General features: G+C 56.8%; 398 protein-coding genes, 7 tRNA genes and 67 pseudogenes (2 of these 472 running past the window's edge). 213 read left to right on the top strand and 259 right to left on the bottom strand.

Features of this window, described 5'->3' with window-relative positions:
• Nucleotides 1–731, bottom strand: the 5' portion of a protein-coding gene (locus N8E89_RS15515) for an aromatic ring-hydroxylating oxygenase subunit alpha (protein WP_262260446.1). It extends 502 nt beyond the left edge of the window; only the first 731 of its 1,233 coding nucleotides appear in the window; its start codon is at nt 729–731; its stop codon lies off the left edge, out of view.
• Between the two features lie 151 nt (nt 732–882).
• On the opposite strand from N8E89_RS15515, the gene N8E89_RS15510 reads away from it, so the two are divergent.
• Nucleotides 883–1,791 carry a LysR substrate-binding domain-containing protein gene (locus N8E89_RS15510; RefSeq protein WP_262260445.1) on the top strand — a complete coding sequence of 303 codons (909 nt, stop codon included), beginning with the start codon at nt 883–885 and terminating at the stop codon, nt 1,789–1,791.
• Here N8E89_RS15510 and N8E89_RS15505 read toward each other — a convergent pair.
• Entirely contained in the window at nt 1,778–2,269 is a 492-nt protein-coding gene (locus tag N8E89_RS15505) for a thioesterase family protein (RefSeq protein WP_113172944.1), read from the bottom strand. The genes N8E89_RS15510 and N8E89_RS15505 overlap by 14 nt on opposite strands.
• A gap of 86 nt (nt 2,270–2,355) precedes the next feature.
• Nucleotides 2,356–3,336 (bottom strand): GlxA family transcriptional regulator, encoded by a 981-nt coding sequence (locus tag N8E89_RS15500; RefSeq protein ID WP_112759958.1) that lies wholly within the window; start codon nt 3,334–3,336, stop codon nt 2,356–2,358.
• A gap of 80 nt (nt 3,337–3,416) precedes the next feature.
• Here N8E89_RS15500 and N8E89_RS15495 point away from each other — a divergent pair, with 80 nt between their 5' ends.
• From N8E89_RS15495 to N8E89_RS15470, 6 genes and pseudogenes are all read left to right on the top strand, one after another.
• The gene (locus N8E89_RS15495) at nt 3,417–4,322 is read left to right on the top strand and encodes a beta-keto acid cleavage family enzyme (protein WP_262260443.1); all 906 of its coding nucleotides are present in this window, start codon (nt 3,417–3,419) and stop codon (nt 4,320–4,322) included.
• A 5-nt stretch (nt 4,323–4,327) separates the two neighbouring features.
• The gene (locus N8E89_RS15490) at nt 4,328–5,392 is read left to right on the top strand and encodes a carnitine 3-dehydrogenase (RefSeq protein WP_262260442.1); all 1,065 of its coding nucleotides are present in this window, start codon (nt 4,328–4,330) and stop codon (nt 5,390–5,392) included.
• Between the two features lie 4 nt (nt 5,393–5,396).
• On the top strand, nt 5,397–6,560 hold the full coding sequence (locus tag N8E89_RS15485) for an acyl-CoA dehydrogenase family protein (RefSeq protein ID WP_262260440.1): 1,164 nt from the start codon (nt 5,397–5,399) through the stop codon (nt 6,558–6,560).
• 11 nt (nt 6,561–6,571) lie between these two features.
• On the top strand, nt 6,572–8,650 hold the full coding sequence (locus N8E89_RS15480; RefSeq protein ID WP_113172942.1) for an acetate--CoA ligase family protein: 2,079 nt from the start codon (nt 6,572–6,574) through the stop codon (nt 8,648–8,650).
• Nucleotides 8,647–9,430, top strand: a pseudogene (locus N8E89_RS15475) (carnitinyl-CoA dehydratase). Before N8E89_RS15480 ends, N8E89_RS15475 begins: the two are co-directional and overlap by 4 nt.
• Nucleotides 9,427–10,377, top strand: a complete 951-nt coding sequence (locus N8E89_RS15470; protein WP_262260439.1) for an alpha/beta hydrolase — start codon at nt 9,427–9,429, stop codon at nt 10,375–10,377. Before N8E89_RS15475 ends, N8E89_RS15470 begins: the two are co-directional and overlap by 4 nt.
• Nucleotide 10,378: 1 nt before the next feature.
• Here the strand turns inward: N8E89_RS15470 and N8E89_RS15465 are convergent.
• The 9 genes and pseudogenes from N8E89_RS15465 to N8E89_RS15425 all read right to left on the bottom strand — a co-directional run bounded on the left by N8E89_RS15465 (nt 10,379) and on the right by N8E89_RS15425 (nt 21,095).
• Nucleotides 10,379–12,038 (bottom strand): annotated as a pseudogene (locus N8E89_RS15465) (ABC transporter ATP-binding protein).
• A complete protein-coding gene (locus N8E89_RS15460; protein WP_106665122.1) occupies nt 12,038–12,862 on the bottom strand; it encodes an ABC transporter permease in 825 nt (274 codons plus the stop codon). Before N8E89_RS15460 ends, N8E89_RS15465 begins: the two are co-directional and overlap by 1 nt.
• Nucleotides 12,863–12,871: 9 nt before the next feature.
• Nucleotides 12,872–13,831 (bottom strand): ABC transporter permease, encoded by a 960-nt coding sequence (locus N8E89_RS15455; protein ID WP_106665121.1) that lies wholly within the window; start codon nt 13,829–13,831, stop codon nt 12,872–12,874.
• A 13-nt stretch (nt 13,832–13,844) separates the two neighbouring features.
• Nucleotides 13,845–15,434, bottom strand: coding sequence for an ABC transporter substrate-binding protein (locus N8E89_RS15450; protein WP_106665120.1), 1,590 nt, complete (start codon nt 15,432–15,434; stop codon nt 13,845–13,847).
• Nucleotides 15,435–15,561: 127 nt separating this feature from the next.
• The gene (locus tag N8E89_RS15445; protein ID WP_113172938.1) at nt 15,562–17,565 is read right to left on the bottom strand and encodes a CocE/NonD family hydrolase; all 2,004 of its coding nucleotides are present in this window, start codon (nt 17,563–17,565) and stop codon (nt 15,562–15,564) included.
• A gap of 192 nt (nt 17,566–17,757) precedes the next feature.
• Nucleotides 17,758–18,597: an ABC transporter permease gene (locus N8E89_RS15440; RefSeq protein ID WP_106665118.1), complete on the bottom strand. Its 840-nt coding sequence runs from the start codon at nt 18,595–18,597 to the stop codon at nt 17,758–17,760.
• On the bottom strand, nt 18,597–19,310 hold the full coding sequence (locus tag N8E89_RS15435; protein ID WP_106665258.1) for an ABC transporter permease: 714 nt from the start codon (nt 19,308–19,310) through the stop codon (nt 18,597–18,599). Before N8E89_RS15435 ends, N8E89_RS15440 begins: the two co-directional genes overlap by 1 nt.
• A gap of 121 nt (nt 19,311–19,431) precedes the next feature.
• Entirely contained in the window at nt 19,432–20,214 is a 783-nt protein-coding gene (locus N8E89_RS15430) for a transporter substrate-binding domain-containing protein (protein WP_106665257.1), read from the bottom strand.
• Between the two features lie 59 nt (nt 20,215–20,273).
• On the bottom strand, nt 20,274–21,095 hold the full coding sequence (locus tag N8E89_RS15425) for an ABC transporter ATP-binding protein (protein WP_112759960.1): 822 nt from the start codon (nt 21,093–21,095) through the stop codon (nt 20,274–20,276).
• Nucleotides 21,096–21,266: 171 nt separating this feature from the next.
• Between N8E89_RS15425 and N8E89_RS15420 the strand changes: the two are divergent.
• From N8E89_RS15420 to N8E89_RS15405, 4 genes and pseudogenes are all read left to right on the top strand, one after another.
• Nucleotides 21,267–22,140, top strand: a pseudogene (locus tag N8E89_RS15420) (dimethylarginine dimethylaminohydrolase family protein).
• Nucleotides 22,137–22,793, top strand: a complete 657-nt coding sequence (locus N8E89_RS15415) for a TetR/AcrR family transcriptional regulator (RefSeq protein WP_106665116.1) — start codon at nt 22,137–22,139, stop codon at nt 22,791–22,793. The pseudogene N8E89_RS15420 and the gene N8E89_RS15415 overlap by 4 nt, the downstream one beginning before the upstream one ends.
• On the top strand, nt 22,793–23,980 hold the full coding sequence (locus tag N8E89_RS15410) for a pyridoxal phosphate-dependent aminotransferase (RefSeq protein WP_262261925.1): 1,188 nt from the start codon (nt 22,793–22,795) through the stop codon (nt 23,978–23,980). The genes N8E89_RS15415 and N8E89_RS15410 overlap by 1 nt, the downstream gene beginning before the upstream one ends.
• On the top strand, nt 23,977–25,563 hold the full coding sequence (locus N8E89_RS15405) for a 5-guanidino-2-oxopentanoate decarboxylase (RefSeq protein WP_262260437.1): 1,587 nt from the start codon (nt 23,977–23,979) through the stop codon (nt 25,561–25,563). Before N8E89_RS15410 ends, N8E89_RS15405 begins: the two co-directional genes overlap by 4 nt.
• A gap of 30 nt (nt 25,564–25,593) precedes the next feature.
• Here the strand turns inward: N8E89_RS15405 and N8E89_RS15400 are convergent, their stop codons facing one another.
• The gene (locus N8E89_RS15400) at nt 25,594–27,018 is read right to left on the bottom strand and encodes an aldehyde dehydrogenase family protein (protein ID WP_262260436.1); all 1,425 of its coding nucleotides are present in this window, start codon (nt 27,016–27,018) and stop codon (nt 25,594–25,596) included.
• Between the two features lie 83 nt (nt 27,019–27,101).
• On the opposite strand from N8E89_RS15400, the gene N8E89_RS15395 reads away from it, so the two are divergent.
• Together N8E89_RS15395 and N8E89_RS15390 are read left to right on the top strand one after the other, a co-directional pair.
• Nucleotides 27,102–27,302 (top strand): hypothetical protein, encoded by a 201-nt coding sequence (locus N8E89_RS15395; protein ID WP_262260434.1) that lies wholly within the window; start codon nt 27,102–27,104, stop codon nt 27,300–27,302.
• A pseudogene (locus N8E89_RS15390) lies at nt 27,302–28,304 on the top strand (ABC transporter substrate-binding protein). The gene N8E89_RS15395 and the pseudogene N8E89_RS15390 overlap by 1 nt, the downstream one beginning before the upstream one ends.
• Nucleotides 28,305–28,469: 165 nt before the next feature.
• On the opposite strand, the pseudogene N8E89_RS15385 reads toward N8E89_RS15390, so the two are convergent.
• Nucleotides 28,470–30,513, bottom strand: a pseudogene (locus N8E89_RS15385) (FAD-dependent oxidoreductase).
• Between the two features lie 146 nt (nt 30,514–30,659).
• A tRNA-Leu gene (locus N8E89_RS15380) sits at nt 30,660–30,744 on the bottom strand.
• A gap of 263 nt (nt 30,745–31,007) precedes the next feature.
• Here N8E89_RS15380 and lipB point away from each other — a divergent pair.
• Entirely contained in the window at nt 31,008–31,739 is a 732-nt protein-coding gene (lipB, locus tag N8E89_RS15375) for a lipoyl(octanoyl) transferase LipB (RefSeq protein ID WP_262260432.1), read from the top strand.
• On the opposite strand, the gene N8E89_RS15370 is transcribed toward lipB, so the two are convergent.
• Together N8E89_RS15370 and N8E89_RS15365 are read right to left on the bottom strand one after the other, a co-directional pair.
• Nucleotides 31,723–33,735 carry an acetyl-CoA carboxylase biotin carboxylase subunit gene (locus N8E89_RS15370; protein ID WP_262260431.1) on the bottom strand — a complete coding sequence of 671 codons (2,013 nt, stop codon included), beginning with the start codon at nt 33,733–33,735 and terminating at the stop codon, nt 31,723–31,725. The genes lipB and N8E89_RS15370 overlap by 17 nt on opposite strands.
• A 64-nt stretch (nt 33,736–33,799) precedes the next feature.
• Entirely contained in the window at nt 33,800–34,726 is a 927-nt protein-coding gene (locus N8E89_RS15365; RefSeq protein ID WP_113173004.1) for a DMT family transporter, read from the bottom strand.
• A 182-nt stretch (nt 34,727–34,908) separates the two neighbouring features.
• Between N8E89_RS15365 and N8E89_RS15360 the strand changes: the two genes are divergently transcribed.
• Both N8E89_RS15360 and parE read left to right on the top strand, forming a co-directional pair.
• Entirely contained in the window at nt 34,909–35,289 is a 381-nt protein-coding gene (locus N8E89_RS15360) for a helix-turn-helix domain-containing protein (RefSeq protein WP_262260429.1), read from the top strand.
• A gap of 131 nt (nt 35,290–35,420) precedes the next feature.
• A complete protein-coding gene (gene parE, locus N8E89_RS15355) occupies nt 35,421–37,517 on the top strand; it encodes a DNA topoisomerase IV subunit B (RefSeq protein WP_113172928.1) in 2,097 nt (698 codons plus the stop codon).
• A 53-nt stretch (nt 37,518–37,570) separates the two neighbouring features.
• Here the strand turns inward: parE and lpdA are convergent, their stop codons facing one another.
• From lpdA to N8E89_RS15330, 5 genes are all read right to left on the bottom strand, one after another.
• A complete protein-coding gene (gene lpdA / locus N8E89_RS15350) occupies nt 37,571–38,968 on the bottom strand; it encodes a dihydrolipoyl dehydrogenase (protein ID WP_112759857.1) in 1,398 nt (465 codons plus the stop codon).
• Nucleotides 38,969–38,972: 4 nt separating this feature from the next.
• The gene (locus N8E89_RS15345) at nt 38,973–40,271 is read right to left on the bottom strand and encodes a dihydrolipoamide acetyltransferase family protein (RefSeq protein WP_113172927.1); all 1,299 of its coding nucleotides are present in this window, start codon (nt 40,269–40,271) and stop codon (nt 38,973–38,975) included.
• Nucleotides 40,272–41,285: an alpha-ketoacid dehydrogenase subunit beta gene (locus N8E89_RS15340; protein WP_106665103.1), complete on the bottom strand. Its 1,014-nt coding sequence runs from the start codon at nt 41,283–41,285 to the stop codon at nt 40,272–40,274.
• A 4-nt stretch (nt 41,286–41,289) separates the two neighbouring features.
• Complete coding sequence (locus N8E89_RS15335) at nt 41,290–42,540, bottom strand: 3-methyl-2-oxobutanoate dehydrogenase (2-methylpropanoyl-transferring) subunit alpha (protein ID WP_106665254.1); 1,251 nt, start codon at nt 42,538–42,540, stop codon at nt 41,290–41,292.
• Nucleotides 42,541–42,830: 290 nt separating this feature from the next.
• Nucleotides 42,831–43,973 (bottom strand): DUF2336 domain-containing protein, encoded by a 1,143-nt coding sequence (locus N8E89_RS15330; protein ID WP_113172926.1) that lies wholly within the window; start codon nt 43,971–43,973, stop codon nt 42,831–42,833.
• A 167-nt stretch (nt 43,974–44,140) separates the two neighbouring features.
• Between N8E89_RS15330 and N8E89_RS15325 the strand changes: the two genes are divergently transcribed.
• Complete coding sequence (locus N8E89_RS15325) at nt 44,141–44,596, top strand: MaoC family dehydratase (protein ID WP_112759859.1); 456 nt, start codon at nt 44,141–44,143, stop codon at nt 44,594–44,596.
• Nucleotides 44,596–45,468, top strand: coding sequence for an HpcH/HpaI aldolase/citrate lyase family protein (locus N8E89_RS15320; protein ID WP_106665100.1), 873 nt, complete (start codon nt 44,596–44,598; stop codon nt 45,466–45,468). Before N8E89_RS15325 ends, N8E89_RS15320 begins: the two co-directional genes overlap by 1 nt.
• Here N8E89_RS15320 and N8E89_RS15315 read toward each other — a convergent pair.
• Together N8E89_RS15315 and N8E89_RS15310 are read right to left on the bottom strand one after the other, a co-directional pair.
• Nucleotides 45,457–46,072: pseudogene (locus N8E89_RS15315) on the bottom strand (flavin reductase family protein). The gene N8E89_RS15320 and the pseudogene N8E89_RS15315 overlap by 12 nt on opposite strands.
• Before the next feature lies 1 nt (nt 46,073).
• Nucleotides 46,074–46,667, bottom strand: coding sequence for a nitroreductase family protein (locus N8E89_RS15310; protein WP_113172923.1), 594 nt, complete (start codon nt 46,665–46,667; stop codon nt 46,074–46,076).
• Nucleotides 46,668–46,789: 122 nt separating this feature from the next.
• On the opposite strand from N8E89_RS15310, the gene N8E89_RS15305 reads away from it, so the two are divergent.
• Nucleotides 46,790–47,830: an RgsD C-terminal domain-containing protein gene (locus tag N8E89_RS15305; protein ID WP_410010316.1), complete on the top strand. Its 1,041-nt coding sequence runs from the start codon at nt 46,790–46,792 to the stop codon at nt 47,828–47,830.
• A gap of 99 nt (nt 47,831–47,929) precedes the next feature.
• Here the strand turns inward: N8E89_RS15305 and N8E89_RS15300 are convergent, their stop codons facing one another.
• From N8E89_RS15300 to N8E89_RS15285, 4 genes and pseudogenes are all read right to left on the bottom strand, one after another.
• Nucleotides 47,930–48,748, bottom strand: a complete 819-nt coding sequence (locus N8E89_RS15300; RefSeq protein WP_262260425.1) for a lysophospholipid acyltransferase family protein — start codon at nt 48,746–48,748, stop codon at nt 47,930–47,932.
• 94 nt (nt 48,749–48,842) lie between these two features.
• The gene (gene thrS, locus N8E89_RS15295) at nt 48,843–50,831 is read right to left on the bottom strand and encodes a threonine--tRNA ligase (protein ID WP_106665097.1); all 1,989 of its coding nucleotides are present in this window, start codon (nt 50,829–50,831) and stop codon (nt 48,843–48,845) included.
• Nucleotides 50,832–51,091: 260 nt separating this feature from the next.
• A pseudogene (gene yidD, locus N8E89_RS15290) lies at nt 51,092–51,456 on the bottom strand (membrane protein insertion efficiency factor YidD).
• A gap of 7 nt (nt 51,457–51,463) precedes the next feature.
• Nucleotides 51,464–51,910 (bottom strand): iron-sulfur cluster assembly scaffold protein, encoded by a 447-nt coding sequence (locus N8E89_RS15285; protein WP_106665095.1) that lies wholly within the window; start codon nt 51,908–51,910, stop codon nt 51,464–51,466.
• Nucleotides 51,911–52,182: 272 nt separating this feature from the next.
• Here N8E89_RS15285 and folE point away from each other — a divergent pair.
• The 3 genes and pseudogenes from folE (at nt 52,183) to N8E89_RS15270 (ending at nt 54,395) form a co-directional block, all read left to right on the top strand.
• Nucleotides 52,183–52,810, top strand: a pseudogene (folE, locus tag N8E89_RS15280) (GTP cyclohydrolase I FolE).
• Between the two features lie 34 nt (nt 52,811–52,844).
• Nucleotides 52,845–53,258 carry a phosphoribosyl-AMP cyclohydrolase gene (hisI, locus tag N8E89_RS15275; protein WP_262261924.1) on the top strand — a complete coding sequence of 138 codons (414 nt, stop codon included), beginning with the start codon at nt 52,845–52,847 and terminating at the stop codon, nt 53,256–53,258.
• Nucleotides 53,259–53,426: 168 nt separating this feature from the next.
• On the top strand, nt 53,427–54,395 hold the full coding sequence (locus tag N8E89_RS15270; protein ID WP_106665092.1) for a patatin family protein: 969 nt from the start codon (nt 53,427–53,429) through the stop codon (nt 54,393–54,395).
• A gap of 9 nt (nt 54,396–54,404) precedes the next feature.
• Here the strand turns inward: N8E89_RS15270 and N8E89_RS15265 are convergent.
• Nucleotides 54,405–54,837 (bottom strand): annotated as a pseudogene (locus tag N8E89_RS15265) (CBS domain-containing protein).
• 111 nt (nt 54,838–54,948) lie between these two features.
• Nucleotides 54,949–55,683 carry a rhomboid family intramembrane serine protease gene (locus tag N8E89_RS15260; protein WP_262260423.1) on the bottom strand — a complete coding sequence of 245 codons (735 nt, stop codon included), beginning with the start codon at nt 55,681–55,683 and terminating at the stop codon, nt 54,949–54,951.
• 308 nt (nt 55,684–55,991) lie between these two features.
• Here N8E89_RS15260 and N8E89_RS15255 point away from each other — a divergent pair, with 308 nt between their 5' ends.
• The 4 genes from N8E89_RS15255 (at nt 55,992) to N8E89_RS15240 (ending at nt 58,415) form a co-directional block, all read left to right on the top strand.
• Nucleotides 55,992–56,639, top strand: a complete 648-nt coding sequence (locus tag N8E89_RS15255) for a PAS domain-containing protein (protein ID WP_262260422.1) — start codon at nt 55,992–55,994, stop codon at nt 56,637–56,639.
• Nucleotides 56,640–56,739: 100 nt separating this feature from the next.
• On the top strand, nt 56,740–57,348 hold the full coding sequence (locus N8E89_RS15250; RefSeq protein WP_106665088.1) for a PilZ domain-containing protein: 609 nt from the start codon (nt 56,740–56,742) through the stop codon (nt 57,346–57,348).
• A 30-nt stretch (nt 57,349–57,378) separates the two neighbouring features.
• Complete coding sequence (locus N8E89_RS15245; RefSeq protein WP_262260420.1) at nt 57,379–57,663, top strand: hypothetical protein; 285 nt, start codon at nt 57,379–57,381, stop codon at nt 57,661–57,663.
• A 143-nt stretch (nt 57,664–57,806) separates the two neighbouring features.
• The gene (locus N8E89_RS15240) at nt 57,807–58,415 is read left to right on the top strand and encodes a transglutaminase-like cysteine peptidase (protein WP_106665087.1); all 609 of its coding nucleotides are present in this window, start codon (nt 57,807–57,809) and stop codon (nt 58,413–58,415) included.
• Nucleotides 58,416–58,469: 54 nt separating this feature from the next.
• Here N8E89_RS15240 and N8E89_RS15235 read toward each other — a convergent pair whose 3' ends face one another.
• Complete coding sequence (locus tag N8E89_RS15235; RefSeq protein WP_106665086.1) at nt 58,470–58,997, bottom strand: gamma carbonic anhydrase family protein; 528 nt, start codon at nt 58,995–58,997, stop codon at nt 58,470–58,472.
• A 150-nt stretch (nt 58,998–59,147) separates the two neighbouring features.
• Between N8E89_RS15235 and N8E89_RS15230 the strand changes: the two genes are divergently transcribed.
• Nucleotides 59,148–59,873 (top strand): hypothetical protein, encoded by a 726-nt coding sequence (locus N8E89_RS15230; RefSeq protein WP_262260419.1) that lies wholly within the window; start codon nt 59,148–59,150, stop codon nt 59,871–59,873.
• A 30-nt stretch (nt 59,874–59,903) separates the two neighbouring features.
• Here N8E89_RS15230 and N8E89_RS15225 read toward each other — a convergent pair.
• The 5 genes and pseudogenes from N8E89_RS15225 to N8E89_RS15205 form a co-directional block, all read right to left on the bottom strand.
• Nucleotides 59,904–60,111 (bottom strand): annotated as a pseudogene (locus N8E89_RS15225) (DUF3126 family protein).
• A gap of 102 nt (nt 60,112–60,213) precedes the next feature.
• Nucleotides 60,214–61,038 (bottom strand): serine O-acetyltransferase, encoded by an 825-nt coding sequence (gene cysE / locus N8E89_RS15220; RefSeq protein WP_106665084.1) that lies wholly within the window; start codon nt 61,036–61,038, stop codon nt 60,214–60,216.
• A gap of 247 nt (nt 61,039–61,285) precedes the next feature.
• Nucleotides 61,286–62,041: an alpha/beta fold hydrolase gene (locus N8E89_RS15215; RefSeq protein WP_106665083.1), complete on the bottom strand. Its 756-nt coding sequence runs from the start codon at nt 62,039–62,041 to the stop codon at nt 61,286–61,288.
• A 12-nt stretch (nt 62,042–62,053) separates the two neighbouring features.
• Nucleotides 62,054–62,539 (bottom strand): DUF192 domain-containing protein, encoded by a 486-nt coding sequence (locus N8E89_RS15210; RefSeq protein WP_112759868.1) that lies wholly within the window; start codon nt 62,537–62,539, stop codon nt 62,054–62,056.
• Nucleotides 62,540–62,547: 8 nt separating this feature from the next.
• Entirely contained in the window at nt 62,548–63,129 is a 582-nt protein-coding gene (locus tag N8E89_RS15205; protein ID WP_106665081.1) for a cold-shock protein, read from the bottom strand.
• Between the two features lie 269 nt (nt 63,130–63,398).
• Here N8E89_RS15205 and N8E89_RS15200 point away from each other — a divergent pair, with 269 nt between their 5' ends.
• The gene (locus N8E89_RS15200) at nt 63,399–63,839 is read left to right on the top strand and encodes a VOC family protein (protein ID WP_106665080.1); all 441 of its coding nucleotides are present in this window, start codon (nt 63,399–63,401) and stop codon (nt 63,837–63,839) included.
• Between the two features lie 4 nt (nt 63,840–63,843).
• On the opposite strand, the pseudogene N8E89_RS15195 reads toward N8E89_RS15200, so the two are convergent.
• Nucleotides 63,844–64,121 (bottom strand): annotated as a pseudogene (locus tag N8E89_RS15195) (M48 family metalloprotease); the annotation flags it as partial.
• 84 nt (nt 64,122–64,205) lie between these two features.
• Between N8E89_RS15195 and N8E89_RS15190 the strand changes: the two are divergent.
• Both N8E89_RS15190 and N8E89_RS15185 read left to right on the top strand, forming a co-directional pair.
• Entirely contained in the window at nt 64,206–65,738 is a 1,533-nt protein-coding gene (locus N8E89_RS15190; RefSeq protein WP_262260415.1) for an acyl-CoA carboxylase subunit beta, read from the top strand.
• Between the two features lie 537 nt (nt 65,739–66,275).
• Complete coding sequence (locus N8E89_RS15185) at nt 66,276–66,695, top strand: DUF2267 domain-containing protein (RefSeq protein WP_262260413.1); 420 nt, start codon at nt 66,276–66,278, stop codon at nt 66,693–66,695.
• 34 nt (nt 66,696–66,729) lie between these two features.
• Here N8E89_RS15185 and N8E89_RS15180 read toward each other — a convergent pair.
• From N8E89_RS15180 to N8E89_RS15130, 11 genes and pseudogenes are all read right to left on the bottom strand, one after another.
• A pseudogene (locus N8E89_RS15180) lies at nt 66,730–66,894 on the bottom strand (flagellar FlbD family protein); the annotation flags it as partial.
• A 75-nt stretch (nt 66,895–66,969) separates the two neighbouring features.
• Nucleotides 66,970–67,335, bottom strand: coding sequence for a GFA family protein (locus N8E89_RS15175; protein ID WP_262260411.1), 366 nt, complete (start codon nt 67,333–67,335; stop codon nt 66,970–66,972).
• A gap of 85 nt (nt 67,336–67,420) precedes the next feature.
• Nucleotides 67,421–68,599: a BaiN/RdsA family NAD(P)/FAD-dependent oxidoreductase gene (locus N8E89_RS15170; RefSeq protein ID WP_262261923.1), complete on the bottom strand. Its 1,179-nt coding sequence runs from the start codon at nt 68,597–68,599 to the stop codon at nt 67,421–67,423.
• On the bottom strand, nt 68,599–69,393 hold the full coding sequence (locus tag N8E89_RS15165; RefSeq protein WP_106665075.1) for a YdcF family protein: 795 nt from the start codon (nt 69,391–69,393) through the stop codon (nt 68,599–68,601). Before N8E89_RS15165 ends, N8E89_RS15170 begins: the two co-directional genes overlap by 1 nt.
• Nucleotides 69,394–69,395: 2 nt before the next feature.
• On the bottom strand, nt 69,396–69,875 hold the full coding sequence (locus N8E89_RS15160; protein ID WP_262260409.1) for a GNAT family N-acetyltransferase: 480 nt from the start codon (nt 69,873–69,875) through the stop codon (nt 69,396–69,398).
• On the bottom strand, nt 69,866–71,347 hold the full coding sequence (gatA, locus tag N8E89_RS15155) for an Asp-tRNA(Asn)/Glu-tRNA(Gln) amidotransferase subunit GatA (RefSeq protein ID WP_113172912.1): 1,482 nt from the start codon (nt 71,345–71,347) through the stop codon (nt 69,866–69,868). The genes N8E89_RS15160 and gatA overlap by 10 nt, the downstream gene beginning before the upstream one ends.
• Nucleotides 71,348–71,359: 12 nt before the next feature.
• Nucleotides 71,360–71,843: pseudogene (locus N8E89_RS15150) on the bottom strand (GNAT family N-acetyltransferase).
• A gap of 8 nt (nt 71,844–71,851) precedes the next feature.
• Complete coding sequence (gene gatC / locus N8E89_RS15145) at nt 71,852–72,139, bottom strand: Asp-tRNA(Asn)/Glu-tRNA(Gln) amidotransferase subunit GatC (RefSeq protein WP_262260406.1); 288 nt, start codon at nt 72,137–72,139, stop codon at nt 71,852–71,854.
• 120 nt (nt 72,140–72,259) lie between these two features.
• The gene (locus N8E89_RS15140) at nt 72,260–73,492 is read right to left on the bottom strand and encodes a hypothetical protein (protein ID WP_262260405.1); all 1,233 of its coding nucleotides are present in this window, start codon (nt 73,490–73,492) and stop codon (nt 72,260–72,262) included.
• A gap of 138 nt (nt 73,493–73,630) precedes the next feature.
• The gene (locus N8E89_RS15135; protein WP_262260403.1) at nt 73,631–73,867 is read right to left on the bottom strand and encodes a hypothetical protein; all 237 of its coding nucleotides are present in this window, start codon (nt 73,865–73,867) and stop codon (nt 73,631–73,633) included.
• A gap of 57 nt (nt 73,868–73,924) precedes the next feature.
• On the bottom strand, nt 73,925–74,629 hold the full coding sequence (locus N8E89_RS15130; RefSeq protein WP_262260401.1) for a metal-dependent hydrolase: 705 nt from the start codon (nt 74,627–74,629) through the stop codon (nt 73,925–73,927).
• Nucleotides 74,630–74,733: 104 nt separating this feature from the next.
• On the opposite strand from N8E89_RS15130, the gene ruvX reads away from it, so the two are divergent.
• Nucleotides 74,734–75,249, top strand: a complete 516-nt coding sequence (gene ruvX / locus N8E89_RS15125) for a Holliday junction resolvase RuvX (protein ID WP_210203774.1) — start codon at nt 74,734–74,736, stop codon at nt 75,247–75,249.
• On the opposite strand, the gene N8E89_RS15120 is transcribed toward ruvX, so the two are convergent.
• Both N8E89_RS15120 and N8E89_RS15115 read right to left on the bottom strand, forming a co-directional pair.
• Nucleotides 75,213–75,536: a DUF6105 family protein gene (locus N8E89_RS15120; RefSeq protein WP_106665068.1), complete on the bottom strand. Its 324-nt coding sequence runs from the start codon at nt 75,534–75,536 to the stop codon at nt 75,213–75,215. The two genes, ruvX and N8E89_RS15120, sit on opposite strands and share 37 nt — an antisense overlap.
• A gap of 291 nt (nt 75,537–75,827) precedes the next feature.
• Nucleotides 75,828–77,461: pseudogene (locus tag N8E89_RS15115) on the bottom strand (acyl-CoA dehydrogenase family protein).
• A gap of 290 nt (nt 77,462–77,751) precedes the next feature.
• Here N8E89_RS15115 and N8E89_RS15110 point away from each other — a divergent pair.
• From N8E89_RS15110 to dprA, 7 genes and pseudogenes are all read left to right on the top strand, one after another.
• Nucleotides 77,752–78,699, top strand: coding sequence for an ABC transporter substrate-binding protein (locus N8E89_RS15110; RefSeq protein ID WP_262260399.1), 948 nt, complete (start codon nt 77,752–77,754; stop codon nt 78,697–78,699).
• A 62-nt stretch (nt 78,700–78,761) separates the two neighbouring features.
• Entirely contained in the window at nt 78,762–79,538 is a 777-nt protein-coding gene (locus N8E89_RS15105) for an ABC transporter permease (protein WP_262260398.1), read from the top strand.
• Nucleotides 79,535–80,320, top strand: a complete 786-nt coding sequence (locus N8E89_RS15100; RefSeq protein ID WP_106665064.1) for an ABC transporter ATP-binding protein — start codon at nt 79,535–79,537, stop codon at nt 80,318–80,320. Before N8E89_RS15105 ends, N8E89_RS15100 begins: the two co-directional genes overlap by 4 nt.
• 95 nt (nt 80,321–80,415) lie before the next feature.
• Nucleotides 80,416–81,382, top strand: a pseudogene (locus tag N8E89_RS15095) (aspartate carbamoyltransferase catalytic subunit).
• Nucleotides 81,379–82,665, top strand: coding sequence for a dihydroorotase (locus N8E89_RS15090; protein ID WP_112759893.1), 1,287 nt, complete (start codon nt 81,379–81,381; stop codon nt 82,663–82,665). The pseudogene N8E89_RS15095 and the gene N8E89_RS15090 overlap by 4 nt, the downstream one beginning before the upstream one ends.
• A 20-nt stretch (nt 82,666–82,685) precedes the next feature.
• Nucleotides 82,686–83,300, top strand: coding sequence for a glycerol-3-phosphate 1-O-acyltransferase PlsY (gene plsY, locus N8E89_RS15085; RefSeq protein WP_106665061.1), 615 nt, complete (start codon nt 82,686–82,688; stop codon nt 83,298–83,300).
• Nucleotides 83,297–84,427 (top strand): DNA-processing protein DprA, encoded by a 1,131-nt coding sequence (gene dprA / locus N8E89_RS15080; RefSeq protein ID WP_262260397.1) that lies wholly within the window; start codon nt 83,297–83,299, stop codon nt 84,425–84,427. Before plsY ends, dprA begins: the two co-directional genes overlap by 4 nt.
• Here the strand turns inward: dprA and N8E89_RS15075 are convergent.
• On the bottom strand, nt 84,395–84,595 hold the full coding sequence (locus N8E89_RS15075; RefSeq protein ID WP_106665059.1) for a hypothetical protein: 201 nt from the start codon (nt 84,593–84,595) through the stop codon (nt 84,395–84,397). The genes dprA and N8E89_RS15075 overlap by 33 nt on opposite strands.
• A gap of 327 nt (nt 84,596–84,922) precedes the next feature.
• Between N8E89_RS15075 and topA the strand changes: the two are divergent.
• The 6 genes and pseudogenes from topA (at nt 84,923) to rpmG (ending at nt 93,198) form a co-directional block, all read left to right on the top strand.
• Nucleotides 84,923–87,529 (top strand): annotated as a pseudogene (gene topA, locus N8E89_RS15070) (type I DNA topoisomerase).
• A gap of 95 nt (nt 87,530–87,624) precedes the next feature.
• A complete protein-coding gene (gene rnr / locus N8E89_RS15065; RefSeq protein ID WP_262261922.1) occupies nt 87,625–89,874 on the top strand; it encodes a ribonuclease R in 2,250 nt (749 codons plus the stop codon).
• Nucleotides 89,844–90,302 (top strand): DUF983 domain-containing protein, encoded by a 459-nt coding sequence (locus N8E89_RS15060; RefSeq protein WP_410010381.1) that lies wholly within the window; start codon nt 89,844–89,846, stop codon nt 90,300–90,302. Before rnr ends, N8E89_RS15060 begins: the two co-directional genes overlap by 31 nt.
• A gap of 4 nt (nt 90,303–90,306) precedes the next feature.
• Complete coding sequence (locus tag N8E89_RS15055) at nt 90,307–91,077, top strand: NUDIX hydrolase (protein WP_262260394.1); 771 nt, start codon at nt 90,307–90,309, stop codon at nt 91,075–91,077.
• A pseudogene (locus tag N8E89_RS15050) lies at nt 91,055–92,232 on the top strand (MFS transporter). The gene N8E89_RS15055 and the pseudogene N8E89_RS15050 overlap by 23 nt, the downstream one beginning before the upstream one ends.
• Before the next feature lie 798 nt (nt 92,233–93,030).
• On the top strand, nt 93,031–93,198 hold the full coding sequence (rpmG, locus tag N8E89_RS15045; protein WP_008122896.1) for a 50S ribosomal protein L33: 168 nt from the start codon (nt 93,031–93,033) through the stop codon (nt 93,196–93,198).
• A 69-nt stretch (nt 93,199–93,267) separates the two neighbouring features.
• On the opposite strand, the gene N8E89_RS15040 is transcribed toward rpmG, so the two are convergent.
• Nucleotides 93,268–94,647: a PleD family two-component system response regulator gene (locus tag N8E89_RS15040; protein WP_112759898.1), complete on the bottom strand. Its 1,380-nt coding sequence runs from the start codon at nt 94,645–94,647 to the stop codon at nt 93,268–93,270.
• A gap of 24 nt (nt 94,648–94,671) precedes the next feature.
• Nucleotides 94,672–95,042 (bottom strand): annotated as a pseudogene (locus tag N8E89_RS15035) (response regulator).
• 310 nt (nt 95,043–95,352) lie between these two features.
• On the opposite strand from N8E89_RS15035, the gene N8E89_RS15030 reads away from it, so the two are divergent.
• Both N8E89_RS15030 and N8E89_RS15025 read left to right on the top strand, forming a co-directional pair.
• The gene (locus N8E89_RS15030) at nt 95,353–95,640 is read left to right on the top strand and encodes a DUF3572 domain-containing protein (protein ID WP_112759966.1); all 288 of its coding nucleotides are present in this window, start codon (nt 95,353–95,355) and stop codon (nt 95,638–95,640) included.
• Nucleotides 95,641–95,723: 83 nt separating this feature from the next.
• Nucleotides 95,724–97,055 (top strand): DNA polymerase IV, encoded by a 1,332-nt coding sequence (locus N8E89_RS15025; protein ID WP_106665051.1) that lies wholly within the window; start codon nt 95,724–95,726, stop codon nt 97,053–97,055.
• Between the two features lie 105 nt (nt 97,056–97,160).
• On the opposite strand, the gene dnaE is transcribed toward N8E89_RS15025, so the two are convergent.
• From dnaE to proS, 4 genes are all read right to left on the bottom strand, one after another.
• Entirely contained in the window at nt 97,161–100,634 is a 3,474-nt protein-coding gene (dnaE, locus tag N8E89_RS15020) for a DNA polymerase III subunit alpha (protein WP_410010380.1), read from the bottom strand.
• A gap of 418 nt (nt 100,635–101,052) precedes the next feature.
• Entirely contained in the window at nt 101,053–101,736 is a 684-nt protein-coding gene (locus tag N8E89_RS15015; RefSeq protein WP_106665050.1) for an ABC transporter ATP-binding protein, read from the bottom strand.
• 1 nt (nt 101,737) lies between these two features.
• Nucleotides 101,738–103,024 (bottom strand): lipoprotein-releasing ABC transporter permease subunit, encoded by a 1,287-nt coding sequence (locus N8E89_RS15010; RefSeq protein WP_106665049.1) that lies wholly within the window; start codon nt 103,022–103,024, stop codon nt 101,738–101,740.
• Complete coding sequence (gene proS, locus N8E89_RS15005; RefSeq protein ID WP_262260388.1) at nt 103,021–104,349, bottom strand: proline--tRNA ligase; 1,329 nt, start codon at nt 104,347–104,349, stop codon at nt 103,021–103,023. The genes N8E89_RS15010 and proS overlap by 4 nt, the downstream gene beginning before the upstream one ends.
• Here proS and N8E89_RS15000 point away from each other — a divergent pair.
• Entirely contained in the window at nt 104,349–104,627 is a 279-nt protein-coding gene (locus N8E89_RS15000) for a hypothetical protein (RefSeq protein WP_106665047.1), read from the top strand. The two genes, proS and N8E89_RS15000, sit on opposite strands and share 1 nt — an antisense overlap.
• Before the next feature lie 449 nt (nt 104,628–105,076).
• On the opposite strand, the gene N8E89_RS14995 is transcribed toward N8E89_RS15000, so the two are convergent.
• The 21 genes and pseudogenes from N8E89_RS14995 to N8E89_RS14895 all read right to left on the bottom strand — a co-directional run bounded on the left by N8E89_RS14995 (nt 105,077) and on the right by N8E89_RS14895 (nt 126,111).
• On the bottom strand, nt 105,077–105,346 hold the full coding sequence (locus N8E89_RS14995) for a DUF1467 family protein (protein ID WP_106665046.1): 270 nt from the start codon (nt 105,344–105,346) through the stop codon (nt 105,077–105,079).
• The gene (mce, locus tag N8E89_RS14990) at nt 105,347–105,751 is read right to left on the bottom strand and encodes a methylmalonyl-CoA epimerase (protein WP_262261921.1); all 405 of its coding nucleotides are present in this window, start codon (nt 105,749–105,751) and stop codon (nt 105,347–105,349) included. It lies immediately after the preceding gene.
• Between the two features lie 8 nt (nt 105,752–105,759).
• The gene (locus N8E89_RS14985; protein ID WP_106665044.1) at nt 105,760–107,433 is read right to left on the bottom strand and encodes a ribonuclease J; all 1,674 of its coding nucleotides are present in this window, start codon (nt 107,431–107,433) and stop codon (nt 105,760–105,762) included.
• Between the two features lie 21 nt (nt 107,434–107,454).
• Nucleotides 107,455–108,294 (bottom strand): biotin--[acetyl-CoA-carboxylase] ligase, encoded by an 840-nt coding sequence (locus N8E89_RS14980; protein ID WP_262260386.1) that lies wholly within the window; start codon nt 108,292–108,294, stop codon nt 107,455–107,457.
• A gap of 18 nt (nt 108,295–108,312) precedes the next feature.
• Nucleotides 108,313–109,737, bottom strand: coding sequence for an NADH-quinone oxidoreductase subunit NuoN (gene nuoN, locus N8E89_RS14975; RefSeq protein ID WP_106665042.1), 1,425 nt, complete (start codon nt 109,735–109,737; stop codon nt 108,313–108,315).
• 20 nt (nt 109,738–109,757) lie between these two features.
• Nucleotides 109,758–111,263 carry an NADH-quinone oxidoreductase subunit M gene (locus N8E89_RS14970; RefSeq protein WP_106665041.1) on the bottom strand — a complete coding sequence of 502 codons (1,506 nt, stop codon included), beginning with the start codon at nt 111,261–111,263 and terminating at the stop codon, nt 109,758–109,760.
• Entirely contained in the window at nt 111,263–113,254 is a 1,992-nt protein-coding gene (nuoL, locus tag N8E89_RS14965; RefSeq protein ID WP_262260383.1) for an NADH-quinone oxidoreductase subunit L, read from the bottom strand. Before nuoL ends, N8E89_RS14970 begins: the two co-directional genes overlap by 1 nt.
• A gap of 7 nt (nt 113,255–113,261) precedes the next feature.
• Complete coding sequence (nuoK, locus tag N8E89_RS14960; protein WP_099999304.1) at nt 113,262–113,570, bottom strand: NADH-quinone oxidoreductase subunit NuoK; 309 nt, start codon at nt 113,568–113,570, stop codon at nt 113,262–113,264.
• Nucleotides 113,570–114,202, bottom strand: coding sequence for an NADH-quinone oxidoreductase subunit J (locus N8E89_RS14955; RefSeq protein ID WP_262260381.1), 633 nt, complete (start codon nt 114,200–114,202; stop codon nt 113,570–113,572). The genes nuoK and N8E89_RS14955 overlap by 1 nt, the downstream gene beginning before the upstream one ends.
• Before the next feature lie 142 nt (nt 114,203–114,344).
• The gene (gene nuoI / locus N8E89_RS14950) at nt 114,345–114,836 is read right to left on the bottom strand and encodes an NADH-quinone oxidoreductase subunit NuoI (protein ID WP_106665039.1); all 492 of its coding nucleotides are present in this window, start codon (nt 114,834–114,836) and stop codon (nt 114,345–114,347) included.
• Between the two features lie 11 nt (nt 114,837–114,847).
• A complete protein-coding gene (gene nuoH, locus N8E89_RS14945) occupies nt 114,848–115,894 on the bottom strand; it encodes an NADH-quinone oxidoreductase subunit NuoH (RefSeq protein WP_106665038.1) in 1,047 nt (348 codons plus the stop codon).
• A 17-nt stretch (nt 115,895–115,911) separates the two neighbouring features.
• Nucleotides 115,912–117,993: an NADH-quinone oxidoreductase subunit NuoG gene (gene nuoG, locus N8E89_RS14940; RefSeq protein ID WP_262260377.1), complete on the bottom strand. Its 2,082-nt coding sequence runs from the start codon at nt 117,991–117,993 to the stop codon at nt 115,912–115,914.
• Between the two features lie 107 nt (nt 117,994–118,100).
• Entirely contained in the window at nt 118,101–118,688 is a 588-nt protein-coding gene (locus N8E89_RS14935; protein ID WP_106665037.1) for a helix-hairpin-helix domain-containing protein, read from the bottom strand.
• A gap of 12 nt (nt 118,689–118,700) precedes the next feature.
• Nucleotides 118,701–120,003: pseudogene (gene nuoF, locus N8E89_RS14930) on the bottom strand (NADH-quinone oxidoreductase subunit NuoF).
• A 67-nt stretch (nt 120,004–120,070) separates the two neighbouring features.
• Nucleotides 120,071–121,253, bottom strand: a pseudogene (locus tag N8E89_RS14925) (NADH-quinone oxidoreductase subunit E).
• On the bottom strand, nt 121,253–122,443 hold the full coding sequence (locus tag N8E89_RS14920; protein ID WP_112759904.1) for an NADH-quinone oxidoreductase subunit D: 1,191 nt from the start codon (nt 122,441–122,443) through the stop codon (nt 121,253–121,255). The pseudogene N8E89_RS14925 and the gene N8E89_RS14920 overlap by 1 nt, the downstream one beginning before the upstream one ends.
• Before the next feature lie 42 nt (nt 122,444–122,485).
• A complete protein-coding gene (locus N8E89_RS14915; RefSeq protein ID WP_106665033.1) occupies nt 122,486–123,094 on the bottom strand; it encodes an NADH-quinone oxidoreductase subunit C in 609 nt (202 codons plus the stop codon).
• A 10-nt stretch (nt 123,095–123,104) separates the two neighbouring features.
• The gene (locus N8E89_RS14910) at nt 123,105–123,686 is read right to left on the bottom strand and encodes a NuoB/complex I 20 kDa subunit family protein (protein WP_106665032.1); all 582 of its coding nucleotides are present in this window, start codon (nt 123,684–123,686) and stop codon (nt 123,105–123,107) included.
• Nucleotides 123,677–124,042 carry an NADH-quinone oxidoreductase subunit A gene (locus N8E89_RS14905; RefSeq protein ID WP_106665031.1) on the bottom strand — a complete coding sequence of 122 codons (366 nt, stop codon included), beginning with the start codon at nt 124,040–124,042 and terminating at the stop codon, nt 123,677–123,679. The genes N8E89_RS14910 and N8E89_RS14905 overlap by 10 nt, the downstream gene beginning before the upstream one ends.
• Before the next feature lie 527 nt (nt 124,043–124,569).
• Nucleotides 124,570–124,977 carry an ACT domain-containing protein gene (locus N8E89_RS14900; RefSeq protein WP_106665030.1) on the bottom strand — a complete coding sequence of 136 codons (408 nt, stop codon included), beginning with the start codon at nt 124,975–124,977 and terminating at the stop codon, nt 124,570–124,572.
• A gap of 145 nt (nt 124,978–125,122) precedes the next feature.
• Nucleotides 125,123–126,111: pseudogene (locus tag N8E89_RS14895) on the bottom strand (substrate-binding domain-containing protein).
• A gap of 519 nt (nt 126,112–126,630) precedes the next feature.
• On the opposite strand from N8E89_RS14895, the gene N8E89_RS14890 reads away from it, so the two are divergent.
• The 5 genes from N8E89_RS14890 to N8E89_RS14870 all read left to right on the top strand — a co-directional run bounded on the left by N8E89_RS14890 (nt 126,631) and on the right by N8E89_RS14870 (nt 133,268).
• Complete coding sequence (locus tag N8E89_RS14890) at nt 126,631–127,374, top strand: ATP-binding cassette domain-containing protein (RefSeq protein ID WP_106665028.1); 744 nt, start codon at nt 126,631–126,633, stop codon at nt 127,372–127,374.
• A gap of 43 nt (nt 127,375–127,417) precedes the next feature.
• The gene (locus tag N8E89_RS14885; RefSeq protein WP_262260373.1) at nt 127,418–128,416 is read left to right on the top strand and encodes an ABC transporter permease; all 999 of its coding nucleotides are present in this window, start codon (nt 127,418–127,420) and stop codon (nt 128,414–128,416) included.
• Between the two features lie 77 nt (nt 128,417–128,493).
• Entirely contained in the window at nt 128,494–129,390 is an 897-nt protein-coding gene (locus tag N8E89_RS14880) for an NAD-dependent epimerase/dehydratase family protein (RefSeq protein WP_262260371.1), read from the top strand.
• 1,429 nt (nt 129,391–130,819) lie between these two features.
• Nucleotides 130,820–131,029, top strand: coding sequence for a hypothetical protein (locus tag N8E89_RS14875; protein WP_112759908.1), 210 nt, complete (start codon nt 130,820–130,822; stop codon nt 131,027–131,029).
• The gene (locus N8E89_RS14870) at nt 130,998–133,268 is read left to right on the top strand and encodes an NADP-dependent malic enzyme (protein ID WP_170117044.1); all 2,271 of its coding nucleotides are present in this window, start codon (nt 130,998–131,000) and stop codon (nt 133,266–133,268) included. The genes N8E89_RS14875 and N8E89_RS14870 overlap by 32 nt, the downstream gene beginning before the upstream one ends.
• Before the next feature lie 154 nt (nt 133,269–133,422).
• Here N8E89_RS14870 and N8E89_RS14865 read toward each other — a convergent pair whose 3' ends face one another.
• Nucleotides 133,423–134,589: a diphosphate--fructose-6-phosphate 1-phosphotransferase gene (locus N8E89_RS14865; RefSeq protein WP_112759909.1), complete on the bottom strand. Its 1,167-nt coding sequence runs from the start codon at nt 134,587–134,589 to the stop codon at nt 133,423–133,425.
• Between the two features lie 308 nt (nt 134,590–134,897).
• On the opposite strand from N8E89_RS14865, the gene N8E89_RS14860 reads away from it, so the two are divergent.
• Both N8E89_RS14860 and N8E89_RS14855 read left to right on the top strand, forming a co-directional pair.
• The gene (locus N8E89_RS14860) at nt 134,898–136,307 is read left to right on the top strand and encodes a DUF1254 domain-containing protein (protein ID WP_410010315.1); all 1,410 of its coding nucleotides are present in this window, start codon (nt 134,898–134,900) and stop codon (nt 136,305–136,307) included.
• A 238-nt stretch (nt 136,308–136,545) separates the two neighbouring features.
• Nucleotides 136,546–138,615, top strand: coding sequence for an ATP-dependent helicase (locus N8E89_RS14855; RefSeq protein WP_262260370.1), 2,070 nt, complete (start codon nt 136,546–136,548; stop codon nt 138,613–138,615).
• Nucleotides 138,616–138,718: 103 nt separating this feature from the next.
• Here N8E89_RS14855 and N8E89_RS14850 read toward each other — a convergent pair whose 3' ends face one another.
• Nucleotides 138,719–139,054, bottom strand: a complete 336-nt coding sequence (locus N8E89_RS14850; RefSeq protein WP_112759968.1) for a DUF427 domain-containing protein — start codon at nt 139,052–139,054, stop codon at nt 138,719–138,721.
• 742 nt (nt 139,055–139,796) lie between these two features.
• Here N8E89_RS14850 and N8E89_RS14845 point away from each other — a divergent pair.
• The 3 genes from N8E89_RS14845 to N8E89_RS29365 all read left to right on the top strand — a co-directional run bounded on the left by N8E89_RS14845 (nt 139,797) and on the right by N8E89_RS29365 (nt 141,628).
• A complete protein-coding gene (locus N8E89_RS14845; protein WP_262260367.1) occupies nt 139,797–140,864 on the top strand; it encodes an NAD-dependent epimerase/dehydratase family protein in 1,068 nt (355 codons plus the stop codon).
• 80 nt (nt 140,865–140,944) lie between these two features.
• The gene (locus N8E89_RS14840) at nt 140,945–141,250 is read left to right on the top strand and encodes a hypothetical protein (protein WP_106665019.1); all 306 of its coding nucleotides are present in this window, start codon (nt 140,945–140,947) and stop codon (nt 141,248–141,250) included.
• A gap of 192 nt (nt 141,251–141,442) precedes the next feature.
• Nucleotides 141,443–141,628 carry a DUF3606 domain-containing protein gene (locus tag N8E89_RS29365; protein WP_106665018.1) on the top strand — a complete coding sequence of 62 codons (186 nt, stop codon included), beginning with the start codon at nt 141,443–141,445 and terminating at the stop codon, nt 141,626–141,628.
• 128 nt (nt 141,629–141,756) lie between these two features.
• Here the strand turns inward: N8E89_RS29365 and N8E89_RS14835 are convergent, their stop codons facing one another.
• Both N8E89_RS14835 and N8E89_RS14830 read right to left on the bottom strand, forming a co-directional pair.
• Nucleotides 141,757–142,257, bottom strand: a complete 501-nt coding sequence (locus N8E89_RS14835; RefSeq protein WP_262260365.1) for an ion channel — start codon at nt 142,255–142,257, stop codon at nt 141,757–141,759.
• A gap of 56 nt (nt 142,258–142,313) precedes the next feature.
• Complete coding sequence (locus tag N8E89_RS14830) at nt 142,314–143,024, bottom strand: LssY C-terminal domain-containing protein (RefSeq protein WP_106665016.1); 711 nt, start codon at nt 143,022–143,024, stop codon at nt 142,314–142,316.
• Between the two features lie 325 nt (nt 143,025–143,349).
• Between N8E89_RS14830 and N8E89_RS14825 the strand changes: the two genes are divergently transcribed.
• The 3 genes and pseudogenes from N8E89_RS14825 to xth all read left to right on the top strand — a co-directional run bounded on the left by N8E89_RS14825 (nt 143,350) and on the right by xth (nt 144,876).
• Nucleotides 143,350–143,823: a DUF992 domain-containing protein gene (locus tag N8E89_RS14825; protein ID WP_262260363.1), complete on the top strand. Its 474-nt coding sequence runs from the start codon at nt 143,350–143,352 to the stop codon at nt 143,821–143,823.
• Nucleotides 143,824–143,850: 27 nt separating this feature from the next.
• A pseudogene (locus N8E89_RS14820) lies at nt 143,851–144,038 on the top strand (transporter); the annotation flags it as partial.
• 67 nt (nt 144,039–144,105) lie between these two features.
• Complete coding sequence (gene xth / locus N8E89_RS14815) at nt 144,106–144,876, top strand: exodeoxyribonuclease III (RefSeq protein ID WP_112759915.1); 771 nt, start codon at nt 144,106–144,108, stop codon at nt 144,874–144,876.
• A gap of 98 nt (nt 144,877–144,974) precedes the next feature.
• Here xth and N8E89_RS29360 read toward each other — a convergent pair.
• Together N8E89_RS29360 and N8E89_RS14810 are read right to left on the bottom strand one after the other, a co-directional pair.
• A pseudogene (locus tag N8E89_RS29360) lies at nt 144,975–145,031 on the bottom strand (hypothetical protein); the annotation flags it as partial.
• A gap of 189 nt (nt 145,032–145,220) precedes the next feature.
• Entirely contained in the window at nt 145,221–146,954 is a 1,734-nt protein-coding gene (locus tag N8E89_RS14810; RefSeq protein WP_262260360.1) for an arylsulfatase, read from the bottom strand.
• Nucleotides 146,955–147,477: 523 nt separating this feature from the next.
• On the opposite strand from N8E89_RS14810, the gene N8E89_RS14805 reads away from it, so the two are divergent.
• Nucleotides 147,478–147,729, top strand: a complete 252-nt coding sequence (locus N8E89_RS14805) for a hypothetical protein (protein WP_106665012.1) — start codon at nt 147,478–147,480, stop codon at nt 147,727–147,729.
• A gap of 359 nt (nt 147,730–148,088) precedes the next feature.
• On the opposite strand, the gene N8E89_RS14800 is transcribed toward N8E89_RS14805, so the two are convergent.
• The 5 genes from N8E89_RS14800 to N8E89_RS14780 form a co-directional block, all read right to left on the bottom strand.
• Nucleotides 148,089–148,556: a DUF411 domain-containing protein gene (locus tag N8E89_RS14800; protein ID WP_112759917.1), complete on the bottom strand. Its 468-nt coding sequence runs from the start codon at nt 148,554–148,556 to the stop codon at nt 148,089–148,091.
• A gap of 1,260 nt (nt 148,557–149,816) precedes the next feature.
• Complete coding sequence (locus tag N8E89_RS14795; RefSeq protein WP_245448822.1) at nt 149,817–150,218, bottom strand: nuclear transport factor 2 family protein; 402 nt, start codon at nt 150,216–150,218, stop codon at nt 149,817–149,819.
• 117 nt (nt 150,219–150,335) lie between these two features.
• Nucleotides 150,336–151,010 carry a hypothetical protein gene (locus N8E89_RS14790; RefSeq protein WP_262260357.1) on the bottom strand — a complete coding sequence of 225 codons (675 nt, stop codon included), beginning with the start codon at nt 151,008–151,010 and terminating at the stop codon, nt 150,336–150,338.
• Entirely contained in the window at nt 151,003–151,848 is an 846-nt protein-coding gene (locus N8E89_RS14785) for a phage tail tip lysozyme (RefSeq protein WP_262260356.1), read from the bottom strand. The genes N8E89_RS14790 and N8E89_RS14785 overlap by 8 nt, the downstream gene beginning before the upstream one ends.
• Nucleotides 151,849–152,269: 421 nt before the next feature.
• Nucleotides 152,270–153,718 (bottom strand): hypothetical protein, encoded by a 1,449-nt coding sequence (locus N8E89_RS14780; protein ID WP_106664982.1) that lies wholly within the window; start codon nt 153,716–153,718, stop codon nt 152,270–152,272.
• Between the two features lie 324 nt (nt 153,719–154,042).
• Here N8E89_RS14780 and N8E89_RS14775 point away from each other — a divergent pair, with 324 nt between their 5' ends.
• Complete coding sequence (locus tag N8E89_RS14775) at nt 154,043–154,933, top strand: hypothetical protein (protein WP_262260355.1); 891 nt, start codon at nt 154,043–154,045, stop codon at nt 154,931–154,933.
• Nucleotides 154,934–155,239: 306 nt separating this feature from the next.
• Nucleotides 155,240–157,325: pseudogene (locus N8E89_RS28995) on the top strand (adenylate/guanylate cyclase domain-containing protein).
• Between the two features lie 321 nt (nt 157,326–157,646).
• On the opposite strand, the gene N8E89_RS29355 reads toward N8E89_RS28995, so the two are convergent.
• The 4 genes from N8E89_RS29355 to N8E89_RS14750 all read right to left on the bottom strand — a co-directional run bounded on the left by N8E89_RS29355 (nt 157,647) and on the right by N8E89_RS14750 (nt 160,536).
• The gene (locus N8E89_RS29355; protein ID WP_410010379.1) at nt 157,647–157,892 is read right to left on the bottom strand and encodes a TackOD1 domain-containing metal-binding protein; all 246 of its coding nucleotides are present in this window, start codon (nt 157,890–157,892) and stop codon (nt 157,647–157,649) included.
• 125 nt (nt 157,893–158,017) lie between these two features.
• A complete protein-coding gene (locus tag N8E89_RS14760; RefSeq protein WP_262260352.1) occupies nt 158,018–158,887 on the bottom strand; it encodes an HlyD family secretion protein in 870 nt (289 codons plus the stop codon).
• Nucleotides 158,888–158,965: 78 nt separating this feature from the next.
• A complete protein-coding gene (locus tag N8E89_RS14755) occupies nt 158,966–160,222 on the bottom strand; it encodes a glycosyltransferase family 2 protein (protein ID WP_112759922.1) in 1,257 nt (418 codons plus the stop codon).
• Between the two features lie 237 nt (nt 160,223–160,459).
• A tRNA-Asp gene (locus N8E89_RS14750) sits at nt 160,460–160,536 on the bottom strand.
• Nucleotides 160,537–160,723: 187 nt separating this feature from the next.
• Between N8E89_RS14750 and N8E89_RS14745 the strand changes: the two genes are divergently transcribed.
• Together N8E89_RS14745 and N8E89_RS14740 are read left to right on the top strand one after the other, a co-directional pair.
• A tRNA-Val gene (locus N8E89_RS14745) sits at nt 160,724–160,799 on the top strand.
• A gap of 157 nt (nt 160,800–160,956) precedes the next feature.
• Nucleotides 160,957–161,559: a HupE/UreJ family protein gene (locus N8E89_RS14740; RefSeq protein WP_162707102.1), complete on the top strand. Its 603-nt coding sequence runs from the start codon at nt 160,957–160,959 to the stop codon at nt 161,557–161,559.
• A gap of 68 nt (nt 161,560–161,627) precedes the next feature.
• Here the strand turns inward: N8E89_RS14740 and lon are convergent.
• Nucleotides 161,628–163,934 (bottom strand): annotated as a pseudogene (gene lon, locus N8E89_RS14735) (endopeptidase La); the annotation flags it as partial.
• Between lon and N8E89_RS29350 the strand changes: the two are divergent.
• Nucleotides 163,897–163,998, top strand: a complete 102-nt coding sequence (locus tag N8E89_RS29350; RefSeq protein ID WP_410010314.1) for a hypothetical protein — start codon at nt 163,897–163,899, stop codon at nt 163,996–163,998. The pseudogene lon and the gene N8E89_RS29350 overlap by 38 nt on opposite strands.
• Before the next feature lie 524 nt (nt 163,999–164,522).
• Here N8E89_RS29350 and clpX read toward each other — a convergent pair.
• The 3 genes and pseudogenes from clpX to N8E89_RS29345 form a co-directional block, all read right to left on the bottom strand.
• On the bottom strand, nt 164,523–165,797 hold the full coding sequence (clpX, locus tag N8E89_RS14730) for an ATP-dependent Clp protease ATP-binding subunit ClpX (protein WP_106664975.1): 1,275 nt from the start codon (nt 165,795–165,797) through the stop codon (nt 164,523–164,525).
• A 209-nt stretch (nt 165,798–166,006) separates the two neighbouring features.
• Complete coding sequence (locus N8E89_RS14725) at nt 166,007–166,636, bottom strand: ATP-dependent Clp protease proteolytic subunit (RefSeq protein WP_106664974.1); 630 nt, start codon at nt 166,634–166,636, stop codon at nt 166,007–166,009.
• Nucleotides 166,637–166,867: 231 nt separating this feature from the next.
• Nucleotides 166,868–166,972 (bottom strand): annotated as a pseudogene (locus tag N8E89_RS29345) (FAD-dependent oxidoreductase); the annotation flags it as partial.
• A gap of 113 nt (nt 166,973–167,085) precedes the next feature.
• On the opposite strand from N8E89_RS29345, the pseudogene N8E89_RS14715 reads away from it, so the two are divergent.
• Nucleotides 167,086–168,337, top strand: a pseudogene (locus tag N8E89_RS14715) (cytochrome P450).
• On the opposite strand, the gene N8E89_RS14710 reads toward N8E89_RS14715, so the two are convergent.
• The 5 genes from N8E89_RS14710 to N8E89_RS14690 all read right to left on the bottom strand — a co-directional run bounded on the left by N8E89_RS14710 (nt 168,338) and on the right by N8E89_RS14690 (nt 172,037).
• Entirely contained in the window at nt 168,338–168,682 is a 345-nt protein-coding gene (locus tag N8E89_RS14710) for a cupin domain-containing protein (RefSeq protein ID WP_112759926.1), read from the bottom strand.
• 4 nt (nt 168,683–168,686) lie between these two features.
• Complete coding sequence (locus tag N8E89_RS14705) at nt 168,687–169,973, bottom strand: O-acetylhomoserine aminocarboxypropyltransferase (protein WP_262260344.1); 1,287 nt, start codon at nt 169,971–169,973, stop codon at nt 168,687–168,689.
• A gap of 240 nt (nt 169,974–170,213) precedes the next feature.
• Nucleotides 170,214–170,657, bottom strand: coding sequence for a CoA-binding protein (locus N8E89_RS14700; protein WP_245448818.1), 444 nt, complete (start codon nt 170,655–170,657; stop codon nt 170,214–170,216).
• Nucleotides 170,654–171,469 (bottom strand): enoyl-CoA hydratase, encoded by an 816-nt coding sequence (locus tag N8E89_RS14695; protein ID WP_106665008.1) that lies wholly within the window; start codon nt 171,467–171,469, stop codon nt 170,654–170,656. The genes N8E89_RS14700 and N8E89_RS14695 overlap by 4 nt, the downstream gene beginning before the upstream one ends.
• Nucleotides 171,470–171,488: 19 nt before the next feature.
• Nucleotides 171,489–172,037 carry a hypothetical protein gene (locus N8E89_RS14690; RefSeq protein ID WP_113172881.1) on the bottom strand — a complete coding sequence of 183 codons (549 nt, stop codon included), beginning with the start codon at nt 172,035–172,037 and terminating at the stop codon, nt 171,489–171,491.
• A 253-nt stretch (nt 172,038–172,290) separates the two neighbouring features.
• On the opposite strand from N8E89_RS14690, the gene N8E89_RS14685 reads away from it, so the two are divergent.
• Nucleotides 172,291–172,707, top strand: a complete 417-nt coding sequence (locus tag N8E89_RS14685) for a PaaI family thioesterase (RefSeq protein ID WP_262261917.1) — start codon at nt 172,291–172,293, stop codon at nt 172,705–172,707.
• Between the two features lie 36 nt (nt 172,708–172,743).
• On the opposite strand, the gene N8E89_RS14680 is transcribed toward N8E89_RS14685, so the two are convergent.
• Nucleotides 172,744–173,745 (bottom strand): NADP-dependent oxidoreductase, encoded by a 1,002-nt coding sequence (locus N8E89_RS14680; RefSeq protein WP_262260341.1) that lies wholly within the window; start codon nt 173,743–173,745, stop codon nt 172,744–172,746.
• A 59-nt stretch (nt 173,746–173,804) separates the two neighbouring features.
• Nucleotides 173,805–174,620, bottom strand: coding sequence for an oxidoreductase (locus tag N8E89_RS14675; protein WP_262260340.1), 816 nt, complete (start codon nt 174,618–174,620; stop codon nt 173,805–173,807).
• 88 nt (nt 174,621–174,708) lie between these two features.
• Here N8E89_RS14675 and N8E89_RS14670 point away from each other — a divergent pair, with 88 nt between their 5' ends.
• Nucleotides 174,709–175,140 carry a winged helix-turn-helix transcriptional regulator gene (locus N8E89_RS14670; RefSeq protein ID WP_106664967.1) on the top strand — a complete coding sequence of 144 codons (432 nt, stop codon included), beginning with the start codon at nt 174,709–174,711 and terminating at the stop codon, nt 175,138–175,140.
• Between the two features lie 246 nt (nt 175,141–175,386).
• On the opposite strand, the gene N8E89_RS14665 is transcribed toward N8E89_RS14670, so the two are convergent.
• Nucleotides 175,387–175,998, bottom strand: a complete 612-nt coding sequence (locus N8E89_RS14665; RefSeq protein WP_262260337.1) for a LysE family translocator — start codon at nt 175,996–175,998, stop codon at nt 175,387–175,389.
• A gap of 104 nt (nt 175,999–176,102) precedes the next feature.
• Between N8E89_RS14665 and N8E89_RS14660 the strand changes: the two genes are divergently transcribed.
• On the top strand, nt 176,103–176,570 hold the full coding sequence (locus N8E89_RS14660; protein WP_410010313.1) for an Lrp/AsnC family transcriptional regulator: 468 nt from the start codon (nt 176,103–176,105) through the stop codon (nt 176,568–176,570).
• A 22-nt stretch (nt 176,571–176,592) separates the two neighbouring features.
• On the opposite strand, the gene N8E89_RS14655 is transcribed toward N8E89_RS14660, so the two are convergent.
• The 5 genes from N8E89_RS14655 to N8E89_RS14635 form a co-directional block, all read right to left on the bottom strand.
• Entirely contained in the window at nt 176,593–177,054 is a 462-nt protein-coding gene (locus tag N8E89_RS14655) for an AAC(3)-I family aminoglycoside N-acetyltransferase (protein ID WP_106664964.1), read from the bottom strand.
• 69 nt (nt 177,055–177,123) lie between these two features.
• Complete coding sequence (locus tag N8E89_RS14650) at nt 177,124–178,353, bottom strand: HlyD family secretion protein (protein ID WP_106664963.1); 1,230 nt, start codon at nt 178,351–178,353, stop codon at nt 177,124–177,126.
• Nucleotides 178,354–178,356: 3 nt separating this feature from the next.
• On the bottom strand, nt 178,357–178,782 hold the full coding sequence (locus N8E89_RS14645) for a hypothetical protein (RefSeq protein ID WP_262260336.1): 426 nt from the start codon (nt 178,780–178,782) through the stop codon (nt 178,357–178,359).
• Between the two features lie 164 nt (nt 178,783–178,946).
• Nucleotides 178,947–179,309, bottom strand: coding sequence for a type 1 periplasmic-binding domain-containing protein (locus N8E89_RS14640; protein WP_262260335.1), 363 nt, complete (start codon nt 179,307–179,309; stop codon nt 178,947–178,949).
• Nucleotides 179,281–179,979, bottom strand: coding sequence for a LacI family DNA-binding transcriptional regulator (locus tag N8E89_RS14635; RefSeq protein ID WP_262260334.1), 699 nt, complete (start codon nt 179,977–179,979; stop codon nt 179,281–179,283). The genes N8E89_RS14640 and N8E89_RS14635 overlap by 29 nt, the downstream gene beginning before the upstream one ends.
• A gap of 152 nt (nt 179,980–180,131) precedes the next feature.
• On the opposite strand from N8E89_RS14635, the gene N8E89_RS14630 reads away from it, so the two are divergent.
• The 3 genes from N8E89_RS14630 (at nt 180,132) to N8E89_RS14620 (ending at nt 182,660) form a co-directional block, all read left to right on the top strand.
• Nucleotides 180,132–181,190 carry a fatty acid desaturase gene (locus tag N8E89_RS14630; protein ID WP_112759934.1) on the top strand — a complete coding sequence of 353 codons (1,059 nt, stop codon included), beginning with the start codon at nt 180,132–180,134 and terminating at the stop codon, nt 181,188–181,190.
• Nucleotides 181,191–181,227: 37 nt separating this feature from the next.
• Nucleotides 181,228–181,557 (top strand): MocE family 2Fe-2S type ferredoxin, encoded by a 330-nt coding sequence (locus N8E89_RS14625; protein WP_113172718.1) that lies wholly within the window; start codon nt 181,228–181,230, stop codon nt 181,555–181,557.
• 107 nt (nt 181,558–181,664) lie between these two features.
• Nucleotides 181,665–182,660, top strand: a complete 996-nt coding sequence (locus tag N8E89_RS14620; protein WP_106664959.1) for a FecR family protein — start codon at nt 181,665–181,667, stop codon at nt 182,658–182,660.
• 33 nt (nt 182,661–182,693) lie between these two features.
• Here the strand turns inward: N8E89_RS14620 and N8E89_RS14615 are convergent, their stop codons facing one another.
• A complete protein-coding gene (locus N8E89_RS14615; protein ID WP_262260332.1) occupies nt 182,694–184,865 on the bottom strand; it encodes a CHASE2 domain-containing protein in 2,172 nt (723 codons plus the stop codon).
• 303 nt (nt 184,866–185,168) lie between these two features.
• Here N8E89_RS14615 and N8E89_RS14610 point away from each other — a divergent pair, with 303 nt between their 5' ends.
• Complete coding sequence (locus tag N8E89_RS14610) at nt 185,169–185,741, top strand: HdeD family acid-resistance protein (protein ID WP_106664957.1); 573 nt, start codon at nt 185,169–185,171, stop codon at nt 185,739–185,741.
• 35 nt (nt 185,742–185,776) lie between these two features.
• On the opposite strand, the gene N8E89_RS14605 is transcribed toward N8E89_RS14610, so the two are convergent.
• Nucleotides 185,777–186,493 (bottom strand): pentapeptide repeat-containing protein, encoded by a 717-nt coding sequence (locus N8E89_RS14605; protein ID WP_410010378.1) that lies wholly within the window; start codon nt 186,491–186,493, stop codon nt 185,777–185,779.
• Nucleotides 186,494–186,893: 400 nt separating this feature from the next.
• Here N8E89_RS14605 and N8E89_RS14600 point away from each other — a divergent pair, with 400 nt between their 5' ends.
• The 3 genes from N8E89_RS14600 (at nt 186,894) to N8E89_RS14590 (ending at nt 188,666) form a co-directional block, all read left to right on the top strand.
• A complete protein-coding gene (locus N8E89_RS14600) occupies nt 186,894–187,355 on the top strand; it encodes a hypothetical protein (RefSeq protein ID WP_262260330.1) in 462 nt (153 codons plus the stop codon).
• Between the two features lie 162 nt (nt 187,356–187,517).
• Nucleotides 187,518–188,108 carry an ankyrin repeat domain-containing protein gene (locus tag N8E89_RS14595; RefSeq protein ID WP_262260329.1) on the top strand — a complete coding sequence of 197 codons (591 nt, stop codon included), beginning with the start codon at nt 187,518–187,520 and terminating at the stop codon, nt 188,106–188,108.
• 33 nt (nt 188,109–188,141) lie between these two features.
• A complete protein-coding gene (locus N8E89_RS14590) occupies nt 188,142–188,666 on the top strand; it encodes a YHS domain-containing (seleno)protein (RefSeq protein ID WP_262260328.1) in 525 nt (174 codons plus the stop codon).
• 16 nt (nt 188,667–188,682) lie between these two features.
• On the opposite strand, the gene N8E89_RS14585 is transcribed toward N8E89_RS14590, so the two are convergent.
• Nucleotides 188,683–190,899, bottom strand: coding sequence for an adenylate/guanylate cyclase domain-containing protein (locus tag N8E89_RS14585; RefSeq protein ID WP_262260327.1), 2,217 nt, complete (start codon nt 190,897–190,899; stop codon nt 188,683–188,685).
• 201 nt (nt 190,900–191,100) lie between these two features.
• On the opposite strand from N8E89_RS14585, the gene N8E89_RS14580 reads away from it, so the two are divergent.
• The 8 genes from N8E89_RS14580 (at nt 191,101) to N8E89_RS14545 (ending at nt 198,346) form a co-directional block, all read left to right on the top strand.
• Nucleotides 191,101–193,062, top strand: coding sequence for an elongation factor G (locus tag N8E89_RS14580; RefSeq protein WP_262260326.1), 1,962 nt, complete (start codon nt 191,101–191,103; stop codon nt 193,060–193,062).
• Between the two features lie 120 nt (nt 193,063–193,182).
• Nucleotides 193,183–193,725, top strand: coding sequence for a helix-turn-helix domain-containing protein (locus tag N8E89_RS14575; protein ID WP_262260325.1), 543 nt, complete (start codon nt 193,183–193,185; stop codon nt 193,723–193,725).
• Nucleotides 193,726–193,731: 6 nt separating this feature from the next.
• Complete coding sequence (locus N8E89_RS14570; RefSeq protein WP_262260323.1) at nt 193,732–194,268, top strand: GNAT family N-acetyltransferase; 537 nt, start codon at nt 193,732–193,734, stop codon at nt 194,266–194,268.
• Nucleotides 194,269–194,593: 325 nt separating this feature from the next.
• Complete coding sequence (gene rplM / locus N8E89_RS14565) at nt 194,594–195,058, top strand: 50S ribosomal protein L13 (protein WP_106664950.1); 465 nt, start codon at nt 194,594–194,596, stop codon at nt 195,056–195,058.
• Between the two features lie 2 nt (nt 195,059–195,060).
• Nucleotides 195,061–195,537, top strand: a complete 477-nt coding sequence (gene rpsI / locus N8E89_RS14560; protein WP_262260322.1) for a 30S ribosomal protein S9 — start codon at nt 195,061–195,063, stop codon at nt 195,535–195,537.
• A gap of 153 nt (nt 195,538–195,690) precedes the next feature.
• Nucleotides 195,691–196,644, top strand: a complete 954-nt coding sequence (gene speB, locus N8E89_RS14555; protein WP_106664948.1) for an agmatinase — start codon at nt 195,691–195,693, stop codon at nt 196,642–196,644.
• Between the two features lie 60 nt (nt 196,645–196,704).
• A complete protein-coding gene (gene argC, locus N8E89_RS14550; protein ID WP_262260321.1) occupies nt 196,705–197,640 on the top strand; it encodes an N-acetyl-gamma-glutamyl-phosphate reductase in 936 nt (311 codons plus the stop codon).
• Nucleotides 197,633–198,346, top strand: coding sequence for an aminoglycoside phosphotransferase family protein (locus N8E89_RS14545; protein WP_315975653.1), 714 nt, complete (start codon nt 197,633–197,635; stop codon nt 198,344–198,346). The genes argC and N8E89_RS14545 overlap by 8 nt, the downstream gene beginning before the upstream one ends.
• A 126-nt stretch (nt 198,347–198,472) precedes the next feature.
• On the opposite strand, the gene arsK is transcribed toward N8E89_RS14545, so the two are convergent.
• Together arsK and N8E89_RS14535 are read right to left on the bottom strand one after the other, a co-directional pair.
• A complete protein-coding gene (arsK, locus tag N8E89_RS14540; RefSeq protein WP_113172727.1) occupies nt 198,473–199,696 on the bottom strand; it encodes an arsenite efflux MFS transporter ArsK in 1,224 nt (407 codons plus the stop codon).
• Between the two features lie 80 nt (nt 199,697–199,776).
• Entirely contained in the window at nt 199,777–200,874 is a 1,098-nt protein-coding gene (locus N8E89_RS14535) for a COX15/CtaA family protein (protein WP_262260320.1), read from the bottom strand.
• 169 nt (nt 200,875–201,043) lie between these two features.
• Between N8E89_RS14535 and N8E89_RS14530 the strand changes: the two genes are divergently transcribed.
• Nucleotides 201,044–201,259, top strand: a complete 216-nt coding sequence (locus N8E89_RS14530; protein ID WP_106665004.1) for a DUF2842 domain-containing protein — start codon at nt 201,044–201,046, stop codon at nt 201,257–201,259.
• 69 nt (nt 201,260–201,328) lie between these two features.
• On the opposite strand, the gene N8E89_RS14525 is transcribed toward N8E89_RS14530, so the two are convergent.
• Both N8E89_RS14525 and N8E89_RS14520 read right to left on the bottom strand, forming a co-directional pair.
• The gene (locus N8E89_RS14525; RefSeq protein WP_262260319.1) at nt 201,329–202,111 is read right to left on the bottom strand and encodes a polysaccharide deacetylase family protein; all 783 of its coding nucleotides are present in this window, start codon (nt 202,109–202,111) and stop codon (nt 201,329–201,331) included.
• A complete protein-coding gene (locus tag N8E89_RS14520) occupies nt 202,077–202,352 on the bottom strand; it encodes a hypothetical protein (protein ID WP_262260317.1) in 276 nt (91 codons plus the stop codon). The genes N8E89_RS14525 and N8E89_RS14520 overlap by 35 nt, the downstream gene beginning before the upstream one ends.
• Nucleotides 202,353–202,514: 162 nt before the next feature.
• Here N8E89_RS14520 and N8E89_RS14515 point away from each other — a divergent pair, with 162 nt between their 5' ends.
• Complete coding sequence (locus N8E89_RS14515; RefSeq protein WP_262260316.1) at nt 202,515–203,654, top strand: GNAT family N-acetyltransferase; 1,140 nt, start codon at nt 202,515–202,517, stop codon at nt 203,652–203,654.
• On the opposite strand, the gene N8E89_RS14510 is transcribed toward N8E89_RS14515, so the two are convergent.
• Together N8E89_RS14510 and N8E89_RS14505 are read right to left on the bottom strand one after the other, a co-directional pair.
• Complete coding sequence (locus N8E89_RS14510) at nt 203,648–204,232, bottom strand: carboxymuconolactone decarboxylase family protein (protein ID WP_262260315.1); 585 nt, start codon at nt 204,230–204,232, stop codon at nt 203,648–203,650. The two genes, N8E89_RS14515 and N8E89_RS14510, sit on opposite strands and share 7 nt — an antisense overlap.
• 102 nt (nt 204,233–204,334) lie before the next feature.
• Nucleotides 204,335–206,530 (bottom strand): GumC family protein, encoded by a 2,196-nt coding sequence (locus N8E89_RS14505; RefSeq protein ID WP_262260313.1) that lies wholly within the window; start codon nt 206,528–206,530, stop codon nt 204,335–204,337.
• Nucleotides 206,531–206,771: 241 nt separating this feature from the next.
• Between N8E89_RS14505 and N8E89_RS14500 the strand changes: the two genes are divergently transcribed.
• From N8E89_RS14500 to N8E89_RS14475, 6 genes are all read left to right on the top strand, one after another.
• Nucleotides 206,772–207,293 (top strand): polysaccharide biosynthesis/export family protein, encoded by a 522-nt coding sequence (locus N8E89_RS14500; protein ID WP_245448834.1) that lies wholly within the window; start codon nt 206,772–206,774, stop codon nt 207,291–207,293.
• Between the two features lie 7 nt (nt 207,294–207,300).
• Nucleotides 207,301–208,437, top strand: coding sequence for a glycosyltransferase family 4 protein (locus N8E89_RS14495; RefSeq protein WP_112759951.1), 1,137 nt, complete (start codon nt 207,301–207,303; stop codon nt 208,435–208,437).
• An 86-nt stretch (nt 208,438–208,523) separates the two neighbouring features.
• The gene (locus N8E89_RS14490; RefSeq protein ID WP_112759952.1) at nt 208,524–210,065 is read left to right on the top strand and encodes an undecaprenyl-phosphate glucose phosphotransferase; all 1,542 of its coding nucleotides are present in this window, start codon (nt 208,524–208,526) and stop codon (nt 210,063–210,065) included.
• Entirely contained in the window at nt 210,062–211,366 is a 1,305-nt protein-coding gene (locus tag N8E89_RS14485) for an O-antigen ligase family protein (RefSeq protein WP_106664936.1), read from the top strand. Before N8E89_RS14490 ends, N8E89_RS14485 begins: the two co-directional genes overlap by 4 nt.
• Nucleotides 211,367–211,614: 248 nt before the next feature.
• Nucleotides 211,615–211,812: a hypothetical protein gene (locus tag N8E89_RS14480; protein WP_162707105.1), complete on the top strand. Its 198-nt coding sequence runs from the start codon at nt 211,615–211,617 to the stop codon at nt 211,810–211,812.
• Nucleotides 211,813–211,969: 157 nt separating this feature from the next.
• On the top strand, nt 211,970–212,251 hold the full coding sequence (locus N8E89_RS14475; protein WP_112759955.1) for an EAL domain-containing protein: 282 nt from the start codon (nt 211,970–211,972) through the stop codon (nt 212,249–212,251).
• Nucleotides 212,252–212,255: 4 nt separating this feature from the next.
• Here the strand turns inward: N8E89_RS14475 and N8E89_RS14470 are convergent, their stop codons facing one another.
• Nucleotides 212,256–214,421, bottom strand: a complete 2,166-nt coding sequence (locus N8E89_RS14470; protein WP_262260309.1) for a mechanosensitive ion channel family protein — start codon at nt 214,419–214,421, stop codon at nt 212,256–212,258.
• 351 nt (nt 214,422–214,772) lie between these two features.
• On the opposite strand from N8E89_RS14470, the gene N8E89_RS14465 reads away from it, so the two are divergent.
• Both N8E89_RS14465 and N8E89_RS14460 read left to right on the top strand, forming a co-directional pair.
• Nucleotides 214,773–215,054, top strand: a complete 282-nt coding sequence (locus tag N8E89_RS14465; protein ID WP_112759818.1) for a hypothetical protein — start codon at nt 214,773–214,775, stop codon at nt 215,052–215,054.
• A 143-nt stretch (nt 215,055–215,197) separates the two neighbouring features.
• Complete coding sequence (locus N8E89_RS14460) at nt 215,198–216,460, top strand: TIGR03862 family flavoprotein (protein WP_112759778.1); 1,263 nt, start codon at nt 215,198–215,200, stop codon at nt 216,458–216,460.
• A 65-nt stretch (nt 216,461–216,525) separates the two neighbouring features.
• Here N8E89_RS14460 and N8E89_RS14455 read toward each other — a convergent pair whose 3' ends face one another.
• Entirely contained in the window at nt 216,526–217,689 is a 1,164-nt protein-coding gene (locus N8E89_RS14455; RefSeq protein WP_112759779.1) for an MFS transporter, read from the bottom strand.
• Between the two features lie 170 nt (nt 217,690–217,859).
• Nucleotides 217,860–218,558: a TetR/AcrR family transcriptional regulator gene (locus N8E89_RS14450; protein WP_112759780.1), complete on the bottom strand. Its 699-nt coding sequence runs from the start codon at nt 218,556–218,558 to the stop codon at nt 217,860–217,862.
• A gap of 196 nt (nt 218,559–218,754) precedes the next feature.
• Between N8E89_RS14450 and N8E89_RS14445 the strand changes: the two genes are divergently transcribed.
• Complete coding sequence (locus N8E89_RS14445; protein ID WP_112759781.1) at nt 218,755–219,243, top strand: RidA family protein; 489 nt, start codon at nt 218,755–218,757, stop codon at nt 219,241–219,243.
• 56 nt (nt 219,244–219,299) lie between these two features.
• Nucleotides 219,300–220,815 (top strand): annotated as a pseudogene (locus N8E89_RS14440) (winged helix-turn-helix domain-containing tetratricopeptide repeat protein).
• Nucleotides 220,816–220,925: 110 nt separating this feature from the next.
• Here the strand turns inward: N8E89_RS14440 and N8E89_RS14435 are convergent.
• Together N8E89_RS14435 and N8E89_RS14430 are read right to left on the bottom strand one after the other, a co-directional pair.
• Nucleotides 220,926–221,318, bottom strand: a complete 393-nt coding sequence (locus tag N8E89_RS14435; RefSeq protein ID WP_112759783.1) for a GFA family protein — start codon at nt 221,316–221,318, stop codon at nt 220,926–220,928.
• Nucleotides 221,319–221,399: 81 nt separating this feature from the next.
• Nucleotides 221,400–222,326, bottom strand: a complete 927-nt coding sequence (locus tag N8E89_RS14430; protein WP_112759784.1) for a Gfo/Idh/MocA family protein — start codon at nt 222,324–222,326, stop codon at nt 221,400–221,402.
• A 262-nt stretch (nt 222,327–222,588) separates the two neighbouring features.
• Between N8E89_RS14430 and N8E89_RS14425 the strand changes: the two genes are divergently transcribed.
• The 8 genes from N8E89_RS14425 (at nt 222,589) to N8E89_RS14390 (ending at nt 232,426) form a co-directional block, all read left to right on the top strand.
• A complete protein-coding gene (locus N8E89_RS14425) occupies nt 222,589–223,251 on the top strand; it encodes a VOC family protein (protein WP_112759785.1) in 663 nt (220 codons plus the stop codon).
• A gap of 552 nt (nt 223,252–223,803) precedes the next feature.
• Nucleotides 223,804–226,053, top strand: a complete 2,250-nt coding sequence (locus N8E89_RS14420; protein WP_410010312.1) for an ATP-binding protein — start codon at nt 223,804–223,806, stop codon at nt 226,051–226,053.
• A 205-nt stretch (nt 226,054–226,258) separates the two neighbouring features.
• Nucleotides 226,259–226,969 (top strand): hypothetical protein, encoded by a 711-nt coding sequence (locus N8E89_RS14415; RefSeq protein WP_262260306.1) that lies wholly within the window; start codon nt 226,259–226,261, stop codon nt 226,967–226,969.
• A complete protein-coding gene (locus N8E89_RS14410) occupies nt 226,923–227,744 on the top strand; it encodes a hypothetical protein (RefSeq protein ID WP_262260304.1) in 822 nt (273 codons plus the stop codon). Before N8E89_RS14415 ends, N8E89_RS14410 begins: the two co-directional genes overlap by 47 nt.
• Nucleotides 227,745–227,815: 71 nt before the next feature.
• Nucleotides 227,816–228,196, top strand: coding sequence for a response regulator transcription factor (locus N8E89_RS14405; protein ID WP_112759789.1), 381 nt, complete (start codon nt 227,816–227,818; stop codon nt 228,194–228,196).
• A gap of 2 nt (nt 228,197–228,198) precedes the next feature.
• Nucleotides 228,199–229,962 (top strand): tetratricopeptide repeat protein, encoded by a 1,764-nt coding sequence (locus tag N8E89_RS14400; protein ID WP_112759790.1) that lies wholly within the window; start codon nt 228,199–228,201, stop codon nt 229,960–229,962.
• Nucleotides 229,962–231,005, top strand: coding sequence for a HEAT repeat domain-containing protein (locus tag N8E89_RS14395; protein WP_112759791.1), 1,044 nt, complete (start codon nt 229,962–229,964; stop codon nt 231,003–231,005). Before N8E89_RS14400 ends, N8E89_RS14395 begins: the two co-directional genes overlap by 1 nt.
• Entirely contained in the window at nt 231,002–232,426 is a 1,425-nt protein-coding gene (locus N8E89_RS14390) for a glycosyltransferase family 2 protein (protein WP_262260302.1), read from the top strand. The genes N8E89_RS14395 and N8E89_RS14390 overlap by 4 nt, the downstream gene beginning before the upstream one ends.
• 2 nt (nt 232,427–232,428) lie before the next feature.
• Here N8E89_RS14390 and N8E89_RS14385 read toward each other — a convergent pair whose 3' ends face one another.
• The gene (locus N8E89_RS14385) at nt 232,429–232,752 is read right to left on the bottom strand and encodes an Hpt domain-containing protein (protein ID WP_112759793.1); all 324 of its coding nucleotides are present in this window, start codon (nt 232,750–232,752) and stop codon (nt 232,429–232,431) included.
• A gap of 2 nt (nt 232,753–232,754) precedes the next feature.
• A complete protein-coding gene (locus tag N8E89_RS14380) occupies nt 232,755–233,072 on the bottom strand; it encodes a response regulator (RefSeq protein WP_410010377.1) in 318 nt (105 codons plus the stop codon).
• 315 nt (nt 233,073–233,387) lie between these two features.
• Here N8E89_RS14380 and N8E89_RS14375 point away from each other — a divergent pair, with 315 nt between their 5' ends.
• Nucleotides 233,388–233,729 (top strand): DUF1344 domain-containing protein, encoded by a 342-nt coding sequence (locus N8E89_RS14375; protein ID WP_162707080.1) that lies wholly within the window; start codon nt 233,388–233,390, stop codon nt 233,727–233,729.
• A 104-nt stretch (nt 233,730–233,833) separates the two neighbouring features.
• On the opposite strand, the gene N8E89_RS14370 is transcribed toward N8E89_RS14375, so the two are convergent.
• Nucleotides 233,834–233,910 (bottom strand) — tRNA-Pro (locus N8E89_RS14370).
• Between the two features lie 1,051 nt (nt 233,911–234,961).
• On the opposite strand from N8E89_RS14370, the gene N8E89_RS14365 reads away from it, so the two are divergent.
• Complete coding sequence (locus tag N8E89_RS14365; RefSeq protein WP_113172748.1) at nt 234,962–235,213, top strand: hypothetical protein; 252 nt, start codon at nt 234,962–234,964, stop codon at nt 235,211–235,213.
• A gap of 25 nt (nt 235,214–235,238) precedes the next feature.
• Nucleotides 235,239–235,550: a hypothetical protein gene (locus N8E89_RS14360; protein WP_112759796.1), complete on the top strand. Its 312-nt coding sequence runs from the start codon at nt 235,239–235,241 to the stop codon at nt 235,548–235,550.
• 141 nt (nt 235,551–235,691) lie between these two features.
• Here N8E89_RS14360 and N8E89_RS14355 read toward each other — a convergent pair whose 3' ends face one another.
• The 6 genes and pseudogenes from N8E89_RS14355 to N8E89_RS14330 all read right to left on the bottom strand — a co-directional run bounded on the left by N8E89_RS14355 (nt 235,692) and on the right by N8E89_RS14330 (nt 240,238).
• Entirely contained in the window at nt 235,692–236,249 is a 558-nt protein-coding gene (locus N8E89_RS14355) for a MerR family transcriptional regulator (protein WP_112759797.1), read from the bottom strand.
• A gap of 124 nt (nt 236,250–236,373) precedes the next feature.
• On the bottom strand, nt 236,374–236,694 hold the full coding sequence (locus N8E89_RS14350) for an integration host factor subunit alpha (protein ID WP_008128366.1): 321 nt from the start codon (nt 236,692–236,694) through the stop codon (nt 236,374–236,376).
• A 123-nt stretch (nt 236,695–236,817) separates the two neighbouring features.
• Nucleotides 236,818–237,789 carry a beta-ketoacyl-ACP synthase III gene (locus N8E89_RS14345; RefSeq protein ID WP_112759798.1) on the bottom strand — a complete coding sequence of 324 codons (972 nt, stop codon included), beginning with the start codon at nt 237,787–237,789 and terminating at the stop codon, nt 236,818–236,820.
• Nucleotides 237,790–237,796: 7 nt separating this feature from the next.
• A complete protein-coding gene (gene plsX / locus N8E89_RS14340) occupies nt 237,797–238,882 on the bottom strand; it encodes a phosphate acyltransferase PlsX (protein ID WP_106664910.1) in 1,086 nt (361 codons plus the stop codon).
• A 212-nt stretch (nt 238,883–239,094) separates the two neighbouring features.
• Nucleotides 239,095–239,663, bottom strand: a pseudogene (locus N8E89_RS14335) (YceD family protein).
• A 13-nt stretch (nt 239,664–239,676) separates the two neighbouring features.
• Nucleotides 239,677–240,238, bottom strand: a pseudogene (locus N8E89_RS14330) (ubiquinol-cytochrome C chaperone family protein).
• A 125-nt stretch (nt 240,239–240,363) separates the two neighbouring features.
• Between N8E89_RS14330 and N8E89_RS14325 the strand changes: the two are divergent.
• Entirely contained in the window at nt 240,364–240,870 is a 507-nt protein-coding gene (locus tag N8E89_RS14325) for an outer membrane protein assembly factor BamE (protein WP_106665001.1), read from the top strand.
• Between the two features lie 67 nt (nt 240,871–240,937).
• Here N8E89_RS14325 and N8E89_RS14320 read toward each other — a convergent pair whose 3' ends face one another.
• The 11 genes and pseudogenes from N8E89_RS14320 to N8E89_RS14270 all read right to left on the bottom strand — a co-directional run bounded on the left by N8E89_RS14320 (nt 240,938) and on the right by N8E89_RS14270 (nt 252,608).
• Nucleotides 240,938–243,091 (bottom strand): sodium-translocating pyrophosphatase, encoded by a 2,154-nt coding sequence (locus tag N8E89_RS14320; RefSeq protein ID WP_112759800.1) that lies wholly within the window; start codon nt 243,089–243,091, stop codon nt 240,938–240,940.
• 476 nt (nt 243,092–243,567) lie between these two features.
• Nucleotides 243,568–244,042 (bottom strand): annotated as a pseudogene (gene nusB / locus N8E89_RS14315) (transcription antitermination factor NusB); the annotation flags it as partial.
• 37 nt (nt 244,043–244,079) lie between these two features.
• A complete protein-coding gene (locus N8E89_RS14310; protein WP_112759801.1) occupies nt 244,080–244,541 on the bottom strand; it encodes a 6,7-dimethyl-8-ribityllumazine synthase in 462 nt (153 codons plus the stop codon).
• Nucleotides 244,542–244,589: 48 nt separating this feature from the next.
• Nucleotides 244,590–245,204: a riboflavin synthase gene (locus tag N8E89_RS14305; RefSeq protein ID WP_112759802.1), complete on the bottom strand. Its 615-nt coding sequence runs from the start codon at nt 245,202–245,204 to the stop codon at nt 244,590–244,592.
• Nucleotides 245,205–245,214: 10 nt separating this feature from the next.
• A pseudogene (ribD, locus tag N8E89_RS14300) lies at nt 245,215–246,322 on the bottom strand (bifunctional diaminohydroxyphosphoribosylaminopyrimidine deaminase/5-amino-6-(5-phosphoribosylamino)uracil reductase RibD).
• Between the two features lie 5 nt (nt 246,323–246,327).
• Nucleotides 246,328–246,810 carry a transcriptional regulator NrdR gene (gene nrdR / locus N8E89_RS14295; RefSeq protein WP_106664903.1) on the bottom strand — a complete coding sequence of 161 codons (483 nt, stop codon included), beginning with the start codon at nt 246,808–246,810 and terminating at the stop codon, nt 246,328–246,330.
• Nucleotides 246,811–246,968: 158 nt separating this feature from the next.
• A pseudogene (glyA, locus tag N8E89_RS14290) lies at nt 246,969–248,277 on the bottom strand (serine hydroxymethyltransferase).
• 180 nt (nt 248,278–248,457) lie between these two features.
• A pseudogene (locus N8E89_RS14285) lies at nt 248,458–249,739 on the bottom strand (murein L,D-transpeptidase).
• 340 nt (nt 249,740–250,079) lie between these two features.
• On the bottom strand, nt 250,080–250,595 hold the full coding sequence (gene ldtR / locus N8E89_RS14280; RefSeq protein ID WP_106664898.1) for a transcriptional regulator LdtR: 516 nt from the start codon (nt 250,593–250,595) through the stop codon (nt 250,080–250,082).
• A gap of 531 nt (nt 250,596–251,126) precedes the next feature.
• Nucleotides 251,127–251,555, bottom strand: a complete 429-nt coding sequence (locus N8E89_RS14275) for a DUF6163 family protein (protein ID WP_112759804.1) — start codon at nt 251,553–251,555, stop codon at nt 251,127–251,129.
• Nucleotides 251,552–252,608 (bottom strand): annotated as a pseudogene (locus N8E89_RS14270) (enoyl-CoA hydratase/isomerase family protein). The gene N8E89_RS14275 and the pseudogene N8E89_RS14270 overlap by 4 nt, the downstream one beginning before the upstream one ends.
• 159 nt (nt 252,609–252,767) lie before the next feature.
• Here N8E89_RS14270 and hemB point away from each other — a divergent pair.
• From hemB to N8E89_RS14245, 5 genes are all read left to right on the top strand, one after another.
• A complete protein-coding gene (gene hemB, locus N8E89_RS14265) occupies nt 252,768–253,805 on the top strand; it encodes a porphobilinogen synthase (protein ID WP_106664895.1) in 1,038 nt (345 codons plus the stop codon).
• A gap of 80 nt (nt 253,806–253,885) precedes the next feature.
• Nucleotides 253,886–254,356, top strand: coding sequence for an RDD family protein (locus N8E89_RS14260; RefSeq protein ID WP_112759806.1), 471 nt, complete (start codon nt 253,886–253,888; stop codon nt 254,354–254,356).
• A 117-nt stretch (nt 254,357–254,473) separates the two neighbouring features.
• Entirely contained in the window at nt 254,474–254,824 is a 351-nt protein-coding gene (locus N8E89_RS14255; RefSeq protein ID WP_162707081.1) for a hypothetical protein, read from the top strand.
• Nucleotides 254,825–254,925: 101 nt separating this feature from the next.
• Complete coding sequence (locus N8E89_RS14250) at nt 254,926–255,672, top strand: arginyltransferase (RefSeq protein WP_106664892.1); 747 nt, start codon at nt 254,926–254,928, stop codon at nt 255,670–255,672.
• Nucleotides 255,673–255,756: 84 nt separating this feature from the next.
• The gene (locus N8E89_RS14245; protein WP_106664891.1) at nt 255,757–256,656 is read left to right on the top strand and encodes a DMT family transporter; all 900 of its coding nucleotides are present in this window, start codon (nt 255,757–255,759) and stop codon (nt 256,654–256,656) included.
• A gap of 6 nt (nt 256,657–256,662) precedes the next feature.
• Here N8E89_RS14245 and N8E89_RS14240 read toward each other — a convergent pair whose 3' ends face one another.
• The 4 genes and pseudogenes from N8E89_RS14240 to parC all read right to left on the bottom strand — a co-directional run bounded on the left by N8E89_RS14240 (nt 256,663) and on the right by parC (nt 264,145).
• Nucleotides 256,663–259,806 (bottom strand): efflux RND transporter permease subunit, encoded by a 3,144-nt coding sequence (locus N8E89_RS14240; protein ID WP_262260291.1) that lies wholly within the window; start codon nt 259,804–259,806, stop codon nt 256,663–256,665.
• Nucleotides 259,803–261,011 (bottom strand): efflux RND transporter periplasmic adaptor subunit, encoded by a 1,209-nt coding sequence (locus N8E89_RS14235; protein ID WP_106664890.1) that lies wholly within the window; start codon nt 261,009–261,011, stop codon nt 259,803–259,805. The genes N8E89_RS14240 and N8E89_RS14235 overlap by 4 nt, the downstream gene beginning before the upstream one ends.
• Before the next feature lie 27 nt (nt 261,012–261,038).
• The gene (locus tag N8E89_RS14230) at nt 261,039–261,749 is read right to left on the bottom strand and encodes a TetR/AcrR family transcriptional regulator (protein ID WP_112759809.1); all 711 of its coding nucleotides are present in this window, start codon (nt 261,747–261,749) and stop codon (nt 261,039–261,041) included.
• A gap of 115 nt (nt 261,750–261,864) precedes the next feature.
• Nucleotides 261,865–264,145, bottom strand: a pseudogene (gene parC / locus N8E89_RS14225) (DNA topoisomerase IV subunit A).
• 226 nt (nt 264,146–264,371) lie between these two features.
• Here parC and N8E89_RS14220 point away from each other — a divergent pair.
• Entirely contained in the window at nt 264,372–265,568 is a 1,197-nt protein-coding gene (locus N8E89_RS14220) for an aq_1923 C-terminal domain (RefSeq protein ID WP_112759811.1), read from the top strand.
• A gap of 77 nt (nt 265,569–265,645) precedes the next feature.
• Here N8E89_RS14220 and aspS read toward each other — a convergent pair whose 3' ends face one another.
• On the bottom strand, nt 265,646–267,436 hold the full coding sequence (aspS, locus tag N8E89_RS14215) for an aspartate--tRNA ligase (RefSeq protein WP_262260286.1): 1,791 nt from the start codon (nt 267,434–267,436) through the stop codon (nt 265,646–265,648).
• Nucleotides 267,437–267,594: 158 nt separating this feature from the next.
• On the opposite strand from aspS, the pseudogene rnd reads away from it, so the two are divergent.
• Nucleotides 267,595–268,754: pseudogene (gene rnd, locus N8E89_RS14210) on the top strand (ribonuclease D).
• 237 nt (nt 268,755–268,991) lie between these two features.
• Complete coding sequence (locus N8E89_RS14205; RefSeq protein WP_262260285.1) at nt 268,992–269,909, top strand: DMT family transporter; 918 nt, start codon at nt 268,992–268,994, stop codon at nt 269,907–269,909.
• Nucleotides 269,910–269,917: 8 nt separating this feature from the next.
• Here N8E89_RS14205 and N8E89_RS14200 read toward each other — a convergent pair whose 3' ends face one another.
• Nucleotides 269,918–270,970, bottom strand: coding sequence for a serine hydrolase domain-containing protein (locus N8E89_RS14200; RefSeq protein WP_262260284.1), 1,053 nt, complete (start codon nt 270,968–270,970; stop codon nt 269,918–269,920).
• A 255-nt stretch (nt 270,971–271,225) separates the two neighbouring features.
• Here N8E89_RS14200 and N8E89_RS14195 point away from each other — a divergent pair, with 255 nt between their 5' ends.
• The 3 genes from N8E89_RS14195 to N8E89_RS14185 all read left to right on the top strand — a co-directional run bounded on the left by N8E89_RS14195 (nt 271,226) and on the right by N8E89_RS14185 (nt 274,703).
• Nucleotides 271,226–273,103, top strand: coding sequence for an autotransporter-associated beta strand repeat-containing protein (locus tag N8E89_RS14195; RefSeq protein ID WP_262260283.1), 1,878 nt, complete (start codon nt 271,226–271,228; stop codon nt 273,101–273,103).
• A gap of 471 nt (nt 273,104–273,574) precedes the next feature.
• Nucleotides 273,575–274,081: an SGNH/GDSL hydrolase family protein gene (locus tag N8E89_RS14190; RefSeq protein ID WP_262260282.1), complete on the top strand. Its 507-nt coding sequence runs from the start codon at nt 273,575–273,577 to the stop codon at nt 274,079–274,081.
• Entirely contained in the window at nt 274,005–274,703 is a 699-nt protein-coding gene (locus tag N8E89_RS14185; RefSeq protein WP_262260281.1) for a hypothetical protein, read from the top strand. Before N8E89_RS14190 ends, N8E89_RS14185 begins: the two co-directional genes overlap by 77 nt.
• A 95-nt stretch (nt 274,704–274,798) precedes the next feature.
• Here the strand turns inward: N8E89_RS14185 and ppx are convergent, their stop codons facing one another.
• Together ppx and N8E89_RS14175 are read right to left on the bottom strand one after the other, a co-directional pair.
• Nucleotides 274,799–276,310, bottom strand: a complete 1,512-nt coding sequence (gene ppx, locus N8E89_RS14180) for an exopolyphosphatase (protein WP_106664881.1) — start codon at nt 276,308–276,310, stop codon at nt 274,799–274,801.
• A pseudogene (locus N8E89_RS14175) lies at nt 276,307–278,503 on the bottom strand (RNA degradosome polyphosphate kinase). The gene ppx and the pseudogene N8E89_RS14175 overlap by 4 nt, the downstream one beginning before the upstream one ends.
• A gap of 179 nt (nt 278,504–278,682) precedes the next feature.
• Here N8E89_RS14175 and N8E89_RS14170 point away from each other — a divergent pair.
• Both N8E89_RS14170 and N8E89_RS14165 read left to right on the top strand, forming a co-directional pair.
• Nucleotides 278,683–278,931, top strand: a complete 249-nt coding sequence (locus N8E89_RS14170) for a zinc-finger domain-containing protein (RefSeq protein WP_106664879.1) — start codon at nt 278,683–278,685, stop codon at nt 278,929–278,931.
• Nucleotides 278,928–280,199, top strand: coding sequence for an FAD-dependent monooxygenase (locus N8E89_RS14165; RefSeq protein ID WP_162707082.1), 1,272 nt, complete (start codon nt 278,928–278,930; stop codon nt 280,197–280,199). Before N8E89_RS14170 ends, N8E89_RS14165 begins: the two co-directional genes overlap by 4 nt.
• Before the next feature lie 6 nt (nt 280,200–280,205).
• Here N8E89_RS14165 and N8E89_RS14160 read toward each other — a convergent pair whose 3' ends face one another.
• The 7 genes and pseudogenes from N8E89_RS14160 to N8E89_RS14130 form a co-directional block, all read right to left on the bottom strand.
• On the bottom strand, nt 280,206–280,367 hold the full coding sequence (locus tag N8E89_RS14160) for a hypothetical protein (protein WP_162707083.1): 162 nt from the start codon (nt 280,365–280,367) through the stop codon (nt 280,206–280,208).
• Complete coding sequence (locus tag N8E89_RS14155) at nt 280,367–280,657, bottom strand: hypothetical protein (RefSeq protein ID WP_106664877.1); 291 nt, start codon at nt 280,655–280,657, stop codon at nt 280,367–280,369. Before N8E89_RS14155 ends, N8E89_RS14160 begins: the two co-directional genes overlap by 1 nt.
• Nucleotides 280,658–280,758: 101 nt before the next feature.
• The gene (locus N8E89_RS14150; RefSeq protein WP_099999423.1) at nt 280,759–281,562 is read right to left on the bottom strand and encodes an amino acid ABC transporter ATP-binding protein; all 804 of its coding nucleotides are present in this window, start codon (nt 281,560–281,562) and stop codon (nt 280,759–280,761) included.
• Nucleotides 281,563–281,576: 14 nt separating this feature from the next.
• A pseudogene (locus tag N8E89_RS14145) lies at nt 281,577–282,733 on the bottom strand (amino acid ABC transporter permease).
• 2 nt (nt 282,734–282,735) lie between these two features.
• Nucleotides 282,736–283,932, bottom strand: coding sequence for an amino acid ABC transporter permease (locus tag N8E89_RS14140; RefSeq protein ID WP_262260276.1), 1,197 nt, complete (start codon nt 283,930–283,932; stop codon nt 282,736–282,738).
• 104 nt (nt 283,933–284,036) lie between these two features.
• Entirely contained in the window at nt 284,037–285,065 is a 1,029-nt protein-coding gene (locus N8E89_RS14135) for an amino acid ABC transporter substrate-binding protein (RefSeq protein ID WP_106664874.1), read from the bottom strand.
• 206 nt (nt 285,066–285,271) lie between these two features.
• Nucleotides 285,272–286,084: a phosphatase PAP2 family protein gene (locus tag N8E89_RS14130; protein WP_162707241.1), complete on the bottom strand. Its 813-nt coding sequence runs from the start codon at nt 286,082–286,084 to the stop codon at nt 285,272–285,274.
• A 99-nt stretch (nt 286,085–286,183) separates the two neighbouring features.
• On the opposite strand from N8E89_RS14130, the pseudogene N8E89_RS14125 reads away from it, so the two are divergent.
• From N8E89_RS14125 to N8E89_RS14115, 3 genes and pseudogenes are all read left to right on the top strand, one after another.
• Nucleotides 286,184–287,351: pseudogene (locus tag N8E89_RS14125) on the top strand (cystathionine beta-lyase).
• Between the two features lie 58 nt (nt 287,352–287,409).
• The gene (locus N8E89_RS14120; protein WP_106664872.1) at nt 287,410–287,769 is read left to right on the top strand and encodes a hypothetical protein; all 360 of its coding nucleotides are present in this window, start codon (nt 287,410–287,412) and stop codon (nt 287,767–287,769) included.
• Nucleotides 287,770–287,857: 88 nt separating this feature from the next.
• On the top strand, nt 287,858–288,238 hold the full coding sequence (locus N8E89_RS14115; protein WP_262261914.1) for a CopM family metallochaperone: 381 nt from the start codon (nt 287,858–287,860) through the stop codon (nt 288,236–288,238).
• A 63-nt stretch (nt 288,239–288,301) separates the two neighbouring features.
• On the opposite strand, the gene N8E89_RS14110 is transcribed toward N8E89_RS14115, so the two are convergent.
• Nucleotides 288,302–288,640 carry a BRA0787 family protein gene (locus tag N8E89_RS14110; RefSeq protein WP_106664870.1) on the bottom strand — a complete coding sequence of 113 codons (339 nt, stop codon included), beginning with the start codon at nt 288,638–288,640 and terminating at the stop codon, nt 288,302–288,304.
• Nucleotides 288,641–289,029: 389 nt separating this feature from the next.
• Between N8E89_RS14110 and N8E89_RS14105 the strand changes: the two genes are divergently transcribed.
• From N8E89_RS14105 to N8E89_RS14095, 3 genes are all read left to right on the top strand, one after another.
• Nucleotides 289,030–289,863 carry an FkbM family methyltransferase gene (locus N8E89_RS14105; RefSeq protein WP_106664869.1) on the top strand — a complete coding sequence of 278 codons (834 nt, stop codon included), beginning with the start codon at nt 289,030–289,032 and terminating at the stop codon, nt 289,861–289,863.
• Between the two features lie 235 nt (nt 289,864–290,098).
• Complete coding sequence (locus tag N8E89_RS14100; RefSeq protein WP_112760654.1) at nt 290,099–290,425, top strand: hypothetical protein; 327 nt, start codon at nt 290,099–290,101, stop codon at nt 290,423–290,425.
• A gap of 184 nt (nt 290,426–290,609) precedes the next feature.
• Entirely contained in the window at nt 290,610–291,167 is a 558-nt protein-coding gene (locus N8E89_RS14095) for a hypothetical protein (protein WP_315975652.1), read from the top strand.
• Nucleotides 291,168–292,284: 1,117 nt separating this feature from the next.
• Here N8E89_RS14095 and N8E89_RS14090 read toward each other — a convergent pair.
• Nucleotides 292,285–293,271: an MlaD family protein gene (locus N8E89_RS14090; RefSeq protein WP_262260271.1), complete on the bottom strand. Its 987-nt coding sequence runs from the start codon at nt 293,269–293,271 to the stop codon at nt 292,285–292,287.
• 203 nt (nt 293,272–293,474) lie between these two features.
• On the opposite strand from N8E89_RS14090, the pseudogene N8E89_RS14085 reads away from it, so the two are divergent.
• The 4 genes and pseudogenes from N8E89_RS14085 to N8E89_RS14070 all read left to right on the top strand — a co-directional run bounded on the left by N8E89_RS14085 (nt 293,475) and on the right by N8E89_RS14070 (nt 296,769).
• A pseudogene (locus tag N8E89_RS14085) lies at nt 293,475–294,375 on the top strand (LysR family transcriptional regulator).
• Between the two features lie 90 nt (nt 294,376–294,465).
• Nucleotides 294,466–294,792 (top strand): DUF1236 domain-containing protein, encoded by a 327-nt coding sequence (locus N8E89_RS14080; protein WP_315975651.1) that lies wholly within the window; start codon nt 294,466–294,468, stop codon nt 294,790–294,792.
• 333 nt (nt 294,793–295,125) lie between these two features.
• Nucleotides 295,126–295,677 carry a PRC-barrel domain-containing protein gene (locus N8E89_RS14075; protein ID WP_113174651.1) on the top strand — a complete coding sequence of 184 codons (552 nt, stop codon included), beginning with the start codon at nt 295,126–295,128 and terminating at the stop codon, nt 295,675–295,677.
• 96 nt (nt 295,678–295,773) lie between these two features.
• Entirely contained in the window at nt 295,774–296,769 is a 996-nt protein-coding gene (locus tag N8E89_RS14070) for a LacI family DNA-binding transcriptional regulator (RefSeq protein WP_112760658.1), read from the top strand.
• Here the strand turns inward: N8E89_RS14070 and otsB are convergent.
• The gene (gene otsB, locus N8E89_RS14065) at nt 296,751–297,512 is read right to left on the bottom strand and encodes a trehalose-phosphatase (protein WP_106664857.1); all 762 of its coding nucleotides are present in this window, start codon (nt 297,510–297,512) and stop codon (nt 296,751–296,753) included. The genes N8E89_RS14070 and otsB overlap by 19 nt on opposite strands.
• Nucleotides 297,513–297,653: 141 nt before the next feature.
• On the opposite strand from otsB, the gene N8E89_RS14060 reads away from it, so the two are divergent.
• From N8E89_RS14060 to N8E89_RS14045, 4 genes are all read left to right on the top strand, one after another.
• Nucleotides 297,654–299,090 carry an alpha,alpha-trehalose-phosphate synthase (UDP-forming) gene (locus N8E89_RS14060; protein ID WP_112760660.1) on the top strand — a complete coding sequence of 479 codons (1,437 nt, stop codon included), beginning with the start codon at nt 297,654–297,656 and terminating at the stop codon, nt 299,088–299,090.
• A gap of 84 nt (nt 299,091–299,174) precedes the next feature.
• A complete protein-coding gene (gene treY, locus N8E89_RS14055) occupies nt 299,175–301,823 on the top strand; it encodes a malto-oligosyltrehalose synthase (protein WP_262260265.1) in 2,649 nt (882 codons plus the stop codon).
• Nucleotides 301,824–301,934: 111 nt separating this feature from the next.
• Nucleotides 301,935–302,384 carry a pyridoxamine 5'-phosphate oxidase family protein gene (locus tag N8E89_RS14050; RefSeq protein WP_112760662.1) on the top strand — a complete coding sequence of 150 codons (450 nt, stop codon included), beginning with the start codon at nt 301,935–301,937 and terminating at the stop codon, nt 302,382–302,384.
• Nucleotides 302,385–302,587: 203 nt separating this feature from the next.
• On the top strand, nt 302,588–303,310 hold the full coding sequence (locus tag N8E89_RS14045) for a DUF2270 domain-containing protein (RefSeq protein ID WP_112760663.1): 723 nt from the start codon (nt 302,588–302,590) through the stop codon (nt 303,308–303,310).
• An 80-nt stretch (nt 303,311–303,390) separates the two neighbouring features.
• Here N8E89_RS14045 and N8E89_RS14040 read toward each other — a convergent pair whose 3' ends face one another.
• Entirely contained in the window at nt 303,391–304,590 is a 1,200-nt protein-coding gene (locus N8E89_RS14040; RefSeq protein ID WP_262261911.1) for an HPP family protein, read from the bottom strand.
• A gap of 438 nt (nt 304,591–305,028) precedes the next feature.
• Here N8E89_RS14040 and N8E89_RS14035 point away from each other — a divergent pair, with 438 nt between their 5' ends.
• Nucleotides 305,029–305,799, top strand: a complete 771-nt coding sequence (locus tag N8E89_RS14035) for an SDR family NAD(P)-dependent oxidoreductase (RefSeq protein ID WP_112760668.1) — start codon at nt 305,029–305,031, stop codon at nt 305,797–305,799.
• A 54-nt stretch (nt 305,800–305,853) separates the two neighbouring features.
• Here the strand turns inward: N8E89_RS14035 and N8E89_RS14030 are convergent, their stop codons facing one another.
• Nucleotides 305,854–306,348, bottom strand: coding sequence for a hypothetical protein (locus tag N8E89_RS14030; RefSeq protein ID WP_162707242.1), 495 nt, complete (start codon nt 306,346–306,348; stop codon nt 305,854–305,856).
• Nucleotides 306,349–306,453: 105 nt separating this feature from the next.
• Here N8E89_RS14030 and N8E89_RS14025 point away from each other — a divergent pair, with 105 nt between their 5' ends.
• Entirely contained in the window at nt 306,454–307,113 is a 660-nt protein-coding gene (locus tag N8E89_RS14025) for a hypothetical protein (protein WP_262260260.1), read from the top strand.
• A 132-nt stretch (nt 307,114–307,245) separates the two neighbouring features.
• On the opposite strand, the gene N8E89_RS14020 is transcribed toward N8E89_RS14025, so the two are convergent.
• From N8E89_RS14020 to N8E89_RS13985, 8 genes and pseudogenes are all read right to left on the bottom strand, one after another.
• Entirely contained in the window at nt 307,246–307,719 is a 474-nt protein-coding gene (locus N8E89_RS14020) for a VOC family protein (protein ID WP_262261908.1), read from the bottom strand.
• 357 nt (nt 307,720–308,076) lie between these two features.
• Nucleotides 308,077–308,153 (bottom strand) — tRNA-Arg (locus tag N8E89_RS14015).
• 47 nt (nt 308,154–308,200) lie between these two features.
• Nucleotides 308,201–308,508 (bottom strand): annotated as a pseudogene (locus tag N8E89_RS14010) (ETC complex I subunit).
• Nucleotides 308,509–308,581: 73 nt separating this feature from the next.
• Nucleotides 308,582–308,658 (bottom strand) — tRNA-Pro (locus tag N8E89_RS14005).
• A gap of 144 nt (nt 308,659–308,802) precedes the next feature.
• Complete coding sequence (locus N8E89_RS14000) at nt 308,803–309,090, bottom strand: DUF982 domain-containing protein (protein ID WP_106664842.1); 288 nt, start codon at nt 309,088–309,090, stop codon at nt 308,803–308,805.
• A 327-nt stretch (nt 309,091–309,417) separates the two neighbouring features.
• A complete protein-coding gene (locus tag N8E89_RS13995; protein WP_262260258.1) occupies nt 309,418–310,881 on the bottom strand; it encodes a sensor domain-containing diguanylate cyclase in 1,464 nt (487 codons plus the stop codon).
• Nucleotides 310,882–311,021: 140 nt separating this feature from the next.
• Nucleotides 311,022–311,411: a RidA family protein gene (locus N8E89_RS13990; RefSeq protein WP_112760821.1), complete on the bottom strand. Its 390-nt coding sequence runs from the start codon at nt 311,409–311,411 to the stop codon at nt 311,022–311,024.
• A gap of 85 nt (nt 311,412–311,496) precedes the next feature.
• Nucleotides 311,497–312,372 (bottom strand): PhzF family protein, encoded by an 876-nt coding sequence (locus N8E89_RS13985; protein WP_106664836.1) that lies wholly within the window; start codon nt 312,370–312,372, stop codon nt 311,497–311,499.
• A 118-nt stretch (nt 312,373–312,490) separates the two neighbouring features.
• Between N8E89_RS13985 and N8E89_RS13980 the strand changes: the two genes are divergently transcribed.
• Nucleotides 312,491–313,381 (top strand): LysR substrate-binding domain-containing protein, encoded by an 891-nt coding sequence (locus tag N8E89_RS13980; RefSeq protein WP_112760822.1) that lies wholly within the window; start codon nt 312,491–312,493, stop codon nt 313,379–313,381.
• 8 nt (nt 313,382–313,389) lie between these two features.
• On the opposite strand, the gene N8E89_RS13975 is transcribed toward N8E89_RS13980, so the two are convergent.
• Complete coding sequence (locus N8E89_RS13975) at nt 313,390–314,286, bottom strand: LysR family transcriptional regulator (protein ID WP_106664832.1); 897 nt, start codon at nt 314,284–314,286, stop codon at nt 313,390–313,392.
• 102 nt (nt 314,287–314,388) lie between these two features.
• On the opposite strand from N8E89_RS13975, the gene N8E89_RS13970 reads away from it, so the two are divergent.
• On the top strand, nt 314,389–315,240 hold the full coding sequence (locus tag N8E89_RS13970; protein WP_112760823.1) for an oxidoreductase: 852 nt from the start codon (nt 314,389–314,391) through the stop codon (nt 315,238–315,240).
• 78 nt (nt 315,241–315,318) lie between these two features.
• Here the strand turns inward: N8E89_RS13970 and N8E89_RS13965 are convergent, their stop codons facing one another.
• Nucleotides 315,319–316,206, bottom strand: coding sequence for an arginase family protein (locus tag N8E89_RS13965; protein WP_112760824.1), 888 nt, complete (start codon nt 316,204–316,206; stop codon nt 315,319–315,321).
• Between the two features lie 336 nt (nt 316,207–316,542).
• Between N8E89_RS13965 and N8E89_RS13960 the strand changes: the two genes are divergently transcribed.
• Nucleotides 316,543–317,937 carry a selenium-binding family protein gene (locus N8E89_RS13960; RefSeq protein WP_112760825.1) on the top strand — a complete coding sequence of 465 codons (1,395 nt, stop codon included), beginning with the start codon at nt 316,543–316,545 and terminating at the stop codon, nt 317,935–317,937.
• Nucleotides 317,938–317,968: 31 nt separating this feature from the next.
• Nucleotides 317,969–318,598 (top strand): hypothetical protein, encoded by a 630-nt coding sequence (locus tag N8E89_RS13955; protein WP_112760826.1) that lies wholly within the window; start codon nt 317,969–317,971, stop codon nt 318,596–318,598.
• Between the two features lie 84 nt (nt 318,599–318,682).
• Here N8E89_RS13955 and hdaA read toward each other — a convergent pair.
• The 3 genes and pseudogenes from hdaA to N8E89_RS13940 form a co-directional block, all read right to left on the bottom strand.
• Nucleotides 318,683–319,364 (bottom strand): annotated as a pseudogene (gene hdaA / locus N8E89_RS13950) (DnaA regulatory inactivator HdaA).
• A gap of 33 nt (nt 319,365–319,397) precedes the next feature.
• Complete coding sequence (locus tag N8E89_RS13945) at nt 319,398–320,450, bottom strand: AI-2E family transporter (RefSeq protein ID WP_410010376.1); 1,053 nt, start codon at nt 320,448–320,450, stop codon at nt 319,398–319,400.
• 127 nt (nt 320,451–320,577) lie between these two features.
• Nucleotides 320,578–321,062 (bottom strand): annotated as a pseudogene (locus N8E89_RS13940) (CDP-alcohol phosphatidyltransferase family protein).
• A gap of 240 nt (nt 321,063–321,302) precedes the next feature.
• Between N8E89_RS13940 and purM the strand changes: the two are divergent.
• Nucleotides 321,303–322,388 carry a phosphoribosylformylglycinamidine cyclo-ligase gene (gene purM, locus N8E89_RS13935; RefSeq protein WP_112760828.1) on the top strand — a complete coding sequence of 362 codons (1,086 nt, stop codon included), beginning with the start codon at nt 321,303–321,305 and terminating at the stop codon, nt 322,386–322,388.
• A gap of 56 nt (nt 322,389–322,444) precedes the next feature.
• Nucleotides 322,445–323,008: a phosphoribosylglycinamide formyltransferase gene (purN, locus tag N8E89_RS13930; RefSeq protein ID WP_106664995.1), complete on the top strand. Its 564-nt coding sequence runs from the start codon at nt 322,445–322,447 to the stop codon at nt 323,006–323,008.
• 18 nt (nt 323,009–323,026) lie between these two features.
• On the opposite strand, the gene N8E89_RS13925 is transcribed toward purN, so the two are convergent.
• The 3 genes from N8E89_RS13925 to N8E89_RS13915 all read right to left on the bottom strand — a co-directional run bounded on the left by N8E89_RS13925 (nt 323,027) and on the right by N8E89_RS13915 (nt 325,817).
• Nucleotides 323,027–323,281: an addiction module antidote protein gene (locus N8E89_RS13925; RefSeq protein ID WP_245448832.1), complete on the bottom strand. Its 255-nt coding sequence runs from the start codon at nt 323,279–323,281 to the stop codon at nt 323,027–323,029.
• Nucleotides 323,282–323,328: 47 nt separating this feature from the next.
• On the bottom strand, nt 323,329–323,637 hold the full coding sequence (locus N8E89_RS13920; protein ID WP_106664813.1) for a type II toxin-antitoxin system RelE/ParE family toxin: 309 nt from the start codon (nt 323,635–323,637) through the stop codon (nt 323,329–323,331).
• 68 nt (nt 323,638–323,705) lie between these two features.
• The gene (locus N8E89_RS13915) at nt 323,706–325,817 is read right to left on the bottom strand and encodes a molybdopterin oxidoreductase family protein (RefSeq protein WP_262260249.1); all 2,112 of its coding nucleotides are present in this window, start codon (nt 325,815–325,817) and stop codon (nt 323,706–323,708) included.
• Nucleotides 325,818–325,965: 148 nt separating this feature from the next.
• Here N8E89_RS13915 and N8E89_RS13910 point away from each other — a divergent pair, with 148 nt between their 5' ends.
• Nucleotides 325,966–326,613 carry a glutathione S-transferase family protein gene (locus N8E89_RS13910; RefSeq protein ID WP_106664811.1) on the top strand — a complete coding sequence of 216 codons (648 nt, stop codon included), beginning with the start codon at nt 325,966–325,968 and terminating at the stop codon, nt 326,611–326,613.
• 1 nt (nt 326,614) lies between these two features.
• Here the strand turns inward: N8E89_RS13910 and N8E89_RS13905 are convergent, their stop codons facing one another.
• Nucleotides 326,615–327,457 (bottom strand): EamA family transporter, encoded by an 843-nt coding sequence (locus N8E89_RS13905; protein ID WP_262260247.1) that lies wholly within the window; start codon nt 327,455–327,457, stop codon nt 326,615–326,617.
• A gap of 162 nt (nt 327,458–327,619) precedes the next feature.
• Between N8E89_RS13905 and N8E89_RS13900 the strand changes: the two genes are divergently transcribed.
• From N8E89_RS13900 to N8E89_RS13885, 4 genes and pseudogenes are all read left to right on the top strand, one after another.
• On the top strand, nt 327,620–328,480 hold the full coding sequence (locus N8E89_RS13900; protein WP_106664807.1) for a 23S rRNA (adenine(2030)-N(6))-methyltransferase RlmJ: 861 nt from the start codon (nt 327,620–327,622) through the stop codon (nt 328,478–328,480).
• 58 nt (nt 328,481–328,538) lie between these two features.
• Nucleotides 328,539–328,982, top strand: coding sequence for a hypothetical protein (locus N8E89_RS13895; protein WP_106664805.1), 444 nt, complete (start codon nt 328,539–328,541; stop codon nt 328,980–328,982).
• Nucleotides 328,983–328,994: 12 nt separating this feature from the next.
• Entirely contained in the window at nt 328,995–329,732 is a 738-nt protein-coding gene (locus N8E89_RS13890) for a ribonuclease T2 family protein (RefSeq protein WP_112760829.1), read from the top strand.
• A 73-nt stretch (nt 329,733–329,805) separates the two neighbouring features.
• A pseudogene (locus N8E89_RS13885) lies at nt 329,806–330,403 on the top strand (glutathione S-transferase N-terminal domain-containing protein).
• Nucleotides 330,404–330,464: 61 nt separating this feature from the next.
• Here the strand turns inward: N8E89_RS13885 and N8E89_RS13880 are convergent.
• Nucleotides 330,465–331,106, bottom strand: coding sequence for an outer membrane protein (locus N8E89_RS13880; RefSeq protein WP_106664799.1), 642 nt, complete (start codon nt 331,104–331,106; stop codon nt 330,465–330,467).
• 494 nt (nt 331,107–331,600) lie between these two features.
• Between N8E89_RS13880 and N8E89_RS13875 the strand changes: the two genes are divergently transcribed.
• The 6 genes and pseudogenes from N8E89_RS13875 (at nt 331,601) to N8E89_RS13850 (ending at nt 336,326) form a co-directional block, all read left to right on the top strand.
• Complete coding sequence (locus N8E89_RS13875; RefSeq protein WP_112760830.1) at nt 331,601–332,368, top strand: SDR family oxidoreductase; 768 nt, start codon at nt 331,601–331,603, stop codon at nt 332,366–332,368.
• Nucleotides 332,365–334,468: pseudogene (uvrC, locus tag N8E89_RS13870) on the top strand (excinuclease ABC subunit UvrC). Before N8E89_RS13875 ends, uvrC begins: the two are co-directional and overlap by 4 nt.
• Before the next feature lie 99 nt (nt 334,469–334,567).
• Nucleotides 334,568–335,153, top strand: a pseudogene (gene pgsA / locus N8E89_RS13865) (CDP-diacylglycerol--glycerol-3-phosphate 3-phosphatidyltransferase).
• Nucleotides 335,154–335,172: 19 nt separating this feature from the next.
• Complete coding sequence (gene moaD / locus N8E89_RS13860; RefSeq protein WP_112760832.1) at nt 335,173–335,427, top strand: molybdopterin converting factor subunit 1; 255 nt, start codon at nt 335,173–335,175, stop codon at nt 335,425–335,427.
• 3 nt (nt 335,428–335,430) lie between these two features.
• The gene (locus tag N8E89_RS13855; RefSeq protein WP_112760833.1) at nt 335,431–335,904 is read left to right on the top strand and encodes a molybdenum cofactor biosynthesis protein MoaE; all 474 of its coding nucleotides are present in this window, start codon (nt 335,431–335,433) and stop codon (nt 335,902–335,904) included.
• Nucleotides 335,901–336,326, top strand: a complete 426-nt coding sequence (locus tag N8E89_RS13850; RefSeq protein ID WP_112760834.1) for an META domain-containing protein — start codon at nt 335,901–335,903, stop codon at nt 336,324–336,326. The genes N8E89_RS13855 and N8E89_RS13850 overlap by 4 nt, the downstream gene beginning before the upstream one ends.
• A gap of 67 nt (nt 336,327–336,393) precedes the next feature.
• Here N8E89_RS13850 and ndk read toward each other — a convergent pair whose 3' ends face one another.
• Nucleotides 336,394–336,816, bottom strand: coding sequence for a nucleoside-diphosphate kinase (gene ndk, locus N8E89_RS13845; RefSeq protein WP_106664993.1), 423 nt, complete (start codon nt 336,814–336,816; stop codon nt 336,394–336,396).
• Nucleotides 336,817–336,950: 134 nt separating this feature from the next.
• The gene (locus tag N8E89_RS13840; protein ID WP_112760883.1) at nt 336,951–337,646 is read right to left on the bottom strand and encodes a glutathione S-transferase family protein; all 696 of its coding nucleotides are present in this window, start codon (nt 337,644–337,646) and stop codon (nt 336,951–336,953) included.
• 66 nt (nt 337,647–337,712) lie between these two features.
• Between N8E89_RS13840 and N8E89_RS13835 the strand changes: the two are divergent.
• Together N8E89_RS13835 and N8E89_RS13830 are read left to right on the top strand one after the other, a co-directional pair.
• A pseudogene (locus N8E89_RS13835) lies at nt 337,713–338,226 on the top strand (DinB family protein).
• A gap of 202 nt (nt 338,227–338,428) precedes the next feature.
• Complete coding sequence (locus N8E89_RS13830) at nt 338,429–340,333, top strand: ABC-F family ATP-binding cassette domain-containing protein (RefSeq protein ID WP_262260233.1); 1,905 nt, start codon at nt 338,429–338,431, stop codon at nt 340,331–340,333.
• Here the strand turns inward: N8E89_RS13830 and N8E89_RS13825 are convergent.
• Together N8E89_RS13825 and N8E89_RS13820 are read right to left on the bottom strand one after the other, a co-directional pair.
• Nucleotides 340,243–341,010, bottom strand: coding sequence for a GNAT family N-acetyltransferase (locus N8E89_RS13825; protein ID WP_262260230.1), 768 nt, complete (start codon nt 341,008–341,010; stop codon nt 340,243–340,245). The genes N8E89_RS13830 and N8E89_RS13825 overlap by 91 nt on opposite strands.
• A 7-nt stretch (nt 341,011–341,017) precedes the next feature.
• Nucleotides 341,018–342,451, bottom strand: a complete 1,434-nt coding sequence (locus N8E89_RS13820) for an MFS transporter (RefSeq protein ID WP_112760837.1) — start codon at nt 342,449–342,451, stop codon at nt 341,018–341,020.
• Nucleotides 342,452–342,568: 117 nt separating this feature from the next.
• On the opposite strand from N8E89_RS13820, the gene N8E89_RS13815 reads away from it, so the two are divergent.
• Entirely contained in the window at nt 342,569–343,204 is a 636-nt protein-coding gene (locus N8E89_RS13815; protein ID WP_262260226.1) for a helix-turn-helix transcriptional regulator, read from the top strand.
• Here the strand turns inward: N8E89_RS13815 and N8E89_RS13810 are convergent.
• The 5 genes and pseudogenes from N8E89_RS13810 to N8E89_RS13790 all read right to left on the bottom strand — a co-directional run bounded on the left by N8E89_RS13810 (nt 343,183) and on the right by N8E89_RS13790 (nt 346,921).
• A complete protein-coding gene (locus tag N8E89_RS13810; protein ID WP_162707277.1) occupies nt 343,183–343,731 on the bottom strand; it encodes a GNAT family N-acetyltransferase in 549 nt (182 codons plus the stop codon). The genes N8E89_RS13815 and N8E89_RS13810 overlap by 22 nt on opposite strands.
• Nucleotides 343,731–344,231, bottom strand: a complete 501-nt coding sequence (locus N8E89_RS13805) for a hypothetical protein (protein ID WP_262260223.1) — start codon at nt 344,229–344,231, stop codon at nt 343,731–343,733. Before N8E89_RS13805 ends, N8E89_RS13810 begins: the two co-directional genes overlap by 1 nt.
• A gap of 100 nt (nt 344,232–344,331) precedes the next feature.
• Nucleotides 344,332–344,781, bottom strand: coding sequence for a DNA polymerase III subunit chi (locus N8E89_RS13800; protein WP_262260222.1), 450 nt, complete (start codon nt 344,779–344,781; stop codon nt 344,332–344,334).
• Nucleotides 344,782–344,793: 12 nt separating this feature from the next.
• A complete protein-coding gene (locus N8E89_RS13795) occupies nt 344,794–345,420 on the bottom strand; it encodes a glutathione S-transferase family protein (RefSeq protein WP_262260221.1) in 627 nt (208 codons plus the stop codon).
• A 5-nt stretch (nt 345,421–345,425) separates the two neighbouring features.
• Nucleotides 345,426–346,921: pseudogene (locus N8E89_RS13790) on the bottom strand (leucyl aminopeptidase).
• Nucleotides 346,922–347,206: 285 nt separating this feature from the next.
• Between N8E89_RS13790 and N8E89_RS13785 the strand changes: the two are divergent.
• The 6 genes and pseudogenes from N8E89_RS13785 to rsmA all read left to right on the top strand — a co-directional run bounded on the left by N8E89_RS13785 (nt 347,207) and on the right by rsmA (nt 354,794).
• Nucleotides 347,207–348,412 (top strand): LptF/LptG family permease, encoded by a 1,206-nt coding sequence (locus N8E89_RS13785; protein ID WP_106664767.1) that lies wholly within the window; start codon nt 347,207–347,209, stop codon nt 348,410–348,412.
• Nucleotides 348,409–349,497 carry an LPS export ABC transporter permease LptG gene (lptG, locus tag N8E89_RS13780; RefSeq protein WP_112760844.1) on the top strand — a complete coding sequence of 363 codons (1,089 nt, stop codon included), beginning with the start codon at nt 348,409–348,411 and terminating at the stop codon, nt 349,495–349,497. Before N8E89_RS13785 ends, lptG begins: the two co-directional genes overlap by 4 nt.
• A 1-nt stretch (nt 349,498) precedes the next feature.
• Nucleotides 349,499–351,855 (top strand): annotated as a pseudogene (locus N8E89_RS13775) (LPS-assembly protein LptD).
• Between the two features lie 137 nt (nt 351,856–351,992).
• Nucleotides 351,993–352,949 (top strand): SurA N-terminal domain-containing protein, encoded by a 957-nt coding sequence (locus tag N8E89_RS13770; RefSeq protein WP_106664761.1) that lies wholly within the window; start codon nt 351,993–351,995, stop codon nt 352,947–352,949.
• Nucleotides 352,912–353,975, top strand: a pseudogene (gene pdxA / locus N8E89_RS13765) (4-hydroxythreonine-4-phosphate dehydrogenase PdxA). The gene N8E89_RS13770 and the pseudogene pdxA overlap by 38 nt, the downstream one beginning before the upstream one ends.
• Nucleotides 353,972–354,794: pseudogene (rsmA, locus tag N8E89_RS13760) on the top strand (16S rRNA (adenine(1518)-N(6)/adenine(1519)-N(6))-dimethyltransferase RsmA). The pseudogenes pdxA and rsmA overlap by 4 nt, the downstream one beginning before the upstream one ends.
• Here rsmA and gmk read toward each other — a convergent pair.
• The 7 genes from gmk to fabD form a co-directional block, all read right to left on the bottom strand.
• Nucleotides 354,791–355,405 (bottom strand): guanylate kinase, encoded by a 615-nt coding sequence (gene gmk / locus N8E89_RS13755; RefSeq protein WP_210203768.1) that lies wholly within the window; start codon nt 355,403–355,405, stop codon nt 354,791–354,793. The pseudogene rsmA and the gene gmk sit on opposite strands and share 4 nt — an antisense overlap.
• 32 nt (nt 355,406–355,437) lie before the next feature.
• Nucleotides 355,438–356,325 (bottom strand): YicC/YloC family endoribonuclease, encoded by an 888-nt coding sequence (locus N8E89_RS13750; protein ID WP_112760849.1) that lies wholly within the window; start codon nt 356,323–356,325, stop codon nt 355,438–355,440.
• Between the two features lie 43 nt (nt 356,326–356,368).
• Nucleotides 356,369–357,598, bottom strand: a complete 1,230-nt coding sequence (mltG, locus tag N8E89_RS13745) for an endolytic transglycosylase MltG (RefSeq protein WP_410010311.1) — start codon at nt 357,596–357,598, stop codon at nt 356,369–356,371.
• Nucleotides 357,599–357,673: 75 nt separating this feature from the next.
• Nucleotides 357,674–358,936, bottom strand: a complete 1,263-nt coding sequence (gene fabF / locus N8E89_RS13740; RefSeq protein ID WP_112760884.1) for a beta-ketoacyl-ACP synthase II — start codon at nt 358,934–358,936, stop codon at nt 357,674–357,676.
• Between the two features lie 110 nt (nt 358,937–359,046).
• Nucleotides 359,047–359,283: an acyl carrier protein gene (locus tag N8E89_RS13735; RefSeq protein WP_091880344.1), complete on the bottom strand. Its 237-nt coding sequence runs from the start codon at nt 359,281–359,283 to the stop codon at nt 359,047–359,049.
• Nucleotides 359,284–359,560: 277 nt separating this feature from the next.
• Nucleotides 359,561–360,298, bottom strand: a complete 738-nt coding sequence (gene fabG / locus N8E89_RS13730) for a 3-oxoacyl-[acyl-carrier-protein] reductase (protein WP_106664751.1) — start codon at nt 360,296–360,298, stop codon at nt 359,561–359,563.
• A 13-nt stretch (nt 360,299–360,311) separates the two neighbouring features.
• Nucleotides 360,312–361,256: an ACP S-malonyltransferase gene (gene fabD, locus N8E89_RS13725; RefSeq protein WP_112760850.1), complete on the bottom strand. Its 945-nt coding sequence runs from the start codon at nt 361,254–361,256 to the stop codon at nt 360,312–360,314.
• Between the two features lie 423 nt (nt 361,257–361,679).
• Here fabD and N8E89_RS13720 point away from each other — a divergent pair, with 423 nt between their 5' ends.
• The 12 genes and pseudogenes from N8E89_RS13720 (at nt 361,680) to N8E89_RS13665 (ending at nt 373,452) form a co-directional block, all read left to right on the top strand.
• Nucleotides 361,680–361,901: a type II toxin-antitoxin system HicB family antitoxin gene (locus tag N8E89_RS13720; protein ID WP_262260217.1), complete on the top strand. Its 222-nt coding sequence runs from the start codon at nt 361,680–361,682 to the stop codon at nt 361,899–361,901.
• Nucleotides 361,902–362,166: 265 nt separating this feature from the next.
• Nucleotides 362,167–362,592, top strand: a complete 426-nt coding sequence (gene rpsF, locus N8E89_RS13715; RefSeq protein ID WP_106664746.1) for a 30S ribosomal protein S6 — start codon at nt 362,167–362,169, stop codon at nt 362,590–362,592.
• Nucleotides 362,592–362,840: a 30S ribosomal protein S18 gene (rpsR, locus tag N8E89_RS13710; protein WP_106664745.1), complete on the top strand. Its 249-nt coding sequence runs from the start codon at nt 362,592–362,594 to the stop codon at nt 362,838–362,840. The genes rpsF and rpsR overlap by 1 nt, the downstream gene beginning before the upstream one ends.
• Before the next feature lie 146 nt (nt 362,841–362,986).
• Nucleotides 362,987–363,958 (top strand): DUF2232 domain-containing protein, encoded by a 972-nt coding sequence (locus tag N8E89_RS13705; protein WP_262260216.1) that lies wholly within the window; start codon nt 362,987–362,989, stop codon nt 363,956–363,958.
• Nucleotides 363,959–363,984: 26 nt separating this feature from the next.
• Nucleotides 363,985–364,554, top strand: coding sequence for a 50S ribosomal protein L9 (rplI, locus tag N8E89_RS13700; RefSeq protein ID WP_106664741.1), 570 nt, complete (start codon nt 363,985–363,987; stop codon nt 364,552–364,554).
• Nucleotides 364,555–364,744: 190 nt separating this feature from the next.
• Complete coding sequence (locus tag N8E89_RS13695; protein ID WP_112760853.1) at nt 364,745–366,025, top strand: cyclopropane fatty acid synthase; 1,281 nt, start codon at nt 364,745–364,747, stop codon at nt 366,023–366,025.
• Between the two features lie 377 nt (nt 366,026–366,402).
• Nucleotides 366,403–367,897 (top strand): annotated as a pseudogene (locus N8E89_RS13690) (replicative DNA helicase).
• Between the two features lie 4 nt (nt 367,898–367,901).
• A pseudogene (alr, locus tag N8E89_RS13685) lies at nt 367,902–369,072 on the top strand (alanine racemase).
• A pseudogene (radA, locus tag N8E89_RS13680) lies at nt 369,072–370,472 on the top strand (DNA repair protein RadA). The pseudogenes alr and radA overlap by 1 nt, the downstream one beginning before the upstream one ends.
• Before the next feature lie 42 nt (nt 370,473–370,514).
• Nucleotides 370,515–371,114 carry a CvpA family protein gene (locus tag N8E89_RS13675; RefSeq protein WP_106664733.1) on the top strand — a complete coding sequence of 200 codons (600 nt, stop codon included), beginning with the start codon at nt 370,515–370,517 and terminating at the stop codon, nt 371,112–371,114.
• An 85-nt stretch (nt 371,115–371,199) separates the two neighbouring features.
• A complete protein-coding gene (gene purF / locus N8E89_RS13670; RefSeq protein WP_245448805.1) occupies nt 371,200–372,693 on the top strand; it encodes an amidophosphoribosyltransferase in 1,494 nt (497 codons plus the stop codon).
• Nucleotides 372,694–372,699: 6 nt separating this feature from the next.
• Nucleotides 372,700–373,452 (top strand): SDR family NAD(P)-dependent oxidoreductase, encoded by a 753-nt coding sequence (locus N8E89_RS13665; RefSeq protein ID WP_106664731.1) that lies wholly within the window; start codon nt 372,700–372,702, stop codon nt 373,450–373,452.
• Here N8E89_RS13665 and N8E89_RS13660 read toward each other — a convergent pair.
• Nucleotides 373,449–374,510, bottom strand: coding sequence for a helix-turn-helix domain-containing protein (locus N8E89_RS13660; protein WP_112760856.1), 1,062 nt, complete (start codon nt 374,508–374,510; stop codon nt 373,449–373,451). The two genes, N8E89_RS13665 and N8E89_RS13660, sit on opposite strands and share 4 nt — an antisense overlap.
• 147 nt (nt 374,511–374,657) lie before the next feature.
• Between N8E89_RS13660 and N8E89_RS13655 the strand changes: the two genes are divergently transcribed.
• Together N8E89_RS13655 and N8E89_RS13650 are read left to right on the top strand one after the other, a co-directional pair.
• Complete coding sequence (locus N8E89_RS13655) at nt 374,658–375,368, top strand: hypothetical protein (RefSeq protein WP_112760857.1); 711 nt, start codon at nt 374,658–374,660, stop codon at nt 375,366–375,368.
• 49 nt (nt 375,369–375,417) lie between these two features.
• Nucleotides 375,418–376,410, top strand: coding sequence for an alpha/beta hydrolase family protein (locus N8E89_RS13650; protein WP_112760858.1), 993 nt, complete (start codon nt 375,418–375,420; stop codon nt 376,408–376,410).
• Between the two features lie 18 nt (nt 376,411–376,428).
• On the opposite strand, the gene pssA is transcribed toward N8E89_RS13650, so the two are convergent.
• From pssA to N8E89_RS13625, 5 genes and pseudogenes are all read right to left on the bottom strand, one after another.
• Nucleotides 376,429–377,202, bottom strand: coding sequence for a CDP-diacylglycerol--serine O-phosphatidyltransferase (pssA, locus tag N8E89_RS13645; RefSeq protein WP_106664990.1), 774 nt, complete (start codon nt 377,200–377,202; stop codon nt 376,429–376,431).
• Between the two features lie 85 nt (nt 377,203–377,287).
• Nucleotides 377,288–377,987: pseudogene (locus N8E89_RS13640) on the bottom strand (phosphatidylserine decarboxylase).
• A 154-nt stretch (nt 377,988–378,141) separates the two neighbouring features.
• Nucleotides 378,142–380,028, bottom strand: a complete 1,887-nt coding sequence (locus N8E89_RS13635; protein WP_106664722.1) for an ABCB family ABC transporter ATP-binding protein/permease — start codon at nt 380,026–380,028, stop codon at nt 378,142–378,144.
• A gap of 2 nt (nt 380,029–380,030) precedes the next feature.
• Entirely contained in the window at nt 380,031–380,402 is a 372-nt protein-coding gene (locus N8E89_RS13630) for an ArsR/SmtB family transcription factor (protein ID WP_106664721.1), read from the bottom strand.
• A 91-nt stretch (nt 380,403–380,493) separates the two neighbouring features.
• Nucleotides 380,494–381,765: a LysM peptidoglycan-binding domain-containing protein gene (locus tag N8E89_RS13625; protein WP_112760859.1), complete on the bottom strand. Its 1,272-nt coding sequence runs from the start codon at nt 381,763–381,765 to the stop codon at nt 380,494–380,496.
• A 294-nt stretch (nt 381,766–382,059) separates the two neighbouring features.
• Here N8E89_RS13625 and N8E89_RS13620 point away from each other — a divergent pair, with 294 nt between their 5' ends.
• Entirely contained in the window at nt 382,060–382,647 is a 588-nt protein-coding gene (locus N8E89_RS13620; RefSeq protein ID WP_262261900.1) for an LOG family protein, read from the top strand.
• Entirely contained in the window at nt 382,592–383,674 is a 1,083-nt protein-coding gene (locus tag N8E89_RS29340; protein WP_112760860.1) for a CorA family divalent cation transporter, read from the top strand. Before N8E89_RS13620 ends, N8E89_RS29340 begins: the two co-directional genes overlap by 56 nt.
• A 24-nt stretch (nt 383,675–383,698) precedes the next feature.
• Here the strand turns inward: N8E89_RS29340 and rarD are convergent.
• From rarD to cysS, 4 genes and pseudogenes are all read right to left on the bottom strand, one after another.
• A pseudogene (rarD, locus tag N8E89_RS13610) lies at nt 383,699–384,565 on the bottom strand (EamA family transporter RarD); the annotation flags it as partial.
• A 192-nt stretch (nt 384,566–384,757) separates the two neighbouring features.
• A pseudogene (cimA, locus tag N8E89_RS13605) lies at nt 384,758–386,373 on the bottom strand (citramalate synthase).
• Nucleotides 386,370–386,876 (bottom strand): GFA family protein, encoded by a 507-nt coding sequence (locus tag N8E89_RS13600; RefSeq protein ID WP_112760862.1) that lies wholly within the window; start codon nt 386,874–386,876, stop codon nt 386,370–386,372. Before N8E89_RS13600 ends, cimA begins: the two are co-directional and overlap by 4 nt.
• Nucleotides 386,873–388,321 carry a cysteine--tRNA ligase gene (gene cysS / locus N8E89_RS13595; RefSeq protein ID WP_112760863.1) on the bottom strand — a complete coding sequence of 483 codons (1,449 nt, stop codon included), beginning with the start codon at nt 388,319–388,321 and terminating at the stop codon, nt 386,873–386,875. Before cysS ends, N8E89_RS13600 begins: the two co-directional genes overlap by 4 nt.
• 388 nt (nt 388,322–388,709) lie before the next feature.
• Here cysS and N8E89_RS13590 point away from each other — a divergent pair, with 388 nt between their 5' ends.
• Entirely contained in the window at nt 388,710–388,877 is a 168-nt protein-coding gene (locus tag N8E89_RS13590) for a hypothetical protein (RefSeq protein ID WP_162707276.1), read from the top strand.
• Here N8E89_RS13590 and N8E89_RS13585 read toward each other — a convergent pair.
• Both N8E89_RS13585 and N8E89_RS13580 read right to left on the bottom strand, forming a co-directional pair.
• A complete protein-coding gene (locus N8E89_RS13585) occupies nt 388,854–389,468 on the bottom strand; it encodes a LysE/ArgO family amino acid transporter (protein ID WP_106664711.1) in 615 nt (204 codons plus the stop codon). The two genes, N8E89_RS13590 and N8E89_RS13585, sit on opposite strands and share 24 nt — an antisense overlap.
• 37 nt (nt 389,469–389,505) lie before the next feature.
• Nucleotides 389,506–390,271: pseudogene (locus tag N8E89_RS13580) on the bottom strand (SOS response-associated peptidase).
• 109 nt (nt 390,272–390,380) lie between these two features.
• Between N8E89_RS13580 and N8E89_RS13575 the strand changes: the two are divergent.
• The 7 genes from N8E89_RS13575 to N8E89_RS13545 all read left to right on the top strand — a co-directional run bounded on the left by N8E89_RS13575 (nt 390,381) and on the right by N8E89_RS13545 (nt 394,693).
• Entirely contained in the window at nt 390,381–390,812 is a 432-nt protein-coding gene (locus N8E89_RS13575) for an NUDIX hydrolase (RefSeq protein WP_106664708.1), read from the top strand.
• A gap of 46 nt (nt 390,813–390,858) precedes the next feature.
• Complete coding sequence (locus N8E89_RS13570) at nt 390,859–391,263, top strand: TIGR02301 family protein (RefSeq protein WP_106664987.1); 405 nt, start codon at nt 390,859–390,861, stop codon at nt 391,261–391,263.
• 102 nt (nt 391,264–391,365) lie between these two features.
• Entirely contained in the window at nt 391,366–391,623 is a 258-nt protein-coding gene (locus tag N8E89_RS13565) for a hypothetical protein (protein WP_099999510.1), read from the top strand.
• Between the two features lie 22 nt (nt 391,624–391,645).
• Entirely contained in the window at nt 391,646–392,440 is a 795-nt protein-coding gene (locus N8E89_RS13560) for a hypothetical protein (protein ID WP_262260206.1), read from the top strand.
• 102 nt (nt 392,441–392,542) lie between these two features.
• Nucleotides 392,543–393,001: a carboxymuconolactone decarboxylase family protein gene (locus N8E89_RS13555; protein WP_112760866.1), complete on the top strand. Its 459-nt coding sequence runs from the start codon at nt 392,543–392,545 to the stop codon at nt 392,999–393,001.
• Nucleotides 392,988–393,878, top strand: a complete 891-nt coding sequence (locus N8E89_RS13550; protein ID WP_410010310.1) for a sigma-70 family RNA polymerase sigma factor — start codon at nt 392,988–392,990, stop codon at nt 393,876–393,878. The genes N8E89_RS13555 and N8E89_RS13550 overlap by 14 nt, the downstream gene beginning before the upstream one ends.
• A gap of 29 nt (nt 393,879–393,907) precedes the next feature.
• On the top strand, nt 393,908–394,693 hold the full coding sequence (locus N8E89_RS13545) for a PhzF family protein (RefSeq protein WP_245448801.1): 786 nt from the start codon (nt 393,908–393,910) through the stop codon (nt 394,691–394,693).
• Between the two features lie 9 nt (nt 394,694–394,702).
• Here N8E89_RS13545 and N8E89_RS13540 read toward each other — a convergent pair whose 3' ends face one another.
• The 3 genes from N8E89_RS13540 to N8E89_RS13530 all read right to left on the bottom strand — a co-directional run bounded on the left by N8E89_RS13540 (nt 394,703) and on the right by N8E89_RS13530 (nt 396,642).
• A complete protein-coding gene (locus N8E89_RS13540; RefSeq protein WP_106664702.1) occupies nt 394,703–394,984 on the bottom strand; it encodes a BrnA antitoxin family protein in 282 nt (93 codons plus the stop codon).
• A complete protein-coding gene (locus N8E89_RS13535) occupies nt 394,947–395,240 on the bottom strand; it encodes a BrnT family toxin (RefSeq protein WP_106664701.1) in 294 nt (97 codons plus the stop codon). Before N8E89_RS13535 ends, N8E89_RS13540 begins: the two co-directional genes overlap by 38 nt.
• A 67-nt stretch (nt 395,241–395,307) precedes the next feature.
• On the bottom strand, nt 395,308–396,642 hold the full coding sequence (locus N8E89_RS13530) for a dihydroorotase (RefSeq protein ID WP_262260203.1): 1,335 nt from the start codon (nt 396,640–396,642) through the stop codon (nt 395,308–395,310).
• Between the two features lie 76 nt (nt 396,643–396,718).
• Between N8E89_RS13530 and N8E89_RS13525 the strand changes: the two genes are divergently transcribed.
• The 5 genes and pseudogenes from N8E89_RS13525 to N8E89_RS13505 all read left to right on the top strand — a co-directional run bounded on the left by N8E89_RS13525 (nt 396,719) and on the right by N8E89_RS13505 (nt 400,226).
• Nucleotides 396,719–397,570: a CAF17-like 4Fe-4S cluster assembly/insertion protein YgfZ gene (locus N8E89_RS13525; protein WP_106664698.1), complete on the top strand. Its 852-nt coding sequence runs from the start codon at nt 396,719–396,721 to the stop codon at nt 397,568–397,570.
• 13 nt (nt 397,571–397,583) lie between these two features.
• Nucleotides 397,584–398,221, top strand: a pseudogene (locus N8E89_RS13520) (YfbR-like 5'-deoxynucleotidase).
• A 4-nt stretch (nt 398,222–398,225) separates the two neighbouring features.
• On the top strand, nt 398,226–398,741 hold the full coding sequence (locus N8E89_RS13515; RefSeq protein ID WP_106664694.1) for a tyrosine phosphatase family protein: 516 nt from the start codon (nt 398,226–398,228) through the stop codon (nt 398,739–398,741).
• Nucleotides 398,742–398,743: 2 nt separating this feature from the next.
• A complete protein-coding gene (locus N8E89_RS13510; RefSeq protein WP_106664693.1) occupies nt 398,744–399,703 on the top strand; it encodes an NUDIX hydrolase in 960 nt (319 codons plus the stop codon).
• A gap of 10 nt (nt 399,704–399,713) precedes the next feature.
• Nucleotides 399,714–400,226 carry a cupin domain-containing protein gene (locus tag N8E89_RS13505; RefSeq protein WP_106664692.1) on the top strand — a complete coding sequence of 171 codons (513 nt, stop codon included), beginning with the start codon at nt 399,714–399,716 and terminating at the stop codon, nt 400,224–400,226.
• An 8-nt stretch (nt 400,227–400,234) separates the two neighbouring features.
• Here N8E89_RS13505 and panB read toward each other — a convergent pair whose 3' ends face one another.
• The 6 genes and pseudogenes from panB to N8E89_RS13475 all read right to left on the bottom strand — a co-directional run bounded on the left by panB (nt 400,235) and on the right by N8E89_RS13475 (nt 405,907).
• Nucleotides 400,235–401,050: a 3-methyl-2-oxobutanoate hydroxymethyltransferase gene (gene panB / locus N8E89_RS13500; protein ID WP_112760867.1), complete on the bottom strand. Its 816-nt coding sequence runs from the start codon at nt 401,048–401,050 to the stop codon at nt 400,235–400,237.
• 23 nt (nt 401,051–401,073) lie between these two features.
• A pseudogene (gene panC / locus N8E89_RS13495) lies at nt 401,074–401,920 on the bottom strand (pantoate--beta-alanine ligase).
• Complete coding sequence (nadC, locus tag N8E89_RS13490) at nt 401,917–402,801, bottom strand: carboxylating nicotinate-nucleotide diphosphorylase (protein ID WP_112760869.1); 885 nt, start codon at nt 402,799–402,801, stop codon at nt 401,917–401,919. Before nadC ends, panC begins: the two are co-directional and overlap by 4 nt.
• A complete protein-coding gene (locus tag N8E89_RS13485; RefSeq protein ID WP_112760870.1) occupies nt 402,801–404,360 on the bottom strand; it encodes an L-aspartate oxidase in 1,560 nt (519 codons plus the stop codon). Before N8E89_RS13485 ends, nadC begins: the two co-directional genes overlap by 1 nt.
• A gap of 17 nt (nt 404,361–404,377) precedes the next feature.
• A pseudogene (nadA, locus tag N8E89_RS13480) lies at nt 404,378–405,452 on the bottom strand (quinolinate synthase NadA).
• 221 nt (nt 405,453–405,673) lie between these two features.
• Nucleotides 405,674–405,907: a hypothetical protein gene (locus N8E89_RS13475; protein WP_146147801.1), complete on the bottom strand. Its 234-nt coding sequence runs from the start codon at nt 405,905–405,907 to the stop codon at nt 405,674–405,676.
• Between the two features lie 154 nt (nt 405,908–406,061).
• Here N8E89_RS13475 and N8E89_RS13470 point away from each other — a divergent pair, with 154 nt between their 5' ends.
• Nucleotides 406,062–407,300 (top strand): MFS transporter, encoded by a 1,239-nt coding sequence (locus N8E89_RS13470; RefSeq protein ID WP_106664680.1) that lies wholly within the window; start codon nt 406,062–406,064, stop codon nt 407,298–407,300.
• 32 nt (nt 407,301–407,332) lie between these two features.
• On the opposite strand, the gene N8E89_RS13465 is transcribed toward N8E89_RS13470, so the two are convergent.
• The 11 genes and pseudogenes from N8E89_RS13465 to rpoZ all read right to left on the bottom strand — a co-directional run bounded on the left by N8E89_RS13465 (nt 407,333) and on the right by rpoZ (nt 415,696).
• Nucleotides 407,333–407,524: a hypothetical protein gene (locus N8E89_RS13465; RefSeq protein ID WP_262260194.1), complete on the bottom strand. Its 192-nt coding sequence runs from the start codon at nt 407,522–407,524 to the stop codon at nt 407,333–407,335.
• Entirely contained in the window at nt 407,499–408,017 is a 519-nt protein-coding gene (locus N8E89_RS13460) for a PaaI family thioesterase (protein WP_262260191.1), read from the bottom strand. The genes N8E89_RS13465 and N8E89_RS13460 overlap by 26 nt, the downstream gene beginning before the upstream one ends.
• Entirely contained in the window at nt 408,014–408,790 is a 777-nt protein-coding gene (recO, locus tag N8E89_RS13455; RefSeq protein WP_262260189.1) for a DNA repair protein RecO, read from the bottom strand. Before recO ends, N8E89_RS13460 begins: the two co-directional genes overlap by 4 nt.
• An 18-nt stretch (nt 408,791–408,808) precedes the next feature.
• Complete coding sequence (gene era / locus N8E89_RS13450; protein ID WP_106664673.1) at nt 408,809–409,747, bottom strand: GTPase Era; 939 nt, start codon at nt 409,745–409,747, stop codon at nt 408,809–408,811.
• Nucleotides 409,740–410,456 (bottom strand): ribonuclease III, encoded by a 717-nt coding sequence (gene rnc / locus N8E89_RS13445; protein WP_106664672.1) that lies wholly within the window; start codon nt 410,454–410,456, stop codon nt 409,740–409,742. Before rnc ends, era begins: the two co-directional genes overlap by 8 nt.
• A 7-nt stretch (nt 410,457–410,463) precedes the next feature.
• Nucleotides 410,464–411,246: a signal peptidase I gene (gene lepB, locus N8E89_RS13440; RefSeq protein ID WP_112760874.1), complete on the bottom strand. Its 783-nt coding sequence runs from the start codon at nt 411,244–411,246 to the stop codon at nt 410,464–410,466.
• A 77-nt stretch (nt 411,247–411,323) separates the two neighbouring features.
• Entirely contained in the window at nt 411,324–411,728 is a 405-nt protein-coding gene (gene acpS / locus N8E89_RS13435) for a holo-ACP synthase (RefSeq protein WP_106664669.1), read from the bottom strand.
• Nucleotides 411,725–412,285 (bottom strand): DUF2062 domain-containing protein, encoded by a 561-nt coding sequence (locus N8E89_RS13430; RefSeq protein WP_106664667.1) that lies wholly within the window; start codon nt 412,283–412,285, stop codon nt 411,725–411,727. The genes acpS and N8E89_RS13430 overlap by 4 nt, the downstream gene beginning before the upstream one ends.
• A gap of 46 nt (nt 412,286–412,331) precedes the next feature.
• Nucleotides 412,332–412,910 (bottom strand): orotate phosphoribosyltransferase, encoded by a 579-nt coding sequence (pyrE, locus tag N8E89_RS13425; protein ID WP_112760875.1) that lies wholly within the window; start codon nt 412,908–412,910, stop codon nt 412,332–412,334.
• Between the two features lie 9 nt (nt 412,911–412,919).
• Nucleotides 412,920–415,138 (bottom strand): annotated as a pseudogene (locus tag N8E89_RS13420) (RelA/SpoT family protein).
• A 159-nt stretch (nt 415,139–415,297) separates the two neighbouring features.
• Nucleotides 415,298–415,696, bottom strand: coding sequence for a DNA-directed RNA polymerase subunit omega (gene rpoZ, locus N8E89_RS13415; RefSeq protein WP_106664663.1), 399 nt, complete (start codon nt 415,694–415,696; stop codon nt 415,298–415,300).
• A gap of 301 nt (nt 415,697–415,997) precedes the next feature.
• On the opposite strand from rpoZ, the gene N8E89_RS13410 reads away from it, so the two are divergent.
• Together N8E89_RS13410 and N8E89_RS13405 are read left to right on the top strand one after the other, a co-directional pair.
• Complete coding sequence (locus N8E89_RS13410) at nt 415,998–416,573, top strand: LabA-like NYN domain-containing protein (protein WP_106664662.1); 576 nt, start codon at nt 415,998–416,000, stop codon at nt 416,571–416,573.
• A gap of 65 nt (nt 416,574–416,638) precedes the next feature.
• A complete protein-coding gene (locus N8E89_RS13405) occupies nt 416,639–417,292 on the top strand; it encodes a uracil-DNA glycosylase (protein WP_112760877.1) in 654 nt (217 codons plus the stop codon).
• Nucleotides 417,293–417,387: 95 nt separating this feature from the next.
• On the opposite strand, the gene smpB is transcribed toward N8E89_RS13405, so the two are convergent.
• From smpB to N8E89_RS13360, 10 genes and pseudogenes are all read right to left on the bottom strand, one after another.
• Nucleotides 417,388–417,876 carry an SsrA-binding protein SmpB gene (gene smpB / locus N8E89_RS13400; protein WP_106664658.1) on the bottom strand — a complete coding sequence of 163 codons (489 nt, stop codon included), beginning with the start codon at nt 417,874–417,876 and terminating at the stop codon, nt 417,388–417,390.
• Between the two features lie 31 nt (nt 417,877–417,907).
• Nucleotides 417,908–418,789 (bottom strand): 4-hydroxy-tetrahydrodipicolinate synthase, encoded by an 882-nt coding sequence (gene dapA / locus N8E89_RS13395; RefSeq protein WP_262260182.1) that lies wholly within the window; start codon nt 418,787–418,789, stop codon nt 417,908–417,910.
• Entirely contained in the window at nt 418,783–419,088 is a 306-nt protein-coding gene (locus N8E89_RS13390) for a hypothetical protein (RefSeq protein ID WP_112760879.1), read from the bottom strand. Before N8E89_RS13390 ends, dapA begins: the two co-directional genes overlap by 7 nt.
• Before the next feature lie 355 nt (nt 419,089–419,443).
• Nucleotides 419,444–419,683, bottom strand: coding sequence for a calcium-binding protein (locus N8E89_RS13385; protein ID WP_262260179.1), 240 nt, complete (start codon nt 419,681–419,683; stop codon nt 419,444–419,446).
• Nucleotides 419,670–420,356 (bottom strand): calcium-binding protein, encoded by a 687-nt coding sequence (locus N8E89_RS13380; protein ID WP_262260177.1) that lies wholly within the window; start codon nt 420,354–420,356, stop codon nt 419,670–419,672. Before N8E89_RS13380 ends, N8E89_RS13385 begins: the two co-directional genes overlap by 14 nt.
• Before the next feature lie 399 nt (nt 420,357–420,755).
• The gene (locus tag N8E89_RS13375) at nt 420,756–422,147 is read right to left on the bottom strand and encodes a calcium-binding protein (protein ID WP_262260176.1); all 1,392 of its coding nucleotides are present in this window, start codon (nt 422,145–422,147) and stop codon (nt 420,756–420,758) included.
• A 427-nt stretch (nt 422,148–422,574) separates the two neighbouring features.
• Entirely contained in the window at nt 422,575–424,281 is a 1,707-nt protein-coding gene (locus N8E89_RS13370) for a calcium-binding protein (protein WP_262260175.1), read from the bottom strand.
• Between the two features lie 257 nt (nt 424,282–424,538).
• On the bottom strand, nt 424,539–425,168 hold the full coding sequence (locus tag N8E89_RS13365; RefSeq protein WP_112761380.1) for a calcium-binding protein: 630 nt from the start codon (nt 425,166–425,168) through the stop codon (nt 424,539–424,541).
• Between the two features lie 174 nt (nt 425,169–425,342).
• Nucleotides 425,343–425,399 (bottom strand): annotated as a pseudogene (locus N8E89_RS29335) (hypothetical protein); the annotation flags it as partial.
• A gap of 26 nt (nt 425,400–425,425) precedes the next feature.
• Nucleotides 425,426–425,950: a calcium-binding protein gene (locus N8E89_RS13360; RefSeq protein ID WP_262260173.1), complete on the bottom strand. Its 525-nt coding sequence runs from the start codon at nt 425,948–425,950 to the stop codon at nt 425,426–425,428.
• Nucleotides 425,951–426,414: 464 nt separating this feature from the next.
• Between N8E89_RS13360 and N8E89_RS13355 the strand changes: the two are divergent.
• Both N8E89_RS13355 and N8E89_RS13350 read left to right on the top strand, forming a co-directional pair.
• A pseudogene (locus N8E89_RS13355) lies at nt 426,415–428,524 on the top strand (lytic transglycosylase domain-containing protein).
• A 308-nt stretch (nt 428,525–428,832) separates the two neighbouring features.
• On the top strand, nt 428,833–429,753 hold the full coding sequence (locus N8E89_RS13350; protein ID WP_262260171.1) for an alpha/beta fold hydrolase: 921 nt from the start codon (nt 428,833–428,835) through the stop codon (nt 429,751–429,753).
• Between the two features lie 418 nt (nt 429,754–430,171).
• On the opposite strand, the gene N8E89_RS13345 is transcribed toward N8E89_RS13350, so the two are convergent.
• From N8E89_RS13345 to N8E89_RS13305, 9 genes are all read right to left on the bottom strand, one after another.
• Complete coding sequence (locus N8E89_RS13345; RefSeq protein ID WP_262260170.1) at nt 430,172–430,603, bottom strand: M10 family metallopeptidase C-terminal domain-containing protein; 432 nt, start codon at nt 430,601–430,603, stop codon at nt 430,172–430,174.
• Nucleotides 430,548–431,273 (bottom strand): calcium-binding protein, encoded by a 726-nt coding sequence (locus tag N8E89_RS13340; protein WP_262260168.1) that lies wholly within the window; start codon nt 431,271–431,273, stop codon nt 430,548–430,550. Before N8E89_RS13340 ends, N8E89_RS13345 begins: the two co-directional genes overlap by 56 nt.
• Nucleotides 431,274–431,442: 169 nt before the next feature.
• Nucleotides 431,443–431,682, bottom strand: a complete 240-nt coding sequence (locus N8E89_RS13335; RefSeq protein WP_262260167.1) for a hypothetical protein — start codon at nt 431,680–431,682, stop codon at nt 431,443–431,445.
• Between the two features lie 284 nt (nt 431,683–431,966).
• Nucleotides 431,967–433,094: a calcium-binding protein gene (locus N8E89_RS13330; RefSeq protein WP_112761384.1), complete on the bottom strand. Its 1,128-nt coding sequence runs from the start codon at nt 433,092–433,094 to the stop codon at nt 431,967–431,969.
• A gap of 343 nt (nt 433,095–433,437) precedes the next feature.
• The gene (locus N8E89_RS13325; protein ID WP_262260165.1) at nt 433,438–433,803 is read right to left on the bottom strand and encodes a helix-hairpin-helix domain-containing protein; all 366 of its coding nucleotides are present in this window, start codon (nt 433,801–433,803) and stop codon (nt 433,438–433,440) included.
• Nucleotides 433,800–434,120, bottom strand: a complete 321-nt coding sequence (locus N8E89_RS13320) for a hypothetical protein (RefSeq protein WP_262260164.1) — start codon at nt 434,118–434,120, stop codon at nt 433,800–433,802. The genes N8E89_RS13325 and N8E89_RS13320 overlap by 4 nt, the downstream gene beginning before the upstream one ends.
• A gap of 188 nt (nt 434,121–434,308) precedes the next feature.
• Nucleotides 434,309–434,479 carry a hypothetical protein gene (locus N8E89_RS13315; protein WP_262260162.1) on the bottom strand — a complete coding sequence of 57 codons (171 nt, stop codon included), beginning with the start codon at nt 434,477–434,479 and terminating at the stop codon, nt 434,309–434,311.
• Nucleotides 434,439–434,975 (bottom strand): BON domain-containing protein, encoded by a 537-nt coding sequence (locus N8E89_RS13310; protein WP_262260161.1) that lies wholly within the window; start codon nt 434,973–434,975, stop codon nt 434,439–434,441. Before N8E89_RS13310 ends, N8E89_RS13315 begins: the two co-directional genes overlap by 41 nt.
• Nucleotides 434,976–435,139: 164 nt before the next feature.
• The gene (locus N8E89_RS13305) at nt 435,140–436,213 is read right to left on the bottom strand and encodes a porin (RefSeq protein ID WP_262260159.1); all 1,074 of its coding nucleotides are present in this window, start codon (nt 436,211–436,213) and stop codon (nt 435,140–435,142) included.
• Nucleotides 436,214–436,616: 403 nt separating this feature from the next.
• On the opposite strand from N8E89_RS13305, the gene N8E89_RS13300 reads away from it, so the two are divergent.
• From N8E89_RS13300 to N8E89_RS13290, 3 genes are all read left to right on the top strand, one after another.
• On the top strand, nt 436,617–436,946 hold the full coding sequence (locus tag N8E89_RS13300) for a DMT family transporter (RefSeq protein WP_106667307.1): 330 nt from the start codon (nt 436,617–436,619) through the stop codon (nt 436,944–436,946).
• 70 nt (nt 436,947–437,016) lie between these two features.
• Nucleotides 437,017–438,021, top strand: a complete 1,005-nt coding sequence (locus N8E89_RS13295) for a porin (protein WP_106667306.1) — start codon at nt 437,017–437,019, stop codon at nt 438,019–438,021.
• A gap of 357 nt (nt 438,022–438,378) precedes the next feature.
• Entirely contained in the window at nt 438,379–439,290 is a 912-nt protein-coding gene (locus N8E89_RS13290) for a tyrosine-type recombinase/integrase (RefSeq protein WP_112760549.1), read from the top strand.
• A gap of 58 nt (nt 439,291–439,348) precedes the next feature.
• On the opposite strand, the gene N8E89_RS13285 is transcribed toward N8E89_RS13290, so the two are convergent.
• Nucleotides 439,349–440,527, bottom strand: coding sequence for a GAF domain-containing sensor histidine kinase (locus N8E89_RS13285; RefSeq protein WP_112760544.1), 1,179 nt, complete (start codon nt 440,525–440,527; stop codon nt 439,349–439,351).
• Nucleotides 440,528–440,768: 241 nt separating this feature from the next.
• On the opposite strand from N8E89_RS13285, the gene N8E89_RS13280 reads away from it, so the two are divergent.
• Complete coding sequence (locus N8E89_RS13280; RefSeq protein WP_112760543.1) at nt 440,769–441,098, top strand: hypothetical protein; 330 nt, start codon at nt 440,769–440,771, stop codon at nt 441,096–441,098.
• 119 nt (nt 441,099–441,217) lie between these two features.
• Here the strand turns inward: N8E89_RS13280 and N8E89_RS13275 are convergent, their stop codons facing one another.
• Together N8E89_RS13275 and N8E89_RS13270 are read right to left on the bottom strand one after the other, a co-directional pair.
• Nucleotides 441,218–441,766, bottom strand: coding sequence for a DUF2380 domain-containing protein (locus N8E89_RS13275; RefSeq protein ID WP_262260157.1), 549 nt, complete (start codon nt 441,764–441,766; stop codon nt 441,218–441,220).
• Between the two features lie 545 nt (nt 441,767–442,311).
• Entirely contained in the window at nt 442,312–443,361 is a 1,050-nt protein-coding gene (locus N8E89_RS13270) for an alpha/beta fold hydrolase (RefSeq protein ID WP_112760541.1), read from the bottom strand.
• A gap of 790 nt (nt 443,362–444,151) precedes the next feature.
• Between N8E89_RS13270 and N8E89_RS13265 the strand changes: the two are divergent.
• Nucleotides 444,152–445,695 (top strand): annotated as a pseudogene (locus N8E89_RS13265) (DUF1254 domain-containing protein).
• Between the two features lie 76 nt (nt 445,696–445,771).
• Here the strand turns inward: N8E89_RS13265 and N8E89_RS13260 are convergent.
• Nucleotides 445,772–447,532, bottom strand: a complete 1,761-nt coding sequence (locus N8E89_RS13260; RefSeq protein WP_112760539.1) for a cytochrome c biogenesis protein DipZ — start codon at nt 447,530–447,532, stop codon at nt 445,772–445,774.
• 258 nt (nt 447,533–447,790) lie between these two features.
• Nucleotides 447,791–448,555: an alpha/beta hydrolase gene (locus N8E89_RS13255; protein WP_112760548.1), complete on the bottom strand. Its 765-nt coding sequence runs from the start codon at nt 448,553–448,555 to the stop codon at nt 447,791–447,793.
• Nucleotides 448,556–448,806: 251 nt separating this feature from the next.
• On the opposite strand from N8E89_RS13255, the pseudogene N8E89_RS13250 reads away from it, so the two are divergent.
• Nucleotides 448,807–449,548 (top strand): annotated as a pseudogene (locus N8E89_RS13250) (response regulator).
• A complete protein-coding gene (locus N8E89_RS13245) occupies nt 449,545–450,864 on the top strand; it encodes an ATP-binding protein (RefSeq protein WP_112760537.1) in 1,320 nt (439 codons plus the stop codon). Before N8E89_RS13250 ends, N8E89_RS13245 begins: the two are co-directional and overlap by 4 nt.
• A 98-nt stretch (nt 450,865–450,962) precedes the next feature.
• Here the strand turns inward: N8E89_RS13245 and N8E89_RS13240 are convergent, their stop codons facing one another.
• The 3 genes from N8E89_RS13240 to N8E89_RS13230 form a co-directional block, all read right to left on the bottom strand.
• Complete coding sequence (locus tag N8E89_RS13240) at nt 450,963–451,997, bottom strand: acyltransferase family protein (RefSeq protein ID WP_262260156.1); 1,035 nt, start codon at nt 451,995–451,997, stop codon at nt 450,963–450,965.
• Nucleotides 451,998–452,974: 977 nt separating this feature from the next.
• A tRNA-Ser gene (locus N8E89_RS13235) sits at nt 452,975–453,065 on the bottom strand.
• A gap of 164 nt (nt 453,066–453,229) precedes the next feature.
• Nucleotides 453,230–453,490, bottom strand: a complete 261-nt coding sequence (locus N8E89_RS13230) for a DUF982 domain-containing protein (RefSeq protein WP_106667296.1) — start codon at nt 453,488–453,490, stop codon at nt 453,230–453,232.
• A gap of 383 nt (nt 453,491–453,873) precedes the next feature.
• On the opposite strand from N8E89_RS13230, the gene N8E89_RS13225 reads away from it, so the two are divergent.
• Nucleotides 453,874–454,248 carry a hypothetical protein gene (locus N8E89_RS13225; RefSeq protein WP_162707206.1) on the top strand — a complete coding sequence of 125 codons (375 nt, stop codon included), beginning with the start codon at nt 453,874–453,876 and terminating at the stop codon, nt 454,246–454,248.
• A 129-nt stretch (nt 454,249–454,377) separates the two neighbouring features.
• Nucleotides 454,378–454,542: a hypothetical protein gene (locus tag N8E89_RS13220; RefSeq protein ID WP_162707205.1), complete on the top strand. Its 165-nt coding sequence runs from the start codon at nt 454,378–454,380 to the stop codon at nt 454,540–454,542.
• On the opposite strand, the gene N8E89_RS13215 is transcribed toward N8E89_RS13220, so the two are convergent.
• Nucleotides 454,536–455,222: a CerR family C-terminal domain-containing protein gene (locus N8E89_RS13215; RefSeq protein ID WP_162707204.1), complete on the bottom strand. Its 687-nt coding sequence runs from the start codon at nt 455,220–455,222 to the stop codon at nt 454,536–454,538. The two genes, N8E89_RS13220 and N8E89_RS13215, sit on opposite strands and share 7 nt — an antisense overlap.
• Nucleotides 455,223–455,314: 92 nt before the next feature.
• Between N8E89_RS13215 and N8E89_RS13210 the strand changes: the two genes are divergently transcribed.
• The 6 genes from N8E89_RS13210 to N8E89_RS13180 are packed head-to-tail and all read left to right on the top strand — an operon-like array spanning nt 455,315 to nt 460,407.
• Nucleotides 455,315–456,349: an HlyD family secretion protein gene (locus tag N8E89_RS13210; RefSeq protein WP_112760547.1), complete on the top strand. Its 1,035-nt coding sequence runs from the start codon at nt 455,315–455,317 to the stop codon at nt 456,347–456,349.
• The gene (locus N8E89_RS13205; protein WP_410010309.1) at nt 456,346–457,905 is read left to right on the top strand and encodes an ATP-binding cassette domain-containing protein; all 1,560 of its coding nucleotides are present in this window, start codon (nt 456,346–456,348) and stop codon (nt 457,903–457,905) included. The genes N8E89_RS13210 and N8E89_RS13205 overlap by 4 nt, the downstream gene beginning before the upstream one ends.
• Nucleotides 457,902–458,105 carry a hypothetical protein gene (locus N8E89_RS13195; RefSeq protein ID WP_262261992.1) on the top strand — a complete coding sequence of 68 codons (204 nt, stop codon included), beginning with the start codon at nt 457,902–457,904 and terminating at the stop codon, nt 458,103–458,105. Before N8E89_RS13205 ends, N8E89_RS13195 begins: the two co-directional genes overlap by 4 nt.
• A gap of 44 nt (nt 458,106–458,149) precedes the next feature.
• Nucleotides 458,150–459,250: an ABC transporter permease gene (locus N8E89_RS13190; protein WP_262260152.1), complete on the top strand. Its 1,101-nt coding sequence runs from the start codon at nt 458,150–458,152 to the stop codon at nt 459,248–459,250.
• Between the two features lie 34 nt (nt 459,251–459,284).
• Nucleotides 459,285–459,569, top strand: coding sequence for a hypothetical protein (locus tag N8E89_RS13185; protein WP_262260151.1), 285 nt, complete (start codon nt 459,285–459,287; stop codon nt 459,567–459,569).
• Between the two features lie 16 nt (nt 459,570–459,585).
• Nucleotides 459,586–460,407 carry an ABC transporter permease gene (locus N8E89_RS13180; RefSeq protein ID WP_262261898.1) on the top strand — a complete coding sequence of 274 codons (822 nt, stop codon included), beginning with the start codon at nt 459,586–459,588 and terminating at the stop codon, nt 460,405–460,407.
• 87 nt (nt 460,408–460,494) lie between these two features.
• On the opposite strand, the gene N8E89_RS13175 is transcribed toward N8E89_RS13180, so the two are convergent.
• Nucleotides 460,495–461,373 carry the 3' portion of a SulP family inorganic anion transporter gene (locus tag N8E89_RS13175; protein WP_410010308.1) on the bottom strand. It continues 690 nt past the right edge of the window, so only the last 879 of its 1,569 coding nucleotides appear in the window; the start codon falls outside the window, past its right edge; its stop codon occupies nt 460,495–460,497.

Here is a 461,373-nt window from a genome sequence, read left to right as displayed (position 1 = left end):
CGCTGCTCCATGCGCGCATTGAGCTCGACAATCTTTTCAGCTGGCTGTTCCAGCGCGTGCGTCTGCGAATATTCCGGGTGCGCCGGGCCGCAATGGTAGCATTCCACGTAGTTTTCGACAGCCAGCTTCCAATTGGAATCGACGGGATAGGTTTCCCGGTGTGCGACTTTGGCGTCCGCCCAGCCATATTGACCGCAGGTGGTGCGAAGCGACTGCTCAATGATGGAGAAATCCAGCGGTTCGTCGGCAAAGCAGATGAAGATCAGTCCTTCCGCCACGCGCACATGCAGTCTCTTCAGGCCATGTGCGCTGCGGTCAAAATCCTTGGGCATCAGCCGCGCGGCACGCAGACTCCCGTCATTGGCATAGGTCCAGGCATGGTACGGGCAGACGAAGAAGCGAGCATTGCCTTTTGGTTTGGTGCAGACCTCGGCGCCGCGATGGCGGCATACATTGAGAAACGCGTGAATCGATCCATCTTCGTTGCGCGAAACGATGACCGCTTCTGTGTCGATCTTGAACAGCTCGAAATCCCCGGCATTGGGAATGATGCTCGCATGACCGATGCAGTGCCAATGCCGCCGGAACACCCGCTCCATGTCGCGGGCATAGACATCCGGATCCATATAGAAAGCACGAACCAGCCCGTGGCCCGGCCGGTGTTCGGCGATCAATTGATCGATCTTGTCCAGAGCCGGTGCAATTTCTGCAAATACCTGTTCTGCACCCATGTCATTCTCCGAAGAAGATTGTTTCAGGACGCTTATTTTCTGTGAGACGCGCCGCAGATTAGAATGATTCCGCATTGCGCGCCGTTCAAGCGATCGTTACTCATAAAGGCATGAATTATATTCACGCATCTTTTTTCGAGGTTCCGAAGCCATGATGTCAAAGCCCCGGATACCTCCACTCGGCGCTTTGCGGGCATTCGAGGCATCGGCGCGGCTATTAAGTTTCCGGCTTGCAGGCGACGAACTTGGCGTGACGCAATCAGCCATCAGCCATCGCATCGCAGAGCTCGAAACGATCCTCGGCCTCAAACTGTTCGAGCGCCTGCCGCGCGGCGTGTCACTGACCGATGCGGGCACACTCTATTACCCCTATATGCGTGATGCATTTGAAAAGATCGCACGCGGTACGGCACTGATTAATCGGATCGGCACAACGGACGATCTAGCGCTGGAAACTTATGCGACCTTCGCCATTCGATGGCTTATTCCGCGTCTGACCGATTTTCGTAAGGTCAACCCCAATCTCGCCATTCGTATCGGCACCAGCCAGCTCGATTGGGAACTCAATATCGACAGTTCAGATATCGGCATCATCCACACGACGCGGCCGGAGCGAATGAACCTGCATTACCGGCTGCTGGTCAAGGCGCAGATGTGTCCTGTTTGCAGCCCGCAGATTGCCGCGCGGATGAACGGTGACGCGGGGACAAAGGCCCTGAACAAGGTCCCGCGCCTCGCGCTCTACACGGCGCCGGAAGATTGGGGCACATGGCTGGAGGCTGCCGGAATGGCCGATACGGGCCAGGCCGTGACGCTGAAGTTCGATACTTATCTCGCCGCCCTGCAATCGGCTCTGGACGGTCAGGGCCTCGCCGTCGCACCGGATTTTCTCGTGGCTGATGACATCAAGGCTGGGCGGCTCGTCGCTCCGTTCCCGCTGAAAGTTCCGCAGCCCGGCGCCTGGTATATGATCTGCCGCAAGGAGCGCGTCGGCGAAACCCGCATCCGCCAATTCGAGCGTTGGCTGGTTGAACAGTTTGGCGGAACTACTTCCGCTTGATGCCTATCGACCGGCCAACACGCGCAGGCATGGGAAGCCTTGAATGCGCTTGCTTGTACAACTCGAGCATAGGCAGAACATCATCGGGAAACGGCACGACCCTGGGGCCGCTCATATCGACGTGAAGTGACAGAACCTCGGCCGTAGCCGCAACCCACCCATCCTTGTGCACGATTTCGTTGTAGGTGTGGAGGCGTTTGGCATCAAAATCGATCAACTGACTGGTGACGGTAACGATATGGTCGAGATGAATTTCCTGCACGTAGCAGATATGCACTTCTGCGGTATAGATCGTCAGTTTGCGCTCGGCAGCATATTTCGGCCCAAAGCCAAGTTCTGCAAGGAACTCGTCGCCACCCCGGTCAAACACAACGTTGTAATAGGCCATGTTTAGATGGCCGTTATAGTCGATCCATTCCTTTTCCATGGCAATCGGCGCGGAACGATGCAGTTCACCTTGTGAAGTTTCGGCTGACATTCTGGGCTCCTGTCTGGAATGGCGCGGCTATTTGATCGCAGGTTGAAACATGAAGTTGAATAGTGCTGCTTTGTCAAAAGCGACTCTCAGTGAACACTCCGGAAAGCACTGGGCGGTTTACCCTCGAAACTTCGGAAGGTCCGGGTGAACGCCGCTGCCGACGAAAAGCCCGTGCGCGCCGCGATATCGGCAAGCGGGGATCTCGTATCGGTGATCAGCCGCCGCGCTACCTTCAACCGCAGGCGCAGATAGTAGCGCCCCGGCCCCTCGCCGACAGCTTTCGCGAATATCTTTTCCAGACTTCGGGCGCTCAGGCCACATCTCTTGGCAATCGCGCCAATGGTCAACGGCGTATCAATATGGCTTTCCATCAAGCGGATGGCCCCCGCCAGTTTCGGGTGCACATCATCGAGCCGTCCGAGCGAAACAAGTGGCTGCGCATCGTTCGATGCATGCGCCTCGTCATAGATGAACACGCTCGCAACATCGAGAGCCACCGACATGCCATAGCGTGACCGGATCAAATGGAGCATCAGATCGAAGGTCGGCGAAGCGCCGCCACTGGTGAAGACCGGTCCGTCGATGACGTAGCGATCCGGACGAATGTCGGCGTCCGGAAACTCCGCCGTGAACTCCTCCATGTCTTCCCAATGGGTGGTCGCCTTGCGCCCCGATAGCAGTCCCGCACGGCCAAGCAGCCAGGAGCCGGCCTCGATACCGCCAATCATCTGGTAATTGTGAACGGCGCGGCGCAGATTGGCAGTAAAAGTAGTGCGGGCGATATCGGACGTGCCAAAACCGCCTACAACCAATAACATATCACCTTTTTCTGATGTATCAAATGAGCCAGAAACCGCAATTGGCAAGCCACAGGTCGTCATTGTCGGTTCGCCATCGAGCGAGACGATCCGCCATTTGAAGAGATTGCCACCCGAGACGCGATTCGCTGCGCGCATCGGGTCGATTGTCGAGGCCACACACATGAGCGATGCGCCGCTAAAGACGAGAACAGTCACGTCCAGCGTCTTTGTGTTCGGCAAAAAGAGTGGCGATGTTTCGTTATTCATCAATTTCATTTCGTATATTGCAAAGCATGGCTTGGCAATCGGGGCATGATCAGGATAACCAAAATAATGGGAGCACTGCCATGGGACTTACCCCCAACCGCGATGTATTCATCACTTGCGCCGTGACTGGTGCGGGCGATACCACAGGCCGTTCCGACAAAGTACCGGTCACCCCGCGCCAGATTGCCGATGAATGCATTGCTGCCGCCAATGCCGGCGCCGCCATCGCGCATATTCACGTTCGTGATCCGAAAACGGGCAAGGGTTCGCGCGACATCACGCTCTATGCGGAAGTCGTCGAGCACATCAAGGCATCCGGCGTCGACATGGTCCTGAACCTAACCGCCGGCATGGGCGGTGACCTTACTCTCGGCAGCGTCGAGCAGCCGATGCCGCCCTCGCCCAATGGCACTGACATGGCAGGCGCAACCGAACGGCTGGAGCACGTGGCCAAACTTCGCCCGGAAATCTGCACGCTCGACTGCGGCACGATGAATTTCGGTGAAGGCGATTACGTCATGACCAACACGCCGGCCATGCTGAAAGCAATGGCCGCGCAGATCCAGGCTTTAGGCGTGCGTCCGGAAGTCGAAATCTTCGACACGGGGCATCTGCTTCTTGCCAAGTGGCTCTATGACCAGAAACTGCTGGATGATCCGGTCATGGTTCAGCTCTGCATGGGCATTCCATGGGGTGCACCGGACGACATCGGAACACTGCTGGCGCTCACCAATAATCTCCCATCCAACTGGACGTTCTCGGCATTCTCGATCGGCCGCAACCAGATGCCCTATGCAGCAATGGCCATGCTGGCAGGCGGTAATATCCGTGTTGGTCTTGAAGACAATATCTGGCTCGACAAGGGCGTGCTTGCCACCAACGGCCCGTTGGTTGAGCGGGCGGTGAAAATCGCCGAAGGCATGGGCGCCCGCATTCTCGGACCCCAGGAGGTCCGTGAGCGCATGAAATTGACAAAGGGCTGGTGAGAAAAATGACAGGTATTCGCAGGGCTGCCGCTGTCGGTGGCGGTGTTATCGGTGCGGGCTGGGTAGCCCGCCTCATTCTCAACGGCATCGACGTATCGATTTTCGATCCTGACCCCGAAGCAGAGCGCAAGGTTAGCGAGGTGATGAAGAATTCTCGCCGCGCCTACAAGACCATGCTGCCGGATGGATTGCCAAAAGAAGGCAAGCTGACCTTCGCCAAGTCTATTCAAGAGGCCGTTGGCGGCGCCGACTTCATTCAGGAAAGCGTGCCGGAAAGGCTCGACCTGAAACACAAGGTCCTGGCCGAAATCGACAAGCACGCCGCAGTTGACGCGATCGTTGGCTCGTCCACATCCGGGATCCTCCCATCGGATATGCAGACCTCGATGAAGCATCCGGAGCGGCTGGTCGTTGGCCATCCCTATAACCCTGTTTATCTCTTGCCGCTGGTTGAAATCGTCGGCGGTAAACTGACATCGCCGGAAGCCGTGGAAAAAGCCCGGGAACTTTACGCCTCCATCGGCATGAAACCAGTGGTGATCCGCAAGGAAATCGAGGCCTTTGTTGGCGACCGGCTGCTGGAAGCCGTCTGGCGCGAAGCGCTGTGGCTGATCAAGGACGACATCACCACGGTCGAGGAGCTCGACGATATCATGCGTTATTCGTTCGGCATTCGCTGGGCGCAGATGGGCATGTTCCAGGTTTATCGCGTGGCGGGCGGCGAAGCTGGCATGCGCCACTTCATTGCCCAGTTCGGCCCGTGCCTGTCATGGCCCTGGACCAAGCTGATGGACGTTCCTGAACTCACGGAGGAACTCGTCGACAAGATCGCAAACCAGTCAGACGAACAGGCACATGGCCTGTCCATTCGTGAACTCGAGCGCATCCGCGATGACAATCTGGTTGCCATCATGGAGGCCCTCTCCCGCCAGAACAAGGGTAAGGGCTGGGGCGCTGGCGCCCTCTACAAGGACTACACCAAACGGCTGTCGAAGCTGGCACAAAAGCCAGCCACATCCAAAGCAGCTGAGAAGGCAAAAACCAGCAAGCCCAAGAAAAAGAAGGGGTAACGCCATGGATTTCGGTCTTTCGGAGGAGCAAAGGCTGATCGTCGAGACGACCCGGGCCTTTGTCGAAAACGAACTCTACCCGCACGAAGCGGAAGTCGAGCGCACGGGTATCTTGCGCAAGGAACTTGCCGAGGAACTGAAGCATAAGGCCATGGAGGCTGGGCTTTATGCGGCAAACATGCCGGAATCCGTAGGCGGGGCCGGCCTCGATACGGTGACCTGGCTGCTCTATGAAAAAGAGCTGGGCCGCGCCAATTATGCGCTGCACTGGACCTGTGTCGGTCGTCCGTCGAACATCCTGCTTGCGGGTACTGATGCGCAGAAGGAAAAGTACCTTTATCCCTGCATCCGCGGCGAGAAATCCGATTGCCTGGCGATGACCGAGCCGGGTGCCGGTTCCGACCTGCGCGGCATGAAGGCGACCGCCGTCGAGAAAGGCGGCGACTGGGTCGTCAACGGCACCAAGCATTTCATCAGCCATGCCGTTGAAGCGGATTTCGTCATCCTCTTCGTCGCCTCCGGCGAGGAAGACACGCCGCGCGGCAAAAAGAAGAAAATCACTGCCTTCTTTGTCGATAAAGGTCATCCCGGCATGACCATTCGCGAGGGCTATCGGAACGTCTCGCATCGCGGTTACACCAATGCCATCATCGAGTTCGACGATTGCCGTCTGCCGCAGGATGCGATACTTGGCGAAGTGCACAAGGGTTTCGAGGTCGCGAATACCTGGCTCGGAGCAACGCGCCTGCAGGTGGCAGCGACTTGCCTTGGCCGTGCCGAACGGGCGCTCGGCCATGCCATTGAATATGCGGCGCAACGCCAGCAGTTCGGTCAGCAGATCGGTAAATTCCAAGGCGTATCGTTCAAACTGGCGGATATGGCGACAGAATTGAAAGCTGCGGACCTGCTTACTTTCGAGGCGGGCTGGAAATTCGATCAGGGCACAGTGACCGACCAGGATATGGCGATGGCCAAGCTCAAGGCCACCGAGATGCTGGCTTTCGTGGCCGACGAGGCGATCCAGATTCACGGTGGCATGGGATTGATGGACGATCTGCCGCTTGAGCGTATCTGGCGCGACGCGCGCGTAGAGCGCATTTGGGAAGGTACATCCGAAATCCAGCGGCACATTATTTCCCGTGCCCTGCTCCGCCCGCATGGCGCATAACGGAGCATTCGATGGCATCGCATAAGCTCGATCGTCTGTTACGACCGAAAACCATAGCTGTCTTCGGGGGCCTTCAAGCCACCGAAGTTATCAAGCAATCCCAGAAAATGGGTTTTGCCGGCGAAATCTGGCCGGTGCATCCCAAGCATGATGAAATCCTCGGCCTCAAGGTATATCGCTCCGTTGCTGATCTGCCGGGCAGCCCCGATGCGGCCTTTGTCGGCGTCAACCGCTTTCTGACGCTCAGTATTGTCCGGGAATTGCGCGAAGCCGGTGCAGGCGTTGCCGTGTGTTACGCTTCCGGCTTTTTGGAGGCGGGTGCCGATGATGAAGATGGAGCAAGGCTCCAGGGAGAACTGGTTGAAGCAGCTGGCGATATGCCCATCATCGGCCCGAATTGCTACGGGCTGATCAACTATTGCGATGGCGCCCTGCTCTGGCCGGACCAGCATGGAGGGCGCCGGCTTCGCCCGGATGAGCGCGGCGTCGCCATCATCACCCAATCTTCCAACATCGCCATCAACATGACAATGCAGACACGCGGTCTGCCCATCGCCCATGTGATGACCGCAGGCAACCAGGCGCAGACCGGCCTGCCGGACATGGCCATCGCGCTGCTTGAGGACGAGCGTGTGACCGCATTGGGTCTCCACATCGAGGCTTTTCAATCGGCCGCTAAGTTCGAGGCGTTAGCCAAACGCGCCCGCGAACTCGGCAAGCCTATTGTTGCGATGAAGGTCGGCCGTTCCGCACAGGCGCGGGCGGCGACCATTTCGCATACGGCATCGCTGGCGGGATCGGATGCCGCATCCAGCGCATTTCTTAAGCGGCTCGGAATCGCGCGCGTCAACTCGATCGCCTCTTTTCTCGAAACGTTGAAACTGCTGCATGTACATGGCCCGCTTGACGGCAACACACTGTGTTCCATGAGTTGTTCAGGCGGCGAAGCTTCCGTCATGGCGGATAGCGCCGAAGGCCGGGATGTTGTCTTCCCTCCTCTGACTCCCGAGCATCGCGCCCGCGTAAAGTCCACGCTTGGCCCGCTCGTCGCCGTCGCCAATCCGCTCGATTACCACACCTTCATCTGGAACAACGAGCCGGCGCTGACCGAGACTTTTACTGCCATGGTGTCGGGCGAATTCTCGCTCAGCTGTCTCGTCCTCGATTTTCCCCGCAAGGACCGTTGCTCGGACGTGGACTGGTGGTCCACCGTCCGTGGCTTTGAAAACGCGTTGAAAACCAACAAGGCCAAAGGGGCCATAGTCGCGTCGATACCGGAGAATATCCCGGAAGAATATATGGCCGGCCTAATGGAAAAAGGCATCGCTCCGCTCTGCGGCATCACCGAAGCCTTCGACGCGGCAGAAGCGGCGGCCTTCATCGGCAAGGCGTGGAAAAAGCCGCTTGCTGCTTCAATGGCTATGTCCGCCAATGAAATCCCGGGCGATATGAACACTCCAGACGAAGCTGAGGCCAAGGCCATTCTCAAAAAGGCTGGTCTGCCCGTAGCCGATGGGCGTTGCTGCACCTCCTCCGATGAAGCAGTCGCGATTGCCGACCACCTTGGCTATCCGGTGGCGCTCAAGGCACTGGGTATCGCCCACAAATCGGAGCGCAACGCCGTCCGTCTCAATTTGCGCGATGCCGATGCGGTCAGATCCGCAGCCAATGATCTCGCGGGTCTTGGTTCCGGTCTGTATGTCGAGCGGATGGTGACGGGAGCGGTTGCCGAGCTTATCGTCGGCATTACTGACGATCCGCAGTTCGGCCCGGTCATGACGCTTGGTACAGGCGGCGTCTTGGTGGAATTGTTGCAGGATACGGTGACGATGCTCCTGCCCTCGAGCCGCGAGGACACCGGGGCCGCGCTGCGTGCGCTACGCATGTTTCCGCTGCTCAATGGCTATCGCGGCAAGCCACAAGCAGATCTTGAAGCGGCGCTGGACGCCATCATGGGAATCGCTGCTTTCGCCATGAACAATGCGGGCCGCATCACCGAACTTGATATCAACCCCCTGCTGGTGTGCGGCACGGGACACGGCGTTTGGATCGCCGATGCGCTGATGGTGACGAAGGGAGAGCTGAAGTGAACGATGTAGTCCGGACGCGCCGCGAAGGCGGCATTCTCGAAGTCACGCTGGACCGGCCAAAGGCCAATGCCATCGACCTGATGACAAGCCGGCTCCTTGGAGAGACATTCCAGAAATTCCGCGACGATCCGGAGTTGCGTGTCGCGATCGTCCAGACCGAGGGCGACAAGTTCTTCTGCGCAGGCTGGGACCTGAAGGCCGCCGCCGGCGGCGACGCGGTTGATGGAGACTATGGCGTCGGCGGCTTCGGCGGCTTGCAGGAACTGCTCGATCTCAACAAGCCGGTAATTGCGGCGGTCAATGGCATGGCAGTTGGCGGCGGATCTCGAACTCGCTCTCTCGTGCGACCTGATCTACGCCTCCGATCATTCCAGTTTTGCCTTACCGGAAATTCGCGCTGGAACGCTCGCCGACGCGGCAACCGTCAAGCTGCCAAAGCGCATCCCCTATCATGTGGCGATGGACCTGCTTCTCACCGGACGCTGGATGGACGTTGCAGAGGCGCATCGCTGGGGTCTGGTCAATGAGGTCCTGCCCAAGGATAAATTGATGGAGCGCGTCTGGGAGATCGCACGCATGCTGGAAAGCGGCCCGCCGCTGGTCTTCGCCGCCATCAAGGAAGTCGCGCGTGAGGCTGAAAGCATGGGTTTCCAGGAAGCGATGAACTGGATTACGAAACGCAAATTCCGTACAGTCGACACGCTCTACGCATCCGAAGATGGGCAGGAAGGCTTCAAGGCCTTCGCCGAAAAGCGAGAACCCGTGTGGAAGGGAAAATGACGACTGACTATTCTACCCTTATCGACGCGGAGACCTGGGCGTTCATAGAACGGACGAACAGCTTCTATCCGCCCGATGCGGTCGATCTTTCGGTGGAGCAGCAGCGCGAGGTCTACAACACCATGTGCCGGGCATTCTTCGCCGGCTACCCGGAATCGGTGGCATCGGCGGATCGTTTCATCGATGCAAGGGACCGCAAGATACCGATACGCATCTACGAAAAGCGCGACAGCGATCCTGAAGCTATCTGCCTTTATTTTCACGGCGGAGGCTTTGTTGTTGGCGGGCTCGACAGCCATGATGATGTCTGTGCCGAAATCTGCGAAGCCACCGGCTTTCGCGTCATCTCGGTAGACTACAGGCTCGCGCCGGAACATTTGCACCCCTCCGCCTTCAGGGATTGCCTTGCTGCTTTTGAGTACGTGGATCTGACCTTTGGATTGCCCATCGTCTTGTGTGGCGATAGCGCCGGCGGCAATCTGGTGGCCGCAGTCTCCCATCACGTGCGCCGTCACGAACGTGCGCCAATCGGTCAGGTTCTCATCTATCCGGGGCTCGGTGGAGCAACTGATCAAGGCTCCTATCTCACCCATGCCGACGCGCCTATGCTGACGACGCGCGATGCGCTTTACTATGCCAAAGTCCGTGGCGGCGGTTTCAACTGGTCAACCGACCCACGTTTTGCACCCCTCAATGACACTGATTTCAGCGGATTGCCGGACACGATCATCATCTCCGCCGAATGCGACCCATTGTCGGATGATGGACGCCACTATCGCGACAAGATCCTTGCAGCAGGCGGTAAGGCGATCTGGAACAACGAGCCCGGTCTCGTACACGCGTATCTACGCTCGCGCCACAGCGTGGAACGCGCCCGCTCAAGCTTCCGGCGGATTGTTACCGCCGTGCACCTGCTCGGTCAGGGCCGCTGGCCCGGCCAGCTCTAACCTAGTTGCCGGCGCTTGCCATACGCCGGTTCTTCACGGCACCTTCCAGCCATCCCAATTCCATTTCCGGAACCGAAGACAACAGCAGGTCCGTATAGGCATCAAATGGCGGCTTGAGCACTTGCGATTTCGGGCCGTAGCGCACCACTTCGCCGCGATACATGACGGCGATGGAATCGGCGATCGACTTCACCGTAGCGAGATCGTGAGTGATGAAGAGATACGCCACGTTCTCGTCTTTCTGCAAATCCAGAAGCAGTTTCAAGATGCCGTCCGCCACGAGCGGATCGAGCGCACTGGTTACTTCGTCGCAGATGATGAGTTTGGGCTTCGCGGCCAGCGCTCGGGCGATGCAGACGCGCTGCTTCTGACCACCGGAAAGTTCGGCTGGGTACCGGTCGGCAAAGCCCTTACCCATTTCGATCTTCTCAAGGAGTTCGGCTATGCGGGCGTCGCGCTGCTTTCCCCTCATGCCAAAATAGAATTCCAGCGGGCGGCCAATGATTGTGCCGATCGTCTGGCGCGGGTTCATCGCCGTATCAGCCATCTGGTAAATCATCTGCAATTCGCGCAGATCGTTGCGCGTGCGATTTGCCAGACGTGGCGACAAGGTCCGCTTATCGAAGGTAATGCTCCCCTCCATTGGTGGCAGCAATCCGGTGATGGCGCGAGCGAGCGTGGATTTCCCCGAACCGGATTCACCAACAACGGCGAGCGTCTGGCCGAGGTGAATGTCCACCGACACATTCTTCAGTACCTTGACCAAACCGCCGCCATAGGCCGCCGTGACATTCTTCACTGAAAGGATCGGCGCATCTTCCGGATTATTCTCCTCATGCGGGATGTGGTGTACGGAAACCAGCTGTTTGGTATATGGCTCGCGTGGTTCCTTGATAATCTGGTGTGTATTGCCATATTCAACCTGCTTACCGTGCCGCAGGACGATGATGTCGTCGGCCACCTGTGCGACGACCGCAAGGTCATGGGTGATGTAAAGCGCCGCAACGTTCGTGTCGCGAATGGCGTCCTTGATCGAGGCGAGCACGTCAATTTGCGTGGTCACATCCAGCGCTGTCGTCGGCTCATCAAACACAATCAGATCAGGTTCGGAACACAGTGCCATCGCGGTCATCGCGCGTTGCAGCTGGCCACCGGAGACCTGATGCGGATAGCGTTGACCAAATGTTTCCGGATTCGGTAGCCCGAGCTTCTTGAAGAGGCCAACAGCGCGTTTTTCCGCTTCCGCCTTGGTGCATATCTTGTGCAGGAGGGCGGCCTCAACGACTTGATCCATTAACTTGCGTGCGGGATTGAAGGCTGCTGCCGCCGACTGAGCGACGTAACATACTTCCCTTCCCCGTATCTGGCGGAGAAGATTTGGACCTCCCTTGAGAAGATCACGCCCGTTGAGCATCACCTCGCCGCCGGTAATCCTCACGCCGCCACGCCCGTAACACATGCTGGACAAGCCGATGGTTGATTTACCTGCCCCGGATCTCGCCGATAAGCCCCAGGACCTTGCCGCGTTCCACCTTGACCGAAACGTTATCGACAATAACGACATTGCGCGGGGGCTCGCCGGGCGGATAGCTGGTCGCCTCTATTCGCAGATTGCGAATATCGAGCAGGAGGCCGGATCTGTCTACTGGACGTTTGGCCATTAGCCGCGCCCTCCCTTGAGGCTCGTAGTACGGTTCAGGATCCAGTCAGCCACCAGGTTGACGGAAATCGCGAGGATGGCGATAGCCGCCGCAGGAATGAGCGCTGCCGGAATGCCAAAGACGATACCTTCCTTGTTTTCCTTGACCATGCCGCCCCAATCCGCGTCAGGCGGTTGAACGCCAAGGCCAAGGAAGGAAAGCGCTGAAAGGAAAAGAACAGCGAAGATGAACCGCAGGCCAAGTTCGGCAATCAGCGGTGTCAATGCATTAGGAAGAATTTCGCGGAAAATGATCCAAATCTTGCCCTCGCCGCGGAGCTTTGCCGCCTCGACAAAGTCCATGACGTTGATATCGACGGCGACCGCCCGTGCCAGACGGTAGACGCGAGTAGCATCCAGCAGGCCCATGACCAATATCAGTGTGATGACATTGGCCGGAAGCACCGAAAGAACCACCAGCGCAAAGATCAGCGTCGGAATGGCCATGATCAAATCAACGAAGCGCGACATCAATTGATCGAACCAGCCACCGATGACCGCTGCGGCAAAGCCAAGCACGGAACCCAGAATGAAGGAGAGTGCCGTGGCCATCGCCGCGATGAAAATCGTGATCCGCGCCCCATAAATCATCCGGGACAACAGATCACGGCCGAGATTGTCAGTACCGAGCCAGTATTTGGCGGACATCGGCTCCCAGACATCGCCGACAGTTTCGCCAACCGAATAGGGCGCAACCCATGGAGCGAAAATCGCTGCGAACAGAAACACCGCAGTGATGATCAGGCCGATCCACGCGCTGATGGGAATAGTCTTAGCATTCAGCATTGGGCGGCCTCACTTCGGGTGTCTGAGGCGGGGATTGGAGACAATCGCCACGATGTCAGCAATGATATTGAGGCTGATATAGACAGCCGCGAAAACCAGCCCGCATGCCTGCACCACAGGAACATCGCGCTTGGCCACGTGATCGACCAGATACTGGCCCATTCCGGGATAGACAAAAATCACCTCGACCACCACCACGCCGACAATCAGGAAGGCCAGATTGAGCATAACGACGTTGACGATCGGTGCAATCGCATTGGGAAATGCATGCCGGGTGATGATTTGCAAAGGAGAAAGTCCTTTAAGCTCGGCCGTCTCGATGTAGGCCGACTGCATCACATTTAGAATTGCCGCGCGCGTCATACGCATCATATGCGCCAACACAACCAGGGTGAGCACCGTCACCGGCAAGGCAATCGCGCTTAAACGTTCGCCGAACGACATGCCGTCATAGACTGTCGAAACGCTGGGGAACCATTGCAACTGCACTGCCACGAAGTAAATCAGCAAGTACCCCGTGAAGAACTCCGGCAAGGATGTCGAGGCAAGTCCAAGGCCGGAAATCAACCTGTCCACAAAACCGTTGCGATAGCGCACTGCCAGCAGACCCAGTCCGATCGCCAGCGGAATGGAGACGGCTGCTGCAGCAAAGGCGAGGAACAATGTGTTCCACAACCGTCCTTTCAGCGACGTGGCAATATCCTGACCGCTGGACAGAGCCGTCCCCAGATCTCCGGTCAAGATCCCGCCCAGCCAACGCAGATAGCGGATATAGGCCGGATCGTTCAGCCCCATGTCGCGCCGCAGGTTTTCGAGCGCCTGCGGCGTGGCCGACTGTCCGAGAATGGATTGCGCAACGTCTCCGGGCAAAATCTGCGTGCCAACAAATATCAGCACAGAGACCGCAAGGAGGAGAAGAAGGCCCATCGCAATGCGCTGGGCCACCAGTTTCAGGACAGGTGAACTCATCCGCCCGGACCGCTTAAGCGTTCAGCCAGCAGCGTGACAGCGCATAGCCGCCACTCATCTCCTGATTACCGTCCGGTACCCAACCACCGACCTTGGCGCTGGTCGCATCGATGAAGTCATTGAACATCGGCACGATGACGCCGCCTTCATCGCGCACGATCACTGCCATGTCGCGATACATCTGCTTGCGCTTGGCTTCATCGAGTTCGGCACGTGCGGTGATCAGCAACTTGTCGAACTTTTCGTTGAAGAATTTCGTATCATTCCAGTCTGCAGTCGAGAGATATGCGGTCGAGTACATTTGGTCTTGGGTCGGTCGTCCTCCCCAATAGGATGTGGAGAACGGCTGCTTGTTCCAAACCTCCGTGAAATAGCCATCGCCCGGCTCGCGCTTGACCTCGATCTGGATGCCGGCCTTTGCAGCGCTTTGCTGGTAAAGTTGTGCGGCATCAACAGCACCCGGGAATGCAACGTCGGATGTGCGCAACAGGACCGGACCGTCGTGACCGGATTTCTTGAAGTGGAAGGCAGCCTTGTCCGGATCATAGGTGCGCTGTTCAATGTCATCCGAGAACAGCGGATAGGCCTTGTTGATCGGGAAATCATTGCCGATAGAGCCGTAGCCACGCAGGATCGTCTTGACCATTTCTTCTCGGTTCATGGCGTATTTCAACGCAAGACGCAGGTCATTGTTGTCGAACGGCGCGGTGTTGCAATGGGCAATGAACACGTAGTGGCCCTTGCCCGCAACGTTCTGAATGGTAACTCCCGGAACGCGCTTGACGAGATCAACAATCTTCGGCTCAACGCGATTGATCATGTGTACCTGACCGGACTGCAGCGCAGCTGTACGGGCGGTGGAGTCATTGATGACGATGATTTCGATCTGGTCGGCATGCCCGCGCTTGTCGCCATTCCAGTAATTGGCGAACTTTTCACCGATATGCCGCACGCCCGGTTCTTCGGTCACAACCTTGTACGGTCCCGTACCGATACCTGCCGCCGGCTTGTCCTTGCCGCCATTCGGCTGGATCATCAAATGGTAGTCATCCATGAGGAAGGGCAGATCGGCGTTGGCTTCTTTCAATGTGAAAACAACGGTATCGCCGTCCTTCTTCACATTGGCGATACCGCCCATGATACCGAGAGCACCGGATTTCGAGTTCGCATCGGAATGGCGTTCCATCGTGGCGACGACGTCGTCCGGTGTCATCTCCTTGCCATCATGGAACTGAACACCCTTGCGGATCTTGAACGTCCAGACCTTGGCATCGTCCGAAGAACCCCACTCCTCAGCGAGCTTCGGCTCAAGCTTGCCATCGGGCTGGATTTCAACCAGTTGTTCACCCCATTGCCGGCCGAACTTGTAAGGAACCTGGCTTTGCCAGCTTGCCGGATCAAGGCTATCCGTGGAAGCACCGCCAGTCATACCTGCTTTGAGCGTGCCGCCTTTGACCGGGCCCTCCGCAAGCGCCGCGCTCGACAACAGGGAATTGGCGAAGACCGTGGTGACGCCGAGAGCAGCGGCACGGCCCAGAAAATCACGGCGTGACAGATGTCCACGTGCGACCTTGCGGCTTAGATAATCGAGTTCTTTTGACATACCCATTCCCCTATTGTTGGTTTGGACCGCCTCGCGTCCAATTCGGTTTTTGTGATAATGCGACGTGATACCCGTTAATTTCAACCCATTGATTTAGTAAATGATCCTCCAGCAGCCGATGCTGCATTCATATGCCCTGGCGTGCGATCGTTTCGGCGAAGTCCCGCTCAAACACCACATTGTCGTTCTCGTAGGCTTCGATGCGGCCGGTGACATAGAAATTGTGCCTGTCGCAACGCATTGTCGTAAAAGTCTCGGTACGCGTTCGCCAATTGTCGCGTCCCGATACCTCGGTCCAGTGAGTCTCACCATAAGCGGAGAGCGGGTCATCGGGATGAATTTCCCAACGCTCACGCGCGATGCCGCCATGGATCAGCCCGTGATCCTTGTCGCGGGCTTCGCCGAAATCATCTTCGATCAACAGGGCGATCTTGCCACTGACCTGGTTGTGTTCGATGGACCGGCTGTTGCTGCCGGCCCGCAGCGTCTCGATCTGCCAGGGGGACGCAGCTTCCGGCTCAGGAAAGGTCCATTCGTCGCCAGTTGCGGCCTCCCGCACGGGAACGCTGATCTGGCCGGACTGGAGGGTAAGGCTCACTTGCGCTGGCGACGGCCAGACCATAGGCCAATAGGATGACGACACTGCGACACGCAAAATGTGGCCTGCGGGTACTCTGTACGCGATGTCATCAAGCTTGAAGCTCATGGTGACGGCCTCGCCCGGAACCAAGGGTTGAGCATTCTCGGAACCATGCCGATGGCAGAGATTGAGTACACCGTAGGTGATGCGTGTTGACGCCCCATCCGGATGCACGTCGCACAGGCGCACGGCGACCATCGCGACCGGTCTGTTGCTGGTCAACGTCAGCGTAATCTCAGGTGCGCCAACGATATCGATGGGCTGTTCCAGAGCCGTATCGTAGCAGGCTGACAGTGCATCATCATGGCGCTGATCGCCCGGCATCTCCGGACCAAGCCATATCGCGCAATATTCACCGCCCATCATGCCGCAATCCTGCGGCGAGGCCACCAGGTGAGAAAAACTGCCGGACGTTTCGCTGGAGAGCGATTTGTCCGGCCGCAGATGCCACACCCGGGTAGCGATGTTCGTTGACGGCCATTGTTCTTCCGCGATCCAAAAGCCAGGACGTTCCGTGTACCAGCTCTTGGGGCGGACTGAGTCCATCAGATAGCCGCGATAGGCCGGATCGTTTTCGACGCCCGTATCGATATCCTTGAGCCAGCGGTCCCACCAGCGCAGTGCCTCCTGCAGGAAGCCGATGCGCGGCTCCGGCACTGCAAAGTGCGGATATTTGTGGACCCAGGGGCCGATGATTCCCTTGACTGGTGCTGTAATGCCCTGCATCAGCCGTGGCACGGCATTCTTGTAGGCATCGCCCCAGCCGCCGATGGCGAGCGTAGCTGCCTTGATTGCGGAAAAGTCCTCGCACACCGAGCCGTGCTTCCAATAATCATCCCGCGTCTGGTGTTTTAGCCAGACGGCCGGCAGAAATGGTTCGTTCTCGAGCCGGTCGAGCCACATTTCCCGCCACTTTTCGCCAACGTGGGCGGGATCCGGCGGTCGCGACGAATAGGCCAGCATGGTCGCGCCCCAGCCGAGATTTTCATTGAGCAGCAAGCCGCCCTTGTAGTGAATGTCGTCGGCATAGCGGTCGTCGGTAGAGCAGAGGGTGATGATTGCCTTCAACGCTTCGGGCTGGAGTGCTGCGACCTGCAGTGAATTGAAGCCGCCCCAGGATATGCCCATCATGCCGACCTTGCCGGTCGACCATGGTTGTGCGGTTATCCACTTGATTACCTCGCAGGCATCGGCGAGCTCCTGCTCGGAATACTCGTCTTCCATCAGGCCCTCGGAATCGCCGTTACCGCGCATGTCGACGCGCAGGCAGGCATAACCGTGACCAGCAAAGTAAGGATGAGTGAGATTGTCCCGGGCCGTTGTGCCATCGCGTTTGCGATAGGGAAGGAATTCAAGAATGGCAGGAACCGGGTTTTTTTCGGCATCTTCGGGCATCCAGACCCGCGCCGAAAGGCGGCAACCGTCGGACAAGACTATGCCCATGTCGGCTTGCTCTGTGACCTTATGCTGAAAAGTTTCAACTGTCCGCATTATCACCTTTCGTCCCCACAACGGAGTTGAAAATAGATAATGCTCGCCGGCAGCACGCCAGGCGAAAACATGAATCCCATTTTCTCGTCTTTGCGAGGCGTTCCTTTTGCCCACACTATGCGCATCTGCTCAACGGCACGCATCAAACACTTGCGACATAAGTCGAACAATTTGCGCCACTGCACAAATCCTTTATCCGAGTTTCGACGGGATCAATCTTTCCAAGCGCCGGAACAGGTACACGATTATGCCCGTGATAACCACATAGCCCGCTGCAAGCAGCAACAGTGGTTCATAGGTAAGGAAGGTGTCCTGCCGGACACGTGATGCTACCGAATAGAGATCCACGACGGTTATCGTCGCGACCAAGGGCGTCGATTTCAACTGAAGTACGGCTTCACCCGCCAGCGTGGGCAAGGCGCGGTGTATGGCTTGCGGCAACCAGATACGCCGGAAAATCGTAAACCGTCGCATTCCGAAAGCGCGCGCGGCCTCCAGCTGCCCTTTGGGGACACTGGCGAAGGCGCCGCGCATGACCTCGCCTTCATAACCGGCATAGGACAATGTCAGCGCCAGCACGGCGTACGGCCAGGCCTGTCGTAGATAGGGCCAAAGCTCCGAGCCGCGAATCCACGGATATTGCGGAAAGAGCGATCCGAGCCCGTAGTAGAGCAGCCAGAGTTGGACGAGTAGTGGCGTACCGCGAATGACTGTGCAGAACGCCCGCGCGGGAATGGCCAAAATGGCGGGACCGGCAGCCTGTGCCAGCCCCAAGGGAACCGCCAGCAGGAAGCCGAGGAACACTGTCACGCACAGAATCCAGATCGTCCGCCAAAGACCTTGCAGGATAAGATCACCATAGTTCGGCAGCCAGTCCCAGCGCATGAAGAAAATGGCGGAAGCCACAAGCGCCAGACCGATGAGAATGAGGACGATACGATGCGGCGGCAGCTTGCTCGTCTGTGCGCTCGGATCCTTTTCCTTGTGAATAGGGAAGGTCTCGACCGGAACTTCGATCTGGGTTTCGCTCATCAGCGCGCCTCCTTCACCGAAGGCATCCCGCGCCGCGCCCGTTTCTCAACCCATTCCAGGATGACACTGGAGAACAGCGTAATGAACAGATAAAGCGCGCCGGCTGCGAGGTAGAACGTCATATAGGCTTTTGTCGTCCCGGCAGCCTGGCGCGTTTCCAATGTCAGTTCGCTGAAGCCAACGACTGCCAGCAGCGCTGTGTCCTTCGTCGAAATGAGCCAGAGATTGGCAAGCCCGGGCAATGCGTGGGGCAACATCGCCGGCAGCGTGATGCGGCGCATCATCAGCACAGGCGACATGCCGTAGGCCCTCGCCGCTTCGATCTCGCCCTGCGGGATAGCTTTGATTGCGCCGCGCAGCACTTCCGTCGCATAGGCGCCCTGCACAAATCCCAGCACCACGATACCAGCGACGAGGCCGCTGATATCGACACGCTGATACCCCATCCCCTCTAGGATACGGTTGATCAGGTCCGTCCCCGCATAATAAAGCAGGATAATCATCACCAGCTCGGGAATTGCCCTTACCAGCGTCGTATAGATTGCGGCCAGATCGCGTGCGATCGGGCCGCCATAGAGTTTCGCGTATGAGCCGAATGTTCCGATAATCAGGCCCATGCCGAACGCGCCGAAGGCAATCTGCAGCGACCGGATCAGCCCGCGCAAGAGATTGGCACCCCATCCTGGCGCAACAGGAGATAGAAGATCGAACATGCCGGTAATTGCGGCGGGGATAATCGATGCGTCGGCCAAGCCGTCCTCGATTCAGCGTCAAATGCAGGTTTCGAACAACGAAAAGGCCGGAGTTGGAAACCCAACGCCGGCCCAAACTCAATCAGCCGCCATACATGTCGATGGTGAAGTACTTCTTCGAGATTTCGTCATACTTCCCGTTGGCCCTGATTTCTTTGATCGCCGCGTTGAACTTTTCCTTCATCGCAGTGTCGCCCTTGCGTAGGCCAACGCCAACGCCAGGTCCAAGGATATCCAGATCATCGGCGACCTTGCCCTTGATGTCGCAGCAAGCCTTGCCTTCAGGCGTGGCAGCAAAGGTTTCCAGTGCCAGTCCATCGGCCTGGGTGGCGTCGATACGTCCGGCTGCCAGATCCTGGTTGGCCTCATCCTGCGTCTGATATTCCTTGATCTCGGCCGCAGTGTCAGCGAAATGCTTCTTCGCGTAGGCCTGGTGCACGGTCGAAACCTGCACGCCAAGGATCTTGCCCTTCAGACCTTCGGGTGTCGCGTCCATCTTCTCGTCCTTGGAGCCGAGAATCAAGGTCGGGGTATTGTAGTACTTGTCCGAAAAATCGATCGTCTTCTCGCGTTCCGCGGTGATCGACATCGAAGCAGCAATAATGTCGATCTTCTTCGTCGTCAGCGCGGGAATGATGCCATCCCACGAAACCGGCGTGATGACGCAATCGAGCTTGGCCGCTTCACACATTGCCATGGTGATGTCGATTTCCCAGCCCTGCCACTTGCCGGATGCATCTGGCGCCGCGAAAGGCGGATAGGGTTCGGCGGCAATGCCAACCTTGACCTGTTCGGCATTGGCTGCGCCAAGACCGGCAACCACAAGCACAACGGCTGCTACCGTCGTTTTCAGAAAAGACTTCATGTTCATCTCCATTGTTTCAACTGTTCCCCGGGGTTGGTCCCCGTATTACTTGATGTCTATCATGAAACAGTCCGGATAAACTGTTTCAAACGTTCAGATTTTGGCGATCCAAACAATTCTTCCGGCGCCCCCTCTTCTTCGACGATACCATTGTGCAGGTACATCACGTGGCTCGCCACTTCGCGGGCAAACTTCATTTCATGAGTCACCAGGAGCATGGTGCGGCCTTCTTTGGCGAGGTCGCCGATGACCTTCAGCACCTCGCCGACAAGCTCGGGATCGAGCGCTGATGTCGGCTCGTCGAACAGCATGACACGGGGTTGGATGGCGAGCGCGCGTGCAATGGCGCCACGCTGCTGCTGGCCGCCAGAAAGATAGGCGGGATAGACGTCGCGTTTCGCTGACAGCCCGACGCGCTCCAGCAATTGTTCGCCGATAGTCATTGCCTCGTCGCGCTTCATACCAAGGACATGGACCGGAACCTCGATGACGTTCTGGATAAGCGTCATGTGCTGCCAGAGATTGAAATTCTGGAACACCATGCCGAGCCGGCTGCGGATCCGTTCGATCTGACGACGATTGGCGGGGATTTGGCCGCCTGCGCCATCACTGATCATCTTGATATCTTCGCCATTGATGCGGATGGCACCGCTGGTGGGATTTTCTAAGAAGTTGATGCATCGAAGGAAGGTCGACTTGCCGGAACCACTGCCGCCGATAAGCGCAACGACGTCACCGTCCTTCGCGGTCATGGATACGCCCTTGAGGACTTCGAGCGCTCCAAAGCGCTTGTGCAGGTTCCAGACGTGTATGGCTTCAGCCTGTTCGGTCGTTGCCGGTTGGAGAGGATCCGTCGAAACGGCGGCCACTTCCGTCGCCATCATTCCTGGATTCCATTCCGTGGTTGTCGTGCACGTTCGGTCATGACACCTTTGATCCGCCTCTTTTTCATTACAGGTCTATTTGCCTGAATTAGCCGCATCACACCACTTGCGCTCTAATTATGCAAGCGTATAAATACTGGCAGAAGCAATTTTTTGAGAGCACCCCACATGAGCGCATTCGGTTCCCAGTCCATGGCCCTTCCCCTGAAACGCGTCATCATGCGCATGCCGGACCGCGTCATGGCAGGTGCCGAACGCGATGTCTGGCACTACGGGCCGCAGTTCGATCCGCGCAAAGCATCGGACCAGCACCGCGTGTTTGCCGATCTCGTCGCGCAGTCCGGTGCCGACATTACCTGGATCAGGGATGGTAACGATGGATTGTCGGATCTCGATCTTTACTCACGATCCGTCGCTCGTGACCGACCAAGGTGCTGTCCTGCTGCGCATGGGCAAAAACCTGCGCCTGGACGAACCCGATCTGCATGACGAAACCTATCGCCAGATGGATGTGCCTGTGCTCGGGCGCATTGAAGCGCCTGGAACCGTTGAAGGCGGCGACTGTGTCTGGGTCGACAGCAAAACGCTGGCCGTCGGCCGCGGTGTCCGTACCAACCAGGCAGGTATCGAACAGCTGTCAGAGATTCTCGAACCGCTCGGGATCACGGTTCTCGGTTTCGATTTGCCGCTATGGCACGGCGAAGAAGCCTGCCTGCACCTTATGTCGATCATTTCGCCGCTTGCGGAAGATCTCGCCCTGGTTCACCTGCCCCTTTTGCCGGCTGCCTTTTACCAGCTCTTGAAGGAGCGCGGCATTCGCCTTGTCGTGGCGCCCGAAGAAGAGTTCGCGGCGAGCAACGGCCTCAACCTCAATGTGCTGCCAACTGCGCCTTACGAAGTTATCGCGGTAGCAGGTTTTGAAAAGACCAAGACAGCAATGGAAGCCGCCGGCTGCACCGTAACGACCTTCGAGGCCGATGCTCTGTGCATCGCCTGCGAGGGTGGCCCGACCTGCCTGACACGACCTGTCTGGCGCCAATGAAAACCCAGACCGTCACACGCAAGAGCTTTCGCCGCGAAGGTGAAGACAAACGCCGTGAGGATTTGATCGCGGCGACCCTGGAATGTGTGGCGGAGCGCGGTCTTGCGGGGGCGACCGTGCGTGAGATCGCATTGCGCGCGGACGTGACCGCGGGGCTTATCCGTTATTATTTTCCTACCAAGGACGACCTGATCGGTGCCGCCTATCGTGCAGTGATGAATCGCATGACGGTTCAAGCAAGCGACGCACTGCAAAATGCGCCCAACGATCCGCGGGCCCGCCTCTATGCATTCGTGACCGCCAATCTGGGTCAACCCATCATGGATCCCAACAATCTTTCCCTCTGGGCGGGATTCATCGGACTGGTTCACGCCGATCCGGCAATGGCAGTGGCACATCGCGAAGGATATCTTGGTTTTCGCGATGAACTCGAGGCCCTGATCCGGGAAGCCCTGCTGGCTGTCGGCAAACCGGCGGAAGCAATCCATACCCGCCGTCACGCAATCGCCATCAACGCGATCATCGACGGCCTTTGGCTGGAAGGCTGCCTGGCGGGAGATATTTTCGCCGACGGGGAGTTGGCGGACACGGGCATTACCGCTATCGAAGCCGTGCTTGGAATTTCACTTAAAGCTGAAGGAGGCGCCCCATGATGCGCTTTGCGTCTGTTACCGATCGTCTGGCCGGCCTGGGCTCCGACAAATGGGCTGTCCATATCCGGGCGCGCGAAATGAAACGTGCCGGTCACGAAATCATCGAGCTGACGATTGGAGAGCCGGACATCCCGACTCCCGCGGACATGATAGATGTTGCCGAACGCGCCATGCGTTCCGGTAGGACGGGTTATTCGAACGGCCGCGGCGAGCCTGCCGTGCTGGCTGCCCTTTCCGCCAAATATACGGCCCGCACTGGCCGGCAGATCGATGCGGACAACATCATGTGCTTTCCCGGCACGCAGACGGCGCTGTCGCTCGTCATGCTCGGCCTCGCTGAAGAAGGCGACGAGATCATCACCGGCGATCCGCTCTATGCGACATATGACGGCGTTGTCAGGGCGACTGGTGCGACACGCGTGTCCGTGCCGCTTCGTCCGGAAAAGGGCTTTCGCATGCAGGCGGCGGACCTTGAGAAGGTCATAACGCCGAAAGCCAAGGTGCTTCTGCTGAATACGCCGCACAATCCGACCGGCGCCGTCCTCAGCGAACAGGAAGTAGCGGAAATCGGTGAGGTTTGCCGCAAGCACAATCTCTGGATCGTTTCCGACGAAGTCTACGAGTTGTTGATCTTCGATGGCAAATTCGCCTCGCCGCTGGATCGCCCGGAACTGGCAGATCGTACCATCGCCGTCGCATCTATTTCGAAGTCGCACGCGGCGCCCGGATTCCGCAGCGGCTGGTGCATCGGACCGAAGGAATTCACCAGGCGACTGCTGCCGCTGTCGGAATCCATGCTGTTTGGAGTGCAGCCGTTTATCGCCGACATGACAGCCTATGCGTTGGGCCAGCCCTCGGCCGCCGCCGCAACGATGCGCGGGAGCTACCTGAGCCGCGCGCAACGGATATCGGAACGGCTCGACGGCATTGCCGGCATTATCTCCAAGGTACCGCAGGCCGGCATGTTCATACTCGCTGATATCCGCGCAACCGGTCTCAGCGGCAATGACTTCGCCATGCGGCTGCTTGAAGAAGAACTCGTGGCGGTGATGCCGGGCGAATCCTTCGGCAAGAACCTTTCCGGTTATCTTCGCTTGAGCCTTAGCGTTGCTGATGACAAGATCGATGCGGCATGTGCCGGCATTGTTCGGCTTGCATCGCGACTGCAGCAACGGAAATCCGCATGACCACGGTTGGTGAAGCCCTCATCCACTTGCTTGAATCCTACGATGTCGATACGGTTTTCGGCATTCCTGGCGTTCATACGATCGAACTCTATCGTGGTCTTGCGGCCTCGAAGATCCGGCACATCACGCCGCGCCATGAACAGGGTGCGGGCTTCATGGCCGATGGTTATGCACGCGCCACCGGCAAGCCTGGTGTGGCCATCGTTATCACCGGTCCCGGCGTAACCAATACCATCACAGCGATGGGACAGGCACGCGCAGATTCCATACCTATGCTCGTCATATCCGGCGTCAACCAGCGTGAATCGCTGGGTAAGGGCATGGGATTCCTGCATGAGCTGCCTAACCAGCGCGCCATGCTGCAGACCGTTGCGATGTTCTCGCACCGCATTGAAAAAGCAGACGAATTGCCGATCGTCCTGGCTCGCGCGTTTGCCTTATTCGCGTCCCGGCGCCCGGGTCCGGTTCATATCGAGATCCCGTTGGATATAATGGCATTGCCTCTGGATGGAGCGGAACGCCTGCCTTCCGATGCGCCGATCCCCCATGCGTCGGCCGAGACGATGGCCGAACTAACGCGCCAATGCCTTGTCGCCGAAAGACCCGTGATCCTGATTGGAGGCGGCGCAAAGGAGACGGCGCACGCTTTGAAGGCCCTCGCCGAAAAGCTCGATGCACCGGTGGTTTCGACGACAAACGGACGTGGCATCTTGCATGCCCATCCGCTTCTCGTTCCCGCCAGTCCCAGCCTTAATGCCGTGCGTGATTTGCTCGCCGCCAGCGATCTCGTGATCGCGATCGGTACCGAGATGGGCCCCACCGATTATGACATGTATGGCGATGGCGGTTTTCCCGAACTGAAGCGGTTTGTTCGCATCGATATCGACGCCGGACAGCTCGATCGCTGGCCTGCCTTCATGCCGATCGAGGCCTCGGCAAAGGAAACAGTCGAGACACTCGAGGCTGCACTGCCCGATCGCCGCAAAGCGGGTTCAGGGCAAGAACGCGCCAAGCAAACGCGCGATGCGGCCTGGTCAGAAGTCGGGTCTCGTACCCAGGGCCAGGTGCGATTCCTCAACACATTGCGCGATACGCTGCCGGGTTCGCTGATCGTTGGCGATCTGACCCAGACAATCTATTCCGGCAACATGTATTACGATCATGATCGCGTCGGCGGCTGGTTCAATGCGGCGACCGGCTTCGGGGCTCTCGGTTTTGGTCCTCCTGCCGCTATCGGTGCGGCGCTTGGCAAGCCGGAAACACCGACCATCTGCATCGTCGGCGATGGAGGCTTTCAGTTCGTGCTGGGTGAACTCGGCGCTGCTGTCGACGAGAATGTGCCGGTGATCTTCGTGGTCTGGAACAATCAGGGCTATCAGGAAATTGAGCGCGCCATGGTTGAGGTCAATATCAGTCCCATCGGGGTACGTCCCTCCGCGCCCGATTATCTGAAGATTGCCGAGGCTTATGGTGTCCCGTCGCAGCGGCTCGCCTACATCGCCGAATTGCCCGATGCCTTGTTGAAGGCCAAGTCGAGCGGAAAGCCCTATCTGATTGAAATCGATGAGAAACTGGTTGGTTGATGGCTTGGCGCCATCAACCATTTTGATCTTTTACGGTCTGTGGATGGTCTTGACCTCAAGGAAATCCTCAAGCCCGAATTTTCCGCCTTCACGGCCGTTGCCGGACTGCTTGTAGCCACCGAACGGGCTGCCATAGCGATGCGGTCCGCCATTGATATGGACCATCCCGGCCTTCAGCCTTGATGCCACGCGCTCGGCGCGCTCGGCATCGCCTGTCTGCACGTAAGCGGCAAGGCCGTACGGCGTATCGTTGGCGATAGCGATGGCTTCTTCCTCAGTGTCGAACGGGATAAGCGATAGAACCGGCCCGAATACTTCTTCCTTGGCGATGCGCATGTCATTCCTGACATCGGCAAAGATCGTCGGCTGCACGAAGTAACCCGTCTCGTAACCTTCCGGCTTGCCGGCGCCACCAACGAGAACCCGCGCACCCTCGGCAATCCCTGCTTCGATCAGATTTTGCACGCGACCATATTGAATGTGGCTGACAAGCGGGCCGATGTGATCGCCCTCGTCCTCCGGATTGCCGACGCGCGCCTCTCGCCCGGCCGCCCCGGCAATCCTGACCGCCTTGTCATAGACAGAGCGCTGTATCAGCATGCGCGTCGGCGCGTCGCAAGACTGGCCGCTATTGTTGAAACATTCGAGCACGCTGCCCGCAACGCGGTCTTCGAGATCGGCATCCTCGAAGACAATGTTCGGTGATTTACCGCCGAGCTCCAGCGTGACCCGCTTAACCGTGTCCGCTGCGTCCTTGCTGACAGCGATTCCCGCGCGGGTCGAACCGGTAAAGGACATCATGTCGACGTCCTTGTGCTTCGACAGTGCCGCGCCCGCTGTGACGCCATCGCCATTGACCAGATTGAATGTTCCAGCTGGGAAACCCGCTTCATCGACCATTTCCGCATAAAGCATCGCATTGAGCGGTGTAAACTCGCTCGGCTTCAACACGCAGGTGCTCCCCGTTGCCAGTGCCGGAATCACCTTCAAAGCAATTTGGTTGATTGGCCAGTTCCATGGCGTGATCAGGCCACAGACACCGATCGGTTCGCGCACGAGAATATCGCCATTGGGCAGTTCTTCACGTATATGCAGGTTCTTCAACGCATCGATGAACCCCTGCAGGTGACCGACGCCGACATCGGCCTGCTGCTGCATACTCATGGTGATTGGCGCACCAAGTTCCAGCGTGATCGTTCGCGCTACTTCGTCGTAGCGGCGCTTGTAGATTGCCAGCAGCCTTTCCAGCAGTGCCAGCCGCTCTTCGGCGGATGTCCGGCTATAGGTCTGATAGGCCTTCTTGGCAGCCGCTACGGCGCGGTCGATATCCGCGGCAGTTCCCATTGAAATAACAGCAATCGGCTGTTCCGTCGCCGGGTTGATCACTTCCAGGTCATTCGCCTGCAGAGGAGCTACCCACTCGCCATTGATGTAAAACCTACGCTTGTCGAGCATGAGAAGCCTCCAAATGAATTTTCATTGTCAGGCCATTCTGACCATCAATCGAGCGAACGCAAGTGCGTCCGTACGACAGCACGATGCGTGTCGCAGAGAACAAAAACTTTGACGCATCCGGGCTTCTTGCCAGCAATAGGCAAGGCTATCGTTGCAATTATGGTCCAATACTCTCCTTGCTGTTTTCCAACGGGCCGGGCGCATCAGAAGCGTTCGGTGCGGGCATGATTGGTATGACCCTCATCACCACAAATCACACAAAATCAACAAAAGGGGTTCTCTGATGAAAGCATTACTTTTGAGCGGCGTCATGGCGTTTGCGCTGCTCGGCGCGGCAGGCGGCGCATCGGCAGCGGAATGCGGCAGCGTTACCATTGCCAGCATGAACTGGCAGTCGGCGGAGGTCCTCGCCAATCTCGACAAGATCATTCTCGAGTCCGGATATGGTTGCCAGGCGGAGATCATTCAGGGTGATACGATACCAACCCTCACCTCGATGACCGAAAAGGGTCAACCCGACATCGCCCCCGAAGGCTGGGTCGATTTCATGCGCGATATCATGGACAAGGCAGTTGCCGACGGCAAGCTCGTCTATGCCTCCAAGTCGCTCTCCGATGGCGGCGTTCAAGGATGGTGGATCCCGAAATATCTTGCCGATGCCCATCCGGACATCAAGACGATTGACGACGCGCTGAAACATCCGGAGTTGTTCCCGGCTCCAGAAGATCTCGTCCAAGGGCGCAGTCTTCAACGGACCTGCAGGCTGGGGCGGCACGGTTGCGACCGCACAGTTCTTCAAGGCCTATGATGCCGAGAAGAAAGGCTTCACCCTCGTCGATACGGGCTCTGCCGCCGGTCTCGATGGTGCGCTGGCAAAAGCCTATGAGCGCAAGGAAGGCTGGGTCGGTTATTATTGGGAGCCGACTGCCATTCTCGGCAAATACCCGATGGTAAAGCTGGACCACGGCGCAAAATTCGATGCGGCTGAATGGAAGCGCTGCAACACCGTTGCCGATTGCCCGGACCCCAAGAAGAACGATTGGGAAATCGCTGAAGTCGATACGGTTGTCACCAAGAAGTTCAGCGAATCGGCAGGCCCGGCCATGGACTATCTGAAGGCCCGTTCATGGGACAACAAGACGGTCAACACTCTGCTCGCCTGGATGACCGACAATCAGGCGACAGGCGAGGACGGCGCCAAATACTTCCTCAAGAACCATGAGGATATCTGGACCAAGTGGGTCAGCGCCGAGGTAGCAGAAAAGGTCAAGGCTGCTGTCCAGTAAGCAGTAGCTTACCAAAAAGGAAGGGCAGCGCATTGTCGCTGCCCATCTCTCCCCTTTGGGAGAGAGAGAGAGAGAGAGAGAGAGAGAGAGAGATTTCAGCATCCTAGCTCTTGCAAAGTGCTAGAAATCGCAAGTAAGGCACTTCGACCTCATCACAACTTCGCGCTAGAATCTGATGGCGTACCGCAACCCGTCATAGATGGCTGCGTGAATATTGCGCGAATGAACTGCGCTCGCCGATCCGAACGAGATCGAATGCACCCTCTGCGCGCGCTGGAAAGATCGAACCGCCATTGACCAGATGATCATAATCGACAGCGCCCCCGTTGCGCGACAGTGGCTTGAGCTCGCGGTAGAGGTCATCGATCGGCAGGGTGCCGTGCTCGACCACAACCTGATCTACCAGACGTTCCTCGCGATATTCCGGCGCAAAATCCGAGCCAAGCGCCGCTATGAGCTGATTGCCGTTTCGCGCAACGCTGACCAGCCGCGTATTGATCGTCACACGGACGCCCTGCTGCTGAAAGGCACGCATATAAGGCACATGGTTCATGCCGCCCATTTCCGGTGCAAAGAAGCGTTCAGGACTGACAAGCTCCAGCCTGGAACCGGCCTGGGCGATCATTTCCGCCGCGCTCATGCCCTGGTGCCCGCCATTGTCGTCGTAGAGCAAGACGTTCTCACCCGGCTTGATCGCTCCCGCAAGAATATCCCAGCTCGACGTTACCAGCTCATCACCCGCCGTCAGCGGCGGGTTTTGTGGCAGACCGCCGGTCGCAATGACCACCACATCGGGTTCGAGCGACAGCACGTCTCCCGCTTCCGCCCATACGTTGTAGCGCATCGAAACGCCGAGCCGCTCCAGCTCCTCAAGGCGCCAGTCGACAATGCCAATCATCTCCCTGCGGCGCGGATTTTTGGCCGCGAGCCGTATCTGACCGCCAGCCTGGTCCGAAGCTTCCAGCACCGAAACCCTGTGACCGCTTTCAGCGGCAACACGTGCAGCCTCAAGGCCGGCTGGACCAGCACCGACTACGACGATATTGCGCGGGGTATTCGCCTTCGAGATCACATGCGGCATCGAGGCTTCGCGCCCCGTTGCGGCATTGTGAATGCACAGGGCCTCGCCGCCTTCATAGATGCGGTCAAGGCAATAGGTCGCGCCGACACACGGCCTGATGCGATGTTCGTCGCCTGCCATGATCTTCCGCACGATATGCGGATCGGCAAGATGCGCGCGGGTCATGCCGACCATGTCGAGTTTTCCTTCCGCCACCGCATGACGTGCCGTCGCCACATCGGCGATGCGCGCGGCGTGAAAGGTCGGGAATTTAGTCTGCTGCCGTATTTCACCGGCGAAATCGAGATGCGGTGCGGACCGCATGCCCTGGATGGGGATCACCTCGTTCAGTGCCGCATCCGTATCGATGTGGCCCCGGATAATATTGAGGAAATCGAACTTGCCCGAAGCGGCAACGCGCCGCGCGATCTCGACGCCCTCGTCCTTTGAAAGCCCCTGCTCCCAGTCCTCATCCGCCACCATGCGGATGCCGACGATAAAGTCCGGACCGACCGATTTGCGCACAGCATCGATCACAGCCCAGGTGAAGCGCAGACGGTTATCGAGCGTGCCGCCATATTCGTCGTCACGCCGGTTGGTTGCAGGCGACCAGAAGCCGTCCATCAGATGGCCGTAGGCCTCGAGCTCGATACCATCGAGCCCAGCGGCCTGCATGCGCTGCGCGGCCGAAGCATAATCGGCAGTGATCCGCTCGAGATCCCATTCCTCCGCCTCCTTCGGAAAGGCGCGATGCGCCGGCTCCCGCACGGGCGAAGCCGAAACCACCGGCAACCAGTCCCCCTTGTTCCAGCTGGTGCGGCGGCCAAGATGCGTCAGCTGAATCATGACGGCAGCACCATGCTCATGACAATCATCTGTCAGTTCGCGCAGCCATGGCACAATCTCATCCTTATAGGCATGCAGATTTCCGAAGGCCGGAGGCGACTCGCGCGAAACCACCGCGGAACCCGCGGTCATCGTCAGTGCGATACCGCCCTTGGCTTTTTCCGCATGGTACAGCCGGTAGCGCTCCTTCGGCATGCCGTCTTCGGAATAGGCCGGCTCGTGACTGGTCGACATGATGCGGTTCTTGAGCCGCAGATGTTTGAGCTGATAGGGCTGCAGCAGCGGATCGTCATGTGAGGCCAATGAACCAAACTCCCTTTGTTTGGGTGATCCTAGCCCGAGGGCCCTGCATTGAGTTTCTTCCCCGCGACGTGTTCTGGCACGAAGTCGCCTTTATATATATCGCAACCTTCCCGACGGGGACGATTGCTTTTTGATTTTGGGGAGAATGGTGCGGTCGAGAAGACTCGAACTTCCACGTCTTGCGACACAGCGACCTCAACGCTGCGCGTCTACCAATTCCGCCACGACCGCACTGTGGTAGAAGCCGAACGTGTCGGCTCGCGGCATGTAGCAAATAGGTTTCAGCTAAACAAGCCCTATCGTCATATATCGTGATTGTTTTTCACAAAGCTGTCAGAAACATTGGTCCGCAACGCCAGACTGGAAATCTGGCCGGAAAAGGTCCATATCCGGCGCACCCATCGGGAACCCCTTGAAACCCCGCCAATCACTGTTTTGGTGGCAATTTCGCGGATTTCACGACAGGCAATGACAACCGGATCTGAATTTGCATCATGAAAACCAATCGCGACGATCTCGTCCCCGCATTCTTGCCTCACGACGAATCGTTTCCGGTGGAATGGCTGATCGCCGATGGCCTTACCGACTATGATGCGGCGCTTGCGTTCATGGAGCAGCGCGTCGCGGCGATTCGCGAAGGCACCGCGCGCGAACTGGTCTGGCTCGTCGAACATCCGCCGCTCTACACGGCCGGCACCAGTGCCAAGGCGACAGATCTTCTCGTCTCCGACCGTTTCCCGGTCTATGCAACAGGCCGAGGCGGCGAATATACCTATCATGGGCCGGGACAGCGTGTCGCCTATGTGATGCTCGACCTGAAACGGCGCCGCGAGGATATCCGCGCCTTTGTCACGGCGCTGGAGCAATGGATCATTTCCACGCTCGCTTCGTTCAACGTGAAAGGCGAGCGGCGCGAGGACCGCGTCGGCGTCTGGGTCATGCGGCCGGAGCGGCCCGCCCTGCCCGACGGCTCGCCGGCAGAGGACAAGATCGCCGCCATCGGTATCCGTCTGCGCAAATGGGTCAGCTTCCATGGCATCTCGATCAACGTGGAACCAGACCTCACACATTTCGACGGCATCGTACCCTGCGGCGTGCGCGGCCACGGCGTCACGAGCCTCGTTGATCTGGGCCTGCCGGTGGAAATGCACGATCTCGACCGGGCTTTGCATGAATCGTTCAAAAACGTGTTCGGAGCAGTCCAGCGAATTACACGAACTCCATGATCACGGCGTCGACCGCCAGGCTGTCGCCCTGCTTGGCGTTGATCACGGAGACAGTCAGGTCGCGATCGGCCCGCAATACGTTTTCCATTTTCATCGCCTCAACGATCGCCAGCGTCTCGCCCGCCTTGACCTCCTCGCCTTCTGTCACATTGATCGAGACTATCAGGCCCGGCATCGGACAGAGCAGCAAGTTCGAAGTGTCAGGCGGCAATTTCACCGGCATCAGCTTTTCCAGCGCTGCCACATGCTTCTGCATGGCGTAACCGATGACCGACATGCCCTTCCAGTCGATGCGCATGCCGTTGAGCATCGGGCGCAGCTGCGCTTTTATTGCGCGCTCGTCGACATAGCCGTCCCAGACGGCATCGCCGGGCTGCCAGTCACTGCGAATGGTAACCACCTCGCGGCCATGCAGCGAAAGCTCGATCTTCACTGGAGGCTTCGCCGTGCTCTTGCGAATCGTAGCAGGCACGTAGTCATCACCAATCCGCACCTCCCATTCGGCACGGATCTTGCCGGTATGTGGACGCAGGCGGTCACTGAGACGGTCCAGCCGCTCCTTGCGCACCAGTTCCACGGCCAGCACAATTGCTGCGAGGATATCGCGATCCTCCGGCGCCGGCGAAATTGCCTTGAACCCTTCCGGGAACTCCTCGGCAATGAAACCGGTCGATAGCCGTCCTTCCCGCCAGCGCGGATGTTGCATGAGCGTGGCAAGAAACGGGATATTGTGCTCGATCCCGTCAACGACGAACGTGTCCAACGCATCTGCCATGGCATCGATTGCTTCAAGCCGTGTTGGCGCCCAGGTGCAAAGCTTGGCGACCATCGGGTCATAAAACATCGAGATTTCCGAGCCTTCGGTCACGCCGGTATCATTGCGGATGATGGCCTTGCCGACAGGCCCCTCCGCTGGCGGGCGATAGCGCGTCAGCCGGCCGATGGACGGCAGGAAATTACGGTATGGATCCTCTGCGTATAGCCGGCTCTCGACCGCCCACCCATTGAGCCTCACATCGGCCTGTTTGATCGCCAGCTTTTCTCCAGTGGCGATGCGGATCATCTGTTCGACCAGATCGATGCCGGTGATCAGCTCGGTCACCGGATGCTCCACCTGCAGGCGCGTATTCATCTCGAGGAAGTAGAAGTTGCGGTCCTTGTCGACGATGAACTCGACTGTTCCCGCGCTCTGGTAATCGACAGCCTTGGCAAGTGCCACCGCCTGCTCGCCCATGGCCTTGCGGGTCTTTTCATCGAGGAATGGCGACGGCGCTTCTTCAACCACCTTCTGGTTGCGTCGCTGCACCGAACATTCGCGCTCGCCCAGATAGATGCAGTTGCGATAACCGTCGGCAAGCACCTGGATTTCGATGTGACGCGGATCGACGACGAACTTTTCGATGAAGACGCGGTCATCACCAAAAGAATTGCGCGCTTCCGAGGTGGCGCGCTCGAAGCCGTCGCGCACTTCCGACTTGCTCCAGGCGATGCGCATGCCCTTGCCGCCGCCGCCGGCGGAAGCCTTTATCATCACCGGATAACCGATTTCGCCGGCGATCTTCTCCGCATGGGTGGGATCGGTGATAATGTCGAGGAAACCCGGAACGGTGTTGACCTTTGCCTCATTGGCGAATTTCTTCGATTCGATCTTGTCGCCCATGGCGATGATCGCCTTCGGCTTCGGCCCGATGAAGATGACCCCCTGCTTTTCCAGCGCTTCACAGAAGGAGGCGCGTTCGGAGAGGAACCCGTAGCCGGGGTGGACGGCTTCCGCGCCGGTTTGCTTGCATGCTGCGATGATCTTGTCCGCGACAAGGTAACTTTCGGAAGCCGCGGCGGGACCGATATGAACCGCCTCGTCCGCCATTTCCACATGAACTGCATCGCGATCGGCATCCGAATAGACCGCAACAGTGGCAATTCCCATCTTGCGCGCGGTTTTGATGACGCGGCAGGCTATTTCGCCACGATTGGCAATCAGGATTTTCTTGAACACTAATGGACCTCCCAATACGTCCTTGTTTCTATTGCCAATCGCGGGTTTGCTCAACTGCTTCCTGTCAATTGTATGCCGGCTCCTGCGCATGACGTTTCTTGCCCTCGCGCCAGACCACATAGGCACCCGAGGCAATGATGATCGCAATCCCCAGCCATTTCGATGCCGTCGGGAATTCGTTGAAAACGACGAGCCCGATGATCACCGCCATGACAATTTCGAGATACTGGAAGGGCGCAAGCAACGATGCCGGCGCCAGCCGCGAGGCTTGAACGACCAGGAGATGCCCGCCGGTGGCGATTGCACCGATCGCAACCAGTAAAAGCCACGACAGGCCGCCCGATGGCATTTCGAGCGTCATATCGCTCACGTCGAACATTGCGCCAAGGAAAAGTGCAGCCACCACGGTAATCGTGCCGCCGATCCCGGCATAAAGCTGCATGACCAGCGGAGTATCGGCATCGCCATAGCGACGGTTCAAGATCAGATAAATGGCGAAGAGTGTCGCGGTACCGAGCGGCAACAGCGAAACCCAGCCGAACAGTTCCCAGCTCGGCTGAATGACGATCAACGTTCCGACGAAACCGACTGCAACGGCGATGCGCCTGCGCCAGCCCACCTGTTCCTTGAGGATCAGCGCGGAGAGCAGCGTCAGCATCAGCGGCTCAACGAAGAACACCGCCATGGCGTCAGCGAGCGGCATATATTTGACGGCCGCAAAGAAACACAGGCTGCCGATTCCCATCAGAAAGCCGCGAAACAGGTTACCCCACAACTTGACGGGTCTCAACGAACCAACGCCTGTCAGCGCAAGAACGATGATCAGCGTCAGGATCGTCTGAACTACAAAGCGGGAAAGTGTTACGGTGGCTGGCGGCAGGGTATCCACGGTCGAGAGCCATTTGGCGATGGCATCCATCATCGGCAGAAAGAACATGGCAACGGCCATCGTTGAAACGCCCCTCAACTGTTGTGAGGTTGTGTTTTCCATGGCGATGACCTTTCTGGACGTACCGGCTGGCAGGACTTGCTGGCATATCGGCTCTGTCGAAAAATGCAATCTCGACGCACGCGCAAAAGCACGGCCCCAACGAGCAAATTTGACTTTTGGGCCCATGAATGGTGCAAAGGGTTTGTAAAAATCCCCAAAATAGGAAGAAATTGGAGAATAGAATGGCCTTTCACGCCAATATCATGACCGAAACCCCTGACCTGGATACGCTGGGCGGGCGGCTGTCGCGCGCTCGCGATGCCAAATCGATGAGTGTCAGCGAGGTTGCCGGGCGGATAGGCGTCAAGCCGCAGACCATCGCCGCATGGGAGTCGGATCGATCCGAGCCACGCGCCAACAGGCTGGTCATGCTTGCCGGATTTCTCGGCGTTACCCCAACATGGCTCATCCACGGCATCGGACAGTCTCCTGTTGAGAGTGTAACCCGCGACGATGCGTCCATCCTGACGGTGGAACTCCAGGTCCTCAAGAACGATCATGAGCGTCTTGGTCAGAGGATCGAGCAATTGGAAAACGTTGTCGCCAGCTTGAAGGCCGCTTGAAACGTGGGGATTCATCGCATAGTTCTGTGGTGAAGCCCGGAACAGATCGCGAACTCCCATCGCGTTTCCCAATGAAGCATGCAAAGATCGGGAGTGATTCGAGATCTTGATAATATTGGCCGAACAAGACCATGGATGATAATAACGACCTTTTTTCGAGGATAGTGAAAACTGCCCGCGAACGGCAGGCAGCAGTCGGCCAGACGCGGCCGGAGCCCGCCGCCGCGCCGGTGGCACCCGTGAGGACCGTTCCCGCATCCGCAGCAAAGACTCCGCCCCGCCCAACACCCGACAACAGCGGCAGCTACAGTGCGGCTGATATTGAGGTTCTGGAGGGCCTGGAGCCAGTCCGCCGTCGTCCGGGCATGTATATCGGCGGTACGGATGAGCGGGCAATGCACCATCTGTTTGCCGAAGTCATTGACAATTCCATGGACGAGGCCGTCGCAGGCCATGCCAATTTCATCGACATCGATCTCGATGAAAACGGCTATCTGTCGGTAACCGACAACGGCCGCGGAATGCCGGTCGATGCCCACCCCAAATTCAAGGACAAATCGGCGCTCGAAGTCATCATGACCATCCTGCATGCTGGCGGCAAGTTCGACTCAAAAGTCTATGAAACTTCCGGCGGTCTGCACGGCGTGGGTGTTTCGGTGGTCAATGCGCTGTCCGATCATTGCGAGGTTGAGGTCGCCCGTAACCGCAAACTGTATCGCCAGCGTTTTTCGCGCGGCAAGGCACTTGGACCCATTGAAGAGATCGGCGAAGTCCAAAACCGCCGCGGCACGCGTGTGACATTCCACCCCGACGCCGAGATTTTTGGACAGGGCGCAAAATTTGATCCCGCCCGCCTCTACAAGATGGCGCGATCGAAGGCCTATCTTTTCGGCGGTGTCGAAATTCGCTGGAATTGCGCGCCGTCATTGCTCGATCCGAAGGACCCCACGCCCGATAAAGCGGTATTTCATTTTCCCGGCGGCCTGAAAGATTATCTGGCTGCGTCATTGGGCAAGGAATTTCAGGTCACACGCGAAATGTTCGCCGGCAAGACCGACAAATCCGGTGGCCACGGCGCACTGGAATGGGCGGTCGCCTGGCATGGTGGTGACGGCTTCGTCAATTCCTACTGCAACACGATCCCGACCGGCGAGGGCGGCACCCACGAAGCGGGCCTGCGCATCGCCCTCACCCGTGGTCTCAAGGCCTATGCTGACCTCACCGGCAACAAGCGCGCCTCGATCATCACCACCGATGACGTGATGATCTCGTCTGCGGCCATGCTTTCCGTTTTCATTCGCGAGCCGGAATTTGTCGGCCAGACCAAGGACAAGCTCGCAACCGTCGAAGCGCAGCGGATTGTTGAGAATGCCATTCGCGACCCGTTCGACCATTGGCTTGCTGCCTCGCCACAGGAAGCATCGAAGCTGCTCGACTGGGTCGTGGATCGCGCCGAAGAACGCGTCAAACGCCGCCAGGAAAAAGAGGTCAACCGCAAATCCGCGGTGAAGAAGCTACGCTTGCCTGGCAAGCTGGCCGATTGCAGCCAGACCGGCGCTCTGGGTGCTGAACTGTTCATCGTCGAAGGCGACAGCGCTGGCGGCTCGGCCAAGCAGGCGCGCGACCGCGCCACACAGGCTGTTCTACCCTTGCGCGGAAAGATCTTGAACGTCGTCAGTGCGGGCCGCGAGAAGATGACGGCGAACCAGCAGATTGGCGATCTTATCCTGGCGCTCGGCTGCGGCACCCGATCCAAATATCGCGATGAGGACCTGCGTTATGATCGCGTCATCATCATGACCGACGCGGATGTCGACGGCGCACATATCGCGTCGCTGCTTATCACGTTCTTCTATCAGGAAATGCCTGAGCTCATTCGCAACGGCCATCTGTTCCTCGGCGTGCCGCCGCTTTATCGCCTCGCACAAGGCGGCAAGGTCGCCTATGCCCGAGATGACGCTCACAAGGACGAGCTTCTCAAGACGATGTTCACCGGCAAAGGCAAGATCGAAATCGGCCGATTCAAGGGTCTCGGCGAAATGCGCGCCGACCAGCTCAAGGAAACGACGATGGATCGCAAGAAGCGGACCTTGCTGCGCGTCCAAATCGACGAGGAATGGGCCAACGAAACCAAGCTTGCTGTCGATGATCTGATGGGTACCCGGCCGGACGCCCGCTTCCGGTTTATCCAGGATCGCGCGGCATTCGTCGAAGAGCTGGATATCTAGCCCAGCTTTACGCAGGCGCGGACGTCAGCCAGACCAAAGCCAACGACAGCGACCTAGATATGCAGCGCATGTCCCAACGCCTTGAGCGAAGCCTCATGGAAGCCTTCGCTCTGCGTTGGGTGGGCGTGGATCGTTCCGGCAATATCTTCGAGCCGTGCGCCCATTTCCAACGCTAGCGCGAAAGAGGCCGAGAGCTCGGACACGCCCTGCCCGACCGCCTGGATGCCAAGGATCAGATGATTGCGGGCTGCGGCAACGACCCGCACGAACCCTTCCTCGCCTTCCTGTGTCATGGCGCGGCCATTGGCGGCAAATGGGAAGAGGCCAATCTTGACTTCGTGGCCCGCCGCTTTCGCCTCGTCGGGAGAAAGGCCAACGGAGACGATCTCCGGGTCAGTGAAACAGACCGCGGCGATTGCGCGTTTGTCCCAGCTGCGGTTTTCACCGGCTATGATTTCCGCCACCATCTCGCCCTGCGCCATGGCGCGGTGCGCGAGCATGGGTTCGCCCGTCACATCGCCGATCGCATAGACGCCGCGCATTGAGGTGCGGCACTTGTCATCGATGCGCACAAAGCGGCCATCCATGTCGATGTCGATTTCCTCAAGTCCCCAGCCGGTGGTAACGGGCTTGCGACCGACGGTGACCAGAACCTTGTCGGCAGCAATCTTGTCATCCTTGCCATCCGCCGTCTCGATCAGCAATGCGTCGCCCTTGGCGCTCATTCCCTTGGCTTTCACGCCGGTCAGCACCATCACGCCAAGCTCTGAAAGATGTCGCGAGACAGGCCGCGTCAGTTCCGCATCGTACTGTGGCAGGATCTTCGGCAGTGCCTCGACGACCGTGACCTTCGAGCCAAGCTTGGCATATGCGGTGCCGAGTTCGAGACCGATATAACCTCCGCCGACAACGACCAGCTTTTCGGGAACCTGCTGCAACGCCAGCGCTTCCGAAGAAGAAATGACATTGCCGCCAAATGGCAGCGAGGGGATTTCGACTGGGGCGGAACCTGTAGCGATCACCACGTTCTCGGCGCGGATGATCTGCTGGCCGGTCAGGGTTTCCACCTCGACCGTCTTGCCATCGCGGAATTTCGCCTTGCCGGTGACGATCTTGACGTTGGCTTTCTTCAAAAGCCCGGCAACGCCATTGTTGAGGCGGCTGACGATCCCGTCTTTCCAGGCGATGGTCTTGGAGAAGTCGATGGAGTGGTCGCCAACCGAAATGCCAAGCGGCGTCTGCTTTGCGGCGAAATGCGCGACTTTAGCGAATTCATCGGCCGCGTGGATCAACGCCTTCGAGGGTATGCAGCCGACCAAGAGGCATGTGCCGCCGACCTTGGCGGCCTCGACGATGACTGTGTCGACATTCAGTTGTCCGGCGCGAATGGCGCAGACATAGCCACCGGGACCCGCACCGATGACCAGCAACTTACAGGAAATATCCTTCATGGGTTCAGCCCTCCACGAAAATCAATGCTGGTGTTTCGAGCAGTGTTTTGATGCGCTGGATGAACACGGCCGCATCCCAGCCGTCGATAACCCGGTGATCGAAGCTCGACGACAGGTTCATCATCTTGCGCGGGATGAAGTTCGTCCCATCCCAGACCGGTCTTACACTGATCTTGTTGACGCCGATGATCGCCACTTCCGGATAATTGATGACGGGGGTCGTCACTACGCCGCCCATGCTGCCAAGCGACGTGATGGTGATCGTTGAGCCGCTAAGCTGTTCGCGGGTGGCGGAGCCGGTCTTCGCTGCATCGGCCAAAAGGTTGACCTCGGCGGCACAATCCCAAAGCGTACGCGCCTCGGCGTGCTTGACGACAGGGACCACGAGCCCGTTCGGCGTCTGCGCCGCGATGCCAATGTGCACGCCACCGTGCTGATGGATGATGTTCGCCTCATCGTCGTAAAGCGCGTTGAGCTGCGGCTGGTCGGCAATCGCCTTCACCATGGCCCGCATGAGGAACGGCAGGATGGTCAGTTTCGGCTGATCGGCACGCTTCTTGGAGTTGAGCATCGCGCGCAACTCTTCCAGTGAAGTAACATCGATCTCCTCAACATAGGTGATGTGCGGAATGTGCGATTTGGCAATCGCCATTTTTTCCGCAATCTTACGGCGCAGTCCGACGACCTTGATCTCCTTGATGGAACTGTCCGGTGCGAGGGCTGCAATACCCGGCTTCTGCGATCCGCGCGCGAAGAAGGCTTCGAGGTCTTCATGCGTAATCCGCCCGGCCGGCCCGGTGCCGCTGACCTGACGAAGATCGACACCGGCTTCGCGAGCCCGCAGGCGAACGGCTGGGGACGCCAGAGGCTTCTCACCCTCGCCGCGCGGCGCACTGCCGCTAAGGACACGCGGTGCAACCAATGGCGTTTCCGTCTCCGTGACGGGTTTGGATTTTGCCTTTTCTGGCTGCGGTTTTGGCGCTTCGGCTTTTTTTACCGCAGGTTCGGGCGCCTCCGCCTTCACCGGTTTGGCTGGCTCGGGTTCGGCGGTGTGTCCTTCGCCCTCGATCTTCAGGCGGACGAGCGGCGATCCGATAGCGAGCACCTGCCCGATCTCACCGCCAAGCCAGATGATTTCGCCGTCGACCGGCGACGGAATCTCGACCGTTGCCTTGTCGGTCATGACCGCGGCAAGGACCGTGTCCTCCCGTACCAGATCACCGATTTTGACATTCCACTCGACAAGTTCGGCTTCCGCAACGCCTTCACCGACATCCGGCAATTTTATGACATATTCGCCCATCTATCCCTCCAGCGTTTCGACAAGCGCGCGTCCGACCCGCGTCGGCCCTGGGAAATAATCCCACTCCTGCGCATGCGGATATGGCGTATCCCAACCGGTCACTCGGGCTACGGGTGCTTCCAGCTTGTAGAAGCAATGCTCTTGAACCAGTGCAGCCAGTTCGGCACCGAAGCCGGAGGTCAAGGTTGCTTCATGCACGATGACGCAGCGTCCGGTCTTCGAGACGGATTCGACGATTGTTTCAAGATCGAGCGGCAGCAGCGTACGCAGATCGATGATTTCCGCATCGATGCCGTGTTCCTCGGCGGCGGCCTCAGCCACATAAACCATGGTACCATAGGCCAGAATGGTCAGCTGCGAACCTTCGCGGCGTTTGATTGCCTTGCCGAGCGGCACGGTATAGTGGCCGTCGGGCACATCGCCGAGATCGTGCTTCGACCAGGGCGTAACTGGCCGCTCATGATGACCATCGAACGGACCATTGTAGAGACGTTTGGGTTCAAGAAAGATCACGGGATCCGGGTCTTCGATCGCCGCGATCAGCAGACCTTTCGCATCGTGCGGGTTGGAGGGCACGACGACCTTCAAACCAGAAACGTGGGTGAACAGTGCTTCTGGGCTCTGACTGTGGGTCTGCCCGCCGAAAATGCCGCCGCCCGCCGGCATGCGCACGACGATCGGGCAGGTAAAACCACCATTGGAGCGATAGCGCAGCCGCGCGGCTTCCGAGACGATCTGGTCGTAGGCCGGGTAGACATAATCGGCGAACTGGATTTCGATGCAGGGCTTCAGGCCGTAGGCTGCCATGCCGATTGCTGCGCCGACAATACCCGCTTCACTGATTGGCGCATCGAAACAGCGCGTCTTGCCATATTTCGCCTGCAGCCCCTGCGTGCAGCGGAAGACGCCGCCAAAAAAGCCCACATCCTCACCGAACACGACGACATTGTCGTCGCGCTCCATCATGATATCCATCGCGTCGCGGATGGCTTCGATCATCGTTTTGCGAGCCATTGGATTATACTCCTGCCTGCTGGCGCTGGCGGCGCAGATGCGGCGGCATTTCCTCGTACACTCCCTCGAACATATCCCGGGCCGAAGGCTTGCCGCCGGCATGCAGCGTGCCGAAGCTTTCGGCCTCTTTCTGCGCGGCAATAACCGTGTCGAGAATTTCGGCTTCCGTCTGCTTGTGACGCTCGTCTGACCAAACCCCGCGGCCGATCAGATGGTTCTTCAGCCGCACGATCGGATCGCCAAGCGGCCAGGCATCGGACTCGGTCTTCGGCCGATAGGCGGAAGGATCGTCAGATGTGGAATGTGCGCCCACCCGATAGGTGACATATTCGATCAAAGTCGGGCCGAGGTTGCGCCGCGCCCGCTCTATGGCCCATTTTGCGACGGCAAAGACAGCGAGATAATCATTGCCGTCAACACGCAGCGCCGGAATACCAAAGCCAAGACCGCGTGCGGCAAACGTGCCGGAACCGCCCCGTGCGATACCTTGGAACGTTGAAATTGCCCACTGATTGTTGACGATGTTGAGTACGACTGGCGCCTTGTACGTCGAGGCGAAGACCAGTGATGCGTGGAAATCGGATTCGGCGGTGGAGCCGTCACCGATCCATCCAGCGGCGATCTTGGAATCGTTCTTGATGGCGGAGGCCATGGCCCAGCCGACAGCCTGAATATACTGCGTGGCAAGATTGCCGGAGATCGAGAAGAAACCGTGTTCCTTCGACGAATACATGATCGGCAGTTGGCGGCCCTTGAGCGGATCGCGCTCGTTGGAATAGATCTGGCACATCATTTCGACCATCGGATAATCGCCCGCAATTAGCAGGCCCGCCTGACGATAGGTCGGAAAATTCATGTCGCCGGGCGCAAGCGCCTTGCGAAAAGCGCAGCTGACCGCCTCCTCGCCGAGGTGCTGCATGTAAAAGGAGGTCTTGCCCTGCCTCTGGGCAATCTGCATGCGCGCGTCGAAGGTGCGCAGCGTCATCATATGGCGCAAACCTTCAATCAACTGATCATGAGTCAATAATCCGGCCCAAGGCCCGACCGCTTCGCCATCGCGGCTTAGTACTCGAATGATCGAAAATGCGAGATCGCGGATCTCCTCGGGATTGGTGTCGACGTCGGGACGCCGGACAGATCCAGCCTCGGGAATATTTACATTGGAAAAATCTGGCTCACCGCCATGCCGCACCGCAGGTTCCGGAACATGCAGACTAAGCGGACCAAATTTACCAAGGGGACCATCATCAGACATGTTTTCGACCTCCCAACCATACATATCGTTTCGGCATTTTAGCATGAAACTATTAGGTCAGTAATACTGTCTTATTTTCTGAAGTGTTTGCGTCCTTTTGACAATTCTGTGAGATAATTCATATAACATATTGATATCAATAGTGTTGCAGCCGCGCAATTGGATAATTGAACGCACTTGCGCGATCAAAAAAGCAATATTGCATCATTTCGAACCGGCGCGCTGATTTATTCGATCAACCGCACGACCCATTTTGTAATCAATAATCAGGTGGGACAGCGGTCTGGCCCTCAAGCGGCGACAATTGCCAGAGCATGCTCGCGTGCATTTTCCCGAATCGCATCGAGATAGAGTCGCTTGAGCAAAGAGAGCAGATCGTCGTTCGCCGCGAGGAGAACACCACTGCGATCCATTGGTGCGACATGTTCGATCATCATGCGCACGACTTCCTGGGATCCTATCATCCGCTTGCCTTTGGCAATGCTGCGCCAAGCCTGGAGCGCCACCACCAAGGCCTGATGCGTACCGTCGGGAAGGCCTGCAGCGCGGAACAATGCGTCAAGCGCTGCAGCGCGGCCATCGACGAGCAAGTTACGAACGCGCACGAGGTCATATCCGGAGAGCGCCACCAGAATGGCACCGAAGAAATCAATCTTTCCCGACGCGACGATGCGGATTACGAAGGCAGTCGTAAGGTCGCCCCGTAGCTGCAAGTGCTCGATGAGAATGGGATATTCCTCTGCCGGCGTTGTCGTTACGAGGCTGATGGATGCCTTGAGGCAGGCTTCCTGCGTCACGCGCTTTGCCCTTCTCTCACCCATCAGAACCATGACCATATCCATCTGGCACAAGGCTTCCGCGATGCGGATCGCCAGAGAGTGGCGGCAATCAGCAGGCAGACGTCCATCTTCGACGAGAAGAGAGCGTATCTCAGCCACATGACCAAGGCGTTCGATCAATCGGCGGAAGCTAATGTCGGCAATCTGTGCCTGGGTGTTGCGCAAGAGTTCCAAAACCGCAATGGTCTCGCCAATTTCGATAATTGCGGCGCTGACAGCGAACGACACTTTCGGTCTGGCGGCAATAACGCTTTGCGCCTCACCACTTCCGCCAGCGACACAATCCACCAGATCCGCATCGCTGAGGAGCATGGATCGTCCGAGCATATAAGTGGCGATCTCGATCTGGTCATGCGCCAGGCTGGTGACAATATGGGCTGGCGCGTGGGCGCTGTTCGAAAAAGCTTCGGCAAGCGCCAGACGGACCTTTGGCGAAGGGTCGTCGAGAAGAAGTGTCAAGACAGCTTCAGTGGAACAACGCTCATCGAAGTCGAGATCGGACTGCAGATAGATATGGGCCAAAGCCGCCGCCGCATGGCACCGCTGTGCCACCGAAGCATTATCGATCATTTTCAGATAGTGCTGAACCGACATTACTCTTTCGCCCCCAAGTCTGTGCTTGTTTTCGACAGTAGGACAAAAAGGTTTACGATCGGTTCACCATATCGGTTAACCATGTTCGGGTGAAACCCTTCCCTTGTTGCGATCCGGACGAAGCCGCCTTAGTCTGCCGCCAAAGCAGTGAGGAGACGCGAGACATCATGGCCGGGCTATATCTGGAAGACTTTGAAATCGGACATGTATTTCAGCACACGCTCCGCAAGACGGTCACTGAAAGCGACAATATGCTGTTTTCGGTCATGACGTTGAATTCGCAACCGCTGCACATCGATTTCGAGTTCGCCGGAAAGACCGAATGGGGTAAACCACTCGTCAATTCCCTGTTCACACTTGGCTTGATGATTGGTATTTCCGTCAACGATACAACAATTGGCACAACGATTGCCAACCTCGGCATGACGGATGTTACGTTCCCCGCCCCTTTGTTTCATGGCGATACCGTGCGCGTGGAAACCCAGGTGATCTCGGCGAGGCGATCGAAATCGAAGCCCGATCGCGGCATCGTCGAGTTTGAGCACCGGGCCTTCAATCAATTCGGCGTGCTCGTCGCCAAATGCACACGGCAGGCCATGATGAAGTCGAAGAGTGCTGCCTGATGCGCTCGCTTCTGTTCATTCCGGGCGATTCGGAGAAGAAACTGGAGAAAGGCCTGACCAGCGGAGCCGATGTATTGCTGATCGATCTTGAGGACTCTGTCAGTGCGGAACGCAAGGAAACAGCCCGAAAGATCGCCGCAAACTTTTTGACGGCCAATCATGAGCGCCCCTCGCCTCGCCTGTTCGTCCGTATCAACGATCTGGCCAGTGGGCTGGCGGATGACGATCTCACAGCGGTGATGCCGGCTCTGCCCCACGGCATTCTCTTGCCGAAGTCCAACAGCGGCAAGGACGTAACGCGTCTCGCGGCAAAGCTCAACGTTCACGAGGCACGAGCAGGCGTTGCTGAAGGTGCAACACAGATCATCGCCATCATCACCGAAACGGCAATCGGAACGCTTTCAGCGTCGAGCTATCCCGATGCCTCGACACGCCTGATCGGCCTCAGCTGGGGCGCCGAAGACCTGTCCGCCGTGATTGGAGCGCGCGCGGCCCGCGACGAGGCAGGCAGGTACACCGATGTGTTCCGGCTTGCTCGAGCGGTGACAATACTTGGTGCATCGGCGGCGGAGGTCGCAGCGATCGATACGGTCTATATCAACTACCGCGATGACGAGGGTCTGGCGCGTGAATGCGCAGATGCCGAGCGCGACGGATTTACCGGCAAGCTTGCGATTCATCCGGCGCAGGTACCAATCATCAATCAGGCATTCACGCCGTCACCCGAAGCCGTCGATCACGCCAGAAAGATTGTCGCGGCCTTTACGGCGGAGCCGTCAGCAGGGGTCATCGGTATCGATGGCCAGATGTTCGATCGCCCGCATCTGCGCCGGGCTGAACGGCTCATCGCCCGTGCCGGATCAGCTTCCTGATTCATCCCATCTTGGCCGGAACATCTGAAATGTCTCGGATACCGTAGCAAAATCCATGTAGCCGAGACGCGACACGGGCTGTGCCTTTGTGATGTCAACGAGGCCATTGGTGAGGATTGCCTCATCGATGTGAACTCCGACTACCTCGCCAATGACCATAAAGGCGCTGACCGGGTTGCCGTGTCGGTCCTTCGGGTTTTGGACATCCGTCAATATGCATTCGAGTGTAGCATAAGCTTCAGCAACGCGCGGTGCGCCGATCAGGGAACAATCCGTCGGCGTCAATCCTGAATACTCGAATTCACTGACGCCGCGTGGAGCATTTACCGACGTCGCATTCATGGGCACGGCGAGGTTTGCGCTCACCAGATCTCGCGGCGAACTCGCCTGTCTCCTCGATGAAGGCAACGCTGTCCTTATAACCTTCCGAGGAGAACATCAGCAGACAAGGCTTGGTGCTGATCATGTTGAAGAAGGAGTAAGGTGCGAGATTCACCTTGCCCTCTTTCGATCTGCTGGAAATCCAACCGATGGGACGCGGCGAGACGATTGCCTTCAACGGATCGTGCGGCAAGCCGTGACCATCTTCATATCTGTAGAACATTTCAGCCTTCCCAGGGCCCGGAATATTCGGAAAGAATATCCTTGATCTCCGGACGCGGCCGTTCCGGCACTTTTTGCGGACACGTGCCGATGTGAACAAACCCCGCTACTCGCTCGCGCGGCGCCAATCCGAGCAGCGCACGCCCCTTTTCATCGGAGGAATACCAGTTGCTTATCCAGTTCGTGGCATAGCCAAGGGCATTCGCCGCGAGGCATAGTTTCATGGCCGCAGCCCCGGACGACAAAAACTGTTCCCACTCAGGAATGTGATGTTCGACCGGCGCAAATATCACGCCGATGACCAGTGGCGCACGGGCAAAGCGCTTCAATTCCTGCTCGCGGCGCTGGTCGGTCAGCGGACCTTCCCGCTCCTCGGCGAGATCTGCGAGATATTTCCCAACCTGTTCCTGTGCCTCTCCCCGGTAGATGATGAAGCGCCAGGGCGTCAGACGGCCGTGGTCGGGTACACGTGAGGCGATGCGAACCATGGTTTCGATTTCACCGTCAGATGGGGCAGGAAGCCCAATGGCTGAGATCGGCGTCGAGCTGCGCGTTGACAAGAATTCAATGACGGAGGGGGAAACAGATGTATCCATGGAATAATGCAGTGGTCCTGTTAGCGATGCGCGGACAATGTGGTGGTTTCGTCGGCCAAGTAAAGATATGCGCTTAAAGAAAAAGCCTTGAAATTGCCACCGGCTTCGGATCAAACCGTCTCATGGGTGTAATCCAGAGTTTTTCAATGGGCGGCAAGCGCCGTAAGCGAGAGCGGCTGCGCGCTGCGATGGCGTTTGCAGGTCTGCTCGCCACGATATCTGGCGCGTGGGGGCAAGCGCTGGCCCCGGACTTGCCTCAGGCGCCGGCCGTCGAACTGCCCAGTATCCCGAATCTCAAAGAATACGCCAACCCCAAGGCGCCTGCAAACAACCCGCTTGCCAACGAACCGGAACTGGTGCTGTCTGCCAAACTCTCGGAGGAAGCTGACCCTATTGGGCGGGGCCTTGTCTGGCGGGTGTTCTCCCCGGAACCCGGTGACGATGGTAAGCTCGCATTGTTGGCTACCTCCAAGGGGGGCACGACATCGTTCAATCTCGCGCCAGGCAGTTATCTCGTGCATGTGGCTTTCGGACGTGCAGGCGCGACCAAGCGCATTACGATGACGCGCTCCAAGCGCACCGAGACGATGATCCTCGATGCTGGCGGCGTTAAACTCAACGCTGTTCTTTCGGGTGGCGGGCGCATTCCTCCGGATCAACTGAGATTCTCGATTTATGAAGATCACGAGGACTCGAACGGCGAACGTGCCCTGATTATTCCGGATGTGAAGCCAGACAGCGTTGTACGCCTCAACGCCGGCACCTATCAGATCGTATCCAACTACGGCACGGCGAATGCCGTTATCCGCGCAGATATCCGGGTTGAGGCCGGCAAGATAACCGAAGCCAATGTGGAGCACCGGGCAGCACAGCTGACCTTGAAGCTTGTGCGTGAGGCGGGTGGCGAAGCTTTGGCTGATACGGCCTGGTCGGTATTGACCACATCAGGCGATATTGTGCGTGAAAGCGTTGGTGCTTTCGCATCCATCGTCTTGGCGGAAGGTGAATATGTGATTATCGCCAAGAACAAGGACCGCATCTATCAACGCGATTTCAAGGTCGTTGCCGGCCGAAATCAGGACGTCGAAGTTTTGGCGAAGGATGGTGCAAGCACTGCTGCGGTCGCGGATCAGCCGGCCGGTGGTGAAGAGCCGCTCGACTAAAGCATTTCCAGGAAAAGTGTGAAGCGATTTTCCGTCCGGAAATGCATAGAGACAAAGATATAGAGCACTTTTGCGACTTTTTAAGCGGAAGCGCCGTGGCTAGTTTGTCTGGGGCTCGAGCGAGAAGACAGCGTCGTAAAGAAATTCGAGCAGGCGCTTGCGGTCCGCTATTGGCTCCAGCTCATCCCAGCCAATGACCCGACCAATACGAACGTCGATTGTCTTGCCTGACAACCGGCGAAATTCACGGATCAGCAGTGAAATACGCAGCGTTATCGATATTTTACTGGCGAGGTGGAAGAATCGGCCGTTCTGACCGCCGAAGTAGACCGGTATGACCGAGGCCTTGGCCTGCCGCACCAGTTTTGCCGGAAAGATTTTCCACGGCAGATCCTCGGCGCGGCCAAAGACCTTGGGCGCCGTGGCAACACCGCCAGCCGGAAATACCACGATCGTCACACCTTCCCTCAGCAGACGCACCGCCTCATGGCGGGTCGCCATATTCATCGCCAGCGCTTCTTTCGTCTCGTCGAAACAGACAGGAAGGGCGTACGGGCGTATCTCCGGCACTTTCAAAAGGTCGTTGTTGATGAGAACGCGGAACGGCCGGCGGAGCTGTTCGGCCAATGCCAGCGCTGCGATGCCGTCGCCGATGCCGAAGGGGTGGTTTGCGATGATGACCAAAGGCGTATCGGGCAGCTCCAGTGGGGGCCATTGATCGGCGATGTCGAGACGAATGTTGACCAAATCCATCATGCGGCAAAATACATCGATGCCAGCAGGGACAATGTCGCTCCGCCAGGTGTTGTAGAGTCCGGCATAATAATTGCGGCCGGACAGACCCTCGATAGTCCGGATGAGCCACTGGGTCAGGCGTGTTTGCGTGTCGTTGGCATAGGAAAGCTCTGGAAACTGCACGTCAGACCCCGGTGAAAAATAAAGCAGCTCAGAATCTTGTTACATCCACATGACAGCGTGATGACGACACCACGCTGTCATGTTGTGATTTGGGCTACTCCGCTGCGGGGCGCAGCAGATCCGGCGGCGTTGCTTCCTCCGCGAGCTGGCGGATCGCCTCATCCAGACTCAGTGACGTCTGGTTCTGCGAACCAAGCCGGCGCATATTGACCGAACGTTCCTCGGCTTCGCGCATACCGCAGACGAGAATGACCGGGACCTTCTGCAACGAATGCTCACGCACCTTGTAGTTGATCTTCTCGTTGCGGAAGTCGGTGATTACCTGAAGACCAGCGGCTTTCAATTCCTTGGCCACCTGCTTGCCATACTCATCGGCCTCGGAGGTGATCGTGGCGACGACCACCTGCACCGGCGCGAACCACAGCGGCATATGCCCGGCGTAGTTCTCGATCAGAATGCCGAGGAAGCGTTCCATCGAGCCGCAGATGGCACGATGGATCATTACCGGCTGCTTCTTCTCCGACGTTGAGTCGATATAGAAGGCCCCAAACCGTTCTGGCAGATTGAAGTCGACCTGCGTCGTGCCGCATTGCCAGTCCCGGCCGATGGCATCGCGCAACACATATTCGAATTTGGGACCGTAGAAGGCACCCTCGCCCGGATTGATTGCCGTCTTGATTGTGCCGCCAGACTGCTCCTCGATGGTCTTGAGCACCTTGCTCATGACCTCTTCGGCCCGGTCCCACAACTCGTCCGAGCCGACGCGTTTGTCGGGACGCGTTGACAGCTTGACCGTGATGCCCTGGAAACCGAAGTCGGCATAGGTCGTAAGGATAAGATCATTGATGCGCAGGCATTCCGCCTCCATCTGCTCATCCGTGCAGAAAATATGCGCGTCATCCTGTGTGAAGCCGCGCACGCGCATCAGGCCATGCAGTGCGCCAGACGGCTCGTATCGATGAACATTGCCGAATTCCGCAAGTTTTACAGGCAGATCGCGATATGACTTCAAACCATGCTTGAAGATTTGCACGTGACCCGGACAGTTCATCGGCTTTAGCGCGAAAACGCGCTCGTCGTCGGTCTCGTCGCCGGCGACCGTAACCTTGAACATATTGTCCCGGTACCAGCCCCAGTGACCCGACGTCTCCCACAGCGACTTGTCGAGCACCTGCGGCGCGTTGACTTCGCTGTAACCGTGGCTGTCCAGCCGCCGCCGCATATAGCTGACGAGGCTCTGGAACATCCGCCATCCCTTCGGATGCCAGAAAACAACGCCCGGCCCCTCTTCCTGGAAATGAAACAGATCCATTTCCCGGCCGAGACGGCGGTGGTCACGCTTTTCCGCCTCCTCCAGCATGTGCAGGTAGGATTGCAGGTCGGCATCATTGGTGAATGCCGTGCCGTAGATGCGGCTCAGCATCGGATTGTTGCTGTCACCGCGCCAATAGGCCCCGGCGACCTTCATCAACTTGAAGGAGTTGCCGATCTGGCCCGTGGAAGCCATATGCGGGCCGCGGCACAGATCGTACCAATCGCCCTGGGCGTAAATCTTGAGATCCTGGCTATCGGGAATCGCATCGACGAGTTCGACCTTATAGGTTTCGCCCTTCTCGGCAAAAATTTTACGTGCCTTCTCGCGTGACCAGATTTCCTTGGTGAAAGGTTTGTTGCGGGCAATGATTTCCCGCATTTTCTTCTCAATCACTGGCAGATCATCGGGCGTAAATGGCTCGTTCTTGGCGAAATCGTAATAAAAACCATTCTCGATCACCGGACCGATCGTAACCTGCGTTCCGGGAAACAATTCCTGTACCGCCTCGGCAAGAACATGTGCGCAATCGTGCCGGATCAATTCCAGAGCACGAGGATCTTCACGGGTCAGGATCTCGATCGTACCTGGATGCTGCAACGGGTCGGACAAATCACGCACGACACCATCGACCGCATAGGCGACGGCCTTCTTGGCAAGTGATTTGGAAATGGATTCGGCAAGTTCCGCACCGGTCATGGCAGCGTCGTATTCGCGCTTCGAGCCATCGGGAAATTGCATGGATACAGTCTTTGCAACTGTCTCTGACATCTATTTGCTCCTATCCAGTCCCGCCAACGATTGCGGGTGGTATTTAACGACCGGAAACCGCTCCGGCGGACGGACTTCTAAATGCTGTTTTGCCTGGCGTAAAGGCCTTGCGGGCAAAAGCGGGGTCCGTACGTTGCACATGCCGCCTTTGCGTGCTCGCACTGGTCCCGCCGTTGGAGTTGCCGGGCCGCGCCCACGTCGAACAGCTCCGGAGCAGTTACGACGGACAGCACGGGCAAAAAATAAGGGCTATCTCAAGTTCAGTTTGCGGGATTGTGAAGCCGCCAGTAACGCCAGGGCATATACCAAACCAGCCGGTCGTCAAGCACCGTGGGCACGGGATCGAGCCCACGTGTTCCCCCGGGCCGCAGCGGACGAAACGAAACAAGCCCATCCAGCCACCGGTCCACAATCCATAGCGGGCAATGGACTCGTAGGCATATTCCGAGCATGTCGGCAGGTGGCGGCAGGAATTGCCGACAAATCCGGACAGCGTCAATTGATAGAACCTCACCAGGCCGGTCCCCAGAATACGACCGGGCGTCTTCCGCCATGGACCCCGCCAGTTGCGTGAATACTTCCGGGAATTCTTCGGCAAATGATCTTGTGCCGGCTGATCACACATGATGATTTCAAGCCGCTGCTTCAGCGGTCTTCTTCTCGATCTGGTTCAGGCAGTCAACCACGGCGTCAAAAGTCAGCATGGTGGAGTTATGGCGTGCCCTGTAGTCACGCACTGGTTCAAGAAATTTGAGATCTTCGAAGCGGCCATCCGGCGGCGCGCCATTCTCTTTCAGCATCCTGAACATCGTTTCACGCACGTTCCGCAGCTCCTGCGCCGTGGCGCCGATCACATGCCGCGCCATGATCGAGGACGAAGCTTGCCCGAGTGCACAGGCTTTGACATCATGGGCGAAGTCAGAAACCACACCGTCCCGCATCTTGAGGTCAACGGTGACTGTCGAGCCGCACAGTTTGGAATGGGCCGTTGCCGTGGCATCCGGATCTTGCAGACGGCCAAGCCGCTCGATATTCCCGGCGAATTCCAGAATACGCGCATTGTAGACGTCGTTGATCATGACAGATGTCCGTTGTTCGACACAGTGTTCATCGCAAACGCGTCATTGTGCATCGCTTTGACCCTATGAATCCCGAATTCAATCTCTATATAGTATGGGAGTGACCAAGCATAAAGTCGCATGGAACTAAATTATGCGATGCGTTAATGTGCTGGTCAGGCGTGGACGAGTAACCCACGTCAGCATCAATACACCGTCCGTCCTTAGGGAACGACTATCGTGTATTGCCGTTTAACTCGTCGCTCCTTTGAGGGCGGCTACGGGAGATCGCGATGGATGCGGTAATAAAGAACTTGCAGTCAGCGGCTGTTAAGCAGAACAACACTCGGCGCCCAACTCAGGAAGAAGCAGAAGCAGCGGTACGCACGCTGCTGCTCTGGGCCGGCGACAATCCGGACCGCGAGGGCCTCCTTGACACGCCGGAACGCGTGGCAAAAGCTTACAAGGAACTGTTCTCCGGATATACGCAGGAGCCGGCCGATGTCCTTGGCCGGACGTTCGAGGAAATCGCCGGATATGAGGATATTGTCCTCATCCAGGATATTCCGTTCTTCTCGCATTGTGAGCACCATATGGTGCCGATCATCGGCAAGGCACACGTTGCCTACCTGCCGGATGGCGAGAAGGTTGTCGGCCTGTCGAAAATTGCACGCGTCGTTGATATCTACGCGCACCGCCTGCAAACACAAGAGGCCATGACAGCACAGATCGCCAATGCCATCCAGGATCTCGTTGCAGCCGCGCGGTGTGGCCGTCATGATCGAGGCGGAGCATATGTGCATGTCCATGCGCGGTATCCGCAAATCCGGTTCGACGACTACGACGACGACCTTTACCGGCGCATACAAGACGGATGTCAACGAACAGGTACGGTTCATGACGCTCGTCAAGGGCCGATAAACTCCAGAATTGGCATTGATGAGCTCCTTTTCCGATCTCGCTTAGCGACAAGCACGAAAATGAAGAAGGCGCGGTGTTTGCACCGCGCTTTGATGCGTCCGGTCTGATCACGGCGATCGTCACCGATTCAGGCGACGGCCACCTGCTCATGGTGGCCCATATGAATGCGGAAGCATTGCGCCTGACACTCGAAACCGGGATTGCGCATTACTGGTCACGTTCGCGCCAATCACTCTGGAAAAAAGGCGAAACATCCGGGAATTTGCAGACGGTGGTCGAAATGCGTACCGACTGCGATCAGGATGCGTTGTGGCTCAAGGTCACTGTCGCCGGCGGCGGCCCAACCTGTCACACAGGACGGCGATCGTGCTTTTATCGTCAAGTCATCACGACGAATGGAACATCATCATTGGTAGTGCCGTTAGAGACAAAGGTGAGTCCTTCCTAGCCATAAGGCCGATATGGTCAAGAATGCCTCGCTGCCTCGCTACCGCCATTATCGCCCCTTGTAATCCTATTTCCTTGGTTGGCTAAGTGGTCACAATTACGCAATATTCATCCTTTGGATACCAATGCAGAGGGATAATGAACCAGTACGATTTCAGGAGTGTGTGCCATGCTCGAATGGGCATCGCGCCGGTTGCGCGCGGCTGAACCGATCGGGATCAGTGATAATACGGACGTCCCGGTGATCACCGCGGAAAAGCCTCGCGACAGCAAGACACCTATCGCCTTGGCGCTTGGCGGCGGCGCGGCCCGCGGATGGGCTCACATCGGCGTTCTGCGAGCCCTCGATGAAGCCGGTATCGAAATTTCCATGATCGCCGGAACGTCAATCGGCGCCCTCGTCGGCGGCTGTTACCTGGGCGGGAAACTGGATCAGCTTGAGGAATTCGCACGGAGCCTGACCAAACGCGGGATTTTCAGCCTGCTCGACCTGCGATTTGGTGGCAACGGCCTTTTTGGCGGCATGAAGCTCGACCGGCGGTTGCGCGAACACCTGGAAGAGCTCTCCATTGAGACTTTGGCCAAACCATTCATTGCTGTGTGTACCGAGATCAATACGGGTCATGAAATCTGGTTGATGCGCGGTAGTCTGATCACCGCGATGCGGGCTTCCTATGCCCTGCCCGGTGTTTTCGAGCCGGTCGAATGCAATGGCAGGACCTTGGTCGACGGCGCTTTGGTCAACCCGGTTCCGGTTTCGGTGTGCCGCTCCTACGAGCAGCCTCTGGTTGTCGCGGTCAATCTGCACTACGATCAGTTCGGCCGCGCCGCAGTCATCAAACATGCTGCTGAACCTCCCCATGCGCCAACAGGCGACGGCGAAATGGCACGCGCGAAGCCGCCATACTCCAAGCGTCTGGGCATTACCGGTGTCATGATGGAATCGTTCAACATCATCCAGGACCGGATTTCGCGCGCGCGCATGGCTGGCGACCCGCCGGATATTGCACTCTTGCCAAAGATTGGCCACGTGGGGCTTGCCGAGTTTCACCGCGCCGATGAGGCGATCAAACTCGGCTACGAAGAGACCATGGCGCGCCTGGGCGAACTCGAGCGCATGCAAAAACTGGTATTCTAGACAACCGGCTCAGGCGGTTGCGATATAGGTGCGAATTTCCTCCGACTCGCGCTCTACTTCTTCAATCCGCAGTTTGACGACGTCGCCGATAGACACGATGCCATGCAGACGCCCGTCCTTTTCGACCGGCAGGTGGCGGAACCGGCCACGGGTCATTGTTTCCATGACCTGGTTGATCGTATGTTTTTCGTTACAAACGCTTACCTTGATGGTCATTGTTTCCGAAATCGGCTTCCACAAAGCTTCGGCGCCATCGGTCGCCAGGACCCTGACAACGTCCCGCTCGGACAATATGCCTTTGATGGCTCTGGATCTCGTCGCAAACGACGATCGCGCCGATCTTATGCTTGGCCAGCATGACTATCGCATCACTCAGGGTCGTATCGGGTGTCGTGCTGAACACGTCGTAGCCCTTGCGTTCCAGTATCAATTTGACTGTCATGTACATCCTCCTTGCACAACCGCCTGGTGACCTTCGAAAATCCCCTAAAAATACATCCGATGATCTAGTTCATGGTGCGCGTATGTTGCGCTTATTGCAACCGCTTTGCAATTATACCAACAGTTCAGGATCTATTCGAGTACCATCGCGCCGGTCGAACAGGGAAATGCCGAAAAATCCGACAAAAAAGCCGCCAATATGGGCTTCCCACGCGATTGTCGCCGAGCTGTCGACACCTACAGACAGGAGCCCGGTGACAATGTTCGTGACAAACCACACCCCTAGAAAAACCAGGACAGTACGCATGCGCAGCGCCACTCCAACGGGCAGGATTTCGCCGACGAATGCCGCAGAATTGCGGAGCGGCGAGCGGCGGAAGCCGAAGCGGGCAGCAGCACCCATCATGCCGGAAACTGCGCCGGATGCACCAACCAGCGGCGCTAAACTGTCTGGATAAACCGCAAAATGCGTCATTACCGCCGCGATTGACGTCACAATCCAGAACAGGGTCATACGGAGCGGACCAATCCGTGCCGCCAGCGGCGAGCCGAACGCTGCAAGCCAAATCATGTTGAGCGCGAGATGAGCGATGCTGCCGTGCATCAGCGAATAGGTGACCGTCGTCAGCAAGGCCGCCGGCGAGTAAAACCCGCCATATTGCGAGAACCGGGCGGGAACGAAGGCGAAATTCCAGAGGAAACTGCCGCTCTGCTGCTCGTTGAGGATGTAGCTCTCCAGAACGAAGACAATACCGCATATGGTCATGATAGCGAGTATGACGCCCGGAATGTTGAAGATCGGCTCGCGGCCGGATGAATTGTTCTGGACGTCCGCTCGGTCGCTCATTCGCCTTGTCGTAACCTCACCGTTTCTGATGGCGGAACGCTAGCCGGTTCAAAGGGCTCCGCCAAGGTGTGAACGGCATTCAAAACGAAAGAAGGCCGCTCAGGGATCCGGGCGGCCTCAAATTCAGGGACTTCGATCATGCAATCTCAATGCAATCCTTGTCTCACAACGCAGGCGTCAGCTCAATCGAAACCACTTGTTAACCTTAATCGGGCGCGGCAGTGGACCCCGCCGGATGATTTGTGGTGTCGGCGTTTCGTCAGTGCCACAGTCCGCATGGCTTAAGAATCGTTGGCGTCCGGAAGCAGATGAATCCTATACAGCACGATGGAACTGGCGGCATATTCGCTTATTGGGACAGGCTGCGGGGGACGCGTGCTGCGCCGGAACGCAGGGAAATCGCACCCGCTGCCATCGGTTCACGCCTCGCCGATACCTTCATCCTGCAGGCAACCGGAACCAGTGAACCGCAATTTCGCCTTGCTGGCACTCGTCTGTGCTCGATCCATGGCAAGGAACTGAAAGGCCAGCACTTTACATCGCTGTGGCAAACGAAGGACCGGAGCAATATCTCCCGCCTGGTCAAAAACTGCATGGTGAGCAAAACGGTCATTCGGCTCACTTGCGAAGGCAAAAGCACGCGCGGGCGCAAGGCTTTGTTTGAATTGATTCTTCTGCCCCTCGCGAATGAAGCCAATGAACTGCATCTGATGGGGATGATCGCCACCCTTGGCAGACCGTTCTGGCTGGAGTCAGATGCGATCGTCGAAAACCGCATCCAATCCCTGTCCTTCATCAATCCGCACAATCCCTCGCGCGCCGCGCTTGGCGAGCCAGCACCAGCATATGACGCATCGCACAGCAGCGATGACGTGGCCGCACCCTCCGCCCGGAGGATCATCAGCCGCAAGGTCCGGCATCTGCGCGTGCTCGATGGCGGTAAAATTTCAGATTAGGTTAGCAATTTATGATCGACTGCAGGTTGCCGTTACCTTGGCATTAAGACTTGTGACCTAGTCTGGCCATATCCGTCGATTCCCCATCTGGACAGCTTCCATGCAAATACACCGTGACGTTTCGAGCCCGAACCCTGCCGCCACGGGCAAGTACTACAGCGTGAAAGTGCAGCTCTATGGCCGCTTCATGCTGGAGGATCGGACTGAGCACGTCTGCCAGATCGAAGAAATGTCGCCAGGTGATGTTGTCATCACTTCGGAGGTAATGGCAAATAATGGCGAGCGGGTCATCGCCTATATCGATCACATCGGCAGAGTCGAAGGCACAGTGGAGCGTCCCGTAAGGGGCGGATTCCTCCTGTCGTTGGTTGCTTCGGACCGCAAGAAGAACAAGATTGCGGCGCAGCTGACCTGGCTCGCCAACAAGCATGAGCTGGACATGCCGGAAGACCGGCGCCACCAGCGTATTGCGCCTCGCAATCCGATCACCAGTCTGTCGATGGCCGACGGGCGCCTTTATCCCTGCCGGATCATCGACCTGTCGATTTCGGGCGCCGCCATTGAGATCCGCATGCGCCCTGCCCTGAACAGTCAGGTTGTTCTCGGTTCCATGCGCGGGCGGGTCGTCCGGCATTTCGAGGAAGGGATCGCAATCGAATTTGCGACGGTGCAAAGTCGCGAAGCGATCGACATCGCGTTCGAGCACTAACCGGGTTTAACCCAACCACGGAAGTCGGCGATGACAGCCGGCCATTCCCCTGCCAACCCGGCTATGAGCGAGGCGATCGTCACCGCGACGGATGGTTTTGCGCGACAAGTTTGGCCCTGTTGCAGCAGTCTTGGTGTTGTTTTCGACCGTTTCCACGCAGCTGTTTCATATCTCGGACCCCGATGCCCATCAGATCTCGACGCGATAGCCGCGATGTTGCGGCAGGCATTAAGGCATCATAAATCACATAATATTGCGGGAAACGAACGGTTAATTTTGTTATTCTTCAATAACATCGACAATAACTTAATTTAAATAAAATAGTAATTGTTATTAATACATAGTTATATTCTAATTAGTTTATTTTTTGCTACTGATTTGATTCATATTTACTCATCGGGATTTCCGCTCGATCAAACTATCTCTGTCATTGTCGCCTCAACCGGGGAGACGACGGGATGATAAAAAAGACAATACTGCTTGGGGCAGCGCTATTTTTTATGTGCATGACGGCACAGGCAGACCCTAGCGCGTCGAGCGCGACGTTCATGAAGACAGGCGGACGGACCTCGCAGCCGATCGGACATTACGAATTTTGCCAGGCTCACAAGAGCGAATGCAGTATAAAGACCGGCGAAGGCAAACCAGTTGCATTGACGCCAAGGGTCTGGAGCTTGCTGGTTCAGATCAACAGCGGTATCAACAGAGACATTCAGCCTGCAACCGATTTGGATATCTGGGGCAAGGCAGAAGTCTGGTCGTACCCCACGACGGTTGGGGATTGCGAGGACTACGTCCTGCTCAAGCGGAGAATGCTCAATGAAAGCGGAATTCCGCTCAATGACCTGCTGATCACTGTTGTCCGGCAGATGAATGGTGAAGGACATGCGGTCCTCACCGTCCGCACGGATCGCGGTGATTATGTGCTCGACAATCTGGAGCCGCTGATCAAACCCTGGAATGAAACAAACTACGATTACCTCAAGCGCCAGGCGATGAACAATACGGGTGCATGGGTATCGATCAACGATGACCGTCAGGTTCTGGTTGGCAGTATCGCGCAGTAGGCGCCATCAGGCGGAACATGCAAGAACCGGCCGAATACGGCCGGTTCTTGCGTTTCACTCGATCTCCAGACCGCGCATGAATCGCTTGCCGTTTTCCACATAATGCTTGGCGGACAGCCGTAGTTGTTCGATAGCGGCGTCATCCAATGTCCGTATGATCCGGGCAGGTGAACCGACGATCAGTGAATTGTCGGGAAACTCCTTGCGCTCAGGCACCAGCGCGCCCGCACCCACAAGCGAATTTTTGCCGATCCTCGCGCCGTTAAGCACAATGGCTCCCATGCCGATAAGAGAGTTGTCACCAACGGTGCAGCCATGGAGAATGGCCCGGTGGCCGATGGTACAGCCTTCGCCAATATCGAGCGGATAGCCTATATCCGTGTGCATGACTGTGTGTTCCTGCACGTTGGTGTTACGGCCAACGCGCACCAATTCGTTGTCCCCGCGCAGGACTGCGCCGAACCAGATACCCGCATTCACCCCAAGGAAAACTTTGCCGATCAAAGTCGCATCCGGAGCAATCCAGTTCGACTCCCGGTGCTCAAACTGCGGCGCGTGTCCATCGAGCATAAATATTGGCATTGCGTCTCCCCAGATTCTGATCTGACAACCTTAGCGAACTGCCGGGTGGTTGGCGAGATCGGTCAATCGACGATCTCTTCAGTTTCCATTAACCATAAATCAGCACTCTCCGCGTTAGATTGAATCCTCATCAGGCGTCCCGGAATGGTCATGCAGTCTTCGACACAAACGATAGAGCCGATTACCGGCAGCTTGACCTTACAGCGCGGGCTCTATTGCGTCGCGGCGCTTGCACTCGTTTCGCTGCTGCTCGCTATCACCGGGCGTTTTCTCGGCCATACCATCTCGCTCGGCGGGCACACGGAGGAGAAATCACTCCAGGAGATCGTGATCGGCAACAGCGTGCTGGAACTGCCGGCCAATATGATACGCTTTGGCAAACAGCGGCGAAACGGCGTTGCGCAGCGCGTGGATATCTATTTGCACTGGCCGGACATGGAGGGTTATCAGCCGGAGTTCATACAGGATTTCAATGGTTCAGGGTCGGAAAAACGATTGCTGTTTGCCGCCTTTGAACCACGGGCGATTTCCAGGGATATGTCCGGCCGCTATGGAGCGATTTACAGCGCTTTGACCGCCGGGCCTGGGATCAAGGGCCCGTCGGGCCTAAGCGTTCAAACGTTCCAACCCGAAAGCGGATTTATCAACGAAGAGCTCATCGTCTCTCCCGAAACCGCGGGAAACGCAGCATTCGTCGCGCGCTGCCTCGATGCGAAGACATCAAAGGACAATTTCGCTTCATGCCAGCGGGATATTTTTGTCGGTGAGGATCTTCAGCTAACCTATCGTTTTCCAAGGGAAATGCTCAAGGATTGGCAGCAGATCGAAGAGCAAATGCGGTCATTTGCCAAAACCCATATCAAGGGGTTGAAGTGACGCGGAGGCGTCACTTCATGCGACCAGCAATCAGAGATCCATCTCGAGGATGGCCATTGAGAAGTTGTAGGAGAGCTCTCCTTCGTCCTCGTCCTTGTAGATCAGACCAAGGAATTCATCGCCGAGATAAAGCTCGGCCGAGATCGTCCTTGCGAGGACGGGCCTTCACAGTGAGTTCCGTGTTTCTGAATGTGCGCTTGAAGTAGCTATCGAGTTTTTTCAGTTCTTCGGGTTTCACTTAAAGTCTCCTGTCAATGCATTCAGCAGGCTTTTGGCATGTGAGAGTCCGCCCTGTAAAGGGCAGACTGCAATTGTGCACCTGCGTGGAGACTTCGCAGTCTTAGTCGAAGTTGGTGACGAGCTGGTCCATGGCACGGGAAGGCTCGGCGCAACCGGCTTCGCCGACGACCCGGGCTGGAACGCCCGCGACCGTGATATTATGTGGAACCGGCTTAAGCACAACTGACCCCGCAGCGACCTTCGAGCAATGGCCAATTTCAATGTTGCCAAGAATTTTGGCACCGGCACCGATCAGCACGCCGTGCCGGATCTTCGGATGGCGATCGCCGGATTCCTTGCCGGTGCCGCCAAGGGTGACGCCCTGCAGGATCGACACATTGTCTTCGATGACGGCAGTCATGCCGACCACAATGCCGGTAGCGTGGTCAAAGAACACACCCTGGCCCATTGGCACTTGCGGATGAATGTCGGTCTGGAAGACCGAGGACGAGCGGCTCTGCAGGTAGAGAGCAAAATCTCTCCGGCCCTCGCTCCATAGCCAATGGGCAAGGCGATGGGTCTGGATTGCCTGGAAGCCCTTGAAATAAAGGATCGGCTCTATGAACCGGGTGCAGGCCGGGTCCCGGTCATAAACAGCCTGGATATCGACACGCAAAATCTGCGACCAGGCCGGGTTTGCTTCCAGCATCGCCGTAAAGGTCTGCCGCAGCAGCTCCGATTCCATGTCAGGGTGATCGAGGCGCTGGGAAATGCGGTGGATGACAGCTTCCTCTAGCGACTGATGGTTGAGGATCGTCGAGTAAAGGAACGTCGCCAGGAGCGGTTCGTTGCGAATAGTCTCTTCGGCTTCCGAGCGGATGGAAAGCCAGATTGGATCCATCTGCTTGACCATTCCGGTCATCTTTATCGGATTGCTAGCGGACATTTCCTACTCCAGGCGTTTGGCCAAAATTTACATGCTCTGCATCTTAACATACGGCAAAAATGATTTCTTGACACTCCAATTTCCAGAGGCCCCGGCCAAGAAATTTTGATGCAACATTCGATTTGCCTGATTGTCATGGTCGCATTGCTGTGCCGCCATACCTCATGCTGTACCATCCTGCAAGAAACGAACAGGCGGTTGATCATGTTCCATCGCAAGTGTCAGATCGCGATTGGCGGTTATTTGCTCACAGCGGATGGCGCCTGAGGAAATCCAGAACAGCGTGTTTGAAGACCTTGTCGCCAACGGCGAGCATGTGGTCACGGTTGGGGATGTCGATTGCTTCGCCATGCGGCATCAACCCCGCAAGCCGATGGGGATCTCCGCCGATGTCGTCCTTCGTCCCCACCGCCACCAGCGCCGGCTGGACTATGCGCGCCATATTTGCCGCGCTGATCTCTTCCTTTGACGTGATCACACAAGCGGCCAGCGCAACCTTGTCGCTCTTGGTCTTGTCGGCAAACATGCGGAACATCTTGCCGCGCGGGTGGCTTATCGCGTCCGGATCATCCGCCATGAGCGCTTCGGCAATGGGCGACCAGTCGCCGGCTCCTTCAACCATGCCGATGCCGAGGCCACCGAAAACCAGGTCGTGAACACGGTCGGGATGTTGCAGCGCCAGGAATGCACTAATGCGGGCGCCCATGGAATAGCCCATGACATGGGCGGTCCGGATGCCAAGGTGATCGAGCAGCGCCGCGGCATCACCGGCCATCAAGGTCGGCGTATAGACCGATTTGTCGTGCGGCTTGTCCGATTGACCATGACCGCGATTGTCGATCGCAATGGTCCGGTACCCGGCCGCAGTCAGCGTCGGTATCCAGCCGGGCTGCACCCAATTGTAGAATGCCGATGAGGCAAAGCCATGGATGAGCAGGATGGGTTCACCCTCGCCTTCATCCAGATAAGCGAGTTTCAGTCCGTCATTATCGAAGAATTGCATGGTTAGGGTCCGTCAGTGACCAATCGCTTCAATAGCGGGATGCCGCACCTTGTCACCGATTGTCAAGCCGAGGCGCCGCGCCGTGCCCGCCTTTACCTCGACAACGAACCGGACGGGTTCACCTGAAGAGATGACGTCACGGGAAAATGGCACCGCATTTTCGCGGATGGCGGAAATGCGGCCATTGTCATCCAGGAACAACATATCGAGTGCGGAGGGTGTGTTCTCCATCCACATCGTAACCGGACGGGTCGCATCGAAAACGAACAGCATGGCGCTATTGTCCTTCAGATCGGTGCGAAACATGAGGCCGCGCTCGCGTTCCTCGTTGGTGTCGGCAATCTCCACGCGAAAAGGCACATCGCCTTTGGCGGTGTTGACGCTCAACGGCGCGGCATCGATGGGAAGGTGCATTGGCGCCTGATCGAGCGCCAGCGCCGGAACAGCAGCGATTAGAATAATTGCAAGACCGGCCAGAAATGACGTCAGGCGGCGCATCGAAAGTATCAGTGGGAAGACGGCAGCTGCGTGCCGATATCGGGATGAATTTCGGAGGCCATCAGACCTTTTTCACCGTGACCGAAACGGATCAGCACGACCTGCCCCGGTCGCAATTCCGTCAGTCCAAAATGGCGAAGCGTCTCCATATGGATAAAGATATCCTCTGTCCCCTCACCGCGCGTCAGGAAGCCGAAGCCTTTGGTGCGGTTGAACCACTTGACGAGGACCCGTTCAAGCCCGCTCGATGGCGTAACCGTGACGTGCGTCCGCACGGGCGGCATTTCCGTCGGATGAACTGCGGTGGAGTTGTCCATGGACTTGACATGGAAACATTGCATGCCGCGCTCGCCCTGCTTCACTTCGCAGATTACCCGCGCGCCTTCGAGTGCGGTCTGAAAGCCGTCGCGCCGCAAGCATGTAACATGGAGTAGGATATCAGGAAGATCAGTATTGTCGGGAATGATGAAGCCATAACCCTTGGCCACATCGAACCATTTGATCGCCCCGGAGACCTCGATGAGGTCCAGTCCGTCGCTCAAACTTTCGTCATCGGGGGAATGCTGGGCTGATACTGGTCTGTCTGACATGAAGCGAGCCCCTCCTCTCCTGCAAGAAACACTGATTCTCTTGCCGAAGAATAACACCTGACCAAGGCCATAGAGCAAGTATCATCTGGTAGTTTTGTTGAAAACTACACGTAAAACTGGTGTTTATCCGCAACGGCGTTTGCTGGCTTAAACCACAAGTTTGTGAAGCTAAATATTAAGTGCTACGAAATGCGGGGCGGTTCGTAACCCATCGACAGGGTCCAATGCCACCCCTTTCAATTCCCGTGAAAAGAAACCAAGGGCAAAAGATGCGCTATCTTCACACAATGGTCCGTATCCGCGACATCGATGAATCGCTGGATTTCTATTGCAACAAGTTCGGTCTGGAAGAAGTCCGCCGCACGGAAAACGAAAAAGGCCGGTTCACACTCATCTTCCTCGCAGCCTCGGAAGACAAGGGCCGGTCGGCCGCAGAACGGGCTCCGGAGCTTGAATTGACCTATAATTGGGACCCGGAGGAATATACCGGCGGGCGCAATTTTGGTCACCTCGCTTATGTCGTCGACAACATCTACGCGACCTGCCAGAAGCTGCAGGATAAGGGCGTTGTGATCAACCGCCCGCCCCGCGACGGCAACATGGCCTTCGTCCGCTCACCCGACGGCATTTCGATCGAGATTCTGCAGAAGGGATCGCCGCTGCCGCCGCAGGAGCCATGGCTCTCGATGCCGAATACCGGCGTCTGGTAAAAGTTCAGTTCGCTGACTGCAACTCCTGCGCGTACTCGTGCACCGCTTTGCGGCGCTCGGGTGTGCCAGGATGCGTAGCGAGCCTCCTGGGCTCGTGAGTAAGAAAGGGCCAACAACCCGCCGCCCTGCACGAGGATATCCTCCATGCCGTTGCCGATGTCGCCGCCAATCAGCATGATCAGGCCGCAGCACCGACCGAGCGATAAAAAACTGCCTGAGACTATGCTCCAGTTCAACATGGCCAATCTCATGCGCCAGTACCCCAAGCAGCAACTCTGTATCGATACGCGTTCTTGATGGTGGATAAAGCTGCTTCCAAGCGCTTCCCTCTCCTGATATCAGAAATGACAAAATGAGGAGGATGCCATGAAGGATGTGCTCATCGAGCTTGAACGCCGCAGAACCATTGCCCGCGAAGGCGGCGGCAAGGTGCGGATCGAAGCGCAGCACAAGCGCGGCAAGCTGACGGCACGCGAACGTATCGACATCTTTCTCGACGAGGGTTCATTCGAGGAATTCGACACGTTCGTTGAACACCGCTCGACCGATTTCGGCATGGAAGAGACGAAATTTGCCGGTGACGGCGTTGTGACCGGCTGGGGCACGATCAACGGCCGCACGGTCTTCGTCTTCGCCAAGGATTTTACGGTTTTCGGTGGATCGCTGTCTGAAGCCCATGCGGAAAAGGTGCAGAAGATTCAGGATATGGCGCTGCGCAACCGTGCACCCGTCGTCGGCCTCTACGATGCAGGCGGCGCCCGCATTCAGGAAGGGGTTGCCGCGCTTGGCGGTTATGCCGAGATCTTCCAGCGCAATGTCCTGGCTTCCGGCGTTATTCCGCAGATCTCGGTGATCATGGGCCCCTGTGCCGGGGGTGACGTCTATTCCCCCGCGATGACCGATTTCATCTTCATGGTGCGTGATACGTCCTACATGTTCGTCACAGGCCCGGACGTGGTCAAAACCGTAACCAATGAAACGGTGACTGCCGAGCAGCTGGGCGGCGCCTCGATCCATACTACCAGGTCATCGATTGCGGACGGCGCCTATGACAATGATGTCGCCGCACTCTTGCAGATGCGCCGCTTGATCGATTTCCTGCCCGCATCCAATACTGCCGGCATCCCTGAAATCGAATGCTATCAGTCGACAGACGAGCTCGATTATTCGCTTGACCGTCTGGTGCCTGACAACGCCAACAAGCCCTATGACATCAAGGAACTGATCAGAAAGACCGTCGACGAAGGCGATTTCTTCGAAATTCAGGAGAGTTTCGCCAAAAATATCGTCGTGGGCTTCGGGCGCGTCGAAGGCCGGACCGTTGGGATCGTTGGTAATCAACCCATGGTGCTTGCAGGTGTTCTCGATAGTGATGCCTCACGCAAGGCGGCGCGGTTTGTCCGATTCTGCGATTGTTTCAATATACCTATCGTCACCTTTGTCGATGTGCCAGGGTTCCTTCCCGGCACCGCGCAAGAATATGGCGGGCTGATCAAGCACGGTGCCAAGCTGCTCTTCGCTTATGCGGAGGCAACCGTACCGAAGATCACCGTAATTACCCGCAAAGCCTATGGCGGCGCCTATGACGTGATGGCATCAAAACATCTGCGCGGCGACCTCAATTACGCCTGGCCTTCGGCACAGATCGCGGTGATGGGTGCCAAAGGCGCGGTCGAAATCATCTATCGCAAGGATATAGGCGACGCGGAGAAGATTGCGGAATACACCAAGCGCTATGAGGATCGTTTCCTGTCGCCGTTTGTCGCCGCTGAGCGCGGTTACGTCGACGAGGTCATAATGCCCCACTCAACGCGCAAACGGGTCTCGAGAGCCCTGCGCATGTTGCGCAATAAAGATCTCGAAAACCCGTGGAAGAAACACGACAATATACCGCTCTAGAAGAGCAACTCGATTGAAAAGAAGAACTGATCGGTTCAGCGGCGGAAGCTAAATCCGCCATTGGAATCCCGCAAAATCTGGGAAATTGTGCGCTTGTCGCACGGCTCGGTCAGTTTTGCCGCTCCCTTGATAAGAGCTGCCTTTGCCTTGGCCACTTGTGCGATTTTCAATACATTTGTTTCATTTGATGACGATGTATCTTTATTTATTGTTATCATTCTTTGATACCTCCACTCTAAACCACTCTTCAGAAGAGTAATCCTTGACCTGCATACGTTTATATTCCGTGTGCACTGCACTCTTGTATGAAAACTAAACCGATTTAACAAATCACTATTTGTATCGAATTTTGTCCCATATTTGAATAAAACCAATGAATTGCGAATAGGTTCCTTACCAATGAATAATAATGGCTATTCGGTTCCGAAAATCGCCTTGATGCGTAATAATCTTGCTTCAACACAGTAAAAATCCGCACAAAAATTCGGCGGGTCCAACCTATGTTCAGGATATTTCCTGGATTTGAGGAGGAGAGCGATGACGCAACCATCCGAAATCATGCATGCTTCAAAACAATTTCAGGAATGGCTGATGGCGCTCAAGGCACGAGCCATGCTCGAAACGCACAATCAAAGCTATGCGTATATGCGCGGCGTCCTGCATGGATTACGACAATATATGGAGACCGATCAGGTTCTTGCGTTTGCCGACGCGCTGCCGCCATTGCCACGAGGATTGTTCATTGAAGGTTGGCGGCCGGACACTGCACAATCACTCGCGTCCGAACAGGCGCTGGCGGATGAAGTCTATCGAAGCTTAACGGCACATCACAATCCGCCAAAGAGAATCGTACGTGATGTGCTTGTGGTGCTTGCCGAGCAACTGGATACCCACCGCGCGAAGGCCATCTACGCGCAATTGCCAAAAGTATTGCAGCCACTTTGGCCTCAGCGATGAAAGACGGGCTGTGCCTTGCTAGCTCGTTGTGATTCCCCACTTTTCTCTGGATCTCCTCGTGGGTTTCCTTGACGAAAAAAGTGAGACCGGCAGTTGTCGTCACAATATGCGTGCCAGTGCCATAAGGGTTGAATGAGACAACGTGACTGAAATTGAGAGTGATGTGATCGCCATTCACATCGGTCAGCTTGATCCACATTGGCTCTACCTCCCTGTTTGACTCCGAATGTCAGGGAAGCAGGATTCTCTCAATCAAGCAATCACTTGCCGGCCGTTACCAGAGATTCCTTCCGTCTATGGTCTCGACGGGCACCGACGCAATATCGAAATCGTCGAACAGCCGCACATTGACGCTGATGCGTGGATTGTCGAAATCCGGCTTGTAGTCGGTCCAGGTCGGAACCTCGGAAAACGTACCGCAGCCACAGACATTGCAGTGGTGATGTTTGTTCATGCCATTGCGCGAGTAGATGGCATCAGCTTCTGGCGTAACCGCCAGGTTCACCTGAGTAGGCGTATAATAGGCCCACAACGCGCCACGCTTGGTGCAAAACGTGCATGTGCAGACAGTTACCCTCGCAGGCGCTTCGCTCACTTCAAACTTGATCGCCCCGCAATGGCAGCTCGCCAGAATTGTCATTGTTTCCTCCCTGTAAGCTTTGGCGGGATGATTCATACATGACATCTCCTGACAAAAACGGTCAGGAGCATTTCATCCCAGGGCCTCAAACTGCCTGACCGGCCACCCAGCCGGACGACCACGCCCATTGGAAATTATAACCGCCAAGCCAACCGGTTACGTCGACGACTTCACCTATAAAATACAACCCCTTCGCGGATTTGGCTTCCATGGTTTTTTGATTGAGACCGTCAGTATCGACACCGCCAAGCGTGACCTCGGCCGTTCGGTAGCCTTCGCTTCCGGCAGGCTTCACTTGCCAATCGTTGACGGCTTTTTCCACGGCAAGCAGCTGTTTGTCCGAAAGGTCCGCCAGATGCCCTTCGATCCTGCTGCTTTCGGCAATCAATTGCGCCAGCCGTTTCGGCAGCAGTTCGCCGAGCGCCGTTTGCAATGCCTGCCTCCCGTTACGGGTTCGCGCCGCGCGCAGCGCATCGAATACCTTTACGCCAGGAAGCATCGCGACTGAGATCGTATCACCCTCTCGCCAGTAGGATGAAATCTGGAGGATCGATGGTCCGCTGAGACCGCGATGCGTAAACAGCATGGCCTCCATAAACTTCGTCTTTCCGTGGCTGATCACCGCATCGACCGAGATCCCGGACAGCGGCTTCAACGGAGCGAGCGTATTGTCGTCAAAGGTGAGCGGGACCAGCGCGGGCCGTGTCTCGGTGAGCTTGAGCCCGAATTGCCGGGCAATATCGTAGCCAAAGCCAGTCGCACCCATTTTCGGGATTGATTTCCCGCCGCATGCAACCACCAGAGAAGCGCATCTTACGTGCTCACCGGCCAAATCGACCACATACCCCTCGGTCGACCTCTCGATCGCGTCCGCGGTCGTGCGCAGGCGCAGTTCCACCCCGGCCCGGTTCATTTCCGTGACGAGCAGGTCGATAATCTGTTTCGCCGATCCATCGCAGAAAAGCTGGCCGAGTGTTTTTTCATGCCACGCGATACCGTAGCGATCGACAAGACCTATAAAATCGCGCTGGGTGTAACGGCGCAGTGCCGAAATGCAGAAATGCGGATTACTGCTGATATAGTTTTGCGGTGCCGCGTTGAGATTGGTGAAATTGCAGCGCCCGCCGCCGGATATGCGGATCTTCTCGCCAGGGGCGGCTGCATGATCAACGATGATGACCGACCGTCCACGTTTTCCGGCTTCAATTGCGCACATCATGCCTGCCGCGCCGGCGCCAATAATAAGAACGTCCACCTGTCTGATCATGGCGATGGCAACAGCTGATCGATGCGACCAGTCATCCAGTAAACAAACAGGCCCATCCACTCCCGAAGCGCCATTGACGTGTTTTGCAGGGAATCCTGCGGATTGTCCTGTGCGATGCCAATCGTTTCCCGGCCCGATGTGCGGTAATCCGACGGCCACGGCACGACATCAAAACCAGCTTTGCGGAAGAGGCCAACGGAGCGTGGCATATGAAAGGCCGAGGTGACAAGCAGCCAGGTCTCGCCCGGCTTGGCATTGACGATCTCCTTCGTGAAAACCGCATTTTCATAGGTGTTACGCGACTGGCTTTCGAGGATGAGCCGCTCGGGGCCGATACCAAGACGGGTCAACAATTTCGGTGCCGTTGTGCCATCTGCCTCACCCTCAAGGATTATCGTCCCGGCTCCACCAGTAACCACGACCTTCGCTTCCGGATGACGTGCTCCGAGAATTGCTGCCTCGACAAAACGGTCTCCGCTGGAATTCAGCTCGTAACCTCCGCGCACGAGATTGATTCCGGCCTCGAAGCCGCCGCCCAGAACGACGATCCCGTCGACCCTCTCCGGCAAAGAAGCCGGGCGCTGAAAGCGATCCTCGAGCGGGTGCATGAGGATAGCGCCCAGCGATGTCCACGCGCCGAGACCAAGGATGAGGAAGGCGCAGGCCGCCGTGAGCATTGCCGTGCGACGCCAGGCAAAGATTAGCGCGATAAATGTCAGCCCCATCAACAGGATCGAAAAATTAAGCGGCTGGGCAAAAAACCAGAAGATTTTCGAAAGATAGAAGAACATGTTCAGCCGAGCTCCGCCAGCATCTTCACCTTGTCGATTTCACGCTCCAGGCTTGTCGACCACTCGGGTCCCTGCTCGACGATTCTGAAACCCTCGCGCTCATAGAGCCGTATGGCGCCAACATTGCGGGCGTGGGTACTGATGCGGGCATGGGTATAGCCGGCTTCCGCTACAGCCAGCTTCAAAGCACGCAGCAGCGACGTGCCTATGCCCTGCCCCTGCACGGCGGGCTCTACCCACAGATCGGAGATGTAGTCATTATCTTCATCCCTCGCGCCCCAGCCGACAACGGCTTCTTCAACCTCGGCCACGAGCACATCGGCGAAGAAGGCTTGGGCAAATGTGAGGAATGCCTTCTCCACATGCGCGCGCATGCCCGGCAATTCCGGCTCGAACGAAAAGATGTTGGACGCCCATGCGTGAGAGCCGACCGCAGCGATAGCTGCAATGTCGGCTGCTCTTGCGCGCCTGATTACCACCATTTCGGCGCGTTGAACTTGCCTGCCGCCTGTTCGATCACATAGGCGGTCTGGAACAGCGTTTCTTCGTCGAAGGGCCGGCCGATGAGCTGCAGCCCCAGCGGCAGCCCTCGCGCATCGAGTCCTGCGGGAACAGCTATGCCCGGCAGCCCGGCCATGTTCACGGTTACGGTGAATATGTCGTTCAGATACATTTTCACCGGATCCGCGGCCATATCCTGATCCGCAACACCAAATGCCGCTGAAGGCGTGGCTGGCGTCAGGATTGCGTCGACGCCAGCATTGAATACGTCTTCGAAGTCCTTCTTGATCAGCGTGCGTACTTTCTGCGCCTGAAGGTAGTACGCGTCATAGTAACCGGCGGACAGAACATAGGTGCCGATCATGATGCGGCGCTTGACCTCATCGCCAAATCCTGTTGCGCGGGTCTTCTCATACATGTCGACGATGTCCCTGCCTGGAACACGCAAGCCATAGCGAACGCCATCATAGCGGGCGAGGTTGGATGAGGCTTCCGCCGGAGCGACAATGTAATAGGCCGGCAGTGCGTATTTCGTGTGCGGCAGCGAGATATCGACAATCGAGGCCCCGGCGTCCTTTAGCCAGGCAATGCCCTGCTGCCACAGTTTTTCGATGTCTTCCGGCATGCCATCGACACGGTATTCCTTCGGAATGCCAATCTTGAGACCGGCGAGCGGCTTGCCGATCGCGGCCTCGTAGTCGGGAACAGCGATATCCACCGACGTCGTATCTTTCGCATCGACCGATGCCATCGATTTCAGCAGGATCGCCGCATCGCGTACGTCGCGGGCGATCGGTCCGGCCTGATCCAGCGACGACGCGAAGGCAACGATGCCCCAGCGCGAGCAGCGGCCATAGGTCGGCTTGATGCCGACCGTGCCGGTGAAGGCCGCAGGCTGGCGGATCGAACCGCCGGTATCGGTTGCAGTCGCACCGGCACAAAGCCGTGCGGCGACGGCAGCAGCCGAGCCGCCGGACGAGCCGCCGGGCACCAGATCGGTGTTGGAGCCCTTGGCGCGCCAGGGGTTTTTCACCGGGCCGTAGTAGGAGCTTTCATTGGATGAGCCCATGGCGAACTCGTCCATGTTGAGCTTGCCGAGCATGACAGCGCCATCCGCCCACAAATTTGCGGTGACGGTGGATTCATAATGCGGTTTGAAGCCATCGAGGATGTGAGAGCACGCCTGGGTATGGACACCTTCTGTACCGAACAGGTCCTTGATGCCAAGGGGAATGCCTTCCAGGGCGCCGGCATTACCGGAGGCAAGACGTGCATCGGAGGCTTTCGCCATCTGTAGCGCCTTGTCAGGCGTGGTCACCACATAGGCGTTGAGTGCCTCGTTTGCGTTCTCGATCGCCTGGATATAGGCGCCGGTCAGCTCGGTAGCGGTGATCGCCTTCGCTTTCAGCTGGTCGCGCGCCTCGGCAATGGTGAGAGCGGTCAGATCGGTCATATCAAGTCCTGTTTATTGGGCTGGCGCGAGGGCAAGCCGCTTTTCGTAAAATGCACTGTGTTCGGAATCCGGATAGTCGAGGAGCACGCCGCAGCGAGTAAAGCCGGAACGCTCATAAAGGCGATACGCATCCGCGAAACCCGGCCCAGTGCCGGTCTCGAGTACAAGGCGCGTGACGCCCTTATCTTTCGCAAGGCTGGTAATCGCGTCGAGCAAGGCAGAGCCTACACGCTGGCCGCGTACCGTGGGGCGGGTAAACATGCGCTTGACTTCGCCAACCCCATCGCCGTGCTCCTTGAGAGCCCCGCAGCCGACAGCATGTCCGTCTTCATCGCGCGCCACGAAAACCGTGGTGTCGTCACCTGCCATCTGTTCAACAGTCATCTTGAACTGAAACTTCGATGGGAGAAAGCGGCAGGAGATGGTCGTTCAGATCGTCGACCAATGCGCGCACATCATCCTGAAGCGGCGTTTCAACGGCAACCGAAATAGCCATCGCTGCGCCTACTCCACGACTTTCGGGACCACGAAGAAATTCTCCTCGTGGATTGGAGCATTGGCAACGATATCGGCCGCCTTGCTGCCGTCATTGACCACATCCTCGCGCTTCTTCATCGCCATGGGCGTAACCGAGGTCATCGGTTCGACACCCTCGACTTTCACCTCGTTCAGCTGTTCGACGAAGCCAAGAATGGCATTCAACTGGCTTGTCATGCGTGTCGCATCGTCTTCGCTTACAGCGATACGGGCAAGATGCGCTACACGCTTGACGGTAGAAATATCGACAGACATACGGATTCCTGAAATTCAAGTTTTGATCACAGAGCTATAGTGTCCGTTGCAGCCAAGCGCAACGGACAAGACGGGCATGTTGGGCAAACATGGTTGGAAGCGTGTTTGAACAAGCCTTCATTACTGTGGTGCAGGCGGCGTTACCACAATGCCATCGTCCATGCCTTCGTCGTCCTCCCCGTCATCCAGCAGCGCTCCGCCATCCAGCGTCTCATCGTTGCCGGGTTCGACAACCGGATCGGGTCCCTTGACCGGATTGCCGTTGATATTCACCGAGCCATCGGCCTTCTGGTCGACAATCCACTGGATATGGCCGTTCGGCAGTTGCGTACCGAAATCCTTGGCGAGCTTGATGAAGACAATGTAGTTCTTGATTTCCGGTTCCTGCTCGGAAGCCTTTGTCAGACGGTCAAGAGCGGCATCGAAACCCGTCATTTCCCATGTGGTGCGGCTTTCCGGCTTCATTGCCGTGAATGACACTTCACCCTCGACAGTCAGTTCCGCATCCGCCGTCCTGATCAGGCTCTTGTCGATAACCACCTTTGGCGGGTTCATCATGAATGCGGCAGCAGTGCTTGCTTCGAACTCTTCGGAGAAGGCTTTGTCCCGGTTCAGGTCCATGTCAGCGATCGCCGCCCTGGTCACCGTGTCGAGATCGATCCCCGTGGTGCCGAGTGCCAGTTCCACGTCCGTCGGCAGGAATTGCACGCTCCATTCCGGTATTGGCAGAGACGGATATTTCAAGCCGTTGGTCCGCAACGCATAATGGTAACCGCCGCTCGTGCTGATGCCGTCGAATTTCAGTTCCTGCGAAATGCTTTTTGCAGCGAAAAGTCCAAGCGGCGTTTCAACATCCAGATCGGCAAACCGATAGGCGCCGGAAAGCTTGTCCCAAAGCGGCAGCGCCGCGAGAAGCTTGGACTTCAGCTCGGCCTGCTCCGAATCCTTCAGCGACTTTTGGTCTGAGTGAGCAATGAAGAAAGCCCATAGGTCGAGGAGTTGAAGGTTGCGGAACCCCTTGCCTTCAGCATTGACTCCGAGTTCGCCGCCCCGAACGACCACCTTCAGCGGATCGGCTGGAGCAGCTGGTACCGTAGCAATGCCACCGTCTGTCGCCGCGTCATCGGCCGGTGGAGGCGTCTTGATGATCATCGTTTCCCGAAAATCGGACGCGGATTGAACATTGCTGAAATCAACGCCTCCCGCTGCCGCCGACGCAATCATTTCGCCTTTGGCTGAATTCGCACTTGCTTCCATATCCTGCGTCGGACTGGTCGACTTCATCTTGAATGAGCCGTAGGAGAACGACGCATTGGAGAATGCGCCAATCTTCGGGTCGAATATTCCGTTCATGCTGGCATTGTCGACCGACCATTGAACAGAGGTCCATTCGGCGTTGTCATTTCAACCGAGCCGGAAGGCATAATTGTGGATGCAACGTTCCACGTTCCGTCAACGAGCGGTTTGGTCAGCAGGCTATATTCGCCGAAATCACCCTTGAAGTATTCCTGTTTTGGCAGCGATTCTGAGCAGCTTTCCCGAGCTGAATGTGACGCGATAGCCATCTCCTTCCGGACGGACATCGATGATCTTCTTTTCGATTGCCGTCTTACCCACGTATTTTGACAGCGTTTCCGCGAGCTCTTTCGCGCCCTTTGCGTCAATCGTTTGTGCCAAGGCAGGTGTCGTCGCGGCCATCGCGCAGGAAATCAAAAGCAGTCTACGCACATCGCTCTCCAGGATATCTATGTTTTTCTTAAGCAAAGCTGCTTTAGCAAGCCTGCATCAAACCGTAAAACCCTCATTTGTCCTGGCGACAATAACTTCACTCGCGCCGTCTTCCATCGCGGCGGCAAACTTGTCTGCTGTTTGATCGATGATCGGGAATGAGCCGTAATGGCAGGGAATGGCCTTCGCAAATTTGAAATAACGGCGCGCGGCGAGAGCTGCGACGGCGCCGCCCATCGTAAAGCGGTCACCGATCGGCACCATACCGATTTCCGGCTGGTGCAGCTCGTTGATTAGCGCCATGTCCGAGAATATGTCCGTATCGCCCATGTGATAGAGTGTCGGTTCATCGTCGAAATGAAGCACAACGCCATTGGCGCTGCCCAATGAATGCGAAACGCCATCCTCGGTCATGAATGCGGACGAATGCAGCGCGTTGACATAGGTTACAGTGAAACCATCATAAGAAACCGTCCCACCGGTGTTGGTGGGATCGACGCGGGCAACGCCGCGGTTCGCGAGCCAGGTCACCAAGTCCGCATTGCCTGTAACCAGCGCACCGGTATCCTTGGAGAGCTCAACTGTATCGCCGACATGATCGCCATGGCCGTGCGTCAAGACAATGTGGCTCACACCCTTTGCTGCTTCCTTGAAGTCCACGCCTTTTGCGCCCGGATTTCCTTTGAGAAAGGGGTCGATCAGGATCGTGCTTTTGGCTGTTTCGATCCGGAAGGCCGAATGGCCGAGCCATGTGATTTTCATGTCCTTATCCCTTCAATAACAAGTGAATGCTCGCCACAGGCGTTTAGAGCGGCTATGTGACAGATGTTGTGGATTAAAGCGATCTATCAACCGGCATTTCAAGTATGGAAAACATCAAATTGACGGTACTGACGATTGAACAGTTGGAAGATCATGTGGCGGAGGGCAAGACCGTGGCCGGTCTCGACCTCGGCACGAAAACGATCGGTATCGCCATTTCCGATCGCGGATTTTCCTTCGCGAATCCGCGTCCGGTATTGAAACGCCGGAAATTCACCCATGACGCGCAGGATTTGTTGAAAGCATTGAATGCCGAGAATGTTGGTGCCATCGTCATCGGATTGCCGGTGAACATGGATGGCAGCGAGGGGCCGCGTGTTCAGGCAACCCGCGCATTCGTCCGAAACATGGAAAAGCTGACCGATCTGCCGTTCGTCTATTGGGATGAACGCCTGTCAACCGTTGCAGCGGAACGGGTTCTGATCGGCATGGATGTATCGAGGCAAAAACGTGCCGAGCGCATCGATTCAGCGGCGGCCGCCTTCATTCTGCAAGGCGCGTTGGACCGCCTGCAAAGCCTGCGTCAGGAAACGGATACTGACGGCAGTTCCTTTCCATAAGCAACTCGGGCCGCCCGCCACGCCCTAACCCAGGCAAGAATTTTCTTCCGGCGGCGGAAAGCGATCAGCGACAAGACCAAGCCAGTATCGAAGATGCATGCCCGTGCAACCAATGGTGGAATACTCTCCGGCGCGATGCCCAGCGCATTGCCGTAAATCCTGAAAACCAGGTCATGCATGTCGCGGCTGAAAAAATACATGCCCATGCTCAGGTCGTAATAGGAGAGAAAATACCATCCCCACAAGAAGCCCAGCGGTCCCGCCCAGAAAATCAGGAAGCTGCGCATTCAGTTTCTCCTCGCTTGGAATGGCCTAATCATTTTTTCTTAACCCTGCGTTTTTGCAGTGCATTTTCGTGTTGTAGTGATATCGTTTAAGAAATTCACCGCAACGTAAACCGTTTGTTAAGGTTAATTTACGAAAATTTAATTCAAATTGAAGGTATTAGCGAGCCCCCATTCCGGCTGCTTGTGCATTTTTTTGCTGTGTCATCGGGATTTTTTGACAAGACGACGCAATGCACGCGGTGCGTGCACTGCGTGGAAGGTCAAATGGACTGCCCTGGAGGAGGCGTCAGCTCAGTTAGCTGGCGGATATAACGAGTTGACGATATTTTTGGCATTGTGGCGCGCATCAAGCATGCCGTAAGTCGTGCGCCACTGACCTCCGAGTCGCGTCTCAATGAAGGCGTCGGCGATATCTTCGGACTGGAGGTGCCGCAATTCAGCCCCGGCCGCTGCCAGTGCCAGCTGCTCGGTCAAGATCTCGCGCCGCGCCCTCATCGTTTTCCGCAACGCGCATGGCGGCACGCAAGACTTCGACGGTACCCTGCCCGCCGCGTCCCAATTGGGCCCCGATCCAGTTCAAAACGTCATCAAACAACTGCGGGCCACGCTTCAGCACACGCAGCACATCAAGCGCCATGACATTGCCCGAACCTTCCCAAATCGCGTTGACCGGCGCTTCACGGTAGAACCGGGCCAGATTGCCTTCTTCAATGTAACCGTTGCCGCCGAGGCACTCCATGGCTTCATAAAGCATTGCAGGCGCAATCTTTGCCACCCAATATTTGACGACAGGTGTCATGACGCGCGCGAAAGCCGCTTCACCGCGATCCTTTGCGGCATTGTCGAAAGCGCGTGCAAGACGAAGCGCCAGTGCGGTGGCTCCGGCCACGTCCAGAGACATGTCGGCCAGAACCCGCAACATCAGCGGCTTGTCAATCAACGGGCTCTCGAAAGCGATGCGATGGCGCGCATGATGTACCGCTTCCGCAAGGCCGGCCCGCATCAAGCCTGATGAAGCAATCGCGCAGTCGAGGCGGGTCAGGGTCACCATGTCGATGATCGTCTTGACCCCGTCGCCCGGATTGCCGACCATTTGACCGAGCGCATTGTCGAACTCGACTTCCGAAGAAGCATTCGAACGATTACCGAGCTTGTCTTTCAGGCGCTGGAAGCGGAAACCATTCGACGAGCCGTCGGGAAGTATGCGGGGCACGAGAAAACACGACAATCCTTCCCGCGCCTGCGCCAGGACGAGAAAAGCATCGGACATCGGCGCGGACATGAACCATTTGTGGCCGGTGATCCGGTAAAAGCCACTTCCGGCGGGTTCAGCTCGTGTCGTATTCGTATGAACATCGGTGCCACCCTGCTTCTCGGTCATTCCCATGCCGAGGGTCAGGCCAGTCTTCTTCGCCGGTGATCTGTTACTGGAATCATATTTGCGCGGCAGGATCAGCGGCGACCACTCGCGGTAAAGATTAGGCGCCGCCATAAGAGCCGCCAGCGACGCGCTCGTCATGGTCAGCGGACAAAGATGCCCGCATTCCAGCTGGGCTGCCAGATAGAACCGTGCGGCACGGGACTGATGGCGCAATCCGGCCTCCGGTTTGCCATCCTCCCAAATAGAGGAATGGAGTCCCTGCCCGACCGAGCGGCGCATCAGCGCGTGGTAGGCCGGATGATAGTCGACGACGTCGATCTCGGCGGCCCTGACGATCATGGGTGCGAAGTTTCGGCGTTTCCGTATTTGCCAGCCTCGCGAGATCCTGCGCGTCGCCGGAAAGAACGAAGCGCCCGCTCTGCTCCAGTTCGGTACGTATACCCTGCGGAAACCGCTTGGTGATCTGCATCAACAGCGGATCGCCCAGATAGGCATTGAGGCCGATCATCGGGGGCGTCTGGTTGAGAACGTCATGGGTTTTCAAGAAACTGTCCTGATTCAAATTTTTAAGTCTGCACAATGCCGCCGATCACGGAGCCTGAACAGCATAGTGACCGTGAGTCGCGTTATTTATGGGATGAAGGTTCTGACAAGCCGTTAACTGGTCCCACATGGCATGCTTTCTAACGCAACCGGTTGACCGATGCAAAATGTCTCAGGTTGCAATTTACACCTCGATTATGTCTAGACAAAAGAAAAACCGCCAGCCTATCATGCTCATATATTCATCCATTGTCGTCCTGCCAAAAAAATGAACAAAGGGGTTCTTCAAACATGAAAATCAAATGGTATCTCGGCGCGGCACTTGCCGCAGTCATGGCTTCCGTTTCGCCGTCCTCAGCAGACACCGCCGTGTCGATCGGGCTTTCCGGCTGGACTGGCTTTGGGCCGCTGACACTGGCCAAGCAGGCCGATATTTTCAAGAAGAACGGTCTTGACGTCACTTTGACCAAGATCCCGCAGGCCAGCCGCCATCTGGCGCTGGCATCCGGCGACGTGCAGTGTGCGGCGACAACCGTCGAGACGTGGATCGCCTGGAATGCGAATGGCGTCGGGACCAAGCAGATTTTCCAGATGGACAAATCCTACGGTGCCGATGGCATGGTTGTGCGCAGTGATGTCACCAAGATTGCCGATCTCAAGGGCAAGTCAGTCGCCGCTTCGGCGCCGGGTACGTCGCCCTATTTCGTTCTGGCATGGATGCTCAAGAAGAACGGGCTGACATTGAAGGACGTCAAGGTCGTCAATCTGGAACCGGGGCCGGCGGCCCAGGCTTTCGTAGCCGGACAGAACGACGCGGCGATGACGTATGAGCCTTATCTTTCAACAGTGCGTGCTGCGCCGGACAAGGGCAAGATCATCGCCACGACACTCGATTATCCAGTGGTGATGGATACGTTCGGCTGCACCAACGCGTTCCTTGAAAAGAATCCCGAGGCCGCGAAAGCACTCGCCAAGAGTTATTTCGAATCGCTCGAAATGATCGCCGCCGACAAGGAGAAGGCTTATGAGATCATGGGGGCCGATGTGAAACAATCCGCCAAGACGTTCGGTGAGTCGGCGCAGTATCTGCGCTGGCAGGATAAGGCCGCCAATCAGGTCTTCTTCGACAAGGAATTCATGGAGTTCTCCGAGGAAGCTGCTGATCTGCTTCTGGAAATCGGCATCATCAAGAAGAAGCCTGATCTAGCGGCAATCGTCGATACCAGCTTCATAAAGTAATTTCTTTTGGGAGAACGCATCCTCTTCTTGCGTTCTCCCTTGTCAATTGTATCGGGAAATTCATGTTTCACCCTCTCCAGCCCATTAGGGCTCAGGCACGAATCCTGCTCGGTATCGTGTTTTTCATCGCCTTCATTGGCGCATGGTCGCTTGCGACCTTTGGCGGCTTCGTCTCAAGCACATTCCTCGCCGATCCCCTGACGATGGTGCGCGATGGCTGGTTCCTGCTCTCGGAACAGAACTTTCTCTACGACATCGGCATGACGATCTGGCGCGTCGTCGGCGGTTTTATCATTGCAGCGATCATCGCCGTTCCACTTGGCATCGCCATGGGTGCCTACAAACCTGTCGAGGCACTGCTTGAACCTTTCGTGTCCTTTGCGCGCTATCTGCCGGCCTCGGCCTTCATTCCCCTGCTCATTCTGTGGGCAGGCATTGGCGAAATGCAGAAACTGCTCGTGATTTTCATCGGCGCCGTGTTCCAGATCGTCCTCATGGTGGCGGTTGCCGTTGCCAATACACGGCGCGATCTTGTCGAAGCGGCCTATACGCTTGGCGCCAATGATCGCGGCATCATCAAGCGCGTGCTCATACCGGCCAATGCGCCTGACGTTGCGGAAACGCTGCGCCTCGTGCTCGGCTGGGCCTGGACCTACGTGATCGTCGCGGAAATGATCGGAGCCTCCTCCGGTATCGGCTATATGATCATCAACAGTCAGGCGCTGCTGGCAACCGGCCAGATCATCTTCGGCATTATCGTCATCGGCGTCATCGGATTGATTTCGGACTTCCTGTTCAAATCGGTCAATCGCTGGCTTTTCGCCTGGAGACTGGCATGAGTACACTTGTCATCAAGGGCGTCAGCCGCATTTTCCCGGGGGTGCACGGCGGACAGCCCACGCAGGCGCTACAGCCCACCGATCTCACGGTTCCGCACAATGATTTTGTCTCGATTCTCGGTCCGTCGGGCTGCGGAAAATCCACGCTTCTTCGCATCGTCGCCGGCCTCGACCGGCCGACAAGCGGTTCCGTCACCCTGGATGGCCAGGAGGTCAAAGGCCCCGGTGCGGATCGCGGCGTCGTCTTCCAGTCCTATACGCTGTTTCCGTGGCTGACCATCGAGCAGAATATCGGCTTCGGACTGCGGGAGCGCGGTGTCGCCGAAAAGGAAAAACGTGAAATCGTTGCCTCCTATATCGACAAGGTCGGCCTCAGGGGCTTCGAGAACCATTGGCCGAAACAGCTTTCTGGCGGAATGCAGCAGCGCACGGCCATTGCCCGGGCTCTCGCGAACAATCCAAAGATCCTGCTGCTGGATGAACCGTTCGGAGCGCTTGATAACCAGACGCGCGGCCTGATGCAGGAGCTTTTGCTTGGCATCTGGGAGCATGAACAGAAAACGGTTATTTTTGTCACGCACGACATCGAAGAAGCAATCTTCATGGCGTCGCGCGTTGTCACGATGTCCGCCCGCCCCGGCCGGATCAAATCGATCATGCCGGTACCGCTCGCGCATCCACGGCATTATACGGTGAAGGCCAGTCCGGAGTTCACGCAGATGCGGTTGAAACTGACCGAAGAAATACGCAGCGAAGCCATTCTTGCGGCCGGTGTGCATTAGAAGCGGTTTCAGCCATCTTTTCTTGGGAAACTTGTAGCGATATGGTGCCCGGCGCTTGCGAGGCGGCGGGTTGAAGCCTATAGGGGGGACTTGATATGACATCAGAAACATCCCCCCTTCTGTTTCCCCACCGCCACTTGCTTGGCATCAAGGGCCTTTCTCCTCAAGACATTGTTCAACTGCTTGACCTCGCCGAAAGCGAGATTGCGGTTTCGCGCCAGTCCGAGAAGAAAAAAAACCACCTTGCGCGGCCGCACCCAGATCAATCTGTTCTTCGAAGCCTCGACCCGAACGCAATCATCCTTCGAGCTTGCCGGCAAACGCCTTGGCGCCGACGTAATGAACATGTCGGTGGGCAATTCTTCGGTCAAGAAGGGCGAAACGCTGATCGACACGGCCATGACGCTCAACGCCATGCGGCCGGACATTTTGATCATCCGGCATGGTTCGGCGGGTGCCGCGGCTCTGCTGGCACAAAAGGTCGGCTGCTCCGTGGTCAATGCCGGCGACGGTGCGCATGAACACCCCACACAGGCGCTGCTCGATGCACTGACGATCCGCAGGGCCAAGGGCAAGGTCGAGCGGCTGACAGTTGCTATCTGCGGCGACGTTTTGCACTCACGTGTCGCGCGGTCGAATATCATCTTGCTCAATGCGCTCGGCGCGCGCGTGCGGGTGGTTGCCCCCTCCACGCTGCTCCCGGCCGGCATTTCACATATGGGTGCCGAAGTCTTCCACAAGATGGAGGACGGGCTGAAAGACGCCGATGTGGTGATGATGCTGCGCCTGCAGCGCGAGCGCATGGCAGGCTCTTTCGTCCCCTCGGTGCGTGAATATTTCCGCTACCATGGTCTCGACCGGGAAAAACTCAAACACGCCAAGCCCGACGCCATCGTGATGCACCCGGGTCCGATGAACCGCGGCGTCGAGATCGCTTCGGACGTGGCGGACGGTGTCCAGAGTGTCATCCAGGAACAGGTAGAGATGGGTGTAGCCGTGCGTATGGCGGTCATGGAAGCGCTGCTCGATCCGCGCCGCAATGCGGAAGGAGTTGCCGGATGAGCGCCACCGTTCTGCAGAATGCCCGCATCGTCGACCCCTCGCGCAACCTTGATGAACTCGGTACGCTGATCATCAGACAAGACAAGATCGTTGCCAGCGGGGCCGATGTCCGCAATCAGGGCGTGCCCGAAGGGGCAACCATCATTGACTGCCAGGGCAAGGCGGTCCTGCCCGGCCTGGTCGATGCGCGCGTCTTCATTGGTGAACCGGGCGCGGAACACCGCGAAACCATCGCCTCCGCCAGCCACGCAGCCGCCGCGGGCGGTGTCACGTCGATGATCATGATGCCGGACACCGACCCCGTCATCGACAACGTGGCACTCGTCGAATTCGTCATGCGCACAGCGCGCGATACGGCGGTGGTCAATGTCTATCCGGCAGCGGCGGTCACCAAAGGGCTGCTTGGCGAGGAAATGACCGAGATCGGACTGCTCCGCGAAGCCGGTGCCGTTGCGATCACCGAAGGCCGCAACTCCATTGCCAACACGCAGCTCATGCGCCGCGCCCTCACCTACGCCCGTGATTTTGGCGTGGTGCTGGCGCATGAGGCACAGGATGCTCATCTCGGCATCACCGGCGTGATGAACGAAGGCCTCTATGCCAGCTGGCTCGGCCTTTCCGGCACGCCGCGCGAAGCCGAAGTCATTCCGCTCGAGCGCGATATGCGGCTCGCCGCGCTGACCCAGGGTGCCTACCACGCGGCACAGATTTCGACCGACATGTCGGCTGAGGTCATTTCGCGTGCCAAGCATAACGGTTTGAACGTCACCGCCGGGGTGTCGATCAATCACCTTTCGCTCAATGAAAACGACATTGGCGAATTCCGGACCTTCTTCCGGCTGCAGCCGCCGCTGCGGCTCGAGGAAGACCGCCTCGCCATGGTGGAAGCGCTTCGCGACGGCACTATCGACATCATTGTGTCCGCGCACGATCCACAAGACGTCGATACGAAACGCCTGCCCTTCGCCGACGCGGCGGCAGGCGCCATCGGCCTTGAAACATTGCTTGGTGCCGCGCTCAGACTCTATCACAACGGCGACGTTCCATTGCTCCGCATCGTCGAGGCGATGTCTAGCGCACCAGCCAGGATTTTCGGCCTGGATGCAGGTTCTTTACGCCCGGGCTCGAAGGCGGATATGACCATAGTCGATCTTGACGAACCATGGGTTGTGAACGAAGAAGATTTACGGTCGCGTTCCAAGAACAGCTGTTTTGAGGGCGCGCGTTTTCAAGGCCGCGTTGTTCAGACATTTGTTGCAGGAAAATCAGTCTTCACCATCTGAAAATACCAAGGGGACGATGCATGTCGGATTTCTTCAATGGGCAAGCAGGATTTCCGCTTCTCCTGTTTGCGCTCGTTTTCGGCTACATGCTCGGCTCGATCCCCTTTGGCCTGATTCTGACCCGCATGGCCGGACTGGGCGATGTGCGCAGCATCGGTTCCGGCAATATTGGCGCGACCAATGTTCTGCGCACCGGCAACAAGAAACTGGCGGCGGCAACGCTTCTGCTTGATATGCTGAAGGGTACTGCAGCGGTGCTGATTGCCGGGATTGTCAGCCCGGAAGCGGCAATCGTCGCGGGCTTTGGTGCTTTTCTCGGGCACATCTTTCCGGTCTGGTTGAAGTTCAAGGGCGGTAAGGGCGTTGCGACCTATCTTGGCGTGCTGCTCGGCCTGTTCTGGCAGGGCGCGTTGGTCTTCGGCGCTGTCTGGCTGATCGTGGCCTACACGACACGCTATTCGTCGCTTGCCGCCCTCGTCGCGGCCGTCATTGTTCCGGTTACTCTTTATATTATCGGCGTTCATCAGATCGCAGCACTTTTCTTCGTGCTGACCATCATCGTCTTCATCAAGCATCGAGCCAACATTGAACGGCTTGTTTCCGGCACCGAGGGTAAGATCGGCGCCAAAGGATGAATGAAGAAAGGAAGGGCATACGCCTTTCTGACAGCCAGCGACTGAGCTGGCTGAGATTGATCCGCAGCGAGAATGTCGGTCCCGCCACGTTTCGCGACCTGATCGCCCATTGCGGCTCTGCCGGCGACGCTTTGCAAATGCTGCCGGAACTTGTGAGACGTGGTGCCGGACGCCCTATCCGCATAGCAAGTCTTGAAGACGCTGAACGTGAGATGCAGGTAGCCAGCCGAATGGGTGCCGTCTTCATAGGCATCGGCGAACCGGACTACCCACAGTATCTCCGGCAGTCCGACAACCCTCCGCCATTGGTGGCGGTGAAGGGGAATCCTGAGGTTTTCCGGCTTCCGCCGGTCGCCATTGTGGGTGCACGGAACGCCTCACTGGTCGGTATCAAATTCGCGCGAACAATTGCGCGGGAACTTGGCGAAGCGGGATATTCCATTATTTCCGGCCTCGCTCGTGGAATAGACACCGCGGCCCATGAAGCGGGCCTCGATCACGGAACCGTGGCAGTCATGGCCGGAGGGCTCGACCTGCCCTACCCGCCAGAAAATCTCAATCTCTACAGGGCAATAAGTGACCGGAATGGCGCAGTCATCAGTGAAATGCCATTTGGGTGGGAACCTCGCGCCAAGGATTTTCCCCGGCGTAACCGGATCATCGCTGCGCTGTCATTGGGATTGGTTGTCGTTGAAGCGGCCGAGCGCTCGGGCTCGCTGATCAGCGCACGACTCGCCGGTGAACTTGGCCGTCTCGTCTTTGCTGTCCCCGGATCGCCGCTTGATCCAAGGGCGAAGGGCACAAATGGGCTGCTGAAGAACGGGGCGATCGTGACCACGTGTACTCAAGACATAGTGATGGCCCTGACGCCGCTCGTCGAACGGCCGGTCTTCGATGATCTTGCCTTTCTCGCGCCGGAGACTGATTTCCCCGCCATCAATCCGCCCGATGAAACTGATCGGGACCGGATCGTCAACTTGCTCGGCCCCGTTCCTGTCGAAATCGATGAGCTGATCCGCACCAGCGAATTGCACCCCTCAATGGTAATGCTGATTCTGCTCGAACTTGATCTCGCCGGGCGTTTGCAGCGTCATTCAGGCGGACACGTTTCGCTGACTTATGCCTGAACCAGCACCAATTTCCTTGCGCAGCTGGTCACTGCTTTCAATATATGCGATCTCTATAAGATAGGCCAACATCTCCAACCGGTTTGTCTTGGCCATTGCGCGTAACTCGCCCAGCATTTGCTGAATAAATCTTGCGCTTTCAATCCGATTGATTTGACTCTCGCTCATAATTTCATCCTCAATATAAATTTTTATAGAAAATATGCGCTATACTTTGACCTGAAATTGCTTAATTTATGCCTACTTAAGCTCCTGTTTTTTATACTCTATATGTGTAAACGAGAAATGACTCGCCATGATCTCGACTATACCCTTGAACCCGATAGAAAAATACCATTAATTGCATATCTCCGTAGAGCAACCTACGGTTGCAATTCACGATTTTTGGCGTGTAGACCTTGACGTTGTGCCGAAGCCTGTTCATTTCACAGGCCTGTTCCGAACTAAAATTAGTGCTTTTGTAATCTGACAAGGGCAGGAAAGCTCAAATCTGTAATGAACGTTGTCGTCGTTGAATCGCCTGCCAAGGCCAAAACAATCAACAAGTATCTCGGTTCAGGCTATACGGTCCTGGCCTCGTTCGGCCATGTGCGCGACCTGCCGGCCAAAGATGGCTCGGTGCGCCCCGACGATGATTTCTCGATGTCGTGGGAGGTCGACTCGGCTTCATCGAAGCGCCTCGGTGACATCGTCAAGGCTTTGAAGGACAGCGATGGTCTCATTCTCGCAACCGATCCGGATCGCGAGGGTGAAGCAATTTCGTGGCATGTGCTGGAAGTTCTTCAGCAGAAGAAGGCGATCGGCAAGAAGCCGGTCAAGCGCGTGGTTTTCAATGCGATCACCAAAGGCGCAGTGCTTGATGCCATGGCCAATCCCCGTGACATCGATATGCCGCTGGTCGATGCCTACCTGGCGCGACGTGCTCTGGACTATCTCTTCGGGTTCACGCTGTCGCCCGTGCTCTGGCGCAAATTGCCCGGAGCACGCTCCGCCGGGCGTGTCCAATCGGTGGCTTTGCGACTTGTCGCCGACCGCGAAGCGGAAATCGAACGATTCATCCGCGAAGAATACTGGAACATTGCCGCGCTTCTAAGGACCCCGCGCAATGACAATTTCGAGGCGCGCCTCATTTCTGTCGATGGCAGGAAGCTCGGCAAGCTTGAGATCAAGAATGGTGAACAGGCAGGCGAAATTCGCGCCATGCTGGAAGGTGCGTCGTTCAAGGCAGCATCTGTTGAAGCAAAGCCGATCAAGCGCAGTCCTGGGCCTCCATTCACCACGTCGAGTTTGCAGCAGGCCGCCTCGGGTCAGCTCGGCTTTTCCGCCTCACGAACCATGCAGATCGCGCAAAAGCTGTACGAAGGGATGGATCTTGGCACCGAAACCGCGGGCTTGATCACCTATATGCGTACCGATGGCGTTCAGATGGCGCCGGAAGCCGTGCAGGCCGCGCGCCAGACAATCGGCAAGGTCTTTGGTGAAAAATATGTCCCGGAGAAACCGCGGTTCTACGCAACCAAAGCGAAAAACGCCCAGGAGGCTCACGAAGCGATCTCGCCCAACGGATTTCAATAGACATCCCAAGGACATGCGCAAGTTTCTTGATGCGGATCAGGCTCGACTTTACGAGCTGATATGGAAGCGGGCGATTGCCAGCCAGATGCAATCTGCCGATATCGAGCGAACCACCGTGGATATTGACGCACAGAACGGCTCGCGTCTTGCGCAACTGCGTGCCACGGGTTCCGTTGTCCGATTTGACGGTTTCCTCGGGGCCTACACGGACCATCGCGAGGAAGAGGATGTCGATGAAGACAGCGCCCGTCTTCCGGAGATTCGTGCCGGCGAGGCGCTTGCCCGTGAAAAGATCAATGCCACACAGCATTCCACTGAACCGCCGCCGCGCTATTCGGAGGCCACACTCATTAAAAAGATGGAAGAGCTCGGCATCGGCCGTCCTTCGACCTACGCATCGACACTCGCGACCCTTCGTGACCGCGAATATATAACCATCGACAAGCGCAAGCTCATTCCGGAAGCCAAAGGCCGTCTGGTCATCGCATTCCTGGAAAGCTTCTTCAAACGCTATGTTGAATATGATTTCACGGCTGATCTTGAAGAAAAACTCGACGAGATCTCCGATGGAAAGCTCAAGTGGAAGGATGTTCTGCGGGCTTTCTGGACCGATTTCTTCGGTTCTGTCGATGGAATCAAGGAACTGCGCGTCACCAACGTGCTGGATGCATTGAATGACCAGCTTGGACCGCTGGTCTTTCCGCCGCGCGAGGACGGCAGCGATCCACGCATCTGTCAGGTGTGCGGCACCGGCAACCTGTCGCTGAAGCTGGGCAAGTATGGCGCCTTCGTTGGCTGTTCGAACTATCCGGAATGCAAGTTTACGCGCCAGCTTGGCGGAAGCGAAGCTGCCAACGAAAATGGCAACGGCGGGGATGAACCGAAGCTGCTCGGAAAAGACCCCTACACCGATGAAGCCATCACTGCACGTAGTGGCCGGTTCGGCCCTTATATTCAACGTGGCGAAGGCAAGGAAGCCAAGCGTGCCAGCCTGCCCAAGGGGTGGACGCTCGACACGATCGATCACGAAAAGGCGTTGGCACTTCTGTCGCTGCCGCGTGATGTCGGCCAGCATCCGGAAACAACCAAGATGATCTCGGCGGGGATCGGGCGCTATGGCCCATACATCACCCATGATGGCGCATACGCCAATCTGGAGAATGCAGAAGACGTGTTTTCCATCGGCCTCAACCGTGCTGTTACGGTGCTTGCCGACAAGCAGGCGAAGGGACCGGGACGTGGCAGGGGGGTACACCTGCAGCTCTCAAAGAGCTCGGCGAACATCCGGATGGCGGCGTTATAACAGTGCGCGATGGTAAATACGGACCTTATGTCAATTGGGGCAAGGTCAACGCGACGCTTCCGAAGGGCAAGGATCCGGCGGTGGTGACCGTGGAGGAAGCTCTTGCTATGATCGCCGAAAAGGCAGGCTCCAAAGGCACCAAGAAGGCGCCCGCCAAAAAAGCGGTAGCGGCCAGGAAGCCGGCCGCCAAAAAACCCGCTGCGAAAAAAACCGCAACCAAATAAGCAAGTTAAGGATAACTCGATTGGCACGCCGTATCTCTCCACCCAACGGAAAAAAGCGGCCTGCCAATTCTGCAGCTCCGAACCGTGAATCCTACATGCCGGGACGTGACGAAATTCTCCAGTTCATCAAGGAGAATCCTGATCTCGCCGGCAAACGGGACATAGCAAAAGCCTTCAATCTGAAGGGCGAGGCACGGATTGTACTGAAGGACATTCTGCGCGATCTCGCCGATGACGGCCTCGTCGAGAAGCGGGCCAAACGGCACTCCATTCCGGGCAGCCTTCCCAGCGTTGCGGTGTTGGATATCACTGGGCGTGAGGGTGATGGCGGGCTGGTCGCCAAGCCCGCGGAATGGGACGCCAATCATCAGGAGCGTCCGCCTGTCGTTTTCATCCGCGCCTCGCGTAACCAGAAGGGCCCGACGGCGGGCGTTGGTGACCGGGTGCTGGCGCGCATTTTTCACGGCGCTGATCCGTCCGGTCCAGCCTATACGGCGCGTGTCATCAAGCGGATCGAACATCGGAAGGATGCGGTCCTTGGCGTCTTGCGCAAGCTCGACAATGGTGAATGGCAGCTCGAACCCGTTGAGCGGCGGCAGGTTGCACTGTCCATCGACCCCAATCAGCTGAACAATGCCAAGGCCAATGACCTGGTCGAAGTCGAGGTCTTGAAGGTCAGTCGTTACGGCCTGGCATTGGGACGGATCACCCAGGTGGTTGGCTCGGTGGCGAGTGAAAAAGCGCTGTCGATGATCGCGATCCACGAACACGAGATCCCGCATGTGTTTCCCGACAGCGTTATCGCGGAAGCGGAGAAGGCCAAGCCTGCAACCATGGCCCACCGTGAGGATTGGCGCCATGTTCCGCTGGTGACGATCGATCCGGCGGATGCCAAAGACCACGACGACGCGGTCTATGCGGAGCCTGATCCTGACGAAAAGAACCCTGGCGGGTTCATCGCCACAGTCGCCATCGCCGATGTCGCAGCCTATGTGACGCCGGGTTCTCAACTTGATCGCGAAGCATTGAAGCGCGGTAATTCGGTGTACTTCCCGGATCGAGTGGTGCCGATGCTGCCAGAGCGCATTTCCAACGACCTGTGCTCGTTGAAGGAGCTGGTGGATCGCCCTGCCCTTGCCGTCCGGATGATTTTCAATGCCGAGGGCCGCAAGATTTCGCACAGCTTCCACCGCGTCATGATGCGGTCCCATGCGCGTCTCGCCTATCCGCAAGCGCAGGCGGCGATCGATGGGGTGAACGACGAGAAGACCGCACCGATCCTCGATACGATCCTGAAGCCGCTCTGGGCGGCCTATTCGACGTTGAAGCGTGGCCGCGATGCGCGCGAGCCGCTCGAACTCGATCTCCCTGAAAAGAAAATATTGCTGACGCCGGAGGGCAAAGTCGACAAGGTCGTGATCCCGCCCCGGCTCGATGCGCACAAGCTCATCGAAGAGTTCATGATCCAGGCCAACGTCGCCGCCGCGGAGACGCTCGAGCGCAAGAAGCAGCCGCTGATCTTCCGCATCCATGATGCGCCATCCTTGGCCAAGCAGGAAACGCTGCGGGAGTTTCTGCGGACGCTCGACATTTCCTTGGCGCGCGGCGCGGAGCTGCGCCCCAACCAGTTCAATCATATCCTGAAGCGGGTCGAGGGCAGCGAACAGCAGGAACTGGTCAACCAGGTCGTGCTCCGATCGCAATCGCAGGCAGAATACAATCCGGAGAATATCGGCCATTTTGGCCTCAATCTCCTTCGCTATGCGCATTTCACCTCGCCGATCCGGCGCTATGCCGATCTGATCGTGCATCGCGCGCTGATTTCGGCACTGGGACTTGGTCCTGACGGCATCACACGGGAGGAAGAAGCGGCACTTCCCGAGATTGCGGCGCTGATTTCCACATCCGAACGCCGTGCCATGGCGGCCGAGCGTGACACGGTGGATCGCCTGATCGCCCACTACCTGGCAGATAAGGTCGGAGCCAGTTTTGAGGGCCGCGTGCAGGGTGTCACCAAGGCCGGACTCTTCGTGTCGCTTGCGACATATGGTGCCGATGGATTTATTCCCATTTCAACTTTGGGCGATGATTACTATCATTACGACGAAACCAACCACGCCCTTTCCGGTGAACGGAGCGGAAAAGGCTTTCGGCTTGGCGATATCGTCGAGGTTCGCCTGGTCGAAGCACTGCCAGTAGCGGGCGCATTGCGGTTCGAAATGCTCTCCGAGCCTCACCCGGTTCCCAGCGGTGTGCGCTCGCATCACAAGGCAAAGCGTTTCATACGCGGAAACCAGAAACGTCCATCCAGCGTATCGCGCGGCGGGCGACGAGGCAGAGGATGACTGTACAGATATTTGGCGCAGACACCGCCCCGGCAAGGCCGGTCCGTCCGGTCGGACAAGCCATGTGGCGGGGTTTCCGTAGCCGGTGCCCGCATTGTGGTGAAGGCAAGCTGTTTCGCGCCTTCGTGAAATCTGTCGATCATTGCGCCGTCTGCGGCGAAGATTATACCCATCAGCAAGCCGATGATTTTCCCGCTTACATAACCATCACAATCGTCGGTCATATTGTCCTTGGAGGCTTTCTGGCAGTTGAAACGGTGTTTTTGCTGTCCAATTGGGCCCATCTGGCGATTTGGGTACCATTGACGATCCTCCTGTCGGTAGCGCTTCTGCAGCCGGTCAAGGGCGCGATTATTGGATTGCAATGGGCAAATTACATGCATGGTTTCGGTGGCGAGGCCGACGAACTGGAGCCATCGGACCAGTGATCTCATGGCAGTAAACGGACTGAGAAAATCGGCACCTGACTCAGCAAGCAAGGCGCTTGCGCGGATCAGGCCGCGCGATGCAGCATCGCTGCTGCTGGTCGATCGCTCCGGGGGCGAACTGCGGATTCTCATGGGAAAGCGGCATATGCGGCATGTGTTCATGCCGGGGAAATTCGTATTTCCCGGCGGGCGTACCGAAGCCGCGGACGGTCGCATATCCGCTATCGCCGAACTCTCCGAGAGTGACCAGACAAAGCTGCTGACGGGCATGGGCAGTCGATCCAGCGTCCAGCGCTGCCGCGCCCTTGCACTTTCGGCGATCCGCGAAACCTACGAAGAAGCCGGTCTGTTTCTCGGCCGCCGGCACTCCGATAGTCCATCGATTGCGCACCCCGATTGGGCCGCATTCGTCCAGCGCAACATCCACCCGGATCTTTCAGTGCTGCGCTATTTTGCCAGGGCCACCACGCCACCTGGGGGATTGCGCCGATTCGACACCCGGTTTTTCCTGGCCTTTCGCGACGCCGTGGCCGACGCCTTGCCCGAGGCAACCGGGCCATCGCAAGAGCTCGAAGAATTGTCCTGGCTCCCATTTCGGGAGGCTGTGCGGCTCGATATTCCCGAGATCACCCGGATGATCATTCGCGAGGCAGAAGCGACCCTGGCCGCGAATCCTTCCCTTGAACCCGGCAACGCCGTTATCCAATACCGCATGAAATATGGGCGATCTCGTCCGAGAGGTTTTTTGATTCATGGATGCAATGCAGACGTCTGACCAGACGACCGTCCGGTCCTCCTGGCGCGCGCTTGTCGCAGCCATTGCCACTATCAGCTCCGTTGGCGTTGCCATCGGCCTTGGCATTCCGCTTCTAAGCGTCATCCTCGAGAGCCGTGGCCATTCGGCCACGATGATTGGCCTCAATGCTGCAGTTGCCGGCGTCGCTTCCATCGTGGCCGCTCCCTTCGCCGCTCCCATCGCTGCGCGATTCGGTGTCGTCCCAACACTCCTCGCCATGTTGCTCATCGGCGGCTTTTCCTTTGTCGGATTTCATTTCTTCACCGATTTCTGGATGTGGGTTGTCCTGCGCGTCTTCCTCCATTTCGCGCTGACAATGCTCTTCATCCTGTCGGAATACTGGATCAACGCAACGGCCCCGCCGGAAAAACGCGGACTGGTGCTCGGCATTTATGCCACGGTGCTTTCCATGGGATCTCGCGCTGGGACCATGGCTATTCTCACAGATCGGCAGCGTTGGCATCACGCCGTTTGCCGTTGGCTTTGGCATCATCCTCTTTGCCATGCTCCCCGTGCTTTTTGCATGGAATGAGAGCCCCGACTTTCACGAGGAGGAGCACGTTCCATTCGCCCCGTTCATATGGGCTGTTCCCACTGCGACAGCGGCCGTCTTCGTATTCGGTGCGGTAGAAACCGGGGGATTTGCGCTCTTCCCGGTCTTTGGCTCGCGTATCGGCTACAGCGAGGCCAATGCAGCGCTGCTGCTCACCACGATTGGCCTCGGGAATGTATTGTTGCAGATTCCTGATCGGGCTCCTGAGCGACCACGTCAACGATCGGCGCAGGATCCTGCTCGCCTGCGCCTTGATCGGCCTTGCCGGCATGTGCGTTTTGCCTTTCATCTCCGGGAACTGGTATCTCGTTGCCGCGCTGCTCTTCGTCTGGGGCGGTGTCGTTGCCGGCCTTTATACGGTGGGCCTCGCTCATCTCGGTTCGCAACTCACCGGGCGCGAACTCGCATCAGCCAACGCCGCCTTCGTCTTCTGTTATGCAATCGGCATGCTTGTTGGCCCGCAAGCCGTGGGCATTGGCATGGACTTGATGGGACCAACGGGTTTTTCCGTTGCTCTCGGGGTATTCTTCGCGGCCTACGCGCTCCTGGTTGGCTCCCGGCTGGTGAGTCGCAGAGGTTAGAAGGTAAATAAGACGCAGTTCTGTTTCTCGGATGGCGAGACGATCCACGCGGAAGGTGGCGAGGCCGATGTCTTTCCATCGGACGACGACGCCTGACAAAGTGGGTGGCCGCCAGCCGGAAACCCGAAGGGCCGGGTGTATTCGGGCCAAATCCTTCGGGCTTCGCCCGATGAAAAGCATCGGTCTCGCCAAACCCCTTGACCTTGTCCCGAATTCCGTCTGACAGAACGCGTCCTATTTGCCGTCCGATGCTCTAGCGTGCAACCGCAGCGCGCTTGGAATTAATCAGGACAGTGTTACATTGGCCCTGGAGGGAGAGGCGAGCTCACGCCCGCCTCTCCCTTTCTTATTTCTGAAAGTGAAACCGGATTGCCATAGACCAGCTAGTCCGGGTTCTTTTGAGAGTAAGGCTGATACTAAACGGCAAGTACCGCATAGTTTCATCTCCAAGGTTGAAGGCAAGGCTCTTGCCGCAGTCGGGGGAGCCTGTCTCCCCCGATACACCGGCTGGCTCGGTGTCGTTGCTCTAGCCTTCAAACTTGCCGTTCAACTCTTGGCGCGATTTAAGCTGATCAGCAACGAACGCAGGGTTGAATCGAATCGCTACAAACTCTCGTGAGCTTGTCTTCACCCTCAGGATTGCTGGGTGAATCGTTTTGGCCGATTATATTCATGAGATAACCGACCGAAGCTTGACTTTTGGCCCCGTTCGGTTAAATGTCCGGCCGAATTTCCGCTTATGGCCACGTTGCTGGACTTGAATAGCGGTCCTCAATAATCAGAACAGGTAAACTGAAAATGGCTAAGGCTGCGAATATCAAGATCAAGCTTCTGTCGACCGCTGACACCGGTTTCTTCTATGTTACGAGCAAGAACAGCCGTACCAAGACGGAAAAGATGTCCTTCCGCAAGTACGACCCTGTCGCACGCAAGCACGTTGAATTCAAGGAAACCAAGATCAAGTAATCCTGGTGCTCCTGAATCAAAAATGCCGCCTCCGGGCGGCATTTTTGATTCAGCGACCAATGCTGCAATTCAGGCAGCGGCCGAAACCACCCTGTTGCGGCCCGAGGTTTTGGCCCCGTAGAGAGCTTCGTCAGCACGTTTGAGGAGATTCTGGACGCTGTCTTCCTTGGGTAAAACGCTGGCAATGCCGATGCTGATCGTCACTGGAACGGTCGTCCCGCTTTGATTTATGATGAATTGCGTCGATGCCACTTCGCGTCTGATCCGCTCCGCTACAATAGCCGCAAGCGTGGCATCGGTGTCAGGCATGACAATGAAAAACTCCTCGCCACCATAGCGGCTGGCCAAGTCACTACCGCGAACATTGCGGCGCAGGCGGCGGGCAAACTCGCGCAGAACCTCATCGCCACCATCATGACCGTGGTTGTCATTAATCAACTTGAAGCGGTCGATATCCGTCATCAAAATCGACAGCGGCCGCCGGCGCTCTACGGCACGCTTGAACAGCGTGGCGAGATGCGTCTCAAGGTAGAGCCGGTTGTGCAGCCCGGTCAGACTGTCGGTAACCGCCATTTCGTACGTCTTGACGACGCTGGCGCGCAACCCGTCATGGTACGCTTTGCGCCGCAATTGCGTACGCAATCTTGCCAGCAGTTCGTTCGGATTGAGCGGCCTTACGACATAGTCGTTCACACCAAGTTCCAGGGCACGCCTGATCAGCGTTTCTTCGCCATGATCGGCCACGAGGATGATCGGCAGCGAACGTGTGTTGTCCAGTGATCGCAATTGGGCACAAATGCGCAGGGGATCGAAATCGGAAAAGTTGGAGGAAATGATCAGACAATCGTGATTGCCTTGAATAGCATCAAAGAATCCCGTTTGCGGATCGATCTGGACGTCGACCATACCTTCATCCGAGAGGATGCGCTGGATACGTTCGATGCTTTCAGGCCGTTCATCGATCAGCAGGATGCGCGCATTCTTTGCAATCCCCGTGCCGTCCACCGGAAACCGCAGAATCGACTCCAGTCCGACATCGCGGGTTGTCGCAACGCGCAACCGCAACTCGTCGGTCAGGTTTTTCAACCGGACAAGGCTCTTCACGCGTGCAAGAAGTTGCAAGTCGTTCACAGGTTTGGTCAAGAAATCGTCTGCCCCGAAATTCAAGCCGGTGATCCGGTCAGAATCCTGATCCAGTGCCGTCACAAGGATAACCGGGATGTGGGCGGTGGAGGGCCTGGATTTCAGTCTGCGGCAGACTTCAAACCCATCCATTCCAGGCATCATTACATCGAGCAGAATCACATCGACATTGCTGTTTTCGCAGATATCGAGCGCTGCATAACCATCCATGGCGGTCACGACTTCATAATATTCCGCGCTCAGCCGCGCTTCCAGCAGCTTCACATTGGCAGGAACATCATCAACAACAAGTATGCGGGCCGTCATATTTCACTCCGGTAAAACTGACGGTCAAGCGTCGCCAAGATAGGATTTTATGGTTTCGATAAATTTTGGCACCGATATCGGTTTCGAGATGTAGGCTTCGCACCCCCCTGCCTGATACGTTCCTCATCGCCTTTCATCGCAAATGCCGTGACTGCGATGATCGGGATGACGTGCAGGTCATCGTCCGCCTTCAGCCACTTGGTAACCTCCAGCCCCGAAACTTCCGGTAACTGGATGTCCATGAGAATGAGGTCCGGCCGATGCTCCCGGGCAAGATCAAGTGCTTCCAGCCCGTTGCGAGTGCGAATGGTTTCGTAGCCGCTGGCTTCAATAAGATCGCGGAAGAGCTTCATGTTGAGCTCATTGTCCTCGACGATCATCACTTTCTTTACCATTGGCGATATCCTGTTGATCATGCTTGAAGGCGCACGCCACCCTGTCAGAATTCGGGGGACAAGGGTCAGGCGGCAGCCCCAACTGTATGGATGTATTTGATAACCTGTGATGATTGATGAAAAGGTAACTCTTCAGCTCAATCAGGAAATGCCGCTGATCATGTTTAACCAAGGATTTATTGAACATCTTCTTTTGATGATATTCAACTAGCAGTAGCGCTTTTGGCTGGAAAAAGACGAGTAAGATTATCAAATTCAATTGTTGTTGCGCGCTGCCGCAATCAGCGCCCACCGTGAATGGACTGACAAAGTGAAGAATAATATCAACCTCGATGACGCCAATACGTTGGCAATCAATTCGCTGGTGTTTCTTGCCGCGGACAGCGAATTGCTTTCCCGCTTTCTTGCCTTGACCGGCATCAGTGCCGATCAGATCCGTGCAGCGGCCGGCGAACCAGGATTTCTGGCGGGCGTTCTCCAATTCTACCTTGGGCACGAGCCGACATTGATGCGCTATTGCGATGCTACCGGGACAGACCCTGCTGTCTTCCAGGAGGCCCTGCGGCTGCTTCCTGGTGGCAGGCAGGAATCCGATTGAACGGTTGAAAGAACCCGACAGGATATTGCAAGCGTCAGTCGGCTCCGTTAGGGTCAACGTGTTCCTTTTATGTTCCGAGCATCATGGCGCCCCTCAACGACCCGCGATTTGGCTTTTGCCGTGACTGTCTGGCCGCTCAGACGTCAGATGGGCGACGTTGCCGTGTTTGCGGAAGTCCGCGGCTGGTCCAGCATCCTGAACTTTATCGCCTTAGCATCGCCCATGTGGATTGCGACGCATTCTATGCTTCGGTGGAGAAGCGCGACAATCCGGAGCTGCGCAACAAGCCGGTCATCATCGGCGGTGGCAAACGTGGCGTTGTTTCAACGGCTTGCTACGTTGCGCGCATCCATGGTGTGAAGTCTGCGATGCCGATGTTCAAGGCGTTGGAAGCGTGTCCGCATGCAGTCGTCATCAAGCCCGATATGGAGAAATATGTACGGGTGGGCCGGGAGATACGGCAGATGATGCGCGACCTGACCCCGCTGGTCGAACCCTTGTCGATCGATGAAGCCTTTCTTGATCTATCCGGGACCGAACGTCTGCACCAGGATCCGCCAGCTCGTGTCATGGCGCAATTTTCCAACCGGGTCGAAAGGGAAATGGGGCTGTCGGTTTCGGTGGGGATTTCCTACTGCAAATTCCTGGCAAAGATCGCATCCGATTTTGACAAGCCGCGCGGTTTTGCCATTATCGGTGAAGAAGAAGCCCTCGCCTTTTTGGCTGACAAACCGGTGACTATGATCTGGGGTGTCGGCAAAGCGTTCAATGCGATCTTGGAGCGGGATGGCATCCGAACCATCGGACAATTGCAGACGATGGAACAGGGTCCGCTCATGGCGGCATATGGCACAATGGGCCAGCGGCTCTATCGCCTCTCGCGTGGTCTCGATACGCGCCGGGTTGAGCCTGAAAGCGAGAGCAAAAGCGTTTCGGCAGAAACGACCTTCAATGACGACATCGCATCCCTGGATGAACTTGTGCCGATTCTGCGTTCACTGTCTGAGAAGGTCTCCCATCGTCTCAAGGCTGCGGACATTGCCGGTCGCACGGTTGTGCTGAAGCTGAAGTCCCGCGACTTCAAACTTCGGACGAGGAATCGCCAGCTGACCGACCCGACCCAGCTTGCCGACCGCATTTTCCGCACTGGGTTCTCACTCCTCGAAAAGGAAATCGATGGGACCCGGTTTCGCCTCCTCGGAATCGGTGTCAGTGATCTCAGCGACGATGGCAGGGCCGATCCGCTCGATCTGGTTGACATACAGGGGACTAAACGTGCGGTTGCGGAAACGGCCATTGACAAGCTCCGCGGGAAATTCGGCAACAACGCCGTCGAGACCGGCTATACGTTCGGTAAGTTCAAATCTCGAACAGAGAAATTTCCGGATGAGACAGATTCAAACGAGACCGGCTGACATTCACACCAATCTCGCCAAATATGGCCCAAGAACGGGCGATTCTGGCCCAAGAATTTCTACCCGGCATTGCAGTCTGGATGTAGCCGGTTGAAATTTCCGGCCTCATCCCATCTCCACTTCAACGATGCCGGGAATGGCCTTCATGGCGCTGGCGATTTGCGGCCCGACACGGTAGCGGTTTGGCAATTCGATTTCGACTTCCGTCGCACCATTTTCCTTTATTAGGATCAGGCTCACGACCTGACCGTCATTCTGGGGCGCCAGGTAGGGGGTAATGGCGCTCAGGGGCTCGCTGGAGCGCATATAAAGGCGCAGGGCTTTCTGCATGCGCGTCGCCTCATCTTCGAGCGATTGGGCGGTCTGGATGCGTAGACTGATCCCCTCCGGCCGATCTTCGGCGCCAACCGTAACGACGACCGACCTGCCCGGCTCCAACAGATCGCGATACTGCGCCAAGGCTTCCGAAAAGAGCACCGCTTCGAATTGTCCTGAAGCATCAGAGAATTGGATGATACCCATCTTGTTGCCGGTCTTGGTCTTGCGCTCCTGCTTGGCTGTGATCGTACCGGCGAGACGCCCGGCATTGGCGCCGCGCTTCACGGCAGCCGAGAACTCTGCCCAGGTTTGCACCCGCATCTTTTCCAGGATCGGGCGATATTCATCGAGCGGATGCGCCGAGAGGTAAAAGCCAGCCGCTTCGAATTCCCGCCGCAACTTTTCCGCTGAAAGCCAGGGTGCTGCCGCAGGAAGCTGTATGGTCTGGACCCCGCCGCCCGCCATTCCTCCAAATATGTCCGCCTGACCGCTGACGCTGTCCTCTTGCGTGCGCTGTGCGTGGCCGATGATGCGGTCGAGCCCGGCAATCAGCGCTGGCCGCTCGCGCCCAAAACAATCAAAAGCCCCAGCATTTATAAGGCTTTCGAAGACGCGGCGATTGACGACGCGCGGGTCGATCCGCTCGCAGAAATCCTCGAGGCTGGCATAAGGCGTCGCGCCGCGCTTCTCGACAATATGGTCGACGGCAGCCTCGCCAACGCCCTTGATGGCAGCCAATGAATAGAAGATGCGGTTTTCTCCCACCTCGAACAGCCGGTAGGAGGTGTTGACCGATGGCGTGACGACTTCGATGCCCAACCGCACTGCTTCACGGCGGAAATCGTTGAGCTTGTCGGTATTCGACATGTCGTATGTCATTGACGCAGCAAGGAATTCGACCGGATAATGCGCCTTCATGTAGGCGGTCTGAAAGGACACGATTGCATAAGCGGCGGCGTGCGATTTGTTGAAGCCGTAGTCGGCGAATTTGGCGAGAAGGTCGAAAATGAAGTTGGCTTGCGGCTTCGTTACACCGCGTTCGACCGCACCGTCGACAAAGCGCACCCGCTGCATGTCCATTTCGGCACGGATCTTCTTGCCCATCGCACGGCGTAGAAGATCGGCTTCGCCCAGCGTATAGCCGGACATTTCCTGCGCAATCTGCATCACCTGTTCCTGATAGATGATGACGCCTTGGGTCTCCTTGACAAGATGGTCGATTTTAGGATGGATCGAAGCCATCTCCTCGTCGCCATTCTTGCGCGCATTGTAAGTGGGAATGTTCTCCATCGGACCCGGTCGATAGAGCGCTACGAGCGCAATAATGTCCTCGATCCGGTCGGGCCGCATGCCAATCAGGGCTTTGCGCATGCCGGTGCTTTCCACCTGGAACACGCCAACCGTTTCGCCGCGCGAAAGCATCTCGTAGGTCGGCTTGTCATCAAATGGCAAATTGGAAAGGTCCACGGTAATGCCGCGCCGCTTGACGAGATTGGCGGCCGTCTGAAGCACGGTCAGCGTCTTGAGACCGAGGAAGTCGAACTTAACCAGCCCCGCCTCTTCCACCATCTTCATGTTGAACTGCGTGACCGGCATATCCGAACGCGGATCGCGGTACATTGGCACCAGTTCCGACAATGGCCGGTCGCCTATGACGATGCCCGCCGCATGGGTTGAGGCGTGGCGATAAAGCCCTTCCAGCTTGAGCGAGATATCCAGCAGCCGTTCCACCACCGGCTCCTTGTCACGCTCCTCACGCAGGCGTGGCTCGTCCTCGATCGCCTTGGACAGTGTGACCGGGTTGGCAGGGTTGGCTGGGACCATCTTGGTCAGGCGGTCAACCTGGCCATAGGGCATCTCAAGTACCCGGCCAACGTCGCGCAGCACAGCGCGCGCCTGCAGCGTTCCAAAGGTAATGATCTGCGCTACCTGATCGCGGCCATATTTGCCTTGAACGTAGCGGATGACTTCGTCGCGCCGGTCCTGACAGAAGTCGATGTCAAAATCGGGCATCGAGACGCGGTCCGGATTGAGAAAGCGTTCGAACAGCAACGAGAAGCGGAGTGGATCGACGTCGGTAATGGTCAGCGCATAGGCGACGAGCGAACCCGCTCCGGAACCACGCCCAGGACCCACGGGGATATCATGGGCTTTCGCCCATTTGATAAAGTCGGAGACGATGAGGAAGTATCCCGGATACTTCATCCGGGTAATGATGGATATCTCGTATTCGAGACGTGTCGCATATTCTTCACGGGTGTGGCCGCCGGCTAGCCCCAGCATATCAATGCGCTGCGCCAGGCCCTCACGCGCCTGACGTGCCAACTCATCCGCCTCAGCTTGAAGCGCCGCATCCGGATCGTTGCTCTCGCCGGTAAAGCGCGGCAGGATCGGTGCACGGTTCTTGGGGTAATAGGAACACCGGAGGGCAATTTCGACGGTATTCTCCACCGCCTCGGGCAAATCAGAGAATAACTGTACCATCTCGTCTTCGGTTTTGAGATGGTGGTCCGGCGTCAACCGTCGCCGGTCATCGATTGACAGTAGCGAACCTGCGGCAATCGCCAGCAGGGCATCGTGCGCTTCGTAATCGGCACTCTTGGAAAAGAATACATCATTGGTCGCCACCAACGGCAATTCCAGTTCGTAGGCGAGTTCGATCTGAGTTGCCTCCAGGGCACGGTCATAGCCGCGATGGCGTTGCAATTCCACATACAGCCGGTCACCAAACAATGATTTGAGATAGCTGAGCCGCTGCCGCGCTCGATCGATTCGGTCATCCTTGATTGCCTTGGCTATGGCACCTTCCGGCCCGCCGGACAGGACGATGATGCCATCGGCGCGGCCGGGCAACCAGGCGGACGTCATGTGAACGGGATCGCCCGCGGGCGTTTCCAGATAAGCGCGGCTGACAAGCCGTACCAGGTTGGCATAGCCCTCCTCGGTCGCAGCAAGAAAAACAAGCGGCGCCAGACCCAGCGCCTCGCGCCGGTTGGCGCTGCGGCTCTCCTCGGCCTGATCATGGAAGGCTATGTCAAGCTGGCAGCCGATTATCGGTTGCAAACCCGCCTTTGACCCCTTCTGCGCGAACTCCAGCGCGCCAAAGAGATTGTTGGTATCCGTGATAGCGACCGCCGGTGCCTTGTTGGCGACGGCGAGATCGATGACTTTTGCAACCTGCAAGGCACCTTCAAGCAGCGAATAGGCGGAATGGACCCTCAGGTGAACGAAGCGCAACGCTTGTCGGGTTGAGTCACCTATCCCGCCGCTAACCTGCCCGTCTGCCAATTTTTCATCTCCGAAAACCTAGACGGAGAAAACGATTCACCGCGTTGCCATAGTCCGACATGCACGCAGAAGTGTCCACTTGAATTGAACTTTTAACCTGCTTCAATAGTGGATAGTGGACGGGACCCCATAATTCGGAAAGCTGAATCCTGTGGTCCCGCAGTTTTTAGATTGCACTGACCCACATCGCGAAAGTGGCAATGAACAGGCTGACTGTAACGAATGACATAACGTCCTGGAAAAGTTCGCTCATCGGTAAAACCCTTCTTCGTTGTCTCTATGTATATGTTTTGTTCTGTTTTCGTTCTAAAGTCAAGCATGCCAAAGCTCCCCTTGGCGCTATGGTTTTTGAAATGTTAACGGAAGGGAAAAACGGAGAGAACGCGATTGATCAGAGGTTGGTGATCTTGCCGTCCTTGAGCGTGACGCGCCTGTCCATACGGCGCGCAAGTTCGAAATTGTGGGTTGCGATCATCGCGGAAAGTCCCGATTGACGCACCAGCGCTTCCAATGCTTCGAAGACATAAGATGACGTTACCGGGTCGAGATTACCTGTCGGCTCATCGGCCAAGAGTACCAATGGAGCGTTGGCGACTGCGCGGGCAATCGCCACGCGCTGCTGCTCACCGCCGGAGAGCTCGCTGGGCCGGTGCGAGGCGCGAGCCCCAACTTTCATATAGTCAAGCAACTGCTGCGCGCGCTCGGATGCCACGCCGGGCTTCATTCCGCGTATCATTTGCGGCATCATCACATTCTCAAGCGCAGAAAATTCCGGCAGAAGGTGATGGAACTGGTAGACAAAGCCGATATCGTTGCGGCGGATAGCCGTACGCTCCTCGTCCGAAAGCGATCCGCAGGAACGGCCGTCGAGAATCACATCGCCGCTATCCGGTCGCTCAAGCAACCCCGCCGTATGCAGCAATGTGGACTTACCTGCGCCAGAAGGCGCGACAAGTGCCACCATCTCACCTTTGCCAAGTGAGAAGCTGGCGCTGTCAAGAATGACCAGTTCGCGGCCAATCTCATTGTACCGACGACCGACGCTCGTCAGTTGAAGAATTGCCCCTGCCGCCATGTTATTCATACCTCAAAGCTTCAACTGGATCGAGCTTGGCAGCGCGCCATGCGGGAAAGAGTGTTGCAAGAAACGATAGAACAAGCGCCATGAGGATAACTGAAAAAGTTTCATTGAAATCCATCTTCGCGGGCAAAGTGCTGAGAAAATAGAGCTCCGGATTGAACAGCGTCGTACCGGAAATCCAGGAGAATAGCTCTCTGATGCGCTCGACATTGAGACAGACGACCACACCGAGGAGTACACCCGCGAGTGTTCCGGTAAAGCCGATGGCCGCACCGGTCATCAGGAAGATGCGCAGGATGGAGTTTCGCGTCGCGCCCATGGTCCGGAGAATGGCGATGTCATGTCCCTTGTCTTTCACGAGCATGATCAAACCGGAGATGATGTTTAGCGCCGCTACCAGGACGATCAGCGTCAGGATCATGAACATGACGTTGCGTTCAACCTGCAGCGCCGAGAAGAAGGTCTGGTTGCGCTGACGCCAATCCGTCAGCATAAGTGCCCGTTGGGACGCCTCTTCAATTGGTTTCTTCAACGCATCCACATTGTCCGGATTATCAGCGAAAATCTCGATCGACTGAACTTTTGCCTCTTGATTGAAATAGAGCTGCGATTCTTCCAGCGGCATCAGCACAATCGAGGCATCGTATTCGGACATGCCGATCTCGAAGATCGCAGTCACCGGATAGGATTTGACGCGCGGGGCCATACCGAGTGGCGTCACGTCGCCATCCGGGGAGATCAGGGTGAGCTTATCGCCGAGCCCCAAGCCCATATTCTCCGCCATTCGGGTGCCAATAGCCACGCCGCCACCGGTATTGAAGCCCTCGAACGTGCCCTGACGAACATTTTTCGCGACGAGCTGCAGCTTCGCGATGTCTTCCTCGCGCAGGCCGCGCACCAGAGCGCCACTGCCCGCACCGACATTGCCCTTTGCGAGCACCTGCCCCTCAATCACCGGAATCGCAAAGGAGACCCCCGGAACAGCATCGATACGCTTGATCACCGAATCATAATCATCGAGCGGCCGATCCATCGGTTGCATGATGATATGGCCGTTGATGCCCAGTATGCGGGTTAAAAGTTCACTGCGGAAGCCATTCATCACAGCCATGACGATAATCAGCGTCGCAACGCCCAGCATGATTCCGGTAAACGAGAAACCGGCAATCACCGAAATGAACGTCTCCTTGCGCCGGGCGCGCAAATAACGCCAGGCAATCATTCTTTCATAGGCTGAGAACGGTTTGGAACCGGATGTCGCGGTGACGGCCTGTTCGGTCATAAAGGTCCTGCGAGCTTGTTGATTGCAGCTTCAATACTCAGCGATTCACGTGCGCCGGTTGCACGATCCTTGAGCTCCACCTCACCGGCAGCGACCCCGCGTGGTCCGACAATCACCTGCGTCGGCAGACCGATGAGGTCCATCGTTGCAAACTTTGCGCCGGGGCGGTCGTCCGTATCATCGAGCAGCGGCTCAAGCCCTGCATTCGTCAGCGCTTGGTAAAGCTTGAATGAGACTGCATCACAGCTCTCGTCGCCGGGCTTCATGTTGACAATGCCTGCGCCAAAGGGCGCAACCGCCTTTGGCCAGATGATACCATTCTCATCATGCGACGCTTCAATGATCGCAGCAATGACGCGTGAAGGCCCGATACCATAGGAACCCATTGATACCAGGTGATCCTTGCCGTCTGGACCGGTTACTTTTGCACCCATTGGTTCAGAGTATTTCGTGCCGAAGTGGAAAATATGACCAACTTCAATGCCGCGCGCAGCGAGCTGGTTGGATGGATCGACCTTCCCCCATGCTGCCTCATCATGCATTTCGTCGGTCGCCGCATAGGGCGTGGTCCAACGCGAAACAATATCAGCAATCTGGGTGTTGTCATCGAAATCCGTATCCGGTCCGGGGACCGGCAGGTCGAGATAAGCGCGATCGCAGAATACCTGGCTTTCACCAGTATCAGCGAGAATGATGAATTCATGACTGAGTTCGCCGCCAATGGGACCCGTATCAGCGCGCATCGGAATCACTTTAATCCCTAAACGGGAGAATGTGCGAAGATAGGCGACAAACATCCGGTTATAGGCGGCTTTGGCGCCCTCGAAATCGAGATCGAACGAATAAGCGTCCTTCATCAGGAATTCGCGCGAGCGCATGACGCCGAAGCGTGGGCGGCGTTCATCGCGGAACTTCCACTGTATGTGATAGAGATTGAGCGGCAGATCCTTGTAGGACTTCACGTAAGCCCGGAAAATCTCAGTGATCATTTCCTCATTTGTGGGACCGTACAACATTTCACGATCGCCGCGATCCTTGATGCGCAACATCTCGTCGCCATAGGCATCATAGCGGCCACTTTCACGCCACAGATCAGCGGATTGGATGGTCGGCATGAGCAATTCGATCGCGCCGGAACGATTCTGCTCCTCGCGAATGATGTTGCTGACCTTGTTGAGGATGCGCAGGCCGGCCGGCAGCCATGCATAGATACCAGCCGATTCCTGACGGATCAGACCGGCACGCAACATCAGCCGATGCGAGACGATTTCCGCCTCTTTGGGGTTTTCTTTGAGGATAGGCAGAAAATAACGGGAAAGCCGCATTGAAGATCACCAAATTGAACACTGCCTGCGTGCTTGAAGAATCAGGCAAAACCAAGTGCAAAGTAACGCATAACCCCAAAAATCATCTTCGATTTTTGGAAAGGATTGTGCCGCCACTCAAAAATGTTACTGCGTCCCTATCGCGTCCAGAAGGACAGGGGAACACAGTAATGTTTCATACCGGCTTCACAGCTGATTGGAAACCCGCAACTGGAAATGAAAAACCCCGCAAATCGTTGGAGATTCACAACGTTGCCAGATTTGTAAGCAAAAAGTGATGGCAACGAATATTTTTCGTGACATTTCGAAGGCAGTCCGCTATTTTTTTAATCATAAGGAGAAAGTAAGAAAAATTCTGCTTTCCTACGCGGTCAAAGTCTTGGGAGGATGTGACCTGTGGCGCGGTAATACGCAGCCGCCATGAAAATGGATCGGGTCAGACGCGATCTTAAAATGCAAGGTGAAAGCCTTGCATTTTTTTTGTCTTTATTTTTCTATTCAATAGTTTACATGATTTTTCTGAACTGATTTGTACGACCGCGCCAGAAATATTCTTTGCCAATGATCCAGGATCAACATGCTTTTCGACTACAGCACTCATCTTCGCAAAGATCTCCCGAAGCATTTCAGTGTTCCCTTCCGGCAAAATTTGCTGGCTAACGAATGTAAGCAGAATCGACGGCACGTACCATCCGGTGATGTTTTACACTCGGCTGGGGACCGCAACTTATTTCAGTTGCGGGAAAAACACCGGAATGTCATCGACGCCGTAGCCCAGTTTCTGGTTCACGATATAAAAGATAGCAAAGATAATCGCCGAGATAATTGTTGTTAAGAGAAACACCCGGCCCATGCGATGTTTGTGCGGAGCACTTGCCGGTGTTCCGAGGGTCACATCTTCTTCTTCGCCTTGCGTGCGCAAACCGATCGGCAGCATGGTGAAAAGTGTCAGCCACCAAAGAATGAAATAGACTGCCATAGCGGTTGCGATAGGCATTTATGCTTGCTCCAACTCAATCAGGGTCCCGTTGAAATCCTTCGGGTGAAGAAACAGCACGGGCTTACCATGCGCACCGATCTTTGGCTCACCATCCCCAAGGATGCGGGCGCCCTGCTCTTTTAGACGATCGCGTGCCGCAAGAATATTGGGCACTTCGTAGCAGACATGATGCATGCCACCAGAAGGGTTCTTGGCTAAAAACGCCGCAATCGGTGAATCGGCACCGAGCGGCTCCAGCAGTTCGATCTTGGTATTGCCGAGGTCGATAAAGACCACGGTGACGCCGTGCTCCGGCAGGATCTGCGCTTCGGTCAGCTTCGCGCCAAGCGTGTCCCGGTAGATCGCGGAAGCCGCGGCCAGATCGGGCACGGCAATCGCCACATGATTCAGTCGACCAAGCATCATTTACCTCAAGGACGGGTCACGAACACAGTAACAATGGGCTTCTTGCCCCAAACCTCATTCGCCGCGGCGCGCACTGCCCGGCGTACCGCCTCGCGCACCATACTCAAATCCTTGCGCTTTTCACGTGGGATGCTCTGAACTGCGCTCACTGCCGCATCGTAAAGCAAATCTTCGAGAAGCTCGCCCTCGTGATCATTCTCAGGAAGCCCGAACGGAACCACTTCCGGGTCTTCGATGATATTGTATCTGTCGTCGAGCAGCATCGAAACCGCAACATGCCCGACATAGGAAAGCTTGCGCCGATCGGCGATACCGACTTCTTCTTCGTCACCAATGAGCTTGCCATCTTTGTACAGGCGTCCAAAAGGAGCCTGGTCGATGATTTCCGCCCTGCCCGGTGCCAATCGAAGCACATCGCCGTTGCGCACCTGTGGTACTTCCGGAATTCCCGCCATCGCGGCCAACGAGCCCTGACCCACGAGATGCGCTGCCTCACCGTGGACGGGAACAAGAATGCGCGGACGCACCCATTCGTACATGCGTTTTAGTTCATTGCGGCGCGGGTGGCCGGAGACGTGTACCAAAGCGTCACCGTCAGAAATGACATGAATACCCTGTTCGATCAGGAGATTTTTCGTCTCGATGATTGGCTTTTCATTGCCCGGGATAGGACGCGAGGAATAGATCACCGTGTCACCAGCGGACAATGCAACACTGCGCATTTCATCTCGGGCCAGCTTTGCCAGTGCGGCGCGCGGCTCACCCTGGCTGCCTGTCAGAATGATGACGATATTCTCGCGCGGAATGAACCCATAATCGTCTTCGGAAAGGAATTCCGGGACGCCGTCAAGATAGCCAAGTTCACTGGCCACATCGATCATGCGCTTCATCGAGCGGCCAAGCACGAGAACCTGGCGCCCCGCATCGCGGGCCGCCAACGCGATCGAGCGAATACGCCCGACATTGGACGAGAAGGTGGTGATAGCGACGCGACCCCGAGCCTTCTCGATGATCTCCCGCAGACTCTCGCCGACTTCCCGCTCGGACGGGGATTCGCCATCGCGCAGGGCGTTGGTGGAATCGCACATCAGGGCCAGCACACCTTCGTCGCCAAGCGCACGGAAACGCGCTGCGTTGATGAGCGGCCCGAGTGATGGTTCAGGATCCATCTTCCAGTCGCCCGTATGAATGACTGTGCCGAGCGGCGTCTTGATTGCCAGCGACATCGGCTCCGGAATCGAGTGCGTAACGGCGAGCGCCTCGAATTCGAACGGACCGACATTGAAGGTTTCACCGGCACGATAGATGGTCACCGGAATGTTTGGGGCTCCCGGTTCCGACTGGCGCTTTGCTTCGAGCAAACCGGCTGTGAAAGGCGATGCGTAAACCGGAACGTTGAGCAGCGGCCAAAGATCGAGCAAGGCGCCATAATGATCCTCGTGGGCATGCGTAATCACAATGCCCTTGAGATTGTTCCGCTCCGCCTGCAGGAAGCGAATATCCGGCAATACGAGGTCGGCACCAGGGAGGTCTGGACCGGCGAAGCTTACACCCATATCAACCACGACCCATTCACGCTTGTGCGCTGGACCATAGCCGTACATGGCCAGGTTCATCCCGATCTCACCAACCCCACCCAACGGAAGGAAAACAAGTTCCGCTTGATCGGAATTTGCCATTTATACTCCTAAAACTGAACTTTATTCAGCGCTTGCCGATGCAACTGCACCAAAATGGACGTCACCGGCGGCAATTTTCACCCGCTCTCCATCATTGTCGCGAATAACGAAGCGGCAGTCCTCGTCAATCGTTTCGAATATACCACGCAGGATGTTCCCGTCGACCCGCACCGCGACTTCGCTGCCAAGCCCAGCAGCGCGCGCGAGCCAGCGTTTGCGTATTGCCGCAAGTCCACGTCCTTCGCTCCAGATGCGGCTATTCTCTTCCCAGGCATCGGAGAGCGCCAAAAACAATGTTTCGGCATCGCAATCAGCGCCGAGGCGCATCAGCGATGTTGCGGGATAAGGAACATCGTCGGGATAGGCGACAACGTTGACGCCAATTCCGATGACGATTGCAAAACGATTGTCCGGCAACTGCGTCGATCTGAGCAAAATGCCAGCGAGCTTTGCGCCACCCGCCAACAGATCATTCGGCCATTTGAGTTCGACACGCAGTGCCGATTTTCCGGATCCAGCACTTCCTGCTCCGTCAAGGCCAACTGCAAATTTTGCCGCTGGACCGACAGCATCCAATGCGTCGGCCAGCGAAAGCCCAGCAACGAAACCGAGAGTAGCCGCTGTCTTCAGCTCGAAGTTCCCGGTAAGGAGTAACGAAGCAGCAAGATTGCCGTGAGATGTGGCCCAGGCACGACCACGGCGGCCGCGACCGCTTTCCTGTTTCTTGGAAACGATCCACAATTTTCCCGGGTCACCCGCCTGCGCTCGCTCCAACGCTTCTGCGTTGGTTGAGCCGATGGACTCAAAGGCTTCCAGCCGGAACCCATTTTGCTGTGCCAAAGGCGAGAGTGAGAATCCCATTGCTCAGGGTTCCCGGCCTTAGAAGAAGGTCTTGGCAGCGGCTTCCGCATATGTGCTGACGGGTCCGCCGATCAGAACATAGAAGAGCACCAATAGGCCGGACACACCAAGAACGAGGCGCAATTCACCCGATACTGGAACAAAAGCACCTACCGGTTCATCGAACCACATGATCTTGATAATGCGAAGATAGTAGAATGCACCAACTACCGAAGCCACAATACCAATGATGGCCAAAGCGTAAAGGTTGGCCTGCATGGCAGCGAGGAAAGTATACCACTTCCCCCAGAAACCGGCGAGCGGTGGGATACCGGCGAGGGAGAACATAAGGATCGTCAGAATTGTCGCCATGACCGGGTTGGTGCGCGACAGGCCGGCGAGGTCACCAATCTGCTCGACATTCCCGTCCTTGCGACGCATCGCGAGAATGAACGCAAAAATGCCAAGCGTAGTAACCAGATAGATCAGCATATAGATCGCAACGCCGCGCACGCCAACCACCGTCCCAGCTGCGAGACCAACGAGTGCGTAGCCCATATGGCTGATCGAAGAATAGGCCATCAGGCGCTTGATGTTGCGCTGGCCAATCGCAGCGAATGCCCCCAGAACCATCGAGGCGATCGCGATGAAAACAATGATCTGCTGCCAGTCGCGAGTGATCGGCTGGAACGTCTCGACCGCCACCCGCGTCAGCAGCGCCATGGCTGCCATTTTCGGCGCGCTGGCAAAAAAGGCGGTGACCGGTGTAGGGGCCCCTTCGTAAACGTCCGGTGTCCACATGTGAAAGGGCACCGCCGAAATCTTGAACGCAAGCCCGGCAAAGATGAAGACGAGCCCGAAGACGACACCAAGCTGGCGTTCCTCGCTCCCGAGCGCCTGCGCGATTGCCTCGAAACCGGTATGACCGGTAAATCCATAAATCAGTGAAATGCCGTAAAGCAGCATGCCCGACGATAAGGCGCCAAGTACGAAGTATTTCAAGCCAGCTTCCGTCGAACGGATATTATCACGATTGATGGCAGCGACGACGTAGAGTGCAAGTGATTGCAGCTCCAGACCCAGGTAGAGGGACAGCGTGTCGTTTGCCGAGATCATCAGCAACATACCTAAGGTCGACAGCAGGATCAGAATAGGAAATTCGAACTTGTCGAATTTCTCCGCCTTGGCGAAACCCGCCGACATGACAAGCGTCACCACTGATCCGACCAGGGTCAGCACCTTCATGAAACGCGAGAATGGATCGCTGACAAAAGCGCGCCCGAAGACGTGACCATCCTGCGGAAAGAGAACGACCAGGGCCAGCGCTGCGAGCAGGAGGGCAACTGCAAGCCCGCTAACCAGCGCATTTGCTCTTTCACCGGAAAACGCCCCGATCATCAGCAGAGCCAGTGCGCCTACTGTAATCAGCAGTTCAGGAGCCATAAGCGTCAAGTTGGGAATCATGTCGGTTTGGCCTCTTCCTGCTATCTCAGCGCCAGAGTGGCAGCCGAAGACAGCGCGTTATTATATTGATTGATCAGGGCGTGGACAGAGCTTGCCGTCGCATCGAAGACAGGCATCGGATAAACACCGTAAAAGATGGTGAGAACCACCAACGGATAGATCACAGCCTTCTCGCGCGGCGACATATCAAGAAGCGATTTCAGGTTTTCTTTGTCAAGCGTACCGAATATGACCCGGCGATAAAGCCAGAGCGCGTAGGCAGCGGAGAAAATGACGCCGCTGGCGGCGAACAGCGCGACCCAGGTATTGACACGGAAGACACCTACAAGGGTGAGGAATTCACCAATAAAGCCGGAGGTACCTGGCAGGCCAACATTGGCCATGGTGAAGATCATGAACACCACGGCATATTTCGGCATGTTGTTGACGAGACCGCCATAGGCCGCAATCTCACGTGTATGGGTGCGGTCGTAGACGATACCGACGCACAGGAACAGCGCACTCGATACAAGCCCATGCGAGAGCATCTGGAAAATTGCCCCTTGAATGCCCTGTTCATTGGCCGCGAAGATGCCCATCGTGACATAGCCCATGTGGGCCACGGACGAATAAGCAATCAGCTTCTTGATGTCCTGCTGCATCAGCGCAACGAGCGACGTGTAGATGATGGCGACGATCGACAGCGTGTAGATCAGCGGAGCAAAATCCGCCGAAGCGATGGGGAACATCGGGATTGAGAACCGGATGAAACCATAGCCGCCGAGCTTCAACAGAATGCCGGCCAGAATTGCCGAGGCAGCCGTCGGCGCTTCAACGTGCGCATCCGGCAGCCAGGTATGTACCGGCCACATCGGCATCTTGACTGCAAATGAGGCAAAGAAAGCCAACCAGAGCCAGGTCTGCAGCGACGTCGGAAATTTATAGGCAAGCAACGTCGGAATGTCTGTCGTACCAGCCTGCCAATACATGGCCATGATGGCCAACAGCATCAACACCGATCCAAGCAGCGTGTAGAGGAAGAACTTGAAACTTGCATAGACACGGCGCTTGCCACCCCAGACGCCAATAATGATGAACATCGGGACCAGGACAGCTTCGAAGAACACGTAGAAAAGGACGATGTCGAGCGCACAGAACACGCCGATCATCAACGTTTCCAGAACCAGAAAGGCGATCATGTATTCCTTGACGCGGTTCTGAATCGCTTCCCAGCTCGCCAGGATGCACAGTGGCATAAGGAAGGTGGTGAGGATGACGAACAGCATCGAAATGCCATCGACGCCCATGTGGTAGGAAATACCTGAATCAAGCCAAGGTGCCTTTTCGACAAACTGGAATCCAGCTTGGCCATTGTCGAAATAGTACCAAATCGGCAGCGAAAGCAAAAAAGTGACGATCGTCGTCCATAGCGTCACATTGCGGATGTTACGCCGTGCAGATTCACCATCATCCCGGATCATCAGGACGAGGAAGGCACCGACCAATGGCAGGAAGGTAACTGTCGAGAGAATTGGCCAGTCGGTCATCAGAAGTTGCTCCCGAGCATCATCCACGTGACGAGCGCGGCGACCCCAATGAGCATCGCGAACGCATAGTGATAAAGGTAACCGGTTTGCAGGCGCACCACCCGGTTGGTGACGTCAACGACACGCGCCGAGATTCCGTCCGGACCATGGCCGTCGATCAGCCAGCCATCGCCCCGCTTCCACAGGAACCGGCCGAGAGCCTTGGCCGGACGCACGAACAGGAAGTCGTAGAGCTCGTCGAAATACCACTTGTTGAGCAGAAACTGGTAGAGGCCAGGATGCTGCGCAGCAAGGCGCTTCGGCGTCTCGGGTGATCGAATGTAGAAATACCAGGAAACGATGAACCCTGCCGCCATTGCGAGGAACGGCGACATCGCCACAAGGAACGGCACATGATGATGCTCTTCGAGGATCTCATTCTCCGGACCCGTAAAGATCGCACCCTTCCAGAACTCGGCATATTCATGTCCGAAGAAATATTCATGGAAGCCGACACCGGCAAACAACGCGCCGAATGCCAGAATAAACAACGGAACCAGCATGACATAGGGCGATTCATGCACGTGGTGCATAACATCATGGCTCGCACGCGCCTTGCCATGGAAGGTCATGAAAATCAGGCGCCATGAATAGAAGCTGGTGAAGATGGCCGCGATAACGAGAAGGATGAAGGCATAGCCCGCAACCGGACTGTGCGAAGCGTAAGCGGACTCGATGATCATGTCCTTGGAGAAGAACCCGGCGGTACCAATCAGTGTTCCCGGAATGCCAAGACCCGTCAGCGCGACGGTACCGACGACCATCAGCCAGTAGGTCTGAGGGATCAATTTGCGCAGACCGCCCATGTGGCGCATGTCCTGTTCATCGGATACGGCGTGAATGACGGAGCCCGCTCCAAGGAACAGCAGGGCCTTGAAGAAGGCGTGTGTAAACAGGTGGAAGATGCCGGCACCATAAGCACCGAGACCAAGCGCAACAAACATGTAGCCGAGCTGCGAACAGGTTGAGTAAGCGATGACGCGCTTTATGTCGTTCTGGACGAGGCCAACCGTTGCAGCAAAGAATGCCGTGGTCGCACCGATAAAGGTGACGAAAATCAAGGCGGTATGCGACAATTCGAAGATTGGCGACAACCGCGCAACCATGAACACGCCGGCGGTCACCATCGTCGCTGCGTGGATCAGCGCCGAAACAGGTGTCGGGCCTTCCATCGCGTCCGGCAGCCAGGTGTGCAACAGGAACTGTGCCGATTTGCCCATCGCGCCCATAAAGAGCAGCAGGCAGGCAATTGTGATCGCACCCTGCTTGTCGAGCGCATAGCCCAGGAAATTCAGAACGGTCTGACTGCCCTCAGTTGCACCCTCGGCCGGAAGATACTGCGCAGCGGAAGCAAACAGCGTGTCGAACTGGACGGTATCAAACAATACGAACAGCGCGAAAATGCCGAGCAGGAAGCCGAAATCGCCGACACGGTTGACAACGAAAGCCTTGATGGCGGCGGCGTTTGCCGAGGGCTTCTTGAACCAGAAGCCAATCAACAGATAAGAAGCAAGGCCCACGCCTTCCCTGCCGAAGAACATCTGAACGAGATTGTCGCCGGTCACAAGCATCAGCATGGCGAAAGTGAAGAGCGAAAGATAGGCGAAGAAGCGCGGCCGATCGGGATCGTGATGCATGTAGCCGATCGAATAGGTATGGACGAGTGCCGAGACCGTGTTGACGACGACCAGCATTACCGCAGTCAACGTGTCGATGCGGAGCGCCCAGTCGAAGCTTAGCGAACCGGACTCTACCCAGTGCATGACCGGCACCTTGAACGCTTCACCATGGCCCAGCGCCACAGTCCCGAACGCGATCCAGGAGAGGACTGCACAGACGATCAGCAGTCCGGTCGTGACATACTCGCTCGCTTTCGCCCCGATTGACGACCCAAACAGGCCCGCAATCAGAAAGCCGAGCAGCGGAAGGAAGACAATCGCCAGATACAGCATGCCCCCGTCAACCTTTCATCATGTTGACGTCTTCCACGGCAATCGACCCCCGATTGCGGTAGAACACGACGAGAATAGCAAGACCGATCGCTGCCTCTGCGGCGGCAACGGTCAGGACAAACAACGCGAAGATCTGCCCGACCAAATCACCGAGAGCAGCGGAGAACGCTACAAAGTTCAGGTTGACTGCGAGCAGGATCAATTCAACCGACATCAAAATGACGATCACGTTCTTCCTGTTGAGAAAGATGCCGAAGATCCCAAGGGTAAACAGCAGGGCGGAAACAGTGAGATAATGTGCAATACCGATTTCCATCATGACACCTCTGTCAGGCCCTTGCCTGTTTCAACCTGTTTGACTTCAATAGCTGTCGCAGGCGTGCGAGCAACCTGCTCCGAAACGTTCTGTCGCTTGATGTTCGGCTTGTGGCGGAGTGTTAGAACGATCGCGCCGATCATCGCAACCAGAAGCACGAGACCGGCGATCTGGAAGAAGTAGATGTAGTCCGTATAAAGAATATCACCGAGCGCAGCCGTGTTGGTGCGCGTCGCCACATCAGGGGTTGGCTGGAAAGCCACAGTTCCGAGCCTTGGTGCGAATACCGATCCGCCCAGAACAACGATCAGCTCAGCGGCGAGTATCAGACCGACAAGCGCACCGATCGGCGCATATTGCAGGGCACCACTCTTCAGTTCTGCAAAATCGACGTCCAGCATCATCACGACGAAGAGGAAGAGGACCGCAACCGCGCCGACATAGACGACGAGAAGGATCATCGCCAGGAATTCGGCGCCAGTTAGAAGGAACAATCCCGCTGCATTAAAGAATGCAAGGATCAAGAACAGCACGGAATGCACGGGATTGCGCGCCGCAATCACCATGAACGCACTGGCGACGGTTATGAAGGCGAAGAGGTAAAAAAACGCCGCCGCGATACCTGTCAGCATGGGTTCCCCCGATTTCCAATCCGGCAGGTCGTCCTGCCATTTCTAGAGCGATGCATGGGTATTCCGCGCATTCGCTGCCTCTTAGCGCATGTTCCCGTCCGGTAGAAGAACCGAACGAAGGACACAAGCGCGCACTCAATCCTTATCGGTACGGCGCATCCATGGCGATGTTGCGGGCCAGTTCCCGCTCCCAACGATCGCCGTTGGCGAGAAGCCGTTCCTTGTCATAGTAAAGTTCTTCCCGGGTTTCCGTGGCGAACTCGAAGTTCGGTCCTTCGACGATCGCATCGACCGGGCAAGCTTCCTGGCAAAAGCCGCAATAAATGCACTTCACCATGTCAATGTCGTAACGCACCGTGCGGCGTGTTCCGTCGTTGCGGCGCGGTCCAGCCTCAATGGTGATTGCCTGCGCCGGGCAAATCGCTTCGCAGAGCTTGCAGGCGATGCAACGCTCCTCGCCGTTGGGATAACGGCGCAACGCATGCTCACCACGAAAGCGCGGGCTAAGCGGGCCTTTCTCAAACGGATAGTTCAAAGTCGCCTTCGGCGCAAAGAACTGGCGCATCGACAAGAAAAACGCGCCGACGAATTCCAGAAGCAGGAGCGACTTAGCAGCTTGTGCGAGTTGTGCCATGCTGGTTCTCCTTACGGCGTGAGGCCGGTGATTTTGAGGAAGGCCGCGGTCGCGATGACCATGAAGATCGAAATCGGCAGGAACACTTTCCAGCCCAGACGCATCAACTGGTCGTAGCGGTAGCGCGGAACGAATGCCTTCACCATGGCGAACATGAAGAAGCACAGGAAAAGCTTAAGCAGGAACCAGATAACTCCGGGTACCCAGTTCAGGAACCATACATCGACCGGCGGTAGCCAGCCACCGAGAAACAGAATGGTGGTCAAAGCGCACATCAGCGTGATGGCTACATATTCACCAAGGAAGAACAGCAGGAACGCGGTCGACGAATATTCGATCATGTGACCCGCAACCAGTTCCGATTCAGCTTCCACAAGATCGAAGGGGGGACGGTTGGTTTCTGCCAGTGCCGAGATGAAGAAGATGATGAACATCGGGAAAAGGCCGAGCCAATGCCAATCGAGGAACGAATTTGGCAAGCCAATCATCGTGCCAAGGCCGTCGGTCTGGGATGTGACAATGTCGGTCAAGTTCAACGACCCAACGCAGAGCAATACGGTGACAATAACGAAGCCAATGGAGACTTCGTAGGACACCATCTGCGCAGCAGAACGCAATGCACCGAGAAACGGGTACTTGGAGTTCGAGGCCCAGCCGGCCATGATCACGCCGTAGACTTCCAGCGAGGAAATGGCGAGCACATAGAGAATACCAACATTGACGTTAGCAACCGCCCAGCCTTCATTAACCGGGATGACCGCCCATGCCGCCATTGCCAGAACCGAGGAAACCAGAGGAGCAAGGAGGAAAATACCCTTGTTGGCGCCGGAAGGAATGATCGGTTCCTTGACAACGAACTTCAGAAGATCGGCGAAGGACTGGAGCAACCCGAAGGGACCCACGACGTTCGGGCCGCGACGCAACTGCACGGCCGCCCAAATCTTGCGATCTGCCAGAAGCAGGTAAGCTATGATGAGCAACATCACTACTAGCATCAGCACCGATTTTCCGAGGATAATCAGCAGCGGCAGGATGTAGGTTGCGAAAATTTGTTCCATATCAGTCTTTTCCCCGCTTACTCGGCCGCCTGCTTGAAGCCGCCCTTGGCGAGCGCTGAACATTCGGCCATGACGGCCGAGGCGCGCGCGATCGGGTTGGTCAAATAGAAATCCTTGACCGGAGATACAAAGGCCGTTTTTTCAACGGAGCCAGATGCATTGGCCAGCTTCTTGATGTCGGCAGGATCGCCGGCCTCGATCGAGTCGATCACGGCGAGATGCGGATACTCCGCATAGAGGGCCGAGCGCAAGGCCGCCAGAGAGTCGAATGGCAATTTCTTGTTGAGCACATCCGACAGGGCCCGCAGAATCGCCCAATCCTCTTTGGCATTGCCCGGTGCGAAACCGGCACGATTGGTCATTTGCACACGGCCCTCCGTGTTAACGAAGGTGCCGGACTTTTCCGTATAAGTCGCACCCGGCAAGATCACATCGGCGTTGTGCGCACCCTGATCGCCATGCGTGCCGATATAGACAGTAAAGGCCTTGTCTTTTTTCGGCCAATCGAGTTCGTCGGCGCCCAGCAAGAACAAAACCTCAAGCTTGCCCTTCATTTCGGCAACCGTCTTGCCGCCGGCACCCGGCACAAAGCCGATATCCAGAGCACCGACGCGGCTGGCGGCCGTATGAACGACGCCAAAACCATTCCACTCGCCGCCGAGAGCTTCGGTATCGGCAGCGATCTTCGCCGCAAGACCAAGTACCGCGGAACTGTCGACACGGGACAAAGCACCCTGCCCGATAACGATCATCGGGTTCTTGGCTTTCTTCAATACGGACAGGAATTTCACTGAGCCACTGGCAAGCTCTGCCAAGGTCTCGGCTCCGCTTCCAAGGTATTCATACTTGTAACGCAGATCGGCCTGTTCGCCGATCACTGCGATTGGCGTCCCGGCGGCGCGCCAGCGCTTACGGATACGGGCATTGAGCAGAGACGCTTCAAAACGCGGATCTGAGCCAACGATCAGGATTGCATCCGCCTGCTCAATGCCGTCAATAGTCGGATTGAAGATATAGGATGCGCGGCCATTGGCAGTATTGAGGACAGATCCGTCCTGACGCGCATCGATATTGGTCGAGCCAAGCGACGTCATCAATGCCTTCAGCGCATACATTTCCTCGACGGTGGCCAGGTCGCCGGCGATCGCGCCGATCTTGTCACCCTTGGTCTTGGCGACAGCGTCTTTGATGGCGTCAAAGGCCTCCGGCCAGGTTGCGGCGACAAGGCGGCCATCCTTGCGAATATAGGGGCGATCAAGTCGCTGCGTACGCAGACCATCCCAGATGAAACGTGTCTTGTCGGAAATCCATTCCTCGTTCACCTGTTCGTTGACGCGCGGCAGAATCCGCATCACTTCACGGCCTCGCGTGTCGACGCGGATGGCGGATCCGACGGCGTCCATCACGTCGATGGATTCCGTCTTGTTCAGCTCCCAGGGACGAGCCTGAAATGCATAAGGCTTTGAGGTCAGCGCGCCAACCGGGCAAAGGTCGATCACGTTGCCCTGCAACTCCGACGTCATCGCATGTTCCAGGTAGGTGGTGATCTCTGCATCTTCGCCGCGGCCAATCAGGCCAAGCTCGGAAATGCCGGCGACCTCCGTTGTGAATCGGACGCAGCGTGTGCAATGAATACAGCGCGTCATGATGGTCTTGACCAGCGGTCCTATATATTTGTCTTCGACGGCGCGCTTGTTTTCCTTGTAGCGCGACGAATCCACACCGAACGCCATCGCCTGATCCTGCAGATCGCACTCGCCGCCCTGATCGCAAATCGGACAATCCAGTGGATGGTTGATTAGCAGGAATTCCATTACACCTTCGCGCGCCTTCTTGACCATCGGCGTGTTGGTGAAAATCTCTGGTGTTTCGCCATTCGGACCAGGGCGCAAATCGCGAACACCCATGGCGCAGGATGCTGCCGGCTTGGGTGGTCCACCCTTCACCTCGATGAGGCACATCCGGCAATTGCCGGCGATCGACAAACGCTCATGGAAACAGAACCGCGGCACTTCGGCACCCGCCGTTTCTGCAGCTTGCAGAAGCGTGTAGTGATCCGGTACCTCGATTTCCTTACCGTCGACTTTGATCTTTGCCATCGTCTGTCCAACCTCGCGGAACATTCCGCATTTCATCTGGCATTTCCGCTCTGTTGCCGAAACACCTTCAATCATCCGCGTCATTAAACCGACGCGTCACCTAATTTTTACTTGCCCCCAGCAAGCGCCCTTGCCTGTCCGACCCAGTCGTCACGCAAGATGCGTCCGCCGAACTTCAGCCGATCGTCGACCTTGGCGATATCGTCGGCAGTCCAGGCCGCAATCTGCGCAAAGGTGTGAACGCCCATGTTGTTCAGCACGCTTACGAGCTTGGGACCGACACCGGAAATACGCTTCAGATCGTCAGACTTTTTCGCGGTTTCGGCTGTTTCCGGACGAACGTTTGGCACGATTGGCGCCTTCACCTGCGTTGCCTGGGCATCAACAGTCTTTGGTGAAATGGGCGCAGCCTTCTTTCGAATAATTGTCTTCAATGCATCCACGTCGCCCGTGATCTGCGGAACGGCAGCGTTTTCCCCATTTCCCACGGGATTCAACTTGGTATGCGCGTCAAGAGCGCCAGCTATCGCACCAGCCCAGAGCCCCCACAGCTGGCTGGCGATGCCAAGGCCCAACACGGAAACAGCTGCTGCCGCACCGAACTGGGGCGTAAGCAGATTGGCAGCCGGAATGACCTGTTTCGGCATCAAAGCCGCCCAATCCGCGCCCAATTGTTTGTTTCCGTTGTCAGTCATGACCTCTTCAACCTATTCGGCAGCTTCAAGCACAGGACTTGATGCAGCGTTACGCGAGAACTCATCGATCCGGCGTTCGATCTCCGGGCGGAAGTTCCTGATGAGCCCCTGAACTGGCCAAGCGGCAGCATCCCCAAGTGCGCAAATCGTGTGGCCCTCGATTTGCTTCGTAACGTCAAGCAGCATATCGATTTCGCGCTTCTGGGCGTTGCCCGTCACCATGCGCTCCATGACGCGCCACATCCAGCCTGTCCCTTCACGGCAAGGCGTACACTGGCCGCAGCTCTCATGCTTGAAGAAATAGGAAAGGCGCGCAATTGCGCGGACAATATCAGTCGACTTATCCATGACGATAACGGCTGCCGTTCCGAAGGACGACTTGACGCCGCGCAGCCCGTCAAAATCCATCGGACAATCCATTATGTCCGCCGCAGTCACGACCGGACAGGAAGCGCCGCCCGGAATAACCGCCAGCAGATTGTCCCAACCGCCGCGAATGCCCCCGGCGTGCCTCTCGATCAATTCACGGAACGGAATACCCATGGCATCTTCGACCGTGCATGGACGATTAACGTGGCCGGAAATCATGAAGAGCTTGGTGCCGACATTATTTGGGCGGCCAATACTCGAGAACCATGCCGCGCCACGACGAAGAATGGTAGGAGCCACTGCAACAGACTCGACATTGTTCACAGTCGTCGGGCAACCGTAGAGGCCCATATTCGCGGGGAATGGCGGCTTCAGGCGTGGCTGGCCTTTCTTGCCCTCGAGGCTTTCGAGCAGCGCTGTTTCCTCACCGCAAATGTATGCTCCGGCGCCGTGATGGACAAAGATGTCGTAGTCCCAACCGTTCTTGTTGTTCTTGCCGAGAAGACCGGCATCGTAGCACTCGTCGATCGCAGCCTGCAGTGCTTCACGCTCACGAATATACTCGCCGCGCACATAGATGTAGCAAGTGTTGGCGCCCATGGCGAAACCGGCAATCAGGCAGCCTTCGATCAGCGTGTGCGGATCGTGGCGCATGATATCGCGGTCCTTGCAGGTGCCCGGCTCCGATCTCGTCGGCGTTGATGACGAGATAATGCGGACGGCCGTCGCTTTCCTTGGGCATGAAGGACCATTTGAGGCCTGTCGGGAAGCCGGCGCCGCCGCGCCCGCGCAGGCCCGACGCCTTCATCTCGTTGATGATCCAATCGCGACCCTTTTCAAGGATCTGCTTGGTGCCATCCCATTGGCCACGGCTCATCGCGCCCTTCAAGGACTTGTCCTTGAGGCCGTAAATATTGGTGAAGATGCGGTCTTTGTCAGCGAGCATTTCGCACCGGTCCTACTCTCTTCGTCCATTCTTCAGCGGATGCACGATCTGCATCCGCTAATTCATTCTATCTCGGCTTCTTGCCGAAAACCCTGATGTATTCCGCTTCGCCGCCCTTGGCCAAGGCCTTGGCTTGCTTGACCCAGTCGTCACGTTCAATGCGGCCCTTGAAGTTCAGATAACTGTCGACCCACTCGCGTTCGACCTTTTTCCAGGCTGCGACTTGCGCGTAGGTATAAATACCGAGTTCGTGCAGAATGACCTCTATCTTCGGACCGACGCCGGAAATCAGCTTCAGATCATCGGCGACAGCCGGTTTCTCAATTGCAGCTGGACGGTTCTTGTCGTCAAGCGACACAACCTTTCCGGGAGCCTCGACTGCCTGTATCGGCGGCTTTTCCGAGAGGGAGCCGTCGACGATCGGCGGGTTCTTGATGGTCCGCGCAACGGCTGGCGCTTTGGCAGCAGGATCTCGAAGCCGCATCTTCGGAAGCCTTGGTTGCCTTCACGTTGGACGGCGATTTGATCGCGGGACTGGTCGCAGCGTCATGCGTCACCGGTCTGGCGGCGTTCGACGGCGGGATGTTTGCAGCTTCAGAACCGCCACTCTTGGCGGCACGCTTCGGCTTGGCCGAACCATTGCCCTCATTGAGTGAAGTCAATTCGCCTTGCGGCGCCGAGAAATGGCGATCTACCTGCGGTCCGACAGGAACAGAAGCACCGTTTCCGGCCTCGAATGCATCGATGATTTCTTCGAGGCGCTCCGGCGTCAGATCCTCATAGGTGTCCTTGAACACCATGACCATAGGAGCATTAACGCAGGCGCCGAGGCATTCGACCTCTTCCCATGAGAGCGTACCAGCCTCGTTGGTGTGGAAGGGGTCGTGATGGATCTTGTGCTGGCAGACCCTCTTCAGATCTTCCGCACCGCGAAGCATGCATGGGGTGGTGCCGCAGATCTGGATATGTGCCCGAGTTCCAACCGGCTTAAGCTGAAACTGTGTGTAGAAAGTCGCAACCTCGAGAACCCGGATCATGGGCATGTCGAGAATGGTTGCTACGTGTTCGATCGCAGCCTTTGTGACCCAGCCATCCTGCTCCTGCGCGCGCATCAACAACGGGATGACCGCAGACTGTTCGCGGCCCTTGGGATATTTCTTAATAGCCTGCTTCGCCCAAACGCTGTTTTCGCGATTGAATGCAAACGCCGCTGGCTGGACGCTATCTTCTGCGAGACGACGGACGGACATTAGCGATCAACCTCACCAAAAACGATATCGAGCGAGCCGAGGACGGCGGAGACGTCGGCTAGCATGTGACCACGGCACATGAAATCCATGGCCTGAAGATGGGCAAAGCCTGGCGCGCGCAGTTTCACGCGGTAAGGCTTGTTCGATCCATCGGAAACGAGGAACACCCCGAATTCGCCCTTCGGCGCTTCAACGGCCGCGTACACTTCACCGGCCGGCACATGATAGCCTTCGGTGTAGAGCTTGAAGTGATGGATCAACGCTTCCATCGACCGCTTCATCTCGCCGCGCTTCGGCGGAACGATCTTGGCAGAGGTGTTGGAGACAGGCCCTACCCGCTCTTTGCCAAGCAACTGATCAACGCACTGGCGCATGATGCGAACGGACTGGCGCATTTCTTCCATGCGGATCAGGTAACGATCATAACAATCGCCATTCTTGCCGATCGGAATGTCGAATTCCATTTCCGAATAGCATTCATAGGGTTGCGACTTGCGCAAATCCCATGCGGCACCCGAACCGCGCACCATGACGCCGGAGAAACCCCAAGCCCAGGCGTCGTCGAGCTTGACGACGCCGATATCGACATTGCGCTGTTTAAAAATGCGGTTCGGAGTGATCAAATCGTCAAGGTTCTTGACCGTTTGCAAGAATGGATCGCACCATTTCCCAATGTCTTCGATCAGTTGATCTGGAAGATCCTGATGTACTCCGCCCGGACGAAAATAGGCAGCGTGCATGCGGGCGCCGCAAGCGCGCTCATAGAACACCATCAGCTTTTCGCGCTCTTCGAACCCCCAGAGCGGCGGCGTCAACGCACCGACGTCCATGGCTTGGGTGGTCACGTTGAGCAAATGCGAAAGGATCCGGCCAATTTCAGAGAAAAGAACGCGGATGAGCTGGCCGCGCTTCGGCACTTCGAGGCCGAGCAGGCGCTCGACCGCAAGCGCGTAGGCATGCTCCTGATTCATCGGCGCAACATAGTCGAGACGGTCAAGATAGGGCACAGCCTGCAAATAGGTCTTGGCCTCCATCAACTTTTCGGTGCCGCGGTGCAGGAGACCGATGTGCGGATCCACACGTTCGACGACCTCACCATCAAGCTCCAGCACAAGACGCAAAACACCATGCGCTGCGGGATGTTGCGGGCCGAAGTTAATGTTGAAATTGCGGACGCTGTGTTCAGTCATGGGTCATTTCCCGGCGAGGTGCGTAAATTATCATCAGCGCGCTCAATTTGCCTTGGCTTTCTCATCACCCGGCAGCACATAATCCGTGCCTTCCCAGGGAGACTGGAAATCGAAGTTGCGGAATTCCTGTCTCAACTCAACTGGCTCATAAACGACACGCTTGACCTCATCGTCATAGCGAACCTCAACAAAACCGGTAAGCGGAAAGTCCTTGCGCAGCGGATGACCTTCGAAACCGTAATCGGTCAGGATCCGGCGAAGGTCCGGATGACCTGAAAACAATACGCCATACAGATCGTAGGTCTCGCGCTCGTACCAGTCGGCGCCGGGGTAAACTGGCGTCGCGGATGGAACGGGTGTGTCCTCGTCAGTCGCGACCTTGACGCAGATGCGTAAATTCTGACGCGGCGAGAGGAGATGGTAGACCACATCAAAACGTTGAACGCGGGACGGATAATCCACTCCACTGATGTCGATCAGTGAAATGAACTGGCACTGCACGTCGTCTCGCAGGAAAGTCAGCGTATCGATAAGATCGGTCGCTTCAACCTCGACCGTCAGTTCACCATAGGCAATCTCGACCGACTTGAATGTCAGGCCAGGCTTCTCGTTGAGATAACTGGAAAGTTCGCTCAATGCTTCTTCAAACATCGCCCTTGTCCTATCGCTCGATCGTGCCGGTGCGGCGAATTTTCTTCTGCAACATCAACACGCCATACAAAAGCGCTTCCGCGGTCGGCGGGCAGCCCGGCACATAAATATCGACAGGCACGACGCGATCGCAGCCACGGACCACTGAATAGGAATAATGGTAGTAACCACCCCCATTGGCGCAGGAGCCCATGGAGATCACATAGCGCGGCTCCGGCATCTGGTCGTAAACCTTGCGCAGTGCCGGCGCCATCTTGTTGGTCAGTGTGCCCGCCACAATCATGACATCCGATTGGCGCGGTGAGGCGCGCGGTGCAAAGCCAAAGCGTTCGCCATCATAACGCGGCATGGATGTGTGCATCATCTCCACAGCGCAGCATGCGAGACCGAACGTCATCCACATCAATGATCCGGTACGCGCCCAGGTAACCAGTGCATCAGCCGAGGTAACGAGAAATCCCTTGTCAGCGAGCTCATTGTTGATCTCGCCGAAGAAGGCATCGTCCGAACCGATGGGCTTGCCGGTGCTGGGGTCTAGAATGCCCTTGGGCTTTGGTGCAACGAGGGTGGTGTTACCGTCGATCAATCCCATTCCAGCGCTCCCTTTTTCCATTCATAGATGAAGCCGATCGTCAGAACGCCCAGGAAAGCCATCATCGACCAAAATCCGAACCAGCCTATCTTTCCGAAAGAGATTGCCCACGGGAACAGGAAAGCCACTTCGAGGTCGAAGATGATGAACAGGATCGAAACGAGATAGAAGCGAACATCGAACTTCATGCGAGCGTCGTCAAAGGCATTGAAGCCGCACTCATAGGCCGACAATTTCTCCGCGTCCGGCGCACTGTATGCGACCAGAAAAGGCGCAACCAACAGTGCCAGACCGATTACCAGCGCTACCCCTACGAAGATAACGATGGGCAGGTAGGAACTTAATAGCTCGTTCATGATCCGTCTTTTTCCGCCCTGTGAACTTAGGCTGACAAGAATGCCATGTTATGCACATGACTGCCACCAATACGCGACAGATCGCACCATCTTGGAAGTTGGCACGATGGGGCGAGCGTTAGCGCGTTAGCGCCATGCGCGCAAGTGCAACAATCGCCGCAAAAACACTCATAATCCTTCACCATTCCCAATTCCCATTGCGCAAAACCCGCTAAAATCTGCATTTTTTCCCTGTTTTGGCGATAAAACGGCCCCGAATTCCTTTTTAGAACGATATTAATGTGCGTCACGCTTCTGATGGGCTGCGGATAGCCATTTCTGGCTGCGACATTCGGTCCTATAAACGATTTAGACGGGAGAAGATCCGCGTCCGCACTGCGGCGACGTGAATGGAGTGATTGCCCGGTTATGCACCGTCCGACTCGCGAAAGGCAGCGACGTTCAAAACCCCCGCAAGTGGTTCGAGGCTAAGGCGCTGACCCCTCTTCAGCGCGCAGGAGCAACGCAGCGTGTCGCCTGGGGTTTCTCTATGCACCCGCCTCATCGGCGAATTGTTCGAGAATCCGGACAGCTTCTTCCGCCCGATCGGCAGGGACAAAGAGATGATCATGGTAGAACGCGGACACGGGATTAACGCCCATCCCGGCAGCCGCAAGACGATTGGTTATGACAGCCATGAAGCCGACGGCATCAAGCGAAGAGTGGATGTCTAACGTTATCATCCGGCAGCGAAACAGCCCATCCATCCCAGCAAGCTTCGCAGCATTCTCCTCCAGGATGAGTGTTCGCCCCTCTGCCTCCCGGAAAGTCATAACCGGTTCAAGACCACTGGGGAGTGCAACGGCGTGTGGCAGCGATGCAAAGACATAGATGCCATTTTGCAGCCGTGGTCGCATGGAGGCCAGAAGCTTTGTCAGGTTGGTCTCGCCGGACATCTGGGCTTCCTTACACAATATCTCACCGTGCAGCGTTGCCAACTCCGGCAGACACACTGCAGACATTCGGTTGCTTCGACGTTGGCAAGCCGACAGCGACACGCCGTGAAGGAGCGCCCGTTAGCGGGCGCTCCGTAATCAAAAATTATTTCTGAATGCAGGTATCAACAGTGTCCTTGGTGCATTCGTCAAGGCCGGTGAAAACCGGATCCTCAACGGTCTTGCCCTCGATGAGGTCGATCATGACTGAGGGAGCCTTATAACCCATCTCGAATGGCCGCTGCCCGACCAAAGCAGTCACCAGGCCCTCCTTGGCGATCGCAACCTCATCGCCGATCGTGTCAGCGGCTCCGATCACGAACTCGTTGCTGGCGATCTTTTCGGCCATCGGTTTGAACAGATCGCGATAAGGCTGGGGCGCACCAAACAGCGGCCAACCACCCATGATCCCGAAGGCGTCCAGTTTCGGATTGGCTGCAAGAATGTCAGTCATTGCCTGAACACCCTTTGCACCGTCGTCATTAGTGAAGACGGGGCAGCCCGCAACTTCGGTCCAGCCGCCCTCACCCTTCAGCTCGGCCAACCCCTTTTGACCGGTCAATGCATCGCGCATGCCCTGCGCGCGGCGCAAGATATTGTCGGCACCAGGATTGCCTTCGATCGTGCAGATCGTGCCCCCTTAGGCTTGCCCTTCTTGATATACTCACCGATCTTGAAGCCCATCAGATAGTTGTCGGTGCCGAGGTAAGTCTTGCGGAGCGCTGAGTCTTCAGCCGCGAGATCGGCATCCAACGTCATCACCGGAACCGTCGGATTAGCCGTCTTGATGGTCTGAGCGATCAGCTTCGCGTTCGATGGTGAGATGGCGATCGCTGCAGTGTCGGCCTTACCGAGCACATCCTGCACGATCTGCGCCTCTCCAGCCTCATCAGAGGTCGATGCGGGGCCCGTGTAGAAGCACTCGTATTCCGAGCTGGCGTTTTCGGTGTTCCACTTCTCACAACCCTGGTGAATTGCCTCGAAGAACGGATTGTCGAGACCCTTCACGACGATGACAAGCTGTTTTTTGGCCAGAGCAGGTCCGGCGCCTAACGCCAGAGCAGCGGCGGCGACGAGTAGTAATGATTTCCTCATTTGTTCCTCCCTTGAAACAGACGGACACGGCGTGCCCGTCACACAGGATCAACCAGGATACTAAACAGCACGAGGTCGTTCTGCACCCCTCGCATTATCGCGGGCCGGGTCGATCAGCATTTCCAGTTCATAGTCCGGTTTGCCAGCCCAAAAGGGCACGGCCATGCTATTGTCCATCCAGTTCAAGACGGAACCGGTGGCCGAGCGCGCGGATGCGAGGCTTGAAAATCAATACGATCGGGCATTTCCCGACCTTGCCTACCGCGCGGGTGACAAGGATCCTCCTCCTCCCGGACCTAGCTAATATCGGCGAAGTTCGCCCGTCAACGGGTATTTATCATATAAAACGATTTATAGTGGCAAAGGACTTGAATTCACCTGAAACTTGATTGATGCTCGGCTCAAACGCGCCCCCCGCGTTCCGGGAGGAGATCGGAAAGCGGGATCGCGATAACATATGCATTTGACGCGTGGACGTCGGCGGATGACAGCGAGCATGCAAGTGGAGGCACGTAGACTGTGGCGGTTCTCGAACTCAGCAATATTTCGAAACATTTCGGCGCCATCCAAGCTGTAAGTGATGTTTCACTTTCGATCGAAGCGGGCGAAGTGGTGGGCCTCATGGGCGATAACGGCGCCGGAAAATCGACGCTCGTAAAAATGATCGCCGGGAACTTTCGCCCCAGCCATGGCACAATGCGCATGGATGGCGCCGAACTCAACCTTCACAAGCCTGTGGAGGCGCGCCAACATGGCATCGAGATCGTCTATCAGGACCTGGCGCTGTGTAACAATCTCACCGCAGCAGCCAATGTTTTCCTCGGTCGGGAACTCAGGCGGGGCTTTGGGCCCTTCCGGATTCTAGACTATGCCACCATGTACAGGCGGGCCGGCCAGATTTTCGCTGAACTAAAGTCCGAGACCCGGCCGCGCGACCTTGTCAAACAGATGTCGGGCGGCCAGAGGCAAGCGGTGGCGATCGCCCGCACCAGGCTGTCCGAGGCAAAGATTGTGTTGATGGATGAGCCAACAGCGGCGATTTCCGTACGCCAGATCGCCGAGGTACTGAATTTGATCCGGCACCTTCGCGACCAAGGCATCGCCGTCGTCCTCATCAGCCACCGCATGCCCGACGTCTTTGACGTTGCTGACCGTGTCATCGTGATGCGGCGAGGCAGGAAAGTCGCCGACAAAAGAATTGCAGCAAGCTCGCCCGAAGAAGTAACGGGGCTCATCACCGGAGCCATCGAGCAGGTGGTATAATCGGTGGTGTTCGTGGGAATCTGGAAAGAATCGAAGGTCGACAATGGCAATCACACTTGATCAGACGATCAGTCACAAGCAGCAGAGCTGGCTTTCGGAAAAACTGAGTAGCCAGACGTTCTGGGTTCTGGTCGCTGTCGTCCTTGCATGCATTTTCCTCTCGTTTGCTACCGACTCCTTCGCGACAACGAAGAACCTCTATAACATAACCCGCAATGTTACATTCGTTGCAATCATAGCACTCGGCATGACCCTCGTAATCATAACGGGAGGCATCGATCTCTCGGTCGGCTCTGTACTTTGTCTTTGCAGCATGATTCTCGGGGTTGTCATGCATGCCGGTTACAGCATCGAAGTCGGCATCGCTGCCTCGATCGGCACAGCCCTCCTCATCGGTGCCTTTCACGGCGTCTTGATCGCCTATGTTGGGATGCCACCATTTGTGGTGACACTGGGCATGTTGTCGATCGCGCGAAGCCTGGCGATGGTCGCTTCCGGCAACACTGTGGTGTTCGAGTTCGGACCCGATCACAACAAGCTTCTATCACTCGGCGGCGGTGCCTGGCTTTTCGGCATCGCGAACCCTGTGCTCTACATGATTGTGCTGGCGCTACTCACCGGATTTGTCCTGCGCTGGACCAAATTCGGCCGCCATGTGTACGCGATCGGCGGCAACGAGCATGCTGCAACGCTTACCGGCGTTCCTGTTCGCCCAATCAAGGTCGCCGTTTACATGATCTCTTCTCTTTCAGCGGGCATTGCCGGCATTATTCAAACCGGATGGCTTGGCGCGATTACAACCAATATCGGCGCAGGCCTGGAACTCCAGGTCATCGCCGCGGCCGTTATTGGCGGGGCCGCACTGGCGGGTGGCGTGGGTACAGCTTTCGGTGCACTCGTCGGCGCGGCACTGATCGAAGTGATCCGCAACAGTCTCGGTTTGCTCGGCATCAATGCCTTCTGGCAAGGCTGCTTTATTGGCGGAGCTATCCTGCTTGCAGTGCTGTTCGATCGGCTGCGTAAGTTCCGCCAAAGCGATTGAGGCTCCGCGTTCTTTCCGCGCACGCATTTGCCCGTATCGGAGGGAAGTCAGAAATTTTGGGTTCAAGGAGAATTGCAATGAAGAAGCGGATCGTTTTCACCGGTGGCGCAGGCAAAGCCGGCCGCCACGTCGTCGCCTATCTTGTCGAGCGAGGATACGACGTCCTGAACGTTGATCTCGTTCCGCTCAACTGTGCTGGTGTCAACACGCTCATTGCCGACATCGCTGACAGCGGTGAGATGTTCAATGCCCTGTCGAGTCATTTCGGCTTCGACGGCTTCGAAACCGGGAACGGTCCAGCGCCGATCGACGCAGTCGTGCATTTTGCGGCAGTGCCACGCGTTCTCATCAAACCCGATAACGAGACGTTCCGGGTTAATACAATGGGGACCTATAATGTCATTGAGGCTGCAGTTAAGCTCAGGATCAAAAAGATCATCATTGCGTCGAGCGAGACAACCTACGGTGTCTGCTTTGCTGAAGGCGACAAGGATTTTCATCATTTTCCGTTGGAGGAAGACTACGATATCGACCCGATGGACAGCTACGGCCTGTCCAAGCTGGTGAACGAAAAGACCGCCCGCGCCTTTGCCATGCGGACAGGTGCAGATATCTATGCGCTGCGTATCGGCAATGTGATCGAACCCCATGAATATGACCGCTTTCCCGGTTTTCTAGCCGACCCCATGTCGCGCAAACGCAATGCCTGGAGCTATATCGACGCTCGCGATCTCGGCCAGATCGTGGATTTGGCGATCCGTAAGGACGGTTTGGGTTTTCAGGTCTTTAACGCGGTCAACGACACAATCACGGCAACGATGCCCACCCAGGAGTTTCTCGCAAAATATTGCCCAGGTGTACCGATCCGGCGAGAGCTTGATGAATACGAAGCGCCCCTATCCAACCGCAAGACGCGCGAGGTCCTCGGATTCCGAGAGGAGCACGATTGGCGAAAATACGTGCCGCTGAATTGAACTTGGAGATCTAATCGGGTAAGCAACCTCCAGTTTCGGTGGAATCCAAATGTGGCATCCTCCCCGCGCAAAACACATTGGATAATGAACCAACCGTGCTGGAATGAGTTTGACTGCTGTGTTTGATGGCGAGAAAATTGCGTGATTCGGAAACCATCATCCAGCTGGGAGGTTCGGTTTTCCCTCCTCGGGTTGCCCACATCGAGCCTCATTTTTTCAAAAGGGATGTACTGATGAACAGCCACTTTGCACTCATATTGACGATGATTACAGCGATCGCGTGGACAGGAACGCTCGTATATTTGGTCAGACGGTGGAGTCAGGTTCGCAAGTGAGATAGTCACCTCAATCAGGTTCCACCAGATCTCTGCAGCGGCAATGCCCCGGGCAGAGCGAATGATCGCGCCAGATCAGCGCGTCCAGATAAATTCTCTCGATTGCACGGAACTTGTTCTCAATAAAAATCGTTTAGGTACGCTGAATATATCCATTCAGCCGAGGGATAGCCAATCAGTTTTGGGCAAGTAGATGATTGGTGCCTCGATAAGGCCCAGGTCGAAACTTTGCACTTGGTATTCGGCCGCCGGCCAAGCGGCCATGGCACTCACAGCCACTTGAGGTTCCTGGCCGCTCTCAGAGCTTGGTCCGTTCTCAATGGCGGGCCAAGCCTCTTCTCACCAAATTAGCCGCTTCTGACGCAATGCGACGGCGCTTACCTCGAGGTCGGAACAATTCACCCCGGAAGGTTAGCCCATGATGATGTGCATTCAATCGGACATCGATTTGCTAACTTCATGAGATCAATAAGAGGGTTATTGGTATGAATGACGATGCTATAATTATCGCGATTGCGTTTGTTACGATTCTCGGAGCCTACATTTTCTACGGGATATCAACCGAGCAGCTTGCGGCCGTCCAGGTCGCGTTGAGCTCGCCGCCCCTATAGATGCGCCCCCGCCAATGTGCTGCCCACTGTGAATGCGAAAAACCTGACCACCAATCATCCAGGTGTCTTTCATGATTGAACAACCGGGATAAATTGCCCGTCATCGATCGTGCGCAGCGCCTTTCCCGACAGTGCTGCATCTCGCTCGCTTGGTGCATCTCATAACATGAGCGTTCTGCGCCATGGACTCCACAAAGAGTCTGAGCTACGGCCACAAATGTTGGCTTTACGGCCATAGCATCATGGATGTGGGTGGCAAGGCCACCAGCGCGCCATTGTTGACACGGTTGGATCACTCAGACCGTTCGAGGACCTCTAGAAGTATTATATTCGCGGAATTGGTTGATATCGCTTACTCTATCTGGCGAGAGAGAGTTCTCACGAGTCAGATCTCGAACCGCAGCGATACGCCAGATGAGGCCCGGCAAAGTCAAGATGGAATCGGTATGATAGTTTTGCTGCCATTGCGGGGTATTTGAGCAGATGACAAATCGTTATTTTGATCCGATGGAACGCGGTTGGAACGTTGATCTTGGGGTGACGACAAAATTGTTCATGGGAGACGCAAAATCTGAAAATATCGACGCGGTGCCAACCTTACTTCCAGCGGGCATGAGCAAGGCAACGTCAGCAAAGCCCAGTAAAACAGGAGTGAACTATCTTGTCACAGGATCCGAAAGCGAGTCTGCGTAACGCTGCGCTGCATTTCCATCAACATCCAAAACCGGGCAAACTTGAGATCAATCCGAGCAAGCCATTAGCCAATGCGCGCGACCTTGCCCTGGCCTATTCGCCAGGGGTCGCCGCACCATGCGAAGAAATCGCGGCGGATCCGGAAAAGGCTTACGCTTATACGTCCAAGGGCAATCTGGTGGCGGTTATCTCCAACGGCACAGCCGTACTGGGTCTGGGCAATATCGGGGCGTTGGCCAGCAAGCCAGTTATGGAAGGCAAGGCCGTCCTTTTCAAAAAGTTCGCAGGAATCGACAGCATCGATATCGAAGTTAACGAAAGCGACCCCAAGAAATTCGTCGAGATCGTGGCACCGCTTGAACCAAGTTTCGGCGGCATCAATCTCGAGGACATCAAAGCCCCGGATTGCTTCGACATAGAAGAGAACCTGCGGGCGCGGATGAACATTCCTGTGTTCCACGACGACCAGCACGGCACTGCAATTATCGTCGCCGCGGCTGTCTTAAACGCCATGAAGCTTGTTGGAAAAAACATCGCCCAAGTGAAGATCTGCACGTCTGGAGCGGGCGCTGCAGCAATAGCCTGTATGAACATGCTGGTGACAGTGGGAGCGCAGCGCGAGAACATTTATCTGGCAGACCGACAGGGTATCGTTACCAAGAAGCGGGCAAATTCTGTGGACCGCTGGCGCGGAGCATTTGCCCAGGACACGGATGCAACCGAATTGGCAGAAGTCATGGCAGGAGCGGACATCTATGTCGGCCTATCTTCAGCGGGCGCGCTGAAACCAGAAATGATCCGCGAGATGGCGCGCGATCCATTGATCCTGGCACTCTCCAACCCAATTCCGGAAATTATGCCGGAATTGGCCATCGCTGAGCGGCCCGATGCAATGATCTGTACGGGGAGGTCCGATTATCCCAATCAAGTCAACAATGTTTTGTGTTTTCCATTTATCTTCCGCGGCGCGCTGGATGCGGGCGCAACCACAATCAACGACGACATGAAGCGGGCTGCGGCCTACGCTATTGCACAATTGGCGCACGAACCGGTCCTGGAGTCCCTTGGAAGTGAGGCGGCGGCCACTTTCGGTAGCGGCTATCTGATTCCGTCACCGTTTGATCAGCGTTTGATTTTGCGCATTGCCCCCGCAGTGGCGCAAGCGGCGATGGACAGCGGGGTGTCGCGCCGCCCTGTCCAGGACATGCGCGCCTATCAAGACAGCCTGAAGCGTTTCGTATTCCGGTCAGGATTGGTGATGAAGCCAATGATCGAACGCGCCCAGGGGCAAGGTAAACGCATTGCGTTTGCCGACGGCGAGGACGAGCGCGTGTTGCGCGCCACCCAAGTCATCTTGGAAGAAGCCATCGGCCGGCCTGTCCTTATCGGCCGCCCTTCCGTCATCGAACAACGGATAGAACGCTTCGGACTTACAATCAAAGCCGAGCGCGATTTTGAGATCATCAATCCGGAAGATGATCCGCGCTATCGCGAATACGTCAGCCTCTTTCACGATCTGGTCGGACGCAAGGGTGTAACGCTCGATACGGCTCGCACGATTGTCCGCACCAATACCACGGTGATCGGTGCCCTGGCTGTTCATCGCGGAGAGGCCGATGCATTGATTTGCGGGTTGCAGGGAAGCTTCATCAAACACGCTCGTGACATCCGTTCTATCATCGGGTTGGCCGATGATTCAGCCCAGCTTTCGGCACTGTCCATGTTGATCATGTCCAAGGGGGTTTTCTTCCTTGCTGACACCTATATGAACATCGATCCAAGCGCTGCGGAGATCGTCCAGATCGCCTTACAGGCTCGTGATCATCTCAAGCGCTTCAATATCGATGCCAAGGCGGCATTGCTGAGCTATTCAAATTTCGGCTCGCGTGACGGCGCGTCCTCGGAAAAGATGCGTGCAGTCTATTCGCTTCTGAAACAAGCCGCACCTGATTTGCTGGTTGAAGGAGAAATGCAGGGAGACCTTGCGATTAACAGCGCGCTGCGCGAACGATACTTGGCCAGCACAGCCTTTCAGGGCGAGGCAAACCTGTTGATTTTCCCGTCGCTAGAAGCGTCGAACGTGTCCATGACGTTGCTCGCGGAGTTGAACAATGCGCTCGTGGTTGGCCCCATTTTGATGGGGACGAAACGGCCAGCGCATATTCTGGCGCCTACAGTAACAGCCCGGGGCATTGTGAATATGTCGGCCATCGCAGCTGCTGAAGCCCTGGGGGTCTGAAAGTTTTGTTAACCAGAGCCAGTTTGATCTAATTGAAGTCGTTCTGCGGGCTGGATTTCGTGGACAAGGCCGCGGGCGTTAGCGAGGCGGATGTTTCTCCACGACGTCGAAGCTGGAAGGATCTGCCGGGAATTCGCCCGGCAGCAAACTTGCTCTAGACAAAAGGTCTCGCAAGCTCGAAGCGTCTGGGCAACAAACGTTCCAGATATTCCCGGCAGGACGATGATACTTGATTGCCTTCCGGCAGGAGAAAGTCCGCTGGTAAATGGCGTGTCTTGCCGGCGACACTTCCAAGCGCAACCAGGCGCGGGGCTGTGACCCCGTTTTCATGCTGTAGCGCCACCGATCCGCCGCCCCTCGACGCAGCATCCACCGCAAAGACCCCGGCTTCGAATGCTTCACGCACATCGGTCGCATTCGTGGTGCTGATGTTGCCACGGGGCAGATAGCCGAATGTATCAACCCGTGCCCGTATGCCTGGCAAGCCGTCGTTGATCAGGCGCTCGATCGACATCCCCAGATCGCCGCCGGAAAGCCGGACATTGCCATGCGCATCACGCTCGAGCCGATCAGGTGGGACAAGGCCTTCGACGACCGAACGGCCATCCTCTGCAGTGACACCTTCGGACATAGCTACTATGCAGCGCCCGTGCCGGTCCATGGCCTCGCGTATATCCTCGACGAACCGCGTGGGTGAAAAGGCTCGCTCCGGGACATAAACAAGGTGGGGGCCGCTGTCCCCGTCCAACTGCCAAGCGGCAGCGGCTGCTGTCAGGAAGCCCGCATGCCTGCCCATGACAATACCCACATAGATTCCAGGCAGAGCACGAAAATCCAGATCGACACTAACAAAGGCTCCGGCAACGAATTCAGCGGCCGATATAAACCCTGGCGTATGGTCGTTTTCGACGAGGTCATTGTCGATCGTCTTGGGAGCGTGGACAAAGGCAATGTCACCTCCGCTTGCCTCGGCAAGGATCTGCTGCGTCCCGGCGGTGTCATTTCCACCGATATAGATAAACGCTGTAGCTCCGGCTTGGCGCAGGCCTTTCAGGATTGTTTCGCAATAGGCAGCATCTGGCTTGTCGCGAGTGCTTCCCAACGCGGCACTTGGCGTTGCCGCGATAGCTCGAAGCTCCTTCTCGTCCAAAGCTGAAAGGTCGACCAGATCGCCGTCGCGAATGCCGCGTACACCGTATCTTGCTCCGAGCACGCGCGAGCGCGGGTAGCGTTTGCGCGCCTCGAGGGCAGCGCCAACCAAGGTTTGGTTTATGACTGCCGTTGGCCCGCCGCCTTGTGCAATTACAAATGTTTCGGTCATTTGGCTGGCCTCCCCGGTGTGAGCTCGTTGCGCAATGTCAAACGGTAGCTTCGTTTGAATAATACCGCCAGTAGAGTCTTAAATCACTACACTGCGAAAACTTGCTTCGATTCCCATCGATGCTCACGAACCGATTAGTGAACACGCCGTCGGGTCGGCTTGTTTCGCCACCTCCCCAAATTAACAGTTACGTACTTGTCCATTCGCTCCAATACGAATTCACTGACCGAAAAGCGTAGAATGACGGTACGCACGGGAATTGTTGTTCGGTTCAATGCCCTGCCTGGCGAACGGGGGAGGACAGATTCATGACAACCATGACACGAAGACGCTTCGTAGGCGGTATTGCCCTGCTCCCGGCCCTGCATATTACGCCGGCCCGCGCACAAGCCAGCGCCAGTCCCGAGGAAGCCCGTGCGATTGCCAAGGATGCCTATATCTACGGGTTCCCGATGGTCGACAGCTACCGTATCCAGTACGGCTATTTCGTTGACACCAAGAATCCCGAATACAAGGGACCATGGAACCAGATCGTCAACATCCCCCGTGTGTACACACCGGCCGACACCGCCATTCAAACGCCCAATTCAGACACACCTTACTCATTTGTTGGCATGGATCTGCGCGCCGAACCTTTGGTGCTCACAGTACCTCCGATCGAGAAGGATCGCTATTTCAGTATCCAGCTTATCGATGCCTACACGTTCAACTTTGACTACGTCGGCAGCCGCACAACCGGCAATGATGGCGGCAGCTTCCTCGTCGCCGGGCCTGGCTGGAAAGGTGAGACACCCAAGGGCGTGAAGAAAGTTATCCGCTCGGAGACGGAGCTTGTCCTGGCTGGTTATCGCACCCAGCTTTTCAATCCCGATGATCTCGACAACGTCAAGAAGATCCAGTCCGACTACAAGGCACAGCCATTGTCGGCGTTTCTCGGCCAGCCCGCGCCTCCTGCTGCTCCCACGGTTGATTTCATCAAACCTCTGACACCGGCCGAAGTGGTAACCTCGCCCGAATTCTTCAACATTCTGAATTTTATCCTGCAGTTCTGCCCTACTGACCCGTCCGAGACCGAACTGATGGCGCGTTTCGCTAAAATTGGAGTAGGCGCCGGAAAGACCTTCGATGCCGGCTCACTCTCGACGGAAATGAAAAACGCGGTGAAGCAGGGGATGGCCGACGCTTGGGCAGACCTGGAAAATCTACGGAAGCAAGTCGATGCGGGGAAAGTGACCTCCGGTGAACTCTTCGGGACGCGCGAATACTTGAAGAACAACTACCTCTACCGCATGGCGGCGGCCAAACTCGGCATCTACGGCAATTCGAAGCAGGAAGCGATGTATCCGGTCTATGCCCTCGATGCCGATGGTGAGAAGCTAGACGGCACCAACAGATATACCGTGCACTTCGCACCGGACCAACTTCCACCGGTCAATGCCTTCTGGTCGCTGACGATGTATGATCTGCCCGCAAGCCTGCTCGTGGCCAATCCAATCAACCGCTACTTGCTCAATTCGCCGATGCTGCCACAATTCATAAAGGACTCCGATGGCGGCCTGACGTTCTATATTCAGAACGAATCGCCCGGCCCGGACAAAGAACCGAACTGGCTGCCTGCCCCCAAAGGCCGATTTTTCATTGCGATGCGCCTCTATTGGCCGAAACCTGAAGCTCTCGATGGCACGTGGAAGCAACCGCCGATGAACAAGGTGGTATAGCAAAAAAACACGGCGATCTGAATGAAATCTGTCCGAATCCGATCCGGAAGAGCGGCGTGAGCGACGGGCATAAATCCGCGCCTCGCAAACTCAGACTTGTCATCCGGTTGCTTCTGTGGAGCGGCTTATTATCTTTCACCGTTGAGTTCCCTATTTGTTCACGCGCTACAATGCGTTACTCTACGCGCGCGACTCAGCCAGGACAATGAAACCTGATCGGTTCGCGCGAAGGGGAATCATGAACGCTGCTTACTTGGAAAAACTAAACGTTGAGCAGCGACTGGCTGTCGAGTATGGAACTCACCTTCTGCCATCAACGATTGGCGGCCCGCTCCTTGTCATCGCAGGTGCAGGATCCGGCAAAACCAACACGCTCGCGCATCGTGTTGCCCATCTGATCGTCAAAGGGGCCGATCCGCGCCGTATTCTGCTGATGACGTTCTCGCGCCGCGCAGCAGGCGAAATGGCACGGCGAGTTGAGCGGATTTGCGCTCAGGTTCTAGGAGCGGATGCTGCGATCATGACCGACGCGCTAGCGTGGGCAGGTACGTTCCACGGGATCGGCGCACGTTTGCTCCGCGACTACGCCGAGCAGATCGGGCTCAATCCGGAATTCACCATCCACGACCGGGAAGACAGTGCTGACCTGATGAATCTTGTTCGCCACGAGCTCGGTTTTTCAAAGATGGAAAGCCGCTTTCCGACCAAAGGAACCTGCCTTTCCATCTATTCGCGGGCAGTCAATTCGGAATTTCCACTTGATGAACTGCTGCGGACGTCCTTTCCGTGGGTTAGCGCCTGGGAGAAGCAGCTGAGAGAGTTGTTTGGCTCCTACGTCGAGGCCAAGCAAAGCCAGAATGTCCTCGATTATGACGACCTGCTTCTTTACTGGGCCCAGACAGTGAACGATCCACTTCTGGCCGGTGACATTGGTGGAAGATGGGATCATGTGCTGGTCGACGAGTATCAGGATACCAACAGGCTGCAGTCCTCGATATTGCTGGCATTGAAGCCGGGCGGAAGGGGTTTAACCGTCGTTGGGGATGACGCTCAATCGATCTATTCCTTCCGCGCGGCGACGGTGCGCAATATCCTTGACTTTCCCGTTGCATTCAGCCCGCCCGCAGACATCATTACCCTTGATCGCAATTATCGGTCGACACAGCCCATACTCGCGGCCGCAAATGGCGTCATTGACTTGGCGCGCGAGCGTTTCACCAAGAATCTTTGGACCGAACGAGAGTCTTCCGAGCGGCCCCGTCTGGTAACAGTCAAAGATGAAACCGATCAGGCCCGATACATTGTCGAGCAAGTGCTGGAAAATCGCGAGTCAGGAACGCTCCTAAAGCAGCAGGCCGTACTGTTCAGAACCTCGCACCACAGCGGCTCCTTGGAAGTGGAACTCACACGTCGCAACATTCCTTTCGTGAAGTTCGGCGGCCTCAAGTTCCTCGACAGTGCTCATGTGAAGGACATCCTCGCCGTATTGCGATTTGCGCAAAACCCGCGTGACCGAGTGGCAGGGTTCCGTCTGATGCAACTCATTCCTGGCGTTGGCCCGTCTTCAGCGCAGCGTGTCCTTGATGCTATGGCCGAACAGCCCGATCCGCTGGGGGCACTTGCCGACATCTCTTCGCCTCCCCGCGCTGGAAACGATTGGACCGCATTGGTTGACGTCCTCAAGGCGTTGAACGGCCGTAACGCCATCTGGCCGGCCCAAATCGAACTGGTTCGAATCTGGTACGAACCGCATCTCGACCGCATTCATGAGGATGCCGAGGTTCGGAAAGCTGACCTGCTTCAACTCGAACAGATCGCGGCCGGCTATCCGTCGCGCGAGCGGTTTCTGACAGAATTGACCCTCGACCCGCCTGATGCAACCAGCGATCAGTCCGGTGTACCGCTGCTTGATGAGGATTACCTGATCCTGTCGACGATCCATTCCGCGAAGGGTCAGGAATGGAAATCGGTGTTTGTCCTCAATGCGGTGGATGGGTGCATTCCCTCCGATCTCGGTGCCGGTACGAGCGTGGAAATCGAGGAAGAGCGCCGGTTGTTGTACGTTGCGATGACACGCGCCAGAGATAGCCTGCACCTTGTCCTCCCGCAGCGGTTTTTTACTCATGGGCAAAGTGTCCAAGGGGATCGCCACGTCTACGCATCGCGAACGCGATTCATCCCTGCTACGTTGTTGCAATATTTTGAAAGTAGACCTTGGCCAGTTCTAAACGGAGATCGCTCTGAACGCCTGGATGGGCGAGACGCGCGCATCGACGTCGGAGCAAAAATGCGGGCGATGTGGCGCTAAGTGCTGCAGTATCAGGTTCGACCATCGGCTTTGAATGGTATTGCTGTCGCAGGCGCCCCTTCACCCGCCTCATTATACAGAATGGTTATCTGAGTCTCGGCGCTTACTCGAACGTTACCTTTTGAGGATCGAACGCACCGTAGCCTTGGATCGCCGCGACGCCGGGATTTGGATCTTCATAAGCCCACATCGCATCCTCCGATGCTTCGCCCTGCCCTCTGACACGCCAATAGGATGCAGTGCCCTTCCAAGGACATTGGGTCCTGGTATCAGTCTTCTCAAAGTGGACGAGATAGATGTCATCAAACGGGATATAGAGCACTGGGCCATGGTTTGGCTCAAGCAACTCCAAAGCATGGTCGGTGGACGCAATGACGACGTCGTGAAAACGAACCGTCACAGGATGCACATATGGTCTGATGGTAATGCCGCTGTCCATCTTGCTTTCCTCTTGCCATGAATGATCGTTGGTCACTTCCGCGTAAGCCGCAAGGAAGCAAATTGTTCCATCCGTCAATTGCGTAAGAACGGAATGACCGGATCGGCATGTTTCCTTGGCCGTTAGAGTTGTGGCGAGCCAAGTGAGGCAGGTAGTTCCAAAGACAAGTAATCCAGACGCGAGACAAAGAACTAGTCCTTGCGAGCAACTTTCATGCCAGGACAGCGTTCTATAATATTGGCGTTTTAGGAAGGAGGATTTGCCATGGGAGGAACTTCACAGCACTATGTCCGGCGAATGCCAACTGCACCGGACCACATCGTCGATGCGATCCATAAACATGTCCCGAAGACCAAGCACGGACCGGAGACCTTGTCCGAAGTGTTGAAACGATCGAAAGGCGCATATTCGATCGGCAGGAACAAACCTACTAAAGGAAAAGGGATAAAGGTGTAGGCGAGAATCGGGATGCACGTTGATGCAGATGTTTCGGCCTTGGCCGTGATACTGGCAGATAGACCTTGCTCTTACGCAAAATGTGGCGCTCAATACGCTGATCCACTGTCGCAGTTGCCGGACCTTTCTCAGGATTAGGGCCGAACGCGCATTGGAATTTTTCGCCCCCGGGGGAGAGCGGCATTTTCTAGATTGATGGCGGCCAGATCATTGGAAGGGCCTGATAGAAAGATGTCTGAGACCTCGTCTCAACCACCCTGAAGCACCGGCCGTCCGGCGTACCCGTATGGCGCAGGGTCCGTTAGCGAGTGTTGTACTTGTGACGGGGGCTTCGGGTTTCATCGGTGCGGAACTGGTCACCTATCTGAAGGCCAGCGGATATCAAGTGATTGTCGCCACCCGACATCCGGAAAGATTTGCCCGCAAGGGTATGAAATCGGTTCGTCTTCCTTCGCCGGATGAGGCCCTGGACGCCTTTCGGCCAATTATCGAACAGGTCAACCATGTTGTGCACCTGGCAGCCATCCACAATCCACAGTTTGCCGTTTCCGCTGACACCTATCATTCCGTAAATTGTGTATTGGCGGCCAAACTGGCGAGGGCATCCTATAAACCATTGTCGGGCAAATTTGTCTTCGTCTCGACGATCCGTGCGCAGTGCGGGAATACTCACGAGGGTATTGCGCTGGAAAGCGATGCGCCGCAACCGACCGATGACTATGGACGCGCCAAGCTCGCAGCCGAACATGAAGTTGCTGGAGCACTGTCCCGTGGGAATTACACCATTTTGCGGCCGGTTCTTGTCTATGGCGCCGGTATGAAGAATAACATGACCACGCTCCTGAAACTCGCAGCCTTGCCGCTTCCGTTGCCGCTGAACTCACTGGCAGGCAAACGATCGCTGCTTGATCGCGGCGCCCTTTGCCGGGCGATTATTCATTGCCTGGATGACGCCGAGACCGATGGCGGTACATTCATCGTCTCGGATAAGACTCCACTATCCGTGCCAGAGATAGTCGCCGCAGCGCGGCGCGGTCTGGGCCGCAATCCCAATTTGTTTTCCTGCCCGCGCTGGATATTGAATGTTGCGGCACAAATGGCGGGTCAGAGGGACCGCCTGAAAAGATTGAATAGCGATCTTGTTGCAAGTTCGGAGAAATTGCAGATGGCGGGCTGGGAAGCCGTGGACAACCCCGCACGACGAATTGAAGAACTGTGCGGAGCGAACCGTGATGTGACTGAGCCGAAGCCTTGGCTCTATTCGCGGCATTTTTGTTCGTTAATTGCACTATCCCTAGCACGAGCGGCCGCTTCGGAATTAGTCCAATTTCCCCACGTCGTTGAGATATTTTGAACGACTTGATGTTGCAGCCGTTACATTGGATCGAACTGCGTTTTCGAGCGTTGCAGCATAATTCAACCGGAGGAATAGCCATGCATGCCGCCAATCTGCAACTTGAAGGTCTCTGTCTCGCGATCGCTTCCATTAACCGTTTGCTGGTTGCAAAGGGCGTCGTAACACAAGAGGAGTTGGACAACGCGTTCGAGAAAGCAGAAAGCACTGCACGTGGCGACAATCGGTTTGCGGGGAACATGTCGTCTGCAAATCGAGATGCTGTGTGCTTTCCCATAAGGGTTCTTCAAATCGCCAACGATACCGGTGCGGAGACACCATGGTCATTTTCAGAACTTGCTAAACTCGTCGCAGGGACGAAAGAGCCCTACGACAAACGACGCTAGAACGCTAGAAATCCCCGATGCACCTTCGTAACAGCTACCCCCCGGCGAGGAACTCTAGGGCGTCGTAAGCCCGTAATATCGCCGACGCGGTTCACGGCGCGAGCGCTCAATGGGCAAATCCGCCATTCCGTATGGAACGAAAACCGCTGAACACAGTTTTGCTCGCTAGCCAGCAAATTGAGGAGTGGTCAAATGTCAGACGACAAATCAAAAATGGACAATCGGGATCGCTCGAAAGTCTCGTCCAGCGAGGACTATGAGGTTCAATACCTCATGACCAAATACGACATAAGCAGAAATCGAGCTGTTCAGCTAATCGAAAAACATGGAGGCAGCCGCAGGAAAATAGAGAGCGAATTGGAGGCCGTTAACATCTAGTATTTGGTGGATTGATTGCTTGGCGAGACGCGCCCTTGGGTGATAGCAATTCGCGAAGGTACCGGCCAATCACCAGATTAGGCCGCTATCATGAGCATCGTCGTGACCGGACGCGCGACCAAAGAGGGTTATGGCCCGGCGTCCGTCTTGTCAGATGTGCGGCCCTTCTGTCCCTTGGCCCGAACTCTGTCGAGCTTGCCAAATTCGGTCATGATGCTTACCAGGACGCTCCCTGTCCAACCGAATGTGAACAAGCCTGACATTGCTATGATTGGTCCAATCAGACGCCATCGATCAGGAAGGTTAATGTTGCCTTGTCCGAGCGTCGTATAGCTCTGGAGGACATAATAGTAGCTGTCACGCAGGGAGGGGATGAATCCCCTGACGTAAATAGGGATAGCCCAAATGAGGGTTTCGGCGAAATGTAATACCGTCAGAGAAGCAATCGTCAGGGTGAGCAACAGGTTCAGCCGCCAATGCGGGGTCGTACTGTTCACACGGATCCATGACTTGCTGAAACGCTGATTGATTGCACGGATCCCTGCGCCGCGTACGAAAATAACAACAATCAATATAACGGTGCCAACAGCAATTTCCAGAACAGGTTCAGGCGCTGAAAGATCGTTCATTGTGTTATCCAAATCTATCGCAAAAAGGAGCGCGACGGTATTTCAAGCACTCATCATCACGGGACCGCAGCTTGACGAAGCACCCCGACAAGCGCTTCGCCATCTGTGAAATAGGGATCACCGCCTCCATTCCGGCCTGTTCTGGTAGCTCCAATGCCCCTAATCTCATAAGTTGACGAAAGTTGCCCGGCTTTCAGAAGATCACTGATCACAAGATCTCGCTCGGCGTCAATATTCGGGCCAATATGATGGGTAATTTCGCCCGTATCGTGACTCAAGCCAACGCCGCGATCAAAGCTGGCAGAACCCAGCCAAAGCGGCCGGCCATCAGCACCGGTCTTTTTGGTGAGCCAGAAGCGGACGTGGTTGCGCCGGTCGGCGCTTTTACCAACCGGTTTTTCGAAAGCAAGATCCTGTTTTCTACCATCGAACAGGAGGGCGCTTACGGGCGCATCCAGATCCGGCCGGTCGAGCACGACACTCAATCCAATGTCGATCGACGTTCGCAGCGTAATTTTATCGGCAGGATCCCAACTTGCGGCCGCGAACCCCCGGATCACCTCTTCCTTCGAACCGACAAGGCCAACATTGATTGGATCGCCGGGAATATCCTGCTCGGTGGTCGTGACCATTTTTCCAAAGTCAGCACGTCCGGCGTCACGCAAAATCCAAATCTCGGGAACCACGAAATAGGCAATCAAAAAATACGTGATCAACAGTGCAATTAGCCCGCTCACCGCCATGCGGAATTTCGTGCGACGGCGCATTGGAGTCCACTCCCCTTCCCATCGGAAATCGCAGGTCGTTATAGTCCTTCCACCCCGAAATTTCCCATTTGCATATACATGCTCCGGCAGCCCCATACCGTCGGCGTCGCATCCAATCCAGCGCCGCCATTTCAGTTTCACCCGCGGTGCTTATTCGTCCAGCATAACACGGCGTCGAACGCGGCCATATCGAGCACTTATACCGGAACCGCATTTTGCATTCAGAATAGCTGCCGCTGTAACTGTTACGTACTTCACACTGACAGCCATTATGAAGAGCCTGTCGATATCGCCGGAAACACGCAGAAGAAACGAAGGAGATACGATGGTAACTTTCCTCCATAAGGTATGCCTCGGCTGTGCCGTTGCGCTAATCCCCTTCAGTGCAAACGCGCAGTCTACTCAGATCGGCACATTGTCGTGCGATGTGTCCAAGGGCATAGGCATGTTCGTAGTCGAGAAGCAGAAGCTAACCTGTACCTTCAAACAGGACAAGGGAGGCAAAGCCGACAACTACACCGGGTCAATCGACCAATATGGGGTGGCGCTCGGCGAGGTTGCATCGGGACACCTCATCTGGGGCGTCATAGCTGCAACCAGCGGTCTGCCGGCGGGTGCGCTCGCCGGAAAATATAGCGGAATTGGTGCAAACGCCTCCGTCGGACCCGGGGCAGGCGCAAACATTCTGGTGGGCGGTACAGGGCGGGCGTTTTCACTGCAGCCCATTTCGGTGGAGGGCCAAGAGGGTATAAACATTGCTGGCGGGATCACGACTGTAACTTTGAGTGCTACGCCCTGACGGCGAGGCAACATTACGGCAACTGGTCTGATCAGGTATCTTGTGCCGCTCGCAGGACCTAGACCTGTGCGGGCCCAGCAATCCAGCGAGACACTGTCGAAGGAACTCTCAAATCCAAACGCATCTCTCATCAGCTGCTATTCCAAGGCAACTATGATTGCGGCCACGGGCCAGGTGATGGCAGTAAATATACCATCAACATTCAACCGGTCATTTGACCTTGAATGACGACTGGAACTTCATACTCGGACAATCGCGCCTGGCCAGGAAAGAGCACTGTCAGTGAAAATCGCAACGTACAACATCAACAACATCAACAAACGTCTATCGAATTTACTTCGCTGGCTCGAAGCAAGAGAACCCGATGTTGTCTGTCTGCAGGAACTCAAATGTACCGACGTCATGTTTCCATCCAAGCAACTCAGTGCCATTGGCTACGAGGCGGTGTGGAAGGGACAGAAATCATGGAACGGGGTCGCGATCCTTGCCAAGGAACGAGAGCCCGTCTTGACACGTGACAGCCTGCCGGGAGATCCCGATGATATCCAAAGCCGCTACATCGAAGCGGCAATCAATGGAATCCTCATCGCATCGATTTATCTGCCCAATGGAAATCCGCAGCCTGGCCCGAAATTTAACTACAAACTTGCCTGGTTCGAACGCTTGCGCAGCCATGCATCTGACCTTTGGAAGATGGATGTTCCCGCCGTGCTCGCTGGTGACCTAAATGTCGTTCCGACCGACTTCGACATCTATAATACCCGCTCGTGGCTGAACAATGCTCTATTGCAACCGGAGAGCCGGTCAGCGTTCGAAAAGCTTTTGCAGCAGGGATGGATTGACGCGGTGCGCGAATTGCATCCTGATGAGCCAATGTATTCTTTCTGGCACTACATGCGGAATTCGTGGGAACGAGATGCCGGACTACGCCTGGATATCCTTCTCTTGAGTAAAGCAGCATCGAAACGATTGCGGTCCGCTGGGGTTGACCGGGATGTGCGCGGACACGCGAACGCAAGCGACCACGCGCCGACTTGGGCGGAATTAGATTAACCGAAAAGCGAGAATTGGGCAGGCGGCCGGGCTCCCATGGATCGTCGTTTCATTGAAGAAAGCACACTTTGTATGGCTGGCCGGTCCTCGGCAACGCCCTACTGAAGGCGCAAGGCTGCCATGAAACCTTGCCCCGGGTTCGTCTTGATCCAGTTTGCCTCTGCCTTTCCTGCTGGCTGCTCCGGCCCGAAGTAAAGGTAGAGCCATCGGCATTCGCCTCCACCTTGCTCATGGAATTGATCGGCGGCAAATGCAGACGATAAGTTTTGTCACCGACCAGATAATCTCCATCGGCATCCGGCTTTCGCCGGGCCTGCCCACCTTTCCCGCATGCGAGACCGGTTTCAGTTTGCCGAACCAGTCTCACGTCTCCTCGCGTCTTTCAGATCGTCTATAATTTCTTCCATGATCGTCGCAGGCACAAAGCTTGGCGGGAATGACCGCGGCGGAAACTCCTTGAACGTCGCTACAAACCCGAAAACCTCGTCCATCGCGCCGTAGACCTGTCCTACATGATTGATTTGCCAGTCCCAGAAAGTGTTGGACGTGATGTCAGCCCGCTCGAACGGATCCTGAAACAGATTGTAGGTCTTCTGCAGGCGCAACTTGGTGAAAGGCTCCGCCCACACCCCCATCGTCCCGGCGAGGCGCTGCTCCGCATACACGTACTTGTAATCCCCCTTGCGCATGGCCACCAACAAGCCGTCATCATCGGCATAGAAGAACTTGTCGCGGGCGCTTTTTATCGCGTTGTTTTCGCCCACCGTGCCACTAACTGTGCGCAAAAATTCGGACTGGTCGTACCCGTCAAGGTGCACCTTGTAGTCGGTGCCGTTGGCAGAATACCCGGATTTCAGCTTGTTTACGATGTCCGGCTCCCCGGCAATGGCAGCGAGCGTGGGAATCCAGTCGTTATGGCTCATGAGTTCGTTGGTTATTGTTCCCGGTGCAATCACACCTGGCCAGCGCACGAGGCATGGGACGCGGAATGCGCCTTCCCAGTTCGTATTCTTTTCGGAACGGAACCAGGTCATGGCCCCGTCCGGCCAGGTATTCATGTGGGGGCCATTATCGCTGGTGTAGACGACGATCGTGTTGTCGGCGATCCCCATCTCCTCCAGCGCCTTGAGAAGTCCGCCGATAGTGTCGTCATGCTCAAGCATGCCGTCGACGTATTCGCTGTCACCATGAGTGTAACGGCCGCGATGTTCGGGTCTGACGTGCGTGCGCAGGTGCATGCGTGTCGAATTGAACCAGCAGAAGAAGGGTTTGCTGGCTGCCTGTTGCCGCTTCATGAAGTCAATAGCAGCGGCCGATGTCTCGTCATCGATCGTCTCCATACGCTTCTTGGTGAGCGGACCAGTATCCTCGATGGTCTGTTTGCCGATCTTTCCGAAGCGCGGATCGACCGTGGCGTCGTCCGTCTCCGTTGCCTTGCACTTGAGGACGCCGCGTGGACCAAACTTGGCGAGGTAGGCCGGATCTTTCGGGTAGTCCGGCAGTTCCGGCTCTTCTTCAGCGTTGAGATGGTAAAGGTTGCCGAAGAATTCATCGAAGCCATTGACCGTCGGCAGCGTGTCATTGCGGTCACCGACATGGTTCTTGCCAAATTGCCCCGTGGCGTAACCAAGATTCTTCAGCAAGCCGCCAATGGAAGGGTCCTTCTGGCTCATCCCCATGGGCGCGCCGGGAAAGCCTACTTTGGTCAGCCCGGTGCGAATGCCGTGTTGGCCGGTGAGAAACGCGGCTCGTCCCGCGGTACAGGACTGCTCGCCATAGTAGTGAAGGAACATGATGCCTTCGCGGCCGATGCGGTCGATGTTCGGCGTGGAATAGCCCATGAGCCCGTGGGAGTAAGCACTGATGTTGGAAATGCCGATATCATCGCCGAATATGACGAGGATGTTCGGTTTGCCACCCGGGGCAGCGGGTTGCTGCTGTGCCTTCGCGGTCTTCACCGAGGCAACTGACGCAATAACTGATGCCGCCGCCAGGGCTGTGCCGCCGAGCAGCAGTCCGCGGCGGTTCACGGTGTGCGAACTGTCAGTGGCGGTGGATCTCTCGTTGCTGTCGCTCATGCCGCACTCCTGTCAAAACGGGAACATGGAAGCAGGTAATTTCAACCCGTGCGCGAAGCCAAGTACGTTACGGTAACAGAACGGCCGTTACGCAAGGCCAGGAGCTGGTTTTTCAATAGAGGGTGAGCACGACCTCTTGCTGCGGCGCTCGGAAACATCTGACAAGTCTCAACAAGCACGCTCTATTACGGTTCACGGCTTTTGGAGATCGGCGTCCTGCAGGGCGTAAGCCATCGGCGTTGATTACGCCTACGACGCAGCCAAATGCATATTGGAGCGATGCCCAGACGGGGCGGACGGTCCTGAGCTCACAAACTGCAAGGAAATTCTTGTAATGTGCTAACCGCTGTCCGCGACAACAGTTCGGACAGAGAAAACACAAGCGGCGGAATTTGCTCGGAAAATGGGAACGGATTGACTCTGACTGTCCGCTGGACGACAATTCTTGGGTCGCCGGCATCTTTGGCCACTGGCGCTTGAGAGATGGAACGTGCTCCCGCCGTAGTTATTTGGGGAGAACATCATGCTTCATCTCATCACTCAGCACACTTATACCTCCGAACAATGGGACCTCATGCATCGCGCCCATGTCAAGGCATCTGGAATGCTTGGTCGGTGTTCCCTCACCCATGAACATGCAAATCGTCTCGCGCGCACCGTGATGAAGCTTTTCGACCAGGGACTACGCGATGATCTGATCATCGCTGCCAAAGCCGCGGAGCAGGAAATGACGGTGACTCGCATCGCAAGCGAGCGTGACAGCAGCGCATCCTGACCAATGGCTGAAAAACAGAAACAGCGGCAAAATGACTGGCCCTATCGCTGGTACAGTCCAGTGTTTTTAGTTGCCATTGCGATAGCGTGGGCGCTTGGCTGGATGCTTCACTGATGGGCGGATCATCCGAAAGGCTTGCGCTCGAGCGGAACGGATACGATTTCGGCGCGTTGTGAGGGATCGACAAATCATTGAATTAAGATTGCGTATCCATGACGACGCTTCAGGCCGATGTATTTTCGAGCGGTGTTGTTTATCCATTAGCGGCCATGGTTCTGATCGTAATGGTGTGGCTATTTTTCATAGTGCGGCGTCGGATGCGATAAACCTCGGACAGTGGCGGTCACCGCCGCCGATGCTTAGTTCTGGGGTCTGACCTCGTAATAAACTGATGTCTTCTGCTCGGGGCCCTTGGCGACGGCGTAGACATCGTAGCTGGCGTTCGGATCGCTCCCCATGCCGAGCGATCCCTCAGGCATGCCTGGCACCGCCAATCCGGCAAGGTCGGGCCGCTCATAAAGCAGTTTTGCCACCGCCTCCAGTGGCACATGCCCGTCCAGAAAATAGCTGCCGACGACCGCCGTATGGCAGCCCTCGACTGCAGCCGGCACGCCAAACCGCTTCTTGACGGCTGGCAAATCCTCGGTATCCACCCGTTCGACCTTGAAGCCGGCGTTTTCCATAGCCTTGGACCAGAGGGTACAACATCCGCAGTTTGGATTCTTGTAAACAGTCATTGACCAATGCTGCTCCGCGCCTGCCTTTTCCGCGGTCAGCGCAACCGCAATCGCCAGCATGCCCGTAGATATGAATTCACGTCTTTTCATCAGATTGTCCTTCCATCACCCCTTCTTGTCAGGCTGCATCGGCAAATCTTTGCGCCACTGCTCGTTGGGTCTCCGAAATCAGGAGTACTTTGCATCATCTTGTTGCAGCTTTCCATCCTCTGGCTCATCTGATGCATCATCACGCGTGCCGTCCGCGTCTCTCTTGGCGGGGGCATACGATAACGCAAAAAGCCTAGGATGGATTTGACAAGGATGTGATTGGCCACTCTGTCCGGCGGCGGACAGAGCCACAACTTCAGGTTTTTTCCGGTATTGTTTACGTCGCTGATTTCCAGGTCAGCGGGCCTTTAATGCTCCGATATTCAAGGCCGAAGATTGACGGTGGGATGTGATCTCACCGTCTTTTTTGAGCTAAGCGATTTTACTGTTCGTTGCCCAAGGCCACAAGAATGACAATAGCTCCAGCCCGGGCCTTTGGTCATCACTCGAATTGCCGACATCGCGATTTATTGTTACCCGGCAGAAATCGTTGCACATTTCAGATGTGCACATTTCCCCGGTAAGTGGCATGGGGCTCGGATAAGTACCGAGCCTCTTTTTTTAAAGCCCAGCCAGGAGTCGGTGTTGTGCACTAGGCGCAACGCAATGATGTCGCTTAGCCAAAAGGCTTTGGGAATTGGGGGACAGCGTAGATGCGAGACGACTTAAACGACAATAGTGGCGGGCCAACGAATGACTGGTCCTTTCTCATCTACGGCGTTGTGTTTTTGGTAGGCGTGGCTATCGCTTTGGGTGTCGGGTCGTTCTTCAGCTGACATGCAATTCACCGCCGGGTCTCGATCAACTCATCAACCGAAATCATAAGACATCAGGTTTTCGTCGGCGGTCGAGTCGGAGCGTGATTGACCAATTGCACCGAAGGGATCATTGTAGCCGTTCCTTTCCCAAAAGGCGCAGAGAGGCTCGACGGTCTGCCACTGTCATCGGTTGCACTTCGCCGGGCCTCACCTGTGAAGTAAACCATTCGACAAATGCACGGTGCCAAGTCCCCCACATGATCTCCAAGATCGGTGGTTCGGGCTTTTTTAACCACCGGAACTTTATCCACCTACACGTGTTGCCCGGAAACTGGTATCCGTCATCAGTGAAGTCTCACCGTGATTACTGGCGAGTAGGTACGGCGAAACTTCGAGGCTTGGTCCGTTGCTCTAAATCGGGCCAAGCCTCAATTTCTCAGAAAAGTACATCCTCCAACGAATTTTGATAAGGTCACACACCTCGAACCTAAAACCCAAAACGCTAGTTGATGGGGTTTTGGCGGAAAAGTTCGCCAACCAGCCAACTGTCCAGATATGCTCGCACTTCCACGATCCGGTTACCGGTGAAGCGGCAAACCCAACAGTAGCGGTTGTCGAACCGCATGCCATTCTGCGCCCTGGCCATTGAGCGCAGCTCGACAATAGCCCAATCGCCGTCCATCAGCACGTTCTCCACGGTGAGCTCTGTGCCTCTGGGTAGGACCTTGCCGAGTTTGGTAAACGTCCCGGCCAGAAAGTCTTGTTTTGATTTGTAGTGACCCGCAAGGGGATGCGTCCCCTCGACCGTCCAGTCAACATCGTCCGCGACCTGCTCGAAAAATTTCGCACCATCACCGTGTTCCAAATGGGCGAACAGCGCCGTCACTTCCTGCTTGTTCATCATGGTACCCTCCCCTCAGCAAGATTGCGGCAATGGCGTGGCCGTCGCAAAACATTAACATCGGTGACAAATCCATACGGACAAATTTGGCGGCTTATATTAGCAGCATACATAAACAATCTATGAAAGAGGTCCGAACCAAATCTCGAAGTGATATGGCCGTATACTCTCAGAATTTCCGTAACGGTCGCTCAAATCCACAAGCGCAGAGGAAATGCCTATACCGGCAAGGAAAGTAACAAGCTTGCTGCCGAAGTCGTTGCATTCTGCTGTCTTAAAGCAGCGAACCTCTGTTCTTGTCCGGGCCTGCTTGACGAATTGGATCCCCGGTACGACAACTGACTGAGAGTTAAAGGTCGGGCCGTGATTCTGGAGCAGATCCTCCGTCTGCTTGGCGCGAGCCCGATCCGCTTCGCGGCTGATCTGAAAATACACCCTGACTGGTAGTGTGGCCAAAACCTGGGTAAGTTTCTTTGCTACGACCCGGTTTGATGAGGCAATCTCAGTTGCACCGTTGTTTGCGGTGTCGCGCAGTTGTGGATCGCCGTTGGAATTGGCGGAAGCGACAATGGAAGTATACAAATCCGGTGGGATCTGACCCGATTTCAGATAAGTTCCGGCCAACACCACACCCGCCATCGCTGTTCGTGGTTCTTGCGCAAACGCAAGATCAACGACCAGTTTGGCATCGTCATTCTGTTGCCTGAAGGCTCCGAACTGATAGCTTGTGTAGGCGGCTATCAGGGCGAGAGCTACTTTGAAAAGAATATCGACGGTTGATACCAATCTATCCATGGAACGCCTCCCTATATGCCTTGAGAGCGCGATTGGCCCATAGAAGTCGTCCTGCTAGGTTGGGAACTCCCGGCCGCTCAAATTTCTGCATGAAGGCTTTTACCGATTCCTCCAAACTCTTGGCTCTTTTCAACTGCGCGAGCGCGGCGGCTTCCGACGACCCCAACTCCTTGCTGAGGAAGCCATAGTTGGCCGCGTCGGAACGGAAATCAAGGCCATGCTCCATCGCATACTTCTCAAATGCCCTGCGCCGTGGACCGGTCCATTGGCACCATCCCCAACCGCCACGAGGCGGTTTTGTGCCGCGTTCCTGAAACTGCCGGAAGCCGTCGCACTCAAGGCCGATATTTCCCAATATGCCGCAGGCCTGATTTTCAGTCAGCCCGAAATCAGTAATCAACCCACGCGCGATATGGGGAGCCTTCATTTCGAACGTAGCACCCGAGGATCCGCCCGACGGCCTTTCATCGGACAAAACTGGCGGGGGTGCTGCTTCAGGTGGGGAAACGCGTTCTTCTATTCGCTTCGCTGCCTGTTCCGTGACAAGCGCCTTGTTGACAATATCTTTGTCCTTGGAGCCAACGGAGGAGCCGAAATGGAAGCCGATCACAGTAGCAAACGCAGCAGACATGGCGCCGAGAGCGATGTTGAAGACTTGGTTCTCATTCAAGTCCAAATTGGGGTCCATGAGGCGGTAGACAAAGAAAAGAAAGCCAATCGTAATAACCAGAGAAAGCGTCGGGTTTATCCATGCGCCGGCACCTCCCGCTTTTGACATGTCCGCGTAGAAGGTTCTGGCATCGCCTGTACTCTTCAGTTCCTCCCGGAACCGGTTCAATGCATCTTCACGTTCGCGAGCAGCTTCTGCAATGTTCTCTTTCAGAACATCGAGTTCAACTTGCCGCTTCTGTTCGTCGGCGCGATTTTGTTCTTTCGTTGCCTCCAAGGCAATGTCAGCCAGCCGCTTCTGTAAGTCCGCCTTCACAACAGGATCTGCTTCAAGCTTCTTCTGGGCTGCCTTGTCGTCTTCGGTTTGTGTCACGTCTTAACTGCATTTGTGACTCTTCCGGCAAACGTTCCAGCCTCATCTCCGGCAATCAGCCGGACCAGGTCCGGAAATAGCCCGAAGGCTACTAAAAGTAACGGATTCATCTCTTTGCCCCCCAGCTCCGAAAGTTGTTGTTCTTCTTCTTTCTCTTGCTACCGTTGCATCCATCACGATGACAAAAATGAAAATAATTCCACAAATTCAAATGGATCTAAGCCACTCGCTTTGCTTTGCTAAGCCCGTACCTGGCGTATGCTTCGACTGCGACAAAAGAAATGCTCGCAACTATGACGTTCATCGTCACGACACAGATCATGAAGTCTGGCGAGAAGCCGTTGAACTGGAATTTCAACCGTGCGAATGCGTAGAATGATGAAACCAGAATAGTCGATAGGACGAGAGCCAACCACGCAAATAGTTTGCTATTTAATATTCCTGGCTTGCCAGAGTTCTCAAGAAACATCAATATTATTACGCATATGAAGCACGATATTAACGAATGAAGGATGTTAAACGGCAATCTTCTAACAAAAAAACTTAATACATCTCCATCCGATACTTTCGAAAAGTAACCGTAATCGAATAGTGCTTGCAGATAATCATACACAACAACAAGTACAATCACCGATATTATGAGTTCTGGATATCGTTCGAACTTCTGGCTGCGCGAATTGCTTTTCATCATTAGCATCAGCCCGATCGCACAGAAGATAGGAATTGAGTGAGCCAGCAAGTACTGACCGGACGTAGCAAGGTCCGCTGGCCAGTAGATTGCGCTCGCAGAGCCAATGGTACTCTCTACAATGGGCTTGCTCATTGGAACCGCGAACCATAGCAATGTAAGGCAAACGATAAAAACCAAGGCACTCAGAGCCAGATTGCGATAGGGATAGCGGGGTCCTGGAATTGGAACGTCTAGGTCCGCCGCCAGTTCGTCGAGCGCCTTTCCACCAGTCTCTCGAACAGCAGCAATCGCCGCTGCGTATACAAGTTGCTCGATGATATGCTGTAGTTCTCTGGTAGAGCCACTTTTGATATCATCAAGAACGTCAGTCTCGTCCAGCTTCATCCTCCTGATCTGATACTCGTAAAAAACCAAATCAGCATATTTGTCTATCTTTGCTTTCCAGCGGGCGCTCAAAAGCTGCCTGATCACCATGTACAATTGTTCTTTGTTGTCTTCGGTCTTAGCAATAATTTCTTCGGAGAACGTTGCGGCGGTATCAATGACTTTCCGCGGAACGCCAATCCAGAAGTGAAAAAAGTTCTTCTGAAAATCGCCCAGAGCCGCAAACCCGGGTATCGCGGATTGCGTCAAACCCATGAATGCAGCAGCAATGTAAAGTGGATATGGGACCTTGTTGACAAAATCAGCTGTGTTTACAGGTGATTTTGTAACCTCGAACCACCCTCGAAGAACAGTCGGGGAAGCGGCGCAGAGGAGTGTGTAGCCAACGAAGGTTGCAAGAAGAAACACAATCAGACTGCTGACATAAGCATTCTTTCCAGCGAAATCACTGGCACGGAGATTGGGTATGACTGATGAACGCTCCGTAACCGAAGGGTCTACCAGGTTTAGTTCTCGAAATTTCCCGCACTGATAAGCAGATAACACTACGAGTCCGAACCAGAATTCGGTCGAGTTAAAGAGAGCGAACATGACAAGTCACTCCCTCATTTAGGACAATTACCAGCAGGACATTCCTGCGCATACGCAACAGAAAATTGTGGCAGTACTATTGCAACTGATATTGCTAATGCTACTATGCCATACACTCCAATACTTTTAATTTTCTTACGCATGGAACTTGCCCCCTATAGTTAACTGAACATCATACCATTTTTATTCTTTCAAAAAATAGACCTATACGGGTTACTCCAATTGGAGTAGCCAAGTTTTGTTTGGTGACATGTCGGTCGCGTAGCATAATATTTGCGCGACTAAGTACGTTAGAAGTCACACTGCATAAGTCTGGGGGCCGTAATGAAAGACAAACCCAAAAAAGGTCGTAAATCCGACAAATCCATCACTCCCCAAAATACTCTCGAGGGGCATGCTAGGAAGAACAAAAGGGCTGAGAGTGCACGAATAGATGTAGCGAGCAGCTATGTCGTGGGGATTGACCAGGCGGATATCGCGTCTTTGTCCTGTCTGCGCCATGCAAGCCGCTTGTTGGGGCAGCACCCAGCTTTCTGGGGCAGGTACTTTAAAGGCCCCGGCAACACGTCAAGGATACAATACCAAGCCAGGGCGGAGAATAGCTTCTTCTACTCCAACTATATTCGCGTCCTTCCGATCGCTCGTCAGACCAATGAAGTTTCAGGAACTGAACGAGAGGGATTTATGGCTGGGCAACGAAATGCTGCAGCGATTCTTGCAGCGTTTGGTGCCATGCATTTGTCGAATATGTCAGATGGCATATGCGTGTTTCTCGATGTCGAGAATGATCCGACGCTTTCCAAAGAATACTACACTGGCTGGGCTGCGGGTCTCGTCCTTGGCGGGCAGTCAAGCATGATCGATTTCGGAGATGAGATCAGATTGCTCCGAATAGATCCAAACACGCACGTGAGGTTTCTACCATGTGTTTACGCTCATCATAATGCCCGAGCCACCTGGCGGGCGCTTGGAAAAGCGATTGATGACGGCGCTGAGTGTTACGGTTCCTGGGTTGTATACATGGATGCTGATCGGTTTCCGATATGGCCTTGGCGAGCTGAATTTACTTCACCTGAAATGCCTCCTACGGTACCTGTCGTGGCCTGTCAGAGAATATTAGACCATGTTGAAGACGGCCAATCGATAGATTTCAATTTGGCAAATCCAAGCCATCACAGCTGGCTATTGCCGCGGCTCGTATTGCCCGCACCCTAGAGCATGCGGCCAGGTACGGATCGGCAACTGTCAAGCCTGATGTCAGGAATCCAAAATGGACGTTGGCGGCCGACTGATGTCAAAATGACCCCTGCGCCGGCCCGAAGATTGCGCTACCCCTCCGTCTGCGAATGCAGTAGCATCCGTCATACGTTCTGGATTGAACGGTCTTCAACAGCGGGGGTTGTGCGGACGTTCGGATCATCATCATCATCGGCGATATCTGCCCGGCACTTGCGCTATCGGCCAGAGTTGATTCATGTCTTCGGCTGATTTGAGTGACTCATCCCGCCCCCGCGCTGGGGCTTGGCGGCAAAGCTGTTTACAACCCTCGTCCTGCTTGGCGCGATCGCGGTCCTTGTGACCGGAGTGCTCGGTTACTTTCGCGCACGCGACGCCCTCGAAAAAGCAGTCTTCGACCAGCTCACGTCCGCTCGTCAGACCAAGGCGCGTCAGGTTGAAACCTATTTTCGCACGATCCATGCCGAGTTGCGCCTCCTTGCCACCTCCAAGATGGTGGTCGATGCAACGCGCGAATTCCGGATCGCAGTCGATCAGATCGACCGGGCAGGCGCGTCACCCGAATTGCGGCAGAAGGTCAGCAACTGGTATGCTGAGAACTTTATCCCCGGAATGACGCGTATTCTTGGTAAGGAGGCTGCTCTGGCCGATTACCTGCCAGTCGGTGGCGCGCCCTACTATCTGCAGTATCACTACATCGTCGCCAATCCCAATCCGGCCGAGCGGCGAAAGCTCCTCGACGACGCGGGCGACGGAAGCGACTACAGCAGGCTGCACGCCGTGTACCATCCACTGATGCGCACCGCAGCCGCAACGGTCGGTTTCTTCGACTTCATGGTGGCCGACGCCAAATCAGGTCGCCTGATCTACACAGTCGAAAAAGAAGTCGATTTCACTACGTCCCTCCAAGTCGGTCCCTACCGCGGCTCCAATGTCGCCGCCGCCGTTGCCCGTTGCGCCCTTACCCCCGACCGCTCGGCCGTGTGCCTTGAGGACTTCGCCTCTTACTCCCCCATCCGGCGGCGCACCAATCGCTTTCATGGGGGCACCGGTGATCGACGAGGGCGCCGTCATCGGCGTGCTGATCGCGCAACTGTCGAACGAGGAGATCGACAATGTCGTCACCGGTGGCCGCCGCTGGCAGCAGGAAGGGTTCGGCGGCACGGGTGAAGCCTATCTCGTCGGTCCCGATTATCTGGTGCGCTCTGGCCCGCGGGCCTACTACGAGAATCGGGATAACTACTTCGCTGAGCTCAAATCCGTCGGTGCCTCGGACGATGAGATCTCCGCCATCGGCCGTTACGGGACGCCAGTGCTGCATCAGCGCATAGACACCAAGGCTACCCGTGCCGCGCTTGCCGGTGTCGAGGGCACAGGCGAGATCATCGGCTATCGTGGCGTCCCGACGCTCGCTTCCTGGGGACCGCTGGCGATTCCTGGCGTCAAGTGGGCGCTCGTCGCGAAGATCGACAGCGCCGAGGCCTTCGCACCGATCGACCGGCTCCGCCGGGATCTGCTGCTCGTCGGCGGCTTGGCGCTGCTGGTCATAGCCGCCACTGCCGCGTGGCTGTCGCGCGCGCTGCTCGGACCGCTGCGCGAGCTCACTGCCGGAGTAAAACGCTTCGCTGCTGGTGACTACGGGACCAGCGTGCCGGTCCGCACGCGCGACGAGATTGGCCAGCTCTGCTTGGCCTTCAACGGCATGGTCGAGGATCTCAGTCAGAAGAATCTCATGATCGAGAACAAAAACCGCGAGAACGAAGAGCTACTGCTCAACGTGCTGCCGGCACCGATCGCAAATCGGCTGCGCGGCGGCGAGGAGGCAATCGCAGACGGCTTTGCCGAGGTAACGGTCGCCTTCGCAGACTTGGTCGGCTTTACGGCGCTGACATCGGAGATGCCACCACACGAGGTCGTGACGTTTCTGAACGGACTGTTCACGCGCTTCGATATCGCCGCCAATGATCTCGGAATCGAAAAGATCAAGACGGTGGGCGACGCCTATATGGCGGTGTGTGGCCTGCCCGAGCCGGTAGCCAACCACGCCGAGCGTATGGTCCGCATGGCAATACGTATGGTCCACATTACCCGCGAGCACGCCATGGAGCATAACGTCTCGATGAAGCTCCGGGTTGGCATCAACAGCGGGCCGGTGGTGGCCGGCGTCATCGGCAAGAGCAAATACATCTACGATCTATGGGGCGACACAGTGAACCTCGCGAGCCGGATGGAATCAGGTGGAATCCCCGACTCCATTCAGGTGACACGCCCGGTCTACGACCAGCTTAAGGGTCAGTTCGTCTTCGAGACCCGCGGCGCTATCGAAGTCAAAGGCAAGGGGAAAGTGGAGGCCTGGCTCTTGAGATTGTAGAGCCGTGACACCTCCTGTGCCAATTGTCCCTCCGCCTATCCGCCCTCATCGACTTTCGCCGCGGGCGCGACCAGGCCGCATTCGCCGCCTTGCGCTTCGACATCGCGGACGAGGCCCCTCTGAATTGACGAGCACAGCCAGGAGAGGACCACTTTCTATCTTTCGCACTCTCCTCTCCCTTGCGATGGGTTCGAGCTGCACGGGTGTCATCGAACTGCAAATCTGGATCGAAAGTCCGGTGCTCGCCCTATGCCAAAGATCGGAAGGCGACGGCTGACGCCGGTAGAATTGCTTTTTGTCGTCGCGCGTTCGGGCAGTCCGTCAAGGTGGCAGAATTCGTTCGCTTCCGCACTGCCCACACAGCACGCTCGTTCCCACCACTTCCCAATCTTCCCCGCGGGCCACCAATCCCCGCATACATTTGGGGCAGTGCTTTCGTTCTGAATTCCGCCCGAAATCGTATTCGGGTCCCACATAGGCACAAATCATGTGGTGGACGATCACATGCCGTTCCAGCTCAGTGGAATTGCATGCAGGGCACCGTTCAGTGAAAGACCGGTCATTCATCGTCATTACCCTGTCAGTTAAAATTGAACAGCCTTACGAGGGCCCAAGCGATATGATCGGTGAATTCCGAATAAAACATGTGAACATGCACGGTTGCGTTCAGCGTTGGTGGCAACACCCCAGGGTCAAATCGAATGCGGCCGATTTGTCCAGCCGACGGCTCGCGCAAGATCGAACTGCGCCGGGATTCTGAGCTGGTCGGAGATCGGAAGAATCTCACTGATCGTACCTGATAGCCGCGTGCGACCGTACACGACGATGACACGCTGGCCGGGACGTGGGTCGACCAGCCGAAAGTTGGGGATGTACCAATCGACGAACGTGTCGCCATCAAGAAAAATCTCCGCTATCGAGGAGCCGGCCAACATCGTCTCACCGGCGTAACTTGTACGTGGCGCAATGATGCCCCTTGCTGGCGACAAAATGCGCCCGCTATCGAATTCGCTTTTGACCGCATCGAATTGTCCGCGGATTTCCCGTCGAACCGCCTCAAGTCGTACCAGCTGTGCCGCCGCCTCCTCAGCCTCAGCCTCAAGTGCCAACAGGCTTTGGACGGCCACTGCACGCTCCCGGTACACATCGGCGCGATAAATCAGGCCAAAATCCTCTGCACTACTTGCTTTTTCCAAACGTTGGAGCGTGTCATCAGCCATACGGAATCGCGACCGGGCAGCGTCGATCGAATCGCGTGCGACGCGCGCCTTGACCCGCAGTTCGGCCTCACTGCCCGTGATCTCCGCAAGCGCCAGCAGAAGGTCTGAGGAGGTTTGATTGACTTGGGGCGAGCTCACCATGGCGATCAGCGTGCCTGCCTCAACTTTGGTACCGGGCCGCACATCCATCCGCTCCACCCGTACCACATATGGCGAGGAAATCACCGAGCGCTGGGCGGTGACCACACCCGGCCCATTGAGTAAGACGAGCGGCGCACCAAATCGGACGACAAAGAACCCAAGTATCCCGAACACGAGGGCGGCATAAACGAGATCGGACAATTCTTCCCGCGCCAGCCCGGCGGCTTTCGACCGGGTCGGGTACGTTCACGCCGAGGCGATGTACCTCGCGATTCATGGTCAAATCTCCCGCGGCGACGCGGTCGCCAGCGCTCGTCGGACGCGAGGCGGCACGTAATCATCTTGACGCGAGGCTGAAAATAGCAGTTCCGAAGAGAATGCCCAAAAGCGCACACCTTTCATCAACATGCCTTGGTAAACTGGAAAGATCGGAGCGACCAGCACGCTGAACAGTCTCGGTCGCTGGCTAAACAGGAGGCCGGTAAGCGCAAGATTGAATAAGCCCAGTACCATAAGAAGCAGACTCACTCCCGCAAGAAATTTCGGCGTGTCCGGACCGAACGCAAGGACGCAATAGGCGAGATAGAATGGCAGAGAAAGCGTCGGAACGACATCGAAGACAATGAAGTCAAGTCGCTGAAGTGTGTCCGCGAGCCCTTCCGACCTGAAGGGCCAGCACTCGCGATACTGGATGAGACGGACCCTCAGGGCATCACGGTCCCACCGCAGTCGCTGGCGGGCCAGAGCGATGAATGTTTCAGGCGCCATCGTTGATGCCCATGCATCTGGCACGAAACCAACATGATGACCGAACCGCCGCAATCGCAACGTGATTTCGAGATCCTCCCCCGGTCCTACATCGAGCCCACCGCGATCGAGGAAGATATCGCGTCTATAGAGCGAGCAGGCACCGGAGCAACAGGAGATTGCACCGATCTGCGCGAGAAAGGATTTTCCGGCACTTATGGACATCAGGTATTCGAGTGCCTGCAATTCTGTCCAGATGGTAGCGCTCTCGTTCCTGACACCTATGTTGCAGCTCACCGCCGCTAGACGTGGATCGATAAACGCCGCCGACATGCGTTCGAGCGCGGTGGAGGAAAACACCGTGTCCGGATCAACGGTCAGGATCAGATCCCCACGGGCAAAACGCGCTGCGACGTTGACGCCCGGACTGCGGCCGCAGCGGCTGGGATTGTGAATGACAAGATCGACCATGCCCTCGGCGAGCGCCTGTTCGGCTATTGCGGGTGTTTGATCCAGCGAGCCATCGTTTATGACTATTATTTCGTAAGGCGGTAATGACTGATTGTGAAGCGACACAATTGTCTGGCGAAGACCACCGGCACCGTTGAACGTGGGAATCGCGACACTGATGCGCAAGTCGGGCTTGGCTGCGCGTGGCTGACTTCTGCCGGCTACCAGAACGGCAAGAGAGACAAGCGAAATGGTGTAGCGGGGTATTTCAAAAATGAGAACGGAAAAAGCCAACAGCACCCAATCGGAGTGCCATAAGAGGAGAAGGATCCCGTACACGTTCCGCGCCTCTTTCTCTTGTTCGAGATGTTGACGACGTAGGATTTCGACGTGATCCAGAAACAAGCAAATGGCAACAAACTTGGGAAGTACGTTACAGTAAATGTGACTGCGGAATGTCCACGTGGCGCGCCATGCTAAGCGGCACACAGTGATTTGGCGGCTGTCCGAGCTGCCGATGTGCGGGCCGCCACTTTTCTCAGAAGCAATACCTATTTGATTTACTTGAGAGAAAAGTGGCGCGAGTGACGGGGCTCGAACCCGCGACCTCCGGCGTGACAGGCCGGCACTCTAACCAACTGAGCTACACCCGCGCACTTTCTTACCGAACAATTTGTCCGGCGTGAGCGGTCGTTTAAGGCGTTCGAAGGAGAGTGTCAAGCACAACTGAGCATGAAAAATGCGATTGTGAAAAACTCTTCAAACAAATCATAAAAGTGTCGCATCCCTCTTGCCAACAGCGTTCTAAACGCATAAACGCTCCCCACGCACCCTTGCGAAGGGCGATTAGCTCAGTTGGTAGAGCGCTTCGTTTACACCGAAGATGTCGGGAGTTCGAGTCTCTCATCGCCCACCATTCCATCCACTTTGAAATCAGCATCATTTCTGCTGGCAAACGTTGGTTCGCATCCTTATTGAGCAGGCGCAGCATTTTGCTCTTTCGCGGGCGCGGTTTCTACGGCAACAATGGTATCAGCACTCCTTCCAAGAACGCTGAACCATGGGAACCCCAAATGCCACTTAACCGCACCTTACGAACTGCCCTCGTCCTCGCAGCCACGCTCTATCCTGCACTCGCCTACGCCCATGTCGGCGTTGGCGAAACCAGCGGGTTCGCTCATGGCTTCACCCACCCCATTTCCGGCCTTGATCACGTGCTGGCGATGATTCTGGTTGGCGTGTTCGCTTTCCAGCTTGGCGGACGGGCGCTATGGCTCGTTCCACTCAGCTTTGTCGGCATGATGGCCGCTGGTGGCATCATGAGCATGAATGGCATTCATGTGCCGCTTATTGAGCTTGGGATTGCCCTCTCCGTCATCGTACTTGGCACAGCGGTCGCATTTGAAGTGAAGGCACCCGTGGCCATTGCCGCTGGTCTGGCCGGATTGTTTGCAATCTTCCACGGCTACGCACACGTTGCGGAAATGCCCGGCGGCGCGGGGGGCTTGGAGTATGCAGGTGGCTTCATGCTTTCCACGGCGCTGCTCCACGTTGCCGGCATCGGCCTCGGACAGGTCGTGGGCAGAAACAGCCAACGGGCAGGCTCATGCGCCTTGCGCGTCATCGGCAGTGTTTTTGCGCTTGCTGGTGCCGGAATTCTCAGCGGCGCGCTCTGAGCACCGCCCACGACCCGCGAATCAAAAAGGCCGGGCAATATCTTGCCCGGCCTTTTCTTTGTTAGCTGTTAGTGAGCGATCTGCGCTGCCGCATCGTCCTCGACAGCAGCTGGCACATGGGCCGGCTCGGTCCATTCGATCGGCTCCGGCTGGCGTATCAATGCGTGCTTGAGCACCTCATTGGCATGCGAGACCGGAATGATCTCAAGCCCGTTCTTCACATTGTCCGGAATCTCCACCAGATCCTTGGCGTTTTCTTCCGGGATCAGAACCGTCTTGATACCACCGCGCAAAGCGGCGAGCAGCTTTTCCTTCAGACCACCGATCGGCAACACCCTGCCCCGCAGCGTGATCTCGCCGGTCATGGCGATATCCTTGCGAACCGGAATGCCCGTCAGTATCGAGACGATGGCTGTAACCATCGCTATACCCGCCGACGGACCATCCTTCGGTGTTGCACCTTCCGGCACGTGGACGTGAATGTCACGCCGATCGAACAGCGGTGGCTCGACACCAAAATCGATAGCCCGTGAGCGGACATAAGATGCCGCCGCGGAAATCGATTCCTTCATCACGTCGCGCAGGTTGCCTGTCACTGTCATGCGGCCCTTGCCAGGCATCATGACGCCTTCAATAGTCAGCAATTCGCCGCCCACTTCAGTCCAGGCGAGACCCGTGACCACACCAACCTGATCTTCACCATCGATCTGGCCAAACCGGAACTTCTCAACACCGAGATATTCATCGATGTTCGATTCCGTAACCTTTACCGACTTCTTCTTGGTCTTCATGATTTCGGTAACGGCCTTGCGGGCCAACTTCATCAATTCACGCTCAAGATTACGGACACCGGCTTCCCGCGTGTAATTGCGGATGATGGCGCGGATGGCGCTCTCAGAGACCGAAAACTCCTTCGGCTGCAATGCATGATCACGGATAGCCTTGGGCAAAAGGTGCCGCTTGGCGATCTCCAGCTTCTCATCTTCGGTGTAACCGGCAATCCGGATGATCTCCATACGATCCATCAATGGACCCGGGATATTCAGCGTATTGGCGGTCGTCACGAACATTACATTCGAAAGGTCGTACTCAACCTCGAGATAATGATCCATGAACGTTGAGTTCTGTTCCGGATCAAGCACCTCGAGCAAAGCCGATGACGGGTCACCGCGGAAATCCTGGCCCATCTTGTCGATTTCATCGAGCAGGAAGAGCGGGTTGGACTTTTTCGCCTTCTTCATCGACTGAATGACCTTGCCGGGCATCGAGCCAATGTACGTGCGGCGGTGCCCCCGAATTTCGGCCTCATCGCGCACGCCGCCAAGCGACATGCGGATATATTCGCGGCCGGTAGCCTTGGCGATCGAGCGGGCGAGCGACGTCTTGCCAACGCCGGGAGGGCCAACGAGGCAGAGGATCGGGCCCTTGATCTTGGTCGAACGGGCCTGCACTGCCAAGTATTCTACAATGCGGTCCTTGACCTTATCCAGGCCATAATGTTCGGCATCGAGAATTTCGTCGGCGAGATTGAGGTCGTTCTTGATCTTCGACTTCTTACCCCATGGGATGGTCAGCAGCCAGTCGAGGTAATTGCGAACGACAGTCGCCTCAGCGGACATCGGGCTCATCTGCCGCAGCTTCTTCAGCTCGGCATTGGCCTTTTCGCGCGCTTCCTTCGACAGTTTTGTCTTCTTGATCCGGTCTTCCAGTTCCGCGGCCTCATCGCGGCCATCTTCACCGTCGCCGAGTTCCTTCTGGATCGCCTTCATCTGTTCATTCAGATAGTATTCGCGTTGGGTCTTCTCCATCTGGCGCTTGACGCGCGAGCGGATACGCTTTTCGACCTGCAGAACGGAAATTTCTGATTCCATGAACGACATTGCCTTCTCCAGCCGTGCACGCACGGAAAGGATAGACAGCATGTCCTGCTTTTCAGGAATCTTGATCGCGAGATGTGAGGCGACCGTATCAGCCAGCTTCGAGTAATCCTCGATCTGTCCGGCGGCACCAACGACCTCAGGCGATATCTTCTTGTTCAGTTTTACGTAGTTCTCAAAGTCCGACACGACCGAGCGGGCGAGCGCTTCGATTTCGACCGGATCCTCGTCCGGTTCGGCGAGCGTCACCGCATTAGCTTCGTGGTAATCCTCACGTTCGCTGAAGCTGGTGATTTCAGCGCGGGCGATACCCTCGACCAGGACCTTTACCGTGCCGTCAGGCAATTTCAGCAATTGCAGAACGTTGGCGATAGTTCCTACCGTGTAGATCGCATCGGCCTGCGGATCGTCGTCCGCAGCATTCTTCTGTGTGGCAAGCAGGATTTGCTTGTCGACGCCCATGACTTCCTCAAGCGCGCGAATGGATTTTTCGCGCCCGACGAAGAGTGGAACGATCATATGTGGGAAGACAACGATATCGCGCAACGGCAGAACGGCATAAAGCCCGCTCTCGCCACCCGCCAGTGTCTTCTTGCTTGCAACGGTCATTTCGTGTCCTTTCTCAGGCCATTTGGCCAGATCGCCACATCCGGGTACCCTTTGATTACATGATCTTCACCAAGACTGGATCCCCTTGTCAGGAGTACAACCCGGGTCTTTAGAACCATGCGTTGAGCGGCGTACTACCAGTTGTGCAGCTTAACCCTTACTTGGAGTGGCGGCCTGCTTGTTTCAAGCATCCCGGCTTCAAGCGTATTCACAGAATCGTAATCTATCCTGCTCCTGCAAAAGCCGGAGCGCAATCTTTTGCAACGCAACACACCTTTCGAACAGGCGATTTTTCGTGGAAATCATCGCACTGCCACTCAGTCGCGGCATTTCGAGACCCCACGTTTCCCTGTAAAATCCTGCACTACATCCGACCCCACGTAAATATTGTTTCGTGGCACAATTAAGATGCGGCGAAAAACAGAAAAGCTCCGCGTGATGCGGAGCTTTCCCTTCGGTCACAATATCTCCAATGAATCAGGCGGAAACATTGCCTTTTTCTTCTTTACGCTCAGCGTAGATGTAGAGAGGTCTCGAATTACCCTCGACCACATCCCCCGAGATCACGACTTCCTGCACGCCATCGAGAGTTGGCAGCTCATACATGGTGTCGAGAAGTATTTTCTCCATGATTGAACGCAGTCCGCGTGCACCGGTCTTGCGGGCAATCGCCTTCTTTGCAATCGCCTTCAGTGCGTCCTCATGGAATGTCAGCTCGACGTTTTCCATATCGAACAGGCGCTGATACTGCTTGACCAAGGCATTCTTGGGTTCAGACAGGATCTGCACCAAAGCGACTTCATCCAGATCTTCCAGCGTTGCAATGACCGGAAGACGACCGACGAATTCCGGGATCAGACCGAATTTCAACAGATCTTCCGGCTCGAGCTCGCGGAAGATCGCACCAACGCGGCGATCGTCCGGCGCCTTGACTGCAGCGCTGAATCCGATCGACGTCTTCTCGCCGCGAGCCGAAATGATTTTATCTAGACCCGCAAAAGCACCGCCGCAGATGAACAGTATGTTCGTTGTATCCACCTGCAGGAATTCCTGCTGCGGATGCTTACGCCCGCCTTGCGGCGGCACGGAAGCAACAGTGCCTTCCATGATCTTCAGCAGCGCCTGCTGGACACCCTCGCCCGACACGTCCCGGGTAATCGAAGGATTGTCCGATTTGCGGCTGATCTTGTCCACTTCGTCGATGTAGACAATACCACGCTGCGCTCGTTCGACATTGTAGTCGGCCGACTGGAGCAGCTTGAGGATAATGTTTTCGACGTCCTCGCCAACATAGCCAGCCTCGGTGAGCGTCGTCGCATCGGCCATGGTAAACGGCACGTCGATAATGCGGGCAAGCGATTGTGCCAGATAGGTTTTGCCGCAACCGGTTGGGCCAACAAGGAGAATGTTGGATTTTGCCAGTTCGACTTCATTGTTTTTCGATGCGTGGGCCAACCGCTTGTAGTGGTTGTGCACCGCGACAGAGAGAACACGCTTGGCATGGCTCTGACCAATGACGTAGTCATCGAGAACAGCCATGATTTCCTGCGGCGTCGGGACGCCTTCACGGGATTTCACCATCGAGGACTTATTTTCCTCGCGGATGATGTCCATGCACAATTCGACGCACTCATCACAGATAAATACAGTCGGGCCCGCAATCAGCTTGCGAACTTCATGCTGGCTCTTCCCGCAAAACGAGCAATAAAGCGTATTCTTGGAATCGCCGCCGCCGTTGCTGACTTTGCTCATTGCAGTTTCCTTTCAATATCGGTCCCGCTCTCCCGGGTCCGCCACTTCCTCCAGGTGGAAGTGAATAGTCATATGCAGAATAGGCTTCCTAACTCACCAATGACTTAACGTAACGTCTGTTGGCCTCTATGCAAGCCGGATGTGTGGCAGAAAGTCCGCAACCGGGTCAAAAAATGTGCATTTTCGACCCGGCCGGGCAATTTAGCCGATTACTTTCCTTCGCCTTCGATGATCGCACGCGATTCAAGCACCTTGTCGATCAGACCAAACTCGAGTGATTCCGTCGCGGTCATGAAATGATCGCGGTCCAGTGTCCGCTCGATCGTGTCATAGTCGCGGCCCGTATGCTTGACGTAGATTTCGTTCAGACGGCGCTTCAACTTGATGATGTCCTGGGCATGACGTTCGATGTCGGATGCTTGCCCCTGGAAACCGCCCGAAGGCTGGTGCAGCATGATGCGGGCGTTCGGCAGAACGAAGCGCATATCCTTTTCACCAGCGGTCAGGAGTAGCGATCCCATTGATGCTGCCTGACCGAAGCAAAGCGTGGATACGGCCGGGCGGATAAATTGCATCGTGTCATAAATCGCCATGCCGGAGGTGACAACACCACCTGGCGAGTTGATGTACATGCTGATTTCTTTTTTCGGATTCTCCGATTCAAGGAAAAGCAACTGCGCGCAGATCAGCGTCGCCATGCCGTCCTCGATCGGTCCGGTAATAAAGATGATGCGTTCTTTCAGCAGGCGCGAGAAAATATCATAGGCCCGCTCGCCCCGATTGGTCTGTTCGACGACCATGGGCACGAGGTTCATAGCTGTTTCGATTGGATCTCTCATCGGTGGGCCTCAGCGTTTTGGAGAATGAGGAGCTCAAATACCCCAGATCTCGTGGATTACACATTCGATACATAGGGCGTAGCCACCCGGTTCCGCAAGATGTTCGCGCCGTGATCCTTCGCAAGGTGATTACTCACGACTGACGATCAAGCGCTTCTGCCCTCAGCCAGCGCCGAAGCAAAGGCATGTCACCATCGTTAATGAACCGGGCGACGCGACGACCGACCGCAGCGGGATCCCCCCTTGCTCAATGAGTGTTACCGAGTGGCCCGCCTTGGTTAATGACCACGCAGTCGACAGACCGGCTATTCCTGCGCCGACAATGGTGATTTTCATGATCAGGTCCTGCTATGTCTTGGGAAAGAGCGAGATCTCGAGCCAAATATGAAACGGATTGTGGCCAGTTCTCAATGGCTGCGGTCAATTTTGCATAGACGGAAAATTCATCGATGTCCCTGTCCCGTCCTTCATCGTTCCATTTCGACCCGAATAACCGGCGTCTGCGCCTTGATCCGCACGACCGGACATTTTTCCAGAATCCTTATCCCGCCTACGCGTTGCTTCATGAGGAAACGCAGTCTTTCTTCTGGGAGGATTACGGCTTCTGGTGTTTCATCGGCTATGACGCTGTCAATAAATTGCTGCGCGACCGCCGCTTCGGCCGGGAAAAGCGCTACAGCGCAGCGGATTCACAAGGCGTTGCCGGCGACCGCTCGCACTTGAAGCATTTCGACCATATCGAAAAATTCTCGATGCTGGAGCTGGAGCCGCCGGCCCACACACGCCTGCGCACGCTGGTCAACCGCGCGTTCGTTTCGCGTCAGGTCGAGCGTTTGCGTCCACGGATTGAGGCGCTTGCTCATGAATTGATCGACCGGCTCGAGCCGGAGGGCGAAGCCGATCTCATCGGCGAATTCGCAACGCCAATCCCGGTGACGATCATTGCGGAGATGCTAGGAGTCCCGACGGAGACTACACCGCAACTGCTCGACTGGTCGCATCGCATTGTCGCGATGTATATGCATGGCCGCAATCGCCAGTCGGAAAACAGTGCCAATGCAGCGGCGGCGGAATTCGCCAGCTTCTTGCGCGATTATGCCGGACGCCGGCGCGCAGATCCGGCCGACGACCTTCTCAGCCTGCTGCTTGCGGCCGAATCCGATGGTTCAAGACTTTCGGAAGACGAGCTTATTACCACGGCGATCCTGCTGCTCAATGCAGGGCATGAGGCCACCGTGCACCAGACTGGCAATGCCGTGAAGTCGGTCCTCGAATGCGGTAGCGATCCAGCGAGATTGTTCGCGGACGCGGAAAGCACGGTCAAAACAGTGGAGGAGTGCCTTAGATCTCGACGCGCCCCTGCACATGTTCACGCGTTATGCCTATGAGGAGATCGATCTTGGCGGGGGCGTTCTGCTCAAGCCAGGCAACCAGATAGGGCTGATGCTGGGCGCCGGCAACCGCGATCCGAGTGCCTTTGCTTCACCTGATGCGTTTATGCCAGGTCGTGACGATCAGAAGAACCTGTCATTCGGAGCGGGTATTCATTTCTGTATCGGCGCACCACTCGCGCGGCTCGAACTTCAGGTTGCATTGAAGGTGCTGTTCGAACGCTTGCCCGGCCTGCGGTTCAAGAAAGCGCCAATTTGCCGTGATACTTACCATTTTCATGGTCTGGAGAGGCTGGATGTCGAGTGGTGATCAAAGCCTGATCACGTATTCCTTGCGGGTTGTCTCAAGCACTTCCCATGTTCCGCGAAATCCTGGTCGCAATGTAAAACTATCGCCTGCTGCGACGTGGTGTTCTTCGCCGCCATCTTCCGCGATGATCGATCGCCCTGACAGGATATGGCAGAACTCCCATTCGTCATAGGCGATTCTCCACTTGCCGGGAGTTGCCTCCCAGATCCCCGCATAGATCCCGCCTTCGGCCTCGTCGCAATTCCAGGTGCGGAACTGCGGATCGCCGGAAATGACGCGCTCGGGTTTGGGCGTTCCATGTTCCGGATCGATGCCGTCGAAATCGATTTTTATGAACTGTTTCATGGATTTAACCTGCTTTTGCAAGTGCCTGTTCAAGATCGGCGATAATGTCCTCGACGCTCTCGATGCCAATAGATAGCCGTACCACATCCGGCCCCGCACCGGCGGCAATTTTTTGCTCGTCGCTCAGCTGCCGGTGGGTCGTGGATGCTGGATGGATGATCAGTGATTTCGTATCGCCAAGATTGGCGAGATGCGAGAAGAGCTCCAGATTTTCCACGAGTTTAACGCCGGCGTCATAACCGTCTTTGAGCCCAAAGGTGAAGACGGAACCCGCCCCCTTTGGAGCGTATTTCTTCTGCAACGCATTGTAAGGATCTTCGGGAAGTCCAGCATAACTGACCCACGCCACTTTCTCGTTTCTCGTCAGCCACTTAGCTACAATTAATGCATTATCGACATGACGCTGCATGCGCAGAGGCAAGGTCTCAATCCCCGTCAGAATCTGGAATGCGTTGAAGGGCGAGAGCGCCGGCCCGAGATCGCGCAAGCCAAGCACGCGGCAGGCGATTGCAAAAGCGAAATTTCCAAAGGTTTCATGCAAGACAACGCCGTTATATTCCGAACGCGGCTCCGACAGCAGCGGGTAATTGCCCGATTTCGACCAGTCGAACGTACCACAGTCGACGATGACGCCACCCATCGAATTGCCATGGCCGCCAAGGAACTTCGTTGCAGAATGCACAATGATATCAGCACCATGTTCGATCGGCCGGACGAGATAAGGCGATGCCAGAGTGTTGTCGACGATGAGCGGGAGGCCATGCCGATGGGCGATCTCGGCAATAGCGGCGATGTCGGTGATGATGCCGCCAGGGTTGGCGATGCTCTCGATGAAGATGGCGCGGGTACGCTCGTCGATCTGGGTCTCGAAGGAGGAAAGGTCATCCGCTTCGGCCCAGCGCACGCGCCAGTCGAACGACTTGAACGATTGGCCGAACTGGTTGATCGACCCGCCGTAAAGCTTGTTCGAGGCAACGAAATTGTCACCTGGCTGCATCAGCGTGTGAAATGCCAGAAGTTGCGCTGCATGGCCCGATGCCACCGCAAGCGCCGCCGTGCCGCCCTCAAGTGCTGCTACACGTTCTTCCAATACCGCGTTGGTTGGATTGGTTATTCTGGTGTAAATATTGTCGAAGGCTTTCAACCCGAACAATGACGCGGCATGATCAGCGTCGTCGAATACGAACGCTGTCGTCTGGTAAATTGGCGTCGCTCTTGCCCCGGTCGCAGGGTCTGGTTTAGCGCCCGCATGGACCGCAAGTGTTTCGATTCCAGGTGCGCGATGCGCCATATTTGTCTCCATGTCATTGGGCTGGTTTGATCAGGCTATGGGATTGCGAGGCTGGCGCCAAGCAGGCATTTCCGCAACCGAATACAATCTATATTCGTCCTGCAATTGAGATCTCGTAAGCCATTTTTGTGGATTCTTGAGCACGAATCCCTCGTAGTTGAGCAGGAATTACCTGCACACGAGAAATTTCCGCGTCAGTATGGCCGAAGCGCGGTGCGTATCAATGCGACAGCCGGAAATTCAGGATTCATCCATTCCGAGCAGGGCGTATTCGATCGCCGGACAGCGATCCATTATGACCGTGATACCGGCCGCCTCGGCTCTGACTGCCGCGGCTTCATGGCGCACGCCAAGCTGCATCCAGATCACTTTCGGCAAAGGCTTCACCGCCAGCACCTCACCGACCAGATCCGGGACCGCAAAGGAGTTGCGGAAGACATCGACCATATCGATTGGTACCGGAATGTCGGCAAGATGGGCGTAGACCTTCTGCCCGAGAAGCTCCTTGCCGGCCAGGCCCGGATTGACCGGGATAACCTGATAACCTTTGGCCAGCAGGAATTGCATGACGGTGTGGCTCGGCCGCTGTTCCTTGGCGGACGCTCCGACCAGGGCGATGCTCCTGACCGAGGAAAGGATGCTGCGGATGAGACTGTCGGAGTAGTGATTATGATCCTGCATCATTCGCCCTTCCACTCGGGCTGACGCTTTTCGATAAATGCATTGATGCCCTCTTCCGCATCCAGCGCCAGCATGTTGTCTACCATTACTTGCGCGGCATATTCGTAAGCCTCCGTCAGCCCCATCTCCACCTGCCTGTAGAACGCCTCCTTGCCGATCTTCACCGTCAAAGGTGATTTGGCAGCAATGGTTTGCGCATATTTCCTGACAATCGGTCCGAGATACTCCTGGGGCACGACGCGGTTGACCAATCCGAATTCACGGGCCGTCGAAGCATCGATGGTCTCGCCGGTCAGGAGCATCTCCATCGCCTGCTTGCGGGATACGTTGCGTGAAAGAGCCACCATCGGCGTCGAACAGAAAAGGCCGATATTGACGCCGGGCGTGCAGAACGTCGATTTGTCGGTACAGATCGCGAGATCACAAGACGCGACCAGCTGGCAACCCGCCGCGGTCGCCAGACCATTGACAGCGGCGATAACAGGTTTGGGATGGCGGACGATCGCTTGCATCAGCTCGGCGCAAAGCTGCATGGTCTTTTCGAAGAAGTCCCTGCCCCGATCTGCATCCTTACGATGGGCACTGAGTTCCTTCAGATCATGTCCCGCGGAAAACAATTTCTGCGCGGAGTCGACGATAATGACACGAACCGCGACGTCATCCCGCGCCGATTGGAGATGATCGAGCAGCAATTGCATCATTGCCAGAGAAAGTGCATTAGCCGGCGGGTTCTGCAAAGTCAGCCGCAATATCCCGCCCGACAATTCATACCCGACGATCGGCTCTCCTTGGCGGATGGCGTGGACTTCTCCCATTTCGTTCCTCTTTCGGCAACTATTGCGCAGGCGGCGCCCATAGCTCATAGAATGGTTTCAATGTGCGCAAATGGCGCCGGACAATGGCCATGTTCGCCTCGTCCGGTTTTGCATTCTCCACCTTGGCAAGTCCAGCCTTCAAACCCTCGATCATATCTGCCTTTTCCTGATCAGTCAGATTGGACATCGCAGGAATCGCGCCGATCGCCTTGTCCACTTCCTGCCGCGGATCGGGATTGGTCACCCAATGATAAGTGACCATAATTGTATTGGTAGTATCGACCCAGTCTGCAAAGCTGGCAAAGCCAAATTCTGCTGCCTTCTTATCCAATATCGCCTTTCTCTGTTCCGCTTCACCTTTGCCGTCCAGTTCCCGAATCGTGGCGGCCACGGGGGCAAATCCATAGAGAAAGCGCGTGACCATATCTTCGGTCAAAGCGACTGGGTGGTCAGGCAGACTAAAGGCTTGAACGGTTTGCACAGGCGGTGGCGGCGTTTGCGTCGCGAGGAACCCCGCATAGGCAAGCGCGGCAAAACAGGTTGCAACAATTAATCCTGGCGGTTTCATCACTGGCATCCTTGTAAAGACGATGCGAACTACAAGAGCATTCTTGTCCTATATAGAGCCCGTTCTGTTCCCGGATGGCGAGGCGATCGACGCGGAAAGCGGCGAGGCCGATAAAACACATCGGTCTTGCCAAATGCCTCGACCTTGTCCACAAATTCCCTCCGGCAGAACAACCCGTATGGACAAAACTTGCCCTACAAATAGCAGTGAAATCTTTAAGAAAACAGGCGGAGGCAGGTTTGTGGGGATATTGATGGATGTGGAAGCGCTTTCATCCTTTCTGGAACGTGAATTTCCGCAGGTAAATGCTGATGGAATGGCATTCACCGTGACGGATGCCGGTGCCGGCTTCGCATCGATGCGGCTCGACCCGATGGACCGCCATTTGCGCCCAGGTGGCACGGTTTCCGGACCGACCCTTTTTGCGCTGGCCGACCTAACCGCCTATGTCGCCATCCTTGCGCAGATCGGGCCGGTGGCCCTGGCGGTAACGACAAACCTGAACATCAATTTCCTGCGCAAGCCTGAGCTCGGGCCCATCGACGCCACGGCCAAGCTGCTGAAACTCGGCAAGCGGCTCGCGGTGGTCGACATTTTTATGACCAGCGCCGTCAACGGCGAACTGGTGGCACATGCAACCTCGACCTATTCGATCCCGCCGCAGGCATAGCTGCCACACTGCCAGTGATCGCCCCTGGCCCACCCATCATTTGACAGCGACGACCACCTTTCCCTTCGCACGACCCGTTTCGACATAGTCCAGCGCCTCATTGGTCTTCTCGAACGGAAAGACCCGATCCACAACCGGTCGTAAGGCACCTGCCTCGATCAGAGAGGTAATCTGACCAAGCTGCGCGCCATTGGCCGTCATGAAGTGGAAGGAATAGCCGATGCCTTGGCGTTTCGATTTTCTCCTGATGCCGAAACTCAGCAGGCGCATGACCAGTCGAAGCAGCCAGCCGGAACCGTTCTGCCTCGCGAAATCCGGGTCCGGCGGACCGGAAATCGAGATCAGTTTCCCGCCCGGTTTCAGCACACCAAGCGATTTCTCCAGCGTGTCTTTGCCGAGGCTGTTCAGTACGACGTCGTAATCCTGCAGGACCTCCTCGAAGTTGTCCTTCTTGTAGTCGATCACGGCATCTGCGCCGAGCCCTTCGACGAGATCGACATTTGCTGTGCTTGTGGTCGTCGCCACATAAGCCCCGAGATGCCTGGCAAGCTGGATCGCGATCGTGCCCACGCCGCCCGAGCCGGCATGGATCAGGATTTTCTGCCCCTTCTGCAGGTTGGCCCGCTCGACAAGCACCTGCCATGCCGTCAGGGCGACAAGCGGAATGGATGCGGCCTCTACCATGGTCAGGTTGTCCGGCTTCATCGCGACATCGGCCTCGTCCATGGCGATATATTCGGCAAATGTCCCGATGCGATCCTGGGCCGGACGTGCATAGACCTCGTCACCGGGCTTGAACCGCCGGACATTGGCGCCGACCCGGACCACGACGCCCGCCAAATCGTTGCCGAGGATAAGTGGAAGGCGGTATGGCAGGATGAGCTTGAACTCGCCATCTCTGATCTTGGCATCCAGAACATTCACACTGGCGGCATGAATCTCCACCATCACATCATTCTCACGCAGTTCCGGCTCCGGACTTTCCGTGAAGCGCAGGGCACCATTTTTGACATAGCGGTCGATCAGGAATGATTTCATAAGAACAAACTTTCGATTCTGCGGTCAGGCGGCGACGCCAATAATGTGGCGATGGACGTTCAGTCCGGAAGCCTACTGAACTTCCGCAAGTTCTTGTCGACGAAGGACTCCGGCAGGAAGCGGCGCATAAACCGGACTTGCGCGGCCGCTTTGCCTGCAGTGTAGCGCCTCTTGGGCGATGCCGCATTGGCGGCCCTTACCACCGCTGCGGCGACCACCTCGGGTGCGTCACCCTTTTCAATGACTTCCCGCATCTGCGTCTCCGCGTAGGCACGAATAGTCTCATAGACGGGAAGCGGCTGGTCCGGCCGGGTGAGGTTCTCTTCAAAGGATGTGCGGGTCGCACCTGGCTCGACAAGCACAACGCGGATGCCCTGCGTTCTAACCTCGTGGTCGAGAGATCCTGAATAGCCCTCGATAGCGTGTTTGGTCGATGCGTAGAGCGCATTATAGGGAGCGGGAATGAGCCCGAGTATCGAACTCAGGTTGATAATTCGGCCCTTTTGCTGGCGTCGCATTGCGGGCAGGACTGCATTTGTCATTCGCAGGACGCCGAACACGTTCACGTCGAACACAGCCTTCGCCTGTGCCGCAGAGGACTCTTCAGCGCCGCCGAGCAGCCCGATCCCGGCATTGTTGACCAGTAGATCGATCTGCCCGGTGCGGCTTAGAACGTCATCCACGACCGCCTGTACCGATGCGTCATCGGTTACATCGCAGATCAGCATCGTGATCCCGTCCGCGGTATCCGACATTGGCTTTCGGCTGGTGCCGAAGACACGATAGCCATCGCGCCGCAGCGCTTTTGCCGTCACCAGCCCGATTCCGGAGGAAGCGCCCGTTACCAAGGCGACGCGGGGTTCTGTCTTGCTCATTGCTTTTGCCTTCATTTTGTCGTGGAACATCGATGAATAATCAGTTACTATGGATTTAGTAGTAAGTCACTATCAAAAAGATATCGACATGAAGAATCTTTCAAACCAGCCATGCCTGATCGCCCGGAGCCTCGCCCTCGTGGGCGATGCATGGAGCATGCTGATCATGCGGGATGCCCATGCGGGCCTCACCCGTTTTGATGAATTCCGCAAGAGTCTGGGTATCGCGCCGACGATGCTGACGGGGCGACTTTCAGCCCTGACTGACGAGGGGCTGCTGGAGAAACGCCGTTATTCCGACCGCCCGCCCCGGGACGAATATGTGCTGACGGAAGCTGGCCGCGATTTTCTGCCGGTGCTGTTTGCTATCGGTGCGTGGGGACGCAAGCATCGCGGCGGGGGAAATGTCACCCGTTTCTTCGACGCCGAGACCGGAACGGAGATCGACCCGGTTACCATTGATCGTGAGACCGGCGCTCCCGTCGGAACACGCCCCATTCGTATTGCCGCACCCGAATGAGCGCCGGCACGGGACATGAAGCAGCGCCTGACGATGCCCATTGGAAGCCCCGCTCCGGCATCAACTCAAGCTTGCACCAGGAAAGAGGCTGGGAGGCGATGCGCAGCCGTGGAGTCGTCGGGACACCGGCGGTTTGGTTCACCCAAAAGGTGTAATCCTTTCGGAGTAACCTGCGGCGACGGCCTTGCCGTCGATCCCCGTTGAAGAGGACGAAGTCGCGGAGCCGGCCATTTCCGGCCGCAACCGCTAGCTCACAGCAAGCCTCGCGGCGGCAACGATCAGAAGCCCACCGGCCGCGCCTTCAACGCATCTGCGATGATGATCGCTGAAACCGCCGCGCTTGCCAGCGGCCGCAACGACGAAACTCAGAATTGTGTAGATAAGGCCGCACAAGCCAATGAAGAGTGCAGAGAGCATCGACGCTTGCAGGGCGATGTTTCCTTCATGGCGGATGAATTGCGGCAGGATGGCAAAATAGATCATCATCCCCTTGGGGTTGAGGAACGCGGTCAAGAAACCCCGTTGAAGCTGATTTTTGTTCGCCGCGGTCACCAGAGTAAGAATGCCGGCCTTCATGGCCGACTTGATAAGCTGGAAAGCCAGGTAGGCCAGGTAGGCGACGCCGACCCAGCGAAGTGCGGCGAAGAGACCCGGTGAGGCCGCGACGATGGCGGCTACACCCAGGGCCACCAGCGCCGAGTGCACAATGTAGCCGATGCAGACACCTGCCGTTGACCGCAGGCCGGCCGGTGCTCCGCCGGAAAGTGCTTGCGAAGCCACAAACAGCATATCCGGACCCGGGGTACAGATGAGCGGGAGTACAGTGGCAGCGAAGAGGAGCAAAGTCGTCGTTTCCATGACTGGCATCATAGGCCCGGATGCACGCAACCGGGTTGCGTAGATGCCAATTTTTATTACATAATTGGCATCGAAATCAGGGAACTAGCTGTTATTAGCAGGAAATGCCAATGCGCCTCGACGAACTGGACAAGCGTATCTTACGTGCCCTGCAGCGCGACGGCCGGCTGCAAAATGTCGAGCTGGCGAGGGAAGTCGGCTTGTCTCCATCGCCCTGTTTACGGCGGGTCAAGCTTCTCGAAGAAGCCGGGATCATCGACCGCTATGTGGCGGTGCTCAAGCCGGAGAAAGTGGGATTGCCGCTCTCGATGTTTGCGCGCGTCTGGCTGACCGCACAGGATGCGGAGACCATCGACCATTTCATGGAGGCAATGAAGAAACTCCCACAGGTGTTGGAGTGCTACATCATGTTGGGCGAGAGCGACGCCCTGCTGCGTGTCGCCGTTGCTGACCTCGACGACTACCGGCACTTCCAGTCAACGCACCTTACCAAGGTCAACGGTATCCAGAACGTCAAGACGGACATACCGAGCCAGATCGTGAAACAGACGTACGCGCTGCCACTACGGTAAGGGCAGCCTGTCGATGCCCATGTCAGTCCACGCCAATGTCGAAATGCAGTACGTCTTCGCGTACCCCGAGCTTTTCGTACAATGCGATCGCCGGATCGTCACCGTGATCCGCCTGAACATATACGACCCAGGCGCCGCGGTGCCTGGCAATATCCCGTAAGCGGTGGATCAGAGACGTCGCTATTCCCTGACGGCGATAGTTTTCGTCAACCGCGAGGTCGTAGATATAGAACTCACGCCGCGCCTGCTCAAACTTGTCGAGTTCGTAGGCGACGAGCCCGCCGGCGAGACCTTCGCCTGCCAGTGCAACCAGGGCCACAATGTGATCCTTGGCAAGAATGCCCCTCAAATACACATCAGTCGGCGGCTCGCTTCCATATGCCCCGGGATCAGAAAATGCATTGCCGAACAAGGCATTCAACTGGCGGAGGAGCGAGATGTCGTCCGGTGTGAGCCGCTTGAGCGTAAAGTGCTGAAAGTCCATGAAATAGTTCTACCACAGTTCTGAAACGCTTTTACTTGCGGTCTGGCGCCTTTCCTGAATCTCAGAGTCTCAGTGGCCTCCCAACACGAGCGTCTGGACGGGCAGCAGCAGCGCCTGAATTCGAAGAATCATCGCATGCACGATCGCTATCGCATCGACGACATGCAGGAACATCCATTCTGCTGTGCCAATATCTTTCGCGGCAAGAGCTTCATGATTGTTGGTATAGGCATTGGCGATGCAGCTGCTGCCTGGCGGCAAGCCGGCCAGCAGACCGGGATAGAGCGGCTCGAGGAAGACGGTGAGTGTCCCTCCCTGGGCAATCTGCCGTACATCGACAAGCTGGTCTGTCGGCCGCAATTGTCCCGCGGCGATAACATCCTGTACTTCAGTGACGACCATGGGAATGATCGTAAATGGCTTGCCGATACACGTGGCCTCGGCAATCATCCCCTTTTTCATCACCTGCGCCTCGATCTGACCAAAGCCGGCAATCAGTGCTCCACGTCCGGCCTCTTGCGGGACGAGAATGCCGGCCGGCCGGATCATCGTGTTTACAATATCGCCGGGCCGAAGCGTGAACTGCTGGACGGTTCCAGCGACGCCGGCCCGAACCAGGGTTTTATCCAGCTCGACTTGTGCCTGCGCGAGCGCTGCCTCTGCACTCGCCTTCTGAGCAGGCAGGAGCGAGTCCAGTTTCGTCTCGATCGTCCGCTTGTTTGCAACAGAGGCGTCAAGCCCACCTTTCCGGCCGTCCGCGACGACTTGCAAGCGCTCAACCTCGCGGACCGAAACGTCCGCCCTGCGCCGCAGAAGTTCTTGCCTCGTCGCCAACTCGTCCAAAGCTTGCTGGTATGCGCCCTGCGCCTGCTGAATGAGACCGTCCGCCGCGGCCAGTTCTGTTTGCGCCACTGTCGTCTCGGCGACGGTTTCAGCTATGCGGCGTTGCGCCGTCTCCCGCGCGGCCTCCTGTTCGGAGCTGTCGAGCCGGAATAGCGGCGCGCCTGATTCTACCTTCGCATTGACGCCAACAAACACCTCGGCAACGCGGCCGGTGGTTTCCGGGAGGATGGTCACGGTACGGAATATCGCGGTGACGTTCTTTGTCGAAGGATGATAGTAAAAGATAAGGGTGATCAACGAAACAGTCAGCAACAGGCACGCCGTAATTCCCCAGCGTAATTCGTACCACATCGTATAGAGGGTAATCTCGCGCCCGATGCGCTTTCCTTGGACGTAGCGGCGGAAAAGATAATCGGGCAACACCGTGAGCATGGAACAGAGAATGAGCTCAAACATGACTCAAATACCTCCGCCCGCAGCATCAGATTTCGGTGACACATCAGGGGGCGGTGGGACGATGGCCTCCTCCTTTACTTCAATATTACGACCCGAGAGTTTTTCGAGCGACTGTGCCATTGAACCCATTGGCGTCGAAAAATCCGGCAGATCGATCAGCGCAAGCAACAAACCGGCGATCCAGAAAAGATGGTTATGGGTAAACAGGGAGATAAGCGCCAGGACAGCCACCAACTCCATTTGCACCTTTTTCGTGCGATGGGCCATTTGCTCGGGTAGTGCATGGAGTTTGAAATAGATATTGCCGATGAGCAGGATCATTGCCAGGAGGACAACGACGACGACGTTGAATAGCCAGTCAGTTTGGCCAGGCGCCGTAACAAAAGCTGGCAGGTGTTCCACCGCCGCCGGATGTAGACTGCTGTCCAATGTTCCGCCCCTCCAAGACTGCCGCCACAGTACATCATGTCAGCCTACCGCCCAACATGCATTTGATTGCAACTGGAGAAAAGTACGTAACAGTAACTACGCAAGTGAAGCGGCCCTCGCCGTCCGCAGCGCGACAGCATGCGCGAAGGCGATACTCTTGATCGCTACAAGCTCTCTGGAGAAAAAATCTGCATCGGATAATTCTGGTGTGCGTACTGCCACCCGGTCTGGGGCTGAAGGCTCCTTTCCACCAGGAGTTCCACTGTCCCTTTTGCGATAGCGTCGATCGGATGGGAGAGGACAATCTTTAAGGTTCCATCAATCAATCCGCGAGCCGTGGTTTCGGTCAGATCGTGCCCGACGATTGGAAGCGTGCGCTCCCGGCCGGCTTCCCTCACCGCCTTCAACACGCCCTCGATGCCCCCGCCTGCGATATACAGGCCGTTTATGCCGGGACGCTGCCGCAACAGATTGAGGGTCGCCTCAAAAGCGTATTCGTCACGCTCGAGCCGCCGCGACAGGATCAATCAGAACGAAGTCCGGAGCGCTTTCCCGAAGATACGACCTGAACCCGCTCTCGCAAGCCTCCTGACAAAGATAGCGGTGGCTGCCTACGAAGATCGATACAGTCGAATTTGCCGGCAGCATGTTCGACAGGAACCAAGCGGCTGTTCGCCCTACCTTCCTGTTATCAAGACCGGCATAGCCCGCCCGCGACGCCGCCGTCAGATCGGAAATCAGCGCGACGACCGGGATCGATTTCGAGCTGAGCGTTTCGATGGCCGCAGTCACGTTGGGGTGGTCGGCGGCCACCACTGCAACACCGTCTGCGATCCTGCCCATCCGCAGCAGGGTTTCCGCTATGGCTCCCGGCGTGAGATCGTCCATAAACTCGATGACGGCCTTGCTCCGGACCAACGCACATTCGTCTGTTGCCTTTTGCAGAGCCTCGCCAAGCAATTTGTAGAAAGCAGTCGATTTCTGTTGAAGCAGGAAGGCAAACGTCCGCTGCGGCAGATCCGCCTTCAGACGCTGCCTCAGAAGCGGGGTTGCATAGAAGCCGATGCGTTCGGCCGCATCGAGTACACGCCGCGCCGTTTCTTCGCGCACATCGGCGCGTCCGTTCAGCACACGATCGACCGTGGAAAGGCCAACACCGGCCTCCTTCGCCAGAGCAGACATGTTTGGACGCCGCATACCGATCTCCATGAAACTATTCTTTCATCTTGAGTATCGGCGTTTTCGGCAATTTTTGAAAGAAAAAATGTCAAACTGTTGAATGAATCTCTCCAGAAACATAAGATTGCTCATCGCCGGCTCGCTGTTGGCGGGAGGAATGGGAGGCCATCATGGAAAGAACGTATCGCAGCTACGCGCTCGTCGGCGATGCGAGCGGCGCGGCTGACATCACTGGAGACACGTTCGAGGACAAAGTCGAAGCGGAGTGGTTTTCCGCCAGGGTAGACAGGAAAGCGTTCAAGCAATTAATCAAGCGATCCGACGCTGCCGGCTTGCGGCACTTCGGCATGTGGCTGGCCTTGCTCGCCGGCTCAGGATCTGCGGCGTTTCTCACCTGGGGGACATTGTGGTGTGTCCCTGCTTTCCTCGTCTACGGTCTCGTCTATTCGATGTCCGATCACCATGCACATGAGCTGTCGCACGGAACCCCGTTCAAGACGCGCCGGATCAATGAAATCCTCTATCATCTCAACGGCTTCATGACGTTGCATGAAGGGCATTATTGGCGTTGGAGCCACTCCCGCCACCATACCGAGACGCTTATCGTCGGCCGTGACCCTGAGATCGCCGTGCCGCGCCCACCTGACATTGCCGGAATGTTCCTCGATCTCTTCTTTATCAAATCGGGTCTGAAACAGATCGGCTCGATTTTCCGGCAGGCATTCGGCGGCTTGAACGAAGAAGGCCGTCACTTCATTCCCGACGGTGAGAAACGCAAGGTTTTCTGGTCGTCGCGGGTCTATGTCGCGATCTTTGCCGGAGTTATCCTGGGATGCATCATCACCGGCTCGATCCTGCCGGCAATGTTCATCGTCCTGCCCCGTTTCTACGGCGGGTTCATGGCTCAGTTGTTCAACCTGACCCAGCATGCCGGCATGCAGGAGGATATTCGCGACCATCGTCTCAGCACGCGGACCTGGTACACCAATTCCTTTTTCCGCTTCATGTACATCAACATGAACTACCATATCGAACACCACATGTTTCCAATGGTGCCTTTCTACAATCTTCCCAAACTGCACGAGATGATCAAGGAGGAATGCCCGCCGGCCTATCCTGGGCTTCTGGCCTGTTACACCGAGATCATTCCCGCGGTGCTCAAGCAGGTGGAGGACCCGAGCTGGTATGTCCGCCGTCCGCTACCATTGACGGTCGTAGCGGCCGAATGAGCAGCAACTTCATCATTTTCAAGGAGGATAGCGCGCGATGATTACGCTTGAAGCAAACACCTGGATCCCCGCCTGCGATGCTGATGCCATCGAAGAGGAGGATGTCATCCGTTTCGATCACGCTGGCCGGACATTCGCAATCTATCGCTCCCCGGAGGACCAGTACTTCGCGACGGACGGACTCTGCACTCATGAACACGTACACTTGGCAGATGGTCTCGTCATGGACCACATTATCGAATGTCCGAAGCATAACGGGCGGTTCGATTACCGGACCGGCGACGCGAAAGGTGCGCCCGTCTGCGTCAACCTCAAGACCTACCCGGTTAAGGTCGAAGGCGGAAAAGTGCTCATCAACATCGGCTGACCGGTTGCCGGCTTCCTCATGAAAACGGTTGCGTACGATCTAACCAAAATGGGTAAAGAGACCCGCACTCCCTAGCATGTTAGACTGAACCGTTCAGGAGGGGTGTGATGTGGCATATGTGCGGCGCCGCCGCAATCGCGGCGCTCGGTCTCACGCTTTGCAATCCGTTGCCGGCAATGGCGGCCGAGCCAGTCGGCGAAGCCGTGCTGATCAAGACCGAAGTGAGGGGTGCCAGTGGTCCACTGGCGGTCAAAGACCCGGTCCACCGGGATGAACGGATCAAGACATCCCAGTCGGGACTTGGCCAGTTTCTTTTCCAGGACGGCACCAAACTTGCTGTGGGATGGGGCTCGTCCGTGGTCATCGACAGATTTGTTTACGACGACACAAAATCGCTCAAACGGCTAACCATCAAAGCGGCAAAGGGAACGTTCCGCTGGATCAGCGGAAACTCGAAATCCTCGGCCTATGAGATCTTGACGCCCGCCGGAACGATTGGAGTGCGCGGAACTGCCTTCGACTTCTCCATCGGCGCCGATGGTACGACTGCCGTCGTCCTGTTGAGCGGCCGGGCAGAATTCTGCGGTCCAGGAGGCTGCAGGCAATTAACGCGGCGGTGCGATTGTGTCGTCGCCAAACGCAATGGCAGCATGACTGACCCCCGCCGGGTCACCAGGGATGTGCTCAGAACGCTTGGCAGCCAGCGCTCCCTGCCGTTCCTCTCCGGCAGCCAACAGCTCACGGGAGGACTAGGTATTGCAGGAGTTGGTGGATGCGGCCTCGCATCGGTTGAAAACCCGAAGGATCGCAACCCTGAGCGCGCTGCCCCGCAATCCAGTCCGGAACCGCGGGCCCCGCAAGCCCCGCCAGACCGGCCCGCTCCACCGGACCGGCCTGCACCGGCCTCCCCGCCTGACAAACCGGCTCCTCCGGATGATCCCGCCCCGCCGGAAAAACCGCACAAACCGGATAAGGTGAAGCATGACAAGCCGCACAAGGACCATAGCAGGCACCACAGGGGTCACCGCGACACGGATCACGGCCGTTACGACAGCGACCGCCATGACAGGGGGCACCACGGCAGAGGCGGACATGGCAAATAGCATTCTGTGAAGCAGTGCAGGCATGGCTTCCGGCTATTCCGCTGACCGGTCGGCTCTTTCTGCGGACTCGTGAAGAAAGTGTTCGGACCTGCGGGAAATCCGGCGATAGAATTCAGGCAATTCGGGCGTTAGTCCAGCAGCCGCGAGTTTTGCGGCGCTAACGATCTTGCGGCTGGCTGCCGACCGTGAACGCAAGGCTTCGACCAGCTGCCGGTGAATCGATTGCAATTCAGCAAATTGGGCAGTCGCCGCCAGGTGCTCGTCGCCAACGACGGCGAAAAGTCTCGTCCGGGTGCTCTTTCCTTTAAGGCCCAGTGCCCCTGCCTCCAGCAAGGCACAGTCCGGCAACATCTTTGCCGTGCTCTCGGACACGAGAATGTCGAAGTTCACCTCTTTGCAGGATGACTCGATCCGCGCGGCTATGTTGACGGCATCGCCGACAGCCGAATAATTGAATCGCGTTTCGGCGCCCATATTCCCGACACAGGCAAGGCCGGTATGGATACCGATACCAATGCCGACTTTTTGCTCATCTCCGAAGCCGAATGCGTCGTCTGCATTAAGGCGCGCAAGCGTCTCGCGCATGGCCAGCGCAGCGTGAACCGCCTTGCTTGCATGTTTGTCGACATCGATGGGCGCGTTCCAGAAGGCCATGATCGAGTCCCCGATGAACTTGTCGAGGGTGCCTTCGTTCGCAATGACGTGATGGCTAAGCGCGTCGAGAAGAGTGTTCAGGAAACCAACAACGGCGGCAGGCGGCAGGCGCTCGCTGATCTGGGTGAAATTTCGGACATCGACGAACATGACCGTCAGTTCGCGATCATCGCCGCCGAGGCGCAGAGCGTTCGGCGTGTGCTCAATGCGATACAACAACGATGGTGAAAGATAGTGGCCAAAGGCCCGCCGGACTTCGCGGCGCTCCCGATCGATCACCAGGAACCGGAACGCCGTGGCACCGAAATGGGTGATCGATCCGCTGACGATTGGAGCCAGCGGATCAAAGAGGAGCCCCGCATAGAAGAAGGCAAGCCATGAGGCGACAAGAGCAAGCACGGTGATCAGGAGACCGCACGCCAGAGCAACGGCAGGGCTGACGAAGGTGGTTACCAGCACGAGAAAACTACCGGCCACCGCAATTGACAGGATTTCAAGGCCATCCGCCCAATCCGGCCGTGAAAGAAAGCGTCCGGACAGAATCTGTTCCACGGTTTGCGCGTGCAGCGATACACCCGGGACATTTTGCCCAAGTGCGGTCGTACGGATGTCCTGGAGCCCTGCAGCCGATGTGCCGACAAACACGATGCTGCCTTCGACGCCGGCCCTCGTCGCGGGCGACGCGCCCGTGGCCGCAAGGATTTGTCTGGCCGAAATATATCTCTCTGCAGTGTCGGGGCTGACATAGAGCCAGAGTTCGCCCGCCGCCGTCACCGGTACAATGAAGTCGCCGATCTTGACCTGGGTTATGGTGTCCGGCACGTTCGGCGCGTCGGCCAGAAGGTAGGTCGACGCACCTTGAGCGACGCGCAGCGCTTCAAGCGCAAGGTTGGGATAGAGCTGCTCGCCATCGCTCAGGACAAGCGGTACAGCGCGGACCACGTTCGAAGCGGCACCAGGATTGAGGCTGATATGCCCTATGCCCGCGGCATTGGCCTCGAGTTGCGGTCGCAAGGGTGTCGCGGCTCTGATACTGGGAGGCGCGCCAAGGGGACTTTCACCTGTAAAGGCAAAGCCCGCTTTCACAGGCGGGCGATAGTTTCCCTCGTTGGACAGGCCAAAGCCCAGCACGACCGGCTTTCCAGCAATTGCGCGCGCGAAGATCTCGTCATTGTCCGGCAATTGGCCAAGCAGTCCGGCGTCAATTCCGGGCACGTCACGAACGACGGTGCGCGGCGACAGGCGATCGGGTTCAGCGAAGAGAATGTCGAACGCAATTGCCGATGCTCCCATGTCGGAGAGTCTGTCTACGAGGGTGGCAATCCGGTCTCTCGGCCATGGCCACTGCCCGAACTCGCGCAGCGATGCTTCGTCGATGTCGATGACCCGGACGGGCAGGTTCTCGAATGCGCGGGGCGCCAGGCGCTGATATTCGTCGAATGTTACTTCGCGCGCCTGCTTGAGCAGTGGCGGATCACTCGCCCGCAGAATCGTGAGCGCCGCCACGATCGCGAGACCGATAATTACACCCACTTGCTGCGCGCGTGTCATGACTGCTGTATCAGCCCTCTCGTGAGGCCTTACGGCAACAAGTGCCAATCCCGGGGAGAAATCGTCCGGCTCCATTGGCTTGCCCCCACATGCCAAGGGAGCGGTATGCTGCATTGTTCTGGTATACTATGCAATCACCAACGTCAGGAGGAGTCTCCAAAGCCCAAGGGGGTCAGGACCTGTTACCGTTACGTACTTGCACGTTGCGACCATCAAGAATCATGATTGCCGGACGAGTTCCGGAGCGTGGCGATGCGTGCGCCGTGCTGCGTTACCCCAGCAGTATCAAAAGGGAGAAGGTTCATGGCAATGTCATTGGACGCCGCTGCGGAAGTCTTCCGTGAGGCAATGCGGGAAACGGTCAAGCGATACTCGTTATGGTATCTCATCCAAGGTATCGTACTGGTCGCCGCCGGTATCCTGGCGATCATCTATCCCGTGATCTCATCGGTCGCAGTCATCATCCTTCTGGGATGGCTGTTGATCATCAGCGGCCTTGCGCAGGGCATCGGCCTGCTTGGCGCGCGACACGTGCCGCATTTCTGGCTGCAGCTCGTCTCCGTCATCCTTGCCCTGCTCATCGGCTTCCTCTTCTTGCGGGATCCGGCACAGGGCCTGCTGACCGTCACGCTTCTCCTGATCGTGTTCTTCATGATCGAGGGTATCTCGAAGATCGTCTTCTCGCTAACGATCCGGCCATTCCCCAACTGGGGATGGGTGCTGGCCAGCGGACTGGTCGGGATCCTGCTCTCGCTGGTTCTCTGGGCCAGTCTCCCGGTCACGGCGCTTTGGCTCGTCGGGCTGCTGCTTGGGATTCAACTGATCAGCGTCGGCGCGGCACTGACACAGCTCGCCTGGCAGGTCCGGCGCACCTAGAGCAGGCCTTGTCCAAAGCTTGCTCCAGAGCGATGTCATTCAGATGCACAGGGCCAACTGGCCGGAGTCTTCAGACCTGCTGGCAGCTTGGTGGCGGTATTTCCGCAAGCAAGATCGACCTGCTGCTGCTCGAGGCCCTGCGCAGCCGTCAGGTCCATCCCCTCTATCCGGGTCAGGAACATGAACGCGCGATCAAATACGATCGGGCCCTCAAAAATCGCGTTACTCAGGTTCGCCCGTGAAAGGTTGGCGAGCGAAAAACGGGCACCCGTCAAAACTGCCTTGCTGAAATCGGCGCGTCCAAGTTCCGCCTTCTCGAAGCTGACTCCGGTGAGCTGTGCCCCGCTGAAATTGGCGCGCTGCAGTTCCGCGGCGGCGAAGGTAGCGCCATCGGCCGAAGCATTGGCGAAACTGCAGCGGTAGGCCTCAATTCTGGCGAAGTTGGCCTTCTCCGCGTTGGCCCCTGCGAGCAACGAGCGTACCAGTGTCGCCTTTTCCAAATTCGCTGACTTCAAATTGGCGCCACTAAGGTCAGTCAGGGTAAAATCGGTGCTGAACAGATTGGCGCCCTCAAGCTCACTACCGGGTATGATCAGGTTTCGCTTGTTGCAATCGCCCCAATCCAATCCGGGCGAAGGCGACGTATTGCACTCGGCAGCGACAGCCGGCCGGCCCGGAATAGCCAGGATACAAAACAAGGCTATGGCGATGGCGATGGCGGGCGATTGCTTGCGCGATGCCAGATCATTCATGGTCCCCGCTGGAACATCGCACTTGGCACGCCCGGATTGCCTCCCGGCCAGTCCAATCAGCTTCTCGACAAAAATACCCATCATACCGCTCCGATTTCGATGCAGTGAGCCGGTTGCCGCGCACATGGGACCGACTCTTGCCGCTGTATTATACAGCTCACAACGCAATAAAGTGGAGCGCTGCCTGCACCAGTCAATTTGGTGGTTGAGAATGGCCCTTCATATTGCCGATGGCCGTGCAGGGTCGCCTCTTCCGGACATCGCTTAACCCAAGGGGATCACCCCGGAGGGTGATGCGCCGAATCCGGATACTCATCAATATCCGCGCTTGCAGCCATGTATGATCTCGCCGAGTAGCTAACGTTGTACCTGCGTCAAATCCTCTTCAAAGGAGAACCGGATGCCGGACAGACATGAATTCTATCGGGTCGAGATCTGCGGCCGCCTTTTTACGGGGACCGTTTATGCCGACGGTCCATATCTGAAAATGCTGGAGAATCGAACATTTGGTCAAGGCGCCCCACTTGGAAGCGCGCTGGTCATTTCAAGAAGTGCTGGCAGGCGCTGGTATGCCATCTGCAAGCATGGCCATCCACTCATCGTCCTGCCACTATTCAGCGACGAGGACATGGAAGTCCTTGCGCGAGAGTTTGGCATACCGATTGCGGGCCGGCTGCGGAAATTATCGTTCGCAGAAAGTCCCGCCTGGAGCGCTCTGAAAAGGTGGGTCAAGCGGCATCCCGAGATTGCCCGGGCATGCTCCAGAACCGATAGTTCCGCCCCGGGCTGGCACGATGTGGATTTCGGCCATACGGGTAATGTGGCACGCTTGAGGACGATCAGGACCTCGCACTCGAGGTAATCCGGGCCCGGAGATCGCGTCGAAACAGCCGGCCTTCGCCGGGCTCCCGAAGCGCCGCTTAAGGGATGAGTTAAATGCCTAATCCTTGTTCGTGGAATGTGTACGTGATAATTTCCTTCAATTCCGCTCAAGAGAAACCGAGATAGAGCGGAGGGACGTGCAGTGAAGTTTCTTTGCATTGTAATTGCTGGCATCGTGCTCGGGATCTCGGCCGCACTGGCGGGTCCTTTGCATGACGCGGCGAAAGACGGAGATGTCGGGCGCGTGAAACAGGCGCTGGACCAAGGCGCCAACGTTGTCGAGCCCGACAATGCGGGTGAGCCAGCGCTGCTGATTGCATCGCTGGCCGGGCATGCCGATGTCGTGGCCCTACTGCTCGAACGCGGGGCCGACATCGAGATCTGCAACAAGGGCGGTCTGACGGCGCTGCACGCGGCGGCATACGGCGGAAATCTCGATGTCGTGGAATTGCTTGTCATCAAAGGAGCTGCAGTCAACGACGCCAAGAACTTCTACCACATGTCACCGCTGCATGCGGCCGCCGAAGAGGGACATGCGGATGTAGTTGCTTTCCTGCTGGCCAATAAGGCCGACATCGAAGCAAAGGAAAGGAACGGCTATTCGCCGCTAACGCAAGCGGGATGGCGTGAACATTGGGATGCAGCGGGCCTGCTGATGAAAGCGGGCGCGGTCTGTCAGCCGGCCGATCTTGTCGGCCAGTGGCTTTATACCGAATGCACGAAGCGAAAATGACGTTTCGCTGCAGGAGGAAACGGAGAAAACACAATGTCTGATTCTACTATGAAACGCGGGTTTCGATTGGCCGTGGCAGTTGGTGCCGCCGCGTTTGCACTCTCGCTGGTTCAGCCCGCTATAGCCGAAGAATTCGTCAATACAGGCTATTTCGGTGATGTTGCGATCAAGGGATACGACCCGGTCGCCTATTTCACCCAGCACCAGGCCATGCAGGGATCTGCCAAATATTCACACCAGTGGCTGGGCGCGACCTGGCATTTCGCCAGCGCGGAAAATCGCGACCTTTTTGCTGCTGATCCGGCCAAGTACGCCCCGCAATACGGCGGATACTGCGCTGATGGTGTCTCGTTCGGCACGGTTACCACCAATGTTGACCCCAAAGCCTGGCGCATCATCGAAGGCAAGCTCTACATAAGTTACGATCCGGGGGCGGCCGATGGCTTCGAGAAGAACCCGACCAAGCTCACCGACTCGCAAAAGCATTGGTCCGATGTCGAACGCACGCTGGTTACGGAGAAAGTGCAAAAGAACTGGCAGGCACCTTCCGCCAACTGACGTTTAGACACGCCTGTCAATTTGTCAGTGAAAAGTATTTCAATGCCTGTGGCGTGACATGAACGTATTGCATGTCACGCTGCTCGGGCGACGTATTGCGGTAAACATAGCCGCACACCATACGATCCTGGAAATATCCCACGAACTTTTCGCACAGGCGGTTTTCGTTGACCTCAACGACGCCGGTGATGTTGGTGTTGGAGCTGCGATAGGCTGTGTTTCCGGCCTTGTCGAAATACTGCATGAACTCGGTACCGTTCTTGTGCTTGCCGGCCCACGTCTTGCCATCGACCAGATTGCGCAGATCCTCGCCGCCGATCTGATCTGCGTCCTTTCCGGCAAAGCTGAAGGGCCACTCGGGAATGCCTGCCTCCCGCAGGCCAGTCAGATGATAGCGAAGATCGTCTTCGCGCCAGTAGTCGTAAAGGTAGCTGTAGTAGGTCAGATTGCTGTCCGGAAACAGCTGCAGTAATTTTTCCGTTTCCCGCGCCGCAGGCGTCCGTTCGCCCCGGTCGACATAGGCCGCGGCAAGATATTCGCGCGCGGGTTCGGCATTGGGCAGGGCGTCGCGCGCGGCCTCCATCAGGGGGATGGCCCGGTCAATATCGCGCGCCGTATAGAAAACGATGCCAGCCAGCAACTGAAAGGTCGGCGCCGGCGTGGGATCAAGCCGCAGTGCTTTCTCCATTTCCGCAACCGCTTGACCCCTGCTGCCGGTCTGAGCAAGGATCAACGCCAAGTTGCCAACTGCTTCCGCATCGTTCGGCTGTGCTTCCACTGCCCTGTTCGCCGATTCCTTCGCCTCGGTCTCGCGACCGTCTACCAGCTGCAGCAAAGCCAGGACGGTGTGTGCGCGCGCGTTGTTCGGGTCCAGCTTCAAGGCTTGCCCCGCCGCGTCATAGGCAATTTTCCTCGCCACTGCAGCCGACCACAGATAGTTGTAATCGTTGCGCCAGACATCGACGGCAACGCGGGCAATCCCGGCATGCGCATTGGCAAAACCCGGATCGAGATCAATTGCCTTCTGGTAGAATGACAGGGTCCGGCGATAGGTCTCGACGTCGCTGTAAAGAAAACCCTCCTGCTCGGCTCTCATATAGTAGTCATAGGCCTCAAGGTTGTCCGTCGGTATCCGCGCCAGCTGGTCGCGCTCTCCTTCGCTGAGCTTGACCGCCAAGGCCGAAATTATCTTGCCGATAACATCGTCCTGTACCGCAAAGAGGTCGACATATTGGCGATCGTATCGCTCGGCCCATAATGAGAGACCCGTGAGCGCGTCGATCAGCTTGACGTTGATCCGAAGCCGTGAATCGGCCCGCTGCAGCGTGCCCTCGAGAACATAGTGGACACCGAGTTCCGCAGCCACATCCTGGATCTTGCCGGCCGTATCGCGAACCGCGAACACGGAATGCCGGGCGATCACGAACAGGCCGGAAACCTTCGAAAGCTCGGTTATCAGATCGTCGGTCAGACCTTCCGCCAGATGGTCCTGCTTCGTATCGCCGCTGACATTGATGAAGGGAAGCACCGCGACCGAAGGCTTGTCAGGCAGTGGATAGGCGAACCGCTCGGTTGGCGACGGCGGCCAGATCAGAGTCCATGGCTGCCACCAGAGCGCCACACCGGCAAGGATAAAAGCGACGGCCGCCGCGGCGGCAACCGCAATACGCCATGCGCGCAGGTTACTCCGCGTGCCGATTGTCTTGCCCGCTGCTGCCGGATCGAGCACGACACGGTATACCCGGACAGGCTCGGTAATGCTCTTGACCTTCTGTTCGCCGAGCGAGATGTAGCCAACCGGCAGCTTCGATTTCACCTGATCATAGGTCGTCCCGGAAATGGCAATTCCACCAGGCTCCGCCAGTGCCTGTATCCGGTCCGCGATGTTGACGCCGTCGCCGTGAATGTCTTCACCCTCGACGATGATATCGCCGAGATTGACGCCGACGCGAAAGTCGAGCCGCTGTTCAGCCGGGGCAACGGCATTCCGCTTCGCCTTCTGCTGCTGCACCTCGACCGCGCAGCGCAACGCATCGACCACGCTGTGGAACTCGACCAACAGGCCATCGCCCATGGTCTTGACCAGCCGGCCATGATGCCTGGCGATCTTCGGTTCAAAGACTTCCTTCAGATCGCTTTGAAAACGGGCGCGCGTGCCCTCCTCGTCGATCTGGCTCAAGCGGCCATAACCAACGACATCGGCGATCAGGACGGCTGCCAGGTGACGTTCCATGCCCATCTTTCCCCGGAGTGCGACAGACTCCAATCGATATCTTACCGCAGCTATACCGCAGATGCATTACCGCACTCTGGAGTAACGGATCGAACAGTTGTCGTGAATTTCCGAAGAAAAATAAGCCATCTCTGGCGCTTCGCGCCGGTCTAGGGCATGTTGGTACTGGAGATTTGTGTTCGTGGCAGAGGGAGGAACGCCATGCGCTGCTTTACCGTACTCGGACCTTCGCAAACCGGAAAATCGACACTCGTCGAAAAGCTTGGCTCGCTCGAGGGGCCACCACGAAAATCCGTCTCACCATATGGGTTGGGCCTTACGGATTTCGAATTCGGAAACGAAACCTGGTGCGCGTTGGATGCGCCAGGATCGGGCGAAGCCCTGGCACACGCGCAGCATGCACTGCTTGCCAGCGACGCCTGTATCCTATGCGTATCGCCTGCCCCGGAAGAGGCAGTTCTCGCTGCGCCGTATTTGCGGGTCATCGAAGCCTCCGGGACACCATGCATCCTTTTCGTCAACCGCATGGATGAGCCGAGGGGCCGGCTCCGGGACGTCATCGCTGCTCTTCAGGACTACGCCAGCCACACGCTGCTGCTTCGGCAGATTCCCATCCGCGAGGGTGACAAGATTGTTGGCAGCTGCGACCTGATTTCCGAGCGCGCCTGGCGCTACCGCGAAGGCCAGACATCATCGCTGATCGAGATTCCCAAAGATGTCATCGAGCGTGAACATGAGGCCCGCGCGGCGCTCCTGGAGCATCTTTCCGAATTCGACGACTGGCTGCTGGAGGAACTTATAGAAGACCGCGAACCGGCAAACGATGCCATCTATGCGATCTCGTCGCGGGTTCTCAGAGAGAACAAGATCATCCCGGTTCTCGTCGGGGCAGCAAGTCATAGCAATGGCATCATGCGGTTGATGAAAGCCCTGCGCCATGAAGCGCCTCCGGTCGAGACCCTTCGAAACCGCCTCGCCGCCACGGGCACTGCTGGGGCAAGTGCGTTGGCGGCCGTCAGCTTTCACGCCTATCATCGCCAAAATGTAGGCAAGACAGTATTGGTCCGGGCCCTCGGCGAAGGGTTGAAACAGGGGGCGCTCTTGGGCGGTGCCCGGCTGGGCCCGGTACAGGACCCGGGAAACGGCAAGCCGATACCCGCGGGCGTGGGTTCACCCGGCGATGTATTCGCCACCGTCAAGTCCGACCACTTGCCGGTGCCATCCCTGCTCACATCCGAAACCACCCTGGCGGCGCCCGATTGGATTGCGCCCCCGACGCCGATGCTTGAAAGGATATTGGTGCCCAGCAGCGAGCGCGATGAAACCAAACTTTCCGAAACGCTGGCGAAGCTCGCCGAGACGGATCGGGGCCTCAAGGTCATGCAGGAAGAAGGGACCGGCGCTCAATTGATCTGCGCTCAAGGGCCTGTTCACCTGCGCGATGTTTGCAAGACATTGTCCGAAGTTTTCCACGTCGAGGTGACGGACCGGCAACCCAGTCCGGTCTACCGGGAAACAATCGCGAAGTCATCGGATGTCCACTACCGGCATCGCAAGCAGACTGGCGGCGCCGGCCAATTTGCTGACGTCAAACTCAGCGTTCATCCGAATGGGCGCGGCGACGGCTTTACCTTTGCCGAGACAGTCAAGGGCGGTGCCGTTCCGCGGAACTTCATACCTGCGGTCGAGGCCGGTGCGCGCGAAGCGATGGAACGAGGCCCGTTGGGGCTGCGTGTGATCGATGTCGGCGTCACGCTGACGGACGGCCAGCATCATTCCGTCGACAGTTCTGAATTCGCATTTCGGGCAGCGGGCAAAATGGGGGTCCGTGATGCGCTCGCCCAATCCTCGTCGGTGCTGATGCAGCCTATATTCCGGGTCGAGTTCCACATCCCATCCATCTATTCAGGCAATCTTGTGCCGATCGTTTCGGCATTCAAAGGTCAGGTACTCGGCTTCGACCGGGACGAACGTGCCAAAGGATGGGATATTTTCCGGGCTCTCGTTCCCGGCAGCGTTCTGGACGAACTGGCGCGTTCACTGCGCTCCGCAACGCAGGGCATCGGCACTTATTCCAAGGCCTTCGATCATTTCGAGGAGTTGTACGGAAAGGAAGCGGATGCTATCATAACTGCCCACGCCTCCCACGCGAGCGAACACTGAAAGCCTTAGTGGGTTGGGGCAAGGTGACGACCGGCATCCTGCCATTGTCGGACCTTGACATATTCCCGTATACGAGACATTTTCTCACATATGGAAAATCTCCTCGCAGATGATGGCGGAATGGACCAGCGGATCGCGCAGCGGCTCAGGGCGTTGCGTATTGAGCGTGGCTGGGCTTTGGACGAGCTTGCAAGGCGCAGCGATGTGAGCCGCGCCACCCTTTCCCGGCTCGAGAACGCTGAGGTGAGCCCGACAGCGAGCGTTCTTGGCAAATTGTGCGCCACCTACGGCATGACCATGTCGCGGCTGATGCACATGGTTGAAGACAGCTTTGCGCCGCTTCTCCGCCGCGACACCCAGCCCGTATGGACGGATCCGGAGACCGGATTCCGCCGGCGTTCCGTGTCGGCCCCCGCCCAATCACTGGCTGGCGAAGTCCTTGAATGCGAACTCGAACCCGGTACGCGCATCACCTATGAGCACCCGCCACGGCAGGGTCTCGAACACCATCTCATCCTGACAGCGGGACAGTTGCGAGTGAGCATCGGCGACCAAACTCATGAGCTGCTGCCCGGCGACTGCCTGCGCTACCAACTCTTTGACGCCAGTTCATTCGAAACTCCCGAGCATTGCGCGGCCAAATACATTCTCCTTATCGTGTGAGGAACCGTGTCGACTGACCCACAAACCACCATTTCGATCTTCTCGGCCGACGATGTCGCCCACAATGTCCGCGAACTTGGCGCGCTGTTGCATGCATGCGTCCATGACGGGGCCAGCATCGGATTTGTGCTGCCGTTCCCGCAAGAAGAAAGCGAGGCATTCTGGATCAATAATGTGCTTCCGGCAGTGCAGCGTGGTGTGCGGCTGCTGCTCGTCGTGCACCGGGATGGAAGGATTGCGGGATCTGGCCAACTTGATTACGACACGCCGCCCAATCAGCCCCATCGGGCGGAAGTGCGCAAATTGCTGGTGCATCCTGATTTCCGGCGCCTGGGGTTAGCGAAGGCGCTCATGGCCGAACTCGAGCGGCAAGCAGGGGAACGCGGAAGAAGCCTGCTCACGCTGGACACGCGGACCGGGGACAAAGCCGAACCGCTTTATGCCTCACTGGGCTACACGACGGCCGGCATCATTCCTGGATATTGCCGCGATCCGTTTCAGGGCAATCTCGATTCTACCACGCTCATGTATAGGGTACTTTGAATTGTCCAGCGCCCTTCGAAGCCGTCGGGCATTCCCACTTTCAGGACGCTACAAACAGTCTTTTACCGCACCGGCACGCGCCAAGCAGCTGGAGAATTATGTGGTAATATGATACCTTTTCTATAACCACTTGTTTTTGTTGCTATATTTATACCATCACCAAATATCCACCACTTGACGCGAGCGCCATAGCCCTTTATTGAAACCCTCGACTGCGGTGGGACTTCCCGCCGTTTTTCATTGTTATGCGGATTTCATCGATCTGCTTAACCCAAGCAACAAGAAAAGCCTTCCTTCGTGAAGGATGATCTCAAGGACGAACACAATGGCTACCTTCTCTCAGAAGCCGGCAGAAGTGACGAAAAAGTGGATCCTGATTGACGCCGAAGGTCTCGTCGTCGGTCGCCTCGCTACCATCGTCGCCAATATCCTGCGCGGCAAGCACAAAGCAACCTTCACCCCGCACGTAGACGATGGCGACAATGTCATCATCATCAATGCCGACAAGGTTGCCTTTACCGGTAAGAAGTTTACCGACAAGGTTTATTACTGGCACACCGGCCATCCCGGCGGCATCAAGGAACGCACTGCCCGCCAGCTGCTCGAAGGCCGTTTCCCGGAACGCGTCGTTGAAAAGGCTGTAGAGCGCATGGTTCCCCGTGGCCCGCTCGGCCGTCGCCAGATGAAGAACCTGCGCGTTTACGCTGGTTCCAACCACCCGCATGAAGCTCAGTCCCCCGAAGTCCTCGACGTCGGCGCGCTGAATGCCAAGAACAAAAGGAGCGCATAAGAATGGCTGAGCTCAACTCGCTCGCAGACCTCGGCACTGTTGCCGCAACGACGCAGGCTGCTGCGCCGGTTCACGTCCACAAGCTTGACGCCAAAGGCCGTGCCTATGCAACCGGCAAGCGCAAGGACGCGGTCGCCCGCGTCTGGATCAAGCCAGGTTCCGGCAAGATTGTCGTCAACGACAAGGAATACGGCAAGTATTTCGCCCGTCCGGTTCTGCAGATGATCCTGCAGCAGCCGATCGTGGCTGCCAACCGCGCCGGACAGTACGACATCATCGCTACCGTTGCCGGTGGTGGTCTGTCCGGTCAGGCTGGTGCCGTTCGTCACGGCATCTCCAAGGCCCTCACCTATTTCGAACCTGCACTGCGCGGCGTTCTGAAGAAGGGCGGCTTCCTGACACGCGACAGCCGCGTTGTCGAACGCAAGAAGTACGGCAAGGCCAAGGCCCGCCGTTCGTTCCAGTTCTCGAAGCGTTAATTCGCGCCTCAATTGGACAAGAACAGAAAGCGGGCCCTTGGGTCCGCTTTTTTGTTGCGCCGATACAAGTTTGCGATAGCTTCGCCGCCTATCTCTCCCCTTGATGGGGAGATAAATGTCGTGCATCAAACACCCCTCGGAGCCTAGAACCCGATGCCATCGAAGTCCATCGACCACGCCTTCACAGCGCGAACATTGACCAGCGCGGCGACTGATCCGACCCATGCGGGCGCCCTCTCCTTCATGCGCAGGCGCTATACGAAAAATCTCAATGGGGCCGAAGCGGTCGTCTGGGGAATCCCGTTCGATGCCGCGGTTTCCAACCGGCCCGGCGCGCGGTTTGGCCCGCAGGCGATACGGCGCGCTTCGGCGATCTTCGACAATGATCCGCAATATCCGTTCCAGCGCGATCTCTTTGCCGATCTCGCGGTGATCGACTATGGCGATTGCCTGCTCGACTATGGCAATCATCAAAAGACACCTGCTACGATCGAGCGCGAAGCGGCGAAGATCATCAAATCCGGCGCGTTTCTGCTGTCGCTCGGCGGCGATCATTTCGTCACCTGGCCGATCCTCAAGGCGCATGCCGCCAAGCACGGACCGGTGGCGCTCGTGCAGTTCGATGCGCATCAGGATACCTGGTACGACGATGGCAAGCGCATTGATCATGGCTCCTTCGTCGGGCGTGCGGCACGCGACGGCGTTATCGACCCCTCCCACTCGATCCAGGTTGGCATCCGCACCCATGCGCCGGACGATTGTGGGTTGAAGATCGTCTACGGCTACGAGGTCGAGGAAATGTCAGCGGCGGAGATCGCCAAGCAGATCATCGCGCGCACCGCAGGCAGACCGGTTTACCTGACGTTCGATATCGATTGCCTCGATCCGGCTTTCGCACCGGGTACGGGAACACCTGTCGCCGGCGGCCCGTCTTCGGCAAAAATCCTTTCCGTGCTGCGGCATCTGACGGACCTCAACATCGTCGGCGCCGATGTGGTTGAAGTTGCGCCTGCCTATGACCATGCGGACGTGACCGCGATCGCAGGTGCCACAATCGCGATGTATTATCTGGGTATTCTGGCGGAAAAGAAGGCTCGGCGAAGCTGAGATATTGAATCGAGTTCTCGCGTTAACTATCTGAATTTCAAGCTTCCCAAGGATATCCTCATGAAACCCAAAATCTTCATCGATGGCGAACACGGCACCACCGGCCTGCAGATCCGGACGCGGTTAGCCAACCGCGGCGATCTCGAAGTCCTTTCCATTCCTGAAGCCGAGCGGCGCAACAAGGATTTGCGCTCCTACTTCCTGAAGGAAGCGGATGTTGCCATTCTCTGCCTGCCGGACGATGCGTCGAAAGAAGCAGTGTCAATTCTAGAAGGTCATAATTCAACGAAAATCATCGACACTTCGACGGCGCACCGCGTACATCCGGACTGGGCTTATGGCTTTGCCGAACTCGACCGTGCCCAGCGGCGGAAGATCATCGATGCGCGGCTCGTCGCCAATCCCGGCTGCTATCCGACTGGCGCGATTTCCCTGGTTCGGCCATTGCGCGACGCGGGAATCTTGCCTGGCAATTATCCGGTCACGGTCAATGCGGTCTCCGGCTATACCGGCGGCGGCAAGCAGATGATCGCGCAGATGGAAAACCCGGACAGTCCGGACCACATCGCCGCCAATCATTTCCTCTATGCGATGCCGCTGAAGCACAAACATGTGCCGGAACTGCAGACGCATGGACATCTCGAACGCAAGCCGATCTTTAGCCCAAGTGTCGGCCGTTTCCCGCAAGGCATGATCGTGCAGGTTCCGGTGTTTACTGATGACCTCAACGGCAACGTGTCGATGCAGGATATCCATGCCGCATTGAGCGCGCATTATGAGGGCCAGAACATCGTGCAGGTGGTGCCGCTCGCGGAAAGCGCCTTGTTGCCTCGCCTCGATCCGGAAGAGCTGCGCGACACCGACATCATGAAGCTCTACGTCTTCGGCACCGAGGGTCAAGGCCAGGTCAATCTGGTCGCGCTCCTCGACAATCTCGGCAAGGGTGCGTCGGGTGCTGCGGTGCAGAACCTTGATTTGATGCTGGGCAATGCTTGATGCGATAACGGAGACTTTCCCGCCCGAGTGGAAAGTCTCCTCGCCCGAACTGATTGCCGAAACGGTCACCAGCCGCATCGTCAAGGTGCGGCTCGAAAACGGTGAAGCCGCTGTGATCAAGCATCTGACGCCGCTCGGCATGCGCGAAGAACTGGGAGGCACGCACTATCTCGAATGGCACGACGGAGACGGTTGTATCCGCCTGCTCGCGCAGTCGCACAACAATCTGCTGCTTGAATATGCGGGTGAGCGCACGCTGCTCGATCACCTCAACGAACATGGCGACGACGCAGCGACGCAAATCTTCGTCGATGTGTTTCTTAAACTATTGCAGTCCAAACAAGCCGGCCGCCGCCCAGTGCCGCCGGATCTCATACCATTGCGAACGATGTTCGCCAGCCTGTTCAAGAAGGCCGAGGCCGACCGGAATCGCGGCGTGCAAAGCCAGTTTGCCGAAGCGGCAGAACTTGCTGACAGGTTGTTGAACAATCAACGGGACGTTCAGCCGCTGCATGGCGACCTGCACCATGAGAACGTGTTGCACGGGATCCGCGGCTGGCTGGTGCTGGATCCGAAGGGCCTGATCGGCGATCCGATGTATGACGCTGCCAACATGTTCTACAATCCGCTGGACCGCGACGATCTGCGCGCCAGCGAAAGCCGCATCGCTTCGATGGCGCGGACGTTCTCAGAGGCATTCAACTGAGATATCAGAACCATACTCGGCTTCGGCATGGCGCACGCCTGCCTTTCAGCATCGTGGCACGATGAGGACGGGAATTACGACGAGGCGGCGCGCAGTCTCGGCGTTGCAGAGGCAATCCGGGACGTTCTAGGCGCCCTCGGTTGAGCGCTTCACCAGCCTTGCAACCACGATGAATGTAAACACTCCGAGCATCCCGACGATAGCGACCACCGACAGCGCGATCCTGGGTCCGAACTGTTCCAGCAAGAAAGCAAAAATAAAGGGCGATACGGAAGAAACGATCAGTCGTGACGAAGTGATCTTGCCAAGAATTTCGCCGTAGCCGTGATGACCGAACAGCGCCAGGGGCAAGGTTCCCTGCACGATGCTGTTAAGTCCGGAACCCGTGCCGAATAAAATGGCAAAAAGTATGGCGCCGGCAATGAGCGGCACAGCCGGCGGCAGCAAGAGCATCATGAAAGCCAATGGAATCAAGGCTGTAGACAGGATTGCTACGATCATGGCCGAAAGCCGGCTTCCTATCAGCATATTGACCAGGCGGCTGGCAAACTGCGCCGGACCGAACATTGTTCCGACGAGGACGGCCGAAGCGCCAAGACCAACCGCGCCAAGCACCGGCACGAGATGCACAAGCATGGACGACAGGGCAAAGCTTGCAAATGAAAAACCCGTCGCCAGTAGCATGAGAGCACTCTTGCGGCTGGACGGTGGCAACGAACCGCCGCTTCCCGCAACCACAGGTTCGACCGGACGTTCCGATAGGATATGCAGCGACCGGCGTGTCATTTGCGACAGCCAGAAATGGATAGGGAAGCACAGGAACAGCTGCAGGGCAGCATAGAACACGAAAATTTCGCGCCACGTGAACGTCGTCAGCAAATGCGTTGCCACCGGCCAGAACAATGTGGAAGAAAATCCGCCGATAAGAGTGAGGTAGGTAATGCGGCGTGGAGCGGCCTTTGGATCGATCTGAACCAGGACAGCGAAAGCCGTGTTGTAAAGGATAAAGGGTGTCGCAACGCCCGTCGTCACGAGGGCCGGTGCGAATATCCACCAGCTTGGCGACAATGCGCAGAGAAGAAGCGAAAGAGCAGCAGCCAGAGAACCCAGCGTCATGACACGCCCTGCTCCGAACCTGTCAGCCCAGCGGCCCGACCATGGCGAAACCAGACCGCCAATCAGCAACGTTCCGGAAAACGCTGCAAACAGCCATTCACGCGATTGGCCGAACTCCTGCCCCATCGCCGGCGCGAGAATACTGAAACTATAGAATAGCGTGCCGTAGCTGGTGATCTGCGTGATACCCAGACCGGTGACGGCGGCCAAAGAGCGTCTCGCGCTGAGGATCATCTTGTGCGTTTCCGGTGATTTCTATCTGCTTTCCCGAGCAGTTAAGGTCAGCACTACACCGAGTCTCGCCGGAAGAACAATTACCGCCCGGAAACAACCTCAGTTTCAAGCGGATAGGCTCCCTTCGTCGCGCGCCAGTGCGCGACCGAGAAGCCAAGCAGTATGATGGCAAAGGCCTGGTGCAACAGACCGAGGCTGATCGGCACCTGCAAGAGCAGCGTCGTGATGCCAATGGCCGCTTGCAGCGCAACCAGAATCGCCAGGAGCATGGCGCGGCGCGCATGGGTTGTGCCCGGAGCCTGCCGCATGGTCGATATGGCCTGCCAAATGGCCACGGCAAAGACGAAATAGGCGAAGAACCGGTGGACGAATTGCACGGTCTTTGGATTCTCGAAGAAGTTGTGCCAAATCGGCTGGATCGGGAAGAGATCGCCCGGGATGAGCGACCCATCCATCAGCGGCCATGTATTGTATGAAAGCCCCGCGTCAAGGCCAGCGACAAGCGCGCCCAGGTAGATCTGGATGAAGACGAAGAGCACAAACCAGCCTGCGAACCGCTGGAGCTGACGATTGGCGGACGCTTGCGAATAGACGGCGAGACCGCGGGCCACATACATGACGGCAGCAAAGATGATGCAGGCCAGCGTCAGATGTGTGGCGAGCCGGTATTGGCTGACATCCACGCGATCGACAAGCCCTGATGCAACCATCCACCAGCCGACCGCACCCTGAAGGCCGCCGAGCGCCAGAATGCCGACCATGCGCGGTTTCAAGCGGCGCTCAAGCCGGCCTGTAAGCCAGAAGAAAGCCAGCGGCAAGGCCACAAGAAAGCCGACGCCGCGCGCGAGAAACCGGTGCGCCCATTCCCACCAGAAAATCTGCTGGAACTCGGCCAGGCTCATACCCTTGTTAAGCCGCTCGTATTGCGGGATCTGGCGGTATTTGTCGAATTCTTCCATCCACTGGTCATGGCCGAGTGGCGGGACTATGCCATGGATCGGCTTCCATTCGGTGATGGAAAGACCGGAGCCTGTCATGCGCGTCGCCCCACCGACGATTACGATTGTCGCCAATACGATCAGCACCAGATAGAGCCAGATGCGGATATATCGGCGATTTCGGGCTTCCTGGTTCTGAACCGAGGCAATCCTGCCTTCGGAAATTGTCTGGGCGGCCATGCAGAACACTCCTGTATCCAGCGGATAGGTGCAGCATTAGATGATCCATGACAAGGCGACGATCACGCGACACGCCGTCGCGTTTATAACGCAGCCCGGACTTTTTTGCTTTCCGCAGGAAACGTTAACGGGTAGAGGGTGGCACTGAAGCTAGAGAATGGATGGCGCGATGCCCGTAAGGCTGAAGAAACTCATCGGTACATTTCTGCTCGTGGCACTCGTCTGCGTTTACGCAATCGTCGCGACCATCTTTGCCGTGGCATTGCTCGGCAACGCCAGCCCGTGGGTTCACCTCATTTATTTCTTCGGGACAGGTATTCTTTGGGTCGTACCCGCGATGTTTATCATCAGCTGGATGGAAAAAGCCCCCAAGAAGAAGGCTTGAGGATCCACCGCTGCGCTCCGGTTCCCGAACCGCCCCAGCTACCGGATCAGGCTGAATTCCTTAGAAAAACTATGCCTGCACGACGCGGCGGCCGGCATTGGCAATGGGCGTCGTCACACCGCTCATCATCGTCTGCGCATAGACGAGCTTCTGAAACCGGCCATTGATGGAGATGCGCGGCAGAGCGTGCAGATTGGCGCGGTGCTCCGGATGAATGGTGCCGTGACGCGTGGTGACGGCGGAGAGGAACCCTTCCCCGGCCGCGATCTCGGCTTCGCGTTTTCCGGCGGCCTTGGCCGAGCCATAGGGATAAGCGAAATGAAGGGGACGTTTTCCCAGTTTGTCTTCCAGCATGTCGGCGGAAAGGCGCATCTCCTGTGAGACCATACCTGCGGTCAGCCTCCTCAGGTTGTAGTGGTGGACGGTGTGAGCGCCAATCGTGCACAGCGGATCGCTGGCGATCTGGCGCAACTCCTTCCAGTTCATGACGTCCCGATCCGCGGATACGCCACAGATCATTCCTTCGGCGGCGCACATCTCTCGCAGGACAGGAACCTGGTCAAGTTCGGTCAGCGTGTAGGAAAAATATCGCATCAGGGCGTGGAAGGCGGCACGCTTCTGGATGAGCGTTCCGCAGCGCCACTCGGGACCACCACCCGGTATTTTGATGAAGGTTGCCTTAGCGACGAGCTTTTCCACGACCTCCCACCAAAGGACCGCCGCCCCCTCGACGAGACCCGGCGCAGCATAGATGGTGAAGGGCACATTGTGCTTTTGAAAAACCGGCCAGGCATGATGCAGATTGTCGTTGTAGCCGTCATCGAAGCGTGACTGCGGCAAAGCGCCGGTCATGACGCGACCCCGATCTGACACGATCCGCCATCTCATCCATCGAAACAAGCTCGGTGCCTTCGGATTTCAGCGAGACCAGGATCTGGTCGAGAAAGTGCGGCGTGATCGACAGTGAACGCGTAACGCCGAGCGGGCTGATACAGTCCGGGCGGACACGATGCAACATGATGATCGAACCCAAACCGCCAAAACGATCACGCGTGCGCGACGCGAAACCGCTGTGCCAAGCCAGTCTCATCACGGCCTTTCGTATCAAGTCAGCCGCGTGGACCATTCCTTCACCAATTTGCGCTATTCAGGGATAATCGGAGGGTTCTATTCATCAAGTCATGCAACGTAAATGTTTATATATGGTTGATCAACGAACCCGCCCCGTTTTACCCCTCCTCCACTGGACCAAGTAATGCCGCTTCCTCCTTTAAAAGCAAAGATCGTTTTCGCGGCTGAAGCCAACATGTTGTGGGCTGGACTTGGAGAAGGCTTTTTTGCTGGTCCGGCACAAACGGCAGGCTGGTTTTCTTTCTGGCAATCATCAGTCAACGCGGATTGCCTGGTTGCGGTGTTGTGTGCGGCCGACAGACCAGTATTCATCCTGCCGCTGGAGATCGTCCCAAAAGGCCCGGTTCGCGTCGCCATCTTTGCTGGCGGGCCGCACGCAAATTGCAATTTTCCGGCGATTTCGGGTACTCATGAAATTGGCCGCAACGACCTTGCAACGCTCTTCAAAGAGTTGCGGAAGGCCCGGCCGGATATCGATCTGGTGTCGCTGGCAAGGCAACTGGGTGAACTTGACGGCATAACCAATCCCCTTAGCCAGCTTCCAAACCGGGAAAACGCCAATGTCAGTCTCGCAATTACGCTGGACCGGAATTTCGAGACCGTACTCGCCCGCAACAGCTCCAAGAGGAAGAAGAAAAAACACCGGCAGAACATGCGCCGTTTCGAGGACGCTGGCGGGTATCGCATCGTAACTGCAGTGACGGCATCCGAGGCCGAGGCAATGCTTGAAAACTATTTCGTTTGGAAAGCGGACCGCCTTGCCAAGGCAGGTATCAGGAACACCTACGAGCCTGCAGGCATAAAGGATTTCTTTCACCGGCTGTTTGCGAACGAAACCGGCTTGGAAGCGCCGCGATTTCAGCTCAAGGCCCTGGAGGTCGCAGGCAAATACCGGGCGGTTCTCGGCAAATCGTATTCTGAGCACCAGACCTTCATCGACTTCATCGGTATATCCGAAGATGGGCTTGTCAGCGCCAGCCCCGGTGAGTTCCTGTTTTTTGAGGATATCCAGGACAGCTGCAATACCAATCTCGCGGTTTACAGTTTTGGCATCGGCGACGAGCCATATAAACGAAGCTGGAGCGACATCGAAGTCCCGACCTACGACGCGGATGTCAGCCTAACGACCAAGGGCCGGATATATGCCGGCTACCTGGCGGCACGCGGCAAACTGGTGCGAACCATCAAACAGAATGACGTAATCTGGGCCAGCGTGCGAAAAGCCCGGTCGCGCCTGTTCGGAAAGCGACGAGATCCTCAATAAGTCTTGCCCACGCTCATCGCATTTCGAAATTCCTCGTTGTCGTCGACGAAGACGGCCTCTGGACCAGCACCCACTGCGTCGAAGTACCGGCTTACAAAGCAGCGAAACGCGGCGCAGAGCGCGATATCGCAGATCTGCTGGTCCGTGAAGCCGGCTGATCGCAGCCTGTCGATATCGGTTTGAGTGACCTGCGATGCATCTTTGGCGATCTTTTCTGCGTATGAGAGCATCTCAACGTCCCTCTCCGGCAAACCGGCGCTTCGAAAGTCGCGCTGAACGGCGATCACAGCTTCTTTCGAGCCCAAGTCGCCGATCAATTGTTTGCCATAGACGTAGGAACAATAGGTAGACGGGATATGTTTCGCAGCGATCAGGGTGATCAGACGCCATTCCCGCACACCCAGGGAGAACCCCGCCCGAATCTTGTCGACAAAATCAGTATAGACCGGCAGCAGGTCGGGCCGAGGCGTAAATGATTTGGCGGTGGCCATGACAAAACCAAGTTGGGCTATCTGCGCGGCATAAATTTCGGCCACCCGGCCAGTTGCTTCGGCTTCACCTATTGTGTGCAAGTACATCTGCCCCTCCGTGCAATGCTTTGCGCGGCAATCTAGCAGAAGCCGTGTGGTTTAGCATTCAATACAACGGGCGACGTTACCAAGGTGGCCCTGGCGCAAGATTCAGGCCGAGCGGACAACCCTGCCGGCGTCGAGACGCAAGTGTTCCTTGTTGAACGGTGTCAACAATTCCGGCTCGAGCAGCTTGGCGTCAAATACGGCCTTCGCAGTTGCGGCAACGTCAGGATCGTCGGGGTTAACTACCCCGAGAATAAGCTCCGTGCCATCCGCCAGCAAATGCTTCAATTCCGCGACCGTCGCCGGACCACCATCGACCACAACCAGGTCGTAGGCGGATTGCAATGCATTGAGGATCATCGGCAGGCGGCCGACCGACAGCATCGCCTTCGCAGGGTCGTGATTGCCAAGCGGTATGATCTCCGCATGCGAATAGTGATCGGTATGAATGACATCGCTGAAATGCTTCTCGGACACGAGGAGATTGGTGATGCCCGGGAGATTCTTGTCGTCGAGCATCGAACGGCCAATTTCGCCCGAACCCGTCATATCGATGAGAATGACGCGAACGCCGCGGTCGGCCAACTCGCGTACGAGCAGGATTGTCAGTGCTGACGCCTCGTCCCCTTCTGGCGAAACGACCACCGCGCGTGCTGCACCGCTTGCCATCAAACGGTCCGCGACATTCGCGACGCCGGAATGATCGGCATGGGCCGACGGCGTTTCGACGATCGGATCAAGCGCTGGCACCGCGATATCGGGGCCGTCAGGCGCATCTTCAGTCAAAATCGTTTGCTCCGGCGCCTCTTCGGTGCCGGTGCTGGCGGAGATTGCCGGCTCGAGGGTATTGCTAGCAACGACCGGCTCTGCGGCCGATTCAACTGGCGAGGGCCGGGTGTAGGCGGGACGCAAGGCCTGGCCACTGAACAGCGCCCGCAACAACGTGCCAATGCTCAAGAGCAGCAGCGACGCGACGAAGGCCGCTATCGTCATCGGTATCTTCTTTGGGAAGTATGGTTCTATCGGGCGATCGGCGCGGGAGAATATACGTGCATCGGCCGGCAAGGAATCGCTCGCTGTCCGGGACGACGCCTCACGGTAGCGGGTCAAATAGGTTTCAAGCAGTTGCCGCTGTGCGGTAGCTTCACGCTCCAGCGCGCGCAACTCGACCTCTTCTTCACCTGCTTTTGAAGATTGCGCCTTCAACTCATTGAGAGAGCGCGTCAATTGCGTCTCTCGCAAGCGTGCTGTCTGTGCCTCGTTTTCCAGACTGCCGAGCACCTTGCGTGCCTCCAGCCGGATCTGCTGATTGAGATCGGCGAGTTGCGAACGCAGGGCCCGTATGCGCGGATGCCCGCTGAGCAACGCCGCCGATTGGTCGGCGATATCATTGTTGAGTTGCACCTGACGCTCACGCAGACGCTGGATCAAAGGGGAAGCCATGACATCGGGAAGCGTTTCGACCGCAGCGCCCTTGGCCAGGGCCGAACGCACACTTTCGGCCTTGGCCTCGCTGGCCGCCTTATTGGCGCGCACGCGCGACAGTTCCGAAGACAGTTCCGAAAGCTGCTGCGTCGCCAGTACAGCGTTGTTCTGGCCGATCAACAGGTCGGAAGAACTGCGATAGGCAGCGACCTTTGCCTCGGCATCCTTTACGCGCTTGCTGAGATCAGCGATTTCCGGTTGCAGCCAGCCGGTCGCATCCTCATTTGATTGGGATTTTGACGCCTGCTGGGTCGCGACATACTCGTCCGCGATCGCATTGGCCACTGAAGCCGCCAATTCGGGATCCTTGGAAGAAAACTGGATAACGATGACGCGGGAATTCTGGACGCTAAAGACCATCAGGCGATCGCGCAGAGCCTGCAAAATATAGTCGTCTCTGGCGTCCCCGCCGGGATTGCTGCCAATGTCAACGGCACCCAAAAGCCGCGATAGCGCCGAGGGCTCCGCCCCTGCGGACAATTCCTCAATCTTGCCAAGCTCCAGTTTTGTGATGACCCGTTTCAAAAGATCCGACGAGCCGATAAGCTCCACCTGGCTCTTGATGCCCTCCTGATCAAGTATGGGCCGGTCATCACCCTGCTGATTTGCCGGACGGGTGAAGACAGATTCGCGCGTTTCGATAAGGATTCGGGTTTCACCACGATATTTCGGAGCCACCAGAGACAGGAGCAGAAACGCCAGCGCCGTCAGAAGCAGCGAACCAAGAATGATCCGCAGCTTGTTACGCCACAGGCTGGCGAACAACGCGCCTATATCAATGTCAACATCGTTACCGACAGAGCTCGCCCCAGGCATCCAAAACACTCCAATCCGAATAGCATAATGGTAAAGACCTATGGTAACCAGCGAGTTAAGAACTGTCTGGCCACAACCCTGGCGTGCCGCAATCTGCTTAGTTTCCCGATACTTTACCAGCCATTAACCCTAATGAACTGATAATCCCGGCAAGAATCGACAAAGACTCTCCGCAACTGTTGTTAGGGTTCCAGACGTGTTCAGCAAGCAGATTTTACTGGTGGCCATTGGCGTTCTCGCGATGACGCTTGGCGGATGCGCCAGTTACCGGCCGGCCCCAGCAGCATTCAATGAAGCAATCAACAAACCTTACATGCTCGATGCGGGTGACCGAATCCGGCTGACGGTCTTCGAGCAGGAAGGCATCACCAATACGTACAGCGTTGATCAGGCAGGATATATCTCGGTTCCGCTTATCGGCAGCGTTCCTGCCCGCGGCAAGACCATCCAGCAAATCGAGGCCGACGTGGCAGCCAAGCTACGCAAGGGCTATTTGCGCGATCCGGATGTCGCTGTGGAGATCGACCGCTATCGCCCCATCTTCGTCATGGGGGAAGTCGGCGCAGCCGGCCAGTATTCCTATGTTCCTGGCATGACGGCGCAGAAAGCCATCGCAGCGGCCGGCGGTTTCACTCCGCGGGCGCAACAGAACGACGTTGACATAACCCGCCAGTTCAACGGTGAAAGCCTGACCGGGCGGGTGACAATTTCTGATCAGGTGCTGCCCGGCGACACGGTTTACGTGCGCGAACGCTTCTTCTGATTATTGTATGCCCGACAGCCATTCCCTCCGGATCGTTCATTGCTTTCGCGCCCCGGTTGGCGGGATTTTTCGCCATGTGCGCGATCTCATCGACGCTCAGGTCGCGGCCGGCCACAAGGTTGGCATTATCTGCGATGCATCATCGGGTGGCGATTTCGAAGAATCCATGCTGGGCGAAATGCGTGGCAAGCTCGAGCTTGGACTGGAACGCATCGCCATGCAGCGGCAGATCGGTCCCGGCGATGCGGTGGCGGCGATCCGCACCTACAAGATCATCAAGAAATCGCGGCCGGACGTTCTCCACGGGCATGGCGCCAAAGGTGGCACCTATGCGCGTCTGTTCGGCTCACTGCTGCGGGCATCCGGTTCTCGCGTTGCCCGTTTTTATTCGCCGCATGGCGGTAGCCTTCACTTCGATCCGGCAACGCTGCAGGGGCGGTTCATTTTTTGTGTCGAACGACTTATGGAGCGGATGACCGACCGGATCATTTTCGTTTCGAAGTTCGAACAAGGCGTTTACGCGCGGAAGGTGGGCGAACCCCGATGCGGTCACGCGCTGATTTATAATGGGCTGGCGAACCGCGAGTTCGAACCCGTCACACCCGGCCCAGATGCTGCAGACTTCCTTTTCATCGGCGAAATGCGTGCGCTGAAAGGGCCGGACATCTTCATCGATGCTCTCACACGCGGGAGCGCGATGAGCGGGCGGGCGTTGACAGCCGTAATGGTCGGCGACGGTAAAGACCGCAACCATTTGATCGAACAAGCCCAAGCAGGACAAATGTCCGGGAACATTCGCTTTCTGATGCCAATGAAGGCGCGCGAAGCGTTCCGGCTCGCGAAAGTGGTGGTCATCCCGTCGCGGGCAGAAGCCCTGCCCTACATCGTGCTTGAAGCGCTTGCGGCTGGACGGCCCGTGATCGCCAGCCAGATCGGAGGAATTCCGGAAATCCTTGGTGAAGCATCTCCCGCCCTCGTAAAACCGGAAGCTGAAAGTCTTTCCGGCCGCATGGTTACCACAATAAATGATCTGGCAGGCTTTCAGCAATTGCTTCCGGGCACGCAGGTTTTGCGGCAGAAGTTCAGCGTCGAAAATATGGCGATGCGTCTCGAAGCAGAATATTTTGCTGCTCTTGGCCGGTAATTCACGCTGTATTCTTGCTTTTTCTCTCAAGCTTTTCTTAGTTGATCTGTGCTAGTGAGAAGCCCTTCGACCCTTCAGGATGCATCATGAAAGACAGAAAAGCGGAACACGGTTTTTCGCGCGATGTTGTTCGCAACCTCTCGCCTGATCCTGCAACATTGTCCAGCGCCAAAGCCAAACTGAGCCCGATGGCTCATGCGATCGCCTCGCAATATGCGCGCAATACGAATTCGCCGGTCATGGTTAGCGGTACCATGCGGATCATCGAGTTCATGATCCTGGTTCTGGCCGGGTTTACGGTCTTTCTTATCTATGTCGGCCCCTCCGCGAATGCGCTCTTTCATTATTCCCTTTCGATCGTGACAACGGCGACGCTCAGTGTGCTGCTGCTGGAATTTACGGATAGCTACCAGCTTGCGGTCATACGCGATCCATTCGGCAAGTTCGGGCGACTGATCCTGATTGTCTCCGGTGCGTTCGCCCTGATGTCGCTGGCCGGGTTTTTTCTAAAGATGTCCGAGGATTTTTCGCGCGTCTGGTTTGGTACATGGTTCATCGCTTCACTGGTCACCTTCATGGCGTTCCGGCTGGTCATGTCGCGGCTGATCCGGCGCTGGGCCCGCAACGGCAAGATGGAGCGCCGTGCCGTCATTGTCGGCGGTGGCAAACCCGCAGAGGACCTGATCCGTTCGATCGAACAGCAGCCGTATAATGATATCCGCATTTGCGGTGTCTTTGACGATCGCGACGCCAAACGGTCGCCGGCGATCGTTGCTGGATATCCCAAGCTTGGCAATATCGCCGAACTGATCGAATTCGCCCGCATCGCCCATATCGATATGCTGATCGTTTCATTGCCGATCACCGCGGAAGCGCGCGTGCTGTCGCTGCTCAAGAAACTATGGGTGCTGCCGGTCGACATAAGGCTGTCCGCGCACAACAATCACCTGCAGTTCCGGCCCCGCGCCTATTCCTATATCGGCTCCGTCGCGATGATCGACTTGTTCGACAAGCCGATCAACGATTGGGATTCGGTGGCCAAGCGGGCCTTCGACATATTCTTCAGCCTCTTCGGCATTGTGGTCTTCAGCCCAATCATCATCGCCACCGCAATAGCGATCAAGCTTGAGAGCAAGGGCCCCGTCATCTTCAAGCAGCAGCGGCATGGCTTCAACAACGAGATAATCGAAGTCTGGAAATTCCGTTCCATGTACACGGAGATGTGTGATCCCACGGCGCGCAATGCCGTGGTGAAGAATGACCCGCGTGTTACGGGCGTCGGCCGCTTCATTCGCAAGAGTTCGATCGACGAACTGCCGCAATTCTTCAATTCCTTGATGGGGACGCTTTCACTTGTCGGTCCAAGGCCGCATGCGATTGCCGCGCATACACGTAACCTTCTCTACAACGAGGTCGTTGACGGTTACTTTGCCCGCCACCGGGTCAAGCCTGGTGTAACGGGCTGGGCACAAATCAATGGCTGGCGCGGCGAGATCGATTCCGACGACAAGATCAAGAAGCGCACGGAGTTTGACCTGCACTATATCGAGAACTGGTCGCTGTGGTTCGATCTGAAGATCCTGTTCCTGACGCCGATCCGCCTCCTCAACACGGACAATGCCTATTGAGCGCAACGACTGACCAAGGGCGGGACGCCGGCGTCAGTCACGCCGCGAAGAACCGCGCCCTGGTCAAGCTTGTTTCGACGACGGCGGTTGGTTTCGGCGTGTTTCTCAGCGGGTTTGTCATCGACGAACCTGCGCCCTACGAGCTCTATATGGCGGGCCTCATCGGCATTTGGGCTTTGTTTGGCCTGCGTCTGTCGCGGACCGTCTCAGTTCTGCTCGCCATTCTTGTCGTCTTCAATATCGGCGGTGTGATTTCAATGGGACAGATGCCAGACCTGAAGACGGCGCCCATGTACATTGCCGTTTCGCTCTTCCTCGGTGTCACGGCGGTTTTCTTCGCGGCAATCATCAACGCCAACCACCGTATCCTGCCGGTTATCTTCAACGCCTATATTCTCGCCGCGGTCTGCACGTCCTTGTTGGGGATACTCGGCTATTTCGATGCCTTTCCCGGCGCTGAAGTTTTCACACGCTATGGCCGCGCCATGGGCGCATTCCAAGATCCCAACGTGTTTGGCCCCTTTCTGATGCTGCCCTTGGCGTGGCTCGTGCACGGTGTACTGGTGGGTGACCTGCGTGCACTTCCCATTCGCCTGATACCCATTCTCATCATCACGCTCGGCATATTCCTTTCCTTCTCGCGAGCGGCATGGGGCATGGCAGCGCTGATCATTGCGGGTCTTGCCTTGCTCCTGTTCGTTAGAAACCCAGACCGGCTGTTTCGGCTGCGGATCATTCTCCTCGCTTGCCTCGCGGTCGTCGTGGTGGTGCTCGCTGTTGTTGTTGCCCTGCAAATTCCGAGCGTCGCCGAACTGTTCACCGCGCGAGCTCAATTGGTCCAGGACTATGACGATGCCCAATTTGGACGCTTCGCACGCCATTGGTACGGCTTGCTGATGTCTATCGATCATCCCTTTGGCATTGGCCCGCTGGAGTTTGGTCCAATCTTCGGCGAGGATACGCACAATATCTGGCTCAAGGCGGCGTTGGACTATGGCTGGATCGGGTTCATCAGCTATCTGACACTGACAATGCTGACGCTGGCGCTGGGTTTGCGCATTCTCTTCCGCGAACGACCCTGGCAACCATTCCTGCTGTGCGCATATCTCGTCTATGTGATGCACGTGGCAATAGGCAATGTCATCGACACCGATCACTGGCGCCACTTCTGGTTGCTGATCGGCATAGTCTGGGGGTGTGCTGCGCTGGAAGTGCGCCACCAGAACCGTCAAAAGTCAACGGAGGTGTTCCCGCCAGAACATGCGCAGCGATCTTGTGATCGTATTGGATCTCATGAGTGAAATATTCAATCGGAGATAGTACGTTTCCAATGTATAATATCCAATCAGTTGAATCCCGCTTAACGGCTCAACCTATGCGTGCTGGCTAAATAGCAAGTTATTTTCATAATATTACTTCGCACGGCCAATCGCTTTGAATTATTTACTGAGCAGAGACGTTCAGAACACCGTGACGGAATGGGTGGGATACGCATTTGACATTTCTGGGAGATGATAATCCGAATTATTCGAAATCGGACGGCGAACTCATGCAGCTGGCACTCGAAGACGCCGCCAAGCGGCTGAATATTACGGATATGACTAATCCTGAATTCGGCACGCTGGCGCGATTTGTGCGGGCAGCGTTCATTATTGGCAACCGCGATTCAGAAGCGATGGCCAAGTTTGCCGTGAATGCCGTTTTGACGCGGCGCCGACGTACATCAAGAAACAAACCTGCACCTTGAGTTGACCTGCCAGACCGGGCCTTTCCGCCCGGGCCGCCGCGATTCACGACGGAGCGATCGACCGCAGAACTTCGATGTTGCCGTCGCAGCCGTCGCCATGCTGCAAAGACTTGGGCACCTTGTCTATCTCGACGATTTCGGCACTGGCTATTGAAGTTTGGCCAATCTTCAACAGCTGAACGTCGACACGATCAAGATCGATCGCGCCTTTACCGGTACGGTCGGAACAGCTTCCGTGAAGGTTTCGATTGTCCCGCAAATCCTCGACCTGGCAGACGCCCTCAAGCTCGGCGTCATCGTCGAGGGCATCGAGACCGAGGAACAACGTGATTATTTCGCCGCTGCAGACGTGTCATACGCTGGTCAGGGCTGGTTCATTTCTCCTCCACTGACATTTGCGCAACTTGTAATCTTTCACAAGGAACGCCGAGGCCTGTAACGACCTAGCCTTCCCCCTCGGTTGCTTTCGCCGCTTCGGCAGCCTTCTTGCGAGCCATGGTTTCTCTTGTGGCCGCCGCAACAGCACCGGCAGAATAATCCTCGTTGCCGGCAACCTGAACTGTCGGTGACGCAAATCCGATACCGTTCTCCGCGAACGCTTCGCGTATCATCGCGTAAGCACGCCGCCGGATGGTGGATTGGTGGCCGGGTTTCGTCATCATGGCAAAGCTGAGGTTGATGCCATAATCGCCGAAAGCCTCAACGCCCTTCATTTTTACCGTTTCGATGATTTGCGGGCCGAATTCCTCATCTTCGAGCAGCGCGGCACCAACGCCCTTCACCAGCTTTTTGACCTTGGCGATATCCGTGTCGTAATTCACCGAAATCAGGAATTTGTCGATGACCCAGTCCCGGCTCATGTTCTGCACGGCACCCAGGGTACCGAACGGAACGGTGAAGATCGGACCGCGATGGTGGCGCAGTTTGACAGAGCGTATGCTGAAGGATTCGACGGTTCCCTTGTAACTGCCGCTCTGGATATATTCCCCCACCCGAAACGCATCATCTGTCATATAGAACACCCCGCTGATGATGTCCCTGACCAGCGCCTGCGAGCCGAAGCCGATAGCAACGCCGAATATGCCGGCGCCGGCAATCAATGGACCGATCGCCACGCCAAGCCCGGACAAGACCATCATGACGGCGATGGCGGCGATCAGCACGGCCAGGAAATTGCGCAGGATCGGCAGCAGGGTCATCAGCCGTCCGCTGCGGGCCAGCGCGGCTTCGTCGCCGCCTTCGATGCGGGCGCGCTCGATGCGCTGATTGATGAGGCCCTTGACCATATGCCAGATCAGATCCGCGGCAAGCAGGATCACCACGCCGCTCAGTACGCCGCGGATGATCCGGCTGGCAGCCTCGTCCTCCATCAATCCGCTTGCACGCAAGCGAATGACTGCGGCGAGCCAAGCCGCCGCGAGCGCGATGATGACCACCCTTACCCCACGCTCTATGAGGACTTCGAAGACCGGATTCCTGGGTTTTGCCTGATCATCAGGGCCAGAGAAGAACGACTTCACGATCGTGCTGGTTGACTTCAAAATCGGTGGCAGGATGAGCGCATAGATGCCGACCCACAACGCCCCGCTCATGCCGGCGACCCACAACAACCAGAGCAGGCACAGATAGAATGTGAGCAGCCATTCCTTGACGCGGTAGGCTCTTGAAGCAATGGGGGCTTCAGGGCGGTTCCATACGGTTTCGAGTGCAACCGCCAGAAGCCCAAGGCCGATGAAGTAGACGATCAGGCTCTTGACGTTGGGTGTGAAATTGAGTGCGGTCATCACTCTCGCAGCCGCCCATCCCGTCAAGAAGATGCCTGTGAACAAGGCAACGCGCCGATACCAGAAGCCGGCCATCACATCATCCATCGGAATGAGACGCATTTTGCCGTGCTCACCTGCAGGTGATTGCCCGCGATGAAATCCCAGGAGAATGGCGGTCAACCGCGTGATCACGCGCCAGGCAATCAGGCCGACAAGCATGGGAAGGACAAGCATGGCCAGCAGCGGGGGCCAGGTGAAAGCAAGAAACGCACCGATGCTGGCCAAAGCAAAGACCACCAAGGGTGCGATGGCTGCGAAGATCGACCGGCCGATCACGTGATGCCGTGCGGGCGTGCCTCCCTCGACCGCATCGGGTGTAACGTTCCGCCGTATCGCCTGGCTGACCAGTCGCCGGAAGACAAATTCGGCGCCGAAGCCGAGGGCCGCAAATGCGCCGAACAGGAGCAGGATTGCTCCCGGACCTCTCCCGTTGATCTCGGTCATTATCGTGGAGCTTGCCCCCGAAAACTCGGCAGGAATTGCCGGAACGGCTTGCCCCAGGCCCCGCAAATGCGCTCGAACGGCGTTTGACCAAAGCATAATCTCATCCGCTGCAGGCGCGGCCGGAGTCTCCGCCGCCTGCGGCGCACCCTTTGCGGTGATCCAGGCTTTGACATCCGGATCGTCCAACAGCTTCAGGAGCTGTTCGACCTTTTCAGGAGGGGGTGATGACACTGCGGTCTGTGCCTGTGAAACCGCTATACAGCCAAATACGAGAGCCAAGCCGAGTGCAAACAGGACGCTCGCCTTGATGGTGATGTCCCGGATCGCCGCAGTATTCATTCGTTTTGCCCCTGAAAGACTCTTTTACTTACTATGCCCTCAAAATTCTGCGCCGTCCCAAGAATAAATCACACACAATCTACCCGAGCGGGTCCAGAATTATCCGCCAATGCGGCTTTGGCTGACAAGGGAGGCCAGCCATCAATAACCGGACCCGCTCAGGTGAGGCAACAGGAGGGAGGCACCCCATTGCCCCGCCAAATGTTGGTGCAAAATATTTGCCGCGTCAAAGCTGTTACAGTAACATCGTTGCAATGATTGCCACGGCAAAGCATGCTGCAACGCATAATGGGTTTCCATTCAGGACCGGTACTATTTTGCGTGCCTGCGCAACATCTCGATGGGGTCAGCATGAAGTATATCCTCCCCGCTCTTCTGGTCCTTCTGTGCGCCAGCGATGTTGCGTCCGCCCAATCAGCACAGACGAACATGCTTGAACGCAGGACCGCCAGAGCAATCCGCAATGCGGGTTTCTGGTGCGATCAGGTCTCCAACGCGCAAGTCGACAAAGTGTTGTCGTCGATGGGGCCGACTGTTGTCCGTGTGACGTGCGACGACAGGACACGGTTCGAGCAGTACAAGCTCACCATGACCAAAGACAACAAGATCGCCAAGATCGAGGTCTGGAAATAAGCGGATGGGTGATGGCTGATCTGGGGCTCCCGATCGCCGGAAAGCATCTTCACCGGCTATTGTCACGCTGATCAAGTTGCCTTGCACTTCATGCCCGCGCAGGCCATGACTTGGCCGAGCGAGTTCGGTGGTCAGGCAGCACTATGAAAACAAAACAGGTCGGAATTATCGGTGGCGGGCCCGCGGGCCTCATGGCGGCGGAGGTTCTATCCTCCTGCGGACATTCCGTGACAGTCTATGACAGCATGCCGACGGTAAGCCGCAAGTTTCTGCTGGCGGGGAAGTCGGGCCTTAACATCACTCATGCCGAGGATTATGCGCGCTTCGTGCAACGCTTCGGCCCCGCCGCGCAGCGCTTGCGCCCTGCCCTTGACGCCTTCACGCCGGATGATGTGCGCAACTGGGCGACCGGACTTGGCACGGAGACTTTCATCGGATCCTCCGGCCGCGTCTTTCCAAGGGTCATGAAGGCTTCGCCGCTTCTGCGTGCCTGGCTTGGCAGGCTCGAAGGGCGCGGTGTCAAGCTGCTGACCCGGCATCGATGGACGGGTTTTGCCGAGAACGGTTACGCGTTCGACACTCCTGCCGGGTCAAAGACCGTCCAATGCGATGCGGTGCTGCTGGCACTTGGTGGTGCAAGCTGGCCTCGGCTGGGATCCGACGGAGCCTGGATGTCCTGGTTGCGCGACAAAGGTGTCGAGGTCAGCGCATTCCGACCTGCAAATTGTGGTTTCGATATCGAGTGGACTGCAATGTTGCGGGATCGTTTCGCCGGCGAGCCGGTGAAATCGGTGACTGCTTCATCGGACGCGGGTGTATTTCCTGGCGAACTCGTCGTAACACGGGACGGCATTGAGGGCGGCCTCGTCTATGCGCACGCTGCGAGTTTGCGCGACCGTCTTGAAACAGAGGGCAAGGCGGCGCTCATACTCGACCTTATGCCCGGGAGAACCGCGGAACGGCTGGCAAGGGACCTCGCGCGGCAAGACGGTAAGGCAAGTTTCTCCAGTCGTATCCGCAAGGGGGCGAGCATTGAAGGCGTAAAAGCTGCGCTCTTGCGGGAGTTCGGAAGTGACGCTGATCTTGCCGATCCGGAACGTCTTTCCCAGCTTATCAAAGCTTTGCCGGTCCCGGTTCTCCGGCCGCGCCCTATCGAAGAGGCTATTTCATCGGCGGGCGGCGTTGATTGGAACGCCGTTGATGGCGGATACATGTTGAAGACGATCCCAGGCGTTTTTGTCGCCGGGGAGATGCTTGACTGGGAAGCGCCGACCGGAGGCTATCTCCTTACTGCCTGCTTTGCCACCGGCCGAGCGGCGGCACAAGGCATCGATGCATGGTTACAGGGTCAATCCGCACCCGACTTCGCAAGTAATAATCAACAAACCGGAGACGGCTATCGTTGAACGCGCCTGTCGCGCCGCAAACAGGCGATTTGGACGGGTCCGGATATGCGGCACGGGCAAGTGCTTCAATCACGCCTCTCCGCCATCAGAAACACCGCCAGTACACAGCATAACAGGCCAAGGGACAATGGCAGCCCCTGATGTCCGATCAGTTGCATCGTCAGTCCAGTCGCGGGCGAGCCGACAATGCCGCCGAATCCCCAGACGAGCGCAAATGCTGCGTTGCCGGCGATCAAGGCCCGACCAGCGAAACGCTCGCCGAGTTGGATCAATGTCATGGTGTAGATCCCGAACGAAACCCCGCCCAAGACGAAGACGAGCGGCCAGATGAGCCACGAGTGGAAGAAAGCCGACAGAGCCAGGCAACCGGCCAGCGAAGTCAGGGCACAGAACAGCATGATCCGCGTCGAGCCGAACCGGTCGGCCAGCCGCCCGAGCAAAATCTGCAGCGCGGCATCGCCTGCGATGAAACAGGCGATCAGCGAAGCGGTGCGACTTTCGGAGCTGCCCAGCGCGGCGCCGTAGACCGCGAACAACGAAATCAGGGTCTGCTCGAAAGCGGCTGCGGCAAAAACCGCAAACAACAGGAGCGGCGCCAGTGCGAAGAAGCCGCCGACCGATGTTGCCTGGCCTTCGTGCGGCATCTGCGGCAGGCGCGGAACGACGGCAAGCACAATCAGACCGCAAAGAAGCAGAGCCATGACGGCGATTATGAAGGGCGGCCACGCTTCCGTGCCGACCAGGCCAAGCGACAACGGACCGATAGCGAAGCCGCCCGAAACGATTGCTGAATAGAGGCCCATGATGCGGCCCCGGCGCGACGCGGGCGTGATCGAGATCAGCCAGGTTTCGCTGATCACATAAGGCGGTTTGGTGAAGAATCCGAGCAGGAAACGCAGCGGCATCCAGGCCCAGACATCCTGCGTCCAGGCAATCGCAACCAGGGTGGCTGCTGCCAGGATCGAACACAGGATGGCCAGCCGCGCCTCGCCCACGCGCCGCGCCAGCGCCGGTGTGAAGTACGCCGATACGATGAAGCCCAGTGGCATCATCGCTGCCGACAGGCCGATCAGGCTGGGTGATGTGCCCTGGCGCTCGAGGATGAAACTGAGCAGCGGATAGGTCACCCCGGCCGCCACCGCGCCCAACGTGACGGTCGCGATGAGGCCCGCCATTGCTGCCAACGGAACCCGATACTCTCGCTGTGATGTCGTGCTTTCGGCAGTCATGTGGATTTCGAAACAGCCTCTGTTTGAATGAAGCCGGACTTTGCAGTATCCAAACGGTGCCGTACTTAAACTCTCCCAAATAGTTCCAAAAACTTCCAAAACCGGCGGACCGGATGCAATCGCGTTGAGTCTCGCCTTTTACTCATTTGCGTGGGAGAGGAAGGAAGAGTTCATTGTCGTGGCGAGAGGCCATCAAGCACGAAGTCAAGACCCTTCCGGAAGGCGCCATCCCAATCATTGTCCAACAGCAGACGAGTGCGTTCGATTGTCGGGTAGCGTTCACTGAGATGCTCAAGGCGCTGCTGCGCGGCGGCCCTGTCGTCGTCCGAGCGGTCGAAGCTCGCCCGGGTGATGGTGGCGCCCATCACATAGTTCCACAGCGACCATATCGCGACGTTCAGATCTGCGTCCGCTACACCGGCCCTGGACAAGGTCTTGCCCAACAGTTCCAGGCGGTTGAGGATGTTCTGGCCGAGTGCCCGGCGCGGCAACAGCGCTGCCGACCAGGGATGGCGCAGCATGCTCGCACGCCAGTCTTCGAGCATATGAACGGCTTCGCCGCGCCAGTCTTGAGACTCAACTGTTTGCGGCGATCCGCGATATTCGAGCACTGAATCGAGTGCCAGATCAAAGACCTGCTCTTTGTTGTCGACGTGCCAATACAGGCTCATCGCGCCGGAGCCGACGCGATCGGCCAACTTGCGCATCGTCAATCCCTCGACCCCTTGGGCGTCCAGCATTTCTACCGCGGTCGCCACGATACGTTCCAGAGACAGAGGCGTTTCACTTCGTGGTTCCTGCACGGATTGAAGTGACACACCTATCCGTTGAGACCGTTTGCCCTGACCGCCGCTACGTTTGGCTGCCATCCGTCTTCCCTGCTGATCATAAAGGTCGATTTAAGCCGACAATGCGACGAATGTCGATCCTGACCGATTGACTCGTACGGCGTACGATGCGATTGAATCGTACGCCGTACGAGTCAATCGCATCGGCTATGATTAAAGATCAATCCTGCCGGCACGAAGGTACGTTGCTCGCTGTCCGCAGAGCCAAGAGAAAATCATGTCACGCGCAACCAAGCATCTGCTCATCGGAGGGCTAATATTCATGACCATGGGAGTTCCCACTGCGACGACAGCGAATGAGAATGATCTCAAGCTGACCATCGTCAATCCAAAAAACCTCTACGATCCGTCGCCTAATGGCTACAGCACGGCGGTGATCGTGCCCAGCGGAGGCCAAGTGGCCTACATCTCCGGACAAGGCGGCCAAGATAGCACGGGAGCTCTGTCGCCCGACTTCGCCGCGCAGGTCAAGCAGGCTTATGCCAATCTGCGCACTGCGCTTGAGGGGCTTGGTGCGAAACCGGATCAGGTCGCCAAGCTCACGGTCTTCGTGGTCAATCACGATATGTCCAAGCTTGAGATTTTGACCCGGAACGTCAAGGAAATGTTCGGTGAGGCGCTGCCGGCGCAGACTCTGATTCCCGTTCCCAAGCTTGCCGTTGACCCCATGCTCTTCGAGGTGGAGGCCGTGGTCTTGCTTGACTAACCGGACCACGCTCTTGGCGCCCCAATAGTTTCCAAAAACGTTTAGACGGGCTATTGATGCGCCGTATGGGATCCCATTTTGCCTTTGGTCCGTTCGTGCTTGATTCGGGTGCGGGAACGCTCCTTCGGAACGGTGTTTCCGTTGCCGTTGGCTACCGCGCGCTAAAGCTGCTTGCGGCGCTTGTCGAACGGCCAGGCGAAATCCTGGGCAAGGCCGAGTTGATGGACGCCGCGTGGCCGGGCACCGCCGTCGAGGAAGGCAACCTCACCGTGCAGATTGCGCAGCTGCGGAAGCTGCTTGGTCCGGCCAGCAACGGCGGTCAATGGATCGTCACGGTTCCGCGCGTCGGCTACCGCTTCACGGGGGCCATCGAACAGCTCGGTGGCGCGAAGCGGATACCTTTGCCGCTACCCAGCAAACCATCGATAGCCGTGCTGCCTTTCGTTACCGTCAGCAACGATCCCGAACAGGAATCCTTCGCGGACGGATTGACCGAAGACCTGATCACCGAGCTTTCCAGGACCTCCGGCCTGTTCGTCATCGCGCGCAACTCGGCCTTTGCCTACAAAGGAAAGGCGATGGACGTGCGCGAGATTGCACAGGACCTTGGCGTCCGCTACCTGCTGGAGGGGAGCGCACGACGCGCCACGGGGCGCGTGCGCATCAACGCACAGCTGGTCGACGCGGTGAGTGGCGATCATCTCTGGGCGGAACGCTTCGATCGCAGCCTGGAAGATATATTTGCCGTCCAGGACGAGGTGACGGCCAAGATCGTCGAGGCGCTGCTCGGGCGGCTGCGCGCACCGCCTCCGCGCAATCGGCCCAAAAATCTCGAGGCTTACGATCTCTGCGTACGGGCGCGAAGGCTGATGGATGACTCGCCGCAGGCGGCGCAGGAAGCACATCTGATGCTCACGCGTGCGATTTCACTCGATCCGGGATACGCCGAGGCCTATCGCTGGCTTGCCATGAACCATTGGATGGGATGGGTACATTCTGGTGGACCAACCGAACCTACCCGTAGCGTTGCCTTGGAACTGGCGCGCAAAGCTGTCGCGATCGATCCAAACGATGCAGGCTGTCACTGGATCCTGGCTTACCTGCTTGCCTATGAGCGCAGCTTCGCCGAGGCGGAGGCGGAATTCGCCAAGGCGATCGAGCTCGACCCCAACGAAGCCGATACTTGGGCGGCACTATCCGACATCGCGGTCCTGGCCGGGCGGATCGATGAAGGCCTTGAGCACATTCGCAAGGCGTTCCGGCTGAACCCGTTTCCGGCGAGCTGGTACTACCTGACGCTCGGCCAGGCGCAATATGCCGCCGGCGAATACGAAGCCGCTGTCGAGACCCTGCGCAGGGACGAGACTTATCGTACAAGCTCACGCCGTTTCCTGGCGGCAAGCCTCGCACAACTCGGCCGGCTCGACGAGGCGCGCGCAGAGGCCGAATTGTTTCTCGTCGGCAACCCGCATTTCACGACCCGCCACTGGGCCATGACGGAGCCATTCCGCGGCGCTGCGGCAGCTTGAACATTTCGTTGATGGCTACCGCAAGGCCGGTCTTCCGGAGTGAGGCAGCGGTATGACCGAACGCGCCGTCTTTGAAAGCATCTGGTTCGAGATGCCGATCAGGGCATACATCTGTGTTGCCTTGTAACGATGGCTTTGCACCGCTCCCGCGACCTACTCCTCAAAACGGCTCGTGGCCTCGCGATTGCGGTCGTATCGTCGCGTGAGCGGAAATGGCGGCAACCAAGCCTCGCGTCGGACGATCCAGCTTTCGTAAGTTGGTATCAGTTGATCAGGGGCATCCAGAGATCCGAGGTACACTTCGATTTCATCTGTGGTGCGTGCGAAAACGGACGAGCCGCAGCGGGGACAGAAATAACGCCCGGCGTAGTCGCCCGTTTCGCCATCGATCGTCACCGCATCCTGAGGGAACACCGCAGAAGCGTAAAAAAGGGCGCCATGATGCTTGCGGCAGTCAAGACAGTGGCAAATGCCGACCCGGTATGGGGGTCCCGACGCCACAATTCGGACGTTACCGCACAGGCAACCGCCGGTGAATCGATCCATGCTGGGCCTCCTCTACATCAAGGCAAGCAGCCAACTCTTTGAAAAACAGGATGAAAGCACCTGCAACCATCCCATATGAAATCATTCGAGGAAAGCCGCCACAAGCTTCCGCTTCCCAAGCAAGAAAGCATCGGCCACGTGGCGGAGCGGCGCCAGATCGACATCGGACGTCCCCGATTTTATGATTTCGGCAAACCGGGCGTAGAGCGCAGAGTATTCCTGCTCAGGCTCCGCAAATTTGAGATCGCCATCGATCAAAAGCTTCGCGCCGCCTTCGGCGAGGACCATGGTACCTGCCTCGGTCTCCGCGATGATATCCCAGGTCTGCTTTCCAGTTTGCCGCCAATCGAACACGGCATGTATTGGCAGGTTGCCGGCGTCCGTCAAATGCAGCTCAGCCGCGATGGGCGCGTCGCAATTCTCCGGGAATTCAAGTGTCGCGGCCGTGATGAAGGCGGCCCGCGGCAATATATGGGTGACGATCGACAGGGCGTTGATACCTGGATCAAAAACGCCAAGCCCGCCTGCCTGCCAGATCCAGGCCTGATTCGGGTGCCAATGGCGGACGTCTTCCTTCCAAATGACTTTCACGCTTTTTATACGCGTCGAAGCGAGGAAAGCCTTGGCGGGCTCAACAGCCGGAGCATAGCGCGAATGCCAGCTCGCGAAGAGTGATACCCCCTTGGCTGCTGCCGTCGCTTCCAAATCAGCGACTTCGGAAAGTGTGGCTCCAGGAGGCTTTTCCAGGAAAACATGTTTACCGGCCGAAAGCGCCTTATGTGCAGCTTCGTAACGATATTGCGGCGGCATGCACAAAGACACTGCATCTATCGAAGAGTCTGCGTCCAGCATCGCTTCGATAGTCTTGTGGGCGGGCACGCCATCGACCGTGCCATGGCGGCTCGCCGTCGCGACAAGATTGAAATCCGCGCTTTTTGCCACCGAAGGCAAATGCTGATCGCGGACGATTTTGCCAACGCCAACGATGGCGAGATTGATAGGTGGCATATTGTGAACTCGCTTTGCTATTTCGCTTGAAAGTATGAGGTATTACGGCCGACTTTTGAAGAAGTCCATTGACGCTCACGCCGGAAAAAATCGCTGGATAGATAGAGGAAATACTGGGGGTTACGGGAGTCGCGACATCCAATCCGATGAGGGCCGGACGCTACCATGGGGTTGAGCATGATCACAATAATTCATTTTACACCGATCTTTGTCCGCACTACCCTTATCTGTGGTCTTAGTACGCCTCAAGGAGGACGATGCCATGACAACAGCAGAGACACCTGGATCGCGGACAGTCGACATGAAGCTCGAAATCGTCGTCATTCCGGTTTCGGACGTTGATCGCGCCAAGGAATTCTACGCAGGCCTCGGCTGGAGGCTCGACGCCGATTTCGCCAGCAATGACTTCCGCGTGATCCAGTTCACACCGCCTGGCTCCGGTTGCTCGGTCATCTTCGGCAAGAACGTCACCGCGGCGTCTCCCGGCTCCGCCCAAGGGCTGTACCTGATCGTCTCCGACATCGAGGCGGCCTGCAAAGAGCTGCGTGGTCGCGGCGTCAACGTCAGTGACGTGTTTCACCCCGCCGGCGATGTATATACAGGTCCGGACGAACCTTATCTGTTTGGACGCACGCGGGTTGGCGGTCCGGATCCCGCGCGCGGCAGCTACCGCTCCTTCGCGTCCTTCAGCGACCCGGACGGCAATGGCTGGCTGTTCCAGGAATTGACTGCGCGATTGCCCGGACGCGTGGACGTAAACGAAACGGCGTTCACCTCGTCGACGGAACTCGCGGGCGCGCTACGGCGTGCGGAGACTGCACACGGGGAATTCGAAAAGGGGCTCGGCCACCGGGATGAGGACTGGCCCAACTGGTACGCGGAGTACATGGTCCAGGAGCAGTCCGGCAAACCACGCCCCACATAACCGGTCCCCACTCAACTCAGGATGTGGATCGCGCCTTCAAATCCAACGTTCTCAGATATAGCGCGGTTCGACTATGGCGTTCTCCTCCGCTGCGCCTTTGCTGACCAACCCTTCGTCCGCATCGAGATCGTGTGCGTTTCGCAGGAGCGAACGTGTTTCCTGCAGATGAACTTTCCACCCCGGAACCCCATATCTTCCCAGATCGTGGCAACGCCCGCCGGAGCAACAAAAACTGCCGGGAAGCTGCAGGCAGAGCCAGATGAACACCCCCAATCGGACGGCCGGCATTCATTGATCGCGACAGTTTGCGACCGGTCTCCACTCGCCAAACCTGTTTGCAGAATAAATTATTAGGTTAGGTTCTATTATCGTCAAGCCAAACAGGGAAAAGCCCGATGTCATTCGAAACAGTTATTCACCTCATCCAGAGCGCGAGTGTCCTCGTAGTGGCAGCGCTGCTTCTGGCCCTGCTCGGGTCAGAATCTGGATCGCAAGCCGCTGGCGAGACGTTTAATCGTCGGGCTGATCTTCGGGATTGCCGGTTTTCTCTCGATGGCCGACCCCCTGGAAATCTTGCCGGGGATGTTTTTGGATGCACGAAACGTCGTGATCGCATTGTCCGCCGGATTCAGCGGAATTGTGGGCGTAGCGGTCACCGCGGCGATCGTGATTGCCGTACGCTTTTGGCTCGATGCCGGGGCTTTTACCGCTGTCGTTGGCATCGTGATAACAGCGATCGGAGGCGCATCATACCGGCATTTCGTGGCACGGAATCGGCCACTGGCGCTTAAGGATCTTATAGCCTTGGGTCTGGTTGCCACGGTGCTGCCCCTGTCGGCGCTCGTGCTGTTGCCCCGAGAAACCGCTCTGTTCCTGATGAAGAACGTTCTGCCCTTCACCTTGCCGATAAACTTTGCCGCGACGATCCTGATCGGGCTGCTGGTTCTCGGAGATCGTCAGCGGCGCTGGGCCCTTGCGTCGATGCGCGATGCCGTCGCACGCCTTCAAGGCGTTACCGACAATGCGCCGGGCATGTTCTTCCAGCAAAGAATATCTCCCGAAGGAAAGCCAACGCTCTTGTTCGTCTCGAAAGGCGTGGAGCGGCTGCTGGGTGTTTCGCCCGAGGATTTCGTCAACGGCAGCATCAATCCCATGTCGAGGGTGCCCGACGCCTACAGAGACGAGGTCACCGCCAAGCTGCGGGAAGCTGCATTGAATTCAACCGCCTGGGATTTGGAAACGCCTTATTCCATGAGCAATGGCTCGGAAATCTGGGTTCGCGGTCAAGCACAGCCGCGCCAAGATGAAAACGGCCAGACGCTGTGGGAGGGCTTTCTGATCGATATTACCGCCCAGAAGCAGGCCGAGCAGATGAAGAACGAATTCATCTCGACCGTCAGTCACGAACTGAGGACACCACTGACCTCGATCCGGGGCTCTTTGGGTCTGATAACCGGCGGAGCGGCGGGCGAGCTTCCGCCCAAGGCCAATGCGCTCCTCCAGATAGCCCAGGCAAACAGCGAGCGCCTCGTCAGATTGATCAATGACATTCTCGACATGGAACGGATCGGATCCGGTCGCATGCCGTTCCATATCCAGCGCTATGGCTTGCGGCAGCTCATCGATCAGGCGGTCGAGGCCAATAGCGGCTATTTCAACGAGCACAGCATCGGCTGGACCGTCACGGACAATACAGCGGGAGCGGAGGTGCTCGTCGACAGCGACCGCTTCCACCAGGTGATGAACAATCTGTTGTCCAACGCCATCAAGTTTTCTCCTCCGGGCGGGGAAGTGTCGATATCCCTCGACCCCCAGCCGAAAGGCATCCGCGTAGCCATCAGTGACCGTGGCCCGGGCATCCCCGAAGCGTTCCGATCGCGAATGTTCGGCAAATTTGAACAGGCCGATTCCTCCGATACCAAACAAAAAGGCGGCACCGGGCTCGGGCTATCCATTTCCAAGGCGATCGCGGAGCGCCTTGGCGGAGCACTTTCATTTGAATCCGAGATGGGTCAGGGAACCACTTTCTACATCGATATTCCCGTGGCCGAGCAAGTCGAATTGCCCGTGCCTTCTGTCCCCGAGGGATGGGACCGCGTTCTGGTCGTCGAAGACGATCATGACGTTGCAAGGCTCATCAGAATTCTACTCGCAAATGAAGGGATCGATTGCGATATCGCCCACGGTGTTGCCTCGGCTCGCCGGATGATTCAAGAAAACGACTATAAGGCCATGACCCTCGACATCCGGCTTGCCGGTGAAAGCGGCATCGACGTGTTCAGGGAGCTGAGAGCTAACAAAGCCACTGAACAGTTACCCGTCGTGGTCATTTCTGCAATCGTCGACGAAGCCAAGGCCGCGATCAATGGCTCGGCATTTGGTGTGGTGGATTGGATACAAAAGCCGGTTGATCCCGAGCGATTTGGTCTGGCGATCCGCAAGGCTTGCCAAACATCCGCCGGTAAACCAAGGATCCTGCACATCGAGGATGATCCCGGCGTCAGAGAGGTGATCGCGGCCGCATTGGGCGATGATGTTCTGATCGATGGGGTGACCACAAGCGCTGAAGCCCTGGAGCATTTGGCCGGCAATAACTATTCAACCGTCATCCTCGACCTCTCCCTACCGGACGGTTCCGGCGCCGACCTCCTTCCGTTTATCCCCACAGGCACAGCAGTCATCATTTTCTCGGCGATGGACATCAGCGAGCGCCCTCAGAGAGAGTGTTACGGCAGCGTTGACCAAGACCAGAACTACAGAAATCGACGTTGCCCGTGTCATTCGCGATGTCATGGCCAATAGCGTGTCGCCGAAAATCTCTGAGAAAACATGACGAATGGCCGCCATGCGTCTTCGCGTCGAACCACTGGTGCTGCAAGCCGCCTTACTGATCGGGTGCGCATTATCCGCGAACGCTGATGGGCTCAATTTGTGCAAAGAAAGGTCAGGTCCGGTCCTGCTCAAGACCGAACGACATAGTGCCGGTTGCGAATGGCAAGACAGCGTTATGAACCAAGCGGACATCATCTGGATGGATCTCATCGCTAAAAGCGCCAAAGCGCCCTCCCGCCTTGTCATCGAGGGTTTGACAAAAGACGGGCAGTTCGTTCCCGAGCGGGCACATGGTGAAAACACCGGCGCAACGCCGCGTTTGCCCCTTTTGCCATTTGAAACCAACGTGTTGCCTCTGTTGGATGGAACGGTCTTCGGGCGGGAAAAGCGCGTGTCGTTCAAGAACAAGCGCAATGGACTGCAGTTGACCTGCAAGCCTGGCACGGCGCCCGCGGGTCTGATTCTGAAGCCAACGGCCCACCGTATCCCGCAAGGCCTCGACCAATCCATCGTGATGGGGGGTGTTGCCCGCGGCCAGTTCCGATCTGCAGCGGTTGCGGCCGGAGCGGATGTTCCAGCGACTGCACCGTTCTTTCCCGAGAGTAAGACAACACCGGTTGAATTGTGGCTGCCGGATCCGGCCGGGCGTGGCTTGCCTGGACATGGCACTGAACAGATCGTGCTCCTCTGTCCTGAGACAGCGGGCACGATCGACATCCGGTCGATCGCCCTTCGGCCGGGTGCGAAGCTGGCTACCCGCCCTATCCTGGCATCCTGGGTCTGGCAACCGGAAGACTGGCAGAAAAAACCCGGCCGAAATTCTCGCTTGGGCCACATCCATGCAACTCAATCGCCTTTATCTCCAGCTCGACATCGCCGCGGGTGAAGTTGCGCATCCTGAGTTGCTAGGGACATTTTTGACTGAAGCAGCCGATGCTGGCATTGCAGTGTTTGCTGTTGAAGGCGATCCCCAGATGGTTCGCGGCGACGGAAGAACGAATGCGCTGGCGCGCACGAGTGCTATCTCAAGATTTCAGGACGCAGCCATGGCGAATGGACGGCTCGCAGGCATCCAATATGATATCGAGCCCTACATATCGCCGGCCTATGCATTTGATCGACAGGCAATCTGGAAAGATTGGTCTTACACACTGGAGGAACTTCACAGGCTATGGCGCAGCAACATAGAGGTCGTCGTTCCGTTCTGGCTCATTGACGATGTTGACGGGCGGGATGCGATCGAGCGTATACAATCATTTGTATCGTCCTTCACCGTGATGGCCTACAGGACCAGTGATGAGGTGATTGTGGAAGCGTCCGAGCCGTGGCTGAACTTTGGCGTCCTGCACGGTGTCAACATCATCATAGCATTGGAAAGTGGTCCGGTTCCGGACGAGGTCCACCGCACCTATGTTCGGTCGAACACCGGCACAGCTGAGGTCGTGCGTTTTTCCGAAGCCGATGCTGTGTTGGTGTCAGATAAGCCGATTTCATTAGACCGGGGGATGATTTATGCGTTCAGTCATGAGATAAAGGTTTCCGGCGACAGAATCAGTTTTAAAGGGAAACTGCCTTTGTTGCTGGCAACGATCGACAGACTCCGTACCACCTTTCCTTCATGGCGATCTTTTTCCGGGTTTGCCGTGCATGGGCTGAGGTAGCAAATTCCTGCGGTGCAAATCTTAAATGTGATTCTGACATTTTTGAACGACGACATGGCTTGGGTATCTGTATGACCGAAAAAACAAAAATCCTCATTTGCGATGATGATCCCCTGCTGCTTGAACTCGTTGAGTATAAGCTGAAGGCCAAGGGCTATTTGGTCATCCGCGCTGAAAACGGAGAGGAAGCACTCATAGCTATGGCGGCAGAAAAGCCAGACCTCGTTGTTCTGGATGCGATGATGCCGATGCTGGATGGGTTTGAGGTTTTAAGGCACATCAAGCAACATCCGGATTTCGCGCAAATGCCGGTTGTCATGCTTACCGCGCGCAAGAGTGAGAAGGATATCGTCAGTGCACTTGATCGGGGTGCTGACGATTATCTCGTCAAACCGTTCATTCCAGACGAACTGCTCGCGCGTATCTCCCGGCTGCTTGCTGCGAGGCGATAGGCATGCCGGCGCGACGCTTCATCTGGAGGATTGCGGCCGCGCTCGCGTTGAATTTCTGCGCGTCCTGGGCGCTGGCGCAGACGAGCGAGACAGAACGCCTCTACAAGGAAGGAGTGGACGCGCGGCTCCATGACCGGTTTGACGAGGCAAGGTCCAAGCTGGAAGAAGCCGCAAGACTTGCGCCGGCCAATGCCGATGTCCTGGTTCAGCTTGGTTTCACGTTCCTCGCTCTGGGAGACATCGGAGGCGCAGAAACGGCATTCAAGCGAACGCTTGAAATATCGCCAGCTTATGTTGATGCCAAGTTTGGTCTTGCCCAGATCGCTTTCAGGCGTGGCGATCTTCCCGGGGCAAAGATGTTCGTTGACCAGGTGCTGACAGAACGGCCCGATGATGCCGATGCCAAGGTCCTTCAAGTGAACATTGCCAAAGCAGAAGCGGAAAAAGCCCGGCCGCGCGCCGCAGCACAAAAGTCAGACAAGCTTGTACGCGGGGCGGCTCCGGTTCCGCGCCTGGATCCAGTTGTTCAATTGGCAGATGAAGCACGCAAACGGCGTATGGAGGGGCGGTTTGGCGAAGCGGAAGTTTTGTACAACAAGGCGCTGACACATGACCCGCGCAATGTCGACCTGTTGGTCGCATTAGGAATGGTCCAAGGCTACCAACAGAAATTTGAAGATGCGCGGCTCAGCTTCGAAAAAGCATTGGCCATTGCGCCGAATTCACTTGATGCCAAGATCGGTCTTGTCCGTTTGTCAATCTGGACAGGCGGTACCGAAGCAGCGGCGGCCCAGTTGCAGTCGCTCTCCTCAACGTCCCCGGATAACCGGGAGATACTGGGCTTGCGCGCTCGAGTGTTGCTTCTAGAGGGTCACGCAGCCGAAGCGGAAGCGGCCTTTGCAGCTCTCGTTGCCGCTGATGGCAACGATGTCGATGCCGTTCTTGGCCTGGGGGATGCCCGCCGCGCGCAAGGGCGGGAAAAGGCGGCACTGCAGGCTTACCAGGCGGCACTTGTCCTCGATCCGGATTCAGTGGATGTTCAACAGCGTCTCGATGCGCCTGCACCCAAGTTTTGGCGGTTGGATATCGACGGCAACTACAGCACCTTGACGGGATCGCAACCAGACTGGTCAGAGGGTAGCATCGCCCTGTCGCGTGCGTTCGGTCCAGATACCACACTGACCGCCCGCTTCTTCGCCGCCACGCGCTTCGATCATTCGGACCAGCAGGCGGAGCTCGGCATCGCGCACAAATTCAGCGATCTTTTCTCCGGATACGCGTTTGCCTCAGTCACACCCGACGCGGATTTTCTACCGCAATATGCCATTGGCGGGGGTGGTGCGCTTCTGGTGACAAAGGGCGCCGATCGTTTCGGCCCCCTGTCGGCAACGCTTGATCTTAAATACGAGCGCTATAGCGATGGCGACGTTGAAACGGTTTCACCAGGATTGCAGCAGTCGCTATGGTCGGACAAACTGGTCCTGACGGCCAAATGGATCAATGTGTTCGATCAACAGCAGCACCATGCGGGAGGCTATCTGGTCCGCGCGGACTGGTCCGTCGTCGATCGCCTGCGCCTCTTTGCTGGCTATTCCGACGCGCTGGAACCGTCCGATGGCATAATGATCCCAACACAGTCGATTTTCGGAGGCCTTTCATTCGACTTAAACGAGCAAGTGACGCTGCGGACCAACTTCGCCCATGAAGAACGGGAGAATGCTTACAATCGCGACGTTTACGGCGTTGGCATGACCTGGCGGTTTTGATGTTGTATGGCCTTTGGATCATTTCCCTTTTGCTTGCCGCCATCTCGCTACTGGTAATGACTGGCCTTGTCGCGGCGCGTATGTTTCGAGCCAACAGGCAGGAACGGCGCGAACTGGCCCGGAAACGACTGCTTCCCGCATTTCTCGCCTTTACCGAAGACGGCGATCAAGAGGCATTTCTAAGCAAGGCGGCTACAGTTCCAATGTCGACAACCGTCGATCTGTCGCTCGAATTTCTCAATCTCATGCGGGGCGACGAACATGCAAACCTCGTAAATGTCCTGACCCGCGCGGGGGTCGCTCGAGAGCTCGTTTTTCGCACCGCCCGGGGCAACCGGACCAGCCGAATTCATGCGGTTGAGGCTCTGCCGTTTTTTCCCGGACCCGAGACCACTGTATCACTTCGGAATGCGCTGAAGGATCGATCGGCAGACGTTCGACTTTCAGCTGCAATTGGACTTGTCGCCGGCGGGAGCAACGTGCCACTTGCGGAATTGCTGGAACAACTCGGCACTGGTGATTTGGCTTCGCGCCGATTGGTTGGTCTTTTTCGCCACCTTCCGGCGGAGCGATTGGATGAACTGAGAGAAATCCTGAAGTCGGGAGAGACGCCCTCGATCGTCCGGGCCGCAGCGATCGAAGCGCTCGGTACTTCAGGCGATTACTCGCTCTTGCCGCTGTTTGCCGCCTGCATCGCGGATGGGGAGCCAGAGGTCAGTGCAGCAGCAATCCACGCAATAGGCGAACTCGCACATCCGGCAGGAGCAACTGCAATTGAACGGGCGCTGACGAACGCTGATTGGCAGGTCCGTGCGGAAGCAGCGACGGCGGTGGCTCGCATTGGCCTCGACAGGGCCAGCGGGCAATTGAGCGAGCTCCTGGAGGATGACCAGTGGCTGGTCCGGTACGCGGCCAGCAAGGCGCTTTTCGATCTGGGGGCCGATGGCCGCACTGTGCTGGTCGACATCGCCAAGGGTGGCAGACCTCGCAGTCAACGGGCGGCCGCGCTGCTCCTCGCGGAAGAAGGGTACGAGGCACAATGAACGATTGGCTGTACTGGATCACAACGGGCGCCACGATCATCGCAGGTTTCGTGATCACGTGCGGTTTGGCACAAACGACGGTGTATTTGTTACAGCTGCTGCTGGCAGCGATGGCACTTTCCAGCCGCCCTCCGGTTGCGAGGGCAACACTGCTGTGGCGCCGCTACAGCGACGTGGCGCCGCCGGTTGCGCTGGTGGTGCCCGCGTACAATGAAGAAATGAATGTCGTTGAAAGCGTGCGTTCGCTGCTGTCGCTGGAGTACCCTGCCTACGAGGTGATCGTCGTCAACGACGGTTCACGCGACGCGACACTGGACCGGCTGAAGGAGGCATATCAGCTGCGTCTTGTGACCCGCCCATACGAAGAAGCCCTGTCGCACGCGCCGATCCGGGGAATCTACGCATCGCAGCTTAGCAACCGCCTGTTTGTCGTCGATAAAGACAATGGTGGAAAAGCCGACGCCCAAAATGCTGGCATCAACGTTTCCCGGGCGCCCCTGTTCTGCGTCATCGACGCAGACTCGATTCTTGAGCCGGATGCGCTGTTGCGCGCCGTGCATCCATTCGTGGATGATCCCGTCCGGACCATTGCGGTGGGAGGAACCATTCGGATCGCCAATGGCTCCGAGGTCAGCGGCGGACGTGTCTCGAACGTGCGGCTGCCCCGAAAACTATTGCCGCTCCTGCAGATCGTCGAATATTTGAGGGCATTCCTGATGGCGCGGCTCGCCTGGAGTCGCATCAATACACTGATGCTCGTCTCGGGAGCTTTCGGTATATTTCGCCGCCGCGAGGCAGTTGAGGTGGGGGGCTTTACAAAAGGCTCAATGGGCGAGGATCTTGATTTTATCGTCAAGCTGCATCGCCACATGCGGGACAACGACCGCGATTACAGGATTGAATTTATTCCGGAGCCCGTTTGCTGGACCGAGGCGCCCAGATCCCTTGACGTTCTCGGCCGGCAGCGGTCGCGCTGGCAGCGGGGATCACTGGAAGTGTTTTTCCGCTACCGCTCAATGCTGTTCAATCCCCGCTATGGCCGCATAGGCTTTCTCGGCTTTGGCCACATATTCCTGGTCGATGTCATCGGGCCGGTTATCGAGGTTCTCGGCTATATTCTCATGCCAGCCTTTTGGCTGCTCGGTATTCTCGCGCTCGACTATCTCCTCGCCTTCACCGCCTTGGTTTTCACTTACGGCGTCTTCATCAGTGTCATGTCCCTGATCCTTGAGGAGGTCGAACTACGGCGTTTTCCGAGGGCACGGGATCTGGTCATTCTCACCGGGGCAGCGGTTCTGGAGAATTTCGGCTATCGTCAAATCAACAATTACTGGCGCCTGAAAGGTATGTGGCAATACGCACGCGGCGGCAGCGAATGGGGCCAGATGACCCGAAAAGGTTTTGCCAAGCAGACGAAATAAAATCAGGACTTCCCGACGTCCTGCCTGGTCTCCAGCGCGTCATTCATTGCCGCGATGAGACCATCCAGCAAGGTCTTTACCATATCTTCGTTTGTCTGGCCGCCATTTTCCTGAAGAACCGTTTCGAGTTCCATCGCAGCGTTGCTGATCGCCGGAAATCCAAACATGCCACCGGAGCCAGCCAGGGAATGTATGAGCCGCAGGAAATCCGCCTGCTCGCCCACTGGCGCAGCTTCGCCTATTGAATAGCCAGCGCGAAGCAGGGGAAGATTTGTTCCGCACCGCTCAAGAAACCGCTGACGCAGCTCATTAAGCTTGTCTTCCATATTCAACTCGCCTGCAGGTATTTGCGCACGTCTTCCGCCAGTGCCATAGGATCGAACGGCTTGGCGATAACGCCTGCTGCGCCCAGTTGCAGAAAGCGCTCAACATCGCGCGCCTGGGTTCTCGCTGTAATGAAGACCACCGGAATATTCTGCGTGATCGCGTCCCTGCGAAGCTCCTCCAAGGTCATGGGTCCATCCATGCCAGGCATCATGACATCGAGCAGTATCAGGTTTGGTTTCCAGCTCCTCGCCACCTCGAGGGCCTCCTGGCCCCCAGCACAGGTTCTCACCTCAAGAGCAGCATCCAATTCCAATGCCATTGAGGCGACCTCGCGAATGTCGCTCTCATCATCAACATAGATCACGCGCCAGGATGCCAATACGTCCTCCAATCCATTATCGAGTTGAGAACTTGCTTCAATTCGGCTCCCCGTGTCCAGTCGCAATTATCAATTTCTGCTCAACGGAAGTTGAACAACATTACATGCAATTCATTGTTTTTGCGTATATTTGAGACGTATGATCTCGCTAGCTGACACATGATGTGCCGGTGTGGGGACGGGACGATGCAGTCCTTGTCGAAGCTCGGACTGGCACATCGGCTCCCGTCCAAAACAGGACCAGGGAGGTTAGTGATGAAAAAAATCATTCTTGCAATCTCTGCACTCGCCCTGGCGACAGGTGTCGCCGCCGCAGCGCAAGCGCCGAGGAGTTACCCATCCGCAATGAGGGCGGCCCATCCCGCCGCTCAGCTGTTCAGCACGACAGGAACTGTCGAAAGCTTGGACCCGCGATCAAAAACTGTTCAGTTGACCACTGGCACAAAATATCAATTGCCGAAAACGGCTGACTTACGAGGCGTGGCGGTCGGGGAGAAGGTCCGGATCAGCTGGACCGCTCAAGATCCTTACGGCACCTCGTTCGGCAACAGCGAGTCCGACGAATTCCACGCAAATCGTTTGGTTGTCGTGCGGTAGTTGACCTTGAAACTTATAGTCCGCCAGCGTGAAGTTGGCGGACTGTCGGGCCTCACGCTGGCCAGCAGCGTACTTCCGCTCAACGTTGAAAACATTACACGAAATGGTCGGAGTGGCCGGATTCGAACCGACGACCCCTTGACCCCCAGTCAAGTGCGCTACCGGGCTGCGCTACACTCCGACACTATTGCTAAATCAACGACTTAGCCGGGCATCTGCTCCTCAGAATGTTCGGCTTGTTTGCCGGGGAATGCTGAGGGCTACAGTCTTGCCGATTATTTGCGAGGCTTCTGGGGGAAACCACTATCGACAGCGGAGCAATTACCCTATGGCGCTACAGGAGGCAAGGGCCCCGCGGAAGTGCGGACAAGAAAAATCCGGCGGCGATCCGAGCCGGTGGGCGCATGGGGTATCCAGGATACGCCCGCCGATGACCTACGATCCTTGATGCCCTTGACCAGCTGGAGGTTTTTCACGACCTGTGCTGAGGCGGAGTTTGATCAGGGCGTGGCCTTTTGCTGAGACAAGCGTCCAAAAAAGTGGGGAGGAAGAGCCGAGCCTGCGGGGGGTGCAGTGGCGGTCTTCCTCCCAAGAGGCTTGGCCGGATTGGGGGATCGGAGGCCAAGCCTTCATTATCTTACACCTTAGAGATTAGTTCAGTCTAATGAATTTGATTGAACTAAATCGGGCACAAATCGACCATTTGGCCGTTTGGCATTTCCTTAGCATCCAGTCCGCTTTGGGGGCGCGCCCCAGTTTCGGGTGATGGGTCAAGCGCCTTTGGGCACTTCCCATCACCAGCCGACAAGCAGCCTACGGGATCACTCCGGCTCATAGCTTACCGATAATGAGGGAGACGAGAGTGTTCCCAAAAAGGGGAGAGATGAGACATTGGCCCTTGGGGATGGGGTATCCCGGCTGCCGATAAGTTGCCTCAACCCCTCCCAGATGGCTTGCCGTGGGCTTTGGGGCTTATGAGCGGCAAGCGATAGTAGAATACACCTTGACGACGGTTGCCGTCAGCGGGGCAATTCGATGTAGGTGCCACCGCAATCGCCAAACAGAAAACACCCGCGTGCTGTCTGACCACAAGCAGACGGCGCAAGGGCACTTTCGCGTCTATGCCATATGCCAACCCGCCGCTGGCTTCCCTTCCGAAGTTCCATCAAACAATTGCGGAACATATGCAAGGCACGCGCCGTTATACCTCCTCAATGAAAAGGAGCTTTGATATGGCGATATTCTCGAAGAATGCGGATGAGATACAGGGTGACGTTGAGGCACAGATTGCGGCCTTGCGCAAAGAAATCTCGAAAATCACTGCAAGCCTTTCGGATTTAAGCGGTGAACGATTTGACGACATGAAGCGGGTTGCAACCAGGCAGGCACGCTATGCCGCAGACACCGCCAAGGAAAATCCGGTTGCTACCTTGGCGCTCGTTGCAGGTGCAGCTCTCCTGATCGGGCTTTTCTCACGCCGCTAATCTTGGCTTACGAAGGACGACCACAATGGACGACATGACCGATGCAATGCAAAGTGAAACCGACCAGGCGCGACTGAGAAGCGAGATTGCCGAACTCAAACGCGACTTGGCTGCTATCGCCAAAACGCTCTCTGATAAAGGTATTGAACTATTGGACGATTTTACGGACGGGGACCGTTCAACCCTTGATGAGATTAAAGAGCGCGGCCAGCGTGCAGCGATAGGGTTGGGATATCAAGCGCGCAAGATTGCCAACACGCCAACACAAAACTCGGTGTCGACACTAATGATTATCGCCGGTCTTGGCGTCATCATCGGTATGTTGGCCGCCAGGTGATAAATAAACCGATTCTGTCGGGAACCTTTAAGCCAGTCTTGCGTTTTCCCGGAACTGGTCCCCCAACCAGTTAGGCCGCACCCCACGGCCAACCCCCAAGTCCCAGCTTTCATTTGTTTGAAAGCTGGGCTTTTTTTGGCGTTAACGAACCTGATCGAGGAGACGCTTGCACTCAAGCAGGTCGAAAAGCGTTTCCTGGAGCAAGGTTCGATTGTCCTTGGAAAGCCGCTTGCCATCAGCCGCTACCGGACCCTCATCATCGCCCTTGATCAATCCAAACAGGCGCCGGCCCTGCGGTGCGGATTTGGGCGTGCCCATGACTGCGGCTTCTTCGTCGGCATCCGCTCTGCTCTGTTCGGCGGCCAGCGCTTCTTCTTGACGTGCGGTGGCCTGCTTCTGCTGGCTGATCGCCTCAGCGGCTGCCGTGTCACCGCTGCCGAGGGCAATGATGAACTGGGTGCCGTTCTCCCGCAACAGACGCTGCACGCCCTTGATCGTATAACCCTGATCGTACAGGAGATGGCGGATACCTTTGAGAAGGTCAACGTCTAGAGGACGGTAATAACGGCGGCCACCGCCGCGCTTCATTGGCTTTATATGGGTGAACCGTGTTTCCCAGAAGCGCAGCACATGCTGTGGCAGATCAAGGTCTTCTGCGACTTCGCTGATGGTTCTAAATGCGTCGGGACTCTTGTCCATGATTTCACCCTTTCAGGAGAAATTCTGATTCGACGTCCATTTCAGCGGTTTGTGGTCCATTTTTCAAGCGTGACGCGAGATTACCGCACAGTAATCTCGCTCATTGGGCCATAAACCTTAAATGTCAGGCAGATTTCTTCTTGCGCGTCTGGTGCGAACGCAAAATTCTCTGCTTGAGAACATTGGACGCTTTGAACGTCATGACCCTGCGCGGTAGAATTGGAACCTCTTCACCGGTCTTTGGATTCCGGCCAATTCGTTCGTTCTTGTCTCTTACCTGGAACGTGGCGAACGATGACAATTTTACTGTCTCGCCACGAACAATTGCGTCACACACTTCATCGAGAATTGTCTCGACCAGTGAAGCTGACTCTGTTCGCGAAAGCCCTACCTTGCGATAGACTGCCTCAGCCAGATCAGCGCGCGTAATGGTCTTACCCCCCATACGATCTCAAAGCTCTCGTTTGTTGCAAAACTACCAGGTGACAGCGGAAGTTATAGGATGAAAACCGATCGGGCAAGCAGCTTGGAAAAGTTCGTGAACTAATCTGCCCGCCCAACCAAGCTGCTACCACCGTAGCAGAACTGCACCCCACGTAAAGCCCCCACCCATGGCTTCGAGGAGCACTAAATCGCCCTGCTTGATGCGACCGTCTTCGACAGCGGTCGCTAGTGCTAAGGGTACTGAAGCGGCTGATGTATTTCCGTGTTGGTCCACGGTGATAACGACCTTTTCTTCCGCAAGATTGAGCTTCTTTGCGGAGGCATCGATGATGCGCTTGTTGGCCTGATGAGGGACGAACCAATCGATATCCTCAGCGGTGATTCCCGCCTCGGAAAAGGAGGCTTCAATAACGTCGGTGATCATGCCGACAGCGTGCTTGAAGACCTCCCTGCCCTCCATTCTGAGATGGCCGACTGTTTGCGTCGAGGACGGTCCGCCATCAACATATAGTTTCTGCTTGTGCGAGCCATCGGAGCGCAGATTGGCTGTAAGAACGCCTCTGTCGGAGGTCAGCCCACGTCCCTCACTGGCCTCCAGCACCAGCGCTCCGGCGCCATCGCCAAAGAGCACGCAGGTGGTGCGGTCGTTCCAGTCCAGTATGCGGGAGAAGGTCTCGGACCCTATTACCAGGACACGTTTTGCCATGCCGCCACGAATATAGAGGTCTGCCGTGGTAACGGCATAGACAAAGCCGGAACAGACGGCCTGCATGTCGAACGCAAAGCCGTGCGTCATACCAAGGCGCGACTGAATATCCACGGCCGAGGCGGGAAACGTATTGTCGGGCGTCGAAGTCGCGAGGATGATCAGATCAATATCGTCCGGCGTCAGGCCCGCATTGTCCAAGGCTGCCCGTGCGGCTGCTTCGCCCAGCGAAGCCGTCGTTTCGCCCTCGCCAGCAATGTAGCGCTGCCGGATACCCGTTCGCTGCACGATCCATTCGTCTGATGTTTCAACGATCCCTTCAAGATCAGCGTTCTTTACCAGACGTGCCGGTTTGGCTGCGCCTATACCTCTTACAACGGATCGGATCATCGAAGCTCTACTTTTCCTGTTGCTCTATTTCAACTTCGGCGGCGCTCTCGGTCTCATCCTGGAAAGCCGCGCCAACCGGGCTCTTGTGAAAATGGGTCAGATCCGCAGCGATCTTGTCCAAGAGCTTGTTGTGGGCCATGTCGTAGCCCACATCGATAGCCGAAGCAAAGCCTAAAGCATCGGTGCCGCCATGGCTCTTGATGACGACGCCGTTCAATCCCAGGAACACGCCGCCATTGGTCTTGCGGGGGTCCATCTTCTCACGCATGCGGTCAAACGCGCCCTTGGCAAAGAGATAGCCTATCCTCGACATAAGCGTGCGGTTCATGGCCTCGCGCAGATACTGCGTGTACTGCTTTGCGGTTCCTTCGGCTGCCTTGAGAGCGATATTTCCGGCAAAACCTTCAGTCACGACAACGTCGACGGTCCCCTTGCCAATGTCGTTCCCTTCGACGAAACCGTAATATTCGAGGCTGGGTAACGGAATTTCACGGAGGATGCGCGCCGCGTCCTTGACATCGTCCTGCCCCTTGATCTCTTCGACGCCGACATTGAGCAAGCCGATGGTGGGGCGTTCGATCTCGAACAGGGAGCGCGCCATCGCCGCTCCCATAACAGCATAATCGACCAGTTGCTGCGCGTCGGCGCCGATGGTGGCGCCGATATCGAGCACGATGCTCTCACCACGCAAGGTCGGCCAGACGCCGGCAATGGCCGGCCGCTCGACATTCGCCATCGTGCGCAGGCAGAATTTTGACATGGCCATCAGGGCGCCAGTGTTGCCGGCGGAAACGCAGGCATCGGCCTCCCCGGTCTTGACCGCTTCGATGGCGCGCCACATGGATGATTTCCACCGGCCATTTCGCAAAGCCTGACTCGGTTTTTCATCCATGCGGACCGCAACGTCACAATGGTGGAGCGTCGAGGCGTTGGACAAAGCCTGATGGCGGGCCAGGACAGGTTTTACTTCTTCTTCGCGTCCGAAGATTACAAACCTGATATCAGGATGGCGCTCCAGCGCCGTTGCCATGCCGGGAATAACGATCTCGGGACCGAAATCACCGCCCATGGCGTCAATGGAAATTCTGATCACTCTCGATTGTCCTGTCCTGTTCAGTGCTTGTCAGTAAGATTTTTTGAAAAGACTCGGCGAAAATAGTCATTTTGCATAGGTGCACAACTGGTTTCTGCCCGTCTGCCGGTTCCTTGAGCTGAATTATCGTGAAACCCCGCCCCAATAAACAGTGTTATGCGGTCCTCCCCGGACCATTCATTCAGCTACTTAGTCGCAGGACGTGCCCCCGATCAAGTCTTCTGTTTCCAATCCTTCAGAGCTGCGAACGGGTTTGCTGGCTTTTCAGCGTCGTCATCACCTTCTCCATAGGTCACAACGACCGGAGCGGCGGCCTCCACACCGTCCTTGCGCGGATAGGGATCGATCGCAAGTTCAAAAACTCCTCGGCAATCGCACCCGCATCCAGCGTATCGCCGGAAAATGTCTCCGGTATATCCGGACCCTCGGCGCTGATGATCAGCTCACCATTCTCATCAAGCGGCAATCGGGCGAGGCGCGAGTTTTCCGGAACAAAGATCGCGTCGATCTCCGTATCGATCTTTGCGTCAATGGGTTCCAGTGTGACAATGCAGGACTGGACGATCTCTGCCTTGACCACGCCACGAATGCGAACACCATCTTTCTTCCACGGTATGACCTGCAGGTCGGCCCGAAAGGATCTGACATCCTCAAGTTCGTGAAAGTCACGCAATGCCTCACGCTCGCGGGCATTTGCCTCGATTTTGACATTCAGCCCCTTTGGCGGGAGCCGTTGAACCGAAACAGGAAAACTCATTGTCCCGTCTGTATTCCGTGTCATCAGCTTCATCCTCTCAAAGCGACGATGATGGACGATCGGCCGCGGCATCAGGAAATGTAACCTTGCCGCCAGCGATTATATCATCTGGTTGATCTTCGAGGTGCCGTACCGTTTGCCCGACATAACTTGCAAGTGCATCTGCACCCGGCCAGGCCTGAGCATCCGGCCGGACATTGCGAGCAAGCGCTGCGGCGAGCGCCGGGTGATCGTTGTGTTGAAGCGCCTTGTCATAAGATTCAATCCGGCCGTAGAACATGCGCGCCAGCTTCTTCATACGCTTTGGTACACCCGAGATCTCCAATGCCGAGCTCTCGCAAGGAGTGATCGACGTCCCTGAAAAACTCGTCCGTTACCTCCTGGCCGATCGATTTCAACGCCGGCGTTCGGCCCTTGATCCGACGCATGAACAAGAAAATATGCAGCGAAAGCATTTCATAGCGGCCTAACGGTGAATCCGGAACGTCAAGCTCGGAATAAAAGTATGGCTGCCGCGCCGCTGCCACGATCGCATCGTAGAGGGCAATTGTAATCGCCTCATTTGCTTTGGCTTTGCGGCTAAAAAGACTGAGAATCATAGAGTTGTGCTTTCACTTGGGTCTGGTACGCAACACATGTCGCGTGTTGCATCGGACTTCAAGGTGGTTTACCGAAGTTCTGCGGGCGGCGAAAGACTTGCGCCCAGTTTGAAATGGAGATGTCGTTGCTGGAGCGGATTTTCAAGACCGATCGTTCACGGGAATACCTTCTCGTTGGAACCCTTCTTTTAGCCGCAGGGCTTGCGGGTTGTAACACCGCCAACCTCAATCCATCGGAGACACTGACACAAGGCTATGTGCTCGACGAGAAGACGCTCGAATTCGTCCCCGTGGGCTCCAGCCGCGAACAGGTCGTTTTGTCACTTGGCAGCCCGTCGACAACAGCCACCTTTGACAACGAGGTTTTCTATTACATTTCGCAGAAGCGCCACCGTAGTGTCGCCTTCATGATGCCGAAAGTGACGGAACGCCGTATTCTGGCCGTCTATTTTGACAAAGACGGCAAAGTTTCCAGCATTTCCAACTACGGATTGCAGGACGGCAAGGTGTTTGACTTTATTTCCCGTACGACGCCGACGGGCGGCAAAGACCTCTCTTTCCTCGGCCAGATGCTGGCTGGTGTCGGCAAGGCACCGTCTTCGCTTGGCGGAGGCGGCGCTCCGCCGCAATAAAAAACACTCAATACAAAAAAACCCACGAAACCAGATCGTGGGTTTTTTGTTGCAATGTTCGCTGGAGTCAGTGCGCAAGCACGGCAAGCAGGAGCAGTGCGACGATATTGGTGATCTTGATCGCCGGATTGACGGCAGGACCCGCCGTGTCCTTGTAGGGATCTCCGACCGTATCGCCAGTAACGGAAGCCTTGTGCGCTTCCGAGCCCTTCATGTGGCGCGTTCCATCCTTATCGACGAACCCATCCTCGAAGGATTTCTTGGCGTTATCCCAAGCACCACCGCCCGATGTCATCGAAATGGCAACGAAAATGCCGTTGATGATGACGCCAAGCAGCGAAGCACCAAGCGCTGCGAAAGCAGAGGCTTTCGATCCGGAAATCAGCAAAACGCCGAAATAAACGACGATTGGGGCCAAAACCGGCAAGAGCGATGGAACCACCATCTCCTTGATCGCAGCTCGGGTAAGGATGTCGACCGCACGTGCGTAGTCCGGGCGCTCGGTCCCCAGCATGATACCAGGCTTTTCGCGGAACTGCCGGCGCACCTCTTCAACCACGGAACCCGCCGCACGGCCAACAGCCGTCATTGCGATCCCGCCAAAGAGATAAGGGATGAGACCGCCAAAGATGAGACCTGCCACCACATAGGGATTGGACAGTTCGAAAGAAATGGCACCGATCCCCTTGAAGTAGGAGAACGCGGTGGCGCCTTCCTTATTGGCTTCGCTGATGAAGAACTGCAGATCGTTGGCGTAAGCCGCGAACAGAACCAATGCGCCGAGACCGGCGGAACCAATCGCGTAACCCTTGGTAACCGCTTTGGTGGTGTTTCCCACGGCGTCGAGCGCGTCGGTGGATTTACGCACTTCGGGGTCGAGACCCGCCATTTCGGCAATGCCGCCAGCATTATCCGTGACTGGACCGAACGCATCCAGCGCCACAATCATACCAGCGATACCAAGCATGGCAGTAACAGCAATGCCTGTGCCGAAAAGGCCAGCAAGCTGGTAGGTCGAGATAATACCACCAACGATGACCAGCGCCGGAAGCGCAGTGGATTCAAGCGAAACCGCGAGACCCTGGATCACATTGGTACCATGGCCGGTTATCGACGCCTGGGCAATCGAATTGACCGGGCGCTTGTTCGTACCGGTGTAATACTCGGTAATCACCACGATCAAACCCGTCACTACGAGCCCAATAATCCCACAGAGGAACAGGTTCGTTCCTGTTATGACCTGACCCGCCACAATTCCGGTCTCGCCCCAGCCGATGGTCAGAGAAGTCGCCGCCCCCAGGCCAACGATCGAAAGAAGTCCCGTCACGATCAAACCCTTGTAGAGGGCCCCCATGATGGAATTGTTGGCGCCAAGCTTGACGAAGAACGTGCCTGCAATCGAGGTGATGATGCAGGCCCCACAGATGGCCAGCGGATAAAGCATCACTGTGGCGAGGTTGGGCGCTGCTGCGAAGAAGATGGCGGCGAGGACCATCGTGGCGACAATCGTCACCGCATAGGTTTCAAATAAGTCCGCAGCCATACCGGCGCAATCGCCAACATTGTCGCCGACGTTATCCGCGATCGTTGCAGGGTTGCGCGGATCATCCTCGGGAATTCCGGCTTCGACCTTGCCGACGAGGTCACCGCCGACGTCGGCGCCCTTGGTAAAAATACCGCCGCCAAGGCGGGCAAAGATGGAAATGAGGGAAGCACCGAACCCAAGTGAGACCAGCGCGTCAATTACCGTACGATCAGCGGGAGCATAGCCCATCGGTCCGGTCAGAACCCAGTAGTAGACTGACACACCGAGCAGTGCGAGGCCCGCAACCAGCATGCCTGTAATGGCACCCGACTTGAAAGCAATTTCAAGGCCAGCGGCGAGGCTGCGGGAGGCAGCCTGTGCGGTGCGGACATTGGCCCGGACGGAAACATGCATACCGATGAACCCGGCAAGCCCAGAAAGAACGGCGCCGATCATGAAGCCGATAGCCGCTGTTCCTGTCAGAAGAAACCAGACGGCGATGAATACAACGGCGCCAACCATGGCGATCGTAGTGTACTGACGTGTGAGATATGCCTGTGCGCCTTCGCGGATTGCACCGGCGATTTCTTGCATGCGCGCATTGCCCTGGTCCGCCGCGAGCACCGATTTGGTGGCCCAGACGGCGTAGACGATAGACAGCAGACCGCAGGCAATGACCAGAAACAGTATTGTCATGCCACTCCCTCAGATTTTGACCGGAAAAACCCCTCCCCGGGTCAGGTTCGGTACGGCACACTGAAATCCGCCAGGCCGGCAGAAACGCGACCGTATGTGTAAGGAGTAGCGAAGCAAATGCGAAAACGTCAAGGTCTTTCGCATCTTAGTGAAATGGGCGACGAAAGTAGGGCTGGCCGGGGCAAGTTTTAAACGCCAATAGTGGGAGTGGATAAGAATCTAGGGGCTATCCAGTGAAAGTCATACACAACGAGCGCATTAAATTGTTGGCGACATTCGTGAACAGCATTGCTGTCGCCATTTTGCAGTAAGTGCTCTCCTTAAGAGGATGACCCAATGACGACGTTTCAAGCCCTTTCTTTGCTGATCATGCCGGTTTCCGGTTTGATCTTTGGGCTTGTCGCCCTATATGTCACACGCCCAAAACCGAAGGGTAAACACCGTCCGCGACATGCCCACTAAAACCTTCGCATATGTCAGCGCCGCGGGCCTTTGACGCCCTTGCTCTCGCCGCGAATTTCATAGGCGAGCCGGTCGAGCACAGCATTGACCAGTTTCGGCTCGTCCTCGGAATAAAAGGCTTTGGCGATATCGACGTATTCGGAAACGATGACCGCAGTCGGCACGTCGACCCTATCCTTCAGTTCCCATATTCCGGCCCGCAGGATGGCACGCAAGGTCGGATCGAGGCGTGAAAGCGGCCAGTCTTCGGTCAATGCCTGGCAGAATCATCGGATCGAGTAAAGTTTGCTCGGCAACAACGCCGGAAACAATGGCACGAAACCACTGCGGATCGGCATCCAGGTACTGCGTACCGTCCACTTCCTTGCCGAGGCGGTGCGCTTCATACTCTGCCACAACCTCGAGCACACCTGTGCCTGCGACATCCATCTGATAGAGGGCTTGAACTGCGGCCAAGCGGGCAACGCCACGCTTGTTGGCGGTTTTCGCAGTTGGGCTTTGCCCGTCTTTCGGAGAAGGCATTCGTTCAGGCTCCAAGCTTTTCCTTGAGGGCAATCATGGTCAATGCCGCACGTGCTGCAAAGCCACCCTTGTCCTTGTCTTCGCGGCGTGCGCGTGCCCACGCCTGTTCTTCATTCTCGACGGTCAGGATACCGTTGCCGATCGCAATGCTTTCATTGACCGCCAGATCCATGAGCGCGCGGCAAGACTCGTTGGCGACAATATCGAAATGATAGGTTTCGCCGCGAATGACCGTACCAAGCGCCACATAACCATCATATTCCCTTCCGCCTTCTACCGCAGCATCAAGGGCAAAAGAAATGACTGCGGGAACCTCGAGGGCACCAGGAACAGTAACGACATCATAGGTGGCGTTGGCTTCATTGAGCGCCATTTTGGCCCCAGTCAACAATGCATCCGACAGATCGTCATAGAATCGCGCTTCCACGATCAACAGGTGTGGCGCACGCGCTTTTTTGTCAGACATGATAGCTCCGAAGGAAATGGGATGGCGTCACCGCCGCTGGTTCCGGTCCTAGGCTGATTTCGGATATTCTGCAAGCCGTGCGGCATATCTCGCCATCTGATCGATCTCGATATTGATCTTGTCGCCAACCTCGCGATCACCCCACGTGGTCACTTCGAGCGAATGGCGGATCAGGAGCACATCGAATTCATTGTCATTGACACTATTGACGGTCAAGGACGTGCCATCGAGCGCCACGGAACCCTTCTGGGCGATGAATCGTGCCAGTTGCTCTGGCACATGCAAGGTGAAGCGAACAGCGTCACCCTCGTCTTCGCGCTTGATAATTTCCGCCATTGCGTCGACATGGCCAGAGACGAGATGACCTCCCATCTCATCACCCAGCTTCAAGGAGCGCTCAAGATTGATGCGCGTACCGGTCTTCCAGCCAGCGATGGTGGTAAGCCGCAGCGCTTCTTCCCAGGCCTCGACCTCGAACCAGCGGGCATTCGATCCCTTTTCCGGGAGCGACGTGACGGTCAGGCAGACACCCGAGCAGGAGATGGATGCGCCGATGTCGATCGTTGCCGGATCGTAACTGGTTTCAACGCGCAGCAACACCCCTTCGTTCAGCGGCTTCACCTGTCCGATCCTGCCAATATCCGTTACGATTCCAGTAAACATTCGTGCTTCCTTAGACAGATCTGACATATTCGCTGTATTGGTCATGGCCGAAGCGATAGTCATGCAACAGTTTGAAACCCCGGGCGATATGGGAGTGGAGTTCAGGTGCTGCAACCCCGGCGGTGCTACCAATTGCAGCTGCCCCTTGAAACAGGGCGAGGCGATCAACCAGCCCTTCCTGCAAGAACGAGTTCGCGACCGTCGCACCGCCTTCCACCATCAACGTAGAAATGCCTTGTGCGGCGAGATCATCGAGCAGTTCCGGAAGTGCAGTAGCGCCGCAATCGGTTTCCGTCGCGAGGATTCGGCAGCCCTCAGCAACGAGCGCCTGCCGCCTCGCCGGTGCGGCAGCCGCACTCGCCGCAACCCAAACCGGAACATTACCCGCGCTCTTTACCAACGCACTGTCCAGCGGCAGGCGAAGCTGGCTGTCAAGAATAACGCGGACGGGCGAACGGGCTTCCAGCCCAGGCAAACGGCAGGTCAGCTGCGGATCGTCGGCGAGTACGGTACCTATCCCGACCAGAATTGCGTCGGTTTCAGCCCGCATCAAATGTACCTGCGACCGCGAGACCGAGCCAGTTATGACGACCTGTCCATCTCCCCTCCTGCCAATGAAGCCATCACTGGAAAGTGCAAGTTTTAGAGTTACTTCCGGCCGCTTTTTCGATGATCGAGATCAAATAGCCGGCGAGATAATCCGCCGCCTCCGCGCCGAGCACGCACTCTTCAACTTCGATACCGCCAGCGCGCAGAATCGCATATCCCTTGCCTGCAACCCGATCGTCGGGATCGTTCGTTGCAGATACGACACGCGTAATTCCCGCCGTGACCAGCGCATCGGCACAGGGCGGCGTTCGACCATGATGGGCGCAGGGTTCAAGCGTCACATACGCGGTGGCGCCCCTCGCACGCTCGCCCGCTTCCGACAGGGCTTGCGTTTCAGCGTGGGGCCGCCCCCCGATGGCTGTAACGCCGCGACCGATGATAACGCCATCCTTGACGATCAGCGTGGCAACGGATGGGTTTGTCCCAGTCAGTCCCTGATGGCTACGCGACAGCCGGATAGCCGCGGCCATGAAGCGGCGATCCAGCGCGTTCTGCTCCAGTCGTGCCATCTGGCTCACTCGTCTTCGACCGGATCAGGCACAACATCACCGGAGGTGATCTCGTCAATGACATCATGGAAATCCTTGGCCTCGCGGAAATTGCGATAGACCGAGGCAAAGCGGATATAGGCGATATCGTCGATACCCTTCAAAGCGTCCATGACCAGCCGGCCGATTTCGTCGGATGACACCTCCGGTTCGCCGGAACTCTCCAACTGCCGGACGATACCAGATACGGCGCGCTCCACCCGCTCGGGATCGACCTGACGTTTGCGCAACGCCACTTCAACGGAGCGCATCAGCTTGTCGCGGTCGAAGGCGACCTTGCGGCCACTTTTCTTGATTACGGAAAGGTCACGCAGTTGCACACGTTCAAAGGTGGTAAAGCGCCCGCCGCAAACGGAACAGACACGCCGCCTGCGGATCACAGCACCATCTTCGGCCGGACGGGAATCTTTGACCTGGGTATCTTCAGACTGGCAATAGGGACAGCGCATTGACCGGCTTTCTGAACGTAATCAAATTTGGCTGAAGATAGTGTCTTTCGCAACGAGATAAAAGCGTTCAGGCGGAGAGGATTGTGAACGGACCGTTCGATCCAGTACAATCCTTCTCCGCCCGAGTAAAATCAAGCTATATCAAGTCAGACCCGATTCTATCCAAGATATGGATAGAGCGGGAAGCGATCCGTGAGAGAAACGACCTTCTGCTGGACCGCCTTTTCAACTGCGGCGTTGCCTTCATCCGAGTTTGCGACCTTCAAACCATCCAGCACTTCGGAAATCAGATTGCCGATTTCGGTGAACTCCGCCGCCCCGAGATCCGCGTGTCGTGCCAGCAGGTGTACCAAGGCGTACGCCAGAGGTAACGAAGGGCTTTTCGGGATCGAAGGGGATGCCGTTTTTGTTGCAGGTGATATTTGCGCGCCCGAGCGCGGCCTCGGCACGCTTGCCGGTTGCGTTCTTCGGGCGCAAATCAACCAGCATCAAATGATTGTCTGTACCGCCGGAGACGATATCGAGCCCGTTCTTCTTCAAGGTTTCGGCCAGCGTTTTCGCGTTGGCGGCCACGTTCTGCGCGTAGGTCTTGAATTCCGGCTTCAACGCCTCACCAAATGCTACGGCCTTTGCGGCGATGACGTGCATCAAGGGACCGCCCTGCAGACCCGGGAACACGGCCGAATTCATCTTCTTGGCGATTTCCGGGTCATTGCTGAGAATCATGCCGCCACGCGGTCCACGCAGGGATTTGTGTGTCGTTGTGGTGACAACGTGCGCGTGCGGAACCGGAGATGGGTGCACACCGGCAGCGACGAGACCGGCAATGTGCGCCATGTCGACCATCAGATAAGCTCCGACAGCGTCGGCGATTTCGCGGAAACGCTTCCAGTCCCAGATACGCGAATAGGCGGTTCCGCCGGCCAGGATCAGTTTGGGTTTGGTCTCGTGGGCCTGCCTCTCGATCGCATCCATATCAAGCAGATGATCGTCCGGACGTACGCCATAAGAAACGACTTTGAACCACTTTCCGGACATGTTCACAGGTGACCCGTGAGTGAGGTGACCACCGGAGTTGAGGTCGAGGCCCATGAATGTATCCCCCGGCTGCAACAGTGCCAGGAAAACGGCCTGGTTCATCTGGCTACCGGAATTTGGCTGGACATTGGCAAACTCGCAGCCAAACAGCTCCTTTGCACGCTCAATGGCCAGTTCTTCTGCAATATCAACGAACTGGCAGCCGCCATAATAGCGCTTGCCCGGATAGCCTTCGGCATATTTGTTGGTCATGATCGAGCCCTGCGCCTCAAGTACAGCGCGCGACACGATGTTTTCCGAGGCGATGAGCTCGATCTCGTGGCGCTGGCGCCCTAGCTCCTTGCGAATTGCGCCGAAAATTTCCGGATCGATATCTTCGAGCGATGCGTTGAAAAAGGTATCTGCAATGGAAGCGCTTGCATTCGACATGGTGTCTGGACCCTCATTTGCCGGTGGGTAATTCATAGGTTGTCCGGCGCATTATCATACTTAAACGGGCAAGGCCAATGGCCGGTACGCGAAAAGCTCTAGCCCGAAACCGCCTTTCGGGATTCAAATATGAAAAGACCGCCCGGAGGCGGTCTGCATCGGCTCAACTTCTATGTGCGGTCACGTATTTGTACCGATCGACAGCGCCGCCTGACCATCACGCTCGTAAATATCGTCGCGCAAATGAACGACGCCATCACCTGTCGACCAGGCGGTGACATAAACGAAGTGCAACGGAACAGGGTTGTTGACATTGATCGGGGTGTTGACGCCCGTCTTGATGGTCGCTTCCATGGTCTGGCGATCCCAGCCCGGTGTGTCGCGCAGGAGCCAGACGTTGAGATCACGAACATTCTGAATGCGGACGCAACCCGAAGATTCGAAGCGCATCAGCTTGTTGAATACACCCTGCTGCGGCGTGTCATGCATGTAGACCGCATAAGGGTTGGGGAAATTGATCTTCGTCGACGACATGGCGTTAATCTTGCCCGGATCCTGCCGGAACATCAGCTTCACCGCATCTTCCGTCGTCCAATCGACGCTCTCCGGCGCGATTTCCTCGCGGGTCTGCTCGTCAAACAGGCGAGATCTTGTTGCGCGAAAGGTAAGTCGGATCCTTGCGCATCAGCGGGATGATATCCTTCTGGATGATCGACTTCGGCGCCGTCCAGTAGGGATTGAGAATGACCTCGTGGATCTTGGAATCAAGGATCGGCGTCTGGCGATCGATCTTGCCGACAATAGCAGTGTGGCGCTGAACGACGCGGCCACCTTCCACCGCTTCGATCTGCGCTGCCGGAATATTGACCATCACGTAGCGGCTGCCCTGATCGGTCGACGCCAGCGTGCGAACGCGCTCAAGATTCGTCTGCAACTGACCCAGGCGAACGTCTGCCGGCACGTTCATCGCTGCGAGCGAGAACTCGCCCATAACACCATCCGCAGGAAGACCGTGACGCGCCTGGAAGCGCTTCACAGCCGCGTCAACATAGGTATCGAAGGAATTCGAGAGGCCAGCGCTTTCGGAGAGGTCGCCGGCGATCATCAGGCGCTTGCGCATGGCGGCCACCGACGGATCAATGACACCAAGCTGCAATTTTACCGTTGCATCCACCCTTGGCCATCCACCATTGCTGACGATCTGGCTGTAGGTGTTGATGGCGCTTTCAATGAAGGAAGCCGTATCTGGACTTGCGATGGGCTGGAAGCTTGCGACCTTGCCCTTGTTGCTCGAGCGGGCATCGAACTGATCGTCCCAATTGCCGCGACGGGGGGCAGCGAGAATCTCACCGATATCAGACTGCTGCGCGAACGCGGTAGACGTTGCCGCAGCGAAACCAACAGTTGCGGCGCCCCTCAAAAACGCGCGGCGATCGATTGCTGATGATCCGAATTTCTTCATATTTTGTCCAACCCTTGGAAGTTCTGCAGTCAAGCTGCCGCGTACGGTACGGAACGGCGACCCGGTTACCAAAATTATCAGCAACACCCTTAACAAACAGCAACTTTCAATCTGATCGCGCGTTCGTGATGGTTTAACTGCGGACCAGCCCTCACCGAGCCGTCGTTGGTGCTGCACTGAACATGAAATATCTGAAGCCGCATTTCCACGCCATTATGGCGGATTAATGACTGGAAGACTTTGCGCCGTTGCCTCGGGTTCGGGTCACTGGCCGCTTTAGCAGACAAAGCCCGCCTTCGCATTGGGCGAAGCCGGGCTTTTGTTATTATGGATTATCCGTTCACATGCGATAGGCGATGGAGTCGTTCCAGAAACGATCGAGACGCTGAAGAGCCTTGTTCATGGACTGGAATTCTTCCGCCTTGATGCCCCCGACGTGTTCGATCGAAGCAATGTGACGCTCGTACAGACCCGCAACCAGTTCCGCGACCTCAGAACCTTTTTCGGTCAGACTGACCCGAACCGAGCGGCGATCGGTGCGTGAACGCTCATGGGATATGAAGCCAAGTTCAACGAGCTTCTTCAGATTGTAGGAAACGTTCGAACCCAGATAGTATCCGCGGCTGCGCAATTCACCGGCGGTCAGTTCTGCATTGCCGATGTTGAAAAGCAGCAATGCCTGAATTGCGTTGATGTCGCTGCGGCCATTGCGGTCAAATTCATCCTTGACCACATCAAGCAAACGGCGATGTAACCGTTCGACCAACTGAAGCGCCTCAAGATAAAGTGTCCGCAATGCTGTGTCACGTGGTGTTGAATGCGAGCTTGCGCCAGACTTTCTTTGTGTGTTGTTCATATTACCTGCCTCACTGTTGTTTCGGTGTATTTTTCTCACCGTTGAGGCAACACTATCCAATACGCATAAAATTCGACTTAAAACACAGACTTAACAGTACCTTACCGTGAATGAATCAAATTCAATCTTAATGAAGACTTACCCGGCAGTCACGCCATTCGCAAAACCGGACGGAAAACCGGTGCTGGCTTTGCTCATCGTCTGCCGCAAAACCGGACGGAAAACCGATGCCCACTTTTCCTGGCTTTGCTCATCGCCTGCCGCAAAACCGGACGGAAAACCGGTGCCCACTTTTCCTGGCTTTGCTCATCGCCTGCCGCAAAACCGGACGGAAAACCGGTGCCCACTTTTCCTGGCTTTGCTCATCGCCTGCCGCAAAACCGGACGGAAAACCGGTGCCCACTTTTCCTGGCTTTGCTCATCGCCTGCTGCAAAACCGGACGGAAAACCGGTGCCCACTTTTCCTGGCTTTGCTCATCGCCTGCCGCAAAACCGGACGGAAAACCGGTGCCCACTTTTCCTGGCTTTGCTCTATCGCACCGGCTTCGCCTGCTGGCGTTTCTGCAGAAAAAGTACGGCGCGGAAGCAGATATAAAGAAAAGCCACGCAGCCATGCACGATGGCGATGTGTGGTCTGTAGAAGAAAAAATTGGAGAAGACCGTGAACATCAACGTTTCGCCCAGTGCAGCAACAAACCAGATGACCGGCCCCCAGGAAACCATCATCCATAGCCCGGTGGAAGCCACGGGATAAAGCATTGCGAGCGACACTGAAGCGACTTTCCACTGCCAGGGCATGAGGTCGAAGCGCCACAGCATCCCCTCGTAATAGCCACTGAGTTGCGCCCAATAACCGACACCCGCGACAAGACAATAGATTGAAACAAGCCGCAGGAACCAGACAAAGCCCATCTGGGCCATCGTCGGGTCGAATGGCAGGTGCGTTGGTCTTTCGTTCATGTCAATTGCAGTTCCCGCTCGCCCAGTGACGCGAAATAGGCATTCACCATTTCCGGCGTAACGTCGTCAATACTCGCAGGCTGCCATGCAGGTGCATTGTCCTTGTCGACGAGAAGAGCGCGTACGCCTTCGTAGAAGTCGTGATTCTCGAGCATGCGTGACAAAATCCGGTACTCCATCTGCATGCATTGATCCATCTCGAGATCACGTCCCTCCTCGATCTGTCTGAACGTCACGTGCAGACTGGTCGGGGAGCGCGCATTAATGAGAACAAGAACCTGCTGCGCCCACTCGTTCCCGTTCACTCCTGCGGCCGCAAGGCGGATAAGACAACCACCAAGTGTGCGCGAGATCGAACAGAACACCTATCATATCGCGGATTTTCTCGGGCGTTTCAAAGTCTGGATTAATGATTTTGCCCCGCAAAGCTATGTCGGGATTGCCGGTTCTGATCAGACTCCGCCGCACCCTTTCCTTGTCCTCGGCCTTGATCGCATGGGTGGCGATGCCACTTTGCAGGCAATCCCCTTGCCGGATGCGATTGCCGGTCAAGGCAAGATAGGTGCCGAAGTGCTCAGGCAGATGCGGCAGAAAGGCGCTGCCACCGACATCCGGAAAGAAGCCGATACCGACCTCCGGCATGGCGAACATGATGTTTTCCGTTACGACTCGATGCGAGCCATGAACAGAAATGCCAACGCCGCCACCCATGCAGATACCATCAATCAAGGAAATATAGGGCTTTGGAAAGTGCCTGATATAGGCGTTAAGCCGGTACTCGTCCGCAAAGAATTCATAGAGTGGGCTACCCGACCGGCCAGCGTGAAAGACAGCAAGGATGTCACCGCCGGCGCAAAAGGCGCGGCCCTCACCCTCGACAACAACACAATGAACGTCGGGATCGGTCGACCAGGCGATGAGCGCCCGGTGAAATGCATTGACCATGGTTCGGGTCAATGCGTTCAGCGCCTTGGGTCGCGTCAGACGCACCAGGCCGGCCTTGCCCCGCCGTTCGAACACGATTTCGCCCTGCCCGCCAAAATCGATTTCCATGCACCCCTCCAGGATTCCTGCCGGAGGTTAGGAAACTCCGGCGCACCGCGTCAATGGATCACATATATTGGCTGGTATCTTGGTCCACAGCGCGATCCCTGTTAAAACCATTCCAAACAACAGGAAAAATGTCTGCGATCGGCGGACAAGGCAGCAATCATGAACAAACACCCCGCATTTCAGGCCCGCGCGCCGAGATCTGTCGATGAAATCACGCAGAGCCGCCGCCTGCGGCGTATGCGCAAGGCCGATTGGTCACGGCGTCTGGTTCAGGAAAATCAGCTGACGGTGAATGATCTGATCTGGCCAATATTCCTGTGCGAGGGCACCAACCGGCGTGAGGACATCAGTGCCATGCCGGGAGTTCAGCGCTTTTCCGTGGACATGGCAGTGCGCGAGGCCGAGCGTGCGGCCAAACTTGGTATCCCCGCCATTGCCACCTTTGCCAACATTGATCCCGCCCGGCGAGACGATGCAGGCTCGGGCATACTCGATCCGGATAACCTCATCAATCGCGCCACACGAGCAATCAAGGATGCGGTACCGGAAATCGGCATGATCACCGACGTTGCGCTCGATCCCTTCACCAGCCATGGTCATGACGGCATCCTGCGCGACGGCATCATCGTCAATGATGAAACCGTCGAACAGATTACCAAGGGCGCGGTGCTTCAAGCTGTTGCAGGTGCCGACATTATTGCGCCTTCGGACATGATGGATGGACGAATTGGCGCCATTCGCGACGCGCTAGACCAGAATGGCTTCCAGGATGTCGCGATCATGGCCTACGCGACCAAATTCGCTTCGGCGTTTTATGGTCCATACCGCGAAGCTATAGGCACTTCAGGGCGGCTGAAGGGCGACAAGAAGACCTACTATATCGACCCGGCGAACGCCGATGAAGCGGTACGCGAGGCCGGACAGGATCTGGCCGAGGGCGCGGACTCGCTCATGGTAAAGCCGGGACTTCCCTATCTCGACATCATCCGCCGCTTGAAAGACACATTTGCGATGCCGACCTTCGCCTATCAGGTGTCAGGCGAATACACGATGATCAAGGCAGCGGGCGCCAATGGCTGGATCGATGAGGAACGGGTCATGATGGAAACCCTGCTCGCCTTCAAGCGGGCCGGCTGTGACGGTATCTTGACCTACTTCGCACCGACGGTCGCAGAGCGGTTGAAAGCCGGCTCCTGATTTCTTCTTGAATTATCGTTCTGGAATTCCCAATTTCTGGAGGGCGGCAATGTGCCCGTCCCATTGAAACAGGAAACGAAATGAACGCGAAGACCCTTGATGGCGAAATCATCACCAACCGCCTGGATGACTGGCGGATGTATCAGGGTGTGCGGACCAGCCGCGTCTTCGCTTTCCTGATCGACTACATGATCGTGTTCTTTCTTTGTATTCCCGTGGCGCTCCTGATTGCAATCCTCGGCGTGGCAACACTTGGCGTCGGCTGGATGCTCTACGGCATCATGTTTCCTGCAGTTGCCCTTGCCTATGTCGCGACGACAATGGGCGGACCACGCCAGGCGACGAAGGGCATGCAGATGATGGGGCTAAGGCTGGAGCGGCTCGACGGGCAGAAAGTCGATAGCCTGCTTGCTGTCGTGCACACGGTCCTTTTCTGGGGGCTGAATGTGGTGCTGACACCACTTATTCTGCTGGCAACGCTGTTTCTTGACCGCAAGCGGACTGTGCATGATCTGCTTCTGGGCACAGTGGTTGTCCGCGCTTACAACTGATCCCAAGGGCTCCCGATCAGGAGCCCTTCTTCATTCGGCTTGATTATGATGAATATACGCTCAATTGCATTCGCTCTGGTGGCGCTTGCGTTATTTGGATTTGGAACTGCAAGCAGCATGGCCGCGTCGCCGGCTGGCCGCTTTTGCGGTGAGGTGATTTCCAGTGGTGACTATCAAGACGTGGAAACCATGCTGAATGTGGATAAGGACGGCCGCATTACGGGCACGTACGAACTCGACGAACCGGACGGCCGTGTCGAGGGCACGGTGACGGAAAAGGAACCAGGTACCGGTACGTCGCGAACGCTGGTGTGGACCGACAAGTACGGCACCGGATTACTCGAACTCGATTTTGCCGATGACTATAAGGATTTCAAGGCACGCTGGGGCGGTTCGAACAATGGCAGGTTCGATGCAGCCAGTCACACCTGGAACGGGACACGCTGCACCAGTCTTTCCTTGAGATAAGTCTCAACGAAGACATTCACAGCTGAATGCAATATAATTGAATTGACGTTTGAAGCGGTCGTACGATTCTATAGGCATTGCAGACCGTTCCAGGACCTTGAATGACGCACCAACCACAGCAGTCACCGCAGTTCTTCCTGACAGCCCCCTCGCCCTGTCCCTATCTGGAGGGCCAGCTTGAGCGAAAGGTCTTCACGCATCTGGTTGGCGGCCGAGCGAGCGAACTCAATGATCTCCTGACGCAGGGTGGATTTCGCCGTTCGCAGAACATCGCCTATCGTCCGGCCTGCGAGAACTGCCGTGCATGCGTATCGGTGCGTATTCTCGCCGGTGAGTTCCGGCAGGACAAATCGATGCGTCGCGTCTGGAACCGCAATCGCGACCTGATCGGCAATATCCACCATGCCGAACCTTCAACTGAGCAATATTCCCTGTTCCGCCACTATCTTGATGCTCGCCACAACAAGGGTGGCATGTCGGAAATGACTGTGCTCGATTATGCGATGATGATCGAGGACACCCATGTGCCAACCCAGATCATCGAGTACCGGCGTCGCGGACCGGATTCCTTCATCACCAAGAAAGGCGAAGGCGAGCTCATCGCCGTGGCCCTGACGGATGTGATGGGCGATGGACTATCCATGGTATATTCGTTTTTCAATCCGGAGCATGCGAACCGCTCGCTCGGTACCTTCATGATTCTCGATCATATCCAGCGCGCCGCGGCGGCGGGACTACCGCATGTCTATTTGGGCTACTGGGTCGAGGGATCACGCAAGATGCAATACAAGATCCGCTACAAGCCACAAGAACATCTGGGACCCAAGGGCTGGGAGCGTCGCGACTGAGAGGTCAGCAATGGTCGCTCTGGACGACAATATCAATCCCCGCTAGACCACGCGGCATAATAATAAAAATTCCGGAAACGCCGCATGTCCCAATTACAGCTCGATCACCGCAAGGGCCTGCTCATCACGGGCATTGGCGGGCTTGTCCTTTCCGCCGATATACCTCTGCTCCGGCTTGGCCAGGGTGAGACCTGGTCAACCTTGCTGTTGCGCAGTGTCACAACATTCATCAGCGCGCTCATCATCTGGGCGGTCTGGAGTCTTGCAACCGGCAGACTGCGCACAATCGTCCCGGGCCGCATCGGGTTCGTCGTGGCCGGGCTCTACGGCCTTGCGTCCATTACCTTCATGATCGCTGTCTACAACACGAGGACAGCAAACCTCGTCTTCATCCTTGCGTTCAACACGGTTTTCTCTGCCCTGCTGTCGTGGGTTTTCCTGAAGGAGCGGCCAAAGACAATTACCTTCGTCGCCATGTTCTTCATGCTGATCGGAGTTGGAATCATTGTGCGTGAAGGGCTATCCTCCGGTCACGTATTTGGCGATCTTGTCGCACTCCTATCTACGTTCATACTTTCCCTGGCGATTACCGTCACTCGCTCGTCAGGCAAGGATATGGGTTTCGCCGCGATCATGGGAACGGCGCTGCCAATGCTGGTTGCCGCCTTCATGGTGTCACAGCATGGCTACACTGTCGCCGTGCCCGGATGGATCATCTTCAACGGCGCGGTGGTGACGACCATCGCTTTCCTGTGTCTCGCCACGGGCCCTCGATTCATCTCCGGTCCGGAAGTGGCGATGTTCTATCTGCTGGAAACGGTGCTAACGCCCATATGGGTCTGGCTGGTTTTCGCCGAAAGACCAAGCGATCCAACTCTTGTGGGCGGCGTCATCATCATCACTGCCCTCATCTGCCACTCACTCTGGCAAATGTACCACGCTCGAAAGCGGGTGCGGATGGCGGCTCTCCGCCATCCAATCTGATATCACCTATTCGGCCGCCTCGGCGATAGGCCCGCTCGAGGGATGCAGCGGAACAGTACGCGTACCGGAGTTTTTGGTAGCCTCATCCGGACTGTTCGGCCGGAGCGCCCAATAGAAGGCCCGGCCCATCCAGTGGCTCACATCGTCCATGATCGTATAGAAGGACGGTACGAAAACCAGTGAAAGAACAGTGGAGACCAGCAGGCCGCCGATCACCGCAATGGCCATTGGCGCGCGGAATTCACCGCCGTCGCCGAAAGCCATGGCCGCAGGCAGCATGCCGGCCGACATGGCAATTGTCGTCATGACGATGGGGCGGACGCGCTTGCGGCCGGCATCGATGATGGCCTCGTTTCGCGGTATGCCATGTTTCACTTCTTCGATGGCAAAATCGACGAGCATGATGGCGTTCTTCGTAACAATACCCATCAGCATCAAAATTCCGATGACCACCGCCATCGAGACCGAGTTGTTGGTCAGCAGAAGGGCAACTGCAACGCCGGCAATCGACAACGGCAAGGACATCAGGATAGTGAAGGCATGGAAGATACTGCCAAACAGCAGGATCAGCACGACGAAGACCAGCATGAGCCCCATGATCATCGCGTCACGGAAGCCGGCAAAGACTTCGCCCATGACTTCCGCATCACCTGTTTCCTGAATGCGCACGCCATCCGGCATGGATTTGGCCTCGGGCAGATTCTTGACGATCGAGAGCCCCTCGCCGATCTCCTTGCCGCCCGCCATATTGGCACCGACAACGATGCGGCGTTCGCGATTGAAGCGCTCGATCGAGGATGGACCCTGCCCAAAGCTGATTTCGGCAATCGATTCCAGTGGCACGACGACACCGGAAGGAGCCGTTACGGTCAGCGTGCTGAGAATGGAAAGATCGCGGCGGGACTCTTCCGTCAATTGAACCCTAATCGGTATCTGGCGATCGCCAACCGTGTATTTGGCAAGGTTAGGATCGAGGTCACCCAGTGTTGCCACGCGCAATGCGTCCGATAGTGCGGTCGTTGAAATACCGAGTTCGGCCAGCTTGTCCATACGCGGCGTGACAATGATTTCGGGCCGGTCGAGCGCAGCGGTCGAGGACACCGCCTGGAAACTGCCGGTTGCCGTCATCGCGCTCTGGAGCAGACGCGCCTGTTCATTTACCTTGTCGCCGTTGCTGCCAATAACGCCGACAGCGAACTCGCGCTCGCCGCGATCATTGACGAAATTCGCGCGCAAATCAGGTACTTCGGAGAGTTTGTTGAAAATGTCGGCCTCGACCTGCTTCTGCGTCCGGTCGCGCTCACTCTTGTGACTGAGCTTGACGATCATCGTGGCGCGCCGCGTGTCAAGCGACCCCGTCGGCGACGATCCGCCAGTAACGTAGGTCTGCTGCACTTCCGGGATTTCGCGCATAAGCGATGCCGCCCGATCGGTCACCCGGCGAGTTTCCTCGATCGGTGCACCAGGCGGCAATTCAAGACTGACGGCAACGCGCGCCTCATCTTGCGGCGGTACGAAACCGGAAGGCAGGAAGCCCATTGCCCAGATCGCCACGGCAAATATGGCGGCGCCGCTGATCAGCGTAAGCCAGCGATAACGCAAAGTCACAGTCAGAAATCGCGTATAGGCGCGGATCCAGCCGGTTTCCTGGTCGCCATGATGCAGGCTCTTGCGATCGCGCAGAAGATAAGCCGTCATCATCGGCGTGATCAGTCGAGCGACGAGAAGCGAGAAGAACACGGCCACCGCCACAGTCAGGCCGAACTGTTTGAAATACTGACCGGCAATTCCGCTCATGAAGCTGACGGGCGCGAAGACGGCAATGATGGTTACGGAAATGGCGATGACCGCCAGACCAATCTCGTCGGCAGCTTCCAGGGAAGCCCGGTACGGCGATTTGCCCGACCGCATGTGCCGGACAATGTTCTCGATCTCCACAATCGCATCGTCTACGAGGATACCAGTCACCAGTGTGATGCCGAGCAGGCTGATGAGATTGAGAGAGAAGCCGAGCATATCGATCGCCCAGAACGTGGGGATGGCCGACAGTGGCAATGCAACCGCGGCGATCAAGGTCGCGCGAATGTTACGCAGGAACAGAAAGACGACGACAATCGACAGCAGCGCGCCTTCGACCAGTGAGCTCATGGCCGATTCATAGTTGCCATAGGTGTAGTTCACCGAATTATCGATGATATTGAAACGCGCGTCAGGATATTTCTGCTGCAGCTGGTCCATGCGCGCCTGCACCAGCGCATAGACATCGGCATCGCTGGCGCCCTTGGCGCGGAACACGCCGAGTGAGACGACGGTCTGATTGTTCACCCGGGCAAAGGATTTCGGCTCCTCATAGGAATCGCTTACAGTTCCAAGCGCATCCAGCCGTACCGAACGTCCGCCTGCCAGTGGAATTTCCACGGCTCGCAGATCATCGAGCGTCCGCGACGCGCCGAGCGTACGGATCGTCTGCTGGGTCGTGCCAAGGTCGCCGCGCCCGCCGGTCAGGTCGGCGTTCATGGATTTCAGCGCACGATTGACATCCGCGGCCGTCACTCCGAGCGCAGTCAAGCGGTCTGGATCGAGCGCGACGCGGACTTCACGGGTTACACCGCCATAGCGTTCGACGCGGCCGACGCCTTTCAGCCCCTGGATGTCACGGAGGATCTTGTCATCGACGAACCAGGAAAGCTCTTCTGACGTCATTGCCGGTGCCGAGACGCCATAGGTCAGAATCGCCGAACCTTCCACATCAACAGAGTTGATGATCGGCTCCTTGATTGTCGCCGGAAGATCGTCGCGGATACGCGAAACGGCGTCCTTGACGTCGTTAAGCGCCTTTTGTGTATCAACTTCCAGGCGAAACTCGACGAGGGTCGTCGAATTGCCTTCAGTCAGATTGCTGGTGACGTTCTTGACGCCGGTAATATTGGCGACCGAATCTTCGACGCGCTTGGCAATCTGCGTTTCTAGTTCGGTGGGAGCGACACCGGGGTCCGTGACCGAGACAGAAATCAGCGGCACATCGATGTTCGGAAAGCGCGTGATCGGCAGCTTGGCAAAGGCCATCAAGCCGAGTACGACGAGCACGACAAAAAGAAGGATCGACGGAACCGGGTTGCGGATCGACCACGCGGAAATGTTCCAGTTCATTGGACGGCCCCCGTTGCCTCATCCGTCACGCGAACCGGCGTGACGCGGTCGCCATTGGCGACGAAGGTTCCGGCGCGGGCAACGACGTCTTCGCCTTCAGCCAATCCTTTCAGCACTTCCACTGCCCGGTCGTTGCGGATGCCCAGCTCAATTTTGCGGCTATCGACGACGCCATCCTTGACGACCTGCACCAATGCAGACCGGCCGTGATAGACGACTGCCGAAAGGGGAACGCTGATCCCCTCGCGGCGTGTCAATTCGACGACCGCGCGGGCAAAGTTGCCGGGCCGGATCGCGGGATTTCTGTCGAGCGCAATCTTTACGGAGCCGAGACGAGAGCTTGCGGTGATTTCCGGCGATATAAGCCGGACCCGACCAGCAACCGGCTCATCCATCCCTGACACCCGAACGGCAACAGGCATATTCTCTTTCAGGCGCGGCAGATCGACTTCAGGAATGTTGGCCGCCAGTTCGAAATCCTGGTCGCGCGCGATCCGGAACAACGGACCCGCATTGAACGAGACAATGCCGCCAAGAAGCGCGTTGCGGCTCAGCACAACACCGCTTGCAGGCGCTTTGACGTCGGCTTTTTGCAGCCGCAGCAGCACGTCGCGCTTTTGCGCAGCAACCAGCTGCAATTGGGATTTGGTGGCGACAAGTGCCTGCCGAGATGTATTAAGACGTGCGTTGGCGCTGTCATGCGCATTCGTAGCGTTGTCCAGCTCCATTTTCGAGTTGATGCCCTTGGCCGACAAGGCACGAGCGCGATCAAGCGCTTCCAGGGCCTGGCGAACGGCAATCTCGGCATCAACAATCTGTGCTTCGGACTGGGCGATGGATGCGTCGGCCTGGGCACGTTGCGCTTCGATCTGAGCCAGCTGGATTTCCAGCGAGGACTTGTCTAGACGAGCGAGAATATCGCCTTCCTTGACCACATCGCCCTGATCGGCATTGAGCTCAAGAACGAGCAGCCCTGCGACATCAGTTCCAACAGCAACCTCCTGACGGGGCACGATTGTTCCAGTCACAGTGATTGTCGCCACCATTTCGGCTTTGCTGGCTGGCGTGACGTTGATAATCGGCGCCTTTGCTTCCTGCGATGCGGGAACTGCATTCTCTTCAGCAAACCCGCTGGTACTCAACGACGACACCAGGCTCAGGGAGAGAGCCAGGGAGAACAGAACTTTTTTGCGGTAGTGGCTCATTGGAAAATCCGGGGTGAGAGCAATTATTCACTTGTTTGTCGGGCGCAACATGGCCTCAGCGAGGGCGTGGAACACTGGCTCCAGTGCTTCAACCGGAACACCTTGCGCGGGGAAATTACGCATGATGATCCCCTCGCCCATTGCCGCCAGCGTTGCCACAAGGAGCTCCATATCCGTCACCGGATCGATCTCTCCGCGTTCCTTGGCAGCCGTAAACGCAGCGAGAAGCTTCTCGCGCATCAAGCCTTCGTGGAGCTCACAGATTGCGGCAACGCCCTCGTTGCGCATCGATTCGGCACGGACTTCAACGAAAAGACGTGCGCTGGAATCGCGCGGCCCGGGTCCGGTTGTGTTCAGCGACATCTTCCGCACATGGTCGATACCGACCTGTGTTACGGCATCGATGATATTGCTGGAGCTCAACATACGATCAAGGATTTCAGCGCTTTGCTGCCGGTGCGCCGCCGATATCTTCTCGATGATCGCTTCTTTCGACGGGAAATAGCGGTAGAGCGCGCCAGGGCTCATGCCCGCTTCGGAGCAGATCTCATTCATGGATGCACCGCGAAATCCAGAGCGGATAAAGCAGGTCATCGCGGCGTTCAGGATGCGCTCTTCCTGCGCTTCACGATTGCGTGCCCGTTTTCCGAATAGTTTAGCGACGAAACAATGCCGGGAACCATCCGATTCCTCGTCGGCAATGCTCGCTGGCTGTTTGGGCAGGATGTTATCAACCATGGCGGCGCCAATAAAAGAGAGAACGTTCTCTCTCATTTACGGCAAAGACCCGAATTCGTCAATACGAGAATGATCATTCTCGTATTGTTCGACTCGGCGATACTATTTCAGACGATCACGAAAACTTGCCTGAACGCGGGAAGCCCTTTGGCACCATGCGGCCGGCCGTGGCTCTTGGTCCAGCCCATTCGAGCAATTCCAGCTTGCCGCGCGTGAAACTACGGCCCGATGCGTCCTGCCAGGTCAGCCCCTGCTCCAACGTAAAGATGCGAATATCCGAAACACCACCGTCCTTGTAGCGCTGCAGGCGAACGCCCTTGCCCCGGCCGAGTTCCGGAACTTCGGTGAGCGGGAACACCAGCATCTTGCGGTTCTCGCCGATGATCGCCACCGAGTCACCAACGACCGGAATGCAGTGACGCGCCTCGTCCGGCGTTTTGACGTTCATCACCTGCTTACCCTTGCGGGTATTGGCGATGACATCCGCCTCGGGCACGATGAAGCCGTTACCGACGTGCGATGACAGAAGCAGCTTGCGCTCGGGGTTGTGCACGAAGGCCGTGACAATGTCCTGGTCGTTCTCCATGTCGACGATGATGCGTATCGGCTCGCCATGGCCACGGCCGCCTGGCAGGCTGTTGGCGCCGATCGTGTAGAACTTGCCGCCTGTCGTAAGGACAAGAATGCGATCTGTTGTCTCCGCATGGAAAGCAAGCTTCAGCTTGTCACCTTCCTTGAAGGTCAGCGAAGAGAAGTCCGCCAAGTGACCCTTCATTGCACGCAGCCAACCCTTCTCTGAAACGACAACCGTGACCGGTTCCTTCTCGATCATGGCATGATGAATGTCGGTCAGATCATGCTGGGGGGCATCGGCGAGGGTCGTCCGGCGTTTGCCGAGCAAAGTGTCCGGCGCATATTTCTTCTGCATTTCCGAGATTTGCCAGGAGATCGTCTGCCACTGCTTGGGCTCAGATCCGAGGAGCTGCTCAATTTCGTGCTTTTCCGCGGTAAGGCCATCGAACTCCTTGCGGATCTCGAACTCCTCGAGTTTGCGCAAGGACCGCAGGCGCATGTTGAGGATGGCTTCAGCCTGATTATCCGTCAGTTCAAAGCGGCGAGATCATCTCCTGCTTCGGCTCATCTTCCTCGCGGATGATGCGGATGACCTCATCGATATTAAGGTAGGCGATCAACATGCCGCCAAGAATTTCGAGACGGCGCTCAATTTCGCCGAGGCGATGACGCGAGCGACGAATGAGCACGTCCTTGCGGTGCTCCAGCCATTGCTTCAGAACATCGCGCAGTGAAAGGACATTCGGCACCTTGCCGGCGGAAAGCACGTTCATATTCAAGGGAAAGCGCGTTTCAAGCTCGGTAAGCTTGAACAGCGATTCCATCAGAATGTCGGGATTGACGCTGCGGCTCTTCGGCTCAAGCACCAAACGAACGTCTTCAGTGGATTCGTCGCGAACATCCTCGAGCAGCGGCAGCTTCTTGGCGATCAGCAGCTCCGCAATCTTCTCGATCAGCCGGGATTTCTGTACCTGGTAGGGAATTTCGGTGATGATGATGATCCATGTGCCACGGCCCTGCTCTTCCACCTGCCAGCGAGCGCGCAGCCGAAAACCACCGCGACCGGTCTTGTAGGCTTCGAGAATGGCATCCGGCGTTTCGACCATGATGCCGCCCGTCGGAAAATCCGGGCCGCGAACTTTGGTCTTCAGCGGATCCTCATCCTCGGCCTGCGACATCAGCTCTTCGACCGTAGCATCGGGATGCTTGATCAGATGCAGCGCCGCGGCGCAGAGTTCCGAAACATTGTGCGGCGGGATCGACGTCGCCATGCCGACGGCAATGCCCGATGAACCATTGGCAAGCAGATTGGGGAAAGCGCCAGGAAGGACGATCGGCTCCTCGTCTTCCTCGTTGTAGGTAGGGCGGAAATCGACCGCATCCTCGGTGATGCCTTCCAGAAGCAGCATGGCGACATCGGTCATCCGCGCTTCAGTGTAACGCATCGCAGCTGGATTATCGCCGTCGATATTGCCGAAATTCCCCTGCCCGTCGACAACGGGATATCGTACAGCAAAATCCTGCGACAACCGCACCAGCGCGTCATAAATCGACTGGTCACCATGCGGATGGAACTTACCCATCACCTCGCCGACAATACGCGCGCATTTTGCATAGGACTGGTCAGGCGACAGCCGAAGCAGGCGCATGGCATGCATGATGCGGCGGTGGACCGGCTTCAATCCGTCGCGCACATCCGGCAAGGCACGGTGCATGATCGTTGAAAGCGCATAAGCAAGATAGCGTTCTTCCAGAGCCGCCTTCAGATCAACCGGTTCTACATTATCATCGCCATTGTCTGGCGGGATCAGGCTTTTTCCCATGTCAATGAACTATCAATTCGGGGAATCCCGGGCAAGCGATGATTCGCCAAGATCACAGGCAGTTATTGCCATTTGGAGCGATGAACGGCTGGAAGCTTGCGTTCAATCCGCAAATCTGACTTTCTAGCGCACAAGTTGCAATTATTGCCCATTGATCAGCGCCCGTCATAGTTTTGCCGCGCCCCATGCAATAGCTTCTAATGTTGAAAATAACAGGGATCAAATCATGCCTCCAATCCACCCTCTGAAGTCCGGTTTGCGCGTTCTCGCTGCAACCTCAGCTCTCGTCGTGTTTGCCGGTTCAGCCTATGCGGTGGATGGCAACGCGGTGGCCGCACGATTGAAGGCAGTTTATGCCGAACAGGGCGGCACAATCGAGTATGGCAGTGTCGAAACCAACGGCTCGACGGTCATTCTCAAGGACACGAAGGTCTCCACGACCGGGATAAAGGAAAGCTTCAACGCCGGCGATGTAACATTGAACGATGTCAGCGATGTTTCTGGCGGCGGCTTCAAGATCGGGTCGTTGACGATGCCCGATATCGATTTCAGCCCGGAAGGCGAACCGGACAACAAGATAAGCGTCGACGGAATAAGCCTCGAAGGCATCACCCTTCCCGCTGAAGGCGCAACCGAGCCTCTGGCAAAAATCCTGCAATACGAGAAGGCGGAAGTTAAGCATCTCAATGTCAACGCGAAGGGCAAGGATGTATTCACCGCCGACAATGTGACTGCAACAATTTCGCCGCTCACCCAAACCAGTCCCGTCGCATTCACAACCAATGTCGAGAGCTTCAAGGCGGATCTCTCCGACATCGAAGACCCGAAGACCAAGGATGCGCTTAAGGCGCTTGGCTACGAGACCATTTCGGGAAAGATAGACATAAACGGAACATGGAACGTGTCCGATGGCCGTCTCAACTTCGAAAAGATGGACTTCGTTGCCGACAATGCTGGAACGCTTGGCCTGAAGTTCGATATTTCCGGCTATACGCTCGATTTCATCAAAGGTCTGCAGGAAGCGACCAAGAACATGGAAGGCAAACCTGACGATGTACAGAGCATGGCGATGCTTGGCCTGATGCAGCAGTTGAGCTTCACGGGTGCGTCCATCCGTTTCGACGACGCGTCGGTCACATACAAGGCGCTTGACTATGTCGCCAAGCAACAGGGAGCCAAGCGTGGTGATCTGATCAACCAGGCCAAGGCAATCCTTCCGATGGCAGCTGCCCAGCTCGGCAATGCCGAATTCGCGCAGTCGCTCGGAGCGGCGGTGAACACCTATCTTGACAATCCGAAAACCATCGAGATCAAGGCCGCTCCAGCCAAGCCGGTTCCTTTCGCCATCATCGCCGCGGGTGGCATGGCCGATCCGAAATCGCTGATCAAAACGCTTGGCGTTACGGTCACCGCCAGCCAATGATTGTGCAGGGATTCTAACAAAAAGCCCGGCAGCGCCGCCGGGCTTTTTGTTTATTCGGTGTCGGTTAGCAGAGGTTTCTAATCCTCTTTCTTCACCGGATTAAGCCGGATGTGCAGGTCGCGCAACTGAGCTTGCGATACATCCGACGGGGCGTTCATCAGCAGATCATGAGCCTGCTGGTTCATCGGGAACATGGTGATCTCGCGCAGGTTCCTCGCTCCGACAAGCAGCATCACGATACGGTCGATACCAGCTGCCATGCCGCCATGCGGAGGTGCACCATACTGGAAAGCGCGGTAGAGGGCGCCAAAATCCTCTTCTACGGTCTCCCGCGAATGACCGACAGCCTCGAATGCCTTGACCATGGTTTCCGGCAGATGGTTGCGGATACCACCTGATGCAATCTCGAAGCCATTGCAGACCATGTCATACTGGAACGCCTTGATCGTCAATGGATCCTGGTTCTCCAGGGCATCCATGCCACCCTGCGGCATAGAGAACGGGTTGTGGGCGAAATCGATCTTTTTCTCATCTTCGAGCCATTCGAAGAATGGGAAATCGACGATCCAGCACAGCTTGAACTGGTCGCGATCAACGAGGTTCAGTTCCTCACCTGCGCGCGTACGTGCTGCTCCGGCAAACGAGACGAACTTCTTCGGATCGCCGGCAACGAAAAACACCGCATCGCCCTCGTCGAGGCCGAGCTGCGTACGGATCGCTTCGGTCCGTTCCGGGCCGATATTCTTCGCGAGAGGTCCTGCCCCTTCAAGGTTTTCACCTTCCTTGCGCCAGAAGATATAGCCGAGGCCCGGCTGCCCTTCCCCCTGCGCCCATGAATTCATGCGATCGCAGAAGGCGCGCGAACCGCCAGTCTTGGCCGGAATCGCCCAGACTTCAACCTTCGGATCATTGGCGATCATGTTGGCGAACACCTTGAAGCCGGAACCCGCGAAATGCTCGGTCACTGCCTGCATTTCAATCGGGTTGCGTAAGTCAGGCTTGTCCGAACCAAATCGGCGCATGGCGTCGTCATAGGTGATCCGTGGGAATTCCTGCGTAACAGGCTTGCCGTCAGCAAATTCCTCGAAAACACCGCGCAGAACCGGTTCCATCGTCGACAGAACATCATTCTGCTCGACAAAGCTCATTTCCAGGTCGAGCTGGTAGAACTCACCCGGCAGACGGTCAGCGCGGGGGTCCTCGTCGCGGAAGCACGGCGCAATCTGGAAGTAGCGATCGAAACCGGACATCATGATCAGCTGCTTGTATTGCTGCGGTGCCTGCGGCAACGCGTAGAACTTGCCGGGATGGATACGGCTCGGCACAAGGAAGTCTCGCGCGCCTTCCGGCGAAGAAGCCGTCAAAATCGGGGTTGAGAATTCAGTGAAGCCAATTTCGGTCATGCGGCGGCGCATCGCGGCAATGATCCTGGTGCGCGACATGATGTTCTTATGCAGGGTGTCACGGCGCAAATCGAGGAAGCGGTACTTTAGACGGATATCTTCCGGATAATCGAGCTCGCCGAACACTGGCAAGGGCAATTCCTTGGCGGCGGACAGGACTTCGATTTCGCGCGCAAAAACCTCGATTTCGCCGGTCGGCATGTTGGGGTTGACGGTATCGTCCGTGCGGGCCTTCACCTCGCCGTCCACACGGATAACCCATTCACCGCGCACGGTCTCCGCCAATTCGAATGCCGGCGGATCCGGACTCGCGACGATCTGCGTCAGGCCGTAATGGTCGCGGATATCGATAAAGAGAATGCCGCCATGGTCACGGACGCGGTGAACCCAGCCGGAAAGACGAACTGTCGAACCAACGTCCGATTTACGCAAGGCGGCGCAGGTATGGCTGCGGTAACGGTGCATGATATGTGCCTCTGATATGTATGCTGGTGGCCGGACAGCGTGGGATAAGCCCCGGCAAAGCCCGAGAATTTGGGCGGACAAGCGCATTTTGAGGGTGATTTGTCAAGATCAGGATTGAGGGCCAAGACAAACGCTTATCCATTCGCTATAGAAATTTCATGACCATGATTACAACCACAGATCAGCTAGAACAGGCTGTTGCCGCCCTTTCGCAATCCGATTTCGTGACCGTCGATACGGAATTCATCCGGGAGACCACGTTCTGGCCGGAGCTCTGCGTTATCCAGCTCGCGTCGCCCGATCATACGGCAATCGTGGACGCTTTGGCGCCAGGCCTTGATCTTGCTGCGTTTTTCAGGCTGATGGCCGACGAAAAGATCGTCAAGGTTTTCCACGCCGCGCGGCAGGACATCGAAATCATCTTCCATCTTGGCAATCTGATCCCGCATCCAGTGTTCGATACACAGGTTGCGGCAATGGTTTGCGGCTTTGGCGATGCAATCGCCTACGACCAGCTCGTGCAGCGGATCGTCGGAGCGCAAATCGACAAATCCTCTCGATTCACCGACTGGCGGCGCCGGCCCTTTCGGAAAAGCAGCTGGATTACGCACTGGCGGACGTGACTCATTTGCGTGACATCTATCTGCACCTGAAAGCCAGTCTCGAAGAGGAAGGCCGGACGGACTGGGTGCTGGACGAGATGAAGATCCTCACGGCGCGTGAGACCTATGACATGCATCCGGACGATGCGTGGAAACGGCTGAAAATGCGCCTGCGCAAGCCAGTGGAACTCGCCGTACTGCGTAGCGTCGCCGCCTGGCGGGAACGGGAAGCGCGGGAACGCAATGTGCCGCGCGGCCGCGTTATCAAGGACGATGCCATCTACGAGGTCGCGCAGCAGCAGCCGCGCGATGCGGAAGCCATGTCGCGTTTGCGAACGATTCCAAAAGGTTGGGAACGCTCCAGCATGGCTACCGGCCTGCTCAATGCGGTCAATCTGGCACTTGACCTGCCCAAGGAAGATATGCCGCGCTTGCCGAAATCAGTGCAATCACCGGAAGGTGCAGGCGCTGCGGCTGAATTGTTGAAGGTGCTGTTGCGGCTTGTCACTGAGGAGCACGGCGTTGCCGCCAAGGTCGTCGCAACCTCCGACGAGATCGACAGAATCGCGGCCGAAGGCGACGCAGAAGACATTCCGGCGCTCCAGGGCTGGCGGCGCGAGGTCTTCGGCGAGAAGGCCCTGCAGCTGATCAATGGCGAGCTTTGCCTGAAATTCGAGAACAAAAAAATCCGTGCGGTGCTGTGGCCAGCTGAGTAGCGCAATTCAACCATGCACAACCGATTTGCAGCCCAAGATTTAGAATCTTGGGTCAAAATCGACAATTCTTGGGCGAGAATCGGAGATTATTCGGCAATAATTCACCCTTTTTGCGCAATCGGTGTAGGAGCTGGCCGCCGTCCTGTTCGCGAATTATAGTTCGGCCGGGATCGAAGCATGGGCAGCATTCTCGCCGCTACCCTGAACGCATTGATCACCTCTCGATGGAAACCAATCATGTCCGCTCCCGCAGCACAGGCACCGGCCCTCGCCAAAGAAATCGCACTCCTCGCCGTCCTCGCCACGCTGTGGGGCGCGTCTTATACGTTCATCAAGATCGGCGTCGAGACCATCCCGCCGATCACGTTCATCGCGGCGCGAACCCTGATCGCCGGCGGGCTGCTTCTGGCAATCATCAAAATGCGGGGACTGTCGCTGCCAAGCGACCCGGCCATCTGGAAGCGGTTCCTGATTCAGGCTGGCATCAACAGCGTCATTCCGTTCACGCTGATCGCCTGGGCCGAGCTGACCGTCGACGCCGGGCTCGCGACCATACTCAACTCGACGACGCCGATCTTCACCTTCCTGCTCACGGTCCTGATCACGCGGCATGAGGCGGTGACGACGCGAAAACTTTTCGGCGTTGTCGCAGGCGTCATTGGCATCAGTCTGATCATTGGCCTTGAAGCCTTCAATGGCCTGGGCAAAGGACTGGTTTCGCAACTGGCGATTGTCGTCGCGACGATCTCCTATGCCTGCGCCGCGATTTTCGGGCGCGGCTTCAAGGGGCTCGATCCGATGATGCCGGCAGCAGGCTCGCTCATCTGCGGCGCAGTGCTGCTTATTCCGGTCAGCCTCGTCGTCGACCAGCCCTGGACGATCGCGCCCTCGGCGTATTCGATCCTGGCTTTGCTCGGTTTGTCGATCTTTTCGACGGCCATCGCCTTCGTGATCTATTTCAGGCTCATCCACACATTGGGGTCGGTTAGCACCACATCACAAGCTTATCTGCGGGTGCCGATCGGCGTCGGCATCGGCGTTGTCTTCCTCGGCGAAAGCCTGACCTCAACCGCTTGGCTCGGTCTGCTCTGCGTGATTGCGGGCGTTGCGGCCATGACGTTTCCGTCGCGCAGGAAGTTGGCTGTCACCGCCTGAGTTTCGAGCTAACCGTTTAGTGCCTCGGCGGCGGGGACAATGCGCTGGCTGACCAGATCATGCAGCTGGCGCACATAGCCGGAGCGTCCGGAAGGCGCGCCGGGATCCGATGTCATGACAACGACAAGAGAAGCGTGGGGCACCACATAGATCATCTGTCCGCCGTAGCCCCAGGCATAATAGACCGGCTGGCCGCCGGCGGCGCTGGAAACGAACCATCCAAGACCATAGGAATCGCCGGTAAACGGCGAGCTGGTTCTCGGCTTCCAGGATTCCTCGATCCAGGATTTCGGCACGATCTGCTGGCCGTCGCTTTGACCCGCATTCAGGAACATTTCGCCAAAGATCAGCATTGCGCGCGGCGATAACAGCATATCGTTTCCACCAAAATAAATTCCCTGCGGATCACGCGGCCACGGAGGAATGCTGATATCGAGGGGTTTTCCCAACCAATCCCTTGCATTTTGCAGCGTCGACCGTCTGGTTTTAGCGGTCAACAATGCGGATAGAAGATGAGAGTTGCCGGTTGAATAGAGCATCCCGCCGCCCGGTTCATCGACAAACTCACGCGACAACGCATAACGCACCCAGTCACTGCTTTCGACCCAGCTCCCATAATTCGGCCCCGAGGTTCGCTCAAGGCCGGCCTGCATCGACAGGAGGTTGCCGATGGTCACGCGCTGCAACCGCGGATCGGCATTGCGGGGGAGCTTGTCTGCCAGAAGCGGCGCAATCGGCTGATCGAGTCCATCGAAAATCTTGCGATCGATGGCAATGCCGACGAGCGTTGCGATGATTGTCTTGGACACCGATTTCACGTTGACAGGACGATCCGCAGGCGGTCCGCGAAATGTGCGCTGCATCTGGATCTTGCCTTGCCGGGAAACGATGAAGGTGTGCAATGCGGGGAGCAGCGCTGCCTGCCCGACAATATCATCAACGGCAGCCGCATCGAAAGACGCAGCCGCCGCAGTTGACTGGGACAGAGCTGGCTGTCGCGCCAGGGTATAGGCTGCGCCGGCAACGGACGCCAACAGGAATGCGCGGCGATCGATCTTCAACGGGCTGTTTTTCATCAGCCGAGAGTGACGATGGCAGCGAGGCACATCAACACACAACGTCTCACATGGGCGTGATCGAGTGACCGCCGTCAATTATCGCCCGCCACTGCGACTGACCTCGCAGTCCGAATAATGAATGGATTCAACAACTCGCGGGTGCATGCCAGGAACTATTTTCGCTTTTTCTACTAAGACTAATCCTTTTCATATTTTTGCTCATCATATTCTCCCGCTTTATAATTATCGGGGAATATTATGCTTCTTAAAAAGACCACGCTTGAAATACGAAAAATCCTTGCCGCCTTAACGGTACCGCTTGTATTTGCAGCATCGGCCGCTTCCGCTGCCGACACACCGTCCGCAACACGCGTGTTCGACAAGCTCTATGCCTTCGGCGACAGTTATACAAATAATGGCCAACCCTTCCCTACCCTTGGAGATACCCAAGGGTATTATTACCCATCCCAGTGGGTAACGCCTGACATTTTCAACGGTCCTTATGTCGCGCTGCCTTGGGTACTTTTCAGAATTCTTAAAATGGATGAAAAACCAGAGGCGAAACCAACAAACCCATTGAATTCATGGACGGAGCCATGGACCCTATCCAATCTGAGCGTATATGGTTGGAGTGGCGCGACCATGACGGACAAGGCCCGGAAGATGTCGGACGCATTTCTGCCATTGGACAAACCGACACTGTCTGAACAGGTGAACTCGGCCTTAAATGGCTATCCTGGCAAGCCTTTTGTCCTGCCCCCATCGCCGAAGGTTAAGTTGGCAGACAACGATGCCGTGCTGGTCAATTTCGGTCTCTCGGACGTGTACCAGATTGCCAAGTATTATGACACGCCATTCTTTCGTGCGGCCAGTAACCAGCCATACCTTGACGGTGTCGAATTAGCCAAAGAAGCTGGCATGCAGGTCAAGAGGCTTGCTGATGCGGGCGCCAAAACAATCGTTTTTGATGCATTCAGCGGTGTCGATTTCGTCGGGGCTACATTCAACTACGTGGATGAAAAAAACCAAGGGTTTTTGCCACGCGCTAACCAATTGGCCCAAACCTATTTCGCCGCTCTCAAGACAGAACTGGCGACGGCGACGGCCAATGGTACAAAAATTTACCTGATCGACATGAACACGTTTTTTACATCAAAAAGGGAGCAGTTATCTTATGGCGCACTAGAGTACAAATATATCGATGGTACGACGACGAAATTTGAACAATATGAACCTCTCTGCAGGTCAGGTTATCCCTTTATGTGCGGGTTCAACCTCAGGAGCGCACTTAATGACGAATGGGAACGAAGTCACGTCTTGGCCGAGAGACTTCATCCCTCGACCGGCGGGTTCACGGTTCTTTCCCAATACATCGCCGAATTCTTGAACGATCCGTCCAAACTCGGACCAGCAAGCACGCTGATCACCACCAGCGAGGGTTTGACTGAGATCGCCACGACATACGGCAATGGGGTAATTACCAATGCGAGAGAGAATGAGATCGTCACTGCGGCCGGCAGCACGCCCGTGAATTCCGATGGGGCGATCACGATCAACCTCGACAAACCGGCTGCCGCCGCGCCAGCGCAAACCTCGAAACCGGGTACGGTCGTTGTGTATGAAGACGGGAAGTATACTTTCGACAAGAAAATTTTTGGCAATGTCTCCCTTTTCAAGACCGGGCCGGGCGGACTGACTTTGAGTGGAGACAATGACTATACGGGCGACACGCATATCGCCGAAAGTGGGCTTGCTGTTAACGGCGCCATCCAGAATCTTATCGTCGAAAAAGGCGGTGCGATTATCCTGAACGATGAGGCCGGCGCGTTGAAAATACGCGGGGATGCGACCTTTGACGATCAGAGCCGCATCTATTTGAAAGCAGATGCGGACGGCACAATTGACCCGCTGAAAATTGACGGCAAGGCTACAATGAACGGCCCCCTGTTCAATATCCTCTCGACAGAAAATCTCGATGCCAAAGCGTCTCGTCACACGGTTTTCAGCGCAGCGGGCGGATGGGGAAATGGTCCCACCATGCGCATTTTGAGCACGGCGGAAACAGACGGCAATTTCAGCGGATTCACGTCGTATGACGCGTTCGGTAACGTTTATCTCACCCTGTCCAAAAAATAATCCGGTCTGAAAACCCGCAGCCAGCCTTTGCTTTCCACGCATCGGCTGGCCTTTGCGATAGTACGAAAATGATTGCTGATAAATAATTGGGGAATATCATGTTTCTGAAAACGGCACCTTCCAAAACCATACGCAATCTTCTTGCAGCTTTGACCATGCCGCTTGTGCTTGGTGCATCCGGTGATGGCGCACAGACGCGCGCATTCGGGCATCTCTATGCCTTCGGCGACAGCTATATAAATACGGGACCCTTGTTTGCGCAGCATCAGGGAACCTATCCATCTAAATGGGTAGAGCCTTCTCTATTCAAAGGCGGATACTACCCGCTGCCATGGACGCTCTATCAGGCGCTTGGAAAGCCGGCAAGCGGAATGGACGTCTATGGATGGAGCGGGGCGCTGCTTGACCGCACAAATGAAACTCCCAGCGAAAAAATGAGCAACCGGCCCGATCTGAGCCAACAGTTGAACAATGCGCTTGCTGGTATACCTGGATCCCTTTTTCTCCTTGCCCGTACCTCCGGTTGCACTGACTGCGGAAGACGTTGTGATCGTCAGCATCGGGCTGCACGATGTCAAGAATCTGAGCGTGAAGCACAAAGGCAGCGAGGATGCCATACTGGATCAGGATGGTAAGGGTTTGGCAGCCAAAGCTGCTTTGCAGATGAAAAGAATTATTGACAAGGGTGCGAAAACCATCGTTTTCAACGCATTCAATGGCGTTGATTTCGTTCCGAATTATTTTGGAGTCACCTCTATAGTCGAGCCAGGGATCTTCAAAGAAGGGCAAACCATTTCCAAATCCTTCTTCGAGTCCCTTAAAGGCCAATTGTCACCTCTTACTGAAGATGGAGCGACAATATACCTTATCGATATAAACACATTCTTTTCTCAACTGCATTATGATCTCGATAGAGGCAAACAGATACCATATTCTACTACTGATATATCGAGATCTGGGCACGAAGAAAACACTTAAAGATTACTTCAACGCCTGCGGGCCATACGAGGACGTCTGCCTACCGGGTGCCACTACAGGCAGTTTTTACGGAGTAGACACGCCTGAGCAATATGAGAGTGCTTTTGCCAATTCCTACCACCCCTCTGCGGGTGGTAACACTGTTCTTTCGCAATATATTGCCGCGTTTTTGAACGACCCGTCCAAACTCGAACCAGCAAGCACGCTGATCACCAGCGCCGAGACTTTGCCGACAATTGTCGCAAACAAAGATAAGCCAATCGTAGTCAGTTCGAAGGGCCTGTACGAAGGCAAGAACACCTCGCCCGATCTTAATTCGTATCTTCGCAACCAGACGCCAATATGGTTCGTTACGAGCACAGACACAGGTAAAGATGAATCCTACAATACAGATGTGGGTCAGCGGGTGGCTTATAATCACGCAAGGGCAACAAGCCCGCTTGTTGCCGATGTCGTTTCAAGTCGTTCGGACTGGGGACCAAAGACCTACAATATCAAAACCGAAAAACTCAAAACGGCTGGATCGGTTATCATATACAAAAACAATGATCGGCCTGATCCAAAGATCACGGGGCCGGCTTCGCTGGTAATAATCAACCCGACTGTCCAGGTTATAAAATAGATTCCACGGCAGCGGATGACCCGCTATCTCATTTCACGGTAAAGTACCCCAAGCTGCAACCCTGCCCCCAGCCGCTGCCCCTCGCATCGGCTGGCCTATTGGCCGACGGTCATTCTCAGTGTCTTGCCGGTAAGCCTTGCCAGCTGCTGCAGACGGCCCTCGGGAACGTCGCCGATCAGATCGGCCTTCGTCTTGTTGACCACCAGATCGATACCCTCGGAAGTCGGCTTCCAGGAGAGATTGGGAACAACCCCGGCCATGGACGCAGAGAACGGATAGGTGATGCGCATGATCGCGGCCAGTATCCTCGAATATTCGAGCAATCGCGGACTGGCGATGGCGGCAAGCTCCGGGTCGGCCACGCTGTTGGTAATGCCTTCGTGCCGGAAGAAATTGGCGAGAGCGATATAGGCGCGGCCGGGATGATCGATGCCGACAAAGGCTGCATTGGAGATCATGTTCAGCGCCTGGCTGCCGCGATAATCCGGATGGGCGCGCCAACTGATATCGGCCACAAGACAAGCGGCACGGCGATAGCGCTTTTCATCCTCGGTTTCATCATAGCCCAGTGCTGCAAAAGCTTCGCCGGTCCAATCGGCCAGTTCGCGCGCATAGGCCGGCGAGCGGGCACGAAGCACGGCCAGTTCGTCGGCTGCCGAGATCAGTGGATCTTCGAGCTGTTCGCCTTCCGGCAGGAGCGAGTAGAGAAAGCCTTCACGCACGCCGAGCGCCGAAAACACAAGCCTTGACGGCCGCATCAGCTTGATGGTTTCGAGAAGCGCGATAGCGCCATAGGACAGGAGCGACCGGCGGTTCTTGGAAACATCCTCGATGCCGCGCATGTAATCGAGATCGCCAGCGGCAACGAGTTTCAGGAAGCGCTGGGCCTCGTCGAAGGGGATTTCGTAGTGGTGCATGACATGGAGCGGGTAGTGCGTGGCGCTCATATGCAGCTTGGCGAGATTTCGCCAGGTGCCGCCGACCGCATAGAAAGTCCTGCCCCTGCCATTGGCGAGAAGCTTAGCCGACGACAGATGTTTCCTGGCGATACTGACCGCTTCGGTCAGGTCGCCGTCCGACATATCCTGCAGGCGCAGACCGCCCAGAGGCAGCGTGATGCCATCGCCGATCGTGCGGCCCTTCACGTCGACAAGTTCGAGACTGCCGCCGCCAAGATCACCGGCGATGCCATCTGGATCGTGAAAGCCCGAGATAATGCCGAGTGCCGAATAGTAGGCCTCTTCCCTGCCAGACAGGACCTTGATCGGCTCCTTGAGCAGCGCTTCGGCCTCCTTGATGAATTGCGAGCCGTTTTCCGCCTCGCGCGCGGCAGCTGTCGCCAGCACGTCGAGGGAGACCGCGCCAGCCTGATCGGCCAGCGCGCGAAACCGGCGCAGGGCGCGAAGCGCGCTATGAACGGCCTTTGCATTCAGCTTTTTGGTTTTCACCAGCCCCTTGCCGAGGCCGCATAATATCTTTTCGTTAAAAAGAACCGTCGGTGACCGGTTCACGCCTTCGTAGACCACCAAGCGTACCGAGTTCGAACCGATATCGATAACAGCAGCCGGTTGACGCCCCTGTACACGCCCCTGTGCAGCCGAGATCATGCAGCCTTGCTTCTTTTTGACCGCTTGCGATGAGCGATCAAACGGGGGGCTGAGGACTTCAGCGACTTGCCACGGCCTGAAAGGCTGGGATTTGTCATGAAATATTCCTGTGCGTTAAACGACTCTTCCCCGTCAGCCGGTGAGATACGGCGCGACGTTCCGTCTGCCAGTAACTCATAACTCTGCTGGTTGTCGAGAAGGTTGGCCAGCATAATCTGTGAAAGAACCTGTTGATGCACAGTTGGATTGGTAATGGGAACCAAAGTCTCGACCCGCCGGTCCAGATTGCGCGTCATCATGTCGGCGGAACCGAAATACACCAGCGCCTTTTCCGATGGCAGGCCCTCGCCATTGCCGAAGCAGAAAATCCGGCTGTGCTCCAGGAACCGGCCGACGATGGATTTTGCCCGGATATTTTCGGATAGGCCCGGCACCTGCGGGCGCAGACAGCAAATACCGCGCACGACAAGGTCGATATCCACGCCGTGGGCGCTGGCTTCATAGAGCGCATCAATGATTTGCGCGTCGACCAGCGAATTCATCTTCATCCAGATCGACGCCGGGCGGCCAGCCCTGGCGTGTGCAATCTCCTCGGCGATATGCTGCAGAATGCGAGGGCGCAGCGTGAGCGGGGAAACGGCAATCTGCATCTCGCCGGACGGCGGCGTATAGCCGGTGATATAGTTGAATATCTGCGCGACATCACGGCCGATTGCAGGCTCGCACGTGAAAAATGACAAATCGGTATAAATCTTGGCGGTGATCGGGTGGTAATTGCCTGTCCCAAGATGCACGTAGCTGCGCAGCTTGCTTTCCTCGCGGCGGACAATCAGGGACATCTTGGCGTGGGTTTTCAACTTCGATGAAGCCGAAAACCACCTGTACGCCAGCCCGTTCCAGATCGCGTGCCCAGCGGATATTGGCTTCCTCGTCAAACCGGGCTTTCAACTCGATCAGCGCCGTCACCGACTTGCCGGCTTCCGCCGCGTCGATCAAGGCACGCACGATGGGACTGTCATTCGAGGTGCGGTAAAGCGTCTGCTTGATCGCCACAACGTCCGGGTCGGCGGCAGCCTGTCGCAGGAACTGCACGACGACGTCGAAGGATTCGTACGGGTGGTGAACGACGATATCCTTTTCGCGGATGGCAGCAAAACAATCGCCGCCGTGCTCACGCACGCGCTCGGGGAAACGGGGATTGTAGGGGACGAACTTCAGATCCGCGCGCGGAATGCTGACGATCTCGGAGATCATGTTCAACGCCAAAAGGCCGTCAAGAACGCTGATGCGGTTGTCGGGAACGCCAAGTTCCGTCGCAACGAAAGTGCGCAGCGATTCCGGCATTTCATCGTCGAACTCAATGCGGATCACCTGGCCGCGGCGACGGCGCTTCAGCGCGCTCTCAAACAGGCGCACCAGATCTTCCGCCTCTTCCTCGACTTCGATATCACTGTCACGGATGATGCGGAACGTACCGGCGCCCTTGACCTCATAGCCCGGAAACAGCCGCCCGGTGAAAAGGCTGATGGCATCCTCGAGGGTGAGGAAGCGGAAACGGCCACCCTCGTCCGGAATTTGGATAAAGCGCTTCAGGGCTTGCGGCAGGCGCAGCAAGGCGGTCATCGGACGGTTGTCAGTGCTCCGGTTGAGGAGCATGGCAATGGTGAAGCCCAGATTGGGAATGAAGGGAAACGGGTGAGCCGGATCGATGGCGAGCGGGGTCAGGACAGGATAGATCGTTTCGAGGAAGTGATCTTCGAGCCATGCCTGTTCTGTCCTGGTCAGTCTATCCGGGCGGACGATCTCGATATTCTCTTCGAGCATTTCAGCCCGCAGCTCATTCAGTCGCACCTGCTGGGCTGCCTGCAGCTTTCCGACCTCCTCGAGAACGAATTCGAGTTGCTCCTGCGGAGTGCGTCCATCATCGCTGCGATCGGACACGCCTGCGCGGACCTGACCGGCAAGTCCGGCAATGCGCACCATGAAGAACTCATCGAGGTTGGCCGCGGAAATAGACAGGAAGCGCAGACGTTCCAGCAGCGGCTGGTGCTTGTTTTCCGCTTCCTCAAGCACGCGCCGATTGAACTGCAACCAGGAAAACTCACGATTGACGAAACGGTCGACACTGGTGTGCAGATCCGGCAAGTCGACTTTTTCGACAGGTTCCGGAATCGCGGGTGACTGATCGTTCATCGTAGTTCTCCAACTAAAAACATCCGTCAAAAGCGGACCTAACAGCGCACCATAGAGAAGTCTTTTGACAGTTTGATAGCAATCGTCTTGAAATCGTAATCAGGATGATACAAACCGGGACGAAAGAGAAGTCAATTGCGTGGTGAGCGCGTTGAGTTAAGAGCCTTCAGGAGCGAATAATGGCTGGACACAGCATCCCTCATTTCCAGAACAGCGCTGGTCATGCGATCATCTCGATCGGCGTGAAGGAATTCATGTGCGTTGGCGCCAACCCTCCCTTCGACCATCCGCACGTGTTCCTTGATCTGGGCGATGACAATGAGAAAGTCTGCCCCTACTGCTCAACGCTCTATCGCTATGATGCGTCGCTCGCCGCGAACGCTACCATTCCGGAAGGTTGCATTTACGTGGACAAGGCCGCCGCTTGAACGCAGCGCTCATCGATCTGAAAACAGAACGAAACAGGCGAGTTCCCAATCCTGATCAGATCATCATTGCCGGCGCCGGCATTGCCGGCCTGACCCTTGCACTCGCACTGAGTAAAAAAGGCTTCGCCGTCCAAATTTTTGAGAAAAGCGCGACGCTGGCTGAGATCGGCGCCGGTTTGCAGATTTCTCCCAACGCCACCCGGCTGCTTGACCGGCTCGGCGTGCTCGAACGATTGAAATATTCATCCGTCGAGCCGGAGGCTATTTGCCTGCAGGATGGCGCGAGCGGTGAAAGGCTGCTGCATTTCCCGATCGGCAATCGGGCGAAGGAACGCTGGGGCGCGCCCTATATCGTCTGCCATCGCGCCGACCTGCAGGACGCCCTGCTTAACGAAGCGCGCAGCCACCCGAACATCGCCATCCAGCTGCAATCGGCCGTGACCCAGCATGGAGCCGATGCCGCCGGGATTCTTGTGCGCGTACAGTATCACGACCGCATTGAGGAACACCGGGGCGCGCTGCTTGTCGGGGCGGATGGCGTCTGGTCGAACATGCGTACCGCCACGTCGGATGCGGAGCGCGCGCGCTATACCGGCACCGTCGCATGGCGGTCATCCATAGCCGTCGAGCATTTGCCAGCAAGCTTCAAGGCGCTCCTGCCCCCAGGAACGAATGTCGTGGCCTGGACAGGCGCCAACGCCCACCTGATCGCCTATCCGATCCGATCCGGGCAGATGATCAATTTTGTTGCTGTTGCGCCCGACCGGCAAAATGGCCGCCGCTGGGACGTGCAGACCAATCCCGATAGCCTCAACCAGAATTTCATCCGGGAATTTTCTGGCTGGCACCGAGGCATCCACGACGTGATGCTCATCGCCCGGCCCTGGACTGCCTGGCGGTTGTTCGAGATGAAGAAATGCCGGTTTCAGATCGAAGACCGCCTGGTTTTGATCGGCGATGCCGCCCATGCCATGACGCCCTATGCAGCGCAGGGTGCCGCCATGGCCATCGAGGACGCTTGCGCGCTCGCCTCCGCACTGAGTGTGAACGGCACAATGTGGCCATCGGCGCTTGAGCAGTTCAGCAAGGTTCGGACGAAACGTGTCGGCGCGGTCGTGAGGCGCGGCGCTTTGAATCACCTCGCCTATCACGCCAAAGGGCCGGTGGCCGTGGCACGCAACATTCTCCTGCGCAACCGGCCCGTTGAGAAGTTCGTCAAGGGCTTTGATTGGCTTTATGGATATGATGCGGAGAAAGAGAACAAATAGCGTGGATTATTCTGCAGCTGCGGCACGGCGCTTGAATTTGCGGTCGATTTCAGCGATGCGCGCCTTCGTTTCCTTTTCATTCTGATTGAATTCATGCCGGGCAACCAAAATCGCGCCAACGCTGACAAACGTCATCCAAAGTATTATGAAAAGTGCATCTGCCCACATTATTCCAATCCTCGTGTCAATTGGATTCTACCATATAAATGGAGGCCGTACGAGAGAACCACGCTGCTGGTCATGATGGTTGATTGCACAATGTAAAAAGATGATCTGTGATCAATTTCGGAGTTTGCCATGCTGACAATAGGGCCGAGAAAACCCACGACAGCGACAGCAGTAGACAGCCTGTCGATTGCTGCGGCCACGTATTTCTGGATTTCGTTACTTCGTACTTTCTCCGCTGCAATAAACTCGTCACGTTGCGCGCGGGTAGTTTCTTGAAGATTTTCGGTCATGAAATCTCTATTAAAAATGACTTCGTTAAAATTTGAAAATCAAATCTGAAAAAGACAGTGGCCGCGAGGGCCACCGCTATATTTATGCTGCCAGAAAAAACCTAATGCAGTATCTGGCTGAGGAACAGCTTGGTGCGCTCATGCTGCGGATTGTCGAAGAACTCCGCGGGGGCGTTCTGCTCGACAATCTGGCCTTGATCCATGAAGATCACCCGGTTGGCAACCTGACGGGCGAAGCCCATCTCGTGGGTGACGCAGACCATGGTCATGCCCTCTTCGGCAAGCTGAACCATCGTATCCAGCACTTCCTTGATCATCTCCGGATCGAGCGCCGATGTCGGTTCATCGAACAGCATGATGCGCGGGTTCATGCAGAGTGACCGCGCAATCGCCACGCGCTGCTGCTGACCGCCGGAAAGCTGGCCCGGATACTTGTTGGCCTGCTCGGGGATCTTGACGCGCTCAAGATAGTGCATCGCGATCTCGTCGGCCTTCTTCTTCGGCATCTTGCGCACCCAGATCGGTGCCAGAGTGCAATTTTCCAGAATGGTCAGATGCGGGAAAAGATTGAAGTGCTGAAACACCATGCCGACCTCGCGGCGCACCTCGTCGATCTTCTTCAGATCGTTGGTGAGTTCAATCCCATCAACGAGGATCTTGCCGCTCTGATGTTCTTCCAGCCGATTGATGCAGCGGATCATGGTGGACTTGCCCGAGCCGGACGGGCCGGCGATGACGATACGCTCACCGCGCATCACCTTCAGGTTGATATCTTTCAGGACATGAAAATCACCATACCACTTATTCATGTTGATGATTTCGACGGCTACGTCTGTCTTGGAGACATGCAATAGCGAGCGGTCGACGTGGATTTCATTGGGATCAACAACGTTTTCGGTTGTCATGGTAGGAATACTCCTTAGCGTTTATGTCCTGTATCGAGCCTGTTTTCCATGAAGATGGAATAACGCGACATACCGAAACAGAAAATCCAGAAGACGAAACCGGCGAAGATCAGGCCGGATATAGGCGTTTGCGGAGAGATCCAGTTCGCATCGGAGAAGTGCTGCTTCACCGTCCCGAGAAGATCGAACATGCTGATCACCGTCACGAGGCTCGTATCTTTGAAGAGGCCAATGAACGTATTGACGATACCGGGAATCACCAGTTTCAGCGCCTGTGGCAGGACGATCAACCCGGTTTTCTGCCAGTAGCCGAGCCCAAGGGAATCCGCACCTTCATATTGCCCCTTTGGAATGGCCTGGAGTCCGCCACGCACCACCTCGGCCATATAGGCCGACGCGAAAAAGTGCCACGCCGATCAACGCGCGCAAGAACCTGTCGAAGGATACGCCCGGAGGAAGGAACAGGGGCAGCATGTAGCTCGCCATGAAGAGGACCGTGATCAGCGGGATGCCGCGGATCGTTTCGATGAAGATGACGCAGAGCATCTTGATCACCGGCATCCTGGACCGGCGCCCGAGTGCCAGCACGATGCCAAGCGGCAGCGATACGGAGATGCCGACAAAGGAAAGTGTCAGGGTGACGAGCAAGCCGCCCCATGACGAGGTCTCGACATAAGGGAGGCCGAACCAGCCACCGACCAGGAGGATGAACGCGACAATCGGAAAAATGAAGAAAAACACGACCGCATTCGGCACCTTGTAGGGTGCTTTGGGGATGAGCAGTGGAATCAACAGCAAAACGAATATGATCGCGACGAGATTGACGCGCCAGTGCTGGTCCATTGGATAGGGACCGTACATGAACTGGTTGAAATTGGCGTTCACATAGGCCCAGCAGGCGCCGGACCAGCCGTCTGGCTGGATGCCGCCCTGGGCTACTGTCGAGCAGACGGATCGATCTGGTCCCGACCATACCGCATTGACGAACAGCCAGTTTATCATACCCGGCAGAAACCAGGCGAGCGCCAGGATGGCCAGAAGAGTCAGGGCCAGAATCAAGCGGCGTGGCAAAGAGATTGATGCGCATCCACCGGATGGCACCCCTCTCGCCGAGCGGCGGGGTCTGGCCCTGGAGCATTTCGGTACGGACGAAACTGAGGTTGTTATCCATGATCAGCGCTCCACCAGTGCCATCTTGGCGTTTACCCAATTCATGAAGATGGATGTGAGCAAGCTGATGCTGAGATAAACGACCATCCAGATGGCCACCACTTCGATTGAACGGCCAGTCTGGTTGAGGATCGTCCCGCCGACAGCAACGAGATCAGGATAGCCGATCGCGACCGCCAGGGAGGAGTTTTTGGTGAGGTTGAGGTATTGGCTCGTGAGCGGCGGTATGATGATGCGCATCGCCTGCGGCACCACTACCAGCCGCGTCGTCGGTCCCGCCCGCAATCCAAGTGCGTGCGGCGCCTCGCTCTGGCCCTTGCCGACACCGCGAATGCCGGCCCGGACAATCTCGGCAATGAACGACGCGGTATAGAACGACAAAGCCAGATAGAGCGACATGAACTCCGGACCAATCAGCGTGCCGCCCCTCAAATTGAACGCGCCCAGAACCGGATAGTCGAATGAAATCGGGAAACCCTTGACAATCAGAGCCAGGAGCGGAAGCCCGAGGATGAGGCCGAGCGCCGTCAAGCCAACCGGAAACTGCTGACCGGTCGCCATCTGCCGCTTGTATGCCCAACGCCGAACGAGGAAAGTCCCGACAATACCGGCAATGAGACCTGCAGCCGCCAGCCAGGCGCCTTCACCGAATACGGGTGCCGGGAAAAACAAGCCTCGATTGTTGAGGAACGTGCTGAATGGCAATTTGATGCTTTCGCGCGCTTGCGGCAGAACCGACAAGACCCCCAGATACCAGAAGAAAATGACCAGCAAGGGCGGGATATTGCGGAACACCTCGACATAGACGGTGCAAAGCTTGCGAATGAGCCAATTGTGCGAAAGGCGACCTATCCCGACAATGAAGCCGATGATTGTTGCCGTGATGATGCCAACGACGGCAACCGTCAGGGTGTTGAGGATGCCGACTGACAAAGCCTTGATAAAGGTCGAATCGCTCGTGTAGCTCAGATATGGACTGCTGCTGATATCGAACCCGGCTCGCCCATCCAGGAAGCCGAAGCCCGATGCAAGGTTCGCGCGCTGCAGATTGGCAATGGTGTTGTTGACGATCCAGTAGACCAGACCCGCAATCACAAGGACGGTCACGGCCTGAAAAATATAACCGCGAAATTTCGGATCGTACAAAAGTGACGCTTTTGCGCTGTCTCTGCCGACAGGCGTAATATCCTGCGATGCCATAACCCCTCGTTTCTTTTAAACGTTTGTTCTTATTATTATTTGTTTTTTTGGAGAGGAGGGGGCAGAAGCCCCCTCACCCGATTCTCTGATTATCGCTTGAGCGATTAGCGGATCGGCATTGCGTATTGCAGACCGCCCTTGCTCCATTGCGCATTGATGCCGCGCGCAATCTTGAGCGGGCTGCCCGAGCCGATGTTACGTTCAAACACTTCGCTGTAGTTGCCAACGGCCTTGACGATGTTGATGACCCAATCATTGGTCAGGCCGAGGTCCGTTCCGAGCTTGGTGTTGGCTTCCTGACCGAGAATGCGCTTGATTTCCTGGTTGTCGCTCGTCTTCAATTCTTCGACATTGCCTTGGGTGATGCCGAGTTCCTCTGCCGTCAGCATCGCATAATGCGTCCAGCGAATAATGTCGGCCCATTGTGCGTCACCCTGACGAACGACGGGTCCCAGCGGCTCCTTCGAGATAATCTCCGGAAGCACAACATGATCGGCAGGTGCCGACAGCGCCAGCCGGTAAGCATAAAGGCCAGACTGATCGGTCGTATATACGTCACAGCGTCCCGAATCATAGGCCGCGTTGACCTCTTCAACCTTCTCGAACACGACCGGATTGTATTCCATCTTGTTCGACTTGAAGTAATCGGCGAGGTTCAGCTCAGTCGTGGTGCCGGCCTGCACGCAAACGGAAGCCCCCGACAGCTGCAGAGCGGAATTGATACCCGACAGCTTCTTCGAATTGATCATGAAGCCCTGGCCGTCATAATAATTCACGCCCGTGAAATCGAAGCCCTGCGTATCGCGGCTCAGCGTCCAGGTGGTGTTACGGATCAGCACGTCAATTTCACCGGACTGGAGAGCCGGCAGACGATCCTTCGCTGACAGAGGGGTGTATTTTACCTTGGTTGGATCTCCAAAAATTGCAGCAGCGACAGCGCGGCAATAATCGACGTCGAACCCGGACCATTCGCCCTTATCGTTCGGTGACGCAAATCCCGGGAGACCGGTATTGACACCGCACTGGAGAAAGCCCTTCTTCTTGACGTCGTCAAGTGTACCAGCAGAGGCTGCGGTCGCCAGGAGAACCAGCGCCGAGGCAGCCAGCGCGCCCTTCAAAACAAGATTTTTCATCACAAATGTACCCTTTGGTTGTTGCCCGTAGTTCCCAGAGAGGAAAACTCGATATTGGCGGGTAACCCCTCACCCCGAAAAGGGTCCAATACCTCTCCCATTCACGCCTGCATCGAAGGCCATTCTGTCTCTTTGGTCAAGGGATAATCTTTGCTCAATATTGCATCACGAAGCTCTCCGCGGCTGCACCGGGGCTTAATTTTCGATTATTTCTTGTTCAGATTGCTCTCAGGCCGCCAAAAACGCTCGCGAAAACGCAAAGTCGGCCAGAATCGCGTCCCGTCGAAAAGAAATGCCGTACGGCGTCCGGCCAGGAATCTGGCAAGCGCCACCGAGCACAGAAAGCCGACGGTGTACCCAGCCAACACATCAGTCGGATAATGCGCGCGCGCTATGATGCGGGTAAATGCGATGAACATTGTGCCAAGGATGACCGGCGCGCGCCAGCGCGGAAACCACAGGGCAAGGACGGCGCCCACGGCACCCATCGTCGTCGAATGACCGGACGGGAAACTGGCAAAGTTATATCCCGCCTCAAGCGGGGAAAAACTGGTTGCCCCCAGCGTATCGATAAACTTCGGCCGGGCACGGCCAATGAGGAACTTCGCAATATTCGTCAGAATCCCCGACAACGCGATTGCCCAGAAAGCAAACGTGGCCTGCGCATAGACCAGACCGAATCGGATGCGTCTGTGCCGGGCGATATTGCTCCAATCGATACCGATAAGGCACACGGCAATTGCAAAAGCCGGGATGAGATACCATTGCGACAGACCAATATCGGTCAGGTGGCGCACACGGCTCAGCGGACCATAGGATGACAGGTTTCGCGAAAGCGGTTCATCATAAGGATGAAGCAGCAGGATCAGGAAGAAGATCAGGACAGCGGCCATGGACATGCCGTTCGTCCAAGCTGGCGGCGAACCGGGATATGCGGGAACCTGCATGCGACGCAGAAAACGCGCAATGGAACGGCCAGCGCGCCGCAAAGCGGATTGCGCTTGAGCTGTCTTCGTCATCTTCTCATTCCGAGTCAGCAAACATTCTCTCCTGTTGCAACCGGCACGCGGTGGCATTATCGACTTCTCCCAGTGCATACAAGATGTGGAGACGACCTCATGGATAAGCAACCGGCGAAACTTGGTATCAATACCAGGCTTGCCCATAGTGGCTATGACCCGCGCGACTATCACGGTTTCGTCAATCCGCCCGTCGTTCATGCGTCGACCGTATTGTTTCCCGACGCCGAAACCATGGCGAGCCACAAGCAGAAATATACCTATGCGACGCACGGGACGCCGACAACAGACGCGCTTTGCCGCGCGATCGACGAGCTGGAGGGGTCAGCCGGAACACTCCTCGTCCCGTCCGGCTTGGTGGCAGTGACAGTTCCCCTCCTTGCCTTCCTCGTTCCGGGCGATCACCTTTTGATGGTTGACTGCTGCTACGGCAATACAAGGCACTTCTGCAACACGATGCTGAAGCAGTTCGGTATCGAGGTCGAATATTACGATCCGCTGATCGGGGCAGATATTGAAAAACTGATCCGGCCGAACACCCGCGTCGTCTTCACTGAATCGCCGGGGTCCAACACGTTCGAAGTCCAGGACATTCCCGCCATTGTCGAAAAGGCGCATGCCGCAGGGGCAATCGTCATGATGGACAACACCTGGGCAACGCCAATCTATTTCAAGGCGCTGGATTTTGGCGTCGATATCTCGATCCACGCGGCGACAAAATATCCATCCGGCCATTCCGACATTTTAATGGGCACGATCTCCGCCAACGAAAAATGCTTCAAGAAGCTCGATGCTGCCTATACGGCGCTTGGCCTTTGCGTGAGCGGCGATGATGCCTATCAGATCCTGCGCGGTCTGCGCACCATGGGACTGCGCATGGAACGGCATGCGCAGAATGCGCTCGAAATCGCCAAATGGCTGGAAGGCCAGGACGGCGTTGTCGAAGTGTTGCATCCCGGACTTGAAAGCCACGCTGGTCACGCATTGTGGAAACGCGATTTCAGTGGCGCCGGCGGCGTGTTCTCCATTGTTATCGACGGCAGCGTAAAACAGGCACATGCATTCTTGAACGCACTGCGAATTTTCGGCCTTGGCTATTCGTGGGGCGGTTATGAAAGCCTCGCTCTGCATGTCCATCTGGTTGGCAGGGTCATTACGGGACAGAACTATGCCGGCCCGCTGATTCTGACTGCAGATCGGTCTTGAGGATACAGCCGACCTGATCGCCGATATCAAAAATGCACTTGCCGCCGCCAAGGCAGTCTAGAACTCAAATGAACAGAAGGTGATTTCAATCCGGGCATCGTCCTTGCTATGAAGGCCCAATGAACAGGTTTGCCGCAATCATTGCGTTTCTGGCCGCACTAAGCATAGGGTGGGTGCCCGTGCTGGCGGCACCCGGCGGTCTGGCCGCAGCAATCGATCCGCACAATGCCGTTGCGGCTGAGGCCTTACCGGCAGCGATCCAAATGCACCATGCCCGTGCCTGTGCGGGCCAACAGCACCATTGCCCTGGAGCTGCCAAACAGCAGCATCCCACGATGTGCGCTGCCTGTATCGGGGTACCTGCAGTCCCGCTTCAGGCACTGGTCACCGAACAACCCAAGACCTTCATCCCGCGCGGCAACGCGTTGCCGCTCGTTGCGCAAGCACCCAAGCCCCTTCCGCGGCCTCCCCGTCCTTGATGTGTCTTCGTTCGTTTTCACGCACAGGTGAGCCGGGCCCGAACCTGCGCGCAGATTATTGGCCCATGGAAAGATCACGACAATGAGAATGACATTGCTTCACAGCGCAGCCTTGATCTGCGCCGTCGCCCTCGCCTCGACAGCCATGGCACAGGACCACACGTCGCATGAGACCATGAAGCATGATATGACAGCCGCGCCAGCCGGTGATCAGAGTGCTTCGTCGAAGGCATTTGCTGCAGCCAACGCCAAGATGCACACGGATATGGCGATCACGTTCACCGGTAAGCCGGACAGGGACTTCGTGCTTGGCATGATCGCGCATCACCAGGGCGCGATCGATATGGCAAAGATCGAACTCGAATACGGCAAGGACGCGGAAATCCGCAAACTGGCGGAAGGAATCATCGCCGCCCAGGAAAGTGAAATCAGACAGATGAAAGACTGGCTGCAGAAAAACGACGGCTGATTGCAAAATGGTTCACCCGCCGGTTTGTGGCCGGCGGGTGAACACTAAACTCGCATAGGAACCTTACTGGCTCATTTCATGGCTGGCGGCCCGCTTTTGCAGGCACAACTGCCAGAGACTGTGAGCGGCGTCGGCATAGGTCGACGTTCCCGCCTTGAACTCGGCCGAGCGCAATGGCAACAAATCTTCGACGACATCGAGCGTGCGTGACGGAAGAATATCCGTGCACGTCCACAGCCGCCGGAACACGGTGCTGATCGCGACCTGCCTGTCATTGACGTCAATTACGGGTTCATCGTTACCGAGTTCCCAATCCTCCAAGGCGTCAATCGCGTCCTGAAAGGCATTATGCAATATGATAGGCGCATGGCCGTCATGAAGTGGGTGCAGCAAACCAGGCATTCCTGTCTCCTCACTCTTTCGTCGCACTGCCGGGGGCTCCCGGAAATGGAATCATAAGGGCGGAATGGCGGTTTCAGCAAGCGCAAACTGCGATACCATACTATTTAACTAGACATATGGGATTAAATCGAGTTTTAGCTATAGTTTTAACGTTCATTATTAATCCATTGCATTGATATGCTCGATTATATTGTTGAATATTAAACGTTTTATTTGTTTCTCTACAAAGGGTCAGGGGAGATAGGCAAGCGGAATAATTGCCGAATCGCCGGCCGGTCAACCGGTCACAGCCCAAAATGATCGCGTTGCGGCGGTTTGACTGCTGGAGTTACGCGGGTTAGCATCACGCCATATTATCCGATTTATTTTTTGAACTGGACCTTATTTCAATGTCTTATTTTGAGCGCGCCGGATTTGAGCCCCGGCCGAACCTTCTTACTGATGCAGTCAAGCGTTTGAGCGGCTTCCTGACTTTCCGGCCCTTCGTGAAATTGCCGCAGCTTCCGTTTTTGGGAAACGCCTCCCCAAGCGATTTGAATATTATTGATGGCGATGACGTCGGTCCCGATATCCCGCAGCCCAGCTATGTCGGCAGCATTTGCCGTATTCTTCGTTCCGCGGGCGTATTCCGGGAAAACGCAACCGTGCTCGAACTGGGCGCAGGATCCGGCGTGCAAACAGTGGAAATCGCCACGTGCGGCGCGTTTGCGCTTGTCGTCGCTGTCGAACCGGAAGCGGACAATTTTTCAGCATTGCAACGAAAAATGGACGAGAACGAGCTGACGGACGTTGTCTGCTGCCTTCCATGTGCTGTCGGCATCATCGACGGCATGACGAATTTCTATGTCAATCGAGAAGACAGGCAGCGAAGCAGTATCAAGCAGCGTACTGATTTGATGGTCAGAACTGCAATGAGCACGGTCAGTACGATTTTGCAGGATACCGGCATTGCGCCGGATGAAGTTGCCTTGATCTGGATCGATATCGAAGGGTATGAGGCGATTGCCTGCCTGGCCATGACCGAGATAATGGCGCAAGGGGTGCCGATCCATGCGGTGCTTTCGCCGGATTGGTATCACGCGGATCAAGGCTCGAGCCTCATTCGCTATCTGGCCACCTACTATCATCGTTGCGTCGTGCTTGATGATCCCTCGCGGCACGTCATCAGTGTGTCGAAAATTCCGCTGGATCGAGGCAGAATCCGAGTTCTTCTCATCGATTGATGCTGGCGATTCTGACGCGACGCGCAGATTCGCGGTGTTGCTGCATACTCCGTAGTTTCAAGTGCACGATATGCGCAGTCACCATGAAGAAGGCATAGGCAGATCCGGCCGCAATCTCACTCGACATTTTTCTGATCGACCTTGCCAAAGCAGCGCCATTGGCCCATTCATGTCCCACCATGAAAACCAAATCCGATTTGGGATTTTGCACTGCGCGACCGGGGACATTGAACATATGACGAAACGGCACCTCCAGGTGATCATGCTCACCGCCCTGCTCACCGGTTGCGGTAATATTCAGGGCCAGCTCGACAGTGAGAAAATTTCGTCGCTGCGTTATGACACGGTCGAGTGTCCGGCACTTGTTGCACAACGCAACCAGGCTGCCGCCGAAATCAGCCGCCTGACAAATGGCGCCGGCTATCAAGAGCCAAACGTCATTACCGGTTTAGGGCCAGTTCTACCCGACTATCGCACCGCCAATCAAAAGAAGGCTGGCGCATTGCAGGGGCAGGTCGATTCCATGGGCCGGTCTATCGACCGCAGGAAGTGCGCTGGTTAAGTCATCGTACTGGGTGAAAGAGAGCCACTGCCGCCCAGCCAGCTGCAGCTTCCGCCGCTCCTCGCACAATTGGCCATTGTGCGTGCAATTTGGCGCTCGGTGACCACACGAGAAATACTGACATTCTTGCAGCGAACAATATGATTGCTTGTTGAAATGACCGATTTACAACGGGCTTTAAACGTTGTTTCGTATTGATCATCCGACTCCAAATGGAATCGAACGCAATGCAATTGGGGGCATCAACATGATCTTGGGTATGACACCGTTTACTTTATTCCACGTGATTCTGAGCTTGATTGGTATCGTTTCCGGCTTGGTTGTTCTGGCGGGTATGCTGGCTTCCGACAGAAAAGAAGGCTGGACCTTGATCTTTCTGATAACAACCGTCGGTACGAGCGTGACGGGCTTCCTGTTTCCGTTCGGAGGTTTTACCCCGGCTATCGGATTCGGGATTATCTCCATGGTCTTTCTCATCACGGCGATCATCGCGCTTTACGTCTGCCGCCTCGCCGGCGCCTGCCGCTGGATCTATGTGGTGAGCGCAATCGTCTCGCTTTATCTGAACGTCTTCGTGCTGGTTGTTCAGTCGTTTCAAAAGATACCGGCGTTCAATGCCCTTGCGCCGACGGGGTCTGAACCGCCATTTGCGGTTGTGCAGGGTGTAGTTCTCGTGCTGTTTGTCTTTGCCGCGTATCTTTCTCTCCGGCGCTTTCATCCGCTCCGTACTTTAGCGGCATAAGATAAAGGATAGTGCGCCTAGTACACCTTCTCACGGCAGTTTGATCATCAGACAACCGCAATCCCGAAGCGGACAGCATCAATCTCAGTTGAATAAACGCGAAACTAGGCGTACACCTATCAGCTTAGCGAATTGTTAGGTTTCGGCCTTCCGGTATAGACCGGGAGGTATTGCTCTTCTCCAGGGAGTGACCAAATGGGAGACGTGACGCTTCATACCCCCCATAATGCAAGCTGCGCGACGCCGCAAATACTACAGAAAGTCCGCGAGGAAATGCCAAAGAAGCCGTCCAGCCCGAATAAGCTTTCGGATATACTGAGACGTGCCAAAGGTGGATTTACGCACCGCCGGTTTAAGCAACATACCGCATAATTGGCGATTGAATTCGCCAAGCCGTATTAGCCGGCCAAGCGCCGGACAGCGCTGCGACGTCGCTTGCCGCACAGGTTAACTGTGCTGCACCGGTTTGCGCGTCTGGCTGTTTGGCGATACAATATCCCCTCAAAAATCGGTGAGGTTACGGATATGCGTGATCTTGATTTTATTCTCGCCATAATCGTGGTTGCTTTGCTTGCATACCAGGCAACGCCCCATTGGCGGCGCTAAGCATCCCTGCGCTCCCGGCGGTTAATGGTATTTTCGAACTTTCGAGCTAGTTCTATAGCCTGAATTGTTGAGTTGTTTTCGAACTGCCGCTGTGGCCTGATGCGACCTGAGCCGCATGTATTTCTAGGCTCAAAGTCCTCTTAATCACTGTTTTCATTGGCAGATGTAGGGAGGCACCAATGGAAGAGGAGGATGACAGAAAGGAAAAAGGGGATTACACGCCATATCTCACTTCGATTTGGGGCTACCTCATAATCTTTTTGATCATCATACCGATCGTTTTGTACTTGGGCCGTCAGTTCGGAAGGTAGTTGCTTGTGTCGTATACTGGCTTGATCAAGAGGGTGAGAAACCCCGCGGCAACTACATTTAACGAGTCGAATGACGAAAGCGCGTTCTCAATCGACAATGAATTCAAAGCCTATCTCTACTGGCCGCTGGCGGCCGTCTTGCTTGCGATATCCATAGCCAGCTATCTGGTCGGAATGTATTTCGCTTCCTGACAATCCGCTTAGCGCGGAGCTTCGTATTCCGGAACTTTGTTATCGCTACCGAAAATCAGTTTTTGCGGATTATCCTCGATGTCCGAAACACCTCTTTCAAGGCGCTGAACAGAACGGCGGCTGGCGGAAACAAACTTCTGCGCCTCGCGAAGTTTGTCGCCGGTCAGGTTGGCGAGATTGTTCATGACGGCCACGAGTTGAGCGTTGAGATCCTTTGCCTGCACCTGGTACGATCGAAGCTTGGCCTGGACTTCGCTCACAATGCTGTCCTTGTCATTGGATAGCTGTTTGTCGGCCCTGGCAAGGCCGTCATCGATCTTGACCGAAGCAGAATTGACGCGTGCGATCACCTCGCGTGCGTCCTCCATGACGTCTGCGGCGCTTCGCGCTTTCTGGCCATAGTCATCGATCAAGCCAGTGCTGGCCGCAAGCCGGTCGGTCGCGGCCTTGGCCTGCTTGATGCTTTCCATAAACGGCCCCCTGGTATCGGCCACATATTTTTCCGTGGCAGCCGTCGCCTGATCGACCCGCTCAATCCAGTCCTGCGCGGTTTCGACCAGCGTCTTCAAGGATGTTGGATCAATATCCATACGGGCGACTGTGTCTTCCTTTTCCGCCTCTTCCAGCAATTTCGGCTCATAGGCCTTGCCGCCTTTCAACTCGATATAGGCGCGCCCGGCGAGTAACTCAAATGCCAGCGTGGCGACAGTGGATCGGGTGATCGGTGTGGTCAAGTCGATATCAGTCTGGACGATGACGGCGTCTGGATTGGTCAGATCGACAAAAAGACGACGTACTTCCCCGACCTTCAAACCATTGAAATAGACCGGGCTTTTTGCTGCGAGGCCGGTAACCGATCCTGGAACGCGGATCTCCAGCGTGGTCGTTTCGCGCGTCTCGCCGTAGCGGCCGATCCAGTAAAAGAAGCCGAATGCAAGGAGACATACCACCAAGCAGAAAACCGTTACGAGCATATAGTTGGCTTTGGTTTCCATTGGTTTTCCGGAACGACTCCGCATCTGGGGATCAACACCCCTCATTACCGCCTTAACCTGCGGCAAATCAATGGCGAACAGGGCCACGCTCCGGGTTTGACGAGACCGATTGCCGCGATGTGATTTTACGGGACGGTATGGTGCTTGCAGGATGTTCGGGTTAGCCTGATGGTTTACCAGCCCCTATCCGGAATATTCGAACAATGATGAAGCTTGAGGGAATTTACACCTTTGTGGCCGTGGCAGAAGCCGGGTCAATCAGCGAGGCTGCCCGACGCCTGCGTCTGTCGAAATCCGTCGTCAGCGAGCGGCTTGCCGAGCTGGAGAGGCAAATCGGAGCAATCCTGCTGCATCGGACAACGCGCAAGCTTACCCTGACTGAAGATGGGGCGGCATTTCTCAAACGCGCATGGCGGATCACACGCGATGTCGAGGAAGCGGCCGCCGATATGGGCGAGCGCCGTGGCAAGCTGGTCGGACCTCTGCGGATCTCTGCGCCTGTCACATTCGGACGCATGCACCTGGGCCCTGCCCTCTATCCGTTTCTTCTTGCCCACCCCGAAATAGAACTAACACTCGATCTCGACGACCGCCGCGTCGATGTGGCCGCTGGCGGCTATGATGCTGTCGTCCGCCATGGTGCCATCGCCGATTCACGGCTGATGACCTGGCGTCTCGCGTCGAGCCACCGCGTTCTGGTCGCTTCGCCTGCCTATCTCGACCTGAATGGCAGCCCGGTCTCGATCGACGAGCTCGACCGCCACAAAGGGATATTCTACGCCAACCGCGGTGTCGCCGACTGGAGCTTTGCCACGGCAAACGGCGCCACTCTGGTACGTGGACGAACAGGGCTCAACGTCAACAATGGCGACATGATGCGGGACGCTGCTATTGCGGGTCTCGGAATTGCGCTGTTGCCCACCTTCATCGCCGGCGCTGCGATCAGGTCTGGTCAGCTGCAAGTGATCAATGTTGGGCTAGAGGCCGAGGTGGAATACATCTACGTCGCCCATCCGGAGGGGACGCATGCCCTCTGCCAAGCTGAGGGCTTTTGCCGGCCATCTGCAGAATGCGTTTGGAAATCCGGCCTACTGGGACCGCTGATTGATGGCGCAGACTTTGCCCCCCGTGCAAGACCAGCCGCCCCACCAAGCCGCAATATCTGGAACAAAATGAACATATCATCAGTTTGGGATGCTGGAGGAGGCGTCAACCACAGGAGGAAGAACCATGAAACGGATACTTCTCTTAACCGCAGCAATGATGATGGCAGGCGCAGGGTACACCTTTGCGCAAGACACGGTGATAGTCGAAGTTCCGCAACCTGCACGGGAGTATGTGATCGCTCATCCGTCAGACCCTGTCGTCATCGAGGGCGATGTTGCGGTCGGCACCGTCATTCCGGAAGATGTGGATCTGGTAGAGATCCCCGACAGTCCGGATTATGCCTACGTTTACGTCGACAAGCAGCCCATCATCGTTTCAAAAAGGGATCGCAAGGTCGTATATTTGGCGCGATAATCAAGGGATTCCGGGAATGTGCAGTACCTCGAATGGATTGCGTGTTCCCGGCCCCCAATACGCAACCAACGCACTTTCTCAGTGTCGCTCACTTGAGCAGTCATCTCGCGCATTTCAATTTGCTTCAATGCTGGCAGAGGAAAGACGGCCCGCCTGAAATGCGGTTGCTTAAGAGCGAGGGTCATGCTGGGGACGGTGGTGAAAAGATGCCATTTTCCTGAATTTTTTCGCGTTCTTGGGAACCTACAGCCTGCTTCTTTGTTCAGTCAGGGAGTGAGAGTCTTCAAGCAAGATCATGAAAACTCTCGGCGTCAACGAAAAGGAGTACGCAAGATGATGAAGAAACTCATTGCGGCCGCCGCATGTGTGGCCTTCATGTCGGGCACAGCGTTGAGCCAGACTGCTCCGGCACCCGCCGAAAATACTGTACCGCTAACCGTCACGAATAAGGAGCTGTTCAAGCCAGCTGCGGGAACACCTGCGGCAGCGCAGGATGCCGCCGCTCTCACCAAGGCATTGGAAGGGCAGATCCTAGCTTCCGGATTCATTGGGAAGCCGGTCTATAACGGTGACGGGGACAATGCGGAGACAATAGGAAAGCTCAACGACCTCGTCATAGGGCCTGACGGTATGGTTCAGGCAGCTGTGATTGGCGTCGGCGGTTTCCTTGGTGTCGGCGAAAAGGATGTCGCGGTTGCTCCCAATCAGCTCAAGCTGTCCACGCGGAGTGACGGCAATAGCTGGCTGGTCCTGAACACGACAAAAGATCAGTTGAGCGCCGCGCCTGCATTCGAAAGATCGGCCAATTTTACCGACGGTGTCGCCGATCCCATGAAGACAGGCGCAACCACAGCTCCAGCCGCACCGGAAACACCGGCGAAATGATCGCCTCTGACAAAGAAGCCGCTGTTTCGCGCAGCGGCTTCTTTTTGTCGTTCTCGATCTGAGAGCGATGAGCCCAGAAACAGAGCCTGAAACTGAATGAAGCTAAAAGATCTGGCACGCGAACTGGGACTTTCCCTGACCACCGTTAGCCGAGCCTTGAATAACTATCCGGAGGTCAGCGATGATACTCGCGCCCGTGTCAAGCGGGTTGCGGACCAGGTGGGATACCAGCCGAATATCATCGCGAGGGGACTAGCTGTTGGTGAGATCGGCGCAATTGCGGTCATGGTGCCCAAAGAGTCCACGTCTTATCTCGACCCGGATACCATCGAGTTTCTTGTGGGTATCGCGGAAGTCCTCGCTCCGGCCGGACAAGACATTTTGCTGGTTCAATCCTCCCGGGATGAAAGCTTGGAAACCTGCCGCAATATCATTGAAAGCCGGCGGGCGGACGCTATCATAATTTGCTACCCCGCCCCCGTTGATAGCAGAGTCCGCTTCTTGGCCGACGCCAATTTTCCATTTGTCGTCTATGGCAAGTCGCGCACGCCCGTCGCCCATACGTGGGTTGATATCGACCACAGGGACGCCGCATTTCGATCCACTGCATTTCTGTTCGAGCGTGGACATGAAAAGATTGCGGCTATCGAAGGCCCCGTGCAATTTGCCTTTGCGGAAGAGCGAATGGCAGGCATCCGGCGGGCCTTCGACCAATTCGAGCTGCCGCCGTGCATAATAAACGACACGTTCTGCGACTATACGGGATATGAGCACACGCTGCGCCTGCTCAGGCAGGCCTCACCGCCGACGGCCTTTGTCTATGGTTCACTGCTCAGTGCGATTGGGGGAGGTCGAGCGATCCGCGAGCTGGGTAAACAAGAAAGGATTGCGGTCGTCACGCAAGACAATGGCGTTCCCTATCTCAGCCCAAAAAACATACTGCCGCGAATGACCATGACCTCATTTCCCATTCGCGAAGCGGCGAAACGGGTTGCTCAACAGACTATTCGGATGATGGACGTCAATGCCGCCATAGAAACAGAATCGTGGAAACCCCGGCTGATATCGATTGCTCAATCGGGGCGCGATTGAGCGAGTTGCGAAATCCAACGCCGAATGGAATTTGCAGAATCCACGCTGGATCTCGCCACGCTTGCGTGCGCCAGCGTCCCGACCCTGATCGATCTGCCGGCCGTCATATTGACAAATTCGAACATCTTCTCGTCGGTAAGATCATCCCCTACGGCGATAGGCCTGCGCCCCTTGAACGGCGCAACGGCCATCAATCTTGCAATGGCAGTGCCCTTGCTGGATGCGCCCGGATGAATCTCGACGACCATCTTTCCATCCTGCCGCGCCCAGCCCTGGCCAAGTTGCGTCAGAACTGTCTCAACAAGGTGATCGACGTCTGGACGGGCTTCCGGTGCCTGCCGGTAGTGGACGGCGATAGCAATTCCCTTGTCCTCCACAATCATACCAGGCCATTTCCTCGCAAGGCCGCCCAGTTCCCGCCGTGCGCCGTCGAGCGCGTTCTTATCGACAGCGCTGCGATCGATTTCACCGTTTCTCTCGTGTCGTATTTCCGTTCCGTGCAACCCGGCTGCCGGAAATCGATACGGGTCGAAGAGTTCATCGATGGAACGTATCGAGCGGCCGCTGACAAGTGCCAGTGCGCCACCCATGCGCAACGAAATTGCAGCGAGCTGGTCAGGCAGCCCAGGTGGCACGATCACTTCGCTGGGTGTTTCGGCAATATCGATCAACGTGCCATCAATATCCAGGAACAACGCCGAGGAGTTGAGTTCGGTTGGCAGCGGCTCATTGATTTTGTTCATTGTTTCCCATCACTCGCTCAGCATACTCGAGCGAATTGTTGCCCCTTGCGCACGACCAATCAATCCCTTGTGAAAATTTGATCGGAACAAAAGCCCAATCGGGAAGTTAGACCCTACTCGATGAAAACTAAGGAATTTGAAATGGGACGCCTGGTTGTAGTCTCAAATCGCACTGGCGATTTGGGAAGGAAAACACAAACCGGGGGCCTTGCCGTCGGCATCGTCGACGCTCTCAAGAGCAGCGGCGGGATGTGGGTTGGATGGAGTGGTGAAGTTGCCGACGATGCAGATGCATCAAACGCGCAGTTGGAAACATATGAGAACGTGACCTCCCTGACAGTATCATTGTCAGTTCAAGAGCATGAGAATTATTACCTCGGCTTTGCCAACAAGGTGCTTTGGCCCTCCTTCCACTATCGTCTGGACCTCATGGATTACCGGACCGAGTTCGCCAAATGCTATGCGGCGGTGAACCGGAAATTTGCCGATACGATTCTCCCGCATTTGCGCAACGATGATCTGATCTGGGTGCATGATTATCACCTCATTCCACTCGCTTCGGAATTGCGGCGGCAGGGAAGCGCGCACCGAATTGGCTTCTTCCTGCACATTCCCTTTCCTTCCGTTGATGTGTTTTCGGCAGTGCCGCGTCACGGATGGCTGCGAGAATGCCTGTTGCAGTACGACCTGATCGGCTTTCAGACCAAGAATGACGTCCAAAATTTTTGCCGATATCTGAAGGAGCACTCCGAAGCCAAATTTCTTTCGCCAAATCTGATAAAATGGAAGGGCCGCATGATCAGCATTGGCAATTTTCCGATCGGCATCGACGCGGGCCGGTTCTCCGCCATGTCGCACGAGAGCGATGACGGGATAGAATTTGAGCGCACGCGGCGCAGCCGCCTCAAGCGCTTCCAGGTTATCTCGGCAGATCGCCTCGATTACTCCAAGGGACTTCCTCAACGTATGAAGGCGTTCAGAAAATTCCTGGATTCCTATCCCGAATATCTGGGTCGCGCAGAGTATCTGCAGATCGCTTCGCCCTCGCGTGAGGATGTCACGGCCTATGCCGATATTCGTGCGGAACTGGAGCAATTGACCGGCGCAGTCAATGGCAAATATGCGGACTTCAACTGGGCGCCGATACAATACATCAACCGGAACATCCCTCGAGAAAAACTGGCGTTGTTGTTTCGATGCAGTCTCATCGGTCTCATCACTCCGCTACGCGACGGCATGAACCTGGTGGCAAAGGAATACATCGCCGCCCAGGACGCCGAAGATCCGGGGATACTCATATTGTCAAAATTTGCCGGTGCCGCGGAGGAGTTGGAGGATGCGCTCATCGTCAATCCCTACGATACAAATGAAGTGGCACAAGCCATAAGAAGAGCGGCAATAATGCCCATGGAAGAACGCAGAACGCGATACGGCAATCTTATCAGCCAGATTTCCGACCATGACGCACAGCTGTGGCAGGACGAATATCTTGCTGCGCTTCGATCGGTGCAAACAGACGCTCCGCGATCCGCCGGGCCGTCGCGCCAAAACTGGAACGTGCCAAGTTCCCGGCATTAACTCCTGTGAGATTTCCTGTGAGATTCTGAAACAAACAACTGAGTGGAAGCATGTATATCCCCAATTCAGCCTATCGAGATCCAGTTGCACACTGACACGACATTCAAAGAGACTACTGATGCGATTTCATATCTGAAGGCGCTTGGGATCGATGCCCTCAGCGTGTCCTCTCCGTTCCAGTCCGTCCAGCTTGGTGAGAGTGACCTGACAGCAACTGTTCCGACAGGACTTGACCTGCAAATGGGTGCCGAGAGCGGTTTCGCCGAGCTGAATTCCGAGCTCGCAAGAGCAGACATGCATCTTATTGTCGATCTGAATCCCAACCATATGCCTGCATCGCATGAGAATGCATGGTGGTTTGATGTGCTGGAATGGGGCGGCAGCGCAAGGTACGCCAACCATTTTGACATCGATTGGACAAGGCCAATTACACTTCCAGTACTGGATCGCCCGATTGGCGAGGAAATAGAGGCCGGAAAATTTCAGCTGGCATTCGAACGGGAACATGCGAGTCTCGGTGTTTCTTATGGAGGCCAGTTCTATCCCCTGACGCCATCCAGTTACCGCAAAGCACTTGAGGGCATCGCCAACAAGGCTGCCAAAGCCCTGATCGAAACGGCGAACGATGCAACTCCCGCTGCGCCGGGCGATTTTCACTCTGACGTATTGAGAGAACTTGACGATGCCGATGTCACCGAGCGGCTCGAGATAGCGGCGGGCCTGAACGATATTTCCAGTGATGCGGACCGGCTGACAGAGCTGATGTGTTTGCAGAATTGGCGATTGGGGGTCGCCAAGGGCGCTGCCGAAGCCATCAGCTACCGGCACTCTGCCGATTCGAAACGCACTGTGGGTGTGCGGATTGAAGATAAGGACGTTTTCGCTGATTACCACAAGTTAGCGCTGGCATTGTTGGATGAGACCCAGATCCGGGGATTCAGAGTCAATGGCATCGACGAACTGGCGGATCCGGCAGGATACACCAGGCAGCTGCGGCTCCAGGCCGGTGACGACACATTCGTGGTCACTGACAAGATCTTGCTGGACGGCGAAAAATACATGGACGATTGGAACGTGAACGGCACTGCGGGCTATGAATTCATCTCCACCGTCGCGGATCTTTTCATCGACCATGGCGGACTCGCCAAGCTGCAGCAAATGTACCAGTCAGAACTGGAAACCAGCACTGAGTTTCCCGGCGACTACCGGTATGCGAAAGCCACTATTCTGCACAGCTCATTCGCAGACGAACTCGATAAACTGGCTCAAAGATTGACTGAATTGGAACCGCCTCACGCCGACGAGTTGCTGTTGCGCCGCGCAGTCGCAGAACTCGTCGCAGAATTGCCGATATACCGCACCTACTCCAAGGATGGCACGTTTTCCCCATTCTATCTCGACACACTCCAATCCGCGGCGAAGCAAATTTCCGATCGCGACGGGCAACCGGCCAACGAGCGCGAGACACTCGCATTTATTCTTCGCATCATGAGTTCAGAGGAAACGGCCTCCAGCCCCGAAGCGGCGAGATCATTTACAGTTCGCTTCCAGCAGTTAACTGCCGCCGTAATGGCGCAAGCCATACAGAAGTCGTACCGGTATGCGCGTGGTCCGATTGCCCTTGACGAATTGATGTTGAATGCGGGCGCCACGGCTGATCCGATTGGCGCCTTTCATCAAAAGATGATCGAGAGAGCGGTCAAAGTTCCGTCCGGTATGCTCGCGACATCATTTTCTTACGCAACGAAGTTTGGAGAAGACGCACGGATGCGTCTGCTGGCCCTTTCAGAGGCCTCAGATGTTTGGGCAGGAGCGGTCGATCGTTGGCGGCGGCACCACGCTGGCAATCTGGCGACGATTGAAGACATGATCGTTCCCGACCCAAGGACCGAATGGCTGATCTATCAAACTCTGGCGGCAATCTGGCCAGTTTCATTGCGTATTGACGATGACGCCGGCATGACTTCAGTCCGCGAGGATCTGATTGCATTCGTGGAGCGGGCGATTCGAGAATCGGAGAAACAGTCGTTCTGGACGGGCGTCAACAAGCCCTACGAACAGGCGGTCCTGAATTATGTCGACCGCATCTTCATGGATAAAGTCTTCCTTTCCGAGTTTGTGGAAACGATGAAGCCATTTTGGCTGACTGGTGCGCTGAACAGTTTTTCTCAAACCGTTTTGAAGCTTACGGCTCCAGGAATTCCGGTGGTCCATAGCGGTGCTGAAACGTGGGACTTGTCGATCTCTCCATCCCTGAAACGACGCCCCGTCAACTTCCAGGATTTGAAGGATCAGCTTGCCTATGCCGATCAATCGCCGCTGAATTTGCTTCTGGAAGACTGGGACTCCGGCTGTGTGAAGCAACAGATCGTAAAGTCCCACCTGCAGGTTCGCCAGGAAAGAGCCGAACTGTTTGCAGAAGGTGACTACACGCCTCTCACAGCAACGGGCAAACAGGCCGATCATATCGTGGCGTTCTATCGCCAATTCCAGCAACAATACGCTGTGGTCGCCGTCCCCAGGCTGTGTTTCGACATGTTGAAACCGTTCAACAGGCCGGTTCTACCGCTGCCTGAATGGGAAGACACTTTCCTGCAGATACCCGATGCACTCGCCGGCAAAGAATTTCGCCATGTCATCACCGGAAATGTGCAGATTTTAGGCAGCAAGTTTCCGCTCGTGGAGGGCTTGCGGGAATTTCCCGCGGTCACGCTGATTTCAGAGCGTGTCTAAGCACACCTTGCGCACAATCTTGCATGAACTATCATCGGGCGGCAGGCAGTCTCCACCCATCCTCCATGCGAGGCGGCCAGTTGAGTCCAATGACGCCAAACGGGGCACAGCATGATTATTCACGAGATGACCAAACAGGAAGTTCGGCAAATGCTTGAACGGGCAAGCATTGGACGATTGGCATGCGCAAGCAACAACCAGCCGTACGTTGTCCCGCTACGCTTCGTCTACAATCGCGTTTATCTCTATTCATTTACAACGCTGGGGCAGAAAATTGAATGGATGAGGGAAAATCCCAAGGTCTGCGTGGAATTTGACGAGATCGATGGTACCAACGAATGGAAAAGTGTGGTTGTAACAGGAAGGTTTGAAGAACTGACAAATTCTCCTGAACATGCGGGAGAGAGAAACAGCGCCCACGAGCTCCTGAGCAGGTCAGCCGAATGGTGGCAGCCCGGTTACGTGAAGACGGTCATTCGCGAGCAAGAACGACCGCTGGAACCTGTCTACTTTCGTATTTCCATTGTAGAGACATCGGGCCACAAAACGGTCAAGGCTTAACAGAAGCCTGCAGGCGCAGACGGTTTTCCGTTAAAGCCTGGCCGGGCGACCGGCGATCCCCCTCAGGCTCCAGCCGTTGCTGGAGACCAGCGTTGCGCGACCAGTTCATCCTGAGATTTCCGGCCAAGTCTCACCGGCCTTGACACGCCACGGGCACAGGAACAAAGCTGGAACAGGAGGGAGGATACGGACGGGAGGCGGACATGGACGAGGTTCACGAACAACAACTGGGCAGCGACACAACGGTGAAATCATCAACGCCGCCGTTTCCAGCAACCACGGCCGAGTACATCACGGTATTGGCGCATTTCCACCGCGCCGAGATGGGCCGGATGGCGGGCTGGCGCGACCGGATCGACCGAACAACCAACTGGGCAATTACCGGCGTTGCAGCGATGCTGTCGCTATCGCTGTCGACGCCCACATCTCATCACGGCGTGCTCCTCTTCGCCATGGTGCTGGTGCAACTTCTGCTTCTTATCGAGGCGCGGCGCTATCGCTTCTTCGACGTATACCGTGGACGGGTGCGACGACTGGAAAAGTACTATTTTGCCCAGATCCTTGCCCCTCTCCCCGCGGCAGACAACAGCTGGACGCGTCTGCTTGGTCAAGATTTGCGTAAGCCGCAATTCTTGATCTCCATACGCGCTGCGATGTCGCGCCGACTGCGGCGCAACTACCTGTGGATGTTCCTCATTCTGCTTTTGGCCTGGGTGCTGAAAATATCCACACCCAAGTTGCAGGATGAGGGGGTAGGGCTCGATGTGGCCCGATCGCTTCATGAGATCATCGGCAACGCCGCATTTGGGGCAGTACCAGGCTGGATAATCATCCTGCTGGTGATCTTGTTCTACTGCTGGCTCGCCTACGCTGCCCTCCTTGTCAACGATCCTGACGAGACGGAGCACAGCGAAGTTCGTGTTTGATTGGGTGAATATCAGTTTGACCACTGACGCTGATCGACGATCGGCAAGCTCGATGACCTGCCCATGCAAAGGTGCTTTATCTAAGCCGCGCGAGTGTCTTCGGAGGCCGCCTGCGGGTTATCCGGTTGCTCGCTCGCCCCCCGGAACAATGCAGCGATCAGGTCGGACTGTGTGACGATGCCAACAACCCGATTATTTGCGTCCACCACCGGCATATGATGCAGCCCCATATCGGCCATCGGGGGCACAAGTTTGGCGATCATGGTTTCAGGCAGCGCTGATTGCACCCGGCGCGTCATTATGTCGGCCACGACATGCTTCGATTGACGCGCCAGGCGCAGCTTGTTTCCTACCCGCACCCGCCAGCCGAGATGAAGCCGGCCGTCTTCCGCCAGAAGCGAGGCGCGCATAAAGTCCGTCTGGGTGACAATACCAACCAATTCGCCATCCTCTGCGGTGACGGGCAGAGCTTTAATCCGGTGATTGATCAGGAGTTTCCACGCCTCCCGCAGAGGCGTCGCCGGGCGAACAGTCGCCACATCTCTGGACATGATATGCGAACAGGTGATCTCGCCGGACCGTCGTTCATAGGCGCGTATCTGCGCCTGATGCAGCAAGGTATCAAGTTCGTCCGGGCTTACGTTTACGATCTCGTCGTATTGCGCGAGTACATCCTGCAAATCGCTTGGCACAAATCCAATCCGCTCGGTTGGAACCGGATCGGCCGTACCGTGGACATTGACCTGTGGCGCTGGCAAGAGATGAGGATAGCGGCGGCCCGTCAAATTATTGAACAACAATGCCGCCGCCAGCAGAAGCAACGAATTGAGACCGACTGGCCAAAGAACAAAGGCATAGCCTTCAGCATGAACGACCGGCCCGCCCAATACCGCCGTCAGCGCGACGGCACCGCTCGGTGGATGCAGGCAGCCGAGAGCGAGCATCAACCCAATTGCCGCGGACACCGCAAGCGCCGAGGCGATGATAGGGTCGGGAACGAACAGGGCGAACGTCACTCCAATGAACGCCGACACAATGTTACCCCCGACGATTGACCAAGGTTGTGCCAGCGGACTTGTCGGAGCCGCGAAAAGGAGCACTGCCGACGCGCCCATGGGAGCAATAAGCAGTGGCAGACTGACATCCGGACCAAGCGCCAGCTTGCTGATCACACCTGTCAGGAGAATCCCTACGAGTGCGCCAAGACAAGCCCGCATGCGCTCTGTCTTGCTGATCGGCGCTACGTTGGGCATGAGGCGCCGTAGGAAGCTCAAAAGCATCGATGCATAAACCCGTTCGAATGTCTGGCTGCGATTGCGTTGTCTTACGCGCAAGTGAAATGTCTGATGAAATCAATAGCAGCTCGCACAATATTTAGGCAACGAATAGACATTCCCATTCCACGCAAAACTGAAAATTAGATTCCACTTCAAGCCCCTTCCTTGGGCGAATATTCCAGCAACTCCGCTGGTGTTAAAAATGCGCCATTGGCAGGTCTCCATCGAAACACGAATGCGCACATACAGAATTGCCGATGTCCTGGCGTGTAACCGTAACGTACTTGCGCTGCTGGCGGTGCTTGATCGAAGCTATTGCGAAACCTCATCATCTTGACACCGGCCCCGCGACAAGAGCCAGCGCGGCGAAAAACTCTGGGGCTTGATGTGGGAAGCTCCAGACGAGCCTGTCTTGCGATTGCGGAGGATACCGTGGAAGGTCTGCACAAACACGCACCGGATTTTGGTCTCACAGGAAAAGTGACATTGGTCACTGGTGCCTCACGCGGCATTGGCAGGGCCTGCGCCCTCGCATGCGCCGCCGCAGGTTCCGATATCGTTCTCGGCCTGCGTGACATTGCTGCATCCACGGCGTTGATTGCGGAAATAGAAGGAATGGGCAGGAAAGCCCTTCCTGTCCGGCTCGATATCTCGAATCGGGGCGAAATTGAAACATCCGTCGCCAAGGCGATTGAGCATTTTGGGCGAATTGACGTTCTGGTGAACAATGTCGGCGTCGCCCCCGGCGATCTCGCTGAGCGCGTGGCAGAGGCTGACGTTGACGAGATACTGCAGGTCAACATCAAGGGCACATTTCTGATGACCCAGACCGTTGCCCGGCAAATGATTGCACAAAAAGCCGGACGCATCATAAGCATAAGCTCCCAAGCCGGCACGGTGACGCTGCGTGGGGAGGCAATCTATTGTATGAGCAAGGCCGCCATAAATCATCTGATGCGCTGTCTTGCTGGCGAGTGGGCGCAGTATGGTATCACGGTCAACACCGTTGCACCGACATTCATCTGGACCGATGGAACGAAACCCGCGCTGGCCGATAAAGATTTCCGTGACAGAACGCTCGGACATATTCCCTTGGGCCGGATCGGGGAAACCGATGATGTCGTGGGTGCTGTCGTCTTCCTGGCGTCGCCGGCGGCTTCCCTTATCACGGGATTGAACTTGCTGGTCGATGGCGGATGGTCGGTTTCGTAGGCGATCCCGACTGAGTTCAAACCAGTGGCCGGCGGCTTAAAAGGCCGTAACAACCTATTGTAAATCAACGAATATCGGCACATGGCCGAACCATCCGATGATGGTTGGCGACCAAAGCATCCCGATTGAAGCGGACCGGAAATGGAAGTGATCCGGGTTTAACGGCTTCCCCTCTTCCGCGCAAAAAGTTGCTGTTGTCCATCCTGCCAATTCGAAAGCGGGCAAGACTGTCATTGTCGCATTAATCGACGTGATGGTCTCTGGTGGCGTCGGGCGAGACATGATCATATGGCGACCGTCAGTCAGGATTTGGGATGAAAGATGTTTCTGATCAAGCAGAGCGTGCAGAACAGCAGAGGCGACGTTCTGAGGGATGATTCTTGCCGGGTGGATATGTTGAGCGCGAGCACTGCGGGCCCGCGTTTGAAGCGATCCTGGCTGAATAAGATCACAGCGGGGTTGATGAAAAGCATGGTCAATGGTGGGCTTGGGACGAAAACAACAATAGTGAAATTCACGAGTGGTGGATTTCCCTATTAGAGTGTTCACTTGCCTTCCCAATTCACATGTCTCATTAGACGCCGATTTCCGGCGTTGCATCCCTCTCAAGGGCTCGGCAACACGTCGCGCCCATCGTCGACACACCGGTGCAAGATGAAACGGCCTGAACTTACTCAAATCCTTCTGGTTGCCGCCGCCCTTGGCGGTGCCATCGCGCTCTATGCACCGTACCTTTCAGCGCATTGGTCCATCTCACCGTTCGGTGACACGATCTATCTGACCGGACCACTGTTCTGCGATATCTCACGCAGTGTGATGGCGGGCGTGTCGCCGTTGATGAACTGGTCGACCTTCGAAGCACTTAACTACAATCCGCACGTAGCTCCCTACTATCCGTTCTATCTTTTCGGCTGGCTCGACTTCTGCTCGGCCACGGCCGCCGCACAGGCTACTGACATCATCGTGATCGTTCATGTCGCGATCTTCTCGATCACAATGACGAGCCTCATTAGAGCGACCGGAGCAGGCCTTGTCGCCTCAATTGGCGGCGCAGCCATCGCCGCGACCCTCCCGAATACCTATACGATTTCTAACTTCCCGACCTTTATCGCGGCTGCGGCTTGGCTTCCCCTGGCCACCGAGGGTCTCGTCCGCCTTTACTATCACCGGCAGTTTGCACTCGGCGCCCTGCTGCTGGCAGCAGGAACGAGCGCCATGGCTAGGCAAGGTATTCAACACCGTCGATCTACACGTCCGCGAAGGTTATTCGCGCCTGCCGTACACATTCGTTGTGGGGCTCGCTTTCAAGGCTGAGTAACGCAAGACCTGCGACCTCTTGGTCATATGCCGAGCGGGCTACCAGACCAGCTCCACTCCCCCAAACGGAATTTTGTGCATCGCTTTCCATGTTGGAAACCCTAGAACTTGATAGACCAACAATGGAACTCAGCCGCGCCGCGCATCCTCGATAGCAGCGACATCGATCTTCTTCATATCCATCATCGCCTCAAAAGCGCGTTTTGCTTCATCGCCGCCAGCAGCCATCGCTTCGCTCAGCACGCGCGGCGTGATTTGCCAAGAGACGCCCCATTTGTCCTTGCACCAACCGCATGCACTTTCCTGGCCGCCGTTGCCGACTATGGCATTCCAGTAACGGTCAGTCTCTTGCTGGTCATCGGTGGCGATCTGGAATGAGAACGCCTCGTTATGTTTGAAGGTTGGCCCACCGTTGAGGCCGATGCATGGGATACCTGCAACGGTGAATTCAACCGTAAGCACGTCGCCCTTCTTGCCGGATGGGTAGTCGCTGGGCGCCCGGTGGACAGCACTTACAGAGCTGTCTGGAAAAGTCTCAGCGTAAAACCTGGCTGCTGCCTCGGCGTCCTTGTCGTACCATACGCAGATCGTGTTCTTGGCAATTGACATCACTCGCCCTCCCTGTCGAAGACCATACTGTAATCTGTGCAGAACGCGATCAACTGTCAAAGGATGCAGAGAGAGACATTTTTGGGAGATAAATCTCCGTCTGCCTCAAGCTGTTGCTCGGAGTGGGTTTGACCGGGGCCAACGCCGGCGAGGCTACTCCACCCACGACAGCTGCAAAGATGGCAAACAACATTTCGGGCGCGAACGCCATTCACAAGAAATACCAACCGGTCGATTCGGAAAGCGTCAGACAGAGCAACGAAGCAGAACAAATGGGGCCGAAAAGTCTAAACTCCACTCGGACCCGAGTCTGAACTTTTGGATTTCACCGCAGCTAAGCTATTGAAAAGGTGGCGATCCCGACTGGATTCGAACCAGTGACCGTCGGCTTAGAAGGCCGGTGCTCTATCCAGCTGAGCTACGGGACCATTTTGTTTTCCGGAACTTCGCCGGAAAATTGCAAAATTCTGTAAAATCAATGTGTCCAGGGCTGCTTGCGGTCGAGATCGGAAGTTTTCCGAATACGAAACCACGCGCCGCCGCGTTTCCTTGGGTTCGTACACCGTATAGGCAATGCTGTTTTTCTGTGCGTAGGCGATAGCCTCTTCCTTCGTTTCAAACGTAAGGCGAGATCTGGCTCTTCATATCACGCGACGAGGTATAGCCCATCAACGGTTCAACCTTGCGTGGCTGTTCCGGCTCGAATTCAAGTGTCCAGGTATCGGCCTTGGCCTTGCCGGACTGCATTGCGGTTTTTGCTGGGCGGTAGATACGTGCTGCCATGGAAGAATCCCTTTGTCTGCAATTCGCATATATTACAGGCTTTTGATGAACTCCAGCAGCATCTTTTTTGAAGTGGTCGGAGCGGCAGGATTCGAACCTGCGACCCTCTGGTCCCAAACCAGATGCGCTACCAGGCTGCGCTACGCTCCGTTCCGACTTGAACGCTGATGTCCCTAGAGTCTTCGTTCCCGGAAAGCAATAGCTCAAAACAGGAAAAGGTGAAAAAAGGAACAAATGGTTTTGCGAACGGAACGTTCGCCAGCAAAAAGTCGAGCGGAAATTGGTGCGCTTGCCTTACGAACCACGTAGGCCATGCAGCCGAGATTGCAGCTGTGCCGACGGATAGTCAACGAAAATGCGAGCTTCCTTGGCTGCTTCGATAAAGGCCGACCGGCACTCGCTCACTGTTACCTTGCCGTCCAGCGCATCAAGGCATTTCTGCCTGGCAGCCTTGAGTTTCGCTCCGTCGTGGATTGGCCAGCTCATCAACAAACATTCGGCCGCCTCAGGAACTGAACCGATGTTTCGGGGCTTTCCGCCGGGCTGCGTTTCAATTGTGATGCGTGGGAACTGCGTGGTCATAGTGCACAGTAACGTTGCAAGATGACAGTTGTTCCGCGGCCGGACCCGTTTGCGGAAAATTACGACTAACCTGTTGATAATACGTCGTTAACTCTGTTCAAAAACTGTCGGCGCTGCTTCAAAACGCTCCATGATTTTCTGCCTTTTCCAGACATCGCGTCTCGTTGCCGGCATATAAGAGCCAACCGTCGTTACGAGTGGAAATTCCAGGTCCAATGGGGTTCCCCCCACGAAAGCGACAATTACAATTGGGTATCACTTGCGTACAAGGAGTATCGCCTTGTGATGGGAATCGTCCTTGCAATGGAGTGCTTCAGCGTTGCGCCGCTACTTGTCCTTGGCGTTCGCCTTGCCGGTCGCCGAATAATGCGAGCGCTTGTCCTCATACATCAGTAGATCCGCGCGCTTGGCTACAGCTTCCATTTTTTCGCCAATGGTGCTGGTTGCCCATCCGACGGAGATATTCAGCGGTATGTTCGAATAATACTGATTGTTGATTTCAACCAGGCTCCGAATTTCCTCAACCAGGCTCGCCGCACCCAGCTCGTCGATCGAAGGCAGGAGAACAGCAAATTCGTCTCCGCCGATCCGGGCCGCATAGCATGGTGGTTTGACTGCCTCCCCGAGAACTTCCCCTACCCGCCGCAGCAGACCATCGCCGACAGCATGGCCCCATTGATCATTGGTCATTTTCAGTCCGTTCAGATCGAGTATGACAATCGAGACGGGATGAAACTCGCGGCGTTCGAGCCTGTTCAACTCATCGACGTAGAATGCGCGATTGTATAGCTTCGTCAGAACATCGTGCTTGCCGAGATACTCAAGATAGGCTTCGGCCTTTTTGCGGGCCGTGATGTCGGTGAGCGATATCTGCACCAACGCCCAGTCGTCCTGATGGCCCGGCAGGACCGAAAACTGCAGCAGCACATGGCGCTCCGTGCCATCGAGCGCATAATTGACCGTCTCCCGCTGATGAAACAGGTTACCGTTCCACAGGTCGATCAACTGCTCCCGGAAATGTGCGTTCATCTCGTCCCTGAAAATCTCAGGGAGGCGCCGCAACAGGGTGAGCTTGTCCGCCGCGAGAAACAGCTTCAACGTTTCGCGGTTGATGTCGATGACGCGGATTTCGCTGGCACACTGGCGCACGAATTCCGGATGCACATCGGTGAACACCCGAAAATCGGTGATGCCCCGCTCCCGCACTTCATCGAGCAAGCGTTTGATCCGGCTGAAATCCTCTACCCAGAGCGACACCGGAGAGTGCTCGAACAGCCCCTCAGCGTAGCGCTTGCTCTCTACCTGTTCTCGCCGGGCGTCTTCGCGTTCAGTAACGTCCTCGATGGAGATCAGCACTCTTTCCCAGGAGTTTTCATATCCTGGCAGAACCGTACCGCGCAGCTGAATATCCAGCCGCCGTCCCGACAAAGTATAGTTTACGGTATCGCTTGAGAATTCGGTATCGCCATTCCAAAGCGCCGAGAGTTCCTGGATGTGCGACTGGAGCATATCCCCGCGAAAAATCGATCCAAGATTTTGTGTGAGATGATCGACATCGGTGGCCTCGAAAAGAGATAGTGTTCTCTTATTGACCTTGATGACGCGGATGAGGCTGGAGCATTGCTTGATGCGATTTTCATTCTCGCTCAAATAAGCCTTGATATCCGTAATGCCTGACTGCCGCCAGGTATCGAACAGCTTTCGGACCTTGCTGAAATCCTCGAGCCAAAGCGAGATTGGTGCGAGATCGAATGTTTCGACATGGGCTTCGGAGTCTATTGGATCTTGCATTGATTATCGGCGCTCGCAGAGGCTTGGTCATTTGCTGATACAGGACTGCGATACGCCGCGCAACGCAAACGAACCCGGCCATGACGCGCAGCGAGTTTTTGTGCCTAGCGACAGCAACGAACAGCGCCATGTCGAACCTGCTATTTGCCCGAAGGAGCGACCGCAATCGCTTCCACCTCCACACGCATGTGTGGCGCAACAAGCTGCGCGAAGACGGTCGTATTGGCTGGCCGGGCCTCGTAGCAATGCTTTCGGATGATCGGAATAATCCGCTCGAATTCTTCCTGACTTGTAACAAAGATCTGAACCCGGACGAGATCCTTGAGCGTCGCTCCTGCCCTCTCAAGTGCGTTTTCGATGTTGCGAAAGCAGTTTTCGCACTGAGCTTCGACATCTGCGGGAAATTCTTTAGTCTGTGCGTCGAAGCCTGTCGTGCCGGACACAAATATCCAGCCCCCGGCGACGGCCGCACGCGCATACCCCGCCTTCTCCTCGTAAGGCGATCCCGAAAAGATGCGTTCTCCTTGCATGATCCAGACTCCCTTCAATCCACAAAGCCATGGCTGAAAAAGGTATTGCGAAACACCAGGGCGGTGTATCCGCCAGGGCATTTCATCACAGGTGCAGCGTACCGCGAAATACCACGACACCCGAGCCGGAAAGTTCGGGGTCCGGATCCAGTCTTACCTGCAGAAAACTTTGCCGTCCCATCCGGGTACCCTGTTCGATCAACAGTTCGTTGCCATTTGTCAGCAAGCCCATTGAGCCCAAATATGCGCATAACGGTCCTGCCGCTGTCCCGGTTGCGGAATCCTCCCAAAGCCCCTTTGCCGGGTTGAAGAAGCGAGCGTAAGCCATCGTTGGATTGGCAGTTTCGAATGCATAGACATAGCAACCCTCTGCAGAAGCTGGACCAAGTACCTGGATGAGCTTTTCTGCAGAAGGTTCGGCGCGATCAACGGCCTGGCGATCGCGCAAGCGGACCATGAGATGGCTTGCGCCAGTGTCGGCGGCGCGTGGCGCCGGTGAGAGCAAAAGATCGTCAATGGTTAGCCCAAGCGCTTCCGCCAAGGCGTCCAGCGAGCGCAGCGGGGCTGACAGCTTCAGCGGCGATTGCTTCATCCGGCCATGGATGCGGCCACCACGCGTCTCCATCGTGATAGGCAATATGTCGGCGCCAATCTCTTGCCGGAATGTTTTCGGTGTACTCAGATCGCCAAGGTGTCCGGCGTATCCGAGCCATAACCAGGCACCGAGAGCATTGTGCCCAGCACCAAATACCTCCGATCCGCTGGCGGTGAACGACCGAAGCTTCCAGTCGGCACGATCGCTCTGCAGAACAAAGGTTGTTTCCGACTGGTTGAACTCGCGCGCAATGCGGCGAAGTATGCTGTCCTCCAGATGGCCGGCCCCTTCGACCACGGCAAGAGGATTGCCGTTCAACGGAGTGTCGGCGAAAACATCGACCATACCTGAGACAAGATTGACCATGAGTTGCGTGCGCCTTTGTAGGAAATGAGCTGAAGTTACTGATGCATCTGCAGAATATGCTGGTGACATTGGCTTGGCAAAATCGTATTTCTCATGCTTTCGATGAGTTGGATTCATCATGGCTGGATCAGATTTGCCACCTCTGGCGGCTTTGCGGGCCTTCGAGGCCACCGCCCGGCTCAGCAGCTTTAAAGCGGCGGCTGCAGAGCTCTTCGTCACACCCACGGCTATTAGTCATCAGATCCGTCAGCTTGAGGAATATCTGGGAGTACGCGTGCTCGACCGATCACCACGCAATGTAAGTCTCACATCAAAAGGCAGGGAACTATACGAAGCGACCGTGTCGGGATTCTCCGAAATCCGGCAATCCGTCATCCGGCTTCGTGAAATCCAGAATTCGAGGGCATTGACCCTTTCTGCAACCACGGCATTTCTGAGCCATTGGCTGGTCCCGCGCCTCGGTGAAATCCGGCGGGTTCTTCCAGAACTCGACCTCCGCCTGCATGCGTCCGAAACGATCGTGAGGCTGCAGCCGGGCGAGATCGACGTGGCGATACGTTACGGCAAAGGGCCATTCACGGGTGTCGAAACAACTCCGCTCAAGGCTGACGGGTTTGCCCCGCTCTGCAGTCCTGGATTGAACATTGCTGATCTCGAAGACATTCGCCGCGTCGCGCTTATCCATGTCGATGGCCGCACTGCACCGCTGCCGCTGCCGGACTGGCCACGCTGGTGCGCGGAAGCGGGTATCAGTGGCGTGAACACCGCCGCTGGACTGCGCTTCTCCAACAGCATGCACGCCATGCAGGCTGCCATCGCCGGCCAGGGCGTGGCCATCGTCAGTTTGGTAATGGCGGCGGACGCCCTGGCCTCCGGCCTGTTGATCCAGCCTTTCAACCACATCTTGCCTGGCAACACCTATCATTTTGCCTGTGCGCCCGGCATCGGCAGCCACACCGACGTTAACGCTCTTCGCCAATGGTTCCAGACCGAGCTGGAAGCCATGTGAAATGATGGCTAGGTCCTTCGATCTGCCTTCAGAAAGTCGATGAATGCGCGCATCGCGGTCGGGAGTTGCCGGCGGCTCGTATAGTATAGGAAAAACCCGGGGTAGTAGGGGCACCATTGTTCCAAAACCCGTCGTAGACGCCCCTCGGCCATGTGCGTCCGTACCTGCTCCTCAAAAAGATAGGCAAGGCCAGCGCCATTCAGGGCGGCTTCAGCCATGAGATCCTGGTCGCCAAGCGTGAGGGATCCCCCCACCTCGATTTCCAGTTCGATACCGCCCTTCTCAAACTCCCATCGATAGAGCGCTCCGCTCGCGAAGCGGTAGCGGATGCAGGGATGGTGGCTTAGATCCTGTGGCGAGACCGGCTCCGGATGACGCTCAAAATGCTGAGGCGACCCAACGACCGCAAATCTATGCCGCGGTCCAATCGGTACCGCAATCATGTCGGCGGCGATCATTTCACCGAAGCGAACGCCAGCATCGAAACCGGCAGACACCATATCGACCAAAGCATCGTCCACCACCAGCTCCACTTCGACCCCAGGATGGGCCTTCAGGAATCGTGCGACGATCGGCAAGAGGACCAGCTTCGCGGCCGCTCGGGGAGCATTGATGCGTAGCCTGCCGGACGGCTGGCCACGAAATGCGTTCAAATCATCGAGCGCATCCTCAATGTCGAGGAAGGCGGGATTGATACGTCTAAAAAGCTGTTCACCGGCCTCCGTCAGCCCCACGCTCCGCGTCGTGCGGTTGACCAGCCGTATATCCAGGCGTTCTTCAATGGATCGCAAGGAGTGGCTGAGCGCTGACGGCGTGACGCCAAGTTCCACCGCAGCTTTTCTGAAGCTTCGGTGGTGGGCGATGGCCAGGAATATGGCGAGATCAGATGGACCTATCTTACGCATTGATGAGTTTTCCTCACTACCCCATGGAAAACAACGGCGATTATTTCACCTTAATTCATGCGGTAAGTTTCTTCTGCACTCAACAGGGAAAGGAAAAACATCATGCGTGTCTGGTTTATCACAGGGGCTTCGCGCGGCTTTGGCGCGTTGATCGCACAAGAGGCTTTGGACGCAGGGGATGCGGTTGTAGCGACGGCCCGCAACCCCAAGACAGTCAGCGACAAGTTTGGAAATCATCCGAACTTGCTGGCAATTGCGCTCGACGTTACCGATGAAGCTCAAGCCAACGCTGCGGCGGCGCAGGCAATCAAACGCTTCGGCAAGATCGATATACTCCTCAACAATGCGGGTTTCGGCCTCCTCGGAGCCGTCGAGGAAGCAACGGCGGCGGAGATCGAAAAACTTTATGCGACCAACGTCTTTGGTCTGCTCAAGGTGACACGCGCTGTTCTTCCCCATATGCGCCGGGAGCGGTCCGGACATGTCATCAACATATCGTCTATCGGCGGGTACGTCAGCTACCCGGGCTGGGGTGTCTACTGCTCCACGAAGTTTGCCGTCGAGGCGCTTTCGGAAGCCTTGTCGACGGAATTGCAGCCGCTTGGAGTAAAGGTCACAGTGGTTGAACCCGGCTTTTTCCGGACCGATTTCCTCGACGAAAGTTCTCTCTCAATCAGTCCCAGCGCGATCGCTGACTACAAGGATACGCCGGCTGGCATAATGCGAGCTTTCGCGGCCGATCACAATCACGCTCAGCCCGGTGACCCGGCCCGACTGGCGAAGGCGATGATTACGCTGGTAAACGACCCGAATCCTCCGCTTCGCATGCCGTTCGGTTCGGACACAGTCGCGGCGATTGAAACAAAGAACGCCAACGTTGCCAAAGAGGTGGTTGCCTGGCGGGATCTTGCGATCTCGACAGATTTTCCAGCGGACACCGGCGCGACCGGTTAGCCTGGTCAGATTTGAGGTCGGCGTTGTCGAGCCGCCGACCTCAACTTGATGAATTGCGCAAGTGCTTGACGCGGATGCTTACGGGCAAAGCCCCCTAACGAGGGTATCGACGAACATCCTGGCGATCGAGCCGTCGTTGTCCAGCTTCGGATTGAAGATCGTAACGTCAATCCCGACGGCTTTGCCTGAAGCGGCCATAGCCTGAAGTGTCACCGCCAACTCGTCCCACGACAGGCCATCCGGCATGCGATAATCGACCGCAGGCATTATGGCGTCATCGAGCACATCCGCGTCGAGATGCACCCATGCCCCAGAGAGCTCGGGTCGCGACAGGTGGGCGACGGCACGAACGGCTGCATCATTGACGCCCCGGGCCCGAACTGCCGCAAGGTCGATTACGTCAATCGCGGTATCCTCGATACGTTGACTGCCATGTTCCGCAGCCTCCCCGGCGTCACGGCGCCCGAATGCCACCACATCCTCATCACGCACCAACGGCCGCTTTCCCTCCAGATCCGCCACGACAGCGGGCCCACGGCCCGTGGCGAGGGCGAGTTCCATCGAGGCTGCTTCGCCATTGGGTTCGGCCTCGGGCTGATAGAAGTCGGCGTGGCCATCGAGGAACAGCAAACCGTATCGGCCGCTGCGCCTCAGCGCGAGCAGGCAACCGAGCATGATCGAACAATCACCTCCGAGCACAATCGGAAACGCACCCGCGTCGAGTACCGAGCCGACACTGTTTGCCAGCGCAATCGAATAGTCTCTTATGCCCAGCGGATTGAGCAGGAGCGTTTCGGTGTCGCGCCGTTCATCGTAGGGTGGTGGCTGAACCACTCCCGCACGTTGCGCATTCAGCCGCTCGGCGAGACCTGCGCCGAGCATGGCGTCCGGCAATGTCTCAACACCACTCGCAAAGAGGCCCAGCACGGACGGTGCTTCGATGATCGTGAATCGCGAATAGACCATTGGCCTCCCCTATTTCTTCTATCGGCACCGAAGAAGCGGCGGGGTTTCAGATCTGGCGCTGCTTCCGGCCGGCCATTTTGCGGCCCCTGCTCCGGGCGAAACGATGGCGTTGGGACTTGGTTCCCGTTTGGGCGTTTTGCATTCTCGCCAGAGGGGACTAGACTTGCTGTTTCGGAAAGCGTTGCAGGATCGTTCGCCGTCGGGGCCACCGCTACAACGACCAGCCACTTTCCGCCGAGTTTGATGTTGCTTTGGCAAAGCAATGATCGCTCGTGACACCAAATTTGGGGAATCACTGCTCAAGACTTCATTGTCGATCAAGAGGAGAGTTTCATCATGGCAATCTGGCAACCCGATCCTTCATTTTATCCTTCGCCAAGAATGGCGGCCAAGGCGCCGGAAGAAAAGCTGGCCTATGTGGCTGCTTTCGATCCGGACCGTAAAATACCCGACGCAATAGCGGTGGTGGACGTGGACCCGAAGTCCCCTTCCTATTCCACGATCGTCGGCCAGGTCGATATGCCAAACGCTGGCGATGAGCTGCACCATTTCGGCTGGAATGCATGCTCCTCCTGTCTTTGCCCCAACGCGCCGCACCCGCATATGGAACGGCGCTATCTCGTCGTACCGGGTTTGCGGTCGTCAAGGCTGCACATTATCGACATCAAGCCGGACCCTAAAAATCCGAAAATAGTCAAGGTGATTGAGCCTGAAGAGATCGCAGAGAAGGCGGGATATTCCCGATTGCATACCATTCACTGCGGGCCGGAGGGAATATACGTGAATGCACTCGGTAACGCCGATGGCACCGCCCCCGGCGGCATTTTCCTGCTCGATCCCCAAAGCTTCCACGTCCTCGGTCAATGGGAGATGGACCGCGGAACGCAGAAACTCGCTTACGACTTCTGGTGGCATCTAGGGCATGACACAATGGTTACGAGCGAATGGGGAACCCCCGACACGTTCGAGAACGGGCTCGTTCCGGAGATCTTGCTGGGCAGCAAATATGGCCGCAGGTTGCACTTCTGGGACCTCCACAAGCGCAAGCACCTGCAGGAAATCGACTTCGGTGACGAATATCAACTCGTGTTCGAATTGCGCCCGGCACACAATCCCACGAAGGCCTATGGTTTCGTAGGTTGTGTCATCAGCCTTAAGGACCTTTCAGCCTCGATCTGGACCTGGTATCGCGATGGCAATAAATGGGCAGTGAAAAAGGTAATCGAGATACCGGCCGAGCCGGCCGAGCCCGAACTCCTGCCTCCTGTACTGCAAGGTTTCAAGGCCGTTGCGCCACTCGTTACGGACATCGACCTGTCGATGGATGACCGCTTTCTTTATGTTTCCTGCTGGGGCACCGGAGATATAATCCAATACGATGTATCGGACCCGTTCAGTCCAAAGGAGACGGGTAGAGTCCGCATCGGCGGTATCGTTTCCAGGGCAAGCCATGCCGGAGCGAAGAACGGCGCGCTGAACGGCGGCCCGCAGATGGTGGAGATCAGCAGGGATGGAAAACGGGTATACTTTACCAACTCACTCTACGGTGCCATCGATCCGCAATTCTACCCCGAGGGCATTGACGGCTGGATGGTGAAGCTCGATGCAGGCGAGAATGGCGGGATCAAATTCGACGAGAACTTCTTCATCGATTGGCCGAAAGGCCACCGCCCGCATCAGGTGCGTTTGGAGGGAGGCGATTGCTCGTCCGATTCCTACTGTTACCCGTGATGACGCCGGTCCGCACAGCGAATAGTGGCGCATGACGATATCCGTGTCACCATGGCTGGCACTTGTTGGCCTTGGCGCTTTTCATGGCCTCAACCCTGCGATGGGCTGGCTGTTTGCGGTTGCGCTCGGCTTGCATAGACAGAGCCGAAGGATCGTATGGCTGTCCCTGATCCCTATAGCCTTAGGGCACATGATTTCAATTGCTGCCGTTGTGATAGCAGTGGTGTTGCTTGGCCTTATTGTTGACCAGCGCATGCTGGAAGTCGCCGCCGGAGTGGTGCTCCTCGGCTGGGCCGCATACCATGCCACCTATGGCCATCGGCACCGGGTTCGTATCGGCATGACAACCGGCATGATGGGGCTTGGATTCTGGTCGTTCCTGATGGCGACCGCCCATGGGGCGGGTCTTATGCTGGTGCCGGTGGTGATACCGCTATGCCTCACGGCCAGCCCGGGAAAGGAACTGACGACTGCGGGTTCACTGCCGATTGCATTGGCGGCAATCAGCACGCATATGACGGCCATGCTCGTGGTGATCCTGGTGATCGCGACCTGTGTCTATGAATGGTTTGGTCTTTCATTCCTGCGCCGCGGATGGATCAATTTTGACCTCATATGGGTTGCAGCACTCGCCATCATAGGTCTTGTCCTGATCGTTTGACGTCTCGATGCGGACAGCTTCGTAAAGAATAGCGTGGGTAACTGGCGGGGATCCGCTAAGGTTCCCCCGGCCAAGCTTCACAGGTCAAACGCGCCCCTCGTCGACAGCGGTAACCACACTAGCGGCCAATGCACGGGTGATCTTCGATTTCTTCTCGAGTGCTGCGCGGTCCAGCCGCTCGACAATGCGGTTGGCAGTAGAGAGCGATCGTTCGATATGGCTCACCAAAAAGCTGATAACATTGGGGTCCACCGCGACCTGCCGGTCGGCGAAGAGTTTGTAGAGCACTCCGGATAACAGCATATCGTCCGGCTCGCCTATCTCTACGGTCGTTGCCGCCTTCAGGCGCGAAGCGAGGTCCGGAAGGGTGACTGGCCAGTTGGCAGGCCATTTGCGCGACGTCATCAGCAGGCTTGAACCGCTCTGGCGCACAGTGTTGATCAAATGAAACAGGCCCGGTTCGTCAATGGGGCCGCCGCCAATATCGTCGATCAGGAATGGACCCTTTTTCGCCCGATACGGCAGCGATGTTCCGCGCGTCGATGACGATGGCGCCGGCTTCAGCCTTCCAAACTGCTGCGAGATGGGTTTTGCCCGAACCGGTCGGGCCGGCGAGGACCACGACCGGCGATATCCAGCCTGGCCAGCGGTCGACAATATCAACCGCCGCCATGTTGGAAGCCGACACAATGAGGTCATCGCGGGAATAGCCCGGCTCATGGCCGAGATCGAGCGGCAGCTGTCGCGGTGTAAAGGCATTGGTCATGGGCGATGAAATACAGCCAGCAAGCCGGGACTGTCACCTGATTTGTTTCGTCTTATCGCTTTTGCGGTATTCGCCTGTGTAGAGCGGGGATTGCTGATAGCGGTTGATGACAAAACGAACCAGTACGCCGATTGCAGCAGCCGTCGGTACGGCAATGAGCATGCCGGTAAACCCCATGAGCGAGCCAAAGGCGAACAATGCGAACATCAGCCAGACCGGATGCAGACCGACTGAGGAACCCACGAGCTTCGGCTGGAGAATATTGCCTTCGATGAACTGGCCGATACCGAAAGCAATCGCCACGCCGAGGATATGGCCCCATTCCGGCCAGAACTGGACGAGGCCGACCCCGAGGGCCAGAAGCAAACCGATCAGCGAGCCGACATAGGGGATAAAGCTGATCAGCCCAGCAAAAAGGCCAATTAGGAGACCGAAGTTCAGGCCGACGACAGTGAGGCCGACCGCATAAATAACGCCGAGCAGGAGGCAGACAGTGCCTTGGCCGCGGACAAATCCGGCAATGGCCTTGTTCATGTCACGGGCGATAGCACGGACAGTCTGGACATGCTCACGCGGGACGAGGTTGTCGATCTTGGCCACCATACGGTCCCAGTCCAAAAGCATATAAAACGCAACGACCGGGGTGACGACGAAGAGTGCCACCACATCGATCAAGGTCTTGCCCGAACTCCAGATCGATTGCAGCAAAGTGGTGAGGAAGCCTGCCCCCTGCTGCAGGAGTGAATCGAGACTGTTGCGAATGACCGAGGCGTCGACGCCGATAAAATCCTTCAGCCACTGCGAGTCCGGATTGGCGATCAATTCCTGCAGACGTGCGACGTAGCTCGGCAACCGCGCGATGAAATCGCTCATTTGCGAGGCGAGAACCGGCACGAGGATCACCAGCAGCAGTGCAAAGGTGACGATAAACAAGACCAGAATGACGATCGTCGCCAGCAAGCGCGACAGGCCGAGGCGCTCGAGCCTGTCCGCTACCGGATCGAGAAAATAGGCAAGAACGAGACCGGCCACGAACGGCAGGAGGATCGATGAGAAGATGTAAAGAAAAAGAGCGAGGAACGCCATCGCACCGGTCCAGAACACCGCCTGCCGGCGCACGCTTGCGCCGAGAGAACTGACCTGCACGTCGACCTGAATGTCCCGTTCAGGAATTTCGACCGTAACGGGTGCAGACTTGGTGGTACCGACGCTTTTATTCTCGCTCATATCCAGCCATATGTTTTGTCCATGCCACGAGATAGGCAGTCGCGGAAGCTGCGGTCAAGAGGGCAACCGTCCATACCAGTATCGTGCGAATGCCGGTGAGTGAAAAATCGAATGTACTGTCGGCCAGTATGATCGCGACCAGGGTGATCTGAAACGCCGTGTTTACCTTGGACACTCCCAGGGGACGCATTTCCATCGGCTTGCCCATCACCGCCCCGAGAATTACAGCGCCGACGATAAAAATATCGCGCGAAACGACGACGATAACCAGCCAGACAGGCAATTCCTTAAGGACGCCAAGTACTACGAACAGCGAGACAAGCAGGAGTTTGTCGGCAATGGGATCGAGATAGGCTCCAAGTTCGGACTTTTGATCGTAGCGGCGCGCGATGAAGCCATCGACACCATCGGAGACTCCGCAACAATAAAGCCTATCAATGCGGCACCGACGTAGCCCGAGAGCAGCGCCATAACGATGAAGGGAACAAGGATGAAGCGGAAGATCGTGATGTAATTGGGGATTGTCACTCGGTCCGCGATCTCTGGTCATATGTTTGCCTTGCATCTAAATGGAGACAACGAATGGATTGCTCAAGCCCAAACGGCCGGCAAAGTGTCGATAAGTGGCGTTTTCTCGGCCCTTCAGGGACTCAGACCTTGCAGCAGGGGCAGAGTCGTGCCATTTCGCGGTCAACAATCCCGGAGCAGATCATGAGCGTGAAAAGCGAGCCCACCAAAGGTGGCAAGAATAACCTCACCTATGCACAGGCAGGCGTCGATATCGATGCCGGCAATCTGCTGGTCGAAAAGATCAAGCCGATCGTGCGCTCGACGCGCCGTCCGGGCGCCGATGGCGAGATCGGCGGTTTCGGCGGCTTGTTCGACCTGAAGGCTGCCGGCTTTACCGACCCGGTCCTCGTCGCCGCCAATGACGGCGTTGGTACTAAACTCAAGATTGCAATCGATGCCGGCGTACACGACACGGTCGGTATCGATCTCGTCGCCATGTGCGTCAACGACCTGGTCGTACAGGGTGCCGAGCCGCTGTTCTTCCTCGACTATTTCGCTACCGGCAAGCTCGATCCTGATCAGGGCGCGGCCATCGTCAGTGGTATCGCCGAAGGCTGCCTGCAGGCAGGTTGTGCGCTGATCGGTGGCGAAACGGCGGAAATGCCCGGCATGTATCGCGATGGCGATTACGATCTCGCCGGATTTGCCGTGGGAGCGGCCGAACGCAACCAATTGCTCCCTTCCGGCAATATCGCTGAGGGCGACGTCATTCTCGGCCTCGCTTCTTCGGGCGTTCATTCCAACGGCTTTTCCCTGGTACGGCGCATTGTCGAACTCTCCGGACTTGGCTGGGATGCAGATGCGCCTTTCAAGTCGGGTACCACGCTGGGCCAGGCTCTGCTGACCCCGACGCGCATCTATGTGAAGCCGCTGCTGGCAGCCATCCGCGAAACCAAGGCGATCAAGGCGCTTGCGCATATTACCGGCGGCGGTTTCCCCGACAATATTCCCCGCGTGCTGCCGAAGCACCTGACGGCGAGCATCGATCTTTCGGCCATAAAGGTGCCGCCGGTGTTTTCCTGGCTGGCAAAAACCGGCGGGGTCGAACGGGATGAAATGCTGCGCACGTTCAATTGCGGCATTGGCATGATCGCCGTGGTCGCACCGGAAAATGCCGATGCCGTACTCGAAGCGTTGAAAGCGCAGGGTGAAGAGGCCGTGCGCCTCGGCACGATGGTCGCGCGCAGTGATGCGGGTGTGGTCTATCAGGGCACGCTGGCGCTGTGAGCAGTGGAACGCCGAAGAAGCGCGTCGCCGTCCTGATATCGGGGCGCGGCTCGAACATGAGTGCGCTGATCGACGCGGCTCAAGCGGCCGACTACCCGGCAGAGATAGTCGCAGTCATCGCCAACAGGGCAGATGCGGGCGGACTTGAAACAGCGCGGGCGCAGGGCATTCCGGCCCAAGCCATTGCGCATCGCGACTACCCTTCCAAACAGGCGCATGAAGCGGCGGTTTCGAAGGCACTGCAGGCGGCGAAGGCCGACATCATCTGCCTCGCAGGCTATATGCGCATCATCTCGCCGGAATTCGTGCGTGAATGGGAAGGCCGGATGATTAATATCCACCCTTCGCTGCTGCCACTCTTCAGAGGCCTTCACACGCATGAACAGGCGCTGGAGGCCGGGGTGCGCGTGCATGGCTGCACGGTGCATTTCGTGACTGCAGGGATGGATGAGGGCCCGATCATCGCCCAGACCGCTGTGCCCGTGAACACTGGTGATACGCCCGAAATGCTTGCCGAGCGGGTACTGTCGGTCGAGCACGACACCTATGCCCGCGCGCTGGCAATGGTGGCAACCGGCACGGCGGTGATGAAGGATGGCCGGACGGTTTTCAGCGATTAATGGACAGGAGGACGGTGACTACGCGGCGTCTTGCTTGTTTTTCGGTGCACGCACCAAAGTCAATCGGAGGCCAAGCGCTTCGGCGACTTTAGTAATCGTCGCAAGTTCCGGATTGCCCTCACCGCTCAAGGCTTTGTAGAGCGCCTGACGTGTGAGACCGGTCTTGTGGGCAAGCTCGGTAATGCCTCTTGCACGAGCTATTGCCCCCAACGCACGCGCGATCTCTGAAGATGTCCCGTCTTCGCAGACCGCCAGCAAATATTCCTCGATCATTTCTTCCGAGTCTAGAAGCTGAGCCGCATCGTAGGGACTTAGCTTTATCAAGATCGTATCTCCTTCAAATCACGCGCCATTGCCTTCGCTTTTCTAATGTCCCTGCTCTGCGTGCTCTTGTCGCCACCGCATAACAGAATAATCAAAATGCCACCTTGCTTGGTGAAGTAGAGCCGATAACCTGGTCCGCAATCAATGCGCATCTCTCCGACATCCTCACCAAGAAGTTTGTAATCGCCGAAATTTCCATCAGCCAGCCGGTCCAGCCGCGACATTATTCTTGCCCGCGCTCGCAGATCCTGCAAACCCTCAATCCAGTTTAAAAATGTATCTGTCTTTTCAATTGAATAATTCAAAAATGTAAACCACAGTTGTCATAATGTCCAGACCATGAAAATTCATATGAAATATCGTATCGCCGAAATCAGTCCGCCGCCAACCTCACCCAGACCTTGTTGTCATGGAAGGCGGCGCCGCCATTGGGTGCGGGAGAATCGGCACCGGTCAGCACATTGATGCCCTCGCCGCGCTCGAATGCTGAATTGGCGAAGATGCCTTCGGAAATGACCACACCGCGCTTCGTCACGGCCTGCACACGTGCATGGACCACGACCTCGCCGCGATCATTGCCAATTTCGACGCGCGCACCGTCTTCGATGCCAAGCTCGCGCGCATCATCCGGATGGATCAGCAGTTCGGGGCGCCTTTCCTTGACAACCGATGTCGGGGTTTCGGAGAAGGTCGAGTTGAGGAAATTGTGCGCCGGCGATGTGGCCAAGCGGAACGGATGCTTCTCATCCGCTACCTCGATTGCCTGCCAGTAGTCCGGCCATTGCGGCAGGGTGTCATATGGCCCCTGCAAACCCATCGATTGCGGCGGGCGGTTCGGCGGCGCTCCGCCGGTCCAGTCCGGCTTGAAGCGGAACTTGCCGTCGGGCCAACTGAAGCCTTTTTCGTAGTGTGCGGTTTCAAAGTCGGGCTGGATATCCAGCCAGCGCGCTTCTTTCAATGCATCGAACCCGGGCAAATTGCTGGCGGCCATCATGTTGTCGATCAGCGTCCTGGCGTCGAGATCGAAGCCGGGGAAATCACCAACGCCAAGGCGTTTTGCCAGTTCGTTGATGACGTAGAGGTTCGGCTGCGTTTCGCCGGGACCATCGATGAGCTTGGGACCGAGGACGATATGCTGCTGGCCCCCGCCGCGATAAATATCGTCATGTTCCATGAACATGGTGGCCGGCAGGACGACATCGGCGAGTTTCGCCGTGTCGGTCATGAACTGCTCGTGGACGGCCATGAACAGGTCTTCACGCAGCATGCCCTTTTTGACCAGGCGCTGCTCCGGCGCGACGTTGGCAGGGTTGGTATTCTGCACGAGCATCGCCATGACAGGCGGCCCACCATAGAGCGCAGCCGGATCGCCGGTGAGCGCGGCACCGATCTTGCACTGATCGATGTGGCGAACTGTAGGATCGGCGAATGCCCGGCCCTCGATCTCCCGCTTGTCCATGCGGAAAATGCCGGAATTTGAATGGAACCCGCCGCCGCCTTCATATTTCCAGGCACCCGTGACAGCTGGAATGCACAAGGCGGCATGCATGTTCACCGCGCCATTGCGCTGACGGGCGAAGCCATAGCCGAGACGGAAAAAAGTCTTCTTGGTGGTTCCGACCAAGCGGGCAAATTCTTCGATTTCGCCAACGGACAGGCCGGTGATGGCCGCAGCCCATTCCGGCGTGCGTTCCTTCAGATGCTGTTCCAGCCCCTTCGGATCGTCGGTATGGCTATTCAGATAGTCCCAATCGGCTAGCCCATCACGGAACAGAACGTGCATGACCGCGCAGGCAAATGCACCGTCGGTTCCGGGCTTGAGCACCAGTCCGAGATCCGCCTGCCGGACAGTGGCCGTCTCGTAGATATCGATGGCCACAATCCTGGCGCCACGATCCTTGCGGGCGCGGACGGCATGGGTCATGACGTTGACCTGTGTCGCCGCTGCATTGGTGCCCCAGATGACGACGCAATCGGACTTCGCCATTTCGCGCGGATCCACGCCGCCGAGCTTGCCTGTGCCTGCGAAGAAACCAGACCACGCGAGGTTTGTGCAAATGCTGTCGAACTGGTTGGAATATTTCTTGGCGTGACGCAGCCGATGAATGGAATCACGCTGCACAAGGCCCATCGTGCCCGCATAGTAATAGGGCCAAATGCTCTCGGAGCCGTACTCAGCCTCTGCTTTCAGGAACCGCTCGGCGATCAGATCAAGCGCTGCCTCCCAGCTCGCATCTTTCCAGATGCCTTCACCCTTGGCGCCGCCGCGAACCACAGGCTTCAGCAGGCGATCGGGATGGTGGATGCGCTCCGCATAGCGCGCAACCTTGGCGCAGATCACGCCTGCCGTGTAGGTGTTTTCCTTCGCGCCGCGGACGCGGCCGATATGGCCCGTGTCGAGCACTTCGACGTCGAGCGCGCAGGTCGACGGGCAATCGTGGGGACAGGCCGAGTGGCCGGTGCGTAGAAGGACAGCTTTGTTCATTCTGTATGCATAGCGCAAAAGCACGGGGCGGCAAAAGGGGACAAATGTTTCCGTGACAAGGTTTCGTTGGTCTGCGAGACGCTACTTGACGCCACGCTCGCATCTTGATAGTTAAGCAATCACTTTAGTATTGACCGGAGGAATTGTAATGTCACTCAAGTTGTATTTTCATCCGCTATCCTCGTTCTGTATGAAGGTGCTGACCGCACTCTATGAGAAAGACCTTCCCTTTGAGAAGGATGTCGTTGATTTTATGGACCCGGTGGCCAGCGCGAGTTTCAGCGAGATCTGGCCGATCCGGCAATTTCCGGTATTGCGTGATGAAGCGCGCGGCAAGACGATTCCCGAATCCAGTCTGATCATCGAATATCTGGACCAGCATTATCCCGGAAAAGTGCAGATGCTGCCGGCGGACCCCGAATTGGCGTTCAGGGCACGGCAACTCGACCGCTTCTTCGACCTGCACGTGCAGGTACCGATGCAAAAGATCGTCACCGACAATTTCCGCCCGGAAGGCCAGAATGACACGTTTGGTGTCGAAGAGTGCAAGAAGAAGCTGGCGGTTGCCTATGGTATTCTGGATAAGGAGCTTGAGAACATGACCTGGGCGACAGGCGATCATTACACGATCGCGGACTGTGCAGCCTCACCGGCGCTATTCTATGCCAATTTATCGGTGCCGCTCGGAGCCGAGTATCCCAATGTTTCGCGTTATCTGGACCGGCTGATGAACCGCCCCTCTTTCGCTCGCGCCGTCGAAGAAGCGCAGCCATATCTTCACTTGCGGCCAGAATAGATCAGGCGAGCCTCATCACGGCAGCGCCCGCTGCGATCAATCCCACGGCAGCCAGGCGCTTTGGGCCGACGCTTTCATTGAGGATGAAGGCCGAAATTGCGACAGCGAAAAGGATCGACGTTTCGCGCAAAGCCGCCACGGCTGCGACCGGCGCCATGGTCATGGCCCATAGTGCCAGACCATAGGAGCCGAGGGTTCCGACGCCGCCGATGGTTGCAAGGCGGGTGCGTTTGACGAAATGCGGCCAGAGCTCACCCCTGCGCATCACTGTTGTCCAGACAAACAGCGGCACGGCATTCAATACGAAAACCCACATTGTATAAGCTGCGGGCGCGCCTGAATGGCGTACGCCAACGCCGTCGATGAGCGTGTAGGAGGCAATCACGACAGCATTGATCAGGGCGAACATTGTAGCGGTTCGATTTGATCCCGCCCGGCGGCGCGATTCCAGCGCCAGCGCCAGCACACCGCCGCATATCAATGCAATTCCCGCCCATTTCTGCAAGGAAAGCACTTCGCCGATCAAAGGTCCGCTGGCGATGGCAACGATCAGTGGGGCGGTGCCGCGCATAATCGGATATGCCTGGCTCATGTCGCCACTGCGATAGGCAGCAGCCACGAGCACAAGATAGACGACCTGGGCGGCGCCGGACGCTGCAAGGAACGGCCAGCTTTCGCGTGCCGGCGCCGGCAGGAAGGGCAGGCAAATCGCGGCGATCAGTCCGGCAGAGGTCACGACCACCACGGTGTTGAGGAATTTGTCGCCCTCAGATTTGACGACGGCATTCCAGCTCGCATGCATGAGCGCAGCAAAAAGCACAACGAGGACGACGGTTCCGGACATTGATAACCCCAGCACGCCAGCCAGTTGCGCGTGACCAGCTTTGCTCTATGACAGATTTGTGTCTGTCGGCAAATTCGTTAATTGGAAGCTTAACATCAACGATTCTAATGGGACGATGGTTCGTGCGCTTGCGACCGAGCGAACATCGTGAAACAAGCGGCCATGAACTATCGCCACGCCTATCATGCCGGCAATTTCGCCGATGTGGTCAAACACATCATACTGACGCGGATTGTCCTTTATCTGCAACGCAAGGACCAGGCCTTTCGCGTCATAGACACGCATGCCGGTATCGGCCGCTATGATCTGCACGGGGTCGAGGCGGGCAAGACCAATGAGTGGCAAAGCGGCGTCGGGCGGCTGCTCGACGCCAAGGCCGATGCAAAGGTTGCAGAGCTGATCCAACCCTATCTCGACATTGTTCGCGCTGAAAACGCCGACGGCACGATGCGTCACTATCCAGGTTCACCGCTGATCGTGCGGCATCTCCTGCGCCGCCAGGACCGGCTTTCGGCGCTTGAATTGCATCCACGAGACGCGCAATTGCTGGCCGACGTCTTCGAGGGCGACATTCAGGTCCGCGTGACCAAGCTCGATGGATGGCTGGCGCTCGGTGCCCATCTGCCGCCGAAAGAAAAGCGCGGCCTTGTGCTCGTCGATCCGCCGTTCGAGGTGGCAGGCGAATTTGAGCGGCTCGTCGACGGGCTTGTTCGGGCGCACAAGCGTTTTTCCGGCGGCACATTTGCGCTGTGGTATCCGGTGAAGGACCGGCAGGAAGTCCGGCGGTTCGTTACGGCGTTGCAGGAAACCGGAATCCCCAAGATTTTGCGCGCGGAGTTGATGATTCGCGATCCATCGCCCGAACCGAAGCTGGATGGCACCGGCATGATTATCGTCAATCCACCCTATACGCTCGATGATGAACTGCGCACGATCCTCCCTGCGTTGTCGAAAATCCTCAGTGACGGAAAGAATTCAGGTTTCACGCTCGATTGGATTCGCGGGGAGCAAGTTGGTGCTTGACCGAAAGCAACTGCTGGTCGAGATTGGCGTTACGAAGACATTTCACGGAGAGTGATCCATGGCACGCGTATCATCCCTTCTTGCTGCAAGCTTCGCCGTCGGCGTCGCATTGTCTTTGGGTGCCCCAGCGAGGGCTGCCGATTATGTCGAAAGCGGCCCGGGTTATGATGACACGTGCGGGCAAGCACACGTGCTGAACCGCATCGTCAACAAGTTCTCCTATCAGGTGACGCATGTTCCTGGTCTTCCGCAGGTCGCAATCCGGGATTTCAGCGATGTGCGCCAAAGTCGTTTTGAGCCGAGCCGAGATCCTGAACTGGCTGCAGTGGCCCGTCACTATTGCCGTGCGACAGCCCACCTTTCCGATGGCGATCAACGCCCGGTCTGGTATCTGGTCGAAGAGGGCCAGGGCTTTGTCGGCATCGGCAACAATGTCGAATTCTGCGTGGCCGGGTTTGATCGCTGGCACGTCTACAATGGCAATTGCCGTACCTTGTACTGATTTTGATAGAGCATGCCGATTGGAAAGCTGGCCCGCTACGCCCTGTTCGCGGCCCTGATTGGCATAACGATACTTACCTATCTGCGAGAACAGAAGCAGCCACAGGGCAGAATTCCCGAGCCAATCGCGACATCGGGACGGCAAACTGATCGTTCCCCGCCTTCAGTTGTTCCTGTAGGGTCAGGCTTCGATTACTATGTCCTCGCCCTTTCCTGGTCACCGAGCTATTGCGCGGCGGAAGGTCCCCGTGCCAACCGCCAACAATGCGCGCCCGACCGGCGCTATGGGTTTGTGGTGCACGGGCTCTGGCCACAATACGAGCGCGGCTATCCGCAAGATTGCGATACGTCGCAGCCGCGCGACGTTCCGTTCGCTCAGGCCAAGCAGCTATCCGACATTATGCCATCGACCGGACTTGTCATTCACGAATGGCGCAAGCATGGTTCCTGCACAGGTTTGAGCCAGAAGGACTATTTTTCGGTAATTCGCAGGGCGGTCGAGCGTGTTTCAGTACCCCCGCCCTATCGCCAGCCAACGTCGCGGGGGCCGGTCAATCCACTTGTACTCGAACAGGCATTCATTGCCGCCAATCCAGGCCTTGGAACAGATGGAGTAGCCGTGACTTGCGACAGCGAATATCTGCGCGAGGTGCGCGTGTGCCTGACAAAGGAGCTGAATTTCCGTTCTTGCCCCGAGGTCGAACGTTCAACATGCAGGCGGCGATCCGTGGAAATGCCCGCAACACCATAGAACGCTGCGCTTTGCGAAACGCGGACTCGGGTTTACGGTTCGACACCGAATCGCCAATTACTGGAGCGTCGTCGTGACGAAAGTTTTTTATTCTCCCGCCTCACCCTACAGCACGAAGGTCCGCATGGCCGCACTTTATGCGGGTGTCCCTGTCGAGATCCGTGCTGGTCGACAGCAACGCCGAACCGGCTGAACTGATCAACGCCAACCCGCTGGGCAAGATCCCGACGCTCATTCTCGATGATGGCAAGGCGATCTTCGACAGCCGGGTGATAACGCAATATCTGAACCGCTTGTCCGGCAACAAGATTTTCCCGCGCAACGCAGAAAAGCGCCTCGAAGCCGAACAGCTGGAATCGATCGCCGATGGGCTCTGCGATGTCCTGCTGGCGCATGTCTATGAGCGCCGTTTTCATCCGGAGGAAAAGATCCATCAGCCATGGCTCGATCGCCAATGGGGCAAGGCAATCCGCGTGCTTGACCAACTGAACGCTGCGCCGCCACGCCTCAGCAAGAAGATCCATGGCGGCCATATCGCGCTGGCTGCCGCCCTCGCCTATGCGAGCCTGCGGTTTGAAGGCAAATGGGAAAAGGGCCGCTCCAAGTTGAAGCGCTGGCAGAAACGCTTCGATGAATTGCATCCAGAGCTGGCCGCGCTGCTGCCAAAATAACTTCCGGCAATAAAAAAGCCGGGCAGTTTCCCGCCCGGCTTTTTTCCGAAGTACGCTCGATTTAGAACTTGTAGCCAACACCAACACGAACTTCGTTCGTGGTCAGCTTGCTCGAAACGTCGTCCAAACCTCCCAGATCGTAGTCCTTGCGGCCGTAATCGCTGTAGCGATATTCAACGCGTCCAACGATGTTCTGGGTGATCTTGGCTTCCGCACCGGCACCGGCCGTCCAGCCGATATGGGTGTTGGAATCACTGCCAGTCGCTGACTCGAGCTTGCTGTTCGTCACAGCGAGACCGCCGGTGCCGTAAAGCAGAACCGGGTTGAGATCGATACCGGCGCGAGCACGAACCGAACCTTCTACACCCTGCTTGGCCTTGATGCCATTGCTGGTATCGTCGCCACCCGAATAGCCGAGATCCGCTTCACCACCATAGACGAACTGGCCGTTCTGGAAGTTGTAACCACCGTAGGCGCCGCCTTTGAGACCGTCTGCATTGATGTTGCCTTCATCGGTCTTGTGCTTGTTCCAGCCGTAGCCACCATAGGCACCGAGGTAAGCGCCGGACCAATCAGAGACGGGTGCTTCAACGACTGCTTCCGGAGCCGGAGCCTGTTCGACAACGGCGTCAGCAGCAAGAACCGGGGCGGAGAGCGTCAGAATAGCCACTGAGGCGAGGATAGTTGTTTTAAGAGTGCGCATGGGCAATCTCCTTTTTTAGAACTCTTTTACACGGAGCGGGCACTGGTCGGGGGGGAAAACCATTGATCTGCGTCCGCTTAACGAGACGGACATTCGCCCCGCATTGTGGCGGCACTTGCTCCGGAGTGTGAAAAGAAGCCGACGAGAAGATGGCGGAAATGCGATGTGTTTTTTATGCAACAATCAGAATTCATCAATGATTTCAATACTATATAAATACTCCTATAAAATAAAATTTTATCGATATTTGAGTAGAATCTGTTCGACAGTCACTCGATATTGCAACGCAATATAGCATACTTAATGGATACTTAATTTCGACACTCGTCTTGAGGCGCGCTTTGAAATTCTCATGCTATACGGCGTCAGCTGACCGAAAAGGCAATCGGCATGGACGATCCACTGCAGCTGTTCATTGCTGACCTTTCACCCTCGCGCTTTCAATCCGCCATCCTTATATTCGTGGCTGAATCGCAGCATAAGGAAGAACCAACTTGAAGTCTGACCAAACCGTTGTCCTAGTAACCGGCGGTGCGAAGCGGATCGGCAAGGCAATTGTCGAAGATCTCGTTGCGCATGGGTTCGCCGTTGCGATTCATTGCAACCATTCGCGCGATGAGGGCGAAGAACTCTTGACAGATATTTACGCGGCGGGGGGCACAGCGTGTGTCGTCCAGGCCGATCTTGCCGACAGCGATGCCGTGCGCCGGCTTGTCGGTGACGCGAAAGACCAGCTTGGGCCGGTCCAATTGCTGGTCAACAACGCCTCCGCCTTTCGGGAAGATGGAATCGGCAATCTGGCCGACGACGCGGTCTGGGACAGGCATTTTGCCGTGCACGTCAAGGCGCCGGTGCTCCTCGCCGATGCGATGGCCTCCGCCCTGCCCGCCGGCAAGGATGGTCTGGTTGTCAATATCATCGATTACCGCGTATGGAAGCTTACGCCCAAATTCATGTCATACACGTTGTCGAAATCGGCTCTCTGGACAGCAACACAGACGCTTGCACAGGCACTTGCGCCGCGCATCCGCGTGAATGCTATTGGCCCAGGGCCAACCCTGCCGAGCCCTAGGCAGAGTCCAACGGATTTCAACCGCCAAGTGAGTGGGCTTTTGTTGAAACACGGGCCAGATCTGTCAGAATTCGGCCGTACAATCCGCTATCTCTGGGAGACGCGCTCGATAACCGGGCAAATGATTGCGCTCGATGGCGGACAACATCTCGCGTGGGAAACGCCGGATGTATCAGGAATTCCAGAATGAGTGAACCGGCAAATCAATCCCCAAATCCAACGCAGCTTCTTTCCGATGGTGTGAAAGAGGACGATATCGATATCGCGGTCGAGGATGACGAAGATGAGCCAGTCGAGGAAAGCAGCGAACCTGTGCGGGACGTTGCGGCGCTGATCAGCGCCATCGAGTGGGATTCTACCGTCGTAAGCGATGGCACTAGCGGCGCGGACGTCATTGCCGCCCTGGTGAAGCGGTTGCCGAACAAGCCGGGCGTCTACCGGATGTTCAATGAAGCCGGGGACGTGCTCTATGTCGGCAAGGCACATAGCCTGAAGAAGCGTGTGTCCAACTATGCGCGTGGCCAGGGTCACAACAACCGTATCGCCCGGATGATCCGCGAAACCATGAAAATGGAGTTCGTTGTCACCCGTACGGAAACGGAAGCGCTGCTCCTGGAAGCAGATCTGATCAAGCGTTTACGGCCACGTTTTAATGTGTTGATGCGGGATGACAAATCCTTCCCCTACATTCTGCTGACCGCTCCGAAACAGACTGACAGGAGGCTGGCGCCCGGAATTTTCAAGCATCGAGGCGCGCGCTCGAGCAAGGGTGATTATTTCGGTCCCTTCGCCTCAGCCGGCGCCGTGGGCCGTACGATCAATGCGCTGCAACGGGCTTTCCTGCTGCGCACCTGCACGGATTCATTCTATGAGAACCGGACGCGCCCTTGCCTGCTCTACCAGATCAAGCGCTGCTCCGGACCGTGCACCGGCGAGATCAGCGATGCGGATTATGACGAACTGGTCAGCGAGACCAAGGCGTTTCTCTCCGGCAAGAGCCAGGCAGTAAAGACGCATCTTTCCGATGCGATGCGCGAAGCTTCGGCGGAGCTGGATTTCGAGCGCGCCGCCGTATACCGCGACCGGCTCTCGGCGCTCTCGCATGTGCAAGCCCACTCCGGCATCAATCCGCAATCAGTGGAGGAAGCCGATGTCTTCGCCATCTATCAGGACGGCGGCGTTACCTGCATTCAGGTGTTTTTCTTCCGCACCGGCCAGAACTGGGGCAACCGCGCCTATTATCCGAAGGCGGATTCATCGCTTTCCGGTGCGGAGGTTCTCGGCGCGTTCCTGTCGCAGTTCTATGACGACAAGCCCTGCCCGGCCCTGATCCTGCTTTCCGAGACAGTTGAAGACCAGGAACTGCTTGGCGTGGCGCTGACAGCCAAATCCGGCCGCAAGGTCACAATCAGCGTTCCGCAGCGTGGCGAGAAAAAGGATCTGGTCGAGCATGCGCTGAGCAATGCGCGCGAGGCCCTGGGACGCCAGCTCGCGGAAACCTCATCGCAATCCCGGCTGCTCAAGGGCGTCGCAGAGACCTTCGGGCTCGAAAAAGACGCCGCGGCGCATCGAGGTTTACGACAATTCCCACATCATGGGTACGAACGCCATTGGCGCGATGATTGTGGCAGGACCAGAGGGCTTCGTTAAAAACCAGTATCGCAAGTTCAATATCCGCTCGACCGAAATCACACCGGGCGACGATTTCGGCATGATGCGCGAGGTTATCGAGCGGCGCTTCAGCCGGCTGGTTAAAGAGCATGGCACGCCGGAGACGAAGGACGCACCGGCGGAGGATATTGAAATCGATGAATTCGACGACGATTCAGACGCTTTTCCAGCCTGGCCCGACATTATCCTGATCGACGGCGGCCAGGGACAGATGAGCGCCGTACGCGGGATCTTGCAGGAGATGGGCATTGCCGACAAGGTAACAGCCATCGGCGTCGCCAAAGGCGTGGACCGCGATGCGGGGCGCGAGCGCCTCTTCATGGAGGGCAAGCCGTCATTCACCCTTCCGCCGCGTGATCCGGTTCTGTATTTCCTGCAGCGACTGCGCGATGAAGCGCATCGCTTTGCCATTGGCACGCACCGGGCGAAGCGCAAGAAGGAAATGGTCAAGAATCCGCTTGATGAAATCGCTGGAATCGGCCCTTCGCGCAAGCGGGCCTTGCTGCATCAATTCGGCACGGCCAAGGCGGTTTCACGGGCTGCTGTCGAAGATTTGATGAAGGTGGACGGTATATCTGAAGCGATGGCGATTACAATTCGCGACCATTTCCGGACATAGCGTCTCATCCCGACATAATTGCGCCGGACTCCCCATTGATGAGCTTGACGTATCGCGGTCGAACCCCTTTGATCGGCACTGATTTGAATGGTTGGAAACATGTCCAGAAACAACGCCTACTCGCTGCCAGAATCTCCTGACGTATGCACGTATTATTGCTGTACCGCTGGTGGTCCTCTGCTTCTTCCTGGAGGGTCGCCTGCAATCGAGCGATGCGGCGCGCTGGGGCGCCCTCGTGATATTCCTCATTGCCAGCATCACTGATTTCTTTGACGGCTATCTCGCGCGCATCTGGCAGCAGACATCCACGATCGGCCGCATGCTGGATCCTATAGCCGACAAACTGCTGGTATCGGCCTGTCTGTTGCTTCTGGCAGCCGACGGAACAATCGCCGGCTGGACGCTCTGGGCCGCGATCATCATCCTTTGCCGTGAAATTCTGGTTTCGGGCCTGCGTGAATATCTTGCGGAGCTCAAGGTCAGCGTGCCGGTGAGCAGACTTGCCAAATGGAAAACCACCATCCAGATGGTAGCCATCGCCTTTCTGCTGGCAGGACCTGCCGGCGACAAGATCGTGCCGATCATTACAATCTTCGGCATCATTCTGTTGTGGATTGCCGCCTTGATTACGCTGTACACTGGCTGGGACTATTTCCGGGCCGGATTGAAACACGTCGTTGACTGAAACATGTGGTGGACTGAAAATGACCAAACTCGTCTATTTCGCATGGGTGCGCGAACGGATCGGCAAGGGTGAGGAATATCTCGACCTCGAACCCTCGATCGTGACAGTCGGTGATCTCCTCGCGCATCTGAAGACGCGCGGCGAAGAATATGAAGCTGCTTTCGAGTATCAGGATGTCATCCGGGTGGCGATCAATCAGGAACATGTCGATCACGATGCGCCGATCAAAGGCGCAACCGAGATCGCTCTCTTCCCGCCCATGACAGGGGGATGAAGCATGGGCAGGGTCAAACCGCTCATTCTCATCCAGAGCGGCGATTTTGATACCGCCGTCGAGATAGCCCGCATGACCAAGGACCGCCGCGGTATTGGCGCGGTGGTGACATTCAGCGGTCTGTGCCGCGATGAGGCCGGCACGCTGGCGGCGCTGGAAATCGAACACTACCCCGGTATGGCCGAGGCAGAAATTGGCCGCATTGCCGATGAGGTCCTGAGCCGCTGGTCCCTGACGGGTCTTACGGTCGTGCATCGTTACGGCTTTATCAAACCTGGCGAGAATATCGTCCTCGTCGTGGCCGCATCCGCGCATCGCCACGCCGCCTTTGAGGCGGCATCATTCCTGATGGATTACCTGAAAAACGCCGCACCATTCTGGAAGAAGCAGCATCTCGTCAGCGGCGACCAAAGCGGCTGGGTCGAGGCAAAGGCGAAAGACGAGGAAGCGCTCAAGCGCTGGCAGAAGGTCAAATGAATCGTATCGCCGTTGGATCACTCGTCATCGGCTTCGTTGCCGTGCTGGTGCTGCTGGTATTGTCGTTTTCCGCGCGGGGCGACGAACTCAGGGACGTGAATTGGCTCGTGGAGGATATCAATGGCGGTGGGGCGATCGACTATGCGCAGACGACGCTGCTCATCAAAGCCGATGGATCGGCAAGCGGCTCTGGTGGATGCAACCGTTTCACGACCCGCGTGACGATTGCCGGATCGAAGCTTGCTTTCAAGCCTGCGGCAGGAACACGTATGATGTGTGCACCGGCAGTAATGGACCAGGAACAGAAGTTCTTCTCGGCACTGGAACAGACGCGTTCCTACACCATAGAGGCTGACACCGGAAAACTGTTCCTGCGCGATGGAGCCGGTAAAGTCATCGCCCGCCTGGCTCGCGAGAAGTAGAAAAATATCCTCAAGCAATAAAAAAGCCGGGCATTTGCCCGGCTTTTTTCATTCGATAGGTGTCGGATTATCCAACAATCTCGGTGCCCGAGAACCAGTAGGCGATTTCTTCGGCAGCGGTCTCGGGAGCATCGGAACCGTGAACCGAGTTTTCGCCGATCGAAAGAGCGAAAGTCTTGCGGATCGTGCCTTCGTCAGCATTGGCCGGGTTGGTCGCGCCCATGATTTCGCGGTTGCGGGCAATGGCGTTTTCGCCTTCGAGAACCTGAACGATCGTTGGACCCGAGGACATGGAATCAACCAGTTCGCCAAAGAACGGACGCTCCTTGTGCACGGCGTAGAAGCCTTCAGCCTCGCGGCGGCTCATCCAGACGCGCTTGGAAGCAATGACGCGCAGACCAGCCTCTTCGAACTTCTGCGTGATGGCGCCGGTGAGGTTGCGACGGGTAGCGTCGGGCTTGATCATCGAAAAAGTGCGTTCAATTGCCATGAAATGAAACCTTGTCTTTAGGGGGAATGGTGGCGGCTCTATAGCGGCAGGCAGCCCATTTGCCAAGAGACCTTTTGCCAATCCACCCCGATGGACACATGGCAGTGCCACAACGGCGGCTTTATGAACGCAAGTTATTGCGCCGCAGCGCCGATCCGGCGCGCAATGCCATCATGCAGATCGAGACAGCGCTCGAACCAGCCATGCACCGGATCGCTTTCGTCCAGCAATTTATAGGGCGTCAGGACCCGAGCCCATTGAAAGGCCCCAAAGACGATGTAGTCGCTGAACAGCGGCCCTTCCCCGCCGATAAACGGCTGCGACAGGAGCATCTTGCGCATGGGCTCGAGGCTTCTGGTAAAGGCTTCGCGCTTTGCATCGCGCTCGCCAGCGACATCCTCGAGTTTGCGGCCGAAGATCTTCTCGCGGCTCTCGCGGAAATAGGCCCGGTTGGGCGCATCGAGCAGGTCGTGCACCGGCATGAGGATCACCACGTTCATATAGGGGTGGATGGTCATCTGCGACCAGCCCTCGACAAAGCGGGCCATGGCGCGGCCGCCCTCGCCCTTGAACAGCGATGGCCGGTCCGGATAGTGGTCCTCCAGGTAGAGCGCGATTTCAAAGGAATCCGCAACGACCTTTTCTCCATCACGTATGATAGGGACCTTGGCGGAATAGCCATTCTCGAGTCGAGGAATATCCTTGAAGGAAATCGGATTGCGGCCAAAAGGGAGCCCCTTGTGGGCCAACGACATTACCGTTTTCCAGCAATGCGGACTAAAGGGACGGTTTTTGTCAGCACCGACGAGTTCGTGAAGAATGATTCCCATGGAAAGCCGCCTCTCTTTGGATAATATGGCAGCAAGACTGACTCTTTTCGGCAGAAAGTCAATTTGATGGAACAGCATTTTCGTATGTTCGCCGCCTATAATCGCTGGGCGAATGAGCGGCTATACACCGCCGCCGCAGACCTGAACGATGAAGAATACCGGCGCGACATGCATGCATTCTTTTCATCCCTGCACGGAACACTGAACCATCTGCTCGTCACCGACCGTATCTGGCTCCACCGCTTCACTGGTGAAGGCGATGCTCCGAAGGCGCTTCGATGCAATCCTTTTTCACAAGCTGGAAGAGTTGAAGATTGCGCGGGAAAAAGAGGACGCAAGGATTGTCGGCTGGATCAACGGGCTGGACAGCGCGGCAATTGCCGGGCGTTTCAACTATACGACGATCAGCGATATGCGGACAATCAGCCAGAGGCTGGCACCAGCACTGGCGCATCTATTCAACCACCAAACCCACCATCGCGGCCAAGCTCACGCCATTTTAACTGCGCTTGGAAGGGCGGCGCCATCCTTGGATCTCATCCAGTTTCAACGCACGGAAGAGGGCCGACCTTATTCATAACCGTTGCATCGCCACCGTGCGCCATTCGACAAGCTCAGATTGAGGGAACAGGTTGGTTGCAGGGAGATTCAGGATGCGAAATTGGTGATTGTCTTTTGCAGTCGAACAATTTCCCTCGTGGTGAGCCTCGTCGAACCATGCACATCAGATATGCAACACGAATACCTTGCGGAAAAGGCAATTCCCGTGCAAAAGCGCGGCCATGCTTATTCTTGACGACATATCCGTGCGTATGGCCGGCCGCCTGCTGATCGATCACGCCAGCCTGAACCTGCCATCCGGCACCAAGGCGGGCCTCGTTGGGCGCAACGGCGCGGGCAAATCCACGCTGTTCAAGGTGATAACCGGCGAGCTTCACGCGGAAACCGGCGATTTCTTCCTGCCGAAAAATATCCGTATCGGCCAAGTCGCGCAGGAAGCGCCAGGCACCGAAGATTCGCTGATCGAAATCGTACTTGCCGCCGACGCTGAACGCACCACCCTGCTTGCCGAAGCCGAAACGGCAACGGATCCCCATCGCATCGCCGATATTCATATCCGGCTGGCCGATATTGATGCCCATTCGGCAGAAGCACGCGCTGGCGCCATCCTTTCCGGTTTGGGTTTCGACGCCGAAGCACAAAAGCGCCCCGCCTCGTCCTTCTCAGGCGGCTGGCGCATGCGCGTCGCTTTGGCCGCGGTTCTTTTCGCCGAACCCGACCTTCTGCTCCTCGACGAGCCGACGAACTATCTCGATCTCGAAGGCACGCTATGGCTCGAGGATTATGTGCGGCGTTATCCGCACACGGTTATTCTCATCAGCCATGACCGCGATCTCCTGAACTCAGCAGTCAATTCGATCATTCATCTGGACCAGACAAAACTGACGCTATGGCAGGGCAATTACGACCAGTTCGAGCGACTGCGCAGCGAAGCGCTCGAGCTGCAGCAAAAGCAGCGCACCAAGCAGGAAGCGCATCGCAAGCACATGGAAGCGTTCGTGGAACGCTTTCGGGCGAAGGCTTCCAAGGCCAAGCAGGCGCAGTCCCGTTTGAAAGCACTGCAGAAGCTGAAGCCGATCTCCGCTGTCATCGAAGATCACGTGCAGCCATTTCATTTTCCGGAACCGGAAAAGGTGGTGGCATCGCCAATCATCGCGATTGAAAGCGGCGAAGTCGGTTACACACCCGGCAAGCCTATCCTTCGGCACCTCAATCTACGCATCGATGCGGACGATCGCATCGCGCTGCTCGGCTCGAACGGCAATGGTAAATCGACGCTGGCCAAGCTGATCAGTGGACGTCTGCCTTTGCAAGGCGGCAAGATGACCGTGGCGCCGAACCTGAAGATTTCGTTCTTTGCCCAGCATCAGCTCGACGATCTCATTCCCGAAGACAATGCGATCGAGCATGTGCGCAAATTGATGCCCGACGCCCCGGAAGCCAAGGTGCGTGCCCGCGTTGCACGGATGGGACTTGCCACCGTCAAGATGAACACGGCCGCGAAGGATCTTTCAGGCGGCGAGAAGGCGCGGCTGCTGATGGGCCTCGCAACCTTCCAAGGCCCGAACCTGCTTATCCTCGATGAGCCAACCAACCATCTCGACATCGACAGCCGTGAAGCGCTGATGCATGCGCTCAACGATTTCGACGGCGCAGTCATCCTGATCGCCCACGACAGGCATCTGATCGAGGCGACCATGGACCGGCTGTGGCTGGTGCGCGATGGCGGCGTTGCACCCTATGATGGCGATCTCGACGCCTATCGTTCGCTGGTTTTGGCCGACGCCAAAGCCGAGCGGACTGGCAATGGCAAGATTGCGACTGACGAAGGCCAGAAGCTGACAAAAGCCGAGCAGCGCAAGCTTGCCGCGCAGAAGCGCGAAGCCCTGAAGCCTCTGCAGAAGAAGATCCAGGAAGCCGAGGCGCAAGTGCACCGCTTCCAGAAAAAGATCGATACGCTGCAGACTCAGCTTGCCGATCCCATCATCTACACGCGGGAGCCCGCCAAGGCGGCGCAGATCGGCAAGGAGATCGGCTATGCGAAATCGTCGCTCGCTCGCGCCGAAGAAGAGTGGCTGACACTTTCGAGCGAGTATGAAGAAACGATGACGGAGCTGGCGCAGTAGCGCCGGTTACCCCCGGATACTACCGCTGGAATAACGGCGGTCGTGTAAAGTGAGTGCAGCTGCCAGCCGAGCGTCTCGTACAGTGCCCGGCCATCCGGAGTTGCCACCAGCGCCGCACGACGCACGCCTTGGTCGTGCGAAAGCGTTTCAAGCTGCTTCATAAGCGCACGGCCAAGCCCCTTGCGGCGGTGGTTATCGTGCGTACAGATCCGGTCATAGACCGCAAGCTCACCCGGAAAACCGATCCGTCCCGTCGCTGCAATCTCACCGCTCCCATCGAGGACATTCACGATGGTGACGCCGACGTGCTGCTGATGATCGAAGACATATCCATCCGGCAGGCAAGCAGGCCCACCCGGCATCGGTCCGGAGAGCAGCATCATGAAGCCGGGCGATTCAAGCCGCCAAGGTTGCGGCAGATTGGTCCGGACAATTCCCGGTGGCGCACAGACTTTAAGGAAGACAAACGGTTCGGAAATTGTCTCCGCATGCTGGCGGACATGATCGGAATAGGCCGCGAACACATGCCGCCGCTTCTGGTCCGGCAGACCGACTTCAATGCGATAGCCACCGTTCGCGAAAACGGGCGCTGTCACCTGCCGTGTCAGCGCCCATCCCTCGACCCAAATCCTGACCACCGCAGGATCGGCCTTCAAATCGCGTTCATCGATTGCCATCGGCCACCTATAGCTGTTTCTGCATTTCGATCGCCAGCAGATTTTGTTTGCGAAGCGGCAAGGCATAGCCTGCAATGAGTGCACCAATGCCAATGACAGTCGATACGATGAAGATCGCGATCGTGGCCCCGCGCAAAGCGTCCGGTGTCGTCGCTTCCGGATATCCCACGGCATTGGCAGTTAGTCCGGCGACGGCGGCGCCGATCGCATAACCCGCGGATTGCAGGGTCGGTAGCAGTGCCGAAGCGCGATCGCGCTCACCGCTGCGCGCCGATTCCATGACTGCCTGGCTGAGGAAGCCCCAACTCACGCCAAAACCCGTACCGATAAAGATCTGTCCCAGCATCACCACAAGCGGCATATCGAGTGAAAAGCCGAAGACGATGACGGCAAGGCCGGTAACAAGCAATGTGGGTCCCAGGCGGATCAGCCAGGCCCGGTAGCGCGGATCCTGAATATTGGCGACGAAGATCGCACAAGTACTCCATGCGATGGCGAAGGTGGCGTTGAAAGCACCCGCCTTGGTCGGGCCGTATCCCCAGAGATCCTGCAGTGTCATGACCAGATAGACCGAGGTTGAAGCTTGCGCTACCGGCATGAGCAGGACGATCCACAGCCCAATGCCGACGGTGGAGTTCAGCGCGAAGGCATCGGATGGGAAAAGCGGCGTGCGACTGCGCCGATCGACAGCAATGACCGCGGCCAGCATCGCGGCCGCGCCGAGCACGAACAGAACCTCCAGCATGATCGCCTGCATAATACTGGCGAGCGCAACGAGCATAATGCCACAACCGATGGCAGCCAGCCGCAGAAAGGGAACAGAAAGCCGCGCGACCTCACCGGAAAATTTGGGCACAATGCGGAAGACCAGCGCAATAAAGATCAATGCAAGCGGCACATTGACCAAAAACGCGGCGCGCCATGACAGGTGCTCGGTCAGCAGCCCGGAAACCAGCGGCCCGCCAAAGGCGGCAACGGCCCAGACAACGGCTTCCGCACCAAACACCTTGGCAACGAGACGCGAAGGAAAGAGCTCGGGAATGAGCGCATAACAGGTGGCGGCGATGATACCCTCGCCCAAGCCCTGCAGGGCGCGGCCGATCAGGACCTCTGTCATCGACGAAGCGAAGGCGGCGATGAGGGTTCCGGCAAGGAACACAAGCGCCGAGCCGACCAAAGCCGTGCGCGCACCAAGCCGCGCTTTGAGCAACGCACCGCTGGCACCGCCGACAATGGAGAGGACGAGATAAAGCGTGAAAGCCCAGGAAATGAGTTCAAGCCCGCCAATCTCCCGGACGGCCGTGGGCAACGAGGTAGAAACGAGAAAGCCGTTGAAGGCAAACAGCGCCACACCAAGGCAAAGCGTCATTGTTGCCGCCGAATAGCGAGGGCTCAAGAGTTCCGACCAGCTGGTACTGCCGGTTTCAGGCGCGTCATGCATGGCATTTCCTCAATTTAACAAGTTTTTTGTTTTTATATTCCTCTTAATAAAACAAGCAATAGCTTTTTAAATTTTTCTTGCTATCTTACGACCATGCAGGATCGCACGACAAATCGCATGCTCTATTCGCTGAAGGTTGCCGGGCCGCTGACAGCGGCCGCGCTCGGTGAACGGCTTGGAATTACTCCGGTGGCAGTGCGGCAAATGCTGGCTCGCCTCGGTGAAGATGGTCTTGTCGGTTTTGAAGACAGCCGGGAAAGCGTTGGGCGGCCAAAGCGTTACTGGCATTTGACCGACGCAGGCAACGCCCAGTTTCCCGACAATCACGCGGCACTCACGGCGGACATACTCGCATCCGTCTCGGCAGTGTTCGGTGACGCCGGGCTCGACAGTCTGATCTCTCATCGGGAAAAGGCCACACTGAATCAATATCGTGCAGCGCTGGAGCCACTCGATTCCATAGAAGCCAAGGTCCGGCAGTTGGCTGAAATTCGCTCCGCTGAAGGCTATATGGCCGAGGCCAAGCACGAGCTGAACGGTGATCTTGTTCTGATTGAGAATCATTGCCCGATCTGTGTTGCGGCAAAAGCCTGTCAGAAGCTGTGCCGCTCGGAACTGGAAGTCTTTCAAGGAGCCTTAGGGCCGAATGTCGAGATCAGTCGGTTCGAACACATATTGAAAGGCGCGCGGCGTTGTGCATATCGCATCACCGAAAAGCAGCAGGATAATCCTCAACTGGCGATGAAGCTGTAGAGCATCGGACTCATGAAACTGTTGCCGACGCGCCAATAGTCCCGCAGCGGTCCGCCTTCACATTGAAATCCGAGTCGTGTTACCAGCCTTATCGACGGCGCATTGTCCGGATGGATGATCGCCGCGATGCGCCGCGTCTTCAGGTTATCGACGCAATGCGTTATCAGGGCCTGAACGGCTTCGCTCATCAAGCCAAGGCGATGCCAGTCCGCGTTGAGAATATAGCCAATTTCCAGCCTGCGGTTGCGCGCTTCACGATGATGATAATTGACCATGCCAATGCACTCATCGGTTTTCGCGTCCGCAACCGCCCATGCGATCGATTCGTAAGGTGACGTGGTCTTGGCGAGAATCCGCACCCAGCGCCGGGTCTCCTGAATGTTTTCGCAGGCCGAAAAATCCCAATAGCGCACCAGCCTCTCATTGCCGAGACACGCATGCAGACCGGCATCGTCTTTCGGCTCGAATTGGCGCAGGCGCAACCGTTCGGTCAGGATGGTTGGAAAAGGAGTTGCCTGATCGGCCATCACCTGCCCCATTTCGGTGGTGGAGATTCATGGCTCGCGGCCTTGCGGCCACGGCGCAGACGAACAAGGCCGAAAATACTGATAGCAATCAGGGCAATGCCCGCAGGCACGGCGCGCCGGTCGAAGCCGATCACATCCCTGCGCAAGACGAGATCGACTTGCGCTACTTCCAGGCCATCATAGTCGCCCGGACCGATGATGAAAACATGATCGCCGTCTTCGACCGGTTCGATGTCGCCGATACTGTCGCGATAGACCTGCGGGCCTTGCGGCGAACCCTTGTTGGTTGCCTTGGAACTGACATAGGTCAACGTCTTGACGAGAACATCCTTGCCCTGACGCGTCACGACACCAGTCAGGGCCGTGCGTCCTTCTGAAGGGACGAAATTGCGCAGGGGCTGCATATCGACGAATGCGCGTACCGGCGCGTCACCCTTCTTCAGGTTAACGGTGACAGGCTTGTAAGGCCCCGGACGGTCGTAAACACGCCAGGAGCCCAATTCCTCCCCCGAAAAATTCGTCGCAACCCAAGGATATCCCACCCCGAGCACGATCCCAACAACCAAGAGGAGCAATAGAACGGGCCGCATCAATAATCTCTCAAGCTTTCTTTTCCCACCGCCCTTCGGCGTTCTGTTGCCAGTAAGTCAGCGTGTGACCCTGCTCCTTCAACAATTTCCATTGTGCCCGCGCCTGCTCCAGTTGCTGCTGATCGTGGCCATCGAACATCAGCACCAGCCGATCATAGGCCCCGACATTGTGCGGTTCTGCACCATCGACGAGGAAGCGCACCGTTGCACCATTTGGATTGCTGTCACCCGTGGTCAGTATGATGGGCTGCTCTTCGGGATGCGGCTCCTGATCGGTCGCATGGGCCAGGAAGGAGGCATCGGACCAGGTCCACAGGTGGTTGTCGAGACTGTCGCGCCGCTCCTCCGAACCGGTCTGAATGACGACCTTCCACTGACGTTCGAGCGAGCGTTCAACCAGACCGGGCAGCGCATTTTCCAGCGTCGATTCAGTCAGATGATAGAAGAGGATTTCGGTCATTTGCGCTCGGGGTCAGAATTTCGTGTGTTTCGATCGGGTCTTTGCCATGACTGTTTCCATTCGAAAGCCATTCCACCATTCGCGCAAGCGAGGGCATTCGTCAATCAGTGCCGTTCCTTGCGGCACACTGTCTGCGGCTCCAAGCACGCTGGCAAGATAGAATGTCGCCAAGGTCCAGCGGTTGAAACATGCATCGGGCGAGGTGTCAAAGAAACCGTCCAGCACCCCAAGAGCTTGGCGTGATTTCTCAAGGGCCTCCTGCGCCGGTTCCAGCCCCTCACGCCACCAGACTGGAACGTATAGCCCCCAAACCAAGGGACGATAGGCATAATTATCGACTATCCGCATGATCTGGCGCATGCGTGCAGCCGTTTCAGCATCTGAGGGCGTCAGTGCCGGGCGTTCAATGACCGCGTCGATGTAGTGGACGACGGCGTCGGTTTCATAAAGGCGCACGCCGTCCATTTCCATCGCCGGAATACGTTTGAAGGGATGGCGGAGATTGTAATCTTCCGGCAATCTACCTCCTTCAAACGGATCCGTCTCAATCAGCACAAACTCGACCTCCTTTGCCAAGAGGACAAGCCGCACCATGCGGGTATAGACACTTTCCTCGGTTCCGTAGAGTCTGACCTCCACCGAATTTACCCCTCGAAATGGTCTCGAACGAGCCGATCGAGAAGGCGCACGCCGAAGCCCGAGGCCCACGATTGATTATACTCCGTCGCCGGTGAGCCCATAGCCGTTCCGGCAACATCCAGATGCGCCCAAGGCGTGCCACCAACAAAGCGCTGCAGGAACTGTGCAGCGATGATGGCGCCACCATGGCGGCCACCGATATTCTTCATATCGGCGTTCTTGGTGTCGATCAGCTTGTCATATTCATCGCCGAGCGGCATGCGCCACAGCTTTTCACCAGTCGCCTGACCGGCGTCGAAGAGTTGTCCCGCGAGCGCATCATCGTTGGAAAAGAGGCCTGCACGGTAGACGCCAAGCGCCACCATGATAGCACCGGTCAGCGTTGCGAGATTGATCATGAACTTTGGATTGAAGCGTTCGTTGCAATAATAAAGTGCATCGGCGAGAACAAGACGCCCTTCGGCGTCAGTATTGAGAACCTCGATGGTCTGACCGGACATGGAGGTGACAATATCGCCCGGACGCTGAGCATCGCCATTGATCATGTTTTCGACAATGCCGATGATGCCGACCACGTTGACCTTGGCCTTGCGTGAAGCGAGTGCATGAATGAGGCCCGTAACGGCCGCGGCGCCACCCATATCACCTTTCATTTCGTCCATGCCAGCGGCGGGTTTGATGGAGATACCACCCGAATCGAACGTGACGCCCTTGCCGACAAAAGCAATCGGCTTATCTTTGCCCTTGGCGCCATGCCATTCCATGACAGCCAGGCGCGCCGGACGCACAGAGCCCTGCGCGACACCCAGCAGCGAGCCCATGCCAAGCTTCTTCATGTCCTTTTCGGTGAGGATTTCGACCCTGACGTCCAGTTTTTTCAGTTCCTCAACACGTTCGGCAAACTCGACGGGACCGAGGATATTGGCGGGTTCGTTGACGAGATCGCGCGCTAGAATCACACCCTCTGCCACGGCCTCCGCGTTGGCGAAGGCTTTTTCGCGGCTTGGGGATCGGCTACATGGATGGTGATCTTTGCGGCAAATTTCTCTTGCTTCTCGCCGTCGCCATTGTCTTTCTTCGTCTTGTATTTGTCGAAGGTGTAAGAGCGCAGCAGCATGCCAAGCGCAAATTCGGCGGCATTTTCGGCCGTGATGCCGGCGCCGGGCAAGGCGAGAACGACCGCCACGTTCTTGGCGGTGCCGATCTTTGAAAGCGGCGCGCCGCCAATTTTCAGCCAGTCATCCCCGTTCAGTTTGGCCGGATCGCCGGCGCCGGCCAATATTACGCGCTCCAGTTCCGTACCCGCGGGTGCAATCGTCGAGAGGGTCGCCGCCAGTTTTCCCTTGAATTCCGAGACATCGATGATACGCGACAGCAATGCTGGTCCGACAACAGATTCGGCTTCTGCAGCGACTTTGCCTTCAGCGGCAACCAGCAAGATTGCAGTGCCGCTTTCGACGGCTGCAAATTTGGCGAAACTGATGGATGGACGTTTGGACATGATATCTCCAGATGAACAAAAATGTGACTTTCCTATTCATCAGAACTGATGAATGGAGGGGTTAACGACGAAGGGGTTGGCTAAGGCCTTGTTAACCAGCTTTCTTCGCCTATTTTTAGCCAAGCCTGACTAGAGTGAACATATGTCGGGTTTGTTGAACATGTAACGGGTTCGTCCCATAGTGCGGCAAAATAATGCCATGGCTCCCATGGCATAGATGAACGGTCGGACACGCGCGAACGGCTGGTCGAACAAGGTGGCGGAACTCTCTTTGCGAAACATGACATGCGCCTGATTGAGATATACATCTTGCGACGGATCGTCGTCATGTTTTTTGCCGTGCTGCTTTCAGCGGTCGCAATTACATGGATCGTCCAGGTCCTTGGACGCATCAACTTCCTTACCACCAGCGGTCAGAGCTTTTTCTATATCCTTAAATTCAGTTCGAACCTGCTCCCCAATGCCTTCCCCATCGTCATGCCGTTTGCACTCGTCATCGCTGTGACGCAAACGCTTTCGACGATGAATCAGGATTCGGAACTGGTGGTGATCAATGCTGCCGGCGCGCCGCGTTCTGCCGTGATCCGGCCCGTCATGCTTTTTGCAATCGTTATCGCGATCGCGTCGTTCCTGATCGCCAACTTCGTTGTGCCCTACTCCCAGATGAACATGCGCCAGATGGTGGCGGATGCGCGCGCTGACGTCATCAATCTCGTCGTTCAACAGGGCACGTTCAAGGAACTCGACAAAGACCTCTATCTCCAGATCGAGAACCGCGATTCCAATGGAGCGATCAAAGGCCTTTTCGTTTCAGATTCGCGAGATAAAACCACCGACCTGATTTACTACGCCAAGGACGGCCTGGTTGTTGAAACCGGCGCTCAAAGCTTGTTGATTATGAAGGACGGCGAAATCGATCGCCGCGATGTCCAGACGGGCAATGTTTCGATCATCAAATTCAATACCTATGCGCTTGATCTTGCGGCTTTCCTCTCGTCGGACGACAAGGAAGTCAGTATTTTCCCGAAGGATCGTCCTCTTGATTATCTGTGGAATCCGGATCCCAATGACAAGCAGTATCAGCAGAGGCCGCTCCGCTATACGTCGGAGCTCTACAAACGTTTGTCGGATTGGATGTATCCCATTGTCTTTGCTCTAATTTCCCTGGCCGCAGCAGCAGATTCCCGGTCGCATCGCGAAGCACGCATATCTGCCTCTTTCACCGCGATCACCTTGAGCCTCATTGTATTCTGGCTGGGATATTCGACAGGTCAGAGCACGGATAAGAATGCTTCATTGCTACCCTTGCTCTTTGCTTTTCCGATTCTTGCCGCTCTCTCAGCGACATACGCGCTCGCCACCAATCGCCAGATTGGCGTACCGGTGACATGGACCAATTGGGCCAGGAATACTGTCGCGTCACAACAGACGGCATTCGCCGGTGCAGTAGCAAAATTATTCGGGCGCAAGCGCGGAGGATTCAGGAAATGATCGGCTGGACCCTCGGGCGCTATTTCTTTCTCCGCTACGTGGTAATCACCACCTATTTCCTGCTTGGAAGCTTCGCACTCGCTCTTATCCTCGATTTTACGGAACTGTCCGGCAAATTGTCGTCTCTGCCGGATTATTCCGCGATCCAGGCATTCGGCCTGTCGGCAATGCGCATACCCTATATCATGCAGCAGGTGTTTCCATTCATTGCGCTGTTTGCCGCGATGGCGACACTCATATCCCTCAACAGGAAATATGAGCTGGTCGTCGCCCGCTCCGTCGGCGTCTCGGCATGGCAGTTTCTCTTGCCCGCGTGCACCGGCGCATTTCTGTTCGGACTGGCCGCTGTTCTGGTCGTCAATCCGCTGGCCGCTTGGGGCTTTGAGAGAAGCGAACAGATTACGGCTAACTGGCGCGCCGGAAAAGCCAATGATGTCTCGGCCGATCGCGTGCCCTGGTTGAGACAGAAGACCGAGGACGGAGAGACGATTATCGGCGCTAAATCGATCGTCAACCGGGGGTTGCGACTCATCGATGCCACGTTCATTCGCCTCGACAAGAATCAGGACATTCTCGAAAGGCTCGACGCTAAAACCGCTGACCTCGACGACGGTTTCTGGCGGCTGAACGATGTGACGAAATTCGTGTTGGGCGAGACCCCGGTTTCTCAAGCAACGGCGCAAATTCCAACGCATCTTCGCCCTGAATTCGTTGAAGAAAGCCTCGCCCGCCCCGAGACGATACCTTTTTTTGAGCTGCGTAACAAAATTGCCGCAGCTCGCTCTTTTGGCTATCCAGCCAACGCTTTTGACATGCATTTCCAGTCTTTATTGGCTTTGCCCGCACTCCTGATGGCGATGACTTTAATCGCTGCAACCGTTTCGTTGAAATTTGTACGTTTTGGACAATCGGGAACGATGATTCTGGGTGGCGTCCTCGCAGGCTTCGTGCTTTATGTCGTCACTGTTGTGGTCAAGGCATTTGGTAATGCGGGATTCGTCCCGCCTTTCATTGCAGCATGGACACCCGTGTTGATTGCGACGTTCTTTGGGGTCTCCTTTCTACTGCACAAGGAGGATGGTTAGAGTGGGATTGAATGTAACGCGCTCGGTGTTGCCGACGTGGTTTGCACGCCTTGCGTGTGGAACGGCGGTGCTATGCCTTGCGGGCGGGATTTCGCTCCCAGCCTATTCTCAGACGAGTGATGCGCTCGTCGGTAATATTCAGACGGATCCAAATGCTCAATTGCTGCTGGAGTCGGATGAACTCATCTATGACATCAACGCCAAAACCATCTCAGCGGTTGGCGGTGTGCAGATCGATTATGATGGCAACAGGCTCGTTGCGCGTCAGGTCACCTATGACCAGAATACCGGCCGCCTGAAAGCGATGGGCAAAGTTGAGATCGTCGAAAAAGACGGCAACAGGATTTATGCGGACAATCTCGATATTACCGACGATTTCCGCGAAGGTTTCGTCAATGCATTGCGCGTCGAAGCGGCCGACAATACACGTTTTGCAGCCGAGAGTGCCGAGCGTATCGGCGGCGAACTGACAACGTTCAATAACGGTGTCTATACCGCTTGCGAGCCCTGCCGCGCGAAGCCGGACAAGGCGCCCCTGTGGCAGGTTCGTGCGCAGAAGATCGTCTGGAACGGCAAGAAAAAAACCATTCGCTTCGAGCGTGGCCGCTTCGAGATGTTCGGTATGCCGCTGGCATTCCTGCCGGCTTTTGAAATTGCCGACCCGACAGTGAAGCGCAAGAGCGGCTTTCTGATGCCGAGCTACACCCACGAAACCGAACTTGGTTCTGGCATCAGCGTGCCCTACTTCTGGGCCCTGGCTCCAAACTATGATTTGACCACGACCGGCACATATTACACGAAGCAAGGATTCCTTGGTGAAGCAGAATGGCGTCACCGGCTTGCTAACGGCGCCTATAGCATCAGGCTTGCAGGCATCAGCCAGCAAGATCCGAACACATTCGCTCCGCCGGTTAACGGCGTTGGAGGTGAGCCGGAAGATCGTTCGAAAAACCGCGGGATGATCGGCACGAGTGGGGCATTCCGGATCAATCCACGCTGGTCATACGGCTGGAATATCATGGCCCAAACGGACAAGGCATTTGCCTATCGTTACGGGATTGAGAACTACGACGGCTATAACATCACCAACCAGGTCTATTTGACCGGCCTTCACGATCGCAATTACTTCGACCTGCGCTTCTATCAGTTCCTTGTGCAGGAAAGTATTCCGGACTCCGATCCTAGCGCGTCGGAACCCAAGCAGCCATGGGTTCTGCCAAGCCTTGACTACGCCTATACGCCGACGCAATCCGTCGCCGGGGGCGAGCTGAATGTCGATGTCAATCTGCAGAATTTGTATCGTGACAGAGAGGACGGCACTGCTCCAACGGGTCTGACACGCAGTGGATATTTGTCCGGCGTTGAGGGCAATGACGGCCGGATTACCGCCGAAGCGGAGTGGAAACGCACGTTCATTTCTGACTACGGTCTCGTTATCACCCCCTTCTCGCGCTCCGTGGTGACGGGATGTATGTCAATTCTGACTCGATCGGTGTTACGCGTTCAGAGGCTTTCCGTGCGATGGCAACCGCCGGACTCGAAACACGATGGCCAATCCTGTTCTCGACCACCAGTTCGACCCACGTGCTTGAGCCGACGGCGCAACTCTTCGTGCGCAACAATGAACCCTACGCGGGCAAAATGCCGAACGAAGATGCACAAAGCTTCGTGTTCGATGCGTCAAGTCTCTTCGATCGAGACAAGTACTCCGGATATGATCGCGTGGAAGGCGGCACCCGCGCCAACCTCGGCCTCCGCTATTCCGGAACATTCAACAATGGCTGGTCGCTCAATGGTATTGCCGGCCAATCGTTCCAACTGGGCGGCCTTAACTCCTTTGCAACGAGCGACTTCGTCAACGCTGGTGCGGAATCGGGGCTCGAATCAGCACGTTCCGATTATGTTGCAATGATTGGTGCCACGCATGGTGCTTTCACCCTGACAACAGGCGGCCGCTTCGACAAGGACACGTTTGACGTCAGACGCGCGGAAGTTGCGAGCACTACTTCCGGCAAGTATGGAACGCTTTTCGTCAAGTATGCCTTCATCGATTCGCAGCCCACATACGGTTTCGCTAATGACAGGCAGGAAATAACTGTTGGTGGATCGGCAAAAATTACACCGAATTGGCGTGTCCTCGGCTCCGGAACCTATGACATGGTTTCCGACACACTTGTAAAGCGGACAGCGGCATTGGCGTATGACGATGAGTGCTTCACATACATGATGTATTATCAACAGGAGCAGCCTGTCACCGCCAGCGGCGGAGAAGGCGATAAAACCACCAAGTTCGGCTTCAATATTTCGTTCCGAACCCTGTGGGAATTTGGCAAGCCGGTCGATATCGGGGGTATCTAACCACTTGCGAGAACTGGCCGCACTTGCGGCCAGTCATGCTTTTGCCTTAGTAAAGCGACAATAAGTGGGTCAAGCACCCCAACAACGAAGCTGAAATCCATTCGGCACGAATACTATACGATCGGAAATAGTGAGAAATGATGGTGAGGAAGCATATTCTTGCAGCAGCTGTTGCCACCGCATTGAGTTCTGCCATGACAGTTGGCCTAACTTTGCCGACTGCCGCGAGCGAAATCAAGATTGTCGTCAATGGAGCTCCAATCACCGATTACGACATTGCGCGGCGCGCGGCATTTCTGAAACTCCAGCGCAAGAAGGGCAATCTTACGCAGCAGGCGCGCGACGAGCTGACCGACGAGGCATTGAAGCGTCAGGAACTGAAACGTCTCAATATGCTCGTTTCGGACACCGAAGTGACTGACGCCTTTGCACGGTTCGCCACCAACAACAAAATGACGATTGCCCAGCTTACTGGTGTACTCGACAAGTCCGGCGTCACACCGGGACACTTCAAGGAATATATCCGTCTTCAGATGAGTTGGGGACGTGCGCTCTCCGCGCGTAACCGCACACCGGGTGGTGGCGCCAAGGTGAGTGAGCAGGAAGCGGTGCAGCGCATGCTTAAAGACGGTGGCAAGAAGCCAGTGTCGACCGAGTATCAATTGCAACAGGTCATATTCGTCGTGCCTGCCAACAACAAAGGCATTCTGCCCAAGCGCCGCAGTGAAGCCAGTGCCCTGCGCGCACGCTTCAGTGGCTGCAACACAACACGTGATATAGCCAAGGGGACCCTCGACGTCACCGTGCGCGATCTTGGTAAATTCATTGAACAGGAGTTGCCGCCAGAGTGGTCGAAGCAGGTCACCTCTACGCCGGTTGGCCAGGCCACCGCGATCCAGGACACGGACAAGGGCGTCGAATTTCTTGGAATTTGCTCAACCCGCCAGGTTTCCGATGATCGCGTTGCACGTATGGTCTTTACCCAGGAGGATGCGGCTGCGGCAGGCGCTGGCAAGCAGGACCCAACAGCAGCAGCAGTCGACAAGAAATATCTCGATGAATTGCGCAGCAAGGCGAAAATCGTCAACGAATGATCACCGCCGCACTCGCCGTCAGTTCCGGTGATCCGTCGGGCGTAGGCCCGGATATTGCCATCGCTGCGTGGCTATTGCGTGAGAAAATGCGGCTTCCAGCATTTTTTCTTCTTGCTGATCCGGAATTGATCGCCGCGCGCGCCGCCCTCCTCGGCTTGAAAATTCCGTTGGAAATCACGGCACCTGAGGCGGCGGCCGATGCATTTGCACACGCCTTGCCGATTGTCGCGCTGAAAAATCGTCAATCAAATCAGCCGGGTGTACCGCTCACGCGGAATGCAGCCGGGACGATAGAGGCTATCGAAGAGGCCGTAGCTCTTACCCTTTGTGCAAGAGCCCGTGCCGTTGTGACCTGTCCAATCGCCAAAAAGCCGCTCTATGAGGCTGGATTCAAGTATCCCGGGCATACAGAGTTTCTCGCGCATCTCGCGGGCCAACACCTGGGGCATGAAGTGACGCCGGTAATGATGCTAGCGGGCCCGTTGCTTCGGGCAGTTCCCGTAACCATCCATATTGCTTTGAGCAATGTCCCCGCTGTTCTTGATACGGCGACCATTCTGACCGTCTCCCGGATTACCGCCCTTGCCCTGAAGGATCAATTCGGCATTGCCAATCCGCGACTTGCGATTGCCGGGCTTAACCCGCATGCGGGCGAACACGGCACCATGGGCATGGAGGATGAGCTTGTCGTCCGTCCCGCAGTAGAAACACTGCGTTCAGAGGGCATCGATGTGAGGGGGCCTCTCCCGGCGGACACAATGTTCCACCCCGCGGCCCGGGCGACCTATGATGCCGCCATCTGCATGTATCATGACCAGGCGCTGATACCGGCAAAAACATTGGGCTTTGATGACAGCGTCAATGTCACGCTTGGCCTGCCTTTTTGTGCGCACCTCTCCGGATCATGGCACTGCGTTCGATATCGCAGGTTCAGGCAAAGCCAAGCCGGATAGTCTGATTGCCGCCTTGCGCCTTGCCGACGAACTTGCATCGCACCATGCGCAGCAAAAGCACCCCGCTGCATGAGTATCGACACCCTTCCCCCATTGCGAGAGGTTATCGATCGCCATGAGCTCATGGCGAAGAAATCGCTTGGCCAGAACTTCCTGTTCGACCTCAACCTCACTGCCAAGATCGCTCGGCAGGCGGGCGATTTGCAGGGACAGACGGTTATCGAAGTTGGCCCTGGACCAGGCGGCCTTACGCGCGCTCTGTTGGCTCAGGGGGCCAACGTCATCGCCATCGAACGTGACGAGCGTTGTCTGGCCGCATTGCAGGAAATCTCCGACCATTATCCCGGGCGTCTTCGTGTGGTCGCCGGGGATGCCCTTGAGACCGATTTCGAAGCACTGGCCGGAGACGACAAGGTAAAGATCATTGCCAATCTTCCCTATAATGTCGGCACACAATTACTGATCGGCTGGCTGCTTGCCGAACCGTGGCCACCTTTTCTACGCATCGCTGACGCTTATGTTTCAGCGCGAAGTGGCCGAGCGCATAGTCGCCCGGCCCGGCGCAGACGCCTATGGCCGTCTGGGTGTGCTGGCCGGCTGGCGAACGGAGGCGAAAATTACCTTCGATGTCCCGCCACAGGCCTTTACCCCGCCACCCAAGGTTACTTCATCCGTGGTGCACCTGGTGCCACGCGCCGAACCACTGGCCTGTGACGCCGCCACGCTTGGCCGCGTTACTCAGGCAGCCTTTGGGCAGCGACGAAAGATGCTGCGCCAGAGCATCAAGCCGCTCGGCGGTGAAACACTGCTCACGAAGGTAGGTATCGATCCGACGCGCCGCGCGGAAACGCTCTCGATTGACGAGTTCGTGGCCTTGGCTAACGCGCTCTAGAGCTTTTCGTCCAGCAGATTGCTGACAAAGTCGAACAGACCAGGACAACGGTCACGGCGCAGGCGTTCAGCTGTTACAATGGACTGGACCTGATGATAGGCCCGATTCAGATCTTCATTGACGATGACGTAGTCATAGGCACGCCAACGCTCGATCTCGTTGCGCGCATTGCGCAGGCGCATGTCGATAACTTCCTCGGTGTCTTCGGCGCGCCGATGCAGGCGCTGCTTTAGATCGGCCATGGATGGCGGCAGAATGAAGATGCTGACAACGTCGCCCTTCATCTTATCCTGCAATTGCTGGGCACCCTGCCAATCAATATCGAAAAGCATATCCTGACCATCGGCAAGGGCGTTTTCCGCTGCCTCGCGTGGTGTGCCATAGAAATTGCCATGAACTTCTGCCCATTCGATCAGTTCATCACTATCGCGCAAGCGTTCGAACTCACGTACCGAAATGAAATGATAGTGTACCCCGTCAATTTCGCTGGGCCGACGCGGGCGGGTAGTCACGCTGATCGACAACGCCAGTTCGAGTTTCTCTTTATCGTTAAGCAACAGGCGGGCAATCGTCGACTTCCCTGCCCCGGAGGGAGACGACAGGACGAGCATGAGACCGCGTCTTTTGATGCTGTTCGGCATGGCTACTCCAGATTCTGTATCTGCTCGCGCAATTGATCCACAACAGCCTTCAGGTCAAGCCCGATCGTTGTAATGGAGGCTGCATTGGCCTTCGAGCACAGCGTATTTGCCTCGCGGTTAAATTCCTGCGTCAGAAAGTCGAGCTTGCGGCCTACACCGTTTCCTTCATCGAGAAGGGTTCGAGCGGATGCGACATGCATTTCGAGACGGTCGAGCTCTTCCTGGATGTCGGCCTTCGTTGCCAAGAATGCAGCTTCCATATGCAGCCGGGCCTCATCAAGGGCCGGAGAGGCATCAAGGAGGATCGCAACCTGGGAGGCCAATCGAGCGCGAATAGCATCAAGCGAGCGGCTGGGGTCGAGCCTTGCCTGTTGTACCAGCATCTCAACCGTCGTAATTTGCACCCTCAAAATCTCGCCAAGGGCTGTGCCTTCTGCCTCGCGATTGTGAGCCAATTGAATGAGCGTTTCATCCAGCACCGCGAGAACCGCGCCTTCAAGCTCGGCTTGAGCTTCCGGCCCGATAACCTCTTGCGGCACCTCAAGAACTCCGCGTAGGGCCATCAGACCTTCGGGCGTCGAAGCCGCAAGCCCATACTCTTCGCGCAAATGCGCCGCAATCGCAGCCAACTCCTTTAACAGCGGTTCGTTGACCATTGATTTGGCAAGACCAGCACTTCTTTCGACGGTCAGTGCGGCTTGAAAGTTGCCGCGTTTGAAATGCTGGCTGAAAAGGTTGCGCGCTTTCTGCTCAATGGCTTCCAAGCCTGCGGGCAAGCGGAAGCGTACGTCCAACCCCTTGCCGTTGACAGATTTGATTTCCCACGAGATCTGCGCACCTGCGCTGGTCCGGAGGTGACGGGCAAATCCCGTCATGCTTTGCAAAGACATCTTTCCCCCACAAAAGACCTGATCAGGTCAGACCTTTCCAATTCTAATTTCCGCTGCCAGCGTCCGGCGAGGCGTTATTGTCTCCGGTAGCCGCCTTGGCTGCTTCGTCCAGGCGGTTCTTTTCTACCTCGCGCCAGCGCTTCACATTATCATTGTGTTCTTCAAGCGTCTCGGCAAACACATGCCCACCGCTGCCATCTGCGACAAAGTAGAGATCTTTGGTCTGCGACGGATGAGCAACGGCCTCCAATGCATCGCGGCCGGGATTGGCAATTGGGCCGGGTGGAAGGCCATTCACGGTATAGGTGTTGTAAGGCGTTGGCTTTTCGAGATCTGACTTGAGTATGGGCCGGTCGGCGGGTTTTCCCTTGCCGCCGAACAGACCGTAGAGGATGGTCGGATCCGATTGCAGACGCATGCGCTTGTTCAGCCGATTAATGAAAACGGCGGCGACGCGCGGACGTTCATCGGCCTTTCCAGTTTCCTTCTCAACGATGGAAGCCAGCGTCACAAACTCTTCAATCGTCTTTAGCGGAATAGTGGGATCACGGCGCTCCCAGATATCTTCGACAAGTTTCTTCTGATCCGCCTGCATCTTCTTCACGAGTTCTTCGCGGGTCGTGCCGCGAGAGAAGCGCAAAGTATTTGCAAACAGCGAACCTTCATTTGGCAGGACGGCTGGCAGGTCGCCGGTGAGCACATCGTCTTCGCGAATACGCTGGAACGTCTGCTCGACGGTCAATCCCTCGGGGATCGTCAGCGAATGGAGAACCGACTTACCGCTCCGCAAGAGATCCATGATTTCGCGCATGGAGGCCTGTGCCTTGATCTCATATTCTCCCGCCTTCATGTCCCGCTGGTAGCCATAGGCCTGAACACCGTACTTGAAAACACGAGCATCGGTAATGATGCCACGCCGCTCAAGCCCGTCTGCAATTTCGATTATTCCGGTGCCGCTTTTGACGACGTAGTTGGTGGTAACCTCTGTCGGCCCGGGCGCGTTGAATGCTACCTTGCCGAAATAGACCGCAGCGGCCGCAACGAGTACCACCAGAACAACGAGTGACAACAGGAAATTCGCGAATACGACAATCTGGCTGCGAGCACGGCGGGAGCGCTTTTTTGGCGCAGGCGGCGGTGTGCCGGGCTCGGGGCGCAATGCTTCAGAGGCCGATTGTGGAACAATGGGCTTGCGCTCTGGCATGCTGCCAGCACCTGAACCGTTTGTCTCTCCAGATTCTTGATCTGAGCTCACACAAGCACCTCTGGACATGTTATCCGGTCCGACTGCCGGTAGAATCGATTGCGAATATGGCGAAAGCGCGAAAGCGCTTGCGCCATTAATCAATCACTGCTGGTAACGCCGCAGCACGAGCGAGGCATTGGTGCCGCCAAATCCGAAGGAATTGGACAGCGCGATATCGATCTTGCGTTCCCGCGGCTTGTGCGGAACCAGATCGATCTTGGTTTCCTTGGATGGCTTATCCAGATTGATGGTTGCCGGAGCGATATTGTCACGGATGGCCAGCGCGCAGAAAACCGCCTCGGTCGAACCGGCAGCCCCGAGGAGATGGCCGATGGAAGACTTGGTGGACGACATCGATATCTTCGATGCCGCATCGCCGACAACGCGCTCAACGGCACCGAGTTCGATCGTATCGGCCATGGTCGATGTACCATGTGAATTGATGTAGTCGATATCGTCGGGCGTGATCCCGGCGCGCTTCAATGCCATTTCCATGCAGCGCTGCGCACCGTCGCCATCTTCGGACGGCGCGGTGATATGATACGCATCGCCGGAAAGGCCGTAGCCAATCACTTCGGCATATATCCTGGCACCACGTGCGAGAGCATGCTCCAGCTCCTCAAGGACAACGACCCCGGCGCCCTCGCCCATGACGAAACCATCGCGGTCATCATCATAGGGACGGGATGCGGCGGTCGGATCGTCATTGCGCGCTGTGGACAAAGCCTTGCAAGCAGCAAAGCCGGCCAACGAAATCCGGCTGACCGGCGACTCCGTACCACCGGCTACCATCACATCCGCATCACCGAAAGCGATCAAACGCGATGCGTCGCCAATAGCATGCGCACCGGTTGAGCAGGCGGTAACGACCGCATGGTTCGGGCCGCGCAGCTTGTGCTTGATGGAGACGTGCCCGGAAGCAAGATTGATCAAACGGCCAGGAATAAAGAAGGGAGAGATACGGCGGGGCCCCTTGTCGCGCAGCGTATAGCCTGCTTCGACAATACCTTCGAGACCGCCAATACCGGACCCGATCAGAACACCCGTCCGAATCTGGTCCTCATCGCTTTCCGGTGCCCATTTGGCATCGGCAAGCGCCTGATCGGCAGCTGCAACGGCGTAAATGATGAATGGATCGACCTTACGCTGCTCTTTCGGCTCCATCCAATCGTCCGGATTGAACGTACCATCAGTCCCGTCGCCTACCGGAATCCGGCAAGCGATTTTGCAAGGCAGGTCCTCAACTTCAAATTCAGTTACACGCCGGGCACCGCTTTGGCCGGCAAGAAGCCGCGACCAGGTGGCTTCAACCCCAGATGCAAGAGGAGACACCAGCCCAAGGCCGGTTATGACAACACGCCTCATGGCCGATCCTTCAATGTCATACGCAACATGATTGTTTCCGGCCCCATGCATGAACGAGCAAGGCAGAGTACCTTATATCACGATCCATGCGATGGCGAGCCGAACGAAACTCAGGCAGATGCTTTGTCGATGAATTTGACGGCATCGCCGACTGTCAGAATCGTCTCAGCAGCATCGTCCGGGATTTCAACGCCGAACTCTTCTTCAAAAGCCATCACGAGCTCGACAGTATCAAGGCTGTCTGCACCCAGATCGTCGATGAAGCTCGCACCATCGGTGACTTTCTCGGCATCAACGCCCAGATGTTCAATAACGATTTTCTTGACGCGTTCTGCAGTATCACTCATGTGGAAACCTCAACCTGTTGTTTTTCTCTATGCCTTGGTTAGCGGCACGGATGACTCTAATCAAGCAATAAGATGGTCATTTCACCCTGTTTAACAGCTAAAACACCCATCCTCGCGGCTCTTTTCCTTGCGGAATTGAAAGGGCATCAAATCGGTTTGATTACCCAGACTGGTGCGCGACTTATCACGCTTTATTCGCAGCCTCAATCTCATAAATGTGATTGTGGACAATACCCACCGTACCGCCAGGCGCAATCGTGCGACCCAGGCAGTCGGCTTAGATCATTGCCATGCCGCCATTGACATGAATCGTCTGGCCCGTGACGTAGGCAGCTTCGCTACTGGCGAGGTACACAACCGACGATGCAACCTCGGCGCCAGTGCCCATGCGGCGCATCGGAATGGCCGACATGATGCCCTCCTTCTGCTTGTCGTTGAGCTTGTCGGTCATCGCCGATTCGATGAAGCCGGGCGCGACGCAGTTGACGGTGACATTGCGGCTGGCAATTTCCTGCGCCAAAGATTTTGAGAAGCCAATCATCCCTGCCTTCGAGGCCACATAGTTGGTTTGCCCCGGATTGCCGGTCACGCCCACCACAGAAGTAATATTGATGATCCGGCCGTAGCGCCGGCGCATCATCGGGTGCGTAAGTTCGCGGGTCAGGCGAAAGACAGCGGTGAGATTGACCTCAAGCACATTGTCCCAGTCGGCATCACTCATACGCACGAAAAGTCCGTCTTTGGTGATTCCTGCATTGTTGACGAGGATTTCAACGCCTTCCAAATCAGCTTCGGCCTTTTCGCCAAGCGCCTTGACCTCATCTCTATCGGAAAGGTTAGCCGGAAAGATCTTGACGCGTTCGCCGAGTTCAGCCGCGAGAGCTTCAAGCTTTTCGACACGTGTGCCATGCAGACCAACGATAGCGCCCTGGGCGTGGAGCGCGCGCGCTATGGCCTCGCCAATTCCACCTGTCGCACCTGTGATAAGAGCCTTACGGCCTGTGAGATCAAACATTGCGGGTTCCTTTTCAAGCGTTCAGGGCAGCTACGGCCGCATCGATGTCTTCCGGGGTGCCCACGGCTACACCGGAAATGTCCTTATTAATACGGCGCGCAAGACCAGTCAGCACCTTACCAGCACCAATCTCATACAGCGTAGTCACACCATTTTCGCCAAACCATTGTACAGTTTCACGCCAGCGCACCTGTCCTGTTACCTGTTCGACCAGCAACGCGGCGATCTCGTCTGCGGACGTCACCGGAGCTGCGCGTACATTGGCGATGAGCGGGACAACGGGGTCGCGCTTGGTGACACGTGCCAATGCCTCGCGCATGGCCGCAGCCGCTGGCTCCATCAGTGCGGAATGGAAGGGGGCAGACACCGGCAGCATGAGGGCGCGCTTTGCACCCTTCGCAGTCGCGAGTGCAGCAGCAGCTTCTACGGGCGCCTTTGCTCCGGAAATAACCAGCTGGCCCCCGCCATTGTCATTGGCGATCTGAACGGGACCTTGTTTGGATGCTTCGGCACAAATGGCCCCGACATCTTCATGTTCAAGACCGATGATGGCGGCCATTGCACCCTCGCCTGCGGGCACAGCCTTCTGCATGGCATTGCCACGAACACGCAGGAGCCTTGCCGTATCGGAAAGCGAGAAAGTACCGGCTGCGCAGAGCGCAGAATATTCGCCGAGCGAGTGACCCGCGACAAAGGAAACCTTGTCCCGCAAAGACACACCTTTCGATTCCAGCACTCGAAGAACCGCGATGGATACCGCCATCAGCGCCGGCTGCGCATTGGCTGTCAGCGTCAATGTTTCTTCCGGTCCATCCCAAATGATCGAAGACAGCTTTTCGCCAAGCGCTTCATCCACCTCATCGAAGACGGCCTTGGCTTCGGCAAAATTCTCGGCAAGTGCCCTGCCCATGCCAACGGCCTGGCTTCCCTGACCTGGAAAGGTGAATGCAATGGACATGTGCGATGCCTCCAGTGAACCTATAGCGCCAATCTGCCGCGCGATGTGCCTATAGCCAAGCGCGAAGTCAAGCTTTCATGCTAGGATGGCCCGACACCAGACTACCCAGTGTTAGCCTAAGTGATAGATTGACTGTGGTCGAATACCCTTCTCTTAGTTGTCCAAATCTATTTGTTGCGGTATTCGATGAGCAAACGCCTTGAACAGATGCGCTGGAATCCGAAGGCAGACTGGCGCATTGAAGATGTACAGGCCGTTTGTAAAGAGTTTGATATTTTTTGTGAGAGGTCTCGCGCCGGTAGCTCGCACTATAAGATCACGCACGCTTCACAAATTGAGATTCTCACCATCCCTTTTAAAAGCCTATCAAGCCTGTATATATCAGGAAACTCTTAGAGTTTGTCGAAGCTGTGAGGAATGCGCGTGACCTATCGTAAATATCCGGTCGTTGTTTCTCCCCTCGCTGATGAAGATGGCGGCGGCTTCGGCGCCTATGTACCTGATCTTCCTGGCTGCATGAGCGATGGCGATACGCCTGAAGAGGCCGTGCATAATGCATATGACGCCATCGAAGCTTGGATTGAGGCTGCCAGTGAACTAGGGCGGGAAATCCCAGCTCCATCGCACAAGCTGACATTTGCCTGATAAAAACGGCATCCTGAGAAAATCCCTCTGCCGGGTTGCTTCTTGGAACGTTTGCCCGTATAAGCCGCCCGTTCATTGCTCGGCGTCAGCTGGGGGCTGAACGGAGGGCCGGATTACAATCCGTCGAAGCGTAAAGCTTCAGCCTCCCGTGTCTCCGCTCTCGATCGTCTCCATCAGCGTCCTTTCTTCCCCGGTCACCCGGCAGAGAGATTCGCAGAGGTTTACCGTTGATTTCGGGCAATATTAACGAAGAAAGGCAAAGACAATGGCTCTTTATGAACATGTGTTCCTTGCTCGACAGGACATTTCGCAGCAGCAGGTCGATGCGCTTGTAGAACAGTACAAGGGTATCATCGAGACCAATGGCGGCACAGTCGGGCGTATTGAAAGCTGGGGACTCCGTGCCCTCACCTATCGTATCAACAAGAATCGCAAGGCGTATTATTCGCTGCTCAACATCACTGCTCCTGCAGCAGCCGTTGCCGAGCTCGAGCGCCAGCAGCGCATCAACGAAGACGTCCTGCGTTTCATGACGATCCGCGTTGACGAACACGAGGAAGGCCAGTCGGCCATGCTCGCACGGCGTGACGATCGCCGCGACCGCGACGACAACAAGTTCGGTGGCCGCGATGACGACCGTCCGCGCCGCCCACGCCGTCCACGTGACGAAGCCGGTGAAGGAGCAGAATAATGGTTGACATCAATCAGATCCCGACCCGCCGTCCGTTCCATCGCCGTCGCAAGACCTGCCCGTTCTCGGGTGCCAATGCGCCGAAGATCGACTACAAGGACATCAAGCTCCTGTCGCGCTACATTTCCGAGCGTGGCAAGATCGTTCCTTCCCGTATCACGGCCGTCAGCCAGAAGAAGCAGCGCGAACTCGCCAAGGCGATCAAGCGCGCCCGTTTCCTCGGCCTGCTGCCTTACGTTGTAAAGTAAGACCTATTGAAGGCGGCTGGATTAGTCCCGCCGCCTTCTTCTCTCCATCCGCGATGGGCGCGGGTCTGGCGAAATGGAAAACCCAAGTTGAGGAACTGGTTGAAAAACCGCCTCTAACTGCTTTGGTAAGCAGGACAGCGAGTGAAATGAACCTAACTGCAAAAGATATTGGTGTTGGATTGCTGGCGGGGCTCGCGGCCGCGCTTCTGTCAGTTGGCGTTATTACGCAATCGACCCTCGCCATGGCGCTGCTGCTATTCTCGCCGCTGCCAATCTTTGTAGCCGCACTCGGCTGGGGCACAGCCGCAGGTTTCATTGCGGCCCTGTCAATGGCTGTTGCCGTTTCTGTGCTTGCCGCGCCGACCGCTGCGCTTATCATCGTTCTGATCACTGCCCTTCCTGCTGCCGCTGCCTCCTATTTCACCGGTCTGGCCCGTCCGGCGGAAGAAATCGGCGGGCCAAAGGATGTCACCGTCTGGTATCCGCTTGCCGATACGCTGCTGCGGCTTGCCCTGATCGTTGGCGCAAGCTTTATCGCCATTGGTGTCATGATCGGTTTCGGCGACGATCTTGCTGGCGAACTCGCAAAGTCGCTGGGCCAACAATTGGCAGCTAGCAATCCGGACCTCGCCGCGAATGCCGACGTTGCGCAGAACATGGCACTGTTCGTGGTGCGCGTGCTGCCTGCTCTGCAGCCAGCCGTATGGGTGATGATTATTGTCGCCAATCTCTATCTGGCACTGCGACTGACTGCGGTTTCCGGCAAGTTGCGCCGGCCAAAGGACGATTGGCCGCGCGCGCTGCGCATGCCTCGCCCTGCGCTGGTTATTTTTGCTGTCGCCTGCGCCGCCTGCTTTCTGCCGGGCGGTCTGGGCTACGCAGCTACAGCGGTTGCCCGGGCGCTTGGTGCCGGGTTCATGATGGCGGGCTTCGCCATGCTGCACGCAAGGACACGCGGTGCGCCGTGGCGCCCGGTGGCGCTATGGTTCGCCTATCTTGCCGTCATGCTTTTTGCCTTCGTGCTCTTCCTCTTCCTTCTGGCCGGTCTGTTCGACACGTCGCGCAACGCACCGGTCTCGAAGGCTGCGAATACAACACCACCCAATAATGACAATTGAACATCAGACCTTGAAAGGAAATTAAAATGGAAGTCATTCTTCTCGAACGTATCAGCCGCCTTGGCCAGATGGGCGAAACAGTCAAGGTGAAGGACGGCTTTGCCCGTAACTTCCTCCTGCCGCAGGGCAAGGCGCTTCGTGCCAACGAAGCCAACAAGAAGAAGTTTGAAGGCCAGCGCGCCCAGCTCGAGGCCCGCAACCTCGAACGCAAGACCGAAGCCCAGGCAATCGCTGAAAAGCTCGACGGCAAATCATTCATCGCCGTACGCTCTGCTGGCGAAACCGGCCAGCTCTACGGCTCGGTTTCGACACGCGATATCGCTGACCTGATCACGGCTGAGGGTTTCTCGATCAACCGCAACCAGGTTGAACTGAACACCCCAATCAAGACCATCGGCCTCCACAGCATCGTTCTGGTGCTGCATCCGGAAGTTGAAGCAACGGTCACCATCAATATTGCCCGTACAGCCGATGAAGCCGAACGTCAGGTAAAGGGTGAAGATCTCACCTCGGCCGAGGCGATCTATGGCATCGAGGAAGCTCCACTTTCCGACGAATTCTTTGATGAAGATGAAGAAGGCGAAGAAAACGCCTGATTTTACTCGATAGATCATTCGAAAGAATGATCCCATCAATATTTTAAAACACTCGGCAGCGATGCCGAGTGTTTTTTTGCTTTTCAGGAACAAAAAAACGATTAGATTTATTTGTCCTACCCACGCCCGACCTAGACTCCTCTCGAGTCTCTCAATGGCCGAGCTCTGTCGTCAATGATGGAGATTGTTCATGAATGCCATTCTAAAGGCCGCACTCTCGCGGATGGTTCATACTGGCACGTTAATTATAACCGACTCATCCGGCAAAGCCCGAACGTTCGGCGACGGGACGGGTGAGCCAATACACTTCCGTATCAATAGCGCTGTAGCGGAGCGGAAAATCGCCTTCGACCCGTCACTGCATTTCGCCGAAGCCTACATGAACGGCGAAATCGATGTTCTTGACGGCGACATATACGATGTCCTCAAGATCATCTTCGAGAATACTGGTGCGACAGTTGCCAAGGAGCCTTGGATGCTGGCCATCGAAGGCATCCGCCGTGCTACCAGACGCTTGCACCAGATGAATACCCTGACGCGCGCCTCCAGCAACGTGCAGAGGCATTACGATCTGTCGGAAGACCTCTACCGACTGTTTCTCGATACGGACATGCAATATTCCTGTGCCTATTTCGAACGGCCGGATGCCAGCCTGGAAGAAGCGCAACTGGCAAAAAAACGGCACATCGCAGCCAAGTTGCTGGTCCAGAAAGGTCAAAGGACGCTCGACATAGGATGTGGCTGGGGTGGCCTGGGGCTTTATCTCGCCAAGCACCTTCAAGCTGACGTGACCGGTGTAACGCTATCCCAGGAGCAGCACGGCATCGCCAACAAGCGCGCTTTCGAGGAAGGTCTGACCGCGCAGGCGCGGTTTGACCTGCGCGACTACCGGACCATCGAGGATAGTTTCGACCGCATCGTTTCGGTCGGGATGTTCGAACATGTCGGTATCGGGCATTTCCCGGAATACTTCCACCATACGGCACGCTTGCTAAAGAAGGACGGTGTCTTCCTCCTGCATTCTATTGGACGCTCCGACGGTCCGTCCTACACCAACGCTTTTATCCAGAAATACATCTTCCCGGGCGGCTATATTCCTGCTTTGTCCGAAGTCGTCCCGCACATTGAAAAGGCAGGCTTGGTGATCACGGATATTGAAATCCTGCGCCTTCACTATGCCGATACCCTGCGGATCTGGCGGGAACGCTTCATGGCCAACCGCGAGAAGGCCAAGGCGATCTACGATGAACGCTTCTGCCGGATGTGGGAATTCTATCTCGCAGCCTCTGAAGCTGCCTTCCGCTGGCAGAACCTCGTCGTATTCCAGATCCAGCTGGCGCATCGGCAGGAGGCCGTGCCACTGACGCGGAACTATATCGAGAAGGAAGAAAAGCGGCTCAAGCGGCTGGAGTGCGAACGCAGTTCTGCCAACAGCCAGGTCAATACGAAGGAATCGGTGGCTGGCCGGTAGCGCACATAGTTCAACGGCACACTCTCTCCGTCATCCTCGGGCTTGACCCGAGGACCCATGCCCTAGATAGCGCAAATTCGCAATCGCCTACCGGTTGGCCGAAGGAGGCGATTTTGTTAACAGCATCACTTCTCTCGCTATGGGTCCTCGGGTCAAGCCCGAGGATGACGGAGAGGTCGGAGCTGGGCGCTGGTGGAAGAGTCGGGTGCTCGAACATGAACTGATACAAGTCAAGCACATAAACATTTATCTTCAGAGGCTGTTAATAACGGGAATCATGGTACCGTTTCTCCTGGATATCAGGTGAAGGTCGCAAGCCGCTTTACACCTCGTTCTTGTCCGACTACCCCGATACGGCACAGGGATTGAGAATCAAAATGGCTGAAGCAACGGTACGCAAGATCAACGAGGCGCGGGACACATTCTACCGCGAGGCCCCGAACAATATCGAGGCCGAACAGGCGTTGCTCGGTGCCATTCTGATCAACAATGATGCCTTTTACCGCGTTTCCGACTTTCTGAAGCCAACCCATTTCTACGAACCGCTGCACCGCAAGATTTTCGAAGTGTCCTCCGACATGATCTCGCATGGGCAAAATGGCGAATCCGGTGACGCTCAAAACGTTCCTTCCGGCCGAAGAGAAGGTCGGCGAGATGACGGTGATGCAATATCTTGCCCGTCTTGCCGCAGAAGCTGTGACTGTTATCAATGCCGAAGATTATGGCCGGGCGATCTACGACCTGGCGACGCGCCGTGCACTGATCACTATTGGCGAAGACATGGTCAACATTGCCTATGACGCGCCGGTCGATGTGGCGCCGCAGGGACAGATCGAGGATGCCGAACGGCGGCTTTTTGAACTAGCAGAGACTGGCCGCTACGATGGCGGCTTCCAGACTTTTACCGATGCGGTCAAGACTGCGGTGGACATGGCCAATGCGGCCTTCATGCGCGACGGTCATCTCTCCGGCATTTCGACCGGTATTCGCGCCCTCGACGCGCGCATGGGCGGGCTGCAGCCCTCCGACTTGATTGTTCTGGCGGGACGCCCCGGTATGGGCAAAACATCACTTGCCACGAATATCGCCTTCAACATAGCCGCCGCCTACGAGCCGGAACAACTCGCCGATGGCACGTTCAAGGCGAAGAATGGCGGTGTTGTCGGCTTCTTCTCGCTCGAAATGTCGTCCGAACAGTTGGCTACACGTATCATTTCCGAGCAATCGGAAATCAGCTCCTCAAAAATCCGCCGCGGTGAAATCAGTGAAGCTGATTTCGAGAAACTGGTGGCTTGTTCGCAGCATATGCAGCGAGTGCCCCTCTATATCGACCAGACCGGTGGTATTTCCATTGCCCAGCTGGCGGCGCGGGCACGCCGTCTGAAGCGCCAGCGCGGGCTCGATGTTCTCGTCATTGACTATATTCAGCTGATGCAAGGTTCGTCCAAGCGAGCATCGGAAAACCGGGTGCAGGAAATCACGGAAATTACCACGGGACTGAAGGCGCTCGGCAAGGAACTGAATACGCCGATCATTGCCCTCTCGCAGCTCTCTCGTCAGGTTGAAAGCCGCGAAGATAAGCATCCGCAGCTTTCCGACCTGCGTGAATCGGGTTCGATCGAGCAGGATGCCGACGTCGTGCTTTTCGTTTATCGTGATGAATATTACATAAAGAACAAGGAACCGAAGGTCGGTACAGAAGAGCATTTCAAATGGCAGGCGGATCTCAACGAAGCCATGGGCAAGGCAGAAGTCATCGTCGCCAAGCAGCGTCACGGCCCAACAGGCACGGTAAGGCTGGCGTTCCAGGCGGAATATACCCGCTTTACCGACCTTGCTGAAGACTCACATCTGCCAGAACGGTTCGAGTGATCATTTGACGGCCAATAAACCCCACATCACAACTACCGGCGCCGATCCACGGCTGGCCGGCGGTCGGCTTACGATCGACCTCGACGCGCTTGTGGCCAACTGGAAGTTCCTCGTGGACAAGTCGAAACCGGCGCAGACAGGTGCGGTCGTAAAGGCCGACGCCTACGGCCTTGGCATCGTGCATGTCGTACCGGCGTTGTGGCAAGCCGGCTGCAGCACGTTCTTCGTGGCGCTGGCCGAAGAGGGACTGCGTGTCAAAGCAGTTGCGCCCGATGCACGGGTGTTCGTCCTCAATGGCTTTTTTGCCGATGCATTTCCGGTCTATGAACAGTCCGACCTGATCCCGGTTTTGGGCTCGACCGACCAGCTCGGCCTTTGGAATCAACTGAACGACGGCCGCAGCGACAAGCTGCCTTTTGCGCTGATCGTCGACACGGGCATGAATCGGCTGGGCCTCAACGTCGATGAAGCGCTTGCCTTTGCCGCCGATGAACGGGCCGACAAACCAATCCTTCTGATCACACACCTGGCAACGGCCGATGACCGCGCTCATGTGTTGAACCAGAAGCAATTCGAATCTTTTCAAGAGCTTAACGCCGCCTTTGCAGGAATTGAATCCAGCATAGCCAATTCTCCTGGCATCTTTCATCCGGCAGGCAGCGAATTCGATCTCAATCGCCCGGGCATTGCGATTTATGGCGGGGAGCCGCTTTCGGACACGCCCAATCCCATGCGGCCGGTTGTGACTCTGGAGGCGCGTATCGTGCAGATCCAAACTGGTTTGAAGGGTGAAACCGTTGGCTACGGTGCGACGACGACACTTCACCGCGATTCTCGAATTGCCATTTGTTCCGTCGGCTATGCGGACGGGTATCTCCGGTCCGCATCCGGCAGCGGCGTGCCACTGCGCAATGCGGTCCCCGGCGGGGGCGAAGGATCTCGTGGCCGGCAAGAAGGTGCCGGTCATTGGCCGGGTCACCATGGACCTTACATCTTTCGACATTACCGATCTCGCCCGAGATGCCGTAAAGCCAGGCGACTACATCGAGCTCTTCGGGCCGAACATCGCCCTTGACGACGCCGCCCGCTCGGCGGGAACGATAGGTTATGAATTACTGACAGGCCTTGGAAACCGTTATCACCGCCGTTACCTCCATTCAGGAAAAAGCGCGTAATGGCGAGGCCGAGAATCCAGTTTATCTGCCAGAATTGCGGGGCAGTACACACGCGCTGGGCAGGAAAGTGCGATGAATGCGGCGAGTGGAACACACTTGTCGAGGAAGGCACATCCGGTGGCATCGGTAGCGGACCGGGTAAATTGTCGGGACGAAAAGGCCGTGCGGTCGCGCTCACCTCCCTCTCGGGTGAAATCGAGGAGGCGCCACGCATCAAGTCAGGGATCGGCGAACTTGACCGCGTTACCGGTGGTGGTTTTGTTCGCGGTTCAGCCATATTGGTTGGCGGCGATCCCGGGATCGGCAAGTCGACGCTGCTTACGCAAGCAGCGGCTGCGCTGGCACGCCAGGGCCACCGTGTGGTGTATGTTTCGGGTGAAGAGGCGGTGGCGCAGATCCGGTTGCGAGCCCAGCGGCTGCATGCGGCAGATACGGATGTTTTGCTAGCGGCGGAAACCAACGTAGAGGACATTCTGGCAACGATATCCGACGCAAAGCGACCGGACCTGATCATCATCGACTCGATTCAGACACTGTGGACCGACGCGGCCGATCTCGGCTCCGGGTACCGTGACGCAGGTACGTGCCGGCGCACAAGCGATGATTTGTTATGCAAAGCAAACCGGTGCCGCTGTCGTTCTCGTGGGCCATGTCACCAAGGAGGGCCAGATCGCCGGACCTCGGGTCGTCGAGCACATGGTCGATGCGGTGTTGTATTTTGAAGGTGAGGGCGGCCATCACTACCGCATTCTTCGCACCGTAAAGAACCGATTCGGACCGACCGATGAAATCGGTGTGTTTGAAATGTCCGACCGCGGTTTGCGCGAGGTCGCGAATCCTTCCGAACTTTTTCTTGGCGAACGCAATGAAAAATCGCCCGGAGCCGCAGTTTTTGCCGGGATGGAAGGTACACGCCCGATTCTCGTAGAAATACAGGCGCTGGTCGCTCCGTCGACACTTGGCACCCCCGGCGCGCCGTTGTGGGTTGGGACGGCAATCGGCTATCGATGATACTCGCTGTGCTCGAAGCGCATTGCGGTGTAAGATTTGGTCAGCACGATGTTTATCTAAATGTCGCCGGTGGATATCGCATAACCGAGCCCGCAGCTGACCTTGCGGTTGCATCCGCACTGGTTTCCTCGATCGCCGGTATTGCCCTTCCCGCCGATTGCGTCTATTTCGGCGAAGTCAGTTTATCTGGCGCGGTTCGCCCGGTGGCGCACGCGGTACAGAGACTGAAGGAAGCAGATAAGCTTGGGTTCAAGCAGGCTGTTCTTCCCAAGGGAAGTAACGACGTGTCAAAGAACGGCAATGCTCGTCTGACCGAAACGGCTTCGCTACCGGACCTTGTGGCCCGGATTGCGGCGTCGGGACCCGGGAAGAGACAACGCGAAGACTGACCAGTGTGGCCTTTCGGTCAGAATGATTGGGGATGAAAATAAATGCCGATTACGTTGCTTGACGGAATACTATTGGGCATCACACTCGTTTCGGCAGTCCTTGCCATGGTACGCGGATTCTCCCGCGAGGTTCTATCGGTTGTATCCTGGGCAGCAGCAGCGGCCGCAGCCTACCTTTTTTATAAGCCGGTCGTGCCTTTCCTGACCCCCTATATCAGCAATGAAACCATCGCACAGATCGCGGCCGCTGGGCTTGTTTTCGTCGTCACGCTGATTGTTGTGTCCATCATTACAATGAAGATTGCTGATTTCATCATCGATAGCCGAATCGGTGCCTTGGATCGCACGCTGGGTTTCCTTTTTGGCGCCGCACGCGGCATCCTGCTTGTGGTCGTGGCCATGTTGTTCTTCAACTGGCTCGTTCCCGAAAACCAGCCAGCATGGGTGGGGCAGGCAAAATCCAAGCCGATGATCGACCAGCTTGGTGCAAAGCTGATCGGTCTGCTCCCAGAAGACCCGGAATCAACAATCTTGAAACGCTTGAAGCCAGGAACGACCACTGCGCCTGAGGCAACACCCGACGGAACGTCCGCGCCTGAGCCAAAGGAAGATATCCCACCAGAAGGTGCGACAAACCAGTAACTTGGCGTTTGCTTGGTAATGCCCCATATAGTGTGGCATAATGCGACATAGGCACAATTGAATCTGCGGCGAAAGGCTGGCGGTAATGACCGACATTTCTCGTAACGATACCCAATTGATGTCCCTCGATGACGACACACTGCACGAAGAGTGCGGTGTGTTTGGCATTTTGGGGCATCCCGACGCAGCAACCCTGACTGCGCTCGGGCTGCATGCCCTGCAGCATCGGGGACAGGAAGCGGCCGGTATCGTCTCTTATGATGGTGGCCAATTCTGTTCGGAACGCCGCATGGGACTTGTTGGTGATCACTACACCAATCCGGCTACTCTCGCCCAACTGCCTGGCGATAGGGCAATCGGCCATGTGCGATACTCGACGACTGGCGATGCAGCTCTTCGCAACGTTCAGCCTCTGCTTGCCGAGTTGGAAATCGGCGGGATCGCCATCGCCCACAATGGCAATTTCACCAATGGTCTGACCTTGCGCCGCCAGCTCATAGCCGATGGCGCCATCTGCCAGTCCAACTCCGATACGGAAGTTGTTCTGCATCTCATTGCCCGTTCACGCCATGCTTCTTCCAGCGACCGTTTCATCGACGCGATCCGTCAGATGGAAGGCGGTTATGCGATGCTCGCTCTCACCCGCACCAAGCTGATCGCAGCGCGCGATCCGATCGGTATCCGTCCGCTGGTGATGGGTGACCTCGACGGCAAGCCGATCTTTGCCTCGGAAACCTGTGCACTCGACATTATCGGTGCAAAATTTGTACGTGACATTGAAAATGGCGAAGTGGTCGTTTGCGAAATCCAGCAGGATGGCTCGATCAGCATTGAGACGTACAAACCGCAAATTCCGAAACAGGAACGCCTTTGCCTGTTCGAATACGTCTATTTCGCCCGTCCGGATTCAGTCGTGGGCGGCCGCAACGTTTATAATGCGCGCAAAAATATGGGCATCAACCTCGCCAAGGAGGCGCCTCTCGAGGCTGATGTGGTTGTACCGGTTCCGGATGGCGGCACGCCTGCAGCCATCGGTTTTGCTCAGGAAAGCGGCATTCCCTTTGAGCTGGGCATTATCCGCAACCATTACGTCGGACGCACCTTCATCGAGCCGACCCAGTCAATCAGAGCCTTTGGCGTAAAGCTGAAGCATTCGGCCAATCGCGCCGTGATCGAAGGCAAGCGCGTCGTGCTGGTCGATGATTCAATCGTGCGCGGAACGACTTCGGTCAAGATCGTGCAGATGATCCGCGATGCCGGCGCACGCGAGGTGCATATCCGGGTTGCCAGCCCGATGATTTACCATCCCGACTTCTATGGTATCGACACGCCAGATGCAGACAAGCTCCTCGCTAACCAATATACGAGCCTTGCTGCGATGTGTGATTACATCGGCGCGGATTCCCTGGCATTCCTGTCGATCGACGGGCTGTATAAGGCTGTCAGCGGGGCTCCACGTGATCCACGCGCACCGCTGTTCACCGATCACTATTTCACTGGCGATTATCCGACGCGGCTCCTCGACAAGGACGGCCCTAGCAACGTCCACAAGCTTTCGCTTCTCGCAAATAACGGTTGAGTACTTATGATATCTGACGGCAGTTTTCGGCTGGACGGCAAGCTTGCGCTTGTCACCGGCGCATCCCGTGGCATTGGCTATTTCCTTTCCAAAGAACTTGCAACGCGCGGTGCTCATGTGATCGCTGTTGCCCGCACCGTGGGCGGACTTGAAGACCTCGACGACGAAATCAAAGCTGCAGGCGGTACTGCAACGCTGGTCCCACTGGACCTTACTGACATGCCTGCCATTGACCGGCTTGGCGGCTCGATCCATGAGCGCTGGGGCAAGCTTGACATCATGGTGGCCAATGCCGGTTTTCTCGGCACGATTTCACCGATCGGGCACGTCGAGGCAAAGGTCTTCGACAAACTGATGGCGATCAATGTATCGAGCGTCTGGCGCCTGATCCGAACCACCGATCCACTTTTGAAGCTTTCTGACGCTGGCCGGGCTATCTTCCTGTCATCGGGCGTTGCCCATACGGCGCGTGCCTATTGGGGACCCTATGCGGCATCCAAAGCTGCTGTCGAAGTCATGGCGCGGACCTGGGCTGAGGAATCGCGCCAGACCCGTCTGCGCATCAACTCGGTCAATCCAGGTGCAACCCGCACTGCCATGCGCGCGCAGGCTATGCCCGGCGAAGATCCGGAAACGCTGCCAACACCGGCCGAGGTTGCCACCAAGATCGCCCTTCTGTGCGATCCTGCACTCGACGCGACGGGCAAGCTTTACGATGTGCGCGCCGGCAAATTGTTGAGCTATAACGAGCCGAACTAACCGGCGAGACGGATGACGTCACCGCTCTCATTTGCACTCAAAGCACGTGCACGCCACGCCTTCGGGCTCATGCCGGTGACACGCAAGAACTCGCGATTGAAATTCGACTTCGTCTGAAAACCCGCATCGAACATGATCCGGGTGATTGGTTCGTCCGTATCGGCCAGAAGGCGGCAAGCGTCCCTTACCCGATAATCATTGACATATTGCGAGACACTCATCGATTTGACGCGATTGATGGCGGTCGAGACTTGCCGGATTGACAGACCCATTTTCCGGGCGAGCCGGTTCAGATTGAGATCGGCATCGCGGTAGAGCGTACGGGATTGCATCAGTGTATCGAGCGAGGCGGCAATTTGCGCGTCCTCTTCGCTGGGAGAGGTCGCCGAGGCGGCCTCCGCAGCCGCTTCTGCCTCTTCTGATGGTGGCTGGCTGGCACCTGCCACTGTCGCAGCAGTTCCCAGGATGAGCAAGGCCAGTACGTTGCCAAAGGCCACGATGCCGCCCGAATAGACGCCGCCGGTTTCGGCGAAATCCAGGCTGATGACAATATCAATCAAACCCGAAGCCAATATCGAGAAGGCAGTGACCTGCAATGCCCGGTAGGTACTGATAACGCCATCAAGCCTCGATGAACCGAGAGCATTCGGTCCCGCCCATGCCAGCCATGTGAGCGCGATACCATAACCAAGAAAAATCAGAATAAGGGCAAGGGAAATAGGTGCGGGCCAGAAGGCAACGAACCCCACGATGAGCAACGCTGGAAGTCCGTGCACCAACAGTAGTGGCCGTTTCAGGGGTGAGCGCCCATCTCTTAGCCCCTCGAAACTCAACCAGGCGAGCGAGGGAACAATTGCTGCGAGCGCAGCCTGAAACGGCAGTATCTGCAGAACCCCATAGCCCCATCGCACGCCAATCACCACAGATTGCAGCACATAGACTGCGATCAGGGCCGTAAAGAACGGATTGGGAGCATTGCCGTCATTCCGCCTGATCATCTGGACCAGCAGGATGAGGAGCAGGAAAGCAACAACAAAGGGCAATGGGACAAAGAGCATGGACAGCAACCGTTGAAATTATGAACGCCACTATGTCCTGAATCGCGTTTGCGGACGACCTGAAATGCGATCAAGGTCGAAATTGCCGAAGAAAACGAGCGCCGTGGTTCCAGCGCCAATCAAGGCGGCAAGCCACAGGAACACGTCATGCTCAACCTGTATGTTTCAATATTACTGCTTTTCCAAACCCTAACACCCACCGCGGCAAGCGCTGAAGCACTCAAAGCCCCGCTCGATATCGCGCAGATCAAAAATGTCAGTATCACCGGCGAAGCGAGCAGGGTCGAATTCACCACCACAGACACCCTGCCCTGGTCAGTTGCCATGACCAGCATTCGATCCGGCTGGTTTTCCAACTGGACTTCGAGCTGGTTCTCCAACGCGTGCGAAACGGCCTCAACCATGGTGGTGAAGGATCAGGCTTTGCTCATCCATGTCGTCAACGCGCCGTGGCTCAGCCTCTCCGATTGCGAGGTGCGCATCCGCGCCAACCTGCCAAAGAACAGCGATGTCAGCATTGAGCAGCACGCGCTCTATGCCCGCCTCTCCGGCGATTATCGCCGCATCCGCATCGATGGCAATGCGGCGGACTTTGCGTTGGATGGATATGCCTCAAGCCTCGATGTCACAGGAGATGCGGTCAGAACCGACATACGCTTGGAGCGGACGAACAACGACGAGACGATCCTGCTCAATTCGCATGCGCTCGATGCATCCTTCAGCTTCGGCGGGGATATGGCAATCAGCTATGCCGTGAATGCCAAGGCATCCTTCATCGACAGCAAACGCGCAAATACGCCCGGCGCAAAGCCATCGATCGACATCAAGAGCGAATTCGTCCGCGCGACGATCCGGTAACACGCACCATCGATCCTTCTCACAACATATCAAACAAGGAACTAGTTCGATGAGAATACTTAAGCTCTCCACCCTTCTTGCGCTTCTTATCTTGAGTATCCTGCCGTCTTGGTCTGCCGGACTACAGCTTTTCGACGTGCCCAAAGACAGTCATGGACCGGCAATCGCCGGCGCCGTCTGGTACCCATGCGCCGCTACACCAGTTGATATAAAAGTTGCCTCATTTGATATGATTGCCGTACGAGACTGCCCGATAACCGGGACCAAACATCCGCTTGTGGTTGTCTCGCACGGCGCGGGTGGCACCTTTGGTAATTACCATGCACTTGCCGAAATGCTTGCTGATAGGGGTTTCATCGTTGCCGCCATCAATCACCCTTTGGACAGTGGCCAATCCAAGGTGCGAAACCCCGGCGATATCGCTTCGATGGTACAGCGGCCGACGGACATATCCCGATCAATTGATTTCATGTTCCATAATTGGCGCGATGGAGGAAGAATCGACGCGGCGCGTGTTGGTTTTATCGGTTTCTCAAGAGGCGCCTTCACTGGACTTGCATTGATTGGTGCTGATCCCGATTGGAATTTTCTGCTGGATAATTGTCCTGTTTATCCCGGAAACCGCTTTTGCGAACAGATCCGGTCCGGCCCAATCGCTCCCATGACTCACGATGCAAGAATTAAGGCCGCTGTCATTGCCGACTCACCTGGCGGGTCGCTTTTCACCCGCGAAGGATTGAGCAATGTATCGGTGCCGGTGCAGTATTGGGCATCGGAGCGCGGCGGCGACGGCGTATCGCCCGATGATGCTGCAATGATTGTACAAAATCTCCCTGTTAAGGCCGATTTTCGCGTTGTATCGAATTCCGGCCATTTCGATTTTCTGCCGCCTTGCACCGAGGAATTTGCAAAACGTACGGTCGAGGATGAACCTGAACTCTGTACTGATAAAACGGGCTTTGACCGTGCCGCTTTTCACAAACAGTTCAATGCAGATATCCTGACCTTCCTCCGGAAACATCTGGTCGAAGCTAACCAGTGAAATGGATGGGTTCCGGGGTCAGGATATGGCTTCGGAACCATCCTTTTCGGCGACCGCTGCGGCCGCAGCCCTGGCATCCGCCGCCTCGAAACGCTTCCATGCCCTCGCGCTGAAGGGCAGCGTGATGAAGAAGGCGATGGTGGTGAGCGTCAGCGTCTGCCACGTATAGCTCATCAGGAACGCTACATAGACGACGATGAACAGGAAGGTCGGCATGACCCAGTCGGAACGCAGCTTGGTGCCTGCGGCCTTGCCGCTGTAGACCGGCAGACGGCTGATCATCAGGACGGCCACGCCAACCGTGTAGGCGGCGGCGGCAAAAGCCAGCGCGCGTGTCGGAGCAAGACCGAGAAAGCCGAGATAAACCGGCAGCATGACCAGCATGGCCCCAGCGGGAGCCGGAACGCCGGTGAAGAAGTTGTTCTGCCACAGCGGCTTGTCCAGCACATCCAGCATGACATTGAAGCGCGCCAGACGCAGGCAGCAGGCGATGCAATAAAGCAGCGCTGCGATCCAGCCAAAGGAGCGCGCCTGATCGAGCATATAGGCGTAGAGCACGAGCGCGGGAGCAACGCCGAAATTGACGATGTCCGCCAGGGAGTCCATCTGGGCCCCGAACTTGGTCGATCCCTTCATCATGCGGGCAATCCGGCCATCGATGCCATCAAGAAATGCCGCCAGCAGGACCATTGAGACGGCCAGCTCAAAACGGTTCTCGAACGCCAAACGGATACCGGTCAGGCCGGCGCAGATCGCCAGAACCGTAATCACGTTAGGAGCAAGATAGCGCATGGGGATGCGAGTGCTTGTCAGCCCGCGTACCTGCGGTTTCTCATCAAAGAGTGGATCGGCTTCTTGCTCGCTCATTCGGGATGCCTCAATTGATCCGGACGAGCGGAGCGCTGGCTGCACCGCCGAATTCCGCAATCACGGATCTCGCCGCCAACAGCGATCTGGCCGATGGCAACGCGCGGGGTGAAACCTTCCGGGAGATAGACATCGACGCGCGACCCAAAGCGGATCAGCCCAAACCGCTCGCCGATCGAAATCGCGTTGTTCTCGTCTGCCCAGCAAACGATGCGGCGCGCAACAAGGCCGGCAATCTGAACCACGGCGACCCCGCCATTGGGGCTATCGATCAACAGGCTGTTGCGCTCGTTTTCGGCACTAGCCTTGTCGAGCTCCGCATTCAGGAACTTGCCGGGCTTGTGTACGATCGTTTTAATGCGCCCGCGTACCGGTGCGCGATTGATGTGGCAGGAAAAGACGTTCATGAACACCGAAATGCGCGTCATTTCCTTGTCACCGAGCCCAAGTTCGCGCGGCGGAACGGCGGGTCCGACGGCCGACACGATACCGTCGGCCGGACTGATGACCAGCTTGTCATCGATGGGCGTTACGCGTTGCGGATCGCGGTAGAAATAGATGCACCAAGCGGTGAGGATAAGGCCGATCCAAAACAGCGGCTGCCAGAAATAGCCTACAATCACCGTTGCACCGGCAAAACCCGCGATAAACGGGTACCCTTCCCGATGAATAGGTACCAGGGTGTTGCGGATCGAATCGACAAGGCTCATTCGTTTGTTCCTGATTGTGCCAGCATCTCATGTTCCACGAAACGGCGACGGCTCCAAGGCATTCCGCGCGTTACTTATCGGAGATCAACCAAATGGGCAAACCCTTCACGCGGACAGATCCGCGTGATCTCCAAGTTTCTTTCAAAGAGAAAACCTATGCTGGCAGTGCAGGCTTCCCGCGCAGGACGATGCCGAGATCGTCCTCTTCGCGTACACGGCGCAACCGCTCCTCGGCCTCTGTCGCTTCGCGCTGGCGATTCCACATGGAAGCATAGAGGCCATTCCTTGCCAGGAGCATCAAATGCGTTCCCCGTTCGGCGATTACCCCGTCCTTCAACACGATGATCTCATCTGCCCCGATGATCGTCGAAAGCCGGTGCGCAATAACCAGCGTCGTGCGGTTGCGGCTCACCAAATCGAGCGCTGACTGAATTTCATGCTCTGTCGCGCTGTCGAGCGCCGACGTGGCCTCATCGAGGATCAGAATGGGCGGGGCTTTCAGAATGGTTCTGGCGATCGCCACACGCTGCTTCTCACCGCCAGACAATTTGAGGCCGCGCTCCCCGACCATGGCGTTATAGCCTTCTGGCAAGCTTTCGATGAACGGACCAATCTGAGCCAATTCAGCAGCATTGCGCATTTCCACTTCGGTGGCGCTGATGCGGCCATAGCGGATATTATAAGCGATCGTATCATTAAACAGGACGGTATCCTGCGGCACCATGCCAATGGCTGAGCGCAAGCTTTCCTGCGTCACGTCGCGAATATCCTGTCCATCGATACTGATCGAGCCGTGCTGGATGTCATAGAAGCGGAACAACAGGCGTGACAGGGTGGACTTGCCCGCGCCGGAAGGCCCGACAATGGCAACAGTCTTGCCAGCAGGTACGTCGAAGCTGACGCCCTTGAGGATCGGCCGCTTCGGATCATAGGCGAATTGAACGTTGTCGAAGCGCACGGAGCCTTGATTGATCATCAGCGGCCCCGCGTCCGGCTTGTCCATCACTTCCTGTTCAACATCCAGCAAATCAAACATCTGTTCAATGTCGGTCAACCCCTGCCGCACTTCACGATAGATGAAACCGATGAAGTTGAGCGGGATAGACAATTGCATCAGCATGGCATTGATGAAAACAAAGTCGCCAAGCGTTTGCGTTCCGGCCAGGACTTCCCTGCCCGACATGATCATCATGATCGCCATGCCGGTGCCGAAAATCACGGCCTGACCAAAATTGAGCCAGCCAAGCGAGGTCCATATACGCGTTGCTGAAATTTCATAACGGGCCATCGCTGCATCGAAGCGGCTCGCTTCCATCGCCTCATTGCCAAAATATTTGACGGTCTCAAAGTTCAACAGCGAATCGATCGCCTTGGAGTTGGCGTCCGTGTCGGAAGCATTCATGTCGCGGCGGATGTTGATCCGCCAATCACTGGCGCGAACGGTGAACCAAGTGTAAAGCCAGACGGTGACGACCACGACTGCAAGGTAAGACGGCCCGTAGGTGAAGGCGAAAATGACGGCTGTCATCAGGAATTCAAGAATAGTCGGCGCCGTGTTCAGAATCGTAAACCGAACGATCGTCTCGATGCCCTTGGTGCCACGCTCGATAATGCGTGACAGGCCGCCAGTTCGGCGCTCGACATGGAATCGCAGCGATAAATCATGCATGTGCACGAAAGTCCTGTAGGCGAGCTTGCGCACGGCGTACTGACCAACGCTTGCAAAGAGTGCATCGCGCAATTGGTTGAGGCCGGCCTGGACTATCCGTGCCACATTATACGCAGCCACCAGCATGAGCGGCCCGATCAACAGAATGGGAACCAGCTCCGAAGCCTCAAACTTGCCGTTCAACGCGTCCGTTGCCCATTTGAAGAAATAGGGAACGAGGATCAGGACGATCTTGGAGATGACCAGGTAAACGGAAGCCCAAACCACCCGCATTCGCAAGTCCGGACGTTCTGCGGGCCACATGTAGGGCCAAAGATTGCGGATGGTCTGGAGCGTCTTTCCAGACTCGGCTGAGACAGTTTTATTGGCCACTGTTAATCCTTGACTATGACTGCGGTCCGCGGTGCCGCGGCTCCCCGGACAATTGAGTCAGGCGGGCAGCATAGATTGGCTATGTCGCCGACAAATAAAGCAACATTGGCAAATGCGACCGGGTTGATTGTGTAATGCGAACTTTGGCCCGACTGGCGATAGTGAACAAGACCGGCATCGACCAGAATTTTCAGGTGCTGCGATACCGTCGACTGCGCCAGATCAAGTTGCGCGACGATGTCCTTGCAACAGAAGGCATCAAGACACGCAAGCTGGCGCACAATGCGCAACCGCGCCGGATGTCCCAGCGCGGCTAGCACTCGCGCTGTCTCGGCATCTTTTCCAGGCCGGTCAAATTCGTTACTGCATTTCATCGTTCATCGGCGATAAACGATATATATTTCCAACGCAAGCAAAAAACGCCAGCTTTCTTTCTGCAAAGCCGGCCGCCGCCGCGAGATTGTTCTATTCAAGAACAGCTTTGTCCTTTTCCGGCAAGGCAAACACCTGCCCCGGGAAGATCATGTTCGGATTGCGGATCTGTTCCTTGTTGGCCAGATAGATCGTCGTATAACGCATTCCTGCGCCGTAAGTGCGCCGGGAAATTCTCCACAGATTGTCGCCACGACGAATGATAACCGAACCGTCGACACTTTTTAGCGGCGCCTCGGCCGTTTGCGGCTGTTGACCGGCTGCCTGCGGTGCGACGGCGCCAGTGGACGTCTGAGCACCATCAGCCGGGGTTGCAGTGGTTTCGGGTGCAACGGCGGCGATATGCTCGCCTGCTTCGCGCTTGAAAGGAACAGCAGCCCTTGCGACGACCGTCACACCATCCTTGCCGAGCATGTCGGCACGAACAATGTAATCGCCAACCGCCAGCTCCTGGACGGTCTGGACCAAGAACTTGCCATTCGGCGATGTCTTTGTCGTCCCCAGCAGATCGGTATTGGCATAGACCTTGACCGTCGTGCCCGCTTCAGCAGTACCGGCGATGAAGATCTTATTGCCTTCAATCTCTACCGCCTCAACCGAAACAAGCGCTTTAGCCGCCGGAGCGGCAACAGGTTTGTCACCCTTGGGGGCGGCAGCGGTTGCAGTTTGGCCAGGATCAGGCACTGCCGGCTCTTTCGCCTGCGGCTTGGTGATCATGCGGCTTGGCTGGCCCGATTGTTCGACAAGTGCCAAGACTTCACCCGTCTTCACCTCTGGAATTGATACAATCGCTGTCTCAAGCGAAGTCATCGCAGTGCCGTCTGGTGCAGTAGAACGCAGTACGAGCTGATAGTCGCCAGGCTTTAACGGATCATCCAGCGTAATGACGAAGTCACCACTATCCAAAGATTTTGTCGTACCGATAACGGCCCCACGCGAAAGAAGGTCGACACTCGCATTCTTTGCGGCCTTGCCGGCAATAACGATGGAGCCTGAGGGTTCGACGCGCAATATATCGAACGTAGGTGCCCCAGGCTTTGCCTCTGCGGCCTCGCCTTGCGGTGCAGACGTTGCGGGGGCGGTTTGGACCGCCGGCATGTTTGCATCCGGCGCCGGGGCGGTTTCGGTCTTGGCGACCTGAGGCTGTGGAGCAGGCGCAACCGGCTGTGGTTGCGCAGTTTCATTTACCGCTGCAACCGGTTTGTCCAAAGTTGGCTTACCCGGCACGAGACCTATATAGGCGGCAACAAGACCAGCAGCAACGACAGCACCAAATCCCAAAACCGCAAATTTACTCTCAAACATTGTTCCCCAATCCTATTGTTCTTTTTGCTCTAGCGCCTTTTCTGGCAAGCTACAAGAAAACCCTTTAGATTCAGCCCTATTCTTTAGACTTATCAAAAGAAAGTCGGCGTATGAAACTTTTGCGGCATCACTGCGAGGCGCATCCAATTGGATGCGTACGGGAATACGGTAACACCTTGAGCTGACATATATTCCTTCCGGAACCCGTTTTCCGGTTTGCCGTTGTGCGTTCGACCGGGTTGACGTTTCGCGATGCACAAGGCACCAATCTTCAAATGAGCAAGATTCTGATCCATCTGTGTCTATTGCGGCTCCTCACCGGGACGCGATCCGATTTACAAACAAAGCGGCAAGGTTCTCGGCAGATCCATCGCTGAGCATGGACTTGAACTCGTCTATGGCGGCGGCACCAAAGGCATCATGGGTGCAGTCGCGGACGGCGTCATGTCTGCCGGCGGCAAGGTCACCGGAATTATTCCGAAATTCCTGATGAACAAGGAAGCCACCGAACACGCGCTTGGCCAGCTTTCCGAGCTGATTGTCACCGAAGACATGCATGAGCGCAAGCACAAGATGTTCGAACGATCCGACGCCTTTGTCACACTGCCCGGCGGTATAGGTACAGTCGAAGAAATCGTCGAGATCATGACCTGGGCGCAACTTGGCCGTCATCGCAAACCGATGGTATTTGCCAATATCAGCGGCTTTTGGAATCCAATGCTGGCGCTTATCGACCACATGAAGGCAGAAGGCTTTGTGCATACGTCACATTTGGTCAATCCGCTTGTGGTAGAAGCGCCGGAAGATATCGTGCCCGCAATCCTGAATGCCGCACTTAGGGGCGATCGCGAAGGCAACGAGGCGATTATCGAGCGGATGTAGGAAGAAAAAGGATCGCATGGCAGACAATCTACCCTCCGATCCGTCACCCCACGTCAAGAGCCCCCACATCGATGATTTCGTCATTGCACACGGCTTTGACGTGGGCGGTGCGTTGCTGCATCAAGGCGCGTATTCGCCGGATACCGCATGGACCTGGAAGAGCTATGCCCTCGCCGACGCGCGGGCGCGGCGATCTCTCGAAACGGATGAGAGCCTCCCCGAGGTGGTTCGCGAGACGTTTCTCTCCTCGGGCGATCAGTATCAGATCAGTTATGAAGACGGGTGGCTCTTCGGCGAATTGCCGGATCTGCAACACGAGCATTATGGTGATCCACGCGAGCTCGGCTATTTTCGTTTTGCTTTCAACGACAAGCTCTTCATCAGCGGCCGCCGCCATCCACTCCAGTCTGTCGACGATGTGCGGCAAGCCATCGGGCGGGGAAAGGTCAAACCAGCAGCTCCCATTGCGCTGTTCAACGCGATCTTCCGCCGTTTTCTCGACCTTCTCAAGGCGGAAATTGCCAAGCTCTCCGAAACGCTCAATTCAATCGAGGATCATATTGTCGGCGAGAACTGGCAGGGCGAGCGCGAACGGCTCGTGCCGGTCCGGCGTCAGATCGTTGTCTTTCATCGCTATCTGACGGCCGCGACAAGTTTATTCCGCCATATTGATCACGCTGATCGCCGCGCCCTTCCCGAGGATCTGGATGATCTGATCGAGGCACTGTCCCGCCGCGCCGCCACGCTGCATGCCGAAGGCGACCAGTTGCAACAACGCGCGAGGCTGCTGCAGGATGAGCTTTTGGCGAAATTGACCGACCAGTCGAACCAATTCCTCTATGTCCTGTCGGTGATGACTGCCGTGCTCTTGCCGAGCACCGTGATCAGCGGCCTTTTCGGAATGAACACCGGCGGCCTGCCGCTTGCCGCCAGCGAGCACGGATTCTGGATTGTCGCGTTTGTGGCGCTGGCAATATCGGCACTGGTGTATTTGCTCGTCCGGAAAATCGGCGGATCCCGGAACTAGGCCGCTGTGGCCCTTGTCTTGCGTGATTCTGTGCAGCATGGACCAGGTGTAGATTGCAAGAGCCGACCAGATCAGGGCGAAAGCAATGAACTGGATATGCGAAAACGGCTCGCCGAAAACAAAAATAGCACTCAGGAAGACGATCGTCGGCGCGATATACTGCATCAAGCCGATTGTCGTGTAGCGCAGGAGCTTTGCGCCAAAGGCATAGAGAATGAGCGGCACGGCTGTTGCCGGTCCTGCGAACAACAGGAGACCGATGTCATGCGCATTTCCATTGAAGAAATGGCTTGTGCCTTGCGATACGGTCCAGAATATGAAGGCCAGCGAAGGGATCGAGAGCAGCAGCACCTCCAGCATGAAGCCTTGTGTCGGGCCAATCGGCAGCGTTTTGCGGAAGAATCCGTAAAAACCGAAGCTGAAGGCGAGAACGAGCGAAATCCACGGCAGACCTCCGGAATATACCGTCAGCAGGACAACAGCGCAGGATGCCAGAGCAACTGCCACCATTTGCGGTTTCGACAGGCGTTCGCCCAGGAAAATGCCGCCAAGAACGACATTCACCAGCGGGTTGATATAATAGCCGAGCGCGGTATCGATCGCGTGGCCACTACCAATTGCCCAAACATAGGTTCCCCAATTAAGGGTGATGAGCGAGGCAGTCAGGGTCGCCATAGCAAGCATGCGCCGGGTGGTCAGCGCGATTTTCAGGTCGCCGAACAGGCCAAGCCACCAGAGCAGCGCGCCGGCGATGGGAATCGACCAGATGATACGGTGGGCGACCACTTCCAGGGCCGGCATATGGGCGACTGTCTTCAAGTAGAACGGCAGAACACCCCAGAGCAAATAAGCTGAAAGCGCAAAGATGAAGCCCTTCTGTCCATCCGACATACCGGTGGTGGTTTCAGTTGTCACAAGGCTCGCGCTCACAGCTCGACCATGATTGATTTGCTCGGTCATGATGCGAAGTCCTAGTCTTCGCATCACCTGCCGTCTATTGAATTCGGCTGATCAATACATCAAGACGTTTGATGTTTTTTGCGCCATTTCGAGAACTATTTATGCAGTTGCCTGAGAAACTATTCATTCCGCGGCAATTTTGCCCGCCAGATCGCGATTTTTCATCAACTTATAGACGATCGAGATCCATCAGCGCCTGGAACGACGCATCGATGATATTGTCGGAAACCCCGACCGTCCACCAACGCACATTGCTGGAATCTGTCGACTCAACGAGAACGCGCGTGATCGCTTCCGTGCCGCCGTTGAGGATGCGAACCTTGAAATCCGCCAGCACCAGATCGTCGATCTCATGCTGGTAGCGGCCCATATCCTTACGCAGTGCAAGGTCGAGCGCATTGACAGGACCATGGCCTTCGGCGACGGACATGCGCGTTTCACCATCGACTTCTACCCGTACCACCGCTTCCGAGACGGTCTTGATATTTCCATTGGCATCGAAGCGCCGCTCAACCATGCAGCGGAAGGATCTCGACCTTGAAGAATTCCGGAACTGTACCAAGCGTGCGCCGCGCCAGCAGCTCGAAACTCGCATCGGCACCCTCATAGGCATAACCTTCTGCTTCGTGTTCTTTAACCAGCGCAATCAAGGTATCGAGACGCGGATCCGACTTGGCTACAGGTATGCCCCGGCGCTCCAGCTCATTGATGAAATTGGATTTGCCGCCCTGGTCGGAGACCATGACCTTGCGGCGGTTGCCGACGGTTTCCGGCGGCACATGTTCATAGGTCGCCGGTTCCTTGACCAGAGCCGAGGCATGAATGCCGGCCTTGGTGGCAAAGGCGGAGGCGCCGACGAACGCGCCTTGCGAATTGGGAGCCCGGTTGAGCAATTCGTCAAAGCCGCGCGACAGGCGGGTGAGCCCTTGCAATTTCTCCAGGCTGATGCCGGTTTCGAAGCGATCCGCCCAGGCTGGCTTGAGCATCAGCGTCGGGATAATCGTAATCAGGTTGGCGTTGCCGCAGCGCTCGCCGATGCCGTTCAGCGTCCCCTGCACATGGCGAACGCCGGCATCGATAGCTGCAAGTGAATTGGCAACTGCCTGTTCCGTATCATTATGCGCATGAATGCCGAGATGGCCGCCGGGAATGTGCTTCGTCACCGCACGAACAATTTCCGCCACTTCCACCGGCTGCGTGCCGCCATTGGTGTCGCAAAGAACCACCCAGCGCGCGCCGGCTGCGTAGGCAGTTTTCGCACAGGCAAGCGCATATTCAGCGTTGGCTTTGTAGCCATCGAAGAAATGCTCGCAATCGACGATGGCTTCCTTGCCCGCCTCAACGGCAGCTTTAACGGAAGCGTCGATAGACTCGAGATTTTCCTCATTGGTGCAGCCGAGCGCTACGCGCACATGGTAGTCCCAGCTCTTGCCGACGAAACAAACCGTATCGGCTGAGGAGCGAATGAGGGCACCGAGTCCAGGATCATTGGAGGCCGACACGCCAGCACGCTTGGTCATGCCGAAAGCTGCGAATTTCGCATTTTTCGTGCGTTTTTCGCTGAAAAAGGCGGTGTCTGTCGGGTTGGCGCCCGGGTAGCCGCCCTCGACATAATCGAAGCCGAACTCGTCCAGCATATCGGCAATGACCTTCTTGTCCTCGACCGAAAAGTCAATGCCCGGCGTTTGCTGGCCATCACGCAATGTCGTGTCGAAGAGATAGATCCGTTCCTTGGTCACTTGTCCGCCTCCCCTTGCATCCCCAGTGGCGGCCACTGGTCCGTTTCATGGTCAGGATGCTGATAGGATATCATTGTCTTAATAAATTCCGCCGATTCCGGATCATCCTCTGACGTATAACCAGGAAGACTGCGCAGGTCATCTATATAGGGCAACTTGCCTTCGAGACCCCACTGGATGGTCGGGGCGAGTTCTTCCGGGTGATCGAAGGCGGCGATCGCAAGCGCCATGCCGTCCGGTGCCTCATAGGTCAGCGGGGTTCCGCAGTTACCGCAAAAGCCGCGCTTCACGTGGTTGGAGGATTGAAACCGCTTGGGCTCACCCCGGGTCCATTGCAAATCCGTCCCGCGAACCGACGTCAGCGGCGCAAAGAAGTTGCCGAATGCTTTCTGGCACATCCGGCAATGACAGATCGATGCGTCACCAAGTTTGCCCTCGACGCGAAAACGGATCGCGCCGCACTGACACCCGCCAGTGTAGATGGGCTTGTTGTCGAGACTCATCGCCTCACCTCCCACGTCGTGATGCGTTCGCCCGTTGCCGGATCCTTGCCGTCCTTCAGCTGAATACCTTTCTCCAGCAATTCATCGCGTATATAGTCGGCCTCAATGAAGCTCTTGGCTGCAAGCAATGAAAGGCGATTGCGGATTTTGACTTCGATCTCGTTCTCAAGTTCCATCGAAATTGCTTCCACACTCAGATCGATGCCGAGCAATCCGAACACTGCGCGATAATCCGCTGGATCGAGGACGCGCGATTTCCTGATCGATGCCAGCCAGTTGATCAGGCCCGGTGTCGCGAGATCGTCTGACAGGATATCAATCGCTTCATCCGGAATCACACCGGCGCCAGCATCGCCCGCATATTCGCGGGCCTTGACGAGGATGTTTTCCGCCTCTTCCAGTTTCCGCACACTGAAGTCGATCGGCTCGCGATAGCTGGTCATCAACATCGCAAGGCGCAGCACCTCGCCCGGCCATTTCCGGTCGCCAAAAACCGTCGTCTCGAGCAATTCATGAATGGTCACGAAATTGCCGACGCTCTTTGCCATTTTCTGACCTTCGACTTGCAGGAAGCCATTGTGCATCCAGACATTGGCCATGCGGTCCGTGCCAAGGGCGCAGCAGGACTGCGCAATCTCATTCTCATGGTGGGGAAACACGAGATCGATGCCGCCGGCATGAATGTCGAAGATGTTCTTGACAGGATCATCGCAATGCAGGCCACCGCCGAACGGGTCCAGCAGCTTGGCCATCGCCATGGCCGAGCACTCAATATGCCACCCGGGGCGGCCGAGCCCTTCAATGCCCGCTGGCGAGGGCCAGCCGGGCTCATCCTTTTTCGACGGCTTCCACAACACGAAATCCATCTCGTCGCGCTTGTAGGATGCAACATCGACGCGTGCGCCGGCCAGCATGTCGTCAGCCGAGCGGCGGGCAAGCATTCCATAACGCGGCCCCTTGGCGGCGTTCATCGCCGAGGGTGAAAACAGCACATGACCATCGGCCACATAGGCAATTTCACGCTCCACGAGGCGGTCAATCATCGCCACCATCTCGTCGATGTATTCGGTCGCCCGCGGTTGATCCGACGGCTGCAAATTGCCGAGTGCAGCCACATCCGCCTGGAATTGCCTGTTGGTGGTTTCCGTTACCTTCCGGATAGCTTCGTTCAACGGCAGATCCGGAAAATCCTGGGCAGCCCGCGCATTGATCTTGTCGTCAACATCAGTGATGTTGCGCACATAGGTGACGTGGCTTTCGCCATAGATATGGCGCAACAGCCGGTACAATACGTCGAAGACGATTACCGGCCGCGCATTGCCGATATGGGCGTAATCATAGACCGTCGGGCCGCAGACATACATGCGCACGTTTTGCCGGTCGATCGGCACAAAGATTTCCTTCGTGCGGGTGAGCGTGTTGTAGAGGCTGAGTTGGTGCGGCATGTCGGTTGTCTCAAACTCGGGTTCAGGTACTCAGATTTATATCAACGCGCTGGTCTGCTGACCGGAGTGTTTCGCATCTTCTGACTGAATTTTGAGACGAAAACGGCCGGGCCAGCGGAGCGCTAGCTGATAATGATCCGACAGGTAATAATAATCGTGACGGGCAACGTTTTCATGCGGCATTTATGGTCGAGAGCGGGCCAATCGTCAAGCGTTCATGGCTTAGAAGCTAAGTGTTGCATTTTTGTCGCCTTCGTCATGGTTAATCCAAATTAACCGAATAGCCTAAAATCCTCCCGGAAAGTGCCTTTTTTCCGGCCAATTTGACCGGGAATCCTGTGACTTGAACCAAAGGGGAATAGGCCCCGCTTTACAGGACCAGAGACCCATGACCAACAAGCAACAAATGGCAAAGCCGCGCGAAAACAACCGTGCGGACAATCTTGCCTCACAATACAGGGCGATCGGCCCAGCCGCTATCCTGGCTGCCGTTCTCAGTACCGTACGCAAGCGGCCACAGCTGAAGCTCGTGTCAACTGTGCAGGAAACGGACTAACAAGCTCAGGGCAATACCGGCCATGACGAGGCCGATGAGGACGTCAAGTACGCGCCACGCAGCCGGCCGCGCAAATACCGGCTGCAACAGCCTTGCACCATAGCCGAGGCCAAAGAACCAGATGAAGGACGCCAGGGCCGCGCCCGCGCCATAGGCCGCACGGTTGACGCCTTCAAAGCGCGCCGATAAGCCCCCTAGCAAGACAACCGTATCCAGATAGACATGCGGATTGAGGAAGGTCAACGCCAGAACGGTGCCGATCGCCACCTTCAAATTGCCATTGCCTGAAGTGGCCGCCTGCAGGACTTCCGGATGGAACGCGCGGCGAAACGCAACAGATGCATACCAGAACAGGAACGCCGCGCCGCCAAGCGTCACGAGGGAGATCAACCTTGGCGATTGAGCGATCAGGGTGCCCAGCCCGGCAACGCCTGCGGCAATGAGCAGCGCGTCCGAAAGCGCGCATATCAAGCTCAGGACAAAGACATGCTCGCGCAATAATCCCTGCCGCAATATGAAAGCGTTTTGAGCGCCTATGGCGATAATGAGGGACGCGCCAAGAAGAAAACCGGAGAGGGCGGCTGAAAGCATCGGGTGGATATCCTGCGGAATTAATGAGGTTCGGGACCTAGAACAGTTTCATCTGGTCGTCGGGTTCCGGCGGTTTGGTACGCGCCGGTTTCTTGCGCTCTTCCAAGGTTTCAGCAACCCGTTCCTGGATCTTCGGTCCGGTGTTGGCAAAATTGTTGACCTTGTCGGAGACGGGGATGGCCTCGAAGAAATCCGCCTGTGCCGGCTTCATGAGGTCGGCGACGTGACGAGGCTCCTGCGTCTTGCAATCGAGCCAGCGGGCAAAATCCTTTTGTTCAATCACCACAGGCATGCGGTCATGGATAAAGCGCAGATTTTCATTGGCGCTGGTCGTGAGGATCGCGCCCGTATCGATTTCCGAGCCCTCTGCATTGGCCCAGGGTTCATAAAGGCCAGCAAAGGCGACAATTCCGCCATTGCGCGGCCTGATCCAAAAGGCTTGGGCCTTCTTGCCCCCGGTGCGACGCCATTCGTAAAACCCCGATGCCGGGACCAGAGCACGGCGATGACGCATCGCCGTCTTGAATGACGCCTTTTCGATTGCCGTTTCCGAGCGGGCATTGATCATCAACGGATAATTTGCCGTGTCCTTCACCCAGCCGGGAATGAAGCCCCAGCGCACCAGCAGTGCCCTCCGGTTGGATCGGTTGCTGCCGGGTGGCGGTGTTTCACCGCTGACGACCATGAGGATCGGCTGGGTTGGTGCAATGTTGAAGCGCGGCGGAAAGGCCTCCAGCTCCATCAGATCGAACCAGGCTTCGATCTCTTCCGGTGTACCGAGGAGGGGAAAAACGTCCGCACATGCAAGTCAAGCCTGATTTGAATTGGAAGTCGCGATCATCCGCATTTGCGGTGGCGGGTCAAGTAATCGTTACCCTTGTCAAACTCGCCGCCACCACTTACCCCTGAGGTATGGACCAGATTCCCCTTTCTGCAACTGTCGATGGTGTTTCGGCCGTCTGTATTCGTGACCGGGCGTTCCTGCTGGTCGAACGCGGGCGTGAACCGTCGAAGGGCTGGCTGGCATTTCCGGGTGGCCGGCGCGAGGAGGACGAGGCGCCGCACGACGCGGCAATCCGCGAGCTTTACGAGGAAACCGGGATTGTCGCGACAGATGTTTCGTACCTTACCACTGTGACATTTGACTACTCTACTCCCGAGTTCCCGTCGCCCAAACCGTTCCGGCTCGCAGTTTTCCTGGCTCGCGATCCGGTGGGGGAGGCCGTCGCCGCAGACGATGCCGCGGCGGTTCATTGGTTGCGGGTCGAAGAAATGACGGCATTCGACGTAACGGAGAGCGTACTGGAAGTTGCACACTATCTGGCGCACTCCTTCGAAAGTTGAGGGTATTAACCATCAACGCCTTGAAGGCGCCTTGCTTTCAGGCAACATGGCTTCTTCGGGAATTGAGGCTCAAGGCTATTTCGTGCGGCGTGCAGCGTTGATCACAGCGGTTTTGGTGGCAATCATCGCAGCGGCACCGGCCTATGCGGTCGATCCTCTGTATGAAGCGAAGCTTCTTCGTCTCGCCGAGGTGCTTGGTTCGATCCATTCATTGCGTAACCTTTGTGGCGAGAAGACTAGCCAGTGGCGCGACCGTATGGATTCACTGCTTCTGGCCGAAAATCCAGACCCTGCCCGCAAGGCTCGGCTGATCGCCAGTTTCAACCGTGGATACCGCACTTTCAACGAAACTTATTCGACCTGCACAAGCCAGGCGATTGCGGCGATTGACCGCTACCAGAGCGAAGGAATGAGACTTTCTTCTGAGATCGTATCGGGCTATGGAAATTAACCAGGCTTTAACTGTTGAAGCCAATGAACCGCATTTTAGACAAAACGTATGGTATTGTTTAGCGGTAGTTTAAGAATTGGCCCCGGCCAAGGATGGTATATCATGAACATGACATCGACGGACCTTGATAGGTTGGTTGCAGAAGAAAAAAAGCTGGTTGCGATCGAATATCAGAATGAAGTCTGGGCTGATGGCACGCTTGAAGGTATCGAACCCGAAATTATGGCCGAAGCCGCTTTCGCAACCGCGTTGACCGAATTGATCCGCGATAACGGCGAAGTGTCTGCGCTGGCCTTGCTTGAAGTGCTGCGTGAACGTATTTCTGCGGGCGAGTTTTCATCGAATCGCGTCCTGCAATAGTTCAACACCCGGGTGATCCTGCATGCTTGAAAAGCACTTTTCCGCTTCCGCGATCGTCAGAACCAGTTTTCTAGCGGCAGCTGTCTGTGCTTTCAGCTTTCCAGCTCTGTCGGCTGGTCGTGATATGCCGGTTCAACTCGCCCTCAGCGAAATCAAGAAAGAAGAACTTCCAAAAACCGCCGAACCAGCGCCGGCCAAACCGGGTGCCGAGCAGGAGCCTGAGGACGAGGCGCAAACCCCATCGGATTCCGGTAAGCCTGCTGCAGCGCCGGAAAGTCCTGCTGAAACGGAGAGCGGCAATACTCCGGCCACCAATCCAGCAATGCCAAATGCCAAGGAAGGCGCCCCTGTCCCACAGGTCGAGTATGACGTCACCAAGCTGCCCTTCCCCGTACAGAAAATGCGTGAGCTGATCCTTACGGCTGCAAAATCAGGGTCGATCGAGGCGCTTCGCCCACTGATCGGTTCGGGTGATGATGTCACCATGCTTTCGCTCGCCGACATCGAGGGCGATCCTCTCGCCTATCTGAAAACCTTGGCGGGTGACCCGGACGGCCAGGAAATCCTGGCGATCCTCGTCGACGTGCTGGAGTCCGGCTACGTGCATCTGGATGCCGGCACAGCGGACGAACTCTATGTCTGGCCGTACTTCTTTGCATACCCACTCGACAAACTCGAGCCGAAGCAGAAGGTTGAGCTCTTCCAGATCGTCACTGCGGGTGACTATGAGGAGATGAAGCAGTTCGGAACATACGTGTTCTATCGCCTCGGCATCACTCCGAAGGGCCGCTGGCGGTTTTTTGTGACTGGCGACTAACTTTTTCCGGACCGTCGTAAAATAATTAGCGCGCATGTCACATTTGGTTGCGCTGTCTCGTCTTGTGTTCAGGCAACTGAATGCCCGACAAGGAGAGATATCATGAAAGCGAGACTGAACCCCTTCAACCACGAAGCCACCATCAAGCCGATGCTCAAGATGGAGGAGAGTGTGGTCAGTAGCGGACTGGAAATCAGCCTGATCGAACTCGTCAAGATGCGGGCTTCGCAGATCAATGGCTGCGCCTTCTGCCTCGACATGCATTCGAAAGATGCACGCAGCAAGGGCGAGACTGAACAGCGCCTCTATCTCCTCAACGCCTGGCGGGAATCGCCGCTCTACAGCGAACGTGAACGGGCTGCCCTTGCCTGGACGGAGGCCTTGACGCTCGTTGCCAAGACCCATGCGCCGGATAGCGACTACGAGACGTTGAAGGAACATTTCACCGAAGAGGAGATCGTCAAACTGTCCATGCTGATCGTCACCATTAATGGATGGAACCGTCTGGCTATCGGTTTCCGCTCGATTCATCCGGTAGAAAAAGATCGTGCCGCAGCCTGAAAATCCGGCTGAAACGTTCAACCGCCTCAGACCGCGATTGACCCGCATTGCCTATCGCATGCTCGGATCGGTCGCGGAGGCGGAAGATATTGTTCAGGAAGGCTTCATTCGCTGGCATCAGGCCGACCGGTCCGAGGTGCGCAGCGCAGAAGCCTTTCTGGTGCGTACCGTCACGCGGCTTTGCCTTGACCATTTGAAATCTGCCCGCGTTCGAAGGGAAACCTATGTGGGAAACTGGCTGCCTGAGCCGATATTCGACCCGAGCGAAGAGGAGTCGGACAGCGACATCACTCTGACGTTAATGGTGGCTCTCGAGCGGCTTTCGCCACTCGAGCGCGCCGCGTTCCTGCTGCACGACGTGTTCGGGCAGGAGTTCAACCAGATCTCCGAAGCGATTGGCCGCGATCCGGCGACGTGCCGCCAGCTTGCGAGCCGGGCACGAAACCATGTCCAGCAGGCCAAGCCACGTTTCCCGGTGTCGGACGAACAGGGGCGGAATATCGCAAAGGCATTCTTCACAGCGTCGCGCAGCGGCGATATGCAAGCGCTGCAATCGCTCCTGGCCGAGGACGTCGTCATGTATGCTGACGGCGGCGGAATTCGCCCTTCCACGATCAACCCCATCTATACGATGGACAGGGTTTCGCGCTTCTTCGATGGCATTGCCCGCCGGATGGAGTACCAGTTCCCGCCGATCTTGCACGAGGGATTGATCGATGGGTTGCCGGGTTTCGTGACAACAGAGTTTGATGGCATTCCGCAGACAACGGCTCTCGAGATCGAGAACGGCAAGATCAAGACGATATATATCGTGCGCAACCCGGAAAAACTCGGCCATCTGGCATTTGCGAAATCGTCGTCGCAGGGTACAGCTTGACGCAATTTTCCACGCAATGGACGGTGCCCATGACCAAGCTGACGATGTATCAGGTCGATGCCTTCGCAACTGAACTCTTCAGCGGCAATCCCGCCGCTGTACTCGTTCTGGATGACTGGCTATCCGACGTGACGATGCAGGCGATTGCGGCGGAGAACAATTTGGCCGAGACGGCCTTTGCAAAGCGCACCGCCAGTGGCTGGGATCTGCGCTGGTTCACGCCAGTCCATGAGGTCGATTTCTGCGGTCATGCCACACTAGCTACATCTCATGTACTCGCCAACGAGCTTGGGGTCGAAGGTGAACTGGTTTTTGAAACGCGCGTTGGGACATTGCGCGTCAGTCGTAGCAACTCAGGCTATCAGCTTGATTTTCCGAGCTTTCCTCCAGAGCCCATCAAAGAGATGCCACCACTGCTGAAAGAAATCGTTGGCAAAAACGTACCGGCGTTCAAGAACTTCGAAAACCTGTTCGTCGAATTGGAGGACGAGCAGGCTGTGCGCGATTTCGTTCCAGACCTGCCGAAGATCACGGACCTTGGTCCCCTTGGGCTCGTCGTTACGGCGGAAGGAAACGAACATGATTTCGTCTCCCGCTATTTCGCGCCCTACGCGGGTATTCCGGAAGATCCCGTGACCGGTTCGACCCATGCGACGCTGGTACCGTACTGGGCGGAAAAGCTTGGAAAGGCCAGGCTGTCGGCCTTTCAGCGCTCAAAGCGCGGCGGGCATCTCCTCTGCGAGCTCGCCGGTGACCGCGTGCTTGTGACCGGATCGGCAGTCACTTTCATGAAGGCTGAGATTTACCTGGTCTAAACTACAACATCACCGGTTGTGTTTATGAGCTTCCACATACGCCCGCAACACCGCGTTCATGCGCGTGAGGTGCCCTTTGCCGTGCGCCTTGAACCATTCGACGACATCCGTGTCCAGACGCAAATGAACAGATGTCTTGCCGCCAGGCATGACGACGCGAGCGTTGTTCCAAAAACTTTCGCCTAAGGATTCCGCTTCAGGCGCATCGAGATATGCCTGATCTTCTTGGGGATCACGCATACTTACAATCTCGCTAAGCGAGTGTTTTGCGGTAGTAGATTTCTTGTTCATATTTTCCCGCTTTCTGCGCGCTGATAATGCGTATGACCTTGTCAGCACGGCGCGTATACACAACGCGATAGATCTTAAAATCCACTCGACCGAGCGCTATAAACCGCAGTTCGCCGTAGTCCTCACGCACGTCAACATATTCAAGAATCTCATTTGCGAAAATCTTTGCGGCGTTTGGAAACGAGATTCCATGTTTGACTATATTGCTTTTGGCTTTTTCTACATCCCATTCAAATTGGAGCTCGACATCCTTCAAGATAGCCTTCCCTTATATACATAAATGTGTACACAATATCAACTTACTCGTAATATTCTTCGTGCATTCAATTTTGAGGCAGCGCTTCGCCAAACAGCACCGGTTCACCCCGCGAAGGCGTGACGATCTCACCTTCCCACATGACCTTTTGACCGCGAATGATGGTGCCGACCGGCCAGCCAGTGACGGTCTTGCCGTCATAGGGCGTCCAGCCCGCCTTCGAGCCAACCTGCGCATTGGTAATGGTTTCGCGCCGCTTCATATCGACGATCGTCAAATCGGCGTCATAGCCGACTGCGATGCGGCCCTTGCGGGCCATGCCGAACAGGCGGTTCGGGCCATGCGAGCTCAGGTCGACAAAGCGCTCGATGGACATGCGGCCAGCATTTACATGATCGAGCATGATCGGCACCAGCGTCTGTACGCCGGTCATCCCCGAGGGGGACGCTGGATACGGTTTTGATTTTTCTTCAAGCGTATGCGGTGCGTGGTCGGAACCAAGCACATCGACAATCCCCTGCCCGATACCCTTCCAGACGCCATCGCGATGACGCGCGTCACGCACTGGCGGGTTCATCTGCAGCAGCGTTCCGAGCGTCGCATACTGACTGGCGTCGAGCGTCAGGTGATGCGGCGTCGCCTCGCAGCTTGCAACATCCTTGTGATCTTTCAGGAAATCGATCTCTTCGGCCGTCGAGATATGCAGGACGTGTATGCGCGCGCGAGTTTCGCGCGCGATCCGCACCAGCCGTTGGGTGCATTTGAGCGCCGCGATTTCGTCTCGCCATACCGGATGAGACGAGGGATCACCCGGTATGCGGAAACTCTCGCGCTCGCGCAGGCGGAATTCGTCTTCCGAATGGAAGGCGGCACGACGGCGCGTATTCTTGAGGATCGAACGCACGCCCTCATCGTCCTCGACGAGAAGGTCGCCGGTGGAGGAACCCATGAACACCTTGATGCCGGCGGCGCCGGGCAATCGCTCGAGCTCGGCAACATCATTGGCATTGTCGCGCGTGCCGCCGACCCAGAAGGCAAAGTCGCAATGCATGCGGTGTTGGCCGCGCCGCACCTTGTCTCCGAGCGTTTCGGCAGAAGTGGTCAGCGGCTTGGTGTTCGGCATTTCAAAGACGGCGGTAACACCACCGAGAACAGCGGAGCGCGAGCCACTTTCCAGATCTTCCTTATGCTCAAGACCCGGCTCGCGAAAATGCACCTGGCTGTCGACGACACCGGGCAGGATATGCAGTCCGGTGGCATCGATGATCTCGCCCGCGGAGGCATTGCCAAGATTGCCGATAGCGGCAATGCTGCCATTGCTGATACCGATATCGCGCAACCCGACCCCATCCTGGTTGACGACAATACCGCTTCGATAAATCGTGTCGAAACCTTGAGCCATTTGCTTTCCGTTCCCGTCTTGCACACCTCGTCCTTGCGGATTACGTAACAGGGACGCGAAAGGCAAGGGTGATGCGATGCCATCGGCAAGTTTAAACGAAAGAGCCGTCCTCAACGTGACCGGCGAGGATGCTGAAGATTTCCTCCAGAACCTGATAACCACCGACCTCGACACGCTTGAACGCGGGGATCTGAAACCCGGCGCTCTCCTCAATCCGCAAGGCAAGATCCTGTTCGAATTCCTCGTTTCACGCAATGGCGATGGTTTGCGCCTCGATGCGCTGCGGACTTCCACCGGCGACTTTTTGAAGCGGCTCACACTCTACAAATTGCGCGCCAAGGTACAAATTGTCGTTGATTCAGAAATGCTTGTCCATGTTTCCTGGGAAGAGGATTCAAAGCCTTCGGAAACTGAATCAATTGTGCATGACCGGCGGTTTCCTGATGCTTTGAATGTCAGACGTCACTACGGCGGGGCGCAAGGGCCTGGGGGAAACGGGATGGCCTGGACCGCTCTTCGTATCGCCCATGGTGTTGCAGAAGCCCCGAACGACTATGGACTTGGCGATGCTTTCCCACATGACATCAATCTGGATCAGACAGGTGGTGTTTCATTCAGGAAGGGCTGCTTTGTTGGCCAGGAAGTGGTCTCCCGCATGCAGCATCGGGGTACGGCAAGGCGGCGCATCCTTATTGCTAGCGGCCCGTCGGATTTGCCGGAAACCGGCACGCCAATTACCGCCAATAACCGTGAGATCGGCACGCTTGGCAGTGTCGCTGGAAAAACCGGACTGGCGCTTGTCCGTATCGACCGCGTGAAAGATGCGACGGACAACGGCATGCCCATTATGGCAGGAGAAACTGCCATCCACCTTGCCATTCCCGCAGAACACCGGTTTACATTCCCCGAGGCAACGCAAGAGGCCTGATCGGGGATTGTCAATGCCAGCAAAGCCGCTCACCATTGTACTGAAGAAAACCGAGTTGAGAGCCTGGCAGCGTATGCTTTCCGGCCGCCGGTTGGATTTGCTTGACCCCTCTCCGCTGGACATTGAAATCGAAGACATCGCCCAAGGCCTCGCACGCGTCGCGCGATGGAATGGCCAGACCATCGGTGATCATGCTTTTTCAGTGGCGCAGCATTCGCTGCTGGTTGAAGAAATCTTCGGCACGATCGTTCCGGACGCGACCACCGAACAGCGTTTGATCGCCCTGCTGCACGATGCGCCGGAATATGTGATCGGCGACATGATCTCACCGTTCAAAGCCGTCGTGGGGGAGATTACAAAAGCGTTGAATTGCGATTGCAGCATGCCATTCATCTGCGGTTCTCACTGAAACCGGTTGTCAAACAGGACCTTCGCGCTTTGATCAAACGTGCAGATGCGATTGCGGCTTATTACGAAGCCACGCGCCTTGCTGGCTTTGCCGAGAAGGAAGCCGTACAGTTTTTTGGTCGGCCGCGCGGAATTGACCCGCAAGGTCTCGACTTGATTCCCTTGGCGACCCAGAATGTACAAAACGCTTTTCTGCAGCGGTTTGCGTCTCTCGACAAGCAACGTGCGCAGAGCCAAGGATAACATCATGCCGCATATCGTCGTTTCACCCCTTTCCCGCCTTGCCGAGTCGGCGACCCGCTTTGGCGCACGCGACATGATCACGCTGATCAACATCGGTACGCCCGTCCCGCGACCTGTGGAAATAGTCGAGGAGCGGCATTTATTTCTCGGTTTCAACGATATTGTCGAGCCTACGGAAGGCATGACGCATCCAATCGCCGACCATGTCAGCGACTTGATTGCATTCGGCCGGCGCTGGGATCGCGAGGCACCTCTCCTCATTCACTGCTATGCCGGCATCTCGCGCTCGACCGCGGGTGCCTACATTACCGCATTGGCGCTCAACCCGGAGCTTGACGAAGTGCATCTGGCTCAGGTTCTGCGTCGCAACGCGCCTTCTGCTACGCCCAACAGCCGGCTCGTGGCACTGGCCGACGATATGCTTGGGCGTCAGGGCCGGATGGTCGATGCGATCAAGGCAATCGGACGTGGCGAAGAGGCTTTTGAAGGTACGCCCTTCATTCTTCCGCTCGTGGTGTGACCATGACCGGTACGCCCAATGCGGTTGAGATAAACCTGAGTGCCGCCATCGTCGCCGTGGCCAATAATGATCCGCTGATCCTGACCACGCCATCCGGCGACGATGCCGAACGCGACGAGCTGCCATTCGGTCCATTCAATCCCCTGCAGCATCGAACGTTCGAGACGGGTCTGCGTGAATGGGTGGCGGAACAGACGCCCTTGCGGCTCGGATATGTCGAACAGCTTTATACGTTCGGCGATCGGGGGCGACACAAAACTGCCGAAGATCGGGACCTGCACATCGTCTCGGTGGGTTATCTTGCGCTCACCCGCACGACGGACGACAACAAGGAGGCTCTGCGCAAATCCGGCGCGCGCTGGCGTAGCTGGTATTCTTTCCTGCCTTGGGAGGACTGGCGCACTGGCAAACCCGTCATGATCGACGAGATGATCCGACCCGCATTGCATGCGTGGGCCGAGAAAAGCGGCGTGCCGGCGCGACTCAGCCGGTTTCGGCTTGCATTTGGCGATGACGGCATTGCCTGGGATGAAGAGCGCGTGCTCGAACGCTACGAACTCCTGTATGAAGCGGGCTTGATAGAAGAGGCGGTGCGGGACGGCCGTGCCGAGCGTACTGAGCTCTCGCGCATGCTGGGACTGCCAATGAGTTTCGACCACCGGCGCATCCTTGCGACGGCGATATCCCGGCTGCGCGCCAAGCTCAAATACCGGCCTGTCGTCTTCGAACTGATGCCGCCCACCTTTACGCTGACCGCGCTTCAGGAGACCGTAGAGGCAATTTCCGGGCGGCACCTGCACAAGCAGAATTTCCGCAGGCTGGTCGAGACAACGGAACTTGTTGAGCCCACTGGTGCTGAACAGACACAAGCGCGGGGCAGACCGGCGGCGCTTTATCGCTTCCGCCACAATGTGCTGGAGGAGCGCAGCGTGGCAGGCCTCAGGGTGGGCGGCAGAGGATAGGGAGAGTGAAATGGACGACAAACCGACATCGCTCAATGCCGACGGCATTTCCGAACCATTCGCGTCGGACACAGTGCCCTGGGAAGAATGGTCGCAAGGCAGCCGCTATGGAAGCAAGTTTCGCTATCTTTCCGGCTTTGGCGGCGCCAATCACGTCGGTGTGCAATTGGAAGAACTCGCGCCAGGCATGGAGTCGAGCCTGAACCACTATCATATGCTGGAGGAAGAGCAGGCATTCATCCTTGAAGGTGAAATGACGCTGCGGCTCGGCGACAAGACCTACCGGATGAAAGCTGGCGACCATGTCGTCTTTCCCGCGGGACAGAAGGCCGGCCATTCCTTCTACAATCACAGCGATGCGCCATGCCGCTTTATCATGATCGGCGAGAAAAACCCGAACGAGGTTGTGTTCTATCCCGAAACCGGACGTATCGGCGTTCGGCTGATGGGCGAAGGGTATGACAGATCAGCCGTCATGGAATACTGGCAAGGGGCGGATACAGACCGGAAAAATCGCGATTGAGTAATCCGCTATTTCAACAGGTAGACGTTTTCGTCAGCGGGGAACGCCCGCGAGCGCACGTCGTCTGCGTAGGCTTTGACGGCCTGGTCGATGACGGTGCTCACGGAACCGTAAACCTTGACGAATTTGGGCGGCTTTGGGTTATAGCCGAGCATGTCTTCGAGGACGAGGATCTGACCGTCGCATTCCCTCGACCCGCCAATGCCGATGGTTGGGATAGCCGTTTCGCGCGAAATCTCCGCAGCCAGCGGTTCAACAATGCCTTCAAGCACAACGGAAAAGGCACCCGCCCCGCTTACCGCCTGCGCATCGGCCTTGATAATCGGCCATAACGCAGTGTCACGGCCTTGCGTCTTAAAGCCACCGAGCGTGTTGATCGATTGCGGGGTCAGCCCGATATGCGCCATCACCGGAATACCGCGCTCGGTGAGGAAGCGGATGGTGTCGGCCATGCGGACACCGCCTTCAAGCTTGACCGCACCACAGCCGGTTTCCTGCATGACGCGCGCAGCATTGCGAAATGCCATTGCGGGGCTTTCCTCATAGGAGCCAAAGGGCATATCGACCACAACCATGGCCCGTTTCGAGCCGCGCACGACGGCCTTACCATGGGCGATCATCAGATCCAGCGACACGCCGAGCGTTGAATCCATGGCGTAGAGGACCATGCCAAGACTGTCGCCCACGAGAAGAATATCCGCATGGCTGTCGACGATGCGGGCGGTGTTGGCGTGATACGAGGTCAGAGCCACGATCGGCTCGCCGCCTTTGCGCCCGCGGATCTCCGGTGCGGTGACGCGGCGTATAACGATTTCCTGGCTCATGTTTCTCCCCTCCCTGGCCTTGCTCAGCCTATGACACGCTGATCGATCAGCCGTACCCTGCCGAAGCGAACGGTCAATAGGATGACAACTGGCTGCTTGAATTTGCCCGAAACCGCATCAAGTGTCTGTGCATCGCGAATGTCGACAGATCTCGATCTCACCGCGCTTCTCCGTTTCAAGGACCGTGCGCACCGCATTGCGAATAGTCGAGACTGAGCGCTGGCCTTTCGCAGCCATTTCCTCCGCTTGAGCCAATGACTTTGCCAGGATGACGGCTTTCTTGCGGTCGGCAGGCGTGAGCATGGCGTTGCGTGAAGAGCAAGCGATGCCGTCCGGCTCGCGTACCGTCGCCACACCGGTGATTTCAATCGGCATATCGAGATCCGCCACCATGCGGCGGATGATTGTCAGTTGCTGATAATCCTTCTCACCGAAAAACGCGTGATCCGGCTGCACTATGTTGAACAGTTTGGTGACGACGGTTGTCACACCCCGAAAGTGTCCGGGGCGGATCTTGCCAATCAGTACGCGCGACAGGACAGGGTTATCGACGATCGTATTGGCGCCGGGGCGATAGATTTCGGTGACTTCTGGTGTGAAGACATAGTCAACACCTTCGGCCCTGAGCTTGGCAAGGTCGCCTTCCATGTCGCGCGGATAGGTCGAGAGGTCCTCATTCGGCCCGAACTGCGTGGGGTTGACGAATATCGAAACCACAGTGACATCGCAGGCAGCCTTGGCCCGGCGGACCAGTTCCATGTGGCCGATATGCAGATAGCCCATGGTGGGAACGAGGCCGATCGACCTGGTCTTGAGCCGTTCGGATTTAAGAGCAGCACGCAGTTCAGCAATCGTGGCGATGACCTTCATGTCAGTTCAATATCCAATCCGATATCCAGAGTTGGTGCTGCCATAGTGATTTTTGATGTCGAAATATAGTCCACCCCGGTTTCCGCAATCGATTTGATCGTGTCGAAAGCGATCCCGCCGGACGCTTCGAGTTTTGCACGGCCAGCATTGATTTTTACCGCCTTTTCAAGCAGTTCCGGCCCCATATTATCAAGTAGAATCACATCTGCCTGGACTGACAGTGCTTCCTCCAGCTGGTGGATTCCGTCCACTTCCACTTCGATCTTGACGAGGTGGCCCGCGTAAGCTCGTGCAGCAAGAATTGCCTTTGCCACACCGCCCGCAACGGCAACATGATTGTCCTTGATCAAGATCGCATCGTCGAGGCCAAAGCGATGATTGGCGCCACCACCGCATTTCACAGCGTATTTGGCGAAGGCGCGCATGCCGGGAATTGTCTTGCGGGTGTCGCAAACCTTTGCATTCGTGTGGGCGATCAAATCCGCGAATTTCGCCGTATAGCTGGCGATGCCGCTCAGATGCATAAGATAATTGAGCGCGACCCGCTCTGCAGACAGAATGGCGCGCGCGTTGCCCTCGATTCGTGCGACGTTGTCGCCCCGATTGACCCGGGCGCCATCTTTCACGAACGCCGTGAATGTCAATGAAGGGTCGATGAGCGCGAAGGCGGCGCGCGCAAAGCCTAAGCCGCAGATCGTCCCGGCTTCACGGCTGGAGAGAACAGCCGCCGCGGTGGCATCTTCCGGCAAGGTTGCATTTGTCGTGATATCGCCTGCCCGGCCGAGATCTTCAAGCAAGGCGGCACGCACAGCACCTTCAATCAACATTTGCGGCAAGGACGGCGGAAAAGCCCTTTGTGCGTCCCCAGGTGTGTTCGCCATCACGCCAGCTCCATCATCTCGTCCACCGTGGCTTCGGCATCGGCAAGGGTCAAAAATGTCCGGTGCTGCCATTCGGGCCGTTTCTCGGGAAAGTCGGTGCGGAAATGACCGCCTCGGCTTTCCTGACGGCGCAAAGCGCTGACGGCAACCAGCTTGGCCGTCGCCAGAACATTCCGGAAAGCCGCGTCCCGATTGGTCTTCTCAAGCGCAACGATGGTCGTGAGCCCCTCCATCATACCTTCGCGATCGCGGATGACGCCAAAGCTGGCGCTCATCGTCTTACGCAGTCTGCTCATCGCGGCCGTATCCGCCTCGGCAACCAGATCGTCCCTGTCGATCGAGCCCTTTGACCAGTCTTCCGCGTGCGTCGCCTCACCCGTGCCGATTTTGGCAGCGATGCGCGCCGAGAACACCACCGCTTCGAGCAGCGAATTCGACGCAAGACGGTTGGCGCCATGTGCGCCTGTTGACGTGCATTCGCCACAGGCCCAAAGGCCGTTGATCGAGGTGCGTCCGTCCTCGTCTGTCAGGATCCCGCCCATGAAATAGTGCGCCGCAGGCACAACAGGAATAGGTTCGACGGCCGGGTCGATGCCGGCATCGCGGCAATATTTGTAGACGGTGGGGAATTCTTCGGCAAATGTCGCGCCCACAGCCTTGGTGCAATCCAGCCAAGCCCCTCGCCCGCTCGTGACCTCGGCATAAATGCCGCGCGCCACGACATCGCGCGGTGCGAGTTCCGCGTCGGGATCGATCTTCAGCATGAACCGTTCGCCCGCGCGATTGATCAGCGTTGCGCCATGCCCGCGCAGAGCTTCCGTTGCCAACGGTGCGGGGTCCTTGTTGACGTCCAGAGCCGTCGGATGAAACTGCACGAATTCCATGTCGGCCATCATCGCGCCGGCACGCGCCGCCATGCCAATCCCCTCGCCGCGCGCTTCTGATGGATTTGTGGTAACAGCGTAAAGATGGCCGATGCCACCTGTCGCAATCACAACCGTCCGTGACGCGAGTTTCACCTGCTTGCCGCGTCCAGCTTCCGTTCGCGCGATAACGCCGGTTACAGCGCCCTTTTCGGTTATGATGTCTTCGACCACATATCCCTCCATCACCCGGATGGAAGGCGTGTCCTCGACGGCCTTCACCAGCGCCTGCATGATGGCGCGCCCTGCCATATCGCCGCGAACCCGAACAATGCGGCTTTCCGAATGCGCCGCTTCCCGCGAAACTTGCAGTTTGCCCTCGAGATCACGGTCGAAAGGAACACCATATTCAAGGAGATCGTGGACCCGCACCGCCGCTTCACTTGCCATAAGGCGGGCAATGCCTTCGTCGACGATACCGTCACCCGCTGCAACGGTGTCGGCGACGTGCTTTTCCATCGTATCGCCTTCCGACACCGCAGCTGCGATACCCGCCTGCGCCCAGGCGGAGGAAGCGCCACGACCGATCGGTGCTGCGGCGAGGACAGTGACGGGCCTCGGCGCCAGTTTCAGGGCACAGAAAAGTCCGGCAAGGCCGCCACCGATGATGATGACGGGATCGGATTGTATGGACATGATCGTCGCCTCCGGCGTCAGTTCTTGAGATTGACCATCCGCTCAACCGCCAGGCGCGCGCGTTCGGCGACGAGCGGATCCACATGGATTTCCTCCTTCATATAGACGAGGCTTTCGAGAATGTTTGGGAGCGTAATGCGCTTCATATGCGGGCAGAGGTTGCACGGCTTGATGAATTTCACATCCGGCACTTCCGATTCGATATTGGAAGCCATCGAGCATTCGGTCACCAGAAGCACCTTGGCTGGACGGTTGTCTTTCACATAATTGATCATGCCGCTCGTCGAACCGGTAAAATCCGCGATCGCGACGACTTCCGGCGGGCATTCCGGATGAGCAATGATCTGGATATCCGGATCGGACGCTCTGTAGGCAAGCAATTCGTCCGCTGTAAAGCGCTCGTGTACTTCGCAATGGCCCTTCCAGGTCAGGATCTTGACCTTGGTCTGTGCGGCAACATTCTGGGCGAGGAATTCGTCGGGTATGCACAGTACCCGGTCCACGCCAAAGCTTTCGACCACCTCCACGGCATTGGCCGAAGTGCAGCAAATATCACTTTCGGCCTTAACTTCTGCCGAGGTGTTCACATAGGTGACGATCGGCACGCCCGGATAGGTTTCGCGGAGCAGGCGCACGTCAGCACCGGTGATCGACTCGGCAAGCGAACAGCCCGCCCTCATGTCCGGGATCAGAACGGTCTTGTGCGGGTTTAAGAGCTTCGAGGTTTCAGCCATAAAGTGCACACCGCACTGAACGATGATATCGGCGTCGACCTTGGTGGCTTCCTTGGCGAGCTGGAGCGAGATCACCGACGATATCGGCGACACAGTGAAAAATCTCGGGCGTCTGGTAGTTGTGCGCGAGGATAACCGCGTTGCGCCGCTTCTTCAGCCGGTTGATCGCTGCCACATAAGGCGCGTAGACCGGCCATTCGATGCGGGGGACGTGATGGGCAACACGCTGGTAGAGGTGCTCGGTCTCCGCCGCAACCTCGGGCGTGTAGGAAAGATCCGGCATTTCAAGAATACCAAAACGATCCGCTGCAGTCTGACCGGTGATACGGCCATTGGTCGTGCGGGTAGTGCTGGTCATATCCACTTCCTCCTGGACACTCGTCACAGCTCATCATTGGCTCTCGCTCATCCTCGACCATCATTTATACTCACATTGAGCATATTTATGATCAAAAGAAAAACGGCAGGGCCGTCACGATCTACATAGGGGAATATTCAGATGGCTTCAAGTGGCAATAAACGAGAAAGCGAGGGGCCGCCAGAATCGGCGGCCCTCCCCTTGAAAACAAAACTACGACGTTAACCGCCGTAAACACCCCCAAGAATGATCTTGCGATCATCACCATAGCGACGGCTGTCCCTTGCACTCCTGGCAGGACTATCACCGCCGACGCGAGGGGTGCAATCGGTGAAAACCTTGGCACCGAAATCACTAGGCCGATCGCAGAAAACCAACGGGCTGACGTTGCCGGAGTTGGCACAACCCGCGATAGTTACAGCGCCGAGCGCCAGAACAGGCAGTAATAACCGCATATTATCAATCCTTCATTCACTGTATTTGTGCTGCCTGCGCAACGTTCAGTTCCTTGTATCCATCAAACTCATTTAAGTACCAATCAACTCAATTCAATTGATTGGGATGGTAAATGAGATAAACCTGCGTTTCTCAGAAAAAAGGGAAAGCGCCATGTCGCAGAACCAAGCAACAGCCGGCAAGCAAACCGGTGTACCGTGGCTGATTATCATAGCCGGCTGCCTTATTGCACTCATGACGTTCGGTCCCCGCTCTGCCATGGGCTTCTTCCAGCTGCCGCTGCTGGCCGAGAAAGGCTGGGATCGCACCACCTTCGGCATGGCAATGGCCCTGCAGAATCTCTGCTGGGGTGCGGGCCAGCCCTTCTTCGGTGCGATAGCCGACAAATTCGGCACGTGGCGCGTACTGCTTATTTCAGCGATTCTCTATTGCGGCGGCCTTTTGATGATGGCGTGGGCCACTTCGCCAAGCTTGCTCTATTTGGGCGGTGGCGTGCTGGTCGGACTTGGCGTTGCAGCGGGCTCGTTCGGCATCATCTTGTCCGCCTTCGCGCGTAACGTGTCCGCTGCCAATCGAACATTCGTCTTCGGTATCGGCACCGCTGCCGGCTCGGCGGGCATGTTCGTTTTCGCACCGATCAGCCAGGGCCTTATCGATCGGGTCGGCTGGTCTGACGGGTTGGTCTATCTTGGCATTGCCATGTTGATCATTCCGGTTCTTGCCATTCCGCTGCGAGGAAATTCTTCGAGCGGCAAGGTCAGCGAAACACAGTACAAACAGTCGATTGGCGAAGCTCTGCGGGAAGCCTTTGGACATAAGAGCTACCTCTTGCTGACGACAGGCTTCTTCGTCTGCGGCTTTCAGGTGGCTTTTATTACCGCACATTTTCCGGCTTATATCGGCGATATCGGTATCGATGCGACCTATGCGGTGCTGGCCCTCGCCTTGATCGGCTTTTTCAATATTATCGGCTCTCTGGCGTCAGGCGTCATCAGCCAACGCTATTCCAAGCCCAAGTTCCTTGCCTACCTCTATCTTGGCCGATCCGTATTGGTCACCGCCTTCCTGCTTCTGCCGCAAACGGGAACTTCGGTAATCGTCTTCTCGATTCTGATGGGGCTGATGTGGCTCTCGACAGTGCCGCCAACGAATTCACTTGTCGCCATCATGTTCGGCACGCGCCATCTCGGCCTGCTCGGAGGCATCGTATTCTTCTCGCACCAGATTGGTTCGTTCCTCGGCGTCTGGCTCGGCGGCTATCTCTACGACCATTTCGGCAGCTATAATCCGGTCTGGTGGCTCGGTGTGGCGCTTGGCATCTTCGCCGCCATCGTCCATTGGCCCATCGAGGAATCAGCAGCGTATCGCCCCGCGCTCCAGCCAGCGGAATAATCGCTCAGGGCTGAAGCCGTTTGCGGATTGGTTCAGAATCCCGGTGTAACCTTGCGCTTCACCGGGTCGGGCCCATTGGCGTCGATCGCTTCCCAGTATCTCCAGCCTGCATCGGCCATGATCGGCGTTACGGGGTCCACCTTGCGGATTTCCGCAATGACGAAATCGTAGAAGGCCAGCAGATCGCGCGAACCGCCGTTATTTGCCGCGAACGAAGCTTTCAAGCGGAAAGATAGCGCAGGTCTCGGTGCCATGGGCGAGAAGCTTTCCATTCTTGTCTTTCAGGAAAGCCTCGGATGTCGCAAGGGTACGTCCGCGATGGATCAGCCGCCCCTCACAGAAGACCATTCCCGTTTCAGCTGTTAACGGGCGCACGATGTTCACCTTGAATTCAGCAGTGGTGTAGGCCTCGCCCGGCTTCAGCGTCGTCATGATGCAGCAGGCCAATGCGGAATCCATCAAAGTGGCGATCCAACCGCCATGAATACCGCCTAGTGGATTGAGATGTTCAGGCCTGGGCATGCCCTTGAACACCACGCGGTCCTGTTCGACCTCATGCAGATTGAAGGACAGAGTCTTCGCCATGGGCGGCGCGGGATATTCCCCACGGAGCATGGCCTGCAGAATTTCGAGGCCACCGCGCGCCGCGAGATCGCCAAGCGGCACCAGGCCGATACCGCCGGGGAACTCGACAGCGGACACATCATCATAACTCATGGGAGAACAGACCTTTCCTGACCGGAGTGTCCCTGCGCCGATGCACTCGACAATGATCTCGAAATAGCGGCGAGGAAGCCTTGCCGGGCTTCCGGTGCCTTCTGCGCGCGGGGCTCCCATACATGGCGGTTGAAGAAGAAACTCGTCAGGCGAAAGGCTGCGGTGATTTCGGCGAGCGATGCCGCGCGCACGCTGGAACTAACCATGAAGGGAGGCATTTCCAGGAGCTTGTCCGCCCACGGCGCACCGGCATCGCGCGAAACCGCACGGCCCGTTTTCGGCGAAACAAAGGTAAGGTGCTGATCGCTCCCCGTCGCCGCACAGCGCTTCAAATCGAGGCCAAATCCCAGTTCCTCGAGCATCAGCACTTCGAAACGCAACAGCAGTTCGCCCGCGATCAGCGCATTTTCGCAATGTTCGAGTATGACGGAGAGAATTTCAAAGAGGTTTTCATGCGGGTCACGCTCCGGCAGGAGACGCAGGTGTGCGGCGGCAAGCTGCAACCCGTAGAGTGCCACCGGCTGATCAATGAGCCGCGCTGCGGCGAAACTGACAGGCTCGACCTGCATCATGCCCAGATGCTCGTCCATGCGCGCGCGCCAGATCACATCGACGCGATTGCCGGGCTGAAGCAACGGCTGCATGCGGCGGGAGCGTCCACCGCGCACCAGACCCATATGACGGCCATGTTCACGCGTCATCAGTTCAAGGATGGCGCTGGTTTCCCCGTGCCGCCTCGTTCCAAGGATGATACCTTCGTCTCGCCATTCCATGGATGGAACGTCGCGCTATCAGTGCGGGAATTCAAGGCCCATTTCGCGGTAACGCTCAGGATCATTGCCCCAATTGTCACGAACCTTGACGAACAGGAACAGGTGCACCTTCTGCTCGAGGATTTCCATCAGTTCCTTGCGCGCCGCCTGGCCGATGGATTTGATCGCCTGGCCCTCATGGCCGAGAACGATCTTCTTCTGGCTGTCGCGCTCGACATAGATAACCTGCTGGATGCGAACGGAACCGTCCGGCTTTTCTTCCCAGCTTTCCGTCTCGATGGTTGAGGAATAGGGCAATTCATTGTGCAGACGCAGATAGAGCTTTTCGCGTGTAATTTCCGCCGCGAGCATGCGCATCGGCATATCGGAAATCTGGTCCTCCGGATAATACCACGGCCCTTCCGGCAAATTGTCGGCGAGGTACTTCAACAGATCCTTGCAGCCGTAACCCTTCAGCGCCGAAATCATGAAGGTCTTGTCGAAATTGACTTTCTCATTGGCTTTCTGCGCCAACTCGAGCAGCTTCGGCGCTTCGATGCGGTCGACCTTATTGAGAACGAGGATCACCTTGCGCTTCTTCTCGTGCAGGCTACCCAGGATCGCTTCCGCCTCTTCGTCGATCCCTTGCTCGACATCGATCAGCACCAGAATAAGGTCGGCGTCCTTGGCCCCGCCCCAGGCGGTCGTCACCATGGCGCGATCGAGGCGGCGCTTCGGCTTGAAAATACCGGGCGTGTCGACCAGAACCATCTGTGTCTGCTCGTGAATAACGATGCCGCGAACAAGGGCGCGCGTCGTCTGTACCTTGTGGGTGACGATGGATACCTTGCTGCCGACCAGCTGGTTGATCAGGGTCGACTTGCCTGCATTCGGGGCGCCAATCAAAGCAATGAAGCCCGAACGGGTTGGCACAGCGGGCTTTGTCTCGACCTCGGGTGTCGGTTCCTGATCAGTCATTCGTATCTTCTTCCTGCGCCTTCTGACGGACGCCTTCACGATAAAGCAATGCGACCGCAGCTTCCTGCTCCGCGATGCGCTTCGAACGGCCCATACCTGTGGCTGCTTCGAAGCCTTTGACATCCACCTTCACCGTGAACTGCGGATCATGGTCCGGCCCTGTGCGGTCGATGACGGTATATATAGGCTGCGCACCATCCTGCTGGTGCGCCCATTCCTGCAATTCTGTTTTCGGATCTCGCTGCGCCGAATTGATTTCTCGCGAGCGGGCATTCCAGTAGCGTTCGATGAAAGGTTGCGCCGCTTCCAGTCCGCCGTCCAGATAAATCGTGGCGATCAATGATTCAACCACATCGGCGCGAAGGCTCTTGAGCCGTTTGTCCGCTAATCCCTTTACGTCTGAACCTGTGCGGATGAATTCGTGCAAACCGATTTCGTCGGCAACAGCGGCGCAGGTGTCGGCGTTGACGAGAGAATTAAGCCGCAGCGACAATTCGCCTTCGCTCGCTGTCGGGTAGGCCCTGAACAACAGTTCAGCAATCACCAAGCCGAGCACACGGTCGCCAAGAAACTCGAGGCGCTCATAATCGGATCCCGCCGATGGGCGTGCGCTTGCGTGGGTAAGCGCACGCTCCAGGCGGCCGAGATCGCGAAAAGTGTGCCTCGTCTTTTCTTCCAGTCTGCGAACGGCGTCAGCGGACAGGCTCATCGGGACGTCAATCGTTCTTTACGGAATGGGGCGCACCGTTGACGCTGTTCAACAGGCGATCAAACCGTAGTTCCGAAGGCCAGCGCCACAGTTCCAACGGGCTTGCCTTGCCGGCGATCGAGAAGAAGATGATATTGGCGCGGCCAATGAAGTTCTCAAGCGGCACGTAGCCCACATCAAACCGGCTGTCGCTGGAATTGTCGCGGTTGTCACCCATCATGAAAAAATGGCCCGCCGGCACGATGAATTCCCGCGTGTCATCGCCCAAGCCATTCGGCGTCAGATCGAGGGTATCGTAGGTAATGCCGTTCGGCAGGGTTTCGCGATAGACATCGACCGGGTGGTTGACTTCGGTCACGTCGGAATTGTCGATCTGACCGACCTTCTCGCGGGGGACGGCCACGTCATTGATGTAGAGCACGCCAGCTCGCATTTGAATTTTGTCACCCGGCAGGCCAATGACGCGCTTGATGAAGTCCAGCGAGGTGTCATTCGGCTTGCGGAACACGGCTATATCGCCGCGTTTCGGCTCGGCGCCCCAAATGCGGCCCGAAAACAGGTCCGGTGCAAATGGGATCGAATATTTCGAATAGCCGTAGGAGAATTTGGAAACGAAAAGATAATCGCCTTCGAGCAACGTTGGCCGCATGGAGCCCGATGGAATATTGAAGGGCTGAAACAACAGGGTCCGAATGACCAGTGCGAGCAGCAACGCCTGCACGATAACGCTGATCGTCTCGCCAAGACCACCAGAATTCTTCACAACAGCTTTGTCGCTCACGTCGCTCATATCTCCAAAACAAAATGTGCCCCCTCATAACCGCTGAACGCGCGGGGGCAATGCCACTCAATGGCGATTGAATAAGGCTATTCTTCGATTTTCAACGCTTCGATAATCACGAATGCTTGTGCAAGGGGGAAATCATCCGTGATCGTCACATGGATTCGGGATGTGTAACCGGAAGGGATAATCGCGCTAAGGCGCCTTGCCGCGCCATTGGTAAGCTGCATCGTCGGAGCGCCGCTCGGCAGATTGACCACCCCCATATCGCGCCAGAACACCCCCCGGGACAATCCGGTGCCTAGAGCCTTGGCACAGGCCTCCTTTGCGGCAAAGCGCTTGGCATAGGAGGCTGCGCGCTGCTTCCGGCGTTCGGATTTTGTCTGTTCTACCGGTGTATAGACCCGGTCGATAAAACGCTGGCCATGCCTTTCGAGCGTCTTCTCGATACGCCTGATATCGATCAAATCACTACCGACGCCGATGATCATGTCGGCTCAATCGCCTTTTCAAGACGAAATCCAATACTGCGCCGATTCTGGAAACTTGCGACAGCCCAGCGAACCGGGAAATAGACCAGGAGCGCCGCTGCCAGGCCGAGCGGCACTGCACCAATGAGCATGGGCTTGATGAGAGGGGCCCACAAAACGGCAAAATCGAGGTGCCGCAGCATGGAACCGAGATGATGCGGCAGCGGATCTCCACTGAAACTGCCGGTCATAACGAACCGCCCAGCCTCGAGCGTCGCCGCCCAAATGAAGGGCAGGACCAACGGATTGCCGAGCGTTGTGCCAAGTACCGCGGCCGCAATATTTCCGCCAATCAGCCAGGCAAGCGCCAAGGCAACGGCGATATGGATTCCCAGAAGCGGAATAAATGCGGCAAAAATCCCGCAAGCGAAGCCAGTCGCAATCGCATGCGGCGTCGCCCTTAGCCGCAAGACTCGCTTGCCGAAGTAACGTAGGGACCGCCCAACCGAGCGGCGAGGCCAAAGCGCAACACGCAGCCGCTCGCGAAAGTCTGGCACTTTACGCCGTTTGAAAAGCATCTCTATTCAAGTCCCTCGCCAAAGCGCTTCGGCATATTCCGTGTGATCAGATGTTGCGACTACCCGGCTTAACAGGCGGAATTGCGGCAAGTTCTGGTGGAAGCTTGTCCGCAGGATAGGCCGGGACTTCGTATTCCGCCAGTGCAATCAAGGGTACTCCGACATCACTTTTCCCCGCGGACCGATCGATTATACACGCGGCTGCAAGAACATTGGCGCCCAGTTCCTGCAGGCATGTGACCGTTTCGCGGATCGAAAGCCCTGTAGTTACAATATCTTCCACGATAACGACGCGCGCGCCCTTGGCAATTTCAAACCGGCGGAGCTTGAATATACCGTTTTCCCGCTCGACCCATATCGCCGGAACGCCAAGGTGGCGCGATGTTTCGTAGGCCGGGATGATACCGCCAATGGCAGGGCCGACAACATAGTCAATTTGGCCAAGCCCGGTGTCTTTGATCTTGTCTGCCAGACCACGGCAGACACGTTCCGTCTTGTCCGCATGCATGAAAACGCGCGCCTTCTGCAAGAAGATTGGGCTGCGCAAACCTGATGTCAGGATAAAGTGACCCTCAAGCACCGCACCTGCTTCGCGGAAAACCTCCAGAACCTCGCTTGTATTCATCCTTCGCCCCTATCCGTTAACGCGCTGCGCATCGCTGACGCATTTACTTTCTTTAAGTTTCGACAATATCCGATTGAGATGTTTGAGGTTCCACACTTCGAGATCGACGATCATCTGGGTGAAATCCGGCGCTGTGCGGACCATTGAAAGATTGTGAATATTGGTCTCGTTTTCAGCAATGACCTGCGCAATTTCGGCCAGGGATCCCGGCGCATTGATTGCAGAAATACTGATGCGAGCTGGAAAGCGGTCCCTCCGGCTCTCATCGATGTCCCAGCGCACGTCGATCCAGCGCTCAGGCTGATCGTCGTAGGCCATCAGCGCCGAGGACTGGATAGGATAGATCGTCATACCGGCACCGGGCTGTAAAATGCCCACGATGCGGTCACCAGGCACTGCGCCTTCCGGCGAAAAATGCACAGGCATGTCGGGACTTGCACCGCGGATCGGCAAGGCGTTTGGCCCCCCGGCTCCAAGCCGGCGGCTTCGGCGCCTTCGGGCATCTTGAAGATCATGCCGGATGTATTGCGGAAGTTCACCCAGCCTTCCTCACGCTCGCTGGCGCTGGGTTTTGGTTTGGCGTCCTGATATTCCGGATAGACGGCTTTCATCACATCGGATGACGGCAATTCACCACGGCCAACTGCGGCCAGAACATCGTCGAGTTCCTTGCGTGCCAGACGTGGCAAGCCTTTTTTCAGTTCGTCGCGCGAATAGACCTTCCCTGCCCGCTCGAACGCACGTTCAAGTATCTGCATACCGAGCCCGGAATATTGCTTGCGGACGGCAATGCGGGTCGCACGGCGGATGGCGGCGCGCGCCTTGCCGGTTACGACGATCGATTCCCAGGCGGCAGGCGGCGTCTGCGCCTTTGAGCGGATGATTTCCACTTCATCACCATTGTGCAGCTCGGTCATCAGCGGCATGATGCGGCCATTGACCTTCGCACCGACGCAACTGTCGCCGATATTGGTGTGCACGGCATAGGCAAAGTCGATCGGCGTCGCGCCGCGCGGCAAAGCAATCAGCCGACCCTTGGGCGTGAAGCAGAAGACCTGATCCTGAAACAATTCGAGCTTGGTGTGTTCAAGAAACTCTTCCGGGTTGTCGCCTTCGGCCAACGCCTCGATCGTTTGCCGCAACCAGGCATAGGCATTGGTTTCTGTCGAAATGACATGGGGGTTCTGTGCGCTGCCCCGATCCTTGTAGATCGAATGCGCAGCCACACCATATTCGGCAATGTCGTTCATTTCCCGGGTCCGTATCTGCAACTCGACACGCTGGCGTGACGGACCGACGATGGTCGTATGGATTGACCGGTAATCATTTTGTTTCGGCGTCGAGATGTAGTCCTTGAAACGGCCGGGAACCATGGACCATGTCGTGTGGATGATACCGAGCGCATTGTAACAATCCGCAACGGTATCGACGACAACGCGGAAGCCAAAAATATCTGACAACTGCTCAAAGGAGAGCCCCTTGCTTTCCATCTTGCGAAAGACCGACCAGGCTTTTTTCTGACGGCTTTTGACATTTGCCTTGATGCCATGTTTTTCGAACAGGCTCGACAGATCAGTCTCGATCTGCTTGAGCGTTGCCCGGTTCTTTTCCATTAATTCTGCCAGCCGGTTGGTGACGGCGTTGAAGGCTTCGGGATTGATATAGCGGAACGCGAGCTGTTCCAGTTCTTCGCGCATGTCCTGCATGCCCATGCGGCCGGCGAGCGGCGCATAGATGTCCATCGTCTCCTCGGAGATGCGAAGACGCTTGTCTTCCGGAACATGATGCAGCGTACGCATATTGTGCAGGCGATCGGCGAGCTTGACCAACAGAACGCGCACGTCGTCAGAAATCGCCAGCAGCAGCTTGCGCAGGTTCTCTGCCTGAACCGCTTTCTTAGACACAAGATCAAGCTTCTTCAGCTTGGTCAGGCCCTCGACCAGCCTGCCGATATCGGGTCCGAAGAGCGTGTCGATCTCCTGGCGCGTCGCCGAAGTGTCCTCGATCGTATCGTGAAGCAGGGCGATGGCGATGGTCGCCTCGTCCAGATGCATGTCAGTCAGGATCGCTGCGACTTCCAGGGGATGCGAGAAATAGGGATCGCCCGATGCGCGCTTCTGATGACCATGCTTCTGCATGGCATAGACATATGCCTTGTTGAGGAGTGCCTCATTGACGTCAGGCTTGTAACGCTGAACACGCTCGACAAGCTCATACTGACGCATCATGGACTGGGGCCTCCGGAGTCACACACAGAATTTGGGCGAAGATAGAATTCTTATGCCGCCTATATGGTAATTGCGTTACCAAGACACAAAAATAATGCGCCGCAGAGGCTGCGACGCATCAAAAGACATTTGATGTGGAGACCTTTGAAACAGGGTCTCTTAGTAGTCGTCGCTTTTTTCCGGGGCTACGAGCCCTTCGATACCGGCCAGCAATTCCTCTTCCGACATGGAGTCGAAGGAGACGTTGTCGTCTGCATCGGCCTCAACAACTTCTGTCGCATCGCTATCGGCAGTAACTTGCGGGACAGCGACAGCTTCCGGCTCGTCCACTTCCACATGCTTCTGCAGCGAATGGATCAGATCCTCCTTGAGGTCGCCAGGAGACAGGGTCTCTTCCGCGATCTCCCGCAGGGCAACAACCGGATTCTTATCATTGTCGCGATCGATAGTGATCGCCGCACCTTGCGAAATCAGGCGCGCACGATGACTGGCGAGCAGAACCAGTTCAAACCGGTTCTCAACCTTGTCAACGCAATCTTCAACAGTGACGCGGGCCATGTACTGCCCCTTTCATATTTTTTTGAATTAGCGGATTAATGCGCACATAACGTGGTTGCGTGCAAAAAACAAGCAAAAGCGCTCAACACTTTGTGACGGCGTGAAGCGATCATCATGACGAAGTCACTGAATTTTGAGCACTTATGTCCAGAAACATATACAAAATTTCAACAAACCTATTGGCTTTTGGCTCGACCCGACGTACTAAATGTCCTACTTTCGTATAAGTTCAGATCAGGCTTTAATTGCCTCCCAAGCTGATTTGAAATTGAAGCTCAGATTTTTGAAATGGAACCTTATTATGTTTGACCCACGTGAAAAGATCGTCTTGTTCATTGACGGTGCAAATCTCTACGCGGCCTCCAAGGTACTCGGATTTGATATAGATTACAGGAAACTTCTCGCAGCTTTCCAGAAGCGCGGATATTTGCTGCGCGCGTATTACTATACGGCATTAGTCGAAGACCAAGAATATTCTTCAATTCGACCATTAATCGACTGGCTCGACTATAATGGATACAAGGTCGTGACCAAACCAGCGAAGGAATTCACCGATTCTGCTGGCCGCCGCAAGATCAAAGGCAATATGGACATCGAACTTGCCGTTGATGCGATGCAATTGACTGATACGGTTGACCACTTTGTCATCTTTTCCGGCGATGGCGACTTCCGCTCGCTGGTCGAAGCACTGCAGCGCAAGGGCCGCAAGGTCAGCGTCGTTTCGACGCTGTCGACGCAGCCGCCAATGATCTCCGACGAATTGCGCCGCCAGGCCGATCACTTCATCGACCTGACGTCCCTCCGTGCCGAAATCGGCCGCGAGGCGTCCGAACGGGCGCCGCGCCAGCGGGTGGAAGAAGAACAGGTCGATTATTGACCGCAAAGCGACCTCAAGAAAATGCCGCATGGAAAACTGTGCGGCATTATGCTTCGTAGTGAGCCATGAGTGCCGAACCGTCTCCCGATTGCCCGATTTGCCAACGTTTACATGGTTTTATCGCCGAGTGGCGCTTAAGGGAGCCCGGCTGGCATAATGCGCCGGTGCCGACCTTTCTTCCCGCCGGCGGCATCGATTCAGTCAGACTGCTGATCGTCGGGCTGGCACCGGGCCTGCGCGGCGCCAACCGCACGGGGCGGCCCTTCACCGGCGACTATGCCGGCGACCTCCTCTATAACACACTGAATGAATTCGGCTTTTCGCGCGGCACCTTCGCCGCCCGGCCCGACGACGGCCTCGTCCTCATCAATGCCGCCATCACCAACGCCGTGCGCTGCGTCCCGCCGGAAAACAAACCGGTTGGCGGCGAAATCAGCAATTGCCGGCGCTTCTTGACGCCGACCATCGCACAATTTGCCAATCTCCGCGCCATCGTCACGCTCGGCACGATCGCGCATCAATCGACTGTCCGGGCATTTGGCCAGCCCGTGGCCAGACACCCGTTCAGCCATGGCGGCCAGTCGGACATCGGCAATGTCCGCATCTTTTCCAGCTATCACTGCTCGCGCTACAACACCAATACCGGCCGGTTGACGACGGAAATGTTCAAGAGTGTGTTCGCCGATGTCAGGCGTTATCTTGATGATATTGCTGGATAATTTCAAATCTCCTCACTTGGATTTTCTAAGGATTGAGCAAGAGCTAAACCCAAGAAAATCCTTTCTCCCCCGCAAGGGGAGAGATAAAGCGGAGCCTAGCCGCGCTCTTTCATAAGCCGCGATTTCTCTCGGTTCCAGTCGCGCTGCTTTTCCGTCTCGCGCTTGTCGTGCAGCTTCTTGCCGCGCGCGACCGCAATCTCGAGCTTGGCCCTGCCCTGGTCGTTGAAATAGAGCTTCAGCGGCACCACGGTCATGCCCTCGCGGTCGACAGATTGCGCCAGCCGCGACATTTCCCGCTTTGAAATCAATAACTTGCGATGGCGGCGCGGCTCATGGTTGAAGCGGTTGGCCTGCAGATACTCCGGAATATAGGAGTTGATCAGCCAGAATTCGCCATGCTCGAAACTGGCATAGCTCTCGGCGATGTTCGACTGGTTGCGGCGCAGCGACTTGACCTCTGTGCCCTGCAACACGATGCCAGCCTCCAGCGTGTCGAGAATCTCGAAATTGAAGCGTGCTTTACGGTTTTCGGCAATGATCTTGCGAACCGTGATGGGTTTTGATGCAGATTTTGGCTTGTTCATAGCGCCTATATAATGCTTCCCAACCGATTTGTCAGTTGATCAGCCCCGCATGTTTCATCGCCTGGTCAATGCGCTCGGCCGTGGTAGCCTCAATGCTAACCATCGGAGAACGCAGGGCATTTTGCATCTTGCCGAGCTTGGACAGGGCATATTTCGGCCCGCTTGGGTTGGGTTCGATGAACATCGCCTTGTGCAATGGCATCAACCGGTCCTGCAGCGCCAGTGCCGCGGTGTAGTCGCCGCGCAGCGCCGCCGCCTGGAATTCCGCGCAGAGGCGCGGCGCGACATTCGACGTCACCGAGATGCAGCCATGGCCGCCATGGGCGTTGAAGCCGAGCGCCGTCGCATCCTCGCCGGAAAGCTGGATGAAGTCCTTGCCGCAGGTGATGCGCTGTTCCGAGACGCGCTCGATCTTGCCCGTCGCATCCTTGACGCCGGCTATGTTCTTGAAATCATTGGCGAGCTGACCCATCGTTTCCGGCGTCATGTCGATGATCGACCGGCCCGGAATATTGTAGATGATGATCGGCAGCGACACGGCTTCGGCAATCGCCTTGTAATGCGCATAGAGCCCGCGCTGGCTCGGCTTGTTGTAATAGGGCGTGACGACGAGAATGGCGTCGGCCCCGGCCTTCTCGGAAAACTCTGCAAGTTCAATGGCTTCGCGGGTGTTGTTCGATCCCGCACCGGCGATGACCGGCACTTTTCCGGCGGCTTCCTCGATGCAAACCTCGACCACGCGCTTGTGTTCGGCATGGGAGAGCGTCGGCGATTCACCCGTGGTACCCACCGGCACGAGACCATTGGTCCCCTCGGCGATCTGCCAGCCAACAAAGGCGCGAAAGGCTTTCTCGTCAAAGGCGCCGTCCTGATCGAAGGGCGTGACAAGAGCGGTGATTGAGCCTTTCAGCATGGGAAACTCCAAAGAACAAATGATCCTCCCCAGAACCATAGCCGGTCATGAGGTGGCGCACCATAATCATCGCGGGCGTGCGGGGCAAGTTCATTTCCCTGATGAAATTCATCAACCCGGTACATATAAACTTCCCGCCCCGGTTGATTTTCGTTGGGCAGATCCGGCATTTCTTCGGCCAGATTGGCCGGTGTTTGTGCAAGAATCGGACGGGACGCGATATTTTCAGGGGGAAAACGAACCCCTGGACGGCCCAAAAACCGCCAAACCGCCGCTTCAACGGCCTTCATCGCGATCATTAATTGAACGGCCGTTCAATTAAATTTTCATTCATATGACGGCAAACGCGCTCCACCGCACCGTTTTGCGTACCCGCGGTTACGGATTCCGGAGAAGTATCCGGAAATTTCGCGTTTTTGAGCATGAGTATAGCGAAGTATATCCGCGCGGCTCTGAAATAATACGCACTGGCTGAAATGCCTGGTGGCTTGCGTGGATGAGCCCAAGGGAAAGCGTGGACAAGGTGCAACTTGTCCACGTTTATCCCGCTGCAATCTACGCAGGGCGACCGCCCGTCGTGACAATGCTCCAGCTATCCGAATGCGTTACGCACGCTCTCCTGACGACGGCGAGCGCGCCGCTGGGCCAGCCCAGCTATAGAATGAATTCACTTGGTTGAAGGATCCCGGTAGCTTCCACCACGAAATATAAGCCCGAACCCAATATGGTAATGTCTACGAAATCCTGAGTGTTCTGCTGCTGATCAATGTCGCCTAAGGTAACTGCTTGGCGGCCGGGAGTGACAGTATCCTTATCATAAGCCGACAGGTCGATTTTATCGACACCACGGGCGAAGTCGAGAATCTCCTCAGGCTGCTCTTCAATCGAGATCAAGAGAATCCATGAAGGCGTAACGGTCGCTTCCAGCCCCGCCGGTCAAGGTATCGAATCCATGCCCGCCAACAAGCGTGTCATTGCCATCGCCACCGTTGAGCGTGTCGTTGCCGTTGAGGCCGATGAGAATGTTGCTGAGGGCATTGCCGGTGATCGTATCGTTGTAGGCCGATCCGACGACATTCTCGAAACCTCCCAGCAGCGTGTCGCCGTTGAGACCGCTCCTGGCAGCACCGCCGCCCGATGCATTCAGCGTCAGGATGACGCCAAGACCCGCACTCAACGATTCGTAGCTGACGGTATCGTTGCCGTTATCGCCGCCCCCGGCGTTGCGGGCGTCAAGGATGTCGATTCCACCGCCACCGTCGATATAGTCATCGCCATCGCCGCCTACGATGGTGTTGACGCCGGCGCCACCATAGATTTGGTCCTCGCCGGCACCGCCGAAGAGCGAATTGACCAGACCGACAGAGCTTGAATCGATCCTGTCATTGCCGCCGAGGCCATTGACAGTCACATTCAGATTTAACAAGCCGCCCGTCAGAACGATATTGTCATTACCGGCGGTTCCGTTGACGAGCGGACTGAGCGAACTGTAGCCCGGCAAATTCGGCCACGGTCCGTTGTAAACTCCCAAAAGTGTGAAATATGCGGGATCGAGTGCCATCATCATGCCCTTCCTTTAAAAGGGCTGCATGGGCCGGTGTCCTCCCTTAGGGCCTGCTACCCCTGCAACTGCAGGGTACACCATACGCCTTATATTGCGATGAAGATAGTAACGTTGTATTAAACCATATATAAGTTAGAGTATTTATTACCGAATGATATTGTAGGCAAAAAGTATTGCTTCGTTTTTTTCATGAGAAATAATTCGGATGCAGAAACAAATATTTGCGTGGAGGTCGATGCCGCGCGAGCGTGACAAGCATAAGGCTCCGAAAAACGTGGACAAGGCTGGACTTATCCACGTTTTCGCTATTTGAGACAAACATTGCCAAATTACAGAACAAAGTCTGCGGGGACGAGCGCAGCGCCATCAAGCTTCACCAGTATGGCGAATTCCGGTGTGCTGTCATCGGTCAGATCTCGCCTCTACCCGGTCATAGCCATCCCCGACATTGGCCACGACACGCAACTGACCGACACCCGTGAAGGCGCCAGTAACGAAAGTGAACGCCTGGTCGCCTCTGCCGGGAATGGCGTCGATGGCAGAGAGATCGATCTTGTCATTCTGGCCATGACTGAAATCCGCGATGTGGTCGAGCAAGCTTGGATCGGTATTGAATGGGCTATCCGACACCGCAGCGTAAACAAATGTATCGGCGCCATTTCCGCCTATTAGCGTGTCGGCACCGCCGCGTCCTTCGAGTCTATCGTTGCCTGCATTGCCGAGTGCGGCGTCGTTGCGATCGGACCCCAAAAACACATCATTATGACTGGTGAGGCTCACCTTGGATGTATTAAAGCCGTCCAGGACATCGTCGCCGCGGCCTGGTGTCCCCTTGTCGTCACTGGCACCTACGGTTATCACCAACGGATCATCGCCATTCCTTGCCGACTGCGCAAAGGGGGCAGCTGTCGCTTCCGCAAGTGTTATGGTGATACCAAAGGTCAGGGAACTGAATTCAAGCGTATTGTTGCCTGCGCCTCCATCTAACGTTCCGATGAATGTCGGGTTTTCCGGATCCGGTGAACTGCTGGCAAATGTCGCATCAGAGAATGCGAAGGTATCGCCGCCGTCGCCGCCGGAGATATTGTTAACGCCTGCGCCGACTGCAAACACATCATTGCCCGCGCCGCCGATGACCGTATCATTTCCGCCGCCGCCATCGACATTCATCGCGGTGGTCAAGGATGACCCGTCGAACGTGTCATCGCCCGCTGTTCCGGTGATTTTTTCAATCGAGACAAGCATATCGCCTTGTGCATCGCCGCTGCTACCGGTCCAGCCGCCAGCTGCGCTGGCCACGAGACTGATCGCCGCTGTGCTCGAGGAATAGTCGGCAGTGTCAAACCCGTTGCCACCATTGAGCAAGTCAGCGCCTGCGCCGCCGATCAGGATGTCGTCGCCATCCTTGCCATAGAGACTGTCATTGCCGGCAAGCCCGGCGATGGTGTTGGCGCCGTTCGTGCCCTTGAGGGTATCATTGTGGTCGGAACCAAGCAGATTCTCGAAGTTCGCGGTGATGATGTCGCCCGCGGCATCGCCGCCGCTTGCCTGTGCCATCAGACCTAGCAGTCCGGGCGTTAGATCGACATTGACGCCCGATGAAGACGTGAGATAGCTGAGCGTATCATTGCCGGCCCCGCCGGACAGAATGTCAATGCCGCCTTTTCCCTCGACATAGTCGTCGCCACCCGTGCCAAGAATGATATCGGCAAGCGCCCCGCCTTCGAGCACATGGCCTTCGGGCCCATCAATATGAATTTTCAAAAGATTGAGCAGATCTATGATGACCGACATGATTTACCCCCCTCGTCACGCTATGAAGGGCGGCCACCACGAACGGGGCCTGCTACCCCTGCAACTGCAGGGTACACCATACGCCTTATATTGCGATGAAGATAGTAACGTTGTATTAAACCATATATAAGTTAGAGTATTTATTACCGAATGACATTGCAATCAGAAAGTATTGCCTCATATTTTTCATGAGAAATAATTTGGATGCATAAGTAAATATTTGCACGATGGCGTGGCTTCGAAAGTAGACGGGCGCTGCTTCGTCATTGGCTGTGCGTCGTTCGCCGTTTGACAAGCTCACGATGGCGCAGCCTGAGAGACGACCGTCGCATGAGGAAGTTTGGCGCGACCTTGATGCCAGAAAAGAGCGGGAGGACAACAAGGCGTTTGCCTTATTGCCCTGCCCTCTGTCGCGCTTGGCCGCTCATCAAATGACTTCTATGTTTGCCAAACTAAAAGAGGCGCCGTTCTGATTGATCTGCATGAACGACCCTTCGTCCGCAAACGCGGACGCTTCACCGGTAATGAGCGTTATAGTGATAAGCCCATTCTCGACGACAACCTGGCCGCCGTCAGGTTCGACAATCAAAGTCTGATGCCCGTCCTGGGTCAGATCGCCGTCGATCGCCGACAGATCGACAATGCCACTAATGTCGTCGAAGATCGTATCGACAGAGTCCGGATCGAAATTGAACTTGAAGCGATCGGCGCCTTCGCCGCCGGTGAGCATGTCGGTCCCTGCGCCGCCAATGAGCGTGTCGTCGCCGTCACCGCCGTCGAGCTTGTCATCTCCCCCGTTGCCATTGAGAGTATCGTTGCCTGCATTGCCGAAGACGTCGTTGGCTTCGGAGTTGCCGATGAATTGATCGTCCTGGGGGGTGTTTATATTCTGGTTTATGTTGAAGTACTCATCCTGATAAAATTCATCGCCAACCGCAGCAAGGGCCAGACCCGTTGTAGAACCGAGCAGCGTCAGCGTCATCCTGCCATCGTCGTTCGTCGTCCATACCACACCGCGCGACAGATTGCTCAGATCCATCCTATTGTAGCCATCGCCGCCGTCAACCGAGCCAAGGTTCGTGGGATTGTCCGGATCAGTCGAGCCATTTGCCAGAGTATCGTCGAAGAAAGCAAACGTGTCGTTGCCTGCGTCGCCCCGCAGATCGTTCTGCCCTGTGCCCATGAGGAACAGGTCGTTGTCGTTGCCGCCGAAGACGAGATCGTTGCCCGAACCATCGTCCAGCGTATCATTGCCGTTGCCGCCATCCACGGTATCATGACCATTGCCGCCTTTGAGCGTGTCATTGCCGCCGAAGCCTTCTAGCTGGTCATAGCCATTGCCGCCGTCTTCGTCGTCGTCAAATTCAGTGCCGTCGAGGTCATCGTCGCCGTCTTTGCCCTTCAGGACACCGCCTTCCTCGGCGAGCGCCTGGAAGCCCGCGAGCGCCAGCGCCGCGCTGCCGCCGATGCTGAGCTGGTCATTGCCCTGGCCGCCGGTGATGCAGTCGCCGCCGCCACCACCATTGACGGAAAAGCCGGTCGTGCTGGCGGAGCCATCGATGACATCCGCGCCCGCCGTGCCGACGAACTTCTCGATGGAGGCGAAGCTGTCGCCCGCCGCATCGCCGCCGCTGCTGACGCCGCCGCCGAGCACGAGATGGACCGGCGCGGCGCTGGTGGAATAATCCGCCGTGTCGATGCCGGTGCCGCCGTCGAGAATATCGGCGCCCGCGCCGCCAGCGAGAATGTCATTGCCGCCCATGCCCTTCAGATGATCGTTGCCGCCAAGCCCGGCGAGGATATTGGCGAGATTGTTGCCGGTGATGGTATCGGCAAAATTCGAGCCGACGACGTTTTCGAAATTTCTGAACGAGTCGCCCTGGGCCGCGCCGCTTCCGCTGCCATTTGCGTTGGCGTTGTTGCCGAGGGTGAGGGTGACGCCCGACAGCGATTGCGCATAGCCGACCGTATCATTGCCCGCGCCGCCATCCATGGCGTCATTGCCGCCAAGACCCTGATAATGCTCATCGGCGGGAGTGCCGTTAAAGGCATCGTTGCCACTGGTTCCCATAATCGGCGGACCCTGTACGAGCCCCAGAAGCTGGAGCAGGCCATTCGGTAGATTGATGGACATGATCGTCCTCCCATGGTTGGGATGCACGGGCGGCTCTGTCTCGGGCAGCTCCCGGTTAATCGCGCAAGTTATGGCGCGATGGTTAATGCTGCGATGCGGCCGAAAGGTGTGGGGCGCCTTGCGGGGTGTGGGTGCTCCCATGACGGGAGTGCGGTCTCGTTGCGGGCGGCCTTTCAAAGGCCGTCAGGATTGGCCGAATTTGCGAAGCAGCGCCGTCCTGTGATCTCGATGAAATAGCTCAGAGGACGGCGGCGCTTTCACAGGATGAAATCAGATGCGCTCAACGACGCTGCTCCCGTCACATTAATCCTGAAATCCGCGCCCCCACCGTTGACATCACCTTCGACAAATCCGCCAACGAAGTGCAGTTGACCGGCAGCCGTCAGTGGCCCGCTGACGAAGGTGAATGTGTCATCACTTCCCCCCGTTATGGCATCGATTGCTTGCAAATCGATTTTGTCACCGCTACCGAAGACAATTAAGTCCTCCTGGATTTCGCTTAAACTCCTGAAGCGATAGGTGTCGTTCCCACCGCTGCCGTCCATTACGTCAGCTCCGCCGCCACCAACGATAACATTGTTGCCATTGTTGCCCGAAAGGAAGTCAATTCTGACTGAACCGACGAGATTCTCAAAATCATCGGTCACGGTGTCGCCTGTCGCGTCACCACTGGAGGCGAGCGTAATATTCCCATTGCCGGCAGGTGCCATATTGATCCGCACAGTTGACATGGAATTCTCGTAGCTAAGCGTATCGATGCCATTGCCGCCAGAAAGAATATCTCCGCCGCGGCCGCCTTCGATCGTGTCATTGCCATCGCCACCGTTCAGTATGTCAACGCTATCAAGACCGATGAGAACATTGTTACCGGTATCGCCGGTAATCACGTCACCGGAGGCCGAGCCGGTGACATTTTCGATCGTGCTGAGCGTATCGCCCTGTGCATCACTGCCACTGCCGCTCGCCGTTGAAAGATCGACGTTGACCCCTCCTGGCGAGGTCGAATAATCCGCCGTATCAATGCCAACGCCGCCGGTGAACGTATCCGCGCCGGCGCCGCCGACCAGAGTATCATCGCCCTCGCGACCAAACAGGAAGTCATTGCCGGCAAGGCCAATGAGAATATTGTTGCCGGTATTGCCAGTCAGCGTGTCATTGTGTCATTGAAATTCGAGCCGACGACGTTTTCGAAGCCGCCGGTGATGACGTCCACGTTGACATTGGCACCGCCGGAAACCGTGCCGCCGCCGCTGGCATTGAGCGTTACCGTGACGCCGGTGCTGGTGCCGCGCACGGGCTCGGCCGATTCATAGCTCAAGGTGTCAATGCCGAGGCCGCCATTGAGAACATCGATGCCCGGGCCACCCTCGATATAGTCGTTTCCCGGACCGCCATTGATGGTGTTGGCGCCGGACCCGCCGAAGATCTGATCGCTGTCAGCACCGCCATTGAGCACATTGACCACACCGGCGTTACGGCTGTCGATATAATCGTTGCCGCCATTGCCGAAGACAACGAGGTTAAGAATACTGCCGACGGTGATCAGATCGTTGCCGGGACCTCCGGTGGTGCCGGAGATCGGCGTCCACGGGCCGTTGTAAATTCCCAAAAGTGGGAACAATGCGGGATTGATTGCCACAACCATGCCCTCCCTCAAAAAGGGCTGCACGAGCCGGTGTCCTCCCTCAGGGCCTGCTACCCCTGCAACTATGGTCTATATGCTATACCTCTTTCGGACTAGATAAAAGCACCGCGTATAATTATTCGAAAAAAACCTGCGTAATAATTATCACCAAAAAGAATTATACTTGTGAGTATGAAGTAATTTCCGTTCGCCAACAGACAGTTGTGGCGAACAGCGCAAGCAAGACGAAAAGATGCGGGGGCAATTTCCTCTTTCACGGATTTGGCCTTCTTCGCCCAACCGGGAAATCCAGGAAAGTGGATTTACCAATTTGAACGTGCCCCGCCCTTGCGATTTCCGCCGGTTGCAGGAGAGTGAAATTGCAAATCCGATCTTTTCGGCTAACCTTTCGTTAAGAGTGCTTTCATACGTCCGCCACTATTATCTGATGATCATATCCCTGGATCGGGGGGCACCTGACGATCCGCTTCAAATAAACTGGTATCGGAATGCTGAGAACTCCTGTTTTGCGTCATGTTCTTCTTGGCCTCACGCTTGCGCTGACGGCTACGGCTGCCCACGCCCAAAATCCCGCGCCTTCGGCAGCTGTCCCGGTGCCGGGGCTGAAGCCCTTTGCCGCGACCGGGGCAAGGGTGAGCCCGGCCATGCAGGCCATCGCCCGGCCGGACCCGGTGACGACGGCGGGCATCGCCAAGACCTCGAAGCCATCGGCCATAGCCGGCAGCCTGAAAACCGGCCTCGACGCAATCGCCTCCGGCGACGTGAACCGCGCGCTCGGCATCCGCAATGGCCTGCCCGTCAATGCGCTCGACCGGCATATACTGACATGGGCGATCGGCCTTTCCAATGCGCCGGGCCTGCCGAGTTCGGAAATTGCCCATGCGGCGGCCGAACTGCCGGGCTGGCCGGGCATGGCGACTTTCCGCAATAATTCCGAGCGCGCGCTCTACAAGGAAAATCCGGCGCCTTCGGTCGTCATAAACGCTTTCGGCAATACCCCGCCGCAGACGGCGGAAGGCGTGGTCATTCTCGCGCGCGCCTATGTGGCGAGCGGCAACCCGGCACGGGCCCGCCAGATCCTCGCGCCGTTCTGGCGCACCAAGAAGCTGGATGACGGCCAGGAAGCCATGATCCTGAAGGAGTTTTCGCAGGTTATCGCCCGCGACGACCACCTGACGCGCATGCTGACCATGCTCTACGAGGGCAAGGTGAAGTCCGCCGGGCGTGTCGCCAAGCTGGCCAATGCGGATCTCGCTGTTCCAGGCATTCGCCGCCGTTTTGCAAAAATCGCCGGATGCGGCCAAGAAGCTGGCGCAGGTGGATGGCTCGTGGTCGCGCAACGCCGCCTACATCTTCGCCAAGGCGCAATATCTGCGGCGGCAGGAGAAATTCCGCGAAGCGGCGGATGTGATGGCCACGGCGCCGCGCGATGCGGCGGCGCTGGTCGATCCGGATGCGTGGTGGACCGAGCGGCGGGTGCTTTCACGCGAACTGCTCGACATTGGCGATGCCAAGCGCGCCTACCGCGTGGCAGCGATGCACAGCGCCGAGACGCCAAGCGTGGCAGCCGATGCGGAATTCCACGCCGGCTGGGTGGCGCTGCGGGCGCTGAACGATCCGAACACGGCGCAGAAGCATTTTGCGCGCATCGCCGAGATTTCATCGAAGCCGATGTCCGCCTCGCGCGCCTATTACTGGCTCGGACGCGCGGCGGAAGCCGGCGCGGCGGGAGGAGCGCGCGACTATTACGCCCGCTCCTCACGCTACGGCACCACATTCTACGGCCAGCTGGCGGCGGCAAAGCTTGGCCAGTCCGGCCTGCAGCTGCCTTACCCCAAGCCGACCGACGCCGAGCGGGCCCGTTTTGCCGGGCGCGAGGCCGTGCGGGCGATCCAGCGGCTGGAAGAGACGGGGTACGATTCACGCGCCGCGATGCTCTATACGAGCCTCGCGCAGGAGCTGGACAGCCCCGGCGAGCTGGCGCTGCTGGCGGTGATGGCGGAGCGCAAGAACAACCATTATGTCGCCCTGCGCGTCGGCAAGGCGGCGGCGCAGCGCGGCATCGATGTCGGCGCCCTGTCGCATCCGATCGGCGCCATTCCGCAAAACGCCAATATTTCCGGCTCCGGCACCGCGCTGGCCTATGCCATTGCCCGGCAGGAGAGCGAGTTCAACCCCGCTGCCGTTTCCAGCGCCGGGGCGCGCGGCCTGCTGCAGCTTTTGCCGGGCACGGCCAAGGGCGCCGCTACCCGCGCCGGCATGAGCTATTCGAAGGACCGGCTGACCACGGACGCCGCCTATAATGCGACGCTCGGCGCGAAATTCCTCGGCGAGCAGATCTCGAAATTCGATGGTTCGTATGTGCTTACCTTTGCCGGCTACAATGCCGGGCCGACGCGCGCCAATGAATGGATGACAAAATATGGCGACCCGCGCGGCAAGCCGGTGGACGAGGTCGTTGACTGGATCGAGCGCATTCCCTACACCGAGACGCGCAACTACGTGCAGCGGGTGATGGAAAATTACGAGGTCTATAAGGCCCGGCTTACCGGCAAGGCGCAGATCGAGAGCGATCTGACCTCCGGGCGGCGGGGTTGAACCGATTGGTTTGACGAGCCCCAGCCGGGAAGCGATGCCGCTTTCTCTCTCCCCTTGGGGCCCGAAGGGCGGGCGAGACCCGTGACTCGCCCCGGTAGCGATTTCAGCATCTTGACCCCTTTGCTAAATCCTTGGAAAATCCAAGTGAGGAGATAGCTCAGTGAGGCAAATCCCCTCTCTGGCGATTTCTAGCACTTGAGCGAAGAGCCAAGATGCTGAAATCGCTTTCTCTCCCTCAAGGGGAGAGATAACACTGCATCGTTGTGTCCTTTAATTTCGTCGTTTTCATATTTATTGGAGTCATACTATTGAGCGATTTTTTTAACGAGATTTTCTACGATGCGCCGGACGGCCTGAAGCTTTATGCGCGGGTGTATGAGCCGGAGCAAACGGCGGACACCCTGCTCCCAAGGGCTCTGCCAATTGTCTGCCTGCCCGGCCTGACCCGCAATACCAGAGATTTTCACGAACTGGCGCTCATCCTCGCCGGCCACCCGATAACGCCGCGCCGGGTGATCAGCTTCGATTTTCGCGGGCGCGGGCGGTCGGCATACGATCCGGACTGGTCGCACTACAATATCGGCACCGAGGCGGCCGACGTGATCGCCGGGCTCAGCCATCTTGGCATCGAACGGGCGGTATTTCTCGGCACCTCGCGCGGCGGAATGGTCACCCATATCCTCGCCGCCATCGCCCCGCAGCTGCTGGCCGGGGTGATCCTCAACGATATCGGCCCGGAGCTTGCGCCAGAGGGCCTGATGGAGATCTGCGAGAATCTGGGCAAGCGCGCGGACGGCGCGGCCCCGGAACCGAAAAACTTTGCCGAGGCCGAAGCGCTGCAGCGCGCGGCGCTGGCAGACGCCTTTCCGGCGCTGACCAATGCGGACTGGGAGCGCTCCACCCGGGCGATCTACACGGCAAGCGATGGCGGCGTGCGCCCCGACCACGACCTCAATTTGTTGAAGACGCTGGAAGGCATCGATTTTGCCCAAAAGCTGCCTGATCTTTGGGCGCAGTTCGACCTTTTCGCCGAACTGCCGCTGCTGCTCATCCGCGGCGAGAACACCAGGCTGCTGGCGAGCGGGACCGTCGCGGAAATGACCCGCCGCCACCCTGCCTTGCAAGTGATCAATGTCGCCGGACAGGGCCACGCGCCGCTGCTCGAAACCGGACAGCTGCCGGAGCTGATCGCAGCATTTGCGGCCGGAATCGATTTAAGGGTGGTGTGAGGGGCCGTGAGTTTTCAATCAGGGACTTTTATCCCGTTCGCGACGGCGAATGCAGCCCTTATCTCCCCCCTTGCGGGGGAGAAAGGATTTTCCTGGATTTAGCCTCTTCGCTAAATCCTTGGAAAATCCAAGTGAGGGGGTAGTTCAGTGAAGCAAATCCCCTCTCTGGCGATTTCTAGCACTTAGCAAAGAGGCTAAGATGCTGAAATCGCTTTCTCCCCCGCAAGGGGGGGAGATAACACCCGCAAGGGGAGAGATAAGGCGGCGTCGGTTGTGCCCTGCCACAGAAGGATTTTTCTGGAGAATTTGTCCCGGAAGATGCAAGGCCGGTGGGCAGACGAAATCCCCCTCTTCCGGGATTTCCGGCCAATCGGTTGCCTCGATCACCATTGCGAGTCCTGCAGCGCCGACTACAAAATTAGAGGATGAAGTGGTCGGCCTCGAGTCGTCCCAAAGGCAGGCCATACTTTACAAAAAAACTCAGATCCTGGATCGCGTCTCCGTTGACATCCCCAAAGACTCTAACGAGGTCACTTTCGAGGGCTGCCAATACAAGTTCACCGGCGTTACCCGAGAACCGCTCAACAAGAGTAAATGATTGATCACCGGCTAGGATTTGATTCGCATCAATCGCTGATAAATCAATCAACTCATTGCGATCTTCCGCTTGGAAGTCCTCGATACCGGGAGGCGCTTTGGGGTCGTTAAAGTCGGCAAGGCTCGTAAAGACGAAAGTATCGTCGCCGGAACCCCCGTACGATCTGGTTGGGCCAGGTCCACCGTAAATTATATCATTACCTGCCCCCCCCGAACAGTTGTTCCAGGCTATTAGGATCGCTGTTGCCGCCATAGAGAATATCATTGCCGGCATCGCCGTTTAGGATATCGTTCCCATCACCCCCGTCGAGTATGTCATCGCCGCCGCCGCCATTGAGTTTGTCATTGCCCGCCAGGCCGATGAGAACGTTTTTCTCGGCATTACCCGTTATCGTATCGGCGGAATTGGTGCCGACAACATTCTCGAAGCCACCGGCGATGACATCGAGCCCCGCATTGCTTCGACCCGGCAGGAACTGGCCGACATTGACACCGCCATTTGCGTTAAGGGTTAAGGTAATCCCTCCGCCTGTCGCCGATTCATAAGACAGGGTATCGACATCGGGATTGGCAGCGGTGCCTCCGCTTGCGCTGGGGCCGCCATTCAAGGTATCAGCTCCGCCACCGCCTACGATGTAGTCATTGCCGTTGTTGCCATTGAGAATGTTGATCCCCGCATTGCCGAAAATCTGGTCGCTGCCATCGCCGCCATTGACGATATTCAGCAGCCCGGCGCCAAGCGTTATGTGGTCGTTACCGCCATTGCCATTGACCACTCCGGCGAGACCTGTAATTTCAAGTTTGTCATTGTTCGGGCCGCCTTGCACGTTCCCTTGAACACCCGGCGGCGTCGCTGACAGTCCCCAGGGTCCATTGTAAACCTGAAGAAGATCGAAGATGGATTGTGATAAAGATGATGGCATACGCATGCCCTCCCTTTAAAAGGGATGCACGGGCCGGTGTCCCCCCGTGGGGCCTGCTACCCCTGCAACTGCAGGGTACACCATACGCCCTATGCGGCAATAGTAATAGTAACTAATTATTAAACCACCGGTAGTCGGCAGTATTTATTACCAAATGTCAAATATACCCCTAAAGCATTAAAATGTATTTCTCCAAATAAACAATTCGGCAGCAGAAACAAAAGCTTGTTCTATTGTTGAGTTTTTTGGAAAGATTTGGTGTTTTGTCTGCTTCCGGACAGTGAGAGGCGTACTCTATGGCCGATGCGGCATGCTCTCTTGCCTTGCGGGAGAGGTAAAAGTTCAGCTGCGCTTGCCGCTTCTCGCGCTTTTCGCCGGTGTCTTCGCGCCCTGGTAGCGATTTCAGCATCTTAGCACTCGCCAAGTGCTAGAAATCGCAAGAGAGGGGATTTGCCAATCGGACTACCCCCTCACTTGGATTTTCCAAGGATTTAGCGAAGAGGCTAAATCCAGGAAAATCCTTTCTCTCCCGCAAGGGGAGAGATAAGCCGGCGTTGGCTGCCGCATCGGCCACACAGAAGGATCTCCTGGAGAATTCGTCGCCAGTATGCCGGGATCGCACTCCAGGTCCGGCCGGTTACCAAACCGGGAGTGCGAAGACTCCCCGGCGAAGAATGCCGGGAAGCTTTGGGGTTAGAGGATGAAGTCGTCTACAGTCAAATGGGGTGTTCCAGAGGCAATACCCACCCTGATCATGCCAGGATGATCGTTAAAAGTGATTGTATCGGTAGAACCGTTCTGTTGAATTGATATTCCGCCTGTGCCACCTCCTATGTGGAATGCGTCATCTATGCCGGGGGTGGAAGGATCGGCATCAATTGCCGACAAATCGATGGTGCAGTTGTTGTTAAAACCGAATATATTATCAACGCCACTAAAATCGTTGAACGTCTCAAATTTGAAGACGCTGATGCCTTGGCGGCCAAATATTGGCTGCATACCATCATCGCCCTCCCCACCAATAAACACTGCTTTGCTGCCCAAGACACTAAATTGAGACAATAAGTCGTTACCCGCGCCGCCGATGAGGGTGTCAACTCCGCCAAAACCGCCATTGATGCTGTCACTACCTGCCCCACCATCGATAATATTGTTCAGTTCGTTGCCGTTCAGCGTGTCCGTGCCATTCGACCCAATCAGATTTTCGATGGAGTTGAATGTATCACCGCTTGCGTCTCCAAGGAGGTTGGGATCCCCGTTTAAGTGGGCATTCACTGACCCTCCGGAAGTCGCATAGCTGACCGTGTCGCTTCCATCGCCGCCATTGAGCACGTCCGCCCCGAGGCCCCCAACCAGCGTGTCATCGCCGCCATTGCCGTTAAGCGTGTCATTGCCGCCGAGACCGATGAGAACATTGTTGCCGGTGTAGCTGCCCAGAGGACTGTCACCATTGAGCGTGTCATTGTGATCGGAACCCACCACATTTTCGAAGCCCAGTGCGACGTCCACGCCGTCAGTGCCGGTGACGAGAGCAACTGCTCCTGCGACGAGTGTGACATTCACACCGCCGCTTGCACCGGAAAATCCGAGCGTATCTTCGCCAGCGCCGCCGGTGAGCACGTCAATGCCGGCACCGCCTTCGATATAATCATTGCCGGCGCCGCCGTTGAGAGTGTCTGTGTTAGCAAGGCCGTTCATGTAATTGCTGCCACCGCCACCTGTTGGCGGTGTATCAATGCGTGCCGTGCCGGTAAATTCTGTCACCGAACCTGTAATGTGGAGAAGTGGAAAAAGTGCGGAAATTTGTGCGGGAATAGCCATAGCCACGCCCTCCCTCTGAAAGGGATGCACGGGCCGGTGTCCCCCCGTGGGGCCTGCTACCCCTGCAACTGCAGGGTACACCATACGCCCTATGCGGCAATAGTAATAGTAACTAATTATTAAACCACCGGTAGTCGGCAGTATTTATTACCAAATGTCAAATATACCCCAAAAGCATTAAAATGTATTTCTCCAAATAAACAATTCGGCAGCAGAAACAAAAGCTTGTTCTATTGTTGAGTTTTTTTGGAAAGATTTGATATTTTGTCTGCTTCCGGACAGTGAGAGGCGTGCTCTATGGCCGATGCGGCATGCTCTCTTGCCTTGCGGGAGAGATAATCGTTCAGCTGCGCTTGCCGCTTCCCGCGCTTTTCGCAGGCGTCTTCGTCACAGGCTTCCCGGTTACAGCCTTTTTCGCCGCAACCTTCGGCTTCGCCGCGAGGGCTGACGGCTTCACCAGCGCGGCCGCCTGTTTGCCCCAGTTCTCGCGAAGCGCGCGGCCGGGAAAGCCGATCTCCTCGCTGACCCAATTGGCCTCGTCGACACTCCAGCCGGCAATCTGGTTATAGTGGAAAACGCCAAGGGCGAAGAGCTTTGTCTGGATGCCCGTGCCGATGCCTTCGATGGCGGTCAGGGCGTCGGGCTTGCCACGGCGGGCGGTCTTGATGAGCGCAGGGCGGTGATTGTCGTCCTGGCGGGGATTTTTCACGCGCTTCGCCGCCGTCGCGGCCGATTGGGCGGAGGCTTTTTCGCCGGCCTGCGCCGGTCTTTCGTTGCATCCAGGGCTTCCGGCGGAACAGGTTCCGGCGGGGGGATCATCGCAGCCGCCTCGCGTGCCGATTTGCGCACATCGTCATTGGCCGGCAGCGCTGTCAGCGATGCCAGCCGCGCATCGGCGGCGCGGGTCGAGTTTTCAGAAACGGAATCCTTTTTCGGCGAGAACCTTTTGAAAAGATTGCCTAAAAGCGCGCCGGCGAGAAAGGCCGCGGCAATGAGAAACAGCGCCTGAAGGAGAAATACTACCATCGTTCCGTATCCCGTCTCGAGCAAAAGTCAGCGCGCCATGCGGCCGGTCCGGCGTAACCCAGCCACAGTTTCAATGGCGCATACTAGCCGCCGCTCCGATCATAGGTCGACCAGCCGACATAGAAGCCAACAAGAGCAGCTATCAACAGAAAGAGCCAGAGCTGGCTGATCAGGAACCACATGATTTACTATCCGCCGCTGGTATTTACCGGCACTGCCAGTTTGATTTCACCCGCCTTGCCATTGCCTGGAATCGGCATGCGCAACGCGGCACCCAACGCATCATAGTCGGCGGAGTTTGCCGCTGTCCCGCTGATATTATAGGTCTCGCCCGAAATTTCGACTTCGCCATTGGTCAATTGCGCCGCCTGGCGCAGCGCGAAGCCGACGAGATCGAAAAAAACCCTGAGGCGCGCCGCGTGCGACGGCCATTTCGTCGAGGATTTCGATGCCGGGCATGGCGTTTTCCGCCGCCGCGAGAATCCGCGCGCGTGAATCGCCATAGGGAACGTTGCCGGAAAGCAGAATTCCATCGTCCGATTTGGTGATGGCAAACGAAAAGGGATCCGCGAGCGGCAGCAGCGTGGTCTGATCGTCGACGGCGCGGACGCCCCGCGTGTCCGCGGCAATTTTCAGCGCCGCCGCCAGGGCTTCCTCGGACGGAGCGACCCCCTTTAACGTGAGGTCGCGGCCGTCGATTTCCGCGCTTGCCCATGAATTTGCGGGTTCGAGGGCGGCATTGGCCGCTTCGGTGAGCTGCTGGTCGATCGGGTCAGTGAGAAACCATCCGGTCAGCACCGTCAACAGCGCGACGGTGATCAGGCCCGGCCAGAACCAACTCTTGTAAATGTGCATATGCTAACGGCTCTCTTCCATGCTTATCGGCTTTGCCATGTTAACTGGCATATCAACACGGCGATATGTCGTCGGTACACAAAAGTTTTGCACGGCCAGGCTGCAGGCAAAGAAAACCCGGCAGCTTGCGCTGCCGGGTCTCAATCAACCAATCCAGTAAAGGATTAGAAGTTACGCTGGAAGCGGATGATACCGCCGAATGCGTCGTCTGCTACACCACGGTCGTCGCCGAAGGAGGTGTAAGCGATTTCAGGAGTGATTACGAAACCAGGAACCAGCTCGTAAGCTACGTTCAAAGCAGCAGCAACCGTGCCTTCGTCTTCGTAAGCAACCTGGCCGTTGATCGTGGCCTTTTCGGTAACCTTGAAGGAAGCGCCACCCCAAACAGCCCAATCGCCGTTCCACGCACCGTAGAACTGTGTCGGCTCGTCGTCCTGGAAGTCAGACTGATAGCCGCCCATTACGAAAGCGGAAATCGTGTCGGTGAACTTCACGTCCAAACGCAGCTTGCCAGCGAATTCTTCTGCAAGTGCATCGTAACCAGCAACAGCGGAGATTGCGCCCCAACCCTGCTCGAACTTCGCACCAGCAACAACGTGTGGCATGTAGTCGTCAATGATGTGATCCGAGTCACCCTGTTCCAGACCGACCGTGGCAGAGAAGCCATTGCCGCCAGCAAAAGTGTAGCTGATCTGGTTTGTACGTCCGCCACCGTAATCGATGACATCATCGAAGATCACGTTACCAGCAGAACCGGTCCACGTGTCGAACTGCGAGTCCGTCACACCAACGCGGAAGCCGCCGAGTTCGATGTAGCCATGAGCGAGAGTTTCGCTCTGGTCAGCAAACGAGTCGAAATCGCCGTCGCCGTCGATGTCAGAATCTTCACGGCCTGCATCATAGTCGAAACGGGTTTCGATGTACGAACGCAGCGTGCCGAGTTCTGTTTCCGAACGAGCGTCGAAACGGAGCGTTGCACGAGTGTGCTTGCGCCAGGTCTCGCTGTCGAAGCCAGTGTAGGGATCATCGCCGGCCTGTGCGTCGTAACGCAGATAGCCGCTGATCTTCAAGCAGGTCTCGGTCCCCGGAATGTAGAAGAAGCCTGCGCCGTATGCGTCGCAAACGCGAACGTATTCAACAGGCTCTGGTTCAGCAACAACGACTGCGTCTGCAGCACGTGCGCCGGTTACTGCAACGAGGGCTGCAGCGGAGCCGAGTAGAAGGCTCTTAATGTTCATTTCTGACCTCCAGTCAAAGTTAAAAATGGGTCTGGGCATTCCAATTTGGCTGAAGGACAACCTGTCCCCATCCCCTAAGTCCAAGAAGAAATGCGATGAACGCCCTTCCTCCCGACAGACCATACTCGCCAGCGTCGGGGTTTCAACCACGAATGTCGGGTCAAGCGACTTGTGGCAGCTCTATGGCGGACCGCTGTTGCACAAATGACACGAAATCGCCGCGGGGCCTGCAATATCTTTACCACTCATTAATATAGGTAACCCGGATTTTAATAAAATCTTGTCGAGCCATGCCGGTATTGAGACTGCAAATGCCCGCAGAATCGGCCAATACACGCTGGTTCGCGACCTGCAGTCGAGATCAGAATCAATGATTTGCCACCTCTTCGAAAGGTGATTTGACATGACTTATCTTTACCTCGTTATCGCCATAGTCTGCGAAGTGGTGGCGACGTCGGCGCTCAAGCAGGCCGACGGCTTTACCAGGCTCTGGCCATCGCTGGTCTGCACGTTCGGCTATGCAGCCTCGTTCTATTTCCTGTCGATTCCCATCAAGACCATCCCCGTCGGCGTTGTCTATGCGATCTGGTCAGGCGCCGGCATTGTGCTGATTGCTGCCATTGGCTGGTTCTGGTTCAGGCAAACACTGGATTTTGCGGCGATCGCCGGCCTGACCATGATTGTGGCCGGTGTGCTCGTGGTCAATCTCTTCTCCAGCTCTGTCGGGCACTAGCGGCGCTCGAGATCCCGCCAGAACGGCTCTTTGCACACAGCCTCCAGCAGATCTTGACTGGAGGTCAGAAATGAACATCAAGAGCCTTCTACTCGGCTCCGCTGCAGCCCTCGTTGCAGTAACCGGCGCACGCGCTGCAGACGCAGTCGTTGTCGCCGAACCAGAACCCGTCGAATACGTCAAAGTTTGCGACGCATATGGCGCGGGATTTTACTACATTCCCGGAACAGAGACCTGCCTTAAAGTCAGCGGCTATGTCCGTTTTGATGTGAAAGCTGGCACAGATCCTTACACCGGGATCGATTATGGCACATTCAAAGTCCGCAGCCGCGCCTCGCTTCGTTTCGATGCCCGTTCGGAAACTGAGCTTGGTACACTGCGTTCCTATGCAGAGGCCCGTATTCAGTTTACGGATGGCGAGAACGCGACGAGCCTGCCCAATGCCTTCATTGAACTCGGCGGCTTCCGCGTCGGTGTCACTGACTCGCAGTTTGTGTCGTGGACAGGTTATGTCGGTGACATTATCCACGATGACGTGATCAGCTACGGTCCATTTGAGACCAACCAGATCAACTATACATTCACTGGCGGCAATGGCTTCTCGGCTCTGATCGGTGTTGAACAAGGTACAGGCGATTTCGTTATCGACGACTACATGCCGCACATCGTTGCCGGTGCGAAGTTCGAGCAGGGTTGGGGCAGCGTTTCGGCCGTTGGCGGTTATGATGCAGTTACCGAGGAGTGGGCTGGCAAGGTTCGTTTGGACGTTAAAGCGACCGATGCCATCTCCCTGTTCGTTTTGGGTGGTTATAAGTCCGAGGATAGTTACTATGGTAACTGGTTCGGCGACTGGGCTGTCTGGGGCGGCGGTTCCTTCAAGGCCTCGGAAACGGCAACAATCAACGCTCAAGCCGCCTATGAAGACGACGGCACGATCGCTGCTGCTTTGAACGTTGCTTACGAACTTGTCCCCGGCTTCACCATAACGCCCGAAATCGCCTACACCGCATTCAGTGGTGAGCGTGGCGACGACGACGCTTTTGGCGGCATCGTGCGCTTCCAGCGGAACTTCTGATCCTCTGATCTGACACTTCTGCCAACGCCGGATTTTCCCGGCGTTGGCTTTTCCCAAAATTCATTTTGAACAATCAATTTTCAGCGTTCGCACAGACGGCGCACAGATATTTAGGCGGAGAAAGGATTTCCAACCGGTCGCGGACCGAGGAGACGGTGAGATGTTTGGACAACAACCCATGCGGTTGGACGTTGGTGGAGCCATCACTGGTTTTATCAAACGGAAGCCTATTAGCCTAAAGAGGCATAGCTCCGTGGATTGCGCTTTCCGGAAAGACGGGTACAACTCGTCACATATTTATCCGGTGCATATTTTATTGATTAGAGCGCAATCATCATGACGATTTCATCGCTGGGCATGGCCCCTCCTCCGCCGGAATCGGCGTTTCCCGTGCGGTTCCAGTACGATCTCAACTATGCATCGGCAGATAACGGGATCAAACGACTGGTCAAGGAACACTCGCTCCGCGATTTGACCACGCAGTATATCAGCATTCTCTGGGACGAAGGCTCGCACAAGACCAATGTTCGGTCCTTTCTTGGAGAAATCAGCGAGATATTGAGCGGCGAGCGTTTCAGCGTCTTCACGCAGGAAATGCTTGATTCTGTGATCGGCACGTTACGCGAACGCGGTAACAGCAATGCGACCATCAATCGAAAGATGGCTGCGCTGAGCAAGCTGCTGCGGAAGGCGTGCAAGATGGGCGACATCTACAATTTGCCGGAGTTCCGCCGCCAGAAGGAGCGGCAGGGACGCATACGGTTTCTAGAGGCGGAAGAAGAACAGCGGCTGTTCTCGGCCATTCGTACGCGGTGTGACGACAGCTACCGGTTGAGCGTGTTTCTCGTCGACACGGGTTGCCGGCTTGGCGAAGCGATCGGCCTTTCCTGGAACGACCTTCAGGACTCCAGGTCGACCTTCTGGCTGACAAAATCCGGCCGCAGCCGCACCGTCCCGCTGACGGCGCGGGCGCGCGAGGTCATCCATATCCCGCATGCGAGACTGAAGGGTCCGTTTTCCATGCATAACCAGGTGCGTTTTCGCGCGATCTGGAACGATGCGAAGGCGGAAGTGGGTCTGGGCTCCGACGATCAGGTGGTTCCGCATATCCTGCGCCATACTTGCGCGTCACGGCTCGTGCGGGGCGGCATCGATATCCGGCGCGTGCAGATATGGCTTGGCCATCAAACGCTGTCGATGACAATGCGCTATGCGCATCTTGCCACAAACGACCTCGACTCCTGCGTTGCCGTTCTTGAACGGCATTAAGCTGCGTTCGCCGTGAAGGGCGAGGCGCTGCGAGCAGCCTGCGGCACCGCGCAGCCGGTCACGAGCACAAGGGCATGCGAAAAGTGAACCGGGTCTCGCTGGGATCGGAAACAACGTCCAGCGTTCCGCCATGCATACTGGCTATCTCCGAAGCGATATAGAGGCCGAGGCCCAATCCCTGCTGGCCCGGGCGCGCTTCCCGCCGGAAAAATGGCAGAAACAGCTGGCCGATCGTTTCCGGCGGTATCGGTTCACCGGCGTTGGATACCGACAACTCGAAGACATCCGCTCTGGTTTTGGCACGCACACGGATTGGCCCTTCACCCGAGCCGTGCATGAGCGCATTGCCCAAAAGGTTGGACAGGAGCTGGCCGATCCGCACCCGATCGCATTTGACCGGATCTTCGAAATCGAAATGGGTCTCCACGGTTTGATCGGGCCGAACGGAAGTCAGTTCATCGATGACCTGTATCAATGTCGGCTTCAGGGGTTCGCGATCATTGATATCCGGCACAACGCCGCCGCCAAGGCGCGCACGCGCCAAATCAAGGACATTGTCGATCAGACCGGACATGCGCACGGCACTGCCGCGGATGAGTTTGACGATGTTGCTCGCCTTTTCGTCCAATGGAGTGCGCAGCAGCATTCTCGCGCCGGAATCGATCGACGCCACCGGGTTGCGCAGATCATGACCGAGCACGGCAACAAATTGTTCGCGGAACTCGGAGATCTTGCGCTCATCCAGCAGCGCCGCCTCGGTCCTGGCCAGGCGTTCATTTGCATCGAGGTGAAAAGCAATCAATTCGGCGAAAAGTTTGAACATGCCGATGGTTTCAGGATTTTTGAGGCGCGCCGGCCGGGGATCGATCGCACAGAGCGTGCCGAAAAATGTGCCATCCGGGAGGATTATCGGCATGGAAATGTAGCTTTGAAAGCCATAAATCGCCGGAGTCCGATGCGTTGAATAGACCAGATCTTTCGATACCTCATCGATGATGACCGCCTGGCCGCTATTGCGGATTTCATCGCAAATGGTGGTCTTGACTTCAAGTTCACCGCCTGGCGCAAGGCCAAACTCGATATTGTCGAGCACCTGGCAGACAATCCACCGATCCTCCGTCACCCTGGCCACTGCGGCAAAGCCCATGCCGGTGATCCGGCACACGACATCGAGGATTGCCGGTACAGCATCGATCCGGCCGATCGCATCAATGTCGGCTTGAAAATCATGGGGCATGGAGGTTTCCGGTATTGCAGTCCGGCCACTATAGAGCCTTCAGCGAAATGCGCCATATCATGCGTCGTCCGGACGCATTGGCGATCGTGCGATGTCCCGTGTCCTTTGCGCGGGCTTTTGGAACCGGCACAAAAATCCGCCCCTTTCTGATGCGACCAGACAGGACCGCATTACAGACGCGATATTGAAGCCTGGTCGACGCGTCTTCTGTCGCGCTCCGATTGGGGATTGGAGGCCAAAGATGGTGCAATGGTTGGACATACTCCGCGAGAAGAACGACCTGGCGGAGCAATTGAGCGAAAAGATGCCACGCTTTTTCGCCTACCCGGCCCTGAGCCTCGACCACGCCATGCGGCTGCATATCCTGCTGGAGAAGCACGCCGATGACATGGAAAAACTCGTCGAGCAGATCGGCGAAGTGGACCTGCCCGATGCAATCTACGAAGCGGCCTCGGCACTCGACGCGATATTTTCCGGCCTGGCTGCAATGGCAGCAAGCAAGGTGGCCGAACTTCAGAAGAAACAGCCTGGCGTCGAATTCCCGCCAGACCCGGCCCCGGTCAACGGTTGAATCGCCCTTTCGCATCCGACGAGGAACTCAAGAACGCATCTCGCGTTATCGCAACGCTGGTCTAACACCCAGCAAGGTCTGGTGCGGCTTTACCAAACACCCCAAGGTTGCGCCAGACCTTACACGCCGTGGACAATGTTCAACCGCCAAACTTGCAGCGCCTCGCAATCTGACTGGCCAAGAACCTGGAAGCGCGGCGCCACGATCTCGTCCGTGTCATCGCGAAAGCTGACCAATTCACCGCAGACGGCGCGCTTGTCATCGACATCAAGCACCGAATACTCGATCCAGTTGATGAGCGTGCTGGTTTTCTTGACGATACCGATAAAGACAAAGCGGGCACCGGCGTCGCGCGCCTGATCAGCCAATACCTCATAGCCTGGATCATGCGCCGTACATTGGGCCTGCTCGCACGGAAGTTGAACGACTTTCAGGTTTTCATTGCCGGAAAGCTGTTCGCGCAGATAATCCGCAAGTGCTTTCAAGCGTTTAGCGTGGGCTGCGGTCATATCCCTCGTTTCGCCGGATGTATCGAGGAAATCACGGTTGGCAACCGCGACAGAAATTTTCGCGGCGGCAGGTGCGGGACTTTTTGCATCGCCATAGGCGGGTGGCGCAACCATGGAAGCGGCAAGCGCCGCGGCTGCAAACGAGGTTCGCAGGTTCATCTCCATCATCCTTTTTTGCAGCGCCCAGACTGGCTAAACCCTTGGCGGTGCGAAATGTTCCTGAATTCTGCGGGGGGCCGGACGATTGCGGAATCGCTAAAATTGTAATGAATATTACTAAGTTGTGATACTGCGGACACCCGGTGCACACTGATCGCCCTGGTCCATACCCAGGAGGAGGCTTGGTCATTGCAGTTCCCCACTGTTGCCAAGCCTCCCTTTTTTAGCCAGCCGCAGCATTTGCGCGGCAAGTGAGCCGTGACCCACCGCAGTTTTGACTCATGCTGGGTGCCAGGGTCTCGCCAGCTCCTGACGCCATGCACTTGACATCCAGGCTTCATATTGCAGTGATAGGGACGGCTCAAACGCGAGAGGCCCGTTCATGCATGAAGACGAAGAAGACGAAATCTATCTGCATTATACCACCCCAATGTGGTGTCATTTACTCGTCTTCGGCTTCGCGGTCTCCATAGCGGTCTTGATCTGCCGCCTCTTCGCGGCGTGATTTACCCCACGTACTCCATGGATCCCGATGGGGCCGTCAATCAGTAGCCATCGACTTCGATCACGGCGTCGGCAAAGGCCTGTGGCGCTTCCTGCGGCAGATTGTGGCCAATGCCGCCCTCAATGATCCGGTGCGCATATTTGCCCGAGAATTTTTTGGCATAGGCGCTGGCGTCCGGGTGTGGCGCACCATTGGCGTCACTTTCAAGGGTGATGGTTGGCACAGTGATGACAGGGCCCGCGGCAAGCCGCTTTTCCAGATCGTCATATTTCGCCTCGCCATCTGCAAGGCTCAGCCGCCAGCGATAATTATGAATCACGATGGCGACGTGATCCGGGTTGTCGAGGGAAGCCGCAGTGCGATCGAACGTGGCATCGTCAAAGTCCCATTTCGGCGAAGCGATCTGCCAGATGAGCTTGGCAAAATCGTTCCGGTTTGCCTCGTAGCCAGCCCTGCCCCGTTCCGTGGCAAAATAATATTGGTACCACCATTGCAGCTCGGCCTTTGGCGGCAGCGGCATCTTGTTGGCTTCACGGCTGCCGATCAGATAACCGCTCACGGAGACCATGGCCTTGCAGCGTTCTGGCCAGAGCGCCGCGATGATATTGGCGGTCCGCGCTCCCCAATCAAACCCGGCAAGAACTGCCTTTTCGATCTTGAGCGCATCCATCAGGGCGACGATATCGACCGCGAGCACCGACTGCTGGCCATTGCGTAACGTGCCGCTTGAAAGGAAGCGCGTCGTACCATGGCCGCGCAGATGCGGCACGATTACCCTGTAACCGGCCGATGCCAGCAGCGGGGCGACATCGACGAAGCTGTGAATATCGTAGGGCCAGCCGTGCAGGAGAATGACCGCTGGACCGTCGGCAGGACCGGCTTCCGCGTATCCGATATTCAGGACGCCGGCATCGATCTGCTTGAGCGCGGCGAACGACGTGTTCGTACCCGGTTTGATTGCTTTCGCGGGGTCAATCTTGCCTGACTGGGCGCTTGCAGGACCTGTGGTCATGCCAAGCTGGACAGCAGCAACAGACATGGCGGCGATGCCGAAGAAGCGGCGGCGATAATGGTTGATCTCTTCAAACATGCGTCTCTCTCCGTTGGATGGATCTTTTGGGGGGTGGCTATCCGGACGGGAGGACGCCCGGATAGCCGGCGGTCCAAGAATCAGACCGGCGGAAGTCTCAACCGGTCCAGCCTAGATCAAGTTGGGGGACGCGCCGGACCGCCCGCCCGTGGTGTGGGTTTTGCCGGTGTACAGGACTTTTTCGACTTGGGTCATGACGGGGATCCTTTGAGCGAATGGTGGGTGCTGGAGCGCAATGACTGGAGCCAGTCACTGGTCGCATAGAGCGCATGATACGTATCCAGAATGTGTCCGGATCCGACCGGAAATGAAACGAACTGTGTCGAGGCGCCGGGGCGGTACATTGTGATACAAAGAGCGGAATCACGTAGCAAAAACGACCAGATCTGAATTCCTTCATGCCGTCGCCCCGATTGAGACGATCCGGCGCCGCAGAAAATTGCGGGTGGCTGATCGAGCGCATGCCTTGCTGAAAGGCGGCTGTCGACGGCGACTTGGCGCGAGACCAATTATCTCGCTTGTAACTGTAACTTACTTGCTATTTCGCGCCATCATGGGAGGATTAACATTATCTTCACTTGCAGACACGCCGGCCACAGAGCAAATGTGCAATGCGGATCGCAGGGGAAGGACGCGTAACAGCGCACCCGAACAGCCAAAGGTTCGTCTGAGCTCATCCGTTTCTTTGAAAATGGAGGACAGCATGACATCGAACAGCAGCAAATTTTCATTTGTGGCAGCATTTTTGGCCGTAGCCGCCCTCACGAGTGGAGAGAAGGCTTTCGCCCAGATGGCGGGCGAGATCCCGCCGATCCTCGTGACACCCGATAAGGTCGAGTCCTCCATCGGCACGCTGGAGTTCAAGGACGGTGCTCCCAGCGCGGAGACTGTCAAGAAAGTTCGTGACACGCTGGATTTCACCCGCGCCCTCGATGTGTTCCTCAACAGTTACGGGGGTGCGTCCGCTTATGCGATCCGCAAAGGTCTTCTCGGTATCGGCGCGGAAGACAATACGGTCACCATCTACCCCGAACTGATGGATGCGAAGTCGCTGTACCTCACGGCCAACGCCGACACGGTCTATTATTTCAGCATCGTGGACCTGACCAAGGGACCGATGGTGGTCGAACAACCGGCGAAGGGACTTGGCACGATCAACGACATGTGGTTCCAGTGGGTCGTCGATGTCGGTTTTCCCGGTCCAGATCGCGGCCAGGGTGGAAAATACCTGCTCTTGCCACCAGGCTATGACGGCCCGATCCGGACGGCGGTTTTTACGTTTCACGGGCGAATACGACGCGCGTCATCTATGCTGCGCGGGCTTTTCTCGAAGGCAATGATCCGAAGCCGGCCGTTGAGAACATCAAGAAAAACATCAAGATTTATCCCTACACGCCAGGAGGCGTAGGCACGAGCATCGCGACAGCGCTTGATGGCAAGGTCAAACTTGAGGCCACCCCACAGATTCCCGAAACCAAGTTCGTGGAAGCCAGCGGGAAATCGTACAACACGATCCCGCCAAGCGATTACTCATTCTTCGAGATGATCAACGCCAACGTTCAGGACGAGCCAGCCGATTCCTATAATCCGGAGCTCGCTGGGCAATTGGCGGCAATTGGCATCGTGAAGGGTAAGGACTTCAACCCGGACGATCGAATGAAGAAGATACTCACCGATGCGGCTGCGGTTGGAAATGCCGCTGGACGAGTGCTCAATTGGGATTCAAGCAACATCCCCGGCTGGGCCTACTATCCCGATTCAAGCTGGGCGAACATGCTTTGGCAAGGTGGTGCCAATTTCGAGACCCCGCCACCGATGGTTACCAAGGAAGGGCTATTTGATCCGCTGCCGCCAACGGGCGCGCGGACTCTCGACTCCAAGACAGCGTTTTATTACGCTTACACCCTCGACTCCCCGGGCATGATCATGCGGCTACCCAGGGTCGGTTCGCAGTATCTGATGGGCTTCGTAGATGCGAACAAGAAACCCTATGACGGCGGAAAGACCTACAAGGTGACCTTACCCCCGAACATCCCGGCCGAAGCATTCTGGTCATTCACGCTCTACGACAATCAATCGCGGTCGATGCTCGACACTCCGCAACGCTATCCGCGCGCGGGCAGTCAGCCGTATCCGTCTCCCGCTGCGGAGGCTGCTGCAGATGGCTCTACCACCATCTACTTCAGCCCGACCCAGCCAAAGGACGTAAAGCGCGGCAACTGGATACAGACCGTGCCTGACAAAGGGTGGTTCATGCTCCTGCGCCTGTATGGTCCTCTTGAATCGTTCTTCACGAAGGAATGGCGGCCGAGTGAGGTCGAACTCGTTCCTTGATTTTGACATTGATGCAACGATAGCGGCGGGGCGAGCGCCTTCGAGTTTCGACAGCATTCCTCTTGCATGATTGCGTTCATCCAAAGGTAAACACAAACGCTTCAACGCCCGGGTCGAGAAAGCGAACTTCGAACGTCCGTTCCCTCACGTCTCCCGCTTGACGGACCAACTGATACAGCCGCGTTCCGGTTACGGTGCCATTGCCCTCCGCGTCGATGTCCATGCCGTGACTCGCGCCCGGCGCTTTGCCGTCCACCCTCACCTGGAACCGGACCGGCTTGGCAGCAGTGCCTTGCCCGAGCACCAGATGCAGATCGCGGGCACTGAACCTGTAGGTGATGCCGCCGCCCGCCTGATTGAGCGTCGCCTGTTCTGCTCCGACGGTCCAGTTGCCAGCAAGACCCCACTCGTTGAGTCCCGGTTCGGCTATCGTGTACTCCCGGGCGGCATCACCGGCCAGACCTTCGGGCGACCCGAAGTTCGACGCCCGGCTGTATCCGATATAGGTTTCCGCGGACCGGAGGTTGCTCAGATCGGGCGCAGACTGCGCACCGCTGGCTTCGGGCGTTACGATTTCCTTCCCGGCCTTCTGACTTCCAGCTTCGGCCAACAGGTCGCGGATCACCTGTTCGGACGCATCGTACTCGCCTTCTCCGAAATGGTGGTAACGGACCTGACCTTTGGCATCGATGATATACTGGGCCGGCCAATAGCTGTTCTGAAATGCCCGCCAGATCCTGAAATCATTGTCGACGGCAACAGGATATCCAATCTGAAATTCGCCGATGGCCCGTTTGACGTTGTCGATCTTTTTTTCAAAGGCGAATTCCGGCGAATGCACGCCGATTACGACAAGACCCTGATCCTTGTACTTTTCCGCCCATGCCCGGATATACGGGACCGTACGAATGCAATTGATGCAGGAATAGGTCCAGAAGTCGACCAGCACGACCTTGCCCCGAAGCTGTTCGTTCGTCAGCGGCGATGAATTCAGCCATTCGACTGCTCCGTCGAGCGACGGAAACTGACCTTCTACCGGCAAATTGCTCCGGAAACCCTGACGCGTGGTGCTTGCCGCCATCATGCCGTTGCTCGCGGCTGCGGCACCAGCATTGCCCGTATTGGCGGCATCAATCAGCGCCTGCTCGATCTTGCCCGTGCTGGAGCTGGAAAGCCGGGCAAGAAGACCCGTGTCCGCGCCCAGACCGACGGCAACGACGCCAGCAATGACCGCAGCGCCGAGACCGCGCCGGACCCATTCTCCCGCACCGAGCGACTGTTTCATGACCGAGAAAACCCGCCCGCCAATCAGGAGAGCCAACGCCAGCGATGTCGCAGCGCCCGCAGAATAAGCCAGAAGCAGTAGTGTCGTCCCGACGTTCGCGCCCTGAAGAGCGGCGCCCGTCAGCACCAGACCGAGGATCGGTCCGGCGCAGGGGGCCCAGAGAAGACCGGTTGCGACGCCGAGCAAAAGCGCGCTTGCGAAGGTCGGGGCGGACGATTGCCCATTTGCATTCAAAATCCTGTTCCCGAAGGCAACGACCGGCCGCGTGAGTATGGTGGCCACGCTCGGCGAAAGCAGTGTCACACCGAATATCGCGAGCAACGCAATCGCGGCGTAGCGGCCATATTCATTGGCGTGAACCGCCCAGCTGCCGCCGACGGCAGCGAGGGTGGCGACGCCGGCGAATGTGATCGCCATGCCTGCCAGCATCGGCAGCGTGCTTTTGACGAAGGGCTGTCCCGTCCGTGCAAAGACAAAGGGAAGCACTGGCAGGATGCATGGGCTGAGTATGGTCAGCACGCCTGCGAGATAGGTTATGAACAGAAGGGTCATTGTCGATTCCTCTACCGTGTATGACACTGCGCTGAAGACCAGCCATTGCCCGGATCAAGCGGTATGGACGTATCCCGGGTGTGTCCTGATTGGCGGAAAATGTAACGAAGTGTGGAGGAAGGGCATTCCCGTACAAAGCGATACGAACGAACCGGCACGGAGCGTTCACACGCTTGTGCCGAGCGCTCGCCGGCCAAATTCCCTACGAGTACTGTGCCCGGCCGAGATGCGGGCGGGCACGGTGATGGTTTTCACGCTTTATTTGGAAAGGGTCTGCGCCGCTTCGACGATCAGTTTCACCACATCGTCTGGCCTGGAGGCATAGACGGCATGGCTCGCTTTCACTTCGGAGACCGTACTGCCAGCGCGCTTGGCCATGTCACGCTCCAGATCGGGATTGATCGATCTGTCTTCGGTTGCAACCAGTGCCCAGCTTGGCTTGGTTTTCCATGCCGGCGCGCCAGCTTCGGTCGTGAAGGCCTTCCGGGATGCGAAGACCTGCGATCGCGCCAGGAACTCGGCATCAGCCTTTGGCAAGTCTGCGGCGAAAAGCTCCGGAAACGCCTCGGGATTGAGGTAGAAGAATCCATCCTTGGTCGCCTGAAGGCTGTCCTTTCGCATATTGGGGACCGGTTTGCCTTGGGCGAGTTTCACAAGGCTTTCGCCCTGGTCAGGCTGAAATGCGGCGATATAGACGAGGCCGGCCACGTTTTTGGCGTTTCCGGCATCCGTGATCACCATACCGCCATAGCTGTGGCCGACGAGAACGCTTGGACCATCCTGAATCTCCAGGATACGCCTGGTGGCCGAAACATCGTCTTCCAGCGAGGTCAACGGCTGTTGAACCACCGACACCTTATAACCCTGTCTTGTCAGGCTATCGGAAACTGCACGCCATCCTGATCCATCGGCGAATGCGCCATGGACGATGACCACGTTTTTGATATCGGCAGCCGAAGCGGCCGACAGGGGATTGAAAGCAAGCGCGAGACCTACAATTGCGAGCGAAAAAGAGCGTTTCATCATGAAGGGTTCCTTCCACATTCATGCCGCCTCAACGATCAGGGCGACAAACATTGGATGCTGGTCATTCACACGCTTTTCCAATAGAGTGAAGGACGCACGAGGCCCCTGCGACGACAATTTTGTCGTCCAATGTATCGGACAGGGATGCTGATACACTGGCTTACAATTTTCTTGAATCTGCGTCTCGACCGGCCATGGGAACATGCTGCTAATGCTGTGCCATGGCCCAGACTGAAAGTGTAATCTCCATGGATCATGTCGATCACGTCCTGATCGTTGATGACGATCGCGAAATACGCGAGCTGGTTTCGAACTATCTGAAGAAGAACGGTCTGCGGGTTACCGTCGCTGCCGACGGCCGGCATATGCGGACGTTTCTGGAGGCCGACCTCGGTCGATCTGATCGTTCTGGACGTGATGATGCCGGGCGACGACGGACTTGTCCTGTGCCGCGAATTGCGGGCCGGCAAGCACAAGGCGACACCGATCCTGATGCTGACGGCACGAAGCGACGAAACCGATCGTATCGTCGGCCTGGAGATGGGAGCCGACGATTATCTGGCAAAGCCCTTCGCGGCGCGAGAGCTGCTTGCGCGGATCAAGGCCGTACTGCGCCGCACGCGAATGCTTCCTCCCAACCTCCAGATCTCCGAAGTCGGGCAGCTCCTGAAATTCGGGGACTGGCAGCTCGATACCTCCGGCCGGCATCTGCTCGACAAACAGGGAACAATCGTTGCCCTCAGCGGCGCCGAATACCGCCTGCTGCGCGTCTTCGTCGATCACCCGCAACGCGTACTGAACCGGGACCAGCTTCTGAACCTCACCCAGGGACGCGACGCGGACCTGTTTGACCGTTCAATCGATCTCCTGGTCAGCCGCCTGCGCCAGCGCCTGCGCGATGACGCGCGCGAACCGGCCTATATCAAGACGGTCCGCAGCGAAGGCTACGTTTTCTCGATGGCCGTGGAGATCGCGGAGGTCCGTTCATGACCGCGGTTTCCGGCCGGCAGCTGTTCCGCCCCTGGCCGCGGACGCTGGGGTCAAGACTGTTCCTGATCTTCCTTTCAGGCCTCATCGTCGCCTATGGGCTTTCCTTCAGCGTCCTGTTTTCCGAGCGCTATGTCATGGTCGAGGCAATGCTGCTCGGCAATCTCGAAAAGGATGTGACAACGGCTGTCGCCCTCCTGGACCGCCTTCCGGCGGATGAGCGGGCAGATTGGGTGGGCCAACTCGACCGCAGAACCTATCGATACACGCTCGGCCCCGGCCTGCCTGGCGTTTCCGGCGTGGCGGGTTTGGGCGCCGAGATGGCCGACACGATACGCAAGGCGGTCGGTGACCGTTTCCCCGTAACGGTCCAGTCGATACCAGGTGCCGGCCAGCGTCTGCAGGCCCACCTGACGTTGAGCGATGGCGCGCCCCTGACGATCGATATCTACCCCACGACGATGCCTTTGGCGAAGTGGCTGCCTTATGTCCTCATGGCGCAGCTCATCCTGCTCATTCTCTGCAGCTGGTTTGCGGTTCGGCTGGCCATCCGCCCGCTTGTGAACCTCGCCAACGCTGCCGATGCTCTCGATCCGAACAAGAACGCACCGCGACTCAGCGAAAGCGGGCCGCGCGAGGTCGCCTATGCGGCAATCGCATTCAATGCGATGCGCGACCGGATCGCCCAGTATCTCCAGGAAAGGGTACAGATACTGGCTGCGATTTCTCATGACCTTCAGACTCCGATCACCCGCATGAAGCTGCGTGCCGAATTCGCCGAAGAATCCGTCGAAAAGCAAAAACTCCTGCAGGACCTGACCGAAATAGAGCGGCTGGTTCATGAGGGGGTGGCCTATGCGCGCAGCGCCTACGGCAACACCGAGAAACCCTCCCGGATCGACGTCGACTCGTTCGTGGAAAGCCTCGTCTACGACTACCAGGACACTGGAAAAGCGGTTACGCTGAGCGGGAAGATCGAAGCCACCGTGGTCACCCGCCCTTATGCCCTGCGCCGCATTCTCACAAACCTGATCGACAACGCCCTCAAGTTCGGTGAAGCGGCTGAAGTCTGCGCCGGAAGAGATGCCAGCGGCGCGATTACCATCAGGGTGCTTGACCGCGGTCCGGGTATCCCCGCGGAACAACTCGATGCCGTGCTTCAGCCGTTCTTCCGACTGGAACAGTCCCGGAACCGGGGAACGGGCGGCACGGGGCTCGGCCTGGCAATCGCTCAGCAACTGTCCCATGCAATCGGAGCGACGCTTGAACTCAGCAACCGTGAAGATGGCGGGTTGGCGGCGCAAATAACCATGGCCTGAAGACTTTCAGCAAGCCGCCGGAGCCTATCGGGACAGGCGATCGGCGGGAACCCGTGAGGAAACAATCGGTCAGGTCAAAGTGAGCCTTGGACGTCATCTCAGGCGGGTGCCGGTAACGGAACAGGAGCGACGGGCAGAGTGCGTTTCTTCAGAAACGGCACCTCGACGAACAGGTAGGAGATTGTCGCGAGAACTATCGTTGCACCCAGTGTGAAAGCCAGTCTGGTTACACCTTGAAGCTCAAGTCTATCAGCGACGCCGACCAAAATGGGGAAATGCCATAGGTACATTCCGTAGGAAATCTGACCCAACCATACCAGCGGTCGAGAGCTCAGCAGCGCGTGCGACATCTGGCCATCGCTGATATTTGCAGCGCCGGCTACCAATACCGCGGACGCGAGGGCAATGGCCGTGAAGCCCCAAATCTCTACCCAACGGCCGTATGAACCGAACAAGGTGAAAACCATGGCGGCAAATAGCGCCAGCCAGACCAGGAATGGAGCCCACTTCATCTTGCTCGCGGGTACGAAAGCGAGGCAGCAGCCTACCAGTATGGTGTCCACCCGTGTGTCAAATCCGTTGTAAATCCTCTCGCCAGACGTTTCATTCCAGATCAAGGCCAGTCGCCAACTGATCGTGAACAGCACTAGCAAAGCGATGCACCACGGAGTGACCCGTCGCCCGGCGAGGAATAGCAGCGCACCGAGAAGTAGTGGCCATATCAAATAGAACTGCTGTTCTACGGCCAGCGACCACGTATGCGGCATGTAGCCGAAACTGCCAATCTCAAATGCCCTTGCCCAATTCATAACATATATTGCCGTGATTGCAGCAGCGACAAGATGGTCGTTGGTATTGGCAATAAAAAACGCGGCTACGACATAACAAGACAATAATAATAAAAGCGCGGGAGCGAGCCTTAACGCCCGCCGCCAATAAAATTTGCCAATGCTAATTCTGTTTGTCTTGTCCCACTCTACCAGCATGTTCGACGTGATGAGGTATCCACTTAAAACAAAGAAGATATCAACACCTATGAACCCGCCAGGGAACTCGTTTGCAATAGTGTGAAATGCAATTACCAAAACAACGGCAACAGCCCTCAGGCCATCCAAGGCCGGTTTATATTTCATTTATGTATTGTTCCCCACGCTGTTTGGCTTTGGCACAGCGTTTGCGATTCTGGAAGGTAAATCTGCGTCAATATTAATGAATGAAAAAAAAACTAAACCATTCCTAACGTCTTGGGTGGCTTAGGCTAGTTCACGGTCATGCTGGGTTGATAATTGCCTCGGGCTTGTGAGCAAGTCAAGATGATCTTCGCACCGGTTTCCGTTTGCCCCATCTCGGTCCGAGCTTGCCCGTAGCCGGTGGCCGTGGCGCGGTGTCGACATAGACCCCGGCTTCCCTTGGCTTCAGCTGCCGGGCATCCTCCCTCCTAACACTGCAACACTATCGCACGTCCAAAAAGAGAAACCTCCAGGCCATTACCTTTTCTGTTTCCCTCTTATGGGTGAGAAGACGCACATGGAGAGGAGATCCTCAGCCAATGTAGTCTCGAAACCGCCGATGCAAGCGGTCCCGACGATGTATTATCAAGCCGCTTCAGTCAGGCGTTGATCCCACCACTCCCGAACGGGCTAAAGTCATCGGGCTTCTCTCAGGACCCCGTTTGGGGGTTTCTTGCTATTCTTTCGCCCGTTTGGGGGTTTCTTGCTCCATCGCCATGGGCTCCTTGCCTGGTACAGGCATTTCGCCTTGAGTTTTCTGAGTGCTTGAACCGCCTGCTTAATTCCAGCGATCGCCTTCACTTGCTCCCAAGCTAACGCTCGTGCCGCGAAACATACCATTCGTCAAAAAGCATTTCGCCGGTTCAATGAGGGCCTGCGCTTCATTCGGCTCAACCTCGACGATGAGCCCAGTATCTTTCTTATATGCGCGCCCAAGTTGCCGATTTGCCGAACCGCATCTATCGCTTCCATGGGTTCAGCCTCTACGCCCGATATGAGCGAGCGAGAACCACATGCCTCGCCCCCTACAAACCGAGGGTTATGCAAAAGTTATGATGAAACCTAAAAACCGCTCTAACCAGTTGTTTTTATTAGCGGTATGGCGGAGAAGAAGGGATTCGAACCCTCGAGAGCCTTTTGAGCCCTACTCCCTTAGCAGGGGAGCGCCTTCGACCACTCGGCCACCTCTCCGAGGACGCTGACTAAAGATGAAACCCCTTGTTTGCAAGGCTTTTGTTCGGTTTCCCATAAAAAATGCGATATACCGGCGACGGCAAGTCCAAACTGAATATGTGTGCCCGCATTACCAGTCACAACACAGCCGAATGCTTGCTTTACCATCGTCAGAACAACGCTCAAAATTCCCAGGCGCTGTTCCAAACCAGTATCTTGGCCTCTTTTGCAGCAGCAACGAATGCCGTTCTTGCATCGTCGACGCTCCCCTTTCCTTCGATGGCATTGAGGCATGCCTTTCGCGCAGCGGATAGGTTCTTTCCCTTTTGTCTGGGCCACAGCCTGAAGAGAACATGGGCCGCTTCGGTCACGGAACTTATGTTGCGAAGCTCGCTCGACTTATCCAGTTCTATCGTCACGGCTAGAAAATCCAGATCATTCATCTTCACGGAACGCAAGGGACGGGCACTTGTTCCGAAGGAAAAATCCGTGCAACCCCTTCTAAATACTTCGATTTATGCGACCCTTCGAAGCGACCGGCTTCTGATGGACACAGCGGATATTCACGATTCCCATTGCAGCCGTTTCGCGTATGATTCCGGTACCCCCCATTCGCTTTTTCTCCTTTCAGGAATATTGCGGGCAAGCAAGAATTGGCATCACTTGATAGTCATTTCGTTCGGGCGCAAATGGAATATTTGGCAATAGGGGAAGGTTCCAGCGCCAATGCATTCGGGATTCGCTACCGCGTTCAAGATGAGAATCAGCCCCTGCCCCTCGACACCAGAACTTGCGTTAACTAGCGTACCCGAAGCGTATGGGGGATATGATGCGATTTTCAACTCCAGGAATTGTGCTGGTAGCGGCGGCCCTGACTGCGTGCACGACGGCGGGCAGCAGAAGCGGCAGCGAAGGCCAGGTCATTTCTGATGCCAAAACCCTGGTGACCGTTTCCTATCAATGCCAGGATGCGCTCGGGCGGGAGCCGCATTATTCCGCCATCGAAAGCAGTGAAACCATCCTCAAGGCGCTTGGCAAGACAGCTGATGATGCGGACCGGACCGTGCGCGGCTGGTTGAAGGATGTAATTGCCGGACCCAAGCAGCCCACCGATTTCGACGCCAAGACTTGCAAGGACAGGTTGCTGACGCTGGCCGAGAAGGTGCGCGCTGGTTACGAGGCAGTGAAAGCGCCCGGCTAGATGCGAGCAAGTTTTGTCCACAGCTTCACATCTGTAAATGGCAGTTGCAAATCTTGAATGGAACTGGCGGAACTGGCGCCCTATTTGACCGTTATCGGGTCCACCAAAACCCATCACGGAGAACGCAGAATGACAACGCCAACGGTTCCGCAGGATGTCTATCAGCGCCACGAAAGAGAATGGCAGGTATTGCGCGAGGCAATTGCCAAACAACAGAATTCAGCAACGACCGGCAAGAAAACCGACAGCGCAAACGATCGCCCTCAATGGGACTTCAACCACAAGCATCAGTGATCACCTGAACGCAGCTCCGCCGCTGTAGCGTTGAGGCCCGCAAGGGCGAAGCGCTGGAAATGCTCGACAATCGCATCCTGCGCGCCGGGCTCCGCCGGGTTGAGGCCCGGCAGAACCTGCGTGAATATCTGTTTGTTGCCGACGACCAGCATGGCGAAGGGCGAGATGATGCTCAAGGCGCAGCGGGTGACAATTGGATCATCATGCGAGAGCCCGAGAATTTGCCCGACAATACGCGTTATGACCAGTTTCTTGGGCAGGATCTCCTGCTTGATCAAAACGGCGAACGCCGGGGATGGCGAGAGGATCTCCCGGCCAAGGACCCCCAGCGCCCATGACGTGGTGGCCGGGCCGGTAATCGTGCGCGCAATCAGGCCGATGAGCGTCTTCAGCTTTTCCCGTGGGTCTCCCGGCCCTTCTGCAAGGGCCACAAGTCTGTCGTAGGTCAGCAGGCGGCGATGCGCCTCGACCAGCACTTCGGTATAAAGCCCTTCAATCCCGCCATAATAGTAGTTGACCGCAGCAGAGTTGCTGCCTGCCCGCTCGGCGATCTCCTTGCCGGTGGCGCGATCGAATCCTTTTTCAGCGAATATCTCGCCAGCCGCCTCGAGAATCTGGGCCTTCGTCGTGGCGCCGTCTTCGCGGCGGCCGGGGAGCTTGCGTGGAGTTTTCCGTGCCATACGAATCATATTACACGAAACCGGTGGTGTTTGAAAGTTAAAATTGAAATTCTAATTTGACATATGATGGCTCTTTGTTTATGGTGGTTGTCATGAACAAGCCACTTCGAATAATCCTTCCCATTCTTGTCCTCGCCGGGATTGGCGGTGGCGCGTGGTGGTATTTGCACCGGCCGCCGGCCAATGACGCGCTGGCACTTTACGGCAATGTCGATTTCAGACAGGCGTCCCTGGCGTTCAATGGTTCCGAACGCATCGCAGGTGTTCTGGTTGAGGAAGGCGACATCGTTAAAAAAGGCCAGGTTCTGGCTCGCCTCGATATCAGCCGCCTTGCACCGCAGGTCCGGCAAGCCGACGCGACCGTCGCCGCGCAACGTGCCATGGTGATGAAGTTGCGCAACGGCAGCCGCCCCGAGGAAATAGCCCAGGCGCGGGCCAATCTCGCCTCCGCCAAGGCCGACGCCGCCAATGCCAACGTACAGTTTGAACGGCGTGCTGCACTGACGGCCACCAATACGATCAGCAAGCAGGATCTTGACACAGCGAAAGCTGCGGCCGGAGTAGCCGATGCCAAGGTGGAAGTGGCGCAAAGCGCGCTCGACCTTGCCATCGCGGGTCCGCGCGCCGAAGAATTGCTGCAGGCCGAGGCGCAACTGCGCGCCAATGAGGCGCAACTGGCGCTGATACGGCAGGAACTGGACGATGCCGAGCTCGTCGCACCGTTCGACGCGGTCATCCGCTCGCGGCTGATGGAACCGGGTGAAATGGCAGCACCGACGAAGCCGGTCTTTTCACTGGCAACGATCGGTACGAAGTGGGTTCGTGCATATGTCTCGGAAACCAATCTCGGGCACGTCCGTTCCGGCATGCGCGCCAACGTGACGACCGACAGTTTTCCGGATCGTCCGCTCGACGGCTGGATCGGTTTCATCTCGCCGGTGGCGGAGTTTACGCCAAAGACTGTCGAGACAACGGATCTGCGTACCAGCCTTGTCTATGAAGTTCGGGTATTCGTTGAAGACCCGGACGACATGCTGCGGCTCGGCATGCCCGCATCGGTAATGCTGCTGCCTGACGAGGCGCCCAAGGCCCAGCCCCAGAATGCGGATGCCAAGGCAAAGTCATGACCGGCGCCGCGCCACCCTCCCCCGTCACGGCGCGGACCATCCACAAGAGTTTCCGCCGCGAAACGGGCGAAATCGTCAAGGCGCTGGAAGGTGTTTCGTTCGAGGCACGGCAAGGCACGCTGACCGCACTGGTGGGACCTGACGGCGCGGGCAAGACGACCCTCCTGCGCCTGATCGCCGGGTTGATGGTCGCGACAAGTGGTGAGCTGGAAGTGCTTGGCATCGACGTCGCCGCCGACCCGCAAACCATACAGAACCGCATCGGCTACATGCCGCAAAAATTCGGCCTCTATGAGGATTTGAGCGTTCAGCAGAACCTCGATCTTTATGCGGACCTGCATGGCATCACCGGGGAGCAGCGCCGGGAGATCTATCCGCGTCTGATGGAAATGACCGATCTTGGACGCTTTACCGAGCGGCTCGCCGGCAAGCTTTCCGGCGGCATGAAGCAAAAGCTCGGCCTTGCGTGCACGCTGGTCCGCGCGCCGGAACTGCTGTTGCTGGACGAACCGACCGTGGGTGTCGACCCGCTGTCGCGGCGCGAGCTTTGGGAGATCGTCACCAAGCTCGTGCACGAAGATGGCCTGACCGTTGTCGTCAGCACCTCCTATCTCGATGAGGCGGAACTTTGCGACCACGCCGTGGTCATGCATCTTGGCAAGGTTCTGGCGCAGGGCAAACCTGACGAGATCACCGCGAAAGCAAAGGACAATGTGTTCATCGTCACACCCGAAAAAGGCATGACGGCCCGGTCGTTGCAGGCGCGGCTATTCCGGCAGGAGGGCATTGCCGATGCCGTACCGGAAGCCGGCAAAGTGCGCGTGGTGAAGAAGCCGGACCATCGCGGCGAAATCAGGATCGACGATCGCCCGGTCAAGCTGGAACCGGCTGCGGCGCGATTTGAAGATGGTTTCATGGTGCTGTTCAGCGCCGTCGCGAGCAAGAGCCAGTCCAGTGAGGTGACACTGGATAGGTCGAAGCCGGGCAACGGCGACGGGATTTCGGTGGAAGTCCACGATCTCGTTCGCACTTTCGGCGACTTCACCGCCGTCAATCATGTCAGTTTTCAGGTCAGGCGCGGTGAGATCTACGGTCTCCTCGGGCCCAACGGTGCCGGGAAAAGCACGACGTTCCGCATGCTGTGCGGGCTGATGCCCGCGACCAGTGGAACTTTGCGCGTGGCGGGTGCGGATCTGCGCACCTCGCGGGCGGAAGCGCGACAGAAGCTTGGCTATGTCGCGCAGAAGTTTTCGCTTTACGGCGATCTTTCGGTCGATGAGAACCTCGACTTCTTCGCCAGCGCCTATGGACTGCGCGGCGCGAAAAACGCGAGCGAATCGCCTGGTCAAAGGACCAGTTCGAACTCGGCGAACTCGCAACATTGCCAAGCGGACAGCTGCCGGGAGGTTTCAAGCAGCGCCTCGCCATGGCTGCCGCACTGCTGCACGAGCCGGACATTCTCTTTCTCGACGAGGCGACCAGCGGCGCCGACCCGCTGGCGCGGCGGGAGTTCTGGGGGCGAATTACCGCGCTCTCCGAACAGGGCGTTACGGTGATCGTCACCACGCATTTCATGGAAGAGGCGGAATATTGCGACCGCATCATCATTCTCGATGCCGGTCGCAATCTCGCGGAAGGCACGCCCGCCGAAATCCGTGCCCATGCCGAGCCGAAGAATGGCGAAGAGCCGAACATGGAAGATGCCTTCATCGCCATCGTCGAGGAATCGCGCAAGGAGACGAGGAAGGCGGCATGACAGCTTCATCCTCCCGGCCCGGTCAGGGCAGTTTTCGCCGCATCATGGCGCTGGTGCGCAAGGAATCATGGCAGGTGGTGCGCGACCCGAGCAGCATTGCCGTCGGCATCGTCATGCCAATGATCCTGCTGGTGCTGTTCGGCTATGGCCTCTCGTTCGACCTGAAAAATCTTCCCGTGGCCCTGGTGATGGAAGAATCATCGGCCGAGGCACGCGGCGCGGTTTCCGGCTTCGAACTCTCCGATTATTTCGAGACGCATCAGGTCAAGACGATGGCGGAAGCGGAACGGCTGCTCATGGACAAGACCGTCAACGGCATTGTGCGCATCCCTTCGCAATTTGCCCGCGACGTGCAGGCCGGCACCGCGGAAATCCAGGTTGTCGTCAATGGCAGCGATGCCAACACCGCGCGCATCGCCCTCGGCTATGCACAAGGTGCGGTGGGGACCTGGGTGGCGCGGCAGGCGGCCCAGGGCGAGATACTGAACGCCGGGGCATCGATCGATTTGCAGATGAGGCTGTGGTTCAACGAAGCCAATGACAGCACGTATTTTCTGGTGCCGGGGCTGATCGTCCTCGTCATGACGCTGATCGGCGCGCTGCTGACAGCGCTGGTGATGGCACGCGAATGGGAGCGGGGCACTTTCGAGGCGCTGTTCGTCACCCCTGCGCGGCCCGGCGAAATCCTGCTTGGCAAGACCGTGCCCTATTTTGTCCTCGGCATGCTGGGACTGGCATTGTCGGTCATCGGCAGTCAGGTGCTGTTCGGCGTGCCGCTGCGCGGTTCGCTGTGGATACTGGTGGTCGTGTCGATGCTCTATCTGCTGGTGGCGCTGGGGATAGGCCTGCTGATTTCCTCGGTGACCAAGAGCCAGTTCGTTGCCAGCCAGATCACGCTCGTCGTCACCTTCCTGCCCGCAATGATGCTGTCGGGCTTCATGTTCGATATCAGAAGCATGCCGCTGGCGATCCAGATTATCACCCATATATTTCCGGCACGCTATTTCGTCAGCGTCCTGCAGACGCTGTTCCTTGCCGGCGATATCTGGCCGGTGATCCTGCCTAACGCGGCCGTGCTTGCCGTCATGGCAACGGTGTTGATGACAGCCTCTGTTTTTGCAACGCGCAAGAAGTTGGATCAATGAGCGCGCCAACGGAATCTTTGCGCCGGAGGCAGCCATGAAAGAATCCTTTTTCCGGATAATCGCGCTGATACGCAAGGAATTGCTGGCGATGTTCAAGGACCCGAAGAGCCGCGTCGTGCTGGTCCTGCCGCCAATCCTGCAATGCCTGATCTTTGGCTATGCGGCAAGCTATGACCTTAACAACGTCCCCTATGCGGTCCTCGACCATGACCACAGCGCGGCCTCGATTGAGCTTGCCGCCAAGCTCGACGGTTCTGGCACGTTCAGCCGGGTAGCGACAGCTGCAGCGGACATCGGACATCGCACAGTTCATAAATGAAGCGCGGGTCTTGCTTGTGGTGGTCATAGACCAGGATTTCGAGAAGCGGCTGATGGCCGGAATGCCCGCCAAGTTGCAGATCATCGCCGACGGCCGCAATTCCAATACGGCCGGCACCGCGCAGAGCTATGTCAACACCATCGCCGCCGACTTCACCACAAGGTGGCGCGCCGAGAACGGCCCAGAGGCGAATAGCGGCGTCAAGGTGACGACGCGCGCCTGGTATAATCCAAGCCTCGAGACGCGCTGGTACATGATCCCCTCGCTGATCGGCACGATCACCATGATGATGACATTGATGCTGACCGCCATGTCGGTTGCACGCGAACGGGAGGCAGGGACGTTCGACCAGCTGCTGGTGACGCCGTTCCGGCCTTCGGAGATCATGGTCGGAAAGGCCTTGCCCTCCATGCTGGTCGGGCTCAGCCAGTCGACGACAATCCTGCTGGTGGCGCAGCTGTGGTTCCAGATCCCCTTTACCGGCTCCTATTTCATCCTCTATCTCGGGCTGGTGCTGTTCCTGTCGGCGGCGGTCGGCATCGGCCTGTTCATCTCGTCGCTGGCGGCCAATATGCAGCAGGCAATGATCTATTCATTCGTGTTGCTGATGCCGTTCATGCTTTTGTCGGGCCTGACAGCGCCAATCGGCAACATGCCGGATATCCTGCAGTATTTCACGCTGATCAATCCGCTGCGCTACGCCATCAGCATCACGCATCAGGTCTATCTGGAGGATGCCGGGATAAGCCAGCTTCTGCCGGAAATGCTGGCGCTGGTCGCAATTGCCGCCATCACCCTGCCCTTCTCGGCCTGGCTGTTCCGCAACAGGTTGACTTAATTCGGCCTGATGGTCCCGAACGTTCACTGCGTTCCGGCCCTCAAAAATCAAACCAGCTGCCGCCACGGGGCTGAATTGGTGGTTTGGTTATTTCAGTCGGGATTTCCCGCTGGCCGGAGAGCGAAGCAGTGCCTTTGCGTCCCCGATTGTCGCGGCATAGGCAACGTGGGGCGGGCGCACGCCATGGGCACGCAGCATGCGCCTGACAGTTGGAGAAGCGCCAGTGATAAGGAACCGGACGCCGGCCCGTTCGGCCTTGCGCGCCGAAGCTTCAATAACGTTGGCAGCCGTGGAATCGAGCAAAGGCACCGCCGAGCAGTCGAGAATGAAATTGCGCCGCTGATCGGCAATGCGATCAAGGATGGTGCCGACAGTGGAGGCCGCACCGAAAAAGAAAGCACCGGTCAACCGGTAGACAACCGTGTCCGGATCTGTCCCGGTCCGGTTGTTGTAGTCGGTGTGGTCTCCATTGGTCGCATCGGCCACGTCATCGACGGCAAAGGGTTCATGCGCCTCCAGCGCGACGCTCTTGGCCATGCGATCGATGAACAGGATAGCACCAAGTGCAAAGCCAACCACGATACCCTCGGTAAGGTCGCGGAAGACGACCAGTGCGAAGGTGACGAGAAGCACGACCGCATCACCGCGCGACGAACGGATGAGCGCGCGGAACGCTTCCTTCTCAACCATATTCCAGGAAACGACCGCAAGAACGCCAGCGAGTGCGGCGAGCGGGATAAAGCTGGCGAGCGGCGCCGCCACGAGCATGAAAACCAGCAGGAACGCCGAATGCAACATCCCCGAGATCGGGCTATAGGCGCCGGCACGAACGTTGGTTGCAGTCCGGGCGATGGTGCCGGTGACGCAAATGCCGCCGAAGAGCGCCGATCCCATGTTGGCAAAGCCCTGCGCAACCAGTTCACAATTCGAACGATGCCGCCTTCCAGTCATCCCATCCGCCACAAC

Origin of the sequence: Phyllobacterium sp. A18/5-2 (assembly GCF_025452215.1) — a bacterium.
Taxonomy (GTDB): domain Bacteria; phylum Pseudomonadota; class Alphaproteobacteria; order Rhizobiales; family Rhizobiaceae; genus Phyllobacterium; species Phyllobacterium sophorae.
Note: the sequence above shows the minus strand (reverse complement) of the source record. Positions and strands in the feature narration are given on the sequence as shown.

Coding starts and splice junctions, on each gene's coding strand:
- N8E89_RS14515 (WP_262260316.1), top strand. CDS start 202,515: ATGCCGCTTCCTCCTTTAAAAGCAAAGATCGTTTTCGCGGCTGAAGCC.
- nuoN (WP_106665042.1), bottom strand. CDS start 109,737: ATGATTCCCAACTTGACGCTTATGGCTCCTGAACTGCTGATTACAGTA.
- N8E89_RS14435 (WP_112759783.1), bottom strand. CDS start 221,318: ATGGATCGATTCACCGGCGGTTGCCTGTGCGGTAACGTCCGAATTGTG.
- N8E89_RS14905 (WP_106665031.1), bottom strand. CDS start 124,042: ATGAACGAGCTATTAAGTTCCTACCTGCCCATCGTTATCTTCGTAGGG.
- nadC (WP_112760869.1), bottom strand. CDS start 402,801: ATGGCGAACACACCTGGGGACGCACAAAGGGCTTTTCCGCCGTCCTTG.
- N8E89_RS15330 (WP_113172926.1), bottom strand. CDS start 43,973: ATGTCGGTTCAGCACTATCTGAAAATGATCGATAATGCTTCGGTGGCA.
- N8E89_RS15250 (WP_106665088.1), top strand. CDS start 56,740: ATGCAAATACACCGTGACGTTTCGAGCCCGAACCCTGCCGCCACGGGC.
- N8E89_RS15485 (WP_262260440.1), top strand. CDS start 5,397: ATGGATTTCGGTCTTTCGGAGGAGCAAAGGCTGATCGTCGAGACGACC.
- N8E89_RS13660 (WP_112760856.1), bottom strand. CDS start 374,510: ATGCTCTTTGTCCCATTGCCCTTTGTTGTTGCTTTCCTGCTCCTCATC.
- gatC (WP_262260406.1), bottom strand. CDS start 72,139: ATGTCTGTCGATATTTCTACCGTCAAGCGTGTAGCGCATCTTGCCCGT.
- N8E89_RS14220 (WP_112759811.1), top strand. CDS start 264,372: ATGCCTCCAATCCACCCTCTGAAGTCCGGTTTGCGCGTTCTCGCTGCA.
- moaD (WP_112760832.1), top strand. CDS start 335,173: ATGACCAAACTCGTCTATTTCGCATGGGTGCGCGAACGGATCGGCAAG.
- N8E89_RS13205 (WP_410010309.1), top strand. CDS start 456,346: ATGACCGGCGCCGCGCCACCCTCCCCCGTCACGGCGCGGACCATCCAC.
- nuoK (WP_099999304.1), bottom strand. CDS start 113,570: ATGGAAATCGGTATTGCACATTATCTCACTGTTTCCGCCCTGCTGTTT.
- N8E89_RS14575 (WP_262260325.1), top strand. CDS start 193,183: ATGGACCAGCGGATCGCGCAGCGGCTCAGGGCGTTGCGTATTGAGCGT.
- thrS (WP_106665097.1), bottom strand. CDS start 50,831: ATGTCAGAGACAGTTGCAAAGACTGTATCCATGCAATTTCCCGATGGC.
- N8E89_RS14685 (WP_262261917.1), top strand. CDS start 172,291: ATGGATGTGGAAGCGCTTTCATCCTTTCTGGAACGTGAATTTCCGCAG.
- N8E89_RS15210 (WP_112759868.1), bottom strand. CDS start 62,539: ATGCGCCGCCTGACGTCATTTCTGGCCGGTCTTGCAATTATTCTAATC.
- N8E89_RS13245 (WP_112760537.1), top strand. CDS start 449,545: ATGACCGCGGTTTCCGGCCGGCAGCTGTTCCGCCCCTGGCCGCGGACG.
- N8E89_RS14800 (WP_112759917.1), bottom strand. CDS start 148,556: ATGAAAAGACGTGAATTCATATCTACGGGCATGCTGGCGATTGCGGTT.
- N8E89_RS14445 (WP_112759781.1), top strand. CDS start 218,755: ATGTCACGCGCAACCAAGCATCTGCTCATCGGAGGGCTAATATTCATG.
- N8E89_RS13275 (WP_262260157.1), bottom strand. CDS start 441,766: ATGAACCTGCGAACCTCGTTTGCAGCCGCGGCGCTTGCCGCTTCCATG.
- N8E89_RS14855 (WP_262260370.1), top strand. CDS start 136,546: ATGAACGCTGCTTACTTGGAAAAACTAAACGTTGAGCAGCGACTGGCT.
- N8E89_RS14505 (WP_262260313.1), bottom strand. CDS start 206,530: ATGCCTGGGGCGAGCTCTGTCGGTAACGATGTTGACATTGATATAGGC.
- N8E89_RS15165 (WP_106665075.1), bottom strand. CDS start 69,393: ATGTTCTTCTATCTTTCGAAAATCTTCTGGTTTTTTGCCCAGCCGCTT.
- cysE (WP_106665084.1), bottom strand. CDS start 61,038: ATGTCCGCTAGCAATCCGATAAAGATGACCGGAATGGTCAAGCAGATG.
- N8E89_RS14465 (WP_112759818.1), top strand. CDS start 214,773: ATGAAGTATATCCTCCCCGCTCTTCTGGTCCTTCTGTGCGCCAGCGAT.
- N8E89_RS15245 (WP_262260420.1), top strand. CDS start 57,379: ATGACAGCCGGCCATTCCCCTGCCAACCCGGCTATGAGCGAGGCGATC.
- N8E89_RS13280 (WP_112760543.1), top strand. CDS start 440,769: ATGGTGCAATGGTTGGACATACTCCGCGAGAAGAACGACCTGGCGGAG.
- purM (WP_112760828.1), top strand. CDS start 321,303: ATGAGCGTGAAAAGCGAGCCCACCAAAGGTGGCAAGAATAACCTCACC.
- N8E89_RS13810 (WP_162707277.1), bottom strand. CDS start 343,731: ATGGCCGATCAGGCAACTCCTTTTCCAACCATCCTGACCGAACGGTTG.
- N8E89_RS15480 (WP_113172942.1), top strand. CDS start 6,572: ATGGCATCGCATAAGCTCGATCGTCTGTTACGACCGAAAACCATAGCT.
- N8E89_RS15505 (WP_113172944.1), bottom strand. CDS start 2,269: ATGTCAGCCGAAACTTCACAAGGTGAACTGCATCGTTCCGCGCCGATT.
- N8E89_RS14470 (WP_262260309.1), bottom strand. CDS start 214,421: ATGAATACTGCGGCGATCCGGGACATCACCATCAAGGCGAGCGTCCTG.
- N8E89_RS13475 (WP_146147801.1), bottom strand. CDS start 405,907: ATGCGGTTATTACTGCCTGTTCTGGCGCTCGGCGCTGTAACTATCGCG.
- N8E89_RS13210 (WP_112760547.1), top strand. CDS start 455,315: ATGAACAAGCCACTTCGAATAATCCTTCCCATTCTTGTCCTCGCCGGG.
- N8E89_RS14885 (WP_262260373.1), top strand. CDS start 127,418: ATGGCAATCACACTTGATCAGACGATCAGTCACAAGCAGCAGAGCTGG.
- N8E89_RS14935 (WP_106665037.1), bottom strand. CDS start 118,688: ATGACTGACAACGGAAACAAACAATTGGGCGCGGATTGGGCGGCTTTG.
- N8E89_RS13880 (WP_106664799.1), bottom strand. CDS start 331,106: ATGCGCACTCTTAAAACAACTATCCTCGCCTCAGTGGCTATTCTGACG.
- N8E89_RS15240 (WP_106665087.1), top strand. CDS start 57,807: ATGATAAAAAAGACAATACTGCTTGGGGCAGCGCTATTTTTTATGTGC.
- N8E89_RS15230 (WP_262260419.1), top strand. CDS start 59,148: ATGCAGTCTTCGACACAAACGATAGAGCCGATTACCGGCAGCTTGACC.
- N8E89_RS15130 (WP_262260401.1), bottom strand. CDS start 74,629: ATGAAAATCACATGGCTCGGCCATTCGGCCTTCCGGATCGAAACAGCC.
- N8E89_RS15320 (WP_106665100.1), top strand. CDS start 44,596: ATGCGCTCGCTTCTGTTCATTCCGGGCGATTCGGAGAAGAAACTGGAG.
- N8E89_RS13590 (WP_162707276.1), top strand. CDS start 388,710: ATGACCAACAAGCAACAAATGGCAAAGCCGCGCGAAAACAACCGTGCG.
- N8E89_RS14790 (WP_262260357.1), bottom strand. CDS start 151,010: ATGGATAGATTGGTATCAACCGTCGATATTCTTTTCAAAGTAGCTCTC.
- N8E89_RS13545 (WP_245448801.1), top strand. CDS start 393,908: ATGACCAAGCTGACGATGTATCAGGTCGATGCCTTCGCAACTGAACTC.
- ppx (WP_106664881.1), bottom strand. CDS start 276,310: ATGATCTCGGCTGCACAGGGGCGTGTACAGGGGCGTCAACCGGCTGCT.
- N8E89_RS14635 (WP_262260334.1), bottom strand. CDS start 179,979: ATGCGGCGTCCAAACATGTCTGCTCTGGCGAAGGAGGCCGGTGTTGGC.
- N8E89_RS14380 (WP_410010377.1), bottom strand. CDS start 233,072: ATGGCATTGGAATTGGATGCTGCTCTTGAGGTGAGAACCTGTGCTGGG.
- N8E89_RS13650 (WP_112760858.1), top strand. CDS start 375,418: ATGAGAATACTTAAGCTCTCCACCCTTCTTGCGCTTCTTATCTTGAGT.
- N8E89_RS29350 (WP_410010314.1), top strand. CDS start 163,897: ATGACTTCCTCAAGCGCGCGAATGGATTTTTCGCGCCCGACGAAGAGT.
- N8E89_RS14115 (WP_262261914.1), top strand. CDS start 287,858: ATGACATTGCTTCACAGCGCAGCCTTGATCTGCGCCGTCGCCCTCGCC.
- lptG (WP_112760844.1), top strand. CDS start 348,409: ATGATCGGCTGGACCCTCGGGCGCTATTTCTTTCTCCGCTACGTGGTA.
- N8E89_RS13470 (WP_106664680.1), top strand. CDS start 406,062: ATGTCGCAGAACCAAGCAACAGCCGGCAAGCAAACCGGTGTACCGTGG.
- N8E89_RS14080 (WP_315975651.1), top strand. CDS start 294,466: ATGCTGGAGGAGGCGTCAACCACAGGAGGAAGAACCATGAAACGGATA.
- nuoH (WP_106665038.1), bottom strand. CDS start 115,894: ATGGAACAAATTTTCGCAACCTACATCCTGCCGCTGCTGATTATCCTC.
- N8E89_RS13945 (WP_410010376.1), bottom strand. CDS start 320,450: ATGGCGTTCCTCGCTCTTTTTCTTTACATCTTCTCATCGATCCTCCTG.
- N8E89_RS14460 (WP_112759778.1), top strand. CDS start 215,198: ATGAAAACAAAACAGGTCGGAATTATCGGTGGCGGGCCCGCGGGCCTC.
- N8E89_RS14955 (WP_262260381.1), bottom strand. CDS start 114,202: ATGCTGACAGGTATCGCGGCGGCGTTTTTTTACCTCTTCGCCTTCATA.
- N8E89_RS15450 (WP_106665120.1), bottom strand. CDS start 15,434: ATGTCAAAAGAACTCGATTATCTAAGCCGCAAGGTCGCACGTGGACAT.
- N8E89_RS13485 (WP_112760870.1), bottom strand. CDS start 404,360: ATGTCCATACAATCCGATCCCGTCATCATCATCGGTGGCGGCCTTGCC.
- hemB (WP_106664895.1), top strand. CDS start 252,768: ATGAACAAACACCCCGCATTTCAGGCCCGCGCGCCGAGATCTGTCGAT.
- N8E89_RS14395 (WP_112759791.1), top strand. CDS start 229,962: ATGTTGTATGGCCTTTGGATCATTTCCCTTTTGCTTGCCGCCATCTCG.
- N8E89_RS15495 (WP_262260443.1), top strand. CDS start 3,417: ATGGGACTTACCCCCAACCGCGATGTATTCATCACTTGCGCCGTGACT.
- N8E89_RS15335 (WP_106665254.1), bottom strand. CDS start 42,540: ATGTCTGATGATGGTCCCCTTGGTAAATTTGGTCCGCTTAGTCTGCAT.
- plsY (WP_106665061.1), top strand. CDS start 82,686: ATGTCGGATTTCTTCAATGGGCAAGCAGGATTTCCGCTTCTCCTGTTT.
- N8E89_RS15270 (WP_106665092.1), top strand. CDS start 53,427: ATGCTCGAATGGGCATCGCGCCGGTTGCGCGCGGCTGAACCGATCGGG.
- N8E89_RS14805 (WP_106665012.1), top strand. CDS start 147,478: ATGCTTCATCTCATCACTCAGCACACTTATACCTCCGAACAATGGGAC.
- N8E89_RS14590 (WP_262260328.1), top strand. CDS start 188,142: ATGTCTGATTCTACTATGAAACGCGGGTTTCGATTGGCCGTGGCAGTT.
- N8E89_RS13840 (WP_112760883.1), bottom strand. CDS start 337,646: ATGGGAATCATTCTTCACGAACTCGTCGGTGCTGACAAAAACCGTCCC.
- N8E89_RS13340 (WP_262260168.1), bottom strand. CDS start 431,273: ATGCCATCATCTTTATCACAATCCATCTTCGATCTTCTTCAGGTTTAC.
- N8E89_RS14305 (WP_112759802.1), bottom strand. CDS start 245,204: ATGTTTACTGGAATCGTAACGGATATTGGCAGGATCGGACAGGTGAAG.
- N8E89_RS15175 (WP_262260411.1), bottom strand. CDS start 67,335: ATGACAATTCTGGCGAGCTGCCATTGCGGGGCGATCAAGTTTGAAGTG.
- N8E89_RS14320 (WP_112759800.1), bottom strand. CDS start 243,091: ATGACAATACTGTTTCTGGTCATTGCCTGCGGTCTGCTGTCTATCGTC.
- N8E89_RS13825 (WP_262260230.1), bottom strand. CDS start 341,010: ATGGCAATCGATGAACGCGATTTGAAGGCCGATCCTGCGGTGGTCAGG.
- N8E89_RS13505 (WP_106664692.1), top strand. CDS start 399,714: ATGGACGACAAACCGACATCGCTCAATGCCGACGGCATTTCCGAACCA.
- N8E89_RS13585 (WP_106664711.1), bottom strand. CDS start 389,468: ATGCTTTCAGCCGCCCTCTCCGGTTTTCTTCTTGGCGCGTCCCTCATT.
- N8E89_RS13230 (WP_106667296.1), bottom strand. CDS start 453,490: ATGAATGATCTGGATTTTCTAGCCGTGACGATAGAACTGGATAAGTCG.
- N8E89_RS13375 (WP_262260176.1), bottom strand. CDS start 422,147: ATGTCGGTCATCATAGATCTGCTCAATCTTTTGAAAATTCATATTGAT.
- N8E89_RS13955 (WP_112760826.1), top strand. CDS start 317,969: ATGACGATATCCGTGTCACCATGGCTGGCACTTGTTGGCCTTGGCGCT.
- N8E89_RS15205 (WP_106665081.1), bottom strand. CDS start 63,129: ATGTCAGACAGACCAGTATCAGCCCAGCATTCCCCCGATGACGAAAGT.
- N8E89_RS14060 (WP_112760660.1), top strand. CDS start 297,654: ATGGGACGCCTGGTTGTAGTCTCAAATCGCACTGGCGATTTGGGAAGG.
- N8E89_RS14415 (WP_262260306.1), top strand. CDS start 226,259: ATGAACCAAGCGGACATCATCTGGATGGATCTCATCGCTAAAAGCGCC.
- N8E89_RS13190 (WP_262260152.1), top strand. CDS start 458,150: ATGGCGCTGGTGCGCAAGGAATCATGGCAGGTGGTGCGCGACCCGAGC.
- N8E89_RS14840 (WP_106665019.1), top strand. CDS start 140,945: ATGCATGCCGCCAATCTGCAACTTGAAGGTCTCTGTCTCGCGATCGCT.
- mce (WP_262261921.1), bottom strand. CDS start 105,751: ATGCTTGGTCGACTGAATCATGTGGCGATTGCCGTGCCCGATCTGGCC.
- N8E89_RS15435 (WP_106665258.1), bottom strand. CDS start 19,310: ATGTTCGATCTTCTATCTCCTGTTGCGCCAGGATGGGGTGCCAATCTC.
- N8E89_RS14690 (WP_113172881.1), bottom strand. CDS start 172,037: ATGAAACCGCCAGGATTAATTGTTGCAACCTGTTTTGCCGCGCTTGCC.
- N8E89_RS13540 (WP_106664702.1), bottom strand. CDS start 394,984: ATGAACAAGAAATCTACTACCGCAAAACACTCGCTTAGCGAGATTGTA.
- N8E89_RS14920 (WP_112759904.1), bottom strand. CDS start 122,443: ATGACTGAACACAGCGTCCGCAATTTCAACATTAACTTCGGCCCGCAA.
- N8E89_RS13985 (WP_106664836.1), bottom strand. CDS start 312,372: ATGGTCAATCTTGTCTCAGGTATGGTCGATGTTTTCGCCGACACTCCG.
- N8E89_RS14810 (WP_262260360.1), bottom strand. CDS start 146,954: ATGAGCGACAGCAACGAGAGATCCACCGCCACTGACAGTTCGCACACC.
- N8E89_RS14360 (WP_112759796.1), top strand. CDS start 235,239: ATGGACGACATGACCGATGCAATGCAAAGTGAAACCGACCAGGCGCGA.
- N8E89_RS14825 (WP_262260363.1), top strand. CDS start 143,350: ATGGTAACTTTCCTCCATAAGGTATGCCTCGGCTGTGCCGTTGCGCTA.
- N8E89_RS13530 (WP_262260203.1), bottom strand. CDS start 396,642: ATGGCTCAAGGTTTCGACACGATTTATCGAAGCGGTATTGTCGTCAAC.
- N8E89_RS14585 (WP_262260327.1), bottom strand. CDS start 190,899: ATGGAACGTCACCTGGCAGCCGTCCTGATCGCCGATGTCGTTGGTTAT.
- N8E89_RS14260 (WP_112759806.1), top strand. CDS start 253,886: ATGAACGCGAAGACCCTTGATGGCGAAATCATCACCAACCGCCTGGAT.
- N8E89_RS14835 (WP_262260365.1), bottom strand. CDS start 142,257: ATGAACGATCTTTCAGCGCCTGAACCTGTTCTGGAAATTGCTGTTGGC.
- N8E89_RS13750 (WP_112760849.1), bottom strand. CDS start 356,325: ATGTCTTTGCAAAGCATGACGGGATTTGCCCGTCACCTCCGGACCAGC.
- N8E89_RS15365 (WP_113173004.1), bottom strand. CDS start 34,726: ATGGAAAACACAACCTCACAACAGTTGAGGGGCGTTTCAACGATGGCC.
- N8E89_RS15040 (WP_112759898.1), bottom strand. CDS start 94,647: ATGACGGCCCGCATACTTGTTGTTGATGATGTTCCTGCCAATGTGAAG.
- N8E89_RS13735 (WP_091880344.1), bottom strand. CDS start 359,283: ATGAGTGATACTGCAGAACGCGTCAAGAAAATCGTTATTGAACATCTG.
- N8E89_RS13695 (WP_112760853.1), top strand. CDS start 364,745: ATGAATGCCATTCTAAAGGCCGCACTCTCGCGGATGGTTCATACTGGC.
- N8E89_RS13770 (WP_106664761.1), top strand. CDS start 351,993: ATGATGGTGAGGAAGCATATTCTTGCAGCAGCTGTTGCCACCGCATTG.
- rnr (WP_262261922.1), top strand. CDS start 87,625: ATGCCGGGACGTGACGAAATTCTCCAGTTCATCAAGGAGAATCCTGAT.
- N8E89_RS29355 (WP_410010379.1), bottom strand. CDS start 157,892: ATGAATGACCGGTCTTTCACTGAACGGTGCCCTGCATGCAATTCCACT.
- N8E89_RS15235 (WP_106665086.1), bottom strand. CDS start 58,997: ATGCCAATATTTATGCTCGATGGACACGCGCCGCAGTTTGAGCACCGG.
- N8E89_RS14695 (WP_106665008.1), bottom strand. CDS start 171,469: ATGGGAGAAGTCCACGCCATCCGCCAAGGAGAGCCGATCGTCGGGTAT.
- N8E89_RS14655 (WP_106664964.1), bottom strand. CDS start 177,054: ATGGACTTTCAGCACTTTACGCTCAAGCGGCTCACACCGGACGACATC.
- N8E89_RS14490 (WP_112759952.1), top strand. CDS start 208,524: ATGAAAGACAGAAAAGCGGAACACGGTTTTTCGCGCGATGTTGTTCGC.
- aspS (WP_262260286.1), bottom strand. CDS start 267,436: ATGCACCGTTACCGCAGCCATACCTGCGCCGCCTTGCGTAAATCGGAC.
- N8E89_RS15190 (WP_262260415.1), top strand. CDS start 64,206: ATGAAGGATGTGCTCATCGAGCTTGAACGCCGCAGAACCATTGCCCGC.
- N8E89_RS13225 (WP_162707206.1), top strand. CDS start 453,874: ATGATGCGATTTTCAACTCCAGGAATTGTGCTGGTAGCGGCGGCCCTG.
- N8E89_RS13815 (WP_262260226.1), top strand. CDS start 342,569: ATGCTCTATTCGCTGAAGGTTGCCGGGCCGCTGACAGCGGCCGCGCTC.
- N8E89_RS13370 (WP_262260175.1), bottom strand. CDS start 424,281: ATGTCCATCAATCTACCGAATGGCCTGCTCCAGCTTCTGGGGCTCGTA.
- N8E89_RS14195 (WP_262260283.1), top strand. CDS start 271,226: ATGCTTCTTAAAAAGACCACGCTTGAAATACGAAAAATCCTTGCCGCC.
- N8E89_RS14250 (WP_106664892.1), top strand. CDS start 254,926: ATGACGCACCAACCACAGCAGTCACCGCAGTTCTTCCTGACAGCCCCC.
- N8E89_RS14160 (WP_162707083.1), bottom strand. CDS start 280,367: ATGTGGGCAGATGCACTTTTCATAATACTTTGGATGACGTTTGTCAGC.
- N8E89_RS15445 (WP_113172938.1), bottom strand. CDS start 17,565: ATGCGGACAGTTGAAACTTTTCAGCATAAGGTCACAGAGCAAGCCGAC.
- N8E89_RS13975 (WP_106664832.1), bottom strand. CDS start 314,286: ATGCGTAAGATAGGTCCATCTGATCTCGCCATATTCCTGGCCATCGCC.
- rpmG (WP_008122896.1), top strand. CDS start 93,031: ATGGCTAAGGCTGCGAATATCAAGATCAAGCTTCTGTCGACCGCTGAC.
- N8E89_RS15415 (WP_106665116.1), top strand. CDS start 22,137: ATGAAAACCCAGACCGTCACACGCAAGAGCTTTCGCCGCGAAGGTGAA.
- N8E89_RS14230 (WP_112759809.1), bottom strand. CDS start 261,749: ATGGTTGATAACATCCTGCCCAAACAGCCAGCGAGCATTGCCGACGAG.
- N8E89_RS13285 (WP_112760544.1), bottom strand. CDS start 440,527: ATGCCCCATGATTTTCAAGCCGACATTGATGCGATCGGCCGGATCGAT.
- N8E89_RS13510 (WP_106664693.1), top strand. CDS start 398,744: ATGACCGGTACGCCCAATGCGGTTGAGATAAACCTGAGTGCCGCCATC.
- N8E89_RS13560 (WP_262260206.1), top strand. CDS start 391,646: ATGCTTGAAAAGCACTTTTCCGCTTCCGCGATCGTCAGAACCAGTTTT.
- N8E89_RS14900 (WP_106665030.1), bottom strand. CDS start 124,977: ATGTCCGGCGAGACCAACCTGACAAAGCTTCTGGCCTCCATGCGACCA.
- N8E89_RS15200 (WP_106665080.1), top strand. CDS start 63,399: ATGCGCTATCTTCACACAATGGTCCGTATCCGCGACATCGATGAATCG.
- N8E89_RS15470 (WP_262260439.1), top strand. CDS start 9,427: ATGACGACTGACTATTCTACCCTTATCGACGCGGAGACCTGGGCGTTC.
- N8E89_RS14345 (WP_112759798.1), bottom strand. CDS start 237,789: ATGATCCGATCCGTTGTAAGAGGTATAGGCGCAGCCAAACCGGCACGT.
- smpB (WP_106664658.1), bottom strand. CDS start 417,876: ATGAACAAGCCAAAATCTGCATCAAAACCCATCACGGTTCGCAAGATC.
- rpsF (WP_106664746.1), top strand. CDS start 362,167: ATGGCTCTTTATGAACATGTGTTCCTTGCTCGACAGGACATTTCGCAG.
- rpsI (WP_262260322.1), top strand. CDS start 195,061: ATGGCTGAGCTCAACTCGCTCGCAGACCTCGGCACTGTTGCCGCAACG.
- N8E89_RS14910 (WP_106665032.1), bottom strand. CDS start 123,686: ATGGGATTGATCGACGGTAACACCACCCTCGTTGCACCAAAGCCCAAG.
- N8E89_RS13990 (WP_112760821.1), bottom strand. CDS start 311,411: ATGCAAGGAGAACGCATCTTTTCGGGATCGCCTTACGAGGAGAAGGCG.
- dapA (WP_262260182.1), bottom strand. CDS start 418,789: ATGCTGAAAGGCTCAATCACCGCTCTTGTCACGCCCTTCGATCAGGAC.
- N8E89_RS13390 (WP_112760879.1), bottom strand. CDS start 419,088: ATGATCGCGATGAAGGCCGTTGAAGCGGCGGTTTGGCGGTTTTTGGGC.
- N8E89_RS14775 (WP_262260355.1), top strand. CDS start 154,043: ATGAAAGACAAACCCAAAAAAGGTCGTAAATCCGACAAATCCATCACT.
- N8E89_RS14850 (WP_112759968.1), bottom strand. CDS start 139,054: ATGGACAGCGGCATTACCATCAGACCATATGTGCATCCTGTGACGGTT.
- N8E89_RS14450 (WP_112759780.1), bottom strand. CDS start 218,558: ATGGCAGCCAAACGTAGCGGCGGTCAGGGCAAACGGTCTCAACGGATA.
- N8E89_RS14120 (WP_106664872.1), top strand. CDS start 287,410: ATGAACAGGTTTGCCGCAATCATTGCGTTTCTGGCCGCACTAAGCATA.
- N8E89_RS14480 (WP_162707105.1), top strand. CDS start 211,615: ATGCAGCTGGCACTCGAAGACGCCGCCAAGCGGCTGAATATTACGGAT.
- nuoG (WP_262260377.1), bottom strand. CDS start 117,993: ATGGCAAAGATCAAAGTCGACGGTAAGGAAATCGAGGTACCGGATCAC.
- N8E89_RS13240 (WP_262260156.1), bottom strand. CDS start 451,997: ATGAAATATAAACCGGCCTTGGATGGCCTGAGGGCTGTTGCCGTTGTT.
- N8E89_RS13910 (WP_106664811.1), top strand. CDS start 325,966: ATGTCACTCAAGTTGTATTTTCATCCGCTATCCTCGTTCTGTATGAAG.
- N8E89_RS14535 (WP_262260320.1), bottom strand. CDS start 200,874: ATGGCCGCCCAGACAATTTCCGAAGGCAGGATTGCCTCGGTTCAGAAC.
- N8E89_RS14185 (WP_262260281.1), top strand. CDS start 274,005: ATGATCTCGATAGAGGCAAACAGATACCATATTCTACTACTGATATAT.
- N8E89_RS13255 (WP_112760548.1), bottom strand. CDS start 448,555: ATGAAACGCTCTTTTTCGCTCGCAATTGTAGGTCTCGCGCTTGCTTTC.
- N8E89_RS15460 (WP_106665122.1), bottom strand. CDS start 12,862: ATGCTGAATGCTAAGACTATTCCCATCAGCGCGTGGATCGGCCTGATC.
- N8E89_RS13915 (WP_262260249.1), bottom strand. CDS start 325,817: ATGAACAAAGCTGTCCTTCTACGCACCGGCCACTCGGCCTGTCCCCAC.
- fabD (WP_112760850.1), bottom strand. CDS start 361,256: ATGTCCATTGCATTCACCTTTCCAGGTCAGGGAAGCCAGGCCGTTGGC.
- N8E89_RS15410 (WP_262261925.1), top strand. CDS start 22,793: ATGCGCTTTGCGTCTGTTACCGATCGTCTGGCCGGCCTGGGCTCCGAC.
- N8E89_RS13305 (WP_262260159.1), bottom strand. CDS start 436,213: ATGAACATTAAGAGCCTTCTACTCGGCTCCGCTGCAGCCCTCGTTGCA.
- N8E89_RS14050 (WP_112760662.1), top strand. CDS start 301,935: ATGATTATTCACGAGATGACCAAACAGGAAGTTCGGCAAATGCTTGAA.
- N8E89_RS13665 (WP_106664731.1), top strand. CDS start 372,700: ATGATATCTGACGGCAGTTTTCGGCTGGACGGCAAGCTTGCGCTTGTC.
- N8E89_RS14135 (WP_106664874.1), bottom strand. CDS start 285,065: ATGAAAAATCTTGTTTTGAAGGGCGCGCTGGCTGCCTCGGCGCTGGTT.
- N8E89_RS15285 (WP_106665095.1), bottom strand. CDS start 51,910: ATGATCAACGACGTCTACAATGCGCGTATTCTGGAATTCGCCGGGAAT.
- N8E89_RS29365 (WP_106665018.1), top strand. CDS start 141,443: ATGTCAGACGACAAATCAAAAATGGACAATCGGGATCGCTCGAAAGTC.
- rpsR (WP_106664745.1), top strand. CDS start 362,592: ATGGTTGACATCAATCAGATCCCGACCCGCCGTCCGTTCCATCGCCGT.
- N8E89_RS15160 (WP_262260409.1), bottom strand. CDS start 69,875: ATGGTGGTAATCAGGCGCGCAAGAGCAGCCGACATTGCAGCTATCGCT.
- N8E89_RS14255 (WP_162707081.1), top strand. CDS start 254,474: ATGGCCGCGTCGCCGGCTGGCCGCTTTTGCGGTGAGGTGATTTCCAGT.
- N8E89_RS14620 (WP_106664959.1), top strand. CDS start 181,665: ATGTGGCATATGTGCGGCGCCGCCGCAATCGCGGCGCTCGGTCTCACG.
- gatA (WP_113172912.1), bottom strand. CDS start 71,347: ATGACCGATCTGACCGCTCTCACCATTGCCGAGGCGCGCGACCAGCTG.
- N8E89_RS14995 (WP_106665046.1), bottom strand. CDS start 105,346: ATGCCTATCGCAACCGCTATGGCAGTCTATTTCATTCTTTGGTGGCTG.
- nrdR (WP_106664903.1), bottom strand. CDS start 246,810: ATGCGCTGTCCCTATTGCCAGTCTGAAGATACCCAGGTCAAAGATTCC.
- lpdA (WP_112759857.1), bottom strand. CDS start 38,968: ATGAAGGATATTTCCTGTAAGTTGCTGGTCATCGGTGCGGGTCCCGGT.
- N8E89_RS13630 (WP_106664721.1), bottom strand. CDS start 380,402: ATGAAATGCAGTAACGAATTTGACCGGCCTGGAAAAGATGCCGAGACA.
- purN (WP_106664995.1), top strand. CDS start 322,445: ATGAGTGCGCTGATCGACGCGGCTCAAGCGGCCGACTACCCGGCAGAG.
- N8E89_RS14725 (WP_106664974.1), bottom strand. CDS start 166,636: ATGAGAGATCCAATCGAAACAGCTATGAACCTCGTGCCCATGGTCGTC.
- N8E89_RS14865 (WP_112759909.1), bottom strand. CDS start 134,589: ATGACCGAAACATTTGTAATTGCACAAGGCGGCGGGCCAACGGCAGTC.
- mltG (WP_410010311.1), bottom strand. CDS start 357,598: ATGTCCAGAGGTGCTTGTGTGAGCTCAGATCAAGAATCTGGAGAGACA.
- N8E89_RS13570 (WP_106664987.1), top strand. CDS start 390,859: ATGGCTTCTTCGGGAATTGAGGCTCAAGGCTATTTCGTGCGGCGTGCA.
- N8E89_RS14605 (WP_410010378.1), bottom strand. CDS start 186,493: ATGAATGATCTGGCATCGCGCAAGCAATCGCCCGCCATCGCCATCGCC.
- N8E89_RS13890 (WP_112760829.1), top strand. CDS start 328,995: ATGCCGATTGGAAAGCTGGCCCGCTACGCCCTGTTCGCGGCCCTGATT.
- N8E89_RS13270 (WP_112760541.1), bottom strand. CDS start 443,361: ATGTTTGAAGAGATCAACCATTATCGCCGCCGCTTCTTCGGCATCGCC.
- N8E89_RS14880 (WP_262260371.1), top strand. CDS start 128,494: ATGAAGAAGCGGATCGTTTTCACCGGTGGCGCAGGCAAAGCCGGCCGC.
- N8E89_RS15500 (WP_112759958.1), bottom strand. CDS start 3,336: ATGAATAACGAAACATCGCCACTCTTTTTGCCGAACACAAAGACGCTG.
- N8E89_RS15140 (WP_262260405.1), bottom strand. CDS start 73,492: ATGAACGGAATATTCGACCCGAAGATTGGCGCATTCTCCAATGCGTCG.
- N8E89_RS14350 (WP_008128366.1), bottom strand. CDS start 236,694: ATGGGGGGTAAGACCATTACGCGCGCTGATCTGGCTGAGGCAGTCTAT.
- panB (WP_112760867.1), bottom strand. CDS start 401,050: ATGAGCCAGGAAATCGTTATACGCCGCGTCACCGCACCGGAGATCCGC.
- ruvX (WP_210203774.1), top strand. CDS start 74,734: ATGGAAAACATCAAATTGACGGTACTGACGATTGAACAGTTGGAAGAT.
- N8E89_RS14455 (WP_112759779.1), bottom strand. CDS start 217,689: ATGACTGCCGAAAGCACGACATCACAGCGAGAGTATCGGGTTCCGTTG.
- N8E89_RS15395 (WP_262260434.1), top strand. CDS start 27,102: ATGCGTGTCGCAGAGAACAAAAACTTTGACGCATCCGGGCTTCTTGCC.
- N8E89_RS15110 (WP_262260399.1), top strand. CDS start 77,752: ATGAAAATCAAATGGTATCTCGGCGCGGCACTTGCCGCAGTCATGGCT.
- N8E89_RS13345 (WP_262260170.1), bottom strand. CDS start 430,603: ATGGCGGCAACAGCGATCCTAATAGCCTGGAACAACTGTTCGGGGGGG.
- N8E89_RS13895 (WP_106664805.1), top strand. CDS start 328,539: ATGGCACGCGTATCATCCCTTCTTGCTGCAAGCTTCGCCGTCGGCGTC.
- N8E89_RS14405 (WP_112759789.1), top strand. CDS start 227,816: ATGACCGAAAAAACAAAAATCCTCATTTGCGATGATGATCCCCTGCTG.
- N8E89_RS15015 (WP_106665050.1), bottom strand. CDS start 101,736: ATGGCGGCAGGGGCAATTCTTCAACTGACGAGCGTCGGTCGTCGGTAC.
- N8E89_RS14150 (WP_099999423.1), bottom strand. CDS start 281,562: ATGACAACCGAAAACGTTGTTGATCCCAATGAAATCCACGTCGACCGC.
- N8E89_RS14025 (WP_262260260.1), top strand. CDS start 306,454: ATGAAACGGCCTGAACTTACTCAAATCCTTCTGGTTGCCGCCGCCCTT.
- N8E89_RS15360 (WP_262260429.1), top strand. CDS start 34,909: ATGGCCTTTCACGCCAATATCATGACCGAAACCCCTGACCTGGATACG.
- N8E89_RS15100 (WP_106665064.1), top strand. CDS start 79,535: ATGAGTACACTTGTCATCAAGGGCGTCAGCCGCATTTTCCCGGGGGTG.
- N8E89_RS13800 (WP_262260222.1), bottom strand. CDS start 344,781: ATGACCGAAATCCTCTTCTATCATCTGACTGAATCGACGCTGGAAAAT.
- N8E89_RS13330 (WP_112761384.1), bottom strand. CDS start 433,094: ATGGCTATTCCCGCACAAATTTCCGCACTTTTTCCACTTCTCCACATT.
- nuoI (WP_106665039.1), bottom strand. CDS start 114,836: ATGGCACAACTCGCACAAGCTGCTAAGTCGCTCCTGCTTCTGGAATTC.
- N8E89_RS15055 (WP_262260394.1), top strand. CDS start 90,307: ATGGCAGTAAACGGACTGAGAAAATCGGCACCTGACTCAGCAAGCAAG.
- N8E89_RS13525 (WP_106664698.1), top strand. CDS start 396,719: ATGCCATCGGCAAGTTTAAACGAAAGAGCCGTCCTCAACGTGACCGGC.
- N8E89_RS13905 (WP_262260247.1), bottom strand. CDS start 327,457: ATGTCCGGAACCGTCGTCCTCGTTGTGCTTTTTGCTGCGCTCATGCAT.
- N8E89_RS13855 (WP_112760833.1), top strand. CDS start 335,431: ATGGGCAGGGTCAAACCGCTCATTCTCATCCAGAGCGGCGATTTTGAT.
- N8E89_RS14670 (WP_106664967.1), top strand. CDS start 174,709: ATGAAGAATCTTTCAAACCAGCCATGCCTGATCGCCCGGAGCCTCGCC.
- N8E89_RS15405 (WP_262260437.1), top strand. CDS start 23,977: ATGACCACGGTTGGTGAAGCCCTCATCCACTTGCTTGAATCCTACGAT.
- N8E89_RS13820 (WP_112760837.1), bottom strand. CDS start 342,451: ATGCATGACGCGCCTGAAACCGGCAGTACCAGCTGGTCGGAACTCTTG.
- N8E89_RS14660 (WP_410010313.1), top strand. CDS start 176,103: ATGCCAATGCGCCTCGACGAACTGGACAAGCGTATCTTACGTGCCCTG.
- cysS (WP_112760863.1), bottom strand. CDS start 388,321: ATGCCGCACCAACTCAGCCTCTACAACACGCTCACCCGCACGAAGGAA.
- N8E89_RS13785 (WP_106664767.1), top strand. CDS start 347,207: ATGCGCCTGATTGAGATATACATCTTGCGACGGATCGTCGTCATGTTT.
- N8E89_RS13555 (WP_112760866.1), top strand. CDS start 392,543: ATGAAAGCGAGACTGAACCCCTTCAACCACGAAGCCACCATCAAGCCG.
- N8E89_RS14780 (WP_106664982.1), bottom strand. CDS start 153,718: ATGTTCGCTCTCTTTAACTCGACCGAATTCTGGTTCGGACTCGTAGTG.
- N8E89_RS13625 (WP_112760859.1), bottom strand. CDS start 381,765: ATGTTTGAGAGTAAATTTGCGGTTTTGGGATTTGGTGCTGTCGTTGCT.
- N8E89_RS13980 (WP_112760822.1), top strand. CDS start 312,491: ATGGCTGGATCAGATTTGCCACCTCTGGCGGCTTTGCGGGCCTTCGAG.
- N8E89_RS13965 (WP_112760824.1), bottom strand. CDS start 316,206: ATGGTCTATTCGCGATTCACGATCATCGAAGCACCGTCCGTGCTGGGC.
- N8E89_RS15510 (WP_262260445.1), top strand. CDS start 883: ATGATGTCAAAGCCCCGGATACCTCCACTCGGCGCTTTGCGGGCATTC.
- N8E89_RS13430 (WP_106664667.1), bottom strand. CDS start 412,285: ATGCTTTTCAAACGGCGTAAAGTGCCAGACTTTCGCGAGCGGCTGCGT.
- N8E89_RS13600 (WP_112760862.1), bottom strand. CDS start 386,876: ATGAGTCTCGACAACAAGCCCATCTACACTGGCGGGTGTCAGTGCGGC.
- N8E89_RS14580 (WP_262260326.1), top strand. CDS start 191,101: ATGCGCTGCTTTACCGTACTCGGACCTTCGCAAACCGGAAAATCGACA.
- N8E89_RS14700 (WP_245448818.1), bottom strand. CDS start 170,657: ATGATGCAGGATCATAATCACTACTCCGACAGTCTCATCCGCAGCATC.
- N8E89_RS14400 (WP_112759790.1), top strand. CDS start 228,199: ATGCCGGCGCGACGCTTCATCTGGAGGATTGCGGCCGCGCTCGCGTTG.
- N8E89_RS15430 (WP_106665257.1), bottom strand. CDS start 20,214: ATGAAGTCTTTTCTGAAAACGACGGTAGCAGCCGTTGTGCTTGTGGTT.
- pssA (WP_106664990.1), bottom strand. CDS start 377,202: ATGCGCTATCTTGCTCCTAACGTGATTACGGTTCTGGCGATCTGCGCC.
- otsB (WP_106664857.1), bottom strand. CDS start 297,512: ATGAACAAAATCAATGAGCCGCTGCCAACCGAACTCAACTCCTCGGCG.
- N8E89_RS14375 (WP_162707080.1), top strand. CDS start 233,388: ATGAAAAAAATCATTCTTGCAATCTCTGCACTCGCCCTGGCGACAGGT.
- N8E89_RS14980 (WP_262260386.1), bottom strand. CDS start 108,294: ATGGGATTCTCACTCTCGCCTTTGGCACAGCAAAATGGGTTCCGGCTG.
- N8E89_RS13830 (WP_262260233.1), top strand. CDS start 338,429: ATGCTTATTCTTGACGACATATCCGTGCGTATGGCCGGCCGCCTGCTG.
- N8E89_RS14915 (WP_106665033.1), bottom strand. CDS start 123,094: ATGTTTGAAGAAGCATTGAGCGAACTTTCCAGTTATCTCAACGAGAAG.
- N8E89_RS14615 (WP_262260332.1), bottom strand. CDS start 184,865: ATGACACGCGCGCAGCAAGTGGGTGTAATTATCGGTCTCGCGATCGTG.
- N8E89_RS14875 (WP_112759908.1), top strand. CDS start 130,820: ATGACAAATCGTTATTTTGATCCGATGGAACGCGGTTGGAACGTTGAT.
- N8E89_RS14830 (WP_106665016.1), bottom strand. CDS start 143,024: ATGCGCCGTCGCACGAAATTCCGCATGGCGGTGAGCGGGCTAATTGCA.
- N8E89_RS14510 (WP_262260315.1), bottom strand. CDS start 204,232: ATGTACTTGCACACAATAGGTGAAGCCGAAGCAACTGGCCGGGTGGCC.
- N8E89_RS15340 (WP_106665103.1), bottom strand. CDS start 41,285: ATGGCTCGCAAAACGATGATCGAAGCCATCCGCGACGCGATGGATATC.
- N8E89_RS14170 (WP_106664879.1), top strand. CDS start 278,683: ATGGCTGGACACAGCATCCCTCATTTCCAGAACAGCGCTGGTCATGCG.
- N8E89_RS29340 (WP_112760860.1), top strand. CDS start 382,592: ATGCCGCACTTAGGGGCGATCGCGAAGGCAACGAGGCGATTATCGAGC.
- N8E89_RS15440 (WP_106665118.1), bottom strand. CDS start 18,597: ATGAGCGAAACCCAGATCGAAGTTCCGGTCGAGACCTTCCCTATTCAC.
- N8E89_RS13320 (WP_262260164.1), bottom strand. CDS start 434,120: ATGGTAGTATTTCTCCTTCAGGCGCTGTTTCTCATTGCCGCGGCCTTT.
- N8E89_RS13705 (WP_262260216.1), top strand. CDS start 362,987: ATGAACCTAACTGCAAAAGATATTGGTGTTGGATTGCTGGCGGGGCTC.
- N8E89_RS14740 (WP_162707102.1), top strand. CDS start 160,957: ATGCCACTTAACCGCACCTTACGAACTGCCCTCGTCCTCGCAGCCACG.
- N8E89_RS13900 (WP_106664807.1), top strand. CDS start 327,620: ATGAACTATCGCCACGCCTATCATGCCGGCAATTTCGCCGATGTGGTC.
- N8E89_RS15345 (WP_113172927.1), bottom strand. CDS start 40,271: ATGGGCGAATATGTCATAAAATTGCCGGATGTCGGTGAAGGCGTTGCG.
- N8E89_RS15310 (WP_113172923.1), bottom strand. CDS start 46,667: ATGGATACATCTGTTTCCCCCTCCGTCATTGAATTCTTGTCAACGCGC.
- N8E89_RS14525 (WP_262260319.1), bottom strand. CDS start 202,111: ATGACCGGCGCTTTGCCGCAGTCACGCTTCGATGACGGCTACAACGAC.
- N8E89_RS13380 (WP_262260177.1), bottom strand. CDS start 420,356: ATGATGATGGCACTCGATCCCGCATATTTCACACTTTTGGGAGTTTAC.
- N8E89_RS14680 (WP_262260341.1), bottom strand. CDS start 173,745: ATGAAATCATTCCTGATCGACCGCTATGTCAAAAATGGTGCCCTGCGC.
- N8E89_RS15400 (WP_262260436.1), bottom strand. CDS start 27,018: ATGCTCGACAAGCGTAGGTTTTACATCAATGGCGAGTGGGTAGCTCCT.
- N8E89_RS14245 (WP_106664891.1), top strand. CDS start 255,757: ATGTCCCAATTACAGCTCGATCACCGCAAGGGCCTGCTCATCACGGGC.
- N8E89_RS14100 (WP_112760654.1), top strand. CDS start 290,099: ATGACGAAACGGCACCTCCAGGTGATCATGCTCACCGCCCTGCTCACC.
- argC (WP_262260321.1), top strand. CDS start 196,705: ATGAAACCCAAAATCTTCATCGATGGCGAACACGGCACCACCGGCCTG.
- N8E89_RS14500 (WP_245448834.1), top strand. CDS start 206,772: ATGACGCTTGGCGGATGCGCCAGTTACCGGCCGGCCCCAGCAGCATTC.
- N8E89_RS14530 (WP_106665004.1), top strand. CDS start 201,044: ATGCCCGTAAGGCTGAAGAAACTCATCGGTACATTTCTGCTCGTGGCA.
- N8E89_RS14710 (WP_112759926.1), bottom strand. CDS start 168,682: ATGAAACAGTTCATAAAAATCGATTTCGACGGCATCGATCCGGAACAT.
- N8E89_RS14845 (WP_262260367.1), top strand. CDS start 139,797: ATGGCGCAGGGTCCGTTAGCGAGTGTTGTACTTGTGACGGGGGCTTCG.
- N8E89_RS13655 (WP_112760857.1), top strand. CDS start 374,658: ATGCTCAACCTGTATGTTTCAATATTACTGCTTTTCCAAACCCTAACA.
- N8E89_RS14545 (WP_315975653.1), top strand. CDS start 197,633: ATGCTTGATGCGATAACGGAGACTTTCCCGCCCGAGTGGAAAGTCTCC.
- N8E89_RS13960 (WP_112760825.1), top strand. CDS start 316,543: ATGGCAATCTGGCAACCCGATCCTTCATTTTATCCTTCGCCAAGAATG.
- N8E89_RS15490 (WP_262260442.1), top strand. CDS start 4,328: ATGACAGGTATTCGCAGGGCTGCCGCTGTCGGTGGCGGTGTTATCGGT.
- N8E89_RS15105 (WP_262260398.1), top strand. CDS start 78,762: ATGTTTCACCCTCTCCAGCCCATTAGGGCTCAGGCACGAATCCTGCTC.
- N8E89_RS14420 (WP_410010312.1), top strand. CDS start 223,804: ATGGCCGACCCCCTGGAAATCTTGCCGGGGATGTTTTTGGATGCACGA.
- N8E89_RS13675 (WP_106664733.1), top strand. CDS start 370,515: ATGCCGATTACGTTGCTTGACGGAATACTATTGGGCATCACACTCGTT.
- ldtR (WP_106664898.1), bottom strand. CDS start 250,595: ATGAACAACACACAAAGAAAGTCTGGCGCAAGCTCGCATTCAACACCA.
- N8E89_RS13970 (WP_112760823.1), top strand. CDS start 314,389: ATGCGTGTCTGGTTTATCACAGGGGCTTCGCGCGGCTTTGGCGCGTTG.
- fabF (WP_112760884.1), bottom strand. CDS start 358,936: ATGAGGCGTGTTGTCATAACCGGCCTTGGGCTGGTGTCTCCTCTTGCA.
- N8E89_RS14110 (WP_106664870.1), bottom strand. CDS start 288,640: ATGCCTGGTTTGCTGCACCCACTTCATGACGGCCATGCGCCTATCATA.
- era (WP_106664673.1), bottom strand. CDS start 409,747: ATGACTGATCAGGAACCGACACCCGAGGTCGAGACAAAGCCCGCTGTG.
- N8E89_RS13300 (WP_106667307.1), top strand. CDS start 436,617: ATGACTTATCTTTACCTCGTTATCGCCATAGTCTGCGAAGTGGTGGCG.
- N8E89_RS14275 (WP_112759804.1), bottom strand. CDS start 251,555: ATGAACGAAAGACCAACGCACCTGCCATTCGACCCGACGATGGCCCAG.
- N8E89_RS14600 (WP_262260330.1), top strand. CDS start 186,894: ATGCCGGACAGACATGAATTCTATCGGGTCGAGATCTGCGGCCGCCTT.
- N8E89_RS13185 (WP_262260151.1), top strand. CDS start 459,285: ATGAAAGAATCCTTTTTCCGGATAATCGCGCTGATACGCAAGGAATTG.
- N8E89_RS15025 (WP_106665051.1), top strand. CDS start 95,724: ATGGCGCCCCTCAACGACCCGCGATTTGGCTTTTGCCGTGACTGTCTG.
- N8E89_RS14675 (WP_262260340.1), bottom strand. CDS start 174,620: ATGAGCAAGACAGAACCCCGCGTCGCCTTGGTAACGGGCGCTTCCTCC.
- N8E89_RS13575 (WP_106664708.1), top strand. CDS start 390,381: ATGGACCAGATTCCCCTTTCTGCAACTGTCGATGGTGTTTCGGCCGTC.
- N8E89_RS14105 (WP_106664869.1), top strand. CDS start 289,030: ATGTCTTATTTTGAGCGCGCCGGATTTGAGCCCCGGCCGAACCTTCTT.
- rnc (WP_106664672.1), bottom strand. CDS start 410,456: ATGAGCCTGTCCGCTGACGCCGTTCGCAGACTGGAAGAAAAGACGAGG.
- N8E89_RS14355 (WP_112759797.1), bottom strand. CDS start 236,249: ATGGACAAGAGTCCCGACGCATTTAGAACCATCAGCGAAGTCGCAGAA.
- N8E89_RS14190 (WP_262260282.1), top strand. CDS start 273,575: ATGCGCTTGCTGGTATACCTGGATCCCTTTTTCTCCTTGCCCGTACCT.
- N8E89_RS13220 (WP_162707205.1), top strand. CDS start 454,378: ATGACAACGCCAACGGTTCCGCAGGATGTCTATCAGCGCCACGAAAGA.
- parE (WP_113172928.1), top strand. CDS start 35,421: ATGGATGATAATAACGACCTTTTTTCGAGGATAGTGAAAACTGCCCGC.
- N8E89_RS15325 (WP_112759859.1), top strand. CDS start 44,141: ATGGCCGGGCTATATCTGGAAGACTTTGAAATCGGACATGTATTTCAG.
- N8E89_RS13335 (WP_262260167.1), bottom strand. CDS start 431,682: ATGCTGAAATCGCTACCAGGGCGCGAAGACACCGGCGAAAAGCGCGAG.
- N8E89_RS14970 (WP_106665041.1), bottom strand. CDS start 111,263: ATGACCGACTGGCCAATTCTCTCGACAGTTACCTTCCTGCCATTGGTC.
- pyrE (WP_112760875.1), bottom strand. CDS start 412,910: ATGAATACAAGCGAGGTTCTGGAGGTTTTCCGCGAAGCAGGTGCGGTG.
- rplM (WP_106664950.1), top strand. CDS start 194,594: ATGGCTACCTTCTCTCAGAAGCCGGCAGAAGTGACGAAAAAGTGGATC.
- lepB (WP_112760874.1), bottom strand. CDS start 411,246: ATGAGCGACGTGAGCGACAAAGCTGTTGTGAAGAATTCTGGTGGTCTT.
- N8E89_RS13995 (WP_262260258.1), bottom strand. CDS start 310,881: ATGCAAGATCCAATAGACTCCGAAGCCCATGTCGAAACATTCGATCTC.
- N8E89_RS15455 (WP_106665121.1), bottom strand. CDS start 13,831: ATGAGTTCACCTGTCCTGAAACTGGTGGCCCAGCGCATTGCGATGGGC.
- N8E89_RS14310 (WP_112759801.1), bottom strand. CDS start 244,541: ATGTCTGACAAAAAAGCGCGTGCGCCACACCTGTTGATCGTGGAAGCG.
- N8E89_RS15425 (WP_112759960.1), bottom strand. CDS start 21,095: ATGGCGACGGAAGTGGCCGCCGTTTCGACGGATCCTCTCCAACCGGCA.
- N8E89_RS13405 (WP_112760877.1), top strand. CDS start 416,639: ATGAGTGCCGAACCGTCTCCCGATTGCCCGATTTGCCAACGTTTACAT.
- N8E89_RS14045 (WP_112760663.1), top strand. CDS start 302,588: ATGGACGAGGTTCACGAACAACAACTGGGCAGCGACACAACGGTGAAA.
- N8E89_RS13310 (WP_262260161.1), bottom strand. CDS start 434,975: ATGCACATTTACAAGAGTTGGTTCTGGCCGGGCCTGATCACCGTCGCG.
- nuoL (WP_262260383.1), bottom strand. CDS start 113,254: ATGCTGTATCTGGCGATTGTCTTCCTTCCGCTGCTCGGCTTTCTGATT.
- N8E89_RS14795 (WP_245448822.1), bottom strand. CDS start 150,218: ATGATGAACAAGCAGGAAGTGACGGCGCTGTTCGCCCATTTGGAACAC.
- N8E89_RS14155 (WP_106664877.1), bottom strand. CDS start 280,657: ATGACCGAAAATCTTCAAGAAACTACCCGCGCGCAACGTGACGAGTTT.
- N8E89_RS14705 (WP_262260344.1), bottom strand. CDS start 169,973: ATGGCGCATCGCGCACCTGGAATCGAAACACTTGCGGTCCATGCGGGC.
- N8E89_RS14985 (WP_106665044.1), bottom strand. CDS start 107,433: ATGGCAAATTCCGATCAAGCGGAACTTGTTTTCCTTCCGTTGGGTGGG.
- N8E89_RS14385 (WP_112759793.1), bottom strand. CDS start 232,752: ATGGAAGACAAGCTTAATGAGCTGCGTCAGCGGTTTCTTGAGCGGTGC.
- N8E89_RS14630 (WP_112759934.1), top strand. CDS start 180,132: ATGGAAAGAACGTATCGCAGCTACGCGCTCGTCGGCGATGCGAGCGGC.
- N8E89_RS14205 (WP_262260285.1), top strand. CDS start 268,992: ATGTCCGCTCCCGCAGCACAGGCACCGGCCCTCGCCAAAGAAATCGCA.
- N8E89_RS15075 (WP_106665059.1), bottom strand. CDS start 84,595: ATGAGCGAGAGTCAAATCAATCGGATTGAAAGCGCAAGATTTATTCAG.
- N8E89_RS14140 (WP_262260276.1), bottom strand. CDS start 283,932: ATGGCATCGCAGGATATTACGCCTGTCGGCAGAGACAGCGCAAAAGCG.
- N8E89_RS14390 (WP_262260302.1), top strand. CDS start 231,002: ATGAACGATTGGCTGTACTGGATCACAACGGGCGCCACGATCATCGCA.
- N8E89_RS14130 (WP_162707241.1), bottom strand. CDS start 286,084: ATGACGAAGACAGCTCAAGCGCAATCCGCTTTGCGGCGCGCTGGCCGT.
- N8E89_RS15255 (WP_262260422.1), top strand. CDS start 55,992: ATGAATCCTATACAGCACGATGGAACTGGCGGCATATTCGCTTATTGG.
- recO (WP_262260189.1), bottom strand. CDS start 408,790: ATGGAATGGCGAGACGAAGGTATCATCCTTGGAACGAGGCGGCACGGG.
- N8E89_RS14240 (WP_262260291.1), bottom strand. CDS start 259,806: ATGAACTGGAACATTTCCGCGTGGTCGATCCGCAACCCGGTTCCGTCG.
- N8E89_RS13460 (WP_262260191.1), bottom strand. CDS start 408,017: ATGAGTTATGATGATGTGTCCGCTGTCGAGTTCCCCGGCGGTATCGGC.
- rplI (WP_106664741.1), top strand. CDS start 363,985: ATGGAAGTCATTCTTCTCGAACGTATCAGCCGCCTTGGCCAGATGGGC.
- N8E89_RS13295 (WP_106667306.1), top strand. CDS start 437,017: ATGAACATCAAGAGCCTTCTACTCGGCTCCGCTGCAGCCCTCGTTGCA.
- N8E89_RS14425 (WP_112759785.1), top strand. CDS start 222,589: ATGACAACAGCAGAGACACCTGGATCGCGGACAGTCGACATGAAGCTC.
- N8E89_RS14430 (WP_112759784.1), bottom strand. CDS start 222,326: ATGCCACCTATCAATCTCGCCATCGTTGGCGTTGGCAAAATCGTCCGC.
- N8E89_RS14090 (WP_262260271.1), bottom strand. CDS start 293,271: ATGGAAACCAAAGCCAACTATATGCTCGTAACGGTTTTCTGCTTGGTG.
- arsK (WP_113172727.1), bottom strand. CDS start 199,696: ATGATCCTCAGCGCGAGACGCTCTTTGGCCGCCGTCACCGGTCTGGGT.
- N8E89_RS14650 (WP_106664963.1), bottom strand. CDS start 178,353: ATGTTTGAGCTCATTCTCTGTTCCATGCTCACGGTGTTGCCCGATTAT.
- N8E89_RS13215 (WP_162707204.1), bottom strand. CDS start 455,222: ATGGCACGGAAAACTCCACGCAAGCTCCCCGGCCGCCGCGAAGACGGC.
- N8E89_RS14665 (WP_262260337.1), bottom strand. CDS start 175,998: ATGGAAACGACGACTTTGCTCCTCTTCGCTGCCACTGTACTCCCGCTC.
- acpS (WP_106664669.1), bottom strand. CDS start 411,728: ATGATCATCGGCGTCGGTAGTGATTTGATCGATATCAGGCGTATCGAG.
- N8E89_RS14365 (WP_113172748.1), top strand. CDS start 234,962: ATGGCGATATTCTCGAAGAATGCGGATGAGATACAGGGTGACGTTGAG.
- speB (WP_106664948.1), top strand. CDS start 195,691: ATGCCATCGAAGTCCATCGACCACGCCTTCACAGCGCGAACATTGACC.
- N8E89_RS15090 (WP_112759893.1), top strand. CDS start 81,379: ATGAGCGCCACCGTTCTGCAGAATGCCCGCATCGTCGACCCCTCGCGC.
- N8E89_RS13260 (WP_112760539.1), bottom strand. CDS start 447,532: ATGACCCTTCTGTTCATAACCTATCTCGCAGGCGTGCTGACCATACTC.
- N8E89_RS14495 (WP_112759951.1), top strand. CDS start 207,301: ATGCCCGACAGCCATTCCCTCCGGATCGTTCATTGCTTTCGCGCCCCG.
- N8E89_RS13410 (WP_106664662.1), top strand. CDS start 415,998: ATGTTTGACCCACGTGAAAAGATCGTCTTGTTCATTGACGGTGCAAAT.
- proS (WP_262260388.1), bottom strand. CDS start 104,349: ATGCGGCTTTCCCGTTATTTTCTGCCTATCCTCAAAGAAAACCCCAAA.
- N8E89_RS13925 (WP_245448832.1), bottom strand. CDS start 323,281: ATGATCGAGGAATATTTGCTGGCGGTCTGCGAAGACGGGACATCTTCA.
- dprA (WP_262260397.1), top strand. CDS start 83,297: ATGAATGAAGAAAGGAAGGGCATACGCCTTTCTGACAGCCAGCGACTG.
- N8E89_RS14410 (WP_262260304.1), top strand. CDS start 226,923: ATGCAACTCAATCGCCTTTATCTCCAGCTCGACATCGCCGCGGGTGAA.
- rpoZ (WP_106664663.1), bottom strand. CDS start 415,696: ATGGCCCGCGTCACTGTTGAAGATTGCGTTGACAAGGTTGAGAACCGG.
- ndk (WP_106664993.1), bottom strand. CDS start 336,816: ATGGCAATTGAACGCACTTTTTCGATGATCAAGCCCGACGCTACCCGT.
- gmk (WP_210203768.1), bottom strand. CDS start 355,405: ATGCTCGTCCTGTCGTCTCCCTCCGGGGCAGGGAAGTCGACGATTGCC.
- purF (WP_245448805.1), top strand. CDS start 371,200: ATGACCGACATTTCTCGTAACGATACCCAATTGATGTCCCTCGATGAC.
- N8E89_RS13290 (WP_112760549.1), top strand. CDS start 438,379: ATGGCCCCTCCTCCGCCGGAATCGGCGTTTCCCGTGCGGTTCCAGTAC.
- N8E89_RS13850 (WP_112760834.1), top strand. CDS start 335,901: ATGAATCGTATCGCCGTTGGATCACTCGTCATCGGCTTCGTTGCCGTG.
- N8E89_RS14610 (WP_106664957.1), top strand. CDS start 185,169: ATGGCAATGTCATTGGACGCCGCTGCGGAAGTCTTCCGTGAGGCAATG.
- N8E89_RS15185 (WP_262260413.1), top strand. CDS start 66,276: ATGACGCAACCATCCGAAATCATGCATGCTTCAAAACAATTTCAGGAA.
- N8E89_RS15305 (WP_410010316.1), top strand. CDS start 46,790: ATGGGTGTAATCCAGAGTTTTTCAATGGGCGGCAAGCGCCGTAAGCGA.
- N8E89_RS15010 (WP_106665049.1), bottom strand. CDS start 103,024: ATGACCGAACAGGCCGTCACCGCGACATCCGGTTCCAAACCGTTCTCA.
- N8E89_RS15215 (WP_106665083.1), bottom strand. CDS start 62,041: ATGCAATTCTTCGATAATGACGGACTGAAACTCGCTTATCTGGATGAA.
- N8E89_RS14000 (WP_106664842.1), bottom strand. CDS start 309,090: ATGACCACGCAGTTCCCACGCATCACAATTGAAACGCAGCCCGGCGGA.
- N8E89_RS14075 (WP_113174651.1), top strand. CDS start 295,126: ATGATGAAGAAACTCATTGCGGCCGCCGCATGTGTGGCCTTCATGTCG.
- N8E89_RS14040 (WP_262261911.1), bottom strand. CDS start 304,590: ATGCTTTTGAGCTTCCTACGGCGCCTCATGCCCAACGTAGCGCCGATC.
- N8E89_RS14235 (WP_106664890.1), bottom strand. CDS start 261,011: ATGAGCCACTACCGCAAAAAAGTTCTGTTCTCCCTGGCTCTCTCCCTG.
- N8E89_RS13515 (WP_106664694.1), top strand. CDS start 398,226: ATGCCGCATATCGTCGTTTCACCCCTTTCCCGCCTTGCCGAGTCGGCG.
- N8E89_RS14860 (WP_410010315.1), top strand. CDS start 134,898: ATGACAACCATGACACGAAGACGCTTCGTAGGCGGTATTGCCCTGCTC.
- clpX (WP_106664975.1), bottom strand. CDS start 165,797: ATGAGCAAAGTCAGCAACGGCGGCGGCGATTCCAAGAATACGCTTTAT.
- lipB (WP_262260432.1), top strand. CDS start 31,008: ATGAAAACCAATCGCGACGATCTCGTCCCCGCATTCTTGCCTCACGAC.
- N8E89_RS14070 (WP_112760658.1), top strand. CDS start 295,774: ATGAAGCTAAAAGATCTGGCACGCGAACTGGGACTTTCCCTGACCACC.
- N8E89_RS13565 (WP_099999510.1), top strand. CDS start 391,366: ATGAACATGACATCGACGGACCTTGATAGGTTGGTTGCAGAAGAAAAA.
- fabG (WP_106664751.1), bottom strand. CDS start 360,298: ATGTTTGATCTCACAGGCCGTAAGGCTCTTATCACAGGTGCGACAGGT.
- N8E89_RS15260 (WP_262260423.1), bottom strand. CDS start 55,683: ATGAGCGACCGAGCGGACGTCCAGAACAATTCATCCGGCCGCGAGCCG.
- N8E89_RS14625 (WP_113172718.1), top strand. CDS start 181,228: ATGATTACGCTTGAAGCAAACACCTGGATCCCCGCCTGCGATGCTGAT.
- N8E89_RS15120 (WP_106665068.1), bottom strand. CDS start 75,536: ATGCGCAGCTTCCTGATTTTCTGGGCGGGACCGCTGGGCTTCTTGTGG.